General features: G+C 66.6%; 437 protein-coding genes, 5 tRNA genes, 2 pseudogenes and 1 riboswitch (2 of these 445 cut by a window edge). Of the genes and pseudogenes, 164 read left to right on the forward strand and 280 right to left on the reverse strand.

Going from position 1 to position 455,461, the window contains the following annotated elements; all coding sequences use genetic code 11:
* The 4 genes from ASF06_RS19980 to ASF06_RS05380 form a co-directional block, all read right to left on the reverse strand.
* Positions 1-403, reverse strand: partial view of a glycosyltransferase gene (locus tag ASF06_RS19980; RefSeq protein WP_055944431.1) — the 5' portion only. The gene continues 623 nt to the left of window position 1, outside the view; the window shows 403 of its 1,026 coding nt (coding positions 1-403); the start codon lies at positions 401-403; its stop codon lies beyond the left edge, outside the window.
* Complete coding sequence (locus tag ASF06_RS05370) at positions 400-1,476, reverse strand: glycosyltransferase (RefSeq protein ID WP_055944433.1); 1,077 nt, start codon at positions 1,474-1,476, stop codon at positions 400-402. The genes ASF06_RS19980 and ASF06_RS05370 overlap by 4 nt, the downstream gene beginning before the upstream one ends.
* Positions 1,473-2,702, reverse strand: coding sequence for a glycosyltransferase family 1 protein (locus ASF06_RS05375; RefSeq protein ID WP_235500916.1), 1,230 nt, complete (start codon positions 2,700-2,702; stop codon positions 1,473-1,475). Before ASF06_RS05375 ends, ASF06_RS05370 begins: the two co-directional genes overlap by 4 nt.
* 265 nt (positions 2,703-2,967) lie before the next feature.
* Positions 2,968-3,597, reverse strand: coding sequence for a hypothetical protein (locus tag ASF06_RS05380; protein WP_055944436.1), 630 nt, complete (start codon positions 3,595-3,597; stop codon positions 2,968-2,970).
* Between the two features lie 57 nt (positions 3,598-3,654).
* Here ASF06_RS05380 and ASF06_RS05385 point away from each other — a divergent pair.
* The 4 genes from ASF06_RS05385 to ASF06_RS19085 all read left to right on the forward strand — a co-directional run bounded on the left by ASF06_RS05385 (position 3,655) and on the right by ASF06_RS19085 (position 6,178).
* A tRNA-Lys gene (locus ASF06_RS05385) sits at positions 3,655-3,727 on the forward strand.
* Positions 3,728-3,836: 109 nt separating this feature from the next.
* Positions 3,837-4,640, forward strand: coding sequence for an FRG domain-containing protein (locus ASF06_RS19080; protein ID WP_162237679.1), 804 nt, complete (start codon positions 3,837-3,839; stop codon positions 4,638-4,640).
* The gene (locus ASF06_RS05395) at positions 4,640-5,743 is read left to right on the forward strand and encodes a DUF262 domain-containing protein (RefSeq protein WP_082500731.1); all 1,104 of its coding nucleotides are present in this window, start codon (positions 4,640-4,642) and stop codon (positions 5,741-5,743) included. Before ASF06_RS19080 ends, ASF06_RS05395 begins: the two co-directional genes overlap by 1 nt.
* Before the next feature lie 153 nt (positions 5,744-5,896).
* Positions 5,897-6,178, forward strand: coding sequence for a DUF3892 domain-containing protein (locus ASF06_RS19085; RefSeq protein ID WP_082500732.1), 282 nt, complete (start codon positions 5,897-5,899; stop codon positions 6,176-6,178).
* Here ASF06_RS19085 and ASF06_RS05400 read toward each other — a convergent pair.
* The 12 genes from ASF06_RS05400 to ASF06_RS05450 form a co-directional block, all read right to left on the reverse strand.
* Positions 6,175-7,311: a tyrosine-type recombinase/integrase gene (locus ASF06_RS05400; protein WP_055944445.1), complete on the reverse strand. Its 1,137-nt coding sequence runs from the start codon at positions 7,309-7,311 to the stop codon at positions 6,175-6,177. The genes ASF06_RS19085 and ASF06_RS05400 overlap by 4 nt on opposite strands.
* A gap of 2 nt (positions 7,312-7,313) precedes the next feature.
* Entirely contained in the window at positions 7,314-7,589 is a 276-nt protein-coding gene (locus tag ASF06_RS19660; protein WP_055944448.1) for a hypothetical protein, read from the reverse strand.
* Positions 7,586-8,230, reverse strand: a complete 645-nt coding sequence (locus ASF06_RS05410; RefSeq protein ID WP_055944451.1) for a recombinase family protein — start codon at positions 8,228-8,230, stop codon at positions 7,586-7,588. Before ASF06_RS05410 ends, ASF06_RS19660 begins: the two co-directional genes overlap by 4 nt.
* Positions 8,230-8,460 (reverse strand): hypothetical protein, encoded by a 231-nt coding sequence (locus ASF06_RS05415; protein WP_157439088.1) that lies wholly within the window; start codon positions 8,458-8,460, stop codon positions 8,230-8,232. Before ASF06_RS05415 ends, ASF06_RS05410 begins: the two co-directional genes overlap by 1 nt.
* A 14-nt stretch (positions 8,461-8,474) precedes the next feature.
* Complete coding sequence (locus ASF06_RS05420; RefSeq protein ID WP_157439089.1) at positions 8,475-8,852, reverse strand: hypothetical protein; 378 nt, start codon at positions 8,850-8,852, stop codon at positions 8,475-8,477.
* Between the two features lie 215 nt (positions 8,853-9,067).
* Positions 9,068-9,541: a hypothetical protein gene (locus ASF06_RS05425; RefSeq protein WP_055944460.1), complete on the reverse strand. Its 474-nt coding sequence runs from the start codon at positions 9,539-9,541 to the stop codon at positions 9,068-9,070.
* 404 nt (positions 9,542-9,945) lie between these two features.
* Positions 9,946-12,408, reverse strand: coding sequence for a phage/plasmid primase, P4 family (locus ASF06_RS05430; protein WP_082500734.1), 2,463 nt, complete (start codon positions 12,406-12,408; stop codon positions 9,946-9,948).
* Between the two features lie 4 nt (positions 12,409-12,412).
* Positions 12,413-12,634: a hypothetical protein gene (locus ASF06_RS05435; protein WP_055944466.1), complete on the reverse strand. Its 222-nt coding sequence runs from the start codon at positions 12,632-12,634 to the stop codon at positions 12,413-12,415.
* 289 nt (positions 12,635-12,923) lie between these two features.
* A complete protein-coding gene (locus ASF06_RS19390; RefSeq protein ID WP_157439090.1) occupies positions 12,924-13,385 on the reverse strand; it encodes a hypothetical protein in 462 nt (153 codons plus the stop codon).
* Positions 13,386-13,439: 54 nt separating this feature from the next.
* Positions 13,440-13,874 carry a hypothetical protein gene (locus ASF06_RS05440; RefSeq protein WP_055944469.1) on the reverse strand — a complete coding sequence of 145 codons (435 nt, stop codon included), beginning with the start codon at positions 13,872-13,874 and terminating at the stop codon, positions 13,440-13,442.
* A gap of 14 nt (positions 13,875-13,888) precedes the next feature.
* Positions 13,889-14,119: a hypothetical protein gene (locus ASF06_RS05445; protein ID WP_055944472.1), complete on the reverse strand. Its 231-nt coding sequence runs from the start codon at positions 14,117-14,119 to the stop codon at positions 13,889-13,891.
* Positions 14,109-14,372: a hypothetical protein gene (locus tag ASF06_RS05450; RefSeq protein ID WP_157439091.1), complete on the reverse strand. Its 264-nt coding sequence runs from the start codon at positions 14,370-14,372 to the stop codon at positions 14,109-14,111. The genes ASF06_RS05445 and ASF06_RS05450 overlap by 11 nt, the downstream gene beginning before the upstream one ends.
* A 616-nt stretch (positions 14,373-14,988) precedes the next feature.
* Between ASF06_RS05450 and ASF06_RS05455 the strand changes: the two genes are divergently transcribed.
* Both ASF06_RS05455 and ASF06_RS05460 read left to right on the forward strand, forming a co-directional pair.
* The gene (locus tag ASF06_RS05455) at positions 14,989-15,708 is read left to right on the forward strand and encodes a DUF4241 domain-containing protein (RefSeq protein ID WP_055944477.1); all 720 of its coding nucleotides are present in this window, start codon (positions 14,989-14,991) and stop codon (positions 15,706-15,708) included.
* Positions 15,705-16,871, forward strand: coding sequence for a MarP family serine protease (locus tag ASF06_RS05460; protein ID WP_082500735.1), 1,167 nt, complete (start codon positions 15,705-15,707; stop codon positions 16,869-16,871). Before ASF06_RS05455 ends, ASF06_RS05460 begins: the two co-directional genes overlap by 4 nt.
* A gap of 25 nt (positions 16,872-16,896) precedes the next feature.
* Here ASF06_RS05460 and ASF06_RS05465 read toward each other — a convergent pair whose 3' ends face one another.
* A complete protein-coding gene (locus ASF06_RS05465) occupies positions 16,897-17,217 on the reverse strand; it encodes a hypothetical protein (RefSeq protein ID WP_055944480.1) in 321 nt (106 codons plus the stop codon).
* Positions 17,218-17,343: 126 nt separating this feature from the next.
* Here ASF06_RS05465 and ASF06_RS05470 point away from each other — a divergent pair, with 126 nt between their 5' ends.
* Positions 17,344-18,138: an EI24 domain-containing protein gene (locus tag ASF06_RS05470; protein ID WP_055944483.1), complete on the forward strand. Its 795-nt coding sequence runs from the start codon at positions 17,344-17,346 to the stop codon at positions 18,136-18,138.
* Here ASF06_RS05470 and ASF06_RS05475 read toward each other — a convergent pair.
* The 6 genes from ASF06_RS05475 to glyA form a co-directional block, all read right to left on the reverse strand.
* On the reverse strand, positions 18,133-18,456 hold the full coding sequence (locus ASF06_RS05475) for a DUF7882 family protein (RefSeq protein WP_055927337.1): 324 nt from the start codon (positions 18,454-18,456) through the stop codon (positions 18,133-18,135). The two genes, ASF06_RS05470 and ASF06_RS05475, sit on opposite strands and share 6 nt — an antisense overlap.
* 142 nt (positions 18,457-18,598) lie before the next feature.
* Positions 18,599-18,856: a hypothetical protein gene (locus ASF06_RS05480; protein ID WP_055944487.1), complete on the reverse strand. Its 258-nt coding sequence runs from the start codon at positions 18,854-18,856 to the stop codon at positions 18,599-18,601.
* A gap of 103 nt (positions 18,857-18,959) precedes the next feature.
* Complete coding sequence (locus ASF06_RS05485; RefSeq protein ID WP_055944490.1) at positions 18,960-19,877, reverse strand: aldose 1-epimerase family protein; 918 nt, start codon at positions 19,875-19,877, stop codon at positions 18,960-18,962.
* Between the two features lie 66 nt (positions 19,878-19,943).
* Entirely contained in the window at positions 19,944-20,081 is a 138-nt protein-coding gene (locus ASF06_RS19395; RefSeq protein ID WP_157439093.1) for a hypothetical protein, read from the reverse strand.
* Positions 20,082-20,124: 43 nt separating this feature from the next.
* Positions 20,125-21,009, reverse strand: coding sequence for a bifunctional methylenetetrahydrofolate dehydrogenase/methenyltetrahydrofolate cyclohydrolase (locus ASF06_RS05490; RefSeq protein ID WP_055944493.1), 885 nt, complete (start codon positions 21,007-21,009; stop codon positions 20,125-20,127).
* Positions 21,006-22,289, reverse strand: coding sequence for a serine hydroxymethyltransferase (gene glyA / locus ASF06_RS05495; protein ID WP_055944497.1), 1,284 nt, complete (start codon positions 22,287-22,289; stop codon positions 21,006-21,008). The genes ASF06_RS05490 and glyA overlap by 4 nt, the downstream gene beginning before the upstream one ends.
* Before the next feature lie 66 nt (positions 22,290-22,355).
* A riboswitch (ZMP/ZTP riboswitch) is annotated at positions 22,356-22,437 on the reverse strand.
* 142 nt (positions 22,438-22,579) lie between these two features.
* Between glyA and ASF06_RS05500 the strand changes: the two genes are divergently transcribed.
* The gene (locus ASF06_RS05500) at positions 22,580-24,553 is read left to right on the forward strand and encodes a sigma-70 family RNA polymerase sigma factor (protein WP_055944500.1); all 1,974 of its coding nucleotides are present in this window, start codon (positions 22,580-22,582) and stop codon (positions 24,551-24,553) included.
* On the opposite strand, the gene ASF06_RS05505 is transcribed toward ASF06_RS05500, so the two are convergent.
* A complete protein-coding gene (locus ASF06_RS05505; RefSeq protein ID WP_235500917.1) occupies positions 24,546-25,790 on the reverse strand; it encodes an MFS transporter in 1,245 nt (414 codons plus the stop codon). The genes ASF06_RS05500 and ASF06_RS05505 overlap by 8 nt on opposite strands.
* A gap of 216 nt (positions 25,791-26,006) precedes the next feature.
* On the opposite strand from ASF06_RS05505, the gene purU reads away from it, so the two are divergent.
* Genes purU through nagA form a run of 3 tightly spaced genes read left to right on the forward strand, consistent with a single transcriptional unit; the run spans position 26,007 to position 28,390 of the window.
* Positions 26,007-26,858 (forward strand): formyltetrahydrofolate deformylase, encoded by an 852-nt coding sequence (purU, locus tag ASF06_RS05510; protein ID WP_055944503.1) that lies wholly within the window; start codon positions 26,007-26,009, stop codon positions 26,856-26,858.
* A gap of 21 nt (positions 26,859-26,879) precedes the next feature.
* Complete coding sequence (locus tag ASF06_RS05515) at positions 26,880-27,242, forward strand: YrdB family protein (RefSeq protein ID WP_055944507.1); 363 nt, start codon at positions 26,880-26,882, stop codon at positions 27,240-27,242.
* The gene (gene nagA, locus ASF06_RS05520) at positions 27,242-28,390 is read left to right on the forward strand and encodes an N-acetylglucosamine-6-phosphate deacetylase (RefSeq protein WP_055944510.1); all 1,149 of its coding nucleotides are present in this window, start codon (positions 27,242-27,244) and stop codon (positions 28,388-28,390) included. The genes ASF06_RS05515 and nagA overlap by 1 nt, the downstream gene beginning before the upstream one ends.
* 28 nt (positions 28,391-28,418) lie before the next feature.
* Here the strand turns inward: nagA and ASF06_RS05525 are convergent, their stop codons facing one another.
* From ASF06_RS05525 to ASF06_RS05560, 8 genes are all read right to left on the reverse strand, one after another.
* Complete coding sequence (locus tag ASF06_RS05525) at positions 28,419-29,204, reverse strand: glucosamine-6-phosphate deaminase (protein WP_055944514.1); 786 nt, start codon at positions 29,202-29,204, stop codon at positions 28,419-28,421.
* 1 nt (position 29,205) lies between these two features.
* Positions 29,206-30,141: an ROK family protein gene (locus ASF06_RS05530; protein ID WP_055944517.1), complete on the reverse strand. Its 936-nt coding sequence runs from the start codon at positions 30,139-30,141 to the stop codon at positions 29,206-29,208.
* A complete protein-coding gene (nagZ, locus tag ASF06_RS05535; protein WP_055944520.1) occupies positions 30,138-31,619 on the reverse strand; it encodes a beta-N-acetylhexosaminidase in 1,482 nt (493 codons plus the stop codon). The genes ASF06_RS05530 and nagZ overlap by 4 nt, the downstream gene beginning before the upstream one ends.
* The gene (locus ASF06_RS05540; protein ID WP_055927300.1) at positions 31,616-32,458 is read right to left on the reverse strand and encodes a carbohydrate ABC transporter permease; all 843 of its coding nucleotides are present in this window, start codon (positions 32,456-32,458) and stop codon (positions 31,616-31,618) included. The genes nagZ and ASF06_RS05540 overlap by 4 nt, the downstream gene beginning before the upstream one ends.
* Positions 32,455-33,450 carry a carbohydrate ABC transporter permease gene (locus tag ASF06_RS05545; protein WP_055944523.1) on the reverse strand — a complete coding sequence of 332 codons (996 nt, stop codon included), beginning with the start codon at positions 33,448-33,450 and terminating at the stop codon, positions 32,455-32,457. The genes ASF06_RS05540 and ASF06_RS05545 overlap by 4 nt, the downstream gene beginning before the upstream one ends.
* A gap of 122 nt (positions 33,451-33,572) precedes the next feature.
* The gene (locus ASF06_RS05550) at positions 33,573-34,847 is read right to left on the reverse strand and encodes an extracellular solute-binding protein (RefSeq protein ID WP_055944526.1); all 1,275 of its coding nucleotides are present in this window, start codon (positions 34,845-34,847) and stop codon (positions 33,573-33,575) included.
* A gap of 80 nt (positions 34,848-34,927) precedes the next feature.
* Positions 34,928-36,124, reverse strand: a complete 1,197-nt coding sequence (locus ASF06_RS05555) for an ROK family transcriptional regulator (RefSeq protein WP_055944529.1) — start codon at positions 36,122-36,124, stop codon at positions 34,928-34,930.
* Positions 36,125-36,266: 142 nt separating this feature from the next.
* A complete protein-coding gene (locus tag ASF06_RS05560; protein ID WP_055944531.1) occupies positions 36,267-37,481 on the reverse strand; it encodes an NADP-dependent isocitrate dehydrogenase in 1,215 nt (404 codons plus the stop codon).
* Positions 37,482-37,614: 133 nt separating this feature from the next.
* On the opposite strand from ASF06_RS05560, the gene ASF06_RS05565 reads away from it, so the two are divergent.
* The 3 genes from ASF06_RS05565 to ASF06_RS05575 are packed head-to-tail and all read left to right on the forward strand — an operon-like array spanning position 37,615 to position 38,847.
* Positions 37,615-38,067 (forward strand): GNAT family N-acetyltransferase, encoded by a 453-nt coding sequence (locus tag ASF06_RS05565; RefSeq protein WP_055927287.1) that lies wholly within the window; start codon positions 37,615-37,617, stop codon positions 38,065-38,067.
* Between the two features lie 10 nt (positions 38,068-38,077).
* Positions 38,078-38,422 (forward strand): MGMT family protein, encoded by a 345-nt coding sequence (locus tag ASF06_RS05570; protein WP_055944534.1) that lies wholly within the window; start codon positions 38,078-38,080, stop codon positions 38,420-38,422.
* A 20-nt stretch (positions 38,423-38,442) separates the two neighbouring features.
* Positions 38,443-38,847, forward strand: coding sequence for a hypothetical protein (locus ASF06_RS05575; RefSeq protein WP_055944537.1), 405 nt, complete (start codon positions 38,443-38,445; stop codon positions 38,845-38,847).
* Positions 38,848-38,859: 12 nt separating this feature from the next.
* Here the strand turns inward: ASF06_RS05575 and ASF06_RS05580 are convergent, their stop codons facing one another.
* The 9 genes from ASF06_RS05580 to sucC form a co-directional block, all read right to left on the reverse strand.
* Positions 38,860-40,677 carry an ABC transporter ATP-binding protein gene (locus ASF06_RS05580; RefSeq protein WP_055944541.1) on the reverse strand — a complete coding sequence of 606 codons (1,818 nt, stop codon included), beginning with the start codon at positions 40,675-40,677 and terminating at the stop codon, positions 38,860-38,862.
* Positions 40,674-42,407 (reverse strand): ABC transporter ATP-binding protein, encoded by a 1,734-nt coding sequence (locus ASF06_RS05585; protein ID WP_082500834.1) that lies wholly within the window; start codon positions 42,405-42,407, stop codon positions 40,674-40,676. The genes ASF06_RS05580 and ASF06_RS05585 overlap by 4 nt, the downstream gene beginning before the upstream one ends.
* A gap of 187 nt (positions 42,408-42,594) precedes the next feature.
* A complete protein-coding gene (ddaH, locus tag ASF06_RS20135) occupies positions 42,595-43,803 on the reverse strand; it encodes a dimethylargininase (RefSeq protein ID WP_055944549.1) in 1,209 nt (402 codons plus the stop codon).
* A 44-nt stretch (positions 43,804-43,847) separates the two neighbouring features.
* Complete coding sequence (gene purH, locus ASF06_RS05595; protein ID WP_055944552.1) at positions 43,848-45,455, reverse strand: bifunctional phosphoribosylaminoimidazolecarboxamide formyltransferase/IMP cyclohydrolase; 1,608 nt, start codon at positions 45,453-45,455, stop codon at positions 43,848-43,850.
* Complete coding sequence (purN, locus tag ASF06_RS05600; RefSeq protein ID WP_055946195.1) at positions 45,452-46,045, reverse strand: phosphoribosylglycinamide formyltransferase; 594 nt, start codon at positions 46,043-46,045, stop codon at positions 45,452-45,454. The genes purH and purN overlap by 4 nt, the downstream gene beginning before the upstream one ends.
* 2 nt (positions 46,046-46,047) lie before the next feature.
* Positions 46,048-47,367, reverse strand: a complete 1,320-nt coding sequence (locus tag ASF06_RS05605; RefSeq protein ID WP_055944555.1) for a cell division protein PerM — start codon at positions 47,365-47,367, stop codon at positions 46,048-46,050.
* Positions 47,368-47,419: 52 nt separating this feature from the next.
* Positions 47,420-47,959: a hypothetical protein gene (locus tag ASF06_RS05610; RefSeq protein ID WP_055927263.1), complete on the reverse strand. Its 540-nt coding sequence runs from the start codon at positions 47,957-47,959 to the stop codon at positions 47,420-47,422.
* A 103-nt stretch (positions 47,960-48,062) separates the two neighbouring features.
* Complete coding sequence (sucD, locus tag ASF06_RS05615; protein ID WP_055927260.1) at positions 48,063-48,950, reverse strand: succinate--CoA ligase subunit alpha; 888 nt, start codon at positions 48,948-48,950, stop codon at positions 48,063-48,065.
* Positions 48,951-48,986: 36 nt separating this feature from the next.
* Positions 48,987-50,150: an ADP-forming succinate--CoA ligase subunit beta gene (sucC, locus tag ASF06_RS05620; RefSeq protein ID WP_055928159.1), complete on the reverse strand. Its 1,164-nt coding sequence runs from the start codon at positions 50,148-50,150 to the stop codon at positions 48,987-48,989.
* 255 nt (positions 50,151-50,405) lie between these two features.
* On the opposite strand from sucC, the gene ASF06_RS05625 reads away from it, so the two are divergent.
* Positions 50,406-51,962, forward strand: coding sequence for a hypothetical protein (locus ASF06_RS05625; RefSeq protein ID WP_157439094.1), 1,557 nt, complete (start codon positions 50,406-50,408; stop codon positions 51,960-51,962).
* Between the two features lie 55 nt (positions 51,963-52,017).
* Positions 52,018-52,818: an oxygenase MpaB family protein gene (locus ASF06_RS05630; protein ID WP_055944561.1), complete on the forward strand. Its 801-nt coding sequence runs from the start codon at positions 52,018-52,020 to the stop codon at positions 52,816-52,818.
* Positions 52,819-52,830: 12 nt separating this feature from the next.
* Here ASF06_RS05630 and ASF06_RS05635 read toward each other — a convergent pair whose 3' ends face one another.
* A complete protein-coding gene (locus tag ASF06_RS05635) occupies positions 52,831-55,245 on the reverse strand; it encodes an ATP-dependent helicase (protein WP_055944564.1) in 2,415 nt (804 codons plus the stop codon).
* A gap of 12 nt (positions 55,246-55,257) precedes the next feature.
* Positions 55,258-56,307, reverse strand: a complete 1,050-nt coding sequence (locus ASF06_RS05640) for a glycerophosphodiester phosphodiesterase family protein (protein WP_055944567.1) — start codon at positions 56,305-56,307, stop codon at positions 55,258-55,260.
* Between the two features lie 126 nt (positions 56,308-56,433).
* Between ASF06_RS05640 and ASF06_RS05645 the strand changes: the two genes are divergently transcribed.
* Together ASF06_RS05645 and ASF06_RS05650 are read left to right on the forward strand one after the other, a co-directional pair.
* Complete coding sequence (locus tag ASF06_RS05645; RefSeq protein WP_055944572.1) at positions 56,434-57,219, forward strand: Bax inhibitor-1/YccA family protein; 786 nt, start codon at positions 56,434-56,436, stop codon at positions 57,217-57,219.
* A gap of 1 nt (position 57,220) precedes the next feature.
* On the forward strand, positions 57,221-58,354 hold the full coding sequence (locus tag ASF06_RS05650) for a DUF418 domain-containing protein (RefSeq protein ID WP_055944575.1): 1,134 nt from the start codon (positions 57,221-57,223) through the stop codon (positions 58,352-58,354).
* Here ASF06_RS05650 and guaA read toward each other — a convergent pair.
* The 8 genes from guaA to guaB all read right to left on the reverse strand — a co-directional run bounded on the left by guaA (position 58,338) and on the right by guaB (position 67,749).
* The gene (gene guaA / locus ASF06_RS05655) at positions 58,338-59,927 is read right to left on the reverse strand and encodes a glutamine-hydrolyzing GMP synthase (RefSeq protein WP_055946197.1); all 1,590 of its coding nucleotides are present in this window, start codon (positions 59,925-59,927) and stop codon (positions 58,338-58,340) included. The genes ASF06_RS05650 and guaA overlap by 17 nt on opposite strands.
* A complete protein-coding gene (locus ASF06_RS05660) occupies positions 59,923-60,375 on the reverse strand; it encodes a DUF3817 domain-containing protein (RefSeq protein WP_055927243.1) in 453 nt (150 codons plus the stop codon). The genes guaA and ASF06_RS05660 overlap by 5 nt, the downstream gene beginning before the upstream one ends.
* Before the next feature lie 4 nt (positions 60,376-60,379).
* The gene (locus ASF06_RS05665) at positions 60,380-61,207 is read right to left on the reverse strand and encodes an SURF1 family cytochrome oxidase biogenesis protein (RefSeq protein ID WP_235500918.1); all 828 of its coding nucleotides are present in this window, start codon (positions 61,205-61,207) and stop codon (positions 60,380-60,382) included.
* Positions 61,204-62,631 (reverse strand): cation:proton antiporter, encoded by a 1,428-nt coding sequence (locus tag ASF06_RS05670; RefSeq protein ID WP_055944581.1) that lies wholly within the window; start codon positions 62,629-62,631, stop codon positions 61,204-61,206. The genes ASF06_RS05665 and ASF06_RS05670 overlap by 4 nt, the downstream gene beginning before the upstream one ends.
* 3 nt (positions 62,632-62,634) lie before the next feature.
* Positions 62,635-63,168, reverse strand: coding sequence for a cation:proton antiporter regulatory subunit (locus tag ASF06_RS05675; RefSeq protein ID WP_055927237.1), 534 nt, complete (start codon positions 63,166-63,168; stop codon positions 62,635-62,637).
* Positions 63,169-63,267: 99 nt separating this feature from the next.
* Positions 63,268-64,980: a glycerol-3-phosphate dehydrogenase/oxidase gene (locus tag ASF06_RS05680; protein ID WP_082500835.1), complete on the reverse strand. Its 1,713-nt coding sequence runs from the start codon at positions 64,978-64,980 to the stop codon at positions 63,268-63,270.
* Between the two features lie 99 nt (positions 64,981-65,079).
* Positions 65,080-66,198: a GuaB3 family IMP dehydrogenase-related protein gene (locus ASF06_RS05685; protein WP_055944588.1), complete on the reverse strand. Its 1,119-nt coding sequence runs from the start codon at positions 66,196-66,198 to the stop codon at positions 65,080-65,082.
* Between the two features lie 48 nt (positions 66,199-66,246).
* Positions 66,247-67,749 (reverse strand): IMP dehydrogenase, encoded by a 1,503-nt coding sequence (gene guaB, locus ASF06_RS05690; protein WP_055927228.1) that lies wholly within the window; start codon positions 67,747-67,749, stop codon positions 66,247-66,249.
* A gap of 256 nt (positions 67,750-68,005) precedes the next feature.
* Here guaB and ASF06_RS05695 point away from each other — a divergent pair, with 256 nt between their 5' ends.
* From ASF06_RS05695 to ASF06_RS05710, 4 genes are read left to right on the forward strand one after another with little or no spacing between them, the layout of a single operon-like run.
* Positions 68,006-69,382 carry a branched-chain amino acid ABC transporter permease gene (locus ASF06_RS05695; RefSeq protein ID WP_082500738.1) on the forward strand — a complete coding sequence of 459 codons (1,377 nt, stop codon included), beginning with the start codon at positions 68,006-68,008 and terminating at the stop codon, positions 69,380-69,382.
* An 11-nt stretch (positions 69,383-69,393) separates the two neighbouring features.
* A complete protein-coding gene (locus tag ASF06_RS05700; protein WP_055927222.1) occupies positions 69,394-70,371 on the forward strand; it encodes a branched-chain amino acid ABC transporter permease in 978 nt (325 codons plus the stop codon).
* Complete coding sequence (locus tag ASF06_RS05705) at positions 70,364-71,365, forward strand: ABC transporter ATP-binding protein (RefSeq protein ID WP_082479626.1); 1,002 nt, start codon at positions 70,364-70,366, stop codon at positions 71,363-71,365. Before ASF06_RS05700 ends, ASF06_RS05705 begins: the two co-directional genes overlap by 8 nt.
* Positions 71,362-72,132, forward strand: a complete 771-nt coding sequence (locus tag ASF06_RS05710) for an ABC transporter ATP-binding protein (protein WP_055927214.1) — start codon at positions 71,362-71,364, stop codon at positions 72,130-72,132. The genes ASF06_RS05705 and ASF06_RS05710 overlap by 4 nt, the downstream gene beginning before the upstream one ends.
* 598 nt (positions 72,133-72,730) lie before the next feature.
* Here the strand turns inward: ASF06_RS05710 and ASF06_RS05715 are convergent.
* The 4 genes from ASF06_RS05715 to groES form a co-directional block, all read right to left on the reverse strand.
* Positions 72,731-74,047 carry an HNH endonuclease signature motif containing protein gene (locus tag ASF06_RS05715; protein WP_055944593.1) on the reverse strand — a complete coding sequence of 439 codons (1,317 nt, stop codon included), beginning with the start codon at positions 74,045-74,047 and terminating at the stop codon, positions 72,731-72,733.
* Positions 74,048-74,288: 241 nt separating this feature from the next.
* Entirely contained in the window at positions 74,289-75,557 is a 1,269-nt protein-coding gene (locus ASF06_RS05720) for an ABC transporter substrate-binding protein (protein WP_055927202.1), read from the reverse strand.
* Positions 75,558-75,698: 141 nt separating this feature from the next.
* The gene (gene rarD / locus ASF06_RS05725; RefSeq protein WP_055944596.1) at positions 75,699-76,658 is read right to left on the reverse strand and encodes an EamA family transporter RarD; all 960 of its coding nucleotides are present in this window, start codon (positions 76,656-76,658) and stop codon (positions 75,699-75,701) included.
* A 121-nt stretch (positions 76,659-76,779) separates the two neighbouring features.
* The gene (groES, locus tag ASF06_RS05730) at positions 76,780-77,076 is read right to left on the reverse strand and encodes a co-chaperone GroES (protein WP_044440065.1); all 297 of its coding nucleotides are present in this window, start codon (positions 77,074-77,076) and stop codon (positions 76,780-76,782) included.
* Positions 77,077-77,242: 166 nt separating this feature from the next.
* Here groES and ASF06_RS05735 point away from each other — a divergent pair, with 166 nt between their 5' ends.
* Positions 77,243-78,430, forward strand: coding sequence for a THUMP-like domain-containing protein (locus ASF06_RS05735; RefSeq protein ID WP_055927196.1), 1,188 nt, complete (start codon positions 77,243-77,245; stop codon positions 78,428-78,430).
* Positions 78,431-78,543: 113 nt separating this feature from the next.
* Here the strand turns inward: ASF06_RS05735 and ASF06_RS05740 are convergent, their stop codons facing one another.
* The 10 genes from ASF06_RS05740 to glmS all read right to left on the reverse strand — a co-directional run bounded on the left by ASF06_RS05740 (position 78,544) and on the right by glmS (position 86,326).
* The gene (locus tag ASF06_RS05740; RefSeq protein WP_055927193.1) at positions 78,544-79,068 is read right to left on the reverse strand and encodes a DUF4190 domain-containing protein; all 525 of its coding nucleotides are present in this window, start codon (positions 79,066-79,068) and stop codon (positions 78,544-78,546) included.
* A gap of 78 nt (positions 79,069-79,146) precedes the next feature.
* On the reverse strand, positions 79,147-79,473 hold the full coding sequence (locus tag ASF06_RS05745) for a DUF4190 domain-containing protein (protein ID WP_055944599.1): 327 nt from the start codon (positions 79,471-79,473) through the stop codon (positions 79,147-79,149).
* A gap of 10 nt (positions 79,474-79,483) precedes the next feature.
* Positions 79,484-80,575, reverse strand: coding sequence for a tRNA (adenosine(37)-N6)-threonylcarbamoyltransferase complex transferase subunit TsaD (gene tsaD / locus ASF06_RS05750; protein WP_055944602.1), 1,092 nt, complete (start codon positions 80,573-80,575; stop codon positions 79,484-79,486).
* On the reverse strand, positions 80,572-81,093 hold the full coding sequence (gene rimI / locus ASF06_RS05755) for a ribosomal protein S18-alanine N-acetyltransferase (RefSeq protein ID WP_055944605.1): 522 nt from the start codon (positions 81,091-81,093) through the stop codon (positions 80,572-80,574). The genes tsaD and rimI overlap by 4 nt, the downstream gene beginning before the upstream one ends.
* A complete protein-coding gene (tsaB, locus tag ASF06_RS05760) occupies positions 81,090-81,707 on the reverse strand; it encodes a tRNA (adenosine(37)-N6)-threonylcarbamoyltransferase complex dimerization subunit type 1 TsaB (RefSeq protein WP_055944606.1) in 618 nt (205 codons plus the stop codon). Before tsaB ends, rimI begins: the two co-directional genes overlap by 4 nt.
* A gap of 45 nt (positions 81,708-81,752) precedes the next feature.
* Positions 81,753-82,247: a tRNA (adenosine(37)-N6)-threonylcarbamoyltransferase complex ATPase subunit type 1 TsaE gene (gene tsaE, locus ASF06_RS05765; protein ID WP_055944608.1), complete on the reverse strand. Its 495-nt coding sequence runs from the start codon at positions 82,245-82,247 to the stop codon at positions 81,753-81,755.
* Positions 82,244-83,005 carry an alanine racemase gene (locus tag ASF06_RS05770; protein WP_055944610.1) on the reverse strand — a complete coding sequence of 254 codons (762 nt, stop codon included), beginning with the start codon at positions 83,003-83,005 and terminating at the stop codon, positions 82,244-82,246. Before ASF06_RS05770 ends, tsaE begins: the two co-directional genes overlap by 4 nt.
* The gene (alr, locus tag ASF06_RS05775) at positions 83,002-84,114 is read right to left on the reverse strand and encodes an alanine racemase (RefSeq protein WP_235500919.1); all 1,113 of its coding nucleotides are present in this window, start codon (positions 84,112-84,114) and stop codon (positions 83,002-83,004) included. The genes ASF06_RS05770 and alr overlap by 4 nt, the downstream gene beginning before the upstream one ends.
* Positions 84,111-84,467: a holo-ACP synthase gene (locus ASF06_RS05780; RefSeq protein ID WP_055927172.1), complete on the reverse strand. Its 357-nt coding sequence runs from the start codon at positions 84,465-84,467 to the stop codon at positions 84,111-84,113. The genes alr and ASF06_RS05780 overlap by 4 nt, the downstream gene beginning before the upstream one ends.
* 8 nt (positions 84,468-84,475) lie before the next feature.
* Positions 84,476-86,326, reverse strand: coding sequence for a glutamine--fructose-6-phosphate transaminase (isomerizing) (gene glmS, locus ASF06_RS05785; RefSeq protein WP_055944611.1), 1,851 nt, complete (start codon positions 86,324-86,326; stop codon positions 84,476-84,478).
* Between the two features lie 48 nt (positions 86,327-86,374).
* On the opposite strand from glmS, the gene coaA reads away from it, so the two are divergent.
* Positions 86,375-87,331, forward strand: a complete 957-nt coding sequence (coaA, locus tag ASF06_RS05790) for a type I pantothenate kinase (RefSeq protein WP_055944614.1) — start codon at positions 86,375-86,377, stop codon at positions 87,329-87,331.
* Positions 87,332-87,368: 37 nt separating this feature from the next.
* Here the strand turns inward: coaA and ASF06_RS05795 are convergent, their stop codons facing one another.
* From ASF06_RS05795 to infA, 11 genes are all read right to left on the reverse strand, one after another.
* Positions 87,369-88,223, reverse strand: coding sequence for an SDR family oxidoreductase (locus tag ASF06_RS05795; protein ID WP_055944617.1), 855 nt, complete (start codon positions 88,221-88,223; stop codon positions 87,369-87,371).
* Positions 88,224-88,261: 38 nt separating this feature from the next.
* Positions 88,262-89,626 (reverse strand): phosphoglucosamine mutase, encoded by a 1,365-nt coding sequence (gene glmM, locus ASF06_RS05800; protein ID WP_055944620.1) that lies wholly within the window; start codon positions 89,624-89,626, stop codon positions 88,262-88,264.
* 41 nt (positions 89,627-89,667) lie between these two features.
* Complete coding sequence (gene rpsI, locus ASF06_RS05805; RefSeq protein ID WP_044440056.1) at positions 89,668-90,168, reverse strand: 30S ribosomal protein S9; 501 nt, start codon at positions 90,166-90,168, stop codon at positions 89,668-89,670.
* 50 nt (positions 90,169-90,218) lie between these two features.
* The gene (gene rplM / locus ASF06_RS05810) at positions 90,219-90,665 is read right to left on the reverse strand and encodes a 50S ribosomal protein L13 (RefSeq protein WP_055927154.1); all 447 of its coding nucleotides are present in this window, start codon (positions 90,663-90,665) and stop codon (positions 90,219-90,221) included.
* 209 nt (positions 90,666-90,874) lie between these two features.
* A complete protein-coding gene (gene truA, locus ASF06_RS05815; RefSeq protein WP_055944623.1) occupies positions 90,875-91,720 on the reverse strand; it encodes a tRNA pseudouridine(38-40) synthase TruA in 846 nt (281 codons plus the stop codon).
* Between the two features lie 93 nt (positions 91,721-91,813).
* The gene (gene rplQ / locus ASF06_RS05820) at positions 91,814-92,377 is read right to left on the reverse strand and encodes a 50S ribosomal protein L17 (protein WP_055944626.1); all 564 of its coding nucleotides are present in this window, start codon (positions 92,375-92,377) and stop codon (positions 91,814-91,816) included.
* Between the two features lie 56 nt (positions 92,378-92,433).
* The gene (locus ASF06_RS05825; protein ID WP_055927145.1) at positions 92,434-93,423 is read right to left on the reverse strand and encodes a DNA-directed RNA polymerase subunit alpha; all 990 of its coding nucleotides are present in this window, start codon (positions 93,421-93,423) and stop codon (positions 92,434-92,436) included.
* Positions 93,424-93,574: 151 nt separating this feature from the next.
* Positions 93,575-93,973: a 30S ribosomal protein S11 gene (gene rpsK, locus ASF06_RS05830; RefSeq protein ID WP_044440047.1), complete on the reverse strand. Its 399-nt coding sequence runs from the start codon at positions 93,971-93,973 to the stop codon at positions 93,575-93,577.
* Positions 93,974-94,024: 51 nt separating this feature from the next.
* Positions 94,025-94,399: a 30S ribosomal protein S13 gene (rpsM, locus tag ASF06_RS05835; RefSeq protein WP_055778034.1), complete on the reverse strand. Its 375-nt coding sequence runs from the start codon at positions 94,397-94,399 to the stop codon at positions 94,025-94,027.
* A 144-nt stretch (positions 94,400-94,543) separates the two neighbouring features.
* Complete coding sequence (gene rpmJ, locus ASF06_RS05840) at positions 94,544-94,660, reverse strand: 50S ribosomal protein L36 (RefSeq protein WP_044440044.1); 117 nt, start codon at positions 94,658-94,660, stop codon at positions 94,544-94,546.
* An 85-nt stretch (positions 94,661-94,745) separates the two neighbouring features.
* Positions 94,746-94,967, reverse strand: a complete 222-nt coding sequence (gene infA / locus ASF06_RS05845; protein ID WP_022883252.1) for a translation initiation factor IF-1 — start codon at positions 94,965-94,967, stop codon at positions 94,746-94,748.
* 168 nt (positions 94,968-95,135) lie between these two features.
* On the opposite strand from infA, the gene ASF06_RS05850 reads away from it, so the two are divergent.
* Positions 95,136-95,699, forward strand: a complete 564-nt coding sequence (locus ASF06_RS05850) for a CDP-archaeol synthase (protein ID WP_055944629.1) — start codon at positions 95,136-95,138, stop codon at positions 95,697-95,699.
* On the opposite strand, the gene ASF06_RS05855 is transcribed toward ASF06_RS05850, so the two are convergent.
* From ASF06_RS05855 to ASF06_RS19665, 5 genes are read right to left on the reverse strand one after another with little or no spacing between them, the layout of a single operon-like run.
* The gene (locus tag ASF06_RS05855) at positions 95,686-96,303 is read right to left on the reverse strand and encodes a hypothetical protein (protein ID WP_055944632.1); all 618 of its coding nucleotides are present in this window, start codon (positions 96,301-96,303) and stop codon (positions 95,686-95,688) included. The genes ASF06_RS05850 and ASF06_RS05855 overlap by 14 nt on opposite strands.
* Positions 96,300-96,806, reverse strand: a complete 507-nt coding sequence (locus ASF06_RS05860) for a hypothetical protein (RefSeq protein WP_157439095.1) — start codon at positions 96,804-96,806, stop codon at positions 96,300-96,302. The genes ASF06_RS05855 and ASF06_RS05860 overlap by 4 nt, the downstream gene beginning before the upstream one ends.
* Positions 96,794-97,408 (reverse strand): CDP-alcohol phosphatidyltransferase family protein, encoded by a 615-nt coding sequence (locus tag ASF06_RS05865; RefSeq protein WP_055944638.1) that lies wholly within the window; start codon positions 97,406-97,408, stop codon positions 96,794-96,796. The genes ASF06_RS05860 and ASF06_RS05865 overlap by 13 nt, the downstream gene beginning before the upstream one ends.
* Positions 97,395-99,812, reverse strand: coding sequence for a PEP/pyruvate-binding domain-containing protein (locus tag ASF06_RS05870; RefSeq protein WP_055944641.1), 2,418 nt, complete (start codon positions 99,810-99,812; stop codon positions 97,395-97,397). The genes ASF06_RS05865 and ASF06_RS05870 overlap by 14 nt, the downstream gene beginning before the upstream one ends.
* Positions 99,809-100,648 carry a hypothetical protein gene (locus ASF06_RS19665; RefSeq protein ID WP_055944644.1) on the reverse strand — a complete coding sequence of 280 codons (840 nt, stop codon included), beginning with the start codon at positions 100,646-100,648 and terminating at the stop codon, positions 99,809-99,811. Before ASF06_RS19665 ends, ASF06_RS05870 begins: the two co-directional genes overlap by 4 nt.
* Before the next feature lie 12 nt (positions 100,649-100,660).
* Between ASF06_RS19665 and ASF06_RS05880 the strand changes: the two genes are divergently transcribed.
* Together ASF06_RS05880 and ASF06_RS05885 are read left to right on the forward strand one after the other, a co-directional pair.
* Entirely contained in the window at positions 100,661-101,149 is a 489-nt protein-coding gene (locus ASF06_RS05880) for a hypothetical protein (protein ID WP_055944647.1), read from the forward strand.
* 23 nt (positions 101,150-101,172) lie between these two features.
* On the forward strand, positions 101,173-101,619 hold the full coding sequence (locus tag ASF06_RS05885) for an SRPBCC family protein (RefSeq protein ID WP_055927124.1): 447 nt from the start codon (positions 101,173-101,175) through the stop codon (positions 101,617-101,619).
* A gap of 5 nt (positions 101,620-101,624) precedes the next feature.
* On the opposite strand, the gene ASF06_RS05890 is transcribed toward ASF06_RS05885, so the two are convergent.
* The 6 genes from ASF06_RS05890 to ASF06_RS05915 all read right to left on the reverse strand — a co-directional run bounded on the left by ASF06_RS05890 (position 101,625) and on the right by ASF06_RS05915 (position 107,240).
* Positions 101,625-102,773 carry a mannitol-1-phosphate 5-dehydrogenase gene (locus ASF06_RS05890; RefSeq protein WP_055944650.1) on the reverse strand — a complete coding sequence of 383 codons (1,149 nt, stop codon included), beginning with the start codon at positions 102,771-102,773 and terminating at the stop codon, positions 101,625-101,627.
* Positions 102,770-103,207: a PTS sugar transporter subunit IIA gene (locus tag ASF06_RS05895; RefSeq protein WP_055927118.1), complete on the reverse strand. Its 438-nt coding sequence runs from the start codon at positions 103,205-103,207 to the stop codon at positions 102,770-102,772. Before ASF06_RS05895 ends, ASF06_RS05890 begins: the two co-directional genes overlap by 4 nt.
* 109 nt (positions 103,208-103,316) lie before the next feature.
* Positions 103,317-104,882 carry a PTS mannitol transporter subunit IICB gene (locus ASF06_RS05900; RefSeq protein WP_055944653.1) on the reverse strand — a complete coding sequence of 522 codons (1,566 nt, stop codon included), beginning with the start codon at positions 104,880-104,882 and terminating at the stop codon, positions 103,317-103,319.
* 66 nt (positions 104,883-104,948) lie between these two features.
* A complete protein-coding gene (gene ptsP / locus ASF06_RS05905; RefSeq protein WP_055944656.1) occupies positions 104,949-106,601 on the reverse strand; it encodes a phosphoenolpyruvate--protein phosphotransferase in 1,653 nt (550 codons plus the stop codon).
* Positions 106,602-106,613: 12 nt separating this feature from the next.
* On the reverse strand, positions 106,614-106,880 hold the full coding sequence (locus ASF06_RS05910) for an HPr family phosphocarrier protein (RefSeq protein ID WP_055927109.1): 267 nt from the start codon (positions 106,878-106,880) through the stop codon (positions 106,614-106,616).
* Positions 106,881-106,916: 36 nt separating this feature from the next.
* Positions 106,917-107,240, reverse strand: a complete 324-nt coding sequence (locus ASF06_RS05915) for a PTS sugar transporter subunit IIB (protein ID WP_055944659.1) — start codon at positions 107,238-107,240, stop codon at positions 106,917-106,919.
* A 156-nt stretch (positions 107,241-107,396) separates the two neighbouring features.
* On the opposite strand from ASF06_RS05915, the gene ASF06_RS05920 reads away from it, so the two are divergent.
* A complete protein-coding gene (locus ASF06_RS05920; protein ID WP_055944662.1) occupies positions 107,397-109,310 on the forward strand; it encodes a BglG family transcription antiterminator in 1,914 nt (637 codons plus the stop codon).
* A gap of 34 nt (positions 109,311-109,344) precedes the next feature.
* Here the strand turns inward: ASF06_RS05920 and ASF06_RS05925 are convergent, their stop codons facing one another.
* From ASF06_RS05925 to ASF06_RS06145, 45 genes are all read right to left on the reverse strand, one after another.
* Positions 109,345-109,632: a GIY-YIG nuclease family protein gene (locus tag ASF06_RS05925; protein WP_055944664.1), complete on the reverse strand. Its 288-nt coding sequence runs from the start codon at positions 109,630-109,632 to the stop codon at positions 109,345-109,347.
* Between the two features lie 160 nt (positions 109,633-109,792).
* A complete protein-coding gene (map, locus tag ASF06_RS05930) occupies positions 109,793-110,623 on the reverse strand; it encodes a type I methionyl aminopeptidase (RefSeq protein WP_055944667.1) in 831 nt (276 codons plus the stop codon).
* A complete protein-coding gene (locus ASF06_RS05935; RefSeq protein ID WP_200920325.1) occupies positions 110,620-111,216 on the reverse strand; it encodes an adenylate kinase in 597 nt (198 codons plus the stop codon). Before ASF06_RS05935 ends, map begins: the two co-directional genes overlap by 4 nt.
* On the reverse strand, positions 111,213-112,535 hold the full coding sequence (gene secY, locus ASF06_RS05940; RefSeq protein ID WP_055927092.1) for a preprotein translocase subunit SecY: 1,323 nt from the start codon (positions 112,533-112,535) through the stop codon (positions 111,213-111,215). Before secY ends, ASF06_RS05935 begins: the two co-directional genes overlap by 4 nt.
* Positions 112,536-112,664: 129 nt before the next feature.
* Entirely contained in the window at positions 112,665-113,354 is a 690-nt protein-coding gene (gene rplO / locus ASF06_RS05945; protein WP_055927090.1) for a 50S ribosomal protein L15, read from the reverse strand.
* A complete protein-coding gene (gene rpmD / locus ASF06_RS05950; protein WP_044440029.1) occupies positions 113,354-113,539 on the reverse strand; it encodes a 50S ribosomal protein L30 in 186 nt (61 codons plus the stop codon). Before rpmD ends, rplO begins: the two co-directional genes overlap by 1 nt.
* Positions 113,539-114,210: a 30S ribosomal protein S5 gene (gene rpsE / locus ASF06_RS05955; RefSeq protein WP_044440027.1), complete on the reverse strand. Its 672-nt coding sequence runs from the start codon at positions 114,208-114,210 to the stop codon at positions 113,539-113,541. Before rpsE ends, rpmD begins: the two co-directional genes overlap by 1 nt.
* A gap of 29 nt (positions 114,211-114,239) precedes the next feature.
* Positions 114,240-114,611 (reverse strand): 50S ribosomal protein L18, encoded by a 372-nt coding sequence (rplR, locus tag ASF06_RS05960; protein ID WP_055927088.1) that lies wholly within the window; start codon positions 114,609-114,611, stop codon positions 114,240-114,242.
* Positions 114,612-114,613: 2 nt separating this feature from the next.
* Positions 114,614-115,150, reverse strand: coding sequence for a 50S ribosomal protein L6 (gene rplF, locus ASF06_RS05965; RefSeq protein WP_055944670.1), 537 nt, complete (start codon positions 115,148-115,150; stop codon positions 114,614-114,616).
* Positions 115,151-115,156: 6 nt separating this feature from the next.
* A complete protein-coding gene (gene rpsH / locus ASF06_RS05970; protein WP_044440024.1) occupies positions 115,157-115,555 on the reverse strand; it encodes a 30S ribosomal protein S8 in 399 nt (132 codons plus the stop codon).
* A 183-nt stretch (positions 115,556-115,738) separates the two neighbouring features.
* Positions 115,739-116,329: a 50S ribosomal protein L5 gene (gene rplE / locus ASF06_RS05975; RefSeq protein ID WP_044440023.1), complete on the reverse strand. Its 591-nt coding sequence runs from the start codon at positions 116,327-116,329 to the stop codon at positions 115,739-115,741.
* Positions 116,329-116,688 carry a 50S ribosomal protein L24 gene (gene rplX / locus ASF06_RS05980; RefSeq protein ID WP_044440022.1) on the reverse strand — a complete coding sequence of 120 codons (360 nt, stop codon included), beginning with the start codon at positions 116,686-116,688 and terminating at the stop codon, positions 116,329-116,331. Before rplX ends, rplE begins: the two co-directional genes overlap by 1 nt.
* A 3-nt stretch (positions 116,689-116,691) precedes the next feature.
* A complete protein-coding gene (gene rplN, locus ASF06_RS05985) occupies positions 116,692-117,060 on the reverse strand; it encodes a 50S ribosomal protein L14 (RefSeq protein WP_044440021.1) in 369 nt (122 codons plus the stop codon).
* 35 nt (positions 117,061-117,095) lie between these two features.
* Positions 117,096-117,401: a 30S ribosomal protein S17 gene (gene rpsQ, locus ASF06_RS05990; protein WP_044440020.1), complete on the reverse strand. Its 306-nt coding sequence runs from the start codon at positions 117,399-117,401 to the stop codon at positions 117,096-117,098.
* Positions 117,401-117,730, reverse strand: a complete 330-nt coding sequence (gene rpmC / locus ASF06_RS05995; RefSeq protein ID WP_044440019.1) for a 50S ribosomal protein L29 — start codon at positions 117,728-117,730, stop codon at positions 117,401-117,403. The genes rpsQ and rpmC overlap by 1 nt, the downstream gene beginning before the upstream one ends.
* Positions 117,730-118,149, reverse strand: a complete 420-nt coding sequence (gene rplP / locus ASF06_RS06000; protein WP_055927082.1) for a 50S ribosomal protein L16 — start codon at positions 118,147-118,149, stop codon at positions 117,730-117,732. Before rplP ends, rpmC begins: the two co-directional genes overlap by 1 nt.
* A 2-nt stretch (positions 118,150-118,151) precedes the next feature.
* Positions 118,152-118,961, reverse strand: coding sequence for a 30S ribosomal protein S3 (rpsC, locus tag ASF06_RS06005; RefSeq protein ID WP_055927079.1), 810 nt, complete (start codon positions 118,959-118,961; stop codon positions 118,152-118,154).
* Positions 118,961-119,356, reverse strand: coding sequence for a 50S ribosomal protein L22 (rplV, locus tag ASF06_RS06010; RefSeq protein WP_055927076.1), 396 nt, complete (start codon positions 119,354-119,356; stop codon positions 118,961-118,963). Before rplV ends, rpsC begins: the two co-directional genes overlap by 1 nt.
* Before the next feature lie 24 nt (positions 119,357-119,380).
* Positions 119,381-119,662 carry a 30S ribosomal protein S19 gene (gene rpsS, locus ASF06_RS06015; RefSeq protein WP_044440015.1) on the reverse strand — a complete coding sequence of 94 codons (282 nt, stop codon included), beginning with the start codon at positions 119,660-119,662 and terminating at the stop codon, positions 119,381-119,383.
* Positions 119,663-119,674: 12 nt separating this feature from the next.
* Entirely contained in the window at positions 119,675-120,514 is an 840-nt protein-coding gene (gene rplB / locus ASF06_RS06020; RefSeq protein ID WP_044440013.1) for a 50S ribosomal protein L2, read from the reverse strand.
* An 18-nt stretch (positions 120,515-120,532) separates the two neighbouring features.
* Positions 120,533-120,838 carry a 50S ribosomal protein L23 gene (gene rplW / locus ASF06_RS06025; RefSeq protein ID WP_044440011.1) on the reverse strand — a complete coding sequence of 102 codons (306 nt, stop codon included), beginning with the start codon at positions 120,836-120,838 and terminating at the stop codon, positions 120,533-120,535.
* A 2-nt stretch (positions 120,839-120,840) separates the two neighbouring features.
* On the reverse strand, positions 120,841-121,503 hold the full coding sequence (gene rplD / locus ASF06_RS06030) for a 50S ribosomal protein L4 (RefSeq protein WP_055927073.1): 663 nt from the start codon (positions 121,501-121,503) through the stop codon (positions 120,841-120,843).
* Positions 121,504-121,506: 3 nt separating this feature from the next.
* On the reverse strand, positions 121,507-122,178 hold the full coding sequence (gene rplC, locus ASF06_RS06035; protein ID WP_055927070.1) for a 50S ribosomal protein L3: 672 nt from the start codon (positions 122,176-122,178) through the stop codon (positions 121,507-121,509).
* Positions 122,179-122,195: 17 nt separating this feature from the next.
* Positions 122,196-122,504, reverse strand: a complete 309-nt coding sequence (gene rpsJ / locus ASF06_RS06040) for a 30S ribosomal protein S10 (protein WP_018171443.1) — start codon at positions 122,502-122,504, stop codon at positions 122,196-122,198.
* Positions 122,505-122,911: 407 nt separating this feature from the next.
* Positions 122,912-123,883 (reverse strand): DNA topoisomerase IB, encoded by a 972-nt coding sequence (locus ASF06_RS06045; protein WP_055944673.1) that lies wholly within the window; start codon positions 123,881-123,883, stop codon positions 122,912-122,914.
* A gap of 107 nt (positions 123,884-123,990) precedes the next feature.
* Positions 123,991-125,955: a hypothetical protein gene (locus ASF06_RS06050; RefSeq protein WP_055944677.1), complete on the reverse strand. Its 1,965-nt coding sequence runs from the start codon at positions 125,953-125,955 to the stop codon at positions 123,991-123,993.
* Entirely contained in the window at positions 125,952-126,455 is a 504-nt protein-coding gene (locus tag ASF06_RS06055) for a GtrA family protein (protein ID WP_055944680.1), read from the reverse strand. The genes ASF06_RS06050 and ASF06_RS06055 overlap by 4 nt, the downstream gene beginning before the upstream one ends.
* Positions 126,455-127,471 carry a glycosyltransferase family 2 protein gene (locus tag ASF06_RS06060; RefSeq protein WP_055944683.1) on the reverse strand — a complete coding sequence of 339 codons (1,017 nt, stop codon included), beginning with the start codon at positions 127,469-127,471 and terminating at the stop codon, positions 126,455-126,457. The genes ASF06_RS06055 and ASF06_RS06060 overlap by 1 nt, the downstream gene beginning before the upstream one ends.
* Before the next feature lie 166 nt (positions 127,472-127,637).
* Complete coding sequence (locus ASF06_RS06065; protein WP_176141235.1) at positions 127,638-127,847, reverse strand: Rv0909 family putative TA system antitoxin; 210 nt, start codon at positions 127,845-127,847, stop codon at positions 127,638-127,640.
* A gap of 54 nt (positions 127,848-127,901) precedes the next feature.
* Positions 127,902-128,672 carry a fructosamine kinase family protein gene (locus ASF06_RS06070; RefSeq protein WP_055944686.1) on the reverse strand — a complete coding sequence of 257 codons (771 nt, stop codon included), beginning with the start codon at positions 128,670-128,672 and terminating at the stop codon, positions 127,902-127,904.
* 152 nt (positions 128,673-128,824) lie between these two features.
* Positions 128,825-130,018, reverse strand: a complete 1,194-nt coding sequence (gene tuf / locus ASF06_RS06075) for an elongation factor Tu (RefSeq protein ID WP_055927050.1) — start codon at positions 130,016-130,018, stop codon at positions 128,825-128,827.
* Positions 130,019-130,151: 133 nt separating this feature from the next.
* Positions 130,152-132,266, reverse strand: coding sequence for an elongation factor G (gene fusA / locus ASF06_RS06080; RefSeq protein WP_055944689.1), 2,115 nt, complete (start codon positions 132,264-132,266; stop codon positions 130,152-130,154).
* 97 nt (positions 132,267-132,363) lie between these two features.
* On the reverse strand, positions 132,364-132,834 hold the full coding sequence (gene rpsG / locus ASF06_RS06085) for a 30S ribosomal protein S7 (protein WP_055927045.1): 471 nt from the start codon (positions 132,832-132,834) through the stop codon (positions 132,364-132,366).
* A complete protein-coding gene (rpsL, locus tag ASF06_RS06090) occupies positions 132,834-133,208 on the reverse strand; it encodes a 30S ribosomal protein S12 (protein ID WP_055927044.1) in 375 nt (124 codons plus the stop codon). The genes rpsG and rpsL overlap by 1 nt, the downstream gene beginning before the upstream one ends.
* 312 nt (positions 133,209-133,520) lie before the next feature.
* Positions 133,521-134,585, reverse strand: coding sequence for a hypothetical protein (locus ASF06_RS06095; RefSeq protein WP_055944692.1), 1,065 nt, complete (start codon positions 134,583-134,585; stop codon positions 133,521-133,523).
* Positions 134,586-134,592: 7 nt separating this feature from the next.
* On the reverse strand, positions 134,593-135,063 hold the full coding sequence (locus ASF06_RS06100; RefSeq protein WP_055944694.1) for a hypothetical protein: 471 nt from the start codon (positions 135,061-135,063) through the stop codon (positions 134,593-134,595).
* A gap of 5 nt (positions 135,064-135,068) precedes the next feature.
* Positions 135,069-136,052, reverse strand: coding sequence for a hypothetical protein (locus tag ASF06_RS06105; RefSeq protein ID WP_055944697.1), 984 nt, complete (start codon positions 136,050-136,052; stop codon positions 135,069-135,071).
* A 56-nt stretch (positions 136,053-136,108) separates the two neighbouring features.
* Positions 136,109-136,564, reverse strand: a complete 456-nt coding sequence (locus ASF06_RS19670; protein WP_162237681.1) for an FHA domain-containing protein — start codon at positions 136,562-136,564, stop codon at positions 136,109-136,111.
* Positions 136,557-138,872: a transglutaminase-like domain-containing protein gene (locus ASF06_RS06115; protein WP_055944702.1), complete on the reverse strand. Its 2,316-nt coding sequence runs from the start codon at positions 138,870-138,872 to the stop codon at positions 136,557-136,559. The genes ASF06_RS19670 and ASF06_RS06115 overlap by 8 nt, the downstream gene beginning before the upstream one ends.
* Complete coding sequence (locus tag ASF06_RS06120) at positions 138,869-140,368, reverse strand: DUF58 domain-containing protein (protein WP_157439096.1); 1,500 nt, start codon at positions 140,366-140,368, stop codon at positions 138,869-138,871. Before ASF06_RS06120 ends, ASF06_RS06115 begins: the two co-directional genes overlap by 4 nt.
* Positions 140,365-141,339, reverse strand: coding sequence for an AAA family ATPase (locus tag ASF06_RS06125; RefSeq protein ID WP_055944705.1), 975 nt, complete (start codon positions 141,337-141,339; stop codon positions 140,365-140,367). The genes ASF06_RS06120 and ASF06_RS06125 overlap by 4 nt, the downstream gene beginning before the upstream one ends.
* 31 nt (positions 141,340-141,370) lie before the next feature.
* Positions 141,371-147,232, reverse strand: a complete 5,862-nt coding sequence (locus ASF06_RS06130) for an Ig-like domain-containing protein (RefSeq protein ID WP_162237682.1) — start codon at positions 147,230-147,232, stop codon at positions 141,371-141,373.
* Positions 147,229-148,653, reverse strand: a complete 1,425-nt coding sequence (locus ASF06_RS06135; protein WP_082500744.1) for a serine/threonine-protein kinase — start codon at positions 148,651-148,653, stop codon at positions 147,229-147,231. Before ASF06_RS06135 ends, ASF06_RS06130 begins: the two co-directional genes overlap by 4 nt.
* 152 nt (positions 148,654-148,805) lie before the next feature.
* Positions 148,806-149,630: a PP2C family protein-serine/threonine phosphatase gene (locus tag ASF06_RS06140; protein WP_055928134.1), complete on the reverse strand. Its 825-nt coding sequence runs from the start codon at positions 149,628-149,630 to the stop codon at positions 148,806-148,808.
* Complete coding sequence (locus ASF06_RS06145; protein WP_157439097.1) at positions 149,627-150,589, reverse strand: FHA domain-containing protein; 963 nt, start codon at positions 150,587-150,589, stop codon at positions 149,627-149,629. The genes ASF06_RS06140 and ASF06_RS06145 overlap by 4 nt, the downstream gene beginning before the upstream one ends.
* A gap of 74 nt (positions 150,590-150,663) precedes the next feature.
* Between ASF06_RS06145 and ASF06_RS06150 the strand changes: the two genes are divergently transcribed.
* Positions 150,664-151,440 carry a spermidine synthase gene (locus tag ASF06_RS06150; protein WP_157439098.1) on the forward strand — a complete coding sequence of 259 codons (777 nt, stop codon included), beginning with the start codon at positions 150,664-150,666 and terminating at the stop codon, positions 151,438-151,440.
* 68 nt (positions 151,441-151,508) lie between these two features.
* Here the strand turns inward: ASF06_RS06150 and ASF06_RS06155 are convergent, their stop codons facing one another.
* Complete coding sequence (locus ASF06_RS06155; protein ID WP_055927023.1) at positions 151,509-155,387, reverse strand: DNA-directed RNA polymerase subunit beta'; 3,879 nt, start codon at positions 155,385-155,387, stop codon at positions 151,509-151,511.
* A gap of 48 nt (positions 155,388-155,435) precedes the next feature.
* Positions 155,436-158,924 (reverse strand): DNA-directed RNA polymerase subunit beta, encoded by a 3,489-nt coding sequence (gene rpoB / locus ASF06_RS06160; RefSeq protein ID WP_055927022.1) that lies wholly within the window; start codon positions 158,922-158,924, stop codon positions 155,436-155,438.
* A gap of 333 nt (positions 158,925-159,257) precedes the next feature.
* Here rpoB and ASF06_RS06165 point away from each other — a divergent pair, with 333 nt between their 5' ends.
* The 4 genes from ASF06_RS06165 to ASF06_RS06180 all read left to right on the forward strand — a co-directional run bounded on the left by ASF06_RS06165 (position 159,258) and on the right by ASF06_RS06180 (position 162,487).
* Entirely contained in the window at positions 159,258-160,148 is an 891-nt protein-coding gene (locus tag ASF06_RS06165) for a spermidine synthase (protein WP_055944714.1), read from the forward strand.
* A 24-nt stretch (positions 160,149-160,172) separates the two neighbouring features.
* Entirely contained in the window at positions 160,173-161,345 is a 1,173-nt protein-coding gene (locus tag ASF06_RS06170; protein ID WP_055944718.1) for a PQQ-dependent sugar dehydrogenase, read from the forward strand.
* A 76-nt stretch (positions 161,346-161,421) separates the two neighbouring features.
* A complete protein-coding gene (locus ASF06_RS06175; protein WP_235497163.1) occupies positions 161,422-161,937 on the forward strand; it encodes a hypothetical protein in 516 nt (171 codons plus the stop codon).
* A gap of 58 nt (positions 161,938-161,995) precedes the next feature.
* The gene (locus tag ASF06_RS06180) at positions 161,996-162,487 is read left to right on the forward strand and encodes a SprT-like domain-containing protein (RefSeq protein WP_055944721.1); all 492 of its coding nucleotides are present in this window, start codon (positions 161,996-161,998) and stop codon (positions 162,485-162,487) included.
* A gap of 16 nt (positions 162,488-162,503) precedes the next feature.
* On the opposite strand, the gene ASF06_RS06185 is transcribed toward ASF06_RS06180, so the two are convergent.
* The 5 genes from ASF06_RS06185 to ASF06_RS06205 form a co-directional block, all read right to left on the reverse strand.
* Positions 162,504-163,094, reverse strand: a complete 591-nt coding sequence (locus ASF06_RS06185; RefSeq protein WP_055944724.1) for a DJ-1/PfpI family protein — start codon at positions 163,092-163,094, stop codon at positions 162,504-162,506.
* An 85-nt stretch (positions 163,095-163,179) separates the two neighbouring features.
* Complete coding sequence (locus tag ASF06_RS06190) at positions 163,180-163,791, reverse strand: HD domain-containing protein (protein WP_055944727.1); 612 nt, start codon at positions 163,789-163,791, stop codon at positions 163,180-163,182.
* 137 nt (positions 163,792-163,928) lie between these two features.
* Complete coding sequence (locus ASF06_RS06195; protein ID WP_055944728.1) at positions 163,929-164,231, reverse strand: DUF427 domain-containing protein; 303 nt, start codon at positions 164,229-164,231, stop codon at positions 163,929-163,931.
* A gap of 36 nt (positions 164,232-164,267) precedes the next feature.
* Positions 164,268-165,431, reverse strand: a complete 1,164-nt coding sequence (locus ASF06_RS06200) for an AI-2E family transporter (RefSeq protein ID WP_055944729.1) — start codon at positions 165,429-165,431, stop codon at positions 164,268-164,270.
* A gap of 37 nt (positions 165,432-165,468) precedes the next feature.
* Positions 165,469-166,473, reverse strand: a complete 1,005-nt coding sequence (locus tag ASF06_RS06205) for an isopenicillin N synthase family dioxygenase (RefSeq protein ID WP_055944732.1) — start codon at positions 166,471-166,473, stop codon at positions 165,469-165,471.
* Positions 166,474-166,602: 129 nt separating this feature from the next.
* On the opposite strand from ASF06_RS06205, the gene ASF06_RS06210 reads away from it, so the two are divergent.
* From ASF06_RS06210 to ASF06_RS06220, 3 genes are all read left to right on the forward strand, one after another.
* Complete coding sequence (locus tag ASF06_RS06210; protein WP_055944735.1) at positions 166,603-167,172, forward strand: hypothetical protein; 570 nt, start codon at positions 166,603-166,605, stop codon at positions 167,170-167,172.
* A gap of 9 nt (positions 167,173-167,181) precedes the next feature.
* Positions 167,182-167,811, forward strand: a complete 630-nt coding sequence (locus ASF06_RS06215; RefSeq protein ID WP_055944737.1) for a DUF1684 domain-containing protein — start codon at positions 167,182-167,184, stop codon at positions 167,809-167,811.
* Positions 167,812-168,054: 243 nt separating this feature from the next.
* A complete protein-coding gene (locus ASF06_RS06220; protein ID WP_082500746.1) occupies positions 168,055-169,599 on the forward strand; it encodes a DEAD/DEAH box helicase in 1,545 nt (514 codons plus the stop codon).
* Between the two features lie 160 nt (positions 169,600-169,759).
* Here ASF06_RS06220 and ASF06_RS06225 read toward each other — a convergent pair whose 3' ends face one another.
* Positions 169,760-170,356 carry an NUDIX hydrolase family protein gene (locus tag ASF06_RS06225; protein WP_055927001.1) on the reverse strand — a complete coding sequence of 199 codons (597 nt, stop codon included), beginning with the start codon at positions 170,354-170,356 and terminating at the stop codon, positions 169,760-169,762.
* A 76-nt stretch (positions 170,357-170,432) separates the two neighbouring features.
* On the opposite strand from ASF06_RS06225, the gene ASF06_RS06230 reads away from it, so the two are divergent.
* From ASF06_RS06230 to ybaK, 6 genes are all read left to right on the forward strand, one after another.
* Positions 170,433-175,220, forward strand: coding sequence for an Lhr family ATP-dependent helicase (locus tag ASF06_RS06230; protein ID WP_055944740.1), 4,788 nt, complete (start codon positions 170,433-170,435; stop codon positions 175,218-175,220).
* Positions 175,221-175,229: 9 nt separating this feature from the next.
* Complete coding sequence (locus tag ASF06_RS06235) at positions 175,230-176,018, forward strand: DNA-formamidopyrimidine glycosylase family protein (protein WP_055944742.1); 789 nt, start codon at positions 175,230-175,232, stop codon at positions 176,016-176,018.
* A 70-nt stretch (positions 176,019-176,088) separates the two neighbouring features.
* A complete protein-coding gene (locus ASF06_RS06240) occupies positions 176,089-176,367 on the forward strand; it encodes a metal-sensitive transcriptional regulator (protein WP_055944745.1) in 279 nt (92 codons plus the stop codon).
* A gap of 76 nt (positions 176,368-176,443) precedes the next feature.
* The gene (locus ASF06_RS19675) at positions 176,444-177,106 is read left to right on the forward strand and encodes a hypothetical protein (RefSeq protein ID WP_055944748.1); all 663 of its coding nucleotides are present in this window, start codon (positions 176,444-176,446) and stop codon (positions 177,104-177,106) included.
* Between the two features lie 44 nt (positions 177,107-177,150).
* Positions 177,151-177,870 carry an alpha/beta hydrolase gene (locus ASF06_RS06250; protein WP_162237683.1) on the forward strand — a complete coding sequence of 240 codons (720 nt, stop codon included), beginning with the start codon at positions 177,151-177,153 and terminating at the stop codon, positions 177,868-177,870.
* 9 nt (positions 177,871-177,879) lie between these two features.
* On the forward strand, positions 177,880-178,374 hold the full coding sequence (gene ybaK / locus ASF06_RS06255) for a Cys-tRNA(Pro) deacylase (RefSeq protein ID WP_055944751.1): 495 nt from the start codon (positions 177,880-177,882) through the stop codon (positions 178,372-178,374).
* Between the two features lie 68 nt (positions 178,375-178,442).
* Here the strand turns inward: ybaK and ASF06_RS06260 are convergent, their stop codons facing one another.
* Both ASF06_RS06260 and ASF06_RS19400 read right to left on the reverse strand, forming a co-directional pair.
* A complete protein-coding gene (locus tag ASF06_RS06260; protein WP_055944753.1) occupies positions 178,443-179,342 on the reverse strand; it encodes a hypothetical protein in 900 nt (299 codons plus the stop codon).
* 28 nt (positions 179,343-179,370) lie between these two features.
* Positions 179,371-180,441 (reverse strand): LysR family transcriptional regulator, encoded by a 1,071-nt coding sequence (locus tag ASF06_RS19400; protein WP_055944755.1) that lies wholly within the window; start codon positions 180,439-180,441, stop codon positions 179,371-179,373.
* A 60-nt stretch (positions 180,442-180,501) separates the two neighbouring features.
* Between ASF06_RS19400 and ASF06_RS06270 the strand changes: the two genes are divergently transcribed.
* Both ASF06_RS06270 and ASF06_RS06275 read left to right on the forward strand, forming a co-directional pair.
* Positions 180,502-180,936 carry a DUF5997 family protein gene (locus ASF06_RS06270; RefSeq protein ID WP_055944757.1) on the forward strand — a complete coding sequence of 145 codons (435 nt, stop codon included), beginning with the start codon at positions 180,502-180,504 and terminating at the stop codon, positions 180,934-180,936.
* Positions 180,937-180,956: 20 nt separating this feature from the next.
* The gene (locus ASF06_RS06275) at positions 180,957-182,045 is read left to right on the forward strand and encodes a VIT1/CCC1 transporter family protein (protein ID WP_055944760.1); all 1,089 of its coding nucleotides are present in this window, start codon (positions 180,957-180,959) and stop codon (positions 182,043-182,045) included.
* A 60-nt stretch (positions 182,046-182,105) separates the two neighbouring features.
* Here ASF06_RS06275 and ASF06_RS19820 read toward each other — a convergent pair whose 3' ends face one another.
* Both ASF06_RS19820 and ASF06_RS06280 read right to left on the reverse strand, forming a co-directional pair.
* Positions 182,106-182,243, reverse strand: coding sequence for a hypothetical protein (locus tag ASF06_RS19820; protein WP_200920326.1), 138 nt, complete (start codon positions 182,241-182,243; stop codon positions 182,106-182,108).
* A 104-nt stretch (positions 182,244-182,347) separates the two neighbouring features.
* A complete protein-coding gene (locus ASF06_RS06280; RefSeq protein ID WP_055944763.1) occupies positions 182,348-182,962 on the reverse strand; it encodes a DUF2510 domain-containing protein in 615 nt (204 codons plus the stop codon).
* Between the two features lie 141 nt (positions 182,963-183,103).
* Between ASF06_RS06280 and ASF06_RS06285 the strand changes: the two genes are divergently transcribed.
* Positions 183,104-184,375, forward strand: a complete 1,272-nt coding sequence (locus ASF06_RS06285; protein ID WP_055944766.1) for an MFS transporter — start codon at positions 183,104-183,106, stop codon at positions 184,373-184,375.
* Here ASF06_RS06285 and ASF06_RS06290 read toward each other — a convergent pair.
* Positions 184,320-184,763, reverse strand: coding sequence for a nitroreductase family deazaflavin-dependent oxidoreductase (locus ASF06_RS06290; protein ID WP_055944769.1), 444 nt, complete (start codon positions 184,761-184,763; stop codon positions 184,320-184,322). The genes ASF06_RS06285 and ASF06_RS06290 overlap by 56 nt on opposite strands.
* Positions 184,764-184,893: 130 nt before the next feature.
* On the opposite strand from ASF06_RS06290, the gene ASF06_RS06295 reads away from it, so the two are divergent.
* Entirely contained in the window at positions 184,894-185,550 is a 657-nt protein-coding gene (locus ASF06_RS06295) for a hypothetical protein (protein WP_055944772.1), read from the forward strand.
* The gene (locus ASF06_RS06300) at positions 185,547-186,221 is read left to right on the forward strand and encodes a DUF4166 domain-containing protein (RefSeq protein WP_055944775.1); all 675 of its coding nucleotides are present in this window, start codon (positions 185,547-185,549) and stop codon (positions 186,219-186,221) included. Before ASF06_RS06295 ends, ASF06_RS06300 begins: the two co-directional genes overlap by 4 nt.
* Here the strand turns inward: ASF06_RS06300 and ASF06_RS06305 are convergent.
* From ASF06_RS06305 to ASF06_RS06320, 4 genes are read right to left on the reverse strand one after another with little or no spacing between them, the layout of a single operon-like run.
* The gene (locus ASF06_RS06305; protein WP_055944778.1) at positions 186,190-187,074 is read right to left on the reverse strand and encodes an EamA family transporter; all 885 of its coding nucleotides are present in this window, start codon (positions 187,072-187,074) and stop codon (positions 186,190-186,192) included. The two genes, ASF06_RS06300 and ASF06_RS06305, sit on opposite strands and share 32 nt — an antisense overlap.
* The gene (locus ASF06_RS06310) at positions 187,071-188,738 is read right to left on the reverse strand and encodes an FAD-binding oxidoreductase (RefSeq protein ID WP_200920327.1); all 1,668 of its coding nucleotides are present in this window, start codon (positions 188,736-188,738) and stop codon (positions 187,071-187,073) included. Before ASF06_RS06310 ends, ASF06_RS06305 begins: the two co-directional genes overlap by 4 nt.
* Entirely contained in the window at positions 188,735-189,484 is a 750-nt protein-coding gene (locus ASF06_RS06315; protein WP_055944781.1) for a lysophospholipid acyltransferase family protein, read from the reverse strand. The genes ASF06_RS06310 and ASF06_RS06315 overlap by 4 nt, the downstream gene beginning before the upstream one ends.
* Positions 189,485-190,261 carry an SDR family NAD(P)-dependent oxidoreductase gene (locus ASF06_RS06320; protein ID WP_055926966.1) on the reverse strand — a complete coding sequence of 259 codons (777 nt, stop codon included), beginning with the start codon at positions 190,259-190,261 and terminating at the stop codon, positions 189,485-189,487. It lies immediately after the preceding gene.
* A gap of 71 nt (positions 190,262-190,332) precedes the next feature.
* Between ASF06_RS06320 and ASF06_RS19985 the strand changes: the two genes are divergently transcribed.
* The 4 genes from ASF06_RS19985 to ASF06_RS06340 all read left to right on the forward strand — a co-directional run bounded on the left by ASF06_RS19985 (position 190,333) and on the right by ASF06_RS06340 (position 195,334).
* Positions 190,333-191,151: a hypothetical protein gene (locus tag ASF06_RS19985; protein WP_055944785.1), complete on the forward strand. Its 819-nt coding sequence runs from the start codon at positions 190,333-190,335 to the stop codon at positions 191,149-191,151.
* A gap of 11 nt (positions 191,152-191,162) precedes the next feature.
* Positions 191,163-193,451 carry an SDR family oxidoreductase gene (locus tag ASF06_RS06330; RefSeq protein ID WP_235500920.1) on the forward strand — a complete coding sequence of 763 codons (2,289 nt, stop codon included), beginning with the start codon at positions 191,163-191,165 and terminating at the stop codon, positions 193,449-193,451.
* Between the two features lie 14 nt (positions 193,452-193,465).
* A complete protein-coding gene (locus ASF06_RS06335) occupies positions 193,466-194,254 on the forward strand; it encodes a hypothetical protein (RefSeq protein ID WP_055926962.1) in 789 nt (262 codons plus the stop codon).
* Between the two features lie 96 nt (positions 194,255-194,350).
* Positions 194,351-195,334, forward strand: coding sequence for a Gfo/Idh/MocA family protein (locus tag ASF06_RS06340; RefSeq protein ID WP_055944788.1), 984 nt, complete (start codon positions 194,351-194,353; stop codon positions 195,332-195,334).
* Positions 195,335-195,422: 88 nt separating this feature from the next.
* On the opposite strand, the gene ASF06_RS06345 is transcribed toward ASF06_RS06340, so the two are convergent.
* Positions 195,423-195,935 carry a hypothetical protein gene (locus ASF06_RS06345; protein WP_055944790.1) on the reverse strand — a complete coding sequence of 171 codons (513 nt, stop codon included), beginning with the start codon at positions 195,933-195,935 and terminating at the stop codon, positions 195,423-195,425.
* Positions 195,936-196,314: 379 nt separating this feature from the next.
* On the opposite strand from ASF06_RS06345, the gene ASF06_RS06350 reads away from it, so the two are divergent.
* The 4 genes from ASF06_RS06350 (at position 196,315) to ASF06_RS06365 (ending at position 200,038) form a co-directional block, all read left to right on the forward strand.
* Positions 196,315-197,028 (forward strand): cohesin domain-containing protein, encoded by a 714-nt coding sequence (locus tag ASF06_RS06350; protein ID WP_055944791.1) that lies wholly within the window; start codon positions 196,315-196,317, stop codon positions 197,026-197,028.
* A 71-nt stretch (positions 197,029-197,099) separates the two neighbouring features.
* A complete protein-coding gene (locus ASF06_RS06355) occupies positions 197,100-198,950 on the forward strand; it encodes an amidase family protein (RefSeq protein WP_055944793.1) in 1,851 nt (616 codons plus the stop codon).
* Positions 198,951-199,072: 122 nt separating this feature from the next.
* Entirely contained in the window at positions 199,073-199,315 is a 243-nt protein-coding gene (locus tag ASF06_RS06360) for a hypothetical protein (RefSeq protein ID WP_235500921.1), read from the forward strand.
* A 408-nt stretch (positions 199,316-199,723) separates the two neighbouring features.
* The gene (locus ASF06_RS06365) at positions 199,724-200,038 is read left to right on the forward strand and encodes a hypothetical protein (protein WP_055944800.1); all 315 of its coding nucleotides are present in this window, start codon (positions 199,724-199,726) and stop codon (positions 200,036-200,038) included.
* 240 nt (positions 200,039-200,278) lie between these two features.
* Here ASF06_RS06365 and ASF06_RS06370 read toward each other — a convergent pair whose 3' ends face one another.
* Complete coding sequence (locus ASF06_RS06370) at positions 200,279-201,439, reverse strand: epoxide hydrolase family protein (RefSeq protein ID WP_055944803.1); 1,161 nt, start codon at positions 201,437-201,439, stop codon at positions 200,279-200,281.
* A gap of 122 nt (positions 201,440-201,561) precedes the next feature.
* On the opposite strand from ASF06_RS06370, the gene ASF06_RS06375 reads away from it, so the two are divergent.
* Positions 201,562-202,134 carry a TetR/AcrR family transcriptional regulator gene (locus ASF06_RS06375; protein WP_200920328.1) on the forward strand — a complete coding sequence of 191 codons (573 nt, stop codon included), beginning with the start codon at positions 201,562-201,564 and terminating at the stop codon, positions 202,132-202,134.
* Positions 202,135-202,616: 482 nt separating this feature from the next.
* Positions 202,617-204,050, forward strand: a complete 1,434-nt coding sequence (locus ASF06_RS06380; RefSeq protein WP_055944809.1) for an alanine--tRNA ligase-related protein — start codon at positions 202,617-202,619, stop codon at positions 204,048-204,050.
* A 119-nt stretch (positions 204,051-204,169) separates the two neighbouring features.
* On the opposite strand, the gene ASF06_RS06385 is transcribed toward ASF06_RS06380, so the two are convergent.
* Entirely contained in the window at positions 204,170-206,233 is a 2,064-nt protein-coding gene (locus ASF06_RS06385; protein WP_235500922.1) for a bifunctional lysylphosphatidylglycerol flippase/synthetase MprF, read from the reverse strand.
* Between the two features lie 684 nt (positions 206,234-206,917).
* Here ASF06_RS06385 and ASF06_RS06390 point away from each other — a divergent pair.
* The 6 genes from ASF06_RS06390 to ASF06_RS06415 all read left to right on the forward strand — a co-directional run bounded on the left by ASF06_RS06390 (position 206,918) and on the right by ASF06_RS06415 (position 212,244).
* A complete protein-coding gene (locus tag ASF06_RS06390) occupies positions 206,918-208,240 on the forward strand; it encodes an AAA family ATPase (protein WP_055778305.1) in 1,323 nt (440 codons plus the stop codon).
* Positions 208,224-208,847, forward strand: coding sequence for an RloB family protein (locus ASF06_RS06395; RefSeq protein WP_055779765.1), 624 nt, complete (start codon positions 208,224-208,226; stop codon positions 208,845-208,847). Before ASF06_RS06390 ends, ASF06_RS06395 begins: the two co-directional genes overlap by 17 nt.
* Positions 208,848-208,980: 133 nt before the next feature.
* Positions 208,981-209,721, forward strand: a complete 741-nt coding sequence (locus tag ASF06_RS06400) for a hypothetical protein (protein WP_055779767.1) — start codon at positions 208,981-208,983, stop codon at positions 209,719-209,721.
* A gap of 4 nt (positions 209,722-209,725) precedes the next feature.
* Positions 209,726-209,941, forward strand: a complete 216-nt coding sequence (locus ASF06_RS06405) for a hypothetical protein (protein ID WP_055778308.1) — start codon at positions 209,726-209,728, stop codon at positions 209,939-209,941.
* Positions 209,942-211,162, forward strand: a complete 1,221-nt coding sequence (locus tag ASF06_RS06410) for a hypothetical protein (RefSeq protein ID WP_055944812.1) — start codon at positions 209,942-209,944, stop codon at positions 211,160-211,162.
* A gap of 248 nt (positions 211,163-211,410) precedes the next feature.
* Positions 211,411-212,244, forward strand: coding sequence for a hypothetical protein (locus tag ASF06_RS06415; protein WP_055944815.1), 834 nt, complete (start codon positions 211,411-211,413; stop codon positions 212,242-212,244).
* Here ASF06_RS06415 and ASF06_RS19405 read toward each other — a convergent pair.
* The 7 genes from ASF06_RS19405 to ASF06_RS06450 all read right to left on the reverse strand — a co-directional run bounded on the left by ASF06_RS19405 (position 212,201) and on the right by ASF06_RS06450 (position 218,021).
* On the reverse strand, positions 212,201-212,869 hold the full coding sequence (locus ASF06_RS19405) for a hypothetical protein (protein WP_156351697.1): 669 nt from the start codon (positions 212,867-212,869) through the stop codon (positions 212,201-212,203). The genes ASF06_RS06415 and ASF06_RS19405 overlap by 44 nt on opposite strands.
* A gap of 7 nt (positions 212,870-212,876) precedes the next feature.
* Positions 212,877-213,473: a recombinase family protein gene (locus ASF06_RS06425; protein WP_055778319.1), complete on the reverse strand. Its 597-nt coding sequence runs from the start codon at positions 213,471-213,473 to the stop codon at positions 212,877-212,879.
* A 210-nt stretch (positions 213,474-213,683) separates the two neighbouring features.
* Positions 213,684-213,875: a hypothetical protein gene (locus tag ASF06_RS06430; RefSeq protein WP_055944818.1), complete on the reverse strand. Its 192-nt coding sequence runs from the start codon at positions 213,873-213,875 to the stop codon at positions 213,684-213,686.
* A gap of 509 nt (positions 213,876-214,384) precedes the next feature.
* Entirely contained in the window at positions 214,385-215,332 is a 948-nt protein-coding gene (gene lgt, locus ASF06_RS06435) for a prolipoprotein diacylglyceryl transferase (RefSeq protein WP_082500838.1), read from the reverse strand.
* A 99-nt stretch (positions 215,333-215,431) separates the two neighbouring features.
* Positions 215,432-215,686 carry a cation transporter dimerization domain-containing protein gene (locus tag ASF06_RS06440; RefSeq protein WP_055944821.1) on the reverse strand — a complete coding sequence of 85 codons (255 nt, stop codon included), beginning with the start codon at positions 215,684-215,686 and terminating at the stop codon, positions 215,432-215,434.
* Positions 215,687-215,855: 169 nt separating this feature from the next.
* A complete protein-coding gene (locus ASF06_RS06445) occupies positions 215,856-217,250 on the reverse strand; it encodes an FAD-dependent oxidoreductase (RefSeq protein WP_055944824.1) in 1,395 nt (464 codons plus the stop codon).
* 15 nt (positions 217,251-217,265) lie between these two features.
* A complete protein-coding gene (locus ASF06_RS06450; RefSeq protein ID WP_055944827.1) occupies positions 217,266-218,021 on the reverse strand; it encodes an aquaporin in 756 nt (251 codons plus the stop codon).
* A gap of 49 nt (positions 218,022-218,070) precedes the next feature.
* On the opposite strand from ASF06_RS06450, the gene ASF06_RS06455 reads away from it, so the two are divergent.
* The gene (locus tag ASF06_RS06455) at positions 218,071-218,745 is read left to right on the forward strand and encodes an arsenate reductase/protein-tyrosine-phosphatase family protein (RefSeq protein WP_055944830.1); all 675 of its coding nucleotides are present in this window, start codon (positions 218,071-218,073) and stop codon (positions 218,743-218,745) included.
* 13 nt (positions 218,746-218,758) lie between these two features.
* Complete coding sequence (locus ASF06_RS06460) at positions 218,759-219,154, forward strand: arsenate-mycothiol transferase ArsC (RefSeq protein WP_055944834.1); 396 nt, start codon at positions 218,759-218,761, stop codon at positions 219,152-219,154.
* On the opposite strand, the gene ASF06_RS06465 is transcribed toward ASF06_RS06460, so the two are convergent.
* The gene (locus ASF06_RS06465) at positions 219,151-220,479 is read right to left on the reverse strand and encodes an FAD-dependent oxidoreductase (RefSeq protein WP_055944835.1); all 1,329 of its coding nucleotides are present in this window, start codon (positions 220,477-220,479) and stop codon (positions 219,151-219,153) included. The genes ASF06_RS06460 and ASF06_RS06465 overlap by 4 nt on opposite strands.
* A gap of 88 nt (positions 220,480-220,567) precedes the next feature.
* Between ASF06_RS06465 and ASF06_RS06470 the strand changes: the two genes are divergently transcribed.
* Positions 220,568-220,930, forward strand: a complete 363-nt coding sequence (locus ASF06_RS06470) for an ArsR/SmtB family transcription factor (protein WP_176223270.1) — start codon at positions 220,568-220,570, stop codon at positions 220,928-220,930.
* A 655-nt stretch (positions 220,931-221,585) separates the two neighbouring features.
* On the opposite strand, the gene ASF06_RS19105 is transcribed toward ASF06_RS06470, so the two are convergent.
* Both ASF06_RS19105 and ASF06_RS06480 read right to left on the reverse strand, forming a co-directional pair.
* On the reverse strand, positions 221,586-222,200 hold the full coding sequence (locus ASF06_RS19105; protein WP_082500750.1) for a uracil-DNA glycosylase family protein: 615 nt from the start codon (positions 222,198-222,200) through the stop codon (positions 221,586-221,588).
* Positions 222,190-223,110, reverse strand: coding sequence for a LysR family transcriptional regulator (locus ASF06_RS06480; protein ID WP_055944839.1), 921 nt, complete (start codon positions 223,108-223,110; stop codon positions 222,190-222,192). The genes ASF06_RS19105 and ASF06_RS06480 overlap by 11 nt, the downstream gene beginning before the upstream one ends.
* Positions 223,111-223,196: 86 nt before the next feature.
* Here ASF06_RS06480 and ASF06_RS06485 point away from each other — a divergent pair, with 86 nt between their 5' ends.
* The 5 genes from ASF06_RS06485 (at position 223,197) to ASF06_RS06505 (ending at position 229,482) form a co-directional block, all read left to right on the forward strand.
* Entirely contained in the window at positions 223,197-224,345 is a 1,149-nt protein-coding gene (locus ASF06_RS06485; protein WP_055944841.1) for a TDT family transporter, read from the forward strand.
* A gap of 45 nt (positions 224,346-224,390) precedes the next feature.
* Positions 224,391-224,897 (forward strand): COG4315 family predicted lipoprotein, encoded by a 507-nt coding sequence (locus ASF06_RS06490; protein ID WP_055944843.1) that lies wholly within the window; start codon positions 224,391-224,393, stop codon positions 224,895-224,897.
* 849 nt (positions 224,898-225,746) lie between these two features.
* Complete coding sequence (locus tag ASF06_RS06495; protein ID WP_055944847.1) at positions 225,747-226,898, forward strand: acyltransferase family protein; 1,152 nt, start codon at positions 225,747-225,749, stop codon at positions 226,896-226,898.
* 120 nt (positions 226,899-227,018) lie between these two features.
* The gene (locus ASF06_RS06500; RefSeq protein WP_055944850.1) at positions 227,019-229,151 is read left to right on the forward strand and encodes a heavy metal translocating P-type ATPase; all 2,133 of its coding nucleotides are present in this window, start codon (positions 227,019-227,021) and stop codon (positions 229,149-229,151) included.
* Between the two features lie 28 nt (positions 229,152-229,179).
* Positions 229,180-229,482, forward strand: a complete 303-nt coding sequence (locus ASF06_RS06505) for a metal-sensitive transcriptional regulator (protein WP_055778327.1) — start codon at positions 229,180-229,182, stop codon at positions 229,480-229,482.
* Positions 229,483-229,578: 96 nt separating this feature from the next.
* On the opposite strand, the gene ASF06_RS06510 is transcribed toward ASF06_RS06505, so the two are convergent.
* The 8 genes from ASF06_RS06510 to ASF06_RS06545 form a co-directional block, all read right to left on the reverse strand.
* Entirely contained in the window at positions 229,579-229,980 is a 402-nt protein-coding gene (locus ASF06_RS06510) for a four-helix bundle copper-binding protein (RefSeq protein ID WP_055778330.1), read from the reverse strand.
* Positions 229,981-230,077: 97 nt separating this feature from the next.
* Positions 230,078-230,995, reverse strand: a complete 918-nt coding sequence (locus ASF06_RS06515) for a hypothetical protein (RefSeq protein WP_055778333.1) — start codon at positions 230,993-230,995, stop codon at positions 230,078-230,080.
* A gap of 226 nt (positions 230,996-231,221) precedes the next feature.
* Positions 231,222-231,914, reverse strand: coding sequence for a M23 family metallopeptidase (locus tag ASF06_RS19410; protein WP_162237684.1), 693 nt, complete (start codon positions 231,912-231,914; stop codon positions 231,222-231,224).
* A 495-nt stretch (positions 231,915-232,409) separates the two neighbouring features.
* Positions 232,410-232,850 (reverse strand): hypothetical protein, encoded by a 441-nt coding sequence (locus ASF06_RS06525; RefSeq protein ID WP_055778339.1) that lies wholly within the window; start codon positions 232,848-232,850, stop codon positions 232,410-232,412.
* Between the two features lie 157 nt (positions 232,851-233,007).
* Positions 233,008-233,625: a DUF305 domain-containing protein gene (locus ASF06_RS06530; protein ID WP_235500924.1), complete on the reverse strand. Its 618-nt coding sequence runs from the start codon at positions 233,623-233,625 to the stop codon at positions 233,008-233,010.
* A gap of 58 nt (positions 233,626-233,683) precedes the next feature.
* Entirely contained in the window at positions 233,684-234,124 is a 441-nt protein-coding gene (locus tag ASF06_RS06535) for a DUF6153 family protein (protein WP_156351699.1), read from the reverse strand.
* Positions 234,125-234,161: 37 nt separating this feature from the next.
* Positions 234,162-236,396, reverse strand: a complete 2,235-nt coding sequence (locus tag ASF06_RS06540) for a heavy metal translocating P-type ATPase (protein WP_055778351.1) — start codon at positions 236,394-236,396, stop codon at positions 234,162-234,164.
* A complete protein-coding gene (locus ASF06_RS06545) occupies positions 236,396-236,722 on the reverse strand; it encodes a heavy-metal-associated domain-containing protein (RefSeq protein ID WP_326939286.1) in 327 nt (108 codons plus the stop codon). Before ASF06_RS06545 ends, ASF06_RS06540 begins: the two co-directional genes overlap by 1 nt.
* Before the next feature lie 400 nt (positions 236,723-237,122).
* Here ASF06_RS06545 and cmtR point away from each other — a divergent pair, with 400 nt between their 5' ends.
* The 3 genes from cmtR (at position 237,123) to ASF06_RS06560 (ending at position 240,429) form a co-directional block, all read left to right on the forward strand.
* Positions 237,123-237,482 (forward strand): Cd(II)/Pb(II)-sensing metalloregulatory transcriptional regulator CmtR, encoded by a 360-nt coding sequence (cmtR, locus tag ASF06_RS06550; RefSeq protein ID WP_055778354.1) that lies wholly within the window; start codon positions 237,123-237,125, stop codon positions 237,480-237,482.
* A 236-nt stretch (positions 237,483-237,718) separates the two neighbouring features.
* A complete protein-coding gene (locus tag ASF06_RS06555; RefSeq protein WP_055779773.1) occupies positions 237,719-239,575 on the forward strand; it encodes a heavy metal translocating P-type ATPase in 1,857 nt (618 codons plus the stop codon).
* Between the two features lie 326 nt (positions 239,576-239,901).
* Complete coding sequence (locus ASF06_RS06560) at positions 239,902-240,429, forward strand: signal peptidase II (RefSeq protein WP_162234552.1); 528 nt, start codon at positions 239,902-239,904, stop codon at positions 240,427-240,429.
* Positions 240,430-240,719: 290 nt separating this feature from the next.
* Here ASF06_RS06560 and ASF06_RS06565 read toward each other — a convergent pair whose 3' ends face one another.
* From ASF06_RS06565 to ASF06_RS06605, 9 genes are all read right to left on the reverse strand, one after another.
* Positions 240,720-241,166, reverse strand: coding sequence for a hypothetical protein (locus ASF06_RS06565; RefSeq protein WP_157439102.1), 447 nt, complete (start codon positions 241,164-241,166; stop codon positions 240,720-240,722).
* A gap of 110 nt (positions 241,167-241,276) precedes the next feature.
* Entirely contained in the window at positions 241,277-241,522 is a 246-nt protein-coding gene (locus ASF06_RS19115; RefSeq protein ID WP_442853830.1) for a zf-TFIIB domain-containing protein, read from the reverse strand.
* Positions 241,523-241,551: 29 nt separating this feature from the next.
* Positions 241,552-242,052, reverse strand: a complete 501-nt coding sequence (locus tag ASF06_RS06570) for a DUF3093 domain-containing protein (protein WP_082466118.1) — start codon at positions 242,050-242,052, stop codon at positions 241,552-241,554.
* Positions 242,053-242,158: 106 nt separating this feature from the next.
* Complete coding sequence (locus ASF06_RS06575; protein ID WP_055778366.1) at positions 242,159-243,349, reverse strand: peptidoglycan DD-metalloendopeptidase family protein; 1,191 nt, start codon at positions 243,347-243,349, stop codon at positions 242,159-242,161.
* An 873-nt stretch (positions 243,350-244,222) separates the two neighbouring features.
* On the reverse strand, positions 244,223-244,588 hold the full coding sequence (locus ASF06_RS06585) for a DUF6804 family protein (RefSeq protein ID WP_055778372.1): 366 nt from the start codon (positions 244,586-244,588) through the stop codon (positions 244,223-244,225).
* Positions 244,585-245,220, reverse strand: coding sequence for a copper resistance CopC family protein (locus ASF06_RS06590; RefSeq protein WP_055778375.1), 636 nt, complete (start codon positions 245,218-245,220; stop codon positions 244,585-244,587). The genes ASF06_RS06585 and ASF06_RS06590 overlap by 4 nt, the downstream gene beginning before the upstream one ends.
* A complete protein-coding gene (locus ASF06_RS06595) occupies positions 245,217-246,200 on the reverse strand; it encodes a cytochrome c oxidase assembly protein (protein WP_055778379.1) in 984 nt (327 codons plus the stop codon). The genes ASF06_RS06590 and ASF06_RS06595 overlap by 4 nt, the downstream gene beginning before the upstream one ends.
* Positions 246,197-248,188, reverse strand: coding sequence for a cytochrome c oxidase assembly protein (locus tag ASF06_RS06600; RefSeq protein ID WP_235500925.1), 1,992 nt, complete (start codon positions 248,186-248,188; stop codon positions 246,197-246,199). The genes ASF06_RS06595 and ASF06_RS06600 overlap by 4 nt, the downstream gene beginning before the upstream one ends.
* Before the next feature lie 171 nt (positions 248,189-248,359).
* Positions 248,360-248,767: a hypothetical protein gene (locus tag ASF06_RS06605; protein WP_055778381.1), complete on the reverse strand. Its 408-nt coding sequence runs from the start codon at positions 248,765-248,767 to the stop codon at positions 248,360-248,362.
* Between the two features lie 104 nt (positions 248,768-248,871).
* Between ASF06_RS06605 and lnt the strand changes: the two genes are divergently transcribed.
* Positions 248,872-250,395: an apolipoprotein N-acyltransferase gene (gene lnt / locus ASF06_RS06610; protein WP_082500751.1), complete on the forward strand. Its 1,524-nt coding sequence runs from the start codon at positions 248,872-248,874 to the stop codon at positions 250,393-250,395.
* On the opposite strand, the gene ASF06_RS19120 is transcribed toward lnt, so the two are convergent.
* Positions 250,373-250,693 carry an ArsR/SmtB family transcription factor gene (locus ASF06_RS19120; RefSeq protein WP_082500752.1) on the reverse strand — a complete coding sequence of 107 codons (321 nt, stop codon included), beginning with the start codon at positions 250,691-250,693 and terminating at the stop codon, positions 250,373-250,375. The genes lnt and ASF06_RS19120 overlap by 23 nt on opposite strands.
* Positions 250,694-250,764: 71 nt before the next feature.
* On the opposite strand from ASF06_RS19120, the gene ASF06_RS06620 reads away from it, so the two are divergent.
* Positions 250,765-251,682 (forward strand): cation diffusion facilitator family transporter, encoded by a 918-nt coding sequence (locus ASF06_RS06620; RefSeq protein ID WP_055944863.1) that lies wholly within the window; start codon positions 250,765-250,767, stop codon positions 251,680-251,682.
* 4 nt (positions 251,683-251,686) lie between these two features.
* Here the strand turns inward: ASF06_RS06620 and ASF06_RS06625 are convergent, their stop codons facing one another.
* Genes ASF06_RS06625 through ASF06_RS19680 form a run of 4 tightly spaced genes read right to left on the reverse strand, consistent with a single transcriptional unit; the run spans position 251,687 to position 254,361 of the window.
* Entirely contained in the window at positions 251,687-252,412 is a 726-nt protein-coding gene (locus ASF06_RS06625) for a cytochrome c biogenesis CcdA family protein (RefSeq protein ID WP_055946229.1), read from the reverse strand.
* Positions 252,412-252,960, reverse strand: coding sequence for a TlpA disulfide reductase family protein (locus ASF06_RS06630; RefSeq protein WP_235500926.1), 549 nt, complete (start codon positions 252,958-252,960; stop codon positions 252,412-252,414). Before ASF06_RS06630 ends, ASF06_RS06625 begins: the two co-directional genes overlap by 1 nt.
* Before the next feature lie 31 nt (positions 252,961-252,991).
* A complete protein-coding gene (locus ASF06_RS06635) occupies positions 252,992-253,696 on the reverse strand; it encodes a DsbA family protein (RefSeq protein ID WP_156351701.1) in 705 nt (234 codons plus the stop codon).
* A gap of 14 nt (positions 253,697-253,710) precedes the next feature.
* Positions 253,711-254,361 carry a M23 family metallopeptidase gene (locus ASF06_RS19680; protein WP_235480575.1) on the reverse strand — a complete coding sequence of 217 codons (651 nt, stop codon included), beginning with the start codon at positions 254,359-254,361 and terminating at the stop codon, positions 253,711-253,713.
* 1,324 nt (positions 254,362-255,685) lie between these two features.
* Here ASF06_RS19680 and ASF06_RS06645 point away from each other — a divergent pair.
* The 3 genes from ASF06_RS06645 to ASF06_RS06655 all read left to right on the forward strand — a co-directional run bounded on the left by ASF06_RS06645 (position 255,686) and on the right by ASF06_RS06655 (position 260,240).
* Entirely contained in the window at positions 255,686-256,174 is a 489-nt protein-coding gene (locus tag ASF06_RS06645; RefSeq protein ID WP_156351702.1) for a hypothetical protein, read from the forward strand.
* Between the two features lie 416 nt (positions 256,175-256,590).
* Complete coding sequence (locus ASF06_RS20185) at positions 256,591-256,857, forward strand: DUF6504 family protein (RefSeq protein ID WP_442853829.1); 267 nt, start codon at positions 256,591-256,593, stop codon at positions 256,855-256,857.
* Positions 256,854-260,240 (forward strand): DNA polymerase III subunit alpha, encoded by a 3,387-nt coding sequence (locus ASF06_RS06655; protein ID WP_055778404.1) that lies wholly within the window; start codon positions 256,854-256,856, stop codon positions 260,238-260,240. The genes ASF06_RS20185 and ASF06_RS06655 overlap by 4 nt, the downstream gene beginning before the upstream one ends.
* A gap of 187 nt (positions 260,241-260,427) precedes the next feature.
* Here ASF06_RS06655 and ASF06_RS06660 read toward each other — a convergent pair whose 3' ends face one another.
* A complete protein-coding gene (locus ASF06_RS06660; RefSeq protein ID WP_055778407.1) occupies positions 260,428-263,481 on the reverse strand; it encodes an SIR2 family NAD-dependent protein deacylase in 3,054 nt (1,017 codons plus the stop codon).
* A 322-nt stretch (positions 263,482-263,803) separates the two neighbouring features.
* A complete protein-coding gene (locus ASF06_RS06665) occupies positions 263,804-264,898 on the reverse strand; it encodes an RES family NAD+ phosphorylase (protein WP_162234554.1) in 1,095 nt (364 codons plus the stop codon).
* A gap of 538 nt (positions 264,899-265,436) precedes the next feature.
* On the opposite strand from ASF06_RS06665, the gene ASF06_RS19415 reads away from it, so the two are divergent.
* Entirely contained in the window at positions 265,437-265,982 is a 546-nt protein-coding gene (locus ASF06_RS19415) for a hypothetical protein (RefSeq protein ID WP_156351703.1), read from the forward strand.
* A gap of 206 nt (positions 265,983-266,188) precedes the next feature.
* Here ASF06_RS19415 and ASF06_RS06670 read toward each other — a convergent pair whose 3' ends face one another.
* Positions 266,189-267,136: a hypothetical protein gene (locus ASF06_RS06670; RefSeq protein WP_055778416.1), complete on the reverse strand. Its 948-nt coding sequence runs from the start codon at positions 267,134-267,136 to the stop codon at positions 266,189-266,191.
* A 406-nt stretch (positions 267,137-267,542) separates the two neighbouring features.
* Here ASF06_RS06670 and ASF06_RS06675 point away from each other — a divergent pair, with 406 nt between their 5' ends.
* A complete protein-coding gene (locus ASF06_RS06675) occupies positions 267,543-270,650 on the forward strand; it encodes an AAA family ATPase (protein ID WP_082500753.1) in 3,108 nt (1,035 codons plus the stop codon).
* Between the two features lie 213 nt (positions 270,651-270,863).
* On the opposite strand, the gene ASF06_RS06680 is transcribed toward ASF06_RS06675, so the two are convergent.
* Positions 270,864-271,880, reverse strand: a complete 1,017-nt coding sequence (locus ASF06_RS06680) for a PIN domain-containing protein (RefSeq protein WP_055778424.1) — start codon at positions 271,878-271,880, stop codon at positions 270,864-270,866.
* Between the two features lie 296 nt (positions 271,881-272,176).
* Between ASF06_RS06680 and ASF06_RS19420 the strand changes: the two genes are divergently transcribed.
* Both ASF06_RS19420 and ASF06_RS19425 read left to right on the forward strand, forming a co-directional pair.
* A complete protein-coding gene (locus ASF06_RS19420; protein ID WP_156351705.1) occupies positions 272,177-273,553 on the forward strand; it encodes a hypothetical protein in 1,377 nt (458 codons plus the stop codon).
* A gap of 450 nt (positions 273,554-274,003) precedes the next feature.
* Positions 274,004-274,660 (forward strand): hypothetical protein, encoded by a 657-nt coding sequence (locus ASF06_RS19425; RefSeq protein WP_055778429.1) that lies wholly within the window; start codon positions 274,004-274,006, stop codon positions 274,658-274,660.
* Between the two features lie 132 nt (positions 274,661-274,792).
* On the opposite strand, the gene ASF06_RS19130 is transcribed toward ASF06_RS19425, so the two are convergent.
* Positions 274,793-275,893: a Shedu anti-phage system protein SduA domain-containing protein gene (locus ASF06_RS19130; RefSeq protein ID WP_082465990.1), complete on the reverse strand. Its 1,101-nt coding sequence runs from the start codon at positions 275,891-275,893 to the stop codon at positions 274,793-274,795.
* Positions 275,894-276,706: 813 nt separating this feature from the next.
* Positions 276,707-276,970: a helix-turn-helix domain-containing protein gene (locus ASF06_RS06700; RefSeq protein ID WP_055778437.1), complete on the reverse strand. Its 264-nt coding sequence runs from the start codon at positions 276,968-276,970 to the stop codon at positions 276,707-276,709.
* A 101-nt stretch (positions 276,971-277,071) separates the two neighbouring features.
* On the opposite strand from ASF06_RS06700, the gene ASF06_RS19430 reads away from it, so the two are divergent.
* From ASF06_RS19430 to ASF06_RS19135, 3 genes and pseudogenes are all read left to right on the forward strand, one after another.
* Positions 277,072-277,233, forward strand: coding sequence for a hypothetical protein (locus tag ASF06_RS19430; RefSeq protein WP_156351706.1), 162 nt, complete (start codon positions 277,072-277,074; stop codon positions 277,231-277,233).
* A gap of 6 nt (positions 277,234-277,239) precedes the next feature.
* Positions 277,240-277,635: pseudogene (locus tag ASF06_RS20190) on the forward strand (zinc-ribbon domain-containing protein); the annotation flags it as partial.
* Between the two features lie 15 nt (positions 277,636-277,650).
* A complete protein-coding gene (locus ASF06_RS19135; RefSeq protein WP_235500927.1) occupies positions 277,651-278,898 on the forward strand; it encodes a zinc-ribbon domain-containing protein in 1,248 nt (415 codons plus the stop codon).
* A gap of 537 nt (positions 278,899-279,435) precedes the next feature.
* Here ASF06_RS19135 and ASF06_RS19435 read toward each other — a convergent pair.
* Both ASF06_RS19435 and ASF06_RS19440 read right to left on the reverse strand, forming a co-directional pair.
* Positions 279,436-279,903 carry a hypothetical protein gene (locus ASF06_RS19435; protein WP_156351707.1) on the reverse strand — a complete coding sequence of 156 codons (468 nt, stop codon included), beginning with the start codon at positions 279,901-279,903 and terminating at the stop codon, positions 279,436-279,438.
* A gap of 30 nt (positions 279,904-279,933) precedes the next feature.
* Entirely contained in the window at positions 279,934-280,161 is a 228-nt protein-coding gene (locus ASF06_RS19440) for a helix-turn-helix transcriptional regulator (RefSeq protein WP_200920152.1), read from the reverse strand.
* 182 nt (positions 280,162-280,343) lie between these two features.
* Here ASF06_RS19440 and ASF06_RS19140 point away from each other — a divergent pair, with 182 nt between their 5' ends.
* Positions 280,344-281,468 carry a tyrosine-type recombinase/integrase gene (locus ASF06_RS19140; protein ID WP_055778444.1) on the forward strand — a complete coding sequence of 375 codons (1,125 nt, stop codon included), beginning with the start codon at positions 280,344-280,346 and terminating at the stop codon, positions 281,466-281,468.
* A 55-nt stretch (positions 281,469-281,523) separates the two neighbouring features.
* Here the strand turns inward: ASF06_RS19140 and ASF06_RS06715 are convergent.
* Positions 281,524-281,613 (reverse strand) — tRNA-Ser (locus tag ASF06_RS06715).
* Positions 281,614-281,803: 190 nt separating this feature from the next.
* Between ASF06_RS06715 and ASF06_RS06720 the strand changes: the two genes are divergently transcribed.
* The gene (locus ASF06_RS06720; RefSeq protein ID WP_055944878.1) at positions 281,804-282,583 is read left to right on the forward strand and encodes a hypothetical protein; all 780 of its coding nucleotides are present in this window, start codon (positions 281,804-281,806) and stop codon (positions 282,581-282,583) included.
* A 67-nt stretch (positions 282,584-282,650) separates the two neighbouring features.
* On the forward strand, positions 282,651-284,120 hold the full coding sequence (gene radA, locus ASF06_RS06725) for a DNA repair protein RadA (protein ID WP_082479615.1): 1,470 nt from the start codon (positions 282,651-282,653) through the stop codon (positions 284,118-284,120).
* An 81-nt stretch (positions 284,121-284,201) separates the two neighbouring features.
* Here the strand turns inward: radA and ASF06_RS06730 are convergent, their stop codons facing one another.
* Positions 284,202-285,806 (reverse strand): carboxylesterase/lipase family protein, encoded by a 1,605-nt coding sequence (locus ASF06_RS06730; RefSeq protein WP_055944880.1) that lies wholly within the window; start codon positions 285,804-285,806, stop codon positions 284,202-284,204.
* Between the two features lie 63 nt (positions 285,807-285,869).
* The gene (locus ASF06_RS06735; protein WP_055944884.1) at positions 285,870-286,529 is read right to left on the reverse strand and encodes a hypothetical protein; all 660 of its coding nucleotides are present in this window, start codon (positions 286,527-286,529) and stop codon (positions 285,870-285,872) included.
* A gap of 84 nt (positions 286,530-286,613) precedes the next feature.
* On the opposite strand from ASF06_RS06735, the gene ASF06_RS06740 reads away from it, so the two are divergent.
* Genes ASF06_RS06740 through ASF06_RS06760 form a run of 5 tightly spaced genes read left to right on the forward strand, consistent with a single transcriptional unit; the run spans position 286,614 to position 292,437 of the window.
* A complete protein-coding gene (locus ASF06_RS06740; RefSeq protein ID WP_157439104.1) occupies positions 286,614-288,206 on the forward strand; it encodes a phenylacetate--CoA ligase family protein in 1,593 nt (530 codons plus the stop codon).
* A 22-nt stretch (positions 288,207-288,228) separates the two neighbouring features.
* A complete protein-coding gene (locus ASF06_RS06745) occupies positions 288,229-289,131 on the forward strand; it encodes a hypothetical protein (protein ID WP_055944890.1) in 903 nt (300 codons plus the stop codon).
* Positions 289,128-290,240, forward strand: a complete 1,113-nt coding sequence (locus ASF06_RS06750; protein WP_055944892.1) for a hypothetical protein — start codon at positions 289,128-289,130, stop codon at positions 290,238-290,240. The genes ASF06_RS06745 and ASF06_RS06750 overlap by 4 nt, the downstream gene beginning before the upstream one ends.
* The gene (locus ASF06_RS06755; protein ID WP_055944895.1) at positions 290,237-291,394 is read left to right on the forward strand and encodes a hypothetical protein; all 1,158 of its coding nucleotides are present in this window, start codon (positions 290,237-290,239) and stop codon (positions 291,392-291,394) included. The genes ASF06_RS06750 and ASF06_RS06755 overlap by 4 nt, the downstream gene beginning before the upstream one ends.
* Complete coding sequence (locus ASF06_RS06760) at positions 291,391-292,437, forward strand: alpha/beta hydrolase (RefSeq protein ID WP_055944898.1); 1,047 nt, start codon at positions 291,391-291,393, stop codon at positions 292,435-292,437. Before ASF06_RS06755 ends, ASF06_RS06760 begins: the two co-directional genes overlap by 4 nt.
* Before the next feature lie 335 nt (positions 292,438-292,772).
* Here the strand turns inward: ASF06_RS06760 and ASF06_RS06765 are convergent, their stop codons facing one another.
* From ASF06_RS06765 to ASF06_RS06800, 8 genes are all read right to left on the reverse strand, one after another.
* Entirely contained in the window at positions 292,773-293,117 is a 345-nt protein-coding gene (locus ASF06_RS06765; RefSeq protein ID WP_055944901.1) for a DUF779 domain-containing protein, read from the reverse strand.
* A gap of 64 nt (positions 293,118-293,181) precedes the next feature.
* Positions 293,182-294,705 (reverse strand): acetaldehyde dehydrogenase ExaC, encoded by a 1,524-nt coding sequence (gene exaC / locus ASF06_RS06770; protein WP_055944904.1) that lies wholly within the window; start codon positions 294,703-294,705, stop codon positions 293,182-293,184.
* 114 nt (positions 294,706-294,819) lie between these two features.
* The gene (locus ASF06_RS06775; protein WP_055944907.1) at positions 294,820-296,064 is read right to left on the reverse strand and encodes a helix-turn-helix domain-containing protein; all 1,245 of its coding nucleotides are present in this window, start codon (positions 296,062-296,064) and stop codon (positions 294,820-294,822) included.
* A gap of 88 nt (positions 296,065-296,152) precedes the next feature.
* Positions 296,153-296,638, reverse strand: a complete 486-nt coding sequence (locus tag ASF06_RS06780) for an 8-oxo-dGTP diphosphatase (protein WP_055944910.1) — start codon at positions 296,636-296,638, stop codon at positions 296,153-296,155.
* A 34-nt stretch (positions 296,639-296,672) separates the two neighbouring features.
* Complete coding sequence (locus ASF06_RS06785; protein ID WP_055944913.1) at positions 296,673-297,203, reverse strand: amino-acid N-acetyltransferase; 531 nt, start codon at positions 297,201-297,203, stop codon at positions 296,673-296,675.
* Positions 297,204-297,531: 328 nt separating this feature from the next.
* Positions 297,532-298,224 (reverse strand): nicotinamide riboside transporter PnuC, encoded by a 693-nt coding sequence (pnuC, locus tag ASF06_RS06790; protein WP_055944916.1) that lies wholly within the window; start codon positions 298,222-298,224, stop codon positions 297,532-297,534.
* 85 nt (positions 298,225-298,309) lie between these two features.
* A complete protein-coding gene (locus ASF06_RS06795; RefSeq protein ID WP_055944918.1) occupies positions 298,310-298,822 on the reverse strand; it encodes a hypothetical protein in 513 nt (170 codons plus the stop codon).
* Between the two features lie 107 nt (positions 298,823-298,929).
* Positions 298,930-301,458, reverse strand: a complete 2,529-nt coding sequence (locus tag ASF06_RS06800) for an ATP-dependent Clp protease ATP-binding subunit (RefSeq protein ID WP_055926908.1) — start codon at positions 301,456-301,458, stop codon at positions 298,930-298,932.
* Between the two features lie 214 nt (positions 301,459-301,672).
* Between ASF06_RS06800 and ASF06_RS06805 the strand changes: the two genes are divergently transcribed.
* A complete protein-coding gene (locus ASF06_RS06805; RefSeq protein ID WP_055944922.1) occupies positions 301,673-302,566 on the forward strand; it encodes a glucose 1-dehydrogenase in 894 nt (297 codons plus the stop codon).
* Between the two features lie 78 nt (positions 302,567-302,644).
* Here ASF06_RS06805 and ASF06_RS06810 read toward each other — a convergent pair whose 3' ends face one another.
* Positions 302,645-303,166 (reverse strand): DUF6609 family protein, encoded by a 522-nt coding sequence (locus ASF06_RS06810; RefSeq protein ID WP_055944925.1) that lies wholly within the window; start codon positions 303,164-303,166, stop codon positions 302,645-302,647.
* Between the two features lie 73 nt (positions 303,167-303,239).
* Here ASF06_RS06810 and ASF06_RS06815 point away from each other — a divergent pair, with 73 nt between their 5' ends.
* A complete protein-coding gene (locus ASF06_RS06815; RefSeq protein WP_055944933.1) occupies positions 303,240-304,268 on the forward strand; it encodes a pirin family protein in 1,029 nt (342 codons plus the stop codon).
* A 16-nt stretch (positions 304,269-304,284) separates the two neighbouring features.
* Here the strand turns inward: ASF06_RS06815 and cls are convergent, their stop codons facing one another.
* The 16 genes from cls to tilS all read right to left on the reverse strand — a co-directional run bounded on the left by cls (position 304,285) and on the right by tilS (position 318,392).
* Positions 304,285-305,748 (reverse strand): cardiolipin synthase, encoded by a 1,464-nt coding sequence (gene cls / locus ASF06_RS06820; RefSeq protein WP_055928114.1) that lies wholly within the window; start codon positions 305,746-305,748, stop codon positions 304,285-304,287.
* 100 nt (positions 305,749-305,848) lie between these two features.
* Complete coding sequence (locus tag ASF06_RS06825; RefSeq protein WP_055926899.1) at positions 305,849-306,046, reverse strand: hypothetical protein; 198 nt, start codon at positions 306,044-306,046, stop codon at positions 305,849-305,851.
* A 60-nt stretch (positions 306,047-306,106) separates the two neighbouring features.
* Positions 306,107-306,268: a hypothetical protein gene (locus tag ASF06_RS19825; protein WP_200920329.1), complete on the reverse strand. Its 162-nt coding sequence runs from the start codon at positions 306,266-306,268 to the stop codon at positions 306,107-306,109.
* A gap of 10 nt (positions 306,269-306,278) precedes the next feature.
* Positions 306,279-307,790: a lysine--tRNA ligase gene (gene lysS, locus ASF06_RS06830; RefSeq protein ID WP_055944947.1), complete on the reverse strand. Its 1,512-nt coding sequence runs from the start codon at positions 307,788-307,790 to the stop codon at positions 306,279-306,281.
* A gap of 129 nt (positions 307,791-307,919) precedes the next feature.
* Positions 307,920-308,804 carry a pantoate--beta-alanine ligase gene (gene panC / locus ASF06_RS06835; protein WP_055944957.1) on the reverse strand — a complete coding sequence of 295 codons (885 nt, stop codon included), beginning with the start codon at positions 308,802-308,804 and terminating at the stop codon, positions 307,920-307,922.
* 96 nt (positions 308,805-308,900) lie between these two features.
* Positions 308,901-309,629 carry a Rossmann-like and DUF2520 domain-containing protein gene (locus tag ASF06_RS06840; RefSeq protein WP_055944962.1) on the reverse strand — a complete coding sequence of 243 codons (729 nt, stop codon included), beginning with the start codon at positions 309,627-309,629 and terminating at the stop codon, positions 308,901-308,903.
* On the reverse strand, positions 309,626-311,215 hold the full coding sequence (locus ASF06_RS06845; RefSeq protein ID WP_055944966.1) for a PH domain-containing protein: 1,590 nt from the start codon (positions 311,213-311,215) through the stop codon (positions 309,626-309,628). The genes ASF06_RS06840 and ASF06_RS06845 overlap by 4 nt, the downstream gene beginning before the upstream one ends.
* A complete protein-coding gene (locus ASF06_RS06850) occupies positions 311,212-311,748 on the reverse strand; it encodes a PH domain-containing protein (protein ID WP_055944974.1) in 537 nt (178 codons plus the stop codon). The genes ASF06_RS06845 and ASF06_RS06850 overlap by 4 nt, the downstream gene beginning before the upstream one ends.
* Position 311,749: 1 nt before the next feature.
* A complete protein-coding gene (locus ASF06_RS06855) occupies positions 311,750-312,205 on the reverse strand; it encodes a DUF3180 domain-containing protein (RefSeq protein WP_055926887.1) in 456 nt (151 codons plus the stop codon).
* Entirely contained in the window at positions 312,202-312,723 is a 522-nt protein-coding gene (gene folK / locus ASF06_RS06860) for a 2-amino-4-hydroxy-6-hydroxymethyldihydropteridine diphosphokinase (RefSeq protein ID WP_055944977.1), read from the reverse strand. The genes ASF06_RS06855 and folK overlap by 4 nt, the downstream gene beginning before the upstream one ends.
* A complete protein-coding gene (gene folB / locus ASF06_RS06865; protein ID WP_082479614.1) occupies positions 312,720-313,127 on the reverse strand; it encodes a dihydroneopterin aldolase in 408 nt (135 codons plus the stop codon). The genes folK and folB overlap by 4 nt, the downstream gene beginning before the upstream one ends.
* Positions 313,124-314,047, reverse strand: coding sequence for a dihydropteroate synthase (folP, locus tag ASF06_RS06870; protein ID WP_326941188.1), 924 nt, complete (start codon positions 314,045-314,047; stop codon positions 313,124-313,126). Before folP ends, folB begins: the two co-directional genes overlap by 4 nt.
* Before the next feature lie 11 nt (positions 314,048-314,058).
* Positions 314,059-314,634, reverse strand: a complete 576-nt coding sequence (gene folE, locus ASF06_RS06875) for a GTP cyclohydrolase I (protein ID WP_055944982.1) — start codon at positions 314,632-314,634, stop codon at positions 314,059-314,061.
* 12 nt (positions 314,635-314,646) lie between these two features.
* Complete coding sequence (gene ftsH / locus ASF06_RS06880) at positions 314,647-316,659, reverse strand: ATP-dependent zinc metalloprotease FtsH (protein WP_055926880.1); 2,013 nt, start codon at positions 316,657-316,659, stop codon at positions 314,647-314,649.
* Between the two features lie 139 nt (positions 316,660-316,798).
* Positions 316,799-317,350, reverse strand: coding sequence for a hypoxanthine phosphoribosyltransferase (gene hpt, locus ASF06_RS06885; protein WP_055944985.1), 552 nt, complete (start codon positions 317,348-317,350; stop codon positions 316,799-316,801).
* A complete protein-coding gene (tilS, locus tag ASF06_RS06890) occupies positions 317,337-318,392 on the reverse strand; it encodes a tRNA lysidine(34) synthetase TilS (protein WP_055944990.1) in 1,056 nt (351 codons plus the stop codon). The genes hpt and tilS overlap by 14 nt, the downstream gene beginning before the upstream one ends.
* Positions 318,393-318,439: 47 nt before the next feature.
* Between tilS and ppa the strand changes: the two genes are divergently transcribed.
* Complete coding sequence (gene ppa / locus ASF06_RS06895) at positions 318,440-318,931, forward strand: inorganic diphosphatase (protein ID WP_055926874.1); 492 nt, start codon at positions 318,440-318,442, stop codon at positions 318,929-318,931.
* Positions 318,932-319,077: 146 nt separating this feature from the next.
* On the opposite strand, the gene ASF06_RS06900 is transcribed toward ppa, so the two are convergent.
* The gene (locus ASF06_RS06900) at positions 319,078-320,403 is read right to left on the reverse strand and encodes a M23 family metallopeptidase (protein WP_055944994.1); all 1,326 of its coding nucleotides are present in this window, start codon (positions 320,401-320,403) and stop codon (positions 319,078-319,080) included.
* A 218-nt stretch (positions 320,404-320,621) separates the two neighbouring features.
* Between ASF06_RS06900 and ASF06_RS06905 the strand changes: the two genes are divergently transcribed.
* The 3 genes from ASF06_RS06905 to ASF06_RS06915 all read left to right on the forward strand — a co-directional run bounded on the left by ASF06_RS06905 (position 320,622) and on the right by ASF06_RS06915 (position 320,977).
* Positions 320,622-320,694: transfer RNA gene (locus ASF06_RS06905), tRNA-Glu, on the forward strand.
* Positions 320,695-320,769: 75 nt separating this feature from the next.
* Positions 320,770-320,846 (forward strand) — tRNA-Asp (locus tag ASF06_RS06910).
* 58 nt (positions 320,847-320,904) lie between these two features.
* Positions 320,905-320,977, forward strand: a tRNA-Phe gene (locus ASF06_RS06915).
* A gap of 84 nt (positions 320,978-321,061) precedes the next feature.
* On the opposite strand, the gene ASF06_RS06920 is transcribed toward ASF06_RS06915, so the two are convergent.
* From ASF06_RS06920 to ASF06_RS06930, 3 genes are read right to left on the reverse strand one after another with little or no spacing between them, the layout of a single operon-like run.
* Positions 321,062-323,503 carry a glycoside hydrolase family 2 TIM barrel-domain containing protein gene (locus ASF06_RS06920; protein ID WP_055944997.1) on the reverse strand — a complete coding sequence of 814 codons (2,442 nt, stop codon included), beginning with the start codon at positions 323,501-323,503 and terminating at the stop codon, positions 321,062-321,064.
* Between the two features lie 19 nt (positions 323,504-323,522).
* Positions 323,523-324,566, reverse strand: a complete 1,044-nt coding sequence (locus ASF06_RS06925) for a Gfo/Idh/MocA family protein (RefSeq protein WP_055945001.1) — start codon at positions 324,564-324,566, stop codon at positions 323,523-323,525.
* Entirely contained in the window at positions 324,566-326,062 is a 1,497-nt protein-coding gene (locus ASF06_RS06930) for an MFS transporter (RefSeq protein ID WP_055945005.1), read from the reverse strand. The genes ASF06_RS06925 and ASF06_RS06930 overlap by 1 nt, the downstream gene beginning before the upstream one ends.
* A 114-nt stretch (positions 326,063-326,176) precedes the next feature.
* Here ASF06_RS06930 and ASF06_RS06935 point away from each other — a divergent pair, with 114 nt between their 5' ends.
* Genes ASF06_RS06935 through ASF06_RS06950 form a run of 4 tightly spaced genes read left to right on the forward strand, consistent with a single transcriptional unit; the run spans position 326,177 to position 329,272 of the window.
* Complete coding sequence (locus tag ASF06_RS06935) at positions 326,177-327,193, forward strand: LacI family DNA-binding transcriptional regulator (protein WP_055945007.1); 1,017 nt, start codon at positions 326,177-326,179, stop codon at positions 327,191-327,193.
* Between the two features lie 21 nt (positions 327,194-327,214).
* Positions 327,215-327,901: a histidine phosphatase family protein gene (locus ASF06_RS06940; RefSeq protein ID WP_055945010.1), complete on the forward strand. Its 687-nt coding sequence runs from the start codon at positions 327,215-327,217 to the stop codon at positions 327,899-327,901.
* A gap of 28 nt (positions 327,902-327,929) precedes the next feature.
* Positions 327,930-328,496 (forward strand): DUF3090 domain-containing protein, encoded by a 567-nt coding sequence (locus ASF06_RS06945; RefSeq protein ID WP_055926860.1) that lies wholly within the window; start codon positions 327,930-327,932, stop codon positions 328,494-328,496.
* Positions 328,493-329,272, forward strand: a complete 780-nt coding sequence (locus ASF06_RS06950; RefSeq protein WP_055945012.1) for an SCO1664 family protein — start codon at positions 328,493-328,495, stop codon at positions 329,270-329,272. Before ASF06_RS06945 ends, ASF06_RS06950 begins: the two co-directional genes overlap by 4 nt.
* Before the next feature lie 87 nt (positions 329,273-329,359).
* Here the strand turns inward: ASF06_RS06950 and ASF06_RS06955 are convergent, their stop codons facing one another.
* Positions 329,360-329,605 (reverse strand): hypothetical protein, encoded by a 246-nt coding sequence (locus ASF06_RS06955; RefSeq protein ID WP_055926857.1) that lies wholly within the window; start codon positions 329,603-329,605, stop codon positions 329,360-329,362.
* Positions 329,606-329,722: 117 nt separating this feature from the next.
* A complete protein-coding gene (locus ASF06_RS06960) occupies positions 329,723-332,287 on the reverse strand; it encodes an ATP-dependent Clp protease ATP-binding subunit (protein WP_055945016.1) in 2,565 nt (854 codons plus the stop codon).
* Positions 332,288-332,589: 302 nt separating this feature from the next.
* On the opposite strand from ASF06_RS06960, the gene ASF06_RS19685 reads away from it, so the two are divergent.
* Together ASF06_RS19685 and ASF06_RS19690 are read left to right on the forward strand one after the other, a co-directional pair.
* Entirely contained in the window at positions 332,590-333,120 is a 531-nt protein-coding gene (locus ASF06_RS19685) for a hypothetical protein (RefSeq protein WP_162237686.1), read from the forward strand.
* 197 nt (positions 333,121-333,317) lie between these two features.
* Entirely contained in the window at positions 333,318-334,646 is a 1,329-nt protein-coding gene (locus tag ASF06_RS19690) for a reverse transcriptase family protein (RefSeq protein WP_055945021.1), read from the forward strand.
* A gap of 9 nt (positions 334,647-334,655) precedes the next feature.
* Here ASF06_RS19690 and ASF06_RS19445 read toward each other — a convergent pair whose 3' ends face one another.
* The 4 genes from ASF06_RS19445 to ASF06_RS06980 form a co-directional block, all read right to left on the reverse strand.
* Positions 334,656-334,817 carry a hypothetical protein gene (locus ASF06_RS19445; protein ID WP_157412039.1) on the reverse strand — a complete coding sequence of 54 codons (162 nt, stop codon included), beginning with the start codon at positions 334,815-334,817 and terminating at the stop codon, positions 334,656-334,658.
* 9 nt (positions 334,818-334,826) lie between these two features.
* Positions 334,827-334,994: a multidrug transporter gene (locus tag ASF06_RS19450; protein ID WP_157412038.1), complete on the reverse strand. Its 168-nt coding sequence runs from the start codon at positions 334,992-334,994 to the stop codon at positions 334,827-334,829.
* 11 nt (positions 334,995-335,005) lie between these two features.
* A complete protein-coding gene (locus ASF06_RS06975) occupies positions 335,006-335,320 on the reverse strand; it encodes a hypothetical protein (protein WP_055945025.1) in 315 nt (104 codons plus the stop codon).
* A 78-nt stretch (positions 335,321-335,398) separates the two neighbouring features.
* Complete coding sequence (locus tag ASF06_RS06980; RefSeq protein ID WP_235500928.1) at positions 335,399-335,872, reverse strand: MarR family winged helix-turn-helix transcriptional regulator; 474 nt, start codon at positions 335,870-335,872, stop codon at positions 335,399-335,401.
* Positions 335,873-335,929: 57 nt separating this feature from the next.
* Here ASF06_RS06980 and ASF06_RS06985 point away from each other — a divergent pair, with 57 nt between their 5' ends.
* On the forward strand, positions 335,930-336,751 hold the full coding sequence (locus ASF06_RS06985; RefSeq protein WP_055945030.1) for a tryptophan-rich sensory protein: 822 nt from the start codon (positions 335,930-335,932) through the stop codon (positions 336,749-336,751).
* On the opposite strand, the gene ASF06_RS06990 is transcribed toward ASF06_RS06985, so the two are convergent.
* Both ASF06_RS06990 and ypfJ read right to left on the reverse strand, forming a co-directional pair.
* The gene (locus ASF06_RS06990; RefSeq protein ID WP_055945033.1) at positions 336,733-337,218 is read right to left on the reverse strand and encodes a GNAT family N-acetyltransferase; all 486 of its coding nucleotides are present in this window, start codon (positions 337,216-337,218) and stop codon (positions 336,733-336,735) included. The two genes, ASF06_RS06985 and ASF06_RS06990, sit on opposite strands and share 19 nt — an antisense overlap.
* Positions 337,219-337,220: 2 nt before the next feature.
* Positions 337,221-338,105 carry a KPN_02809 family neutral zinc metallopeptidase gene (gene ypfJ, locus ASF06_RS06995; RefSeq protein ID WP_055945037.1) on the reverse strand — a complete coding sequence of 295 codons (885 nt, stop codon included), beginning with the start codon at positions 338,103-338,105 and terminating at the stop codon, positions 337,221-337,223.
* 110 nt (positions 338,106-338,215) lie between these two features.
* Between ypfJ and ASF06_RS07000 the strand changes: the two genes are divergently transcribed.
* On the forward strand, positions 338,216-339,421 hold the full coding sequence (locus tag ASF06_RS07000; protein ID WP_055945040.1) for an acyl-CoA dehydrogenase family protein: 1,206 nt from the start codon (positions 338,216-338,218) through the stop codon (positions 339,419-339,421).
* Between the two features lie 66 nt (positions 339,422-339,487).
* On the opposite strand, the gene ASF06_RS07005 is transcribed toward ASF06_RS07000, so the two are convergent.
* Positions 339,488-340,063, reverse strand: coding sequence for a 1,2-dihydroxy-3-keto-5-methylthiopentene dioxygenase (locus ASF06_RS07005; protein WP_055926837.1), 576 nt, complete (start codon positions 340,061-340,063; stop codon positions 339,488-339,490).
* A gap of 185 nt (positions 340,064-340,248) precedes the next feature.
* Between ASF06_RS07005 and ASF06_RS07010 the strand changes: the two genes are divergently transcribed.
* From ASF06_RS07010 to ASF06_RS07030, 5 genes and pseudogenes are all read left to right on the forward strand, one after another.
* A complete protein-coding gene (locus tag ASF06_RS07010) occupies positions 340,249-341,337 on the forward strand; it encodes a substrate-binding domain-containing protein (RefSeq protein ID WP_200920330.1) in 1,089 nt (362 codons plus the stop codon).
* Positions 341,334-342,926: a sugar ABC transporter ATP-binding protein gene (locus ASF06_RS07015; protein WP_235500929.1), complete on the forward strand. Its 1,593-nt coding sequence runs from the start codon at positions 341,334-341,336 to the stop codon at positions 342,924-342,926. Before ASF06_RS07010 ends, ASF06_RS07015 begins: the two co-directional genes overlap by 4 nt.
* A complete protein-coding gene (locus ASF06_RS07020) occupies positions 342,923-343,972 on the forward strand; it encodes an ABC transporter permease (RefSeq protein ID WP_055945043.1) in 1,050 nt (349 codons plus the stop codon). Before ASF06_RS07015 ends, ASF06_RS07020 begins: the two co-directional genes overlap by 4 nt.
* A 13-nt stretch (positions 343,973-343,985) precedes the next feature.
* Positions 343,986-345,215 (forward strand): S-methyl-5-thioribose kinase, encoded by a 1,230-nt coding sequence (gene mtnK, locus ASF06_RS07025; RefSeq protein WP_055945046.1) that lies wholly within the window; start codon positions 343,986-343,988, stop codon positions 345,213-345,215.
* A gap of 238 nt (positions 345,216-345,453) precedes the next feature.
* A pseudogene (locus ASF06_RS07030) lies at positions 345,454-346,083 on the forward strand (M50 family metallopeptidase).
* Between the two features lie 21 nt (positions 346,084-346,104).
* Here ASF06_RS07030 and mtnB read toward each other — a convergent pair.
* The 5 genes from mtnB to ASF06_RS07055 all read right to left on the reverse strand — a co-directional run bounded on the left by mtnB (position 346,105) and on the right by ASF06_RS07055 (position 350,973).
* Entirely contained in the window at positions 346,105-346,770 is a 666-nt protein-coding gene (mtnB, locus tag ASF06_RS07035) for a methylthioribulose 1-phosphate dehydratase (protein WP_082500756.1), read from the reverse strand.
* On the reverse strand, positions 346,767-347,495 hold the full coding sequence (gene mtnC / locus ASF06_RS07040; RefSeq protein ID WP_055945049.1) for an acireductone synthase: 729 nt from the start codon (positions 347,493-347,495) through the stop codon (positions 346,767-346,769). Before mtnC ends, mtnB begins: the two co-directional genes overlap by 4 nt.
* Entirely contained in the window at positions 347,492-348,718 is a 1,227-nt protein-coding gene (locus tag ASF06_RS07045) for a phosphotransferase (protein ID WP_055945053.1), read from the reverse strand. The genes mtnC and ASF06_RS07045 overlap by 4 nt, the downstream gene beginning before the upstream one ends.
* Positions 348,715-349,803, reverse strand: coding sequence for a hypothetical protein (locus ASF06_RS07050; protein WP_200920331.1), 1,089 nt, complete (start codon positions 349,801-349,803; stop codon positions 348,715-348,717). Before ASF06_RS07050 ends, ASF06_RS07045 begins: the two co-directional genes overlap by 4 nt.
* A 105-nt stretch (positions 349,804-349,908) precedes the next feature.
* Complete coding sequence (locus ASF06_RS07055; RefSeq protein WP_442853927.1) at positions 349,909-350,973, reverse strand: hypothetical protein; 1,065 nt, start codon at positions 350,971-350,973, stop codon at positions 349,909-349,911.
* A gap of 129 nt (positions 350,974-351,102) precedes the next feature.
* On the opposite strand from ASF06_RS07055, the gene ASF06_RS07060 reads away from it, so the two are divergent.
* Both ASF06_RS07060 and ASF06_RS07065 read left to right on the forward strand, forming a co-directional pair.
* The gene (locus ASF06_RS07060) at positions 351,103-352,602 is read left to right on the forward strand and encodes an HNH endonuclease signature motif containing protein (RefSeq protein WP_055945059.1); all 1,500 of its coding nucleotides are present in this window, start codon (positions 351,103-351,105) and stop codon (positions 352,600-352,602) included.
* Between the two features lie 151 nt (positions 352,603-352,753).
* On the forward strand, positions 352,754-354,046 hold the full coding sequence (locus tag ASF06_RS07065) for a hypothetical protein (protein WP_055945063.1): 1,293 nt from the start codon (positions 352,754-352,756) through the stop codon (positions 354,044-354,046).
* Between the two features lie 101 nt (positions 354,047-354,147).
* On the opposite strand, the gene pip is transcribed toward ASF06_RS07065, so the two are convergent.
* The 9 genes from pip to ASF06_RS07110 all read right to left on the reverse strand — a co-directional run bounded on the left by pip (position 354,148) and on the right by ASF06_RS07110 (position 364,934).
* Positions 354,148-355,107: a prolyl aminopeptidase gene (pip, locus tag ASF06_RS07070; protein WP_055945066.1), complete on the reverse strand. Its 960-nt coding sequence runs from the start codon at positions 355,105-355,107 to the stop codon at positions 354,148-354,150.
* Positions 355,108-355,156: 49 nt separating this feature from the next.
* On the reverse strand, positions 355,157-355,867 hold the full coding sequence (locus tag ASF06_RS07075; protein WP_055945069.1) for a response regulator transcription factor: 711 nt from the start codon (positions 355,865-355,867) through the stop codon (positions 355,157-355,159).
* The gene (locus ASF06_RS07080; protein WP_162237687.1) at positions 355,864-357,291 is read right to left on the reverse strand and encodes a histidine kinase; all 1,428 of its coding nucleotides are present in this window, start codon (positions 357,289-357,291) and stop codon (positions 355,864-355,866) included. Before ASF06_RS07080 ends, ASF06_RS07075 begins: the two co-directional genes overlap by 4 nt.
* A gap of 5 nt (positions 357,292-357,296) precedes the next feature.
* Complete coding sequence (locus tag ASF06_RS07085; RefSeq protein WP_055945074.1) at positions 357,297-358,121, reverse strand: ABC transporter permease subunit; 825 nt, start codon at positions 358,119-358,121, stop codon at positions 357,297-357,299.
* Positions 358,118-359,044 carry an ABC transporter ATP-binding protein gene (locus tag ASF06_RS07090; RefSeq protein ID WP_055928090.1) on the reverse strand — a complete coding sequence of 309 codons (927 nt, stop codon included), beginning with the start codon at positions 359,042-359,044 and terminating at the stop codon, positions 358,118-358,120. The genes ASF06_RS07085 and ASF06_RS07090 overlap by 4 nt, the downstream gene beginning before the upstream one ends.
* Positions 359,045-359,221: 177 nt before the next feature.
* Positions 359,222-360,223 carry a type I glyceraldehyde-3-phosphate dehydrogenase gene (gene gap / locus ASF06_RS07095; protein WP_055945077.1) on the reverse strand — a complete coding sequence of 334 codons (1,002 nt, stop codon included), beginning with the start codon at positions 360,221-360,223 and terminating at the stop codon, positions 359,222-359,224.
* Between the two features lie 107 nt (positions 360,224-360,330).
* Positions 360,331-361,278 carry a GlxA family transcriptional regulator gene (locus ASF06_RS07100; RefSeq protein ID WP_055945080.1) on the reverse strand — a complete coding sequence of 316 codons (948 nt, stop codon included), beginning with the start codon at positions 361,276-361,278 and terminating at the stop codon, positions 360,331-360,333.
* 70 nt (positions 361,279-361,348) lie between these two features.
* Positions 361,349-363,388 (reverse strand): acyl-CoA dehydrogenase family protein, encoded by a 2,040-nt coding sequence (locus ASF06_RS07105; RefSeq protein WP_055946248.1) that lies wholly within the window; start codon positions 363,386-363,388, stop codon positions 361,349-361,351.
* A 280-nt stretch (positions 363,389-363,668) separates the two neighbouring features.
* The gene (locus tag ASF06_RS07110; RefSeq protein WP_055945083.1) at positions 363,669-364,934 is read right to left on the reverse strand and encodes an MFS transporter; all 1,266 of its coding nucleotides are present in this window, start codon (positions 364,932-364,934) and stop codon (positions 363,669-363,671) included.
* Positions 364,935-364,998: 64 nt separating this feature from the next.
* Here ASF06_RS07110 and ASF06_RS07115 point away from each other — a divergent pair, with 64 nt between their 5' ends.
* A complete protein-coding gene (locus tag ASF06_RS07115; protein WP_082500757.1) occupies positions 364,999-365,460 on the forward strand; it encodes a winged helix-turn-helix transcriptional regulator in 462 nt (153 codons plus the stop codon).
* 43 nt (positions 365,461-365,503) lie between these two features.
* Here ASF06_RS07115 and ASF06_RS07120 read toward each other — a convergent pair whose 3' ends face one another.
* The 3 genes from ASF06_RS07120 to recQ form a co-directional block, all read right to left on the reverse strand.
* Positions 365,504-366,631 (reverse strand): AI-2E family transporter, encoded by a 1,128-nt coding sequence (locus ASF06_RS07120; protein WP_082500758.1) that lies wholly within the window; start codon positions 366,629-366,631, stop codon positions 365,504-365,506.
* Between the two features lie 41 nt (positions 366,632-366,672).
* Complete coding sequence (locus tag ASF06_RS07125) at positions 366,673-367,383, reverse strand: lysophospholipid acyltransferase family protein (protein WP_055945088.1); 711 nt, start codon at positions 367,381-367,383, stop codon at positions 366,673-366,675.
* A gap of 71 nt (positions 367,384-367,454) precedes the next feature.
* Complete coding sequence (gene recQ, locus ASF06_RS07130) at positions 367,455-369,467, reverse strand: DNA helicase RecQ (RefSeq protein ID WP_235500930.1); 2,013 nt, start codon at positions 369,465-369,467, stop codon at positions 367,455-367,457.
* 85 nt (positions 369,468-369,552) lie between these two features.
* Between recQ and ASF06_RS07135 the strand changes: the two genes are divergently transcribed.
* From ASF06_RS07135 to ASF06_RS07170, 8 genes are all read left to right on the forward strand, one after another.
* Positions 369,553-370,437: an EamA family transporter gene (locus tag ASF06_RS07135; protein WP_055945090.1), complete on the forward strand. Its 885-nt coding sequence runs from the start codon at positions 369,553-369,555 to the stop codon at positions 370,435-370,437.
* A 60-nt stretch (positions 370,438-370,497) separates the two neighbouring features.
* Positions 370,498-371,064: an ECF transporter S component gene (locus ASF06_RS07140; protein WP_082500760.1), complete on the forward strand. Its 567-nt coding sequence runs from the start codon at positions 370,498-370,500 to the stop codon at positions 371,062-371,064.
* Entirely contained in the window at positions 371,061-372,854 is a 1,794-nt protein-coding gene (locus ASF06_RS07145) for an ABC transporter ATP-binding protein (RefSeq protein WP_055945096.1), read from the forward strand. The genes ASF06_RS07140 and ASF06_RS07145 overlap by 4 nt, the downstream gene beginning before the upstream one ends.
* Complete coding sequence (locus ASF06_RS07150; protein ID WP_442853928.1) at positions 372,851-373,678, forward strand: energy-coupling factor transporter transmembrane component T; 828 nt, start codon at positions 372,851-372,853, stop codon at positions 373,676-373,678. Before ASF06_RS07145 ends, ASF06_RS07150 begins: the two co-directional genes overlap by 4 nt.
* A gap of 77 nt (positions 373,679-373,755) precedes the next feature.
* Positions 373,756-374,034 (forward strand): hypothetical protein, encoded by a 279-nt coding sequence (locus tag ASF06_RS07155; RefSeq protein WP_055945097.1) that lies wholly within the window; start codon positions 373,756-373,758, stop codon positions 374,032-374,034.
* A gap of 100 nt (positions 374,035-374,134) precedes the next feature.
* Positions 374,135-375,871 (forward strand): ABC transporter ATP-binding protein, encoded by a 1,737-nt coding sequence (locus ASF06_RS07160; protein WP_055945100.1) that lies wholly within the window; start codon positions 374,135-374,137, stop codon positions 375,869-375,871.
* A gap of 2 nt (positions 375,872-375,873) precedes the next feature.
* A complete protein-coding gene (locus ASF06_RS07165; RefSeq protein WP_055945104.1) occupies positions 375,874-377,898 on the forward strand; it encodes an ABC transporter ATP-binding protein in 2,025 nt (674 codons plus the stop codon).
* Positions 377,899-377,902: 4 nt separating this feature from the next.
* Positions 377,903-378,307, forward strand: coding sequence for a VOC family protein (locus ASF06_RS07170; protein ID WP_055945107.1), 405 nt, complete (start codon positions 377,903-377,905; stop codon positions 378,305-378,307).
* A gap of 167 nt (positions 378,308-378,474) precedes the next feature.
* On the opposite strand, the gene ASF06_RS07175 is transcribed toward ASF06_RS07170, so the two are convergent.
* The 3 genes from ASF06_RS07175 to ASF06_RS07185 all read right to left on the reverse strand — a co-directional run bounded on the left by ASF06_RS07175 (position 378,475) and on the right by ASF06_RS07185 (position 384,748).
* The gene (locus tag ASF06_RS07175) at positions 378,475-380,649 is read right to left on the reverse strand and encodes a DEAD/DEAH box helicase (protein WP_055945110.1); all 2,175 of its coding nucleotides are present in this window, start codon (positions 380,647-380,649) and stop codon (positions 378,475-378,477) included.
* A 362-nt stretch (positions 380,650-381,011) separates the two neighbouring features.
* On the reverse strand, positions 381,012-381,473 hold the full coding sequence (locus ASF06_RS07180; RefSeq protein ID WP_055946263.1) for a DUF805 domain-containing protein: 462 nt from the start codon (positions 381,471-381,473) through the stop codon (positions 381,012-381,014).
* Between the two features lie 80 nt (positions 381,474-381,553).
* The gene (locus ASF06_RS07185; protein WP_157439108.1) at positions 381,554-384,748 is read right to left on the reverse strand and encodes an efflux RND transporter permease subunit; all 3,195 of its coding nucleotides are present in this window, start codon (positions 384,746-384,748) and stop codon (positions 381,554-381,556) included.
* A gap of 13 nt (positions 384,749-384,761) precedes the next feature.
* Between ASF06_RS07185 and ASF06_RS07190 the strand changes: the two genes are divergently transcribed.
* On the forward strand, positions 384,762-385,271 hold the full coding sequence (locus ASF06_RS07190; protein ID WP_157439109.1) for a hypothetical protein: 510 nt from the start codon (positions 384,762-384,764) through the stop codon (positions 385,269-385,271).
* Positions 385,272-385,289: 18 nt separating this feature from the next.
* On the opposite strand, the gene yczR is transcribed toward ASF06_RS07190, so the two are convergent.
* Positions 385,290-386,726: a MocR-like transcription factor YczR gene (gene yczR / locus ASF06_RS07195; protein WP_055945115.1), complete on the reverse strand. Its 1,437-nt coding sequence runs from the start codon at positions 386,724-386,726 to the stop codon at positions 385,290-385,292.
* A gap of 61 nt (positions 386,727-386,787) precedes the next feature.
* On the opposite strand from yczR, the gene yczE reads away from it, so the two are divergent.
* Positions 386,788-387,564 (forward strand): membrane protein YczE, encoded by a 777-nt coding sequence (gene yczE / locus ASF06_RS07200; protein WP_326941216.1) that lies wholly within the window; start codon positions 386,788-386,790, stop codon positions 387,562-387,564.
* Entirely contained in the window at positions 387,479-388,258 is a 780-nt protein-coding gene (locus ASF06_RS19150; protein WP_326941507.1) for a peptidylprolyl isomerase, read from the forward strand. Before yczE ends, ASF06_RS19150 begins: the two co-directional genes overlap by 86 nt.
* Positions 388,259-388,264: 6 nt before the next feature.
* Here ASF06_RS19150 and glgX read toward each other — a convergent pair whose 3' ends face one another.
* Positions 388,265-390,337: a glycogen debranching protein GlgX gene (gene glgX / locus ASF06_RS07210; protein ID WP_055945118.1), complete on the reverse strand. Its 2,073-nt coding sequence runs from the start codon at positions 390,335-390,337 to the stop codon at positions 388,265-388,267.
* A gap of 220 nt (positions 390,338-390,557) precedes the next feature.
* Between glgX and ASF06_RS07215 the strand changes: the two genes are divergently transcribed.
* Positions 390,558-391,031 carry a DUF805 domain-containing protein gene (locus tag ASF06_RS07215; RefSeq protein WP_055946266.1) on the forward strand — a complete coding sequence of 158 codons (474 nt, stop codon included), beginning with the start codon at positions 390,558-390,560 and terminating at the stop codon, positions 391,029-391,031.
* 43 nt (positions 391,032-391,074) lie between these two features.
* Here ASF06_RS07215 and ASF06_RS07220 read toward each other — a convergent pair whose 3' ends face one another.
* Positions 391,075-391,920 carry a MerR family transcriptional regulator gene (locus tag ASF06_RS07220; protein ID WP_326941509.1) on the reverse strand — a complete coding sequence of 282 codons (846 nt, stop codon included), beginning with the start codon at positions 391,918-391,920 and terminating at the stop codon, positions 391,075-391,077.
* A gap of 136 nt (positions 391,921-392,056) precedes the next feature.
* On the opposite strand from ASF06_RS07220, the gene ASF06_RS07225 reads away from it, so the two are divergent.
* Positions 392,057-393,841 (forward strand): alkaline phosphatase family protein, encoded by a 1,785-nt coding sequence (locus ASF06_RS07225; protein WP_082500762.1) that lies wholly within the window; start codon positions 392,057-392,059, stop codon positions 393,839-393,841.
* Here the strand turns inward: ASF06_RS07225 and ASF06_RS07230 are convergent.
* On the reverse strand, positions 393,838-395,220 hold the full coding sequence (locus ASF06_RS07230; protein WP_055945121.1) for a glycine--tRNA ligase: 1,383 nt from the start codon (positions 395,218-395,220) through the stop codon (positions 393,838-393,840). The two genes, ASF06_RS07225 and ASF06_RS07230, sit on opposite strands and share 4 nt — an antisense overlap.
* Before the next feature lie 71 nt (positions 395,221-395,291).
* On the opposite strand from ASF06_RS07230, the gene ASF06_RS07235 reads away from it, so the two are divergent.
* The 3 genes from ASF06_RS07235 to ASF06_RS07245 all read left to right on the forward strand — a co-directional run bounded on the left by ASF06_RS07235 (position 395,292) and on the right by ASF06_RS07245 (position 398,759).
* On the forward strand, positions 395,292-396,377 hold the full coding sequence (locus ASF06_RS07235; RefSeq protein WP_055945124.1) for a hypothetical protein: 1,086 nt from the start codon (positions 395,292-395,294) through the stop codon (positions 396,375-396,377).
* A gap of 32 nt (positions 396,378-396,409) precedes the next feature.
* Positions 396,410-398,440: an APC family permease gene (locus tag ASF06_RS07240; protein WP_235500931.1), complete on the forward strand. Its 2,031-nt coding sequence runs from the start codon at positions 396,410-396,412 to the stop codon at positions 398,438-398,440.
* Between the two features lie 85 nt (positions 398,441-398,525).
* Positions 398,526-398,759 carry a DUF3073 domain-containing protein gene (locus tag ASF06_RS07245; RefSeq protein ID WP_055926778.1) on the forward strand — a complete coding sequence of 78 codons (234 nt, stop codon included), beginning with the start codon at positions 398,526-398,528 and terminating at the stop codon, positions 398,757-398,759.
* Here the strand turns inward: ASF06_RS07245 and ASF06_RS07250 are convergent.
* Entirely contained in the window at positions 398,756-399,148 is a 393-nt protein-coding gene (locus ASF06_RS07250) for a hypothetical protein (RefSeq protein WP_200920332.1), read from the reverse strand. The two genes, ASF06_RS07245 and ASF06_RS07250, sit on opposite strands and share 4 nt — an antisense overlap.
* 59 nt (positions 399,149-399,207) lie before the next feature.
* Here ASF06_RS07250 and ASF06_RS07255 point away from each other — a divergent pair, with 59 nt between their 5' ends.
* Complete coding sequence (locus ASF06_RS07255; RefSeq protein WP_082500763.1) at positions 399,208-400,017, forward strand: putative protein N(5)-glutamine methyltransferase; 810 nt, start codon at positions 399,208-399,210, stop codon at positions 400,015-400,017.
* Here ASF06_RS07255 and ASF06_RS07260 read toward each other — a convergent pair.
* On the reverse strand, positions 400,014-400,925 hold the full coding sequence (locus ASF06_RS07260) for a LysR family transcriptional regulator ArgP (protein WP_055945129.1): 912 nt from the start codon (positions 400,923-400,925) through the stop codon (positions 400,014-400,016). The two genes, ASF06_RS07255 and ASF06_RS07260, sit on opposite strands and share 4 nt — an antisense overlap.
* A gap of 68 nt (positions 400,926-400,993) precedes the next feature.
* Here ASF06_RS07260 and ASF06_RS07265 point away from each other — a divergent pair, with 68 nt between their 5' ends.
* The gene (locus tag ASF06_RS07265) at positions 400,994-401,623 is read left to right on the forward strand and encodes a LysE/ArgO family amino acid transporter (RefSeq protein WP_055945132.1); all 630 of its coding nucleotides are present in this window, start codon (positions 400,994-400,996) and stop codon (positions 401,621-401,623) included.
* A gap of 35 nt (positions 401,624-401,658) precedes the next feature.
* Positions 401,659-402,096 (forward strand): RidA family protein, encoded by a 438-nt coding sequence (locus tag ASF06_RS07270; RefSeq protein WP_055945134.1) that lies wholly within the window; start codon positions 401,659-401,661, stop codon positions 402,094-402,096.
* On the opposite strand, the gene ASF06_RS07275 is transcribed toward ASF06_RS07270, so the two are convergent.
* Positions 402,065-402,430: a sterol carrier family protein gene (locus ASF06_RS07275; protein WP_055945137.1), complete on the reverse strand. Its 366-nt coding sequence runs from the start codon at positions 402,428-402,430 to the stop codon at positions 402,065-402,067. The genes ASF06_RS07270 and ASF06_RS07275 overlap by 32 nt on opposite strands.
* A gap of 511 nt (positions 402,431-402,941) precedes the next feature.
* Here ASF06_RS07275 and purD point away from each other — a divergent pair.
* Together purD and ASF06_RS07285 are read left to right on the forward strand one after the other, a co-directional pair.
* Positions 402,942-404,213, forward strand: coding sequence for a phosphoribosylamine--glycine ligase (gene purD, locus ASF06_RS07280; RefSeq protein WP_055945140.1), 1,272 nt, complete (start codon positions 402,942-402,944; stop codon positions 404,211-404,213).
* Complete coding sequence (locus tag ASF06_RS07285) at positions 404,210-405,088, forward strand: phosphoribosylaminoimidazolesuccinocarboxamide synthase (RefSeq protein ID WP_055945141.1); 879 nt, start codon at positions 404,210-404,212, stop codon at positions 405,086-405,088. The genes purD and ASF06_RS07285 overlap by 4 nt, the downstream gene beginning before the upstream one ends.
* 85 nt (positions 405,089-405,173) lie before the next feature.
* On the opposite strand, the gene ASF06_RS07290 is transcribed toward ASF06_RS07285, so the two are convergent.
* Complete coding sequence (locus ASF06_RS07290) at positions 405,174-405,545, reverse strand: hypothetical protein (protein ID WP_055926762.1); 372 nt, start codon at positions 405,543-405,545, stop codon at positions 405,174-405,176.
* A gap of 273 nt (positions 405,546-405,818) precedes the next feature.
* Positions 405,819-406,919: a phosphoribosylformylglycinamidine cyclo-ligase gene (gene purM / locus ASF06_RS07295; RefSeq protein WP_082500845.1), complete on the reverse strand. Its 1,101-nt coding sequence runs from the start codon at positions 406,917-406,919 to the stop codon at positions 405,819-405,821.
* 133 nt (positions 406,920-407,052) lie between these two features.
* Between purM and ASF06_RS07300 the strand changes: the two genes are divergently transcribed.
* From ASF06_RS07300 to ASF06_RS07315, 4 genes are read left to right on the forward strand one after another with little or no spacing between them, the layout of a single operon-like run.
* The gene (locus ASF06_RS07300) at positions 407,053-407,310 is read left to right on the forward strand and encodes a hypothetical protein (protein WP_055928067.1); all 258 of its coding nucleotides are present in this window, start codon (positions 407,053-407,055) and stop codon (positions 407,308-407,310) included.
* Positions 407,310-408,569, forward strand: a complete 1,260-nt coding sequence (locus ASF06_RS07305) for a cupin domain-containing protein (protein WP_055945147.1) — start codon at positions 407,310-407,312, stop codon at positions 408,567-408,569. The genes ASF06_RS07300 and ASF06_RS07305 overlap by 1 nt, the downstream gene beginning before the upstream one ends.
* Positions 408,566-409,483, forward strand: a complete 918-nt coding sequence (locus ASF06_RS07310) for a sucrase ferredoxin (protein WP_200920333.1) — start codon at positions 408,566-408,568, stop codon at positions 409,481-409,483. Before ASF06_RS07305 ends, ASF06_RS07310 begins: the two co-directional genes overlap by 4 nt.
* Positions 409,480-410,205, forward strand: coding sequence for a DUF72 domain-containing protein (locus ASF06_RS07315; RefSeq protein ID WP_055945155.1), 726 nt, complete (start codon positions 409,480-409,482; stop codon positions 410,203-410,205). Before ASF06_RS07310 ends, ASF06_RS07315 begins: the two co-directional genes overlap by 4 nt.
* On the opposite strand, the gene ASF06_RS07320 is transcribed toward ASF06_RS07315, so the two are convergent.
* The 5 genes from ASF06_RS07320 to ASF06_RS07340 are packed head-to-tail and all read right to left on the reverse strand — an operon-like array spanning position 410,202 to position 416,448.
* Entirely contained in the window at positions 410,202-412,232 is a 2,031-nt protein-coding gene (locus ASF06_RS07320) for a family 43 glycosylhydrolase (RefSeq protein WP_055945158.1), read from the reverse strand. The genes ASF06_RS07315 and ASF06_RS07320 overlap by 4 nt on opposite strands.
* A gap of 40 nt (positions 412,233-412,272) precedes the next feature.
* Complete coding sequence (locus ASF06_RS07325; RefSeq protein WP_055945163.1) at positions 412,273-413,268, reverse strand: glycoside hydrolase family 43 protein; 996 nt, start codon at positions 413,266-413,268, stop codon at positions 412,273-412,275.
* Positions 413,265-414,188, reverse strand: coding sequence for a carbohydrate ABC transporter permease (locus tag ASF06_RS07330; RefSeq protein ID WP_082500764.1), 924 nt, complete (start codon positions 414,186-414,188; stop codon positions 413,265-413,267). The genes ASF06_RS07325 and ASF06_RS07330 overlap by 4 nt, the downstream gene beginning before the upstream one ends.
* 9 nt (positions 414,189-414,197) lie before the next feature.
* Positions 414,198-415,139: a carbohydrate ABC transporter permease gene (locus ASF06_RS07335; RefSeq protein WP_055945166.1), complete on the reverse strand. Its 942-nt coding sequence runs from the start codon at positions 415,137-415,139 to the stop codon at positions 414,198-414,200.
* Positions 415,132-416,448 (reverse strand): ABC transporter substrate-binding protein, encoded by a 1,317-nt coding sequence (locus ASF06_RS07340; RefSeq protein WP_055945169.1) that lies wholly within the window; start codon positions 416,446-416,448, stop codon positions 415,132-415,134. Before ASF06_RS07340 ends, ASF06_RS07335 begins: the two co-directional genes overlap by 8 nt.
* A gap of 246 nt (positions 416,449-416,694) precedes the next feature.
* Between ASF06_RS07340 and ASF06_RS07345 the strand changes: the two genes are divergently transcribed.
* The 3 genes from ASF06_RS07345 (at position 416,695) to purF (ending at position 421,233) form a co-directional block, all read left to right on the forward strand.
* Positions 416,695-417,711: a LacI family DNA-binding transcriptional regulator gene (locus ASF06_RS07345; protein WP_082500766.1), complete on the forward strand. Its 1,017-nt coding sequence runs from the start codon at positions 416,695-416,697 to the stop codon at positions 417,709-417,711.
* Between the two features lie 93 nt (positions 417,712-417,804).
* Positions 417,805-419,670: a glycoside hydrolase family 2 protein gene (locus tag ASF06_RS07350; RefSeq protein WP_055945173.1), complete on the forward strand. Its 1,866-nt coding sequence runs from the start codon at positions 417,805-417,807 to the stop codon at positions 419,668-419,670.
* Between the two features lie 90 nt (positions 419,671-419,760).
* Positions 419,761-421,233, forward strand: coding sequence for an amidophosphoribosyltransferase (purF, locus tag ASF06_RS07355; RefSeq protein ID WP_055945176.1), 1,473 nt, complete (start codon positions 419,761-419,763; stop codon positions 421,231-421,233).
* A 139-nt stretch (positions 421,234-421,372) separates the two neighbouring features.
* Here the strand turns inward: purF and ASF06_RS07360 are convergent, their stop codons facing one another.
* Positions 421,373-423,592 carry a bifunctional metallophosphatase/5'-nucleotidase gene (locus ASF06_RS07360; protein ID WP_055945179.1) on the reverse strand — a complete coding sequence of 740 codons (2,220 nt, stop codon included), beginning with the start codon at positions 423,590-423,592 and terminating at the stop codon, positions 421,373-421,375.
* A 167-nt stretch (positions 423,593-423,759) separates the two neighbouring features.
* Entirely contained in the window at positions 423,760-425,997 is a 2,238-nt protein-coding gene (locus ASF06_RS07365) for a cell wall-binding repeat-containing protein (protein ID WP_055945183.1), read from the reverse strand.
* A gap of 183 nt (positions 425,998-426,180) precedes the next feature.
* Here ASF06_RS07365 and ASF06_RS07370 point away from each other — a divergent pair, with 183 nt between their 5' ends.
* From ASF06_RS07370 to ASF06_RS20195, 8 genes are all read left to right on the forward strand, one after another.
* Complete coding sequence (locus ASF06_RS07370) at positions 426,181-427,302, forward strand: heme/hemin ABC transporter substrate-binding protein (RefSeq protein ID WP_055945186.1); 1,122 nt, start codon at positions 426,181-426,183, stop codon at positions 427,300-427,302.
* 64 nt (positions 427,303-427,366) lie between these two features.
* On the forward strand, positions 427,367-428,416 hold the full coding sequence (locus tag ASF06_RS07375; protein ID WP_055946288.1) for a FecCD family ABC transporter permease: 1,050 nt from the start codon (positions 427,367-427,369) through the stop codon (positions 428,414-428,416).
* Positions 428,416-429,240 (forward strand): heme ABC transporter ATP-binding protein, encoded by an 825-nt coding sequence (locus tag ASF06_RS07380; RefSeq protein WP_055946290.1) that lies wholly within the window; start codon positions 428,416-428,418, stop codon positions 429,238-429,240. Before ASF06_RS07375 ends, ASF06_RS07380 begins: the two co-directional genes overlap by 1 nt.
* Positions 429,237-430,139, forward strand: a complete 903-nt coding sequence (locus ASF06_RS07385; RefSeq protein ID WP_055945189.1) for a hypothetical protein — start codon at positions 429,237-429,239, stop codon at positions 430,137-430,139. Before ASF06_RS07380 ends, ASF06_RS07385 begins: the two co-directional genes overlap by 4 nt.
* Positions 430,136-432,820, forward strand: a complete 2,685-nt coding sequence (locus ASF06_RS07390) for a hypothetical protein (RefSeq protein WP_157439110.1) — start codon at positions 430,136-430,138, stop codon at positions 432,818-432,820. Before ASF06_RS07385 ends, ASF06_RS07390 begins: the two co-directional genes overlap by 4 nt.
* Positions 432,821-432,885: 65 nt before the next feature.
* Positions 432,886-433,779: a VOC family protein gene (locus tag ASF06_RS07395; protein ID WP_055945195.1), complete on the forward strand. Its 894-nt coding sequence runs from the start codon at positions 432,886-432,888 to the stop codon at positions 433,777-433,779.
* Positions 433,780-434,357: 578 nt separating this feature from the next.
* Positions 434,358-435,488, forward strand: a 1,131-nt coding sequence (locus tag ASF06_RS07400) for a DUF222 domain-containing protein (protein ID WP_235500932.1), incomplete at its 3' end; no start/stop codon positions are given.
* 200 nt (positions 435,489-435,688) lie between these two features.
* Entirely contained in the window at positions 435,689-436,285 is a 597-nt protein-coding gene (locus ASF06_RS20195; RefSeq protein WP_442853930.1) for a DUF222 domain-containing protein, read from the forward strand.
* 309 nt (positions 436,286-436,594) lie between these two features.
* Here ASF06_RS20195 and ASF06_RS07410 read toward each other — a convergent pair whose 3' ends face one another.
* A complete protein-coding gene (locus tag ASF06_RS07410) occupies positions 436,595-438,196 on the reverse strand; it encodes a long-chain-fatty-acid--CoA ligase (protein WP_055945203.1) in 1,602 nt (533 codons plus the stop codon).
* Between the two features lie 146 nt (positions 438,197-438,342).
* Here ASF06_RS07410 and purS point away from each other — a divergent pair, with 146 nt between their 5' ends.
* Genes purS through ASF06_RS07425 form a run of 3 tightly spaced genes read left to right on the forward strand, consistent with a single transcriptional unit; the run spans position 438,343 to position 440,214 of the window.
* Complete coding sequence (purS, locus tag ASF06_RS07415) at positions 438,343-438,636, forward strand: phosphoribosylformylglycinamidine synthase subunit PurS (RefSeq protein ID WP_055945204.1); 294 nt, start codon at positions 438,343-438,345, stop codon at positions 438,634-438,636.
* Positions 438,636-439,334, forward strand: coding sequence for a phosphoribosylformylglycinamidine synthase subunit PurQ (purQ, locus tag ASF06_RS07420; RefSeq protein ID WP_055945205.1), 699 nt, complete (start codon positions 438,636-438,638; stop codon positions 439,332-439,334). Before purS ends, purQ begins: the two co-directional genes overlap by 1 nt.
* A 58-nt stretch (positions 439,335-439,392) precedes the next feature.
* On the forward strand, positions 439,393-440,214 hold the full coding sequence (locus ASF06_RS07425) for a hypothetical protein (RefSeq protein WP_157439111.1): 822 nt from the start codon (positions 439,393-439,395) through the stop codon (positions 440,212-440,214).
* Positions 440,215-440,242: 28 nt separating this feature from the next.
* Here ASF06_RS07425 and ASF06_RS07430 read toward each other — a convergent pair whose 3' ends face one another.
* The 3 genes from ASF06_RS07430 to ASF06_RS07440 form a co-directional block, all read right to left on the reverse strand.
* Positions 440,243-440,896, reverse strand: coding sequence for a hypothetical protein (locus tag ASF06_RS07430; RefSeq protein WP_055945210.1), 654 nt, complete (start codon positions 440,894-440,896; stop codon positions 440,243-440,245).
* A 61-nt stretch (positions 440,897-440,957) separates the two neighbouring features.
* Entirely contained in the window at positions 440,958-441,401 is a 444-nt protein-coding gene (sufU, locus tag ASF06_RS07435; RefSeq protein ID WP_200920334.1) for a Fe-S cluster assembly sulfur transfer protein SufU, read from the reverse strand.
* Positions 441,398-442,744 (reverse strand): aminotransferase class V-fold PLP-dependent enzyme, encoded by a 1,347-nt coding sequence (locus ASF06_RS07440; protein WP_055945213.1) that lies wholly within the window; start codon positions 442,742-442,744, stop codon positions 441,398-441,400. Before ASF06_RS07440 ends, sufU begins: the two co-directional genes overlap by 4 nt.
* 206 nt (positions 442,745-442,950) lie before the next feature.
* On the opposite strand from ASF06_RS07440, the gene purL reads away from it, so the two are divergent.
* From purL to ASF06_RS19455, 5 genes are all read left to right on the forward strand, one after another.
* The gene (purL, locus tag ASF06_RS07445; RefSeq protein ID WP_162236928.1) at positions 442,951-445,290 is read left to right on the forward strand and encodes a phosphoribosylformylglycinamidine synthase subunit PurL; all 2,340 of its coding nucleotides are present in this window, start codon (positions 442,951-442,953) and stop codon (positions 445,288-445,290) included.
* Between the two features lie 137 nt (positions 445,291-445,427).
* Positions 445,428-446,462, forward strand: coding sequence for a WXG100 family type VII secretion target (locus ASF06_RS07450; RefSeq protein WP_055945216.1), 1,035 nt, complete (start codon positions 445,428-445,430; stop codon positions 446,460-446,462).
* A gap of 34 nt (positions 446,463-446,496) precedes the next feature.
* Entirely contained in the window at positions 446,497-447,138 is a 642-nt protein-coding gene (locus ASF06_RS07455; protein WP_055945218.1) for a hypothetical protein, read from the forward strand.
* Positions 447,135-447,527 (forward strand): hypothetical protein, encoded by a 393-nt coding sequence (locus tag ASF06_RS07460; protein WP_055945221.1) that lies wholly within the window; start codon positions 447,135-447,137, stop codon positions 447,525-447,527. Before ASF06_RS07455 ends, ASF06_RS07460 begins: the two co-directional genes overlap by 4 nt.
* 60 nt (positions 447,528-447,587) lie before the next feature.
* Positions 447,588-447,725, forward strand: coding sequence for an LPXTG cell wall anchor domain-containing protein (locus ASF06_RS19455; protein ID WP_157412031.1), 138 nt, complete (start codon positions 447,588-447,590; stop codon positions 447,723-447,725).
* On the opposite strand, the gene ASF06_RS07465 is transcribed toward ASF06_RS19455, so the two are convergent.
* Positions 447,722-448,444: a GNAT family N-acetyltransferase gene (locus ASF06_RS07465; RefSeq protein WP_055945223.1), complete on the reverse strand. Its 723-nt coding sequence runs from the start codon at positions 448,442-448,444 to the stop codon at positions 447,722-447,724. The two genes, ASF06_RS19455 and ASF06_RS07465, sit on opposite strands and share 4 nt — an antisense overlap.
* A 185-nt stretch (positions 448,445-448,629) precedes the next feature.
* Between ASF06_RS07465 and ASF06_RS07470 the strand changes: the two genes are divergently transcribed.
* Together ASF06_RS07470 and ASF06_RS07475 are read left to right on the forward strand one after the other, a co-directional pair.
* Complete coding sequence (locus ASF06_RS07470) at positions 448,630-449,334, forward strand: response regulator transcription factor (RefSeq protein ID WP_055946293.1); 705 nt, start codon at positions 448,630-448,632, stop codon at positions 449,332-449,334.
* Positions 449,331-450,884 (forward strand): sensor histidine kinase, encoded by a 1,554-nt coding sequence (locus tag ASF06_RS07475; RefSeq protein ID WP_055945226.1) that lies wholly within the window; start codon positions 449,331-449,333, stop codon positions 450,882-450,884. Before ASF06_RS07470 ends, ASF06_RS07475 begins: the two co-directional genes overlap by 4 nt.
* Here ASF06_RS07475 and ASF06_RS07480 read toward each other — a convergent pair.
* The 4 genes from ASF06_RS07480 to ASF06_RS07495 all read right to left on the reverse strand — a co-directional run bounded on the left by ASF06_RS07480 (position 450,851) and on the right by ASF06_RS07495 (position 453,695).
* Positions 450,851-451,168, reverse strand: a complete 318-nt coding sequence (locus ASF06_RS07480; RefSeq protein WP_055945229.1) for a chorismate mutase — start codon at positions 451,166-451,168, stop codon at positions 450,851-450,853. The genes ASF06_RS07475 and ASF06_RS07480 overlap by 34 nt on opposite strands.
* Positions 451,169-451,269: 101 nt before the next feature.
* Complete coding sequence (locus tag ASF06_RS07485; RefSeq protein WP_055926710.1) at positions 451,270-451,692, reverse strand: organic hydroperoxide resistance protein; 423 nt, start codon at positions 451,690-451,692, stop codon at positions 451,270-451,272.
* A 63-nt stretch (positions 451,693-451,755) separates the two neighbouring features.
* Positions 451,756-452,403, reverse strand: a complete 648-nt coding sequence (locus tag ASF06_RS07490) for a GNAT family N-acetyltransferase (RefSeq protein ID WP_055945232.1) — start codon at positions 452,401-452,403, stop codon at positions 451,756-451,758.
* Positions 452,404-452,408: 5 nt separating this feature from the next.
* Complete coding sequence (locus ASF06_RS07495; RefSeq protein ID WP_055945236.1) at positions 452,409-453,695, reverse strand: adenylosuccinate synthase; 1,287 nt, start codon at positions 453,693-453,695, stop codon at positions 452,409-452,411.
* 151 nt (positions 453,696-453,846) lie between these two features.
* Between ASF06_RS07495 and ASF06_RS07500 the strand changes: the two genes are divergently transcribed.
* Positions 453,847-454,488, forward strand: a complete 642-nt coding sequence (locus ASF06_RS07500) for a Pr6Pr family membrane protein (protein ID WP_157439112.1) — start codon at positions 453,847-453,849, stop codon at positions 454,486-454,488.
* On the opposite strand, the gene ASF06_RS07505 is transcribed toward ASF06_RS07500, so the two are convergent.
* The gene (locus ASF06_RS07505; RefSeq protein ID WP_044439725.1) at positions 454,479-454,964 is read right to left on the reverse strand and encodes a DUF3151 domain-containing protein; all 486 of its coding nucleotides are present in this window, start codon (positions 454,962-454,964) and stop codon (positions 454,479-454,481) included. The two genes, ASF06_RS07500 and ASF06_RS07505, sit on opposite strands and share 10 nt — an antisense overlap.
* Positions 454,965-455,024: 60 nt before the next feature.
* Here ASF06_RS07505 and ASF06_RS07510 point away from each other — a divergent pair, with 60 nt between their 5' ends.
* Positions 455,025-455,294, forward strand: a complete 270-nt coding sequence (locus tag ASF06_RS07510; RefSeq protein WP_055945243.1) for a thioredoxin domain-containing protein — start codon at positions 455,025-455,027, stop codon at positions 455,292-455,294.
* Here the strand turns inward: ASF06_RS07510 and ASF06_RS07515 are convergent.
* Positions 455,291-455,461, reverse strand: the 3' end of a protein-coding gene (locus ASF06_RS07515; protein ID WP_055945245.1) for a hypothetical protein. It continues 297 nt past the right edge of the window; the window shows 171 of its 468 coding nt (coding positions 298-468); its start codon lies off the right edge, out of view; the stop codon is at positions 455,291-455,293. The two genes, ASF06_RS07510 and ASF06_RS07515, sit on opposite strands and share 4 nt — an antisense overlap.

A 455,461-nucleotide genomic window follows, 5' to 3' on the forward strand; every position in this document is an offset into this window, starting at 1 on the left:
TCGAGATGTCGTAGCCGAGGTGGTGCGCCTCGTCGTCGCGCACGCCCGGAAGAGCAACGGAGACGACAGGGATACCGAACAGTCGGGCGAGCACGGCGATCTCGACCGATACGTCGACGACGATCACGCGGGGCCTCGACTCGGCGATCCAGTGCGAGACCTGGGCCATCCGGTCGCTCAGACCCTGATCGTGCAACGGCACCCAGTGCAGGCGGCCGTGCGCATCGACGTCGCGCGGAGCGGCGGACTCGTCGTCGCGTGCGAGTTCGATCCAGTCGCCGACCCAGCCGACGGGGCGGGGCTGCGACGACAGCCCGGTGACCGGCTGGTCGAGTTCGGCCGCGATCGCCATGGCCCTGTTGAGGTGACCGCGACCCTGGTGATGGATGTAGTAGCCGATCACGCCGCGAGCTCCGCGGGCACGAGCGAGTGGTAGAGCTCCTCGTAGTCGTCGACCATGCGATCGAGCGAGCAGGCCACGACGGCGCGGTGCCGGGCATCGTCGCGCGAGAGGCCGGATGCGACCACCATCGCCGCACCCAGTGCCTCGACGTCGTCGGGCGCGGCGAGCCTGCCCGACAGCTCGTCGAGGATCTCGGGCACGCCACCACGGGCGAATGCCGCCACGGGCGTGCCGCAGGCCAGCGACTCCGCGGCGACGAGGCCGTAGGGCTCGTCCCAGCTGGGCGTGACCACCGAGACGGCCGCCCGCCCGACGGCCTGCATGAGCTGCTCGTGGCGCAGGTGGCCGAGATACCGGGTCCTGTCGTCGAGAAGGGGCGCGATCTCGGCGTCGAAGTAGGCCCGATCGAGGCTCGGACCGGCGAGGTCGAGCTCCATGCCCGCAGCCCGCGCGGCGCGGATCGCCAGGTGGGGCGCCTTCTCGGGAACGAGACGCCCGAACCAGATGGCGGCCGGCCCGCCCGGCCCGGGCATCCATGCGTTCGTGTCGACCCCGTTGTGGATGACCGTGCTCTCGACGACGTGACGCCATGCGCCTGCCGTGTGTCGACTCACCGACGCGTACGCGAGGCTCGACGACGCCAGCTGGGCGGCCGACTCGAGCCACGGCACGGGCGGGGTGTGCAGCGTCGTGACGAACGGCAGAGCAGTGGCCTCGGCCATGGCGACGGGCAGGTGATGGAGGCTGTTGTTGTGCACGATGTCGTACTTGCCGGGGTTGCGGCTGAGGTCGAGCATGAGCTTGAGGTAGGCGTGGTGCTCGCGCATCCACTGCTCGGGCCGGGCCCCGACGTCGGCCCGGGCGGCCGGGCTGCTGGTGAATGTCTCCACGTCGAGGTGCAGAGCGCCGAGCCTGGGGTCTGACCCCGGGGCGGCGAACAGGGTGACCTCGTGCCCGCGTCGGATCAGCTCGGTGGCCAGGCTGTGCGTGTGCGCCTCGAGCCCCCCGGCGAACGGCTCGGCCACGGGAAACCGGCTGGAGGCGATGAGACAGATGCGGAGCGCCCGCGTCATCGAAGGAGATCGCGGTAGAGCGCGGCGTGCGCGTCCGACACGGCCTCGCGCTGGCGTCTGCGCTCGTCGACCGTGATGGAGAAGAGGGGACGTTCGTCGTAGGCGCGAACGACGGCAGAGCCGAGCGAGTCGGCGTCGAGGCCGTCGTCGTCTTGCAGGTACAGCAGCACCGGGGCCTGGTCGCGGTAGTAGCCGCAGTTGGGCGCGAGAACGGCGGTTCCCAGGTCGCGACAGGCCTCGAGCCAGCCCGAGTGGGTGCCGAAGCGGTAGGGCAGCACCGAGAGATCGAGCGAGGCGAGGTACTCCCAGAGCTGCGTGTCGTCGAAGTAGTCGTGGATGCGCAGGTCGATGCGGCCCGCATCCGCGCTCGCGCGCAGGAGCTGGGCGAGCTCGTCGTCGTAGCGTGCTCCGGTGGGCTCCAGGATGTCGCGGTGCCCGTCGATCTGGAGCACGGCTCCCGGCAGGCCGTCGATCGCGTCGAGCAGCGCGCCGATGACGGGAACGGGGTTCATGTTGGCGCGCAGGCTCTTGAGGTGCAGGCCGATGCGGTAGCCGGAGTCGTCGTGCCGGGCCCTGTCGCGCTGACTATCGAGTCGGGCGTGCTGGATGCGGCGCATGGTCTCGAAATCGACCACGTGCGGGTGGGACAGCACGATGGCGCGACGTGCCCACCGGCGTTTGATCTCGTAGGCGGCACCATCTGTCAGCGTGATCACGGCATCGGCGGCGGGAATGAGCACGTCCAGCTGCGCGTCGTGCTGTGCCCTGTCGACGTGGTGCGGGTTGCGGAGGTCGTGCACCGTGTACACGAACGGTTTGTCGTGCCGCCGCAGTTCGGCCACGAGGTCGCGGAGCTCATCCGGCGTTCGCGCGTCGAAGCCGAACTGCAGATGGAAGATGTCGAACTCGTCGGCGTGCTCGCGCACCCAGCCGGCGTCGAGCATGACCGGGGGCCACCAGCGCTGCTCGGCGGAGCGACTGGGGTCGTCAGGATGAGGATCGGCCAGTCGCACGACACGCACCCCGCCATCGCGGGCAGCCGCTGCCGGGCCGCCGGGCGCGGCGACGTCGCCGTCGATCGGCGCGATGTGCCGAACATAGACGTGGGATGCCGGAACGGATGCGACCCGGACGAGTTGCGGCTGAGCGCCGGGACGGATAGGCGAGACGACTCCTGCCGCTGAAGAGGATCGATCCTGCGGAGGATGCGGAAGAAGGCGCGTCATGATCGTCTCCCCCTTACGGCCCGTCTGGATTCAGATGCGCCGGAATTGTTGTGCGGCGTCTGAAAATCAGCATGCCACTCGGCCGCAGGATGCGATTTGCCCCTTGCCAAATACGTGAAGCTGACCTACGGGGGAGAGACTCGACCTGCTCGGGAGAGAAGAGAGTGCCAGGCCGCGGAACGCCTCTCGGCGGAAGGCCGTTCGTAACGGCGGAAATTGGAGCCCGGGGTTACCACGGCCCGGCGAGATATGACTTTACCCGACTTCAGTCGAGGCTGTCCGTTCTCCACAACTTTGCGCAGATAGCGAACTCGGATGCGGTCTCCGCGAAGCGGTTGGCGCGCACGGTCAATGCGGATGCCCGCTCCCCCGAATCCGATTCGGTGTCGTCGGCCTCGGCGGCCGTTCCCAGCGACATGATGCGGCAGAACGCGGCCGCCCTCTCGAGGGCGACGGCGAAATCCCCGTCGAAGATTCCGCGCAGGATCTGGTCGGCGAGCGCGATGATCTCCTGTGGGCCCGTCGGCGAGGTCGCCCCGGCGACGACGGGGTCGATCGTGACGCTGAGCTCGCTGCCCTTCTGGAAGAGATAGCTCGACTGTTCGGGATCCTGACGGATCAGCGCACGCAGCAGGTAGATGCGCCAGAGCGCGCCCGGCAGGCTGTGCGACGATGCCCGAGACCACAGCTCGGCGATCGCATCGATGCCGTGGAGGTCGGTGTACTGGATGAGCCTGTCGATCACGCCCGGGTCCGGATCGGCGCGCACGCGACCCAGCAGGGCGCTGGCGGTGTCGTGGGCGAGCCGGGAGATCTGCGCCGGATCCTCGCCGCCCTTGAAGGCCTCGAACTCCGATCCGCCGAAGAGTGCCGGTTTGCGATGGTCGCTTGTCATGCGTCCATCCTGCCTCGGTTCGATCCGAGGTCAAAGACGCGCTAGATTAGTGGCTGCGGGCCTCTAGCTCAGTTGGTAGAGCATCGGACTTTTAATCCGCGGGTCGCGGGTTCGAGCCCCGCGGGGCCCACCGTATTTACTGGGATCGTGGCCACCCTTTCTAATAAGCCAAGGTCAGAACCCCTCCGAAACCCCTCGCCTGGGCGTTGCATCTGGCTGCAGACTGCTACTTTGGCGAAGTGCCCATCACTGAAGTGATCCTCAAAGACGTTCCCGAGCTTGTAAGTTGGGCACTCGCCCAAACGCCGACCAAACAATTCTGGTTCCGCGGACAAGGCTGTGAGACCCAAGGCTTGGTGCCCTCACTTTGGCGGCGGCTCTCGCCTAAGCCGCTCGACTTGACAGCAGTTCCGGCTAGTCGCGTGCTGGAAGTCGAGCAACGACTACTCACCAGATTTCGCCAGCGTAGCCTGCCCTATTGGCCCGCTGGTTATCCCCAGTCCGACTGGGAACACCTGTTTGCTATGCAGCATTACGGTCTGCCTACGAGGCTGCTGGACTGGACGACCAACCTACTTGTCGGAGTATATTTCGCATTGGATCATGATCCGACTCGATGCGCTTGTGGCACCGGTAAGTGCATGCCCACGCTTTGGATGCTTGATCCCATCCTCTTAAATCAGAGCAACCCGAGATTCGACGGAATTCCAGTCAATATTCTCGCCACCAGTGATGACGTGCTGGATCCTTGGCAGCCAGGCGTGGACCCAGGAACTCTCGGCCCCGCGCCAATAGCTCTCTACGGGACACATAACAGCGATCGAATTGCCGCGCAGCAGGGGTCTTTCACCGTCGCGGGTAAAACAATCGAGCCTCTCGACGTGATCGTGGCTGATATTCCCGACGTCTTGAAAAAAATTTCGCTAAGCGCCGACCGGAAGACCCTCGGCGCGCAACTGAGCCTGATGGGCGTAACTCAGTCCACGATCTACCCGGGCCTCGCCCAACTAGCACAAGACATAGCTTTAGAGGAGATTGACTAATGAGTTCTCTAGAAACCGAGATTGCAGAAGGACGCCGTGAGGTGTCTGCGGATTCAATCAGCATGTCAATAAGCGAGTTGACGAGTCTCTACAAAGAAGAGACCCTCGTAATTCGCCCAGAATTCCAGCGACTCTATCGATGGAGCATCGAGCAAAAAAGCCGGTTAGTCGAGAGCGTGATGCTTGGAATTCCGCTGCCTTCCATTTTTGTGTCTACCGACGAAGAGGGCCGATGGGAATTGGTCGACGGTCTCCAGAGAGTTAGTACACTGCTCGAACTCCAGGGTCTTCTTGAGGGTTCAGACGGGCAAGTGAAGCCAGCCCTCGTGCTCAGCGAGACTAGGTATCTGAAGCATTTAAGAGGCAAGTCCTGGGATGGCCCTGAGGAGTCGCAGCTATCGAAAGCCCAAAAGCTCGATTTGCGTCTTGCACGGCTGGATATCCGTGTAATCAAACGTAGCTCCGACCCCAAGGCAAAATTCGACCTCTTCCAACGACTCAACAGTTTTGGATCAGCTTTGACGCCGCAGGAGATACGTTCTGCGCTCATCGCCGGAGTCAACGGCGATGCCCTTGCTTGGCTGCACAAGCTCAGCACCTTGAAGTCGTTTGTCGACACAGTAGCTCTTGGAGATCGACTCTTAGAAGAGCAGTACGACCTTGAGCTGATTTTGCGATTCCTGATGCTGCACAACTTCGACTTTCAAGGCAAGCGCGGAGGCCTCGGGGACTTTCCCAGCAAGCTCGATACTTGGGCTCTGGACTTTGCAGAGAAGTTTCCTGAGAACAAAGATGAGTTGGAAGTGGTCTTTTTGACCACGTTCTCTTCGCTCGCGGTGCAAGGAACCGATGTCATCTTCCGAAAGTGGGATGCATCCTCGAATTCATTTCGGGGAGGTTTTTCGAACACGTCCTTCGAGGTGATAGCGCTTGGTGCCGCTTTCCATCTCGCTCAAAACCAGCCGTACCGGGCAGATGTCTTGGAAGCCGCGAAGGAGCTCTGGAACTCCATGGGTACAACTATCGGCAGCGTGACCGGGCTCGCTACGGGCGACCGATTTGCAAAGACTCTGCGGCTCGGTAGAGAACTCATGGCCCCGTAGGAGCCAAGCCCAATCCGTGCGGTAACTAGACGATAGACACGAACGCGTCGAACCTCGGGACATGGTCGTGCAGTCGCTGGGGTGTAGCTGGTGTCGGTGGTAGATGAGACCCTTACGGTGAAGTCGCGAGAGGCGCGGCGAAAAGGGAGAACCATGGCTGTCCAGATCACTCACGTTCGCTTTTCCGGTTTCCAGAAGACCCACGAGGCCATAAGCACTTTTCGATGGAAAAACGATGGTGACGGCGATACCGGCGACTCCTCCAAGGCTGAGATGGTGGACTACCTCGATAACAGAGGAGGTAGGGCCTTCGTCAGCAGCGGCGCCAACCGTGTGGAGGTAGGAACTGTGCACCCCAGCGGGGGCACGCCATACCTCCGTACTTATGCAGACAAGGTTTGGACAAATAACCTTTTGAGCCTTCCGACTTTCTAGGCACTGCCAACGAACGCGTCGAACCGCGCGACATGGTCGGTGTAGTCGCTGGGGTACAGGTGGGCGTAGATGGTGTCTGTGGTGGTGATAGACGCGTGGCCCAGCCACCGGCTCACCTCGTACGGTTTGAACCCAGCAGCGAGCCACAGGGACGCTGCTGTGTGGCGTAGGTCGTGCACGCGCATCTCCGGTAACCCGAGGGCGCGCAGGGTGGGGCGGAAGTAGTTGCGACGGAAGCTGCCCACGTCCAGAACGCGCGTGTAGTCAATCTCGGCCACTCCCCCGAGCTTCCGTCCTGGCCACAGCAACGCCTCTGGGTCTCCGCTGCGCGGGTGCTGCATTTTGTACCGGCGTAGCTCTGCGATTAGCCCGCTGTGCATCAGGGGTACGTCACGCGTGGAGCGCTTGGACTTCGGCGTGCCTACGACCCACTCGGCCTTGATCCGCTGCACGGTCTGGCGCACGTTGACGTGGCCGCGCACTAGGTCCAGGTCTCGCACGCGCAAACCAGCCAGCTCTCCGGCGCGGAGCCCGGTGTAGGCCGCGAATCGAACCAGCAGGCCGTAGGGTGCCTGAGCGTCGAGCCGCGAGCCGATGGCCTCAACCTGTGCAGTCGTCAAGAACACTGCTGCGAAGTCCTCGACGGTGTCCGTCTTGGGCACGCGCACCCCGTCGCATGGGTTGTGGCTCAACAGCCGGTCGTCCACCGCGTGCCGGAATGCCTTCTTCAGCGCAACGTAGTGGTGGTGCACGGTCGCCGGGGCGAGGCCGGATGCCGAAAGCTCGACCAGCCATGCCTGTACCTCTGCGCGGGTGACCGTGGAGGCGCGGCGCGAACCGAACTTCGGCAGAACCCGGTTGTCATAGATGGTCTGGTAACCCTGAATGGTGCGTGCCTTCAGCCCGGGTGCACTCGCGGCCAGGCTGCCCTCGACCACCTCACGCACGGTGCGGCTGTTCTTCACAAGAGGGTCGGTGCTGTTCCCGACTGCAAGCTCGTTCTCGACTTTGAGGGCGAACCGATCGGCTTCGCGCTTGACCCTAAAAGAGCGTTGTTTGAAGGCGTCGCCGGATCGCCAGCGAACCTCGTAGGCGGTGCCGGTCTTGCGTTGAACTTCTCGCACGTGGGCCATGTTCAAACTGCTTTCTCGAGAAGGGCGGTGGGGTGGAACTTGCCGAGGATCCAGGTTGGCTCGGCCTTGGATTGCCAGATGTAGCGGCAGTGGAGAACGATGAGGGAGGTCTGGTAGCCAACGCTCACGATCTTCACGGGGTGCTCTTCGCTCTCCAGTACGACGTGCCCAACCCGCAACTTGGCTGCGATGGTCTGCCGGGTCTTGGGGTGCAGGTTCAGCCCCGGTGTTGGGTGTCCGGCCTGTGCTGCGGCGAGCATCACCTCGTCCTTGCTCACGCTGCAACCTCCTTGGCCTTGGCACTGCTGTAGGCGCGGCGGACGGTCGATTCGTGCCACTCGGGCAGCCCTGTGGGTGAGAGCACATGCTCGGTGGTGAGCTGCTGGGCGATACGCCCGAAGCTGAGGCCCTGTGCCCGGTCGAGGACAATGCGCCGTAGGACGCCTGCAGGGATGGCCGACCTGCGCCCGTTGCTCAGGCCGCGAGCCTTGCGTGCGGCGAGTGCATCCTTGGTGCGGGTCGAGATGAGCTCTCGCTCCAACTCTGCAAACGTGTTCAGCATGTTGGCCATGGCTCGACCGCCCGGTGTGGTCAGGTCGATGGCGTTGTCCAACACGATGAGGAACCAGCCCTGCTGTCGGGCGTCGTCGATGATCGCTGAGGCGTGGCGAACCGAACGTGCAAGACGGTCGAGCTTGGGCACGATCAGCCCGTCGAACTGCCCGCTACGCAGAAGGTGCAGGGCCTGCCGCAGGTTGGGGTTGACGTGCTTGCCGCTGGCGCCGAGGTCGCTCATCAACTCGACCTCCCAGCCGCGGGTAGCGCACTCGGACAGAATGGCCTCCGTCTGGGCCTCGACGCCCAGCCCTGAGCGCTCCTGCTCGTCGGTGGAGACACGCACGTAGCCGATGACCCGCATCAGACCTCCCTCCAACCCTTGTCCTCGTCGGCCCATCGGAGCTGCACGAGAGCGCCTGAAGGCAACTCGCCGATGCGCTCCTCGGCCACCAGGTACACCACCTGCGCCCCGTCCTCGCTCGACACAGACACCGGCGCGCTGAGCCTGCTCTCGTTGGGCAGGTCGGCCAGACGCACCACGGCGTCCTGGGGCAGGGCTTGAAGGTACGTGACCAACTCAGCCACGGTCATCTCTGGACTCGACATCAGACAGCCGCCTTCGTGGTCGGGGCCTTGGGCTTGGCGGGTGCAGCCTTCTTGACGGGTGCCTTGCGAGCAGGCGCGGGCTTGGCCTCGACGGGCTTGGCAGCGAGCTTGGCGGCGCGAGCTGCATCTCGCTCAGCCTTGCGCGCGGCACGGGCGGCTACCTCCTTGGCCTTGGCTGCGGCTGCGTCAGAGATCCGCTTCTGGTTGCCCTCACTCTGCTGAAAGTAGGTCCGCATCGTGCCGGCCAACTGCACCGACATCGGGTCGACGTCGTAGCCGGTCTGAGCCTTGATCCAGGCCGCATAGTCGGCCATGACGGGGGTTATTGCCTTGGTGGCAAGTGCGGCTCGCGGGGCTTTGGGGGTGGTTGCAGTCATGGGGTTTCTCCTTGGGTTGGGATGAGGCGAAAGGCGGTGATGTCCGTTTCCGCCTGAGAACGAAGTATTCGAGCCGAGCCAGCAATAAGGCAAACTGTTTCGGAGAATCCGACGAGACGACCATTTGCCTGGTCGGAAGCGCCCGGGATGGGTACGAGTACCAGCCCTGTGGGTCTCGTTGGGCTACGGCCCATCCCTGTGGGCCTCCGTGGGTGTTATCGGATGCGTCGCTTGCGACGGGGTGCCGGGCCTCCACGCTCCACCTCGGCCAGCCACGCTGCCCGGCCCTCGATGATCGCCAATTCCTGCGGGTCCATCTCCTGCGCGGGCTCCTTGACCTTGGTCCGCTCGATGCGTGCGCCGCTGCCGCCGTTGCGGATGGCTTTGCGTCGGACGCGCTCGCGCTCCTCGGTCTGGGCGTCCCGCTGGTCCTCGGACATGGGCACGTCCGGCAGGTCGTCAACGACTTCTGCATATTCGAGAAGGTCGTTCTCATCGACCTCGACGTCAACCAGGATGTCGGCCACCACGCCCTCGAACCTGCTCACCGTGACCTCCAACTCCTGCTTGCCTGCCAGGCCCGCTCGGTCCAGAAGCGACTCGGCGGCCTTCACCCGCGTGGCTGGCGGGACGTTCTCATCGAGCATGATCTGCACAAGCTGGTACGCGGCCTTGTCGCTGGCCTCCATGATCCTTTGCTGCGCACGCCGTTTCACTTGAGGCGCTCTGGCTCCATGGCTGACACAGACGTTGGAGCCGAGGGCTGGTGGTCGTCCGCACGGTTCACCGTTGCGCTTGTGGGCGGAACAGAGGATCGCTGGTGGCTTGCGGGCTGGCTTGTCATTCATGGTGTTCTCGCTTTCGTTGTTCGAAGGGTCGCTTGATCGAAGGGTCTGATGTCTTGGGGGTCGAGGGGATGATCGAAGACTGCAGAGTCCTCATCGCTTGAATTTCTGTCATCGGAACGGGCAGAACCGGGTCATACCTAAACCCCCTCTCGAAGCACAAGTAGGAAGGGTTTAGGTTCGACCCCGTTCTGCCCGTTCTGAATCACCCACGATCTGCGGTAGCTCGCAGATCGTGGGGCCTCGGGCTATTCCTCGTCCGTCGGGGCTTCCCGCCAAGCCAGCCCCACAAACACGTTCGGGTTGGTCGGGGTCTTCTCCTGCGGGTGCCGAATGTGCGGACCGACCTTGCGGGCCGGGTAGGTGACTTTGGCGGCAACCTCCGGTGTGAGGCGCTTGCGGGCCTTGAGTACGTGATGTGCCCGGGCTGTGTCGTGCGAGGTGAGGGCAGCGGCGTAGTCCTTACGGGACCACTTGCGGCGGCTGTTGTTGTCCGCCCACTCGGTCAGGGCCGCCCAAACGTGGCCCTCAAGGACGATAGCCCCGGGCTTGAAGGTGAAGTGGTCCGACAAGAACCGCAACATGTCGTCTGACTCCATCCGCCATGCTTCCCACGACTCGCGCAGCCGATCGGGTTCTTCTGGCATCTTCTTGCCGTTGTCGTACCAAGCCCTTGCGCCCTCGACCAGCCAGGCCAAGACTGCAGGCTCCGGCACAGTCCGGAAGTGCTCCCGGAGGCCGTCTCGCGCTCGCCGCTCATTGGTGCGACGGTTCGGGTGCCGCACGAACTTGTAGGGGAACACGACCAGCCGCAGGCGACGCCAAACTGCGTGCGTGGTGTCTGTGACGAGGGGGCGGTGGTTCGTCGTGATGAACAGGGTGTGGCTGGCCTCCCACGACTCGCCCTGTTTGTAGTGGGCGCGACCGGACATTCGCTGCGTGCCGAGGAGGTCTTTGAGGCGCTTCATCGGAATTTCTCCTTCTGGCAACTCCTCATGCATGACGAGTCGCTTGCCTCGCAGGCGCATCTTCTCGACGGGCGGCGCACCTGTCGGCGCAAACAGGACCTTCTCTGGAAGATCGCCCGCGTAGGCGGGGCTGCCCTCGTCTTGGCTGTAACCGAGGCTGGTCGTGATCGCATCAAGCAGGGTGGACTTGCCGTTCTCTCCGCCGCCCTCGAGAAAGTTCCCCTTGTCGTCGGTCGGTGGGTATCCGGTAATGGCCTGACCGAAAACCAACTGCATATGCCGGCGGATGTCCTCGGGGATCGCCTCCAGGACGTGATCCCACATGCTGAGGCGAGCACCCTTGACGTAGTTGATCGGTGCAATCATCGTCCACCGGAAATTGCCATGGGGCTCCAACTTGCCGGTGGGTAAATGAAGCACCCCGTTCTGGCAATTGAGGTGATCCGGGTAGTTGTCCCACAAACTAATGGACTCTTCCAAGAGACCAGTGAGCAGGTCGCGGACGGAGGCGATTTTCGTCTTGGACAGCAGCTTCATGATCTGCCCCGGGGATGCACCAGCGGCCCTCTCGACCTCGAACAACCGATCCAACTCGTCTTGCACGACGAGGGTCAGATGGCTACGCGTGGTCGGACGCCAGACCTTCCCGGTGTTGCGCAACCAGTCACCCCCACTTCCCAGTTCAGACACGAATGCGTATTCACCCCGCAGCCTGTCGGCTACGTAACGCGAGAGTGGACTGTCCGAGAAGCGCTCTTCCTTCACACCAACCCCGGCACCCGAGGGCTGGCGAGCCTCCCCGCTGTAGGCCTGCTCAAGTGAGCTGTCGGACTCGGCCCGCGTGTACGGCGCATCCCGGTCGCCCTCAACAGCCTCCTGGTAGGTGTGCAGTACCTCGGAGGCCTCGGTTTTCGCGTACCGCTCATCGCGGAGTTGGCAGGCTAGCCAGAATCCAGTCTCGTTTCGGCCCTCGCCGTCGTCCTGAACACGCCTCAGCGCGACCCTGAGGAGTTCCGACACGGCGCGCCGGTTTCCGGTAGCTGGGGCACCAGTAGCTCCCGCACCCGCGATAAGTTGCGATAGCTTCGCGGCACCTCCGGGCGTCTTGCAAATGTCGTTGAGGTCCGTACCGTCGCCCAGATCGATCGATCGAATGGAGGATGCAACACCGGCAAGCCTGGTCGACCAGCTATTGCCGGCCTTCCTGCCTGCGCCGTCGCCGTCGAACGCAAGTACAACGTCTCGGCCTCGCAGCGGCTCCAACTCGGGTCCCTTTGGAACACCACTTGCGCCGTTCGTCCCGATCACAGAGACGAAGCCGAGGGCGATTGCAGACAGCGCGTCCGCTTCGCCCTCCGTGACGATGACAAATTCGGATTGCTTACCGAGTACAGCAAGCGGGTACAGGCGCGAAGGACTGCCCATCCCCTTCGTGCTGTAGATTTTCCGAAATCCTGGGGAAGGGTGCCGGTTGTACTTCCGTACGTTGACCAACACCCCGTGCTTGTCCCTGATCGGGTACCAGATGCGCTGACCATCGAACCCGACCTCGAACTCATCGATCACGTCGTCGGTGATGCCTCGTCCATGCAGATACGCCAGCTCCCTCGGGGATGCCCGCAATTTGGAGTGCCAGCGGTCAACGTCCGCATCTGTTGGCAGCGGCGTTGGAGGATCTAGTGGAGGCACCAAGGACGGCTCGATGTACTCGGATCTGACGCCGGAGAGCTTGATGGAACTCATCTGCCTACGCCTTGGTCGCGTCGGTGTAGCTACCGAGGATGAAGGCGACGATGTCGTCGCTGGTGAGCAGGACGATCAGGCCACCCGGGCGAGCGTAGGAGATACGGCCCTGCTGGACAGCTCTGCGGAACTGACGCTCGGTGATTCCGTACTTCGCTGCCAGCGGGTGCGACGCGGCGTTGTTGAGGCGGTAGACCTCGGTGGTGGAACTCTTGCGGTTTGACACGGGGCTCTCCTAGAAACAGGTGAGCTGCGTTTTGGCAACAAAAAAGCCTCATGCAGCTCACATATGAAATGTGAAGCCACACGAGGCAAGTGGACGTTGACAAACCGATCGTTCTGACCCGAAGGTCCAACGCTTGGGACTGTGCCAAATCGAACGGCAGACTTCGCCGACGACCTCTGTACTCCTACTGGAGAAAATCAGTTACGCATATAAGTTTCGTGGTTGCCCGACGAGTCGAGCGGATAAAGCTTACCTCAAGTCAAGACGGTCCCGCTTGAGGCGGTTCGGTTCAGCTTTCTGAGAGCCTGTCCGAGAGCCGCACGGTCTCGAAGTGATCGCCACCGGACGGGGCGTCGAGGACGATCTGCACGCCGTGATGTTCAGTGGTCGCATCGATGGCTCGCAGTAGTTCCCATCCTCGCCACGGCCTAACTGCACCGCGCGCGTAAGGATAGAAGAAATCTTGCAACTCACAGGCCATGTAATCGCCGCTCAACCGTTCGCCCCGATCCCGCCAGATGACCAGCCGTAGCGCTGCCTCGATGGGTACGCCTCGACCGTGCGTGACTAGTTCCACCGCGGGCGGTGCAATGAGGCGCGTTGTTGCTCGCTCAACTTCTGTGAGCCGTCGAGCCAGCGAGCGCGCCGGGGCGGCCATTGCAAAGCTGATTGGCTCTTCGTGCAAGGTAGTCGCCCAGTAGTCGTACAACGCCGAGAGGGGCGCAGCCGGTAAAATTGTTGAGGTAAGCACGGTTCCTCCTAGAACCCTTGTCGCCCCGGTCCTCACAGGCCGGGGCGCTGTTCGTTAGATCGAGACCGGGGGACGGAGCGTCGGGAACTTGCTGACCAGCGCCGCGTACTGGGAATACGGATCGTTCAGTCGGTTGGCATGCCATTCGCTCTCGCGCTCGGCCCGCTCCAATCTCTCTATGGCCGCCTTGGCGCTGGCGACGAGTGCGGTGTGACGATACGCAACAGCTTCGGGGTTGGCCCCTTCGTTGAGTGCGAAGCGCACCTCACGGCGGATAGCGGTTTCGAGTTCGTCGGCCGCGACGAGGTCGACATGGACGCCGTCCATGAACTGGCGTGCGTTGGACAAGGCGTGGTTCTCGAAGATTCGCACGCGGTCGAAAAACTCGCCGTCCACCCTGGCGATGTTCTCTTTCTCTTCAATGGAGTTTGCATAGGCGCTTTCGCGGGCAGCAATGCGGGTTTGGTCGGGGGTGAGCGGGATAGCCATCGTCGTTCTTCTTTCTAAGAGAGGTGGAGGTTGCGGTTGATCTTGGCGGTGGCAGAGATGCGGTCGCGGGTTGCGGTGCGCTCGTCGACCGCCTGGAACGACGCAGCGAACTCGTCTTCCGCCCGCTTGATCTCTTCTCGAAGGCTGTCGATGGCAGATCGGTACTTCTTCCGCTGCTGCTCCAGCTGGAGCACGGTCCCCTTACCCGAGGTGGGGTAGGCGGGCAGTTTGATGTCAGTTGCCATGGTTGGTCCTCTTTCGTGTGATCGTTGCTGGCCGGGTTCGGCCAGCTGTCTTCTTGACTCGGAGCGAGTCGGCCACCTCGGGGTAGACGAGGCCCATCGTGGTCAACATGTCGCCGAGCGCCTGCCGAACGAACGTCACCTTGGCGACGCCGGACAGCTCGACCAGATGCTCCAACGCCCGTTCGTACTCGGGCGGGATGGTTACGTCTAGCCGGTCGGTGTTGCCGTCTGGCTGGGGTCCTCGTCGGCCCATGGGGTTCCTCCTAGTCGGGTTGTATCAAAAACTCTACCGGGGAAGTTGTTGCCGCCGCTTGATGCGCAATCGAAATGAATCCGCATTCGAAAGTGCAGGTCAGAGCGCACTTTCTAGATCTGACGAATCGAGCGGCAGATGCGGCCTAGGTCGTAGCGTTGAAAGCCAGCCAGCTATCTAGGAGGAACACCATGGCACCCGAGGACAACGACACCAGCCGAGGCGGCTACGGCCTCGAACGCGGCGAGTGGGAGAGCCGACGACGCCCCGACGGATCACAGCGCCCCGCCACAGCAGCGGAGCAGGCACGCGACCTCCGACGTCAGTTCGGCCGTGAGGCGACGGGCATCCGTCACCCCCCCTCGGAAACCCCTCCGACCGCGCCTAACCGGGCTGATCCGAAGCGCTCCGCACCTGCCTCCCCGGAAAGCGAATATTGACCACAGATCCCATAGAGTGGGCGCAAGCACAGCCTTAAACGGTTCGACTCGGTTCCGTTCAGTACAGGCGGAGAACCCCTCCCGTGCGTTCTTTTAATCCGCGGGTCGCGGGTTCGAGCCCCGCGGGGCCCACCGTATTCAGGCAGCGCACCGGCGCCTGCTGGCATCATTGCTTCGTGCGCCTCTCCGACTTCTTCGCCCTCGTTCCCGGCGACGCCCCCCTCGTCACGGGGGCCGCAGGAGAGCTCACCGTGCACGAGCTCGGCGTGCTCCGCGTTCCCTCGGGCACCCTCGGTGCTGCCGACCCGTTCGTCGCCCTCGACCGACCGATCACCGTGCGCATCCCGCCGGGCGACCACCCGGTCGCGGTGACGATCGCCGACGTGTCGACCCAGCGCGACGGCTCGCACCTGCGCGAGGCCTACCTCTCGCTGGTCATCTCGGACGTTCCGACCGCGTCGATCGAGCCGGTGCCCGGCCCCGATGGCCCTCCCGAGCCCGGCTCTTTCTTCGGCGTGGCCGTCGACGCCGGAACCGTCGCCTTCTTCGACGCCGACGCGGTGGAGGCGTCGATGCCGAACGACGGCGACAGCTGGTATGACGACGTGTTCGACACCGACGAGCCCGGCTCGTGGTTCGACATCATGGACTCCGACTCGCCACATCGCGCGGGCACCGCGAACATCGAGATGCCGCTGGCCCGCTCGGGCGAGAATGTGATCCTCGCCCACTCGGGCTGGGGCGACGGCTTCTACCCCGTTCTCCAGACCCTGGATGCCGACGGCCGGCTCACCGGCGTGCACATCGACCTGCAGGTGGTCGGCTCCCCGCCCGACGCCGATCCGGAGCCGCAGGCGACCGGCTGGCTCGCCCGAGTGAAGAGGGCACTCCGATGATCGACGTGATCGTCATCATCGTGCTGCTCGCGGGCGCCGTCGCCGGCTACCGCATGGGACTCGTGCGATCGCTCCTCGGCCTCGTCGGCGTCATCGCCGGAGGCATCGGGGCGTACTTCGCGATCCCGCAGGTCGTGGCCTGGATTCCCGAGCCGGAGTGGAGGGTCGCCGGCGTCATCGGCACCGCCTTCGTGCTCGTGACCATCGGCTACCTGCTGGGGGCCACGATCGGGCGGGCGCTCGGCCGCGGAGTCGCCAAGGCGAAACTCGGGTTCGTCGACCGACTTCTCGGGCTCGTGGGCAGCGGAATCGCGGCCGTCCTCGTGGTCGTGACCGTCGCATCCGGTGTCTCGACCCTCGGCGTCGCGCCCCTCACCCAGGCCGTCGCGTCGTCGTCGATCCTGAAGACCCTCGACGGCCTCGTGCCCCCGCAGGTGACCAGCCTCCTGGCCCAGCTGCGCACCGCCGCCGTGACCGACGGCGCGCCCTGGGTCATCGACGCGCTCGGCGCGCCGAGCACGGCTCCCTCGATCCCGACGATCAGCACCGACAACCCGGCGCTCACCGCGGCCGCCCAGTCCGTTGTGCGCATCACCGGAACGGCGTACGAATGCGGGGTCACGATGTCGGGAAGCGGCTTCGCCGTGGCCGCCGACAGGGTGGTCACGAACGCGCACGTCGTCGCGGGCATCTCCGAGCCCGTGGTCGAGGTTCCCGGGCAGTCTCCGCGCTCGGGCCGGATCGTCTACTTCGATCCGGCGGCGGACCTCGCCGTGATCGCGGTCGACGGACTTCCCGCCGACGCGATCCAGCTGGCCGACACCCTTGCGCCGGCGAGCACCGCCGTCGTCGCCGGCTATCCGTTCGGGGGGCCGTTCTCGATCGCGGGTGCCGAGGTTCTGGCGGCCGGCCCGCTGCAGCTCATTACCGACGGCGCCGCCGGCACGACCCGGGATGCATACACGCTGGCCGCCGACATCGAGCCCGGCAACTCCGGCGGGCCGCTCCTGACGGTCGACGGCCAGGTCGCCGGTGTGGTGTTCGCCAAGGCAAGCACCGTCGACAACGTGGGCTATGCGCTCACCATGCAGGAGTTGTCGCCTGTTGCGGCGCAGGCACCCGGGCTCTCAGCCCCGGTGAGCACCGGAGACTGCGCCGGCTGATCCCGCCGGGCTGTCGGCCCGTCGATCAGAAGACGTCGTAGTCGAGGCTCGCCTTGCCGTTCGCACTCTCGACACGGGCGGTGTTCTCATGCGAGCTCGCCTGCCGTCGCACCTCGTCGGCCACACCGTGGGTCTCGGGTTCGACGTAGGAGACGGCCTCGTGTTGACTCAGGATCTGGCTGGCTGGCCCGAGCACGAGGGCCACCGGCGTCGACTCTCCGTCTGCGCTGAACCCAGGCACGACGACCACCTGGTTGCGACGATTGCGGGGAACGGTGGCGACGAAGTGCACGAGGGCATCGGCCACTTCGTCGCTCGTGACGAAGGTTCCGCCTGCGTAGCTCATCCTTTTCATCTCTCCAGAATCCCGCATCGACCGCCCGGAGACCCGGGCATTGTGATGACGGCATTACTGAGGTAGCAGCCCGGCGGACTTTCGCTCCGGGGCGCCCCACCCGTACGATGAGGACCCATGCCGCCCGCACCCGCCCGAAGCGTCGTCCGCCGATTCTTCGATGGAACGGCCTATCTCGGACGCGGCCTGAAGATGTGGGGAAGCGATCCCCGCCTCATGCTCTTCGGCGCACTCCCGGCCCTCATCGTCGCCGCCGTGTATCTCGCCGCGCTCATCGTGCTCTTCGTCAACGCGCCCGCTCTGGCGGAATGGGCGACCCCCTTCGCCGACGAATGGCCCGAGGGCTGGCGAACGGCCGTGAGGATCGCCGCCATCATCGCGTTCGTGGGGCTGGGCTCTCTCCTGGTGGTCTACACCTACACGGCCATCACCCTCGCCGTCGGCGACCCCTTCTACGAGAAGATCTGGCGGAACGTCGAGAACCGGCTCGGCGGCATCCAGAACGAGATCGAGGTGCCGTTCTGGCCGTCCGTTCGCCGGGGCATCCTCGACGCCGTGCGAATCCTCGTCGCCACCGCGGCGATCGGGCTCGGCCTCTTCGCTCTGGGCTTCATCCCGATCGTCGGCCAGACCCTCGTGCCGGTCGCCGGGGCCGCGGTCGCCGGCTGGTTCCTCGCGCTCGAACTCACCGGCAAGGCGTTCGACGCCCGCGGTCGCTCCCTGAAGGATCGCCGTCGGGCGCTTGCCGCCATCCGGCCCACGGCGGTCGGATTCGGAGTGGCGAGCTACCTCGTCTTCCTGATCCCCTTCGGCGCCGTGTTCGTTATGCCGGCGGCCGTGGCCGGCGCAACTTTGCTGTCGCGCGAGGCCCTTACCGATCAGGCGGGAAGCGGTTCGGGACCGGCGCTATGAGTTGCCGGGCTCGGAGTGCTCGTCGGGTTCGGGAACCGGCCTGAGACCGCCCGTACTGTTTGCTGCGAGCATCAGGTCTTCGATCCACACCCGGTTGAGCGCCGGCGACTTGTTGCCGTAGAAGCGGAAGTGGAGCGGGATCGAGGGGTGGATCCAGATGGTGCTGCGTCCGCTGCCCTCTTCGGTGCCATGCTCCCACGACAGCATGAACGCCTCGTTGCGCCGCAGCTTCGTCGAAATGACGACCTTGAGGTGAGCGAGCAGCCGATCCTCGAATTCGACGTCGGTGTCACCGGTGCCGTAGATCAGTCTGCCCATATGAAAATCGTCCATTCCTCACAAAGGGCCCACGCGGTCTTATTCCACGTGAGCTCCCCAGTGAACCTACCCCTAAATGTGAGCTTTTGGGTTCGGGGTTGTCAAAAGTGAGGACGGTGTGCGATGCAGCACCGATCCCGCATCAGTGCGAGCGGTCGATCAGAGCTGCTTTCGCGTCGTCGAGCGATGCGTAGATTCCGCAGAGGTTGCCGCGGGCGTCGGTGAGCTTCATATCCTCGCCCGGCGTGCCCTGCACCATGCCGGCGAATCGCCCGTCGTGACGAGCGAGCCAGACGCCGTCAAAGACGAGTTCCCAGCGGAGGCGCGGCATCGCACGGTCGGGCGAGATCGATTCGGGTGCGGTCGTCGTCGAGGGCACGCTGTCGAATAGCAGAGACATTGATCCACTCCATTCCAGAGTTGTTATGTCGTCAGGCTATGCAACGCCTTGCCCCCGAACAAGGGGTTTACGGCTCACCGCAGGCACGCTACGGGCGGGACCGTTAGGAGGCCGGGCGGTACCGCACGCCCCAGCTGAGCATCCACGACGTGCCCGGTTCGAGCCAGCGCACGCCCTGACCCGTGTTGAACGCGTTCGCCGGGGCGGTCATCGGCTCGAGGGCGATGGCCATGCCCGTGCCCGTCTCGAATGGGAACGCTCGGGGGTTGTAGGCCTGCACCCAGGCGAAGTTCGCATCGGTCCACAGTTCGACCCGGCGGCCGTCGGGGGCGACGAGGGAGTGCACGTTCTGCCCACCCGTTCCCGTCAGGGTTCCGAACGCGTGGTTGAGGTCGATATCGGAGAGACGTCGCCCGGCTCGCAGGTCGAGTCCCGCCTCCTCGACACCGACCTCCGCCGTGGGGATGAATGCATCGTCGTAGTCGTAGGTGGTCTCCGCGGCGATGGTGAGAGTCAGGTCCTCCGCAGGCACCGAGCCCACGACGAAATAGGGGTGCGCCCCGACCGCGACCGGCGCCGGAGCATCCGACTCGTTCGTGATCGCGTGGGTGACGGTCAGACCGGCCTCGCTCAGTTCGTAGCTCACCGACGTGTCGAGCAGGAAGGGGTAGCCGTGCTGGGGGAAGACGCGGGCATGCAGGGTGAGGAAACCATCGCCCTGCTCTGCCACGGTGTAGGCCGTGTTGCGCAGCAGGCCGTGCGTGGCATTGCCTGTCGACGGCTCTGTGATGTCGAGCTGCTGCGTCTTTCCGTCGAGCACCCAGGCGGCCTTCGCGATGCGATTCGGCCACGGAACGAGGACGATGCCCTGGCCCATCGGCGGCAACGACGACTCGGGGTACTCCCGCACGACCTCGACTCCGTCGAGCACGAGGCCCCGGAGACCAGCGGCCAGCTCGGTGATCGTGGCCCGGGAATCGCCGAACTCCACGGAGAACTGGGTGCCTGTCGCTGCTGTCACGGCATAAGCCTACGGTGTCGCCCGGCCCCGGGCATCCGGATGCCTCAGGACCGGGCGACGTGCCGGTCAGGCGGCGGGCGCAGACCCGTCGGTCGGTTCCGGATCGGTGGGAAGCGACTCCTCGATCTCCTCGAGGACGTTCTCCTCTTTCTCAGCGACCGTCTTCTTGCCCGGATCGTGAGGCTTGGGATGTTCGTGCGTCATGCGTTCCTCCTTCATTGGTGGGGTCGTGCTCTTTCGCCTCGACTTATGGAGTCGCGGCGTCGACCACGTTCTGTACCAGCAGGGCGCGGGTCATCGGCCCTACTCCGCCGGGCACCGGCGACAGGAACCCGGCGACCTCGGCGACGGCAGGATCGACGTCGCCCTTCAGCCTCGCCTTGCCGGTCTCCTCGTCGACGACGCGCGTGATTCCCACGTCGAGCACCGCGGCGCCCGGCTTGACCCACTCGGGCTTGATGAGGCCGGGAACTCCGACGGCCGCGATCACGATGTCGGCTCGGCGCACCTCGGCCTCGAGATCGCGGGTGCGGGAGTGGGTGAGCGTGACGGTCGCGTCGATGCCCTTGCGGGTGAGCAGCAGCCCGAGGGGACGACCGACGGTGAGCCCGCGGCCCACGATCACGACGTGACTGCCGCTGAGCGGCACGTCGTAGCGGCGCAGGATCTCGACGATGCCTGCGGGGGTGCACGGAAGCGGTGCGGGTCGACCGGAACTCGCCGAGGGATCGACCGTGAGCACCAGGCGCCCGAGGTTCGTCGGGTGCAGTCCGTCTGCGTCTTTGGCCGGATCGATGAGTTCGAGCATCGCGTTCTCATCGATGCCGTTCGGCAGCGGGAGCTGCACGATGTAGCCCGTGACGAGCGGATCGGCGTTGAGCGCCTCGATGGCGTCGCGCACGTCCTGCTCGCTCGCCGTCGCCGGCAGGTCGACGCGGATCGACTCGATGCCGACCTCAGCGCAGTCGCGATGCTTGCCCGCGACGTAGGAACGGGATGCGGGATCGTCGCCGACCAGCAGCGTTCCGAGGCCCGGGTGGATGCCCTGCTTCTTCAGCTCGACGACGCGCTGGGCCAGCTCTGCCTTGATGGCGGCCGCGGTCGCGACGCCGTCGAGGACGACGGCCGTCACTGCACGAGCCCGGGGTAGAGCGGGAACGCCTCGGTGAGCGCGCTCACGCGCGTGCGGAGCGACGCGGTGTCGGCTCCGGGCTTCAACGCCTCGGCGATGATGTCGGCCACCTCGGTGAACTCGACGTCGCCGAAGCCCCGTGTCGCCAGCGCGGGCGTTCCGATGCGGAGGCCGGAGGTGACCATCGGGGGGCGGGGGTCGAAGGGAACGGAATTGCGGTTGACCGTGATGCCCACCTCGTGCAGCACGTCTTCGGCCTGCTGCCCATCGAGCGGCGAGTTGCGCAGGTCGGCGAGCACGAGGTGCACCTCGGTGCCGCCCGTGAGCACGTCGACTCCCCCGGCGCGAGAGTCCTCGGCCGTGAGGCGGTCGGCGACGATGCGGGCGCCGTCGATGGTGCGCTGCTGGCGGTCGCGGAACTCGGGCTCGGCAGCGAGCTTGAACGCCGTGGCCTTGGCGGCGATGACGTGCATGAGCGGACCGCCCTGCTGGCCGGGGAACACGTTCGAGTTGAGCTTCTTCGCCAGCTCGGTGTCGCGGCTGATGATGAAGCCGGACCGGGGACCGCCGATGGTCTTGTGCACGGTCGACGACACGACGTCGGCGAAGGGCACGGGCGACGGGTGAAGGCCTGCGGCGACCAGTCCGGCGAAGTGGGCCATGTCGACCCAGAGCTTGGCGCCCACCTCGTCGGCGATGGCCCGGAACGCGGCGAAGTCGAGGTGACGGGGGTAGGCCGACCATCCAGCGATGATGACCTGCGGGCGGTGCTCGAGCGCCTTGTCGCGCACGACGTTCATGTCGACGAGGAACGTCTCGGGGTCGACGCCGTAGGAGACGGCGTTGTAGAGCTTGCCCGAGAAGTTCAGCTTCATGCCGTGGGTCAGGTGTCCGCCGTGGCTCAGTTCGAGTCCGAGGATGGTGTCGCCCGGGGTGGCGATCGCAGAGAGCACGGCTGCGTTGGCGGTCGCTCCGGAGTGCGGCTGCACGTTCGCGTACTCGGCGTTGAAGAGGCTCTTCGCGCGGGCGATGGCCAGCTCTTCGGCGATGTCGACGAACTCGCATCCGCCGTAGTACCGACGCCCCGGGTAGCCCTCCGCGTACTTGTTGGTGAGCACGGAGCCCTGCGACTGCAGCACCGCGCGAGGAACGAAGTTCTCACTCGCGATCATCTCGAGCGTGTCGCGCTGGCGTCCCAGCTCCTTCTCGAGCACAGCGTAGATCTCGGGATCGACGGTCTGGAGGGGTTCGTTGAACTTCGATGGCGTGTTATCAGACAAGACTGGCTCCCAAACATGACAGAAACGGAATGTGTCGCCGCGCGGACGACGGGGTGATGCAGTATCCGGATCGACCCAGGCGCGCGGCCGAATTCGTGTCAGTCGCTTCCCGATGGTGACCATCTGAACGCCAGTTGCGACATAGCCAAGCCTACATGAGGCATCCGCTATGATTTCTTGCACAAGTGGCGTCATAGACGCCGGCCTCGCATGTCTCTTTATGTGAGGGGGGAATGGGGACCCCGTAGTACCGTCCTGAATTCCCCTTTTAATAAAGGAGTGTGCGCCGTATGGCCGCCCACCTCGAACCACCCGCCCGGCCGCACGCCGACGCCTCAGACATGGAACTCGTCGAGTTCACGCGATCCGGCAACTCCGCTGCGTTCGGCGAACTGTGGGTCCGCCACTCCAACGCCGGGCGAGCCGTCGCGCGCAGCCACCGCTTCGATGCCGACGATCTCCTTTCCGAGGCCTTCGCCCGCGTCTTCCAGGCGATCTCCGCCGGAGGCGGTCCCACCACCGCCTTCCGGCCCTATCTCTTCACCACCATCCGCAACGTGTCGATGCAGTGGGCGCGCGCCAAGAGCGCCGACGCCAGCGAAGACCTCGACCTGATCGCCGACCCCTCGACAGAAGAAGACGCCTCGCTCGCCGCGCTCGACAAGAGCCTCACCGTCAACGCGTTCCGCAGCCTCCCCACCCGCTGGCAGGAGGCCCTGTGGTACAGCGAGGTCGAGCAGCTCTCGTCTGCGGAGATCGCCCCGCTCCTCGGCATGAAGGCCAACGCGGTCTCGGCGCTCACCTACCGCGCACGAGAAGGCCTGCGTCAGGCGTGGATCCAGGCGCACCTCCGGCGCACGACCGATCCCGAGTGCGCGGCCGCCATCGAGCGCCTCGGCTCGTTCACCCGAGGCACGCTCGGCGCGCGCGAGTCCAAGAGGGTCCGCGATCACCTCGCCGGATGCACCTCGTGCACCATCGTCGCCGACGAAGCGCGCCAGGTCGGTTCCCGCCTCGCCCTCGTGCTGCTTCCCCTCGCGGCCGGAGTCTCCGGCGCCGCCGGATTCCTCTCGTGGATGCAGGCGGGCAGCGGCACGGCAGGCGGGCTGGTGGCAGCCGCGACCATGCCGGCCGACCTCACCTCGGGCTCCTCCTCCGCGAGCGCGAACGGATCCACGTCATCGAGCGTCGGCAGCACATCGTCGAGCGTCGGAGCTACGACGGGTGCGGCCGCATCCGGCATCGGCGCGGCCGGCATCGTCGGCTCGGCCGTCGGAGCCCTCGCTCTCGCCGCCGCCGTGGTCGCGGCCGTCACCCTCGGCCCCGGACTGTTCGCCACCCCGGCAGACGAGGCGTCCTCCGCCGACGTCTCACCCGACTCCTCCGGAGCCGATCCCGGCGACTCCTCCCGCGATTCCGACACGACCGTCGTCGCCGATCCCGCCCCGGCCCCGGCCACGCCGCCTGCACCGACCACGGCACCCGCGCCGGAGGCCGAGCCCGAACCGACGCGTCCCGGCACGCCCGGCAGCCCCACGAAGCCCGCCGTCGTACCAGACCCGTCGCCAAGCGACTCCCCCGGCCCGAGCACACCGGCAGAGCCGTCGACACCGGCAGAGCCGTCGACACCGCCGGTCGTCGTGCCGACCACGCCCCCCGTCGATCCGACTCCGCCCACGACCCCGCCCACCGAACCTCCGGTCGACCCCGAACCCACGCCCGCGGCTCCCACGGTGGCCGTCGAGCAGGCTGCCGACCAGCTCACCTTCCCGGTGTTCACGGGCACCGCCGAACCGCTGTCATCGGTAGAGATCCGCGATGTCGACGGCAACACCTTGGTGTCCACGACAGCGGCCGACGACGGCACCTGGTCGATCTCCGACTTCGGCTCCAGCATCACCGGCGACCCGGCCGGTCGCGAGGTCGTCGTTCGACAGGTCGTCGACGGGGTCGAATCAGACCCGAGCGCGCCCCAGCACCTCGTGGTTCTCGAGCCTCCCACGATCCAGAATCCCCTCGAGGGAGCTTCGATCCCGGTCGCCGACACCTACGAACTCTCCATATCCGGAGTGCCGGGCGCCAGCATCCAGCGCATCGTGAACGGCGAGGTTCGCGATGACATCCACGTGCTCGACGACAGCGGAATGTGGTCGCAGGTCTACGGCTCCGAGGTGACCGGGCCGATCGAACTCGGCATGCGGTACTTCGACCCCGATTCCGGCCGCTACGGTCTGACCCGACTCATCTCTTACGCGATCAGCTGACGCGCGCGCTGCGGCGGCGCGAGTTCAGCTCGGCCGCCACCAGCAGCACGCCCGCGAGCGCCAGGGTGATCAGGTACGCCACCGGAAGCGACGTCAGACCGAACCCGTCGAGCAGGGCCGCGCCCACGAGGGCTCCCCCGCCGATGCCGACATTGAACGACGTCGAATAGAACGCACTCGCCGTATCGCGGATGTCGACCGATGCGACATGGAGCAGCCGGGCGCCGAGGAGCGGCGGCAGGGTTCCGAAGACGAGTCCCCACAACACGAACGCCGGGATGGCGATCATCGGGTTGGCCGCGAACAGGGCCATGACGGTCACCGAGATCGCGGTAACCGCGACACCGATCACCACGCCGAGGGTGGGATGGCGACCGAACACCGTTCCGGCGAGCAGCAGGCCGCCCGCACCGGCGATGCCGTAGATCGCCAGCAGCAGTCCCACGTCGCCGGAATTCACACCCAGCTCCCCGATGAGATAGGGCGCGATGAAGGTGTAGAAGGCGTAGTGACCGATCATGATGACGGCGGCCAGCAGGCAGAGCAGGGCGACGGCGGGCACCGAGGCATCGAGCTTGCGTCGGCCCGACGGATGCCGTTCCGCCGGCGCATCGGACTTGGCCGGGCGCTCCACCCTGGGCAGCAGCCAGAGCATCAGGGCCGCGCCCACGATGCACAGCACCGCGATGGCCCCGAACGCGCTCCGCCACCCGACGGCCTGCCCGAGCACGGTGCCGAGGGGAACGCCGAGCACGAAGGCGAGCGTGCCTCCACCGGTGGTGATGGCGACGGCTCGGCCGAGCTGCTCCTTCGGCACGAGATAGCCCGAATAGGCGCCCATCACAGCCCAGAACAGCCCGTGCGCCATGCCGCCCACGATGCGCGCTCCCACGAGGATCTCGAAGCTCGGCGCGATGGCGGTGACCGCGCTCGAGAGCGACACGACGATGAGCACGAGCACGATCAGCCGGTGCCGGGAGACGCTACGCGTCAGCCGCGACAGAGGGATGCTCGTGAGCACGACCGCGAAGGCGAAGACCGAGACGAGAAGCCCGATCTGCGACTGGCCGACCCCGAGCTCCGCGCTCATCTCCGGCAGGAGGCCCGTGGGAAGCATTTCGGCGGTAACCGAGAGGAACACGGCCGAGGCGAGCACGAGCAGGCCGCCCCAGGGGAAGGGACGTCCGGGGGCTCCGGTCGGGACGACGGCGATGGGCGAGGTGAACGGCTGAGTCACGGAGAAAGAACGAACCAAACTAACGAAAGAAGGCGAACAGAGGCGGCGTCACGCCAACCTGACGAGGGCGGCATCGGAAGAGTCGGACGACGCCGCACGACGGGCACCAGACCTCAGGAACCGATGACGACGTCGTGCATGCCCGGGGCCGAACGATATCCGTCGGCCACCCGCTAGTGTATCGGGAGGCAGAAGCCAAGAGAAGAGGCGAGAGCGTTGACGAGTTCCCACTGGGTATTGACCTTCGTCTGCGCCGACCTCCCCGGAATAGTGCACGCCGTGAGCGGCGCGGTGGTCTCGTCCGGCGGCAACATCACCGAGAGCCAGCAGTTCTCGAGCGCCGACACGGGCAGGTTCTTCATGCGCCTCCAGGTCGAGTCCGAGTCCGAGCGCTCCGTCTTCGAGCAGGCCCTGGCCCCGGTTATCGAGCGCTATGACATGGACTGGCAGCTCGACGTCGTCGGGCGCCCGCTGCGCACCCTCGTCCTCGGCTCGACGGCTGCGCACTGCCTCAACGACCTGCTGTTCCGCCAGCGCGCCGGGCAGCTCGCCGTCGACATCCCGCTCGTGCTGAGCAACCACACGGTGCTCGCCGAGCTCGCCGGGTTCTACGGGGTGGCCTTCGAGTCCCTTCCGGTGACGGATGCCGCGAGCAAGGCCGCATTCGAGCGTCGCGTGCTCGAGGTGGTGGAGCAGAACGACATCGAGCTCGTGGTGCTGGCGCGCTACATGCAGATTCTGTCGCCCGAACTCTGCGCCGCGCTCGCCGGCCGGGCCATCAACATCCACCACTCTTTCCTTCCCGGCTTCAAGGGCGCGAACCCCTACAAGCAGGCCCACGCCCGCGGGGTGAAGCTCATCGGAGCCACCGCCCACTTCGTGACGAGCGACCTCGACGAGGGGCCCATCATCGAGCAGAACGTCGTGCGCGTCGATCACTCCCGCACGGCTTTGGAGCTCGTCTCCATCGGCCAGGACGAGGAGAGCCGCACCCTCACCCAGGCGGTCAAGTGGTTCTCAGAGCATCGAGTGCTCCAAGACGGCGCCCGCACGATCATCTTCCGCTGACGTGGTCGGTACGCTGGAACCGTGACTCAGCAGACAGAGACAGCTCCCGACCGGATCGGCATAGCCGAGGTGATCCGGTTCATTCTCGAACTGTTCGCCTTCGTCAGCCTCGGCATCTGGGGATTCCTGGCCTGGCCCGGCCCGTGGCTCAACGTGGTGCTCTGCGTCGCGACGCCTCTGTTCGCCATCCTGTTGTGGGCCCTCTTCCGATCTCCGCGCGCCGTCGTGCGGCTCGATGCATTCGGCAAGGCGCTCATCGAGATCCTCATCATGGGGTCCGCCGCGCTAGCGTGGCTCATGCTCGGGCAGCCCATCGTCGCGGTGGTCTTCGGCGTCGCCGCCGCGGTCACTGGGGTCATCTCCGGGCGCAAAGAGCTCCGCTGATGCTGCTGCACGGCGCGCGCAAGCTCGACGCCGACGGCATCCTCGACGACTTCTGGATGGTCTTCGCCGGCGACACCATCGCGGCGACGGGCACCGGCTCGGCCTGGCAGGCGCTGGCCCCGTCCATTCCTGCGGAGGAACGCGTCGACGCCCGCGGCAGGTGGGTGACCCCGGGCTTCGTCGACGTGCACGGCCACGGCGGTGGCGGCGCATCCTTCGACGATGGCCCCGACGCCATGCGCATCGCCCTCGACGCGCATCGCGCACACGGCACCACCCGGTCTGTGCTGAGCCTGGTGTCGAATCCGCTTCCCGACCTCGTCGCAAGCCTCCGACAGGTGGCACAGCTGGCCGGGCGCGACCCGCTCGTGCTCGGGTCGCACCTCGAGGGCCCGTTCCTGTCGCCCCTGCACCGTGGCGCGCACGACCCCGATCATCTGGCGCACCCCGACCCGGCCGCCGTCGAGATGCTGCTGGAGGCATCCGCCGGCACCCTCAGGCAGATCACGATCGCGCCCGAACTGCCCGGCGCCCTCGACGCGATCGACCGCTTCGTGGCCGCGGGGGTCGTCGTGGCCGTCGGGCACACGGATGCCGGACTCGAACTCACGAGGCAGGCGTTCGACCGCGGCGCGACGGTGCTGACGCACGCGTTCAACGCCATGCCCGGAATCCACCACCGCGCGCCCGGCCCTGTCGTTGCGGCGTTCGACGACCCTAGAGTCGCGCTCGAACTCATCCTCGACGGGGTGCATGTGCATCCCGATGTCGCGCGCCTCTGCTTCGTGGCCGCGCCGCAGCGCGTGCTCCTTGTCTCCGACGCCATGGCCGCCGCCGCATCCCACGACGGGGAGTACCGGCTGGGCTCTCTCGACGTGACGGTCGTCGAGGGCGAGGCCATGCTGAGCGGCACGCAGACACTCGCCGGGTCGACCCTCACGCTCGACACCGCGCTGCGCACCGCGATCGAACGCGCGAACATCGATCCCGTACTGGCCGTGCGCGCACTCACGGCGAGTCCCGCCCGCGCTCTCGGCCTCGACGATCGGCTCGGGTACCTGAGCACGGGCTACGCCGCCGACGCGGTGCTGCTCGACGCCGGCTGGCACGCGACCGACGTCTTCGCCGGCGGCGAGAGGCTCGTCTAGGGCGGATGGTCGCGCCGGGAGACCGGCCTCAGACGCCCTGCCAGGCCGGCTTGTTGGCCCAGGCGTAGCGGTAGTAGTCGGCGCGGGCGAGGCGGGATGCCGCGGCCTCGTCGACGACGACGGTGACCCTCGCGTGCAGTTGGATCGCTGAGCCGGGAACGCTCGCCGTGAGCGGTCCCTCGACCGCGGCCGCGAGCGCGTCGGCCTTGCCCTCCCCGAAGGCCAGCAGCAACAGGTGCCGGGCTCGCAGGATGGTGCCGACCCCTTGCGTGATGCAGTGCAGCGGCACCTCGTCGGCCGACGCGAAGAAGCGCGCGTTGTCGCGACGCGTCTGCTCGGTGAGGGTCTTCACGCGGGTGAGCGAGGCGAACGACGATCCCGGCTCGTTGAAGCCGATGTGGCCGTCGGTTCCGAGGCCGAGGATCTGGAGGTCGATCCCGCCGGCCTCCTGAAGCTGCGCCTCATAGCGGGCACCGGCCGTCTCGATCTGCTGCGGCCGCCCATCGGGAACATGCACCGAGCTCGCGTCGAGTCGCAGCGGCTCGACTACCTCGCGCCGGATCACCGAGGCATAGCTCTGCTCATGGCCCTCCGGCAGTCCGACGTACTCGTCGAGCGCGAAGCCCCGGAGCTTCGAGAGGTCGAGCCCGCCCGCCGCCACACGCCGTTCGAGCGCCCGGTAGAGGGGCACGGGCGTCGACCCCGTGGCGAGCCCCAGCACCGCGTCCACTCGCTCGGCGACGAGTCGCTGCACCGCGTCGGCCGCGACCTCGCCGGCCGTCTCGACCGAGTCGACGATCACGATCTCGGCCATGTCACACCTCCTCGGCGAGCGCGAGGGGACGTCCGACCAGGGCGGCCCCGACGGCGGCCACGGGAAAGTCGTCGGGCACGAACTGCACGCGGCCGGGCAGCTCGAGCGAGGCGAGGAACGGCGAGTCGAGGGCCCAGCCCCCGAGCACGGCGCGGATGTCGTCGAGCAGAGGCTCGCCGAGGTGGCTGAGCCCTCCCCCGATCACGACGGCCTCCACGTCGACGGTGAGCACCAGGATGCGCACGGCCGCGGCGACGTTCTCGACGAGCGAGCGATGGATGGCGACGGCGCCCGGGTCGCCGGCCTGGGCGGCCGCGAGCAGGGAGAGCACGGGCAGGGCGTCGTCGCTCGGCCACTGGCGGGCGATCGCCGATCCGGATGCGACCGTCTCGAGGCACCCGCGTTGGCCGCACGGGCACAGGGCGCCCGTCGGGTCGACCGGTATGTGTCCGATCTCGCCCGCTGTTCCCCGCGACCCGCGCCACAGCTCGCCTCCCAGAACGAGACCGGCCGCCAGGCCGGTGCCCAGGTTCAGGTAGGCCATGGAGTGTCTATCGCCGCCGCCGTCCGGCGGGAAGAGCAGCCTGAAGGCCCCGAGCGCCGCGGCCTTGACGTCGTTCTCGACCTGCACGGCCACACCCAGCCGCAGCCTGAGGTCTCGCGCGAGCTCGAGTTCGTCGACGCCCAGGTTGACCGCGTGCGACACGATGCCCCCCTCCGTGTCGACGGTGCCCGGGATGCCGATGCCGATGCTCGTGAACGCCGACAGCGGGGTGGCGGTGAGCTTCGCCAGCTGCTCGAGAGCCGAGACGGCCGTGTCGACGACGGCGTCGGGCCCGAAGCCGGTCGGGATGCGCAGGCGGGCAACGATGTCGCCCCGCTCGTCGATGGCCACGGCGTCGGTCTTGGTGCCGCCGATGTCTAGTCCGAGCCTCATCGGGTCTCTCCGTTCAGTGGTGCTGCGGTGGCCCGCTCGAGCATATCGGCGAGGGCTGCGCTTACGAGGCGCGATCCGCCGAACGTGGCGATGTCGGCGTATCTGCGATCGTCGCCGGGCCATCCCATGTCGACGACGAGCACGGATGCGTGCCTCAGGCGCAGATCGTCGACCAGATCGACGACCCAGGGGCGGCGATGGTTGTCACGGCCGATCACGATGACCGGTCGATCCGGGTCGAGCCCGCGGGCAGCCGCCGGCCCGTCTCTGTCGATCCCGATCGCATCGACGGCCTGGCCGGGGCCGAACGGTCCCCACGGAGAATTCCCGACGGCGATGTTCGCCTCCGTCTCGATCCGAAGCACGAGGGCGTGCCTCGATGAGGACAGGAAGCGTTCCGCCGACGCCGAGACGTCGAACGCGTCGGTGAGCGAAGGATGTCGGAGCGCGGGATGCGCGAGCGGAGTGTCGGGGACGTGCCCGGGGGCATCCGGCACCACGACGACCGAGCCGGCGAGATCGCGCACCCGGCCCGACGCATCCGAGAGCCGGCGTTGGTCGAGCTCGCCCCGATCGACGGCCTCGATCATGCCGGCCACGATCTGCTCCAGCTGTGCGGCGGTGTTCCGCGTGCCGATGCAGAGCAGGTCGCAGCCGGCCTCGATGGCACGCGCCGCCGCGACGGGGATTCCTGTCTCGGCGCTCGCCCCGGCCATGTCGAGCGCGTCCGACACGACGACGCCCGAGAAGCCCAGCTCCTGGCGAAGGATGCCGTCGAGGATCGCCGCCGAGAAGGTCGCCGGGTTCTGCGCATCGATTCGGGGAAGCAGGATGTGGCTCGTCATGACCGTCGCCGCACCCGCAGCGATCGCCGCTCGGAACGGCTCCAACTCGCGCGTGCGCAGCTCGTCGAACGACACGTCGATCACGGGAAGGGCGAGGTGGGAGTCCTGGCTCGTGTCTCCGTGACCGGGGAAGTGCTTGATGCTGGCGGCGACGCCCTGAGACTGCAGTCCCCGCGTCCACGCGGCGCCGTGTCTCGATACCAGCTCGGCTGCGGCGCCGAAGCTGCGCACCCCGATGACCGGATTGTCCGGGTTCGAATGGATGTCGACATCCGGAGCGAAATCGAGGTTGACGCCCACCGCGCGGAGCTCGGCGCCGACCCTCTCCCCCACCGATCGGGTGAGCTCGACGTCGTCGATGCGGCCCAGCAACGCGTTGCCGGCGAAGGGTGAGCCGGTGTCGGCATAGAGGCGCGTCACGTCTCCGCCCTCCTCGTCGATGGCGATGAGCGCGGTCGGATTGGCCGACCGGATGTCGTCGGTCAGCCGACGAAGCTGATCGCGCGACGAGACGTTCTCGCCGAACAGGCACACGCCGGCGAGGCCGTCGGCCAGCAGCGCACGCAGCCAGTCGGGCAGCTCGGTGCCGGCGAATCCGGGAAGGAGCGTGCCCAGGATCTCGTGGCGTGTCACCCCTTCACCGCCCCGCTGACGAGCCCGCCGGTCATACGACCCTGCACGACGAGGAAGAAGATCACCACGGGAATCGCCATCAACGTCGAGCCCGCCATGATGGCCGCCCAGTTGGTGGTTCCGGTCGCGACCTGGAACGTGCGCAGCCACACGGGGAGCGTCATCATCTCCGGACGGGAGTTCACGACGAGGGCGAGCAGGAACTCGTTCCACGCCTGGATGAAGCCGAAGACGCCGGTGGCGACGAGGCCCGGCGCAAGCAGCGGGAAGGTGATCTTCCAGAACGCACCCGTGCGCGAGCATCCGTCGATCATCGCCGCCTCCTCGAGGTCGATCGGAATGCCGTTGACGAAGCCCCGCAGGGTCCAGATCGTGAACGGCAGCACGGTGGCGACGTAGACGAGGGTCAGGCCCGCAATCGTGTTGAGCAGGCTCCAGCTGTCGAGCACCCGATAGGTCGACACGATCATGGCCTCGGCCGGGATCATCTGGATGATGAGGATCGCCAGGATGAATCCCTTTCGGCTGCGGAATCGGAACCGCGTGACCGCGAGCGACGCCAGGAACGCGAAGACCAGGGCGATCACCACGGTCGAGATGGTCACCATCAGCGAGTTGCCGAGTGCCGGCATGAAGTCGGATCTCGTGGTGTCGAAGAGCACCGTCTCGTAGTTGCGCAGCGTGAAGTTCGCGGGCACGAAGTTGGGCACGACCGTGCGGATCTGGTTGTTGGGCTGCAGGGAGGTGTTGATCATCCAGTAGACCGGGAAGACCGAGAAGACGAAGACGATCACGGCCGCCGCACCGAGCGCGGCGCTGTTCAGATGTTTGCGGGTCACAGGTCTTCGTCCTTGATGCTCTGGCGTACGTAGTACAGGGAGATGGCCATCATGATGATCACCATGATCACGGCGATGGCCCCGCCTGCGCCGTAGTCGCCCGTGCCGAGCGACGTCTGGTAGATGTACACGCCCAGGGTCGATGTCTGCTCGCGGATTCCGCCGATGCCCTGAAGGGCGTAGATCTGGGTGAACACCCGCAGGTCCCAGATCACCTGCAGCACGGTGACCACGAGGAAGATCGACCTCAGGTAGGGGAAGGTCACCAGGAAGAAGCGTTTCGGCCCGTTCGCGCCGTCGAGCTGGGCGGCCTCGAGCACCTCCTCCGGCACCTGGGTGAGACCCGCATAGATCGTGAAGGCCACGAAGGGCACCGATTGCCACGTGATGATGATCGTCGCCACCAGGAAGAAGCTCAGCGGATTGCTGAGCCACGAGTTGCCGTGCAGGTCCTGCCCGGTGATCATGCCGAGAACGTAGTTCACGACGCCGTACTGCGTGTCGAACATCCACCCCCACACGATCACGGCGGTGAGCGCCGGCATGGCCCACGCGAGCAGCAGCCCGACAGAGACCAGCAGCTTGAACCCCTTGTTCAGCCGGGTGAGCAGAAGCGCGATGAGCGTTCCGATCAGCATCGTGACCACCACGTTCACGGCGGCGAACGCGACGCTGCGCCCCAGCACCGCCCAGAACTGCGAATCGGTGAGCACCCGCACGTAGTTGTCGAGGCCGACGAACGGCGCCGGCTTGCCGAAGACCTGCTCGCGGCCGAACTCCTGGAACGACATGATCACCAGCTGCAGCAGCGGGTACCCGATCACCACGATCAGGATGAGCGACGCCGGGATCAGGAGGATCGCCGGGGCCATCCGCGCCGACCGTGGTCGTCTGCGCACCGGGCGCGGGGATTCCGGCGGGACGGGGGCCACCTGGCGCGATCCGTCGGTACCTCCGGGCGCGACCTCGAGGGCCGGGCTGTGGGTCGACATATGTGCTGCTCCTACTACGATCGGAGGGTGCTGTGATGCTTCCCTTTTCCTAGGGCGATCACCTGCATTGGGCTGGTGGTGGCCGACGTTGCCGCGTCGACCACCACCACTGTCGTCAGCGCCTAGCCGGCCAGGATGTCGTCGATCTTCTTGTCTGCCTCGGTCGCCAGCTCGGTCACGTCTCCGCCCTGGCCGATCTTCACGAAGAAGTCCTGCAGAACGCCGGCCGCCTCCACGTCGGCCCACTTCGGGCTGGCGGGCGTGAGCTTCGCGTTGGCCGCGGCGGATGCGATGGCCTGGGCGACCTCGTCGGTCCCGACGGTGTCGGCGAGCGACACCTTCGCCGGCACGAGGCCGGTCTTGCCGAGGATCGTCTGGTACTCGTCGCTCAGCATGATCTCGAGGGCGGCGGTGGCGAGCTCCGGGTGGGCGCTCTTGGCGGCCACCGCGATGTTCGATCCCCCGGCGAAGACCTTCGCTGCGCCGCCGTCTGCACCCGGCAGGGCGAAGACGCCCAGGTTGCTCTCCTGGTCGGGGCAACCCGGCGCCTCGGCGTCGAGTGGGGCGAGGATGGACCACCTGACCCAGCTGGGGGCCGAGAGCTGTGCGACCTCGCCGGCGCAGAACGGCACCTCGGGACTGGTCTCATTGCCGTCCTTCGGAGCACTGGACGCGGTCGTCATCACGTCCTGGATCATCTCGAGGCCCGCGATCGATTCGGGGCTCGACAGCGATGCCTTCCACGAGTCGCCGTCCTTCACCGCGATGTCTCCGCCGGCCTCCCAGATGTAGGGAAGGGCGTTGTACCAGTCCTGGCCCGGGAAGTAGATGCCCGAGACGCCCGGGTTGGCCGCAGCGAGCGCCTTGCCGTTGGCCACGTACTCCTCGAGGGTGGTCGGCACGCTGAGGCCTGCCGCGGCGTACAGGTCTTTCTTGTAGAAGACCAAGCGGGCGCCCGAGTAGTACGGGGCGGCGTAGAAGTTGCCGTCGTACGAACCCGCCTCGACGAACCCGGGGAGCAGGTCGTCGCCGCCGAGTTCCTCGTACTTGTCGCTGAGGTCGAGGAACGCGCCAGCCGAGGTGAAAGCGGCCGCCTGGGTGTTGCCCACCTCGACCACGTCGGGGCTGTCACTGCCCGAGAGATTCGTCGTGAGCTTGTCGACCAGGCCGGTCCAGGCCTGCTCCTCGATCGTGAGCGTCGAGCCCGGGTTCTCCGCCTCGAAGGTGGTCTTCAGGTAGTCGCGGGCCTCGTCGGGGGTGTCCGTTCCGACGAGCCAGACGCGGATGTCGGCCCCCTCGGCGCCGTCGTCCGACCCGCTCGACGAGCCGGAGCATCCGGAGAGCGCCAGAGCCGCGGCCATGCCGATGCCGACGGCGGCGAGTATCTTCTTCCTCATTGTCTTGTCCTTTTCCTAGGGCTGATGTGAATGCGCGGCCTGCGGTGGGCACCGACGACCGTGGGTGGTGCAGGGCCGCTCTACGACACCCCGAGGGAGTCGGAGAGAACCATGACGGCCGCGCCGCGCAGAACGATGTCCTGCCCGAGCGCGGTCATCCGCAGCGTGAGAAAGCCGTGGAACTCGGCCATCGTCCTGCTGCGGAGGGTCTCGACGGTCGCCTGGGCGAGCACACCGTCGAGAAGTTCTGTGGGGCCACTGAGGATGATCTCGCTCAGATTGAGTGCGCCGACCACCGGGGCCAGCGCGATGCCGAGGCGCTGTCCGGCCTCGACCAGCACGGCGTCTCGATCGGCCGGTTCGCTGCCGGCCAGTTTCGCCGTGAGGTTCGGGATGCTCAGCCACGTCTCGAGGCACCCCACCTTGCCGCACACGCAGGTGGCTCCCCCGTCGGTGCCGACGACGACGTGGCCGATCTCGCCCGCGGCGAAGCGCGATCCGAAGAGGGGCGTGCCGCCGAGCAGGAGCCCTGCGCCGACACCGTGGCCGACCTTCACGAGCATCGCGTCGCTGTCGGCGTCGCCGAAGCTGTGCTCGGCCAGGACCGCCGCGTTCGCGTCGTTCGCCACGATCACGCCGACCCCGAACTCGTCGGCGAGCGTCTGCTGGAGGGCGACATCGACCCAGCCCAGGTTCGGCGCGGTGAGAACGACGCCGCCCAGGTCGACGACGCCGGGCGAGCCAACGCCGATGCCGAGCAGGGGCGCGGTCGAGGCCGAGACGAGTCGACGGGTGAGATCGATGACGAGGGCCAACGCGGCCTCGCCGACCCTGTGCTCGAGGGCCACCTCGGCACGCGCCAGGATGTTCCCGTCGAGGTCGAGAACGGCTCCGCGGAAGACGGCGTGCTCGGACAGGTCGAGTCCGACGATCTGGAAACCGGCGCGGTTCAGGTCGATCAGCGTGGCCGGCTTTCCCGGCCGCACGTCCTCCCGCTGCCCCAGTTCGAGCACGAGACCGTCGGCCATGAGCTCGGCGACCAGGGCCGAGACGGTCACCCGGGTGAGTCCGGTCACCCGCGCGATGTCCGCACGACTCTGTGTGCCCGAGCGATAGAGGGTCTGGAGCACGAGCGAGAGGTTGTGGCCCCGGGCGTCGCCCGGAACGATCTTGCCGTTGGGCCGCAGGGCCCTGCCCTGAGCGAGGCCCTGATGCGTCCGCGGCGGGTACGCCGATGCGGAACGGGAAGAGCCTCGCTGCACTTCCGATGCAGTCATGTTTGTTAGTAAAGCTTACGAACAAACAAAGAACAAGACGTTTCCGGTCACCGGCGTCGATGTTTACGAGGTCGTAACAATGAGAACGGCGCCCCACCTCCGAGGTTCGGAGGCGGGGCGCCGTTCTGACGCGACGTCGGGACTATGCCAGGCGTGCGGCCAGGTTCTTGTCGAGCGTGTCGAGGAACTCCTCCGTGGTCTCCCACTTCTGCTCCGGGCCGACGAGCAGCGCGAGGTCCTTCGTCATGTGCCCCGCTTCGACGCTCTTGATCACGACGTCTTCGAGCGTCTCGGCGAACTGCGCCAGGGCGGGGTTGTCGTCGAGCTTGGCACGGTGCGAGAGCCCGCGGGTCCACGCGTAGATCGAGGCGATGGGGTTCGTCGACGTGGGCTTGCCCTGCTGGTGCATGCGGTAGTGCCGGGTGACCGTGCCGTGCGCGGCCTCGGCCTCGACGACCGAGCCATCCGGAACGCTCAGCACGCTCGTCATCAGGCCCAGCGAACCGAAGCCCTGGGCCACCGTGTCGCTCTGCACGTCTCCGTCGTAGTTCTTGCAGGCCCAGACGTAGCCGCCCTCCCACTTCATGGCCGAGGCGACCATGTCGTCGATGAGGCGGTGCTCGTAGGTGAGGCCCGCAGCGTCGAACTTCTCTTTGAACTCGGCCTGGAAGATCTCCTCGAAGATGTCTTTGAAGCGACCGTCGTATGCCTTGAGGATGGTGTTCTTCGTCGACAGGTAGACGGGGTAGTTGCGGCTGAGGCCGTAGTTGAGGCTCGAGCGCGCGAAGTCGCGGATCGACGCGTCCTGGTTGTACTGCACCTGGGCGATGCCGTCGTCGGGCGCGTCGTAGACCTCGAACTTCATCGGCTCGGAGCCGTCCTCGGGCGTGAACTCGACCGTGAGCTTGCCCTTGCCCTTGAAGACGAAGTCGGTGGCGCGGTACTGGTCGCCGAACGCGTGGCGGCCGATGATGATCGGCTTGTTCCATCCTGGCACCAGGCGGGGAATGTTGGAGATGATGATGGGCTCGCGGAAGATGACGCCGCCGAGGATGTTGCGGATCGTGCCGTTCGGCGACTTCCACATCTTCTTGAGGCCGAACTCCTCGACGCGCGCCTCGTCGGGCGTGATCGTGGCGCACTTGACGCCGACGCCGTGCTTCTGGATGGCGTGGGCCGCGTCGATCGTGACCTGGTCGTCGGTCGCGTCGCGGTTCTCGATGCCGAGGTCGTAGTACTCGAGATCGATGTCGAGGTAGGGGTGGATCAGTGTGTCTTTGATCGCCTGCCAGATGATGCGTGTCATCTCGTCTCCGTCGAGTTCGACGACGGTTCCTTCAACCTTTATCTTGGACAACGGCCACTCCTTCGCGTGTTTGACGGACTGTTCATCAGCTTAGCCGCTCACCAATATATCTCGACGTCGAGATATATATCTCTTCGTGGAGATGACAGTGGCGGGGGCGAGCGCGGCGGGCTAGCCTTGGCCCATGGGTGAACTGAGACTGGTCGAGCTGTCGGCGAGCAACATCGTGGCGGCGAACTCGCTCACGCTCAAGCCGGGCCAGGAGCAGTACGTGGCTCCCGTCTCCCACTCCATCGCCGAGGCCTACGTCAACCCGGTCACGGCATGGCCCCGCGTGGTTCTCGACGACGACGAGGTGGTCGGGTTCATCCAGGGCAACTTCGATCCCGAGAGCGATCACGAGGAGTTCAAGGGCTGCATCTGGAGCATCAACGTGGCCGCCACCGCTCAGGGCAGGGGCGTCGGACGCTTCGCCGTGCTTTCTCTGGCCGACGAGGCCCGCTCGCGCGGCTACGACCGCATCACCGTGATGTTCGAACCGGGCGAAGACGGCCCCGAGGCCTTCTTCTATCGCCTGGGCTTCTCGAGCATCGGAGAGACCCAATACGGCGAGACCATCGCCGCCCTCTCTCTCTGAGCCGTCCTCGATGGCAGGGTCGCCCTCGGGCCACGAGTTCGCCCTCGACGTGCTCGATCTCGTCGACTCGATACCTCCGGGCAGGGTGCTCAGCTATGGCGATGTCGCCGCCATGCTCGGATCTCGGGCCTCGCGGGCCGTCGGCACGGTGATGCGGCAGTCCGGATCCGGTCACCCCTGGTGGCGCGTACTTCGGGCCGGCGGACATCCGCCGACGGGAAATGAGGCGCGGGCTCATGAACACTATGTCGCCGAGGGCACACCGCTCGTGCGCACGTCGACAGGCTCGGGGTACCGCGTCGACTACGCTGTAGCACGGTGGATTCCAACGGAACCCCCGAACACAGCCCAGTAAGCCAACGAAAAGGAGCAGCAGTGAAGCGTCGCCTGCTTGTTGCCGCCCCCATCCTCGCCATGACCGCCCTCCTCTCCGGATGCACTCTGGCGAACGCGATCAACCCGCCCATCGAGAGTGCGATCTACGCCACCCAGCCCGAGGCGGCCGGGGCGAAGAGCACCGTCGCCCTGCCCGACTTCGTGCAGGCCGATGCCACCACGATCCGCATCAAGACCGACACGGCCGACGACACCAAGATCCTCGGCTACAGCATCCCCGCTCCGCTCGCCGCGCCGATCGGCGAGGCGTGCGCCAGCGCCAGCAGCCCGGCCCTCGACGACACGTGGTGGGTGGAGTCCATCCCCACGGACGCAGCGATCACCTGCTCGGGCGCGTGGCACGTCTACGTCGTGGGGCAGACCATCTACGCCTGGACTCCGTAAGCCCTCACCCGATCAGGCGAGCGACTCCCGCCACGACGCGTGCAGGGTCGCGAAACGACCCGTTCCCGCGATGAGCTCCACAGGCGTGCCGTCCTCGACGATACGGCCGTGCTCCATCACGAGCACCCTGTCGGCGATCGCGACCGTCGACAGCCTGTGCGCGATGATGATCGCGGTGCGGTCGGCGAGCAGGGTCTGCAGCGCGTCCTGCACGAGTCGCTCGCTCGGTATGTCGAGCGACGCCGTGGCCTCGTCGAGAATGAGCACCGCCGGGTCTGCCAGGAACGCCCGCGCGAACGAGATCAGCTGCCGCTGACCGGCCGAGACACGCCCTCCCCGCTTGTTCACATCGGTTTCATAGCCATTGGGCAGGCCCTGGATGAACGCGTCGGCCCCGACGGCTCGCGCGGCCGCCCTGATCTCGTCGAACGTCGCCTCTGGCTTGCCGATCGCGATGTTGTCGGCGACCGTGCCAGAGAACAGGTAGGCCTCCTGCGTGACCATCACGATGGCCCTGCGCAGGTCTTTCGGGTGCAGGGCCCGCAGGTCGACACCGTCGAGGGAGACCTCGCCGGTAGAGGGGTCGTAGAACCGAGAGACCAGCTTCGCGAGGGTCGACTTTCCAGCTCCTGTCGAGCCCACCAGCGCGATGGTCTGGCCGGCGGGAATGTCGAGGTCGAACGTCGGAAGGATGACCCGGTCGCCGGAGTAGGCGAATTCCACATCGGAGAAGCGCACGTGCCCCTTCGAGGTCCACAGGTCGATCGGGCGCGTCGGATCGGGAACGCTCGGACGCTCCTCGAGCACACCGGAGATCTTCTCGAGGGCGGCGGCCGCGGACTGGTAGGAATTGTAGAACATGGCCATGTCCTCCATCGGGTCGAAGAATCGACGCGTGTAGAGAACCACCGCGAGCAGGGCGCCGACGGCGAGCTGGCCGTCGAACACACGCAGGCCGCCCACGAGAAGCACGACCGCGACGGTCACGTTGCCGATGAGCACGAGCCCGGGGTTGTAGATGCCGAAGAGGCTGATGACCCGCGCGTTCACGCGACGGTAGTCCTCGACGAGGTCGCCGAAGTCGCCCTCGTTCCGCTTCTCGGTGCGGAACGCCTTCACCGCGCGGATGCCCGTCATGGTCTCGACGAACTTGACGATCACGTTCGCCGAGGCCGTTCGCGTCTGCCGGAACACACGCTGCGAGCGCAGCTGGAACCATCTCGTGAGAATGGCGAGCGGAACCAGCGAGACGACCAGCACGGCCGCGCTCAGCGGGTCGACGAGCAGCAGCGCCACTCCGACGAAGACCATGTACAGCACGCCCTGCACGAGGTTGTTGATTCCCGAGTCGAGCAGCTCACGGATCGAATCGAGGTCGCTCGTCTGGCGCGAGATGATGCGCCCGGAGGTGTAGCTCTCGTGGAATTCCAGGCTGAGTCGCTGCGTCTGGAGGAACACGCGCCGACGCAGATCGAGGAGCACGGCCTGGCTGATGCGTGCCGAGAGAACCGTGAACCAGGCGACCAGGGCCGCACCCACGATGCCCGTCGCCAGGTACGCGCCACCCGCGAGAGCCAGCGGCATCCAGTCGTTCTGCATCAGCGCGGGCAGGCCCCGGTCGATGCCGAAGGCGATCAGGGCCGGGCCCGCCACCTGGGCGGCCGTCGACACGACGATCACGACGATGCCGAGCACCAGGCGCGCCTTCAGCGGCGCGAGCAGCGACCCCAGAAGGCGCATGCTGCGGGCGCGGATCTGACGGCTCTCGGCGCGTGAGAAGTCGTCGCGCTCCTCGCCGCTCGTACCGGTGACGCTGGACTGGCTGCTCATGAGGGACTCTCCGTTGCGGCGGGTACGGGGGATGGGCTCGACGTCTGGTCGTCGAGGCTGGAGATCACGAACCGGTAGTGCTCGTTGTTCGCGATGAGCTCGCTGTGCGTGCCCACCGCGGTGATCCTGCCGTCTTGCATCAGCGCCACGCGGTCGGCGAGCGACACGGTCGAGGGGCGGTGCGCCACGATGAGCGCCGTGGTCGACGCGAGTACGCGCCGAAGCGCCGCCTCGACCAGCTGCTCGGTCGTCACGTCGAGGGCCGACAGGGGGTCGTCGAGCACCAGCACCGACGGGCGGGCCGCGACCGCGCGAGCGAGCGCCAAGCGCTGTCGCTGACCGCCCGACAGGCTCAGCCCCTCTTCGCCCACGCGGGTGTCGAGTCCGTTCGGGAGGTCGTAGACGAACTGCGCCTGTGCCACGTCGAGCGCCTCGGCGAGCTCGGTCTCCGTCGCATCCGGTCGGCCCAGCAGCACGTTCTCGCGGACCGTCGCCGAGAACAGGGTGGCGTCTTCGAAGGCCATCGCGATGTGCGTGCGGAGCTCGTCGAGGGCGAGGTCGCGCACATCGACGCCGTCGAGCGAGACGGAGCCGCCGGTCACGTCGTAGAGGCGCGTCGGGAGCGCGGTCAGCGTGGTCTTGCCGGAGCCCGTGAGGCCCACGAGCGCCATGGTCTCGCCCGGCTCGATCACGAGGTCGATGCCGTCTAGAAGGTCGGGGAACCGCTCGGGCGAATCCTGGTAGCGGAAGTGCGCGTCGGAGAAGACGAGCCGGCCCCGGGGCCGGGCGATGGTCTTCGGGTTCGCCGGGTCGACGATGGTGTTGACCTCGTCCATGACCTCGAAGAACCTGTTGGTCGCGGTCTTTGCGTCGATCGTCATGGCGAGGAAGTAGCCCATCGACTGGATCGGGAACAGCAGCACCGTGCCTGTGGCGAAGAACGCCACCAGCTCCCCCACACTCGACTGGCCGGACTGCGCCAGCCAGACCCCGACCACGAGCGCAACGGCGAAGGCGACGTCGGGCACGAGGAGGAGCCACAGCCAGATGCCGGCCACAGCACGCGCCTTCTCCAGCTCGGTGCCCTGCAGCTGCTCGGCCTGCGTCTCGAAGCGCTTGAGCGCGTGCGAACCACGACCGAACGCCTTCAGGACGCGGATGCCGTGGACGCTCTCCTCGACGGCCGTGGCCAGGTCGCCCTGCTGGTCCTGGCCGCGGCGGGCCGCCCTGGAGTAGCGCTTCTCGAATGCGTAGCCGTAGATGAGCACCGGAATGGAGGCGACGACGAAGATCGAGCCCAGGATCCAGTTGAGCGAGACCAGGATGATGAATCCGATCACCAGCGTCAGCGTGTTCACGATGAGGATCACGAAGCCGAACGCCATCCACCGTCGGATCAGGTTGAGGTCGCCGATGGCCCGCGACAGCAGCTGGCCGCTCGGCCACCGGTCGTGGAACGCGACAGGCAGACGCTGCAGCTGCCGGTACAGGCTGTTGCGCATGTGCGCTTCGACGTGCGTTCCGGGAGTCAGCACGAGCCAACGGCGCAGCGCGATGAGCCCGGCCTCGGCGACCCCGAGCGCCAGGACGAGGCCGACCGAGAACCACACGAGCGACACGTCGGTGCCGGTGAGCGGCCCGTCGATGAGCCACTGCAGCACCTGCGGGATGGCCAGCGCCACGAGACTCGCCAGCAAGGAGGCCACGATCGCCACGTAGATGCGCGGCATGGCCGGCTTCGCGTAGCGGTACAGCCTCCCGAGGGAGGCGAGGGTGGACGGGGGCGCGGGCGTTGACACGGGAAGACCTCGAGAACAGAAGGCGGGAGTTCCACCCGGAACCGGGCAGCCTTCTAGGCTACTCCCGACTCGTGCCCGCACGCAACGCGCGGTCGGCGACGCGCCGCGCCGCAGGCGGTCAGCGCACCCGCACCGAGAGGCACGTGACGCAGGCCTCGAGCTTCTCGAACTCCGAGATGTCTACGGCGATCACCCGGTAGCCCAGGCTCTCGATGAGCTGCGCCGACTCCGGTGCCGCCGATGACATCAGCACCGTGTCGTCGGCGAGAATGACGACGTGCGCGCCGGCCTCCTCGGGCACGGCGAGGAAGCGGTCGAAGATCTTGGGATCGTCGACGACCGGCGGATATCCGATGACCGTGCCGTCGGGCAGAGCCGTGACCGCGCTCTTCAGGTGAAGCACCTTCGAGATCGGAACGGCGATCACGGTGTAGCCGAGCGGGCTCAGGATATGCCGCAGCTGCCGGATGCCCTCCGCGTTCGTGCGCCCGCCGCGGCCCACGTAGACGCGCTTCTCGATCTTCAGGACGTCGCCGCCGTCGAGGGTGCCGGGCTGCACGATGCGGGTCACGTCGAGGCCGAGCGATCGAACGCTCTTCTCGACCTCGTCGATCTCGGCGACCCGGGTCGGCGCCGCCGGGCTCGCGAGCACCGCGAGGCGCCCGAACATCACGACGGAATCCTCGACGAAGACGGAGTCGGCCAGATCGGTCGCGCGCTCGACCTCGACCGGCTTCCAGCCCGCCCCGATCAGCGCGGCGACGTACGACTCCCACTGCGTGTCCGCGAGGTCGGAGTCGACCTCGGTGCGCTCGAGATGGGTAACGATTCCTTCGGCGAGGTTGTCGGACGGCCGACGTACGAGCACGGTGCCGGCCACGTTCCGTGGGGGCACCTCCGAGTGGCTCAGGGCCCCGTAGACACGGCGGCCCAGCGTCGCGGTGGCGACGGTCGCCGTGAGGACGAAGATCAGGTTGATGTTTCCCAGGGTGCTGAGAACGTAGGCGATCACCTGGCCGTCGAGGGCGTTGCCCTGCACGAGCGTCTGGATGCCCGTGCCCACGACGGCCGCGATCGCACCGGACACGAGACCCGCGATGGCCGCCGTGTACCAGCGCGCGACCCGGGTGGCGAGGGAGAAGACGAACACCAGGACGAGCAGCACGAGTGTCGACGGCACGAAGAAGTTGTTGATCTGGAGCAGCACGATCGACTGCGGATCGTTGCCGACGAAGAACGAGAGCATCGTCGCCAGGTGGGTGATCGCCGCCACCAGCAGGGCCGCGACCGCCGAGGCGATCAGGGGTCTCGGGCGGAGGAAGTGCATGGGTGCGACCCTAACCCCGGTTTCTGTACGCACGACGGGTACTCCTAGTGGAAGAAGTGACGTTCGCCTGTGAAGTATATGGTGACGCCGGCCGCCTGCGCGGCCTCGATCACCTCTGCGTCGCGAACCGAGCCGCCCGGCTGAACGACGGCGGTCACGCCGGCGTCGATCAGAACCTGGAGCCCGTCTGCGAACGGAAAGAACGCGTCGGATGCGGCGACCGACCCCGCGGCGCGGTCTCCCGCCCGGGTGACGGCCAGGTGGCACGAGTCGACCCGGTTGACCTGCCCCATGCCGACGCCGACGGAGGCACCGCCCGAGGCGAGCAGGATGGCGTTGGACTTGACCGCCCGGCACGCCTTCCACGCGAACTCGAGGTCGGCCAGGGTGGCGTCGTCGACGTGCTTTCCGGCGACCCGCTGCCACTTCACCGAGCTGAAGCCGACGAAACCGTCGGGCTTCTGGGCGAGGAAGCCGCCGCTCACCTGTCGGACCTCGGTCTCGTCGCGCTGGAACCCCGCGGGCAGCTTGAGCAGCCGCAGGTTCTTCTTGATCTGAAGGATCTCGAGGGCCTCGGGCTCGAAGTCCGGGGCCACGAGCACCTCGGTGAAGATCTCGGCGACACCCTCGGCCATCGCACGCGTGACCGTTCGGTTGGAGGCGATCACGCCGCCGAAGGCCGAGACGGGGTCGCAGGCGTGCGCCCTGGCGTGCGCGCCCGCGATGGCGTCGGCGTCGGACGGCTGGGCGACGGCGATGCCGCACGGGTTGGCGTGCTTGATGATGGCCACGGCGGGCTCGTCGAAGTCGAATGCCGCGCGCACGGCCGCGTCGGCGTCGACGTAGTTGTTGTACGACATCTCCTTGCCGTGCAGCTGTTCGGCCTGGGCGATTCCGCGACCGTTCTCGCGAACGTAGAGCGCGGCCGGCTGGTGCGAGTTCTCGCCGTAGCGGAGGGTCGCCGACAGCGTGCCCTCGATCGTGAGGGCGTCGCCGAAGCCCGCCGTCTCGGGGGCCTCGCCATCCGTCGCCGTGTCGGCGAACCACGCGGCCACGGCCGTGTCGTAGGCGGCCGTGTGGCCGAACGCCGAGGCGGCGAGGGCCCGGCGTGCGGCGAGCGACGTGCCCTCGGGCAGCGACGCGATGATCTCGGCATAGCTCGAGGGCGATACGGCGATAGCGACGTTGGCGTGGTTCTTGGCCGAGGCGCGCACCAGGGCGGGGCCGCCGATGTCGATCTGCTCGATCACGGCGGAGCCCTCGGCGCCCGACGCGACCGTCTCGCGGAACGGGTAGAGGTTGACTACGACCAGCTGGAAGGGCCGGATGCCGAGCTCGTCGAGCTGCGCCCTGTGCGACTCGAGCCGGAGATCGGCGAGGATTCCCGCGTGCACGGCGGGGTGCAGGGTCTTGACGCGGCCGTCGAGCGACTCGGGGAAGCCGGTGACCTGACTCACCTCGGTGACGGCGTAGCCCGCGTCGGCGATGGTCTGGGCTGTCGAACCGGTCGACACGATCTCGACTCCCGCGTCGGCGAGGGCCGCGGCGAGCTCGAGGAGCCCGGTCTTGTCGCTCACCGATATCAGTGCCCGTTCGATGCGCACGACATCGCGGTGGGTGTAGAGGTTCGGATCGTGGATTGGACCGCTCATGCTGTGGCTAGCTCCCTGAGGTTGACTCTGCTGTTCGCGATGTCGAGCACGGCCTGGGTGAGGAGGCGGCGCTCGATCGTCTTGATTCGTTCGTGAAGTTCGGATTCGGTATCGCCGGGCTCGATCGCCACGACCTCCTGCACGATCACAGGACCGGTGTCGACGCCCTCGTCGACGATGTGCACGGTCACTCCCGTATGCGAGACCCCCGCGGCCAGGGCATCGCGCACGGCGTGGGCGCCAGGGAAGGCGGGAAGAAGAGCGGGATGCGTGTTGATCAGCTGCGGAGACAGGGCCGCGACGACGCGCGGCGGCAGGATGCGCATGAAGCCGGCGCAGACCACGAGATCGGGGTTCCAGACCTGGATCTGCTCGAGCAGCTCGTCGCCCCAGGCCGCCCGCGATTCGAACGACGTCGGCGGCACCGTGAACGTGGGGATTCCGAACTCCTCGGCGTGGGCGAGGCCTGCCGCATCATTGTCTGCCCCGACGGCCACGATCCGTGCCGGGAACTCGGCGTCAGACTGCGCGTCGAGGAGGGCGCGGAGGTTGGATCCTCCGCCGGAGATGAGTACGACGAGCGACAGCACCGTCACAGTTTATTGGCATCGGGCGTCGGGCCCGCGACCGGGGCCGACCCGGCATCGGCGTCGACGTCTGCGAGCTCTGGCGAGCGCGAGAAGAGACGTCGTGTGAGGCCCACGGTGAGGCCGAGCACCGCGCTCGGGCCGAATTCGACGGCCGACCAGAGCCAGACGGCGGCGGGATCCGGCCCGATGTCGACGAGGCGACCCGGGCCCGCGGCGCCGCCCGACCAGAGTGCGAGGAGAGCGAGGATGCTCGCGCCGACGACGCCGACTCCCAGGCCCGACAGCACGAGGATCAGAGGAGAGGCTGCGGCTCCGCCCGCGGTCAGCCTCGGCTTCAGCAGAACGCCCACGACGAAGCCGATCACCACGGGAACCACCACCACCGCATACCCGAGCGCGGGCGCCCCCTGGGGCAGCGCACCGAGAAGCGGAAGGGCGGGAAGCAGGCCGACCTGGGTTCCCAGCGGCGAGACGAGGCTGCCAGAGCCCAGCGCGAAGCCCGGCCCAACGAGCCACGATGCGGCCCAGACGACGAGGTTGGGGATGAGAGAGAGCTGCCCGACGGTCAGGGCGATGCCGCCGACGAGACCGGATTGAAGCGACTCGTACAACGAGATGATCTCGCCGTAGTGCCCCAGCACGAGCACGAACACGACGACGGCCGCGACGGCCACCACGCCGGCCACCGCGAGGGCTCCCCCGCGCGCCGCCAGCGCCACCACCGTTCTGACCGGAACCGGCACTCCGGCGACGATCGCACGAAGGCTTCGGGCGAGGATGTCGACGGCCTGGTCCGCGGGATCGTCTCCGACCTCGACATCGGAGCGCGAGAAGAGGCTCGTCGCCATGCCGATGGCGTAGATGGCGGCGGGAAAGACCAGCGCCTGCAGAACCGACGGACGGGCACTGTCGGAGCCGGCCCCGAGGGCGACCAGCCATCCGATCACGGCGACGGTCATAATGCCCACGCCCGCGCCCAGCACGCGGTGCTCCGAGTCGGCGAGCCGTCGGCCGGACCTCCAGCCGAGAAGCACCGTCAGCACCGCGACCCCCAGGGGCGCGAACCCGATCTCGAACGGCACACCGGCGCCCTCGAGGGCGAGCTGCAGCGCGAGGGTCGGATCGATCGTGACGAGCAGGTCGACCCCGTTGCCGAGGAGCCACACGTTGGCGGCGACCCTCCAGAACGCGCCGTAGTCGACGGCGAGCTCGAACTGGGTCAGCCAGAGGATCGTGAGCGGCACCAGGAGGATCCCGAGGCCGAGGGCTCCGACGAGGAGCGCGTCGAGGAACGCGAGAAATGCGGTAAATGGTCGATTCATGCCGTGCCGAGCGTACCCCCTGGCGCGAGGCCCGGCCTGTCACCCCGCCGGTCTAGTGGAGTAAGGCCTTGAAGGCGACGATCACCAATCCGAAAAGAGCCGTTCCGACTCCGCCGAGCAGCCTCACGGGCCACGGGCTCCCCCGGTCGGCGAACGCCATCCATCCCAGGATTCCCAGCACGACCATGCCCACGACGAGCGCGACGAGATACGCGGTGTCCTCGTCGAGCACACCGATCGTGCCCAGCACGAGGAACAGGAGCGGGATGATCGACGCGTAGAGAAGGCCCACCGAATGGTGCACGCCGCCCCGGAATGCCTCGCCGATTCCGATCACACGGCCGTCGCGCATGCCGTGGTTGGCCACGGCCACCGCGAACACGTGGGCGGCCCAGAACACGAGCATCGTCACGAAGGTCACGACGAATACGTCGAGATCGGTGTCGTCGTCTTCCGCGACGGCGATGACCGCCGAGCTGATGATCGTTCCGTAGATCAGCTCGGGCGTCACCAGGGCGTGGCGGATGCGTTGCCACCGGCCAGGCGACGGCATCGGCTGCTCGACGGGGTCGGCCCCCAGAGACTCGGACATCGAAACCCCCTTCTGACGTGACCCCGTCGTCTGTCCTCAGGCAGACGAACGGCGGGCATCCTCATCATAGAGAAGAGGATGCCCGCCGCTCATCGTGCAGGTGTCAGAGCGCCGCGTAGACCTCGCGCAGCAGGGCCGCGGTCTCGCTCGGGGTCTTGCCGACGCGAACGCCGGCCGCCTCGAGGGCCTCCTTCTTGGCCTGGGCCGTGCCGGCGCTGCCGGAGACGATCGCGCCCGCGTGGCCCATCGTCTTGCCCTCGGGAGCCGTGAACCCGGCCACGTAGCCGACGACGGGCTTCGTGACGTGGGCCTTGATGTAGTCGGCCGCACGCTCCTCGGCGTCTCCGCCGATCTCGCCGATCATCACGATCGCCTTCGTCTCCGGGTCTGCCTCGAAGGCCGCGAGCGCGTCGATGTGCGTGGTGCCGATGATGGGGTCGCCGCCGATTCCGATGGCGGTCGAGAAGCCCAAGTCGCGCAGCTCGAACATCATCTGGTAGGTCAGCGTTCCCGACTTGGAGACGAGGCCGATCGGGCCCTTGCCCGTGATGTTCGCGGGCGTGATGCCGACGAGGGACTCGCCGGGCGTGATGATGCCGGGGCAGTTCGGCCCGATGATGCGGGTCTTGTTGCCCTTCTGCTTGGCGTACGCCCAGGCCTCCGCCGCGTCGCCGACGGGGATGCCCTCGGTGATGACGACCAGCAGCGGGATCTCCGCGTCGATCGCCTCGATGATGGCGTCTTTCGCGAAGGCCGGCGGAACGAAGGCGATCGACACATCGGCGCCCGTGGTGGAGATGGCCTCGGCCACCGTGCCGAAGACGGGCAGTTCGAGCTCGCCGTGGGTGACGGTCGTTCCCGCCTTGCGTGCGTTCACGCCGCCCACGATCTTCGTGCCGGCGGCCAGCATGAGGGCGGTGTGCTTGGTGCCCTCACCTCCGGTGATGCCCTGCACGATGACCTTGGAGTCCTTGTTGAGGAAAATCGACATTCTTGTTGTGGTCCTTACTTCGTCGCGAGGAAATCGTCAGAGGGAGGCGAGCTCGGCGGCCTTGTCGGCGCCCTCGTCCATGGTGGTCGCCAGGGTGACCAGCGGGTGGTTCGCGGCGGCGAGGATGGCGCGGCCCTCCTCGACCTTGTTGCCGTCGAGGCGCACCACGAGCGGCTTGGTCGCGGAGTCGCCGAGCACCTCGAGGGCGCCGAGAATTCCATTGGCCACGGCGTCGCACGCGGTGATGCCGCCGAAGACGTTGACGAAGACGCTCTTGACCTGCTCGTCGCCGAGGATCACGTCGAGGCCCGCGGCCATGACCGCTGCCGATGCTCCGCCGCCGATGTCGAGGAAGTTGGCCGGCTTCACGCCGTTGTACTTCTCGCCCGCGTATGAGACGACGTCGAGTGTCGACATCACGAGGCCGGCACCGTTGCCGATGACCCCGACCTCGCCGTCGAGCTTCACGTAGTTGAGGTCGGCCGCCTTGGCCTTGGCCTCGAGCGGGTCGGCCGCATCCTTGTCTTCGAGTGCCTCGTGGTTCGGGTGCCGGAATCCGGCATTCTCGTCGAGAGTCACCTTGCCGTCGAGGGCGATGATGTCTCCCTCCTCTGTGAGCACGAGCGGGTTGACCTCGACGAGCGTCGCGTCCTCACCCTTGTAGACCTCCCAGAGCTTCACGAAGACAGGGGCGACCTTGTCGACGAGCTCCGCGGGGAACTTCGCTGCCACGGCGATGGACTTCGCCGTCTCCAGGTCGATGCCGGCGATGGGATCGACCTCGATGCGCGCGAGCGCCTCGGGGCGCTCGACGGCGAGCTGCTCGATCTCCATGCCGCCCTCGTAGCTGGTCAGCGACAGGTAGGAGCGGTTCGCCCGGTCGAGGAGCACGGAGAAGTAGAACTCCTCGGCGATGCGCGCACCGCCCGCGACCATGACGCGCTTCACCACGTGGCCCTTGATGTCGAGGCCGAGAATCGACTCTGCCGCCTCGAACGCCGCCTGCGGGTCCTTTGCGACCTTGACGCCGCCGGCCTTTCCGCGGCCGCCGACCTTGACCTGCGCCTTGACGACGGTCACGCCACCGAGCTTCTCGGCCGCGGCACGCACCTCATCGGGGGTGTCCGCGACGATACCCGGAAGAACCGGAACCCCGTAGCTTTCAAACAGGTCTCGTGCCTGGTATTCGAACAGATCCACGCTCATCCAATCCGCTTAGGTCTCAGCCGGCACGGGGGTTGGTGCGCGGCTTCTGAGTACTCCTGCGAGCTGCGGCTGACAGATTTGACTGCTCCGCCGCAGACTTTCGCCACCTGAAACCTTACCGCCCACAGAAGACGTGCATATGCGGGAGCCCGAGCGGGCGCTCCTCCACAGCACTCGGTCGGGCGAGGAAGTCCACGACGTCGGCGTCCACGCGCCTCCCGCCCTTCGTGGCCCGCGAGGGTGATGGGCATGACACAACACCGTCGGCGCACATCCGCCCTTCTCACCGCACTCACCACCGTCACCGCGACCCTCGGCCTCCTCCTGGCCGGCGCCCCACCGGCAACCGCGGCCGTCTCCACGGGCCACGGGGTCGGCCATCTCGCCGACGACGGCGTCGCCTGGATCGGCTCCTACCGGCTCGACGACTCATCCCTCGTGTTCTGCCTCGAGGCAGGCAAGAAGGCCCCGACCGGCCACGACTACGCCTTCGTCGACGCGGCACAGCTCGGCAGGTTCACGGCCGACGACCTCGCCCGCCTCGCCTACATCTCACGCACCTCGGCCTCGTCGGCAGACCCCTCCGAGGCCGCCGCGGGGCAGCTCGCCACGTGGACAATCGCGGGGCTGAACGGTCGAGCTCCCGAGTACTACGCGCAGCGGGCCGGCGCATCGGCCCAGGCCGTGCTCGATCGCAGCCGTCAGCTTCTCGCGACGGCCGACGGCCCGCTGGGAGCATCCAGAAGCGTGTCCTCCTCGGTCGCTCTGACCGAGGCAGGCGGCGAGGGCCGCCTGACCGTCACGAGCAGCCTCACCGTCGACTTCCTCTCGACGGGCCCGACCGTGTTGAGCCCCGGCAGTCACACCGCGACCATGAGGCTGTCCGGTGCCGTCTTCGACGACGGCTCGTCCGAGCGCACGGTGTCGAACGGCGACGTCGAGTCCATAAAGACCACCGGTCAGACGCCGAGCTCCCGGGTCGTGGCCACCGTCAGCTACGAGCACCTGCCCTACGGGTCGGCGTTCACCGCCGGCCGGGCCGCAGACGATGTGCAACAGGTTCTCGTCGCCAGACAGGGTTCGGCCTCGGGCATCGCCACGACCACCGCGACGGTCCCGTCGACGAAGGGCTTCCAGCCCGTGGTCGCCACGAAGACGAGCGCGAGCGTTGCCGGTGCGGGCGATGCGATCAGCGACGAATTGGTGGTGTCCGCGCTGGCCCCGGCGCCCGACTCGGACGTACTCTCGGGGTGGGGCCTCTACCGGCCCTCGACTCCCCCGGCCGCCGGCTCCGTTCCCGCCGTCGATGACAACGGCATGCTTCCCATTCCCGTCGTCGTCGAGAGCTCACTGCTCGGCCCGTTCGCCGAGCCCATTCAGCCCGCAGAGCACGCGCCGGCCGACGCTCCTGTCGTCTGCACGGTCGAGGTGCGGGTCGACACCGGTCCGGGCACCTACCGCACGCCCGAGTGCACGCTCCCCGGCCCCGGGTACTACGTCTGGGTCGAACGCATCGACGGCTCCAGAACTCCGGCGGATCAGGGCGGGGCACGCATCCTGCCCTGGCAGTCGCCCTTCGGCACCGCCAGCGAAGTCACCGTCGTCGCTGCGCCTCCGGCCCCGGCAGAACTGAGCACTCCCCCCGCACCGGTCGCGGTGCAGAGCCTCGCCGAGACGGGCAGCGCCACAGCACCCGGGCTCCTCCTGGTCTCGGGCTCCGCCCTGGTTCTCGGAGCGCTGCTCGGTGTCGGGGTACTGTGGCGTCGTCGGCTCACGCTGAAGCACACGGTGCCGGCACTGAACTGAGCCGGCGAGGTTCCTCTCACATCCCGCGCCGCACCCGACGAGCGAGAGGTACCCCGTGGCCGCAACCGAAGACCCAGGCGGCCCGGCCCCGCTGCGCATCGGCGACATCGCAGCGGAGTCGGTGCTCGTCGCGGCCGGCGGCCGAGCCATCCTGCTCCAACTCGCGAATCCGGGCGTCGGTCGAGGGGTCGCCGAGCACAGCGACTTCGCGTCGCGACCCCTCGACCGTCTGGTGCACACCCTGCAGTACGTCTACACGGTCGTCTACGGCAGCCCGGCCCAGCTGCAGTCCGTCGCGCGGTCCGTGTCCCGCGCGCACGCGCCCGTGCGCTCGGCGCCGACCGACGGCAGCCCCTCCTACTCGGCCTTCGACCCGCAGCTCCAGCTGTGGGTCGCGGCCACCCTGTACGACTCGGCGATCGACATGTACGAGCGCGTCTACGGCCCGCTCGACGACCGGTCCGCCGAACAGATCTACCAGGACTACGCCGTCCTCGGCACGGCGCTCCAGGTGCCCCGCGAGCTCTGGCCCGTCGACCGGGCGGCGTTCCGCGAGTACTGGTCGCATCAGCTCGAGGCGCTGAGAACGGATGCGTCGACCCGGCGGGTCGCCCAGGCGCTGCTCCATCCTGCCGTGGGGCCCATCTGGCTGAAGGCGGCCATGCCCGTTGCCCGACTCGCCACCGCAGGGCTTCTTCCGCCCGCTGTTCGCGAGGCCTTCGACCTGCCGTGGACGCCCACGCGACGCCGCCTCTTCACCGGCCTGATCACGATCACGCGCCTGGTGTATCCCCGACTGCCGCGAGCGCTGCGCCACCTCGCCCGCGATCGCGCCCTCCGCGGTGTGCCCGGCTAGATCTTCTCTGCGCTAGATCTTTTCGATCGGGGCGATCTTGATGAGCAGCTTCTTGGCGCCCGCCTTCTCGAACATCACGTGAGCCACTCGCTTCGTGCCCTCGCCCGTGACCTGGTTCACCCGGCCCTCGCCGAAATCGCTGTGCCGGATGCGATCCCCGGCGGCGAGTTCGAGGTCGCCGTTGTCGCGCACCTTGTTGGTGATCGTGTTGGCCCACTCGGCCTTCGGCCGCGGAGGAAGTGCCGGGAAGTCGCTCGATCCGCCGGAGTCGGACGATCCCCAGCCCTGGCGCGACGAGCGGTTCGCGTTGAGCGCGCGGGGCTGGGTTCCGCCCCTCGATGTGGCCATACCGGGCGACTGCACCCACTCGATGAGCTCGGCGGGGATCTCCTGGAGATACCGACTGGGCATGGCCACAGCGGTCTCGCCGTACTGAGCGCGGGTCATGGCGAGCGAGAGGTAGAGACGCTTGCGCGCACGCGTGATGCCCACATAGAACAGGCGACGCTCTTCGGCGGGGCCGCCTGGTTCGTTGGCCGACATGCGGTGCGGCAGCAGGTCCTCCTCGATTCCGGTGAGGAAGACGGCCTCGAATTCGAGACCCTTCGCCGTGTGCAGCGTCATGAGCGAGACCGTGCCGCTGGAGTCGTCGAGGTCGTCGACGGCGGCCACCAGCGAGACCTCGGTGAGGAAGTCGACGAGCCCGCCGTCGGGGTTGTTCTTTCCGAACTCCTTGGTCACCGCCAGGAGCTCCTCGACGTTCTCGGCGCGAGCTTCGTCTTGAGGATCGCGTTTGGCACGCAGCGCCGTGAGGTACCCGCTCTTCTCGAGCAGAAGCGCCAGTACGTCGAACACTGACGCCGGTCCCTGCTCCCGGTCGGGCTCGATCAGCGCGGAAGCCTCATCGAGCAGGCCTGCCAGCTGCAGGATCGCCGTCGTGACCTTGGGCCCCAGGCCGAGCGAGGCCGCCTGACGCATCGCTTCGCGGTAGGTGATCTCGTTCGCCTCGGCGAAGCTGGCCAGCTGGGTCTCGGTCGCGGGGCCGATTCCGCGCTTCGGGCTGTTCAGGATGCGCCGCAGTGCGAGCGCATCCTGCGGGTTGGCGACCGAGATCAGGTAGGCCATCACGTCTTTGATCTCGGCACGCTCGTAGAACTTCGTGCCCCCGAGAACGCGGTAGGGCAGAGCCGACCTGATGAAGATCTCTTCGAGCGCTCGCGTCTGGGCGTTGGTGCGGTAGAACACCGCGATGTCTTTGTAGGCGGTTCCGGCGTCGTGCAGCTTGGCGATCTCGTCGGCGATGAACTGCGCCTCGTCGTGGCCGGAGTAGCCCGTGTAACCGAGGATCCGGTCGCCGTCGCCGATGGCCGTCCACAGTTTCTTGTCTTTGCGATCGAAGTTGTTCGAGATCACCGCGTTGGCCGCCGACAGGATGTTCTGGGTCGAGCGGTAGTTCTGCTCGAGGAGCACGACCTTGGCGCCGGGGTAATCGCGCTCGAACTCGACGATGTTGCGGATGTCGGCCCCGCGGAACGCGTAGATCGACTGATCGGAGTCGCCGACCACCGTGAGAGAGGCTCCCGGCACGGCCGGCTGGCCAGGGTCGACGGAGCCCGGCGACAGGGTGAGCTCGTGGATCAGCGAATACTGCGCGTGGTTCGTGTCTTGGTACTCGTCGACGAGGATGTGACGGAACCGTCGCCGGTACTGCTCAGCCACCTGCGGGAAGGCGCGGAACAGGAACACCGTCTGGCTGATCAGGTCGTCGAAGTCGAACGCGTTGGCCGCCTGCAGGCTGCGGGTGTACTGCCGGAAGATCTCGACGAAGAGCGCCTCTTGTGGATCGGCGAAGTTCGCCGTGCGGGCGTAGCTCTCGACGTCGGCGAGTTCGTTCTTGAGCTTCGAGATCTTGGCCGACACCGAACCGACCGTGAAGCCGAAGGTATCGGCCTGCAGCTCTTTGATGATGCGCTTGATGAGAACACGGCTGTCGGCCGAGTCGTAGATCGTGAAGCTCTTGGTGAAGCCGAAGTTCTCGGCCTCGCGGCGCAGGATGCGCACGCATGCGGAGTGGAAGGTCGAGATCCACATGCCCTGCGACGCCTGGCCCAGCAGGGCCTCGACTCGTTCGCGCATCTCGGCCGCGGCCTTGTTCGTGAACGTGATGGCCAGAATCTGGCTCGGCCACGCCTCGCGGCTCTCGATCAGGCTGGCCACGCGATGGGTGAGCACCCGGGTCTTGCCCGACCCGGCGCCGGCCACGATGAGCAGGGCCGGCCCGCGGTATTCGACGGCCTCGCGCTGCTCGGGATTCAGCCCGTCGAGAAGGTCGTTACTGGCGTCGCCCGACCCCTGCCCGTCGAGAATGACGGGCTTCAGGCTCTGTGGGCCCGGATCGGTCGAGGGAAGGTCGAAGAGGCTTGTCATGTCCCCTCCAGTTTAAGCCGAACCTCCGACAGTTCCCCGCGCGGGGAACACCGCCTCGCGCGCGGCGACCGCGAGATCGGCCTGGTCGGCGAACACCCCGTCGACCCCCGTCGCCAGAATGAGCGCGAACTCGCTCTCCCAGTCGCCGAAAGCCGCAGACCCGCCTCCCCTCCTGAACTCGGCCGAGAGGAACCGGTTCTCCGGCCGCAGGGTCCAGCAGTAGATCTCGAGCCCCGCGTCGTGCGCCGCGTCGACCAGCGCCGAGGAGACCCGGGTCGAATCGTCATCGGGTCGGGGCCGGATCATGTTCTTGTCGACGCTGATCCCCTCCACGTCACGGCGGAGCATCCGCATGCCGTCGCGGGTGAGGAACGACGCGTAGCTGTCGGCATCCGAACCGAACCGGGCGACCAGATCGGGCGGCGAGCCCGCGGCCTCGAGGAGGAAGACGTTCTTCGAGCGGATGCCTCGACCCCGCAGCAGGTCGAGCACCGTCTTCTCGAACGACTCCACCGTGAGCCGCCCGTCTCCCGAGTTCCAGCCGCTGCGGATCAGTTCGTCGGCCACCAGCTCGTCGAGAGGCAGCCCGATGGAATCGAAGTACGCGGCGTGCTTGATCTCCGCCACTAGGCCGAGCGAGCGCTCCGTCTCCTCTCCGGCCGTGTCGAGCAGCTCCAGCAGCTCGGACAGACGCATGATCGGCGACTGCCCGTCGAACGACGAGCTGGATGTGCGGATCGAGGGCAGGCGCTCTCTCGCGCGCAGCGTCGACAGCTCTGCCCACGTGAAGTCCTCGGTGAACCAGCCGGTCAGGGCCGCGCCGTCGATCGTCTTCGTCGTGCGCCGGGCGGCGAATTCGGGGCGCGATGCGACATCGGTCGTGCCGCCGATCTCGTTCTCGTGCCGCAGCACGAGCACCCCGTCGCGGGATGCCACGATGTCGGGCTCCACGGCATCGGCACCCAGGGCGATGGCCAGTTCGTACGACGACCGCGTGTGCTCAGGCCGATATCCTGGGGCGCCTCGATGGCCGATCACGAGGGGGCGGCGGGCTGGGGTCACGCCACCACGGTAGCCTCCTGCGGCTCCGCCCTGCGCGAAACCCTGCGAAATCGCCCAACCGACAGGCCGCCACAGGAACGAATCCGGTAGATTTGAACTCCGTCCACCTACGTACAAGAGGAACTCATGCCGTCGGCGAACCCCGCGTTCACACGCAACCCTGTCTTCAACGGAAAGGGCGCCGCCGATGCTGCGCCCACGATGTCGAGCACACAGCTGCAAGACCTGTACGAGCGCCCCTCGGCGACCCCCGCCGACACCTCGCGCATGACCTACGACGACACCATCGTCAAGACCGCCCTGCTGTTCGCCGTGCTGCTGGCCGGCGCCGTCGTCGGCTGGATCGTGCCCGGCCTGTTCATCGTCGGCGCACTTGTCGGCCTCGTGCTCGGCCTCGTCAACTCCTTCAAGCGCGAGCCGTCGCCTGTGCTGATCATCGCTTATGCCGCGGCCGAAGGACTCTTCGTCGGAGGCATCTCGGCGTTCTTCGAGTCCCGCTACGAGGGAATCGTCGTGCAGGCCGTTCTCGCGACGCTCGCCGTCTTCGGAACCACGCTGGCGCTCTTCGCCAACGGCAAGATCCGCGCCTCGAAGCGGGCGACCAAGATCTTCCTGATCGCGATGGTCGGCTACGCCGTCTTCTCGCTGCTGAACTTCGTTCTGATGATCGCCGGCGTCTTCCCGGCCGACAACATGTTCGGAGCCCGCGCCGGAATCTTCGGAATCATCATCGGTGTCTTCGCCGTCATCCTGGCGGCCTACTCGCTGGTTCTCGACTTCGACTTCGTTCAGCGCGGCGTCAAGACCGGCGCGCCCCGCAAGTACGGATGGTCGGCCGCGTTCGGCCTCACCGTCACGCTCGTGTGGCTCTACGTCGAACTGCTCCGCCTCATCGCGATCTTCCGCAACTAGCGTGTCTCACGACGACATCGGCGGGGCCGTCCTTCGGGGCGGCCCCGCCGTCGTTGTTCCCACGCGGCCCGCTACACGCATCCCGGGCCTGGATGCGGCGCGGGGGCTCGCCATCCTGGGCATGCTTGCGGCGCACACGCTGCCCGGCGATGGCGACGCGTTCTACGACGGCCGCAGCTCCATCCTCTTCGCCACCCTCGCGGGCATTTCGCTCGGGCTGATGTCCGGGGGCGATCATCCCGCGCCGCGCGACCGCGTTCCCGGCTCACCGCGCACGCGCATCCGGCTGTCGATCGCCATCAGGGCCCTGCTGCTCATCGCCCTCGGGCTCTCGCTCTGGCTGCTGGGCACGAACATCGCGATCATCCTCGACTCCTACGGCTTCTTCTTCCTCGTCTGCATTCCGCTGCTCTTCACGAACCGCTGGGTGCTGGCAGCGCTCGCGCTGCTCTGCGCCCTGGTCGGCCCGACCGTGGTCGGTGCACTCACTGCCGCGACGTCCGCAACCGGGCCCCTGCCCGTCGCCCCCGACAACCCCGTGTCCGTTCCACTCTCGTGGCTCGACGCGTACTACCCCGCACCCGTCTGGCTCGCCTACGTGCTGGCCGGCCTCGCGATCGCCCGGTTCGGGGTGACACGACCGGCTGTGCAGCGCATCATGATCATCGGCGGCACGGTCGTGGCGGCGCTCGGCTACGGCGTGTCAGCGGCTATCGGAGATCCGGTGAGGGCGCACACCGACACGACCATGGAGGCGATCTCCTCCGGTGGGCTCGTCATCGCCGTGATCGGCGTGCTCGTCATCGGGGTCGGTGCCATCACGAGCCGACGGGGCCGCATACTGGTGCGCCCGATCGTCGCGGCCGGATCGATGCCCCTAACCATCTACACTGCCCAGGTTCTCGTTATCGCCCTGATTGCGGCGGCGCATCCGGAGCCGTACGACGACGCGTTCGAATGGACCCTGTTCGTCTGCCTGGCGGTCGGCTCGCTCGTCTTCGCCACCGCGTGGAGCGCCCGGTTCTCGCAGGGCCCCCTGGAGTGGCTCTTCGCACGCCTCACGCTGCGCCGCCCGTGGCGGACGCCACGGAGCGGGCCGTGTGCGGCTCAGCGGGGAACTACTCCCACTCGATAGTTCCCGGCGGCTTGCTCGTGACGTCGAGCACGACGCGGTTCACGCCGGCCACCTCGTTGGTGATGCGGTTCGAGATGCGGGCCAGCAGGTCGTAGGGCAACCGTGTCCAGTCGGCCGTCATCGCGTCTTCGCTCGAGACCGGGCGCAGCACGATCGGGTGCCCGTAGGTGCGGCCGTCGCCCTGCACTCCGACGGAACGCACGTCGGCCAGCAGAACGACGGGGCACTGCCAGATCTCGTCGTCGAGGCCGGCCGCGGTGAGTTCGGCGCGCACGATGGCGTCGGCCTGGCGGAGCAGCTCGAGCCGCTCCCAGGTGACCTCGCCCACGATGCGGATGCCCAGGCCGGGTCCGGGGAACGGCTGGCGACCCACGATCGCTTCGGGAAGCCCGAGCTCGCGGCCGATGGCGCGCACCTCGTCTTTGAAGAGGGCCCGCAGCGGCTCGACGAGTTCGAACTGCAGGTCTTCGGGAAGGCCGCCGACGTTGTGGTGACTCTTGATGTTGGCCGTGCCCGTTCCGCCGCCCGATTCGACGACGTCGGGATAGAGGGTGCCCTGCACGAGGAACTTGACGGGCTCGCCGTCGGTCGCGGCGGCCTCCAGCACGAGCGCCTCTGCGGCGGCCTCGAAGCTGCGGATGAACTCGCGGCCGATGATCTTGCGCTTCTGCTCGGGGTCGGTGACCCCGGCGAGGGCATCCATGAACTGCTCGCGGGCATCGATGGTGACGAGGCGCACACCGGTGGAGGCGACGTAGTCGACCTCGACCTGCTCGCGCTCACCCTGGCGCAGGAGGCCATGGTCGACGAACACGCAGGTGAGCTGATCTCCGACCGCCTCGTGCACGATCGCGGCGGCAACGGCGGAGTCGACTCCCCCCGACAGGCCGCAGATGACCTTGCCGTCGCCGACCTGTTCGCGGATCAGGGCGACCTGGTCGGTGATGACGTTGCTGCTGGTCCAGTCGGCGGGGATGCCTGCTGTGTCGTGCAGGAAGTTCTCGATCACGCGCTGCCCGAACTCGGAGTGTTTGACCTCGGGGTGCCACTGCACCCCGTACATGCGGCGCTCCTTCGACCCGAACGCCGCAACCGGCGTCGACGACGTGCTGGCCAGGACCTCGAAGCCCTCGGGCGCCTTCGAGACGGAGTCACCGTGGCTCATCCACACGGTCTGGGAATCGGGCTGGCCGACAAGCAGCGACCCCCCCTCGCCGGCGACCGCCATGTCGGTCGAGCCGTACTCGCGGAGGCCCGTGTTGGCGACCTCGCCGCCCAGGGCGCGTGCCATGACCTGGAATCCGTAGCAGATTCCGAAGACCGGAACGCCGAGGTCGAAGATCGCCGGATCGAGCTCGGGAGATCCGGGCTCGTACACACTCGCCGGCCCGCCGGAGAGAACGATGCCCACCGGAGACTTGGCGGCGACCTCCTCGGCGGTGATCGACGAGGGGACGATCTCCGAGTAGACGCTGGCCTCGCGCACGCGTCTGGCGATGAGCTGCGCGTACTGGGCGCCGAAGTCGACGACGAGGACGGGCCGGGACTGGCTGTCGGGGCTGGGCGTGCTAATGGGTGACCTCCACGGGGGCGGATGCGGACAGCTCGGCCTCACGGCCGGCCAGATAGGACTTCACTTCGCGGGCGATTCGCACCTCGAGGAAGAAGGAGAGCAGCGGCACGATTCCGCCGAGGGCGATGAGCACGAACTTCCAGAACGGCCAGCGCATGCGGCTCCAGAGCTGGAAGTCGGCGAACAGGTAGAGCACGTAGAACCAGCCGTGGGCGATGAGGATGCCGGTGGACAGGTTGACCGCCGTGACGGTGCCCTCGGGCACCAGCGCCAGGAAGCCCTGCGGTCCGCCCAGTTCGAGCTCGACACCGAACGCGGGAACGTACTTGAGCACGACCTCGAGGCAGAGGAGCAGCAGCATCACACCGGTGATGATCGAGGAGACCCGATAGAGCTTGACCGCGCTTCGAATGCGCGGAAAGTCGCGGGGTTTGGGTTCGAGGGCCATGCGTCTAGTGTATTCCGTGCTCGGCGAGGCTCCGGGCGCGCTCGTCGGCCTCGCTCTCCTCGAGCTCCTCCTTCTCACGCTCCCATGCGTCGCGTGCGAGGCGGTACCAGAGGAAGACCGCGAAGCCCGCGAAGATCACCCATTCGGCCGCGTAGAAGATGTTGAGCCAGTTGAGTTCGACGGAGCGATCGGGCTCGGGGGCGTCGATCACGTCAAGGCCGTCCGGTGCCGTGCTGGAGATCACGTAGCCGCCGTAGACGTCGGTCGAGGCGGGCAGCGCCGTCCAGATGTTCACGAACGCGGCGGGACTCATAGTGGTGAGGTCGTATCGCCCGCCCTCGCTCTTCTCGGCGTCGTCGACGTTGGGCGCGTCGGGGTCGACGTAGCGCCCGTCGACGGTCTCGGGGCCGGATGCGCGGGGCTGGGCCGCGAGGGCGTCGCGCGCGCCGACCGCGGTGTCGCGGTCGGGCGCCCAGCCCAGTGCGACCGCCAGGGCGGGCGCTCCGGGCTCGTCGACCGCCAGGTGCCCGACGACCCAGTAGCCGGAGCGGCCGCCGTTCAGTCGGTCGGCCAGGATGCCGTAGTCGGCGGGCTCGAAGGTTCCCGAGGTGGAGACGCGCTGCGCCGCCTCGACGGCGAGCACGGGCTGCTGCGGCGACGCGACCGACGTCAGCGGCTGCACCGTCTCGGTGGGTCGGTCATCCACCTGTCCGCTGGAGACGGCCCGCTCGAGCTGCCACTGCCCGAGGCCCGCGAAGATCGCCGCGATCGCCAGGGCGAGCACGAGGGCGGCGATCCATCTCGGCCGCCGCATCACACTGAAGAGGGTCAATATTCGCTGTCTCTCTCTCGAACCCCGAAGTCGTCGGACTGGCGCATGGCCTGCTCGACGAGGGCATCGACATCGCCCGCATCCGACTCCTGCTGAGCCTGCTCGGCGCGCGGAGTCGTGCTCAGCGTCGGCTCCGAGTCGTCGTCGGCGCGGGGAAGCGAGACGTCTTGACCCGCCGTCGCCGCAGCGACGAGCGCGATCCCCTCGTCGAGGAGTGGATCGCGATGCTTCTGCGCATCGGCCGCCTTCGCCGCTCGCGTCGGGCGCAGGATGACGTTCGCGATCCTCTCGGAGTTCGCGGCGAGGATCGGGCCCATGATCGCCATGATCAGAACATAGAGTCCGGCGAAGGGCTGGATGCGTTCGTCGAGTCCCGCAGACAACGACAGGGTCGCGAGGATGAGCGCGAACTCGCCCCTGTTCTGCAGGATCACGCTCGCGTTGATGCCGGCCCGGGGACCGAGCTTGTTGAGCCAGGCCACGAACTGACCTGCTCCGGCGTTCAGAACGACGGTCATCAGCACGGCCCCGAGCACCGGCAGGATCACCGGAGCGAACTTCGTGGGATCGAGCCCCAGGCCGAAGTTGAGGAAGAAGAATGCGCCGAACACGTCGCGCAGCGGGATGGCGATCTGCTCGATGCGGTTGCGGTACCGGGTGGCGCCGAGCACGAGGCCGATCAGGAACGCGCCGATCGCATCCGTCACGCCCAGGATCTCGCCGATGCCGCCGAACATGATGGCCAGGCCGAAGAACAGGATCGTGAAGAGCTCGTCGTCTTTGGTGCGGAACAGCCGCGACACGAAGCGCCCGCCCCAGCGGGCCACCGAGAACATCACGATGAGGAAGAGGAACGCGACGGCGAGCTTGCCGACGACGGGCCAGATCTCCGTCTCGCCCGACAGGACGACCGACACGATCGCCAGGTAGATGGCGATGAAGATGTCTTCGACGACGGTGACGCCGAGGATCATGGGTGTCTCGGGATTGGCCAGGCGTTTGAGCTCGATGAGCAGCTTCGTGACGATGGCGCTCGAGCTGGTGGCCGTGATGCCCGCGACGATGAGCGCCTCGCGCGTTCCCCAGCCGAGCATGAAGCCGAAGGCGAACCCGGCGCCCATGTTCAGGGCGATGTACGATCCGCCCGAGATGATCAGCTTTCCGGCGTTCGAGAAGAATTCGTCCTGATCGAACTCGAGCCCCAGGTTGAACAGCAACAGCACGAGCCCGAACACGGCCATGAGCTCGATGTACTCGGTGTGCACGAATTCGAGCGGGAAGAAGTGGAAGTTGGGGCTCGCCAGCAGACCGACAGCCATGTAGATCGGGATCGCGGGCAGGCCGATGGTCTTGCCGAGCCTGCCCAGGACGTATGCGATGACGAACAGGGCGCCCAGGATGAGGAGATCGGGGCCGAAGTGCATCGCCTAACGCCCGGCGGAACCGTCGACGGCGCCGGTCTTGGCGCGCATCTCGCCCGTACGGAAGAAGTTGAAGGCCTTCGCGACCTTCTCGGGAGACCCGGCCACGACGAGCGTGTCTCCGGGGAACACCTTGAAGTCGGGTGCGGGAGCCGGGTTCGCCGACTCTCCGCGCACGACGGCCACGACGGTGAGTCCCACGATGTCGCGCTCGGCCGTGTTGCCGAGCGGCTGCCCGGCGATGTGGTCCTCGTAGTCGACAGTGAACCAGTCGATGCTCAGTCCGGGGATCTGGTCGAGGGCCGTGAGCGACTCGGTGATCTGGGTGCCGCCGAGCAGCTCGGCGAGCGTACGGGCCTCGTCTTCGCTCAGACGCAGGGAGACCTTGGCGGCGTCGGAGGTGTTGTCTTCATCGGAGAACGTGATGAGGTCGCTGTGACCCGATCGATGGGCGATCACTCCGACCTTGCCTCCGTCGGCGGTGATGAAGGTGTGCAGCACCCCCACCCCGGGAAGCTTGACCCGTCGGACATCGACCATGACTGAACTCCTCGGGTATCTGCATCGGGCGGGCGTAAGACTCCATTCTACCCGCGCGGGGAACGGGGGCGTCCGTTCCCTGCGCCTGTCGAAGGGCGCCTACGCCTGCGCCGCGATGTCGGGCGCCTCGAGCCGGATGCGGTCGGCCGATTCGTCGTCGGGCTGCTCCTGGCTCGCACGCTCCGCCGCCACTCGACGCAGGTAGTTCGCGACCTCCCGCTCGATCCGGGCCTCGTCCCAGCCGAGCACGCCGGCCATGAGGCGCGCCGCGACGGGAGCCGCGGAGACTCCCCTGTCCCACGCCTCGATCGAGATGCGCGTGCGCCGGGCCAGCACGTCTTCGAGGTGCAGGGCACCCTCGTGGCTGGCGGCGTAGACGACCTCTGCCGCGAGGTAGTCGTCGGCCCCGGGCAGGGGTTCGGCGAGCTCCGGGTTGGCCGAGATCAGGTCGAGCAGTTCGTCGGTCAGGGTTCCGAAGCGATTAAGCAGGTGCTCGATGCGCACGGTGTGCACGCCGAACCTGCGGGCGATCTTGCTGCGCTTGTTCCACGCAGCCTGATAGCCTTCGGCGCCGAGCAGGGCGATGTCTTCGGTGACGCTGCCGGCGATCTTGCCGTCGAGCGCCGAGACCGCCGCATCGATGGCGTCTTTGGCCATGACCCGGTAGGTGGTCCACTTGCCGCCGGCGATCACGACGAGACCGGGAACCGAGTGAGCGACGAGGTGCTCGCGCGACAGCTTCGACGTCTGGTCGCTCTCTCCGGCGAGCAGCGGGCGAAGGCCCGCGTAGACGCCCTCGACGTCGTCGCGGGTGAGGGGCACGTTCAGCACCGTGTTCACGTGCTCGAGCACGTAGTCGATGTCGGCCGCGGTGGCGGCGGGGTGAGCCTTGTCGAGGTGCCAGTCGGTGTCCGTGGTTCCCACGAGCCAGTGCCGGCCCCACGGGATGACGAAGAGCACGCTCTTCTCGGTGCGCAGGAGCAGTCCCATGGAGGACTGGAACCGGTCACGCGGCACGACCAGGTGGATGCCCTTCGACGCCCGCACCTTGAACTGTCCGCGTTCCCCGACCATGGCCTGGGTGTCGTCCGTCCAGACGCCCGTAGCGTTCACGACCTGCTTCGCGCGGATCTCGAACTTCTCACCGGTCTGCAGGTCGTGGGCGTGAACGCCGACGACCCGTTGCCCGACCTTGATGAATCCCTCGACGCGCACCCGGCTCGCGGCGTGGGCTCCGTAGAACGACGCGGTGCGCACGACGGAAGCGCCGTAGCGCGCGTCGTCGACCTGCGCGTCGTAGTACGTGATGCCACCGATGAGCGCGTCGTGGGCCATGCTCGGGATCGCGCGCTGCACCTGGCCTCGGGTCAGGTGACGGTGGTGGGGAACGCCGGGCGGGCGGCCTCCGGTGTAGGAGAAGAGGTCGTACAGCACCATGCCGGCGCCGATGTAGAAGCGGTCGATGAAGCGGCGCTTGAGCGGAATGAGGAAGCGCACCGGCTTGACGAGGTGCGGGGCGATGCGCTGCAGCAGGAGGCCGCGCTCGATCAGGGCCTCGCGGACGAGGCGGAAGTTGAGCTGCTCGAGGTAGCGGACGCCGCCGTGCACCAGCTTCGACGAGCGCGAACTCGTTCCGCTCGACCAGTCGCGGGCCTCGACGATTCCGACGCGGAGCCCTCGGGTAGCCGCATCGAGTGCTGCGCCTGCGCCGACGATGCCTCCGCCCACGACCAGGATGTCGAGTTCTTTGCTCTTCAGCGCCTCGATCGCGGCTTCACGCTCTTCGGGGCCCAGCTTCGTAGACCTGGACACACTGTTCGCTTCAACCATTTTCAGGCCTCCTCGTCATAGAGAATCGGTGGCCTCAGTGTACCCGGGACGGGTTGATAAACAGCGACCCGGAGGCGATGACTAGTGGGTCAGGTACGGGGCCACGACGACGTCGATACGCTGGAATTCCTTGAGGTCGGAGTACCCCGTGGTCGCCATCGAGCGTCGAAGGGCGCCCATGAGGTTGGCCGTTCCGTCTGCGACGGGCGACGGGCCGTTGAGGATCTCCTCGAGCGGCGCGACCTGGCCGACGTGCACGCGGTTGCCGCGGGGAAGCTGGGTGTGGTGAGCCTCGCTGCCCCAGTGGTATCCGCCGCCGGGTGCGTCGGTCGCCCGAGCCAGCGCGGTGCCGAGCATCACGGCGTCTGCGCCGACCGAGATGGCCTTCACGATGTCGCCGGATGTGCCGAGGCCGCCGTCGGCGATGACGTGCACGTAGCGCCCGCCCGACTCGTCCATGTAGTCGCGGCGTGCGCCGGCGACATCGGCGACGGCCGTGGCCATGGGTGCGTGGATGCCGAGGGTCGCCCGGGTGGTCGAGGCGGCTCCCCCGCCGAAACCGACGAGCACCCCGGCGGCGCCCGTGCGCATGAGGTGCAGGGCGGCCGTGTAGGTCGCCGCTCCTCCGACGATGACGGGGACGTCGAGCTCGTAGATGAACTTCTTGAGGTTCAGCGGCTCGGTGCTCTTGGAGACGTGCTCGGCCGACACGGTCGTGCCGCGGATCACGAACAGGTCGACGCCGGCGGCGACCACCGTCTCGTACAGCTCCTGCGTGCGCTGCGGCGACAGGGCCGCGGCCACGGTGACGCCGGCAGCGCGGATCTCCGCGAGGCGCGCGGTGACGAGTTCGGGCTTGATGGGCTCGGCGTAGATCTCACGCATGCGCGCCGTCGCCGACGCGGCATCGATCGTGCGGATCTCCTCGAGGATCGGCTCCGGGTCCTCGTAGCGCGTCCAGACGCCCTCGAGGTCGAGAACTCCGAGTCCGCCGAGCTGCCCCATACGGATGGCCGTGGCCGGCGAGACCACGGAGTCCATGGGAGCCGCCAGCACGGGCATGCCGAAGTGATAGGCGTCGATCGTCCAATTGATCGACACGTCCTGCGGGTCACGCGTGCGCCTCGAGGGCACAACCGCGATGTCGTCGAATGCGTAGACGCGACGGCCTCGCTTGTTGCGGCCGATTTCGATATCCATACTCACCCGACAACCCTACCGGTCACTCGTTCCGCCCGTAGGCGTCGTCTAGCGGCGGTAGTTCGGCGCCTCGACGACCATCTGCACGTCGTGGGGGTGCGACTCCTTCAGGCCCGCGGCAGTGATGCGCACGAAGCGGCCCTTCTCCTTGAGCTCGGGAATGGTGCGCGCTCCCGTGTAGAACATCGACTGGCGAAGGCCGCCGGCCAGCTGGTACGCGACGCTCGCCAGCGGGCCACGGTAGGGCACCTGACCCTCGATGCCTTCGGCGATCAGCTTGTCGTCGCTCGGCACGTCGGACTGGAAGTAGCGGTCCTTCGAGTACGACGTCTTCTCGCCGCGCGTCTGCAGGGCTCCGAGGGAGCCCATGCCGCGGTAGTTCTTGTACTGCTTGCCGTTGACGAAGACCAGATCTCCCGGGCTCTCGTCGCATCCGGCGAGGAGCGAGCCGAGCATCACGGTGTCGGCGCCGGCGACGAGGGCCTTCGCGATGTCTCCCGAGTACTGCAGGCCGCCGTCGGCGATCACCGGGATGCCGTGCGGCTTGGCCGCGAGCGACGCCTCGTAGACGGCCGTCACCTGGGGCACGCCCACGCCGGCGACGACGCGTGTCGTGCAGATCGACCCGGGACCGACACCGACCTTGATGGCGTCGGCACCGGCATCCACCAATGCCTGCGCGCCCGAGCGGGTGGCGACGTTGCCGCCGATGACGTCGACGCCCTCGAAGGCGCTGTCGCGCTTCAGGCGGCGGATGATGTCGAGCACGCCGGCGCTGTCGCCGTTGGCCGTGTCGACCACGATCACGTCGACACCGGCCTCAAGCAGGCTCGTGGCCCGCTGCCAGGCGTCGCCGAAGAATCCGATGGCGGCGCCGACGCGCAGGCGCCCGGCCGAGTCTTTGGTGGCGAGGGGGTACTTCTCGCTCTTGTCGAAGTCCTTCACCGTGATGAGGCCCGTGAGACGGCCCTGCTCGTCGACGATGGGGAGCTTCTCGATCTTGTGCTGGGCGAAGATCGCGATCGCGTCGTCGGGGTCGATGCCCTGGCGGCCGGTGATGAGAGGGGCCTTGGTCATCACGTCGCGGACGAGCGTGGTGGCCTTCTCGAACGGCGAGACGAAGCGCATGTCGCGATTGGTGATGATGCCCACCAGCACACCGGCCTGGTCGACGACGGGCAGGCCGGAGACGCGGAAGTGGCCGCAGAGCGCATCGACCTCGGCGACGGTCGCGTCGGCCGTGGTGGTGACCGGATCGGTGACCATGCCCGACTCGCTGCGCTTGACCAGGTCGACCTGGCTCGCCTGGTCGGCGATCGAGAGATTGCGATGCAGGATGCCGATGCCGCCCTGGCGGGCCATGGCCACGGCCATGCGGGACTCGGTCACCGTGTCCATGGCGGCACTGAGAAGAGGGGTGGCTACGTCGATGCGGCGGGTCAGCCTCGATGAGGTGTCGGCCTCGCTCGGAATCACGTCTGTGTGACCCGGCAGGAGCATCACATCGTCGTACGTCAGTCCGATAAAACCGAAGGGATCCGCCTGGTCCAAATGACACCTCGCATAGTAGAAATTTTCTCTCCCCAAGAGTAACGGTTAGGTGCGCGCGTTATTCCGGTGTAAGAAAGTACCTGCGCGTCGCAGGCATTCCTTCCCATGTCGAAACATGGAGGCAACAATGGGGCGCTATGTTCTAGCAACGTCGCTCGACCATAGATAACGGAGCCCGGGTCCGCCCGTGCTTCCCACAGGAGGTGCACCCTTGCTCGCTGGCATAAGACCCGGGCAGTCGGCTCGATTGATCGCGATGCTCATCGCGTCGGTCGTTCTCTGTCTATCCGTCGTCCTCGGAGGATCCGCCCTCGGCGCATCAGCTGCTGAGACGACCGTTTCCACGTCCACCACCACCGAGCAGTCGATCCTCGCCTGGGTACGCTCCGACGCCGACAAAGTCGGCGTCGCAAACGTTTCCATAACGGTCGAGGGCGACGGCGGCACGGAGACGGCGGTCACCGGCGAAGACGGCAAGGCCGTCATCCCCGTGAGCGAGCCCGGCACCTACACGGTCACGATCGACGAAGACGCTCTTCCGGCCGAGACCGGCTACCCGCGTCCGTCGAGCAACCCCGCAGAGGTCGAGGTGTTCGCCGGCAATACAGAGGTGCCCGCGATCTTCTTCCTGTCTCCCGACAACGCGAAGGGAGCCGTCGCTGCTCCCTCCGACACGGCGACGTCCACACCGACGCCCGGCGCAGACGGCGAGGCCGGAACGACGACCACGACCGCGCCGGTCACGGCCGACACCTTCTGGCTGCGGTTCTGGCCCCAGCTGGTCACCGGCCTCATCTTCGGCCTGCTCATCGCCCTCGCGGCGATCGGCGCCTCTCTTATCTATGGAACGACAGGCCTGAACAACTTCGCCCACGGCGAGCTGGTCACGTTCGGCGCCCTGATGGCCTACCTGTTCTCCGGAATCATCGGGCTCCCCGCCATCATCGCGATTCCCGCGGCTATGGTGCTGGGCGGCCTGTTCGGGTGGGCACAGGATGCCGGAATCTGGCGCCCCCTGCGCAAGCGCGGCCTGGGCCTGATCCCGATGATGATCGTCACCATCGGCCTCTCGCTTGCTCTGCGCTACGTCTTCGTGCTCCTCTTCGGACCCGACCGACTCACGCTGCCCAACAGCACCAAGCCGTTCCTCGTGATCGGCTCGGTGAGCCTCAAGTTCACCGACGTCGCCGGAGCGATCATCGCCATCGTCGTCATCCTCGGTGTGGCCCTCGTGCTCACGAAGACCAAGATCGGCAAGGCAATGCGCGCCGTGTCCGACAACCGGGCCCTCGCATCCGCTTCGGGCATCAACGTCGAGCGGGTCATCCGCGTCGTCTGGGTCGGCTCGGGAGCGCTGGCCGCCCTCGCGGGCGTCTACGTGGGGTACTACCAGTCGCTGCGCTGGGACACCGGCGCCTCGATCCTGCTGCTCATCTTCGCGGCGATCACTCTCGGTGGCCTGGGCTCGGCCTATGGCGCCCTCGTCGGAGCCGTGGTCATCGGTCTCATCATGAACCTGTCGACGCTCTGGATCCCTGAGAACCTCAAGTTCGTCGCCCCGCTCGTGCTCATGATCATCATTCTGCTCGTCAGGCCCCAGGGCATCCTGGGCCGCAAAGAGCGCGTCGGCTAGGGAAGGTCCTTATGAACGGCAATTTCATCTGGCTCGCAATCGGGCAGATATTCGACCCCACCGTGGCGGCCTACGCCCTGGCCACCATCGGCCTCGTCATCCACTTCGGCTTCACCGGACTGCTCAACTTCGGGCAGGCGGGATTCATGGCCGTCGGCGGCTACGCGTTCGCCATCACGTCAGTGATCTACAGCTGGCCGCTCTGGGGATCGTTCCTCGCGGCGATCGTGGCGGCCACCATCTTCGCGCTGATCCTCGGAATACCCACCCTGAGGCTCAGGGCGGACTATCTGAGCATTGTGACCATCGCCGCCGCCGAGATCATCCGATTGTCGGTCAAGACGCCGGAGTTCTCCGACGTCACCGGCGGCTCGGAAGGCATCAACGGTGCGGCCCGCGCGTTCAACGCCGTCAACCCGCTTCCCGAGGGCCGCTTCGGTCTGATGGGCACTCCCCTGGTCTACAACCAGGACCAGTGGTGGATCCGCATCGTCGGCTGGGGCCTGGTCGCGCTCGCCTGCCTCCTCGTCTTCCTGCTCATGCGCAGCCCATGGGGCCGCGTCATCATGGGCATCCGGGAAGACGAAGACGCGGTGCGCTCGCTCGGAAAGAACGTGTTCTCGTACAAGATCCAGGCGCTCATCCTGGGTGGCGTGCTCGGAGGCCTGGCCGGAGTCGTGTTCATCCTCCCCCGGTCGCTGCAACCCGACAACTACGGCACGCAGCTCACGTTCTTCCTGTACACGATCATGCTGCTCGGTGGCGCGGCGACCGTGTTCGGCCCTGTGGTGGGTTCCATCATCTTCTGGGTCACGCTGTCGCTCACCGACGGACTCCTCAGCCTCGGCATCGAGGCCGGAGTCCTCCCGCTCACGACCACGCAGACCGGTCCGATCCGATTCATCATCGTCGGTGTCGCCCTGATGCTCCTCGTGATATTCCGTCCGCAAGGAATCTTCGGCAAGAAGAAGGATCTGCACTTTGCCTGAAAAAACTCTCGTATCCGACATCACTGACGATGTGATCGTTCCGGGTGTCAAGAAGAAGGACCCGATCGTCGTCGCGCACGCGGTCAGCCGCCGCTTCGGCGGCCTCACCGCGGTCGACGTCGCCCACCTCGAGATCCCGCGCGGCTCGATCACGGCTCTCATCGGCCCGAACGGGGCCGGCAAGACCACGTTCTTCAACCTGCTCACCGGGTTCGACAAGCCGAACACCGGCAACTGGACCTTCAAGGGCAAGAGCCTGGCCGGCGTGCCGGCGTTCAAGGTCTCGCGCATGGGAATGGTCCGCACCTTCCAGCTCACCAAGGCGCTCAGCGGCATGACCGTGCTCGAGAACATGCGTCTCGGCGCCACGAAGCAGGGCGGTGAGAACATCTTCGTCTCGCTCTTCAAGCCCCTCTGGAAGGCGAAAGAGGACGAGATCACCGAACGGGCCATGCAGTTGCTGGCCAAGTTCAAGCTCGACACCAAGAAAGACGACTACGCGTCGAGCCTGTCCGGCGGCCAGAAGAAGCTGCTCGAGATGGCACGCGCGCTCATGTCGAGCCCCGAACTCGTGATGCTCGACGAGCCGATGGCCGGCGTCAACCCGGCGCTGACGCAGTCGCTGCTCGGTCACATCGTCAATCTGAAAGACGAGGGCATGACCGTGCTCTTCGTCGAGCACGACATGCACATGGTCAACACGATCGCCGACTGGGTGATCGTGATGGCCGAGGGCAAGGTCGTCGCCGAGGGTCCGCCCTCGACCGTCATGTCCGACCCCGCCGTCATCGACGCCTACCTCGGAGCCCACCACGCCACCGACCTCGGCACCATCGAGGGCCAGCTCGAGGTGGCGGAGGAGATGCAGTCCGATTTGATCCGCAACGAGGTCGAGCAGGATGCGGAGGCCGCCGGCATCGCCGTGCCCGGCCACGAGTCCGCACCGACCGCCGACGCCCCGTCGACACCGGTCGATACAGAGGAGAAGAAGTGAGCACCGACACCGATCACGTCCTTGTCACCAAGGAGCTCTTCGCCGGCTACGTTCCGGGCGTCAACATCCTGAACGGGTCGAACGTCTACGTGAAGCGCGGCGAACTCGTCGGCATCATCGGCCCGAACGGGGCGGGCAAGTCCACGCTGCTGAAGGCCATCTTCGGCCTCGTGAACATCCGGAGCGGCACCGTCGAGCTGAATGGCGAGGACATCACGGGCCTGAAGGCCGACAAGCTGGTGTCGAAAGGCGTGGGCTTCGTGCCGCAGAACAACAACGTCTTTCCCTCGCTCACTATCGAGGAGAACCTCGAGATGGGCATGTACCAGAAGCCGAAGCTCTTCAAGACGCGACTGGCCTTCGTCGAGGATCTCTTCCCCGAACTGTCGAAGCGCCTCAAGCAGCGCGCCGGCTCGCTCTCCGGTGGAGAACGGCAGATGGTGGCCATGTCTCGAGCCCTGATGATGGACCCGAGCATGCTGCTCCTCGACGAGCCGAGTGCCGGCCTCTCCCCCATGCGCCAGGACGAGACGTTCGTGAACGTGCAGCGCATCAACCGCGCCGGCGTCTCGATCATGATCGTCGAGCAGAACGCCCGGCGCGCTCTGCAGATCTGCGACCGCGGGTACGTGCTCGACCAGGGCAAGGACGCTTACGAGGGCCCAGGGCGTGACCTCATGAACGATCCCAAGGTCATCGAGCTCTACCTCGGAACCCTCGCCACGACGAACGAGGTCACCACCTCGACGCCCACGGTGGGCGGCTGATCCGTCGCTCACGCTGAGGCCCGGCACCCGCGCCCCACGAATCGCCCCCACGGGCGTCGTCGCGGCCGGGTGCCGGGCCTTTCCGCGTGACAGGCACCTTGTCCCGTTCGACGCGCTCCTCGAGGGCCGTGCCGGCTGACCCGGGCTCACCGGTCACATCCTGCACTAGCGAACTCCCGACGCCCGTTGCCTCTTGCCTCTCGAAACTCCGAGCTCGTCCTTCTCGCCGCCCCTCGATCGGCGGAGGGCTGTGCGCCTCTGTGATCGGCGCAGAGGTGCGGCCGACATCAGGGCAGCGCGGTCAGGGTTTCGGGCGCCCTGAAGGGTCGGCCCTCGGCGGAGGTGCTCTCATCTGTCCCGCGTTGGTCGAGTAGGCCGCCCTTCGACAAGCTCAGGGAACGACGCGGCCATACTTCCCGCGGCGGTCGGGAAGGCCTCCCTTCGACAAGCTCAGGGAACGGTGCCTCTGTTCTCGTGCCCCCTGCGTTGGTCGAGTGGGCCTCCCTTCGACAGGCTCAGGGAACGGGGCGGCTGTTCTCGTCTCCCCTTGAGTTGGTCGAGTAGGCGGCTTGCGGCCGTATCAAGACCCATGGTCGGGTTAGAAGGGGCAGTCGTCGAGGTCCTCCTCGTCCGTGATCGTCGTCGCGGCTCCCGCAGCGGCTGCCGCTGCGGCTTTGATGAGAGCTCGTGGTGCGGGCCGCATCCGGCCTTGTGGGTGGACTGTGTAGATGTGGCCAGCGGGTGACGTGGCCGTCAGGGTGTCGTCTCCGTTCTGGACGAACTGCCACCTCGTGTGATGCTTCACCCGATGATGCCCCGCACTCAGCGGTGCCAGATTCTCTGGGATGGTGCCTCCGCCGTAGGCGTGGTCCTCAGTGTGGTCCATGTCCGCCTGCTCCGACGGAACCGTGCACCCCGGAAACACGCATTCCGGGTGGACGAGTCGGGCGTGATCGATCATCGTCGCGGTCGGTCGGTAGTCCCGCGGGTCGGTGGCCAGGATCCGTCCCGTGATGGGGTCGGTGAGGATGCGCCGCCAGGACGTGGCATCGGCCGTCAACTGGGCGGCTGTGGCCGGGTCGATGGGACCGTAGCCGCGAAGGATCGCTGCCTCCTCGCCCACGCCGAGGAGTGTCATCGCAGGGACCATCACGTGGATCCGACCTCGAATACCGCGGGTGGCTCCGGGGATCGAAGGTTCTCCGTTGAGGAGGAGGTCGGTGAGGACATCGACCTTGAGGTGCCCCATGCTGCGCGGGTCACCTGCAGTTTTGAGTCCCGCAGCCAATCGGGCGGCGCGGTCTGCGATCGCGTGGATCTCCGGCGCCAGGGCCAACAGGGTGAGTTGGGCCATGCCGTCCACTGCCGGATCCACATAGATGCGCCGCGTCCCGGCTGCCTTCTCTGCTCGTACGATCGCGGTGGCGGGTTGGGCGAGTTCCACCTCGTGACGAGCCTTCTTCTCGAGCTGCTTAGGGTTCACCTCCGTAGCGAGCACTACCAGGCGGGAGTCGTACGTGGCGAGGGCGTCGCCGTCGAGGCCGTCGGCGTGTTTCGCTATAACCTCGGCGTGCTCCCACGACACGACCCCGGCAGCGACTGCGGCCAGGGTTGCGGGGAGCCGGTCAACGAGGGCTGTGCTGGTGTCGACGAGAACGGCGGTTCGGTACTCGGTACGGCGGGTCAGCAGGGCGAGCTCGGTGAGGAGTTCGACCCGTTCGACCCGGGCGGTGGACCAGATCGGTCCTGCGGTGGACGTATCGACCGGGGCCCGGCGATGCAGGTGCCGCTGGGCTTCGGTGACGCGTCTGGCCCTGACTGCGGATAGGCGGGCTATCTGCGTGTCGAGGGCGGCGACCTCATCGAGCGCGACCACGTACGGGTCGGCCGAGAGGGGCGGGCTTTCGAATGTCATGGGACAAGTCAAACAGTGACCACCGACACTCGGTAGAAACCGGCATTCGATACTTGACCAGCGGAAACGGCTGTGGATAGGTGTCGGGAAAGGTGGGCTGTGGAGGAGAGGACGTGGCCTGGTGGGGGTGCCCTTCGACAAGCTCAGGGAACGGTGATCCTGAGGCTCCATCAACGGCTTCAGGCACGACGAAGGGGCCCGGTCCGAAGACCGAGCCCCTCTTCTCTAACAGGTCAGAGAATTAGTCGAGCTTGCCGAAGACCTGCTCCTCGAAGGAGGTCTTGTTGCCCGTGTCGTACTTGTAGATCGACACGTAGGCCTCGGTCGGGTCACCGTTCTTGTCGAAGGTGATCGGGCCGGAGATGCCGTCGTAGTCGACGTCTTCACCGTCGGCGATGAGCTTCGCGCAGTCGGTGAACGACTCGCACTTGGTTCCGCCTTCAGAGACAGACTGCAGGTTCTCCTTGATGGTCGCTCCATCGGTGTCGCCACCCTGGAGGGAGGCGAGGGCCAGCAGCGTGGTCGCGTCGTAGGACTCGGCCGCATAGCTGAAGACGGTCAGCGGGTCGCTGCCCTGGTCCTTGACGAGCGCCTGGAGCTTCTCCTGGAACTCGGCCTTGGCCTCGACACCGGGGTTGGTGAACTGGGCGCCAGCGATGTCGACGTTCGTGTCTTTATCGGTGATGACGCCGTAGTTTCCGTCGGCTCCGTAGAGCTTCGAGAAGTCGAAGCCCTTCGCGGCGAGCTGCTCGGCGATGGTCTTGATCTCGTCGAACGAGATGACGACCAGGGCGTCGGGGTCGGTCGCGAGAACGCTGGTGAGTGCCGAGTTGAAGTCGGTGGAGGCGGGCTCGAAGGTCTCTTCCGCTCCGACCGTGGCTCCGCCGTCTTCGAGGGCCTTCTTGATGTTCTCTTCGAGGCCGGTGCCGTAGGCATCGTTCATGTAGAGGATCGAAACGTTGGTCTTGCCGTCCTTGATGATCTTGTTTCCGAGGATGCGACCCTGCAGAACATCGGAGGGGGCGGTGCGCCAGTAGTATCCGTCGTCTTCGTACGACGTGAAGTCGGGCGAGGTGTTGGCGGGCGAGATCTGGATGACGCCGGCCTGGGTGACCTGGTCGATGAACGTCTTCGAGACACCCGAGGACGCGGCACCGATGATGGCGGAGACGCCATCGGCGACGAGCGAGGTCGCCGACTGCGAGGCAATGTCGGTCGTGGTGTCGCCCGAGTCCTTCTGGGTCACGTCAACAGTGATGCCGGCCTTGGCATCGTTGATGTCCTTGACGGCCAGGTCGACGCCCGCGATCTCGGGCGGGCCGAGCACGGCGAGCGTACCGGTCTGAGGAAGGATCGTGCCGATCTTGAGGGACAGGTCACCGGAGTCGCTGCCGCTGTCGGTCGAGCCGCTCGAGCAGCCGACGAGAACGAGCGCGCTGATTCCCAGAATGGCCGCGCCACCCAGGGTGGTCTTCAGCGACCGGGAACCGGTCTTGGCGAATACGCCCATGATGCTCCTTGAATGTGATTGTTTTGTGGTGCACGGCATAACGAAGTTGGCCGTGCTGTAAAGCTAACGGCCCAAAGTCGCACCGACAATACATTCCTGTTACGGGCGTGTAACGCGACCCAATCGTTACCTTTCGTCCCGTCAGACGGGCTCAGCGACAGGCATCCGGCCCGCTCTCGACGTTCTGATCATGTCGACGGTGAGCACGACCAGAGCGAGCCAGACCAGACCGAAGCCGAGCCATCTCTCGAGCGGCATGGGCTCGCCCATGATGAACACCCCGAAGAGGAACTGGAGGATCGGGGCCACGTACTGGATGAAGCCCATATAGATGAGCGGCAGTCGCTTCGCCGCGGACGCGAACAGCAGCAGCGGAACCGCCGTGATGACTCCCGCACCGATCATGAGGGCGACGTGGGCGGCGCCGGAGGATCCGAAAGCGAGGCCCGGTGCGGTCGAGGCCACGACGATGGCCTGCACCGCCGCCACGGGAAGGAGCCAGAGGGTCTCGAGGGTGAGGCCTGACACCGCATCGACCGAGCGACCGACACGCTTCTTCACGAAGCCGTAGAGCCCGAAGGAGAACGCCAGGATCAGGGCGATCCACGGAACGGAACCGAAGCCGACGGTCAGCACTCCGACGGCGATCACGCTGATTCCGAGCGCCACCCACTGGGCGATGCGGAGTCGCTCGCCCAGAATCACGACGCCGAGCAGAATGGTGACGATGGGGTTGATGAAGTAGCCGAGGGCCGTCTCCACCACATGCCCGGTCGTCGCGCCGATCACATAGGTCTGCCAGTTCACGTAGATCAGCACGCCTGCGAGGCCCATCGTGAACAGCAGCCGTGGCTGGCGAACGATCGCCAGGAACGCCGGCCAGGCGCGAGTCACGGTGATGATCAGGGCACAGAAGATCAGGGAGAAGAAGATGCGCACGGCCACGATCTCGAACGGACCGGAGGGAAGCAGCAGCAGGAAGTAGGCGGGGAGAAAACCCCACATCGTGTAGGCGCCTACGGCGTAGAGGATGCCCGACCGCGAGGGCTGCTCGTCGGTCTGCGGGGCTGAGGCGTAAGGGGCGGCGGCGGGGCGGGACACTCAACGAATGCTACCTCCGGCGCGCCGTTGCGGGCCGCGGCCGCAAACGAAAAAGACCCGGATGGCAGAGCCACCCGGGTCTTTGTCTGTTTAGCGACGTTGCGCTAACACATGTCGTCGGTCAGCGAACGACCACGGCGAGCACGTCGCGAGCCGACAGCACGAGCAGGTCTTCTCCGCCGTACTTGACCTCGGTTCCGCCGTACTTGGAGTAGATGACCTTGTCGCCCACGGCGACGTCGATCGGAACGCGGTTGCCGTTGTCGTCGACGCGACCGGGGCCCACGGCCACGACCTCGCCTTCCTGGGGCTTCTCTTTGGCAGTGTCAGGGATGACCAGGCCCGAAGCGGTGGTCTGCTCCGCCTCGACCTGGCGGATGACGATGCGATCCTCGAGCGGCTTGATGGAGACCGACACGGTTGACCTCTTCTTTCTTCACGTCTGATTAGCACACTCACACCGAGAGTGCTAAGACGAGTTTAGGGGGTGCACTGGCACTCGGTCAATCCGAGTGCCAACCGGCCACGGCGCGCCGTGGCCCCAAGACTGACGTCTAGGCTGACGGGGTGAACAGGCTCAACGAATGAACAAGGACGAGCTCGGCCTAGTGATGACGTCGACGGCCCTGCGCCTCCTCGACTCCCTGCCGCCGTACAGCGATTCCACCGACATCGTGAAGACCGTCGCCGCACTGCGCCGCGACGGGCACCCGGCAGATCTTGTGTCTGCGGTGCTCACCCAGTCCCGTCTGCGGGCGAAAGCTACGGCCAAGTTCGGGGAGTTCGCATCGCGCATGCTGTTCACCGAGGCGGGTCTCGAGCAGGCCACACGCCTGCGGGTCGCCGCGCTCCATGCCGGCCGATACCAGAGTGCCGGCATCCGGAGCGTGGCAGACCTGGGGTGCGGCATCGGCGCCGATGCGCTGGCCTTCGCCGCGCTCGATCTCGAGGTGCAGGCCGTTGAACTCGACGAGGTGACCGCGGCGATCGCCTCGTACAACCTGGCTCCGTTCACGAACGTGACGGTGAGCCTCGGCGATGCCGCCCAACACGACCTTGCCTCGGTCGAGTCCGTCTACCTCGACCCGGCCCGACGCACCGCGGGGCATGCGGATACCCGGCGCCTGCCCGACCCGCGCGACTACTCCCCCTCGCTCGACTTCGCTTTCGGCGTGGCTCGCACGCTGCCCACGGGCATCAAGCTCGGCCCCGGGTTCGACCGATCGCTCATCCCCGACGACGCCGAGGCACAGTGGATCTCGGTCGACGGCCAGCTCGTGGAGAACAGTCTGTGGTTCGGCTCGCTCGCGCGGCCCGGCATCGCCCGCAGCGCCCTCGTGCTGCGCGGCGGAGCCAGCGCCGAGCTGGTCTCAGACGCCGACAGCCCCGACGCCGAGACGGGCGAACTCGGAACATACCTGTACGAACCGGACGGCTCCGTCATCCGCGCACGCCTGATCGGCGATCTGGCCCGGTCGCTGGGTGCCCGCATGCTTTCCGAGCAGATCGCGTACCTCTCCTCCGACGACCTGGTGTCGTCGCCGTTCGCGACGGCGTTCCGCGTCGTCGACACCCTTCCCAGCGACGAATCGAAGCTGAAGAAGGAGCTGCGGCGGCGAGGCATCGGCCGACTCGAGATCAAGAAGCGCGGGGTCGACGTCGACCCGGCCGTTCTGCGTCGACGGCTGTCGCTGTCGGGCGACGGCGAGGCGACCCTGGTGCTGACGCGCGTGGCCGGTCGGCACACGGCCATCCTCGCCGAGCGCGTCTGACCCTGCGCCCGCGCTGATACCCGCTGCACTGACACCCGCCGCACCGACACCCCCGCACAAAACGAAGTGCCCCTCATCGAAAGACGAGGGGCACTTCACATACGACGTGCGGGTCAGTACGACTCGTAGCCGCTCGACGACCCGACGGCCACGACGAAGATGATGATCCCGATGACCCACAGGAGGGTCAGCGCGATACCGGCGAAGCCCGTGATGATCGCGGTGAGCCAGAAGCCCTTGGCGGCAGGCTCGCGCTTCTTGCCGAGGAAACCGAGAACGACGGCGCCCACCGAGAAGATGAAGCCGATCCCATAGAAGAACGAGAGGAAGACGCCGACGATACCGGCGATCATGCCGATGAGGCTGAGCGTCTTCGGAGCGGCGGCGACCGGCGAGTAGGGCTGGCCGTAGGGCGCGGCGCCGTTCGGGGCCTGCGCGTAGGGGTTGGCCGGAGGCGCCTGCTGGTAGCTCGGTGCTCCGTACGACGGAGTCGACTCGGCCGGCGGCGTGTACGCGGGCGGAGTGGAGGGCGCGCTCGGCGCGCCGTAGCTGGGTGCCGCGGGGGCGGACGGTGCGGTGGGAGGCAGCGGGGGGACCGACGGCGTGCCCTCGGTCGACGGGGTATTGGGATCAGTCATGTGTCCACACTACTGAAGCTCAGTGACCCACATCTACGGGACACCCCGATTCGCCGAGGCACGGCATGACCGGTGGGATCAGAACGACGTGGGCGGTGTCGGGCCCGAGTTGACGAACAGGACGAGAGCCACGAGCGCAGCGACGGACGCGACGAACCCCAGATATCCGAGAATGAGGCCGACGATGGCGAACGCCAGGCCGGACTGCCGGCGGCGGCGAACCTGGACCACGCCGATATGCCCGAGAACGATGGCGACCGGCGAGATGAGCAGAATGCCGGTGATGGCCGCGAAGAGCGCGGGCATGTTGAGCGTCTTGCGGGGCCGAGCGGATGCGAGAGGAGACGACGGCTGAGCCGTTGCCGGATCGGGCGAGTACGGCGCGAAGGCAGGCTGGCTCGACATGGAACCGAGCCTATCCGACCTGGATCTCGGTGACCGGCAGGGTCGAGTCGGCCCCGAATCCGAGGCCCGAGGGCCCGTGCCCCGCCATGATCAGCTGCGCCCCGAGTGCCGCGATCATGGCTCCGTTGTCGGTGCACAGGCTCAGGGGCGGGATGCGCAGGGCGACCCCCGCAGACGCGGCACGCGCTGCGGCGACCTCGCGGACCCGTGCGTTGGCCACGACGCCGCCGCCCAGAAGCAGTCGCGGAACCCCGTACTCGGCGCAGGCTGCGAGGGCCTTGGTGATCAACACGTCGACGACGGCCTCGCGGAAGCTCGCAGCCACGTCGGCGAGCGGAACGTCCTCCCCCGCGTCCTGCTTCTTCTCGACCCAGCGGGCGACGGCCGTCTTCAGGCCGGAGAAGGAGAAGTCATAGCGGTGGGCCTCGTGATCCTTCGGCAGACTCAGCCCGCGCGGGAATCGGATGGCCCTCGGGTCGCCGCCGACGGCCGCCCGGTCGATCTCGGGCCCGCCGGGGTAGGGCAGCCCGAGCAGGCGGGCGACCTTGTCGAACGCCTCCCCCGCGGCGTCGTCGATGGTCTCTCCGAGAAGCTCGACGTCGGACACGAGGTCGCGAACGAGAAGCAGCGACGTGTGCCCTCCCGACACGAGCAGGGCGATGGTGGGGTACTGGATCGGCGCCTCGTCGCCCGCGAGCGCGTCGGCACCCCCGTCGACCGGGGCGCGCAGAACGTCGGCGCCGACGTGGCCGACGAGGTGGTTGACGGCGTAGATCGGCTTCTCCATGGCCAGCGCCAGAGCCTTCGCCGCGCCGACTCCGACCATGAGCGCTCCTGCGAGGCCGGGCCCGCTGGTGACGGCGATCGCATCGATCTCGTCGAGGGTCACTCCGGCATCGGCCAGCGCGGTCGTGATGGCCGGCGTCATGGCCTCCAGGTGTGCGCGCGCAGCCACCTCGGGAACCACTCCCCCGTAGCGGGCGTGCTCGTCCATCGACGACGAGATCGTGTTGCTCAGCAGGGTGGTGCCCCGCACGATTCCGACACCGGTCTCGTCGCACGACGTCTCGATGCCCAGAACCAGAGGATTCTCGGTGTTCACGGTTCGATCTCCTCGACCTTGTCTGCGCCCGTCCACCGCGTCTGCGGCTGCGGAACCGCAGCCCGCATGACGATGGCGTCGACGTTGTCAGGCTGGTAGTAGCCGGCTCGCACTCCAAGGCGCTCGAAGCCCAGCGACTCGTAGAGCGCCTCGGCGTGAGGGTTGTCTGCGCGCACCTCGAGAAACACCTCTCGGGCGCCGCGACGACGGGCCTCGTTCAACAGGCTCGTCATCAGCACTCGACCGAGGCCGTTGCGACGGGCCCCAGGGGCCACGGCAATGGTCTGGATGTCGCCCTCCTTCGCCCCTCGGGGAGCCAGAAGACCGGCGTAGCCCGAGATCGTCGTGCTCGAGGGCGGGTCGGAGGCGGGCAGCGCGACGACGTAGTAGCAGTGCTCGCTCGCGAGGTCGGCCCTCATGGCGTCGGGGGTCCACGCGTCGGTCGTGAAGACGCTCGACTCGATGCGCATGATGGCGTCGAGGTCGTCGACACCGGCCCGGCGCAGCTGCCAGGTCACTGGGTCACCCGCTTGATGCCGGATGGCATGGTCACGTCGGGCGAGCGCAGGTAGAGCGCGTCGTCGGATGCGAGGGGCTTGCCCGCCTCGACGAGGGCGGCCGCGGCGAGGGCGAGCTGCGCGGCGGGGATCTCGGCCGCATCCACGCGACGAGCGCCCGTGTGCGGAAGCGAGTCGGGCTTCGCGAGGCCAGGGCCGTCGACGCGCACGGGCTCGGAGCCCGACAGCTCGTACAGCGACCAGAACACCTCTTTGCGGCGGGCGTCGGTCACCACGATGACCGTGTCCGAGGCGCCGGAGAGCGCCTGCTGGCGCGCCACGGCGTCGGCGCTGACCATCGGAAGCAGGGGAAGCCCCGCGCCGAGGGCGAAGGTGCGCGCGGCCGCGATGCCGACTCGAAGGCCGGTGAAGGGCCCGGGGCCCATGCCCACGACGACGCCGTCGAGCGCGGACGGTCTCACGGCGGCAGCCTCGAGAACCTCAGCGAGCAGGGTGCCGATCACCTCGGCGTGCCTCATCGTGTCGGGCGTCGACCGTTCGGCCACGATGCGGCCGGTCGACGGGTCGACGATGGCGACGGAGGTACCCGCAGAAGTGTCGATGGCCAGAAGCACGTGTTCCAGATTAGCCGCCCGGGAGGCACCTCGGCCCCCTGCCGCTCACTGCCAGCGGGGCCCCACGCCGTCGATGGTGACCGTGCGCGGTTCGATCGGCTCCTCGTCGTCGCGGCCATCGGCATCCGGGTCATCGGATGCGCCGCGCGGCCGGTCGATCGTGATCGACAGCCACGAGTCGGCCAGCTCCTCGATGAGGCCGGCACCCCACTCGACGACCACGATCGAGCGGGCGAAGTCGATGTCGAGATCGTCGAGCTCGACCGCTGACGAGAGCCGGTAGGCGTCGACGTGCACGAGGGCGGGCGCGCCCGCCTCGAGGCGCGGATGCGTGCGAGCGAGAACGAAGGTCGGGCTCGTCACCGCCCCCCTCACCCCCAGAGCCTGTCCGAGCCCGCGGGTGAACGTGGTCTTGCCCGCGCCCAGTTCGCCCGTGAGCAGCACGACGTCGCCGGCGGAGAGCCACGAGGCCACCTCGTGCGCCAGCTGCGCCATCTGCTCGGGCGTCTCGATGATCGTCTGCCTGTGCACCGCGGTCATCGACTCGCCTCTCGATCGATGTAGCGACGGGGAACGCGTCGGCCGATGCGGGCGAGGATCTCGCCGGCCGTCGAGCGGGTCGCGGCGGCCCAGTCCGCAGCCGTGGGTTCGCCGTCGAGCCCTGCACCGAACGCGACGGCGCGGTCGCCGGGAGCTATCGGCGCATCGCCGACGTCGAGCACGACCTGGTCCATGGCGATGCGCCCGACGACGGGGAACTGCGTGCCTCCCACGGCCATACGGCCCGAGCCCGTCGCCGCCCGGGGAAGGCCGTCGGCGTAGCCGAGCGGAACGAGCGCCAGCGTCGTCTCCTTCGGCGTGCGGTACACGAAGCCGTAGGAGACGCCGTGGCCCTCCGGCACTCTCTTGACCGAGAGGACGGGAGCCGACACCCGCATGACCGGCACGACCCCGTCGGGCGCCCCGTCGGTGAGCTCCATGCCGAACCCGAACGCGGCGATGCCGGATCCGGCGGGAGGAACGGCGAACCGCCTCGTCTGCCAGCAGTGCACGTCGATGCCGATGCGCGCCTCGGCGATGGCGTCGGCGTCGGCCTGGTCGCGCACGCTCAGGATGTCGGCGCCCGACTCGACGGCCGCACGCGCGAGCCGCACGAGTCCGTGGCCGTAGGCATCCGCCGTCATGTCGATAACCAGGGGGCCGCCGACCGCGCGCGCCGCGAGGAGCGCCACATTGGAGCGGAACGCGCCGAGATCGACGGCCGCCTCGCGACCGAGCCCTGAGTCGACGCCGGTCATGAGGCGTACTCCCTCGCCACGCGGCCGCCCAGGCGGGTGACGATCTCGTAGTTGATGGTGTCGGCGGCCCTGGCCCAGTCGTCGACCGCCGTGACCCCCTCGGAAGGGTCGCCGAAGAGCGTCACGGCGTCTCCTCGCACCACGTCGTTGCCCGGCGAGACGGGTTCTACGACGAGGTGGTCGGATTCGATTCGGGTCACGAGCAGCGGGCCGGCGTCGCCGGTGACATGGATGCGGCCTGCGGCCTGCGGGGGTATCCCGTCGCCGTAGCCCAGGGGCACGATGCCCGAGTGCGCTGCGAAATCCGCGTCGGACGACGGAGCCACGGCGACGACGGTGCTGCGCAGCGTCATGGCCGGCTGCAGCCCGAGCTCGGCGGAGCCACCGTCGTCGAACGGGGAGAGCCCGTAGGCTCCGATGCCGATGCGCACCAGGTCGAGCCGCATGGGCGGCAGGCGAAGAGCCGCGGCCGTCGACGCCAGGTGCCGAAGCTGCGGCTGAAGGCCCGCGCGCCGCGCGCTCTCGATGCCCCGGTGGAGCCGCTCGAGCTGCAGAGAATCCTCCGAGTCGTCCGCGTTCGCGAGGTGGCTGAAGATGCCGCGCACGCGCAGCACCCCGGCGAGCTCGAGCCGACGCGCCTCGTCGAAGAGGGCAGCCCAGTTCGGCTCATCGGCGCCGTTCCGGCCCAGCCCCGTGTCGAGCTTGAGGTGCACGGAGGCCGGACCCGCCCCGACGGCCTGCTGCGCACGGACGACCGACTCGAGCTGGCCGAGGTCGCTCACCCCGATATCTATGCCGGCCTCGAGCGCCGCCGTGAAGTTCTCATGCGACTCGTGCAGCCACGCGAGCAGGGGCGCATCGATGTGCGCGTCGCGAAGCTCGAACGCCTCGGCGAGATCGGCGACGCCGAGCCAGGAGGCTCCGCCCTTGATGGCCGCACGGGCCACCTCGACCGCACCGTGGCCGTAGCCGTTCGCCTTGACCACGACCATGACCTGGGCTCCGTCTGCGAGCAAGACGAACCGGGAGACGTTCCGGGCGACGGCCACGAGGTCGACGATGGCCACCGATTCCGGGGCAATGCGGGCAGCGCCGTCTGCGACGGTCACGGCGTGCGCTCCGCGACGACGAAGGCGAACGCGGAGTCGCCGTCGTGGCTGAGCGAGAGGTGGATCGCCCCCACACCGCGAGCGCGCGCGGTCTCTGCGACCTGCCCGCCGAGCAGGAACGACGGCTTTCCGTCGTCGTCGGTGACGACCTCCATGTCGTGCCAGCGGAATCCCGACGAGTCCCCGAGCGCCTTGATGAGCGCTTCCTTAGCGGCGAACCGGGCGGCGAGCGACCGAGGCGAGCGCCGGCGTTCGCCCTCAGCGAACAGGCGCTCGACGAGACCCGGCGTGCGGTCGATCGACCGCACGAACCGGGGCACGTCGACGAGGTCGACGCCGATGCCGACGATCACCGCATGTCCTACTCGACGGTGACGGACTTGGCCAGGTTGCGCGGCTGGTCGACGTCGAGCCCCTTGGCCGTCGCCAGCTCCATGGCGAAGATCTGCAACGGGATGACGGCCAAAAGCGGCTCGAACAGCGGACCGGCGAGCGGGATGCGGAAGACCTCGGACGCGTACGGCAGCACGGCCACGTCGCCCTCTTCGGCGATCACCAGCACCTTGGCACCCCGGGCCTTGATCTCCTGGATGTTCGACACGACCTTGGCATGCAGCGAGTTGGGGTGACGAGGGCTCGGCACCACGACGAACACGGGCTGGCCCGGCTCGATCAGCGCGATGGGGCCGTGCTTCAGCTCGCCGGCCGCGAATCCCTCCGCGTGGATGTAGGCGAGCTCCTTGAGCTTCAGCGCGCCCTCGAGGGCGACAGGGAAACCGACGTGGCGCCCGAGGAACAGCACGGCGCGCGAGTCGCTCATCCAGTTCGCGAGCTCGGTGATGTCGCCGTGCTGCTCGAGCACCCAGCGGATCTTGTCGGGAATGCCCTGGAGCTCGACGATCGAGCTCGCGATCGTCTCGTCGTCGATGCTCTGCCGCACTCGCGCGAGGTGCAGGCCGAAGAGGTAGAGCGCGGTGATCTGCGCGATGAAGGCCTTGGTCGAGGCGACCGCGACCTCGGGGCCCGCGTGCGTGTAGATGACCGCGTCGGACTCGCGCGGAATCGTGGCGCCCTGGGTGTTGCAGATCGACAGGGTGCGAGCGCCCTTGGCCTTGGCCTCCTGAACGGCGACCAAGGTGTCCATGGTCTCGCCGGACTGGCTGATCGAGATGACGAGGGTTCCCTCGTCGACCACCGGGTCACGGTAGCGGAACTCGTGCGAGAGCTCCACCTCCACGGGGATGCGGGCCCACTTCTCGATGGCGTACTTGCCGAGCATCGCCGAGTAGGCGGCGGTGCCGCAGCCCAGGATCACGATGCGGTCGATCGAGGTGAGCAGCGAGTCGATGCCCTCGAGCTCGCCCAGCACGACGTGGTCGTTGTGGATGCGGCCCAGAAGGGTGTTCGAGACGGCCTCGGGCTGCTCGCTGATCTCCTTCGCCATGAAGCTCGACCAGCCGCCCTTCTCGACGGCCGAGGCGTCCCACGACACCTCGTACTCGTGGGCCTCCACGCCGTTGCCGGCGAAGTCGGTGACCGAGACGGAATCGGGGGTGATCGTGACGATCTGGTCCTGGCCGATCTCCATGGCACGCCGCGTGTGCTCGATGAAGGCGGCGACGTCGGAACCGAGGAAGTTCTCGCCGTCTCCGAGGCCGATGACGAGGGGCGAGTTGCGACGGGCGCCGACAACGACGCCCGGCTCGTCCTGGTGCAGTGCGAGCAGGGTGAAGGCTCCCTCGAGACGGGCGACGACACGGCCGAGCGCTGCGGAGAGGCCGCCCTCGCCCTCGAGGTACTCGCGGCCCAGCAGCTTGGCGGCGACCTCGGTGTCGGTCTCGCTCTCGAAGGTGTAGCCGTCGGCGAGCAGCTCGTCGCGCAGAACGGCAAAGTTCTCGATGATGCCGTTGTGGATCAGGGCGATGCGGCCGTCGGCACTGAGGTGCGGATGCGCATTCACGTCGGTGGGGCCGCCGTGCGTCGCCCACCGGGTGTGGCCGATGCCCGTGCGCCCGTCGGTGAGGGCGGATGCCTCCAGGTCGGCGGCGAGGACGGCCAGCTTGCCTGCGCGCTTGCGGGTCACGAGGTCACCGGAGTCGGTGATGATCGCCACGCCCGCGGAGTCGTATCCCCGGTACTCGAGGCGACCCAATCCGCCCATCAGAACATCGAGACTGGAGTTGTTACCGACATAACCTACGATTCCACACATCCCTCGAGTTTACGGCCTGCCCGGAGCGTGGGGCACAATGGGTGGTCTATGACTGACATCGGGCACGCACCCCATTCCACGGGCCACCCGACGCCCTTCCGCGAGATCGACCGTGGCGACTGGGCCGCCCTCGCCCCCTCGACGCCCCAGCCTCTGTCCGAGACGGAGATCGTTCAGCTGCGCGGGCTCGGCGAACCACTCGACATGACCGAGGTGGCGGAGGTCTACCTGCCGCTCAGCCGTCTGCTCAACCTGTACGCGGCCGGGGCGAAGCGACTGCACGCATCCACCAGCGACTATCTCGGCGACCGGCAGACGGCGACGCCGTTCGTCATCGGCGTGGCCGGCTCCGTCGCCGTCGGTAAGTCGACGATCGCGCGCCTGCTTCGAGAACTCCTGGCCCGCTGGTCGGACACGCCCCGGGTCGAACTCGTCGCCACCGATGGCTTCCTCTATCCCAACGCCGAGTTGACGCGTCGCGGCATCATGCACCGCAAGGGCTTTCCCGAGTCGTACGACCGGCGCGCCCTGCTCCGGTTCATCAGCGCGGTCAAGAGCGGCGTGCCCGAGGTGCGCGCCCCGTTCTACTCGCACCTCGCCTACGACATCGTGCCCGAGGCGCAGATCGTCGTGCGGCAGCCCGACATCCTGATCGTCGAGGGACTCAACGTGCTGCAGCCTCCCCTGCCGGGCCAGGGCCTCGCCGTGAGCGACCTGTTCGACTTCTCGATCTATGTGGATGCCCGCACGAGCGATATCGCGACCTGGTACGTCGATCGCTTCCTGGCCCTCAAGCGCGGAGCGTTCGCGAACCCGAATTCGTTCTTCCACCGCTACGCGCAGCTGAGCGACGACGACGCGCGCTCGACAGCCGCCGAGATCTGGCGCTCGATCAACGAGCCCAACCTGGTCGAGAACATCCAGCCCACCAAGTCGCGCGCGACGCTGGTGCTGCGCAAATCGTCGACCCATGCTGTCGACAGGGTGCTGCTGCGCAAGATCTGAGCGCGTGCGCGCCTCAGCGTCTCAGCATCTCGGCCTCTCACCTCAGCGAGAAGCCGCCGTCGCTCGTAAGCACCTGGCCGACCATCCACCGGCCCTCGTCTGAGACGAGCCACGCGATCAGGCGGGCGGGGTCGCTGGGCAGCCCGAAGCGACCGAACGGCATCGATTGCAGCACGTCCTCCTTGACCTCGGCAGATCTGTCGGTGGGCGCGTCGTCGAGATATCCCGTGTTCACCGGGCCCGGGTTGACCGTGTTCAGCAGGACCCCCCGGGTCAGGAGCTCGGCGGCGACCGTCGGCGTGATGCCCGCAAGAGCCGCCTTGCTCGTGGCGTAGGCCACCTCCCCCGGCATCGGACCCTCGTGCTGCCCGGAGGTCATCCAGATCACCCGGCCCGTCGCGCCCTCGTCGATCGGACCGAACGAGTCCGGGGCGAACTGTTCGGCGAAGTGACGGGTGAGCAGCAGCGTCGAGCGCGCGTTGACCGACCAGTGGGCGTCGAGGCCCTCGGGCGTCATGTCGAAGATGGAGCCGTCCCCGCCGCTGCGCGCGTGATTGCAGATCAGGATGTCGAGCCTGCCGAGCGCGTCGACCGCTGCATCGATGAGGCGGCGCGGGGCCGTGGGCTCCGCGAGGTCGAGGCCCCAGTCGCCGAAGTCCGCACCCGGGGTCAGCGCCGAACGCACTGCGGCGCGAACGGAGTCGATGTCGTCTGCGCCCCACGGCTGGTCGGCATCGTGGGGAGAGAAGTGCTGCACGAAGACGCTCGCCCCGAGTTCGGCGAGCCGTCGGGTCACGCCGAGTCCGATGCCTCGGCGACGCGACACCCCGGTGACGAGAGCCGTGCGACCGGCCAGAGGCAACGACGATGTGCGTTCGGCAGACGTGTGCATGCCGCCAAGGCTACGCCGGGCGTCCGCTCAGCGGCGGGTCAGAGCGAGAGACGCTCGCGAACCACATCGGCCAGGCTGTGGGCGATGCGGTCGGCGGTGACCTGGTCGGCGGCTTCGACCATCACGCGCACGAGGGGCTCCGTGCCCGACTTGCGCAGCAGCACGCGTCCGGTGTCGCCGAGTTCGGCCTCTGCGGTACGCACGGCCTCGGCGAGCACCTCGTCGGTGTGCACGGCGTGGTGGTCGACGTTCTTCACGTTGACCATGATCTGCGGGTACACCGTCATGACGCTCGCCAGCTCGGCCAGCGTCTTGCCACGCCAGGCCATCTCGGCGACGAGGTGCAGGCCGGTGAGAATGCCGTCACCCGTCGTGCCGAAGTCGCTCATGATCACGTGGCCGGACTGCTCGCCACCCAGCGAATAGTTGTGGGCGTTCATCTCTTCGAGCACGTAGCGATCGCCGACGCTCGTCTGAAGAACCCGGATGCCGTTCTGCTTCATCGCGACGAGAAGGCCGAGGTTGCTCATGACCGTGGCGACGAGGGTGTTGTCGCGAAGGGCCCCCCGCTCGTTCATGCCGATCGCGAGGATCGCCATGATCTGGTCTCCGTCGACGATTTTGCCGTCGCGGTCGACGGCGAGGCAGCGGTCGGCGTCGCCGTCATGGGCGATTCCGACGTCGGCCCCGTGAAGCAGCACGGCTTCGGCGAGCTTGTCGAGGTGGGTCGAGCCCACGCCGTCGTTGATGTTGAGGCCGTCTGGATCGTCACCGATCACGGTGACGCGCGCCCCGGCATCCGTGAACACCTGCGGCGAGACCCCGGCTGCCGCGCCGTTGGCGCAGTCGAGCACCACGTGCAGGCCGTCGAGCCTGTGCGGGAGGCTGGCCAGGAGGTGGATGACGTAGCGGTCTTCGGCATCGGCGAAGCGCCGGATGCGGCCGACGTCTTTGCCCGTGGGCGCCTTCTTGGGGCCCGACATGGCGGCTTCGATGCGGTCTTCGACCTCGTCGGGCAGCTTGGTGCCGCCGCGGGCGAAGATCTTGATCCCATTGTCGGGAGCGGGGTTGTGCGATGCCGAGACCATGAAGCCGAAGTCGGCATCGATGTCGGCGATGAGGAATGCGATGGCCGGGGTGGGGATCACTCCCGCGTCGAGCACATCGACGCCGGAGCTGGCGAGCCCGGCGGCCACTGCCGCGGTGATGAACTCGCCCGAGATCCGAGGATCGCGTGCGACCACCGCAACAGGACGCCTCCCCGTCGCCGCGCGAGCGGCCGCACTGCGCCCCTGGCCGAGGACCACCGCGGTGGCCTGGGCGAGGGAGAGTGCGAGGTCGGCGGTGAGATCGGCGTTCGCGAGTCCGCGAACGCCATCCGTGCCGAACAGACGGGGAGGCATGTGTGTTGCTGAGTTCTAAAGCAGTCGACGAACGACTGCGATTAGCGCTTGGAGAACTGAGGAGCCTTGCGGGCCTTCTTGAGACCGGCCTTCTTGCGCTCCTTGACGCGTGCGTCGCGGCTGAGGAAGCCCGCCTTCTTCAGCGTGGCGCGGTTGTTCTCTTCGTCGATCTCGTTCAGCGCGCGGGCGATGCCGAGGCGAAGCGCTCCGGCCTGGCCCGAGGGGCCGCCACCGGAGATCTTGGCGACGACGTCGTAGCTGCCGAGCAGGTCGAGCACCTTGAAGGGATCGGTGATGAGCTGCTGGTGGAGCTTGTTCGGGAAGAAGTCGGCGAACTCACGGCTGTTGACCGTGATGGTGCCGGCACCCGGAACGAGGCGCACGCGGGCGATGGCCTGCTTGCGACGGCCGACGGCCGCTCCTGAAACGGTGAGCGCGGGGCGCGGGGCTGCCTGTGCGGCGGCCTCGGCGGGCGTCTCGGTGGAATAGCTCTGCTGCTCCTCGGTGGGAGCAACGTCAATCTGGTCTGCGATCTTCGCCACGATGGTTACGAATCCTTAGCTTGTCTTAGAAGAAGTGTCTGGGCCGGTCGCTACTGGGCGACCTGGTCGAGGGTGTACGGCGTCGGCTGCTGGGCAGCGTGAGGGTGCTCGGAGCCGGTGTACACCTTGAGCTTCGTCAGCTGGGCGCGACCGATCGAGTTCTTCGGGAGCATTCCGCGAACCGCCTTCTCGATGGCACGAGTCGGGTTCTTCTCGAGGAGCTCGGCGTACGTCGTCGAGGACAGTCCGCCCGGGTAGCCCGAGTGGCGGTAGGCCAGCTTCTGCGCGAGCTTCTTACCCGTAAGGGCGACCTTCTCGGCGTTGATGATGATGACGAAGTCACCCATGTCCATGTGGGGGGTGAAGGTGGCCTTGTTCTTGCCGCGGAGGATGACCGCGGCGTGGCTGGCGAGGCGGCCGAGGACAACGTCTTCGGCGTCGATGATGACCCAGTTACGGGTGACCTCGCTGATCTTGGGGGAATAAGTGCGCGTCACAGTAATACTGCTTTCTTTGTCGAAATGAGGAGTCCGTGAAATCCCACTCCGGTGGCGTGTTCCTTCGGCCGATACATGATCGGCCACAGGCAAGAAGCCTGGGAACACGGCCCGTGGAGGGCTCAAGTTCGGGCGCCACACGAAGCTGCGTGGACACCAAGAATCGAGACTAGCCTATTTGCGGCCTCACCGCGACTGCGGGGCGCGCGTCAGCTACGTTTTGCTCTGGTCTGCAGGGCGCGGGCGGCGAGACCGGAGGCCTCGGGGTAGCCCACTTCGCGCAGAATCAGGCCACGCGCCGGCATGACTTTGAAAGCACTCGTGCGCTCGAGCGCATCGCTCAGCGACACGAGCGCGCTCGTGTCGAAGCGCCCCTCCCCCACGGCGACGCAGGCGCCGACCAGCGCCCGCACCATGCTGTGGCAGAACGCGTCGGCCTGGAGCTTCGATACCAGAACGCCCTCGTCGTCGCGCTGCCAGGTGAACGACTGAAGCGACCGGATGGTCGTTGCGCCCTCCCGCGGCTTGCAGAACGAGGCGAAGTCGCGCAGCCCGAGCAGGCTCTGCGCGGCCTCGTGCATCAGGTCGACATCGAGAGATCCGGTGTAGGCGGCCGTGAAGGTGCGTTCCAGCGGATTGCGCTCGGTGGACGCATCGGCGAGGCGATACTCGTAACGCCGCCACGTGGCGGAGAACCGCGCGTCGAAGCTCTCGGCGGCCCGCTCGCTCGTCGTCACCACGACATCCGATGTCGAGCCGAGCACGCCGTTGACACGCCGGGCCAGGGCCTCCGGCGCCACCCGCGCGGCCTGGGCCGGCGTCAGATCCAGGTGGGCGACCTGGCCGGTCGCGTGCACCCCGGCATCCGTTCGACCGGCGACCACCAGCATGGGCGCGGGGCCGTGGCGGTGATAGATGGTATCGAGAGCATCTTCGAGAACCCCCTGCACGGTGCGGAGCGTGGGCTGCTTCGCCCAGCCGGAGAAGCCCGTGCCGTCGTAGGCGATGCCCAGGCGCACGCGAACGAGGTCGTCGGCACTCGGTACGAGCGTCATGTCACTTCTCCGGTCGGTCATCGTCAACGAGCATAGAACGAGAGAACGCCCCGTCATCCGAGTGGATGGCGGGGCGTTCGCAGGTGGTGCTGACTACTTGGCGTCGTCGGCCTTGTCGGCAGCGTCGGCCTCGACCTCGGCGGCTGAGTCGGTGACGACCTCGTCTTCGACGGGCGCGCTCTCTTCGACGGTCTCAGTCTGTTCGACCGGCACGTCTTCGACCGGGGCGTCTTCGACAGGAGCCGCGACGGGAGCGTCGGCGACCTTCTTGGACTTCGACTTCGACGGCGTCTTCACGACGGGCTCGAGAACGAGCTCGATCTGAACCATCGAGGCGTTGTCACCCTTGCGGAAGCCGAGCTTCGTGATGCGGGTGTAGCCGCCCTCGCGCTCTGCGACGAGCGGAGCGATCTCGGTGAAGAGCTCGTGCACGACGCTCTTGTCGCCGATGACGCCGAGAACGCGACGACGAGCGTGCAGGTCTCCGCGCTTGGCGAACGTGATCAGACGCTCGGCGACCGGACGCAGGCGCTTGGCCTTGGTCTCGGTGGTCTTGATGCTCTTGTGGGTGAAGAGGGCGGCAGCCAGGTTGGCGAGCAGCAGGCGCTCGTGCGCCGGTCCGCCACCGAGACGGGGTCCCTTGGTGGGCTTAGGCATGGTGTTTCTCCAGAATCAGTTCAGGTGTGTGGGGTTCGTGGGAGCGCGTCGAGCGACTAGATGTTCTCGTCGTCGTAGCCGCCGTAGAAGTGGGCTCCGTCGAATCCGGGAACCGTGTCCTTCAGCGACAGGCCAAGCTCCACGAGCTTGTCCTTGACCTCGTCTACCGACTTCTGGCCGAAGTTGCGGATGTTCATCAGCTGCGTCTCGCTCAGGGCGACGAGCTCGCTCACCGTGTTGATTCCCTCACGCTTGAGGCAGTTGTACGAGCGAACCGACAGGTCGAGGTCTTCGATCGGAACCGCGAGCTCGCTGGAGAGGACGGCGTCGACCGGCGCGGGGCCGATCTCGATGCCCTCGGCGGCGGTGTTGAGTTCGCGGGCCAGACCGAACAGCTCGGTCAGGGTGCGTCCGGCCGATGCGATGGCGTCGCGCGGCGTGATGGCGTTCTTCGTCTCGACGTCGACGACCAGGCGGTCGAAGTCGGTGCGCTCACCGGCACGAGTCGCCTCGACGCGGTAGGTGACCTTGAGAACGGGCGAGTAGATCGAGTCGACCGGAATCTGGCCGGCCTCGGAGAACTCGCTGCGGTTCTGGGTGGCGGAGACGTATCCACGACCGCGCTCGATGATGAGCTCGAGCTCGAACTTCGCCTTCTCGTTGAGCGTGGCGATCACGAGGTCGGGGTTGTGGATCTCGACACCGGCGGGAGCCGAGATGTCGGCAGCCGTGACCTGGCCCGACGCGTGCTTGCGCAGGTAGGCGGTGATCGGCTCGTCGTGCTCGCTCGAGACGACGAGGCCCTTGATGTTCAGGATGATCTCGGTGACATCTTCTTTCACACCGGGGATCGTCGAGAACTCGTGCAGCACTCCGTCGAGACGGATGCTGGTGACAGCGGCTCCGGGGATCGACGAGAGCAGGGTGCGGCGGAGCGAGTTGCCGAGCGTGTAGCCGAAACCGGGCTCCAGGGGCTCGATGACGAACCGCGAGCGGAATTCGGAGATGTTTTCTTCGGTGAGCGTGGGGCGCTGTGCAATAAGCACTATTGATTCCTTTCGGCCAGATGTCCGCTATATGACACCTGCAGTGACAACCGGGTGGCGGGCCCGGCCGGTTATTGAGTTATGAAACCACGTACAACCCGTCGATCGGAGAATGGGAAAAATCCCATTCTCCGATCGGCGGTTGGCTTACTTAGACGCGACGGCGCTTCGGCGGGCGGCAACCGTTGTGCGCCTGCGGGGTGACGTCGTTGATCGATCCGACCTCGAGGCCGGCGGCCTGGAGCGAACGGATGGCGGTCTCGCGACCCGATCCCGGTCCCTTGACGAAGACGTCGACCTTCTTGACGCCGTGCTCCTGCGCCTGGCGGGCGGCGGACTCGGCGCTCAGCTGAGCGGCGAACGGGGTCGACTTGCGCGATCCCTTGAATCCGACGGTTCCCGACGAAGCCCAGCTCAGGACAGCGCCCTGCGGGTCGGTGATGGTGACGATGGTGTTGTTGAACGTCGACTTGATGTGGGCCTGGCCCACGGCGATGTTCTTCTTCTCTTTACGACGCGGCTTACGAGCGGCCGATTTTGGTGCTGCCATTGTTTTCTCCTAAAACGTTTATGGCGATGCGTGAGGCGCGGGGGCCTCTCGCTATCGGGCCTTCTTCTTGCCGGCGACGGTGCGCTTCGGGCCCTTGCGGGTACGAGCGTTGGTCTTCGTGCGCTGTCCGTGAACGGGCAGGCCACGACGGTGACGGACACCCTGGTAGCTTCCGATCTCGACCTTGCGACGGATGTCTGCTGCGACCTCACGACGAAGGTCACCTTCTACCTTGAAGTTGCCTTCGATGTAGTCGCGCAGAGCGATGAGCTGGTCATCGCTGAGGTCCTTGACCCGGATGTCGCCCGAGATGTCGGTGTCGGCCAGAGTCTTGAGGGCGCTGGTGCGACCGACTCCGTAGATGTAGGTGAGTGCGACTTCCACGCGCTTGTCGCGCGGAATGTCTACGCCTGCTAGACGTGCCATGGTGGTGGCTCCTGTTGATGAGTGGAGGTCTGCAGCAGAACCGGTGCCGCGGCCTCCTGCCGCGGGTGTCCCCGACCGGCAAGCCGATCGGATCTGGTTCTGCTGTTGTGTTGTGAGGGTGAAACGGGTGGAGCTGGTGGCTGCTTAGCCCTGGCGCTGCTTGTGGCGCGGGTTGCTCTTGCAGATGACCATCACGTTGCCGTTGCGACGGATGACACGGCAGTGCTCGCACATCGGCTTGACGCTGGGGTTGACCTTCATGATGTTTTCCTTGTTTTCGCTGTCTTCGTACCCGGAGGATGCCCCGGGCCGTTACTTTCCAGCGATCAAATCGCTCGGATGAGCGTTACTTGTAGCGGTAGACGATTCGACCGCGAGTCAGGTCGTAAGGGCTCAGCTCCACGATCACCCGGTCTTCAGGGAGGATTCGGATGTAGTGCTGACGCATCTTGCCCGAAATATGGGCGAGTACTTTGTGTCCGTTGGTCAGCTCAACACGAAACATCGCGTTGGGCAGAGCCTCGACCACTGCGCCTTCGATCTCGATGACACCGTCTTTTTTGGCCATTACTCACTATCGCTAAAGTTATTGATTGCTGGTCGTGCGTTGGATGGGTGTGTGCGACGGGGCCCGTGGGCTCGAACGCGGCACGCCGAAAAGGGCGTACAAACACCAAAGATCGAGCTTAGGTGATATGAGCCTTTCTGGCAAGTCGATCCCGCTACGATTCAGGGGATGTCCGCCCTCCTCCTCGTCTCGCAGCTCGCCTCGCTGCTCGCCACCGTTCTCCTGCCGGGCGTCGCGCTGATCGTCGTGCTCAAGCAGGGATGGATGCGACGGCTCGCCGTTCCGATCGACGCCGGCGCCACATGGCGCGACGGACGCCCGCTGTTCGGGCGAACGAAGACCTGGCTCGGCGTCGTGATCTACGTGGGAGGGGCGGCCATCGTCGCCGGCGTACTGGGCCATCCCGACCTCGCATCCTGGGTCGCCCCCGTTCTGCGCGGCCCGCGCTCGGCGGCCATCGGCTTCGCGATCGGCGTGGCCTACGTGCTCGGCGAGCTGGTGAACAGCTTCGTCAAGCGCCGGGTCGGAATCGCCTCGAGCGTCGAGACGTCGTCGCGCTGGCGTGGCGTGCAGCGCAGTGCCGACCTGGCCGACGGCATCGTGGCCGTCTCGGTGCTGCTCGTCGCGCTCGGTTCCTCTGCCCTACTGGTCGCAGCCACCGCGGTCGTCGGCGTGGCCGTGCACGCGACCACCGATCTGGTGATGCACCGGCTGCGGCTCAAGTCGCGCTGATCGCGAGGAGCCCGGCGACGACGAACGGGATGCTGACGTTGTCGGTTCCCAGGGGCGAGTAGCGCTCCGTCACCGTGGCGAGCAGGGCAACAGCCGCGATCGCGACGACCGGGAACCCGCACAGGGCGAGCACGACGACGCTCACCGCGAGGAACGCTCCCGAGCCCCACCACGTCTTGCGACTCGAGCGCAGGTAGTCGCCCACCAGCCCGGCGGCCACGTCCGCGAGGCCGAGGATGAGCACCGCGGCCACGAAGACCGCAGTGTCGGCCTGGCCCAGCAGGGCGGCGGTGCCTATTCCGAGGGGGAGATAGACGTCTCCGAGCGAGCGCCGTCGAACCTTGTGGATGGCGGTGAAGACGTGGAAGTGACGCGAGAGCCACATCAGGGCCGCGAACACGAGCGAGAGCACGACGAAGAGCCAGACCGGCACCAGGGTGTGCACCAGGAGGGCGAACAGGCAGGCGAGAACGTGAGCGACGCGACGCGTGATCTCGGTGGGCACGTCGCGGGTGCGCACCAGGCGCTCGAGCGCGACGAACGACAGCGCGAGGGCGATCGTGGCGGCCCCGAAGACGAGGGCGCCCGAGAGTTCGACGATCACAGCCCCGGCCTCCGCCAGGTCAGATAGATCGGCGACGCCGCCGTGGTGTGCCGCGCCACCGCCGCCATTCGAGCGGGCGTCAGTCGTCGAAGCAGGAAGGTGCCCCGCGACAGCATCACGACGCCGCCCAGGCTCGCGCGCTCGAAGCCGTACGACCGCTCGAGCCACGCGGCGAACGCCGGGCGGAAGGTGACCGCGACGGCGCGCGACTCGATCTCGAGCAGCAGCGCGAGCATCCGGTCGAAGACCTCGCCCGTGCGGAATCGACGCTCGACGAAGAGGTAGCCGAGCTCGTGCGTCGCGACACCCGACCCTTCGGAGAGGAACCAGCCGACGACCCGGGAGTCGTCGATCGCGATCGCGAGGCGCTCCTGTCTGAGGGCGCGTACGAGGCGGCGTGCACTGCGCTCCGAGACCTCGGGATGCTCCCGGGCGATCGAGCGGATCTGCTCGGCCAGAGCGCGATGCATCTCGACCGGGAAGCGCGTCGCTACGTCAACCACAGGATGGCGCCCACGGCCAACGGCACGACCAGGGCGGCCCACCACGCCTGCCGACCGGTCTTGCGGATGCGGATCAACGACAGCTGCAGAACCGACAGCACGATCAGAACCACGACGGCCAGCCACGGGATCCACCCCGCCTCGGGGAAGAGCTGGGTGAGGATCAAAAAGACGATGGCGCCGAGCGACAGGTGGCACACGACGATGCCGCGGTAGTACTTGATGGGCTCGTCGTCGGTGAAGCCCTCGATGTTGAACCGGATGAGACGCAGGATGCCGGTGGCGACGATCACGAATCCGAGGGCCCAGCCGACCAGGCCGGGAATGATGTGGAAGCCCACGAGCACGGCTGCGTAGAGGGAGTAGTTGACGACGTCGATGAAGCTGTCGAGCTGCCGGCCGAACTCGCTCGAGACGCCGAGCCTTCGTGCCACGAACCCGTCGAGCATGTCGAGAAGGAACGCGCCGAGCGCGCACAGCACGCTCGCCCGCAGCGACCCCGAGATGGCGAGGCCGATCGCGATCCAGGCCAGGAGGAGGCTGGCGAGGGAGACGGCTCCCGCGGGCCCGATGGCCTTCAGCCAGTAGCTAGAGCGCGGCATCGATGTCTCCCGTTGTTCCGTTGATCGTGATGAGCTGCCCCGTTCGCAGGGCGTCGACGGCGCCCATCGCGGCGACGACGGCGGGCATGCCGAGCTCGCGGGCGATGATCGCCACGTGCGAGAGCGCGTTTCCCCGCTCCGTCACGACGCCGGCGGCCTGCACGAAGAGGAGGGTCCAGCCGGGGTCGATGTGACTGGTGACGAGGATCTTGCCCCGCACGTCGACGGTCGGGTCGAACTCGTGCACCACGATCGCCTCTGCGGTGAGGACGCCCGGGGAGACGCCCATGCCCGCGGCCATGCCCGCCGCCGTGCGCTGTTCGTCGTCACGCAGCCGCGCGGGTGCGATGAGGCCCGATCCGACCACCCGGCGCGCGAGCGAACGGGCCTCGAACGTGGTGAACTCGGCTCGCCGCCTGGCGACCACGGCGCGAGGATCGGAGTTCCACGCGTGGCCGAACACCGCCTCGTCGAGTTCCTGCTCCGTGAGCCAGAACACGTCGTCGGCCGCGTCGAGCAGCTGCGCCTCGACCAGGCGTCGGCCCAAGGCGAGATAGGCCGTGCGCGCGAGCCCGTAGACCTGGGCCCGGTTGAAGCGGAACCGCTCCCGCCAGTCGATGGCCTGCCGGGTGTTGCGGCCGATGAACCGGGTGCCGAGACGCCCGCGGATCGAGCGCGCCGTCGCATCCACCGGGGGCCGGCCCTCGGGGTCGGTGCCGAGCGCCAGCGCGAGAAGCGAGGCGTGGTCGTCGGCCAGCCGCGGGTTCTCAAGCTGCAGCTCGTCGGGCGCCCGCCCGCCGAACCGCGCGAGATAGTCGTCGATGTCGAGGCGCGTCGCCGTCCAGTCGGGCGACGACAGGATGCTGTCGGCCGTCGCATCGCTGCCATGACGGTCGCGCAGTCGGTTGCCGAGCGCGCCGAGAGCAGTGAGAGGGGCGATCGACGCCCGGTCGCTGAGGCCGTGCAGGTAGCCGAGGTAGTCGGCGTGCTGCTCGGGGCCGAAGCTGTAGGTCTTCAGCAGCCCGTGGAAGATCATGACCCGCAGGTCGTTGAACACAGGAGTCGCCCACAGCGTGAGGAGCTCGCCGCGCATGGTCTCGAGGGTCGACAGGATCGCGTCGGCCTGCAGGCTCGCCCAGTCGATCGACTCGAAGCGGTTCAGACGCTTCTGGAAGGTGCGGCTGAAGCCCTTCGACATCGAGTTCGACCGCAGCAGGAGCCAGCCGAGCCGACCCACCAGCGGCGCCATCGTGACCGCGCCCTTCAGCCCGAGCCGTCGCCGCGGCGCCTCGCCGGGCGTTCGCTGCGGCTGCAGCATCGCCGAGAAGAAGGCCTGGTTACTGCTGGGACCTGGGATCATGCGCACCATCTCGTACCAGTTGTCGATCTGGTAGTAGACGTGACCGCCCAGGTAGCCGAGCGTGTTGCGGAACACCTGCTGCTTCGCATCCAGAACCGTCTGGGCCACGCCCAGCTTGCGGAAGAAGGCGGGATAGACGCGCGAGTAGAGACCCCGGATGAAGGAGTAGGTGAGAGGAAGCGTGATGCCGGGATAGTTCTCGGCGATGTTCGTGCAGTCCCAGGCCAGCTCGTAGTCGAGCGCGACCGTGGTCTGCGGCCTGAGCTGCAGCAGGGCGAGGCGGGTTCCGCGCGCGGCCCACTCGATGTCGACGGGGCGATCGAGCCTCGTCTCGCTCTCGACGGCGATGTCGAGCAGCCGCTCGGGCGCGGGCAGGTTCGCCGGCCGGTCTGCGACCTTCGACACCCTCAACTCGAGCGCGTTCTCGCCCTCGACCGTGGTGTTGCGGGCCGATCTGCTCCACGCGAGCGTCAACTCGCCGCGGCCGTTCTCGCTGAACAGCACGCCGCTCGTCGTGCCGACGAACATCTGCTGCACGACGACAGAACCGCCGAGCTCGAGTGCTTCGATGCCGCGCGCCCGCGCGTAGGCCGCCACGCGCGCGGAGAAGAGGCTGGCCACGGAGGCGCGGATCGCGTCGCGGACCGGCTGAGGCTGCACGGGCACGTCGAGGGTCGTCACGTACTGCCCGGCGAAGGAGTGCTCGGCGCCGTCCTCCGCGAGCGCGGAGGTGCGCACGCTGACCGCACGCCAGTCCGCGGCCTCCGTCAGGGCTCCGGCGACGACGACGTCGTCGAGGGCGATGGATGCGACGAGTCGCGTCTCGCGCGCGCCGTACGCGACGTCGTCTGCGGCACCCCGGCAGAACTCGTCGACGAGAGCCTCGGCGCCCGCCTTGAGCTCCAACCAGTTCTCGACGAGTCGCTCGACGGGGAGCACGACGAACGACGGAACGAGGCCGGGGTACAGGCGATCGAGCTCGACGAGTCCGAGTGCCTTGCGACCGACGGATGCGTCGGGCGACTCGGCTGCGCGCGCGCTCACGAGAGCATCGCCGCCGCCTGCAGGGGAAGGTGGATGGCGACGACCGTCGTGACCCAGCGATCGGATGCCGGCCGCGCGAGCGCGACGCCCGCAGCGACGACCGCGATCACCGGAGAGGCGAGGCTCGCGCCCGCCGTCGTCGCAACCACTCCGCTCAGAACCACCAGCACGACCATCGCCCCCAGCGTACGGCCCCTCCCCCACACGGCCGAATAGGTGTCGAGCACGACCCGGCCCTCCGTATCGAAACGCGGGCTGAACTTGCGAGCCAGTTCGACCGACACGAAGAGGGCCGTGCAGGCCAGCACTCCCGCGGCGGTCCGCCAGCCGGGTGCTGCACCGAGCACGACCGCGACCCAGAGGAACAGCGGCAGGTAGATCGCCTCGTGCAGAACGAACGACAGCGTGAAGTGCCGCTCGAGCCGCGGTGCGGAGAAGAACTCGAAGACGGTCAGGGCGGAGTAGGCGAGAACCGGCAGGTAGAGCACGAATCCGAGCGCGCCTCCGATGAGCAGCACGCCGAGCAGCTCGACGGCGAACGCGCCCGCACCGATGACGAACAGCGTCCGCGGCGAGACCACTCCGCGCTGCACGGGACGATCGGGATACACGGCGCTGTCGTGAGCGAAGTCCTTCCACTCGTCGGTGACCCGGTAGCGCAGCAGCAGCGCGAGATAGATCACGAACAGCAGGATCACCGACGACCACGTGTGCGCACCGGTGGTGTCAGTAGTCGGCGTGAACAGTCCCACGGATGCGGCGGCGAACGCGGCCGACATGAGGGCGACGAGGGCGAGGGGAAAACGCTCGCGTAGATATATCCACGCGCCCCTCATAGTGTTGTGCCGATGGTCATCGTCTCCGTATGTGCGTTCGGCGTCGTTCTGGCGATCCTGGCGCACCTCGTGCTGCTGCCCCTGGCGAAGCGTCGACCGATTCTCCTCCGCGGGGCGGAGTCCTACGCGCTCGGCGCCCTCGTCATTGTAGCCGTGGCGTTCCTTAGCGCCTGGACCCTGCCCGCGCTGCTGCTTCTCGTCGCGCAGCTCGTCGTGGCGCTCGTGTGGCGGCCCTGGGTGGCGATCGGCCTCGAGACCGAGCAGGTGCTGGCGGCCGTGGTCAAGGCATCCACCATGGTGCGGGCGAAGCGGGCGCCGGTCGACGAGCGCACCTTCGTCATGGGCGAGCGGTCGCGGCTCCGTGTCAGGCAGCTCGTGCCCCGCGTTCAGCTCGTCACGATTCGCGTGAGCGCGTCGAACGCCACCGGCCTCAAGAAGATCGCCCTCTTCCGCAACGTTCTGCGCAAGACTGTTCAGAACTACTCCCTCGGTCGAAGCTGACCGGCAACCAGGAAGGAACCGCAATGGCCAGCGCCAAAGCACTCATCGTCATCCGCAAGCCCGTCTCCGAGGTGTTCGAGTACACCGCGAGTGCCGAGAACGGTCCGGCGTTCATTCCGAACCTGAACGAGAACACGAACATCACGCCCGAGAAGGCCGGGGTCGACCAGACGTTCGACTGGCGCTTCAACATGGCGGGCGCCGACCTGCGGGGCAAGGCGGAGGGCATCGCGTTCGAGGTGGACAAGAAGGTCACCCTGCGACTCACCGGCGACGTGAACGCCACCTGGGACTACACGTTCGACGACCTCGGCGACGGCACCACGCGCATCACCACCGAGATCCTCTACGAGGTCGAGCCGACCGTTCTGCAGAAGGTCGTCAACGCGACTCTGCTCGATCGCATCAACCAGAACACGATCGAGCAGATGTTCGACAACCTCAAGCTGATCCTCGAGAGCGACGACTGACTCGGCTAGCTCTTCTGCACTCGCTCGACCACGCGCACGACGTGGGCGTAGAGGGGGTGGGATGCGTCGAGCCCGGTCAGGCGTGACGTCGCGTCCTCGGCCGTCGACGTGGCGAGCAGCTCCTTCAGCTCCACGCTCTGCGCGTCCTCCGGCAGATCGAAGCGCAGCGCGGCACCGATCGCGCCCAGGAGGGCCTCGGGCACGAGGCCGCGCTCGGCGAGCTCCGCCGCGGGGCCGATGAAGCGCTCGTGCCGGCCGAGCTTGCGCACGGGTTGGCGCCCGACCCTGACCGGGGTGTCGGGAAGGAACGGGTTCGCGAAGCGCGTCAGGTTCTTCTGAACGTACGCCTCCTGCACCTCGGGGTCGAAGTCGTACTTCGCGATGAGCAGGGTCTTGGTCTCGTCGAGCGCCGCGGCGACCCGGGCGAAGACCTCGGGGCTGCGCATGGCGTCGGCCAGGGTCGCAGCGCCCTCGAGAAAGCCGAAGTACGCCGTGGTGGCGTGGCCGGTATTCACGGTGAAGAGCTTGCGCTCGATGTAGGGCGCGAGATCGTCGACGAAATGGGCCTCCGCGATCTCGGGCAGGTCGTCGCCGAAGGGGCCGGATTCGATGGCCCACTCGAAGAAGTCCTCGACGGTCACGTCGAGTCCGGCGTCTGCGGCCTGGCCGGGAACGATGCGGTCGACGGCCGTGTTCGCGAAAACGGCACGCGCGTCGATGGATGCGAGGGCCGCGTCGTCGAGTCCCGCCACGATCTCCTGCTTCAGCAGGTCGGTCGCGTTGATGGCGTTCTCGCAGGCCATGACGGCGAGCGGCTCCAGCGACGCGTCGCGGATGTTGATGGCGCGAGCGATGAGCGGCGCGACGAAACGCAGGATGTTCGGGCCCACCGCGGTCGTGACGATATCGGCCGAGGCGATCTCGGCGACGACGTCCTCCTCGTGCGTGGCCGAGTTCAGAGCACGGTAGTTGTCGACCGTCCAGCTCTTCGACGACGCTCCCACCTCGTGCACCCGGTAGCTGGGCGTCGAGGCGAGCGAGTCGATGAGTTCGGCGTTCACGTCGGCGAACACCACCTCGTAGCCGGCGTTGTGCAGGATCAGTCCGACGAAGCCGCGACCGATGTTGCCGGCACCGAAGTGCACAGCCTTCATTCGTTCACCTCGCCGAGCAGCGCGAACAGCGCGGGGGCGTCAGGCGCATCCAGAAGCTTCTGCACCTCGTCGTCGTCGGAGAAGATGATGGCGATCTTCGAGAGGATGTCGAGGTGGCCGTTGTCTTTGCCGGCAATGCCGACGACGAAGCGCACCTCGTTGCCCTCCCAGTCGATCGGGTTGGCGTAGCGCACGAACGACAGGCCGGAGGCGAGGATCGTGTCCTTGCCCTCGTTCGTTCCGTGGGGAATGGCCAGGAAGTTGCCCATGTACGTCGAGACGCTGGTCTCGCGCTCGAGCATGTAGTCGACGTAGTCGTCGGTCACGGCTCCGGCGGCAACGAGAATGGATGCCGCTTCGCGGATCGCGTCCTCCTTGGTGGTCGCGGTGCCGTCGACACTGATCGATTCGAGGTCCAGTACTTTGTCGCTCATGACGTCCTTCGTTCGCTTCGTGGGGCTTCGTCGGTGGTGATGGCCAGGGCCGCCCGGCCGCCGGAGTCGTGCTCCGACGGCCGGGGGCGTTCTGGGGTCAGGGATCAGGCTACGCCTGGTCCGTGGGGTGCTGGGCTGCGACCTGGTTCACGACCTCGTCGTACCGCGGGCTGTTCATGAAGTTGTCGACCGACACGTGCTGTGCGTTCGGCGTCTTCTGCTTCGCCCTGTCGGTGAGCTCCTTCTGGGTGATCACCAGGTCGATGTCGTCGGTCAGGTTCGCGATGGCGAGGTTTCTGACGGAGACGTCGGTGATGCCGGCCTTCTTGAGCTTGTTCCGCAGAACGGAGGCTCCCATGGCGCTCGATCCCATGCCGGCGTCGCACGCGAACACGATGTTCTCGAGCTTCGCGGCTGTCGCCACGCCACCAGCCGCGGTCGCGGAGGTGCCCGCGTCCGTACCCAGGAGCGATCCGACGCGGCTCTCGCCACCCTTGTTGGCGGCGTTGGCCGCGAGGGCTGCGCCCAGGGCGTCCTCACCGGCGGCCTCGGCCGCGAGGTCCTTTTTGCGGCTCGCCCGGAGGATGATCATCGACACGAAGAACGTGACCGCGGCCGACAGCAGAACCGACAGCGCGACGCCGAGGTAGCTGTCCGATGCGGTCTGCGCGAAGATCGCGATGATGCTTCCCGGAGCTGCAGGAGCACGGAGGCCGGAGTCCATCAGCATGTTGGTGGTGACACCGGTCATGCCACCCGCGATGAGGGCGATGATCAGGGTCGGCTTCATCAGCGCGTACGGGAAGTAGATCTCGTGGATGCCGCCGAAGAACTGGATGATCGCGGCTCCGGGAGCGGAGGCGCGAGCCGCGCCGATTCCGAACACGACGAACGCGAGCAGCAGGCCGACACCGGGGCCGGGGTTCGCCTCGAGCAGGAACAGGATCGACTTGTGGCTCTCGCCGGCTGCCTGCTCGATGCCGAGGGGCGTCAGCACGCCGTGGTTGATGGCGTTGTTCAGGAAGAACACCTTGGCGGGCTCGATGATGATGCTCGTCAGGGGCAGCAGGTTGGTGTCGACGAGCCATCCGACGGCGCCGCTGAGCAGCGACATGATGCCGTTGATGACATAGGCCACCGGGTAGAAGCCGATGATCAGCAGGATGAAGCCCCAGATACCGGCCGAGAACATGTTGACCAGCATCTCGAAGCCGGGGCGGATCTTGCCGTCCCACAAGCCGTCGAGCCACTTCATCGAGTACGCGGCGATCGGGGCCATGATCATCGCGCCGATGAACATGTGCACCTGTCCGAGCTCCGATGCGTCGGGGTTCTCAGCGAGCGCCGCCGCGTTGATCTGCGCGATCAGGTAGTCCGACCCGCCGATGACACCCATGAGGGCGATCGAGGCGACGACTCCACCGCGCACCTGGTAGATCATGTGGCCGCCCGTATAGGCGATCAGGATCGGCAGGAGGTAGTGGATGAACGGCCCGACGATGGTCGCCAGCTGCTCATTCGGGAGCCATCCGACATCGATGAAGAGGGCCGTGAGCAGGCCCCATGCGATGAGGGCGGGGATGTTCGGCATGATCATGCCGGAGAGGAACGTGCCGAACCGCTGGACGCGAACTCGGGCACCTCCCGACGTGGTCGTTTCTGACGTCGTCGTCATGAGCGTTCTCCTTGTTTTCTGTGTTGAGGGGGTGTGTGCGATCGGGTGTGTGGTGCGGGTGGTACGTCAGGAGGACGCGCTGGCGGACACCGCTGCGCGGGCCTCCATCGCGCTGTTCGCCTTGAGGGCGAGTTCGGCGAAGTGCTGGGCCTGCTCGATCGTGTAGAGACGCAGCTCCGCACGAACGTCCGCAAGCGCAGCGGGTGACATCGAGAGGCTCGTCGCTCCGAGCCCGACGAGCACGACGGCGAGCAGCGGATCGGCAGCAGCCTCGCCGCAGATGCCGACGGGCTTGCCCAGTGCGGCCCCGGCCTTGCCCACTTCTCCGACGAGGCGGAGCACGGCGGGGTGCCACGGGTCCTGGAACGACGCGACGCTTCCGAGGAGGCGGTCGGCGGCCAGCGTGTACTGGGTCAGGTCGTTGGTTCCGATCGACGCGAAGTCGGCGTCGACCAGGATGCGATCCGCGAGCAGGGCGGAAGAGGGCACCTCGATCATGACGCCGGCCGTCTTCAGGCCGACCTCGCGGGCGATGGACGTGAAGTAGCGCGTCTCCTCGAGGGTCGACACCATGGGCGCCATGACCCAGACCTCGGCCGAGTTCTCGGCCTCGGCATTGCGGATGGCGGTGAGCTGGTCGCGCAGGATCTGCTCGTTCGCGCGCAGCGCCCGCAGGCCGCGGAGTCCGAGCGCCGGGTTCTCTTCCGGAGCGTCGTTCAGGAAGCTGAGCGGCTTGTCGGCCCCGGCATCCAGTGCCCTGACCACGACCTTCTTGCCGGGGAACGCGGCGAAGAGCGCCGAGTACTGCGACTGCTGTTCTGCGACCGTCGGCGCCTGTGCGGAGTCGAGGAACAGGAACTCGGTGCGGAACAGGCCCACACCCTCGGCTCCCAGCTCCACGGCCTCCGCCGCTCCGCCCGAGGAACCGAGGTTGGCCAGCAGGGGGATCGCCGTGTCGTCGGCGAGACGGCCGGGACCGGCGGGCGCCTTGGCCAGCGATGCGCGCTCCTGGATGGCGATCTTCGCCTTGAAGCGGGCGTCCTCGTCGGGGTCGACCGTGACGGCGCCCGTCGAGGCATCCACGATCACGGTGGTGCCGTTCGGAATGTCGAGCGCACCGGCGGCGCCGACGACCGCCACGATCGACTTCTCGCGGGCGAGGATGGCCGTGTGCGAGGTGGGACCGCCGTCGCTCGTGATGAGCCCGAGCACCTTGTCGAGGTTCAGCAGAGCGGTATCGGCCGGAGCGAGGTCGCGGGCGACGAGCACGAACTGGTGGTCGGGATCGGGCACGCCGGGAGCCTCGACACCCTGGAGCTGGGCCACGACACGCTGCGACACGTCGTCGAGGTCGGTCGCCCGCTCCCCCATGTATCCGCCCATGCTCACGAGCAGGTCGCGGAAACTGGCGAAGGCCTCGAACACGGCACGCTCGGCGGTCTTGCCGGTCTCTAGCCGCGCCTTGACGTCGTCGGAGAGCGTCGGGTCCTCGGCCATGAAGGCCTGGGCCTCGAGCACGTCCTTCGCGGATCCGCCGGCGCGCTCGCCCCGTGCCCGGATGCCGGCGGCCGTGGCGGCCAGCGCGACCGCGGCCCGCTCCTTCTCAGCGTCGACGCTCAGCGCCGACGGCGCATCCTGCGGTTCGGGAAGCGGTGCCGGCATCTGCAGCACCGTGCCCATGGCCATTCCGCGACCGATACCTACTCCGGTGAAAGTCATGTCCGCCGCCGCTCAGGCTGCGTCGTGGTCGGTCGAGAGCAGGGCCGCGAGCTCGTCGAGCACCGCGTTCTCGTCGTCGCCCTCGACAGACAGCACAACGTCGTCGTTGTGGTCGATGCCGAGCGAGATGACGCCGAGGATGCTCGCCGCGTTCACGGTCTTCTCGCCCTTCGTCAGCTGAACGGGCACGCCAGCCTTGGCGGCCGCCTGCGTGAAGATCGATGCGGGACGGGCATGCAGTCCGTGCGTCGAAGCGATGGTGACGGTGCGTTCAGCCATGATTTCTCCTTAGATTTTCGTATGTCGTTCGGTCTGTCATGCCGAGGTGGTTCGTTCGGCGTCGCTGCCCAGCACGAGATCGAGCGCGGCTTCCTCGCCGCGCGCGCCGAACACGGTGTCCGGCAGCAGGGCGCTTCTCGCACCGGCCGCGTCGGCGAGCCGGGTGAGCTCGTCGAACTGCGCTGCGAGGTGGGAGCCGACCAGCAGCACGTCGACCTCGCCCAGCCGTTGGGCGAGACCTTCGGTGCTGGATGCCGCGACGGTGATATCGATTCCGCGACCGCGGGCGGCCGCACGAAGGCGATGGGCCAGAAAGGTGCTCGACGCACCGGCACCGCAGACAACCAGTACTCTGTGCATCTCCCGCCTCCTTGCGATCACGTCCAATACTCTCGGAGAAGTCACGGCTTCGCGCCCCATTCCGCCCCAGAAAACTTTCCGCAGGGGAGGAAGCGGGCTCGCGGCAATTAGTCTGGAGGCGCCCGTGATGGTTGACTCGGGTCGGGAGCCACCAGCATGAATGAGAAGTACGAACGCCTTTTGGACTATCTGTCCCAGGCCGACGGCTGGGTGACCGCTGCCGAGCTCTCCGACAGGCTGGGCGTCACGACACGCAGCGTGCGCAGTTACGTCACCGCCGCGAAGACCGCCTCGCACCCGCACGACACGATTCAGTCGGGCGTACTGGGATACCGCGTCGACCGCGACGCACTGGCGTCCTTCCGCGCGGAGGGACGCAGCTCGGAGCCCGAGACGCCCCGCGACCGCATCTACCAGCTCGTGCGGCTGCTCGGCAACGCGCCCGACGGTCTCGATGCACGCAGCCTCGCCGCCGGACTGTTCGTCAGTGATTCGACCCTCGAGCAGGACCTGCGCAAGGTCAAGCTGCTCGTCGAGTCGGAGGACCTGTCGCTCGTCAGGCGCGTGAACCACGTCTCCCTCGTCGGGTCGGAGGCGAACCACCGCCGCCTGTTGAGTCGCATGTTCCGAGAGGAGAGCGCTCAGGGGTTCCTCGAGCTCGAGCGGGTGCAGCGCGAGTTCGAGTCCGAGAACCTCGGAGGCTTCAAGACCGAGCTCATCGAGATGCTCGACGCCCACGGCTATTTCGTGAACGAGTACGGCGTCAACAATGTGCTGCTGCACCTCATGATCGCGCTCGAGCGGCAGGACAGGGACCAGGCGGGCGACGCGCCCCTCGTGGCCGGCGGACCCCGGATCGCCGAGATCGCCTCGGCGCTCTCCGGCCTCGTCGTGAAGCACTTCTCCGTGTCGCTCAGCACCACCGATCTCGACTATCTCGCCGTTCTGCTCACCACACGGGTCGTCACCCCGGGCCACGACCAGCCGACAGACGAGGTCGTCGAGAACTATGTCGACGCCGACGTGCTGGCGACCGTGCGCGAGATCGTCGCGCTCGTGCAGCAGGAGTACCTCATCGACCTCGCCGACGAGGAGTTCATGGTGCGGTTGTCGCTGCACGTGCGCAACCTGGTCGCACGGGCCCACGACAACGCCTACTCGGCCAATCCGCTGACCCGGTCGATGAAGACGTCGTATCCGATGACCTACGAGCTGTCCGTCTACATAGCCAGCCAGCTCCAGCGACGCGCCGGCATCCACATCAACGACGACGAGATCGCGTTCATCGCCCTGCATGTGGGCTCGTATCTCGAGCGCAAGCAGCGGAGGGGCGACAGGCTGCGCTGCGCCGTGGTGTGCCCGAACTACTACGACATGCACGAGATGCTCACGGAACGTATCCAGCGCGCCCTCGGCGACGAGCTCGACGTGGCGATCGTGATCACCCGCACCGACGTCGACTGGGCGGAGCTCGACGCCGACCTGGTGCTCACGACCATCGCCTCCCGGGCGCCGCGCGAGAACGAGGTCGTCATCCAGCCGTTCCTCACCGAGGGCGACATCGAGAACGTGCGACGCGCAATCAGCCGGGTGCGTCGCCACGCCCGCCGCATGCAGATCAAGGACGACCTGCTTCTCTATTTCGACGAGGCCCTGTTCTTCCGCGAACTCCACGCGTCGAGCGAGGTGGAGATGATCGAGACTCTCGGCCGCCGCATGGTCGACCAGGGCGTCATCGACCGCTCCTACGTCGACGGGGCCGTGGAGCGGGAGCTCATGTCGTCGACGGCTTTCACCGACAGCATCGCCGTGCCCCACGCGATGGCCATGACGGCGAGCCGCACCTCGATCGCCATCGTCATCAACGACTCGGCCATGGCCTGGGGTGAGAACAGGGTGAACGTGATCGCGTTCATCGCCTTTGCGGCCACGGGGCGCACCTCGTTCCAGGAGGTCTTCGACCAGTTTGTCGAGGTCTTCTCCGACAGGGAGGACGTGCAGCGCATCATCAAGCGCGCGGTGGACTTCCCGAGCTTCATCGAAGAACTCGTCCACATCATGGACAAATAGCCCGCCGCTCCCTGAGCCCGTCGAAGGGCCAGTGTCACTCCCCTGATCGACCACCGCGCGCAAGGCCAGGCAGGTCGCCCCAGCGTCCTTCGATCGGAGCCTTCTTCTTCGCTCTGCTCCAGCCCTGTACCTGCTTCTCGCGGGCGAACGCAAGGCTGACCTCGTCGGAGTGCTCCGAGTAAACAAGCCGCACGGGAAGGCGCTGACGAGTGAAGTTCGCGCCGAGTCCGTTGTTGTGTTCCCAGATCCGCTTCTCGAGGTCCCAGGTGCCGCCAACGTAGTAGGCGCCATCGGCGCACTCGAGGATGTAGATGAATGGCATGCCACAGTGTGGCGCGGCCGTGCTGGCGGACGCGGGAGTTCTCCACAGACCCGCTCGCTGAGCCCGTCGAAGCGCACGGACCCTCACAACCCCCTTCGACAAGCTCAGGGAACGGAGACTCCCGTTCGCTGAGCCTGTCGAAGCGCAGCAGGCCGCGGGGTTAGCGGATGGGGGTCGGGGTGACGCCGAAGGGGGCCAGGCCCGCTCCGCCGCCGTCGTGCGCGGTCGTGACCCAGATGCCGTCGGCGTGGACAGCGACGGAGTGCTCCCAGTGCGCCGCGACGCTGCCGTCGTCGGTCGCGACGGTCCAGTCGTCTTCGCGCACGAAGGTCTCGATCGAGCCCAGCGTGACCATCGGTTCGATGGCCACCACGAGGCCGGGCCTGACGTCGGGCCCCTTGGCCCGAACCCTGTAGTTGAAGACAGGTGGCGCCTCGTGCATGCTGCGACCGATGCCGTGCCCGATGTAGTCGGTGACGATGCCGAACGTTCCCTGCGCCTCGATGTACTCCTCGATCGCCTCGCCCACCTCGTTCAGGTGACGAGCCGTGCTGAGGCGCGCGATGCCGGCCCACAGAGAGCCCTCGGTGACGTCGCTGAGTCGTTGTCTCTCGGCCACGAGCTGCGGATGGGAATCGTCGGGGATGACGACGGTGAAGGCCGAGTCGCCATTCCAGCCGTCGACCTCGGCTCCGTTGTCGATCGACACGATGTCGCCCGGCTGCAGCACGCGGTCACCCGGGATGCCGTGCACCACGTCGTCGTTGACCGATGCGCAGATAGTGTGCCGGTACCCCGGAACGAGCTTGAAGTTCGACACTCCTCCGCCCTCGACGATCACCCTCTCGGCGATGGCGTCGAGCTCGAGGGTCGTGATGCCGGGCCGGATGGCCGCACGGACCGCGTCGAGAGACGCGGCCGTGAGGGCGCCCGGACGCACCATGAGCCTCAGCTCGTCTGGCGTCTTGTAGATGTTCTTGCGAAAGCTCATCGCGCCGCGAGGGCGGTGACGATGCGCTCGGTGACCTCGTCGACCGCGCCCAGTGCGTCGACGGCCACGACGAGCCCCCGGCTCGCGTAGACGTCGATCAGAGGCGCCGTCTGGTCCGCATAGACCTCCTGGCGGTGACGGAGCACCTCTTCGGTGTCGTCGGCCCGACCTTCGACCAGAGCGCGCTTGCGCAGCCGATCGACGACCTCGTCGACATCGGCGACCAGCTGCACGACGGCGTCGAGGCGCGCACCGGCCTGGGCGAGGATGCGATCGAGTTCGTCGACCTGCTCGGTCGTGCGCGGGTACCCGTCGAGCAGGAAACCGCCCGCCACGTCGGGCTGAGTCAGTCGATCGCGAACGAGATCGTTCGTGAGGGAATCGGGCACATAGGAGCCGGACTCGACGATCGCCTGTACCTGCTTGCCCAGCTCGGTGCCCTCTTTGATATTGGCCCGGAAGATGTCACCGGTCGAGATCGCGGGAATACCGTAGATCTCGGCCAGCTTCGCCGCCTGAGTGCCCTTGCCGGCCCCGGGAGGACCGATGATGAGCAGCCGCACGGTTCCCGTGACCGTGTCGACCGACGTCATCGCAGGAGGCCTTCGTAATGCCGCTGCTGCAGCTGCGAGTCGATCTGCTTGACGGTCTCAAGGCCCACGCCGACCACGATCAGGATGGAGGCTCCACCGAACGGGAAGTTCGAGGTGGCGCCGACCAGCGCGAGCGCTATCAACGGAATCAGGGCGATGAGACCCAGATAGATCGAGCCCGGCAGCGTGACGCGGGTCAGCACGTAGTCGAGGTACTCGGCCGTCGGGCGACCCGCACGGATGCCGGGGATGAACCCACCGTACTTCTTCATGTTGTCGGCGACCTCTTCAGGGTTGAACGTGATCGCAACGTAGAAGTACGTGAATCCGACGATGAGCAGGAAGTAGAGAAGCATGTAGAGCGGGTGATCGCCCTTGGTGAGGTAGTTCGTGACCCACGTGACCCACGCGGCCGGCGTCTGACCGGCGGCGGGCTGGTTGAACTGGGCGATCAGCGCGGGCAGGTACAGAAGCGACGAGGCGAAGATCACGGGCACGACGCCCGCCATGTTGACCTTGATCGGGATGTACGTGTTGTTTCCCCCGTACGTTCGCCTGCCCACCATGCGCTTGGCGTATTGAACGGGGATGCGTCTCTGGGACTGTTCGACGAACACGACGGCCGCGACGATCACCAGACCGACGGCTATGACCAGGAGGAACGTCTCGAAGCCCTTGGCCTGAGCGATGCTCCAGAGCGAGGTGGGGAACTGCGCGGCGATCGAGGTGAAGATCAGCAGCGACATGCCGTTGCCGATGCCGCGCTCGGTGATGAGCTCGCCCATCCACATGATGAGCCCGGTGCCGGCGGTCATGGTGATGACCATGAGCATGATCGCGTACCAGGCGTCGTCGGTGATGAGCTGCGTGCACTCCGCCACCGTCGTGGTGCCGAAGAGGGCTCCCGAGCGAGCGACCGTGATGAGCGTCGTCGACTGCAGCACGGCAAGGGCGATGGTGAGGTATCGCGTGTACTGCGTGAGCTTGGACTGCCCGGCCTGGCCCTCCTTGTGGAGAGTCTCGAAGTGCGGGATGACCACGCGCAGCAGCTGGGTGATGATCGATGCCGTGATGTACGGCATGATTCCCAGCGCAAAGATGCTCAACTGCAGGAGAGCGCCGCCGGAGAAGAGGTTGACGAGCTCGTAGAGGCCCGACGTGTTTTGGTTCGCAGCGAGGCACAACTGCACGTTTCCGAAGTCCACGAATGGCGCGGGGATGAAGGACCCCAGACGGAACAGTGCGACGATGCCGAGCGTGAACCCGATCTTCCGGCGGAGATCCGGGGTGCGGAAGATCCGCGCGACGGCTCTAAACAAAAAATGCCTCCTGCTAATTGGCGAAAGTGATGGCGCGAAAGCCCCCGGCAGACTCAGGGAGTCTATCGGGGGCTCTCGTCGAAACCGTAGCGGGCGGGTGAATGAACACCCGCCGCACCGGAAGGTGCGTTACTTTACGGAGCCACCGGCGGCAACGATCTTCTGTTCGGCTGAACCGGAGACCTTGTCGACTGCAACGTTCAGCTTAACCGTAATGTCGCCCTGCCCGAGAACTTTGACCTTCTCGTTGTTGCGGACGGCACCCTTGGCGACGAGGTCGCTGATCGTGACCTCTCCACCTGCGGGGTACAGCTCGGCGAGCTTCTCCAGGTTCACGACCTGGTACTCGACGCGGAACGGGTTCTTGAAACCACGCAGCTTCGGGGTGCGCATGTGCAGAGGCATCTGCCCACCCTCGAATCCGACGCGGACCTGGTAACGGGCCTTCGTGCCCTTGGTTCCACGACCGGCGGTCTTACCCTTGGATCCCTCACCACGACCGACACGCGTACGCGCCTTCTTTGCACCGGGCGCGGGGCGAAGGTGGTGAACCTTGAGGACCTGCTCACGGGGAGCGACCTCTTCGGTCTTGGCAGCCTTCGGCTCAGCTTTCGCAGCAGCCTTGGGAGCTGCAGCGGCGGCCTCGGCCTTGTCTGCCTTGGGGGCAGCGGCCTTCTTGGGCGCGGCAGCCTTCTCCGCCTTGGGGGCGGCCTCGGCCTTGGCGGCCTTCGGAGCCTTCGCGGCGGTCTCTGCCTTGGGAGCAGCGGCCTTCTTCGGAGCAGCCTTGGCGGCCGTCTCCTTCTTAGCTTCTTCAGCCATTAGTCAATCTCCTCAACCTTCACCAGGTGAGCGACGGTGTTGACGTAGCCACGGTTCTGCGAGTTGTCCTCGCGGATGGTGACGTCGCCGATGCGCTTGAGTCCCAGGCTGCGAAGGGTATCGCGCTGGTACTGCTTCTCACTGACTTTGGACTTGATCTGGGTTACCTTGAGGCGCGCGGCCATCATGCACCTGCCTTCGCAGTTGCCGCGGCCTCGCGAAGCGCTGCCTCGGTGCGGAGCAGACGGGCCGGAGCCACGTCTTCGTAGGAAAGACCACGACGTGCGGCGACGGCGCGGGGCTCCTCGAGCATCTTCAGAGCCTCGACGGTCGCGTGCACGATGTTGATCGTGTTCGACGAACCGAGCGACTTCGAGAGGACGTCGTGGATGCCGGCGCACTCGAGCACGGCGCGGACGGGGCCACCTGCGATAACACCGGTACCGGCGGCCGCGGGACGAAGGAGAACGACGCCTGCGGCGGCCTCTCCCTGAACCGGGTGCGGAATGGTGTTGCCGACGCGGGGAACGCGGAAGAAGTTCTTCTTGGCCTCTTCGACGCCCTTCGAGATGGCGGTGGGAACCTCGCGGGCCTTCCCGTAGCCGACGCCGACGAGTCCGTTGCCGTCTCCGACGACGACCAGGGCGGTGAAGCTGAAGCGACGACCACCCTTGACGACCTTGGACACGCGGTTGATCGTGACGACGCGCTCGAGGAACTGGCTCTTCTCGGCGTCGCGGCTTCCGCGGTCTCCGCGGTTGGGGTTGCGCTCACGGCCTCCGCGACGAGCCTCGCGGGGCTCGGTCTGGTTTGCCTCCGTCGATGCGGCGGTCTCTACCGGGGCTTCAACAGCCACAGCGTTCTCCTTAGTAGTGTTTTCGGTGCTCACAGGTTCAGCCCACCTTCACGAGCGCCCTCGGCGATAGCCGCGACGCGTCCTGCGTAGCGGTTTCCGCCGCGGTCGAAGACGACTGCTTCGATGCCGGCTGACTTCGCGCGCTCGGCGACGAGTTCGCCGACCTTGCGTGCCTTGGCGGTCTTGTCGCCGTCGAACGATCGCATGTCGACCTCGAGGGTCGATGCCGACGCGAGGGTGTGACCCAGTGCGTCATCGACGACCTGCACGAAGACGTGGCGAGCCGATCGAGTCACGACGAGACGGGGGCGGAGAGCAGTGCCCTCGACCTTCTTGCGGAGACGGTCGTGCCGGCGCGAACGCGCAGCAGACTTGCTCTTTCCTCTAGTTCCGAGACCCATGGTTACTTACCACTCTTTCCGGCCTTGCGGCGAACGACCTCGCCGGCGTAACGCACACCCTTGCCCTTGTAGGGCTCAGGCTTGCGCAACTTACGAATGTTTGCGGCAACCTCACCGACGGCCTGCTTGTCGATTCCGGTGACCGTGAGCTTGTTGACGCCCTCGACCGAGAAGCTGATGCCCGCGGGCGGCTCGACGGTGATCGGGTGCGAGTAGCCGAGCGCGAACTCGACGCTGGCGCCCTTGGCTGCAACGCGGTAACCGGTTCCGACGACCTCGAGGCTCTTGGAGTAGCCCTCGGTGACACCGATGATCTGGTTGGCGATCAGGGTACGGGTAAGACCGTGCAGCGAACGCGACTCGCGCTCGTCGTCGGGACGGGTGACCAGAACCTGGCCATCCTCGATCTTGACCTCGATGGGATTTGCAACGGTGAGCGCGAGCTCACCCTTCGGTCCCTTGACGGCGACGGCCTGGCCGTCGATCTTTACTTCGACCCCAGCAGGGATCTCAATGGGAAGTCGTCCAATACGTGACATCAGTGATCACCAAACGTAGGCGAGGACTTCCCCACCCACGCCCTTCTTGGAAGCCTGGCGGTCTGTGAGCAGACCGGAGGAAGTCGAGAGGATTGCAACGCCGAGGCCACCGAGAACCGTGGGGATCTCCGTCGACTTCGCGTAGACCCGGAGGCCCGGCTTCGACACGCGCTTGATGCCCGCAATGGAGCGCTCGCGGTTCGGACCGAACTTGAGGGAGAGCGTCAGGGTCTTGCCGACCTCTGCGTCCTTGACGTCCCACGCCGAGATGTAACCTTCGGCCTTGAGGATGTCTGCGATGTGAGACTTGAGCTTCGAGTGCGGCATGGACACGGTGTCGTGGTATGCCGAGTTCGCGTTGCGCAGTCTGGTCAGCATGTCTGCGACCGGATCTGTCATTGTCATTGTGTGTTGCCTTTCGCCTGGTTTCGACACCCTTTACGAGGGTGCCGACCTTTGGTGGTGAACCCCGCAGAACCTGCGAGGCCTTTCATTGCATGCGTTACGCCCGGGCCGTGAGACACGGCCCAGGCGAAACGGCAAACAACAAAGCTTATCCCACGCGGTCGAAAACCGCGCGGGACGAGACTATGCGGGAGTGTTCTCCGCGTTGCGGAACGGGAAGCCGAGCGCCTTGAGCAGCGCGCGACCCTCGTCGTCGGTCTTGGCGGTCGTGACGACGGTGATGTCGAAGCCACGAACGCGGTCGATCTTGTCCTGGTCGATCTCGTGGAACATCGACTGCTCGGTCAGACCGAACGTGTAGTTTCCACGGCCGTCGAACTGCTTGTCGCTGAGACCACGGAAGTCGCGGATGCGGGGAAGCGCGAGCGACAGCAGGCGGTCGAGGAACTCCCAGGCACGGTCGCCACGAAGCGTGACGTGTGCGCCGATGGGCTGGCCCTCACGAAGCTTGAACTGGGCGATCGACTTGCGAGCGAGGGTGACCTGCGGCTTCTGGCCCGTGATCGCGGTGAGGTCCTTGACGGCCCCATCGATGATCTTGCCGTCGCGGGCGGCCTCGCCGACACCGGTGTTGACCACGATCTTCACGAGTCCGGGCACCTGGTGCACGTTCGTGAAGCCGAACTCCTCCTGGAGCTGCTTCGAGATCTCGGAGCGGTACTTCTGCTTGAGACGGGGCTGGATTTTGCCAGACACCACTGCAGTATCGGTCATTACAGGTCCTTACCTGACTTCTTGGCGTAACGGATGCGAACGGTCTTGGTGACGCCGTCCTTCGTTACCTCTTCGGTGCGGAAACCGACGCGGGTCGGCTTCTTGGTCTCGGGATCGACGATCGCGACGTTCGACACGTGGATCGGGGCCTCGTGGGTCTCGATGCCGCCGGTCTTCGTGCCCCGCTGGGTCTGTCCGACGCGGACGTGCTTCGTGATGAAGTTCACGCCCTCGACGACGACGCGGTTCTTCTCGACGAGTACCTCGAGGACACGACCCTGCTTGCCGCGGTCTCCGCCGCGGGCCTGGGTCGCGCCCGTGATGACCTGAACGAGGTCACCCTTCTTGATGTTTGCCATGACTTAGATAACCTCCGGCGCCAGCGAGATGATCTTCATGAACTTCTTGTCGCGAAGCTCGCGGCCGACCGGGCCGAAGATACGGGTACCACGGGGGTCACCGTCGGTCTTCAAGATCACTGCGGCGTTCTCGTCGAACTTGATGTACGAACCGTCGGGACGACGGGTCTGCTTCTTCACGCGAACGATGACGGCCTTGACCACATCGCCCTTCTTGACGTTTCCGCCGGGGATCGCGTCTTTGACGGTGGCGACGATGACGTCACCGAGACCGGCGTACCGGCGGCCTGAGCCACCGAGAACGCGGATCGTGAGGAGCTCCTTGGCGCCGGTGTTATCGGCGACCTTGACTCTGGATTCCTGCTGCAGCATTTTCTACTCTTCCTTAGGCGAAGTAAGCGCGAGGCCTACTTGGCCTTCTCGAGGATCTCGACCAGGCGCCAGCGCTTCGTGGCGCTGAGGGGACGGGTCTCGCTGATGAGGACGAGGTCGCCGATGCCGGCGGAGTTCGCCTCGTCGTGGACCTTGACCTTGGACGTGCGGCGGATGACCTTGCCGTACAGGGGGTGCTTCACGCGGTCTTCGACCTCGACGACGATGGTCTTCTCCATCTTGTCGCTCGTGACGTATCCACGACGCGACTTGCGGTAGCCGCGGGGGGCTGCCGTGGTCTCGTCGGCCGGCGTTGCAGCCGCATCTTTAGTCGTTGCCATTACTTGGCCTCCTCAGCCTCAGCGGCCGGGGCGTCTGCCGAAGCGGTCGCATCCTTCTTGGCCTTGCTTTTCTTTTCTGCCTTGGGAGCCACGGCAACCGGAGCGGGCGTGGCACGAATGCCCAGCTCACGCTCGCGGATGATCGTGTAGATGCGCGAGATGTCGCGCTTCACGGCGCGCAGGCGTCCGTGGCTCTCGAGCTGGCCGGTAGCCGACTGGAAGCGAAGGTTGAACAGTTCTTCCTTCGCCTTCCGCAGCTCTTCGACCAGGCGGGCGTCTTCGAATGTGTCGAGCTCGACAGGGGCGAGCTCCTTGGAACCGATCGCCATTATGCGTCGCCCTCCTCGCGCTTGATGATGCGTGCCTTGAGCGGCAGCTTGTGAATGGCCCGGGTGAGGGCTTCGCGTGCGATCGTGTCGCTGACGCCGCTGAGCTCGAAGAGCACGCGACCCGGCTTGACGTTCGCAACCCACCACTCGGGTGAACCCTTACCGGAACCCATGCGGGTCTCGGCGGGCTTCTTGGTGAGCGGGCGGTCGGGGTAGATGTTGATCCACACCTTTCCGCCTCGCTTGATGTGACGGGTCATCGCAATACGAGCGGACTCGATCTGGCGGTTCGTCACATAGGCGGGGGTGAGGGCCTGGATGCCGTACTCACCGAAGCTGACCGTCGTGCCGCCGGTGGCGTGGCCACTGCGTCCGGGGTGGTGCTGCTTGCGGTGCTTGACTCTGCGTGGAATCAACATGGTTATGCCTCAACTCCTGCTGCAACGGGAGCCTCTGCCTTGGGGGCGGAGGCGCCAGCGCCTGAATTCGTGCCGGCAGCACCACGACGGGGACGGTCGCCATCGCGGCGGTCGTCACGACGGTCGGGACGCGTCGACTTCTGGTTGGCCTGCTCGCGAGCAAGCTCCTTGTTGGTGATGTCACCCTTGTAGATCCAGACCTTCACGCCGATGCGGCCGAAGGTGGTCTTGGCCTCGTAGAAGCCGTAGTCGATGTTCGCGCGAAGGGTGTGCAGCGGCACGCGACCCTCGCGGTAGAACTCCGAACGGCTCATCTCGGCGCCGCCGAGACGGCCGGAGACCTGGATTCGAACACCCTTGACCGATGCGGTGCGCTGGGCGCCCTGCATTCCCTTGCGCATGGCACGACGGAAGGCGACGCGAGCGGTGAGCTGCTCCGCGATTCCCTGTGCCACGAGCTGGGCCTCGGCCTCGGGGTTCTTGACCTCGAGGATGTTGAGCTGGATCTGCTTGCCCGTGAGCTTCTCGAGGTCGGTGCGGATGCGCTCGGCCTCGGCTCCACGACGACCGATCACGATGCCCGGACGGGCGGTGTGGATGTCGACGCGGACACGGTCACGGGTGCGCTCGATCTCGATGCGGGCGACGCCGGCACGATCGAGCGAGGTGCTGAGCAGCTTGCGGATCTTGACGTCTTCTGCAACGAAGTCCGCGTAGCGCTGCCCAGGCTTCGTCGAGTCGGAGAACCAACGCGACACGTGGTCGGTGGTGATACCGAGACGGAAGCCGTACGGGTTTACTTTCTGTCCCATTACTTCTTACCTGCCTTCTTCGTGGCCGTTGCCACTGCTGCCTCGTCGGGCGTGTTCAGCACGATCGTGATGTGGCTCGTGCGCTTCAGAATCTGGAACGCGCGGCCCTGTGCACGGGGCTGGAAACGCTTGAGGGTGGTTCCCTCATCGACGAACGCGGCCGAGACGAACAGGTCCTGCTCGTCGAGGTAGCTGTTCGACGCGTCGGCCTTGACCCGAGCGTTCGCCATGGCGGACGCGACGAGCTTGTAGACCGGGTCGGACGCACCCTGCGGCGCGAACTTCAGGATCGCCAGTGCTTCGACTGCCTGCTTGCCGCGGATCATGTTGACGACGCGACGAGCCTTCATGGGGGTGACGCGGATGTGTCGCACGCGTGCGATTGACTCCACCATTTCTCTCCTCCTTTCGCCACCGCGTTAGCGGCGACGGCCCTTCTTGTCGTCCTTCACGTGTCCACGGAAGGTGCGGGTGGGAGCAAACTCTCCGAGCTTGTGCCCAACCATGGTTTCGGTGACGAACACCGGGATGTGCTTACGACCGTCGTGGACGGCGATCGTGTGGCCAAGGAACGCCGGGATGATCATCGATCGGCGCGACCAGGTCTTGATGACGTTCTTGGAACCGGCTTCGTTCTGGGTGACAACCTTGCGATACAGGTGGTCGTCAACGAAGGGGCCCTTCTTGAGACTGCGTGGCATCTTCTACAACTCCTACTTACGCTTCTTGCCGACGGTACGGCGACGAACGATGAGCTTGTCGCTTTCCTTGTTGATGTGCCGGGTGCGGCCTTCCTTCTGGCCCCAGGGGCTCACAGGATGACGTCCACCGGAGGTCTTTCCCTCACCACCACCGTGCGGGTGGTCGACCGGGTTCATGGCGACACCACGCACGGTCGGGCGAACGCCCTTCCAGCGCATGCGGCCGGCCTTTCCCCAGTTGATGTTCGACTGCTCGGCGTTGCCGACCTCGCCGATGGTTGCGCGGCAGCGGGCGTCGACGTTGCGGATCTCACCGCTGGGAAGACGAAGCTGTGCGTAGGGGCCGTCTTTCGCGACGAGTCGAACCGAGGCACCGGCGGAGCGGGCCATCTTGGCGCCACCGCCCGGCTTCAGCTCGATCGCGTGGATGACGGTACCCGTGGGGATGTTCTTGAGCGGCAGGTTGTTGCCCGGCTTGATGTCGGCCGAAGCGCCCGACTCGACGATGTCGCCCTGCGCCAGCTTGTTCGGAGCCAGGATGTAACGCTTGGTTCCGTCGAGGTAGTGCAGCAGAGCGATGCGCGCGGTGCGGTTGGGGTCGTACTCGATGTGAGCGACCTTCGCGTTGACGCCGTCTTTGTCGTTACGACGGAAGTCGATCACGCGGTACTGGCGCTTGTGGCCACCACCGATGTGACGCGTCGTGATGCGACCTGCGTTGTTTCGTCCACCGGTCTTCGAGAGGGGACGCAGCAGCGACTTCTCGGGGGTGGAGCGGGTGATCTCCGCGAAGTCGGCGACGGACGAACCGCGACGACCCGGGGTGGTGGGCTTGTACTTGCGAATAGCCATTTCTATATCCCTCTGGCCCTAGCCGACAGCGGTGAAGATGTCGATGGTGCCGGACTTGAGCGTGACGATGGCGCGCTTCGTGTCTTTGCGCTTGCCGATGCCGAACTTGGTGCGACGGGTCTTGCCGACACGGTTGAGCGTGTTGATCGACGCGACCTCGACCTTGAAGATCTTCTCGATGGCGAGCTTGATCTCGGTCTTGTTCGAGCGGGGGTCGACGATGAACGTGTACTTGCCCTCGTCGATCAGGCCGTAGCTCTTCTCGGAGACGACCGGCGACAGGATGATGTCGCGCGGATCCTTGTTGAATGCAGCGTTGCTCATGTCTAGACCTCTTCCTGAGCAGTGTTCTTCGACTTGGCCGCGACGAATGCGTCGAACGAGGCCTTGGTGAAGATGATGTCGTCGGAGACGAGCACGTCGTAAGCGTTCAGCTGGTCGGCCGGCAGCACGTGCACGGTCGGGATGTTGCGAACGCTCTTGAGGCTCAGCACGTCGTCGCGCTCGAGCACGATCAGAACGTGCTTCGAGGTCGCGACCTGGCTGAGCAGCTCGAGAACACCCTTGGTCGACGGGGTGTCGCCCTGGGCGAGCGACTCGACGACGTGAACGCGTCCACCGCGTGCGCGGTCGGACAGCGAACCGAGCAGAGCAGCGGCGATCATCTTCTTGGGGGTGCGCTGGTCGTAGCTGCGCGGGGTCGGTCCGTGGACGATGCCACCACCGGTCATCTGAGGGGCGCGGATCGAGCCCTGACGAGCGCGACCGGTTCCCTTCTGCTTGAACGGCTTGCGACCGGCACCGGAAACCTCGCCACGACGCTTGGTCTTGTGGGTTCCCTGGCGGGCGGCGGCGAGCTGGGCGACGACGACCTGGTGGATCAGCGGGACATTGGTCTGGACGTCGAACAGCTCGGCGGGAAGGTCGACGGTGCCGGCCTTCTTGCCCGTGACGTCGACGACGTCAACCGTGGTAGTTGCGGTAGCCATGAACTAGGCCCCCTTCACTGCGGTACGAACGAAAACGAGACGGCCACGAGCTCCGGGAACGGCACCCTTGATGAGGATGACGTTCTTCTCGGCGTCGATGGAGTGCACGGCGAGGTTGAGCACGGTGACGCGCTCTCCACCCATGCGACCGGCCATGCGCATGCCCTTGAAGACGCGCGACGGGGTCGACGAGGCTCCGATGGAACCGGGCTTGCGGTGGTTGCGGTGTGCACCGTGCGAGGCGTTGTCGCCTCGGAAGTTGTGACGCTTCATGACACCGGCGAAACCCTTGCCCTTGGAAGTGCCGACGACGTCGACCTTCTTGCCGGCTTCGAACACGGCGTCGACGGTGAGCTCCTGGCCCACCGTGTAGTCGGCCGCGTCGGCGGTGCGGATCTCGGTGATGTGACGACGGGGCGTGACACCGGCGGCGTCGAAGTGACCCGTGGCAGGCTTGTTCACCTTGCGGGGGTCGATCTGGCCGGCGGCGATCTGCACGGCGACGTAGCCGTCGCGCTCGACGGTGCGCACCTGGGTGACCACGTTCGGGGTGATCTCGACGACGGTGACGGGGATGAGACGGTTGTTCTCATCCCAGACCTGGGTCATGCCGAGCTTCTTGCCGAGGAGACCCTTGCTGGTCTTGGTGGCTGCTGCTTGTGTAGGCGTAGACATAGTGTTCAGTCCCCCGCTTAGAGCTTGATCTCGATGTTGACGTCTGCCGGCAGGTCGAGACGCATCAGCGAATCGACGGCCTTGGGCGTGGGATCGATGATGTCGATCAGACGCTTGTGCGTGCGCATTTCGAAGTGCTCGCGGCTGTCCTTGTACTTGTGGGGCGAACGGATCACGGCGATCACGTTCTTCTCGGTCGGCAGCGGTACCGGACCGACGACGGTCGCACCCGCGCGGGTCACCGTGTCGACGATCTTGCGCGCCGAGGAGTCGATGACCTCGTGGTCGTACGACTTAAGTCGAATGCGGATCTTCTGTCCCGCCATGTGTGACTCACTCTCTTGTCTTGCGTCTTACCGCCTGGAGGCAGCATTGGACGCGCTTGCTTGCTCGAGCCTTGCGGCCCGTGCTCGATACGCCCGCAGTCGGTCGCACCACTGTTCTTCTGTCAATGTCCTTGCGGACCCAACCCGTCACACGCAGCGCACAGGACGAACCCGTCACGCCGAGAAATAGGATTGAAGTGTGTTCTGCTGCCCGCGGCCCAGCTCTCAACCTCGGATCGTGAGACCCAGTGGGCTAGCTGTGCACTGCCTGGCAGTGATTTCGCGCACGCAGAGCGGCGCGAAAATGTTGAACTAGACGAGTTTGCCACACCCGAGGGGCATCGTGCAACCCGGGCGTGTCGCGTTGGGCGTGTCGCGTCGGGCCGCGGATGCGCTGGCGCGACGGTTCACTCGAACAGGAGTGCTCTGAGCTCCGACTCGGCCGAGCCCAGCCGGCCGGGATCGATCGTCGTTCCCGCCTGATAGTGGTCGACGACCCGGGGATCGACGTAGCTCTTCTTCGCGATCGACGGGGTGTTGCCGAGCACCTCTGCTGCATCGCGCATCGCCTGCGCGAGTGCCCGGGAGCGGGCGGTGACACGCTGCTCGGGCCCGTGCTTCGCCAGACTTACCGCCGCCGCGACCGTTCCGTGCAGGGTCCGGAAGTCCTTCGCCGTGAACTGGCCGCCCGTCTTTTCCCGCACGTAATCGTTGATCTCGTCGGCGGCGATCGGATGCCAGTTGCCGGCACCCGCACGCCAGGCCAGCAGGCGGGCCCGCGGCCCCCGGTGCTTGAGCGCGGCGACCACCGTCGCGAGGTCCGCATCCCGGATGTCGCTCTCCCACGCCTGGCCGCTCTTCGCCGGGAACGCGAGGTGCACGGTATCGCCGCTGACCCGCGCGTGCGCTCCCAACAGGGTGGAGAGGCCGTGGCTGCCGTTCGATTCCGCGTAACGCTCGCTGCCGACCCGCAACGAGCCGGTGTCGAGCATCCGGAATGCGGCGGCCAGCGCGCGTTCGCGGCTGGGTTCGCCGGAGCGGAGATCGATCGTGACCGCGCGTCGGGCTGCGGGCAGCGACTCGGCCAGCGCGAGTGCGCGGTCGAACTTGATGCGGTCCTTCTGCTCTCGCCATGTCGGGTGGTAGATGTACTGCCGGCGGCCGGCCGCATCGATGCCGGTGGCCTGGATATGACCGTTGGCGTAGGGCGCGATCCAGACGTCGGTCCAGGCCGGCGGGATGGCGAGTCGCTCGATACGCTCACGCAGCTCCGTGTCGGCCACGACCGTGCCGTCGGCATTGCGGTACGAGAACCCACGTCCGGCCTTGATACGGTGCAGGCCCGCGCCCGCGGAATTGCTTCGCCTCAGCCTGACCATCCCATCATTCTGGGCGCGCGAAGCCGATCTGTCAGATGCGGCGGAAGGGGTTGACAGAGGGCTCCGGCGAGCCGACCATGCCCGGGCGGTGCCTCACGCCGGGTACTTCAGCGCGCGGACCCGACCAGGGTGAGAATGATGTCACCGGGGATGACCTGACCGTCGGCCGTCGTGACGAACTCGTCCTGCGCGGGATTCAGGCGAACCCTGATCGGTTCCGTCTCGCCGTCCCGGCCGCCGATGCGCACGGTGTACGCCGTGTCCTTCTCCAAGACGAGTCCTGGAGTCGAGAAGTTGGCCGGCCCCGCGCCCACTTCGTTCGCTCCGATCTCACCCTCGAAGACGGTGGCGCCTGTCGGATCGACGATGCCGACCGTCACGATCGCCGAATCGATCCAGGTCACCTGCGTCGCGTCGAGCCCCACCCGGAGTTTCTCGACGTCCAGAGTGTCGGCGAACGTGAGCGTCTCTTCGACTGCCGAACCGGGAGCCAGGATGTTGACGTCGGTGAGCGTCGGTGAGTCTGTCGCGGACGAGTATGCGGTCGGCGGCGGCGGGATGAGGTACACCGCGAACAGCAGCGCACAGAATGCGGCCGGCGCAGCAAGACGCACCCAGACGACAGTCCGCTTGATCGGCTCGATGTTGGGCATGCCCGCGACGAATGACGCGCGTGGGTAGTTGATGACCAGAACAGCGATGACGCAGGCGATCATGAACCCCACCAGGAACGCCGTGATGTTGTCGTCCACCCCCAGCGCCTTGAAGATCTCGGCGGGCGAGGCGAAACGCTGCGGGTCGGCTCCCGGCACCAGCCTTCCGAACAGGAGGTCCGTGAACAGGTACGAGTTGTAGATCGAGTATCCGACCAGGGCATAGATCACAAACAGAGAGGCCCCGATGCTGACTTCGAGGAGCGAATTCAGAGTGAGGTGCCGCGGGTTCGCAAAGATGATCAGCACCGCGAACGGGGCCACGAGGGCGATCCAATAGGTGTTGAGAGGCACCAACGCGCAGAAGACGAGAAAACCTGCGAAGGCGATGTACAGCGCAAACGCCTGAAGTTCGCGCTGGCTGGAGGTTCGTTTCGCATAGGCGAAGATGACGAGCCCGACCAGGAAGATGACGAAGAGCGGAGCCGACAGGTTCGCCTGCCAATCGAAGCCCGCGGTTCGGAGACGAGCAAGCATGGTCTCGTTGAACCCTGCCGTCGACACCACGTAGGCCAGGTTGCCGCGATAGAGCAATCGACACAGCAGGAGTCCGGCGACACCGATCAGGATCTGCACGAAGGCGCGAGGAAGCCTCTTCTCCCTCAGCAGCACAAGGGGGATGAAGATGAACAGCCCGAAGAGCTTCAGCGTGTTCGCCGCCAGGAACCACAGCAGGAAGGAGCGGGTGTTGCCTCGGAGATACGCGAGGAGGCCGGCCAGCATCAACGTGATGGAGATGATGTCGTACTGCACGATGACGAACACGGGAATGAAGAGTCCCATGGAGGACAGGAAGTAGAAGGCGACCCACTTCGCCCGAGCCGCGGTCATGCCGAGCGTCTTGGCGATGGCCACCATCAACCGCGCGGCGGCGAGAGCGAAAATGACGATCATCAGCTTCAGCCACAGTTCGGCCGGAAGCGAGTTCAGGTAGTCGAACCCTGTGAGGTGATGAAGCACATACGTCGGAAGATTCCAGAGGGCGAATATCGCGTAGATCGGAACGTCGTAGACCGCGGGATGACCGAACGTCGAGTTCTCGATGGCGATCTGGTAGAAGTCCTGCGGTCGGCCGGCAAGAACGGAGTCGAGGAAATTGAAGGAGTGCTCGAAGGTCGTCTTGGCGTCCGCATAGAGGAACGTGACCAGAGCGACCGCGCTGATCGCGATGAGGAGGGCCCAGTCCAGCGCGTTCGGACGTTCCACTCGCTTGAACCAGCGGCCGACGCTGCTCGCGAGGACCGCATCACCCACTGACGCCCAGGCGCCGTCCAGCTTCGCGACTCCGCGATCGAGCCAGCGCCCCGCCGTCGTGCCAGCAGACGCACGCTTGTTCGTGGTCGTGTTCTTTGTCGTCATCGTGAGGTTCCGCCCGTATTGTCCGTGTCCAGCTCGTCGTTCGCGAGCCCGTTCGCCCTCGGACGATGGTCTCGCTCGATGAGCAGCTTGCGAGAGATGAAGTTGTAGACGAGCACCACCGCCGTGGCGATGAGCTTGCCGATCAGAGGTGATGCACCGAAAGCACTGACCGTCACGACGAGGATCAGTTGGTTGAGGCCCAGGGCGACGATATTCAGCCCGAGATAGACCGCGAACTCTTTCGCGAGGCTTCGTCCCGGCTTCGCCTCGAACACGAACTTCAACGTGAGCACATAGTTGAGCACCAGCGAGAGGCAGAACGAGACGGTACTCGCCAGTACGTACTGAACGCCGAACACATTCAGCAGCAGAACGAACACGCCGTAGTCCACCGTGAAGGAGATCAATCCGACGATCAGGAACCGCGTGAACTGCCACAGCAGGCGGCGCATGCGGCCCGTGCTGTTTCCTCCGCCGCGTGCGCCGCCGATCCTCTTCATCAAGCGTCGTTCTCGTTCGTGTCTCCGGGCAGATCGCGGGCTGAGGGACCGAGGTTCGGGCCGCTGCCGGCGGCCGGGGCCAGGTTGACCCACTCTCCGACGACCACCCGCGGCTTCGCAGTGATGCGGCCGTTGATGCTCAGGATGTACTCGCCGAGGACCCCGATGAAGAAGAGCTGCACTGCTCCGAGGAAGAAGATGCCGACGGTCGTGGACGCCTCCCCTACCGGGTAGGTCTCCCAGTTGAAGAGCTTGTTGAAGAAGACGAAGAGGGCGAACCCGAGACAGACGAGCGCGATGACTGCCGCGAGGAGAGTGGCGAAGCGCATCAGGAGTTTTGTCGAGGACGTGATGCCCTGCATGGCGAAATCGTAGTTCTTCAGGAAATTGAAGTTCGATCTGCCCCGAACGCTCTTGCCCTGGTCGTAGGGCACGATCGCAACGTTGAGTCCGTACTCCGCGACGACAGTCTTGAAGAAGGGCTGCACGTCGCCGATCTGCTCGAGAATGTGCACAAAAGCGCGGTCGTACAATCCGTATCCCGTGAAGCGCGGAATCTGGGCAGTCTCTGCGGTCCACCGAATGACGGTGTAGTAGATCCGCCGCAGCATCGTCATCACGAAGCCCTCGTCGCTGCTTCGACGCTGCCCGACCACGACCTGGCTTCCGGCCTCCCAGGCCTTGACGAACTGAGGGAGGTTTTCCGGCGGGTCCTGGAGGTCTCCGAAGAGCATGAATGTGGCATCTCCGCTGCCGTAGGTCAGCGCGGAGAAGACGTTGCGGTGAAAACCGAAATTACGTGCGTTGAAGACGGCCTTCACCCTGACGTCCACCGCCGCGAGACGACGGATCTCGGCGCGGGTTCCATCGGTCGAGAAGTCGTCGACGAAGATGATCTCGTAGTCGTACGCGGGCAGTTCTTCGCGAAAGACCGTGGTGAGCCTGTCGTACATCAATTGAACGCTGCGTTCCTCGTTGAAGCTGGGAACAACAACGCTGACAGTCTTACGCGACAATCGAATTCCTCAAGGTGCGGTTCGTGCGGGTATGGCCGGAGCGCCTCAAGGAGTGTAGCGCAGCCCCAATTGTGGCGACAGTTCAGGCCCACGGACGCGAGTGTCACGTTCCCTTCGGCAGGCTCAGGGGACGACTCCGTTCCCTGAGCCTGTCGAAGGGGCGATGCTACTCCGTGCCGACGGCCTTGTCGGCAGCTGCCCGGGCGCCCTCGACCTGCTCGTCGAACTTGTCGCCGGTCACCTTGTTGACCGCGCCGGCGACGCCGTCGAGGAGCTTGTCGCTGATGTCTTCGGCCTGCTCGCTCTTGAGCGCCTCCTGCACCTTGTTGTCGCCCAGGAACTCCTGCGCTTTCTTCGTGATGTCTTCGAGTCCCATGATTCTCCTTTGATCAGACCTCGTGAGCTGAGGCTTGCGCCCATTGTGCTCTTTTCAGCGCAGGGTGTCGAGGGCGTGTCGCGCCGCGTCGCCCAGGGCGCGCCCGTATGACGCGCCATGACCCGCAGCGTGCACCGCGAGCGGGTGCAGCTGGTGCAGGGGGACGCGATCGCGCCACCCGGCCCGCAGAGGGAATGCGGTGTCGTAGGCGTCGACGATCACCTCGAGATGGGGCGCACCGAACAGCGCCAGCATGGCGAGGTCGGTCTCGCGGTGTCCGCCGTGGGCGGCCGGATCGATGAGCACGACCCCGTCGCCCGTGAAGATCACGTTGCCGTTCCAGAGGTCGCCGTGGATGCGCCGCGCGGGTTCGCCGTCATCCGCGGCGCCCGATTCCAGCAGCTCGCAGACGGCCCGCACGGTGTCGGCGTCACCGGCTGCGATCGACCCGACCGAGACGGCGATCTCGAGAAAGGGCCTGACCCGCTGCTGCGAATAGAACCGGCCCCACGATGCCTCCGGTTGGCATCTCATGGGCCTCGACCCGATGAACTTCGGGCCGTCCCAGCCGGTCGGTGGCGATCCGAACCTTCCCGCACCCGCGCGATGCGTGACGGCCAGCGCCCGCCCGAACTCGGCCGCGGCATCCGGTGTCGGCCGGGCCGGAACGAGCTGTTCGAGCTCGATCGACCGCGACCCGACGGACTCCACCCGCACGATGCGTGCTCCCCCGTCGCGCTGCGCCTGCGCGAGCCACCCCAGGCCTGCTGCCTCCGCCTCGAAGAAACGTGGGGGTGCGTGCGGGTTCGACTTCACGAAAGGCATGGCTTTATTGTCTCCCTTCGACAGGCTCAGGGAACGGGAGGGGTGGGGCTCAGGGAACGGGAGGGGTGGGGCTCAGGGAACAGGCGCGTTAAACGGCAGCAGGGCCCCACCCGAAGGTGAGGCCCTGCTGAGCGCTACTGGTGAAGAATCGACTACTTGGTGATCTTCGTGACGGTACCGGCACCGACGGTGCGGCCACCCTCACGGATCGCGAAGCCGAGGCCCTCTTCCATGGCGATGGGCTGGATCAGCTCGACGCTGATGTCAGTCGTGTCGCCGGGCATGACCATCTCAGTGCCCTCGGGGAGGGTGATGACGCCGGTCACGTCGGTGGTGCGGAAGTAGAACTGCGGGCGGTAGTTCGTGTAGAAGGGGTTGTGGCGGCCACCCTCATCCTTGGACAGGATGTAGGCGGTTCCGTCGAAACCGGTGTGCGGCGTGACCGAACCCGGCTTGACGATGACCTGGCCGCGCTCGACGTCTTCACGCTTGGTGCCGCGAAGCAGCAGACCACAGTTCTCGCCGGCCCATGCCTCGTCGAGCTGCTTGTGGAACATCTCGATACCCGTGACCGTGGTCTTGACGGTCGGGCGGATGCCGACGATCTCGACCTCGGAGTTGATCGCAAGGGTTCCGCGCTCGGCGCGACCCGTGACGACGGTTCCACGACCGGTGATCGTGAAGACGTCCTCGACGGGCATCAGGAAGGGCTTGTCCTTGTCGCGGACGGGCTCCGGGATGGAGTCGTCAACGGCCTGCATGAGCTCGAGGATCGAGTCGACCCACTTCTCGTCGCCCTCGAGGGCCTTGAGGCCGGAGACGCGCACGACGGGAGCGTTGTCGCCATCGAAGTCCTGGCTGGAGAGCAGCTCGCGAACCTCGAGCTCGACGAGCTCCAGGATCTCCTCGTCGTCGACCATGTCGGACTTGTTGAGCGCGACCAGCAGGTAGGGAACGCCGACCTGCTTGGCGAGCAGAACGTGCTCGCGGGTCTGGGCCATCGGGCCGTCGGTGGCGGCGACCACGAGGATTGCGCCGTCCATCTGGGCAGCACCGGTGATCATGTTCTTGATGTAGTCAGCGTGACCCGGGGCGTCGACGTGAGCGTAGTGACGCTTCTCGGTCTCGTACTCGACGTGCGAGATGTTGATCGTGATACCGCGCTGGCGCTCTTCGGGAGCGGAGTCGATCGACGCGAAGTCGCGCTGAACGTTGGTCTTGGACGGGAACTTGTCGGCAAGGACCTTGGAGATCGCTGCAGTCAGCGTGGTCTTTCCGTGGTCGACGTGACCGATCGTTCCGATGTTTACGTGCGGCTTGGTCCGCTCGAACTTGGCCTTGGCCACTGGGTCCTCCTCAGGACTCTCTTGCTCTGCATCCGGACAGAAAACTACCGGGTGAAGAGCGGGGGTGTTTGTGTATTGATGTTACGCGCTCCGGTGCTCGCAACAATATTGAGCACCGGAACACGATACAGGACTATTCGCCCTTGTTTTTGTTGATGATCTCTTCGGCGACAGCCTTGGGGACCTCGGCGTAGCTGTCGAAGGTCATCGAGTACACCGCGCGGCCCGAGGTCTTCGACCTCAGGTCACCGATGTATCCGAACATCTCCGAAAGCGGCACATGGGCACGGATGACCTTGATACCGGTCGCGTCCTCCATGGACTGGATCTGGCCACGACGCGAGTTGAGGTCGCCGATGACGTCACCCATGTATTCCTCAGGGGTGCGCACCTCGACTGCCATCAACGGCTCAAGGATGACCGGGTCCGCCTTGCGGGCGGCTTCCTTGAACGCCATGGAACCAGCGATCTTGAACGCCATCTCCGAGGAGTCGACGTCGTGGAACTGGCCATCGAGCAGGGCTGCCTTGACACCCACCATGGGGTAGCCGGCGAGAACGCCGACCTGCAGGGCATCCTGGATTCCAGCGTCGACCGAGGGGATGTACTCGCGCGGAACGCGACCACCGGTGACCTTGTTCTCGAACTCGTAGCTCTTCTCCGCGGTCACCTCCATCGGCTCGATCGAGATCTGCACCTTGGCGAACTGACCCGAACCACCGGTCTGCTTCTTGTGGGTGTAGTCGTGCTTGGGCACCAGTCGACGGATCGTCTCGCGGTACGCGACCTGGGGCTTGCCCACGTTGGCCTCGACGTTGAACTCGCGCTTCATGCGGTCGACGAGGATGTCGAGGTGAAGCTCGCCCATTCCCTTGATGACCGTCTGGCCCGTGTCCTGGTTCTGCTCGGTGCGGAAGGTCGGGTCCTCTTCAGCGAGCTTCTGGATGGCGACACCCAGCTTCTCCTGGTCGGCCTTCGTCTTCGGCTCGATCGCGACCTCGATGACCGGGTCGGGGAACGTCATCGACTCGAGGACGACCTGGTGCTGCGAGTCGCTCAGCGTGTCTCCCGTGGTCGTGTCCTTCAGACCGATGACCGCGTAGATGTGACCGGCGGTGACGGAGTCGACCGGGTTCTCCTTGTTCGCGTGCATCTGGAAGATCTTGCCGATGCGCTCTTTCTTGCCCTTGGTCGAGTTCATGATCTGTCCGCCCGACTCGAGCTGGCCCGAGTAGACGCGGATGTACGTGAGGCGACCGAAGAACGGGTGCACCGCGACCTTGAACGCGAGCGCGGTGAAGGGCTCGCTGGAGTCGGGGTGACGCAGAACGACCTTCTCCTCGTCGCGCGCGTCGTGGGCCTCTGTGGCGGGCACGTCGAGCGGGGTGGGGAGGTAGTCGATGACCGCGTCGAGCATGGGCTGCACGCCGCGGTTCTTGAAGGCGGAGCCGCAGAGCACCGGGTAGATCTCGCTGCTGACGGTGAGCTTGCGGATGGCGCCCTTGATCTCGGCGACGGTGAGCTCTTCGCCCGAGAAGAACTTCTCGAGCAGAGCGTCGTCGGTCTCGGCGACGGTCTCGAGGAGCAGCTGGCGGTACTCGTCAGCCTTCTCCTTGAGGTCGGCCGGGATCTCTTCGATCTCGTACTTGGCGCCCAGGGCGACGTCACCCTTGGAGTCTCCGCGCCAGGTGAGCGCGCGCATCTCGACCAGGTCGACGACACCCTCGAAGCTCGACTCGGCGCCGATGGGCAGCTGGATGACCAGCGGCTTGGCTCCGAGGCGGTTGATGATGGTGTCGACGGTGTAGTAGAAGTCGGCTCCGAGCTTGTCCATCTTGTTGACGAAGCAGATGCGCGGAACGTCGTACTTGTCGGCCTGGCGCCAGACGGTCTCCGACTGGGGCTCGACGCCCTCTTTACCGTCGAAGACGGCGACGGCACCGTCGAGCACGCGGAGCGAACGCTCCACCTCGACCGTGAAGTCGACGTGACCCGGGGTGTCGATGATGTTGATCTGGTTCTTGTTCCAGAAACAGGTCGTCGCAGCAGACGTGATGGTGATTCCACGCTCCTGCTCCTGCGCCATCCAGTCCATGGTGGCTGCGCCATCGTGGACTTCACCGATCTTGTGCGTGATACCCGTGTAGAACAGGATGCGCTCGGTGGTGGTGGTCTTGCCGGCATCGATGTGAGCCATGATGCCGATGTTGCGGACCTTGTTCAGGTCGGTGAGCACGTCCTGTGCCACAGATTGCCTCCGGTTGTTTACTAAGGGGTTTGTCGAACGTCAGGCAGGGATCGAGTCGTGCGGCCCGCAGGTGCGAGCCGCACGACTCGACACGCTTCTACCAGCGGTAGTGAGCGAATGCCTTGTTCGACTCGGCCATCTTGTGCGTGTCTTCGCGGCGCTTGACCGCGGCGCCCAGGCCGTTCGATGCGTCGAGGATCTCGTTGGTGAGACGCTCGGTCATGGTCTTCTCGCGACGGCTCTTCGCGTAGCTCGTGAGCCAGCGGAGGGCCAGGGTGTTGGCGCGGTGGGGCTTGACCTCGACGGGGACCTGGTAGGTCGATCCGCCGACGCGGCGCGAACGCACCTCGAGGGTGGGACGCACGTTGTCGAGCGCCTTCTTCAGGGTCACGACGGCGTCGGCGCCGTTCTTGGCGGCGACTCCTTCGAGTGCGTCGTAGACGATGCGCTCGGCGAGACCCTTCTTGCCATCAAGAAGGATCTTGTTGACGAGCTGGCTGACGATGGGGGCTCCGTAGACCGGGTCCGCGATGACGGGACGCTTCGGTGCTGGTCCTTTACGAGGCATTACTTCTTGTCCTTCTTCGCGCCGTAGAGGCTACGGGCTTGCTTGCGGCCCTTGACGGCCTGGGTGTCCAGGGCGCCGCGGACGATCTTGTAGCGGACACCGGGCAGGTCTTTGACACGACCGCCGCGCACGAGCACCATCGAGTGCTCCTGCAGGTTGTGGCCCTCGCCGGGGATGTACGCGGTGACCTCGGTGCCGTTCGACAGCTTGACACGGGCGACCTTGCGGAGAGCCGAGTTGGGCTTCTTGGGCGTGGTCGTGTAGACGCGGGTGCAGACACCGCGCTGCTGCGGGTTGGCCTTCAGGGCCGGTGTCTTGGTCTTGGTGACCTTCGGAGTCCGGCCCTTGCGGACCAGCTGCTGAATGGTTGGCACTACTTCTCCTATTTTCTGCTGCACGGTGACAGCTTGCTTTCGCGTAGCAATCGGCGGCACCCGGCTCGCGGGATTCACTCCGATGTTCCTGTGGACCCACCGTCCGTACACGCGGACGCATGCGGATTCTTGATGGTGGGTATGCCGTGGGAGCTGGCCCCAGAGAGGACCGGCCCTTGCCTTGCCTCAGACTGGTCTGGCGCAAGAGTCTCGCCTCGAACGAATTCGGGGCGAAATATGGGCATGCAAGAATGCACACACCCGGGCAATATTAGCCCCAACCATGCCCTTCGGTCAAGCGAGCGCCACCGCTCAGAACGGCAGCACCGACGACGTGAACTCGACGGCGCCGTCGACGGCCGACACGGTGCCGACCGGCCGATAATTGGAGATGGTCGTGCCCGATGGCCCGGAGCGGCCGGCACCGTCGACCGAGTCTGCGACGACGTCGAGCGTGCCGCCCGTCGCCGTGGTGACGGACCAGCCGTTCCGGGCCCATCCGCCGATCGAATACGTGGGACGCACCGTCAGTGTCCAGCGGATGTTGGAGTACGTCACGCCGTCCTGCGCCCGTGCCTCGAACCCGCAGTTGTCGGGCTTCAGGCTCTGCTGGGCCACGCATCCGTCGACATAGGCATCGACTGCGGACTGCGCCGCGGCGATGCCCGCCTCGGTGAGCGCCGTCGTGACCGCCGCCGTCGCGAGGCTCCCCGCCGCGCTGTCGGACAGCCCGACGACGCTGGCCGTGGCGGGCACCGCATCGAACAGCTCGTCGCCGCCGACGACCGAGACCTCGTAGTCGCCGGGGAAGGCGCGCAGGGTCGTGCCGACTGACTCGTCGAGCGCAATGCCGTCGACCTCGACCGACAGGCCCGCCGGCCCCTGCACCTGCACGTCGACGACTCCGAGCGAGAGGGGCTCGAGCTGCCAGGTATCGAAGACGACGAACGACTTTCCGCTCTTCGAGAGCGTGAACTCCTGCGTGTAGCTCGTTCCTCCCTGGGTGATCTTCGCGGTGACCGTCGATGTGTCTCCGGTCGTCTCGGGTTTACCGATGGTGAAGTCGCTGATGTGGTTGGCCGACGACGTGTAGGCGTCGTCGGTGAGGAGCCCCGACGGCTTCTCGCCCATCACGGCGAGAGCGGCCTCCGCGCTGCCGTCGACGAGGTCTTGCAGGAACTCGTCGACCTGCCGCTCCGGCGCCACCGACGAGGAGATCGATGCGCCGGCGACCGCGAGCCCGGCACCGCCGAGAACCACGACGGCAGCCGCTATGGAGATGCCCACGATGAGCCCGGTGCGCGACCTCCGCTTCGGCTGCTCCGGCGGCACGGCGTACGCACCGTAGGGCACAGGGGGCAGGCTGGCGTCTGACATCGAGGACTCAGTCCTTCTCCCACGGCCAGGATGCGCCGCCGCCGCCCGCCGCCAAGAGGCCCAGTCCCATGGCCGAGACGAAGGCGGCTCCCACCACGACGAGCGTGTAGGGCGTGGGCGCCTGCGCGGCGAAGGCCAGCAGCAGCGAGACTGGGCTGCCCGTGGCCACGAACTGCAGGATGCCGAGGACGGCCAGTTGCACGGCCACCGCCCCGAGGGCGAGCACCGCCGATGCCCCCAGCAGCGCGCCCGCTCCCCTGGTGGTCATGGTCGACCACCGTGGCGCCGCGAGCGCGACGAAGACGGCGAGTGCGCACACTCCGATCGAGACGGGCACGACGATCGGGCCGATGTCGCGATCGGCCACCACATCGGTCTCGGTCAGCAGGCTGACGAATCCCCAGCCCGCCACGACGAGCGCCACGAACAGCGCCGTCGCGAAGACCGATCGGCCGTATCGCAGGCCAGGGCCCGGCATGACGGCTACCAGGCCGGCGATCCCTGCGGCGCGGAGGCCGGGGCCTCGGCCACAGCCCTGTCGTACTCGGCCTTCGCCGTCTGGTTGCGCTCCTTGACCTTGCGGCCGCGTGAGGAGACCCAGGCACCGGTCCACACCGAGACCTCACGGGCGACGATAGCGGCGGCCAGGGGCAGGGGGTCCATCAGGAGCGACCGCAGGAACTCGGCGAGCTCGCCCGAGCTCATGGTCCAGCCCTGCACCGCGAGGTACGCGCCCACGATCGAGCCCGCATAGACGATGGCCGCCACGACGAACCCGCCGAGGATGTAGGCCCACCAGCCCGCGCGATTGAGAATCAGCACGAGGAGGATGAACGCGATCGCGAAGAACACGACTGGAACGATGAACGCGAAGTTGACCAGGAACCGGGTGAGCGTCGCGGCGGCGTTGTCGACCGACGGGTTGAAGACGAAGAACAGCGAGGCCACAGCGGCGTACACCACGGCGAAGGCGACCGTACCGAGCAGGGCGATCACGGTGCCGAAGACGCGGTTGCCTCGTCGGGCGGGCTGCGCGGGCTGCGCCGTGTACGCGGGCGGTGGCGTCGCGGAGTAGATCTCTCCGCCGGGAAGACCGGCCGGCACGGTCGGCGCGGGAGGGCTGCCTGCACCCTCGGTCTGCGAAGCGAGCGGAGCGCCCGTCGTGTGCGGGTTCATGGGAGGAACGGTGGTGCGGACGACGTAGGGGTTCGAACCGTCGGGCTCGCGGTTCTCGGCAGGGCTGGTCCAGCCGGTCGACTCGCGGGGGCCGTTCTCGGTGTTCGCGGTGTGCACGACGACGGGCTCGAGCGTTCCCGGCTCGACGGACGACGGCTCGGCGACGACGAATGCCGTGTCGGGGTCGGCCTGCGGCTCTGCTCGGGACTCGCGCGGCTCGGATTCGCGCGGCTCGGATTCGTGGCCGTTCGAACGCTGCGGGTCTCGATCGGGATCGTTGTTCGTGCTCATAAGGCCATCCTGCCGGTCGGGGAGGTGCTTGGCCAGCAGGCGCGGCGCACGAGCCGTCACCGCACCGTGAACGACTGCCGACCGATGCGTACGACCGCGCCCGGCTGCACGACATACTTCTGCCCGGGCGCCAGAGCGACGGCGGGCCGCCCGCTCTGCTCGACGGTCGTGCCGTTGCCCGAGCCCAGATCCTCTAGCCAGAGGCCCTCGCCGTCGATCTCGAATCGGGCGTGCACCTTCGACACCGATCGGCCCGGGTCGTCGACACGCACCAGCTGGAGCGCGGACTCCCCACGGACGCCCTGGGGCATCCGCCCGATGACGCCGGCGCCCGCGACGGTCACCGTCTGGCCTGTGCTGAAGTCGAGGAGATACGACGCCGGGGCGCTCGGGCGCTCGGGCTCCTCCTCCGAACGGGGCCACGGCTCGACGAACGGGATGCGCGCGGATCGCGCATGCCACAGCCCGCCGGGCGACGACGCGGGGAACGGGGGCAGCTCGGGCTCAGCCACGACGCACTCCCCCGCCATCGGATGCGCGCCGGTTCGACGCGAGCGATCGCACGCGGGCCGCGGCACGGATGCGCTGCCACCTCGAGAAGTCCTTCGCCCACACGGCGCGGGCGGCCGCGACATCCGACCAGTAGCGGTCGGCCTCCGTGAAGTCTGTGCGGTCGTCGGCGAAGACGGCCGTGTCTGCTCGGCGCGCGAGCGTGTCGAGCCCCGCGACGCCGACTGCCCGCGCGGCCTCCAGCCTGGTTGCCGCGGGCGGCACGTCGTAGCCGTAGTCGAGGCCCGCGTCGACCAGCTCCTGCCACCCTCCGGCGATGCGGGAGACGGCATCCGATCGCCGCCGCCGCCGACGCCGGCGAGCCAGTTTCGCGACCCCCACGACGATCACCGGCGCGCAGACGACGAGGAGCACGAGCCCGACGATCGCCACGATCCGCACGATGCCGAGCACGACCGGCCAGAACGCGTCGGGATCGTCTGCCTGCTTCTCGTCGGCCTCTGGCCGGTTCGGCTCCACGGGAGTGTCGTCGGCGGCGGGCGGCGGCGGGATGACGACCTGCGGCCTCGACACCTGCTGCGTCGCATCCGGCAGCTGTTCGGGAATCGGCCTGTCTTCGGGCGTCGGCTCGAGCGCGACCCATCCGTAGCCGGCGAGGTCGACCTCGACCCAGGCCGAGACATCGGCCCCGGTCACGGTCGTCGACCCGGCCGGGGGCGCGAAACCCATCACGACACGGGCGGGGAAGCCCAGCTCGCCGGCCATGAGCGCGACGGTCGCGGCGTACTGCTCCGCGTCGCCCAGCATGAGCGGGGCCGTCAGAAGCTCGGTGATTCGGTCGGCCGCGTGGCCCGATCGAGAGTAGGGCCGGTCGGCATCGGTGCCGTGGCTGATGTAGCCGGATGCGCGGATCGCCTGGACGACGGCGGCCAGCTTCTCGCCGGGTCGGTCGAGTCCGGCGGTGTCGTCGGCGACCGCGGCGGCGACCGCATCCGGCACGTTGCTCGGCTGCGGAACCGACGCGTCGCCCGGGGTGGCCGCGAGCAGCTCGTCGTCGTCGGGCGCAGGAGGCACGATCGAATCGACGGTGTAGGTGTCGCCCTCCTGCACTCCGCCGAGCACGGCGGCCGTCGACGTGGTGCGGTTGTAGAAGAACTCGTCTGCCAGCCGAGACGCTCGGGGCCCGCCGAATTCGACGCTCTCGGCGTCTCCCACGATGGGAAGCCAGACCCCTCGGTAGCCGGACACCGAGATCGTCGCCGCGACGGCCGACCCTGCCTCGTCGGCCCTGTCGATCGTCGAGGGAACCCGGGCGAAGAAGCCCGAATCGCCCGTCGACGAGTCGTCGCCCACGCTGTAGACCACGCCGTCGTAGGTGTCGAGCGCCGCCAGCCGGATGCGCGCCCCGTCGGGCAGCCCGTCGACCTCGAAGAGCGACGCTCCCGCGGCCTCGGCGCTGAAGTAGGAGCGGAAGCCGCTGAGCGGGCTCGCGTAGTCGCGCGGGTCGAACGGCCTCTCGACGGCGGCTCGCACCACGTCGCGCGGACCCTGGGGAGCCAGGGCAGCGGCACCGGCGACGCCCGCGGCCACGGCGACCGCGAGAACGAGCACGGCCGCGATCACGGGGCGCTCGGCCCCCCGTCGTTCCGGCTCGACCTCACGCGTTCGGGCATCCGACCCGGTCTGGCCCGACAGCAGCGCGATGGCCCGGCGCCTCGCGAGCCTGGCCCGCCACGTCATCCAGGCGATCGCCGCGAGGAGGAAGGCGATCGACGTGACGACGGGGAACCACGCCGTCTCGGGGCCGAGGGCGATGCCCGTGACAGCCACGACGACGGGGATCACCACGGCGATCTCGCCCCGTCGTGTGCGCAGCAGGATCGACAGGCCGAGCACACTCCCCCCGAGCATCAGCACGAGGGCAGGAGCCAGCAGGGACTGGTAGCTCGCAACGGGCAGGTCGACCGTGACGAGCTGTTTCCACCCCAGGGCGCTGCCCGTCACGAGGTCGCGGATGCCGTCGAAGCTCGGCAGCACCCCGAAGATCGCTCGACCGGGAACCGCGAGGGCCACACCGAAGACCAGGAACACCCCGATGGATGCGCCGAGGACCGCGTACCCGGGCCAGCGCAGCAGCGCGCCGGCCCATGCGACGGCGACCCCGAGCACGAGCGCCGCCCCGGCGAGAACGAGGAGTCGCGGAGTCTCGTAGATCGGCCAGAGCGTCGCCGCCGCGATGCACATCAGCAGCACGAAGAAGGTCGTGTCGATCGCTGCGGAGAGTCGATCGATGCGGGGAGCCGCCCTCACGATGCCGCCCTCGCCAGCGCCTTCTGCACATCGGTCAGGTATCCCACCGTGAGAACGCTCAACTCTCCGACGCGGCGCAGGCTCGGCACGATCCCCGGGTTGCAGACCACGGCCAGAACCTCGACCCCCGCGGGGAACGCGGCCGACGCGGTGCGCAGCTGTGCGCTCGTCACCTCGGATCCGCAGACGACGATGGCCACCGATGCTCCGGAGACCGACTCCGCGCCGCCCCGGGCTAGCGCGACGAGTCCCATGGCTCGCGCGCTGTGCTCGACGCGCGCGAGGTCGTCGAGCAGGCGCGTCCTGCTGAGCGAACTCAGGCGCAGGGGTGTCGTCGCGGCCCGCCGGGCGAACTCGGGCGTCTCGGCGCTGGCGAGCACGGACACGTCCCTGGCGTCTCTGATCGCTCGGATCCCGATCGATCCCGCCACGCTGACGGCGAGCTCGAACTCCTCCTCCGAGTGGTAGTCGGCGCTCGAGCGCGACAGGGCGATCACCAGGTGACTGCGCCGCGTCTCTTCGAACTGCCGCACCATGAGGCTGCCCGTCCGCGCCGTGCTCTTCCAGTGGATGTGCCGCCGGTCGTCGCCGGGAGCGTACTCGCGCAGGGCGTGGAACGAGACGTCGGAATCGGTGAGGTCGCGCGTCGGGTTTCCCTCGAGGTCGCGGATGAGGCCCGTGCTCGTCGACGGGATGGCCACGGTCGCCGGATGCACGAACAGCTCGAGGTACGAGGTCCAGACGTACTCGCGGCGGAGCAGTCCGATCGGATCGGCCCTCACGGTTCGCACCGGCCCGACCCGCACGACGCCCCGCCGCGCCGTGGGAACGGCGAAGACCCGGCTGACCTGTCCCTGCCGCCGGATGCCGCCGAGATAGAACTCCGCCAGACCGCTGCCGACCGGAACCTCGCTCTTGACGGGGGGAAGGCGGAACCGGCTGGGGTTGCGCACCGAGAGCGTCGCGCGTGCGGACTCCCCGACCACAACACGATCGCGGTCGAGCGAGAGACCCACGTCATAGGAGTTGCGGCCGAGGAGGAAGAGCGTTCCGAGCAGCAGCAGCGCGAGACCGGTGAACGCCGCCACGACGAGCTCCATCCACCCGAGCAGATAGCCGAACACGGCGCCGACGACCACGACACCGACGATGGCCAGCCCGAGTCCGGTGACGGTCGCCGCGGTCCAGCTCCAGGCGCGTCGGACGCCCGCCCGCGCCGCCCGCGCAATCCGGACCGCGCGCATCCGGGCACCCGTGCGTGCCCCGCCGTCGTCGATGGCGGATGCGGCGCGCGTGCGCGTATAGGCGTGGGTTCCGGTCAGGCCGGTCAGCTCGGCCCGGGCGTCCGTCGTTCCGGATGCCGCCAGGGCCCGGGCCCGGCGGGCCGTGCGGCGGCCGAACGCCGTGCGCCTGGCCCGCACCTCTCGCGGGCGCTGCGGCGAACCGGGGCCGCCGCCGGCCCCGGTCGCACTCGCACGCCGCGCGTCGTCGCTCAAGCCGACTTAGCCCTGTCGGTGGGCGGCGGGGTCTCGAGCAGGATCTGACCGATGATGCTCGACGCGGTCACGCCGTCGAACTCCGCCTCGGGGTCGAGCACCAGCCGATGAGCGAGCACGTTCTCGGCGAGGGTCTTCACGTCGTCGGGCGTCACGAAATGCCGGCCGTGGGCCGCGGCCCACGTCTTCGAGGTGCGCACGAGTGCCACGGCACCGCGCACGCTCGCGCCGAGACGCACCTCGACCGCGTTCCGCGTCGCATCCACGATGTCGGCCACGTAGTCGAGAACCGCGTGTCCGACGTGAACCGTGCGCGCAAGATCGGCCATCTCGACGATGCTGGCGCTCGTGACCACGGCGGGAATCGTGCTGTCGTGCGTGCGTGTGGCCGCGCCCTCGAGGATCGCGATCGTCGACGAGCGGTCGGGGTAGCCGAGCGAGGCCTTCATCATGAAGCGGTCGAGCTGCGCCTCGGGCAGCCTGTACGTTCCCGCCTGCTCGACGGGGTTCTGCGTCGCCACGACGAGGAAGGGCCTGCCCACCCCGTGCGTCGCGCCGTCGACCGTCACCCTGCCCTCCTCCATGACCTCGAGCAGCGCCGACTGGGTCTTGGGGCTCGCCCGGTTGATCTCGTCGGCGAGCACGATCGACGCGAAGATCGGGCCGCGGTGGAACTCGAACACGCCCTGCTTCTGGTCGTAGATGCTCATGCCGGTGACGTCGCCGGGAAGGAGGTCTGGGGTGAATTGGATGCGGCTCGACGTTCCCTGCACGGTCTGCGCCATGGCGCGGGCCAACGAGGTCTTGCCCGTGCCCGGGGAGTCCTCGAGCAGCAGGTGGCCCTCGCTCAGGAGCGTCGTGAAGGCCAGTTTCACCACGTGGCTCTTGCCGAAGACGACGCGCTCGACGTTCGTGACGAGTCGGCCGAACACGTCGGAGAACCAGACGGCCTGTTCGCGGGTCATGGTCATGGTCGTACTCCTGTTGTCTCTGTGGCGGCCACTACCCGCACTGCCTGCCGCTGCCGCGCTGGCGCAGCTCGTTCTGGTCCGTGCCGCTCGTAAAGTCTCCCCCATTGCCGATCGTGCGCACGACGACCTCCTGCGAATCGGCGAGCGCTCCGAGAGCCGGCGCGGTGGGGTCGTCGGACCAGCTCGACCACCCACCAGGGATTCCGGCGATCGTCGAGCGGAACGAGTACTCGAACGTCCACGACACGCTTCCCGCGCTCTCGAGCGCCACCGACACCTGCTGCTCCGCGACGCACGAGGTGACCGAGGCGTTCGCGTTCACGGGCACGAGAGGATTCGTGGCAGCGACGGCCTCGCTGCACCGCGTCGTGCCGTCGCTCGTGATGCACGAGGTGAAGGTCCACGGGCCGGATCCGGTCAGGGGGGATCCGTTCGTCACGGCCTGGCCGCCCGACACCTGGATCGTGTACTCGGATGCGTCGGTGTTCGGCAGCACCGTCGGTGCCGCGCTCGAGACGGCGACCCCGTAGCGCCCGTCGGAGGGCTCCTGGTAGGCGAGAGACACCGTCGGCGGCGAGGGGGGAACAAGCACGCGCACACTGCCGGTCTGGGCAGAGGAGCATCCCCAGCCGTTGTCGGCGTAGACGACGTAGACGAATCGCGATCCGACATCGCCGGATGCCGTCGGCACGACGACGCCGGGCGTGACGACGGGCCCGCCGGGCGCCTGGCCGCAGCTCGGCACGGTGGCGGATTCCCGGTAGCGCACCACCGTGTACTTCACGCCGGACGCACCGTTGGCGCCGAAGGCCGACCAGTCGACGCGAACGGAGCCGGCGTCGTCGACGACGGTCGCCTCCACCGTGCTCGCGGTCGGAGCGCCGACGGCGGTCGCCGCCCCCGAGCTGGATCTGTTCCACGGGATCTGCCCCGGATACAAGGAGTCGGCATCGTTCTCGGCCCACACCTCTGCGGTGTACTCCGTACCGGGAACGCCCCGGTAGCGCAGGGAGGTCGCGGACCGGTCGAGCGTGACCGTGGACCCGCCGATCTGCACCCGCACCCGCTGCACTGCGCTGCCCGGCGTCGGGTCGGCGATGGGATTCCAGGAGACGACGAGATAGCCCTCGTTCGACTGCGTCGAATCTGCCGCTTCCCGGGTGAGCGCGACCTGCTGCGGCGGCGCGGGGATGTAGTCGCTGCGCATGGGGGCGCTGCGCGCGCTCGGCACCGACTGGCCGTACTGGTTGACCGCGATCGAGTAGAACGTGTAGTTCTTGCCCGCCTGCAGGTCGGTGAGGAGGCAGGTCGCGGAGGCGCCGCAGTCCTTCGAGTATCCCCCGTTGTCATCGCTGCGGATGATGAACGACGTGATGGGGGCGCCGTTCGGATACGGAAGCGGAACCGCCGACACGGCGAGCTGGCCGTTCACGAATCCGGCGCCGCCGAGAACCGGAGCCGCCGGCTGGTCGGGCACGTCGACGATGGTGATCGTGACCGTGCCCCACGCGGCGCGGGTCGGATCGTTCGTGGCGTCGGCCACCTGGTACTGCATCGACACCTGGCCGGCGGTCTTCAGATCGAGCTGCGGCGAGACCGAGACCTGGAGCGTGCTCTTGTCGGCGCTCGGTGTGACCTGCACGCCGGCGGGTACCACGCCCTGCACGGCGACGACCGTCAGCGGCTTGTCGGGGAACGGGTTGGTCGCCGTGTCGTTGGCGAGCACGGGGATCGACGCCGACTCGCCGCGACGGATCGTCAGGGTGTCGGCGCCCGGGCTCACGAGCGGGCGGTTCGACGTGACCACCGACACCTTGACGATGCCTGCCTTGCCGTCGCTCTTCGCGTCGCGCACCCCCACCGAGAACTCCGAGCCGCTGCCGACCCGGGCATCCGCTGCGGCCGCGATCGTGAGGCGCGTGCCCGCGAGCGCCGCCGAGAACCCGGCGCCGGGCTGGGAGTTCAGTGCGTACACGAGCTGGTCGACATCGGCCGGATAGGGGTATTTCGTCAGGTCGCGGAGTTCGATCACCCGCTCGTCGCCCGGCTGCAGGGCCAGCTGCGCCCCGGAGAAGACGGGCGGCTGATTGTCACGGGGCTCGACGGTGATCGCGAGCACGATCACGGCCTTGCGCCCATCGGGGTCGTCGGAACTCGAGCCGTCGGTGACCTCGAACGACAGCGACGCCGGGCCCCAGTATCCGTCGCGGCTCGTGAAGCTCAGCGTTTGGGGATCGACGACCGGATTCGACCCGTCGGCGTTGCTCGCCTTGACCGTGGCCTCGTCTGTGAGCCGCACCTGCCGGCCTCCGGCCGCGACCACGTAGTCGTTGATGTCGATCGAGAGCGTCTCGCCGCTCAGCACCTGCAGCGGCTTGGCCGTCGTGCGCAGCTCGGGCAGCGCATCCTCGAGGCCCGGTACCCAGATGAAGGCCGTGGCGCTCACGTCGGGATCGTCGGCCCTCGCCACGACGAAGGGGATGATCTGGCTCTTCTGCTGCACGGCGACCCGCACCCTGTTGTCGGCGAGCACCTCGGCGGTGCTGTCGTAGCCCGCGACGAGCGACAGATCGAGTGCATCGGCGTCGCCCTCGGCGTAGAAGACGTTGCGCATCGCGTCGACCGTGACCTCGTCGCGGCCCTGGATGTCGGTGAGACTCAGCACGGTGTCGTCGGCCTCCGGGCGCACGGGAGGGGCATCGACGTCGACACGCACACGAAGCCACGCGGATGCCTGCTGGCCGGCCTCGTTCTGGATCGTGTAGAGCACGGCGTAGTCGCCCTCGGCCTCGGGAGCCTGGAAGGTGATGCGGTCCGCGGACTTCGGCACGTCGACGGCGGCCTCGGCGTCTGCGGATTCCGTGCCCACGATGTCGAGGGCGCCGGCGTTCGGATCCGAGTCGTTCTCGAGCACCCTCACGGTGATCGAGTTGCCCGGCGTGGTCACGACCACGTCGTCGACCGCGACCGGAAGGCTGGCCGTGTCGAAGGCGGGGCTGATACCCACCCGCACGACCCCGGTCGCCCGGGCACCGAGGCTGTCGACGACCTCGTAGGAGAACGAGTCCGTGCCCTGCGACGCCGCGCCGGCCGTGTAGGTGATCACGTCGCCCGCGACGGTCACGTTGCCCTGCGACGGATTCGACGCGGCCCCGACGAGCCTCACCGAGTCGCCGTCGGCATCCATGTCGCCGAGAGGAACCGAGACCTTGACGGCCTCGCCGGCGAGCACGCGGGCCGACAGCGTCGGCGGCACGGGGGCGGAGTTGGTCGCGGCGTCGGCCTCTCTCACCGAGATCGTCACCTGGGCTGTGTCGAACTGCACGTCGGCGGTGGTGCCCAGACGGTAGATCGCCGTGAAGTCGCCGGGCTCGTCGGGTGCGAGGTAGCGCAGTCGGTTGCCGGAGACGAAGAGCAGGCCGCCTCCGGAGGGCACGTTCTGCACGAGCGCGGGATCGAGCACGAGCGGCTTGCGGTTCGGGTGCTCGTCGTTCGCCACGACGGGGATGTCGACGACCTCTCCCACGCGCACCGAGATGCTGTCAGCCGTGGCCACGGGCGCCTGGAGCCTCGCGGGCTCGGGCACCTGGTAGACCGTCACGACGCCCTCTGCGCTCGAGAATCCGTTCGTGGCGGTGTAGCCGAATGTCACCGGGCCGTCGAGCGGGTTATTGAGCCTGACGCGCAGGATGCGGTGCTCGATGACCTCGACGACCACGCCCGAGGAGGCCGGCACTCCCGAGACCCCCGAGATGCTCAGCACGCCGCCCGCGGGGTCGATGTCGGTGGAGAGCACGTCGACCAGGTCTGTCTGCTGCTGGTAGAGGAAGGCCACGGTCGGCACGGTGATGGGCTTCGTCGCGGCATCGGGCGCGGCCGCGATATCGACGCGCACGACGCCCGTCGCCGTCTGCTGCGCCGCATCGGTGACCGAGTACGACAGGTAGTGGATTCCGGCCTTCTGCGACTCGAACCGGAAGGTGCCCTTGGCGTAGTTGGGCGTGATCGTGGTCTCGGGGTAGTCGGCCACGGTGCTGAGGCGGATGCTGCCCGTTCCTCCTCGAACGTGCTCGAGGGGCGAGATCTGCAGCTCCTGGCCCGTGTATCCCTGCACGAGGAAACCGTCCGCGGTCATCGGCACGGTTCCGGGCTCCGACACGGTGACCCGCACCTGGCCCGTTCCGGCCTCGGTGAAGTCGGAGACCTGCAGGCCGATCTCCGTGCTGCCGGGTGCCGTCGACCCGCTGCGGAAGTCGAGCTCCCCCGCGGGCGCGAACGACACGCGGTCGGGTTCGGCGGTCTGCGCCTCGACGAGGTACATCGGATCGCCGTCGGGGTCGTACCAGTCGCCCATCACATTCGTCGTGAAGACCCCGCCGACGGCCACGGCCGCCTGGGTGACCCGTGCCTGCACGGGGGGCGAATTCTCGCCGGCGGAGCGCACGGTGACGGTGACGACGGAGGAGGCCGTGCCGCCCCGGCCGTCGGAGATGGTGTAGTCGAACGAGAAGGTGCCGGATGCCTGCGGCGTCAGAGTGACCTGCAGCCGCTGCGCCGTGCTCACGAGGTCGATCTGCGCCAGGGCGGGGTCGACCTCGCCGACCGCCGTGATCGACAGCACGTCGCCGTTCGGGTCGTAGTCGTTCAGCAGCACGGGCAGGATGCTGGCCACGCCGGGGCGGGCGCCGAAGTCGTCGGCGTTGGCCACGGGCGGCTGCTGGTCGGCGACGAGCTCGGGAGGCGTCTGGTCGTCGACCTCGTCCTGCTGCTGCTGGTCGTCGTCGTCGTCGATCAGCTGGTCCCAGTTGTCGATGAGGCGGTTCTCGTGCTGCACGGCCCAGACCCGGCCGCCGACGCCGTCGTTCAGCACGACGTATCGGCCGTTGCTGCGGAAGGCCAGGTCGTCGTCGGCGGAGACGCCGGCCAGCCGGCCGCTCACCGCGTCCGACGAGCCGCAGCGCTGCCAGGTCGAGCCGTCCGCCCAGGCCGCGTACGCGCATCCATCGTCATCGACGAACGGCCGGGCCGGCGGGCCCTGCGCGCCCTCGACCAGCCGTTCGAGCGCTCCGGTTGCCGTGTCGACGCCCAGCAGACCGCCCGAGTGGGCGATCAGCACGGTGTCTCCGGTCGTGGTCGCCGCCGACAGCTGAAGCTCCTCCGATGCCCCGACGCTGTCGGTCAGGTCGATCTGCCGGCCGCCGACGACGAGTTCGCGCCGGGTGACGTCGAGAACGGATGCGACGCCGCCGGTGAGCGTGACCTGCACCACGTCGTCGTCCTCGGCGTCGATGCCGGTCACCGGCTCGGAGCTCGGCTCGGCACCCGAACGGATGTCGGCGGTCACGAGACGCTGGCTGCGCCGATCGAAGCCCACGAGCATGCCCGTATCGTCGACGGCGACCGCGCTGCCCGCATCCAGGCTGAGCAGAGGCTGCTCCGCGTCGTCGAAGGTGTCGAGGTTCGCCTGTCGCACGACCCAGACCTCGCCCGTGTCGGCCGAGTGGATCACGATCTGGCCGTCGTCGAGCATCACGTCGGGGTCGCCCGCCGGCAGCGGGATCGTGGAGGTGACGAGGGAGGACGCGGGGTCGATGACCTGCAGGGTGTTGCTCGTGCGGTCGTGGGCGAGAACGGTGGATCCCCGCTGCAGCACGTCGATGTCGCCGCCCTCGCTCTTGACCACCGTGTTGAGCTCGAACACATCGGTGTTGGCGCGCCCGACCACCTGGCGCGAGCCGTTGGTGACCCAGACGGACGCGTCGTCGAGTTGCAGCTTCTGCTCCGTGTACCCCGTCGATACGAGGGCCACGGTGAGCACGACGGCGGCGACGAGCAGAACGCTCACGGTGGTGATCGCCTGCGACGCGTGCGCGCGGAGCCAGCGGAAGATCATCCGGCGCCCCCGGCCGGCGCGCATTTCTCGGCCGACGGGTCGCCGAGTCGGCCGTCACGCGAGACGCGCACGGTGATGCACTCGGGCACAGAGCTGTCGGCCTGCACGGTGAATTCGGTCGAGGTCTGCGTCGACGAGGAGCCGTCTGTCGAGCGGATGACGTAGAGGTCGCCGCCTGCGAGGCCCGGGTCGCGCCAGGAGAAGACGACGGTTCCGTCCTGCTCCTGGGCCCGGATGTCGCTCACCACCGGCATCGACGTGTTCAACGCGCCCAGCACCAGCACGACGGCGGCGACGATCGCGGCCACGAGCACGGCGGCACTGCCGACGACCGCGGCGATCACGCCGGGCCGGCGCACGGAGCGCGAGCGGCCGGCCGTGGCCTGCCTGATCACCGTGACGCTCGAGTCGGTGGACTCGCGGACGGCCTCGGACTGGCGCCCCCGGTGCCTCACCCGCGGGCCCTCGGCGCCGCGCACCGAGACCCCGCCCTGGGCGGCCTTCGTGAGCGAGGCCGACGACGGTCTCGGGGCCGGGCGGTGCACCGCCTCGTTCGAGATGTCGGCCGAAGTCTGAGGGAGGGACAGGCTCGACTCGATCAGCTGGAGGCCGCGGACGACCTCGAGCACGCTCGCGGGCCGCGCGGCCGGGTTCTTGCTCAGGCACGACGCGAGGAGCGCCTCGAGCTCCGGCGGAACATCCGGCCGCCCGGTCGGCGGCACGCGGTCACGACCCACGATGCGGCGCTGCAGGTCGTCGCGGGTGTTGCTCTTGCCCGGATACTCGAACGGGGTGCGGCCGGCGAGCATCGAATAGAGGGTGGCGGCCAGCGACCAGACCTCGCTGCGCACCGTGCCCCTCGTCTCGGACTGCAGCACCTCCGGCGCAGACCAGGGCACGCTCATGCCCTCGGCCTCCTCGCGTTCGGCCTCGGCCACCGTGGCCGCGATGCCGAAGTCGGCGAGCACGGGATGGTTGTACTGCGTGAGGAGGATGTTCGACGGCTTGATGTCGCGGTGCAGAAAGCCGAGGCGGTGCGCGCTCTCGAGTGCGCTGCCGATCTTGACGCCGGCCGTCAGCACCTCGGCCACGGCGATGCGTTCGGTCTTGTAGCGCGACCCGTAGGAGGAGGGGCAGTACTCCATCACCAGGTAGGGGCGGCCGTCGGGCGCGATGCTCGCGGCGTGCACCGTGACGACAGAGGGGTGCGTCGCGAGCTGCGACATCAGGTTCGCCTCCGACAGGAACATGGCGCGCACGCTGTTGGTCGCCACGCCCGGAAGCAGGACCTTGACGGCGACATCGGCCCGGGGAAGGGCCTGCTCATAGAGGAAGACGTCGGCGAAGCCGCCCTTTCCCAGGGCGCGGAGGTGGGTGTAGCCCGCGAGCACGGGAGGCTGTGAAGGCAGCCTGCGGGCCATGGGTGTTCCTCTTTCGGGACGGGTGCGTGGTGCGGGGCGAGACACCCCTGGGCGATCCCCCCGAAAAGCCGTCTCCCCACTGTACATATGCCATCACCGGCATCGTCCAGTTCCGCCCCCTCACAAGGCTCCCCCAATCAGGGGCACAGAGGTCAGTCGAACCGCGGAAGTGTGGCGTCCGTTTCGGCCTCGATGTCGCTGTCGACGACCTCGACGACCACCGTGGTCACGTTGTCGCGCCCGCCCGCGGCGAGTGCGGCCTCGAGCAGCAGCCCGGCCGCGTCGTCGGCATCGATCGCCTCGGACAGGAGGAGGCGGATGAGATCGACGTCGACCTCCTTCGTGAGGCCGTCGGAGCAGATGAGCAGCCGTGCGCCCTGCGCCACCGGGATGAACCACAGATCGGGCACGGGGTTCTTGCCGAACCCCACCGCTCTTGTGATGATGTTGCGATTCGGATGCGACTCGGCCTCGATTGCGGTGATGCGGCCGGAATCGACCATGGCCTGAACCGCCGAGTGGTCGACGGTGAGCTGTGTGAGCACCCCGCCGTCGAGAACGTAGACACGCGAGTCGCCGATGTTGAACACGGCCCAGTAGGGTCGCCCGGCCTGCAGCGTCAGAGCGATGCCCGTCACCGTCGTGCCGGCGCCCGACCCCTCGCGACCTCCCGCGATCTCCCCGATGTCGGCGCTCGCCCGCCGGAGCGCGTCGGTGATCTCGTCGCTCGATGCGAATCCGCCCGAGAGCCGCTCCGCCAGCCGCTCGACGACGGCCGCGCTCGCCTCGTCGCCGGCCGCGTGGCCTCCCATGCCGTCGGCCACGGCGAACACCGGCGCCTCGGCCAGATAGCTGTCCTGGTTCTGGGCGCGCTTCAGGCCCCTGTTCGTCTGGGCGGCCCAGGAGAGTCCGAGGTGGCCGCCGTCGCCGGGCAGCGCCACGGTCGCGGCGCCCACGGTCGAGGGCGCAGCGGTCACCACGCGTCACCGCCCGGGCCCGCGCCCGCGACGATCTCGAGCACGATGCCGTCTCCGAGGTCGAGCATGGTTCCGGCGGCGACCACGCGGCTGGACCCCGGACTGAGCACCGACGGCGCGGCTCCGGGTGTACTCACCCTTGTTCCGTTGGTCGAGCCGAGGTCGCGCACGACGACGGCACGACCCTCCTCGAGGATCTCGAGGTGCGTGGCGCTGACCTCGCGCCGCGGAGACGGAACGGCGACGAGCTCGGGCACGAGCCCCGAGGTGATGCGCGGGCTGCGGGGCGAACGGCCGACGTAGACGGCGCGGTCGAGCGCGATCACGCGACCGTCGGGAAAGGACACGGCGTGGGGCGCGGCGGTCTGGCCGGATGCGTCGGGCTGATCGATGCGGGTGCGTCGCCCTCCCGTCGGGGTCACGCCCGCGCTCAGGTGGGCGCTGGCCGGGATGCCGGGAATGGACGGCAGCGGGGGCGGCGGCAGAACGGAGCCGGGCGCGGCAACCGGAGCGCGGCGCCGCTCGCCGATCACGGTGTCTGCGGATGCGTTGGGATCGTCGGCCGCGGCGGTCACGGCCGGCTGGCCCAGGATCGTGTCGTCGACATCGTTGCCCTCGCGGGTCAGCGGAGGAAGGGATGGAGCGCTGCCCGAGGTCAGGCGGTCGACGCTGATCACGGTGTCGTCGTCGAGTGCGGCGTCGAGTTCGATCGAGGTGACCCCCTCGACGATCTGTCCCGGGCCGACGGAAACCGGGCCCGCGGCACCCAGAACCCGCACACGCACGGTCATGTCCTGGCCGACCAGCAGCTGCACCGCATCGCCCGCGGAGCGGCGGACCTGGACCGCCTGCGCATCGGTGACATCGGGGTGGATATGGAGCGTCACGGGCTCCTGCCAATCGACGCGCATCGTGCCGGTCCCCACCTGAACTCCCATTCCGCCGTCAACGGTCGTCATCGCCTGCCGTGCGACAGCTTATTACCCCCGGGGCCCGCCCCGGTTCGCTGTGCCGGGAGCCTAGGCTCGTGGCTGTGGCAGACGCAGCGCAGATGACCCTCCCGTCGTCGACGGTGGCCTGGCTGACTCCCGACCCGTTCGTGGCGGGGGCGCTGACGCTGAGCCTCGACGGCGTGCCTCAGTCTCATGTCTCGCTGCGCGACCCGCGGCACCTCTTCTACGACTACGTGCGGCGCATGGGCACGGCGATCGATCTCGCGGCCCGGCCCGCGGAGCCCCTCGACGTCCTGCACCTGGGAGCGGGCGCGCTCACACTCGCCCGCTACGTCGCTCTGACGAGGCCGGGGTCGAGGCAGCTCGTCGTCGAGAAGGAGGAGGGGCTGGTGGCGTTCGTGCTGGAGCACGCGCCGCTGCCGCGCTCGGCCGAGATCGACCTCGTCGAGGGCGACGCACTCGACGCACTGCGGTCGCTCGACCTGCCGGAATCCGACTGGCATGAGGGCGCCGACATCGTCGTCTGCGACGTCTACGCCGGCGTCTCGACGCCGGCCCATCTCATCTCGCAGGACTTCTTCGAGGCGGTGCGGGCGGTGCTCGCGCCCCGGGGCACCGTTCTGGTGAACGTGGCCGACGAGCCGGATCTCGGCACTGTCCGACGGCAGATCGACGCCCTCAGGGCAGTGTTCCCCGCCGTCGCCATGATCGGGCCCGCCGCAACGATCGACGGCCGCGAGGCCGGCAACGTGGTGCTCGTCGCCGGCGGCGACCCGGCCATTCTCGAACGGATGCCGGCGCTGGCGGCGGCGGGACCGCATCCGGTCGCCTGGCACGTGATCGCGCCCGTGCAGTAAAAACGAGCACAGAACGGGAAGAGCCCCCCACCGCGAACGGTGAGGGGCTCTTCTCGTGAGGCTGCCTACTAGTTGTAGGTGCCCGGGGTGTAGTCGTCGCTCGAGAAGCTGTCGAAGTCGACGAACGACAGGTCGGCCTCTGAGAACGACGCGTCATCGGTGAAGATGCGGTTCGGGTAACGCTCCGCCTTCGCCTCATCGGTCGCCTCGACGGCGACGTCGCGGTAACGCGGCAGTCCCGTTCCGGCGGGGATGAGCTTACCGATGATGACGTTCTCCTTCAGACCCATCAGCGGGTCGGACTTGCCCTCCATGGCGGCCTGCGTGAGAACACGCGTGGTCTCCTGGAACGACGCGGCCGACAGCCACGACTCGGTCGCGAGGGACGCCTTGGTGATACCCATGACCTCCTGACGAGCGGATGCCGTCTTCTTGCCCTGGGTGAGCGCCTCGCGGTTGAGCGTGTTGTAACGCGCCCGGTCGACGAGCTCGCCCGGCAGCAGGTCGGTGTCACCGTGCTCGACGACAGTCACCTTGCGGAGCATCTGTCGAACGATGACCTCGATGTGCTTGTCGTGGATGGGGACACCCTGCGAACGGTAGACGCCCTGGACACCGCCCACGAGGTGCTTCTGCACCTCGCGAACACCCTTGACGCGCAGGACCTCTTTCGGGTCCACCGCGCCGATGATGATCTGGTGTCCGAGCTCGACGTGCTGGCCGTCTTCGATGAGAAGCGTCGAACGCTTCAGCACCGGGTAGGCGATCGGCTCGTCGCCGTTGTCGGGGGTCAGGATGACCTTCCGGCTGCGATCCGTGTCCTCGATGTGCACGCGGCCTGCGGCTTCGGCGATCGGGGACGCACCCTTGGGGGTACGAGCCTCGAACAGCTCCTGCACACGGGGCAGACCCTGCGTGATGTCATCAGCGGATGCCGAACCACCGGTGTGGAAGGTACGCATCGTGAGCTGGGTTCCGGGCTCACCGATCGACTGGGCCGCGATGATGCCGACGGCCTCGCCGATGTCGACGAGCAGGCCCGTGGCGAGCGAGCGGCCGTAGCAGGCAGCACACACACCGACGGCCGACTCGCACGTGAGGACGGAGCGCACCTTGATGATGTTGACTCCGGCCGCAACCAGCTTGTCGATCAGAACGTCTCCGACGTCGTCGCCGGCCTCGGCCACGACAGTGCCCTTGGCGTCGACTGCATCAGCGGCGAGCGAACGGGCGAACACCGAGTTCTCGACGTTCGGGTCCTTGGTCCACTTGCCGTCTGCGCCCTCGATCGCGATCGGGAGATCGAGACCCTTGGAGGTGCCGCAGTCGTCTTCACGGATGATGACGTCCTGCGACACGTCGACGAGACGACGCGTGAGGTAACCCGAGTCGGCCGTACGGAGGGCCGTGTCGGCCAGACCCTTGCGGGCACCGTGCGTCGCGATGAAGTACTCGGCGACCGAGAGTCCTTCGCGGTAGCTCGAGATGATCGGGCGAGGGATGATCTCACCCTTCGGGTTGTTCACGAGGCCTCGCATACCGGCGATGTTGCGCACCTGCAGCCAGTTACCACGAGCACCGGACGTGACCATGCGGTTGATGGTGTTGTCCTTCGGGAAGTTGTCGCGCATGGCCTGCGCGACCTCTTCGGTCGCCTTCGTCCAGATCTGGATGAGCTCCTGGCGACGCTCGAGGTCGGTCGTGAGACCCTTCTCGAACTGTCCCTGCACCTTGGCGGCCTGCTTCTCGTAGCCCTGAACGATCTCGCGCTTGTTCGGCGGAGTCAGGATGTCGGAGAGTGCCACGGTGACACCCGAACGGCTGGCCCAGTAGAAGCCGGCGTCCTTGATGCGGTCGAGCGATGCGGCGACCTCGACCTTGGGGTAGCGCTCGGCGAGGTCGTTGACGATCTCCGAGAGCTGGCCCTTGTCGGCCACGGCCTGGATGTACGGGTAGTCGGCCGGCAGCGCCTCGTTGAAGAGGGCGCGACCCAGCGTGGTCTCGACGATGACGGGACCGTCGACGTAGTCGGCCGGGCCCTCGTTCTCGCCGAAGTGCACGTCGTGCAGACGGATCTTCACGGGTGCGTTGAGGTCGAGCGACTTCTGGTCGTGCGCCAGGATCGCCTCGGCGACGGAGGAGAACGCGCGGCCTTCGCCGATCGCCCCTTCCTTCACCGTGGTGAGGTGGTGCAGACCGATGATCATGTCCTGTGTGGGCAGGGTCACCGGGCGACCGTCGGACGGCTTCAGGATGTTGTTCGACGCGAGCATCAGGATGCGCGCCTCGGCCTGGGCCTCGACCGACAGCGGCAGGTGCACAGCCATCTGGTCGCCGTCGAAGTCGGCGTTGAACGCCGCGCAGACGAGCGGGTGCAGCTGGATGGCCTTGCCCTCGACGAGCTGAGGCTCGAAGGCCTGGATGCCCAGACGGTGCAGCGTGGGTGCGCGGTTCAGCAGAACGGGGCGCTCGCGGATGATCTCCTCGAGCACGTCCCACACCTGCGGACGGCTGCGCTCGACCATGCGCTTCGCGGCCTTGATGTTCTGAGCGTGGCTCAGGTCGATCAGGCGCTTGATCACGAACGGCTTGAACAGCTCGAGTGCCATCTGCTTGGGCAGACCGCACTGGTGCAGCTTGAGCTGGGGACCGACGATGATGACCGAACGACCGGAGTAGTCGACGCGCTTTCCGAGCAGGTTCTGGCGGAAACGACCCTGTTTTCCCTTGAGCATGTCGCTCAGGGACTTCAGGGCGCGGTTGCCGGTACCCGTGACGGGGCGACCACGACGACCGTTGTCGAACAGGGCGTCGACGGCCTCCTGCAGCATGCGCTTCTCGTTGTTCACGATGATCTCGGGGGCTCCGAGGTCGAGCAGGCGACGCAGACGGTTGTTGCGGTTGATGACACGACGGTAGAGGTCGTTCAGGTCGCTCGTTGCGAAGCGGCCACCGTCGAGCTGCACCATCGGGCGCAGCTCCGGCGGGATCACCGGAACGACATCGAGGACCATGGCGGCCGGCGAGTTGCCGGTGGCCAGGAACGACGACACCACGCGCAGGCGCTTGATGGCACGGATCTTCTTCTGGCCCTTGCCCTCGGCGATCTGCAGGTGAAGGTTCTCACCCTCGGTCACCAGGTCGAAGGCCTCGAGGCGCTTCTTGATGGCCTCGGCGCCCATGTAGGCGCTGAAGTACTGGCCGTAGCGGTCCTGGAGCTCGTGGAAGACGGCGTCTTCCGGCTTGAGCTCGCCGACCTTGAGGCTGCGGAAGTCCTCCCAGACGCGCTCGAGCTGACCGATCTGCTCGTCGTACGCCTTGCGGGTCTGTCCCATCTCCTTCTCGGCGGAGTCCTTCGTGCGACGCTTCTGGTCGCTCTTGGCTCCCTCGGCCTCGAGGGCCGCGAGGTCGGTCTCGAGCCGCTGGAGGCGGTTCGCGATCGTGGAGTCACGCTGGTCGGACAGGGTCTTGATCTCGAGACGGAGCTCGTTCTCCAGACCGGGCATGTCCTCGTGGCGAGCATCCTCGTCGACCGAGATGATCATGTACGCGGCGAAGTAGATGACCTTCTCGAGGTCCTTCGGTGCCATGTCGAGCAGGTAGCCCAAGCGCGACGGAACGCCCTTGAAGTACCAGATGTGAGTGACGGGCGCGGCGAGCTCGATGTGGCCCATGCGCTCACGACGAACCGAGGACTTGGTGACCTCGACGCCGCAGCGCTCGCAGACGATTCCCTTGAATCGCACCCGCTTGTACTTGCCGCAGGAACACTCCCAGTCACGGCTCGGCCCGAAGATCTGCTCTCCGAAGAGACCGTCCTTCTCGGGCTTCAGCGTGCGGTAGTTGATCGTCTCCGGCTTCTTTACCTCACCGTGTGACCACTTGCGAATGTCGTCTGCCGTGGCAAGACCGATTCGCAGTTCGTCAAATGTTGTAACGTCCAGCAATGTTTTCTCTTCTCCTGAAGGTTGCGTCAGCTAAGTAACTAGGCCGGATCAGATGTCGTCGATCGACGACGACTCGAACCGGGTGGAGATGTTGATGCCGAGCTCCTCTGCGGCACGGAAGACCTCGTCGTCCGTGTCGCGCAGGCTCACTGCCGTTCCATCGGCCGAGAGGACCTCGACGTTCAGGCACAGCGACTGCATCTCCTTGATGAGCACCTTGAAGCTCTCGGGAATACCGGGCTCCTGGATGTTCTCGCCCTTGACGATCGCCTCGTAGACCTTCACGCGGCCGAGGATGTCGTCGGACTTGATGGTCAGGAGCTCCTGGAGCGCGTACGCGGCTCCATAGGCCTCGAGGGCCCAGACCTCCATCTCACCGAAACGCTGTCCACCGAACTGTGCCTTACCACCCAGCGGCTGCTGCGTGATCATGGAGTACGGACCCGTCGAACGCGCGTGGATCTTGTCGTCGACGAGGTGGTGCAGCTTCAGGATGTACATGTAACCGACCGAGATGGGCTCGGGGTACGGCTCGCCGGAGCGGCCGTCGAAGAGACGGGCCTTTCCGGAGGAACCGATGAGGCGGTCGCCGTCGCGGGTCGGGGTCGTCGAGTCGAGCAGACCGGCGATCTCTTCCTCAAAAGCACCGTCGAACACGGGGGTCGCGACCTTGGTGTTCGGAGCAGCCTTGCGGGCCTGCTCGGGCAGCTCAGCAGCCCACTTGGGCTTGCCTTCGACCTCCCAGCCCTGCTTGGCGATCCAGCCGAGGTGCGTCTCGAGAACCTGGCCGAAGTTCATTCGACCGGGGATTCCCAGCGGGTTCAGCACGATGTCGACGGGGGTACCGTCTGCCAGGAACGGCATGTCCTCGACCGGAAGGATCTTGGAGATGACGCCCTTGTTGCCGTGACGGCCGGCGAGCTTGTCGCCCTCGGTGATCTTGCGCTTCTGGGCGATGTAGACGACAACGCGCTGGTTGACGCCCGACCCGAGCTCGTCGTCGTTCTCGGCAGAGAACTCCTTGACGGCGATGATCGTGCCCTGCTCACCGTGGGGAACCTTCAGCGACGTGTCGCGAACCTCGCGGCTCTTCTCGTTGAAGATGGCGCGCAGCAGGCGCTCCTCGGCGCTGAGCTCGGTCTCGCCCTTGGGCGTGACCTTGCCGACGAGGATGTCGCCGGGGCGGACCTCGGCACCGATGCGGATGATGCCGCGCTCGTCGAGGTCTGCGAGCAGCTCAGGCGAGACGTTGGGGAGGTCACGGGTGATCTCCTCTTTACCCAGCTTGGTGTCGCGCGCGTCGACCTCGTACTCCTCGATGTGAATCGAGGAGAGCACGTCGTCTTTCACCAGGTTCTGGCTCAGGATCATCGCGTCTTCGAAGTTGTAGCCCTCCCACGGCATGAACGCCACGAGGAGGTTCTTGCCGAGCGCGAGCTCGCCGTTCTCGGTGGCGGGACCATCGGCCAGAACCTGGCCGACCTCGACCCGCTCGCCCTCGGCGACGATCACACGGTGGTTGTAGCTGGTGCCCTGGTTGGAGCGGTCGAACTTGCGCAGGTAGTAGTCCTGCGTTCCACCCTCGTCGAGCTGCACGGTGACGACGTCTGCCGAGACCTCGGAGACGACACCCGCCTTGAGCGTGGTGACCACGTCTCCGGCGTCGATGGCGGCGTAGCCCTCCATACCGGTACCCACGAGCGGGCTCTCGCTGCGGAGCAGCGGAACGGCCTGGCGCTGCATGTTCGCACCCATGAGGGCGCGGTTGGCATCGTCGTGCTCGAGGAAGGGGATGAGCGAGGTCGCGACCGACACCATCTGGCGCGGCGAGACGTCCATGTAGCCGATGTCCTCGGCCGGGAACAGGTCGACCTCTCCGCCCTTGCGGCGGGCGAGGACGCGCGACTCGGCGAAGCGGGCCTCACCGGTGAGCGGCGCGTTGGCCTGGGCGACGATGTACTCGTCTTCTTCGCTGGCGGTCAGGTAGTCGATGGTCGCCGTGACCACGCCGTCGACGACGCGACGGTACGGGGTCTCGATGAAACCGAACGAGTTGATGCGCGCGAACGAGGCGAGCGAACCGATCAGACCGATGTTCGGGCCTTCAGGGGTCTCGATGGGGCACATGCGGCCGTAGTGCGACGGGTGAACGTCTCGCACCTCGACACCGGCGCGCTCACGGCTCAGACCACCCGGGCCCAGCGCGGAGAGGCGACGCTTGTGCGTCAGGCCCGCGAGGGGGTTGTTCTGGTCCATGAACTGCGACAGCTGGCTGGTTCCGAAGAACTCCTTGATCGCGGCGACGACAGGGCGCACGTTGATCAGGGTCTGCGGCGTGATGGCCTCGATGTCCTGAGTCGTCATACGCTCGCGAACGACGCGCTCCATGCGGGACAGACCCGTGCGGACCTGGTTCTGGATGAGCTCGCCGACGGCGCGGATGCGACGGTTTCCGAAGTGGTCGATGTCATCGACGTCGAGACGGATGTCGACCTTCTTGCCCTCGCGGGTGCCGGGGATCGTCGTCTGGTTGTCGTGCAGGGCGACCAGGTACTTGATCGTGGCGATGATGTCCTCGACCGTGAGCACCGAGTTGCTCAGCGCGCTCTCGATGCCGAGCTTGCGGTTGATCTTGTACCGACCGACCTTGGCCAGGTCGTAGCGCTTCGAGTTGAAGTAGAAGTTGTCGAGCAGCGCACGCGCGGCCTCGGCAGCGACCTGCTCGCCCGGACGGAGCTTGCGGTAGATGTCCTTCAGCGCCTCTTCCTTCGTCAGGATCGTGTCCTTCTCGAGGGTGGCCTCGATGGATGCGTATCCCTTGAACTCGGAGAGGATCTCTTCGCTCGTGAGGCCGAGGGCCTTGAGGAAGACGGTGACGCTCTGCTTGCGCTTGCGGTCGATGCGAACGCCGACCTGGTCGCGCTTGTCGATCTCGAACTCGAGCCATGCACCACGGCTCGGGATGATGCGCGAGGAGTAGATGTCCTTGTCGGACGTCTTCTCCTGGGCGCGCTCGAAGTACACGCCGGGGCTGCGCACGAGCTGCGAGACGACGACACGCTCGGTGCCGTTGATGATGAACGTGCCGCGCTCGGTCATGAGCGGGAAGTCGCCCATGAAGACGGTCTGCGTCTTGATCTCACCGGTCTGGTGGTTCATGAACTCGGCCTCGACGTAGAGGGGAGCCGCATAGGTCTTGCCGCGCTCCTTGCACTCGTCGATCGTGTACTTCTCAGGCTCGAGGAACGGAGCGGTGAAGCTCAGCTGCATCGTCTCGCCGAGGTCCTCGATCGGGGAGATCTCCTCGAAGATCTCCTCGAGTCCCGAGTTGTTGGCGAGGTCCTGACGACCGGCCTTCTTCGCCTCGGCGACGCGCTCTTTCCAGATGTCGTTGCCGACGAGCCAGTCGAAGCTCTCGGTCTGCAGAGCGAGCAGATCCGGGACCGTCAGAGTGTCTGTGATCTTCGCGAACGAGAGACGCGATGCGTTTCTCCCGGTCTTGGGTGAGTTGGTGGATGCGTTGCGCGCAGCAGCCAAGGAAATAACCTCCGTGGACCCCGTCGGGTCTCAGTACTGTCGGTTGACTAATAAGGATGTTTCGTTTGCGATCGCACCCGGCTTCGACCTACATTTGTCAAGAAGTTCGGGGATGTAAAACCACGGCTGCCGACCGCGATATGAGGGCATGGTTTTACTGGGAGCGCAAAGGTCAACTATAGGTGAATCCGACGCGCCTGTCCACCGCTTTTCTTGATTAGTTTCTGAATCTCCGGTATAACCGCGCTCGCCCCCGCTTCGACAGGCTCAGCGAACGGGCTTTTCCCGTTCATTTTCCCGTTCCCTGAGACAAGTCGAAGGGATACTGGAACCATGAGCAGATCCACGCGAGGCGCCGATCGGGCCGAGCCCGGGCATCCATCGGCAACCCTGTCGAAGAGTGGCTTCCACGCCCGGATCGAGTCCGACCGCTACTCCCCCGGCAGCTTCCTGCTCGTCGTCGACGGCACTCCGCAATCGCACGTCGACCTCGACGACCCCACCCACCTGAACTTCGAGTACGTGCGCCGCATCGGCCACGGCATCGACCTCGTGCGCCCCGAGGGCGACCCGATCACCGCCGTGCACCTCGGCGGCGGCGGCCTCACCCTCCCGCGCTACGTCGCGGCGACGAGGCCCGGGTCGCGGCAGCAGGTCGTCGAGTACGAGAGCGACCTCGTCGATCTGGTGCGCCGGGAGCTGCCCCTGCCCCGCGACGCGCAGATCCGCATCCGGCACGGCGACGCACGCGAAGTGCTCGCCGCGTTCCCGCCGGGGCTGGTCGGCAACGTCGATCTGCTGGTGGTGGATGTCTTCTCCGGCGCGCGTACGCCGGCCCACGTCACGAGCGCCGAGTTCTACACCCTCGGCCGCACGCTGCTCGCCGATGACGGCATGATCGCGGTGAACGTCGCCGACGGCGCCGGACTCGCCTTCGCCCGCGGACAGGCCGCAACCCTGTCGAGCGTGTTCGATCACGTGTCGATCGTCCTCGACTCGCAGATGCTGAAGGCCAAGCGTTTCGGCAACGTGGTCATGTTCGGCTCCCGCTCCCCGCTCCCCTTCGAGCGCCTGCCGCGGCTCGTGGCCGGCGATCCCGTCGCATCCAAGGTCGTTACGGGCGCCGAGCTGCGCAACTTCATCGCGGGCGCAGCCATCGTCACCGACCAGACCGCGGTGAAGTCGCCCCCGCCGGGGCGCAGCATCTTCCAGATCAAGCCCTGACCGGGGCCCCAGGCAGGAGAGACCATGAGCATCCGACGAACCACCTCGGCCCTCGCCGCGAGCGCCGTCGCCCTGCTCGTGCTGGCCGGATGCGAGGCGCCGCGCCCCGAGCGCACGGTCGCGACGGCGACACCGTCGGCCACCGCATCGGCCACCCCGACCCCGACGGCCAGCACCACCCCGACCGCTCCCCCGCTCACGGGCGCGTACACGAGCACCGGCGAGCTGATCCCGCTGGCGAACGACCTGGCGGCACCCTGGTCGATCGCGGCCGTCGGCACAGACGGCATCCTGATCTCTGAACGAGACTCCGCGCAGATCGTGCTCGTCGACCCGACCGGCCAGAAGCGGGCGATCGGCGGCGTGGGCGGCGTCGCCGCGTCGGGCGAGGGCGGCCTGCTCGGCATCGCGGTGCACGGCGACGGCGCCGAGCGACGCCTCTTCGCGTACTTCACGACCGACGGAGACAACCGGGTCGTGTCGTTCCCGCTCACCGGGGCGGCAGCATCCCTCGCACTCGGGCCGGCCACCGAGGTCATCACCGGCCTGCCCAAGGCGTCGAACCACAACGGCGGCCGCATCGCGTTCGGCCCCGACGACAAGCTCTACATCACCACCGGCGACGCGAACCAGCGCGAGGGCGCCCAAGATCCGGGCTACCTGGGCGGCAAGATCCTGCGACTGGATGCCTCGGGCTCGGTCCCCGCGGACAACCCGATCGCGGGCTCGCCGGTCTACAGCCTCGGCCACCGCAACCCGCAGGGAATCGCGTGGGGCCCGGACGGCACGATGTACGCCGCGGAGTTCGGCCAGGACACGTGGGACGAGCTGAACATCATCGTTCCCGGCGCGAACTACGGCTGGCCGACAGTCGAGGGCATCGATTCGTCGGACACCCGGTTCGTTGCGCCCATCGCGCAGTGGAGCACCGACGACGCCAGCCCGAGCGGCATCGCGGTGGTCGGCGACACCGTGTTCATGGCCGGGCTCGGCGGCGAGAGGCTGTGGACGATCGACGCGACCGGGGGCGTTCAGACCCGGGAGTTCTTCACGGGCCAGCTCGGGCGCGTCCGCGACGTGCATGCGACGGGCGACGGCGGCCTGCTGCTCATCACGAACAACACCGACGGCCGAGGCGAGCCCCGATCGGGGGACGACACGCTGTATCGAGTCACTCTCGCGGCGACCTCCGGATAGGGTTGTTCGCAGCCCGCCGACCGACCCGTTCGGCCGCGGGAGCACCACGCGCCGAGCAACGGAGTACCTGACACACGTGAGCATCATCACCGGCTACGACCCCCGCAACCTGAGGGAGAAGATCGACGTCGCGGCGGCATCCGCGCGACTCGGCGAGCTGGGCCAACTGCGCAGCCTCTCGGCCCTCAACGAGAAGGTCGGGCTGTACCGGCTGCTCGGGCGCCTCGACGAGGCATGGACCGTGGCGAACGAGGCCGTGCGCCACACCCGCTTCTCGGGCGACCGCGAGCAGCTGCTCGGCGCCCGTATCCGCCGCGCTCAGGTGCAGCAGTACCAGGGCAAGCTGCAGGCGGCCCTGTCCGAACTGTCGCTGTGCGTCGACGAGGCGCGGGTGCACGAGTGGGGTCCGCTCGAGGCAGCGTCGCAGCTCACCCGCGGCAAGGTGCTGTTCGACCTGGGCGACTACGAGGCCGCCCTGGTCGACTTCAAGGCCACCGTCTTCCTCTACGAGAAGATGGGCGCCTCGCTCGACCAGCTCGAGAGCTCGCTCGTGGCCGTCGCCGTGACCGAGTCGTTCCTCTCCGAGTCCTGACCCGTGTCTCGGCGGCCGCTCGCGGGCCGATGTCGCACGCTCGAGTTAAGGTTTCCCCGTGGCTGATCTTGCGAAAGTACGCGTCTGGGCAGACGCCCTCATAGCCCTCCACCTCGATCCGCGGGTGTGGTCGTTCGGGTTCGATAACGCCAAGACGCGCGCGGGGCTCTGCAGCTTCACGACCAAGCGCATCACGGTCTCGCGCTACCTGGCCGCCACCTTCGACGACGACGAGATCCACCAGGTGCTGCTGCACGAGGTCGCGCACGCGATGGCCGGCCACCGGGCGGGACACGGTCCGTCGTGGAGGCGCATCGCGGCATCCATCGGATACGTGGGGTCGCGCACGCACACCGGCTCGGTCGCCGACGAACTGGCGCCGTGGGCGGGCACCTGCCCCGCGGGCCACGAGCATTTCCGCTATCGCAAGCCGGCGCGCACGCTCGCCTGCGGCATGTGCTCCAAGCGGTTCGACCCGGCCAACGTCATCACCTGGCAGCGCCGCGAGATCGACCCGGCGCGCAGGCGCCAAGCGGCCTCCCGACTGTAGCGCGCTTGCCTGGGGCTCAGACGGGCGGCTGCGGGTCGTACTGGATGCCGCGGCGCACCTCGCGGGCGCGTTCGACTCCCGCGAGACGGGCGACGAGATGCAGAGCCATGTCTATGCCCGCCGAGACACCCGCGGACGTGATCACGTCGCCGTCGTCGACGAAGCGATCGTCGGGGCGCACCTCGATGCTCGGGTCGAGTTCGCCGAGCCGGTCGAGCGAACCCCAGTGCGTCGTCGCCGGCCGGTTGCCGAGGATGCCGGCCGCCGCATAGACGAGCGAGCCGGTGCAGACACTGGTCATCAGGGGAACGGCGGCTCGCTGCGCGCGCACCCACTCGATCCGCGCCTCGTCGACGAGGTGCCTGCGAGTGCCGCGTCCGCCCGGATAGATGAGCACCTCGAGGGGCGGTGCGGCATCCACCCGCACATCGGGCAGAATGCGCATGCCCTTGGCGCAGGTGACGGGGTCGAGCGAGTCGGCCATCATCAGCACGTCGTACCCGTCCTCGGGATTCGCGCGCGTCCACCACGAGAGCACCTCCCACGGACCGACGGCATCGAGTTCCTCCACGTCGTCGAACAACAGAATGCCGATATGCCTGGTCATGGTGCCACCCTATCCGCGCCTCCTCGGCGCATCCGCACCCTGTCGTCGGGCAGCGGATGCACCTGCCGGGCGCCGGTGCGCAGACTCAGAACGCTTCGCTGACTCCCGTGTTGTGCGGGTCGTCGTGGTGCGCGCGCACGAGGCTCGCCGGCCACGAGTTGCGCGGGGCCTTCTCCGGCCTGCGCAGGGCCTGCTCGAGCACCGCGTCGCCGAGGTGCTTCTCGACGTCGAGGCGAGGGTAGGCCTCCTCGATCGCACTCCGCTCTGCCGCCGCGACCGTGTCGAGGCCGAAGTCGCCGCGCACGCCGAGGCGGGTCAACCGCGTGATCGGTCCTCGGCGCTCCGCGATCTGGGGCGAGGTGTGCAGGGCGATGGCCTCCCAGACCAGGTCGGTCTCGGCGGCGGACATCCCCTCGGCGGCCAGGAAGCGTGCGGCCGCGTCGGCGCCGTCGACCTCGAACCGCAGCTCGCCGTCGGCCTCGTCCGTCGTTCCGATGTCGTGCAGCACGCAGGCGAGGAACAGCAGATCGGTGTCGAAGTCCTGGCCGGCAGCGAGGCCATCGGATGCCGCCACCACGCGGGCGTGCAGGAAGGTGCGAACGCTGTGGTTGGCGATGGAGCGCTCCTCGGTGCGCTGCACCCAGTCGAGCGCGCGACGCGCGGTGTCACCGGTGGGCAGGTGAAGGAGTTCCGTCATGCCCTCGACGCTAGCCCGAGGCCCCTGAGCCCGATGCTCGGCAACCGGCCAATGTGGCACGAGATTCCGCCGAGTTGCACGAAAACGCCGCCTCACCCGATGGGGAGGCGGCGTTTTCAGGCAACTCGACGAGACGACTACTCGACGACCTGGACTTCCTTCCAGAACGCGACGTAGTTGCTGAAGTCCTTGCCCACGCGGTCGAACGAAGCGGGGTAGGGCTTCGGGTAGCTCCAGGCGCGGTCCTTGAGGCTCGCGCCGCTGTCGCTCACGCTGAAGTACTGGCACTCGCCCTTCCACGGACAGGTGTACGGGGTGTCGCTGGGGGTGAGCAGGTCGAAGTTCACGCTCGACGGGGGAAAGTACCAGTTCCCTTCGATGGCGATCAGATCTTCCTTGGGTGCCTCGGCGATGACGGTGCCGTTGACGACTGCTTTCATGATGAAACCTCCTGCCGCAACGCTACGCCCTCAGCGTCAGCGCGCGTCCTGAATCGGACGGATCACACGCTGGAAGATCAGGATTCCCGCAGCGACCACCGGCACGGCGACCAGCGCGCCCAGGATTCCTCCGAGGGCCGCGCCGCCGATGGCCGCCACGATCACGAGCACGCCGGGCACGGCGACCGCCTTGGCCATCACCCGCGGGGTGAGGATGTAGGCCTCGACCTGCAGGTAGACGAGCATGATGATCGCGAAGATGAGGGCGCCGAGCGGGTTGATGGTGAGGATCGATACGGCTCCAATCGTCGTACCGAGAATGGGACCGACCACGGGGATGAGAGCGCAGACGAAGGCGACAAGGGCCAGCAGCAGGGGCGCCGGTCCGCCCACGATGAGAACAAGGATCAGGGTGATGGTGGCGTTCGCGAGAGCCAGCACGAACTGGCCGGCCACGTACTTGCCGACCGACTCCAGGATCTCCTCCGTGATCTCCCTGAATCCCGCACGACGCGACTGGGGCACCGCCTGGTAGACGGTCGCCATCACGCCGCGGAGCGTCAGCGTGAGGTAGATGGTGAGCACGGTCACCACGATCACGGCGGTGATTCCCTCGAAGACGCCCGACCCGACAGAGAGCAGGCCGCCGCCGATCGAGAGGAGCTTGTCGGGATCGGAGAGGAACGAGGTGATGTCCTTGATGATCGAGTCGAGGTCGAGCGAGGTGCCCAGCTGATCGCTGATCCAGATGACCCAGGGCTGCGACAGCAGCCTGTCGGTCAGCTCACTCGCGTGGGAGATCAGGTAGTTCACCTGACGAACGAGGTTGGGCACGATGGCCAAGGCGACGCCGCCGATCACCGCGAGCGCGATCACGGCGACCCCGAGCGACGCGGCCCAGCGAGGGATGTTGTGCCGCTCGGCGAGCTTCATCAGCGGCTCGAGGGCCAGCGCGATGAAGAAGGCGATGCCGATGTACACGAACACCGTCGACAGCGAGCCGAGGGCACCCCACACCCCGAGCCCGACGCAGGCGCCGAGCGCTCCCAGCAGACCGATGAGAAGGGGGTTGAACCGGATGCGCCGCTGCGGCACGCGAGCCTCTTCGGCTCGGCGGGTGGGCACCCTGCCGAGCGTCGAGCGGACTCTCGGCGAGGTGTTCGGTCGACGGCGGGGCGAATGCGAGTCGGCTCGTGTCATTGCTCGAGGCTAGTGGACACGGGCTCCTCGGCTCACGTCAGAGCAGGTCTGCGTGGTGGATCGCCGCGACGTCCGGGTGAGCGCGCAGGCGGTAGCGCAGCACGTTCTCGCCGTAGACCTGCAGGATCGGGCTGTCGTCGGGATCGGGCGTCACGCCCGTGGCCTCCGACTGCAGGGCCGCAGGCAGCGGGATCACCGGGATCGACGCATCCAACGCGGGGTTGAAGAAGAACGGGATGGAGATGCGGTCGCTGCCGATCGACGGCGAGATCACGCGGTGCACCGTGGCCTTGAGGTAGCCGTTCGTGGCGTACTCGAGCAGCTCGCCGATGTTCACGACGAAGGCGCCGGGCACCGGCGGGGCGTCGATCCACTCGTCGCCGTGCGCGACCTGGAGGCCGCCCTTGCCGGGCTCGACGAGGAGAAGGGTGAGCGCGCCGCCGTCGCGGTGGGCACCGACGCCCTGCTTCGGGGTCGGGTCGCTCTTGCCGGGGTAGCGAACGATCTTGATCAGGGTCGACGGACGCTCGGCGAACGCCGCGTCGAAGACGTGCGGGTCGGCACCGAGCGACTGCGCCCAAGCCTGCAGAAGCCGGATGCTGATGGCCGACAGCTCGTCGTGCCACCGAGTGACGACATCCTGCAGTTCGGGCAGGGCGTCGGGCCACAGGTTCGGGCCCTCGAGCCGCCAGTAGTCGGGAACGCCCTCGCCGCGCTCGACCGTCTCGCGCTCGCTGCCGATGTCGATCTGCTCGCGCCAGTCGACCTTGCCCTGCGTCAGCTCGCCGCCGACGCGGGTGTAGCCGCGGAACTGCGGGCTGAGCACGTTCTCGATCGACAGCTTGTCTGCCTCGGGAAGGTCGAAGAACCGCCGCGACGTCTCGAGCACGCGGCTCACGAGCGACTCGGGAACGCCGTGACCCGTGAGATAGAAGAATCCGTAGTCGTGGGTGGCACGGCGCAGGTCGTTGCGGAAAGCCTCCGCCTCGTCGGGCGAGGCATCGAGGCGGGAGAAATCGAGAACGGGCAGGCTCTGGGTCATGGATTCAGGCTGGCACCTCGATCGGCCAACACCAAATTGCATTACGACGTATTGAGCGGGCGTGCAATGGCAGGCGTCCGACTTGTCGCAGACGGGCCTGCCACGCAGACTGGGCGGTGGAGGCCACCCATGAGAGTTCTGCTGAAATTCGTGCTCGACACAGATCCGGATGCCGCGTGGCGGGCCATCCGGAGCCCCGCCGTCTTTCGCGAGGTGTCGAGTCCGTTCCTGAAGATCCGGTCGCTCAGCGCCGACGGCTTTCCGACCATCTGGCGGCCGGGACAGCATCCCGTCGAGATCGAGGGCGGCGGCCTGATACCGCTGGGCAAGCAGATCATCCGGCTCTCCTTCCTGGAGCGGCCCGACGGGGTGCGCATCGTGCGCGATTCGGGCCGCGGCGTCTCGGGTGCTGTCGCCATCCCCACCACCTGGGATCACCAGATGGCCATCTCGCCCGACCCGGCCGGAACGGGCAAGACTCTCTACCGAGACCGGCTGATCATCGGAGCGGGCGTGCTGACGCCGGCCGCCTGGTACGGCATGTGGGCGTTCTGGCAGTGGCGCGGGGCGCGGCTCCGGCAGCTCGCGCCGACGTGGGCGTTCGATCCGCCGCTCCCGTCGTCCCCTGAGCCTGTCGACGACCCTTCGACAAGCTCAGGGAACGGGGCTGTCGGGGCCGATCCCGACATCTCGGCGTAGCCTGATCCGATGACCTCCGCTGTTTCCGCCATCCAGGTCGCCGACTGGCGCCAACGCGTCTTCGCTCTCTATGCCGAGGTGCGCCTGCTCGCGCTGGTGAACGCCGAGGCCGCCCATACCGTGTGGCGCGACGGGCGCGACGAACTGTTCCGCACGCATCCGCAGACCCCCCTGCTGCCCGACGACCGACCCGGCTTCACCGGGCTGCCCGTGGCGCCCTACGACCCGGCCTGGCGATTCGAGGTCGAGATCACGGGCCCGGATGCGCCGGGCGGCTTCGATTTCGAGACCGGCACCGACGGGGTCGTGCCGTTCGAACTCGTCGGGCACGCGAGCATCCCCGAGGTGGGCAGGCTCGACGTCTGGCGCCTGCGCTCCTACGGAGGCGGCCTGTTCATTCCCGTTCGCGACGGGCTCGCGGGCACACCCGACGGAACCTACGGCGGCGGGCGCTACCTCATCGATTCGATCAAGGGCGCCCATCTGGGCGAGGGCGACACACCCGGGTCGCTGGTGCTCGACTTCAACTTCGCGTACAACCCCTCGTGCGCCTACGACCCAGCCTGGGCCTGCCCGCTCGCGCCTCTCGGAAACCGCGTCTCCGCCGGGATTCCGGTGGGCGAGCTGTATGTGCGCTAGGCTGTAATCACTTGCGAGCGCGATCGTGCGCTCCCTGCGTCGTAGAACGCACCTTGCGGTTCGGGCCTCGTGCCTGAAATCCGCGAAAACTTTCTCACGGCGAACGGAAGTGCCTACTGGCACCTTCGCCATCATTTCCGCACAGTCGCGGCATGGCCGAGAGAGTCTGTGCGAAACAGCATCTCTGTGCGATGCCGTCGTGTCACGCTGCGGATCCGATGCCTGAAAGGCACCGAAACAGCTATGTCAACACCCACCTTCTCCTCGCTCGGCGTTCCTGCGCCCGTCGTGGCCGCGCTCACCAGCGCCGGCATCACCGAGCCCTTCCCCATCCAGCTCGACACCCTTCCCGACACCCTCGCCGGACGCGACGTGCTCGGCCGCGGAAAGACGGGCTCGGGCAAGACGCTCGCGTTCTCCATTCCGATGGTCGCCCGCCTCGGCGGCGCGCTCTCCGGCGGCCAGCGCCGCTCGGGTCGCCCGCTCGGCCTGGTGCTCGCGCCGACCCGTGAGCTCGCCACCCAGATCTCTGCAGTGCTCCAGCCGCTCGCCGACGCGTACGGCCTGAAGTCGACCACCATCTTCGGTGGCGTGTCGCAGCAGCGCCAGGTCGCCGCCCTCAAGGCCGGCGTCGACATCATCGTCGCCTGCCCGGGCCGCCTCGAAGACCTCATGAAGCAGGGCTTCGTGTCGCTCGACGCCATCGAGATCACCGTGCTCGACGAGGCCGACCACATGGCCGACCTGGGCTTCCTGCCCGTCGTCACGCGCATCCTCGACAAGACCCCGCGCGGCGGACAGCGCCTGCTGTTCTCCGCCACGCTCGACAACGGCGTAGACAAGCTCGTGCGCAAGTTCCTGCAGAACGAGGTTCTGCATTCGGTCGACGAGGCCACCAGCCACGTCGAGCTCATGACCCACCACGTGTTCGAGGTCGACGGCGCCACCGCCAAGACCGAGCTCGTTCAGAAGCTCGCCTCGGGCACCGGCCGCCGCATCCTGTTCATGCGCACCAAGCACCACGCCAAGAAGCTGGCCCGCCAGCTGATCGACGCCGGCATCCCCGCCGTCGACCTGCACGGCAACCTCTCGCAGGTCGCCCGCGACCGCAACCTCGCAGCTTTCAGCGCCGGTGACGTGAAGGTCCTCGTCGCCACCGACGTCGCCGCCCGCGGCGTGCACGTCGACGACATCGAGCTCGTCATCCACGTCGACCCGCCGGCAGAGCACAAGGCGTACCTGCACCGCTCGGGCCGCACCGCCCGCGCGGGAAGCGCCGGAGACGTCGTCACTGTGATGCTGCCGACGCAGAAGAAGGACACGGCCGATCTGCTCCGCAAGGCGGCCATCCAGGTCACCCCGCAGCGCGTCACGGCGAACTCCCCCGCAGTCACCGAGCTCGTCGGCGAGCTGGCCGAGTGGGTCAAGCCCGCTCCCCGCGCCGCCGTTCAGGTTCAGGGCACCCCGCGCCGCCAGGGCGGATCGCAGGGAGCCAACGCCCAGCGCAAGCGCGCCCAGCGCGACGGTTCGCCGTCCGCCGGCGGCGGCGAGGGTCGTCCCCGTCGCGACCGTTCGGGCCGTCCCGCGACCGCAGGCGCCCCGGCTTCGGCCGGTGGAGCCCGCCGCGGCGGCAACGGCGGAGGCCGCGCAGCGGCCCCGGCCGGTGGCTCGTCGCGCACCTACTCCACGTCGACCGGCGGCCAGGGCGGCTACGCGGCCGGCGCATCGGCATCCGGCAATGGCGGCGCCAGCGGCGCTCGTCGCCAGGGACGCCGCGCCCAGGGCTAGCAGCCCGCGCTTCGCCTGAACGGGCGGATATCAGTGCATCCGACGCGAATACCGCGTCGGGTCCTCTGTTCTCCGCCCGTTCGTGCGTTCCGTTCCCTGAGCCTGTCGTTCCCTGAGCCCGTCGAAGGGCTGCCCTTCGACAAGCTCAGGGAACGCCTGTCTAGATCAGGCGTCCTACCGAGGCCAGTGCCGCCCGCAGCAGCGAGCCGCGGCCGCCCTCGAACTCGGCAGACAGCTCGTCGGATGCCGCCTCCTGGGGAGTCATCCAGGTCACCTCGAGCGCGTCCTGGCGTGGCTCGCAGGTGCCCGTGACGGGCACCACGTAGGCGAGCGAGACGGCGTGCTGACGCTCATCGTAGAACTGGGTGACGCCGGGAAGCGGGAAGTACTCCGCCACCGAGAACGGGATCGGGCTCGCGGGCAGCTGCGGGAACGCCATGGGCCCGAGGTCTTTCTCGAGGTGGCGGAAGAGGGCATCCCTCAGCGTCTCGCCGTACATGACCCGGCCGGAGACGAGCGTGCGCGTGATCGAGCCTGTGGGAGTGGCCCGCAGAAGCATACCCACCTCGGTGACCTGGCCCAGGCCGTCGACCCTCACGGGAACGGCCTCCACGTAGAGCAGCGGCAGGCGCCGACGGATCTCGGCGAGCTCGATGTCGCTGAGCCAGCCCGGGTTGGTGTTCTGCGACGGTGTGGGCGGGATGTTGCTGCCCTCGGGGGTCCACTCGGGATCGGGGTCTGGAGTTCTCACGCTCATAGTCCATTCTTACCCACGAGACCAGCCGTCGGCGCCGCAGGACACACTGTCGGCGGCATGCGTGAGGATGGAGCATATGGGCGACGTGCTCGACAGGTTCTCCCCCGCGACCCGACAGTGGTTCCGCGGGGCGTTCAGCGCGCCCACGCCCGCGCAGCTCGGAGCGTGGCAGGCGGTGTCCTCCGGGGCGAACGCGCTCGTCGTTGCCCCCACCGGATCGGGCAAGACGCTGTCGGCCTTCCTGTGGTCGATCGACAGGCTCACGTCGCAGCCCCCGCCCGCGAAGGCCGGCGTGCGGGTCCTCTACATCTCGCCGCTCAAGGCTCTCGCCGTCGACGTCGAGCGCAACCTGCGCTCCCCGCTCGTGGGCATCACGCAGACGGCGAGGCTCCTCGGCACCGAGCCCCCGAACATCCAGGTGGGCGTGCGCAGCGGCGACACGACGCAGGCCGACCGCCGCACCCAGTCCAAGAACCCGCCCGACATCCTCATCACCACGCCCGAGTCGCTGTTCCTGATGCTCACCTCGGCAGCGCGCGAGTCGCTCTCGACCGTCGAGACGGTCATCATCGACGAGGTGCACGCGGTCGCGGCCACCAAGCGCGGCGCGCACCTCGCCGTCTCGCTCGAACGCCTCGACCTGCTCCTCGACAAGCCGGCCCAGCGCATCGGGCTGTCGGCCACGGTGCGTCCGCGCGAAGAGGTGGCTCGCTTCCTGGCCGGCGGCCGTCCGGTCACCATCGTGGCTCCGACGTCGACCAAGAAGTTCGACCTGCGAGTCGTCGTGCCGGTCGACGACATGACCGCCCTCCCGTCGGCGGGCGAGCGAGAGGGCTCTGCGGCGGGGGCCTTGCGGGAGGACGACGGGTCGGGAGGAGGCCAGGGTTCGATCTGGCCGCACGTCGAAGAGAGCATCGTCGACCGCATCCTTGCCCACCGCTCGTCGATCGTGTTCGCGAACTCCCGTCGGCTGGCCGAGCGGCTCACGGCCCGGCTGAACGAGATCTACCTCGAGCGGCGCGAGGAGTCTCTTGCCGACTCGCTCCACGAGCTTGTCGAAGGGCACGAGCTTGTCGAAGGGCACGATTCCCTTCGACAGGCTCAGGGAACGGGAACACAGGCTCAGGGAACGCAGGCTCAGCGAGCGAAGCAGCCGCCCGCCCAGGTCATGGGCCAGGCCGGGCAGACCAAGGGCCTCCCGGCCAGCGTCAGCGCGCGGGCCGGCGACGGCGCCGACGAGCCGATCCTCGCGCGCGCCCACCACGGCTCCGTCTCGAAAGAGCAGCGGGCGGTCATCGAAGACGACCTCAAGACGGGGCGGCTGCGCTGCGTCGTCGCCACCTCGAGCCTCGAACTCGGCATCGACATGGGCGCCGTCGACCTCGTCGTGCAGGTGGAGTCGCCGCCGAGCGTCGCCAGCGGCCTGCAGCGCGTCGGCCGCGCCGGTCACCAGGTGGGAGAAGTGTCCCGCGGCATCCTGTACCCCAAGCACCGCGCCGATCTGCTGCACTCCGCCGTCGCCTCGCTGCGCATGACAGAGGGCCTCATCGAGTCGCTGTCGGTGCCCACGAATCCGCTCGATATCCTCGCCCAGCAGACCGTCGCCGCCTGCGCTCTCGAGCCGATCGACGTCGAGGAGTGGTTCGACACGGTGCGACGCAGCGCCCCCTTCGCGGGCCTCCCGCGCTCGGCCTACGAGGCCACGCTCGACCTGCTCGCGGGCCGCTATCCGTCCGACGAGTTCGCCGAGCTCCGACCCCGCCTGGTGTGGGATCGCGACGCCGGAACGCTCACGGGCCGCCCCGGCGCGCAGCGGCTCGCGGTCACGAGCGGCGGAACCATCCCCGACCGCGGCCTCTTCGGCGTCTTCATGGTCGGGGGCGCCGCATCCGAGCAGGCGACGGGCACCGCATCCACGGCCAAAGGCGGCAACCGGGTGGGCGAGCTCGACGAGGAGATGGTCTACGAGTCGCGCGTCGGCGACGTCTTCGCGCTCGGTGCCACGAGCTGGCGAATCCAGGAGATCACGCACGACAGGGTTCTGGTCACGCCCGCTTTCGGCGAGCCCGGCCGTCTCCCGTTCTGGCGCGGAGACGGCCAGGGTCGCCCGGCAGAACTCGGTCGAGCGATCGGCGAGTTCACCCGCCAGCTGGCGGGGGCGGATGCCGAGGGGCGCGCCCGCATGACCGCGAGCGCGGGGCTCGACGAGCGCGCGGCGAACAACCTCGTCACCTTCGTGGTCGAACAGCGCGAGGCCACTGGCCACGTGCCCAGCGACAAGACCCTCGTCATCGAGCGCTTCCGCGACGAGCTCGGCGACTGGCGCGTCATCCTGCACTCCCCCTTCGGCATGCAGGTGCACTCGCCGTGGTCGCTGGCCATCGGCGCGCGCCTGCGCGAGCGCTTCGGCATCGACGGCGCATCCGTCGCCAACGACGACGGCATCATCCTGCGCCTGCCCGACACCGAGAGCGAGCCGCCCGGCGCCGAGCTGTTCCTGTTCGAGGCCGACGAGCTCGAGCAGATCGTCACTCAAGAGGTAGGTGGCTCGGCCCTGTTCGCCTCGCGCTTCAGAGAGAACGCCGCCCGCGCCCTGCTCCTGCCCCGGCAGAACCCCGGCAAGCGCTCGCCGCTCTGGCAGCAGCGCCAGCGCAGCGCCCAGCTGCTCGATGTGGCCCGCAAGTTCCCGAGCTTCCCCATCATCCTCGAGACCATCCGAGAGTGCCTGCAAGACGTCTACGACCTGCCCGCCCTCATCGGCCTCACCCGCGACCTCGAGGCACGGCGCATCCGGGTGGTCGAGGCCGAGACCCAGGAGCCGTCGCCCTTCGCCAAGTCGTTGCTCTTCGGCTACGTCGCCTCGTTCGTCTACGAGGGCGACAGCCCCCTCGCCGAGCGCCGCGCCGCCGCGCTGTCGCTCGACCCCACGCTGCTGTCCGAGCTGTTGGGCCGCGCCGAGCTGCGTGAACTCCTCGACCCCGGGGTCATCGCCCAGACCGAGCTCGAGCTGCAGCGACTCGCGCCCGACCGCAAGGCTCGAGACGCCGAGGGAGTGGCCGACCTCATCCGCGTGCTCGGTCCGCTGTCGCTGGCCGAGGTCACGGCCAGGCTCGTCGACGAGGCCGCACCCCGGGCATCCGAGATTCTGGCCCAGCTCGTCGACGCCCGCCGCGCGCTCGTCGTGACCATCGCGTCAGACCAGCGCTGGGCCGCCATCGAAGACGCCGGCCGCCTGCGCGACGCGCTCGGAGTGCCCGTTCCCTACGGCGTTCCCGACGCGTTCATCGAGCCCGTGCCCGACCCCGTCGCAGACCTCGTGGCCCGCTACGCCCGCACCCACGCGCCGTTCACGGTGGGCGAGGCGGCGAGCCGCTACGGCCTCGGCTCCGCCGTGGTTCTGGATGCGCTGCGCCGGCTCGAGAGCGCCCGGCGCGTGATCGAGGGCGAGTTCAGGCCCCTGGGCGCCGACACCCCGAACGCGGCGCGAACCGAGTGGAGCGACGTCGAGGTGCTCCGTCGGCTGCGACGCCGCTCGCTCGCGGCCCTGCGGCACGAGGTCGAGCCGGTCGACACGGCGACCCTCGCCCGCTTCCTGCCCTCGTGGCAGCACGTCGGCGGCACCCTGCGCGGAGTCGACGGGGTCGCGACCGTCATCGACCAGCTGGCCGGAGTGCCGATTCCCGCTTCGGCCTGGGAGACCCTGATTCTGCCGAGCCGCGTGCGCGAGTACAGCCCCGCCATGCTCGACGAGCTCACCGCCACGGGCGAGGTCGTCTGGTCGGGCGCCGGCTCCCTGCCGGGCAACGACGGCTGGGTCTCCCTGCACCTCGCCGAGACCGCGCCGCTCACGATTCCGCTCGCCGAACCTCTCGAGGCCACGACGCTGCAGCACGCCGTTCTCGGGGCGCTGCAGGGCGGGGGCGCATACTTCTTCCGGGCCCTGTCAGACACGGTGGGCACCGCTCTGGGCGGGGCCGTCGACGACGCCGAACTCGTGACCGCGCTGTGGGATCTGGTGTGGGCCGGCCGGGTCACGAACGACACCCTCGCGCCCCTGCGCTCGCTCACGGGTGGCGGCAAGTCGGCGCACAGCACGAAGCGCGCCGCTCCCCGTTCCAAGCTCTATCGCGGGCGCTCCTATGCGCGCCCCACGATGGTCACCCGCATCGGCCCACCGACGGCGGGCGGGCGCTGGTCTCTGCTTCCCGAGCCCGAGACCGATGCCACCGTGCGCGGCCACGCGCTCGGTGACATGCTGCTCGAACGCTACGGCGTCGTCACCAAGGGCGCGGTGGTCGCCGAGCGCATCGTGGGCGGCTTCGCGCTCGCCTACCGCCTGCTCTCCGGCTTCGAGGAGACGGGCCGCGCCAGGCGCGGCTATTTCGTCGAGACCCTCGGCGCATCCCAGTTCGCCACCGGCGGCACGATCGACCGGCTGCGCTCGTTCACAGCCGACGCCCTCGCCGAGCGCGGTCCGGGTAAGAACGACACAGCGGCCACAGACAGTGCTGTGACGCTGGCGGCCACAGATCCGGCGAACCCCTACGGCGCGGCCCTCCCTTGGCCTGGCGGCACGGGTCATCGACCTGGCCGCAAGGCGGGTGCCCTCGTCGTTCTGGTCGAGGGTCGCCTCGTTCTCTATGTCGAGCGCGGCGGCAAGACCCTGCTCTCGTTCGCGGCGAACGACGACGAGCTGGCCACCGCCGCCGCCTCACTGGCCGCCACCGTCGTCTCCGGTCGCGTCGCCAAGCTCACCGTCGAGAAGGTCAACGGCGAGTACGCCCTGGGCACAGACATCGGTCGTGCCCTCGAGACCGCCGGATTCGGCGCGACCCCGCAGGGCTTCCGCCTGCGCGCCTCCTAGGAGTTCCGGATGCCCGAAGGCGACACCGTCTACCGAACCGCGCGACACCTCGACCAGGCCCTCGCCGGAGCCACACTGATCCGCAGCGACTTCCGCGTTCCGCAGTTCGCCGAGCTCGACCTCGCGGGCGACGTCGTCGAGGGCGTGGCAAGCGTCGGCAAGCACCTGCTCACCCGCGTCGGCGACGTCAGCATCCACACCCACCTCAAGATGGAGGGGTCGTGGCATCTGTACCGGCCGACGTCGGCGTGGAAGAGACCGGCCTACGCCGCGAGGATCGTTCTGGCCACGGCCGACTGGGTCGCGGTGGGCTTCGACCTCGGCACGGTCGAGGTCGTCGCCCGCACCGACGAGGAGTCGGTCGTCGGCTACCTGGGACCCGACGTGCTCGACCCCGACTGGAACGACTTCCTGGCATCCGAGGCGGTGCTGTGCCTCTCCGCGCAGCCCGAACGCGAGACCCACGTCGCCCTGCTCGACCAGCGCAACCTCGCGGGCCTCGGCAACGTCTACGCCAACGAGCTCTGCTTCCTGCGCGGCGTCCTGCCGACGCGTCCGATCGGCGAGGTCGCAGATCTGCCTGCTCTCGTGGCCCTCGGGCACCGCGTGATCCTGGCGAATCGCGATCGCACCGAGCGCTCCACCACCGGCGACCTGCGGCCGGGAAGGCAGAGCTGGGTCTATCGCCGCGAGGGCCAGCCGTGCCGCCGGTGCGGCACGCGCATCCGGGCTGGCAAGCTGGGGGCCGACCCGTTATCGCTGCGCGACGTGTACTGGTGCCCCCGTTGCCAGAGCTGACACGCGCCTCGCCGTGGGCATCCGGCATACCCCGGGGAGGTACGGCCGCGCGAGGCAGTATTCTGGCCTCGTGATCGACGACATCAAGAAGCGCGCCCTGCACCGCACCCGCATCCTCGAGGGGCAGCTGCGTGGCCTCGAGAAGATGATCGAGAACGAGGAGTACTGCCTCGACATCATCACGCAGTCCCTCGCCATTCAGAAGTCTCTCGGCTCGCTCAACAAGCTCATGGTCGAGAACCACCTGAAGACCCACGTCACCGAGATGTTCGAGGCGGGCGGCGACACGCGCGACGGGGCCATCGACGAGCTCGTCAAGATCTACGAGCTCAGCCGCAACCGGTCGTGACCTCGCCGACTTGAATCCGTCGGCTGTGCACCCATAATCTCGAGGTCGGACGAGACCGCGGGAGAAGGGGGATGCAGTGGCACTGAAGACGGGTCGACGTGCGGGGATCGTGGTGGCGATGGCTGTGGCCGCCGGCATTCTGAGCGGATGCAGCGGGGCCGGCTCGGGCGACGACGCGGGGGGATCGTCGCTCGGCGAACCGCAGGCGACTGCTCCCGCAGCCGGGGTCGGCACGACGCCGAGCACAGGGGCGCCGACGACCAACGCAGGATATCCCACCTGCGACGAGGCGAAGGCGGCGCTGGGTCCTGAGGTGAGCGGTCTCATCGAGCTCGAGGGCAGCGACAATGGGGTCACGACGGGCGTCGACGGGCCCGAGCTCATCTGCAGCTGGCACACCCCCGAGACCGACGGCTCGAGTATCGACGTCGAGGAGTACGGCGGCATCTCGATCGGAATTTCGCGCGACCCCGAGTACACCGAGGAGAGTATGGAGCCGGTCGGATGGACCGTCGACATTCCGGCGGTGTCTGCGGCCGGGGCATGGGCACTGAAGGTCGGTGGAGGCTACGACCCGGCCGAGCAGCTCGACATCACCGGCGTCCAGGTGATCCGCGATGGCGTCGTCGTGGTCCTGACCTCCGGCGGCGTGGCCCTTCAAGACGTTCCTCAGCTTGCCTCCCTGACGAACGAGTGGGCCATGAACGGTGGCGTGGCCCTGCTCGATCTCATGCGCTGAGCGGTTCTGCCCGAGAGTCTCGGCGCTCGGGTATCGTCGTGATGGTGACCGACTTCTCCCCGACCCAGCCCATCATCGACGATCGGGCGGTGGTGTGGTCGATCCCCCGCGATGAGCTCGCGGCTCGCATCCCGGGCTCTCGACTGCTCGTGATCATGCACGGTTACGGTTCGCACGAGGCCGACCTCATCTCGCTCGCCCCGCACCTGCCGGGCGACATCGTGTGCGCCTCGCTGCGCGCGCCGCTCATCGCTCCGGCCCCGATCCAGAACGGCTTCGCCTGGTTCCAGATCGGCGCGCCGGGCAATCCCGAACCGAGCGGGGTGGATGCCGCAGCACGCGGAGTGCTCGCCTGGCTCGACGGCCTCACGTCGGCCTACGGCTCGCCGGCCGCCGTGTCGACGCTCGGCTTCTCGCAGGGCGGCGCGATGGCCCTGCAGCTGCTGCGCCACGACCCGCACCGCTTCACCTCGACGGTGAACCTGTCGGGCTTCTCCATCTCGGGCGAGGCCCCGGCCGACGATGAGCTCGAGACCCTGCGACCCCGCGTCTTCTGGGGACGCGACGAGCGAGATCCCATCATCCCGCCGTCCGCGGTCGCCCGCACGGCCACGTGGCTCGAGACGCACGCGACCGCGGATGCACGCCTCTACCCCGGGGCCGGTCACGGCATCACGGGCGACGAGGTGTCCGACGTGCGGGAGTTCCTCGAACAGACGCTGCTGGCCGCCTCGCCTGCAGCGAGCGCTCCGGCAGCCGGCTGATCACGCGACATGGCGAAGAAGAACGCCGCCGGGCCGACCACCGCGGCCACGACCGCGCTCAGCCGCGCGGGCATCCCTTTCGTTCCCCACGCGTACGCCCATGACCCCGCGGTCACCGACTTCGGCTCCGAGGCCGCCGAGGTGCTGGGTATCGACCCTGCCCGCGTGTTCAAAACGCTCATGGTCGACTCCGACGCGGGTCTCGGCATCGGCATCGTGCCGGTGAGCGGCATGCTCGATCTCAAGGCGCTCGCCTTCTCGCTCGGCGGCAAGCGGGCGGCGATGGCCGACATCGCCGTGGCCGAGCGCAAGAGCGGCTATGTGGTCGGCGGCATCAGCCCGTTCGGCCAGAGGTCTCCCCTGCCGACGGTGCTCGACGACTCCGCGCTCGAGTTCGACACGATCCTCGTCTCGGGCGGTCGACGCGGTTTCGACATCGAGCTGGCGCCCGCCGCGGTGCTGGAGGCGACCGGCGGAACGGCCGCGCGCATCCGGCGCCTCTGACTTGTGCACCAACAGCCTGACCTCGTCGTATAGCGACGAGGTCGGCCCCCAGCTGAACGAAATGCGGGTCAGCCGAGCCGGTCGTCGGTGAGTTCGGCGTCGTCGAGCATGGCCAGCCAGCGGGTGAGGAACAGCGCCCCGGCCTCGTCGTGGATCAGGTCGCCTGCCGTCAAGACCGGGTACGCGGTGTCGGGGATGCCGTCGGCCGGCCGCACGTCGACGTGCGCCACCGTCTCGCCTCGCTCGTGCAGCCACGTGGCCATGGCGTAGTCGCCCCGGGAGTCGCCCATCGTGCGCCACTCGAGCGGCATCTCGCCCGTTCCTTCGAGCAGAGCGAACGCGCGCTCGGCGCCGAAGTCTTTGCCGACCCGCAGCGACTCGAAGTCGGTGGAGATGATCGACGGGTCGGCGCGGTACTGAACGGCACCGGATGCGTCGGGGTAGTCGACATCGCCGCGTCGCGCCCCGAAGCCCCGTGCGTTGAGCAGGGCGATGGCCGCCTCGTCGATCTCGAGCTGGCGCGCGAGGAAGGACTTCGTCGACACGTCGATGCGCTGCTCGAACGTGACCGTGGCTCGCTTGGTCTCGTCGTAGAAGACGAGGTCGGCGTAGTTCTCGGCGACGAGCGCGCGCACGTCGTCGTCGAAGCCGGCCGGCGGGGTGAGCGAGGAGTCGATCGAGACCTCGCCCGCTCCCTGCGGCGTGATCTCGAACCAGGTCGCCCCCTTCTCGCAGATGGCGTAGACGCGGGCGTGCGGCTGCAGGCCGGCGGCGAGGAGCGGCTCGACGACCTCCCCCGCGATGAACACGTCGGAGCGCCCGGTGTTGAAGATCACCGGAACGCCCGCGTTCGCGAGCGCAGCCAGGTCACGGCTGATCGACGGAATGACGATCGAGCGGGTCACCGGGCTGGCGATGGGCCCGTCGACGTCGAGGAGGAGTCCGAAGCGGGGAGCAGAAGAGGTCACCGCCCCATTGTTCCGTACCCGCGTTCGGTCAGCGGCCCTTCTTGCGGTAGCCGCCGGAGGGCCGCGGCTTGCGGGCGGTGCCGAGCGGGCGCGGCGTCTTCGCGGCGGCGCCCTTGCCGGAACCGGCTCCCTTGCCTGAGGCGGCTCCCTTGCCTGAGGCGGCTCCCGTGCGGGGCTTCTTCGGGGCGGCTGCGCGCGGCTTCTCCTCGGGGGCGGAGACGGCCGCCCGCGAGCTCGACGTGCGGCGGCCGCGCACGATGCCGATGAACTCCTCGATGCGCTCCGACGTCTCGTCTGCGAGCCAGACTATGGCGATCTGCGTCTCGGGAAGGTCGAGCACCGGGCGGGCGACCACGTCTTTGCGGGCGTGCAGTCGGGCGACCGAGTGGGGAAGCACGGCGATGCCCGTTCCCGCGGCCACGAGGTCGATGGCGTCTTCGACGGACGCGGGCGCCGGCATGTCGACCCTCGTGCCCTCGATCATCTCCGTTGCGTGTTCCGCCCATCCCTCGACCTCGGCCGGGTCCTGCACGAGATGCTCGTCGAGCAGCTCGGCGAGGCGCACCTCCTCGAGCAGGGAGAGCGCGTTGTCTTTCGAGACGACGACCACGGGCACCTCGTCGTAGAGCCGGATGGCGCTGAGACCGTCGCGCTCGATCGGCAGGCGCACGAACGCCACGTCGACGGTCGCGTCGCGCACCCCGGAGACCCGCGCATCCTCGGCGACGGGCCGCACCTCGAGCGGGATGTCGGGGTGGCGCTCCGCCCACTCGGTGGTCCACTTCGTGACGGTCACGCCGGGAACGAACGACAGTCGGAACGGAACGGGCTTCGCCGCCTCCTCCGCCTCGAGGGCTGCGCGCTCGTCGCCCGCCACGATCAGAGCCGGGGCGTCGTCGAGAAGCTGCCGTCCGGCATCCGTCAGCACCGTGCCCTGCTGCTCGCGATCGAACAGCGGGTAGCCCAGAAGCCCCTCGAGTTCGACGATCGCCTTGCTCAACCGGGTGCGGGCGATGCCCAGTGACGCGGCGGCGCGCCCGAAATGGAGCTCGGTGGCCACGGCCGTGTACCAGCGAAGTGTGGTCGGATCGATCTGCACGAAAAGCTCCTCACGCCTCGCGCCGGGCTTCCGGCGCGGTCTCAGGCTACCCTTGGCATCATGACGCCCGCGAAAACCCCCCAGACCATGAAGCCCGCGACGGCGGCCAAGAAGCTCGGCGTGCTGCTCGAGGCCACGCCCGCAGAATTCCAGCAGGGCACGGTCACCCGCACCGAACTCGACGAGCTGCTCTCCACGCCGCCCGAGTGGGTGGTGCAGCTGCGCCTCGCCGGTCCGCACCCACGCCAGATCATCGCATCCAAGCTCGGCGTCACCATCTCGGGCCTCGCCCGCGGCGGCGTCACCGAGCCGCTCACGACGGCCCAGATCCAGGACCTGCTCGCCAACAGGCCCGAGTGGCTCGTTCGCGAACGCGCCACGCAGGCCGAGGTGCGCCGCGAAGCCGCCCGCGTAAAGCAGCTCAACGAAGACAAGGCTCGCAAGGCCGCGCACGTCGCGCGCCAGGAGAGCCAGCGCGCCGCCGCCGGCAACTGACCGAGTCCGACACCGCCGCCGTGAGCAGCGAGGCGCAGCGCACCCCGCGCGCATCCGAGATTCGCCGTTGGCGCGGCTACCTGGCAGACGAGCAGCTCGAGGCCGCCGTCTACCGAGACCTGGCCTCGAGGCGCACGGGCGAGGAGCGCGAGATCCTGCTCGCCCTCGCCGAGGCCGAGGCAAGGCACGAGGCCCATTGGCGCGACCTGCTGGGCGACCAGATCGGGCCGACCCGTCGGGGCGCCCTCCGCACCCGCGTGCTCGGCTTCCTCGCCCGCCGCTTCGGGTCGGTATTCGTGCTGGCGCTCGCCCAGCGAGCAGAGTCGCGCTCCCCCTACGACACCGATTCGGATGCGACGGCCGCCATGGCCGCAGACGAGCGCATCCACGAGGAGGTCGTTCGAGGGCTCGCCACGCGGGGTCGCATGCGGCTGAGCGGAACGTTCCGCGCGGCCGTCTTCGGCGCCAACGACGGACTCGTCTCCAACCTCGCGCTCGTGATCGGGATCTCGGCCAGCGGCGTCGGCACCAACGTCGTGCTGCTCACCGGCATCGCCGGCCTGCTCGCGGGAGCCCTGTCGATGGGAGCCGGCGAATACGTTTCGGTGCGATCACAGCGCGAACTGCTCGAGTCGTCGACTCCCGATCCCGGGGCGCGCACCGCCGTGGCCGACCTCGACGTCGACGCGAACGAGCTCGCCCTTGTCTACCGTGCTCGCGGAATGAGCGAGTCGGAAGCCGACGCCCATGCCGCCGAGGTGCTGCAGACCCACGACCTGGCGCTGACGGCCGACCCGGCCGTGCACGCCGAGAGCGACGAACACGAGGCCGTGGGCACGGGCATGAGCGCCGCCCTCTCGAGCTTCTGCTTCTTCGCATCGGGCGCGATCATCCCGGTGCTGCCCTACCTGTTCGGCCTGTCCGGACTCGCGGCCCTCGTCGTGGCCGCCGTGCTCGTGGGCCTGGCGCTGCTCGGCACCGGCGCCGTGGTCGGCATCCTCTCCGGAGCGTCACCGCTCAAGCGCGGACTGCGCCAGCTCGCGATCGGCTACGGCGCCGCGCTCGTGACCTACCTGCTGGGCCTGCTCTTCGGCACGACCGGGTTGTAGACCGCAGACGTGAGAAAGCCCCGCGCATAACAGTCATGCGCGGGGCTTTCTCAGACCTGGCTACTTCTTCTTGACGTTCGTCACCGCGTCGGTCGAGTGGTTCACAGAGCCGCTCTTCGTCTTCTTGTCGGCGCGCTTCTCTTTGAGGCTGCGTGCGGCCGGCTTGGCTACGGCTTTTCGTGCGGACTTCTCGCCCATGGTGTACTCCCTCGTTCCGAGAGCCCGGCTGACTCCGTACCTGTGACCCTAGGCCCCGTTGGCACCGACGTAGGACCTTCAGCGGCGACTTGGCAGCAAGCCGCTCAACTGAACCCCGGCATGACGGCCATCGCCGTCGACATCGCGCCGACGACCTTGGCGATCACGACGATCATCGAGACCACGAAGACTGCGATGTAGACCCAGATCGGCAGGAGGCCCCTGCCGGAGCGGCGACGCACGATCACGGATCGTCCGATGATGTAGACGATTCCGCCGAGGAAGGCCCACGCCCAGTGGAACGGCCGGTCGAAGCCCCGCTGCAGCAGCACCCGGCGATCGAGGAACGCGAACAACACGCTCACTCCGTAGATCAGCCAGCCCGTTCCCTGCTCTACGAGGTAGCCCGGGTCGGAGTACTGCGCGAACGGGTCGTCGGTCGACATCGACGCCCTCAGGTAGGAGTCCATGTCCCAGAACAGCAGCGTCACGAGCGACAACAGCGGCAGCAGCACGATCAGCCAGATCCAGGGCGTGTAGATCGGCGTGGACGGGTCGACCCGCCGGGGCTCGTTGCTCGCGTACACCTGCAGGGCCGGGTCCGAGACGTGCTGCGTCCATTGCTGACCGTCCCACCAGCGCGTGCCCTGGCCTCCCGATGGATCCGGGTACCATCCCGCGGGCTGGGTCTGGCCGGCGTAGTCGTGTGGATTCGTCACTGAAGCTCCTTTCGGCGCGCCCGGAGTGGCGTCGCCTCCAGCATAGGGAGGCCCTGCTCTCGACTAGGCTCATTCGCGACGTCACCCTCGAGTCGCCGGCGGGCATCCCCGCCTTCGTGCTGTGACCGTAAGGCATGGTCGATGGCAATCCGGCTGCTGGGCTCCTACGCCGACATCCTCTCCAACCCGGGAACCGTAGCCTTCAGCGTGGCCGGATGGTTCGGGCGCGTCTCCCGTTCGACCGCCGGCATCGCGACCGTGCTCCTCGTGGCCGGCGCGACGCAGAGCTACGCGCTGGCCGGCCTGGTCTCGGGCGCGATCATCGTGGGCATCGCCGTGGGCGGGCCGCTCTGGTCACGGGCCGTCGACGCCCGGGGCCAGTTGCCCGTGCTGCCGATCGGGCTCGTCGCGTCGATGCTGTCGGCGGTCGCCCTCGGCACGGTCGTGATCGTCGACGCGCCGGAGTGGAGCTGGTTCGTGGCGGCCTTCCTCGTGGGCCTCACCTCGATAGACATGGGGTCGCTGGCCCGGGCGCGCTGGTCGGGAATTCTCACAAAGCCTTCGCAGAGGCACACCGCGCTCGCCCTCGAGTCCGTCAACGACGAGCTGGTCTTCGTGATCGGGCCGCCCGTGGTCACCGTGCTCGCAACGACGCTCGGCCCCGTCTACGGCTTCGCCACGGGTATTGCCGTGGGCATCCTGGGCGGTGTCGCGCTGCTGCTTCTGCGCTCGACCGCGCCCCGGCCTGCCGCCGTGATTCCGGATGCCGGCGCAGAGCGCACGTCCGCCGCACGGCACCGCGCGCGGCTGCCCGGCGTCGTCATCGGAATTCTGCCGATGTACTTCGGGGTCGGCCTCGTCTTCGGCTCCGTCGACCTCTCGGCCGTCAGCGTGTCGGCCTTCGCCGGACAGCCGGCGAGCGCGGGCCCGATCCTCGCCGTCCTGGCGCTGGGCAGCGTCGTCGCCGGCGTCGCGTTCGGCCCGCTCAGCGCGTCGTGGCCCGCCGGCCGCCGCGTGCTGGTCACCGGCATCGCCTACGCGCTCGTGATCCCGTGGATCGTGCTCATCCGTGACCTGGGCACGCTCACGGCGGCCGTGCTCCTCGCGGGTCTCGTGACGACCCCTGTCCTCATCTCCGGCATCTCGCTGATCGAGGTGCGCGTCGACCGCCGACGGCTCACCGAGGCGCTCTCCTGGCCGTCGGTCGGCCTCGCCGTGGGAGTGACGGTGGGGTCCGCGGTGGCGGGCGCCCTGATCGACGCCGACACGGCGTTCTCGGGCCTCACGGTGACCGCAGCCGGCGCGATCGTCACGGGCATAGCCGGCGCCGTCGTCGGCCTCACAGGAGGCCGGGAGCCTACTCCGGCTGCCGGAGAGCCAGAACGAACAGAGGAATCTCGCGCTCGGTCCTGACCTGGTAGTCGGCGTAGTCGGGGTACGCGTCCACGGCCCGCTCCCACCAGAGAGCTTTCTCGTCGCCCGTCACCTCGCGGGCCGTGTAGTCGTTCTTCTGCGGGCCGTCCTGCAGTTCGACGTGCGGCTCGGCCAGCAGGTTGAAGTACCAGACCGGATGCTTGGGCGCGCCACCGAGAGACGCGACGAGGGCGTACTCGCCGTCGTGCTCGACGCGCATCAGCGCGGTCTTGCGCAGCTTGCCCGACTTAGCGCCGACCGAGGTGAGCACGATCACCGGCATGCCGCGCAGCGTTGTGCCGCGCGTTCCGCCGGAGCCCTCGTACTCCTCGACCTGCTCGCGCGCCCAGTCGGACGTGCTCGGTTCGTATTCACCGGTCAATGGCATAGGGGGGCCTTTCGGTCGGTCGTCGTGGCGGCGGGGGAAGCGCGCACAGGGGCCAACTGCCGACCCGCCCGGGGCATTCCAGCGGCCACGATACGCTGGCATTCCGGTGAGACGAAAGACGAGTGGCTGCATGACAGGATCGCGGCGCGCCCTCTATGTCGAGACCCGCATCGAGGCCCCGCTCGACGAGGTCTGGCGCCTCACGCAGACCCCGCAGCTGCACTCGCGCTGGGATCTGCGATTCAGCCGGATCGCTCCCGAGCCCGCACCGCCCGACGCCGTCGGAGCGGCCGACCGACCGACCCGCTTCCGCTACGAACGGCGCATTCCGTTCCACACGATTCACGGCTCGGGCGTCTCACTCGGCGAGCGCGACGGCGAGAACGGCTCGCGCACGTCAGCCCTCGTCTTCTCGACATCCGACCCGCTGTCGCCGCTCGCGTCGGGCCGAGGATACTGGCGCTACATTTCGATGGCCGACGGCACGACACGGTTCATCACCGGGTACGACTACGAGCCGTTCTTCGGCCGTATCGGAGCGCTTCTCGATCGGCTCGTGACCCGGCGCCTGGTCTGGTGGATGACGGCGTGGAGCTTCGACCGCCTGCGCATCTGGGCCGAGACCGGAACCCCGCCCGAGTCCTGGCCGCTCGCATCCGTTCTCGCCGTCTGGCGATCAGACCGGCCTCGCGCACGCCGATGCCAGGCGCGGCCACCCCGCTCCGCCCGATCGCACGATCCGATGGCGAATGCGCCCGGCTCGCTGGCGGGGCTGACAGAGTCGTGACCGGCATCTTCGAGACCGCGCTGGGAGACGACTTCGCACGCCTCCACCCCATGATGCGCCGCAGGTTCGGGGTGGGGATCGACGCCGGGTATGCCTGCGTGGGCACCGGCGTGATGACGCGCATCCGTCGGGGACCGTGGTGGACCATCCCGTTCCTGTGGGTGGGGCGGATCCGGAACATCCTCGTGCCGATCCAGGGTTCGGACGTGCCCTTCACGGTCGAGAACTACCCCTACGTCGATCCGCTGGGACGCGAGACGATCACGTTCGTGCGCACCTACGGCGCAGGAGCGCGCCCCCACCGCTTCGACGCGACCATGATCTACAGCGAGCGAGCGGCACGGGTCATCGACTACCTCGGCACCCACCAGCACCTGGCCGTCGACCTCGAGCTCTCCGTCGGCGACGACGGCTCGCTGCTGCTGCGCTCGGGCGCCCAGCGCTTCTACGAAGGACCGATCGCGTTCCGCTTCCCCATGCTCTTCAGCGGACGGGCCGACCTTCGCGAGAGCTACGACGAGTCGGCCGGCGTCTACCGCATTCGACTCGAGGTCACCAACGACCGGTTCGGCTTCCTGTTCGGCTACGAGGGCTCGTTCACCTGCGCGTTCCCCGAGGCGCGCGACGCGCCTGCCCGGCTCAGACCACGTCGGCACGAGCGACGGGAGTAGACCCCGGTCGCGCGCTGCGCACCGCCCCGATGCTCGCCGTCACGACGAGGGCGATCGCGATCACCCCCACGATCGAGATGTGCTGGGCCAGCAGGACGACTCCGGCCAGGGCGGCGATCGCGGGCGCGAGGCTCATGAGAATGGCGAAAGTCGACGAGGGGATGCGACGCAGCGCGAACAGCTCGAGGGCGTACGGGATCGTCGACGAGAGCACGGCGACGGCCGCTCCCAGAAGCAGGATGTCGGGGCGCACGATCGCGGGGCCGGCTGCGGCGAGCCCCAGCGGCAGCGTGAGAACGGCGCCGATCGCCATGGCGAGCGCGAGCCCGTCGAGTCGGGCGAAGCGGCTGCCTGTGCGCGACGACAGCAGGATGTACCCGGCCCAGCTCGCTCCGGCGCCGGCGGCGAACAGCACTCCGACGGGGTCGAGCTCTCCGAAGCTGCCCTGACCCAGCAGGAAGACGCCGACGAACGCCAGCACCGCCCAGAGCCAGCTGGATGCGCGCCGGCTCGTCGCCACCGACAGGATCAGCGGCCCGAGCACCTCGATCGTTACCGCGGCACCCAGCGGGATGCGCGCGAGCGCCTCGTAGAACAACCCGTTCATCACCGCGAGGGCCACGCCGAACAGCACCACCGTCATCCAGTCGCCGCGGCTGCGGCCGCGAACCGAGGGGCGCGCGATGGCGAGCAAGATCAGGGCGGAGAAGGTGAGGCGCAGCGCCACCATGCCGAGCGCACCGACGCTCGGAAAGAGCAGCACGGCGAAGGCCGCCCCGACCTCCTGGCACGCCAGCCCGGCGACGACGAGGCCCGCCGCGCCGACGGGCCCGCCGAGACGGGCGCGGCTCATTCGTCGAGCAGAACCTTGCCCGGGTTGAAGTGGCGACCCGGGTCGGCCGAGCCGAACAGTCCGCGCATGATCTTGACGCCCTCGGTCGAGATGTCCTGCTCCATCCACGGGGCGTGCTCGAGGCCCACTCCATGGTGGTGCGACAGCGTTCCGCCCGCGTCGATGAACGCCTGCTGAATCGCGCCCTTCACCACGTCGTAGTTGGGGATCGCGTCGCCCGTGTCGAGGTAGGCGAAGGTGAAGTAGAGGCAGGCGCCCGAGGTGTAGGAGTGGGACAGGTGGGCCATGATCCAGCCCTTGACCCCGATCTCGTCGAACGCGTGGTTGGCGCTGGCGATCACGTTGCGGTAGAGCTCGGGCAGCTTGGCCCAGGGCGCCGCGGTCTCGGACACGTCGGCGGAGCCTCCCCAGTCGAGGAACCAGTCCCGGATGTACGGGGTGTCGAACTTCTTCTGGTCGTAGAGCACGCCAGGGCCCTTGCCCACGGTGATTCCGCCGTGCTTCTTGACGATGCCGGCGATGATCTTCTGGTTGGTCGCGACCAGCTCTTCGCCACCCTCGTTGCCGACGAACGACAGGCACATCTTCTCGGTGTCCCAGCGCTTGGCCTTCAGGAAGACGCCGAGGCCCTTCGTGGCGAGGCCGGAGAAACCCTTGCTCTTCTTCGACGTCGCGAACGAGAACAGCGTCTCGTTGCCGTCGGAGACGCGGGTGATCGAGGGCGTGGCATCGCTCTCCGAGATCTCACGCATGGCCGCGAGTCCGGCGTCCCAGGTCGGGTAGAGGTAGGCGAGGATCTCGCGCTTGGCCGGGATGCGGTGGATCTGCACGGTGACCTCGGTGATGACACCGAGGCGCCCCTCGCTGCCGAGGATCATCTCGCGCACGCTGGGCCCGGTCGAGGTGCTGGGCAGCGGCCGCAGAACGAGCACGCCGCCGGGGCGAACGACACGCAGACCCTTGGCAATATCGGCGATGTCTCCGAACTTGTCGCTCTGCATGCCGGAGGAGCGCGTGGCCACCCAGCCGCCGACGGTGGAGTGGGTGAAGCTGTCGGGGAAGTGTCCGAGGGTCCAGCCGGCCGCGTTCAGCTCGGCCTCGAGGTCGGGGCCCTGGGCGCCGGCCTGGATGCGCGCGAGGCTCGAGTCGGCGTCGACCTCGATGACGCGATTGAGCCGGCCGAGGTCGAGTGACACCACGGTGCGCTCCTCGCCGGCGAGGGGCTCGAGGCTGCCGGCGATGTTGCTGCCGCCGCCGAACGGAATGAGCACGGCGTCGGCCGCGACGACCGCGTCGACGATCAGACGCACCTCGGCCTCGTTGGCCGGGTACACCACCACGTCGACGGCGCGCGGGAAAGCGCTGGTGCGAACGCGGATGAGGTCGCGGATGCTCTTGCCGAAGGTGTGCACGACCCGCGACATGTCGGCGGTCTCGATGTGCTCATCCCCGACGATGCCGGTCAGGAGCAGGACGAAGGCCTCCGGGGCACGGCTGGAGGGGACATCGATGTCGTCGAATGCCGGCGGCTCGCCCTTGGTCTTGGTGAGGTCGAGACCGAGGTTCTTCTTCACGAAGGGGGCGAAACCCGGCTTGTTCTCGTGGTGGAATGCGACGCCGTCGACGCCCCAGCCCCACCATTTCATGTGCTTGACATCGCTCACTTGAGGGCTCCTCTTGATCGGGGGGACTGGCCAAGGATAGTGGCCGAATGAAGGTCGTGCAGGCGCAGGATCTCTTGCTTCGTGCGCTCGGCGAAGTGGCCGGGGGTCTCGCCCGCGACGGGCCTCAGGGGTTCGCCGAAGACGACGCCGACCGGGTACCGCCCTCGACGGGGCCAGTTGGCACCACGCGGGTGGGCGACGTGGGCGCCGATGAGCGCCATTGGAATCGTGGGCACGTCGCAGGATGCCGCGAGCGCGGCGGCACCGGGCTTGAAGGTGCCGACCTCGCCGTCTTTCGACCGGGTTCCCTCGGGGAAGATGAGGATGGGGATGCCTCGCGACAGCAGAGACCGGGCGCTCATCGACTTGGCCTTCGACTCCATGCGCTTCACCGGAAACGCATTGAAGAACAATGCCGTGAGGCCGCGCCGCCACCAGACGGCGAAGAAGTAGTCGGCGGCCGCACCCGTGGCCAGGTACCGCGCAAGCCGGCGGGGCAGGGAGCCGACGATCAGCGGGGCATCCAGATGGCTGGAATGGTTGGCGACGACGACGAAGCCCCCCGACAGGTCCTTGAGCTTCTCGCGACCGATCACGGTGACGCGAGTGAGCGACCAGATGAGGGGCTTCAGCAGCCCGCGCTGAACGAGAAAGCGGGCGGCCGCGACGCTGGGCGAGTTGAAACGGTCGCGCACGCCGGCAACGACCTTGGCGGGCCCCGAAGGGGCGGGTTCTTCTGCAGCCATCTAGGTGACCGGCTTCTTTCGACTCGATGAGATCGACCCGGAGACTGCGCGTATCGCACTCCTCGGTGCGTGGCGAGCCAACCAGATGAGGGTTCGGTACCGAACAGTCGGTATGGAGATTACCCTGCCCCGGTCGACGTCGCGCAAGCATGCCGTGACAAGTTGTTCGGCGTCGAGCCACAAGAAGTTTGGAATGCTCGACGCCTTGATCCCGGCGCGCTCGTGAAACTCGGTGTGCACCCAGCCCGGGCAGAGCGCCGTCACGCCGATCCCCGTGCCGCGCAGCTCGACGGCGAGTCCCTCGGTGAACGACGTGACCCAGGCCTTGAGCGCCGAGTAGGCGCCCATGGTCACGAAACCGGCCGTGCTCGAGACGTTGACGATCTTTCCCGAGCCGCGGGGCAGCATCCCGCGTGCCGCGGCACCCGACAGCACCAGCACGGCGCGGCACATGACCTCGAAGGCCTTGTCGTGGGCCGAGACGTCGGAGTCGATGAGCGACGTGTGCACGCCGAACCCGGCGTTGTTCACCAGCATGTCGATCGGACGGGAGGCGTCTTCGAGCCGTTCGGCGACCCGCGCCACGTCGGCCCGATCCGCGAGATCGGCGGGGAGGATCTCGACCGAGCGGCCGAGGGCGCGGATCTCTTCGGCCATCTCCTCCAGTCGCGGAACGCTCCGAGCGACGAGAACAAGGTCATATCCCTGCGCGGCGAGGGATCGGGAGAACGCAGCACCGATGCCAGACGTTCCTCCCGTAACGAGAGCTACAGCCATGGGGTTAGGTTAGTCTGCTCTTCACGGCGTCGTTTACGCACGCGGGTTTTCGACCAGTCGGCAGGGCTTTCATGACATCCACAGATGCAACTTCGAGTGCGCGGTTCGACGTGCGGGCATTCGCCGGCACCGCCCGCGGAAATCTCCGTCCCGAGCTCCAGCTCGAGGCCTACGACGGCGCGCAGCTCTCGGCCGAAGCCGTGCATCTGCTGCGCTACCTCGGTCGTCTCGAGAGCGCCACGATGGAGCAGCTGCGTAACCTGCTCGTGACCGCCACCCACAAAGACGCGCGCGTCACCGCGTTCCTCGTCACCTGGGCCTTCGAGAAGTTCTGGATCGCCGACGCCATCGACCAGATCCTCGTGGCCAACGGCAGCACCGGCGCCCAGGTCGGCGATGAGGGCGCACCGCGCTCCGACCGGTCGGAGGCGGCCGAGCGCCGCGGCCCCATCCGTCGCGCCATCCTCGCCATGGGGCAGGGTGTTCCGCTCACCGGCGTGCACATGACCACGGGCCTCGTCGACGAATGGGTCATGGGCACGGCATACGCCCGATTGGATGCCCTCGCCGGCCACCCGACGCTCAGCACCACTATCGACACCATCCGGAGTATCAAGAGCCGGCACGAATCGTTCTTCGCCGAAGAGGCGCGACGCAGGCTGGCCGACTCGTCCAAGACCGTCAGGCAGGCGTCCGCTCACCTCGCGCTCGCCGCCTGGCCGATCGGAGCCGTCGACCGCTCCGATGCAGACCGCACCTTCTTCGAACAGACCGTCTTCGGCGGTGCCGACGGACTCCAGCGCGCAACCACGATCGGAAACAGAGTGGCAGAACTTCCCGGCCTGACCCCGCAGATCGGCGACGCCGTCGCCCGGAAGCTGCGCTCGTGAGCGGCCCGAACGTGACCGACACAGTCGTGACCGGCGACCTCGGCAACGCGCACGTCTTCATCACGGGAGGCACGGGCTTCGTGGGCCAGGCCATCGTCGAGAGGCTGCTCTCGTCGCATCCCGACACCACGATCTCGCTGCTCATCCGCACCAAGGGCAGCACGACGGCCGAAGACCGCCTGCGCACACTGCTGCGCAAGCCGGTATTCGGGCCGTGGCGAGAGCGCGTCGGCGAGGCCGAGGTCGAGCGCGCCGTGCGCGAGCGACTGCGGGTGATCGAGGGCGACCTCGCGACCGTGCCCGCTCTGCCCGACGATCTCGACGTCGTGATCCACAGCGCATCCACCGTGTCGTTCGACCCGCCCATCGACCAGGCGTTCGAGACCAACCTCGGCGGGGCCATCGCCCTCTACACGGCGTTGGCCGAATCGGGCAGCGACGCCCACGTGGTGCACGTCTCGACCGCCTACGTCGGCGGCCTGCGCAAGGGCATCGTTCCCGAGGGGCGCCTCAAGCACGAGGTCGACTGGCGCGCAGAGCTCACCGCGGCCAGGGATGCCCGGGTGCGGGTCGAGATGGCATCGCGCCAACCCGAGACACTGCGCACCTTCATGTCGGATGCGCGCGCCGTGCACGGCAAGGAAGGCCCGCAGGCGGTCGCCACGGCCGCAGAGACCGGCCGCGTCGAGTGGGTGCGCGAGCGCCTCGTCGACTACGGCCGCAGCCGGGCGCAGAGTCTCGGCTGGACCGACGTGTACACGCTCACGAAGTCGTTCGCCGAGCGCGCCGCCGAAGAGCTGTGGCGCGAGACCGGCCACCGGCTGTCGGTCGTGCGCCCGGCCATCATCGAGAGCGCGCTGCGGCACCCCTACCCCGGCTGGATCGACGGCTTCAAGGTCGCCGACCCGCTGGTGCTCGCCTACGCGCGCGGCAACCTCACACAGTTCCCCGCCCTGCCCGACACCGTGCTCGACGTGATTCCCGTCGACTACGTGGTGAACGTCATCCTCGCCGTCGCGGCCACCCCGCCGACGCCCGAGTCCGAGGTCGACTCCGCGTACTACCACGTGAGTTCCGGCGCCCGGAACCCGCTGCCAATCCACCGCATGTTCACGAACATGAACGAGTTCTTCACGGCCAATCCTCTGCCGCACGAGAGCGACGGGCACATCGAGGTTCCGTACTGGACCTTCCCCGGAACCCGCAAGGTCGACCGGGTGCTGCACAACCAGGAGATCTGGAACGCCCGACTCGAGAGGGCGCTCGAGCGCCTCCCCTCGACCGAGCGCACCCGCGTGCACGTGAAGAAGGCCCTCAAGCGCAAAGACGACCTCGAGAACCTTCGTACCTTCGTCGAGCTCTACCGCGCCTACGTGCAGACCGAGATCATCTTCGACGACCGCAACACCCGGGCGCTGCACAACTCCCTGCCCGCCGAGCTGCGCGACGACATCGGATTCGACGTGACCGCCATCGACTGGGAGGACTACCTGCAGAGGGTGCACTTCCCGTCGATCACCGCTCTCACCCGCGCGTTCTCGCTGCGGCCCGCCGCGTCGGAGCGCGTGGCCAAGGCGCTCCCCGAGCGCAGCGACGTTCTCGCCGTCTTCGACTTCGAGGGCACCGTCGTCGACTCCAACATCGTCGAGCAGTACCTGTGGGTGCGCTCGGCCGGCTTCCGCAAGGCGGCCTGGCCCAGCGAGGTGGCGAGCCTGCTCACCTCGCTGCCGGGCTACCTCAAGGCCGAGCACCGCGATCGCGGCGAGTTCATCCGTGCATTCCTGCGCCGCTACAGCGGGATGCCCGCGAAGCGGCTCGAGAAGGTCGTGTCCGGCGGATACCGCGAGACGCTGCTGCGGCACACGATGCCGTCGGCCATCGCGCGCATCGAGGAGCACCGCGCCGCCGGCCACCGCACCGTTCTCGTCACCGGATCCATCGGCATCCTGGCCTCGCCGCTCGCCTCGCTCTTCGACGACGTCATCGCCGGATCGATGCACGAGCGCGACGGAATCCTGACCGGCTACCTGGCCCAGCCACCGCTGGTCGACGAGGCGCGCGCGGCCTGGCTGCGCCGCTACGCCGAGACGCACGGCATGGACCTGTCGAAGTCGTACGGCTACGGCGACAGCCACGCCGACCTGGTGTGGCTGCAACTGCTCGGCAACCCCACCGCGATCAACCCCGACACCAATCTCTCGCGTGAGGCGCTCCGAAGAAGATGGAGCATCCACAACTGGAAACGCGGCGCCCGCGGAGCGTCCGCACTACCGCAATTCGCGAAGGGAACCGGAGAGTAAACTCTCCTCACACCATGGCATTCGACGTAGACAAATACACCGCCACCTCGGTGAGCGTGAACTGGGACGACCTCGACCTCGAGCGATTCCGCGAGCACCCTCTGCCCGAGGGCTCCCTGCGCACCCTGCGTTATATGGCCGATGTGGAATATCACACGGTCTGCTACACCCGTGACCTGCTCACCACGCCCTCCCACAAAGAGGCCGAGATGGGCGCGTTCATGACCATGTGGAACCGCGAGGAGTTCTGGCACGGCGAGGCCCTCGCCACCGTTCTCGGCATCCACGGAATCCACGTCGACTTCGACGAGCTCAAGGCCAAGCGACTCAAGCTCGGCTGGCGCGACAAGCTCGACCCCATCAAGCAGTCCGTGATCGGCAAGGTCGTGGGCGCCGACTTCGTGGCCGTGCACATGGCCTGGGGTGCAGCCAACGAGTGGTCGGCGATCACCGCCTACAACCGCATGGCCGCACTCGAAGAAGACCCGGTGCTGGCCGAGCTGCTCAAGCGCATCGCCAAGCAGGAGGCACGCCACGTGGCGTTCTACACCTCGCAGGCGCGCGAGCGTCTGGCGAAGAGCACGAAGGCGCAGAAGTTCGCCCGCTTCGCCCTCAGCAACTTCTGGGCACCGGTCGGCTCCAGCATCATGGAGAAGAACGAGGTCAAGCACGTGATGGGCCACCTCATGGGCGGCGAAGAGGGCCGCAAGGCCGCCCGCAAGATCGACACCGCCATCAGCGGACTGCCAGGCCTCGAGGGCCTCACGATCGTCGACGACTCCCTCAACGCCCTCGGCGTCTAGCCGCGCCCGCTCCCTGAGCCTGTCGTTCCCTGAGCCCGTCGAAGGGCGACTCCGTTTCAGGGGGCGATCCCGATCGCCATGTGTCACGCTGGACCCATGCTCAGAATCGGAATCCTCGGCGCGGCCGGCATCGCCCCGAACGCCATCATCATCCCCGCACGACGACGTGACGACGTCGAGATCGTGGCCGTCGCATCCCGCAGCGAGTCGTCGGCGAGCGCCTACGCGGCGACTCACTCGATCCCGCGCTCCTACGGAGGCTACGAGCGACTGCTCGCCGATCCCGAGATCGACCTCGTCTACAACGCCCTGCCCCCGTCCGAACACTCCCGCTGGTCGATCGCGGCCCTCGAGTCGGGCAAGAACGTGCTCTGCGAGAAACCCTTCGCCATGTCGGCCGACGAAGCCAAACTCATGACCACGGCCGCCACCGACACGGGCCTGCGCCTCATCGAGGCGTTCCACGACCGCTACCACCCGCTGAGCACCGAGATCGACCGCATCGTCGCGTCGGGGCGCCTCGGCGAGATCGTGTCGGCACACGCCGACTTCACCGCATCCATTCCGTTCGACCCCGCGTCGATCCGCCACGATCCGGCCGTGGGTGGCGGCTCGCTCATGGACCTCGGCTGCTACCCGCTGCACCAGTTGCGCGCGTTGATGGCGAGCGAGCCCGAGGTTCTGGATGCGACGGCGACGGTCAACTCGATGGGCGCCGACCTCAGCATGGATGCGTCGCTGCGGTTCGCATCGGGCGTCACGGCCCGCATGACCTGCAGCATGGTCGAGGATTCTGAGCTGAACTCCTCTCTCGATGTGGTGGGCACCCTCGGCAGCCTGCACGTCGACAACCTCGTGTTCCCGTCGAAGGGGCACACGATCAGCGAGACCCGAGACGGCATCACCCGCAACTCCACGGTGGCCGGGCTCGAGACCTACGACCACCAGCTCGCGGCAGTCGTCGAGGGTCTGGCGAGCGGCGAGCGGCTGCTCACCGAGGGCGCGGATTCGGTGGCGCAGATGCAGGCCATCGACGCGATCTACGACGCGGCGGGGTTCGACCGCGCGGCACTTCGCTGAGGTGACGATTCGGTGCACAGCACTCCGCTGAGATGACACCTCGGGCCGACCGAAGTGCCACCTCGCGAGCAGCATCTCGCCGAAAGCGTCAATCCAACGTGAGCACGCTGACGCGGTCGGCGAGGTAGCGGTCGAGGGTCGAGACTCCGTGGCCGGGGCTCGAGCGATCCCACTGCACGACGACCATGCCGTCGCGAACCTGCAACGGGCCCGAGCCGGCATCCAGGCTCTCGTCGTCGAGCGCGAGCGGAACGAAGCGGTGGTTCACGACCTCGCCCTCGGGAAACTTGCCCCGTGCCGCTGCGCGGCGATCGTCGCGTCTCGCTTCGGCCTCGGCCGACCGGTTCGTGACCGCCCGCAGCGGCTCGATCGCCCGGGTCACGTCGCCCGTCTCGTAGACACCGCCGTCGCGATCGACCAGCAGAACACCGAGTCGCCAGGCCCGGCCCGCGGGGGTGATCATGGGCGCGGTCTTGAACACCGAGAATCCACGCGGCTCGCGCATCACGCCGAGCGCCTCGTCGTGCACGCCCTGGCTCACGAGCGAGTCGATGGTGCGGGCCACCAGCCGGCGCACCTGCGCGGAGGGAGACTCTTCCATGGCAGCAGACTACTTGCGTCCGCGCTCGGAACACGCTGACCCTGGCGGCGCGTACACCCCGCCGTCGCGCACAGACCGGCGCTATTCGGGTCGTTGATGAGGCATCGGGGCCTCGATCGGCCCTCCGGTGCGATGATCCTTCGACTTTGTTACCAGCACGAAACATCGGCGAAACGGTGCGGATCGTGCCCGCGGATACTGTGATGGTTCCTGCACCACTCTCCCGCTGACCGCACCCGATCCCGTCGGCGACCCGCTCCCCCTGCTCGACAGAACCCCCGGCCACGTGCCGGAACTGGCCCGCACACGGAGCTCTTCGTCGCGCCCGTCGATAGGTCGATCAGCATCCCCACAGTGAAGAAAGAAGGACCACGTCCTGATGAAACACACCGCATCTCGCCTGCGAGCAGTCCTCGCCGCCGGCGGCATCGCCCTCGGCCTCTCGATGGTCGCGGCGTCACCCGCACTCGCCGCCCCCACGACCACCGTGACGATGACCGCGACCCCCGAGGTCGAGGCCGGCAAGGCCGTCGACGTCTCTGTCGCACTCGCCGGAACGGTAGACGCCTACAGCTACGCCATCACGGTCACGTTCGACCCGGCTCTGCTCGACTATGTCGACGACAGCGCATCCGAGGGTCCGGCGGGTGGATTCGACAGCGTCGAGGAGGCTGCCGGCAGTGTCACCATCCTGCACAGCCGTCTCGGAACGTCACCCGCCCTCGCGGGCGACCTGGCCGCATCCCTGCAGTTCATGAGCCTCGCCGCCGGCGACGCGACCCTCACGACATCCGTGACACTCGTCGACACGGTCGGCGCGACCACCGTTCTGGCAGACGCCGCGACCGCGCCCGTGACCATCGCGGCCGTTCCCGTCGAGACCACGCCGCCGACCACGCCGCCGACAACGACGCCACCGACATCGGGCGGCGACACGACGTCCACCCCGACCGCCGCTCCCGCCTCGTCGAACAACGGCGACGGCTCGCTGGCCATCACCGGTTTCGGCGCCGGAGCCCTGGCCGTCTTCGCCATCGCCCTCCTCGGCGTCGGCTTCGTGGCGCTTCGTCGCCGGTCTGCGAGCGCCCGATGAGCCGCCGACCCCACACCCCCGAATCCGCATCCGGGATCGCCCGATCCCCCTTCTCGCAGAGGAACACCCCCGTGATCTCACGACGCGTTCGCCACACGGCAATCGCAGCGACAGGCATCATCTCGGTGCTCGCCGTCGGCACTCTCGCGGCCGCTCCGGCCAGCGCCGATCCCGTTGTCGCAGAACCCGCGACCGCCGTTTTTCTCTCGCCGTACTACACCGAACTCGACCTGACTGGCGACGCCCAGGTCACCGATGACGACCTGCAGCTGCTCGCCGACAGCCTCGGAGCGACGAGCTCGTCGCCCGAGTGGGCCTCGGTGCAGACGGGCGATGTGGATGCCGATGGCACGATCACGGTGACAGACATCGCCGCGGTCTCCAGCCGCATCATCTACGACGACGGCCCCTTCGACATCATCGAGGCGTCGACCATCGACATGCAGGCCGCGATGAACGCCGGGGTCACCACCTCGGTCGCGCTGACTCAGGAGTACTTCGACCGCATCGCGGCCTACGACAAGGCGAAGATCGATCCGGCCGAGAGCGGCCGCGCACTTAACTCGATCATCACGACGAGCACCGTCGCGCTGGAGGCCGCCACGGCTGCGGATGCGACGCGCGCCGAGCAGGGAATGACGAGCATGCTTCTCGGAATTCCGATCGCCGTGAAGGACAACTACGACACGGCCGACATGGTCACGACCGGCGGCTGCGGCTGCTGGGACGCGAACCAGACCTCCGACGACGCGTTCATGGTGAAGAGCCTGCGCGACGCGGGAGCGATCATCCTCGCCAAGGCCAGCCTCGACGAGTTCGCCTTCGGCTTCGCCTCCGAGTACTCGTCGTTCCAGCCCGCCGGAACGTCGACCCTCGTGGCGAGCCCGTATGCGACGAGCAAGACGGCCGGTGGCTCCAGCGGAGGAACGGGAGCTGCGATCGCGGCGAACCTCGCCGGCATCGGCTTCGGCACCGACACGGGTGGCTCGATCCGGATCCCCTCGACGTACAACCAGCTCGTCGGCATCCGGCCCACCGTCGGCCTGACCAGCCGCGACGGCATCATCCCGCTGGCCTTGAGCCAGGACACCGGCGGACCGATCGCACGCAGCGTCACCGATGCGGCCGTCGCGCTCGACGCCGTGGTGGGAGTCGACCCCAACGATGCGATCACGGCCGAGCAGACAGGACTGGTTCCCGACTCGTACACGCAGTACCTCGACCCGACGGCACTGGCCGGCACCCGGATCGGCTTCTCCGCATCCATGATCGGCGCGAACCCCACCGACGTGCGCCTGTGGGCGGCGGCGAAGGCCACGCTCGAGGCGCAGGGCGCCACCGTGGTGGAGCTCACAGGTACCGACGCGGCACTGCTCACGACCGTGATGGGCGAGGGCAGCGGAAGCACGAACGAGTTCAAGCACGACCTCGCCGTGTACGTGCAGAACCACCTGTCGCCGGCCGTCACGGCGCGAAGCCTGACACAGATCGTGGACTCTGGCACCTTCGTGCCGTCACGCAAGAGCACCTACGTTCAGCGCGAAGCGATCACTGAGGAGACCTACCAGAACTGGGCAGGCCCGACCGGAACGCACACCGCGTTCATCGCCAACGCGAGCACGAACGTGACCGCCCTGATGGACTCGCTCGACCTCGACTCGATCGTGTACCCGTCGGGCACGCCCTACGGCACCAACGGCAGCAACATGCGGCTGAGCCCGAACACGGGCATGCCCGCCGTCACGGTTCCGATGGGCCAGACGTCGACCGACGACGGCGTGAACGCCGTTCCGAACGCGGGGGTCAACCTGGAGTTCCTCGGCCACAACTACGACGAGGGCACCCTGATCGGCCTCGCGTACGCGTTCGAGCAGGCCACGCACTACCGCACCACCCCGGCGCTGTACCCGGATCTGCCCTAGTCGGCAGGCCCTCCGGCGCTGGTTCCGGATGCCCGTCTCCCCCGCTTCGTGCGGTGGGAGGCGGGCATTCCGCGATATGATTAGTGCACTAATCATTTCAGCGCCAAGCATTCGAGGATCAGTTGACCAGGCCGGCACGCAAGCCCAACCCCATGAACCCCTTCGACGGAAAGCCGGGGTTCATCAACAACCTCAACCGCATCGTCTACTCGTTCACGGGGCCGGCGCAGGTCGGAATCGGCCGACCGGAGGATCCCTACGTGGCGCCGACCGACCCGCACTGCCCTCTCTGCGGCAGGTCGATGGCGCTGCACACCATCGACAGAAGTGGCGAGCGCACGCAGTTGCACTGCCCGATTTCGTAGCGCGACGCTGCGTTTTTGCGTCATCGACCGTGCGCGATTGCGTCACGTTGGGGGCGCGAGGTTGGTGCTGATCAACGTGGTCGGGGAGCATTCCTGACAGCACCCGCTATAACACGAATCGTGCATTCTACAAGCGCCTCGCCCTCGACCCCGTCTCGCTGAACGGAGCCACCAGCGGGACTACCGCACGAGAATTCACGGGGATCGAAACTCTGACTAAGTTCGCGTTCCGTTATTTTCCGTGCACTTTGCTTAATCGAGACATTGAAGTAAGAATGAGCCTTACTCGATCGCATGAGTGAAGGTCTCAATGCTGGGGGGCAGCTGGCACTACCGTGCCTGCTGTTGATCGAGTACAACGCAGGGGGGACTCGCTCCCTCTTCTCTTTGAATCGAGTTGGACTTCACATGAACAAGAACGTGGGCCTCACACTGTCTCTTGGCCTCGAAGAGGCACTGGCCAACACGCTCAATGCGTGGGGAAGCCGCCATGGTCTAGCCGCTCTGACGTGGCGAGTAATGCCCTTCGCAGAGAGCCCATCCCTTGAAGGACGCCCCCTCGATAAAGAGGTCGACCCTGAGGAACTCACGCGACGATGGGCAGCGGCCCTGCAGATGAGGATGAACTCGTATCCGCTGCGCGCCGACGTATCGACGTGGTTCCTCGACCTGGACGCTTGGTACATAGAGATCTCCTCCGAACCGCTCTTCTTCGGCGAGTGAGACCATCAGGGTCCACGCGAGAGTCCTCGATACAACTTTTTCGCCAGAGGTAAAGCGTCGGAGATTGCTGCTGGCTCGCCTGAGCGCGACATAGGTACTCGGCGCTGCCGTATCGGCGCAGGCCGGCTGGGATTTTCGACGGCACCGCACGCGATCGACCAACCCGTCGGGCGCACTCGGTTGCCTACATCCACCCACCGGAACGGGCCGCAGAACCCGACGGCAGGCATCCAGTCACGCCTATACGCGGAGGCTCCTCAGACCAATACGAAGCTCATCGACCAGAATCTGCGGCTGCTCGAGGGCAGCGAAATGGCCGCCCCTCTCGGCCTCGCCGTAGCGAATCAGATCGCTGTAGGCATCCTCGATCCAGCTTTTCGGAAGCAGCGGAATGTCGCGAGGGAACACCGTCACGGCGACCGGCAGCGAGAGCTTGGGGCCGGCCATCGTGGCCGATCTGTTCTCCCAGTAGATGCGCGCCGACGAGGCCGCGCTGTTGGTGAACCAGTAGAGCGAGATCGCGTCGAGCATCGCGTCGACACTGAGGGCATCCTCGGCACGGCCGCGATTGTCGGTCTTCGACTGGAACTTCTCGTAGATCCACGCCGCTTGACCGACCGGAGAGTCCGCGAGCGCCAATCCGATCGTCTGCGGCTTCGTGCCCTGCACATGATTCGAACCCCCGAGTGGCCCGCCATAGAGGGCGAGACCCTCGACCGCGCGGCGCTCGTCGTCGGTCAACACGTCGGGGATCGTCTGCGGGAACGCATACGGCGTGCTCAGATGGATGCCGCGCAGCCCGCGCGGTCGCGCGGCTCCCATGGCGGTGGTGACGGCCGCTCCCCAATCGCCGCCGTGCGCCAACCAGCTCTCGTAGCCGAGGCGGCGCATCAGCTCGGCCCACGCGTCGGCGATGCGTTCGACGTTCCAGCCAGTGTCGGTCGGCTTGCCCGAGAAGCCGAATCCGGGCAGCGAAGGGATGACGACATCGAACGAGTCGCCGACGGTGCCGCCGTGTTCGGTCGGGTTCGTGAGCGGTTCGATCAGGTCGACGAAGTCGAGCACGGAGCTCGGCCACCCGTGCGTGAGAAGCAGCGGCATGGCGCCGGGGTTCTCCGACCTGACGTGGATGAAGTGGATGTCGAGCCCGTCGATCGTCGTCACGAACTGAGGGAACGCGTTCAGCCTCGACTCGACGCGGCGCATGTCGTATCCACTCCCCCAGTACTCGACCAGCGATCGCATCTCGTCTGTTCGCACGCCTTGCGACCAGTCGGGAACCGTCTCCGGATCGGGCCAGCGGGTCGTGGCCAGTCGTCGGGTGAGGTCGTCGATCTCGGATTGCGGGATCGCGAGATGGAAGGGGCGGATGTCTTCCGGGGCGGGTGTAGATGCGGTCATTGTCTGTCTCCTGAGTTCCTCGTTTGCGTGCTCATGGGATTGCACACTGGTGTGCAGACTACGCAATTGCACACCAGTGTGCAATCATGGATTTATGCAGCTGACATGTGGGGCGACGTCGCGTGAGTGACCCGGGGAGCGACACGAAACAGCGGATCCTCGACGTGGCGATCGACGTTCTGGGCAAGAATCCTGACGCGGGCATGGGCGAGATCGCGACGGCTGCGGGCGTTGTTCGACGCACGGTGTACGGCCACTTCCCGTCGCGATCGGACCTGGTGCACGCGCTCACCCGTCGCGCGGTCGAGGAGATGTCTGCGATCCTTGCCGACGTCGCCGCGACCGACCGCGCTGCCGACGCGGAGTGGGCCGACTTCATCAAGCGACTCTGGCCTCTCGTGCACCGGTACCGCGTGCTCGTCGCGCTGCGGCGCGGGGAGTTCGGAGCCGACATCCATTCTCTTCTGCGCCCTGTGGACGAGATTCTCGCCGACCTTGTAGAGCGAGGGCAGCGCAGCGGGGCATTCGGCCGGCACCTGCCCGCTGATGTTCTCAGCCAGGTCGCGTGGTCGGGAGTGTTCACCATTGCCGACAGTGCGCTGTCGCGGGAGACCCTCGACGCCTCGGCGGCCGCGCTGACGAGCCTGCTCTTGCTGGGGGTTCCGGAGGCACGAGCACGGACGCTGATTGAGTAGCCGCTCGAGGAACGTGCGGGTGTATCGACGTCACTCCCTTCGACAGGCTCAGGGAACGGAACGTGACAGCAGCGTTCCCTGAGCTAGCCGAAGGGCCTCGCGCTAGACCGCAGTTCTGATGGCGAACTCCGATCATCGTTTGCGTAGCCGCAGCTGGCGCTAAATGAGGACAGAGTGCTCGGGCAGGGCTTTTGGGGCGATTCGGCCCCCAGATCTCCGCGCCGTGGAGTGAGGTGGAACGAAACTGTCCTCAGTTAGCTGGCGGACTCGTCGACCACGTCGTGCTCCTGCAACCTACAGACGCACATTTAGAGCAACATGCCGCTCTCACAGCTCGAGCGATGGCGTGTCGACCGATTTGTGCTCCGCTAGGGACTGGGCGGATGCCTCGAGAGTCTCAGGGAACGTAGGCAGGCCCTTCGACAGGCTCAGGGAACGGGCGCAGCTACGCGATCGGGCGGCTCGTGTGGAACGCTTGGACGATGGACGCCCATGACATCCGCAACTCGTTCCTGACGTACCTCGAAGAGAGGGGGCACACCGTCATCGAGCGGGCGCCTCTGGTTCCGAGGGGCGACACGTCGACCCTATTCAACGGAAGCGGCATGCAATCGCTCCTTCCCTACCTGCTCGGGCAGCAGCATCCGGCCGGCGTGCGCCTCACCGACAGCCAGCCGTGTGTGCGCGCCCAGGACATCGACGATGTCGGCGACAACCGGCACACGACGTTCTTCGAGATGCTCGGCAACTGGTCGCTCGGCGACTACTTCAAGGAGACGCAGATCCGCCAGTTCTACGGCTTCCTCGTCGACGTGGTCGGCCTGGATCCGGCGAAGATCTACGTCACCTGCTTCATCGGCGATCCCGCCAACGGAATCCCGCGCGACGACGAGGCGGCATCCATCTGGGCGTCGGTCTTCGCCGAGCGCGGCGTCTCGAACGGCATCGCCGAGATCGGCTCGCAGGCGGATGGCGACGCCCGGGGTGTGCGGCCCGGCGAGCGCATCTTCTTCTACGACGGCGGCGAGAACTGGTGGTCGCGCGGCGGATCGCTCGAGGGCACACCGATCGGCGACCCCTGCGGGCCCGACAGCGAGGTGTTCTACGACTTCGGCGCAGAACATCAGGATGCGTCGTACGGCCTGGCACATCCGGCCAGCGACGGTGGGCAGTTCATGGAGATCGGCAATCAGGTCTTCATGCAGTACCGGCGGCGAGACGACGGCTCGTTCGAGGAGCTCACCAAGCGCAACGTCGACTTCGGCGGCGGCCTGGAGCGGATCGCAGCGGCCTCGATCGGCTCCGATGATGTGTTCCGCATCTCGCTGCTGTGGCCCATCATCGAGTCGCTGCAGCAGCTGACGGGTCGCCGCTACGAAGACGAGACGGCGGCGATGCGGATCATCGCGGATCACCTGCGCGGAGCGACTTTCCTCGCGGTCGACGGCGTGCGCCCGTCGAACAAGGAGCAGGGATACGTGATGCGGCGACTGCTGCGCCGTGCCATCAGGTTCGCGCTCTCGCTGGGCCTGTCCGAGAACTTCTTCTCCACCGTCGTTCCCGTGATCGCCGATCTGTACGCCTCGGATTACCCCGAGGTAGCCGTCGCGCGCGACGAGGTCATCGCCGTACTCGTGAAGGAGGAGACGGCGTTTCGGCGCACGCTGACCGGCGGGCTCCGCGCCCTCGCCGAGTATCAGGGGTCGACGCTGACCGGCCTCGACGTGTTCCGCCTGTCCGACACGCACGGCTTTCCGAAGGAGCTCTCCGTGGAGGAAGCGCGGCGCCTCGGCATCGACGTGGCCGAGGACTGGGAGTCGGGTTTCGCTGCAGCGCTCGAGGAGCAGCGCGCCCGTTCGCGCGGCGCCACGCGGCTCGGCGCGGCCGGGCTGCCGGGCGGCGGCGCGCCGGCCTGACCTGCGGGCATGCGTCGGCCAGAAGTGCAGCGGCGTGGCGCGGCTGTCTGGAGCCCGGCCACGTGCCGACCGACGCCCGGCCGCGTACCGGCCCGACCGCGCGGCCCTGCCGCATCCGGTCACTCGCGTCGCAGCATGTCGATGCCCGCGCCCGCGAACTGACGCAGCGTGGCATCGGGCAGAAACGCGCGTGTCAGCGCGGCACTGATGCGGGTGAGGTCGCCCTCGTCGCGGTAGAGGAGATAGATCGGCTCGGTGCGCGGATTGAACTTCTGCTTGAACCGGTGCAACGACGAGAATCCGTAGACGGGTTCGAGGATGCCGCTGAGCTGACCGAGCAGGTGCGCGATCGTGCCCTCGTCATCGGTCGCCTGATGCGCCAACGGAGCGCCTGACAGCGAGACGATCAACGCGCCCTCCTCGGCGAAGGTGCGCGCCGACGATCCGATCAGAAACTCCATGACCGCGCCGAAACCGCCGTCGCGCCGTCGCATGAGGTCGAGGGTCCAGCCCGTGTGGGTTCCCTCGGGCCCGTAGATCGGCAGCCAGCTCAGGAAGCCGTCGACGTCTCCGTTCGGCGACACGGCGAGGGCGAGCCGCACCTCGGGGTCTTCCGCTTCCTGCAGGGTGCCCAGCGTGAACCGCATCTCGGGCAGGTCCTTGTCGCCGACCCACGACTCGGAGATGGCGCGGAGCTGCTGGCGGATTCCCCAGGTCACCTCAGCCAGGGTGGTCATGCGGAACGTGATGCCCTCACGGTCAGCCTTGTTGATCGCTGTCCTGACGTGCTGCCAGGGCTTGCCCGTGAAGGCCAGACCGGGGAGATCGACGATCGTGTCATCGGCGATGATGAGGTCACGCCATCCGGAGGGAAGGCTGTCGCGGGTGTGCCGGCTCGAGCTGAAGAAGCACGGGATGAGGGAGTCGCGCTCAGCCGCGCTCACGAACTCGGCGATGCTCGCTGCGGCCGCCGATTCCGGTCCCAGCGGGTCGGCGAGCACGAGCGCCACGCCGACATGCTTCTGGTACGGGATGAGCCCCTGCTCTGTGCGGAAATACTCCATGCCCTCCCACGTCGTCATCCACGACAGGCTGCCTCCGCCGTATTGCGTGATGATCTGCCGGGCATCGTCGGCCGTTGGAGCGCCTTGTCCATGCCGCTCCTCGCCAGAGCCGAGCGGACGTTTACGGCGAGACCCGAAGGAGTGGCGTGTTGCGATGAGGTACAGGAGGAAGGCTGCCCAGATCACGGCTGTGGCGAGGAAGACGTCAACGTCTCCGAGGCCCAGGGGCAGATCGATGGGATCCACCACGATCGACAAGGTGAGATAGAGCCCGGCGACGGCGAGGTTCACGAGCGCCCAGACGATCGTCAGAACCCAGGCCCAGCGCCGCCCGAGACGCAGGCCGTTGGCGACGAAGAGGATCACCACGGCGTCGATCGTGGCCTCCAGCAAGGGGCCGTCTCCCGGGGCGGTCGGGCCGAAGGGCCCGTTGGTCGGCACCAGCAGGGTCAGAATCTGGATGACCCCGAGCGCGAGGCCCCCGGCGAAGGCCAGGAGCCGCCGCTCGCGGAGGCTCGCCCGCTTGATGTGAAACGACCTGTCGACGGCGAGCACCAGGATCACCGCGAACGCGTGCTCCAGATCGGCGAGCGTGCCGAGGAACAGCACGCCGATGGCCGCATAGCCGACCACGATGAGCCAGCCGCGCTGTCGCCACGGCGACGGGAACAGGCTGACACAGGCGGCAAAGCACGCCATGGTGCCACCGGATGGGCCGGCATCCAGCATGCCGGCGAGATCGACGGCCCAGGGCCACGGAAGCAGGCTGGCCGCCCAGAGGAACGCCGCCGTGGCGAGGACCGCGACGATCTGGCCGACCCAGAAGTAGGTCATCGCGACCCTGGTTCCGCGGCGCCATTCCAACAGCCCCACGAAGACGAAGCCCGCTATCGCGACCGCGTAGGTCCAGGGGGTGATCACGAAGAAGGTGCCCGTGAACGGCGTCCACCACCGGCCATCTTGAAGCGCGGGCAGGCCGTAGGCGACGGACTCCCACCACGGCTGCTTCGGCGTCGACACCCAGAGGCCCTGGCCTGCTACTCCGATGACGAGGACGACGGCGGCGAGGATGAGGGTCGCGGGGATGCGTGTGATGACGGATCGGACCGATGTGGTCACGGTGTGCCTCCGGGGCCTGGTGCGGGAATGCCTTTCAGGTCATTCTGGCCGAGATGGCGCTCGGCCACTCGTCGATATTCGCAACCGGGAACGACGAAACCCCCTGACTTCCTCGCTGAGCAAGGAGAAGCAGGGGGTTTGATCATGGCGGTACCGGTGGGATTTGAACTCATTGTCGGGGGGTTGATACAGCCTCAAAATTCCAGAAATCGCCGGAAAATCGGCTCTGTTGGATGACAAGACTGACACCCGAAAACGAGGAATGACCGCGAGTTGGGGGGTTTTTGCGGGGTGCAGCACCCGCAACAACGGTTCACGAACACAATGCCGCCCCGTCGCCTTCTGATACCTGGATGATGTGGTCAAAGGGCGAATGTACGGCTGGATCCGTATCTGATCGATCCAGTAACGTCAGAGTCCGATTGGCCCGCGCTCTGGATCTACAAACACAAAGTACTCAAGCCGTAACGAGCGATCACCCACCCCTTGCGACATGAGTTCAACTATCGGCGATATATCTTGATGAATCGCTGTGTCGATTGAGTGTATTCGGAGGCGGCAACCGCAAAGTTGTAAAGATCACTCAAGGCGCAACCGCGACATTTCATGCGATTAGACGCTGCTTATCGTCATAAAATGACAGAATCGCCCCTATACTCACACTATGCATGTAAGGATGTCGCGATGCTTCTGAAGTTCGCCGTGGCGAACCACCGCTCAATTTTTAGGGAGGTCGAGCTTTCACTGATAGCCGTCGACGAAGATCGGGATGCGGCTCGATCCTTTGAACTCCTAAACGAAAAGGTACTCACGGTTGCCGGTCTCTATGGACCGAACGCATCAGGGAAGTCGAATGTGATCTCCGCGATCTCGTGGTTAAGCAGTGCCGTGAAATCATCTCTTCGTCTTTGGGAAAACGTCATTCCCCGAGAGCCTTTTGCTTTCGAAGATGGGATGACGTCGCAGTCGACCTTTGATCTCGATTCCGTCGTTGACGGCGTACGGTATTCGTACCAGCTCGAGATCGGAACTGAGGGCGTTGAGTATGAAGCTCTCTCTTACTATCCAGAGAAACGCCGTCGCAATATTTTTGAGCGCGAGCAGAACAGCATTAAGTTTGCCCGAGGCATCAAGGGTGCAGCGGGAACTCGGGAATTATTGACCCCATCGACGCTCGCCCTTTCCGCGGCGCGACGGTTTAACGACTCATTCATAGTCGCGTTCGCAGACGATGTAGCCTCCTACACTTTCCTCGGCCAATCACTGCGACGTAGGCGTAGGGGTTTTGGGGGGCCGGGTGCTTTCGTCGTTCCTTCTGCGCGAACCGAGCGCTGGTTCGAGGAGGCCGATCAAGAGCAACTCGAAATGTTCGTCGAGGACGACGTGCTTACAACTAACCGCGCGCGCGCTTTGGCTTTGCTGAAGATGGCTGATTTGGGGATTTCGGATGTCGAGTTCGAGGAACCCGAAGAAAGCACGTTATCCAAGGACAATACGGCGAGCGGGCTTCGTCCGCGAGATCAGGTGCGGATGGTACATCGCACTGATCGCGAGAACGCATCATTTGCATTCTTCGAGGAGTCGGCAGGCACTCAAACATGGTTCAACCTCATCGGGCCAACGCTGACGGCTCTCGGGCGTGGCTCTGTGCTCTTTTTCGATGAAATAGACGCGAGTCTCCACCCAACACTGACTGCACAGCTGATCGCCCTGTTTCAAGATCCGACAACTAATCGAATGGGCGCGCAGCTCATCTTCACAACCCACGACACGACCCTGTTGAACCACCTCAATCGGGACGAAGTATGGCTCACTGAAAAACAGTCGAATGGCATGACGACCTTGCGCGCGTTGTCGGATTTTGCCGGGGATCGAGTTCGAAGATCGCACAACCTTGAGCGCGGCTACCTTCAAGGTCGCTTTGGGGCGCTGCCCGATATTGACAAGTATCAGGTGCTTGTGGCGATGGGCTTTGCTGGGGGAGATCGTCTTGGCGCGGACGCCTAAACCTTCTGGGCTCAAACGCCCCGTCGCGAAGCTGCCGGAACGGCGAACATTCTTGATATTCACTGAAGGCGAGGTCACCGAAGTTGAGTACCTCAACGCGCTCAAGAGCTTGCCCGAAGTCAAGACCGCGAATGCGGTTGACCTCCAGATTGCCAGTCAACGGGGGGTGCCGTTGACGCTAGTCGAACTTGCCGTGGAGGCTCAATCAAAGAACGACGAGATTGACCAAATTTGGTGTGTGTTCGACGTCGAATGGCCAAAGCATCACCCGCATTTGAACGAAGCAAAGTTGTTGGCACAAAACCACGGAATTCAGCTTGCAATCTCCAACCCAAATTTCGAGTTATGGCTAATTTTGCATCACGCAAACACCGAAGGATTTCTAGACAACGATGGCGCACGCCGCTTACGTAGGGATCACGACGGCGTAGCAGACAAGCACCTCGACCACGCCGTGTATCTGCCGCTTCGTGCCGCCGCAACCATGCGCGCGATCGACTTGGATGCAAAACATCGAAACGACGGCACGAAGTTTCCAAGTGATAATCCTTCCTCGGGAATGCATCGCTTGCTGCGCGCGATTGAGCCTGGTCTTCTGGAGGTGTAAGCCATGCTGAGCATCCTCATCGGAAGCGATGGACCACCCGGATGGGATCCTCTACATCGCACATCGACGAGGAGTGGATGACCGAGTATGACGCTCAAGCCTGGACGTCAGGGGTCTCTGACACGATATGTCCATGACCGAATTGGCGTACATGACGCGGGAAGACTGGGCGCAGCAAGCCACTGCGATGGTGTCGCAAAGCGCCGCGATCCGCGATTGGCTTGGCGAGGAACCTTATCTCCTCGCCATGACCGAAATGAAAAAATACGGAGGTGACGGCAGCGTCGACCTCGAAGCGGCTCGTTTCATCGCCCCAGACAAGGCCACGCGCATTGTGTTCGACGTCTCGGAGCTCGGTGCTTTCGCGTGCGAGGGAAAGAGCGTCGACCATGCCGTCGTGGTGTTACATCCGCGCGACGAGCGCTCCCTCGAATCAATGCGAACTGCGGTCAAATCCGGAGCGGTGAGCCGAGTCTTCGTGTTGGTCTGGTGGCCGCTCGACATCGTCCGAACCTGGCTCGATGGCCACGGCGCGCTTGACCTGCACGCCGGTGCGGCGAGGGAATTGCCCGACCCTTTGATGGTCGAGGCCTGCACCATGATGATCTCCCACCAATACAACGGCCTCAGTTCAGGGCGGGGGAAGGAAGCGGTCGTGCAGCTGGTTCGTGCCTTCTACGCCGAAGGGTATCCCTACGATGTCAACGAATGGCTCCGCGCGTATTTCGCGGCCGGCGGGGATTTCCACCACGCCGAGTCCATCAAGAAACTTGTCACGGAGATGAAGGCGGGCGTTAGGCACCGCGTCCCCGCCCGTTACCGCGACAACATCTTCGAGATCATCCGCTCGGGTCAGCTCGAGCAGGAACAGTAAGACCGTGCTGGTCCTAGCGCGCGGTATCGAAGACGACCACTACTGGGTGGTCCATGAGATCGACGGCACGCTCGAGGAAACACCGTGTCGCATCGAGCAGGGATCCGATAGGTACCGGCTGAGTCATACCGACGACTCGTTCCAGGCGGACCTGGTCTTCGGACTAGGTGCATTCGCGACCGCCGAGGCGGCGGTCGCTCGACTGCGGGAGTTTCTCTAGGTGGAACACACGAGCACAGACGGACGGTTCAAGACAGCGAAGCCCTCGGTCTATCTCGATCAGTGGGTGTGGATTCGCCTTGCTCGAGCCAACGTGGGTCGGCCCTTCAAGCCGTCCGATGTCGCCCTCCTCGAGTCCCTGAAAACCGCCGCTGAGGCAGGCGTCGCCTTCCCGCTATCGGCAACGCATTACGAAGAGACCATCCGCATCGCTGACCCTGCACAGCGCAAGGAAATCGCGCGCGTCATGGCTCCTATCGCTATGGGGCGGACAATTCGGAAGCAGTCCGACCTGGTGCGCCATCAGCTCCTGACGGCGCTACATGAAACAATCGGACGCCCAACCTTCCGCCCAGCACCGCTTCAGATGCTTGGCCTCGGCGTGCACTGGTCGTTCACTGGCATAGAGGGCTTCATGACCGTCGTCGATCCTGATGGGCGCGTTGTGAAGTCAGTCGATCCGAACTGGACGCGTCAGCTCAACCAATACTGCGAGTTCGCTCTCATGGCCGGCCCCGCTGACGCCGAGATCCCGATTCTTGAAAAGCTCGGCTACGTCGATCCGCGCTATTTCGAGAGCAACGTGGGCAACCGGCTGGATTGGGAGGAGTCGTACGTCGATCAGGCCGTGAAGATCAAGTCCCGTGAAGAACTGCGCGTGGCACTCTTTGCCCGCGAAATCATGCACGAGTACGGCGTTACACTTCAGACGATCCTGAACGAGTACCGCCTGTCTCTCGGCTCTATTGCGACCGGGAGCAAAGCGAACTCCCGCGCCCAGATGATGTCGTTCAGCGACCGTGTACCGACGATGCGGATTGCCGTCGATATGAAGCGGGATCTGTTTCGCAATCCGAGCCGCCCCTGGACATGGAACATGCTGCGCGACATCGACGCACTCAGCGTCGCCGTTCCCCTCTGCGACGTGGTCATCTGTGACCGCGATGCCCTCCACCAGCTGCGCCGTTCCGGAGCACCCGATCGCTACGGCACGACAGTCACCGAGAAAATTGAAGACCTACCCGACCTGCTCACAGACTTGGCGCGACTCTCCCCAGCGGCAGAACCAGATCTTTCGGACTGGGCAAGTATTGGTCCCGGTGACGGTTTCTCGATTGTCGAGCCCGAACCGCCGGGGCGCATCCCAATGGGCTCCAGCATCCAGCTCCTCGACCGCGGCGGTAGGCCGCTTCCTACGCCGCTAGGAGCACGGAGGATGTAGGCAACCGTCGCGTGCTGGACTTCGCAAACCCGTCGCAAGGAGTTACTGAGAGCACGTGAGCTTCCCGCTGCTGCACTCAGCCGCTCCGGACCTGACGCAGCACTCAATAGATACTGCTTCCAGTTCGCCCTCGCAGCTCGAACTCGCCGGTAGATCCTTTCAATCTGCCTATACACAAATCAGAAAGGGCAGCGTCGGCACAGACGCGTAGCGTTAGTCGCACTCGCCCCGAACCAGGAGTTGGCACCGTGGACAACATCAAGACCGATGAGTACAAAGCCTGGGAGGCCCGGCTTGGAAGGATCTCCGAGGCAGCGACCCAGTGGCAGCAATTATTCAAGGGTGCACCGGCCACAATTGACCCTGGAAGCGACCTAACTGGCGACGATGCCACCTTCGAAGCGTTCAGCATCTCGAATCTCGTCGGCTACAGCCTTGCCGCGGCAACCGAGCATCTGGACTTCACGCTGACCGCCATGAGGGAGACAAGCACGCTGTATCCGACGGCCTACCTGACAGTGCTCCGCACGTCACTGTTGGCGGCTTCTCATGCCGCCTGGATATTGACACCTACGGAACGCTCGGAGCGTCAGCTTCGGGCGCTTCAGTTCCTGGCAGACGATGTACGAACCCAGCTGGTCATGGTGCGAGAGGCGTTCGCGTCGACAGACGCCGCGCGCACCGCGAAAGGGCAGATGATCGAACTCCTGCTTAAGCGACAAGCGCAGCTGCAGCCCATCTCTGACGTGCTGAAACCGGGGCTGCAGGTGGATAAGTGCCGGATCAACAACACGAGCATCATTGAGAGCGTCGCCCAAGCAGCGCACGACGACGGTCTCGTACAGGGCGGCGTAAACCACATCTGGCGCAGCGGCAGCGCCGCAGCGCTCGGTTCCCGCGGCTTCGCCACCATGCGTCTCGACCAGAACACCATTATCCAACCTCCGACCGGGGGTAAGTACTCGCTGCTGCGTGGCGACCTGGTCAACGACATTGGCCCTGCCGCCGCGGCCGCCACGCTCGCACTCAGCTTCGCACTCAGAATGTTTGATGAACGTCGACTGGATCCGAATCCGGCGTGATCAGACGGCGCCAGATCGCCTGGCGCAAAGCGAGGGCCATGTCGATTGCCGAGGGTGCGCCGGTGAACACGGTGTATAGGCATATTGCACTCGAGTAGTCGTCCATCACGATCGTCAGCCAGGGCCGGTCCGGCTTTCCGCCGACACGGGTGATGAGGACGTCGAGTTCAGTTTGGTTCGCTTGCCAGGTCTGATTCGGACGTTCTGCCCGGCGACGAAACACGAGTTCATGCTTGTTGCGATAGGAGGTCGGTCCCTCCAAAGCGAGGATGACAAGCGCTGGATCCAGCGCCCGGACGTTCTGCCCGGCAGTGGCACAGCTCGGCGCCGAGCACCCCGACCGTTCTGCTTCATCAACAGCGAGGCGGCGCAGCTTCGCAAGGGCAGGGCGAGGCCCGGTCAGTTCGAGCCCTTCAATGAACGTCACATTCTCGGCAGCAGTGGGGCGGGTGCCGGTGTCCGTGCGAGGGTGAGAGTCGCGAGCGGTGCCGCCGCCGTCCCGGTACAGCTGGTGCCACCGCTGCAGTGTTCGCAATTCAACTCCGGAATCGCGGATGAGAACGGCGAGGGGTATCTGGTCTTCGATGGGAAGTCGAAGGATTCGCCATAGCTCGTCGCCGTTCATTTCATCGCTACACGGTGTGGCTCTCGCGGCCGGCCACGGCGTGCTGGTGACGGTAGAGAGTTGCTCGACTCCAGCCGACGAGCCGTGCGGCGTCTTCGGCCGTGCGTCCCTTCGCTCGAGCATCGGCCGCGACCGCGAGTTTGTCGGCGATGACTACGAGGTCAGATAGGGGCCGGCCGAAGCGGGTGCCGCTCTGCCTGGCGGCGGCAATCCCGGCGTTGACTCGCTCGACGATCAGTTCGCGTTCGTACTCGGCGAGCGTGCCCAGCATGTTGAGCATCAGCCGGCCCGTCGACGTCGCCGGATCGATGCCGTCAGATATTGAGCGCACGTGGATACCGCGGCCGCGTAGCAAGTTCACGGTATTCAGAACGTCGATCAGGGAGCGGCCGAGGCGGTCGACTCGCCACACCACAACCGTGTCGCCGGACTCCGCGTGCTCGAGGAGCTTCTTCATCCCTCGACGCTCGATCGCGGTCTTACTCCCGGAGGTGACGTCCGCGAACACATCTCGCTTTTGAACGCCGGCCGCGACGAGAGCATCGAGTTGCAGCTGGGCGTCCTGGCCCGACGTACTAACCCGCGTGTACCCCAGAAGTCTCATAAGGTCATTCTGACTCAGAAACCCCTATCAGTCGCTACGCTGAGACAGTTTGCGGTGAGACGCCTTTCTAAGACAGATCTCGCCGTGGAATGGCGCAACGGGCTAATTGTCGTTCCGGCATTGACACGGTGTTTCGAAAAGCTATTGCTTTTCGAGACGTTTTTGGACAGAGCTCTCCCCTCGCGGAGGAGGGTGCTTTTTCGAGTTGCGCTACGCCTTGGGCGTGCGGTTCCACGACTTGATGAACTTCTCGATGCGCTTAGCCGGTTTGTTGCTCTTACCGAAGACGACGACATAGACAAGTGGGGCAAAGACAACAATCGTCAACAGCTGGGGAGTTGCGCTGACAAAAGCGATCAAAAGGTTCACCTCCTCCGTGGACTCGGGCAGCAGGTTCGTCATGCGAGACCTCCGCGAGAACGGACGCGCGAACGCGCCCTGATGGCACCTCGCCGAGTGGCGAGGTGAGCTGAGAAGCCAACGACCAGAAAGGAGCGGTGGCTAGCAAGGAGGGGGCCAGGGAGCATCAGATTGCTCATAGCCCGGCCGGGCACAAAAAAGCCGGCATCGGCCGGCGGGTGATCGTCGATGACCAATCGGCTCATTGTGGCTGGAGGGGTGGCAGCGCCGTGAAGTCAAACATCTTGAGCAGGTTCTCTGCGCCGTCGACGTGCGGCCGGGAGGGCACAAAAAAGGCCGGCACGATGGCCGACCAGGTTTTTCCACGCACAAAAGGCGTGACACCAGTATGCGTCCCTTTCTGGTCTCACGCAATAGCCGATTCAAACTCGCCCGACCCGAGCGAGTCGGTGAACCTCCGCCCCATGCGCACCACCGGCTGGGGCAGACATCGAACGCATCTACCAGGCGGGAGTTGCCACAGGAGATACTCCGTCACTTGGGTATGCGGTTTAGGGCCTGAGGATGTGAGTGTCAGTGCCGAATTTTCGCGGTGAGGCTTCTGCGGCGGGGTCCGTGTCGCTTGTAGCCAGCGCGGGTTCAACTCGGAAGATGGACTTTTCGGTCTCGGGGTGGCGTCGGCCTTGGATGATGAAGATGATCGTGCCGACAGCGATGGCAGCGAAGGATGCCCAGATGTTTGCAGGGATCCCAAGGAACCCATCGCTGGTCGGGTCGATGCGAATCGCTTCGAGCCAGCTGCGGCCGAGTCCATACCAGACGAGGTAAAGGCCGAGAGTGCGGCCCCAGCGGAGGGCAAGTCGGCGCTCAAGCAGGAGGAGGACGGCGAATCCGGTCAGGTTCCAGATGATCTCGTAGAGGAACAGCGGGTGGAACAGGGTCCCGGCCGGCAGACCGTCCGGGAACATTGTGTCGGTCGGCAAGATTTCTAGCCCCCACGGCAGCGTGGTCGGGAGCCCGAACAATTCGTGGTTGAAGTAGTTTCCGATGCGTCCCAACGACTGGGCTACGAGCAAAGCCGGGGCGACGGCGTCGGCGAAAGACCAGAAGCGGATGTTGTGTCGCCGACACCCGATGTAGGCGCCGACTGCCCCGCCCAGCAGCGAACCGTAGAGGGCGTTGCCGCCGTCCCAGATGGCGAATACCAACCACAAGTTCGCGTCCGGGTAGAAGTAGTCGCCGAGGTGAGTGAACACATGGTAAAAACGTGCACCCACAATGCCGATCGGTACGGCCCACATGATGATGTCGAGCACGACCCCGTTCCCTGCACCTCGGGCAGAGAGCCGCCGCTGGGTAATAAATAGGGCAGCCACAATGCCGCTGAGAATGCACAGCGCGTACACGTGAACGGTCAACGGGCCCAAAGAGAACGAGGCCCATTCCGGCGGCGGGCTTGGAATCGACGCTGGGACCAGTCCCAGCACGTTGGTGGTCATCACGAGAGGCAGCATAATCGCCTCAAATGTGAGACTGAGACCGCAGCAGGACGCTGCTGGCTGCGCTGAGGGCTATCGACCAAATTGGATCCACGAACCTTACCTCGTGATCTCCACTGTCGTCGAGATGGTCAGATGATCCAGGTTCGGAAGGGTATGTGAGATCTCGTGCCTGATGTCGTGCACGATCGTTTCGGCGGCTGAGATCGGCATGTCAGCGACAGCTATCGTGGCAGCGCCCTGGAGTCGGTGGCCGACCCATCGCAGCTGCAATGAAGGCACGGCAAGAAACCCCGGGGTGTGTTCGATCGTGTGCCGCGCTCGCTCGACGAGCTCGGGTTCGATGCCATCCATGAGGCGGCGCCCGATACTGCGAACGGTTCTCCGCTGATCTGTGGTTGAGCCGGGAACAAAAAAGGCCGGCTCGATGGCCGACCAAGGTTTTTCCGCGCAACAAAGGCGCAGGACCAGTATCCGGCTTCCTCTGGTCCTGCGCAATATCGGGGGTTTCTGACTGCCGCTGTTAGGTCCGGGCTAGGGTCGTGGCTCGGAGCTCTCGGGTCCATGCTTGGGTGGCGACCTGGACGGCATCCCATGGTGAGCCGAGCGGGGGCGTGTAGGAGAGGTCGAGGTCGCTCATCGCGTCGACGGTCATGCTGTGGTGCAGGGCGGTGGCGTAGGTGTCGACGCGTTTGGCGATTTCGGCGCCGCGCGCTCCGACGAGTTGCGCCCCGAGCAGGAGCCCGGTGTCAGCGTCGCCGGTGATGCGGATGCTGAGCGGTTTCGATCCCGGGTAGTACGCCTTGTGGTCATCCGCGATTGCGGTGCCACTGAGAGGTGTGAAGCCGGCAGCGATGGCCTCATGGTCCCGGAGGCCGGTACGGGCGGCTACGAGGTCGAAGACTTTCACCACCTGAGTTCCGAGGCTGCCAGCAAAACGCGTGTTGCCGCCGATCGCGTTTTCTCCGGCGACGCGGCCCTGCTTGTGCGCGGTTGTGCCGAGCGGGAGGTAGGTGATACCGAGAAGACGGTGGTGGGTGACCACACCGTCACCTGCAGCAAACACGTGGGGCAGGCCGGTGCGCATCTGCTCGTCGACGACGACAGCGCCCCCGGGCCCGGTGGTAGCTCCGGCGCCGGTAAGCAGGCTGGTGTTCGGGCGGACGCCGACGACCAGGAGAACAACGTCCGCGTTACGGGCGTAGCCCTGGCCGTTTTCGGAGCCGGTCACGGTGAGGCGGCCGTCCGTGCGGGTGATGGCTTCGACGCGGGCGTTGGTGACGACGTCGACGCCGTGTCGGGCGAGTTCGTCGTGGACGAGGGAGCCGAGTTCGGGGTCGAGGGTGGAGAGCACTTCGGGGCCGCGCTGTAGCTGTGTCACGCGGAGGCCGCGGATGGTGAGGGCTTCGGCCATTTCGAGGCCGACGTAGCCGGCGCCGACGATGATCGCGGTTTCGGGCTGGTGCCCGTCGAGGTAGCGCTCGAGGGTGAAGGTGTCGCCCATTGAGTGCAGCACGTGCACACCGTCGTCTGGGCCGAGCCCGCCGGGGCCGACGCCGGCGATGCCCGCGGTCGACGGGGATGCTCCGGTGCCGACCATCAGCTCGTCGTACGCGATGGTCGATTCCTGCCCGTTCGCGTCCCGAACGGTGAGCTGTTGGCCGGCGACGTCGATGCCGGTGGCGAGGGTGTCGAGCCGGAGCTGCATACCGGTCGCTTCCAGGTCCGCGTGGGTGCGGTGTGCGAGGGACTGCCACGGGTTCACCTCGCGGGAGAAGTAGTACGGAATCCCGCAGATGGAGAAGTTGGGGTAGGAGTCCGCGACGACGACGGTCACGTCAACGCTGGGGTCAAGTTCGCGGGCGCGGAGTGCGGTGGAGATTCCGGCGTCGCTTCCGCCGATTGCTACAAGATGCATGAGGATGGGTGCCTTTCAGTGGGCTTTGACAGGATGAGTAACAACGACATCGCGAGCGGTGTGGGTGGCGGCCGGGTAGAACACAAACAGCAGACCGAGCCCCAGGGCTCCGCCGAGCAGCTGCGCCAGGATGAACGGGGCGACGGATGCCGGAGCGATGCCGGCAAAGGTGTCGGTGAACATGCGGGCGATCGTCACGGCGGGGTTCGCGAACGACGTCGAGCTGGTGAACCAGTACGCCGCCCCGATATACACACCGACCGCGGCCGCGGTGACGTGACCCTTACCGGTGTGGGCGAGAGCGAAGATCAGCAGCACCAAGCCCGCCGTGGCCACGACCTCGCCCACCAGGTGCCCGCCCGATGCCCGGACGGTGGTCGAGAAGGCGGGCGCGGTGTCGAACATGATGCCGGCCAAAAGTGTGCCCGTGATGCTTCCTCCGATCTGCGCCAACAGATACGGGGCAAGGTCTCTGGTCGGTAATCCGGTCTTCGTGCGGCGACCGATGAGCCAATCAACCAGCGAGACGACGGGGTTGAAGTGCGCACCCGACGCCGGGCCGAGCATCAGGATCAATACGGCCAGGCCGAGGGCGGTCGCGATGCTGTTCTCGAGCAGCTGCAGGCCGACGTCGCGGGGCGAGAGTTGCTGCGCGGCGATCCCGGATCCCACAACCACGGTCACCAGCAGCGCGGTGCCCACGAATTCGGCAGCGACCCGGCGCGCTAGATGCGGCCGAAAGTGCGGGGTGTGGGTCTGAGAGGTTTTCATGTCGACCTCATCTTGACTCGCGCAGGGTAGTTCAGTCAAGATTGAAACAATGAATATTGAGCGAAATGACGAGTTGCAGTGGCGTGCTGCGAAGCACGCCGCGCTCAGCGATCCTGCGCGCCTCCGCATCGTCGACCTGCTGACCGTCGGCGAGCTGGCCCCATCGGAGATCAGCGACTCGTTGACCATGCGCTCGAACCTCGTCACCCACCACCTGAACGTGCTCGAGTCGGTGGGTATGCTCACCCGGCACCGCTCCGAGGCGGACAAGCGGCGCTCCTATGTGCGGCTGACCGAGCACGCTCTGGAGGGGCTCGTGCCTGGTGCGGTGGGGTCAGCGCGGAGGGTGCTGTTCGTCTGCACCGCGAACTCGGCCCGCTCGCAACTCGCCGTTGCCCTGTGGAACAGGGTCAGCAGCATCCCCGCCGCATCGGCCGGCACTCACCCGGCCGAGCAGATCGCGTCGGGCGCGATCGCCACAGCCGCCCGCCACTCATTGACCCTTCCCGGCGTACGTCCCCAAGCTTTGCCCGATGTGCTCGCTGCCGGCGACTTCGTGGTGACCGTGTGCGACAACGCGCACGAAGAATTGGGCCTGCGCGAGGGGGCGCATTGGTCGATCCCTGACCCTGTTCGGATCGGCACCGATGCCGCATTCGACGCCGTCCTCGATGACTTGCAGCACCGAATTGACGACCTGGCGCCCCGCCTGGTCGCATCCTAACCCGGAAGAAATCATGACCGCCACACCCACCGTCTTGCTCATCTGCCAGCACAATGCCGGCCGCTCCCAACTCGGCGCAGCCCTTCTCGGGCACCTCGGCAGCGACCGGTTCAACGCGAGCTCAGCTGGACTTGCGCCGGCTGACGTCGTCAACCCGGCGGTGGCCGCGACGGTCGCGGAGCTCGGAGTCGATATCTCCGGCAACGTGCCGCGCGCCGTCACGCCGGCCGACCTTGACGAGGCAGACATTGTGGTGCTCATGAAGCCCGGACTGGCGCTGCCGTCGACGCCCCGCGGTGAAGTGCTGGAGTGGTCTTTCGCCAATCCCGAATCCTGGGATGCCGAGGCGGTGCGCCCGATGCGCGAGGCGGTCGCGGCGCGCATCGAGGCGGAACTGCTGACCCGCTAGACGGATGCCGGGGCGCGGCCGAGCTGGATCAATTGCTTCTCCGGCAGGGCGCAGCAGCTCCCGCCGATTCCGGTGCCGGCTGAGTCGAACAAGCCCGCCCCGCCACAGACCCCGGTATCCGGGAGCTGCAGCTCGACCCGGGCGGCCGCTTCATGGTCACCGGCCAGCGCGGCCACGACGGAGCGCACCTGCTCGTACCCGGTCATGGCCAAGAAGGTCGGGGCGCGCCCATAAGACTTTGCACCGACCAGGTAGAAGTCGGGTTCGGGCTGAGCGAGGTCACGGGCCCCGGTCGCTGCGACTGAACCGCACGAGTGAAGATTCGGGTCAATTTCTGCCGCGATCCGGATCGGTGCCTGCAGGGTCGCATCCAGCTCGAGGCGAAGTTCCGATAGGAACGAGAGGTCTGGGCGGAAACCGGTGAGCACGGCGACGTGATCGGCTGCGGCCAGGCTGCGGCCGTCCTCGCTGGTGAGTACCGCCTGGTCACCGTCACGGGCGATCTGTTCGACGCGGAAGCCGGTCACCATGTCGATCAGGCCGGCGTCGACGAACTCTTTCGCCGTGATGCCCAGCTGACCCCGGGCCGGCAGTTCGTCAGCCGCACCACCGCCGAAGGTGTTCCCGACCACCCCTCGGCGTAGAACCCACGTGACCTTCGTCGCCGGGTCGCGACGGGCGATCCGGCCGAGCGCGATTACCGAGGTGACTGCCGAGTGGCCAGATCCAACGACGACACTGTGTCGGCCCTCGTACTCCGTCCGCATTCGGTAGTCCGGGATGCGGTAGTCAAGCAGATCTGCGGCCGCTTTCTCTCCGAGCGCGGGCAATCCATCGGCCCCGGCGGGGTTCGGACTTGACCAGGTGCCGGATGCGTCGATCACCGCACGTGCATCCACCCGGTACTCGGTGCCATCGGCAGCTTCGATATGCACGGTGAAGGGCTGCTCTGCCCGGCCCGCGTCGACCAAACGGTCGCGGCCACGACGAGATACGCCAACCACGCGAGAGTCGTATCGGATGTGCTCGCCGAGGACCGCGGCAAGAGGGGCGAGGTACCCGCTGATCCACTGCGCACCCGTGGGATATCCCGCCGTCGGAGTCTGCCAGCCGGTGGGCCCGAGCAACCGTGCCGCTGCCGCGTCAACAAGCTCACCCCACTCCGAGAACAATCGCACGTGCCCCCACTCCGAAACCCCTGCAGCTGCGGTTTTGCCTGCTTCGAAGAGCAGCACGGCCTGGCCGCGATCGACCAGGTGCGCGGCGGCGGCGAGACCCTGGGGGCCTGCCCCGATGACGACGACGGGCAGCTCGTTCTTCTGCATGACAACTCCTGATAGATCGACAATGTTCGATGCATCGAGACTGATCGATCTATCGACAGATGTCAATACGACGTGAGAAGATCGGGTCATGACGATCATTCTTCCCCTGCTGGCGACCGAGGCCGGCGCTGCGTGCTGCAGCCCGGTGACAGGCGGGGTGTTGAGTGCGGAAGAAGCTGAACAGCTCGCCCGCACATTTAAGGCCCTCGGTGACCCGACGCGCATCCGCCTGTTGTCCCTGATCGCTGCAAGCGAGGACGGGGAGGCCTGCATCTGCGATCTCACAGAACCGGTCGGACTGTCGCAGCCGACCGTCTCGCACCACATGAAGCAACTCGTCGACGCCGGCCTGGCCATGCGTGAGCAACGCGGTCGCTGGGCCTATTTCCGCGTCTTGGATGACGCTCTCGATCGAGCAGCACAAGCCCTACGTCCAGGACTCCCGGGATAGCCATCCGCCTCAGTCGGCCACAGCGCAGGTGAGGGCACTGTGCGCGCTCAGACCCATGAAATCGGCACAAAAAAACCGAGCTTAGGGCTCGGATCCCGACAGTGGGACAGGAGTCTCACCGTATGTAAATAAATTGTCACGTTTGACACCTGACCGTCAAGTAGAAAATTGTTTTCCCACCAGGACAGCTTCGCGTGGACGAAATGGCACGCGGGCAAGGCGACCACCCGTCACGAAGGACGACATGTAGTCACTGGCCCCACGCGCCAATTATCGATCACAGAACACCGCCACGTATCGATCAAATCCACACCAGAGTGCGTGGCACGGTTCCTCCAAGGGCTGGTAATCAGAACTGTACCGCAAGGGGGGCCGCTTACGGGATTTTAGAGCGAACTAGTCTTACGGGATTTTGGCGACGTCGCAGCGAGTTCGTGGAAACCGCTCCATCTAGCGGTGTGGAGTTGATCGGTACAGGGCGGTGTTCTGTGGTCGCTCGGTGGCGGGGATCAGGAGTCGGGCTGTTTTGGATCGCATGCGTTTTGACACGCATTGGTTGAAGACATCTCGAGCGGGCGAGGGCGTCCGCGTTGGGTATCTCCGCGCGCCGCGCGACGACAGAAACCGAATCGTCAGCAGACCCGATGGCGTCGACTCAGCGAAGTGATCGGCGCAGCGCGTTGACCGCGCGCACGTGGTTCTCGGCCCGCCGGTGCCCGTTCGCGGGTGATGGGTGCGGCGCCGCCAACACGGGCACGATGACCGGTTGAGCATGCAGGGTGTAGTACCGCATGATCCCGGTCAGCGCTGTCGCACCAAACGTCACGATCGAGGTCAGGCTCGGCATCAAAGCGATGATGGCAGCAAGAGCAGGTTGCGCGTCGTTGAGGTCGTCGGCGTTGGGTACGCGGCGCCCGCCGGCTGCGTCGAACAGTGGCCAAGGGACCACGTTCCACCGCACGTAGTCGCCACGCGACATTCCAGCCTCTAGACGCGCGGCTTTGAATGACCGCGACGTAGGGTTCACGTTGTCTTCTGAACTGAAAGCCGAAGAGTTGGCGCTCGCCGTCAGATTCGCCGGGCTCTCGAAGAGCACCAGCACTCGTGCTTGCACTCCACCACTGTCGGGGTCGACCCATGGCACTACCCGGGCGCCGTGGTCGGCTGTGCGCAGCCGTCGAACGAGTGCGTTCAGGGCTGCCACATGCGGTTCTTCCAGGCGATCAAGCTTCGATGCTCTCCCCGCGACCCCTGTCGTTTCAGCGTGCATGCGTCCGGGCGATCAGAAGCAGTCGCTCGGCGTTCTCCGGCAGGCCGGTTGTGCTGCGCGCCCACACCGCCGTGAGCGGACGCTTCAGCGCCAGTCCCGCAATACGAACCCGAACGAGGCGACCGAGCGTCACGTCGTCGCGGATGGCGAGTGAGCTCAGCACCGCGGGCGCACTACCCGAGGCGGCGGTGGAACGGATCGCGGTCGTTGTTGGCAACACCAAAGCGGGAGCATCCGGAACCAGCGGTGACTCGAGCGCTCCGAGGGCGAGTTCGAGCGTGCGCCTCGTGCCGGAACCCTCTTCACGGACCACCAGGGCGGTCGAGGCGAGCTCTGCTGCGCTGACCGCGCGTCGACGCCGCGCCCATGGATGGTTCACCCCGACCACGACAACAAGCTCGTCGAACCCGATGACCCGCGATTCGAGGTCGGAAGGCACGTCGGGGGTCTCGATGAACCCGATGTCGCGGGCACCCGCGCGCACCTGCTCAACAACACTACGACTATTCGCCACGGCCAGATCGACGGCAGCCGGATGCCCGCTCCCCGCCTGGAACGCAACCAACCACTCCGGCATGAGGTGCTCGGCGACCGTCAGACTCGCGCCGACCCGCAGCTGCAAATGACGTGCGTCTCGGAGAGCTCTGACCGCCACCTCGAACCGGTCGGCAGCATCCAGCACATCCTGCGCCCAACCGGCCACCAGCATGCCCGCCTCGGTCAACTGGGAACCACGGGCCGACCGGGTCACGAGCTCGGATCCGGTGCGGACTTCCAGGGCGCGGATGCGCGAGGAGACCGCCTGCTGGGTCACCCCGAGGTTCGTGCTAGCAGACGTGAGACTGCCGAACTCTGCCACGGCCGCGAGAGTCTGCAGACTTTTCAGATCAGGCAGTTCGAAGTCGCTCACGATCGTCCCGTTCCCACAAGCTCTGCTTGTGACCCCACAAGCCTAACGGTCTTCTGCGGTCGCCCCGCGAAGAGGAGGGTTGAAGCATGTCAACCGCCCAGGCCGTCCGACCCGCCACCCCGTCACGGATGCTTATGCGCGAGCTCGAACACCCGATGCACATGTTCCGGAACATCACGCCGAACTGGTACGCGTCGGTCATGGGCACAGGAATCGTAGCCAACGCCGCCGCCACCCTCCCCCTGCAGTTCGCCGGCCTTCGCGCTGCGGCGACAGTGGTGTGGGTCATCGCCAGCGTGCTGCTCGTCGCGCTCACCGCCGCGACGGTCATGCACTGGGTCACGAACAGGGAGACGGCCCGCACCCACCACTTGAACCCCGTCATGGCCCACTTCTACGGGGCGCCCGCGATGGCCCTCCTCACCGTCGGGGCCGGAACCATCCTCCTCGGCCGGGACGTTCTCGGCGAACAGACCGCCGTCGCCATCGACGCCGTGCTCTGGGCCCTCGGCACGATCATGGGCCTGGCAACCGCTGTCGCGGTGCCGTACCTGACCTTCACGAAGTTCACGGTCTCGGCCGACAGCGCGTTTGGCGGCTGGCTGATGCCCATCGTGCCGCCCATGGTCTCTGCGTCGACAGGCGCCCTGCTCATCCCGTACCTGCCCGAGGGCCAGGCCAGGCTCACCATGCTGCTGGCCTGCTACGGGATGTTCGGCCTCAGCCTCCTCGCTTCTCTCATCGTCATCACCCTCATCTGGTCGCGCCTCACCACGCACAAGATCGGTGCGGCCGCGATGGTTCCGACGCTCTGGATCGTGCTTGGCCCGCTCGGCCAATCCGTCACCGCCGTGAACCTGCTCGGCGGCAACGCCCACCTCGCTACCACCACATCCCTCGCCGACGCCCTTCAGGCCTTCGGCGTGATCTACGGGGTACCCGTACTCGGTTTCGCAGCCCTCTGGGCAGCACTCGCCCTAGCGATCACCGTGCGAACCGCACGCGAACACCTCCCGTTCTCGTTGACATGGTGGTCGTTCACCTTTCCCGTCGGTACCTGCGTCACCGGCCTCACCGGGGTAGCCCTGCACACCGGATCAGTCGCGTTCCAGGTCGCCGCCGTATTCGCCTTCGCCGCACTTCTCACCGCCTGGGCAGTCGTGGCCGTCCGCACATTCCACGGCAGCGCCCTCACCGGCGTTCTCTTCATGCCCCCTGCAGCGAAGACCGTCTGAACCACCCCGCACCACACCTCACCTCACTCTGAAAGAGACCTCCCGATGAAATCGAAGATTGCCCTCACCCTTGCGGCAGCCACATTCGCCACGCTTGCACTGGCAGGTTGCTCGGCCAGCAATACCTCCGCGGCCTCAGGCTCGGCACCATCGAGCATCCCCACTTCATCTGTGCCGACAGTGGCGGAGTCGGACGCTGCAACCGCGACAAGCAGCCTCGGCACGATCATCGTCAACGGCGAAGGACTCACCGCCTACGCCTTCGACACCGATGTACCCAATTCCGGAACCAGCAGCTGCACCGACGTGTGCGCAACTACCTGGCCCGCCATCACCACCACCTCAGCTACCCCGACCGTCACCGGCATCACCGGCACCATAAGCACGATCACCGGCGTGAACGGTGCCAAACAGATCACCGTCAATGGCATGCCGATCTACACCTTCTCTAAAGACGCCGCCCCCGGCGACGTCGAAGGACAAGGTGTCAAAGGCACCTGGCACGCGCTCACACCCGCGGGCGAAAAGGTAATCACACCCGCTGCAGGCTGATATTCAGGCTTTGGCTTTGTGCCTCATCTAACTATTGTTTTTCGAGACTTATTCGAGAGGAATTCTCCCCTCGCGCAGGAGGGTGCTTTTTCGAGTTGCGCTACGCCTTGGGCGTGCGGTTCCAGGACTTGATGTACTTTTCGATGCGCTTAGCCGGTTTGAGTTTGTTGTCCGGCTGATGTGCTCTTGGTGGGCGATGCTCCTGAGAGTTGTGTAGGAGATTGGGCGGGGATTCTGTCGGTGCCCATGTTGTGAGCGACGATTGACCGTAGGTTGGAGGTCGGGATGAGAAGCAATGCTGCGCTCTACCCTGCCCGACAGGTGGGCCCGCTTGTTCTCTTGGTCACGATCCTGGCTCTGATCATCACCACGGCTCTTGTGCACCTCGCGCCGCCGCAGTCGCCGGACGGGGCGCTTCACGTTGCGGGAATAACCAACCCGGTGACGGGGTCGGCCCTCGAGTTGTCGACTGCAGAGGGCGAAAGCCCAGCGGCGCCCCATCACGAACATTTCGAACGCGATCACGACGGCACCGTACAGCCGCGCGTAACAGAGAACGCGGACAGCGTCGCCGACGTACCCGCGGCAATCGTTGTGCATCTGAGAGAGCCGGCGCAGGATCCCGTCGGTGCGCCGCATACCCGGCGAGATCTTCCTGGGCCATCTCTGGCTGCACTTTCGATCAACCGAACTTAGAACCAGAAGCACCTCGAGCCCTCTCTGTGGGCTCGCTTTGGCGTACCCGCTCGCGCAAAAGACTGTCCGGTCAGTCCCCGGCCCTTTACGGCGTCAGCGCCCGCATCGCTCAGCCGATGCCCTCTTCTGGTTTCTCAAGTCAAGGATTACTCCGTGCTTTTCATCGGCGGCCCCATGCCGCACACAACCTCACCTTCCCCAGCTCCTTCCATAAACACCGCCTCCCGCATCCCCTCGTTAGACGGGCTCCGGGCCCTGGCAGTCCTGATCGTTTTCATCGGGCACGGCCGCACGGACCAGGGCCAGTGGCCTGGATATGCCGGAGTGACGGTGTTCTTCTTTCTCAGTGGCTTTCTCATCACCACGTTGCTGCGCAGGGAGCTCGAAAGGTCGGGAAAAATCGGGTTGTCCCGGTTTTACCTGCGCCGGGCCTTTCGTATCCTGCCGGCCGCCTACTTCGCGATCAGCGTTTCGCTGATTCTCGCGGCTTCCGGGGCTCTTCCGGCCTCAGTCAGCGGATGGGGCGTGTTGTCCGAAGTCTTCAATTTCACGAACTATTACATCGTTGCGGCCGGATACGAGAGCTTGCCTCCTCAGACGAGTCAGATGTGGTCCTTGGCCGTCGAGGAGCAGTACTACCTCGTCGTTCCCGTAGCGCTCCTCGTCGCCTACCGCTGCGGCGCGCGACGATCTTGGATCGGGTGGGCTCTCGTCGGGGTCGCGCTTGTCATCCCGGCATGGCGAATTTATCTCGGGTTACACGGGGCCGATTTCGATCGGCTCTATTTCTCTACTGACACACGCCTCGACAGCATCCTGTGGGGAGCAGCCTTCGCGCTTCTGATCAATCCCGTCATGGGCGACGCCACCCGTCTCGCCTCCCGCATCCGACGCTGGATGTCACAACACCTGGGATGGATCGCCATCGTCGCTGTCCTGATTTTCGCGGCAAGCGCCGCGGTTCCGGCGCTCTCGTTCCGGCTGAGCATCTCCACGACCGTGCAATGCATCACTCTCATCCCGATCTTCTGGTTCGTCATCACTCGCTCAGAGACTCGGATCGGCCGGTTGTTGAATAGTCGACTTTTGGTGCGTATGGGAGTGCTGTCCTTCTCCTTCTATCTCCTGCACAAGCTCGTGCTGGCTCTAATCGGTCCACTACTTGACACCCCGATCGTCACGGATTCGATTTCCTTGCTTGTATCGGTCCTCGTGGCGCAGCTCGTCTTCTGGGTAATCGAAGCTCCCTTCACCCGGCTTCGTAAGCAAATCGAGAACCGTTTCTTGCCACCGCTAGCGCCCTGACCAGACCGGCGTCGTCCGATGGGAGCTCCGCCCACCCCTGAAGAGCGGGAATAGAAACACCGGACGGTCTCTTACATTGACTACCCCTAGGGGGTATAATAGGTTTGGCTAGGAGGCCTCATGGAAAACCATTCCGCACACCAGCACGCAACCACCACGCCGCTGAAAGAGTCGGCGCTACCCGCCGAGCACGACATGCCCGAAGGCCACGGGGGCCATGCTGGACACAGCGGGCACGGTGACCATGTGGGGCAGTTCCGGCGTTTGTTCTGGATCATGCTCATCGTCGCCATTCCGGTGGTGGCGTTTTCACCGATGTTCGCGATGATCCTCGGCTACACCCTGCCGGATGCCGCATGGGTGGGGTGGGTTTCTCCTGTCCTGGGCACGGTGATGTATGTGTGGGGCGGTCGACCATTCCTGACCGGCGCCGTCAGCGAGTTGCGGGCCCTCAAACCGGGAATGATGCTGCTGATCGCGTTAGCGATCACGGTAGCGTTCTTCGCGTCATGGGGAGCCACGCTGGGACTCGTCGATCACGAGTTGGACTTCTGGTGGGAGTTGGCCCTGCTGATCGTAATCATGCTTCTGGGGCACTGGATCGAAATGCGGTCGTTGGCCCAAACGACATCCGCCCTCGATTCTCTTGCAGCATTGTTGCCAGACGAAGCGGAACGTGTCGACGGCGACAGTACCGTCTCGGTGTCTCCCTCGGAGTTGAAGCTCGGGGACGTCGTCATCGTCCGGCCTGGTGGTCGGGTGCCGGCTGACGGCCGCATCGTCTCGGGATCGGCCAGCATGGACGAGTCGATGATCACCGGTGAATCACGCCCCGTCCGCAAAAGTGACGGTGACCTTGTCGTCGCCGGGACGGTCGCAACCGATTCCGGGGTTCGGATCGAGATCAGTGCTGTTGGTGAGGACACCGCATTGGCGGGCATTCAGCGGCTCGTCACCGATGCGCAGAACTCGTCGTCTCGAGCGCAGCGACTCGCTGATACTGCAGCGGGCTGGTTGTTCTGGTTCGCCCTGGGCGCAGGGATCATTACCGCGATTGTGTGGACGGTGATTGGCCAACCCGATGAGGCTGTTGTTCGCACCATCACCGTGTTGGTGATCGCTTGCCCTCACGCACTCGGTCTGGCCATCCCGCTGGTGGTATCGATCGCCACGGAACGCGCCGCCCGCGGCGGCGTACTCATCAAGGACAGGCTCGCGCTGGAAAGCATGCGCACCGTCGACACAGTGCTTTTCGACAAGACGGGGACGCTCACCAAAGGTGAACCGACTGTCACCAGCATCGAAACGACCTCGGGGCGCACAGAAGAAGATGTTCTCGCCCTTGCCGCAGCGGCAGAGGCAGACTCGGAGCATCCCCTCGCCAAAGCCATCATCGCAGCAGCTCAAACCCGGAATCTTCCTACACCCACGGCCACGAGCTTCGCCTCTTCCCCGGCAGTGGGAGTGACCGCGACCATCGAGGGCGCCCGGATCCAAGTAGGAGGCCCGAATCTGCTGGAACAGGAACACCAGGCCGAGCTCAGCATCGCGGATTCGTGGCGGGAAGACGGAGCGATCATCTTGCACGTCCTGTCTGATGGTGCCGTCATCGGCGCACTCAAGCTCGCTGACGAGGTTCGGGAGGAGTCCCGGCAGGCCGTGGATGCGCTCCGAGCCCAGGGTGTGCAGGTGGTGATGATCACCGGGGACGCGGAAGCTGTCGCTCATTCCGTCGCCGCCGAGTTGGGTATCGACCGGTATTTCTCTGGGGTGCGTCCGGAAGACAAGTCGAACAAGGTGAAAGAGTTGCAGGCGGAGAATCGGCGAGTTGCGATGGTCGGGGATGGCGTCAACGACGCTCCCGCGTTGGCTCAGGCTGATGTCGGAATCGCTATAGGCGCCGGCACGGATGTGGCGATCGCGTCGGCCGGGGTCATCCTGGCCAGCGATGATCCCCGCTCAGTGCTCAGCGTCATCGAGTTGTCGCGGGCCAGTTACCGGAAAATGAAGCAGAACCTATGGTGGGCAGCCGGATACAACCTGATATCAGTGCCGTTAGCGGCGGGAGTCCTAGCCCCGATCGGGTTCGTTCTGCCGATGTCGGTGGGGGCAATCTTGATGTCGTTGTCTACGATCGTTGTGGCAGTGAACGCTCAGCTCCTGCGCCGCCTGCAACTGGACCCCGACACGAGCGTTCGTGCAGCTCTGAACCGAACGACACCCACCGCCCGCCTGTCAGACACCGCGTCTTGATGATCGGGATACCAGGAAGAAGCACACGATGACTGACGTCGCCTCCTCGCATCACGGCTACATCTCCGATAAAGAGAAGTATCTTGCGCGGATGAAACGCATCGAGGGCCAGGCTCGAGGTGTCGCTCGAATGGTCGACGAGGAGAAGTACTGCATCGATATTCTGACGCAGATTTCCGCCCTGACATCCGCCTTGGAGAGTGTCGCGCTGGGGTTGCTCGATGACCACCTGAAGCACTGCGTCGTCGACGCAGTGCAGTTGGGCGGCGACGAGGGCCAGGCCAAAATCAAGGAAGCGTCAGACGCGATCGCTCGACTGGTTCGCTCGTAGCGGCCTGACTGATCTGGGCCGCGCGCCGCTATCTTCCTGCGATGGCTCGGATGCGCATGCGCGTACGCATCCAGCGTGGCTGGACGGCGAAGCTGTTTAGAGGGTGGCGAGGAGCTCGGTGCAGGCCTGCTCGCAGCGCCGGCACGCTTCGGCACAGATCCGGCAGTGCTCGTGCATTTCTGCGTGCTTGTCACACTCCTCCGCACAGCTGGCACAGGCGGCGCGGCACGCTTCGATGACAGCCCGAACGGTGGCGTCGTTGGAGCCGGTGTGCCGGGACAGGACAGCGGCGGTGGTTGCGCAGACATCAGCGCAGTCAAGATTGGTTCGAATGCAGGAGGTGAGTTCGCTCACCATGTCTTCGCCGAGGCACGCATCGGCGCAGGCTGTGCACGACTGAGCGCACTCCAGACACGCGGCGATGCAGGCGGCGAGTTGTTCCTTGTTAGCGCCGAGATCGCGGGGATAGGTATTCAGCATTTCTTCGATGACAGACATTGCTTCTCCTTCGACGGGGCTTGATTGGGTTTCTTCCGACGGTACGCCGCACGTGCAATCTGTCTCTATAGACAGGTGTCGAATCTTGATTCACACATCACGGCGACTTCGCGAGCAGAACTGTACTCACACCGAAGTCGCGTGTTGCGAAAACCCCTCGAGAGTCGCTGACGAGCAGCCACGGCTCGGAACCCCCGACGAAAGTCAGGGCCTGCGGATCTCCGACGATGGCGCCGCCTTGCACCCAGCCAGCACCAGTGGTGTGCCACACGGTGCCTGCGACATCTATACCGACGTAGCCGGTGTCGGTGGCGTCGATGAGCACCAATGCCGGTGCGTCGGGCACGGGACTGAAAGTGCGGGCGACGTCATCGCTCACCTGCAGGCCGCTCGCCGTTGTGACATAGGTCCGATCGGGGTTGCTGGGGTCAATCGTCATGTCTCGGAGCTCTACCGCTGCGCCGTCTGACCATGTCGACCCGCCGTCGTCGCTGGTAAGGATTCTGGCGTGGGTTGCGTCATACCCGTAGATCCGCAGAGCACCGGACGGGGTCGGGACGGCGGCGATGTCGTGAAAGTCGACTTCTCCTGCGAGGGATACGGTGGTCCATTCCCTGGCTGCGCTGTCACTCATGATGAGCCCGAGGTTGGCAGGAGCAGTGGCATCGGCCGGGTCCGGATGCCCGGAACCGAGGATGAGGCCGGTGTCGGTGACGAAGAAGCCCATGGTGTCTTGCTGACGGTTCTCGATGAGAACAGGAACGTTACCCGGAGGACTGATCAGGCTTCCTGACCCGAACGAGGAGGGAAGCCGGCTTGTGGGTAGTTCCCAGACGCCTGTGTGGGTGGCGGCGAACACGATTCCCCTGTCAGGGTCGTAGCCGAGTCCATGCGTGTGCTCGAATTCGGTGATCGGGTCAGCCGTGGTGGAGCTCTCGGAAGCGCAGCCGGTCACCAAGACACCGGTTAGGAGGGTGACTGCGACGGCAGCGATGGCGCGGGTTCGGGTTTTCATAGGATGTCCTGTCGTCCGGTCAACACAGGCCCCGCCCTACGTGGAGCTCGAAGCTCTGGATGCCCTGTGGTCCCTGTGTTGTGAGTTGTGGGATGGGTTGGTGAGCGTCGGCGAGCTGGAAAGGGAGAGATGTCAGAAAGAGTGCCATCGCGAGGAAGACGCTGCTAAGTACTGCTTTGAGGATGTGGTTCATTCGAATCTCACTCCGTGACCGGCGAGCGCGAAGTCATAGCAGAACGTGTTCGGTTAGCCAGGCGAAGGGGTCGACGGGAGTTCCGTCGGCGTGAATTTCGAAATGCAGGTGAGCTCCGGTGCTGGTGCCAGTGTTGCCGACTTGTCCGACGATCTGGCCCACGGTGACCGTCTGGCCTTTGCTCAGTTGCAGGGATCCTTCCAGCATGTGTGCGTACACACTGGTGATTTGCTGGCCGTCGATGACGTGCTCGATTTCGACGTAGACCCCCAAGCCTCCGTTGTCGGAGGCCTGAGCGACCGACACGACTCCGTCGGCGACCACCTGGATGGGGGTTCCTTCGCCTGGATTCATATCCAAGCCCTTGTGGTTAGTCGAGCAGCTACCACAGGGCGCTGATCGGTAACCGAATCCGTCGCTGATGGGCACGCCTGTTGTGAACGGCCACTGGATCGGCGATAGAGGGTTGTTGGTGAAGGTGTCGGCCGTCCGTGTGAACGGGTTCGATGCGGCCGGGGCGGTCACGATCACGGGCGGCGGTGGCGGTGGCGGTGGTGGCGGGGTTGTGACGGAGTATCCGTCGCGAGTTGAGACGGCGGCAGTAGCGTCGACGACGAGTGTCTGCGTGGTTGGGGTTTCGCCGGCTACAGGGATGGGGCTGTCGGCCCCAGGCGCCGCTAGCGCGGGAAGTGCCAGAGGAAGTCCCAGCAGAGCGATGAAAGTCATCGCGGCGCCGACCTTAACCTGACGGGCAAAGAGGGGGGCCTTCCGCCGGGGCTTTTCGGTGTGTGTCGGCCGCGCCACTGTGCCTGCCTGGTAGGTCGATCGGCGCTTGACGTTGGTCGTCGGTTTGGCTGCGGGGACCGGAATAGTCGACAGAACGGCAGGGCTTTTGCCTGCACTGGTTGCGCGATGGCGACGTCCGGCTGACGGGTCTGCTGGTGTTGTGCCGCGAAGGTCGCGTCGGCGGGTTTGTGTATCCGAACTGGGTGTCTCAGATGAATTTGGGGACTGTGGTTCTGGGGTGGGCTGTGGTGCGGGTGTCCGAAGGCTTCGGCGGGTGAGGTAGGGCGAGGAGGGAGAGATCGGGTGAGTCAAAGAGCACATTTCGTTGGAGACGTAGAAGAAGCGTCAGCGCCAGAAGCTAGTAGCTAGGAGGCGCACGCGGAGTCCATCCCTGTTCGGGTGGGAGGTGTTCGGGCCGAGAGTTCGGTCCGCGTTCTACGTTCTGCTGATGCCGAGAGCCAGGGGTGGTGGCGTGAACCTCCGCGCACCCGATGCTGCCGTACTGACGATGACCCGGCTGCGCTCGACAAAGCGCTCAAACATCGAGGGGTTGGTCACGAGCTGGAACATGACCCAGGCGAGTAGCAGCAGCACGAGTGCGCTGGACGCCTTGGCCGCGGTGCCGAGCGCGCAGCTGTCACAGTTGGCCAAAAGCCCCAAGTTGTTATCCGGCATTTCCGTCGGAATACCTGCAGCGGCCTCTCCGGTTAGGACGCTGGAGTGCGCGTGAGAGACGTCGTGGCTTCCGTGTGCGTGCGATGTCGCCGAGTGCATGGTGACAAGTCCGAGGCACGCCGCAGCAATGGCCAGGAAGACGATCGCGAATCGGGTCCAAAACGACCGGTGCGGCGAGGTAACGCGGAGCGCGTGTTCCATAGTCACATCCTGTTCGCTGTCGTGTCTGAACGTGCGGGCATACCGCCCTAGGGTAACGCTTTGATTACGGACAACCAAGTGTGAGTGTCCTGGCAGGACTAACTAGGGGCCACCGCGACGATGCGGCATTTGTTGCCGCGGTGACCCCATTTGATTGCTACAGGGACGCGAGCATGGTCTGCATTTCCGCGATTTCAGCGGTCTGGTCGGTCACGATCTTCTTCGCGAGAGCGACGGCGTCCGGGTTTTCTCCGGAGTCGACTTCGGTTTGAGCCATGTCGATGGCGCCCTGGTGGTGCTGGATCATCTGTTCGAGGAACAGCTTGCCGGCGGAAGCTCCGTCGGCTTGCTCGAGTGCGTTCATGTCGTCGTCACTCATCATGCCGTCGCTGCCATGGTCCATTCCGGACATGCTGTCCGTTGATTCGCCCCACGACTCGAGCCAGCCGGTCATGGTCTCGATTTCTGGCTGCTGGGCAGCTTTGATCTTTTCGGCGAACTGGGTGACGTTGTCGTCGACGCCTGTCTTGGCCAGCAGCATGTCGGACATTTCGATCGCCTGCTGGTGGTGGGCGGTCATCATCTGGGCGAACATGACGTCCTGATCGTTGAAATTCCCCGCCTCCGCGTTGGAAGGTGCGGCGGTGCTGCTGGAGCCGTGGTCCATTCCGGACATCGAGCCGGAGCCAGAAGAGCATCCGGCGAGCGTGATTGCGGTGGCGAGGGCGCCGGTGAGCATGAGGGTGGTGCGAATTCGAGACATGGTGATATCCATTCAGTCAAAGGGGAAAGTGAGTCAGGGCGTGCCGCGTTGAGGTCGGCGGCGCGGTGAATCAAGTCCGACTGATGGACAGTTTGAGAAGATCGGGCGGATCGCGGTATGTCACCGAACGCAGCACACGGATGGCATCGAACAGGGGTCGAAGTTGCATCGTGTGCGGATGGGATTGGACGCCGCGGAGAAGGCCGATGAGGAGGAGTGCGCCGCCGATGAGCAAGGCGAGTACACAGACCATCGCCGTCATGTCGTGGCTGGGTGCGCAGTCACCGGCGCACTCGTTTTCCGTCAAGCCTGAGTGCGTTCCTGTTGCGTGGGGATCGGCGGTCACGGCCATCGCTGCAGTGGCCGGATCGCTGTGACCGGTCATGCTGGTCGCGATGGTGTGCATCGCGAGGAGGCCGGCGACGATGGCGACGACGACTCCGAGAAGGAGGACGGTTCGTTGCACGGCAGCTGGGCGCAGAACGGTGGCGCGAAGAGTCATCAGGCTCATTCGTCACCACCTCCTATTCCCTTCACAGTATCTCCCTCTACCGAGATCCTGCTGTGGGGTTGCGTGGGGTGAACTGGCGGAGCCGGAGACTGTTGGACACGACGAACACGGACGAGAAGGCCATCGCAGCTCCCGCGACCAGCGGGTTCAGCAGGCCCAGCATCGCTACCGGAATCGCGGCGACGTTGTACGCGAATGCCCAGAACAGGTTGCCTTTGATGATGCCGAACGTGCGTCGAGCAAGACGCAACGCGTCCGCGGCTGCTCCGAGGTCGTCGCGCATGACGGTGATGTCGGCAGCGGCGATCGCCGCGTCGGTCCCGGATCCCATCGCAATGCCCAGATCAGCGGCCGCGAGGGCTGCGGCGTCGTTGACTCCGTCACCAACCATTGCCACTGTCCGCCCGCTCGCTTGGAGTTCACGAATGACGTCGAGCTTTCCCTGGGGGGTGACCCCGGCGCGGATGTCGCTGATGCCCGAGGCCGCACCAATGAGGTGGGCGGCTCCTGCGTTGTCGCCTGTCAGGAGAATAGGTGTCAGACCGAGCTTTCGGAACTCCGTGATCGCCGCAGCACTGCCGGGCTTGATGGTGTCACCGATGACTGCGATCCCTCGCACGCATCCGTCCCAGGCGACGGCTATCACGGTCTTGCCGTCTGTTTCCGCAGCGTTCTGGGCCGCGACCAGTGTCGGGTCAGCTGTGATACCCCATTCGGTTGCCAGCCAGCTGGGGCGTCCCGCGGTGACGAGGCGTCCGTCGACGATTGCTTGCACGCCGTGGCCGCTGTGGGACTGGAACGACTCGGCTACTCGGGGTGTGTCGACTGCGGCGGTGATGGCGTGGGCGATGGGATGTTCTGATCCGCTCTCAGCGGCGGCTGCTATCTCGCGAATCTCGTCCGGGTTTTCTCCCGGTGCGGCAATGACATCCAGCAGTGCCATGTGGCCGGTGGTGACGGTTCCCGTCTTGTCGAGAACGATGGTGTCGATTCGCCGGGTCTGCTCGAGCACCTGAGGGCCGCGGATCAGGATTCCGAGCTGCGACCCGCGACCCGTGCCGACCAGCAACGCCGTCGGGGTAGCCAAGCCCAAAGCGCAAGGGCACGCGATGATTAGCGTCGCCACCGAAGCGGTGAACGCTGCGTTTACGGAGCCGGTAACGACCAGCCACCCGATGAAGGTGACTGCCGCGAGGCCGATCACGATGGGTACGAAGATCCCCGATACCCGGTCTGCGAGTCGCTGCACCTCCGCTTTGCCGGTCTGGGCGTCCTCAACAAGGCGGCCCATCCGCGCCAATTCGGTATCAGCACCGGTCCGGGTCACCTCGACGACGAGGCGGCCACCAACGTTGACGCTCGCCCCGACCACACGATCCGCAACACTTACCTCAACCGGCATCGATTCGCCGGTCAGCATGCTGAGGTCAACTGCGGACGCACCATCCACGATCAGACCATCAGTCGCGATCTTTTCCCCGGGCCGCACCACGAACACGTCCCCTGGGACGAGCGACGACACGGCGACTCGGGTTTCGTGACCGTCTCGAAGCTGAACGGCTTCCTTTGCGCCGAGCTCGAGCAGGGCTCGCAGTGCCGCGCCGGAGTCGCGTTTTGCGCGGGCTTCGAAATAGCGGCCCGCGAGAATGAAGACTGTCACCGCTGCGGCGACTTCGAGATAGATCTCCTCGCCGTGTCCGGCGCCGAGCAGAGTGAATGCCATTCGCATGCCAGGCTCGCCCGCGTTGCCGAAGAACAAGGCGTAGAGCGACCAGCCGAACGCGGCAAGCACACCGACGCTGATGAGTGTATCCATCGTTGCCGCGCCGTGACGGGCGTTAATCCAGGCTGCCCGATGGAACGGCCAAGCTCCCCAAACGGCCACCGGGGCAGCGAGCATGAGCGCCAACCACTGCCAATTCGTGAACTGCAGCACAGGAATCATCGACAAGACCGCAACCGGCACAGCCAACATCGTCGACACCATCAGCCGACGGCGCAGCTCGTCTGCCTCCGAAGTAGAAACTTCGCTCACATCGATGGTGTTCATCGCTGCCGGAGCGGGGACAGAGGCGTTGTAGCCGGCCGATTCGACGACAGATATCAGTTCGGCAGGAGAGAGTTCCGCAGTCGTCCGAATACGGGCCTTTTCGGTCGCGTAGTTAACCGTGGCCTCAACGCCCGGAACCTTATTGAGCTTGCGCTCGATCCGGTTCGCGCACGAAGCACACGTCATACCGGCGATATCGAGCTCTACATCGGTTGTGCCCATCAGTCTGCAGACACCAAGAGATAGCCAGCTTCCTCGACAGCCGCACGGACCGCATCGGCGGCTATCGGCGCTGTGCTCGAAACCGAGACCCGAGACTCACCCCCAACATGAAGGTCGACCTGAACACCCTCGACGCCATCGATGGCCGAAAGCTCCTCAGTGACACTGGCCACACAGTGCGAACACGTCATACCTGTCACCAGATAATCCGCAGTGACCAAGTCTTCCTGCTCGTCGGCGGCCCGCGTCTCCGCGTGACCGGCTGGAGAGCAACTGCATCCACTGCTCGCGTCCGTGAGACCAAGTTCGTTGCTGGCGTTCATCATGCTCCTCCAAGGAAAATCTCAATACCCCCGTGGGGTACACCGATTATTACCCCATGGGGGTACCAAAGTCAATGCGTCATCGAGAAGCCCCGAGGGCCGAGGTCAGAGGCTGGCAGTCGTGCCGAGCGGCATTCTGGCGGGGATGCCTCGAGTGTGACACCAGCGCTCCGAAGCCTTCAATGAACAGAAGAAGAATCACCACAGGGCGCGTGTTCCGACAGGCGCCACAAAAGCAGATCGATGAACTTACTGGTCTCGATATTGCGCGACTCTACGAATTGAACCTGGTCAACATTGTGCCTAGACACAAAGCGTGTGCGCCAAAAAGCAATCACAAAACGCCGCCATAAAGCACTACCAATCACACAGTAGAGTACAGCAAATGCTGTATAGTCATCGTATGCTGACCATTGCCTCCCATCTTGACGTCATGAACAGGCTCGGCCGCGCGATGGCAGATCCAACTCGGTCCCGAATTCTGTTGAGCCTGCTTGAGGAGCCTGGCTATCCAGCTGCGCTCGCTCGTGAGTTGGATCTGACGCGCTCGAATGTGTCCAACCATCTGACGTGTCTCAGGGGATGTGGAATCGTCGCGGCGGTCCCGGAGGGCCGTCAGACCCGATATGAGATTGCGGACCCACACCTGACCAGGTCCCTGCTCAGTTTGGTGGATGCTGTTCTGGCGGTCGAGGACGGAACGGGGTGCGCGGACGAGAACTGTGACGTGCCGCTGTGTTGTGGAAACGGAAGCGAAGCGTGAGCAAGGAATGCTGCGGGCCGGACGAGCCCACCAATCTGTCCATCGGTGGTCGGACAGCGCTGAGTCTCGGAACACCGCGCACGCCTGGCCAGGCGACGCAGTGCGCACACGAAGGTGATGAGCACGACAGTCACGCCCACGACCACGGCCACGACCACGACCACGACCACGACCATGACGAGCATGGTCCTGACGAACATTCGGATGATGAACACGACCATGGCGATGGTGATGAACTGTCGGCGTGGTGGAAGGACCGTAATATTCTCATTCCTCTCGCCGCCGGTGTGCTTCTGGCCGTGGGGTACGTCCTGGAGTGGACTGGCCTCGACCTGGTAAGCACAATCGTGTTAGCCATGAGTCTGATCGCGGGCGGATCGACCTTCGTTCCCGGAGCGGTTCGCAGACTCCTTCACCGCCGTTTGGGAGTGGGGCTGCTGATGACGATCGCGGCGGTCGGCGCGGTACTTCTCGGTCATGTCGGTGAAGCTGCAGCGCTGGCTTTCTTGTTCTCGATCGCAGAGGCGCTCGAAGACCGGGCAATGGATCGGGCGAGGAATGGCCTCCGCGCTTTGCTGTCACTGATTCCTGAATCCGCGACGATCTCGCGTCTGTCGGGACCCGAACAGGTACCCGCGGCGGAGATCCAGGAACTCGACATCCTGATCGTGAAAGCAGGCGAACGAGTCGCGACGGACGGGGTAGTGACGTCGGGACGGAGCAGCATCGACGCATCGGCGATCACCGGCGAGTCCATCCCTATCGAAGTCGGGCCAGGCGATTCCGTGCCCGCGGGTGCGATCAATGGATCCGGCAGCCTCCAGATCGAAGCAACTGCGGATGGCCGCGACAACTCACTGACAACGATCGTGCGACTCGTGGAGCAAGCTCAGGCCCGTAAGGGCGACCGTGCTCGGCTCGCCGACCGGATCGCCCGCCCGCTTGTGCCGATCGTTCTGGTCGTCGCCGGCTTGGTCGCTGTATTCGGGCTGATCGTGGGAGATCCCGCAACCTGGACTGAGCGAGCGCTGGTCGTCCTCGTCGCAGCGTCGCCGTGTGCTCTGGCAATCGCGGTACCTGTGACTGTCATTTCCGCGATTGGGGCGGCGAGCCGCTTCGGAGTGGTCATCAAATCTGGTGAGGCATTCGAGCAGCTCGGCGCCATTCAGCTTGTGGCATTCGACAAGACGGGCACGCTCACGCGGAACCGTCCCGAGGTGGTCACCGTGGAGACGAACGGTGCAGCCGATCCCTCTCAGGTGGTCGACGTGGCGGCCGCACTCGAGGCGCACAGTACACACCCGCTCGCCGCTGCCATCCTCGCAAAGCAACCGCAACCGCCAGTTGCCACGGACATAACGGAGTTCCCGGGTCAGGGTGTTTCCGGCAGGATGGGCGCCTCCCATGTTCGGATCGGGAGCCCCCGCTGGGTGATTCCTGGCCCACTATCGGCCCGCTGCGAGGACTTAGAGGGCGAAGGCATGACGGTCATCGTCGTCGAGGTCGACGGCGAACCGGTCGGGCTCGTCGGTATCCGTGACGAGCTGAAGCCCGAAGCTGCCGCGGCGATCGCTCAGCTCGGTAAACAAGGCATCCGTACGGTGATGCTCACGGGTGACAATGAGCGGACCGCGAAAGCTCTCGCGGGGCAGGCGGGGATCGCCGAGTACCGGGCCGAGCAGATGCCCGTCGACAAGGCCGCGGGGATTGAGGCTTATCGGGCAGACCAGCGGACGGCGATGATCGGGGACGGTATCAACGACGCTCCTGCTCTGGCCGCAGCGGATGTTGGAATCGCTATGGGAGCGACCGGGTCGGCCGCGGCGATCGAATCGGCTGATGTTGCGTTCACCGGCACGGATCTGCGGTTGATCCCACAGGCTCTCGCCCATGCCCGCCGGGGTCGCCGGATCGTGACCGGAAACATTGTGTTGGCTCTGGCAATCATCATCGTGCTGTTCCCGCTCGCCCTATTCGGTGTGCTGGGACTGGCTGGTGTTGTGCTGGTGCACGAGGTCGCGGAGGTAGTCGTTATCGCCAACGGACTCCGGGCAGCACGTGGCCGCGCGGTGCTGCCGTCTCTCGTGAAGTAGGTTGCCGGCCGTCATGTCGATGGTCGAAGACGAGTCTTACGCGACGTTGGTCAGCCCGATAATTCTGGTCCAGCCAGGTTCGGTCAAGAGTGAGATAGACGCCAGACCCTGGTCCGGGTCCGAGGTGGGGATTGCCGAGCCTGGGGAACATCATTCATACCGTGGCCGGTGGAAAGTGGCCCCGGGAGTCTGTTCGATCGAGGCGACGGAGTTAGCTTGGCCTGCTGGTATCGGCTGACCAGCTCAAATGTGACGTCGTCACTGCACAAATTGCTGTGCCGAGTAGCGCGTACATGATGGTTCAGGAGTTTATGTATAGTCGTCGAGTGGCCCACGTGCGATCTACCCTTCCCCGTCGGCGTTTCGTCGGCGCCCTCGTCGCGATACTCATCGTTGCGATCGGTGTGGTTGCCGATCAATTTGTCAAGGAGTGGGCTATCGAAGTCCTCTCGGATAGCCCGCCCATCGAAATCCTTCCAACCTTTAGCCTCGATTTGGCGTTCAATCCGGGTGTCGCTTTCGGCATGGGTGCCGAGTTTGGACCTCTGGTCGGTGTCATTCTCATCGGGATCTTGATGTCGTTGACAGGGTGGCTCGCGGTCCTCGTATGGCGCGGTAATCATCTGGTGGACACGCTTCTCCTCTCGCTCGTTCTGGCAGGCGGCGTCGGGAATGTCATCGACAGGGTGTCGCGCGCTCCGGATAGCGCTCCGCTGACAGGTGAAGTGGTCGACTATCTGGCGGTGTCGTGGTTCGCAATCTTCAATCTTGCCGACGTCTTCGCGGTCGGCGGCGTGCTCGCATGGATCGTTGTGGTCATGGTTCGTTCCCGCCGCCAGAGTGCCGACGAGTGATCGCCTCGCCGGGGAGCCCTGCGGATAGGCAGTCATATCCGTGTCCGCTATCCGTGAGAGCGCCTCGTTCTAGCGCTATGGCGTGTGGCCACGCCACAGAGAACGTTCCCCGAGAACGATGAACACGCGGATCATGGCGCGTCCTCGGGCGCGTCAATTCGCCTGAGTCCTTGGACGGCTACCCCACGATTAGGGCTGGCTCGTGCATCGTTACTGACATCGCCAGTGAGAGCCTCATGTGCAACGTCGGAGCAGATGTCTCACAGTGCTCGATGGGGGCAGCGGGTCGGTTAGCAGACAGCGGTGGCGTCGGATAGGGCTGTTTCGAGTTGCGTATCCAATTCGTCTATTCGGGTTGTATCTGGTGCTTGTCCGGCCTGTATCTCCTGCGCCTGTTCTATGAGCCCGTCGACGGCGGTGCTAGCCGCACTCATAGCGGCGTTGTATTTCGTGTTCGTCGCATCGTCGACGAGTATCTGCATTCCTCCCGCATCAAGAAGGACTTTCGCCGCCTGCAGGTTCTTCTCGGCGGCCGTCGCATCGATGGGAATGTCTGCGACTGCGTTCTGAACATCGGAGGCCACCTGCTTGATCGCCGGGGTAATGATGCTGCACGCGGCGGCCGCCGCTTGGTCTGTGGTGACTTCCGCCACAGAAGAGCATCCGGCCAATAGTGTTCCTAGAAAGAGTGCGCCGCCGAGTGCAACAGCGGGACGGCCCTGTCGGGAAATGAACATTGTTTACTCCTGTTGTTGAGGTGAGTCGAGGAGACCACGGTGCGTCCCCGCGATAATGGGCGTCCTCAAGAGTTGTCCGTCAGGCTCCGTGATGTGTGGGTTGTTCGTGGTTATCCGAAGAGATCCCCAAGCCAGGATTCACGGCCTCGCTTCTTTTGGCCGTCGTGTGAACTGCGGTCGTCACTATGTCCGCGTCGGCTGGCCCGGTCATGGCTCCCGCGGTCGTCTCGGCCATATGTCGGTTCCGTTTGGGTGGAGGTGGAGCGCTCGACGATTTTGTCGAGCTCGCCTCGGTCAAGCCAGACGCCCCGGCATTGGGGGCAGTAGTCGATTTCGATTCCTTCCCTGTTGGACATGACCAGAGTTGATTCGTCGATCGGGCATTTCACGGCAGATTCTCCTTCGGAGCGGGCGAGTTGGTGTCGGCAAGGTGGGGTGAGCTAAGGAGGCGTTCAAGGGCATCCGGGTGGCGAGTGGAGATCAGCCAGTACGGCGTCGGATCGTTCGGGTCGACGATGGATATACGAATGACCGGTTTTACCCACCCTCGGATGCATAACCAGGCCCGAGCATCGAGAGCGGTTCCGCGTTGCACTGTGGCCGCGTCACCCCGATAACTCTGAATGTCACCAACGAATTCTCGGGGAATGGTGGCACGGCCCGCAGTAAGAACGGTCGAGGAAACGCTGATTTTGGGTGCCGTGACCACGAACAAGGCAATGACGCCCAAATACAGAACGAGCCCGACCGTAATGCCGACACCAAGCCCAGTGATTCCGCCCTGCGGCTTAATCGGTATGAATACGACGATGCTGGCCGGGATGACCAGTGCGATGAACACGAACATCGATGGAGCTGGATAAAGCCTCTCTTGATACAAAGTCATGCGAGAGACACCGCCTTCAAACATGGTGTTGAGGTGACACTCATCCTGGCGTCCATGACCACAGGGTAGTTCACATGGTTCAGAATTATCTGTACAGTCATGGGTGTCACCTGAGCGGTGCGCCGCGGGCAGCCATGAACGCCGCTGGGTCGACGCGTGAGCCATCGATGCTCACTTCGTAGTGGAGGTGACAGCCGGTGGAGACGCCTGTAGTGCCGGCCAAGGAGATCAGTTGGCCCGCAACGACCGATTCGCCCGAACCGACGAGAAGTTGGCTGTTGTGGGCGTAGCTGGTTTGTACGCCGGCGCCATGGCTGAGTTGTACCCAGTTGCCGAACCCTCCGAACCAGCCGGCGTAGTTCACGGTGCCAGCAGCTGCCGCGTAGACGGGGGTGCCGCATCCGGCACCGAGGTCGGCACCGTTGTGGAACGTGCTTGCCCCCGCGGTGGGCGCAATTCGGGGGCCGTACCCGTCGGACATTCGGCCGCTGACGGGTCGCGTCCAACCCTGGTCTGAGAGCTGGCCGCTATCGAGCTGCGGGTACCCGCCGTTCGAGGCGGCAGCCGCGGCCGCTGCAGCAGCCGCTTCGGCTGCAGCACGGCGGACCTCTTCTCCGCGCGTGTAGTCAGCTTCGGTGGCTTGCCGATTCTCCGTGAGTACAGCCAGCTGGGCTTTGAGGGTTTCGGAGTTCTGTAGTTGGGCTGCTCGTTGCGCTTCCACTTCTTGGGAGGCGGCGATGGCGGCATCCATAGCCGTTTGCGCATCGTCGGCCAACCGGGCCCGTTCGGATTCGGCAACGACGGCTTGGTCTGTGAGTGCTTGCGCGGTGTTGCTAGCGGTTTCCGCTGCCACGTACATGTCGTTGACGCTTTGCGACAGGCGAGACGCGGTGGCAAGTCGTCCCAGGAAATCTTCCGTGTTATCACCAGACAGCAGTACTTGAGCCGTTAGTTGATCAGCTCCCCCCACTTTGACAAGCGAGGAGACGAGTTGACCAACTGTTGCGCGGGCGCTGTCTGCCTCGCCTTGTGCAGCAGAGGCCTGCTCCCCGAGGTCGCGTGCTTCCGCGCCCGCTTCATCGAGAGCGAGCTGTGCGATCTCCCACTCATCGGTGAGATCAACGGAGAGTTGTTGTGCTTGAGCGAGGTCGGCTTCGATCTGTGCGATCAGGGTCGTAATTTCAGATATCTGACCCTGTTTCGCGGACTCGTCTGAGCGAGCAGCCTCGACCTCGGACCAACTCGGAAAATCCTCTGCCGCGACCGCTGCAGGGGTAGTGGTCAGTCCGATCAGCAAGGTCGTTGCGACGACCAGGGCAGTGACGCTTCGGGGCCGGCGCCGCGGTACTCCGCGACCTGGCCTGGGCATAGATGTTGCCATGTGTGTTCTACTTTCCGCTTCATAAAGGTGTGCCCATCTAGGGCGAAGATTCAGAAAAGTAGAATTTAGATCCGGAGCACTCCCGTGTCGTGAAGAGATAGACGGGTTAACTGGCCGTCCGGATGTGGACCGGTCGGGGCAGTGCCACAGAGAAAGATCAGTGGTGTTCGGCGTGCGCCCCGAGCGTGCGCGAGCCACCAGAGCGTGAGTCCGAGAAGTCCCACGCACGTCACGGCGATACTGAGGCACTCCCGGAGCCCGTTACTGTCGTGCTCCGTCGTATCGCTGGGGTCAGCAGCGTCAAGAAGGGCGGTCGCTGAGGCGACATCGATGTCGTGACTAACGGACGCTGCGTGCAGCCCTATCGCGGACAAGGCGGCCACGCAGATCGTAAAACCAATAAGGACGGCGCGGATCACGTGGCGGCTGCGGGCCAGGACGAGGCTCATACGTGTCGCAGCCTCTCCGACAGGAGGGATCCCGTCGAAGTGATTGTAAACCGTTTCGTGTACTCTCTGGGGCATTCGATTGCCATCACGAAGGGAATGTCGTGCCTCTTTCTTCCTCCGACAGGGAGCCGCGTCGACGGTGGAGCTCCGCCCAGTTCGCATACGTGGCTCTTGGGTTGAACGGAACCTGCCTGCTGGTTCTCTTCGCGAATCTGCTGACCCGAAATGCGTGGTGGGAGGTAGCCGTGTCGATTGCTGTCGTCTGCTTGGCCTTGGGGGCCACCGCGGGGTTTCAGTCAAGGCGGCAACGGATGAAGGAACGACGAACGATCACCGATCGTTAGCTCACGGAACGTTTTGCGGCCATCTCTTTATCGTCTGGGCTGCGTAAGCAGATGCCCACTACGAGGAATGCGGCGGATCCGAGGAATATCAGCAGTTGCCATGTTTGGTCGGTGAAGCTCAGCGGCCACGCCGGGTTCCAGAGGACGGCAAGCGGGAGAACCGGCAGAGCCCACCACCATTTGCGGTACTGGACGCTGATGACGGCGAAGATGAGCGCAAGGACGCTGACGACGTAGCGCACATAGAGGTAGTAGTCGGTCCCAATCAGGGCGAGGGCGACCAGGAGACAGAGAGCGCCCAGGATGGCAGGAGGCAGGCCCGGGCGGATGACGGGGATGCGTTTTTGCTGTGTCCGTTTCATCGGGTTGGTTTTTCGTCTTGGCGGCGACGTCCACGGACGGAAACGACGATCGCGATGGCGACGACGATGAGGACCACAACTATTCCGCCCAGGAGCGCCACGGGGAAGATGCGTGCGTACACGTCATCGCTGTCCAGGGGAACGTCTGCTGGTGCCGCCGTTGACGTTGACGTTGAGGTCGCCGGGGTGGGTGATGGTGTCGATGTTTCCTGCGGTGTTGTTGTGGCCGGGAGGGGCGCGGGTTCGACCGTGTACGTGTAGGCATATTGGCCGGAAATCGGGTGTCCATCGACGGACACTGTTTGCCACAACACCTGGTAACTGCCTGCGGTGGTCGGGGTGATCGATTTGGTCAGAGTGGCACCCTCGACAACGACATTGCCGGTAGAGATATCGGTTCCGGCAGGGTCAAGGACCGCGATGGCGATGCCCGCATCGAAGCCCGCCAAGGGGGCTTCGTTGAAGTTCAGCTGCACCTGGTCGATGGCTGTTGCGACAGTCTCGTCAGCGGCGGGGGTGGATGAGGCTAAGGCGTCGTGCGCTGTCGCGGTCGGGGCCGCGCCGAAGAGCACGGCGACGATCGTGAGGGCGACGAGGGCGGCGCTGTAGCGGATGCTTGTGCGGGTTTTCATGGGGTTTCTTTCGTCGTGCGTGAGCGGGTGGCGCGTTGGTTGAGGTGTGTGAGGTAGTCGTTGTAGGCGTCGAGGTCGGCGTTGCCGTGTCTGTCGTGTCGCCTGTCGGCGGCTGTGGCGCGGGTTGTGTCGTCCCGATGCCACCGGGTTAGGAGAACGAGAACAATGATGAGTGTGGGCAGTTCTCCGTAGGACCAGGCGAGGCCCCCGGCGATGAGCTGGTCTTGAATCGGGTCTATTCCCCAAGACGAGGGCGGGGTGGCGAAGTAGGTGACGAGCGGAATTGTGGCGGTCATAACGATGACTCCGAAGAATGCGTGCAGGGGCATTTCGGCGAACAGGTCGAGGAGTCGACCAAGGTGCGATTGGCGGGCGGGGAGAGGGTCGGCCGAGATGAGGGGAATGGTGAAAAGGATTCCGCTGGCCAGGAATAGCAGTTCTAATCCGACGTGTCCGCTCCAACTCTCAAGCAGCGTGCTGGCAATTCCGCTGAGGTACAAACCGTAGAAGGTGAACAGGAACAGAGGGATCATGACCGCCGGGTGCAGGATCAACCGAGCCCCGCGAGAGCGCAATCCCATAAGCGCGGCACGTTGGATGAGGATGCCAACGCCTCGGTGAGGAATGGTCTTGAGCAGCAGGGTTCCGGGCGATCCGAGGACGAGCAGCGGAGGGATAGCCATCATCAGGGTGAGCTGCTGGAACATGAACACAGAGAACAGGCGGTAGCCGTACCCTTCGAGGCCAGCGCCCATCGTGACTATCAGAATGCTGCAGCCGGAGAGGAAACAGATGGTGCGGGTCACAGACCAGCGTCGGCCCGTCGCCCAGAGTCGAAGGGCCCCGCAGCTGTAGGCAACGAACAGCACTATTCCGATGGCGGGAAGAAGGGGGATCGGTTGCACATTGGGGGCCAGGAACTCACTGAGATCAGGAGCTTGGGTCGGTACCCAGACGGGGCCGCTCGGGTCGCCGGTCATCGCGTTGGTTTGCGGTGTTGGAGGGATTCCAGCATGGCGTTGTATTCGCTCAGATCTTTGTCGCCGGTTCGATCAGCGTTCCGATCCAGGCGTTTGGTTTCGCGGGCGTCGGAACGCGACCACAACGTGACCATGGTGATCGCCAACACGAGGGTGGGGATTTCACCGACACTCCAGGCGACGCCGCCGGCAGCCTGTTGATCGGCGAGGGGGTTGGTTGTCCACCCTTCGGTGATGACGCCGTACCAGGCGGGAAGGAACAGGTCCGTGGACGTGATGATGCTGAGCCCAAAGAACGCGTGGGAGGCCATGACCACGAGGAGCGTGACCAGCCGCAGCGGATAAGGGAACCGGTACGGGAGCGGGTCGGTTCCGATCATTGTCAACGCAAAGAGATACCCGACGATGAGGAAGTGGGCGATCATCCACTGGTGCCCGACCGGGTCCTCGAGTGACCACCCGAACAATGGCGTGAAGTAGAAGATGATCGTCGACCCGACGAACAGCACAGCGACGACCACAGGGTGCGTCAGGACAGCTGTGAGACGAAGACGGGTGAGGTCGAGAAGCCACTCTCGCATGCCTCGGCTGCCATCTTTGCGCGGGTAAATGGCACGCAGGGCCAGCGTCACAGGCGAGCCGAGGACGAGAAAGATCGGCACGATCATGCCGAGGGTCATGTGCTCCAGCATGTGCTGGCTGAACAAGTACGTCCCGTATACGGCTGGGGCACCATTGGTGACGTAAATGAGAATGACGAGGCCGATAATCCACGAGATCGTGCGACTCGCAGGCCATCGGTCTCCGCGTCGACGAAGTCGAGAAACGGCGGCGAGGTAGAGCACGATTCCGAACACGGCACCGATTGCCCAGATCGGGTCGATCGTCCAGGTGTCGAAGAATCGTGCCACGGTGAGCGGTACCGGCAGGGGCTGACCCGTCAGAATTTCGGATCTGCTGACGGCGATCGTTTCACTGATGGGTGGCGGCGTCCTGGCGAGAACCACTGCAGTGCCGGACGCCACACCCATCAGCACCAGTTCCGACATCACCAACCAGGCGAGGGTGCGGAAAATCCGAGGAGCGGTCTCGATACTGCGGATCAGGATCCGCCTATTGACTGCGCCCGCCGCACCCAACGCGAGGAGAACCGCAACCTTGATCAGCAGGATCCTTCCGTAGTCGGTCGTCCACAGTTGCGAGACCTGGTCGAATCGGATGACGGTCGAGATCAGCCCGGATGCGGCGACCAGTACGAAACTGATCAACGCGACACTCGAGTACCGACGGAGCAGGACTACGGCCTCGCTGCGTTGTGTTCTCGCGAGCAGGATGGTCGTCACGACGAGCCCACCCACCCAGGTGGCCGCGGCTGCCGAATGCAGCCAGAGTGCAGAAGACGCGGCGGAGTGGCTGCCGGCGCCGGCAGCATGGCCCTGCAGAGCGAGGGGGATCAGCGAGGCGAACGCGATGATCGTTGCGATAGCGACGAGCCAGGGGGCGCGTGTCGCGAAACAGAGCACAGCCAGGATGGCCCCAGCCAGAGTGGTGCTCAGCCACGCTTGGCCGATCGTGACGGTGGTCAAGAATTGACCGAAACTTGCAGGGAAGATTTCCGCGGACACCGGCCCGGCGAGCGAGAAGTACGCCAGAACCGATGCGGCGAAAGATAGCACGGCCCACACACAGGCGGCGCCTGCAGCGAGGTCCAAGGATGTGTTGTAGGCCGGTTTGCCGATAGGGAGAGCGAAGCAGGCCAGAACCAGGGCGCCGATAACGACCCCGGAGGCCAGGTTGATCAGGCTTTTGACTATGGGCAGTCCGACATCAACGATAGGCCCCGCGTCGATGAGGAGGGCCGGTTGTCGAGACCACGCGGTGATGGCCAGGGTGCTGGCGACAACGAGTGTGCTGACCAGTAGCAACGCGGGAGCGCCGATCAGACGAATACGGCTAGATCGCTGTGGTGTCCCGCTCTTCCCGCTCACGTTAGGTCCCGCTCGCGGGTCGGTCCAGCGGTTGGGTGGAAGAAATCGGCGAAAACGTCGTAAGTATTCGCATGCATGTGGTACTCCGACTCAAGGTGGACCTCAGCCATATTGAGGCTGAGATCATCGACAGGTGGGCGGCAACGAGGTCGCCGAACTTACCCGTCGTGCTCAGATTCGGGCTATACCGAGCTGCGTCAGCTCGAGGACTCGAGCCGTTGAGTCGTCCACACCCCGCAGGGTTCCTACTGCACCCTTCAGCTGCGTCGCGACTCGGGACAAGTCGTCGTTCCGTCGGATGGCGACGAACAAGAAGGCAACGCCCAAGGCGACGATAAGAGCCGCACAGCCCGACAGCAGATCAACAACTTGTTGCACCACCCCATCACCGGATGGATCGTCCGGCACGACATGGACACGGTCGATCTCAGCCGCCTCAGAAACGGCTGAAGCGGCGGGCAGGCTGGAGATGGAATCTGTCAGGTGGCCGAACAAAAGAGCGGCAACCCCGGACAAGACGACCGTTCCCACGATCAGAATCCAACGAATGCGACGCAGGTCACGGGATGCGGTCAGCATGATGGCGACCTCTCAATCCCCGGGCTCGGAAGAATTAGAGTATCAATCCCCACGGTCCCAGGTGGACGGTGATCTCTCGGACTTCCCCATTACGGTCAACGTCCATGCTACCCACCGTCCGTCGACCCTTCCCGCTGCTTGCGGCAGTGCTGAGCGCTGTGCTCGCGGGGCCCCTGATGGATGCGGGCTTCCCAGACCTGAATGTGTGGCCTCTCACACTTGTGGGGGTGGGGGTGTTGCTAGCGGCATTGCAGGGGCAGAGCGTCAGAGGGGGTGCCCTTATCGGCTTTACTGCCGGCATCTCGTTCTACCTGACCCATATCGCATGGGTGGGGCAGTATTTGGGGCCTGTGCCTTGGCTGGCGCTGACGGTGACCGAGTCGCTGTTCTGGGCGTTCTTTGGTGGTCTGGCTGCGGCGACGTACCGGCACGTGCCTCGTGCCTGGCCAGGGCGATGGGCGCGATTGGTCCTGGTGCCGACCGTTGTTGCGGGCCTCTGGGTGGGCCGGGAAGAAGTCGCGGGGTCATGGCCGTACGGCGGATTCTCGTGGGGTCGGGTTGCCATGTCGCAGTCCGGGGGTCCGTTCGCGGACGTCGTGTCGTGGACCGGAATGGCAGGCCTGTCGTTCCTGCTGGTGTTGCTCGTCGCCGGCGCCGTGTCGGGTATTCGTGAACGGGAGCGAGTCGCGCCCGTCGCCACTGTCCTGTTGGCCGCGGCAACGGTTCTTCTTCTTGTTCCGGTGTTTCCTGTCCAGGTCGTAGGGTCGTTCCGGATCGCCGCGGTTCAAGGGAATGGGCCCGCCGGATACTTCTCGGAACGCAGCTCAGGTGACCTCCTGAAGGCACAACTGGACGCCAGTTCTGGCCTGGAGGCGAAAGACCTGGATGCGATCGTGTGGCCCGAGAATGCGAGCGAGTTCGATCCGTTCTCGACGGCGACAGAAAAGAACAGGGTGGCGATGATCGCGAAGCGCCTGGGGGCACCGCTCACCCTCGGAACGATCACTCAGCGAAACGGACGCTACTTCAACTCCACCGTGGCTGTCGATCCCGACCGGGGAATCGTCGACGTCTACGACAAGAAGCATCCCGTACCGTTCGGCGAGTATGTTCCCGACCGAGGATTCTGGGAGAAGCTGGCGCCCGATCTCATCGGCATGATCCAACGCGAGTATGTCCCCGGACAACGCGATGGAATCCTCGACTTAGGTCCCATTGCCGCGGGATCGGCGATCTGTTTTGACATCACTGACGATCGGGTGATGCGCGAGTTGATCGACGACGGGGCAGAACTGATCCTGGCTCAGTCCAACAATGCCGATTTTGGCCGCACCGACGAAAGCGTGCAGCAGCTGGCCATCGCGAGGTTGCGCGCCATCGAATACGGGCGCACCGTCGTGAATATTTCTACTGTCGGAACAAGCGCCATCATCAGTCCCACAGGTGCGACGATCGCCGAGCTGAAACCGTTCACCGCCGGCACGATGATCGAGACCGTCCAAACCGCGAACGGCATCACTCCTGCCGCTCAGATCGGACGCGGGCTCGCCGTGGTCCTCAGTATCGCGCCTCTGCTCATTCTTGTGACCGCCCGGGCGACGACGGTTAGGCGGTTTTCTCGGTCATAACATGCTCGGGATCCGTGACGAGAACAACTCCGAGCAGATCGGTGAGTGCGTGTGCCAGTTTGGAATCGGCGAGCTCGTAGCGGACCCGACGCCCCTCAGGAACAACGACGACGAGACCACATCCGCGCAGGCAAGCGAGATGGTTCGACATCCGTTGGCGGGTAACGTCCAGGAGATCTGACAGTTCCGCCGGGTATGCCGGGCCTGCAGAGAGCTCCACCAAAATGCGCGATCGCAGCGGGTCTGAGAGGGCATGGCCGAAGCGGGCCAACGCATCGACGGCGGTGAGAGTCTCCATACCGGAATGATATCCGTTATCAACTATCACCCAAGCCCCTGACGGTTCACTGAAATGTGTACCATCCTCGTATGGGAAACGATCATTCGCACGCACCGGCCGGGGCCGTGCACACACGCCGCATCGCCATCGCCCTCGTCATCACCGCGACGATCTTTGGCGCCGAGGTCTTCGGCGCGATCATCACCGGAAGTCTTGCGCTGCTCATCGACGCAGCACATATGTTGACCGACGTGTTCGGGCTCACCATGGCCTTGGTCGCGGCGCGTCTGATGAGCAGGCCGACATCAGCGAAGCGAACGTGGGGTTTTGCGCGGGCGGAGGTCCTCGCTGCGCTAGGCCAGGCAACGGTGTTGCTGGCCGTCGGATTGTTTGTGTTCGTTGAGGGTATCCAGCGGTTGTTTGCTCCACCCGAGATCGCGTCAGGCGAGCTGATCATCTTCGGCATCATCGGCCTGGTCGCGAATGTCGCATCGATCGCTGTTCTCGCAGGAGGGCGGTCGGCGAACTTTAACCTTCGTGCTGCGTTCCTCGAGGTCGTCAACGACGCTCTGGGATCGGTTGCGGTCATCATCAGCGCCGTTGTCATCAGTCTCACCGGGTTCTACCGAGCCGACTCGATCGTGGCGATGCTGATCGGTGCCCTGATCATTCCGCGCACGCTGAAACTGCTCAAAGAAACAATCAGTGTCCTGCTGGAGACAACCCCGGCGGCTCTCGACCTCGATGATGTTCGGGCACATATTTTGGGCCTTCCGCAAGTAATCGCGGTGCATGATCTTCATGCCAGCCAGGTCGCGACGAACCTTCCCGTGATCAGCGCCCACGTTGTCGTTGATGAGAAGTGTTTCCGTGATGGAACCGCGCCGGCCGTTCTGGACGATCTTCAGAAATGTGTAGCGACGCACTTCCCTGTCTCGATCGAACACTCGACCTTCCAGCTGGAACCGGCCAGCCATGCCGAGCACGAGGATGCCGTCCACACCTGACCGATCAGATGGGGGTGACGTACCCACCGATCCATCCTTGGATTTGGTAGATGAACGCCGTCCAGAGACCGCTCACCATAAGAATTCCGAGCGCAACCATGAGGACTCCGCCTGCCACGTTCAAGGGTCGTAGGTAGCGTTTGAGCCATTCGTTGGCGCGAAGGGCGAAGCTGAAACCCCACGCTATGAGCAGGAACGGGATGCCGAGACCTAGGCAGTAGGCAAGGCCGAGTATGGCTCCTCGCGTCGCGGAGGCACTCTCCAGGCTGAGTGCAGAAATGGCGACGAGTGTGGGGCCGAAGCAGGGAGTCCACCCCAGCCCGAATACGATTCCGAGAAGTGGTGCGCCGCCGAGCCCGATGGCAGGACGGAAAGGGAGGCGGGCGTTTTTTTGCAGGCCGGGGATGTAGCCGGCGAACACGATTCCCATCAAGATGACCGCGATTCCGAGGATCCGAGTTATGGTGTCCTGCCATTGGACCAGCCATGTTCCGAGAGCTCCGAACAGAGCCCCGTAGGCGATGAAGACGACGGCAAATCCCACGACAAAGAGCGCAGCTCCCACTACGGCACGAGATCGAGAGCGAGCTTCGTCGGCCGACCCGCTGACGTACGCGAGATATCCCGGGACAAGGGGGAGAACGCATGGGGACGCGAACGATACCAGTCCGGCAAGCGCGGCCAGGGGAACGGCGGCTGCGAGCTGGCCGCTGAAGACGAGTTCGGGGATCACGCCTGTTCCTGAAGAACACCGTCGATGAGGGATTCGAGAATCGACACCTCTAGGACACGTCCCAGAATGCGTGCGGCGACGCGGCCTTCACGATCAAGGATCAGTGTCGTCGGTACCGCATTCGGTGCAACGTCGCCGGCAAAGCTGAGTTGCGCATCACCATTGATGTCGATGATGGACGGGTAGGACACCCCGAACGTGGCCGAGAACTCCTTGGCTGTTGCTGCTTGGTCGCGCACGTTGACGCCGAGGAACTCGACGCCCTGGTCTTTCACTTTTTGGTACGTGTCTTCGAGGTCTGGTGCTTCCAGCCTGCAGGGCGCACAAGCGGCGTACCAAAAATTTACGACCAAGACATCGCCGGTGTAGCCGGCAGAGGTGATCGGCTCTCCGTTCTCGCCGGTTCCCGAGAACACGATCGGTTCACCTCGTTCGTCTTCTTGTATCTCGAGAACGGACCCGTCGCCCGCGATGTAGCCCTTGTTATCACCCGCTGTGTACTGGTCGGCAAGGGAATCGTTACTGCAGGCGGTCAGCAAACTCAAAGCCAGAACAAGGCCAAGAGTTGCCGAGGCTCTACTTCGCCAACGCGGCATCGAGCTGAGCTTTGAAGTCGTCGATGGACTCAATCGTCATCTGCTCACCGTTGAGGAAAAAGCTCGGGGTCCCTTCCACTCCGAGAGCAACACCATCATTGAAATCGAGTTGCACCCTTTCGGTGGTGGCGGGGTCCGCGATCGCGGCGTCGTACTTCGCCATGTCTAAACCCAACGTTTCGGCATAGCTGCGGAACAGTTCCGTTTTGGGCTCTTGGCTCTCGCCCCACGTCTTCTGGGTTTCGAACATCATGCGGTACATCTCTTCGAACTTTCCCTGCTGCGCGGCAGCTTCGACGGCGATCGCAGCGTTGCGTGAGTTCTGATGCGCCGGGATTGGGAAGTAGCGGGTCACGAAGGTGATTCGACCGTCGTATTCCTCACGAAGCTGCTCCACGTAGGGGTAGAAGGCGCCGCAAGCCTCGCACTCGAAGTCAAGAAACTCGACCAGAGTGACCTTTCCGTCCTCCGCCGTATCCAGAATGTGGCTGTTCTCTCTCACCACCTGGGTCTCCGCGCTTGAGGCGGTGCGCTGGTTGACGGAGGAGGTGACACTGACGGCGATGATGGAGACCAAGGCGGCGACGAGCACAAACACCCCACCCCAGATGGCAATTTTGGTTCGCCCTCGCATCGCACGGTCACGAGGTGGAGTCGGCGGTGATTTCTTCGGGTTCTGTGTCATGGGGATCTTCTCGTTTAGTTTCTGCTGCTGATGAACGCGTACGGATCAACGGGCGTCGACCCGACGTGGATCTCAAGATGCGTGTGAGCGCCCGTGGAGACCCCTGTGTTGCCGACGGATCCGATCTGCTGGCCTGCTACAACAACTTGACCCTCCTCGACGGTGGGTGAACCGGTGAGCATGTGCCCGTACCAGCTGCTGACGTTCTGCCCATCGATGACGTGATCGATAACGACATGAACCCCCAGCCCGCCTTGATCAGTGGCCTGGACAAGTCGAACGACCCCATCGGCGACCGCGCTGATCGGTGCCCCCTCACCCGGGGTGAAGTCGACCCCTTTATGGTCCGTACTTCCAATGCCTCCAGGCGACGAGCGAGGACCGAAGTAATCACTGATCGGCACCCCCACCGGGAAAGGCCACTGCACCGAGGAGCTCGGATTGTTGATGAACGTATCCGCCACGGATATACCCGCAGCGACAGCCTGTTTCTTCGCTTCCGTGACCGTATATCCATCGCGCGTCGCTGAAGGGCCCGTAACAGACGGAGAGGCGGCCATCGCTTGAGAAGACTGGATGGCTTCGAGCGGCGCCGCCACAACAGATGGGCGCGGGATAGTCGTGGCAAGAGACGTACCCACGACAAGAAGAGCTGCTAGCGTCATCGCGACCACTGCGCGACCTCGGCGCATTCGCGCAGGCGGCGATACCTGTCGCGGAACAGATGACGAAGCCGCCCCGTGATCCACCGGGACATCGCGTGCTGGTTTTGACTTTGACGAAGGAGCCGACTTCACATCCTCGGATGAAATCACAGCACTTCCAGGACTCACCTCCTCTGGCACCGCGCCCGAGAGCCGCACAGCGGAACGTTCGAGACTGAGAGCCTCCCGACGGGTTCGGGCGGGAGCGGGAGGCGCCTTGGGCGCTGGAACGAGCATGTCGTCTAAGGGCTGGGCGCCCCCGAGCCGCTCAAAGTGACGGAGTTGACGCCGGGTAAGGCTCGACGGGTGTTCTGTATTTTCCAATTGGTTTGCTTCCACGCGTAACATCCGGCTCGAGAGCCAGAGGCCGACACAGAGACGTCCACAGAGGACGCGCAGAGTAACTGTGACGGGATCCAACAACATGACGGGCGGCATACAGGCCGCTTCCGGGCATGGTCAGACGCGTGAAACGCTCAGCTGATCGAGGGTAAAAGCCACAGGGCGAATCGAGCACGGTCGAGGCAGCCGACCCAACAGCAACGGCCGTATGCGCTGCCCTGCACCGCGAACCACTCGCAAAAACCGCGCGAGTCGGGCGAAAGCGATGGCACCAAGCGCACAGACAAGCCCCATGGCGGCGCACAACAATAGCTCGCCGACTGTGACGGGAGGTTGCTCCGTTGAGGAAATCGTCGCCGAACCCGTGTCGTTCACATCGAACGAGGCAGCTGACATTGCAGCGGCCGGCTGCGGGATCGTCCCCGTTCGTGCATCGAAAGCATGCATAGAGAGGAGCGTCAGAACCAAGGCAAGGCAGCCCACCAGGACCACAAGTAGAGGACGACGCCGGGATCGTGAATGAACCACGCTCCCACCACCTTTCCTTATGCCGCCGTCGCTCTTCCACGACACAAGCTCTCATAGTACAGAATTGCTTGAACCCACGACTGGGAGATGCGTTATAAATTCGACGCGCCAATTATCGATCACAGAACACCGCCGTTTACCGATCAAGTTCACACTCTTCCAACGGACTACCTTCGGCGACGCGGACCCCCAGACCGGTATTGGCAAGGGAAAGCTCCGGGTAGCCCTGAGCTTGTCGCGGAGCCCTTCCTAGCCTCGTTCCGACTCCTGAGGCGCGGCTGGTCGTTGTTCGACCGCCGCTGGGAGGCATCGTAGTTGCTGCTGAGACCCCGGCCGGAACTGGCAGTCAGAAACGGTCGTTTATGGTCTGAGTGCCCTCCTGGTCGTGTGAACTCTGCTCATCTACCCTGGGTTTGTGACTGCGCCCAAGACTCCGTCTTTCAGCCGAACTTTCACCTTCGGCACCCCGTCGTACGACCATGTGAAAGTCCTCGTACGTCAGTTGAAAGACCTCGGCTACTACCCCAGCTCTCTAATCCCGCAAACGATTAACGGCTCGCCTGGGCCCGTTCACGCGATGGCGACCTATGAAGGGATATCTAAGTACAACGACGACCGGTGGAGTCTCGATGTTGCCCTTTGGCCGATGAGGGACCCTCATCCCGATGAACCTTCAGACGAAATCGAGGCCGCCCTGATCCTGGCCAACCGAGCGCCTTCACCCCCATACGAGAGCAGTCTTACTGGCCTTGTGCCTGTAGGAACCAGCTCGATCATTACTTTCGCGAACTTGGTCAATGGCGCCGGGGGTATGTCACGCGGCCTCTTCCTCGATGCTGCGAACAAGGCCATCGTTTTCGTTAGAAGTCAAATAGTTGACCACAAGCACGACGCGCCGTTCTAGTAGGGAACCGAGCGAGTTAGAGTGATCTCTTCGAGTTCGCTCGGAGTCCTTGAAGGACGGTCCTCATGCCCTCCGCTATCGACCACGACACCGCACCGGTCTACGAGGCTTTCGCCCACCGTGACGGCCGGTGGTGGACATTCTCTATCCCTGAACTCAATTGCCCGTCACCAGTCGGAGGAGACGTCCGAATTGAAGCGATGGGTCAGGCGCGCACGTTAGGTGAGCTCCGCGGCGCTGCGAGGGAAGTCGCGGCCCTATGGCTTGACGTCGACGAGACAGCCGTAGAAGTCCGCGTACATCTCCGACGTAAATCGTCCCAACGGTGACGACACGCCGTTCCAGATTGTGGTGTCGGAGGTCCTGACCTAGATTCGAACACACGTTCGAATAATGGCGGTGGTGTGGTGGCGTTGGTGAGTGTAGCGACGACCGGTGACGGCACCCCAGCGTCGCTGGTCTGGGACGGCGAGACATTCGTGGTGATCCGCAAACCCCAGCGGTGGATCGACCGCAACGCCTGGTGGGCGGGGCCAGTTCGCGCACCGCGAGGCTCTTCGGGAGGTTTGCTCGAGCGCCTGGTATATCGGGTTGAAGTGCAGAGTCCAGATGGCGCGATCTTGCTGGTCGACGTCTGCCACGGCGAGGGCGGTTGGGCGCTCGACCAGGTCTCGGGACGGTGACGTTCACGCATCTTCACGTGGCGTCGTCGTTCTCTGTTCACCATGGCACCCGTGGCCCCGCAGAGCTTGTGGAGCGCGCTGCAGAGGCTGGCGCACGGTCTGCGGCAATCACGGATCGGGACGGTCTCTACGGGGCGGTCCGGCACATCCGGCAGTGCATTGAGTCAGCCGTAAACCCGATTGTGGGTGTCGAGCTGCAGCTCGACGACGCGACGACGGACGCCCGCCCGTCGAGCGTCACGGTGCTCGCTCATGGGCACAATGACGGGGCCGGTTGGGCTGGTCTGTCGCGGTTGATCAGTGCCGCTCACTCCCCCAAGCGAGGCCGGCGCGTCCTGTCGGGCACGGCTAATAGGGCAGCCGCGATCCATGCTAGGCGTCTGCCGTCGTTCGTCTTCTCCGACGGACGCCCTGTCGCGACAGTCATGATCGGTGCCGACTCCGACGTCGGACGCGCCGTCGCCGCCCATGACAAGTCCGCGGCGTGGTCGAAACTGCAGGCATGGAAGCGTCTACTCCCGGGCGCTGTCGTCGTGGAGGTGGTGTGCCATTTCACGACGCCTGGGCACCCCCGCAGCGTCGAGCACGCGGCCGCAATGCTCGAGCTCGCCGACGCCGCCCTCGTGCCAGCCGTGCTGACGAACGAAGTTCGTTACGCGGTTCCCGATGACGCGCTCACCGGAGACGTACTCGACGCAGCGGGGCGCTTGCAACCGCTCGGGACCTTCACCCCACAACCGAACGGGCAGGCGTGGCTGAAACCTGAGTCCAAGATGCGCGCGATCGCGAAGGAGATCATCGAGTTCTCCACGCTCGACAGCCATGCCGGCAGAGACCTCCTGACGGCCACCGATGCGCTTGCTGAACGTTGCGTGCTGGATCCGGTGTCGGATGTGGCATGGCAGAAGCCGAAGGTGCCGGAGCTCACGGCGCTCGACATCACCGGGGATCCCGCTGAGGTTCTGTGGAGGAAGTGTCTGGCCGCCATCCCGGAGCGCTACCCGCACGCCCGCGACACCGCCCTCGAGGTGGTGCATGGCCGGTTAGCGGACGAGATGAAGAACATCATCGCGTTCGGGTTCTCGAGCTACTTCCTCACCGTCTCCGACGTGTCGGAGATGATGCGCCGGATGCGGATCCGCAACCAGGCTCGCGGCAGCGGTGCCGGCAGCCTGGTCGTGTATCTGTTGCGGATCTCGAACGTCGACCCGCTCGAGCACGACCTCCTGTTCGAACGGTTCCTCGGCAACAAACGCTCCACCCTGCCCGATATTGATATCGACATCGAATCGGCCCGCCGTCACGACGTGTACCGGGCGATTTTTGACCGGTACGGCGACCACCGCGTCACACTCCTGTCGATGCAGAACACGTACCGCGCTCGAGGGGCAGCGCGCGACGCTGGTCTCGCGCTGGGTCTCGACGAGCAGCAGATCGATTTCGTCGCGAACAACATTTGGCGCTTCGAAGCCCGAGACTTCCGCGCCGTCCTCGACGAGAAACCCGAGCTACAAGAGATCGCCGCGCTCGTCCGGAACGATTCGCGGATGGATCTGCTCGTCGACGTCGTTGGTCGACTCGATCGACTCCCTCGCCACATCTCGCAGCACCCCTGCGGTGTGATCCTCGGCGACAGCAACCTTCTCAGTTACACCCCCACCCAGCCGAGCGGTATCGGCCTGGCCATGAGCCAGTTCGACAAAGACGACATCGACGACGTCGGCTTTCTGAAGCTCGACGTCCTCGGCGTCCGCATGCAATCGACGCTCGCATACGCCGTGCGCGAGATAGAGAGGGTCAACGGGCCAGACGCCGCGGCCGCCGGCGGACTCCCGGTCGACGCGCCCTATGTCAGCCCGGGAGGGATCGTGAAGCTCGACGCGATCCCGCACGACGACGAACCGACGTTCGAAGCGATCCGCACTGCCCACACACTAGGCATGTTCCAGATCGAGAGCCCCGGCCAGCGCGAGCTCATCGGCAAGATGCAGCCCGACTGCTACGAAGACCTCATCGCCGACATCTCCCTGTTCCGGCCCGGGCCGATGAAGGGGAACATGGTCGCCCCGTTCATCGACACCAAACACGGGTTCCAGGATCCCGACTACCTGCACCCCAGCTTCAAACCGTTCCTCAAAGAAACATTCGGCGTCGTGCTCTATCACGAGCACATCCTCCGGATCTTCCACACCTGCATGGGGGTTTCGCTCGCCGAGGCGGACGAGCTGCGCCGGGCCATGGAGAAGCAAGCCGCGGGTATTGAAGAGTACTTCCGGCGGAAGACTCGAGCGAACGTCGACGAGCGTGGTCGGCGCCGCTTCATGGACGCCGACGTCGATCGGATCTGGAAAGTGCTGGCCGGGTTCGCGAGCTACGGCTTCTGCAAAGCCCACGGTGCCGCGTTCGCTCTGCCCACCTATCAGAGCGCCTGGCTGAAAACGCACTACCCAGTCGAGTTCCTCGCCGGCGTCTTCGAGCACGACCCCGGCATGTACGAACGTCGCCTTCTCATGGCCGAGGCGAGGCGCATGGGGGTCTCAATTCTGCAGCTCGACGTGAACGCGTCCACGGACGAATACCTTGTCGAGCGGACACCCGACGGCACAAAAGGAATCCGATACTCCCTAACCGACGTGCACGGCATCACCCAGCCCGAAAAAGACCGCATCCTCGCCGGCCAGCCCTACGAGAGCATCGTCGACTTCTACACCCGTGCGACCCCCTCGAGGCGACTCCTGGTCAGCCTGGCAACCGTCGGGGCGCTCGACAATCTAAGTGGCGGTGCAAGCCGCGGCGACGTGATCGCGTATGCCCGCCAACTCACGGCCAGGCGCAAGCCGAAGGCGGGCGAACACGAGAACCAGCTCGAGCTGTACACCGTCGACGACGTTCAGGTCGGCCACGCGGAGCCGACCGCGCAGGAACGGATCGGCGCGGAGCTCGACATCCTCTCGACCGAACTCAACGAGCACCTCATCGAGAGCTACCGGCCCCTGCTTGACTCACTCGGCGTCACCCCCGCCGCCGACCTGGTGTCACTGCCCAACAAGACCGAGGTCATCGTCGCCGGAGTGCGCGTAGCCACGCAGACCCCACCAATGCGGAGCGGCAAACGTGTGGTTTTTATCAGCCTTGACGACGGAACCGGATGTGCGGACACCACGTTCTTCGATGAGGCCCAACAACGATCGGGACCGCTGCTGTTCGGCACACGGCTTCTCCTAATCCGCGGACGCACTCGGCGTACAGGCGCTCGAGGCGTGAGCCTACAAGCAGAGGAAGCATTTGACTTGAGACAGGCATGGGAGGTGTTTGCGTCTGTGGCTGCCGGAAGTTTCAGAACCATCGGATCGAAAAGCGGCGATGCCGATCAGATGACTTAATCGGATGGGCGAAGCATTTCGGTACAGCTCACGGAGCGCAAACTGACAAAGGCACTCGCCTTCCGAGTCGGTGTCCATTCGGGTGTCACCAAATAAGCACCTGTCTTTGCTGGCCTGTGGGCGGAGTCAGATTTTCGGACCGAGCGAATGTCACCCTCCCCCACGATTACTTCATCGAGGCGCGCTACTAGTCATCGAGTTCCTCCTGGGACTCGCCCGAATCTTCAAAGCCACCCGATAGGTATCGCAGCTTCGCTTGCGAAATTGATCGGGTGAGTTGACTCTTGCCATTCCCTCGTGCCGCGCGGTTCGAAAAATTGTAATGATGCAATCGAACCTCGACCAAAACATCCAGAATCTCCTGGGATTCCATTGCGTTACTCGACTCCAAATAGCGCATGAAGAGCATCATCCACAGGAACTCGCTGAACAACTGAACGCCGACGTTAGCCAGAAAGATAGCCTTGACCGACGCGAGCCAACCTGGATCAGTCGTGGTCAGATAGAACATCGCGGTTGCGGCCATCGACGGTCGATCCGATGAGAACTCGTCGTCATCCACGAGGCGTCCCAGAGTAAGAAGAAGCTTTCGCGATGATAGATTTCCGGCAACGCCTCCGTAGGTGACAGCAGCAGGCATTTCTCTCATCAGATCGGATATGAGGCTGCTCATTATCTCGGGGTCGACCTCGGCGACATTGGAGATCTGCTCCTTGATTGCTTCAGCCATTTCCTGAAACAGGTCTGACTCTTCAAGCATATTGACTAAATTTCCCCAGCCGGAGAGGACGCTTGCAAGGGTCTGCTTCTTTAGGGAAAGGTCCGTTATCTGGTCGCTGTCACGCAGAACCGTGGACACCAAGGAAAGAACCAGCGTGTAGCGCACAAAATCCGGTAGCTCTCTTTCTGACACAAGGGAAAAGGGCTCATTCACCTCTGCGTCAAAGCTGTCTAGTTCGTCGTCTGTTGAAGGCGCCTCTCTGTCCGTACTGGTGTCTTTCGGGGCCGTCTCCAGGACGGGGACATCCGTTTCGAGGACGCTCTTCTCCAACTCTTCTGGCGCATCAATGACCAGAGTGTCTTGATACGCGCGTCCACGGTAACTACGGTTTTCCCACTCGCTGAGGAGAGGCACCAAACTCTCCAGAAGTTGGGCATCACTTCGCGCGAGAGCGGAGTAGTTCTTAAGAATGGGAGAAAAATAAAGTGGTCGTTCCACCATTGTGGTTAGCAACTGAGAATCCTTCAGCCCACTTTTCGCCGCGAAAAGATAGAGATAACTGGCATGCGTAAAACGCACGTTCCCTTCTCGGAGGCTAAGAACCTTCCGGGCCATCAAACTGTCAAGAACCGATCTGGGTGTATCCGGCCAGTCAACTTGCCCCAAGAAGGTCTGAAGTGTGGTCAAGACCTCAGGTTCAGGAAGAGCAGCGCTTTTCATCGAAACGAAACGCGATGCCACGTGGGCCAGAATCGCCTCATATTGGACAGAATCGATCGCGAATCGTGAGTCCTCGTGTTCGCTTCCGCGGCCAAGGAGCAGGCTCACGTACTGGTCCAAAATCGTGGTCGGTGAAGCGTTAGCCACTACCGACTGACCCTGGAACAAGATTTGCATCAAGAGCGCAATTGTGAAGGGCGTCCTTGGGAGCCCCTCAGCTTTCAGTATCGTGATGACGCTCGCCGCAAGAACTTCCGATCGCATAGGGGAAATAAGGCTAGCCAGTTTGACTACCCGGCCTCGGTTGAAGCGGCCCACATAGAGTAGTCGCGTCTCCACTCCGGCGTTCTGGAACCTCTCTCGAAGCTCCTCTTCCTCGCCTTCTTTGCAGCCAATGACAACTCTGCTGTACTGGCCACTCGTGAGATCAGCGACCGCGCGGTCTACCAGTCTGGCCGCAAAAGGAGCGAAATCGTCAATCATTAGCTCGACTGCGGGGATGGGATCGGTGGGTTTAAGGTTAAATCCTTGAGACCTAACCTCTTTCCTTAACGCTCTTTCAACCGGCCGAGAGCCCGCTGTAAGCAAAGGAAATCTCACAGTTACCGGGATTGTGCCACGCCTTTCGCCCCGTTTGAGGATGAACCATTGGAGGGTGGTCGATAGTCCTGAATTCTCCTCCCCTGCGATAATCGTGATTCCCTCTCGATCGAGTTCGACCTCGAGGTCAACGGGCGCCACCCGTTCACTTTCAGGCTTGCTATGCATCACGCGCCACTGATCGTGCCGCAAGGGTATAAGGGCTGGCTCTATGACCAGGTCCGAATACGGACGGGCCGACAAATCGTCGAATTTCTCCCCAATGATCGTGACACGTCGAATCTCTTCCTCAATAGAAGTCCGGGCTTCTTGTGCGACGTTGCGAACGAGGCCGTGGTCAGAAGTAGGAGAATCTGAGTCTGCAGGACGAAGGGACTCCAGGAATCTTGGCAGGTCCGCGTGCTTGTCGCCGTACTCGACTACCTCAATATTGTCATTGGCGTGCAGCCGGGAGAGCACCTCATACTCTTCACTTCGGCACAGCCGAAAGTGTTGAGCAGCCGAATTTGGAAACGTTGCGCGATGCCACTCAAGAAGACTAGAAAAGTTTGGGTCATCCATGCTCGCGCCGAAGCCCACGTATATGAGCGATTGGATCGCAGAGACTGCATGTTGCATTGCCTGAAGGCTGGGGCTGCCGAGGACCCTCTGATAGTCAGCTTCGGAAAGTACGACGCTTTCGGGCTTCGACCAGACGCCGTGGAGATGACCGATCGAGTTCGAATCCCGGTTCAGTAGGGACTGAAGTCCAAATTGCTCTGTCCAATCAACGGAAGTTCTGTCTCCCACGGATTCGATCAGAGTGTCGTAATTAGTCGTGAGCACAGGCGCCCCGAGGTTGAGTATCGCCAAAATGAGATCGTCGTTCACGCACACTAGGGCACCGATCGTCTGTCGTAGCCAGGACGCGTAAGCCTGATCTCCGAGTTTCTTAATTCGGTTCGCCACGAGGCCAGCGGCGCTAATCAGATCATCAGCACTTCCACCCTCCGTGCCCAACTTGATTGCCGAAGCCACGGCCGCTGCCCGCTCATCAACAAAATTTGGATCGTGGATACGAAGGTAGCCGACACCATTCTCGATCAACGAAATCCAGCCGGCCGACTCTGCATTTTCTGTGGAGGATATGGCGACGCCTGCTCCTGCCACGACCACAGCTTTGCCGTCCGAGATTGCGGACTTCAGACGATCAAGCATCATTGCCTATTTCCTTATAAACGTTCAGACGCATTGCGACTGCGAAGCACACAGATTTCTTTGAGGCTACTAGGAGAATTGCTGCTACGTGAAGCATTTACGCGTAGGCGCATAAGACCTCCCATGAGAAATCCCCATGACATTCCGTGGCCGGGCTATGTAGGCAGCAGAGGTCGACGACGCTCCCTTCCTCTCATCCAGTTCAGGTCTCTCTGGCGGGCTTGGCCTCACTGCGACCTCAAACCGGGCCGAGCGTGACAATCCTTCCGGCCCAGTGGTGCAAGACAGGCCCTTTCTCAGACCCGAGACGAAGGCGCAGCCGCCCCTAGCCGGTCGTTTCGTCAAGATTCCAAGGCGCGGCTTTGGTGACAGTAATTTCACGCCTCACGCGGAACCGCCGGACGGTCGCCGGATCTATGTGAAAAAGTGAAGCCTCATGGCCGTGCTCAGTCTTTCGAATGAATGCTTCGAAACGTGAGGACTTCTCCGAGGGCGACTCGAACCACATGCGATCCCCGTAGAACAGGACGATATTCTTGCCACCTTCACTCACCCGCGACGGGTACATGATGCCGTCGAGCGATTGCTCAGGCCAATGCCGGAACGCGTCGGTGATTACCTGCGTTGGGGCGTAGTCAACGGGGTGGTTTCCGTCCAAGATGACCGGGCGTGTTATGCGCTCTCTGTACACGCCGAGCGCGTTAAGACGTTCGTCCGTAGCTGTGTGATCGAACATGCTCCGTGGCTCCGGAACAGTGGTGAGATCGAGCACACGAAGCGGCTTCTGTAAGACGAACTGGCCGACGACAGCCTCGTCATAAGGGCTATGAGAGGCGACCTCAGCGCATGCGGTCTCCTGATCGAGCGCAACATAGAACATCGGCACCCCTTGCGCGTTCATCCGTCCAGCACTGGCACGTTCTCTGGGTGCAGGACCGAGCTGCCGAGCCGGTGATTCTTTTGCGCTCCGCTCGAACTCGTGAGCGTCCCGCTCAGCGCGCGCCCGATACAACTTTGTATCTCTGCGCAGCGTCCGAATGAGGCCTGCGCGCTCCTCAGCGAGGAAAAGCAGCGACTCAATGAATTCGTAGTTTCTCTCGGGCGCGGACTGGGGGCTTTGACCGCGTGGGCGCAGCAGTAGCCGAGACTCGTGCTTCACGCGTTCTTCAAACCTGTCCCATTCGTGCTCGATGCCCTCATCGCGGTCCATGCTGAACGGCACAAACCAGTCAAGATCCTCTTGGATGAGTGGCGCCACAAGACCCACAGCGGAATCAAGCGCTTCAGGTGCAATTGCATCTGCCAAGAGCGCCATCACTACCGCTTCCGTATCGAGCGGCTCCAGTATTTGTATGCCGTCCGACATCCAGCCTTCGTGGTCATAAGAGTCTTGGGCTACCTTCTCCACGACACGAGCCACGCGGTTGATGCTTATGACTTGACCTTCCGGGGCTAGACCGTCCGATCGACAGATCGTGCAGTCGCCCTCCTCGGCGAAGTCCATAACCTGTCTCAGTAAGTGCGTATCGCTAATGTGCGCGAGGCACATAACGTCGTGCGTAGATGAGACCTGGGCTAACTCCATGCAACCATCATGCCCAGCGCCTTGGTTCTGTGCACGCCGTCTAGGGGCTCGCGGCGGAACGTTTTTCCGTCGCGTCTACCCGAAGCGTGTTTGCAATATGCGCGTCTAGACAGCTTGAAGCGATTTGACTCTATGTCGTCCACGAAGCGCTGAATAAGGGCAAAGACGGGGCCAAGTTATTTGCGGATAAACGTCACCGGAGCAAAGGACCGATCAATACGTCAGCTCCGCCAATTCATGGCAGCACCGTCGTTGCGAACCCAGGCTGTCCCTGCCTTGCGAATATGCTTGCGACCTTCCTTGCTCCTGGCAGCACTCAGATGCATTTTGCAAGCGACGATCAGGCAACCGCCCATGAACTGAAGGTTTTTCGATGGAAACCGCTATTCCCGATCCAGGAAATTTGGTTATGACAACGCTGCAAAAGTCGGCCCAAACTCGTGCCGACAGGCTCAAGCTCAGATACCTCAGAGCAAAGAGAACAATCGTAGTCACAACGGTTGTCGTACTTCTGGGGGGCATTGCAATGTCGCTCTTAGCATTGTCCAAGATTTCGGAGGAATCGGACCCGGAGGTCGCCTTCGCCCTTTCGCTTCATTTTCTAAGCACGTTACCCGTAGCGCTTGGACTACTTGCAGCCGTCTATGCCTTCCTCGGTCACGGTGCCGGTTGGCTCGCGCCCTACGCTGCTGGCGTTAATAGCTTGTGGACAACTAATCCGAAGCCTCCGGTTACCAGCCGACTCATAAATATCCTGTTCAGTGATCCCACCAAGGCCCGCTTTACTCCTTTCGCTACCTTGCAAAAAGTGGAGCTCGAAAGACTAGGGATACTCCTAAGATTCCTGTCGGCCTACTTCGGATTATTGGCAGCAATATTTGTCGCGCTTGGCCTTGGCTACCTCCCGCGCTCTCAGTAGGTTCCGGGCGATCTGGCCCCTCCGCCGGTGGCACCAAGTTGAGTCGGTTCTACGCCGAGCTCGAAATAGCTTGGCCAAACGGAGCGCAGGCCTCACGATCATTCTGACTACGTACCGGCACCGGCGAGCCTTGCGACATGTGAGCAGGTCATGGGGGATCAGTGCCGGGGTCAAGTGAGGGCGAAAGATGCCCAATAGTCCACGGGCTAGTTTTCATCTGCGCGGGCGCGCTCGTTCCAAAGTTGGTGCGCTTTTGTAATAAGGGCGTGGGCGGCTTCGAGGTGCTGGAGGATGCTCATGGCGCTCGGCTCGACGTGCGCTATAAGCGCGTTTCGGTGATCAACGCCGATGAGTTTCATGTCGGAGAGAGTGCGCATGTTGCTAGGTTCGCCGTGTGCCAGCGAGCTAGCAGTTGACCAATACCAGTACGTCATCGCCCCTCCGAGCTCGGGCACGTATACGCCGCCCTCCGCGGCGATCGTGGACGGGCTGAGCTTGGCGGCCACCTTCGTAAAATCTAGGCCAGCGTCCACGGTAAGGGTCTTCAGATCGATCACCTGACCGGTTACGTACTTCTCCTGCTCACGGTACTCGTCCCCGTCGAGAGCATGGGAGTAGCGAGCATAGTTCTTCGCAAGGTTTTTCGAATACATGAGTTCGTCGTGGCGGAGCCGAAGGGCGCGTTCGACACGGGTGTCGCTATTGTCCGGTCCAAGGATCCAAAGGGCTGTGGTTGCGGCTTCGATGAGTGCTCGGATAACGACGTATTCGGAGGTCAGATGAAGCTGGAGGCCCGTGCGATCGTCGTCGACCATCATGGCATCAAGCCCCGTCATTAGATTGTGGTAAAGCCCGATCGCGTGGTCTGCCTGCTCTGGAGCGGTGACATGCTCGGGTGGATGATCACGCGTCTGAGAGCTGCGTCGTTCCTTCTCAAGCTTCGGCACTCGCAACTCGTCGACCCGGAGATCGGAGCCGTCATTTCTTGCCATCACCCCGTCGCGGTTCGCCATTGCCTTGCGCCACCCGTTCAGAAGCCCAAGGATCTTGCCTTGGGCCGCATCCTCCGTGTCCTCGTCAGCCTGGCGTTGGATGTACTGACCAACCCGAGCGGCAAGGATCGCGTCCCGAGCCTGCTTGCTGATCTGGCTCATGCGCGTCAGTGTACTGTCGTGGCCGCCTCCCCCAGATCTCCGGACACTACATGTCTCCTTGGCGATCGCGCGAAGCATCCGTTACTAACGGGTCAAGCGCCGCTTGAATTTGAATTCAAGAGGCGATCGATTACTCGGACCGGCTAGGCGACAGCACCGCTCGCAAGCTTTTCGTCGTGGCCGCCCTTCAGGCCTCGGGCCTTCTTACCAGGTCGGAACTCCGGTTGCGCGAACGACTTAAGGCATAGCAGCGAATGTTCGAGCGGTGACGGGCGCGAGTGACAGACAGAAGGAGCAAACGAAAGTGGGTGAGAGGTGGGGGTGGAGGTTAGCGGAGGAGAAAGGAACAAAAGAATAAGAGTGTATGCACGTATGCTCTATCTCCGATAGAGGTAAGCTAACTGCCATGCGAGGCGGGGTGCGGGTGTGGCGTAGAGGCTCTCGGAGCCGCGGTGTGGGGTCCGCCGTCGCCTATGCATTCGAGGGCACCTGTGACGCGTCACAGGCCCATGCGCACACTGCGCATGAGGCTGTGGAGTCTGCTGCGCACTATGCCGGCGACACGGTGACCAGGTGGACGGTCGAGGATGGGCAGATCAGCGGGGACACTCTGACCGCGTCGAAACTGCGTGCCTGGATCGATGGTCGCGACCCGCTCACGGACGAGACGCGTGGCCGGGCTGACATGTCGGAGAAGGCGAACCTGATCTTCGATTCCACGATCAACACTCCGAAGTCGTTCTCGATCGCGGCGATGCTGAACCCGGAGCTTGCGCTCGAGTTCAGTCGCCTGCAGGACCGGCTGCGTGACCGTGTTGTGGTGAAGTGGCAGACGGAGCTCAACGCTCGCCGCGGTGCCGGGTCCAAGGTGATGGAGTCGCTGGCGCGGGTCGAGGTCGTCGAGCTGAACCATGAGCGGTCACGTTCTCTGGATCCGCACTCTCATCGGCACCTGTGGCTCAACGCCAAGGTGCAGGGCGCGGACGGCAAATGGTCGAATGTCGACTCTGCCGTGATGATGAAGTTCCAGCCCATCGTGAATGGTGAGGGTGAGCTGGCCGCTCGCACGGATCCCGAGTGGATCGCGGCGCTCAACAAGAACGGTCTGACGCTCAACGCTCAGGGCGAGATCACCGAGCTGGCTCACCTGGTCCGGCCCATGAGCCGCCGGTCAAACCAGATCGAGGCGAACCGCTCAGCACGCGAGGCCGAGTGGCGGGCGCTGAATCCTGACCGTGAGCCGTCCCCGCAGGACGTCGCGGCGTTTGATGCGTGGGCGTGGGCGAAGGATCGCCCAAACAAGCCGGGCGATCTGGACGAGCTCACGTGGGCGCAGCAGGTCAGAGATGAGATCGCCGCTTTAGATCCGCGCCTCGGGAAGCGGCTCAAGGATGGGCGGCTCACGCCCACGATGAGTAAGCGGGTGACTGTGGCCGATCTTGACCGTGACCGTCTTGCCGCTCAGGCGGTCGCCTGGGCGGACGCCCGGTCGGCCCGCTCAAATGACCGGTTCAGCCTGTTCGACCTTCGAGCGGGAGCGGCCTACATGGTCGCCGCGTCCGGTGTGGTCGCTGAGCGCTCAACCCTGGACGAGCTGCTCGAGGATGTGACCGAGCGGGCGGTGGGCGCTCACACGATCAGCTTGTCGGACGCCGAGTATGTGCCCGCTCATGTGAAGTCGCTCCGCTCAACCGCGACCGTGCAGGTCAAGCTCGACCTCGAGGCCGAGCTTGCCGAGTTGGCCGTCGATGGCCCCGAGGTTCCGGTCGACGTGGTGGGAGCGATCGCCGCCCAGGTGAGCGAGAACCCGCTGGACGCCGGTCAGCTCAAAGCCGCGCAGCTCATCGCTGGCCAGGCCGGTCTGGTGACCGTGACCGGTCCTGCAGGTACGGGCAAGACCACCATCCTCCAGGTCGTGAAGCGGTCACTCGACGAGCAGGGCCGGCGACTGCTGGTCGTCGCTCCGTCGAAGAAGGCGGCCAACGTGGCCGGCGAGGCGATCGGTGGTGACTCTTCGAGCGTTCACGCTCTAATCCGTGCGTACGGGTGGCGGTGGGAGACCACGCCCGAGGGCGAGCAGTGGACGAAACTGAACCCGGGCGACACCGAGCCGACCACCGGGTCGATCTACCGCGGTGTCCCGGAGGAGTTCGTGCTGCGCCCGGGCGACCGGATCGTGGTCGACGAGGCCGGGATGATGGATCTCTACACGGCGCGTGCCGTCGCCCAGGTTGCGGCGTCCACGGGTGCCGGTATCGCCATGGTCGGTGACCATCTCCAGCTCAACCCGGTCGGTCACTCGGGCGCGATGGCTCTCGCTCACCGCCTCGCACCGTCGACCGCTGAACTGTCTGCCGTTCACCGGTTCCGGACGGCGGCCGGTAACTCGGATGTGGAGTACGCGGCGCTCTCGCTGCGTCTGCGTGACCCGAAGGATCTCGTCGACGCGACCGCCGTGGTCGACGAGCTCGCCGAGCGCAGCCTCATCGTGCGAGTGGACGATGATCGGGCCGCCCGCGACACTCTGGTCGACCGGTGGTTCACCGCTCACGGTCTCGGGCAATCGATCGCGATCACGACGTCGACCAACGAAGAGGCCCAGGCCATCAACGACGAGATCCAGCGCCTCCGCATAGAGCGAGGCCAGCTCGAGCAAGGTCGGTCGGCGCTTGGCCAGCACGACCAGCGCCTCATGGTCGGTGACCGGATCCAGACCAGGAAGAACGATCGCGAAGCCGGCGTCGCCAACCGCGACGACTGGACGATCATCTCCCTCAAGCGTGACGGATCCGTCCGGGCCATGCGAGAGGGCGAACTGGGCAACGAGGTCGTCACGCTCGACGCCGAGTACCTAGCGGACTCCGCTCACCTTGCATACGCGTCGACCGCTCACGGAATCCAAGGCACCACCGTCGATGTCGCAATCACCGGCCCCGGCGTATCAGGTGCCGGCCTCTACGTCGGTATGACTCGAGGCAAGCGCGCCAACGAGGTCGTCGTCGCCGCCTCGAGCGACGACAAAGCTCGCGTGGAGCTCGCTGAGGCGATCGTCCGTGGGCGCATTGAGAACACACTTGAGGAGTCGAAAGTGGCAGTTGAGCACGAGGTGTCCGTGGCCGCGAAGCCCGCTGACCGCACGGTTGCCGAGTGGACGGATCGTGTCGCTCGACCGTTCGGCCACGAGCGGGACCTGGCGGCGAAGATCACGGTTGCAGAAACGAGCCTGGCCAAGAGTCATCGCGTCGCGGAGCGCACGGCCGGATCCGACGACCCCGAGACCAAGCGCACAAACGAGGCGGCGGTCGCCACAGCGAAAGCGCGCACGGCCACACTCGACCAGCTTCGCCTCGAGGCGGCCCTGCGCGAGCAGCTGCCCGTCGACCAGCTATCAGCCGAGGTTGCACAACGAGATGAGGTCAGACTTCAAAGACGCGCCGAAAGGCGCCCGGCGCACGCTCCGCAACGTGCCTTCATTCCGACCAAAGACAACAACCCGGCCATCGGCAAGGCCTAGCCAGCACACCAGCCCTGGAAGAATACCTACGCGGCGAAGGAAGCCTAGGCGTGCGTGACACGAGAAATTTTCGAAGGAGAAGATCTCATGGCTTTCGTTGTACTACCCGACAGTCGCAACCGCGGCTCGACACACCTCACCTGTCTGCGCGGCTTGGACAGAATCTCGACATCGCCACCTACATGAGGATCAAGGCCCAGACGAGATGCCGGGTTAAACGCGACGTGGTCTTTTGCTGCGATCGTTCAACCACAACACCTCGAGGGTGAAGTTGTCACTGAGACGAGCTGCGTATCCGCCTGATCCTTCAGTCTCACCTCGCCACTGAATGCCTAGATCCCATCGCCCGGCCATCTGCGAAAAGTCCGTTCCGTCGTAGCTGTCGACAATTATAAGGATTTCCACGTCAACGTCTGTGACCGCCGCCACGCTCATCTCGTACACGTCCGAGCCGTACCGCTTCTTGACTTCCGCAGAATCCAAATCAAGATCTACCCGACCCACAATCTTGACCTCGGCATGATCGGGGCCCGGAGGGCTCCACTGCGTTATGTCCATCCCATCAAGGCCGACGGTAATCGCGTCAACGATCTGGGAAATGTCTATGTCCAGGCTTGATAGGTCAAGTTCGATGTCCTCGTACTCGTCTGGAAACTCGACGCCAGCGATCGACCTCGATACAGTCAACTCGGCGCCGGCTTCACGTCGCAGCTCTTCGGCGAGAGCAAGCCGCCGCCTGGAGAACACTCCGTCGTCAGACACCAGGACAAGGTTGTCGAATGGCGTCTCTGCTATCTGTCCCATAGCAGTGAGCCACAGCAATGTGTCTCGATACCCGCCACCATTTTCATCAAATGGAGCAAGGCGGTTCACAGCCCGCTCGGTCACCTCGAGGTGTCCATCTACAGGTACTCCGGGGATTTCGAATCCAATCTCCCGAAGACGGCGGTCCAGGATGGATTCGTACGAAGTGAGTTCGTCTATGTATACCTGAAGCAAGGCTTTCGCTGCGTCCTTTGCTCGGTTCGTCGACTTGCGAACCACGCCCTTGATTTGACGCATTTTTTCTTCGTGGCCGCGACGGTAACCGCCAATAACCTCTAGACGGGCAACCTCGGGCAAGACCAGCCGTAGTCGGCCTGCATCGATTGCAGTCGTCGCTACCTGCCATTTGCGATCCCGGAGGATTGGATCCTTCATAATAATGTTCGCATCAACAACGACAAGCATTTTTCCCCCATGCCGCCTGGCGACCTTACGGCTTTTCGAATTGACATCAATCACATACGCAGCCCGTGCACTTACGACCTCACCGTAGCGGCTCAAGTCAATTCTTGCCCCACCGCCCGAGCAGGTGCCCGTTAGACGACCCCGCGCCAACTACGTCAATTCTGAGTCGGCAATCTTGTGGCGTCGTTTCTGAGCGGCGTGGTCAAATTGGCAAGTGGTGAGTGTCCACGGTCGCCATCGCCACCGGCTTGTGCGACGCCAAGGTAACTTAATGGTTTGACCAGGGATGGGAAATCTTGAGCAGGTCACGTGTTTTTGATGTAGCGAATGTTCTCAAGGTTGATGTCAACACCGTGCTGGCCTATCTAGACAGCCTTGGCGAGTACGGCCTCAGCGCGACCAGCTCGCTCACGCCGAGCGTGGATCGTCGCATTCGAGCTGCGCTTGTGAGCGTTCGAAGCGGCGACCGACCAAGGCCGGCGGCAAAAAGCCCGACAATGCAGTACGGCCGAGGTCATGTTCCCTTCAATCGTGAACAACGTGCAGCTGATATGCGGGGCCTGATTCCGCAGCTTTATCAGTCCCTGCAGACAGCTGGCGTCGCGAAAACCGATTCGCCAATTGTCGTTTTCCACGAGAGCGAACCTCGTTCACACTATGGGGTGCGCACGATCGAGGATCCGAATTGGGGATCGAAAGTCGGCCTCGACACGCGCTCAATAGTAGCGCCGTTGCGAGAGCTGGACAGTTGGTATCACAAGCATGACCGGACGCCGCCGACCGTCTACTTCGCTATCGACGTCCGGAAGGGGCACGCATGGAGCGCGCATTCGATGAAGGCTCTCGAGAGCAACCTCAATGCCGTCCACTTAGACGCACTGTCATTGGAGACGATCCCCGCTCAAGGTACGGGCCTACCTCCACGTCTCTCAACTGCCCCACTTATATCGCCGGAACAAGCGAACGGCCTTGGCCGATCACTGGGTGATGGGCCTGATCGACCGGAGGAGGTATTTTTGCTCAGCCAGGACCTACTGCGACTTGCTGTTGACAGCCTTGACGGAGCCGAGCAGTTAAGTCCACTTCCGGTGCACATTAATGCGCTTTGGGTATTCGAGCGTCCTATTGTTATGCAGCGTCCGGATGGCAGAGATCGACACATCCGCGCCCTTTGGTTTCGTCAGGGTCAGGCTGTATGGCGTTTACGAACATACGCTCTCGCCAAGGGTAAGACTACTGAGCAGTTGGGTGACCAACTCGCGAGCCGAGTTCCGTTCGTGGCGGCATGGGATGAGACCCATCCAGAGCAGCAAGTGATCGTGGCCGTGTGGGCATTGATGTCGCAGGGTGGAGTGACCGAGTCGGAACATGACCGAAGCGCGCGTGTGCAAAGCGAAGCGCGCGCTGCGGACCAGCCGACAGGTCTGATCGTCGTACGCGTCAAAGCCGGCACCGATCACGCACGTGTCTACGGCGCCGACAACCCGGCGCCGGAGCTTCATTCGGCTTCAGCGTGGAGTGTGAGTGGGCATTGGCGGCATCAGCCGTACCGTTCTCTTGGCATCGACGAGAACGGCCGGGTGCTTACTAGGCCTATTTGGATTGCGCAGTATACGAAGGGTGGTACTGCATCCAGGCCGCCCGAGAACAAGGTGATCTCGGTCAGAGCCTGACCCGCGTCTATCCACGGTGAATGAATCTTCACAAAGCGATCACAGAATGGGCCATCGTGACCGAGTCAACATAATGGGGGCGTCCGTGATCGCTCGATCACGCGATTAGAAGCTGGGGCGTCGTGTATCGCATGCGTTCCAAGACTGGCTACGCGGGCTCACGAAAAGAGGGCGGGATGTGGCGGCTCGGAAACGATAAATCTGTTCCATTAGCCTGAAGAGGCAGTGCGCGTTACAGCACCATCCAAAACACAAAGAGGCCTGCGATTCGTGTACACGAATCGCAGGAGGCCTGAATCTGAATCCGAGTGGTGCCTAGCTAAGCCAGAGGTCTGAGACCATCGGAGACATTAGTATCTCACCTTTATGAATTCGGCACCAGTCTGGGAGAATGCAACGGTGCAACTTTCGCAGACGGCAGCAGACCGGTGGCTCGCTCACCCTCGGCTGATGGTATATCTCAACGCGACTTCGGGAAGCCTTCCGGACGCGCTAGACCTGTACAACTGGAACGCCGAGGTCGCCGCATCCTGCCTACGCGATCTAGGCCACTTTGAGGTCTTGATTCGCAACCGCTACTCGGACGTGCTTAACGCGCACTTTCCAGACTGGGCGTCGCCCGGCAGCGCACTCTGGGGGCGGCAAGCAGGCATCCCCTTGACGCGGGAAAAGCAGCGCAAGCTTAATGCCGGGTCGAGCAGCTCGGTGCGGGCAGCTAGGGCTAAGACCACACCTCCAACCGCTGGTCATACGATCGCCAACCTCACTTTTGGGTTCTGGATGATGCTAACCGCCTCGGTCCGCGTCGACACGATCTGGACGCCCATGCTAAGCGGCATCTTTCCCGGTCGGTCTCGCGGTTACGTGCATGACCGAATGCAGAAGCTGAACGACTTTCGAAATAGGCTTGCACACTGGGAACCGGTGTTTAGTACGACAACGGGACTTGCTTTTCGCCTGCAGGAGTTCGATCAATTTTTCTCGGAAGTGGACCCGGACGTCGCAGCCTGGGTGGGAACGCAATCAACAGTCGTTGACGCCGTGAAGCGCTGTCCGGTGTCAAGCTTGAACATCGTTGCCCCAACCTACCTCGGTACGAATCCCTGAGCGCACAGGTCGGTTTGAGATTCAGAGAGCGCGCCGTCATCGTGGTTGGCCTTGGCTGCATCTTTGTGCTTACGGACAGCTAGAGCCAGGGCGATGTCATGAGTCGCGGAAGAGCTGTACGGAAAGGAACCTTTAGAAAGGGTCATCCGCGGACAGGTCGTTTTCCGGCCAAGCGTCAACGTCGTCATCTGACTTTGGAAGCTGAGCTCCAATCACTCCCGTATCGGGCTCGAGCGCGGAGCGTGCGCCCGTCAATAACTCGTCATAGGTGACTACCTGAACGCGAGACAAGTGGCTGTTATATGTCCGCAGGGTTTGCGAGATTTCACCCGCCGATCTTGTATGCATTAGATGCGCTGAGTGACCGATCACCACTGTCGCGTCGGCTCGACGCACATCAAACCCGAAGTCCTGGCTAATTAGCGCCGAGCTCTCGTCAAGAGCCCGCAAGTAGTTCATTGCTTGACTAGTCGCCTCGTGTACTTCTGGACCGACTATCAGATGGTTCCGGTGCGACTTGATGAGCGCAGGAACATGGGCTTTCTTCAGTTCGACAACATGAAGCGACCCGTCCGCCCGGATCAGAGGGAGGTCCAATTGATCGAGAGCATTAAAGGAACGACGCTCGTGTTGCCCAATATAACGCCCCCCGAAAAGCCACCATTGTCGGTCCAGAGACCGCTGCAGGTCGCCTTCCGAGCTCGACGGATCCAAAGCCACCTTCTCAAGGCGATCGAGAGAACGGATCTTCCGAATGCGGTCGACGAGCGCAGTCCCCGCCGTAACAGCATCACTTCCGCTGAGAGCGTCTCTCACTGTCGGAATGGCTAATAGTTCGGAAACCAGTTCCACTGCATCTTCAGCTCCTCCCGTGGTCAATCGGGCGACTACCGCCGCTGGGGAATCGTCCTCAACCACAGTGAAAACTCCGTCGCGGGGCAGCTGCGCTGTCAGCATGTCGCGGATTGCGTTGACCTCTTCATCTTCGCAATACCAGCGATACTGAGCCTTTTCCTCGAACCTGTAACTGCCGTAATCCGTTGCGCGCGTCCATGTCTGTACAACTAAACGCGTGCCAGTAATTTCGCCAGTCGCTCTATTGCCTAGCCGCAATAGTGAGGCCGTTTTCCAGGCGCGTGGTCCCCGTTTTACCTGAACGCTCTGGATGTTTACAACATTGGGGCTACTGAATTCGGATTGAAGCCTGATTCGTAGAGCATCGTCTTCGACCATGTCTGATCATTACAGAAATGCCCCGTCGGATTGACGATTAGCTAGAACAGGTCGTTCGCATACGAACGAAGCCTCCGACTACGAAGTGAACCGACTGTCTTGCAACCCTAGGGATACGAGACGTTTGACTTCGCGAAATTTTCCCTTCTCGGGATTGGCAGAATCTCGCGAGGCGATAAGTCCCATATCTACGTCGCATAACCTCCTGCATAAATGGCGGTATTCGTCGTTCGTTATGAGACACCCGCGAGCACAGCGACGAAAGACGTTCGAATGCTTATCAGCCCGCGGTTCGGCTCAACACCACAGGATCCCATGATGCCGAGATGCTCGTTGACTATTCGCTCCGAGGCTCGCTCTCATAGAGCTTGGCGAGTGTCATCTCCCCGGTGTCAGCGTTGCCGCCAATGACAACCATTCGACCCGAGGCTATGTCTCTCGCTTCGCGCTCTCGCCGCCGGGCGCGTAGAACAGCTCCCTCTCGTCGATAGCCGCGTTCGCGCTCCGCCTTGTCCTCGTCTAGCCATTCTTGAATGTCGCCGAGAGTGGGTTGCCAGAACTGTCGAATATTGCGCTCGAAGCGACGCTCCGCGCGTTCTCGGCGAAGGTCGGCAGCGGCTTTTAGACGATCCACATGATCCACACTTCCTTGACCGGGGGCCTCTTCCGAATCCGCGTTGGAGCTGTATCGGATCACTGTAGGCCTAACTGCAGACGCTCGATGCTAACCGAGTAGTCAACCGCGCGACAGTGACGATCTGTTCTCCGGCGTGATTCCCCTGTCCCCCGGAGCTCGAGGCAGCGGGAGCTCCGCTAGCGCTTTGGCGCGGGGAAAAAGGACGCCGGATCGACTCCGAGCGCCGCTGCAATATCGAAGAGCCGGTCGTACGCGAGAGGCCGCGTGCCGTGCTCGACGTAAATCAGCATGTTGCGGGTCACGCCCGACTCGATCGCAAGGGCTTCTTGAGTCAGCCCCGCCTCAACTCGAGCGAGGCGAATAGCAGCGCCCACGTGACGCCGGCCTTCTTCGCGCCGGGCTAGTTGTTCTGGCGAGGCATTGGCAGGAGAAACGGGCACTGTCCTATCCAGCCCGTAGGATGCACAAAAGTCTGCCCAACTAGTTGTGCATGTGCTCACTAGGTAGCGCCAGCTGGGCGTCGGGCATCGAGAGGAACACCATGAACGAGCTGGGCCTAAGCATTCTGATCGTCATCGCAGTCATCGTGATCGTGACATTCGTGGTCTTGGCAGCCATCGGCGGGGGCCATCCCGAGGAAAGCGAATATGAACGCCACATGCGAATGCATCGCGCCGCGCAGTACACCAAGCGTCGCAGGTAGCCCGTCATGCTCGCGTCCGCCCAGACAGACAGCAGACTGCGAAACGAGTGGGATACGTACGCCAATGAGGGCCCGCCTCCCGAGAAGTTCAGCACGGGAAACCATTCCAAAGCGCACTGGCGCTGCACCGCACACGGCCATGAGTGGAACTCTCGAATCGGTCATCGCGCGAACGGGGTCGGGTGCCCAGTCTGCTGCGGCCACATCATCGCGGTTGGCTTCAATGACCTCGCGTCGAAGAACCCGCAACTTGCATCCGAATGGGACGTCGAAGCCAACGGCGGTCTCACAGCACAGGAAGTGACGGCTGCCTCCCCACGGAACTTCTATTGGCGTTGTCAGAAGTTCGGGCACACATGGCGCGCGTCGACAGGTAACCGGCAAACACGAGGCTGTCCGACCTGCACTGGACGGCGCGTGCTCGCCGGCTTCAATGACCTCGCATCCCAGAATCCTGCCCTCGCCGCCGAATGGGATCCCGAGGGCAACGGAAAGCGTCGTCCCACAACGATGATGCCGGGCTCCAGCTACAGGGCGCAGTGGTTATGTGGCACATGCGGGCACAGGTGGCGTGCCGCGATCTCGGAACGGAAGAAAGGCAGTGGCTGCCCCGCCTGCAGCGGACGCGCCCTCCAGCCCGGCAGCAACGACCTCGCGACGAGACGCCCAGAGCTCGCCGCCGAATGGGACGCCGCGCGAAACGCACCCCTCTCCCCCGCCCAGGTCACGAACGGCTCTGGGATGAAGGTGTGGTGGCTATGTGCCGCCCGCGGACATTCCTGGTGCGGGCCGATCAACACAAGAACCGCAGGTAGCTGCGGGATCTGCTCTGGCACGCACGTCATAGCAGGCCTAAACGACCTCGCGTCTCAACGCCCTGATCTCCTCGAGGAGTGGGATTACAACGCAAATGGCGCAGACACACCTGACCGTGTTTTCGTCAACGGCTCCGCGCGTAGACACTGGAAATGCGCCAAACACGACCACAGATGGATCACGACGGTTGCCATGAGAAATGAAGGCAGCGGATGCCCATACTGCTCGAGCCATCGCGTCCTGGCCGGGTTCAACGACTTCGCATCCGCCCGGCCCTCGCTAGTGAAGGAATGGGACCAGGCAGCCAACGGCGACTTGAAGCCCACACAAGTCACCGCGCGAAGCAACAAGAGGATCTGGTGGAAATGCGCGGCCGGCCACCAGTGGCAGTCCACACCGAGCAACCGATTTATCGGAACGGGATGCACCAGGTGCATAGGCGCTCAAACATCCCTCATCGAGATGTCATTCTTCGCCGCCTTCCAAGAACAGCTGGGGGATCTGCGAAACGGCGCAAGAGTGCTCGTGAAGAAGCGCGGCCAACTTCGTTCTATGTCGCTAGACATCCTCGGAACCTCCCACGGCCAGCGCTTCGCCATTGAATACGACGGCGAGTATTACCACCGCGGCAAGACAGATCACGACTTGGCCAAAACTGCGGCCCTCTTAGATGCCGGCTACGCCGTTGTCCGAATCAGAGAGAAGCCGCTCCCCGCGGTAGCGCTCAGTCACCCGCATCTCCGGCAGATCGACTTCGGATACCCCCGAACGCAAAAGGACTCCGGCATTAAAGCCATGCTCGCGCCAGTGGTAGAGGAGGCCACCGAATGGCTTGAAAAGCTGAACTGAACCGCGCTGCTTGCCGAAACGGGTGAATCGACTAGGGCAAAAATGCTCTGGCGAACAGCTTCCTGGGGGGCACAAACTCTTCAGATGGAGCGTAGCGAATGCGACCACCGATTTCGCCTCTTAGAACTCTGGCCGGGCTACGACGATACATGGATGATCGTCTGCGATCTATGCGGCTGCTACACCGCCGTCGATCGCGGAGACATACCAGGATGACTTTCAAGTTTTGTCGCGCAGTACCGTCTTAACAGCCGGTCGACATTCGTTCCATGTGATCAGTTTTGATGAAGAGATGATTTCTACTGGTTCCTTCTGTTAAGGGGGCGAATCTTTTGCCCTCTCGGCGACAATCATTTGGTCCCCTCAGGGGCGAATAGTTTGCACCCTGAGGGGACCAAATTTTTGTACCCGACGGTCACGGTTACATTCGAAGAAGGCGATGAATATATCGGAGCGGCGAAACGACTCGGACTCGTCCCGTTCTAGTCGAACTGCACCCCTCTATCGGTCTCGTCCACGAGGATGGGCGGACGCGGTTCAGAAGGCATTCATGGTCTCCCATGATTCCCTTCCAGCGTCGCCCTCTATGACTTCCAAAGAGGCGAAGGTTGGCGCCAGCGGACGAATCGATCGGACAGTTGTCTGACGTTCTCGAGGCTTGCTCGGGATGAGGAGTTCATACACAGCATTCTGTCCAGCTCTGCCGTGGCTAACCCGCTTGATTGCGCCCTTGTCCACCAACTCCTTGATGGCGCGTTTCACCGCTCGTCGAGCGCCCTCGGAGGCATTATCCGGTGCACTGAAACCCAGCGCTGTCGCAAGTGAAATAAATCCTCCGAAATACCTGCGGGGCTCAATGGCAGAGTCGTCAGAATCGAGGCATATGTGAGCCATCCAAAGAAACACGACTTTGGCGCGATCACCCAGATTCAGCTCGGCTCCGAGCCTGAAGGCGTGGTTAGTGGCGTGATAACCCATATCCAGTCCCGGTAGGCGGAAGATCACCTTGGTTCCCTCCGAAAAAGGCCCTGACCGTCACCACCTCGGATCTGCCTGATCGGAAACGGACTGCTCAAGAAATTCAGCGACGTCAGTCACCCGATAGAGAATCGTGCGGCCTATCTTGAGAAATCTTGGCCCTGTGCCCCTCGTCCTCATCGCGGCTAAGGCTCCACGTGATTTGTGCATGACTTCTGCCGCGTCGCCAATCGTCAAAAATTCACGCGCCTCTAATTTGAGGCCTTCTTTTGTCATCTCGGACATTTCCTACTTCTTCCCGATGTCCACGAACCCACTCGGTGTGAGTCAACGTGAGCGCGGTATCTCCTTGCGCACCGACATACACGGGGGATCTCGCTGAAAACGCACTCCAGTCCGAAAACTCAAGGAGCGTCGGCGGCAAGACGTATGTTAAATCGGAACCAACCAAGCGAAAGAGGAGCCGTATGGCTGGAAGTGTTAGGCCGATCGACGCTTCATCGGGCAAGAAACGGTACGAGGTCAGATGGAGAGACCCTGAGCGACGGTCACGTGAAAAAGTTTTCGACACCAAGCGTGAGGCTGATCTCTTTTTGGCGAGCGTGCAGATATCAGTGGCGAAAGGTGAGTACATAGACGCCAAGGCGTCTAAGGCACTTATTTCGGACCTGGGCACAAGCTGGCTCGCGGGACAGACTCACCTGAAACCTTCTTCTTTGAAGCCCATTGAGATCGCTTGGCGCCTTCACGTCTCACCCTCGTGGGGCAGGACACCGGTTGGTCTGGTTCAGCACAGCCGGGTCCAGGCCTGGGTTTCCTCCCTGACAACGGAGAAAGGGCTCAGCGCAACATCCGTTCTGCGGGCATATGGCGTTCTCGCGGCCATCCTGGATGTGGCCGTAAAGGATCGGCGGATTCCGTCGAACTCGGCGCGCGGCGTCAACTTGCCCCGGAAGGTCGGAAAACCGCGGGTGTACCTCACGCACAAGCAGGTTGATTCAGTCGCAGGCTTTGCCTCAGACAAAGCGCCCCTAGTCCTGTTTCTGGCCTACACCGGGCTTCGCTGGGGAGAACTGACAGGCCTCCGCGTCGGACATGTCGACCTTGGACGTCGACGATTCAATGTCGAAGAGAACGCGGTGGACGTCGGCGGCACAATTCACGTGGGGACTCCCAAAAGCCACTCAAACCGAAGTGTCCCGTATCCGGCTTTCTTGGACAGCCACGTGCGGCATTGTTTGGCCAACAAGCGCCGCGACGAGCTCGTTTTTGGCGACGGCATCGATCACGTTCGCTCACCGCACGGCGTTCGCGGATGGTTCATCTCCGCAGTCAAAAAAGCACAACACCTGGATCCGGACTTGCCGAGGGTCACCATCCATGATTTACGACATACAGCCGCGTCGTTAGCAATCAGTGCCGGCGCGAACGTCAAGGCAGTTCAGAGAATGCTCGGGCATGCGTCCGCAGCCATGACGCTGGACACGTACGCGGATCTCTTCCCTGACGACCTGGACGGCGTTGCCGAATCGCTCAACTCTGCATGGGAAAAAGCAAATGTGGGGAAATTGCGGGGTACAGCCCCTTTATAGACAAAGACAAAGCCCCCACTTCCCTGTAAATACGGGGAATGCGGGGGCTTTTTCCTGGCGGTACCGGTGGGATTTGAACCCACGGTGCTCTTTCAAGCACACAACTTTTCGAGAGTTGCACCTTCGGCCGCTCGGACACGGTACCGGGGACGAGTGTAATGCAGACCAGAGGTTCGCGCGAATCTACAGCGTGTAGAAATCGAAGCCCGGAATCTCGCGGATGCCGCCCGATCGAGCCGTTCTGGGCCGAAATCCGGCGCATCCGAGGTGTTAGCCTTGCCTTAGTTGGGCGCGACAAATCCCGCGCGCCCTCCCACTGAAAGGGTTCTGGTTCTATGAGCTACATCCGCTCCGCAGCATTCGAAGAGACCGGCTACGTGGTTCTCGACCGCTACGACCAGGCCGCCGATCCGCAGGAGTGGCTCGACCTCGAATACGTCGACTGGAAGTCCTCCGGAGTGACCCGCTTCGCCCCTCTGGCCTCCGCCTTCGGCGAGATGGAGTGCAACGGATTCTGGAACCACACGCCCCCGCGCACCGACAAAGACGGCGTCTGGGTTCAGGCCAATGTCGAGCACGCGCCCATCCTGAAGGCCCGCGCCGAGGAGCCCGGAGCCAACATCGGCCGCTGCCGCGTGATCGAGCTGCAGCCCAACACCTACGCGAACGCGCTCTACAACCTGCACCAAGACGACAACAACCGCCTCAACCCCGACGGCACCGGCTGGATCGTTCGCGGTTTCTTCAACCTCTCCGACGACGCCGAGTCGTTCATGATCCTGCGCGAGAACCGCTTCGACCCCGACACCGAGGTGCGCATCGCGCTGCCCGCCGGCGCCCAGCTCATCGTCGACACGCAGCGCTTCTGGCACGCCGTCTGGCACAAGGGCCCCGAGCCGCGCTACTGCCTCATCACCTCGTGGACCTCCGGCCCCGAGCTCGACACCTACATCGAGAAGTACCACGGCAACCCGCACAACGTGAACGCTCCCCTCGACCCCAAGCTCGTCGAAGAGGCCCAGGCCGAGGTGCGCCAGCGCCTGGCGGAGCGCGCCGCCGCCCTCGCCGCGAAGGGCCGCAACGATGACGGCTGGGGCGAAGACCCCGAGGCCTAGAGCCGCCGCTCCTACCACTCTCCACAGGCGGTGACCGGATGTCGTCGGTCGCGTCTATCGTGGAGGCATGGCTTCCAAGACCCCGAACGCTTACCGCTGCACCGAGTGCGGCTGGCAGAGCGTCAAGTGGGTCGGTCGCTGCGGCGAGTGCCAGGCCTGGGGCACGGTCGTGTCGAGCGCCGAGAACGAGGGCATCGCCCGCACGGTCAAAGCTGCGAAGCTCAGCGAGACCCGCATCGCCCAGCCCATCACCGAGATCTCCACCGAGGCCGCCAGTCACTGGGCCACGGGCATCCACGAGTTCGACCGGGTGCTCGGCGGCGGTCTGGTTCCCGGCGCCACGATCCTTCTCTCGGGTGAGCCGGGCGTCGGCAAGTCGACCCTCCTGCTCGAGGTCGCTGCCAAGGCGGCCGAAGACCACCTGCGAGTGCTCTACGTGAGCGCCGAAGAGTCAGTCAGCCAGGTCAAGCTGCGCGCCGAGCGCACCCATTCCCTCTCCCCCACTCTTATGCTCGCCGCCGAGACAGACCTGTCGACCGTGCTCGGCCAGATCGACGCCGTGCAGCCGCACCTCGTCATCGTCGACTCTGTGCAGACCGTGGCCAGCAACTCCATCGACAGCGCAGCCGGCAGCCCCACGCAGGTGCGCGAGGTGGCGTCGGCGCTCATCCGCGTCGCGAAAGAGCGGTCGCTTCCGGTCATCCTGGTGGGCCACGTCACGAAAGACGGCTCCATCGCGGGCCCGCGCGTTCTCGAGCACCTGGTCGACGTCGTCTGCCAGTTCGAGGGCGACCGCCACACCAGCCTGCGCTTCGTGCGCGCGCTCAAGAACCGCTACGGCCCCACCGATGAGGTCGGCTGCTTCGAGATGACCTCCGAGGGCATCGCCGAGGTGCCCGACCCCAGCGGTCTGTTCCTCAGCCGCAGTGGCGAGGCGGTCAGCGGCACCTGCGTCACCGTCGCCCTCGACGGCCGACGCGCGATGCCCGTCGAGATCCAGGCCCTCGTGGTCAAGACCACCGCACCCAACCCTCGACGAGTCACGAACGGGGTCGACGGCTCAAGGGTCGCCATGCTGCTGGCCGTGCTCGAACGACGGCTCAACATTCCACTGGGCGACCGCGACGTCTACGTCTCGACCGTCGGTGGCGTGCGCCTCATCGATCCCTCGGCCGACCTGGCCATCGCCCTGGCGATCGCCAGTGCCAACAGCGATCTCCCACTGCCGCATACCTTCGCGGCTTTCGGCGAGATCAGCCTCGCCGGCGAGGTGCGGCCCGTCGCCTCCTCGAGCATCCGCGTCACCGAGGCCCGCAGGCTCGGCTTCACCGACATCCTCGGCCCAGACGAAACGCAGATCCGCCGCGCGTTCCGCGTGGCCTTCGACAAGCAGCCCGCGGCCGGTTCGCGGGTCAGCCCGGCACATCCCTCTACCGGCTCGTTCCCCGTGCAGAAGGGGCCGGCCAGGCGCGGGCTTATCGTGCCGCCTCCCGCCAACCCCCTGCGCCTCGTCGAGACAGACCGCGACGACGACTGACGTCGTATCCGCGCCGGTTTGGCGCATCCGCTCCCGGCCGAACAGGCGCCCATGCGCCGAAGAGGCGCGGATGCGGTTCGCTCACACGTGGGGCACGAATGCCTGCCATGCCACCCGGCGGGCACCGCGAGGATCGTCCTCGACCCGGTCGACCTCGTCGAAGATCATGGTGCTGCGGGTCTGCTCGTCGTAGGCGGGCCAGCCGGGCACCCGCCCGCTGTGGGCGAACTCGATCCAGTGCCGTCGCATCCGGTCGCCCGTGCGCATGAACGCTCGTCGGCCGCCCAACGCGCCCATCGCGCGTCCGAACCAGCCGTTCATGCGGTCGAACAACGCGAACAGCTCCAGGCCGTGGGTCGCATCGAAGCCGAGCTGACGCACCAGGCGCGGCGCGATATCGAAGCGGTAGAAGTGCACCGGCGCGAACCTCGAGTGACGCTCGGCCACCTTCACCGTGGGGTACCAGAACGCGTAGTCCCCCGCGAAGTCGGCGGCCGGGCGCTTCGCCGGCAGCCCCGGATACTCGGCCTTGATCGCCTTGCGGGCCTTCTTCTTGGTGCGCGAAAAGATCGCCCGGATGCGCGTGGGCGTGGTGGCGAGGATGTCGAGCCGACCGGTGAACAGCGACCCCTCGCGGTCGTTGGTTCCGATGATCAGCGGGATGCGCGCCGCGCGACCGAACTTGAAGGCGTCGAGGGGGCGCTCGGGCAGAAAGTCGCCGTCGATCACGGGGCACAGCGCAATGGTGCCCGGGTCGCGGTCGGGGGTCAGCAGGGTCAGCGCGGTCGCCGCCTCGACCAGGTCGGACGGATCGGCCCGGGTCAGCAGCTCTCCCGCATCGTCGACCGAGGTCGACTCCACGCCGCCCGGCTCGATGCGGTCGGCGAGAAAGGCCACGAACTCGTCGGCCCAGCGCTGGGTCAGCTCGGGCGGGTAGATCGCGTTCGTCGGCGCGCTCTGCGCGATGGCCTTGGCGAAGAGGCCGTGAGCGGATGGCGTGGCCATCAGGGTGGTCACCGCATTGCCGCCCGCTGACTCCCCGAACACGGTCACGTTCTCCGGGTCCCCTCCGAATGCCGCGATGTTCTGCTGCACCCACTGCAGGGCGGCGACCTGGTCGCGCAGACCGAGGTTGGATTCCATCGGGCGCTCGGGCGTGGAGAACCGTGAGAAGTCGAGGTAGCCGAGCGCACTGAGCCGGTAGTTGATGCTCACGTAGACGATCCGGCCGTCGCGCACGAGCGCCTCGCCGTTGCGGGGATACTCAGCACTCGAGCCGACCGCGTAGGCGCCGCCGTGGATGAACACCATGACCGGAAGCAGGCGGCCATCAGCAGAATCAGCCGAGCCAGGAGAGGCCGTCGAGCCGGAGCCGGAGCCAGCACCCCGCGCCGGCCTCATCACGTTGAGGCTGAGGCAGTCCTCGCTCATCGCCTGGTTCTTCGCGGCGCCCACGAAGTGGCCCTCTCGGGACTGCCAGGCGACCGGACCGAAGGTCGAGCCGTCGCGAACCCCCGTCCACTCGGCGGGCGGCCTCGGCGCGCGGAACCTGTACTCGCCGACGGGCGCCGCGGCATACGGAATGTTGCGCCACGCCTCGATCGCCGCCTGGCGCACGCCGCGCACGATTCCCTGTCGGGTGCGCACGTCGAGGCCGTGGGTGTCGGTGTCGCTCTGCCGGGTCATGCGCCGATGCTAATCCGACGAGGTGAACGCGAGCCCGTCATTGACGGCCGACCCGCGCAGCCACTAACCGAGGATGAACTGCTTGCTCGCAGACGAGGCGAAGCCGCCGATCGACACGTCGAGGTGGTACGACGCGCCGCCCGCCGGAACCTGCGGACGATCCGTCGACGCGCACGTGTCGGCTGCCGAACGGGTGCGGTCCCACGCGAACGGTGTCGAGGCGAGCGTGGCGCCGGCATCGATGACGGTGGGCATGTCCGTGGGCTCCGTCTGGCAGTCGGTCGAGATCCAGTACTGCTCCTCGCCGCTGGTGATCTTGTAGACCTGCTGGCCGGTGCCCACGTTGATCGAACAGGCCGTTGCGCCCGTGTTCGTCACGCTCAGCGACAGCTGCGGGTTGACCCCGGCGGCGTACGTGTCGGCATCGGTCACGGGCGTGACCTGGATGCTCGCGGCGTCGCACGCAGGCGTCTCACCGTCGGCGGGTGCGGCGGCATCGACGTTCTGCGGCTCGCTCGCCTCGGCCGGAGGCGTCGTCGCGGCGGGGGCAGCCGTCGATGCGGGCGGAGTGGTCGCGCTTCCGACGGTGGAGGACGAGCCGGGCCGCACGATGATCAGCACAATGATGGCGACCACCGCTACCAGGCCCACGAGCACCAGCACGCGCCGACGCCAGTAGACCTTGCTCGGCTGAGGTCCGACCGGATTCTTGATCGTCGACATGACCCTAGGCTACGAGCACCGGCGCCCTGACGGGCGCATTGGCGCGGCTGTAGGGTGAATTACGTCTCCGATCGAAGGACCCCCGTGCCCAGACCGCAACGAACGAGTGCACTTCGACAGGCCGCCCTGCGCATCGCCACGGCCATCGTCACCGCCACCTACGCGATCTACCGGCTGCATCCGGCGCTCTGGCGCTTCACCGCGCGGCACTACCACCCGTCGATGGAGCGCTTCGCGAGGCTCAACGCGTGGATGGTCTGCCAGCAGGCCTACCTCGATGTTCCCGCCTACAAGAACTACCTCGACGAAGAGAAGTTCTCGTTCCGCTGGTGGCAGCTCACGAACTACCGGCCGACCTCCAAAAGCGACTACGTCAACAGGTACCCCGAGGCGGAGCGCTGCTGGAACGGCGAGATCATCACCGTCGGCACCGTGGTCGACGAATCGAGCGGCTCGAGCGGCACGCCCTACAACTGGATGCGCTCCAAGCGCGAGCTCGACACCGTGCACAAGAACGTGGCCGGCTACATCACGCTGCTGTTCGGCACGAAGAAGCTCTTCTGCATCAACGCCTTCTCGATGGGCGCCTGGGCCACGGGAACCAACACCGGCCTCGCCATGTCGAAGATCGCCATGGTCAAGAACACGGGCCCCGACATCGACAAGATCGTCGACACCCTGAAGCACTTCGGCCCCGGCTACGTCTACCTCATCAGCGCCTACCCACCCTTCCTCAAGCACCTGCGCGATCGCCTCGACAGCGAGGGCTTCGACTGGGACGCCTACAATCTCAACGGCTTCGTCGGTGGAGAGGCCCTCACCGAGGGTCTCCGCGACTACCTCGAAGACCGCTTCACCCGCGTCTACTCCGGCTACGGCGCATCCGATCTGACCATCGGCATGTCGGGCGAGAGCGACCTCTCGGTCTGGCTGCGGCGCGCCCTCGTGGCCAACGAGCCGCTGCGCCGCGACGTGCTCGGCGAGGGCGAGCAGCGCACCCCGATGATCTTCCAGTACAACCCCCTCGAGACCTACCTCGAGACCACGGAGGACAACGAGCTGCTCGTCACGCTCAACTCCACGGCCATCATGAGCCCGAAGCTGCGCTACAACATCGGCGACGAGGCGAAGATCGTGACGTTCCCCGAGATGCAGGCCTACGCAGAGAAGTACCCCCGCCTCGGCTTCGCCTTCGAGCGCGCCTTCTCGACCCAGCGCATGAAACTTCCGTTCGTGCTGCTCTTCGGCCGCAAGGACTCGACCATCTCGTACATGGGCGCCAACATCTACCCGCTCGACGTGGAGAACGGCCTCTACCTCGACAACCCGCACGCGAGCGAGATCGAGTCGTTCAAGCTGAGCCTGCTCGACATCGGCAACCTCGAGCAGCGACCGGTCATCCACCTGCAGCTGCGCGAGGGAGCCTCTCTCGACGCCGAGGCCACCGACGAACTGAAGGCACGCTCGGCCGCCGGCGTTCTCAAGCACCTCGCCTCCGTCTCGCGCGACATCGCGCAGTCGCTCGAGGAGGATCCGACCGCATCCGACGTGCGCATCGAAGTGCACCCCTTCGGAACGGGCGTGTTCGAGGGCGGCCCCCGCAAGATCAAGAACGTCTATCTCGTCGACGAGGCCGACCGCGGCGGAGTGCCCACGACCTCGTCGCCGACGCGATGAACCGGGCAGGCTGATGCGCTCCATGGACTTCTCGCTCGCCCCTCCCCAGGGCCGGGCCGGCGCGATGATGGTCGTCGAGCGACGGTTCGATGGGGCTTCGGATGCGCGACGCGCCCGTGCCGCCCGGCGCGAACTGGCGGCTCACCTCGCCGACTCCCCCGGCTTCCTCTGGCAGAAGAGCTACCGACGATCTCCCGGCATCCTCGGGGTGGCCTCGTACTTCGTCGACCGCGACCAGCTCGACCACGCGCTCGTGACGGCGCCCACCCACCTCGAGCCCTGGCTGCGACTCGACGGCGAGCATCCCACCGGCCGCATCCTCGAGGCCGAGCCCCACGGCTACACCAATGGCGTGTGGCGCGCGGAGGACGGCCGCATGGGCCACATCGAGCGCTTCACCCCCACGTCGGTCGAGGCCGGCCGCGGAACCGAGCCGCCCCGGGTCGACGCGGCATCCACCGACCGGCCGAAGGGCCGCCCGACGAAGCCCACCAAACAGACGGAGCGCACCAGCCCTACCCGACCCATCGCCGACGCGCACGCCATGTTCGTGGGGGCCACCAAGTACACGGGGCCGACCGCGCTCATCGCCCTGTCGCGCATCTACTATCCGATGATCGCCCGCATGGTGACGATGCGCGGCTACGTGTGGTTCACGACGTACTACGAGTTCCCGTTCACGCTCGGCACGCTCGCGTTCTTCGAGCGCCGCGACGACCTACTGGCGTTCGCGCGCATGCCCGGCCACCGGCACCTCATGCAGTGGATCACCAAGGACACCCGCAACGGCACCGCCGGCTACATCCGGCTGCACACGGCGCCAGAGTCGACGGGCAGCGCGTCGACGGGCAGCGCGTCGACGGGCAGCGCGTCGACGGGCCAGGGCCCGGCGCCGGCACCGGATGCCACGGGGCCGGCCTCATGAGGATCGAGACGGTCTCCGACACGCGGGCTCTGCGAGAGTTCGTCGATCTGCCGAACAGGCTCTGGCCTCGCGAGCTCGCCGTGCCTCTGCTGGAGTCGACCATCCGCTCCTGGCATCGCGGCACGAGTCCGCACCCCGAACCGGTGCGCCTCGTTCTGGTGCACGACGACGATGGCCGGGTCGTGGGCCGCTCGACCGTGCACACCGACGCGCGCCTCGACGCGAAGTTCGGGGTGGCATCGCAGCTGTTCGGAGCCACGGACTTCGCGAGCGCGGAGGCGGCGTCGGCCCTGTTCGCGCACCTCGACGAGGTCGGTCGATCCGCCGGCAAGCAGCAGATTCTGGGTCCCGTCTCGCTTCTGCCCAACCAGTCTGCCGGCGTCATCACCTCGGGCTTCGCGGAGCGGGGCTTCGTCGACTCGGCCTGGAATCCTGACTGGGTGCCGGAGGTCTACGAGGCGGCGGGCTTCACCAGAACGCAGGAGGCGCAGACCTGGAGCGTCGAGGTCGGGGCCGTGCCCGTCGTGGAGCCGGATGCGCGGGAGTTCGCGGCCGCGGGCATCCGGCTCGAATACGGCGACAAGTCGAAGACCGAGACGCTGATCCCCGAGCTTCTCGGCGTGCTGAACGCCGCCTTCGAACAGCTGCCGTACTACACGCGCATCACCCCGGCCGAGATGGCGGCGGCCACCGACGGGCTCTCGTTCCTGCTCGACGAGCGGCTGCTGCTGCTCGCCCGCGACGACGCCACAGGCGAGGCCGCGGCCTTCATCCTGGTGCTCCCCGACATCTCGCCCTTCGTGCAGAAGGTGGGCGGACGCCTCACCGCGCTGCGCCAGCTCGAACTGCTTCTCACCCGCGGCCGATACCGCCGGGAGGCGATCCTGATCATCCAGGGCACCGAGCCCGCGCGACAGGGGCGCGGCATCCTGACTCTGCTCAGCCGGCAGCTGCAGGCGAACCTCGCTGTCGGCGGATACCAGCGACTGCGCACGACCACCGTCGGCCTCGAGAACCAGGGATCGGCCCGGCAGTTCTCGCGATTCGGCGGCACACCCCTGCACGGCTCGACCCTCTACCGGCGCCCGATCATAGAAGGATCCGCATGACAGACCCCACCCCGGCGACGCCCGAGCTGCTGCACGAGCTGGTGCTGCTGGCGAGCCGATCGCCCTCGCCGCACAACACCCAGCCGTGGTCGCCGCGCGTCGTCGACGGCGGCATCGAGGTGGCCATCGTGCCGTCTCGAACGCTTCCGGCGGGCGACCCCACCTTTCGCGACGTCATCATGTCGCTGGGGGCGTGGATCGAGAGCGTGTCCATCGGGGCGGCCGAGGCCGGCTACGCGATCGATGTCGAGGTGCTTCCGGCCCTGTCGCAGCTCGACTCGCTCCCGGTGCGCGGCCCCGCGGATGCCGACAGGCCGGTCTTTCGAGTGACGCCCACGCCGACGTCGCCCGACGCGGCTTCTTCGATGGCCGGAGCCTCGACCCCCGGCTCCTTCACCCCTGACGACGTGCGCGAGCGACGGGTCTACCGCGGCGCTCTCGTGGGCCGGCCAGACGTGTTCTCGAACCTCGACTCCCTGCAGCTGCCGCCCTGGCTCAGTGTGCGTTCGCTCGACGACCGCGCCATGAGGCAGCTCAGCACGCTGGGAATCGCCTTCACCGCCTCGCGCGCCACGATCGCGAACGAGCTGCTGCACTGGCTGCGTCTCGACCCGCGCCACCCGCGCTACGGCCTCGACGGCATGACCGACGAGATGCTCGTGATGCCCCGCCCGCTCGCCCGGATCGCCGCACCGTTCACGCGCACGGCCCGCCTCCGCGATCCCGTCGTCGCCCTCGCGGGCCCCGTCGCCCGCTTCCTCGAGGGACTCGGACGCGACGCCCCGCTGCCCACCGGCGTGCCCGACGAGCCGGGGGCGCCCACGCACCACGTGCTCGTGGCGAACTCGCGCGCGGCCGGCATCGACGACATCCTGAGCATCACCGAGGCGATGGACAGCCGCATCGGCGTGACCGAGCCGCACGCCCTCGAAGCCGGTCGCGTGCTACAGCGGCTGTGGCTGCACGCACATCGCCAGGGCGTGGCCATCTCCCCGCACTCCGAGCTCATCGACTCGCCGGCCGCCCACGGCGCGCTGCGCAAACGACTGGGGCTCTCGCGCAGCGACGTGGCCCTGTCCGTGTTCAGCGCGGGCGTCGCACAGGCCCGGCAGGTCCCCCGCTCGCCGCGGCTCACCGACTCGTCGGCGCAGTGAACGACGGCCCGGCCGCGCAGCCTGTGAGGATCCCGGCGCGGGTGCGCGCGTGGGGCTGGTTCATGGACCGCTTCGGCTCCATGCACATCGCCACCATGAGCCCGACAGACATCGAGCACAACCAGACGATGCGCAGCATTCCGGCACCGGTCAGACGGATGCTCTTCGGAGGGAGGGACGCACGGGTCGACGCGCGTGACCTCGCCATCCCCACCGCTGATGGGCCGCTCGGAGTGCGCGTGTACACGCCCAGAAGCGCGGGCGCCGTCTCCGGAGCCGGAGCTGGAGCTGGAGCGGGAGCCGCTGCCGGGTCCGGCCTGCCCATCGCGGTGTACTTCCACGGCGGCGGCTGGACCCTCTTCGGCGCCCTCGACGTCTGCGACTGGCTGCCGTCGCGGGTGGCGGCCGAGCTGGGCGCCGTGGTCGTGGCCGTCGACTATCGACTGGCCCCGAAGCATCCCTACCCCGCCGCCGTCGACGACTGCCTGGCCGCGGTGCGGTGGGCGTCCGAGCACGCCGGCGAGCTGGGCGCATCGCCGTCGCGGCTCGCCGTCTTCGGCGACAGCGCCGGCGGCAATCTCTCGGCCGTGGTCGCCCTGCTCGCTCGGGATGCGGGCGGCCCCGCCATCCGGGCCCAGGGCCTGATCTACCCGGTCACCGACACCATGCTCGACGACGCGTCGATGCGCGAGAACGCCCGCAAGCCGGTTCTGCATCGCGCAGACATGGATGCCTTCTTCCGCTACTACCTGGGCGCGTCGCGAGAGCACGGGGCCGACGACGACCCGTCGGTGGCGCCCATCCACGCGGCATCGCTGAGCGGACTTCCCGCCGCGCTCGTGCAGGTGTCGGCGCACGACGTGCTTCGCGACCAGGCGCTGGCCTACGCCGCGCGGCTCTCCGCCGAGGGAACGCCCGTCGAGGTGAAGACCTATGCCGAGGCGCCCCACGGCTGGGTGACCTACCCGGGCATCATGCGGGTGTCGCGCCGCGCGTCCGCCGACCTGGTCGACTTTCTGCGCCGCGCACTCGCCGCAGACTGACCCCGCGCCGCGCCCGACGCCACAACGGCCAAGACGGCAGAACGGACGGAGATATCGACCATCCGAGCTCCTATGACGCTCGGACACCCGAAATCTCCGCCCGACGGGACGGTCGATGCACTCCAGGTCGCGTCGGATAGCAGGCATGCGAGTTGTCGAGGCAGAACGGGAGGAGATTCGCGCATCCGACCCGAATAGGCCATCGGATGCACGTATTTCCTCCCGTTTTGTCGGCGATGTCGCCGCCAAGCCCGTAGGACGGCATTGTCGGGCGGAGATTTCGCCTATCCAAGCTCCTATGACGCTCGGACAAGCGGAATCTCCGCCCGACAGGCCTAGGCCCGCGCCTCCACCCCGTACTCCTCGAGCTCGCCGTCGGTCAGCAGCCTGGAGCGGATCATAAAGCGCTTTCCCTCCGGAGCCTCGACCGAGAATCCGCTACCCCGCCCATCGACGAGGTCGACCGTGAGGTGCGTGTACTTCCAGTACTCGTACTGACTGGCCGACATGTAGAACTCGATCGGGGCGAGGCCGTCGATCTCGAGCGTCTGCAGGAGCACGTCGGAGCCCCCGGTGCGGAACATGCCCACGGGGTAGCACATCGGCGAAGACCCGTCGCAGCATCCGCCCGACTGATGGAACATCAGCGGCCCGTACTGTTCGGCGAGGTGCCGCAGCATGTCGGCTGCGGCACCCGTCACCTCGACCCGGGGACTCACGACACGATCCGAACCGGCAGCGGCATTAGAAGAACCCCTGCGGTGAATTCGCGTAGCTCACCAGCAGGTTCTTCGTCTGCTGGTAGTGGTCGAGCATCATGCGGTGGTTCTCGCGCCCGATGCCCGACTGCTTGTAGCCGCCGAACGCCGCGTGGGCCGGGTACTGGTGGTACGTGTTCGACCACACACGCCCGGCCTGGATGGCACGGCCCGCGCGATACAGCTGGGTTCCGCTGCGGCTCCAGACCCCGGCGCCGAGGCCGTAGAGCGTGTCGTTCGCGATCTCGATGGCCTCGTCGTAGCCGTTGAACTTGGTGAGCGCCAACACCGGCCCGAAGATCTCCTCCTGGAAGATACGCATCGAGTTAGTGCCCTCGAACACGGTCGGCTGCACGTAGTAGCCACCCGAGAGTTCGCCGCCGAGATCGCTGCGCTCGCCGCCGATCAGCAGCTTCGCGCCCTCCTGCTTGCCGATGTCCATGTAGCTGAGGATCTTCTCGAGCTGGTCGTTCGACGCCTGCGCGCCGATCATCGTGTCGGTGTCGAGCGGGTTGCCCTGCTTGACCAGCTTGACCCTTTCAAGGGCGTCGCCGACGAAGCCGTCGTAGATCGAGGCATCCACCAGCGCCCGCGACGGGCACGTGCAGACCTCGCCCTGGTTCAGCGCGAAGAACGTGAAGCCCTCGAGCGCCGAATCGTAGAACGAGTCCTGCTCGTCGGCCACGTCGGCGAAGAACACGTTGGGGCTCTTGCCTCCGAGTTCGAGCGTCACGGGGATCAGGTTCTCGCTGGCGTACTGCATGATCAGTCGGCCAGTGGTCGTCTCGCCCGTGAACGCGATCTTACGGATGCGCGGGTGCGACGCGAGCGGGGCACCCGCCTCGATGCCGAAGCCGTTGACGATGTTGAGCACACCAGCGGGCAGCAGGTCCTTGATGAGGTCGAGCCAGACATGGATCGACGCGGGAGTCTGCTCGGCCGGCTTGAGCACGATGCAGTTTCCTGCCGCGAGCGCGGGGGCGAGTTTCCACACGGCCATGAGGATCGGGAAGTTCCACGGGATGATCTGCCCCACCACGCCCAGAGGTTCGTGGAAGTGATACGCCACGGTGTCGTTGTTGAGCTCGGAGATGCCGCCCTCCTGCGCGCGGATGGCACCGGCGAAGTAGCGGAAGTGGTCGATGGCCAGAGGGATGTCGGCGTTCAGCGTCTCGCGTACCGGCTTGCCGTTCTCCCACGTCTCGGCCACGGCGAGCAGCTCGAGGTTCTCCTCCATGCGGTCGGCGATCTTGTTCAGGATCACGGCGCGCTCGGCCACCGAGGTCTTGCCCCAGGCGTCGAACGCCTTCCAGCCGGCGTCGACCGCCCGGTCGATGTCCTCGGCCGTGCCGCGGGCGATCTCGGTGAAGTTCTGACCGGTGACGGGCGTGGGGTTCTCGAAGTACTGGCCCTTGGCGGGAGCCACGTACTCACCCCCGATGAAATGGTCGTAGCGCGGCTTGTAGGTGAAGACGGCCCCGTCTGTTCCGGGGTTCGCGTAGACAGTCATGCGTGTGTGCCTTTCGACGTCGTTGTCGGATGCCTGTGGTTCAGACTCCTTCGACGCTACGCTTCGCGACGTTGCAGGCCGTTGCACGGCGGCCGGATGCGACGGCGAGCGCGTTCAGGCCTCGAGCGACTCGAGGTGGGCCACGATGCCGGCCCGCCTCGGGGAGCGCGGGGGCAGCAGACGCAGCAGGGCGCTCCACACCTCGCCGTCGTCCACCGCGTCTGCCGTCTGCGCGTACTCGAGCAGCACGTCGACGGACGCGTCGGTGAGCACGGCCTCCCTCAGGCGCGCTCGCACCTCCGCACGGATGTGCTCGATGCCCGGGGCCGACGATCCGGGCAGCACCGCGCCCGTGGCCGTGGCGAGAGCGACGCGATGCGCCCCTCGATCGAGCAGCGCCAGAACGTGTTGCGCATCCAGTTCGAGCGGATTCGTGAGTCGGTAGGGCCGCGACTCCAGCCCGAGATCGACGTGCGCTCGCTCGAGCGCCTTGCGCAGCCGCACCATCTCGGCCCTCAGGGTCACGGGCGACTCGCCCTCGTTGTAGAGCAGCGACGCGAGCTGCTCAGCCGAGAGGCCCTGCCTGTGCCAGGCCAGCAGCGCGAGCAGTTCCGTGTGCCGCGCCGACAGCTCCACCCGACCGGCGGGCGACGTGAGCTCACCCGTGTCGCGGCCCAGCACGCGCAGCAACGGCCTCGCCGGAGGAGCGACGGGGCGCGGCGGCCGGCGGCGCACCCCGATGCGGTCGTGCTGGGCTCGAAGCCTCTGCACCATCAGCTCGGACTCCACGGCCGCCGCCGTCGCCTCCATCAACGGAAGCGTATGCGGGTCGACCGCCTGCCGCCCGCCGGTGATGTCGATGACCCCCAGGATGCGCCGGGTCTCGGGGTCGTGCACGGGCACGGCGGTGCAGCTCCACTCGTGCGCGAGCCGGTTGAAGTGCTCGCCCCCCGAGATCTGCACGGCGTGATCGAGTTCAAGCGCGGTGCCCGGCGCCGATGTGCCCACGCGGCTCTCCGCCCAGCCCGCTCCCTCGACGAACAGCATGCCCTCGGCCCGACGCCTCAGCGCGCGGTCGCCGTCGACCCACAGGAGGCGACCCATCGCATCCCCCACGGCCACGAGCATGCCCGAGTCGTCGTCGGCGTCGCGCACGAGCAGGCGGCGGATGACGGGCAGCACCGAGGCGAGCGGATGCGCCAGCCGGTAGTCGACGAGTTCGTCTTCGGCGACCTCGAGGGCGGCGAGCAGCAGCTCGGGATCGAGGTGCCGCTCGAGGGCGCGATTCCAGGAGGCCCTGACCAGGGGTCGGGGAGCTGCCGGCGCGGCCTGGGGCTGCGCGAGCCAGGGGCTCGTCATAGGGTGCCAATCAACGCTGATCGAACGGGGAATGCGGGCCGGACCACGAGCATCCGGACGTACTGTCGAGGATACCCGTTTCGGGTGCCTACGCGGCGTCGAACGACGACTCGGAGACGGTCTTCAGGTCTTCGCCGAAGGTGAAGCTCGCGTGCACGGTCTCACCGTCGAGCACCTGGGGCAGCCAGTACTTCGCGTCGTCCCACATGCCGTCGAGCGGCAGCTCGGTCACGTCGTACCAGTCGGGCACGAGCTCGTCCGACTCCGCCGGCGTACCGCTGAACGCATCGACGACGAAGACCGTCGAGTCCTGGCTCCAGTTCTCGCGAAAAGGGAAGGCGTAGCGGATGAAGCCCACCTCGCTCACCGCGGTCGGCTCGACGATCAGGCTCGACTCCTCCTCGATCTCGCGCACGATGGCCTGCAGGGCCGTCTCACCGGGTTCGATCTTGCCGCCGAGGCCCACGATGTTGCCGAGCCCGAGGCCCGTCTTCTTGCGGCCGAGCAGCACCTGGCGCACACCCTGCTCTGAGCGCCGGGTGATGAAGCAGACGCAGACCTGGTACGGAGACATTGCAGCAGGCTACCCGCCGCAGATGTTCGGCATGTTACGTGGTGAGGTGCTTCAGCATGCGCGTGTTGCCGAGCGTGTTCGGCTTGACGCGGGCGAGGTCGAGGAACTCGGCGACGCCCTCATCGGGAGAGCGCACCAGTTCGGAGTACACATCGGGATCGACGAGGCCGAGCGGCGAGGCGATGAAGCCGTTGCGCTCGAAGAAGCCCACCTCGAAGGTGAGGCAGAACAGCCGGGTGAGGCCCAGCCGTCGCGCCTCTCCCTCGACGGCCTCGAGAAGGGCGTGACCCACGCCCTTGCCGAGCCAGGCGTCGGCCACGGCCAGAGTGCGCACCTCACCGAGGTCGTCCCAGAACACGTGCAGTGCGCCGCAGCCGATGCGATTGCCCTCATCGTCGATGGCGATGTAGAACTCCTGCACCGCTTCGTAGAACACGACGAGGTCTTTGCCCAGGAGGATTCGTCGCTGAACGAGGGGCTCCACGAGCTCCTTGATCCACGGCACATCACTCGTCTGCGCGCGCCGCACCGTGTAGGTGGGGGCAGGCTTCGTCACTTCGGGCATCGAACCAGCCTATTGCCACTTCGGCCCTGCGGCGTGCACAGCGCGCCCTCGCCGACTCTTCTCGTCGGCGCGCACGGGCGTCGACGTGATCAGGCCTTGGACTCGCGCGCGAGGAGACGACCGAGGAGTTCGAGCTCTCGAGGCGTGACGCGTCGCTCGACATGCGACGCCCGACGGTCGCCCAGCTTTCTGATGATCTTCTTCATGCCCAGCCTTCTGCTGATCCGTCGCGCTGTACCCGCGTGCCGACCGGGCTGTATGCCCTCACCTGAAGAGACACGCACCGGTGCAGATCATGACGCGGGTTCGCGTACCGATCCGTCGCCGGTCACGACTCGGTGTGCACGGTGGGATCGGGAAAACGAGTCTCGATCGTGAGCTTCTCGCCCCGACGAATGCGTGCCCAGACGATGAAGCCCACGATCGTGAAGGCTCCGTAGAACACGTACATGAACGCCGAGGCGTAGTACCCGGCAGACACGAGCAGTGGAACGCCGACGAGGTCGACGGCCACCCAGATCAGCCAGAACTCGACCCAGCCCTTGGCCATGCCGTAGGTCGCGAGCAGCGAGCCCACGAAGATCCATGCGTCGGCCCAGACGGGCTCGTACGACCCGAGCAGTTGGAACACAGGCGTCACGATCGCCGTGCCGCCGACCAAGGCCACCACAAGCCAGATCCTGTTCTTCCACCCGGCCCACTGCGGGCTCACCGCTGCTCCGCCGTCGTGCTTCGCCTGCTGCCAGCGCACCCAGCCGTAGATCGACACGACGATGAACATCACCTGCCGACCGGCCTGGCCGAGGAGGTTCACCGGATTGGGGGTGCCGAACACGGCGCCGAGGAAGACGGTGAAGAGAAGGGCGTTGCCCACGATGCCGACCGGCCATGCCCAGACCTTGCGTCGCATCCCGCCCAGCGCGCTGAGCAGCCCGAACACGTTGCCGAGAACCTCACGCCACAGGATCGTCTGGTCGCCGATGTGCAGCTGTGCGTTGAACAGCCAGTTCAGAACATCCACGGTGCGCCTTCTCTCTCAGACCGGTGGGCCACAGCGACACAACGCCAGAGGCATGCGCGCCATTCCCTCTCGGCGCCCCTCACGCTCAGCCACGCCGCGGCTTTCGCCGCCACGCGCGGAAGCCCTTCGGATGGCAGACCGAATCGGCGGGAAACTCGAGGGCGCTGACAGGTTCGCCCGCATCCAGCAGCAGGCCGACGCTCGCGAAGCCGGCCATGCAGTGCTCGACGGCGTCGACGACGTCGCTGTGGGTCTCGAGGCCGCTGACAGCCGAGACGGTGAGCCAGGTCTCGGGATGGTCTGCGTCGGCCTGCTCCGACGGAATCACCTGGGCGACGGCGAAACCGTGCACGACCAGCGCCCTGGCCCGGGGCGGGAGAATCAACCGTGCAGCGTCGGCCAGGATCGAGCCGCTGAGCCAGAACTCACGGGCCGCCGAGCCGATCTCCAGCTCGATGGTCGACTCGTCGATGGCGGTCGCGGGGTGGAACCCTCGGCCGACGAACACTCCGGCCACCGTACTGAGAATCTCCGCGGGATGCCCGCGAACCAGGATCCGGCGAGCGGGGTAGTAGCGCAACTGCACAGAGCTCGGCATGCGCCCAGTGTAGGGACTCATCGGGCTGTGTCTTAAACGTGGAATGCCGCGTTCCGATGCCCGTGGGGGCATCGGAACGCGGCATTCGCGTTCGCTGCAGTTATCTCTTAGAGAGCGTCGGTCGGGCCCGTGGATGCGGCCGCGGCCGCCGAGGAGGCCGCGATCTCGCCGGCGGGCGCCAGCTCGTCGTCGACACCGGGGCGACGGCTCGTGGTGAACACGAACTCGGTGCCGATGAAGTCGACGTGCACGTGGTCGCCCGCGTTGAGCTCGCCGTGCAGGATGCGCTCGGAGAGGCGGTCTTCGACCTCGTTCTGGATCGCGCGACGCAGCGGTCGTGCTCCCAGCGTGGGATCGAAGCCGACCTCGATGAGGCGCTCCTTGGCCGACTGCGTGAGCTCGATCGACAGGTCGCGGTCGAGCAGGCGGTCGCGCAGGCGCTTGATGAACAGATCGACGATCTGCAGCAGCTCGCCCTTCGACAGCTGCGGGAACACGATGGTGTCGTCGACGCGGTTGAGGAACTCGGGCTTGAAGTGACGCTTGAGCTCCTCGTTCACCTTCGCCTTCATGCGCTCGTAGGTGGTCTCGACGTTGCTGTCGCTCTGGAAGCCGATCGGAGCGCCAGAGATGCCCTTCGTTCCGAGGTTCGTGGTCATGATGATGACCGTGTTCTTGAAGTCGACGACACGACCCTGGCCATCGGTCAGGCGCCCCTCTTCAAGAATCTGGAGGAGCGAGTTGAAGATGTCGGGGTGAGCCTTTTCGATCTCGTCGAACAGCACCACGCTGAACGGCTTGCGGCGCACCTTCTCGGTGAGCTGCCCGCCCTCTTCGAAGCCGACGAATCCGGGAGGAGCACCGAACAGTCGCGACACCGTGTGCTTCTCGCCGTACTCCGACATGTCGAGGGAGATCAGGGCGTCTTCGTCGTCGAACAGGAACTCGGCGAGCGCCTTGGCGAGCTCGGTCTTACCGACACCGGTGGGGCCGGCGAAGATGAACGAGCCCGAGGGGCGCTTCGGGTCTTTCAGACCGGCACGGGTGCGGCGGATCGTGCGGGAGAGGGCCTCGATGGCCTGCTCCTGACCGATGACGCGCTGGTGCAGGGCGCGCTCCATGAAGACGAGCCGCGAGGACTCCTCTTCGGTGAGCTTGAAAACGGGGATGCCGGTGGCCTGGGCGAGCACCTCGGCGATCAGGCCCTCGTCGACGATTCCGGATGTCTTGACGTCGCCCGACTTCCACTGCTTCTCGAGGCGCAGGCGCTCGCCGAGGAGGTTCTTCTCCTCGTCGCGCAGGCTGGCCGCCTTCTCGAAGTCCTGGTCTTCGATCGCGGCCTCTTTCTGGCCGCGGACCCCGGCGATGCGCTCGTCGAACTCGCGCAGCTCCGGCGGGGCCGACAGGATCGACAGGCGCAGGCGGGCGCCGGCCTCGTCGATCAGGTCGATCGCCTTGTCGGGCAGGAAGCGGTCGGCGACGTAGCGGTCGGCCAGGTTGGCCGCCGAGACGATGGCGCCGTCGGTGATCGAGACCTTGTGGAAGGCCTCGTACTTGTCGCGCAGGCCCTTCAGGATGTTGATCGTGTGAGCCAGCGAAGGCTCGGCCACCTGAATGGGCTGGAAGCGGCGCTCGAGAGCCGCATCCTTTTCGAAGTGCTTGCGGTACTCGTCGAGCGTGGTCGCACCGATGGTCTGCAGCTCGCCTCGGGCGAGCAGCGGCTTCAGGATCGACGCGGCGTCGATGGCGCCCTCTGCGGCACCCGCACCCACCAGGGTGTGGATCTCGTCGATGAAGACGATGATGTCGCCGCGCGTGCGGATCTCTTTGGTGACCTTCTTCAGGCGCTCCTCGAAGTCACCGCGGTAGCGGCTTCCGGCGATGAGCGAGCCGAGGTCGAGCGAGTAGAGCTGCTTGTCTTTCAGCGTCTCGGGAACATCGCCCTTGACGATCGCCTGGGCGAGGCCCTCGACGACGGCCGTCTTGCCGACGCCGGGCTCTCCGATGAGAACCGGGTTGTTCTTGGAGCGGCGGGACAGGATCTGCATGACCCGCTCGATCTCCTTCTCGCGCCCGATCACGGGGTCGAGCTTGCTGTCGCGCGCGGCCTGGGTGAGGTTGCGACCGAACTGGTCGAGAACCTGCGAACCCTTGTCGGGAGTGGCGTCGTTTCCGCCAACGGCGACCTGCTCCTTGCCCTGGTAGCCAGAGAGGAGCTGGATGACCTGCTGGCGCACCCGGTTGAGGTCTGCGCCGAGCTTCACGAGAACCTGGGCTGCGACGCCCTCGCCCTCGCGGATGAGCCCGAGCAGGATGTGCTCGGTGCCGATGTAGTTGTGGCCGAGCTGCAGGGCCTCGCGCAGCGAGAGCTCGAGCACCTTCTTGGCACGCGGGGTGAACGGGATGTGGCCGGTGGGCTGCTGCTGGCCCTGGCCGATGATGTCTTGAACCTGCTCGCGAACCGCATCGAGCGAGATATTGAGCGACTCGAGTGCCTTAGCGGCGACGCCCTCTCCCTCGTGGATGAGTCCGAGCAGGATGTGCTCGGTGCCGATGTAGTTGTGGTTGAGCATCTTGGCCTCTTCTTGGGCCAAAACGACGACGCGGCGAGCTCGGTCGGTAAATCTCTCAAACATGTCTGTCTCCTTGAACGCCAGGGCAGGGATGGCGCTCGATGTACTGATGCTAATCAGCGTCGGACGCGAATACTGCTCTGTTCGCCCTAGGCGTGACTGGGCACCGCCTCGTGCCCGGTCGGGCCGGAGACCGCACCGTGCGGGAGTGAAACACGCTCGCCACGACTGCGCAACCGCCCCCGGCCGACTCGCACGGCCGACCTAGCCTTGAGACATGACTGATCAGTACACACTCCAGGACCCCACGAAGATGTTCGCCGACATCGACACGAAAGCGCAGTACCAGGAGGGCGCCGGTCTCGACGCGAACCTCGACGACACGGCCGACCGCGGCGAGAAGAGCTACCGGGGCACCGGTCGCCTCACCGGCCGCAAGGCCCTCATCACGGGAGGCGACTCCGGCATCGGAGCCGCCGTCGCGATCGCCTATGCCCGCGAGGGCGCCGACGTGGCCATCTCCTACCTGCCCGAGGAGGAGACCGACGCGAAGCGCGTCGTCGAGCTGATCGAGGCCGAGGGCCGCACAGCTGTTGCCATCCCCGGCGACATCGTCGACTCCGCGTTCTGCCGCGACCTCGTGGCTCAGGCCGTCGACGGCCTGGGCGGTCTCGACATCCTCGTGAACAACGCGGGCAAGCAGCAGTTCCGCGAGTCCCTCGACGAGATCTCCGACGAGCAGTTCGACGAGACGTTCAAGACCAACGTCTACGCGATGTTCTGGATCACCAAGGCCGCCCTCCCCCACCTCGGTGCCGGATCGACCATCATCAACACCTCGTCGATCCAGGGCTATTCGCCCAGCGAGATGCTGGTCGACTACGCCACCACCAAGGCTTCGATCAACGCGTTCTCGAAGGCGCTGGCCCAGCAGCTCGCACCCAAGGGCATCCGCGTCAACGTCGTGGCGCCCGGGCCGATCTGGACTCCCCTGCAGACCGCGGGTGGCCAGCCGCCCGAGAAGCTGCCCGACGTCGGCGAGCAGACCCCGCTCGGCCGCTGGGGACAGCCCGCCGAGCTCGCTCCGGCGTATGTCTTCCTGGCCTCGCCCGAGTCGAGCTACGTCATTGGCGAGACGCTCAACGTGAACGGCGGCATGCCCACGCCGTAACGGCAGGCCCTTCGACGGGCTCAGGGAACGACGCGACAGGCCCAGGGAACGATCCGTTCCCTGGGCCTGCTCCGTTCGTCAGGCGTAGCTCACCGCGACCATCCCCGTGCCGGCCGCGATCTTCAGCACCCCGTCTATCGCCCAGAACGCACGAAACGGAACCTTCTTACTGCGCAGCCCGATCAACGCGTTCGCCATGCACACGAGGCCGAGGGCGCCGCAGATCGGGCCGTGGCTGGCGGTCAGCACCAGGAAGTGCGCGCCCACGACGAACAGCATCCACATCCAGAACTCTCGGGAGTCCCGATCGGGATTCTTCTCGACCACCACATTGACGAGATACCCCTCGGCGAGGAACGCGACGCCGAGGACGGCCCACTGCCACCACTCGGGGTAACCGATGCCGTCGAAGATGACCTTGGTCGCGCCGCCCACGCCCATCACCACGACACCCAACGCGGCGCCCGCAATGAGCGACACGATGCGGAAGCGCCGTGAGCCCAGGCTGCCGACCAGGATGCCGAGCCCGACGGCGACGAGAAAGGCCCCGCCTCCGCGCATCAGCGGAAAAAGCTCTGGGCTGTTCGCCAGGAAGTCCATGCTCCATGCTGACAGGGCGGCGCATCCGGCACCAGCGGTCGATACGGGCGCATCGAGGCATAGGATTCCTGCTGTGAGCAACCTCGAGAAGCATCCGGATGAGCTCCTCATCGGAGACGACGAGGAACTCCTCGGTGCCGAACCGCGACGCGTCACCATCCTGGCTCCCCGCGAGGTCCCCCTCGGTGGCCCTCGCGCGATGACCGTGCACCGAACGCTGCCGAGCAGAGAGCGCAGCATGATCGGGGCCTGGTGCTTCGTCGACCACTACGGTCCCACCGATGTGCGCACGGGCGCGGGCATGGTCGTGCCGCCGCATCCGCACACCGGCCTGCAGACCGTGAGCTGGCTCTTCGACGGCGAGATCGAGCACCGCGACAGCGTGGGCAGCCATGCCTTCATCCGGCCTTCGGAGCTTCATCTCATGACGGCCGGGCGCGGCATCAGCCATTCCGAGGTGTCGACCGAGAACACCACTCTTCTGCACGGCGTGCAGCTCTGGCTCGCCCTCCCCGACGCGTCCCGACACGTCGCGCCCTTCTTCGAGAGCCACGACGCCGTCGTCACCGACCTCGACGGAGCCCGCATCGCCGTGTTCTTCGGCACCGTGGCCGGCGTCACCGCTCAGGCCACGACCTTCTCCCGCATCGTCGCGGCACAGCTCGACATTCCGCGGCACACCCGCATCACGCTTCCGATCGATCCGCTCGACGAGCACGGAGTCCTTGTCGACACCGGCTCCGTCACCATCGACGGCACGCACGTCGCCCGAACCGAGCTCGCCTTCGTCGAGACCGGCGCATCCGGTCTGACCATCGAGACGGGCGACGACGACGCGCGACTCGTTCTGATCGGCGGCGAGCCGTTCGGCGAGCAGATCGTCATGTGGTGGAACTTCGTGGGGCGCACCCACGAGGAGATCGTGGAGTACCGCACCGCCTGGCAGGCCGAGGCTATCGGCCAGGGCGAACCGGATGCGCAGAGCCCGCGCTTCACCAGCACGCACGGCGACCACGGCGACCGTGATGGTCACCGCTACACCGGCTCGCCCCTGCCCGCGCCCGAACTGCCGACGGTGCGGCTGCTGCCCCGACGCCGCTGAGCTACTGCCGGGCGCTCTACTGCAGGGCGCTCGTGAGGCGGGCCAGGTTGTCGAGGATCGTCGATCGCAGCGGCTGCGTCAGCCAGTCGTCGAGGGTGAGCTCGCGGCTGAGCTTGCGGTAGCCGTCTTCGATGGCGCGCATCTCGGTCACGAACGATCGGCCGCGCACCATCAGCGAGACCTCCATGTTGAGGCTGAACGAGCGCATGTCCATGTTGCTCGAGCCGATCACGGCCACATCGTCGTCGATCGTGAAGTGCTTGGCGTGCAAAATGTACGGGGCCCGGTACATGTAGATGCGCACGCCCGCCCGCAGCAGCGCCTCGTAGTACGAGCGCTGGGCGTGGTAGACCAGACCCTGGTCGCCGATCTCCGACACGAACAGCTCGACCTCGACGCCGCGCTGCGTGGCGGTGGTGATGGCGTAGAGCATCGCCTCGTCGGGCACGAAGTACGGGCTGGTCACGATGATGCGGGTCTGCGCGTAGTAGAGAAGCGCGAGGAAGAGCCTGAGGTTGTTCTCGCCCTCGAAGCCCGGGCCCGACGGGACGACCTGGCAGTCGAGCGAGTCGGGAGCCTCCTCGATGACGTCGGGGGTGATCGGGTCGGTCTCGCGCATCAGCAGCTCGTTGGTCTCGCTGTACCAGTCGGTGATGAAGATGGCGTTGAGGCCGGCGACGATCGGGCCGTCGAGTCGCGTCATGAGGTCTTGCCACTTGAGGCCGCGACGGATGTTGCCGCGCTTGTTGTAGCTGCGGTCGATCATGTTCTGCGACCCCATGTACCCGATCTTGCCGTCGATGATGAGGAGCTTGCGGTGATTGCGCAGGTCGGGCCGCTGGTACTTGCCGCGCAGGGGCTGCACGGGCAGCATGAACGACCACTGCACCCCGAGGTCGGTGAGTTTTCTCGTCGTCCTGCGGTGGTGCGGCGACCTGATGGATGCGATGTGGTCGAGCAGCACGCGCACGGTCACGCCGCGCTTGACCGCGGCTCCCAGGGCGTCGAAGAACGCCTCCGAGGCCGTGTCGTACGACATGATGTAGAACTCGACGTGCACGTAGCGACGGGCCTTGCCCACGTCGGCCGCCATGGCCGCGATCGACGCGGCGTAGTCGCCGATGAGACTGGCGTTGTTGCCGCCGACGAGGGGCATCGCGCCGAGGTTGCGATTGAGTTCGACCACGGACTCGAGCCACGGCGGCCACGCGTGGTTCTTGGTGACCAGGTCGATGCCCTCGGTCGTCTCGAGGATGAACTGGTTGATCGCCTGCTGCTTGTCACGCCTCTTCTTGGGCAGTTTGTAGCTGCCGATGAGCAGAAAGGTGAGAACGCCGATGTAAGGCAAGAAGAAGATGGCCATGAGCCAGGCCACCGCGGTGGCCGGGCGTCGGTTGCGGGGCACGACGATGATGGCCGTGACGCGCACGAGAAAATCGATGAGCACGCCGAAGATCAGAACCCAGCCCACCGCACTGATTCCGAACACCCGGGCTCCCCTCGACTACTGCCCCGACGACAACCGTAGCGTGTCGGAGAGAGGGTGAGGGTTCGTCAGAACCGTCGGTGGGACGAGCGGTTCAGGAGCGTGGCGAACCGGCGCCCGCGGGCGCGTCCTGCGCCGCGGCGAGCTTGGCGCGCTCTTCGGCCTCGATCTTCGAGAAGGCACGGCGCTCGTGCTTGTCGGCGCGGAGGATCACGAACATCACGAGCCAGAAGACGAGCCCGACGAGCACTGTGGGGGCGAGGGCGCCCAGCCCGGCGAGAATGTCATCCATGATCGCCGAGTTTAGCAGCCGTGGCCGTGCAGGGGCCCGGGCGCTGATCCGTCAGCCGACTCAGCCGCCCTTGGTGATGATGCCGTAGACCCCGGTGCCGATCAGATAGAGCGCGACGCCGCCGACCACGATCCACACCAGCAGGCGGGAGTTGCTGACCTCGCCCGGCTTTTTCTTCTTGTCGTCGTCGAGGGGATTCTTGTTGCCGCCGAAGAAGCTCATGGTGCCGACCCTACTTGACCAGCGGGAAGAGGATGGTCTCGCGGATGCCGAGACCGGTGAGAGCCATGAGCAGCCGGTCGATGCCCATGCCCAGGCCGCCGGACGGCGGCATGCCGAACTCGAGGGCACGCAGGAACTCCTCGTCGAGGCGCATCGCCTCGACGTCGCCGGCCGCCCCCTGCTTCGCCTGCGCAACGAAGCGCTCCCTCTGAATGACGGGGTCGACGAGCTCGGAGTAGGCGGTGGCCAACTCGAAGCCGTTGATGTAGAGGTCCCATTTCTCGACAACTCCGGGGATCGAGCGGTGCGCGCGGGTGAGCGGGCTGGTCTCGAGCGGGAAGTCCATGACGAACGTGGGGCTCGTGAGCCCGCCCTTCACGAAGTGCTCCCACAGCTCCTCGACGAGCTTGCCGTGGTTCGGCAGGTGCACCTCGACGCCCTCGCGGTCGGCGAGCGCCTGAAGTTCGTCGACGGGCGTCTCAGGTGAGATGGCGATTCCGGCCGCATCCGACAACGACCCGTACATGCTGATGCGGTCCCACTGCCCACCGAGGTCGAACTCGGTGCCGTCGGCCCAGGTCACGACGTGCGAGCCTGCCACCGCGAGCGCGGCGTTCTGGATCAGGGTCTGGGTGAGGTCGGCCATGGTGTTGTAGTCGCCGTAGGCCTCGTACGACTCGAGCATGGCGAACTCGGGCGAGTGCGTGGAGTCCGCGCCCTCGTTGCGGAAGTTGCGGTTGATCTCGAAGACGCGATCGATGCCGCCGACGACGGCGCGCTTGAGGAACAGCTCGGGCGCGATGCGCAGGAACAGCTCGGTGTCGAACGCGTTGCTGTGGGTGGCGAAGGGCCGGGCGGACGCGCCGCCGTGCATGGTCTGCAGCATCGGGGTCTCGACCTCGATGTAGTCGCGCTCGGCGAACGTCTGCCGCAACGAGGCCACGGCCTTGGCCCGCGTGCGCACGACCTGTCGGGCCTGGTCGCGCACGATCAGGTCGAGGTAGCGGCTGCGCACCCGCGTCTCCTCGCTGAGCTCGGAGTGCAGGTTGGGCAGCGGCAGCAGGGCCTTCGACGCGATCTGCCAGTCGGCGACCATGATCGACAGCTCTCCGCGTCGCGACGAGATGACCTCGCCCGACACGAAGACGTGGTCGCCGAGGTCGACGAGTTCCTTCCACTCGGCGAGCGACTCCTCGCCCACCTGGGCGAGCGACACCATGGCCTGGATTCGACTGCCGTCGCCCGACTGGAGCGAGGCGAAGCAGAGCTTGCCGGTGTTGCGGGCGAACACGATGCGGCCTGCGACGCCGACGATGTCGCCGGTCGTGTCGTCGGCCACGAGGTCGCCGTACTTCTCGCGCAGGGCGGGGATCGTCGTGGTGACGGGAACGGTGACGGGGTAGGCCTCGGCACCGGATGCGATCAGTCGGTCGCGCTTGGCCAAGCGCACGAGCTTCTGTTCCGCGACCTCGGCCCGCTGTTCGTCATCGGTCAGCTGGCTGTGGGTGGGTGCGTCACTCATGCGGGCGAATCTCTCCTCGTGTCGCCTCAGAGTTTACCCAACGACCGCGTCGCATCCGCCCCTCATCGGCGCAACCGCTGCCGGTTGTCCGTGCGCGGATGGACCGGATGGGAGCGGATAGCTCGACGCTCAGCCCAAGTAGATGGTCTCGTTGTCGATCAGTCGCGTCGTGCCCACGCGGGCCGCGACGAGCACGATCGACCGTCCGCGGAAGTCGTCGTCGACGGGCAGGAACGTTGCCGGGTCGACGACGGCCAGGTAGTCGACCTGCACGAGCGGCTCGCCCATCGCCACCGACTGCGCCGCAGCGATGACCGTGTCGATACCCCGGTCTGCGGCGGATTCGGCGGCCTCGAGCATGTGCGAGAGAACGAGGGATGCGCGGCGCTCCTTCTCGTCGAGGAAGCGGTTGCGGCTCGACAGCGCGAGGCCGTCGTCTTCGCGAACAGTCTCGACGACCTCGATCGCCGTGGCGAAGTCGAGGTCGGCGATCATGCGGCCCACGAGGAACGCCTGCTGCGCATCCTTGCGACCGAAGAATACGGTGTCGGGCGACACGATGTTGAGCAGCTTCGCCACCACGGTGAGCACGCCGTCGAAGTGACCGGCGCGGCTTCTGCCCTCGAACGTCGCCCCGGAACGGCCCGCCGTGACCGTGGTCTGCGTCGGACCCTTCGGGTACATCTCGTCGACCGAGGGCGCGAAGACGATGGTGGCGCTGTCGCTCGGGCGAGCGACCGAGTCGAGAATGGCGATGTCGGAGTCGAGGTCGCGCGGGTAGCGCTGCAGGTCCTCGGAGGCCGAGAACTGGGTGGGGTTCACAAAGACGGAGACCACGACGATGTGTCCCCGTTCGCGCGCACTCGCCACGAGGGCCAGATGCCCATCGTGGAGCGCGCCCATCGTGGGAACGAGCGAGACCTTCGGCTCGGAGATTCCCGCGGCGACAAGGGCGGCCCTCGACTCGCTGATCAGGGCTCGAACGCCCGCGATCGAATCGGCTACTTCGGTCACCGGGACTCCTTACTCAAGACGACGGGCGCAGGTTCCGCTCGCCGCCACCCTTGATGCTAGTGCCTCGCCGCGGCCTCGATGCCCGACCTGAAGACCTCAGCCGCCGATGGAGTCGAACGGCGCCGCCGCGTCGTCGCCACGGGCACGGTGAAGAGCATTCTCGACCGCCGACCTCACGAGAGGCCCCAGCACGAGCCCGGGAGCGGGGACGCCAATCGACGACAGCAGCCCCGTGGCCTGGTCGACGATGGCGCTCGAGAACGACGTGGCCGTCTCGATGGCCTCGGCATAGGCCGCGCGATCCTTCTCGGCGACGACGACCGGCTCGCCGCCCATCTCGACGACCAGGGCCTGCCCGATCGGAAGCACGGGTGCGGGCGCGGTGACCGCGAACCAGGTGCCGACGAGCCGGGCGATGTCGACGCTCGAACCGGTGAACTGCATCGCCGGGTGCACGGCCAGAGGAATGGCACCCTGGGCCAGGGCGGGAGCGAGCACGCTCACGCCGACGCCGGGAGCCGTATGCATCACGAGCTGCCCCGCCTGCCAGGTGCGAGTCACCGCGAGGCCCTGCACGAGCCCGGCGAGCTCCGATTCGGGAACGGCGAGGATGACGAGCTCGCTGCGTTCGATGAGCTGCGGGATCTCGAGGATCGGCACCCCGGGAAGCATCGCGTCGGCGCGTTCGCGGCTCTCCTCGGAGATCGCAGCGACTCCCACGAGGGCGTGCCCGGCGCCGGCCAGCGCCGCTCCGAGCACCGGTCCGACGCGTCCGGCACCGATGATGCCGATACCGAGGCGTCCACTTCGTTCTGCGGGGTTCATCGATCGCTCTCCGGTCGTGGTGGCTGGGGCTCGGCGGGCAGCGCGATGCGCTGCGATCCGTCTTCGAGTGCGCCCGCGGCCGTCGCCGCGCGGCTGATGGCGTCGAACGCAAAGAGCGACCCTGCCCGGTCGAGCACCGACAGCGACGCGGACACGGGCCCGGCGACCGTGTCGAGCGTCAGCGTGCAGAGATCGAGGGCGCGCGCCAGAGGGCCCTGGTCGAGATGCAGGCTCTGGATGCGTGCCGCCGGCACGGCGACGAGTTGTCGCCACACGAGACCCTTGCGCAGCAGAACGGTGTCGCCCGCGAGGGCGTAGCCGGTGCGACGCCACGAGAACGGGCGCAGCCATCGTGCGCGCCGGGGGGCCGGAACGAAGTCGACCGCGAATCCGGGCGTCGGCCCCGAGGAGACCATTCCGGCCAGGATGAGGTGCCGGGTGTCGGCACTCGCCAGCCCCGGCAGCAGCAGGCCGAGCACCTTGTCGACGTCGCCGCGCGTGCCCACCGGGAGCATGGTCGTGGCGGGCTGGCTGCCCGAGCCGCTCGACGCGTGTCCGGCCCTGTTGATGCGGATGGCCCACCAGTCGAAGGGGCGCCAGAGCAACGGCTGGTAGACCTCGATCGCGTGGATGCGCCCGGGCGGAAGCGTGTCGTTCGACGTCGTGAGCAGCCCGTAGCCGACGCGCACCCCGTCGGGAGTCGCCGCGATCGAGAACCGCAGCGAGCGCGTGACCTTGCGCACGTAGTACCCGGCGCCACCGATGAAGGCGGGAACGAAGAGGAAGAGGAATCCGAGCTCGCGGCCGGTCGCCGTCACGACGATCAGGACGACGGCGACGAGCAGCACGAACAGCGTGGCGCCGCTGGCGAGCAGCGAACCGGCGAGCCTCAGGGGCGAGATGCGCACCACCGACTCCGGCGGAGCCTCCTGGGGGTCGAGCTCGGGAGCCAGCAGTTCCGTGACCCGCCGGCCGATGAGCGAATCCGGCCCCGCGGCATCCGGCGACCCGGCGGCACCGCCCGCCCTCGTACCCGGCGCGACGCCCTCTTCTGCCCTGCGAGCCGACGCGAGCATCAGGATGTCGTGGCGCAGCCGATCGACGTCGCTGCCCTTGAGGTAGGCGAGCTGCACCTTCGCGTCCTGCCCGGCGACGCTCAGCTCGAGCCGGGCGGCACCGAAGAGTCGAGCGATGAACGGCCGCGTGATGGCGATGCCCTGGATGCGATCGAGGCGGGCCTGTCGGTGGGTGCGGAAGAGGATGCCACTGCGCACCTCGACCGCCTCGTCGTTGATGCGATACGTGTGCATGCGCCACGACAGGAAGAACGCCACGACGCCGAGCAGCAGGGCGCCGAGCACGATCGCGATCGCCCAGCCGAGGTGCCCGCGCAGGTAGAGCTCCTCGATCAGGTCGCCGCCGTCCGGACCGCCCACGAACGCCTCGATGAGACGCTCCCGCACGTTCGCGAGGATGAAGCCGATCACCGCGATGAGGGCGATTCCCCCTTTGAGCAGAGGCGTCGCCGGGTGGAGCCGCAGCCACTCTCCGCCGCCGGGCAGCGGCGGAGCGACGGGCTCGGTCACAGCCCCGCCCGCCGCGTTTCGGCGAGGGAGACGAGAGTGTCGCGGAGGGCGTCGGCGTCGCTGTCGACGAGCCCGGGGATCGTGACGCCGGTCGCCGCCGCCGCGGTGACGAACCGCAGTTCGGCGAGTCCGAGGAACCGGGCCACCGGGCCGCGGTTGATGTCGATCAGCTGCATGCGTCCGTAGGGAACCGAGACGACGCGGTGGAACATGATGCCGCGCCGGAAGAGGAGATCGTCGTCGCGAAGCTGGTAGCCGATCGAGCGCACGCGACGCGGCGCGACAGCGAACATCACGAGGGTGGTCACGACGGCCGCGCCGACGAGGATCCAGCCGAGGGGCTGGGCGAACCACCGCGTCAGCGAGAAGACGAGCGTCGCGCCGATCGCGACGAGCCCGAACAGCGCCACACCGACGAGTTCGACGCCGATGTACTTGCGGCTCACGCGACGCCAGTCGCCGCCGACCTCGACCCGCTTCGAGCCGACCCGTTCGGGGTCGAGGGGAACGGCGTCGTTCGAGTGGTCGGACATGTCAGGCCTCCGGTGTGAAGTCGTCAGGCGGAAGCGCGCAGAGCTGCTCGGCGACCAGGCCGGCCACCAGCAGAACGACGCCGCCGGCCGCGCTGGCGATCGACAGCCAGAGCGACGAGACCTCCGGAACGATCGTGCGCGACAGCACGTAGATCGTGCATCCCAGGCCGAAGCCAGCGACCAGGCTGCCGACCAGGCTCGATGCCTTGGCGAGCACCACCACGCGCATCGCACGGAACGGGTTGACCTCGCGCCGCACCGGACCGCGGATGGCTCGGTACACCGGGATGGCGAACGCCAGCACGAGCGCCGCGGCCGCCACCAGCGTGATCGGCAGGGTCACGGGCGGAACGAGGATGGGGCGCCCGCCGGAGGCGAGCCCGATCTGCAGCAGGAATCCCACGATCGCGCCGGCCAACGCCAGTGAGATCAGGGAGAACGGTCGGGTGCGCTTCACATCGTCTCCGAGGGTGTTCGGCGGGCCGTGTCATCGGTCGAGGCGAGCAGTTCGTCGACCCGGCCACGTGCGGGAATCGTCGCATCCGGGTCGAGTTCGAGCCAGGGCGCCAGCACGAAGTCGCGCTGCCAGGCGCGGGGATGAGGCAGGGTGAGGGTCTCGTCGGACTGCTCGAGCGTGCCGTAGGTGATCAGGTCGATGTCGAGGGTGCGGTCGCCCCAGCGTTCCTCGCGCACCCGACCATGGCGCAGCTCGATCTCGTTGAGGGCGGCGAGCAGGTCGTGCGGCTCGAGTGTGGTGAACACGATCGACACGGCGTTGAGATAGGCCGGCGCGTCGGGATCGATGCCGTGCAGCTTCACCGCGACCGTCTCGTAGAGGCTGGACTCGCCGATGGTCTCGACCCCGGGCAGCTGCGCGATCTCGGCCATCGCCTCGACGATGGTCTCGCCTCGATTGCCCAGGTTGCTGCCGAAGGCGAGCACGGCGCGGGCACCCTCGAACAGCGGCGCGTTCACAGCGCCGCCTGAACTCGCGGGCCGCGGGGCCGCACGATCGTGATGGAGACGTCGCCGAAGGGCACGGGAATGGGGGCGTCGGGCTTGTGCACGGTGACGCGAACGCGCTGCGCGACCGGATGCGCGAGCACGAGCGACGCGACGCGCTCGGCGAGCGTCTCGATGAGGTCGACGGGCTCGGCGGCGGCGGCCTCGGCCACCTCCACGGCCAGCTCGCCGTAGTGCAGGGTCTGTTCCAGGTCGTCGCCGGCCGCGGCCCCGGCCGTGTCGAGCCAGACCGTGAGGTCGAGGAGGAAGGTCTGGCCGTCTCGGCGCTCGAAGTCGAAGACGCCATGGTGGGCGAACACCTCGAGGCCCGTGAGGGTGAGGGTGTCGAGCTCGTCGATCGGGGTGTCTCGCGTCACGACTGCGCTCCCTTTCTCCAGGCGTCGGCCACGTCGAGCGCCGCCCGCGTCTCTGCGACATTGTGCACCCGAACCGCCCAGGCGCCCTGCGACGCCGCGATCGCCGCGACGATCGCCGATGGCGCGTCCCGGGCATCCGGTGCCGCGCCGTCGGCGACGAGCGGCGCAAGGAACCCCTTGCGCGACGCGGCGACCAGCACCGGCAACCCGAGCGAGGCGAGGTCGCCGTAGTGGCCCAGCAACGCCCAGTTGTGCTCGGCGTTCTTCGAGAAGCCGATGCCGGGGTCGACGATGATCTTGGCCGGGTCGACCCCGCGCACGATCAGCTCGGCGACCCTGTACTCGAGTTCACGGCGAACGTCGGAGACCACGTCGGCGTAGTTCGCCCTGGCCGCCATCTCGGCGCTGTGACCGCGCCAGTGCATGACCACGAAGGGCAGCCCGGTCTCGATGGCGACGCCCGTCATGTCGGGATCGGAGAGCCCGCCCGACACATCGTTGATGACGGCCGCGCCGGCGTGGGCCGCGGCCAGCGCCGTCGACGCGTTCATCGTGTCGACGCTCACGGGGATTCCGCCTCGGGCGAGTTCGCGCACGAGGGGAAGCACGCGACGCTGCTCCTCCGCCACGGGAACCCGCTGCGCACCCGGCCGGGTGGACTCGCCGCCAATGTCGATGAGGTCGGCGCCCTGGGCCATGAGCTCCGCGGCGCGCTCCAGTGCCTGATCGAGAGTGTTCCACCGTCCGCCGTCGCTGAACGAATCGGGAGTGACGTTGAGGATTCCCATGATCAGCGTGCGCTCGCCCGCGAGCGGAACGCCGGGCGCGGCCGTCGACGACCGGATGCGACGACGAACGGATGCAGGCGGCTCGCCCGAGCGCACGCCCGGCTCGTCGCCCGTCACATGCCCCCTGGTCACGTCCCCCCTGCTCACGTCGCGGCTCCGATCAGACTCATCAGCTCCGCGCGGTCGGCGGGCTGCGACAGCGTACCGCGACTCGACACAGTGACGGTCGAACTGTGCGTCTGACGGGGGCCCCGCGTTCGCACGCAGTCGTGCCGCGCGTCGAGTACGACGAGCACGCCGCGGGCGTCGACGCCGCTTTCTATCACGGCGGCGATCTCGTCTCCGAGACGCTCCTGCAGCTGGGGCCTCGACGCGAGCGTCTCGACGACGGACGCGATTCGACCGAGGCCGATCAGGCGCGTCGAGGGCACGTAGGCGACGTGGGCCACCCCGGTGAAGGGCAGCAGGTGGTGCTCGCACACCGAGCGGAACTCGATGTCGCGCACCAGCACGGGCTCGAAGCGCGACTCGTCGGCCACGGGAAAGGTGTCTCCGAGCATCGCCTGAGCGTCGACGCCGAGGCCTGAGAAGAACTCGGCGTAGGCGTCGGCGACGCGGGCGGGGGTTCGCTCGAGCCCCTCACGCACGGGATCCTCACCGATGGCGATGAGGATCTCGCGCACGGCCGCCTCGATACGAGCCCGGTCGAACGTCGTCACGTGGTCGGTGGGTCAGGCCGTGGCCGGACGGGGCGGGGCCTGCGGCGAACGCTTGGGCTTCTGCTCCGGCTCGGGGTCGGATTGCACTCCCCCGTCGACGGCACCCGCGTCGACCGGCGCCTTCGGTGTGGGGAACGCCACCGGAGGAAGCTGCGAGACCGGGCGCTTGTCGCTCGAGAGCCACTGCGGCCGCGGGGTGAGCTTCTTCACGTCTTTGAAGATCACGGCGAGCTGGTCGTGGTCGAGCGTCTCGTGCTCGAGCAGTTCGAGGGCGAGGCGATCGAGGATGTCGCGGTTCTCGTTGAGAACGCTCCAGGCCTCGTCGTGTGCGGCCTCGATGAGGTGGCGCACCTCGTCGTCGACCTTCTCGGCGATGCGGTCGGAGTAGTCGCGCTCGTGGCCCATGTTGCGGCCGAGGAACATCTCTCCCGAGGCTGCTCCCAGCTTGACCGCACCGATGTCGGCCGACATGCCGAACTCGGTGACCATCTTGCGGGCCGTGGCGGTGGCCTTCTCGATGTCGTTCGATGCGCCGGTGGTCGGGTCGTGGAAGACGACCTCTTCGGCCACGCGACCGCCCATGGCGTAGGCGAGCTGGTCGAGGAGTTCGTTGCGCGAGACCGAATAGCGGTCTTCGAGGGGTAGCACCATCGTGTAGCCGAGTGCTCGACCACGCGGGAGGATCGTGATCTTGGTGACCGGGTCGGTGTTGTTCATGGCCGTGGCGACCAGGGCGTGGCCGCCCTCGTGGTAGGCCGTGACCAGCTTCTCGTGGTCGCGCATGATGCGGGTGCGCCGCTGCGGGCCCGCGATGACGCGGTCGATGGCCTCGTCGAGGGCGCGGTTGTCGATCAGCTGCGCGTTGGAGCGCGCGGTGAGCAGCGCGGCCTCGTTGAGCACGTTCGCCAGGTCGGCACCGGTGAACCCGGGGGTCTTGCGGGCGACGACCTCGAGGTCGACGCCGGCGGCGAGCGGCTTGCCCTTGCCGTGCACCTCGAGGATCTTCTTGCGGCCCTGCAGATCGGGCGCGTCGACGCCGATCTGGCGGTCGAAGCGACCCGGACGCAGAAGAGCGGGGTCGAGGATGTCGGGACGGTTGGTGGCGGCGATGAGGATGACGTTCGTCTTGACGTCGAATCCGTCCATCTCGACGAGCAGCTGGTTGAGCGTCTGCTCGCGCTCGTCGTGGCCGCCGCCCATTCCGGCGCCGCGGTGACGGCCTACCGCATCGATCTCGTCGATGAAGATGATGGCCGGCGAGTTCTCTTTTGCCTGCTGGAAGAGGTCGCGTACGCGGCTCGCGCCGACACCCACGAACATCTCGACGAAGTCGGATCCGGAGATGGAGTAGAACGGAACCCCCGCCTCACCGGCGACGGCACGGGCGAGAAGGGTCTTTCCGGTTCCGGGAGGGCCGTACAGCAGCACGCCCTTCGGGATGCGGGCGCCGACGGCGAGGAACTTGGCCGGCTCCTTCAGGAAGTCCTTGATCTCTTCGAGCTCTTCGAGCGCCTCGTCACTGCCGGCGACGTCGTCGAAGGTGACCTTCGGCGACTCCTTCGAGACCAGCTTCGCCTTGGACTTGCCGAACTGCATGACCTTGGATCCGCCGCCCTGCATGCCGGAGAGCATGAGCCAGAAGAACGCACCGATGAGCAGCACGGGGAGCAGGATGCCGATGAGCGAGAGGAACCAGTTCGTCTGCGGCACCTCGTCGTTGTAGCCCTTGGCCGGCGCGGCGTCGTTGACCGCGTCGATGACCTCGGTGCCCCGGGGTGCGACGTAGTAGAACTGCACCTGGGTGCCGTACTCCTTGTCGGCGTTCGCCAGGGTCAGGTCGACTCGCTGCTCGCCATCGATGATGGTGGCCGAGGAGACCTTGCCGTCTTTCAACAGCTGCAGCCCCTCCTGCGTGTCGATCTGCTTGTAGCCGCCACCGGTGATGAGGCTGAAGCCGATCCACAGTGCGATCGCACCGAGCAGGATGTACGGAATGGGAGATCGGACGATCTTTTTAGCGTTCATGTCTCTTCATCATGTCGAGAGGGATGTATTCGATCAAAAGCAATCGAGGTAGTGGCAAGGGTAGCTGGCGGGCGCTGCGCGTCGTCTGCATGTTCCCCGTGGGCGTAAACAGAGCCCCCGTGGGCGTAACGAATGCGGGCTAGGAGTACACGTGCGGCGCCAGCACCGCGACGTCGCGCAGATTGCGGTAGCGCTCCGCGTAGTCGAGGCCGTATCCGACGACGAACTCGTTGGGGATGTCGAAGCCGACGTATTTGACGTCGACCTGGATCTTCGCCGCCTCGGGCTTGCGGAAGAGCGCGCAGATCTCCACGCTCTCGGCACCGCGCGTGCGCAGGTTGCCGAGCAGCCACGACAGCGTGAGCCCGGAATCGATGATGTCCTCGACGATCAGCACCTTGCGGCCCGAGAGATCGGTGTCGAGGTCTTTCAGGATGCGCACGACACCCGACGACTGCGTGCCCGCGCCGTACGAGCTCACGGCCATCCAGTCCATGTTGAGCGGAAGGGAGAGCTCGCGTGCGAGGTCGGCCATGACCATCACCGCGCCCTTCAGCACGCCCACGAGCAGAACGTCCTCGCCGGCGTAGTCCGCCTCGATGCTGCGGGCGAGCTGCGCGATCCGCTCGTGGATCTGCGCCTCTGTGTACAGCACGCTGGTGAGGTCGTCGGCGATGTCACTCGAAAGCACGGGGCTCCTTCACATAGATGTCGGCTGCTGCCTGGAAGACGAGCTTCCCGGCGACCCTGACAACTCTAATGCCGGGCAGGTCTGCGCCCTTCTGCCCGTGCCAGTCGGTGACGAGAGCTGCGGCGGCCAGGGTCTGCGCCCGGCTGAGGCTGACGCCGAACTCGCTGAGCACGACGAAGCGGATGATGCGGTTGCGCAGCGCCGCCGGGTTCGCGGCCAGCGCCCCGACCGAGATGGCGATACCGGCCTCGGCGTGCTCCACGATCTCCTCGATCGTCTCCTCCACCATGCGGTCGAGCGCGTCCGAGTCCTCCCGCAGCTGCTCGGCCGTGCGGGCCAGAGCCTCGGCGACGCCGGGGCCCAGTTCGCTCTCGAGCGTCGGCAGCACGGTCTCGCGCACGCGAACGCGCGTGTAGGTGGGGTCGACGTTGTGCGGATCGGTCCACGGCTCGAGCCCCGCGTCGACGCACGCGGCCACCGTGGTCTTGCGCCGGATGCCGAGGAGCGGGCGCATCAGGGCCCCCGAGACGGGCGCCATCCCGTGCAGGCTGGATGCGCCGGCACCGCGCGCGAGGCCGAGCAGAACGGTCTCGGCCTGGTCGTCGAGGGTGTGGCCGAGCAGAACCGCGACCGACCCCGTGTCGCGACGGGCGGCATCCAGAGCGGTGTAGCGGGCGTCACGGGCCGCAGCCTCGGGCCCGCCCGAGCCCGGCCCGGAACCGACCTCGACGAGTCGAACGAGCACCGGATCGAGCCCCAGCGCCCGCGCCTGCTCGGCCGCTCTCGCGGCGACCAGGGCCGAATCGCGCTGAAGCCCGTGGTCGACGATGACCGCGCCGGCACGCATGCCCCGGCGGGGCGCCTCGAACGCCGTTGCGGCGGCGAGTGCGAGCGAGTCGGGCCCGCCGCTCAGGGCAACGAGCACCAAGGGTGCGTCACCGGATGGCGGGAGGGCCTCGAGCGAGTCGCGCACAGCCCGGCGCACGTCTGCGATCGCCGGCGTCAACCGGGGTCGGCGTTCGGAGGGAGTCTCGGGGGGCATCCAGTAACGTTATTGCAGTTCACGACCTACGAAGGAGAACCGCCGGCATGGCTGCTTACGACGCGATCATCGAGATTCCCAAGGGAAGCCACAACAAGTACGAAGTAGACCACGAGACCGGGCGCGTCTTCCTCGACCGCGTGCTGTTCACGTCGTTCGTCTACCCCACCGACTACGGCTTCTTCGAGAACACCCTCGGACTCGACGGCGACCCCGTCGACGTGCTGGTGCTGCTCGAGTACCCGCTGTTCCCGGGCGTGGGCGTCTCGGTTCGTCCCGTCGCCGTGTTCAACATGACCGACGACGGCGGCTCCGACGCCAAGGTCATCGCCGTTCCCGCGAAGGACCCGCGCTGGGCCCACATCCAGGACATCGACGACATCCCCGAGTCGACCCGCAAGGAGATCGAGCACTTCTTCGAGCACTACAAGGACCTCGAGCCCGGCAAGTGGGTCAAGACCGAGGGCTGGCAGAACGCCGCCGCGGCCGAGCAGATCGTGCTCGACGGCATCGAGAAGCTCAAGACCGAAGGCCACTAGGCCCGCACGACCGGAGGCCCCTCGACGCTCGTTCCCCGAGCTTGTCGAGGGGCCTTCGTCGTACAGCCCGTTCCCCGAGCCTGTCGAGGGGCCGCTGTCGCAGAGCCCGTTCCCCGAGCTCGTCGAGGGGCGGAGCCGTGAGGCGACTAGCCGAAGTAGACGCCGCGGTCGGCCATCCACGGGCGCGGGTCGACGGCGCCGCCGCCGACGCGCACCTCGAAGTGAACGTGGCATCCAGTGGAGTTGCCTGTGGTTCCGGCGTAGGCAATGATCTCGCCGGCCGCCACGTACTGGCCCGATCCCACGTTGAGGCTCGTGTTGTGGCCGTAACCGGTGCGCACTCCGCCGCCGTGATTGATCTCGACGAAGTTGCCGTAGCCGCCGTTGTAGCCGGCATAACTGACCTCACCGGCCGCCGCTGCATAGACGGGAGCACCACACGTGCCGCTGTTGTAGTTGAGGTCGAGCCCCGCGTGCAGGGTGTAGTTTCCCGTGACGGGGTTCGTGCGCATGCCGTACTCGTCTGTGGAGTACGAGCCCGGGAACGGGCTGGCCCATCCGCTGGACACCGGGCCGGGGCCGCTGCTGGAACCGCCGCCACCGCCGCCGCCGCCACCGGATGCCGCTGCCGCGGCCGCCGCTGCCGCAGCCGCCGCGCGCTCTTCTTCCATGCGCTTTTCTTCAGCGATGCGACGCGCTTCGACACCCGCGTTGTAGTCGGCCTCCGTGGCCTGCCGGTTCTGGGTGAGAACGGCGAGCTGCGTTTCGAGCTGCACCTCGTGCGTCTGCTGTGCGGCGAGCGACGCCTCGAGGGCGAGCTGGGCTGCGACGGCCTCGTCGCGCGCGGCCTCGGCCGCCTCGGCGAGGGACTGCAGCGCATCGCGGGCGACGACCGCCTGGTCGGTCAGCGACTGCGCCGTGTTCTTGTCCTGCTCGGCCGTGGCGTAGAGCTTCGATGCCGAGCCCGTGAGTTGGCTCATCGCTCCCAGCTGGTAGAGCAGGCCGTCGGCCTCGCTCGACTCGCTCGTGAAGAGGTTCACCGACAGGCCGTTGCCGCCGGACTTGGCCATCAGCGCGGCGAGCTGGCCCGCCTGCTTGATCGAGGCATCCGCCGTCGCCTGCGCGGCAGCGGCCTGGCTGTCGAGCTCGTCTGCCTTGAAGGCGGCCGTGTCGTACTTGGTCTGCGCTTCCTGGTATTCGGTTCCGCGCTGGATCGAGAGGGACTCGGCGGCGGCCGTCGCATCGCGCAGCGCGGCGATCAGATCCTGGATATTCTGGATCTCGGCCTGCTTGCTCGACTCGTTGGACTGGGCGGCCTGAACGTCCTCCCACGTGGGGTACTCGTCGGCGTACGCGGGGGCCGAGAGCACGGAGCCCGTGGCGACGAGGGCGACCGTGACCGTGATCGAGCCGAGGAGGTGACGGAGACCCCAAGGGCCGCGGCGTCGACGTCGACTGGTCGTGGCGTTCAATGGTCCCCCGGGTGGTGGTGAGCGAACTTAGGTCACTCGAGTAACAGTGGCAACAGGTGTCACTCTAACAACAGAGCGTTTCGTCCTGCTGAGATCATGACTGCTTGGGGGCCTGAAACCCGGTACATTCCGCGTCGAGTCGCATCTGGGGCGGTGGACGTCCGGCCGAATTGGCGAGAGCGAGAAGTGTGTGGCATACTCGTTGAGTTGTCACCAACGGCCCTATCGTTTAGAGGCCTAGGACACCGCCCTTTCACGGCGGCAGCACGGGTTCGAATCCCGTTGGGGTCACATTGGTAACAGCAGCAGAATCACGAGTACGAAAAACGCAGCACAAGCACGACAACTCAACAGTTTCACCAGTAAGGCCCTGTAGCGCAGTTGGTTAGCGCGCCGCCCTGTCACGGCGGAGGTCGCGGGTTCAAGTCCCGTCAGGGTCGCCAAGGCGACAAGCCCAACCGAAAGGAAGGGCTTTTTGTCTGTGAGCGACTTCGGTCACTCGCCTCTGTAGCTCAGTTGGTAGAGCGTTCGACTGAAAATCGAAAGGTCACCGGATCGACGCCGGTCGGAGGCACTGTCCCATCCCGCGGCTTCTACGCGAGGTGGGACTTTTTTGTGCCTCCGACGGCTGGGCGAGTGCCGATTGCTCCCCGTTGAGCTACTCCGGGTTGAGCACCAAGGTCACGACGTCGCATCCCTCTGCGCTGGCCGACACGACGATCGGGCCGGGACCCGTTGCCCGGATGACCGCGAGGGCTCGCCCATCGAACGTGCGGTGACTGGACTCCCCGTAGAGGGTGGTCGGTGCCGGATCAGCGCTTCCCAGCGCAAGCAGCACACCGGCTCCCGACACGGTGACCAGCACGTCGCGGTCGGCAGCGGTGAACAGAGTGCCGTCGGCACCCACGAGCTCGAGCTCGACGAAGGCCAGGCCGGTTCCGTCGGTCGCGAGCGAGAGGCGGTCGGATGCGACGGCGAGCGCGAGTGGGCCGGTCGCCGTCGTCAGCGTGAACGTCTCTGCCGCGGCCCCGCCTCTCCATGCGACAGCGGTCAGCTCCCCCGGCGCATACGGCACGCGAAACTCGGTCTTGAACCGGTTGGCAGCCCCCGTGGACGACCGCCCCAGGGAGCGGCCGTCGAGCCTGAGCTCGACCTCGTCGGCATCGCTGTAGACCTCGACGGTCAGATCGTCCCCCTCATGACCCGGCCAGGTCCAGCTGCCGATACTGTCGCTCCACGTCCACGGTCCCGCATAGAACTGTGCGCCCTCGTGGCCAGGCCGTGACACGGCGATGTAGGGAGCGGTTCGGAGACCGAACACGATTTCGCGGTAGTACGACGCCGGGCGGCGGAAGCCGACCAGATCGATGTCACCGCACCAGGCCGCGATCCAGGGGTACGGCGCTCCGAAGGCGGGGGCCTCGCCTGGAGCGAGGTACTGCGGACGGCCGATGCCGACCTCGCCGAGATAGTCCCAGCCCGTCCACGTGAAGTCGCCGATCACGTGGCCGAAGGCGGTCACCTTGGCCCAGTTCAGGTCGATGTGCGTCGGGAACGTCTCGGTTCCGACGATGATTCGGTTGGGAAAGAGGGAGCTGTCCATCTCGTACCGTGAGTCGAGATAGTTCATGCCTGCCACGTCGAGGACTCCGAAGGACTCTGCCGTCTTCTCGGTGACCAAGGCGGATGCGCCGATCTGGTTCATGAAGTCGCCGGGTCCGGCCATGAGGGTGTTGATCCCTGCCGCGTCACCATCACCGTGCTCGGCCTGCCCCGCCGACGCCGCCTGTGCGGCCATCTTCTTCACGTCGTCGATCACGGCGAGCATTCCGTTGACCGCGTTGGTCACGAAGCGGGTCGGATCGAGGGTTCGGATCTTCTCCGCCAGGGCCCTGCCCTGCATTCCGCCCACCGCCGAACCGGTCTCGGGTATCTCGTTGCCGATCGAGTACATGATGACGCTGGGGTGGTTGAAGTCCTTGGCGACCAACGACTCGACGTCACGCTCCCACCAGTCGGAGAAATTGAGCGAGTAGTCGAAGTCGCTCTTCGCCGAGGTCCACACGTCGAAGGTCTCGTCCATCACGTACACCCCGAGTCGGTCGCACGCGTCGAGCATCGCCGTGCTGAGCGGGTTGTGCGACGAGCGGATCGCGTTGAAGCCCGCCTCTTTGAGGAGACGAACCCGACGTTCTTCGGCAGCAGCAAAGGTCGCGGAACCGAGGATCCCGCTGTCATGGTGCACGCAAGCACCGCGCAACTTCACGCTCCGGCCGTTCACCCGCAATCCATGGACGGGGTCGAGCTGCAGACGCCGGATGCCGAAGACGGCCGCCGCAGTATCGACCGTCTCGTCACCGTGCACAAGAGTCGCCGAAGCTGCGTAGAGCTCCGGAGTGTTCTCGCTCCACAGTCTCGGCGAGTGCACGAACAGCCGCTGTCGGCTGAGCGCCGACCCACCCGGCCCCACGGTGATGCGAGCGATCCCGCTCGCCGCCTGCTCGCCGTCCGGGCCGTCGAGGCGAACGGCCACGTCGACGGTCCGCGCACGCGATCCCGCGTTCTCGACCGTCACGACGACCTCCACGACAGCGCCGCCCTCCTCGACATCCGGCGTCGAGAGTCGCAGGCCATCGCCGGGAATCCGAATGTCTCCGCCGGTCCACAGCCAGACATCACGATAGATGCCCGCACCCGTGTACCAGCGGGAGTCCCGATGGGCGCGCGCCTCCACGATGATCTCGTTCTCTTCTCCCTCGCGGAGGAACGGGCCTGCGTCGATCGTGAACGCCGAGTATCCGAACGGGCGCTGCCCCGCGAAGTCTCCGTTGATGTAGACCATCGCGTCGCGATACACCCCTTCGAACTCGATCTGCACACTGTCGCGGGCGTCCGGCGTCGCGAAGACCTTGCGGTATTGGTAGGACCCGCCTCGAGAATAGGCCGTGGCGGCTTCGCCCTCGGGATCACGCTCTGTACGGATCAATGCGTCATGAGGCACCGACACGTCGACGTACGGAGCGGCCGGCCCTCCGATCTCGGCGAACGGATTGACCTTCTCGCGGAACTGCCAGCCGTCGGTGAAAGGGGTGCGCTTCATGGTGTCTCCTTGTGTTTCGTCATCTATGCAGAGTCGATGTCTCTTGTGGTCGGGGGTATGAGATCGTTCGCCGAATGCGCTCGAGAAGACGCATCACGAGCAGGCTCTGCGATATCGGATGCTGGGGATGCTCCGTCAGGCCCGCTGCGACAGCCTCAGTCGCGGCCTCCAGCATCGGAACGAAGCCGTACCCCTGCCTCGCCCGCACGACGCGCGCGGGAGGGCCGCCGAGCGCATCCGGTATCGAGCCCGACCACGTCGTGTACCCGTTGGATGCCCAGAACGGCGCATCCATGGTGAGCCAACCCGTCGTGCCGCTGATCGATGCGGTCGGCTCCAGGTACTCGACCATCGACGCGCCGAGCTGGGCGAAGCGACCGTCGGCGTACCCGAACGTCATGTGCTCGGCCAGGTCGACTCCATCGGCACGCACACGCCCGTCAGCAGTGATCGTCTCGGGTTCGCCGAGCACGTCGAGCGCGAGCGTGACGGGGTAGATGCCCTGATCGAGCAGTGTGCTGCTCGCCCGATCGGCCGACCACCTGGCGTCGCCGGCGTGTCCGAATGGGAGGCCGAATGACGCACGCACGCTGCGCACGTCGCCGATCGCGCCGGCGCTCACACTGTCGAGCATCGCCCGATACGAGGGGGTGAACTTCATCCACATCGCTTCCATCGCGAATCGTCCACTCTCCGACGCCGCCGCCGAGATCTGCGCCGCCTCGGCGGCGGTCGCGGCGATCGGCTTCTCGATGAGCACGTGCTTGCCTGCTTCGAGGGCCCGAATCGCCAGCCGGCCGTGTGTGGCGTGCGGGGTCGCGATGTAGACGATGTCGACGGTCGGGTCCGCCAGCATCCGGTCGATGTCGTCATAGGCCGACGCGAAGCCGAGTTCATCACACAGCGACCGGGCTGCACCGATGGATCGCGAGAGCACTGCCGACCGGACAGCTCCGGACACCCGGGCCAGGTCGGCCCCGAGCAGCCTGGAGACCTGGCCGGTGCCGACGACCGCCCAGCCGAGCCCGGGGGCGGCAGACGTGGTCGACGACCGCGCGGTCATCACTCGGGCACGGCCGCCGCCGCGGCCTCTGCCGCGGCTCGGCGCGAGGCGAGATCGCGCTGGATCTGCGAGAGGTTCTTGTCGATGTTGAGGAAATAGATGATCACGCCCATCAGAACAGCGGCGATCAGCGGAATCCAGAGGTAGAGGAAGATCTCGATGTTCACCGCCGATTCGGGCTGGGTCGCGGCCTGACCGTCGTAGTTCGCGGCCGCGAGGAGCCAGCCGACAAGGGCCACACCGAGACCGGCACCGAAATTCTGGCCTGCCGTTGCCGCCGCATAGGTCATGCCGTCGAGACGCACCCCCGTCTTCCATTCGCCGTAGTCGACGACATCGGCCACGAGGGCGAAGAGGGCCGCAGCGATAGGAACGCCACCGACGGCGCGCACCAGTCCACCACCCAGAATGAGAGAGAAGCTCGACGGATCGATCAGGGAGATGAGCGCTCCCGCGACGGTGACGACCACGCCGATCATGATGAGCCGACGCTTTCCGAAACGCGCGATGAGGGGCGGCATGAACCACATGCCGATGAGCAGCGGAAGGATCTGGATGAGGCCCAGGAAGCTGTACGACGCAGCGTCGCCCAGGACGTCCTTGGCGAAGTAGATGCCGACCCCGCTGGTGCCTGTGAGGAGGAAGTTGAGCAGAAAGAACCCGAAGACGAGGAAGAAGTACGGGTTCTTCACAAGCAGGCGCACAGTGCTGACGAACGGCATCTTCTCCCCGGACTCGACCTTGATACTGGAGGTCACACGCTCCCTGGTACCGAAGAAGACGATGAGGAAGGTCACCGCGGCGATAGCACCGTAGATGATCGACACAAGCGACCAGCCCGCCTGGCCTCCACCCGAGGACAGCACGATAGGGATGGTGGCGAAGTTCACCACGAGGGTCGTGAGCAGAGCGAAGAACGTGCGGATGACGGTGAGCGAGACCCGCATCTTGGAGTTCGTCGTGATGACCGAGAGCAGCGTGTGATACGCAAGGTTCGAGCCGACGAAACCCACTCCCAGGCAGAGGAAGTACATGACGAACGCGTAGATCTCCTTGACGCCGTCGTCGAGACCGGCCGGCACGTTGAACAGGAGGATGAAGGAGATCACGACCACCGGTGTGCTGAACAGGATCCAGGGCCGAGCCTTTCCCCAGCGCGTCGAGGTGCGGTCGATGAACGATCCGAGCACGAGGTCCATCGTGCCGTCGAGGACCCGTCCGAAAAGAAGGAGCGTTCCAGCGATCGCAGCACCGATTCCGACGGTGTCGGTGAAGTAGAAGAGAAGAAACGCGGAGATCGGCGCGAAGATCAAGTTGCCGCCGATGTCTCCTACTCCGTAGGCCAGCCTCTCCCGAATGCTGAGCCGCTGACCGGTCGATGTCATCGCCTGCCCGACGGTCTCGGCTGCCAGTGCCGCTGTCGTGGATTCCTCGGCGCTGAAGGCGACCGCGGCCCTCGCCTGCTCCGCTGAGCTTCTTGTCGGATCTATGGGCATTGCTGACTCCTTCGTCGCTGCGTTTGCTGTGCGCTGTCACGTGTCACTGACACGTGACAGCAAAGATAAGTGCTGCAGTGTCGCGTGTCAACGGTCGTGTGTGAAAATGGACCCATGCCCGCCGAGCTTCAGCAGCCCACCCGCCGCGCAACCAGCGCCGACGTCGCCCGACATGCCGGATTCTCGCGATCGACGGTGAGCCAGATCCTGAACGGCGCGTCAGACAGATTCCCCGATGAGACGCGCGAGAAGGTCCGCCAGGCTGCAGCCGCCCTCGACTACAGACCATCCCGCGCTGGCAGGGCGCTCGTGACGGGCATGAGCGACATCATCGTGATCGTCGTGCCGAATGCCACCTTCGGTCCCCACCTCCAAGACTCCGTCGACCGTATCGCGGGCGCTACGGAAACGACGGGCATGAGCGTCGTCGTGCGCTTCGCCGGCCTCGATACCGCGAGCGCTCTGACCTCCGTGCTCGATCTTCGTCCGAGCGCGGTGATCGATTTCGGTGTCTTCACGACCGAACAGCGCGCGCGTCTGGCCGATTCGGGCACCCTCGTCCTCCCTGATCGCAAGCTCATCACCGAGGGCGACGACGCCGACCCCGTCGACATCTACATCGGCCGCATGCAGGTGGCAGAACTGCTCCGACGCTCCCCCCGGAGACTGGCCTACGCCGGTCTGCTCGACGGTCGCCTCGATCCGTTCGGGCCCCCGCGTCTCGAGGGCATCCGGAGAGAGGCGATCGATCGAGGCGTGCCGGAGCCCCTTCGGGTCCGAGTGCCGCTCGACCTCGACGGCGCTACGGCTGCACTTCAGAGCCTTGTCGACGAGGCCGGCGATGAGCCCATCGGCGTGTGCTGCTACAACGACGACGTCGCCATCGCACTTCTCGCCGGGGCTCGCGCACTCGGCCTCGACGTGCCCAGGTCGCTCTCGGTGATCGGGGTCGACAAGACGGTGGTCGGTCAGCTCATCTCTCCGAGACTCAGCTCCGTGTCCATCGATCAACCCACCCTCCTGCTGTCGCAGGTGCAGCAACTCTCACGCCTGGGAGGAGATCAGGTGAAGGTGGGCGAGACGCCAGCGCTGTCATCGGTCGTACACGTGGTTCCGGGAGAGACGACCTGATCACGCCCGTAGGCTGAAGCCATGGGCACAGTCATTCTCGTGCGGCACGGCCGCACCCAGGCGAACGTCGACGGCATCCTCGCCGGGCGCACCGCGGGCGTCGATCTCGATGATCGCGGGCGCGAGCAGGCCGCCGCGACGGCCGAACGACTGACGTCGGTTCCCCTCGTCGCCGTCGTCTCGAGCCCGCTCGATCGCTGTCGCCAGACATCCGCCCTCATCCTCGACCGCCAGCAGGGCTCCCCCGAGTTCGTCGTCGAAGACGACATCACCGAGTGCGACTACGGCGACTGGCAGGGCGGCACGCTCAAGCAGCTCAGCACGGAGAAGCTGTGGAAGGTGGTGCAGTCCAACCCGAGCGCGGCGGTGTTCCCCGGGGGCGAGTCGCTCGCCACCATGCAGTCGCGCGCCGTCGCCGCGATCCGACGCCTCGACGCGGAGTTCGAGGAGAAGTACGGCCCCGGCGCCGTCTGGGCAGCCGTGAGCCATGGCGACATCATCAAGTCGGTGCTCGCCGACGCCTACGGAATGCACCTCGACCTGTTCCAGCGCATCAGCGTCGGCCCCGCATCCGTCTCGATCGTGCGCTACGGCGCCGATTCGCCGAGCGTGCACGCTACGAACACCGAATCGGGCGACCTGTCGTGGTTGCGCACCGCGCCGGCCCCTGCGGACGCGCCCGTCGGCGGTGGCGCCGGACCGGCCTGACCCCGCTCAGCGCTCGTAGACTAGATACATGCCTCCCCTCGTCCACGGCTTCGATTGGCCCGACCGGGTGGTGGTCGGCACGATCGGCCAGCCCGGCTCCCGTTCCTTCTACCTCCAGGCCCGCACCGGCCGACGCATCGTCAGCGTCGGCCTCGAGAAGCAGCAGTCGGCCGCGCTCGCCGAGAAGATCGAGGAGATCCTCGACGAGCTCATGAGCCAGGAGGGCAATCCGGCCAGCGTGCCCGCCACGACCCCGGCCGAGCTGGTAGACAACGACCCCCTCGACCCGGTCGAGGAGGAGTTCCGCACGGGCACGCTCAGCCTCGGTTGGGATCCGTCGACGGCGCAGGTCGTCATCCAGGCGTTCCCCGTCGTCGAGATCGAGATCGACGAAGACCAGGACGAGCTCGAGCTCGACCTCACCGACATCGAGCCCGACGAGATGCTGCTCGTGCGCATCCCCGTAGGCTCGGCCCGGGCCTTCGCCAAGCGCACTCTCGAGGTCGTCGGCGCCGGTCGCCCGCTGTGCCCGCGGTGCGGCATGCCCATCGATCCCGAGGGGCACGTCTGCGATCCGCTCCCGGGACTGGAATGACCGCGGCGCCCGACCCCGACGGTGCCCAGGGCGCCGAGCTGGTGATCACCGGGCGCATCACGACGGCGTCGAACGCGACCTTCCTCGCCCAGCTCGGCGAGACCGTCGTCGTCTACAAGCCTGTGGCGGGCGAGAATCCGCTCTGGGACTTTCCCGACGGCACCCTCGCCCAGCGGGAGGTGGCTGCCTACCTCGTCTCCGAGGCCTTCGGGTGGAACGTCGTTCCCCGCACCTGGCTGCGCGACGGCCCGATGGGCGTGGGCATGGTGCAGCTCTGGCAGGACGTCGACCCCGATCAGGATGCCGTCGACCTGGTCGAGGCGGGAACGGTTCCCGACACGGGCTGGCGGCGGGTGCTCGACGGCACCGACGAGAACGACCGCGAGGTCACCCTCATCCACGAAGAAGGCGACGCGCTCAGGCGCATGGCGATCTTCGACGTGATCGCCAACAACGCCGACCGCAAGGGCGGCCACATCCTGGCGATGCCCGACGGGCACCGGCACGGCGTCGATCACGGCCTCACGTTCCACGAGGAGCACAAGCTGCGCACCGTGCTCTGGGGTTTCGTCGACGACGAACTGCGGCCCGACGAGCTCGCCACCGTCGAACAGGTGCGATCCGCGCTCTACGGCGAACTCGGAGATCAGCTGACGGAGCTCATCACCCCGCTCGAGCTCGACGCCCTCGACGCCCGCTGCGAGCGCCTGCTGTCGCGCGGGCGGTTCCCGGCACCACGCGGCCACATGCCCGCGGTGCCGTGGCCCCTGTTCTGACCTGGCACGCGGCATCCGCGGCCCTTCGGCGCATGCGCTGCACCTCGAGCGGCAGCGGATGCGCCGAAGGGGGGCGGATGCTGCCGGCTACTCCTCGGTCTTCAGCGCGAGGCCGATCGCGAAGAACGTCGGCGCCCAGTGGCCGATGAAGATTCCCCAGCGGTCGGACTGCGCCTTGTCGTCGGACTTCTTGGCCCGCGACGCGAGCCAGGCGACGAGGGCGAGACCGATCGACGCGAAGCCCGCCAGGTAGGCGTACTCGCTGCGCAGCCCGAGGTCGTGAGCTGTGCGGATCGGGTTGAACCCGGCTTTCTCGATGACTTTCTTTGCCATGATGGCGACCTTTCGTCAGGAGCCCGAAGAGGGCTGCCGCCACTGTGACACGCGAGAACGCCCAGCCCGCAGGGATTGCGCGGACTGGGCATTCTCGTAGTATCTCGGCCTCTCGGACTATGCCGCGAGCGGCACCTCCGCGGTGGCCGAGACAACGCTGAGGCGGCCGTCGATGACGTCGACCGAGACTCCGCCGCCATCCAGAACCGCAGAGCCGACGAGCAGCTCGGCGATGCGGTCGTCGACCTCGCGCTGGATCACCCGGCGCAGCGGGCGAGCGCCGTACTCGGGCTCGTAGCCGTTCTCGGCGATCCAGTCGATGGCCGACTCGCTGATGTCGAACGAGACGTTCCGTGCCGCGAGACGCGACCGCGTCGCATCCAGAAGCAGGGCCACGATCTGTCGCAGTTGCGGCCGGTCGAGCTTCGTGAACAGCACGATCTCGTCGATGCGGTTGATGAACTCGGGGCGCATGGCCTCACGCAGCTTGCCCATCACCCGGTCGCGCAGCGCCTTGTCGTCGCCGAAGCCGTCGGCGGCGTTGGGTGCGGCGAAGCCGATGGGGCCTCCGCGGCTCGCGAGGAACTCCGAGCCGATGTTCGACGTCATGATGATGACCGTGTTGCGGAAGTCGACCGTGCGACCCTGGCCGTCGGTCAGGCGTCCGTCGTCGAGAACCTGCAGGAGCAGGTTGAAGACGTCGGGGTGAGCCTTCTCGATCTCGTCGAAGAGCACCACGGAGTACGGGTTGCGCCGAACTCGCTCGGTGAGCTGCCCTGCCTCGTCGTAGCCGACGTATCCGGGAGGGGATCCGACGAGGCGCGACATCGTGTGACGCTCGCCGAACTCGCTCATATCGAAGCGCACCATCGCCTTGTCGTCGCCGAACAGCGACGAGGCCAGCGCCTTGCCGAGCTCGGTCTTGCCGACGCCGGTCGGGCCGAGGAACAGGAAGCTGCCCACGGGCCGGTTGGCGTCGCCCATGCCGGTGCGGTTGCGGCGCACGGCCTTGGCGACGACCGAGACGGCGTCGTGCTGGCCGACGACACGGTCGTGCAGTTCGTCTTCGAGCACCGCGAGGCGCTCCCGATCGACCTGGGTAAGGCGGGCGGCGGGGATGCCGGTCGCCCGAGAGATCACGGCGGCGATCTCGGCCTCGTCGACGACAGCCTCGACAACGGATGCCGCAGGCTTGGCGGCCGACAGCTTCTCGTGCACGGACTCGATACGGTCCCGCAGGCTCGACGCCTCCTCGTAGTGCTCGAGGGAGACGGCCGAGTTCTTGGCCGCCTCGAGCTCGCTCAGCTCTTCGAGCAAGGCGGAGGTGTCGATGCGGGATCCGAGCTTCAGGCGCAGTCGCGCGCCGGCCTGGTCGATCAGGTCGATCGCCTTGTCTGGCAGGAAGCGGTCGGTGACGTAGCGCGCCGACAGCTCGACGGCGCCGCGGACGGCCTCGTCGGTGTAGCGCACACCGTGGTGCTCCTCGTAGGCTCCGCGGAGCCCTGACAGGATCGCGACCGCGTCCTCGATGGAGGGCTCGCCCACGTGAACGGGCTGAAAGCGCCGCTCGAGGGCGGAATCCTTCTCGATCGAGCGGTACTCCTTGAGCGTGGTCGCACCGACCACGTGCAGTTCGCCGCGGGCCAGCCGGGGCTTGAGGATGTTTCCGGCATCCATGCCGCCCTCGCCCGAACCGCCCGCGCCCACGACCGTGTGCAGCTCGTCGATGAACACGATGAGCTCGGTCTTGTGGGCGCTGATCTCGTCCATCAGCGTGGTGAGGCGCTCCTCGAAGTCGCCGCGGTAGCGGGTGCCTCCGAGCATCGCCGGGAAGTCGAGAGACACGACGCGCTTGTCGCGCAGCTGCTCGGGCACGTTGCCGGATGCGATGCGCTGGGCCAGGCCCTCGACGATCGCGGTCTTGCCCACGCCGGCCTCACCGATCAGAACGGGGTTGTTCTTGGTGCGGCGCGACAGGATCTCGACGGTCTGCTCGATCTCGTCGGCGCGGCCGATCACGGGGTCGAGGCCGCCGTCGCGGGCCATGGCGGTGAGGTCGGTTCCGAACTTGTCGAGCATCGGGGTCGTGGATGCGTCGGGCGCGTCGGACTGAACGCTCGGCGCCTGCTCGCCCAGGGTCTCGCGCAGGCCGGACTGCAGGGCCTCGGGCGTGATGCCCGCGGCCGACAGTACCTGACCGGCAGGAGCATCCTGGCTGATCACAAGCGCGAAGAAGAGGTGCTCGGGGTCGATGTAGGTCGAGCCGGAGGCGCGGGCCACCTGGTAGGCGTGGAACAGCGCGCGCTGGGCCGACTGCGTGAACACGGGGGCCGAGTCGGCCTGGCCGGACTGCGCCTGCGGCAGGCGCTGCTCTGCGGCGTCCGCGATGTCGGCCGGGCGCACGCCGAGGCGGGCGATGACCTCGGCCGCGGGCTCGGTCTCGGCGAGCACGCGCAGAATGTGCAGCGCGTCGAGCTCGCGGTGGCCGTGCTCGATGGCGAAGCGCCCCGCGGATGCGAGGACCTCGTGGGTGCGCCGACTCATGAGTCGGCTGATGTCTATGGACCGCCCGGCCTGGGCGGCGCGCTCACCCTGCAGGTAGCGGGCGAGGAATTCGTCGAATGAGTTGCTCCCGGCTCCGTCGGAGTCGGGGGAAGAGTTGGGGTCGAAGCGATCGGGCAAAGTAACCTCCTGTGAAACTTGAGTGCCTTCGACTCAACTCAACAAAGCAGAGCGCGATCTATTCCCGACCGCCCCGAGCACGCCGAGGTGCGGGGTGTGGCCGCTTCGATTCGCGATGAAGCGGCCATCTCCCGCACCTCAACGCTCCCTGTGGAGAGCTGGAGCGGCGGGAACTCGAAAGTTGGCACCATGTGCGCATGAGTCCGCGTGCACCGAGGCCGTTTTCAGAATCCCTCTTCCGCTTCGGCTCGGTACCTCGCGCGAGCTGCACGTCTCTGTTCTTGCGACGCGGCGTGCGGTCGATGCAAAAGGAATCATCGGACCCGGCGACCTTCGGCTCCGGCGACTGGGACAAGCGATTCGGATTCCCCGTCACGACACCGGAACGCACCTGGTGCGACCTCGCTTCGCTACTCACCCTCCCCGAGCTCGTGGCCGCTGGCGACAAGTTGATCGCTCGACGGCTCCCTCAGACGACACGAGCTGCGCTCGAACGGGCCGTGTCCACCTGCACGTCGAGCCGCGGCATCCGGAATCTTCGACGCGCACTCGGGATGCTCTCCGACAGGGCGGAGTCTCCGAGAGAATCGCTTCTGCGTGTCGCGATCATTCTCGTGGGGCTGCCCGATCCGACAGTCAACATGCGTGTCTTCTCGGCCAAGGGAAAGTTCTTGGCCCGAGTGGACCTCTGCTACCCCCACCTCAAACTCTCCCTGGAGTACCAGGGAGACCACCACCGCGCCGACCAATCGCAGTGGCGTCGAGACATCTTTCCCGCACCTCAGTGGCCAAAGAGAACAACCGCGCTCGACGGCGTCGGAGGCTGCCGTTAGCGTGGGTGGATGCGACGGACTGCGGGCGAGGTGAACGGCGTCGCGAGACGATCGTTCTCTCCGGGGCCACCCCGGGGCACACTTCCCAGCCAGAACGCACAACCGCGGGCACCACACCGCGCTTCGCGCGGCCGGGTGCCCGCACCGATCGATCGGTCGCCCGCAGTTCGTCGCATCCCCATCCTGCCGGGGGCCGCGTGACGCGTACCGCCCTCGCCTCCGGGCTCTCGCACGCCCTGCTCGCATCGCCCGAGTGGGCATTCGACCCGCTGGTGGATGCCTGCGGCCGGGCACTCGGGTCACGTCCGGGCTGGCTGTGGCCGCTCGTCGACGGGGTTCTCGATGCCTATCGACGCCCGCCGAGAGACGCGCATCGCGAGCTCGCCCGCTGGATCGAACACAGCTCCGCATTCCAGGGTGCGCTCGAATCGGCTCACGAGTCGCAGCGCGAGATCTCCCTTGTGCATCTCGAAACCGCGCCGGCGCGCATGGCCCCCACCTCGGCGGCCGTGCCATCCATCGACGGCCTCGGCGAGCTCGCCGACTTTCTCGAGGTGACGTCAGGGCAGCTCGACTGGCTCACCGACATCGCGCACTTCAACCGCCGAACCCGGCGCGGCCGGCTGCACCACTACAGCTACGACTGGCTCGTGCGCCCCGGGCGAGCACCCCGGCTGCTCGAGGTTCCGACGCCGCGCATGCGACGGGTGCAACGACGGGTGCTCCGAGACATCCTCGGCCCGCTCCCCCTGAACGACGCCGCACACGGCTTCGTTCCCGGCCGCTCGGCCATCTCCGGTGCATCGGCCCATGTCGGCGCGCACACGCTCATCACGCTCGACCTCAGCACCTTCTTCGCCCGAGTGCCGGCCCGGCGCGTCTACTCCGTGTTCCGGCAGGCCGGGTACCCCGAGGCGGTGGCCCACGCGCTCACGGGCCTGTGCACGCACGCGGTGCCGACGTGGGTGGGTGCCCGGATGCCGCCGGGCGGCTCGCCCGAAGAGCGCGCGGCTCTCCGAGACGCGATTTCTCGGTCGCACCTGCCGCAGGGCTCCCCCACGTCGCCGGCCTTGTCGAACCTGACCGTGCGCCGTCTCGACTCCCGGCTCACCGGCTGGGCCGCGGCATCCGGCGCCATCTACACCCGCTACGCCGACGACCTGGCATTCAGCGGCTCCGGCCTGCGCGGGCGGGCGGCCGTCTCGTTCATCTCGGGAGTCGACCGGATCGTGCGAGCCGAGGGGCACGTGCTGAACCGGTCGAAGACCCGCATCGCCGCGCGGGGAGCCCGCCAGAGCGTGACGGGCCTCGTCGTGAACGACGGCCCGGCCGTCGATCGACCCACCTTCGACGAGCTGAAGGCTCTTCTGCACAACTGCGTCGTGCACGGCCCGGCGAGTCAGAACAGGGCCGGCCACCCCGACTTCAGGGCCCACCTGCTGGGCCGGCTGAACTGGATCGCCAGCGTCAGTCAGACACGCGGCACGAGGCTGCGCCGAGACTTCGACCGCATCGACTGGTCGTGACCGCCCGCGCTACTTGCCCGCGAGAGCGGCGCAGCGGGGGCACCGGGGGTAGCCGTTGGTTCCGAACTTCTTGTTCTCGAGCGGAATCGCAGAGCCCTCGGGGCACGTGCGCTCGTCATGGAAGACGTGCGTGTCTTGCGGCTTCTTCGAGTAGTACGGATTGACCTTCATGCACCCAGTCTACGAATCGGCGTCGGCGCCCGCTCCGGGCCGGAACGCCGCGTCGTCCCGAATGTCGATACGGGTGGCCCCGTCATGCTTCGACACCTCGATGCGCGGCTCGGCGTCGGCCTCGGTCGACTTCGGCGCCGTGGTCAGCTGGTCGTGGCGCTTCTCGTCGGCATCCATGCGTCTCGCCCTCAGTCGTTCGCCTGGGCGGAGGAGGCCGAGGAAGCCGAAGAGGTCGAGGGCGACGACGTGTCGGTCGAAGACGACGACCCGGTGACCTTGTCCTTCGCGGCCTTGGCCACATCGACGAGCTTCTCCTGAACGACCGGTGCTGCCTCGCGCACGAGGTCGCCGGCGTCGGAGACCGCCTTCTGCACGTGCGGGTCGTGCCAGACGTCGCTGGCGCGTGCCTTGATCTCGGTGTACTTCGCGCGTCCGGCCTTGGTGCCGAGAACGTAGCCTGCGGCGAGGCCCACGCCGAGTCCGAAGATGAGTCGTGCTGCCATGATGAGCTTCTTTCTACTCGGGAGGATGCGGTGCCTCCAGAGTGGCACGATCGACTGAGCGCCCACAGGGCTTGCGCTTCAGGCCTCGGGTTCCCATCGCTTCGCCGCCGACGCCGAGATGATCGACAGCAGCGCTGCGCGGAACGCCTCGGGATCGTCGACGGTCGGCATCATGTCCCGCTCCAGGGTGTGTGCCGACTTCCACACGTCGACACCGGCGGGCGTGACGGTCACGACGTGTCGACGCCGGTCGCTCGCGTCGGCGCGGCGCTCGATGAAGCCCTCGCGCTGCAGTCGCTCAAGGGTGCGCGAGATCGTCTGGTTCTCGACCCGCGCGAGCCGGGCCAGATCCGTCTGGCTGCGAGGGCCTTCCTGCAGCAGATGGAGGACGACGAGCCCGGCGTGCGTGAGTCCCAGCCGATCGAGGGTCTCGATCCAGGCGTGTTCGACGAGCCGTGACGCGGTGGCGAGCAGCCGCCCCGTGGGCCAGTCGTGCATGGTCGGGCCGGCAGCGGAAGCCCCCCGGGCTTCTGACGTCGGCTCCTCGCTCATTGTCCAAATGTAGGCTACCGTCAATTAGTAAGCTGGCTGACGAATTGAAAGGCCCCCATGTCATCGACATCCATCGCAACACGCTCGGATCGCGCCCGACAGATCACCGTGGCCGTCAGCGCCGTGATCGCCGTGGTCGGAGCGTTCATCGGCTCGGGAGCCGCGGGCGGAACGCCCATCCAGAACGCCGCCGGCGGAGCGCTCGGCGCCGACTCCACCCCGATCGCGCCCGCCGGCCCCGCGTTTTCCATCTGGTCGGTGATCTACCTCGGCCTGCTGGCCTACGCGGTGTGGCAGCTGCTGCCCGCCCAGGCGTCGGCACCGCGTCAGCGCTTAGTCGGCTACTGGGTGGCGGCTTCGCTGGTGCTCAACGCCGCGTGGATCCTGAGCGTGCAGTTCGACCAGCTCGCCCTCTCGTGCGTCGTGATCGTGCTGCTGCTGGCCGTGCTCGCCCGCACGTTCCTGCTCCTGGTCGATGGCCGGCCGACCGGGCTGGTCGAGACGATCGTGCTCGACGGAACGATGGGGCTCTACCTCGGCTGGGTCTCGATCGCCACGGCCGCCAACCTGACAGCGGGCCTCACGGTCGCGGGCTTCGAGGGCTTCGGCTGGGGCGAAGACACCTGGGCGGTCATCGTGCTGGCGGTCGCCGCGCTCGTGGGAGTGCTCCTCGCGATCCGAGGCCGAGGCAGGCTCACCCCTGCGGCGTCGCTCGCGTGGGGGCTCGCGTGGGTGGCGGTCTCGCGCACGACCGGCGAACTGGTGTCACAGCCCGCCATGATTGCCGCCATCGTGGCCGCGGCCGTCGTCGTGATCGCGACCGTCGGCATCCGGATCGCGACGCGCACCTCAACGCGCGGTCAGGGAACCCAGCGGTAGAGCTTGTCGGGCTCGCCCGCAGCGTCGCCCGCGGAGTGCCGGCCGGTCGACCAGCTCTCCCGAACGAGCGAGAAACCCACGCTCTCGAGAAAGCGGATGGCGACCGCGTTGCGCTGGAATGCCCAGAGTTGCAGGCCCTGCGGGCTCTCCCGCTTGGCGACCTCGATCAGCCGGTGCCCGACGCCGAAGCCCTGCGCAGTTGTGCGCACGAAGAGCTGGCTGAGCCATCCGTCGTGCAGGGCGACGACGCCCACGATGTTGCCGTCGACCGTCGCGACCCACGCATCGGTCTTGTGCAGCAGCACATTCGACGTCCACCAGCGGTCTTCCTCGATCGTGTTGCGGCCGCTGAGCCACGGCATCGAGTCCTCGGTCGAGTAGTGGATGACCTCGGCGATCGCATTCGCGTCGCTCGCGTCGGCACGGCGCACGTCATCGATGTGCGTCGTGACCCTCTCGCGCTTCATGGCTACAACTCTGACCCGCTGATCGAGAACGTGTCGCAGCTGCCGGCGCCGTTCTTCAGCCCGGTCTGGAACCACTTCTCGCGCTGCTCGCTCGATCCGTGAGTCCACGTCTCGGGGTTCACCTGCCCGGAGCCCATCTCCTGGATGCGGTCGTCACCAATGACCGAGGCGGCGTTCAACGCGTCGGCGACCTGCGCATCCGTCACCGGCTTGAGGAACGTGACGCCGTCGACGTCTTCGGTCGTGGATGCCGCGGTCACCCAGGCGCCGGCGAAGCAGTCGGCCTGCAGCTCGGTGCGCACAGAGTCGGATGTCGGCCCCGTGTCGGTGCGATCGGTGCGGTCCATCACTCCGGCGAGATTCTGGATGTGATGGCCGAATTCATGCGCGACGACATACATCTCGGAGAGGGTTCCGCCGCTGGCGCCGAACTGCGTGCGCAGCTCGTCGAAGAACGAGGTGTCGATGTAGATGGACTGGTCTGGCGGGCAGTAGAAGGGTCCGGTCGAGCTGGAGGCCTGGCCGCAGCCGGTGTTCGTGGCCGCGGTGAACAGCACGAAGTCGGCCGGCGGGGTGTACGTGATACCGAGGGCCGGGGCCTCATCGATCCAGTAGTCGTTGAGCGAGTTCTCGGCGCCCACCATGAGGCACTCGACGTTCGCGTTCGCATCGGAGCCGTAGTCGCAGTTCAGGTCTTCTTCGGTCTGGGTGCCCTGTCCCGCCTGGCCGCCGCCGGCGAGGCCGGTGAGGTCGACGCCCAGAACCTGCGAGAGCAGGAAGAGCCCGATGACCACCACCGCGCTGCCGCCGCCCACCGCGATGCCGGTGTTGCGGCCGCGCTTGGATACCCGGCTCGTGTCGAGCTTGGCGTTGTCATTGAACGTCATAAGAAAGAAACTAGCGCCTCGAAAGGCACCCGGGCAGTCCCCTGCCGACGGAGCACGGCATAGTGGTAATGAACCGTTTTCACCCACCGCACCCGACCGGAGCCGAAGCCGTGTCCGACGAACACCCCATCACAGTGATCACCACCGAGCAGGCCGCGCTGGACGCGGCCGAGACTCTGGCCGAGAGCTTCGCGGCCGACGCGGCCAGGGCCGACTCCGACGGCCGCGCGCCCTTCGAGCAGATCGCGGCGCTGCGCGCATCCGGCCTGCTGCCCGCCCTCGTTCCGACGCGACTCGGCGGCGGCGGGCTCGACTGGCACACCGTTCTGCGAGCGCTCCGCCCGATCATCCGCGCCGATGCCGGACTGGGTCACGTGATCGCGTACCACTTCGTGAACTCGTGGCGCATCCGGCTCAACGAGAACCAGCACGTCATCGACGATCTCTACCGGGGCCTGTCGAGCGGGGCATGGTTCTGGGGCGGCGCGGGCAACCCGCGGGATGCCGGCCTCGAGCTCACCCCGACGGCCGACGGCTTCACGGTGACCGGGCGCAAATTCTTCGCGACCGGCGCGCAGCTCGCCGACCGCGTCACGGCGAGCGGCACGCGCGTCGACACCGGCGAGCGCCTGGCGATCGTCATCGATGCGACTGCCCCCGGAGTCGTCCACCACGACGACTGGAGCAACATCGGCCAGCGACTGAGCGCGTCGGGATCGGTGTCGTTCACCGACGTCGCCGTTCCGCACTCGCACGTCCTCGGCCCGAACGAGCAGGACGGCGAGCTGTACCGACCCTATGGATCGCTGTCGATCCTGGCCTTCCAGCTCGCCATGAACCACATCCATGTCGGGCTCGCCGAGGGCGCCCTCGCGCAGGCCGCCGACTACGCGCGCACGAAGACGCGGGCCTGGGCGACATCGGGGGTCGAGCGCGCGATCGACGACCCGTACATCCGGCAGACGATCGGCGAGCTGACGGCCCAGACACGGGCTGCGGATGCACTGACGTGGAGCGCGACCAACCTGTTCGTCGACGCGGCCAACAAGGAATGGGAGCTCGGCGACGATGAGCGCGGAAGGGCGGCGGTGGAGATCGCGGCGGCCAAGGTCGTGACGACGCGCACGGCCCTGCATGTGACGTCGACCGCGTTCGAGCTGATGGGCGCACGCGCCACCAGCGAGTCGGCGGCGATGGATCGGTTCTGGCGCAACGCGCGCACCATCACACTGCACGACCCCGTGGTCTACAAGGCGCAGGAGGTGGGCGACTTCGCCCTCACGGGCGCGTTCCCGACGCCCAGCGCCTACAGCTGACGGGGCCCCTTCGACAGGCTCAGGGAACGGGTCGTTCCCTGAGCCTGTCGAAGGGCAGGGAGCGAACTACGCGGGAACGCTCGCCAGCTCGTCGTACGTCGCGAAGTCCTTCGCGATCTCGCTGCCCGTGAAGTTTCCGACCCAGCCGTCGTCGTCGTGGAAGAAGCGCACCGAGACGTACTGGGGGCGAGTGCCCATGTCGAACCAGTGGGTGGTGTTCGCGGGAACCGAGATCACGTCGCCGGCCTCGCAGAACACGGCGTTGACCTTGCCATTGGCGCGCAGGTAGAAGACACCGCTGCCCCGGGCGAAGAACCTGTCCTCGTCGTCGTCGTGCTGGTGCTCACTCAAGAACTTGCCGCGGGCCGTCGCCGCCTGCTCGAGGTACTCGGGCGAGTCGTCGTCGACGATGGAGACCACGTCGACGAGCGTGTAGCCCTGGGCGGCGTTGACCGCGTCGATCTCGGTGCGGTAGGCGGCGAGCACCTCGTCCTGGGTGGGCTCGGCCGAGAGCTCCTTGAGTTCCCAGCGGCTGAAACGGGCACCGAGCGTGGCGAGCACGTCGGTGATGACCTGCGCATCGCGGGTCTGGAGTTCGGGGGTGGAGGCGTTGTTCTCGTCCCACACGGTCAGAAGAGTCATGGCTCAATCGTAACGATCCGGCCACGGGCGTCGCCACGGAAGTAATACGAAGTCATACGGAGCAGAGCGCACAGGCGTTGCTGGTTGACTCTCAACCATCGCACTCCGGCCCGGCTGCACCGCCGGTCCGACCCGCTCGACCCACCCGACCCGATCGCACCATCTCAGCGCCTCCAGGAGAAACCATGGCCATCACGCGCCGCATCCCCCTACTCGTGCTCGCCGCGACGACCGTGCTCGCACTGTCGGCCTGCGCCCAGTCGAACGGCACCACCTCGGAGGCGTCGACAGACGCACCGGCCACGGCATCCGCCGCACTGCCCGCGCCGTTCGACGGCGACCCGGTGAAGGTCGCCCTCGTGCGCCAGTCCGGAGCAGGCGACTACTTCGAGGCGTGGGGCGCGGGAGCCGCGACCCAGGCCAAGGCCGCCAACATCGACCTCACGGTCTCGGATGCGCGGAACGACAACGCGAAGCAGGCCAGCGACCTCGAGCAGGCCATCGCATCCAAGCCCGACGCGATCATCGTCGACCACGGCAACACCGACACCCTGCAGCCGCTCGTCACCAAGGCCGTCGACGCCGGAATCCCCGTGGTCGTCTACGACCTCGCCCTGACCGACGCGACCGGCGTGGTCACGACCTCGCAGTCCGACGAGTCGATGGCCTCGGGCGTTCTCGACCAGCTCATCGACGATGTCGGAGACGGCGCCAAGGTCGGCTACGTCTCGGCCACGGGCTATGCGGCCCTCGACCGCCGCGACGTGGTCTGGAAGCAGTACGTCGCCGACCACAAGCTCGACGTGGTGTTCTCGACCGGCAAGGTCTCCGAGTCGACCGCGACCGACAACATCCCGCTCGTCGACGCCGCGCTCAAGCAGAACCCCGACGTGCAGGCCATCTTCGCCCCCTACGACGAGATCACGAAGGGTGTCGTTCAGGCGGTCACCCAGAACAACCTCGGCTCGAAGGTCAAGGTCTACGGCATCGACATCTCGAACGCCGACATCGAGGTCATCACGGCCGACGGCAGCCCCTGGGTCGCCACCTCGGCCACCGACCCCTCCGCCGTCGGCGCCGCCGTGGTTCGCTCGCTCGCCCTGAAGCTCGCCGGCCAGCTCGACGAAGACGACGTGCAGTTCCCGGCCAAGACGATCACGCAGTCGTTCCTCACAGACAACTCCATCGACAACGTCACCTCGCTGCGCGAGAAGGAGCCGAGCCTCGACCTCTCCGACCAGGTCACGGCAGACTGGCTTCCCGCCAACTCGTGATCGATTCGTCCATCCCCGAGGGAGGCGAGCTGGCGACGCTGTCGCCGGTCGTCTCCCTTTCGGGCGTCTCCGTGGCCTACGGCTCGAACGTCGTGCTCACCGACGTGACGCTCGACTTCTTCCCCGGCCGCATCACCGCGCTCCTCGGAGCGAACGGCGCGGGCAAGTCCACGCTCATCAAGGCGCTCTCGGGCGCCAACCCCCGATACTCCGGCGACATCGCGGTCGACGCAACCGTTCTGCACCTCTCCTCACCCGTTCTCGCGAAGACCCACGGCATCTCGACGGTGCACCAGAAGGTCGCCGACGGCATCGTTCCCGGCCTCTCGATCGCCGAGAACGTGGTGCTCGACGACCTCGCGAACGCCTCGCGTCACCCTCTCCGCAACACGAAGCAGTCGTTTCTCGACGCCCGCGCCGCCCTCGCCACCCTGGGCCTCGACTGGCCCGACTCCCTGCTCGCGCAGGACGCGGCCCGGCTCAGCATCTCCGACGCCCAGCTGCTCGTTCTCGCCCGCGCGCTTCGGGGAACGCCCCGCCTCCTCATCCTCGACGAGCCGACCTCGGCCCTCACCGCCGCCGAGGCCGACCGCCTCTTCGACGTTCTGCGCGCGCTGCGCGACACGGGCCTCTCCATCGTCTACGTGTCGCACCGCTTCGGCGAGATCGAGGCCCTGGCCGACCGCGTGGTCGTTCTGCGCGACGGGCTCGTGCAGCACAGTTCCGAGCGGCCCTTCGCCTGGAACGAGATCCTGCACGACATGCTGGGTCGCGCGACCGAGCTCGAACAGACGCGGGTGGATGTCCGCCGCGGCCAGGGCGTGGTCGCCCGGGTGAACGGCGTCCCCCTCCTTCCGGCCGCGGCTCCTCTCGACCTCGAGGTGCGCACCGGCGAGGTGCTCGGAATCCTCGGACTCATCGGGGCCGGCAAATCCGAGCTGGCCGAGCTGCTCGCGGGGCTCGCGCGCCCGGCATCCGGAAGCCTCGAGCTCGACGGCGAGCCCTACGCGCCGAAGCGGCCGTCCGACGCCCTGCGCAGCGGCGTCGTGCTCGTTCCCGAAGACCGCCAGCGGCAAGCCCTGCTTCCCGGCTGGTCGGTCGCCCACAACATCTCCATCCCGTTCCTCAAGATCTCGTCGGCGCTCGGCACCCTCCGTGTGTCACGCGAGACGTCGCGCGCTCGAGAGGTGATCGATTCGCTCGGCGTCGTCACCTCGGGACCGAACGCGTCGATCGACGACCTCTCCGGCGGCAACCAGCAGAAGGTGGTCGTGGGCCGGTGGCTCTCGGCGGGGCCACGCCTCGCTCTTCTCGACGAACCGTTCCGCGGGGTGGACATCTCGGCCAGGCGCGAGATCGGCGACAGGCTCAAGGAGCTCGTCGCGACAGGCGACGCCGGGGCGATCGTGCTCTCGAGCGACGTCGACGAGATCCTCGAGGTGGCCGACCGCATCATCGTTCTCGTGGCGGGGGTCGTCGAGCTCGACGCCTACGCCGACGAGACCGACAGGGCGAGCATCGTCGGGGCCTTCCTCGGCGCCCGCACCCGTGACCAGCGCAGCACGCACGACGAAGGACACCCGAAATGACCAGCGCTCCCCTCACCTCCAAGACCACGTCGATCGCCGAGCGCGGGGCCGCCTTCGTCGTGCGCTGGGGCTTCATCGGGGTGACGGTCGCCCTCATCGCGTTCTTCGTGATCACCGAACCCAACTTCCGCACCGTCGACAACGTGTTCGGCATGCTCAAATTCATCGCCCCCACGGCCATCGCCGGCCTCGGCGTGATGCTCGCGATCACCGTCGGAGGCATCGACCTCTCTGTGGGCGCCTCGGCCGGCTTCGCCGTGTCGATCGCCGCCTGGACGATGGTGATCGGCAATCAGGTCGGCGTCGTCGCGATCGGCGTCGTGCTGCTCGGCGGCCTCCTCATCGGCGGGCTCAACGCGTTCCTCATCGTCGTCGCCCGCATCCCCGACCTGCTCGCCACCCTCGCGACCTCGTTCGTGATCGTCGGGCTCAAGCTGCTGATCGTCGACGGCAAGTCGATCTCGTCGCAGATGTCGCTCTCCGACGGATCGACCGCCCCGGGCAAGTTCACCGCCGACTACCTGTGGCTCGACAGGGGCAGCCTCGGCCCTGTGCCCGTTCCGGTGATCATCTTCGTCGTCATCACGGCGCTGCTCTGGTTCATCCTCGAGCGCACCCGCTGGGGCCGCGCGCTCTATGCGGTCGGCGCGAACGCCGAGGCCGCCCGGCTCGCCGGCATCCGGGTTCAGCTGTACCGCACCGTCGCCTATATGGGCTGCGGCCTTCTCGCGTCGATCGCCGGCCTGCTGCTCGGGGCACGCATCGGGCAGGGCGACGTGTCGGCCGGCAACTCCCTGCTTCTGGATGCCGTCGCGGTCGCCCTCGTGGGCGTCTCGGTTCTCGGCATCGGCCGGCCCAATGCGTGGGGGACGGCGCTCGGCGCCATCCTCATCGCCGTGATGGTCACCGGATTCACCATGGTGGGCCTGCCCTACTACGCGCAGGACTTCGGCAAGGGAATCGTGCTGCTCATCGCGCTGCTGTTCAGCTTCACGTTCTCGCGCCGCCGCACCGTCGTGACGGCCGGCAGCACCACCTCGTCGTAAGAAACTTGTTGTCATGACCGATTTCAGCCAGCTCTCCGTCGACACCGTGGCCGCCTACCTGGCCCAGCGACCCGCGCTCGCCGCGCGCATCCGCACCGACGGGCCTCTCGACGTTGTCGAGGTCGGCGACGGAAACCTCAACCTGGTGTTCATCGTGCACGACGACTCCGGCTCGTCGATGGTGCTGAAGCAGTCGCTGCCGCACGTGCGCACCGACCCGAGCTGGCCGATGACCCGCGAGCGCAGCGCCCGCGAGGCCCTGGTGCTGCGAACCCACGAGGCGGCCGATGCCGAACACGTGCCCGCGCTGTACGACTTCGATTCCGCGCACTATGTGCTCGCCATCGAGGACCTCAGCGACCATGCCGTCTGGCGCGGAGAGCTGAACGAGGCTCGGGTGCACGGGTTCGCGGCGGCGGAGATCGGGCGATACATCGCGCGCACCGCTTTTCACACCTCGGTCTTCGGGCTCGACCCGCTCGAGCAGAAGAGGTTGGCCGCTGCGTCGATCAACCCCGAGCTGTGCCAGATCACCGAAGACCTGGTGTTCACGGAGCCGTACATCGACCACCCGCACAACGTCGTGCTGCCCGCCAATGAGCCCGACGTCGCCGCCCTCCGCGCGGACCGCGCGCTGCTGACCGAGATCGGCATCGCCAAGTACAGGTTCATGACGAGCGCGCAGTCGCTGATCCACGGAGACCTGCACACGGGATCGGTCTTCGTTCGCGACGCGTCCGACGGCGTCTCTGCTTCTGTTCGCGCCTTCGACAGCGAGTTCGGCTTCTTCGGGCCCACCGGCTTCGACCTCGGTGCGCTCTGGGGCAACTTCGTGATCGCGGCGGCCCGGGCGCTGGCGCTGGGCTCGCCCGATCGAGCGTCCGAGATACTCGCGCTGCCGGCGTCGCTGTGGACCGCCTTCGAGGCCGAGTTCCGGTCGCTGTGGCCGTCGCGGCTCGATCCGCGCGTCTGGGGCGACGAGGTGCTCGAGTCACTTCTCGCGGAGTTTCGGCAGGACGCCGCCGTCTACGCGGGGGCGAAGGCGATCCGGCGCATCATCGGCTTCGCCAAGGCCAGCGACATCGAGACGCTCGACCCCGTGCTGCGCGAGGGCGCGGCCCGCGGTGTGCTGCGCGCCGGCCGGGCGCTCGTCCTCGAGCGCCGGGCACTCGACACGGTCGAGGCGCTGTCGGCCGAGACCGCCGCGATCCTCGCCTCGACGGCCACCCGCTTCGAGTTCTGAGCGGCGGCGAAATCCGTTCAACAGGACGGATTGAAGTTCTCCGGCGAGTCGACCCAGTTTTCGACGGCGCGTCGCCGATTCATCCTGTAATACCCAGCTCGGCCAGGGACTCGACAGCCCCGTCGCCTAGGCTCGTCGGGTGGATGCACTGCTCGCGTTCTGGGAACGCGTAACGTCCCAGCAGCCCGCCCTCCCCGCAGCGGAGAGCTGGATCGCCATCGCCGTCGCGGCAGCGGTCGTGCTCTTTCCTCCGAGCTGGCGGCTCGCGCGTCACGCCGTGACCATCGCGCACGAGGCCGGCCACGCGCTCGTCGCGACCCTGACCGGGCGAAAGCTGTCGGGCATCCGGCTTCATTCGGACACCTCGGGGGTGACCGTCAGCCGCGGCCGACCTCGCGGACCCGCGATGATCGCCACCCTGCTCGCCGGTTACACGGCTCCCGCGATTCTCGGGCTCGGCGCATCGTGGATGCTCGGGGCCGGCTACGCGACCGGCATGCTGTGGGCGCTGCTGGCGGCACTCGTGCTGGTGCTCGTTCAGGTGCGCAACTGGTTCGGCCTGTGGAGCGTTCTCGTCTCGGGCGCACTCGTCTTCGCCGCGACCTAGCTGCTCGACGAGCGCTGGCGTGCACTCGTCGCCACCGCGGTCGTGGCGTTCATGCTGCTGGGCGCGTTGCGGGCCACGATCGAGCTGCAGCGCGTGCGACGCGGCGGCCGCGCCCGCAACTCGGATGCCGACCAGCTCGCACGCCTCACCCACATACCGGGCATCGTGTGGGTCGGGGTGTTCCTGGTCGTCGCCTTGGGCTGCGCCGTGGTCGCCGGCGCCTTCCTCGGCCTGACGCCCCTTCCGAGCATCGCGGACTGAGCCGACTCCAGGTCGCGGCGACTACCGCCTGGCGAGCGCGATCTGCAGCAGCGCCTCGGTGAGCTCGAGGTGCCAGCGCGCCTGGCGCAGGTCTCGGCCCCAGGCGTAGATGCCGTGGTCGGCCACGATCAGGGCGGGCACATCGTTCTCTCCCGAGGCGGGCCGCACGTAGAGCGCTTCGAACGCGTCGCCGAGCACGGTCATGTCCTGTCCGTTGGAGATCACGGGAATCGTCACCGTCTCGCCGTGCGCCGAGTGCCCGATGCCCTTCAGCATCTCCAGGTCGCGCAGCACGACGCCCTCGGGCCAGTGGTGCCCCGCGGTCACCGCGGCGAGCGCGTGAACGTGAACGACCGCTCCCGCACCTGTGACTGCGGCAATGCGCGCGTGCAGCCCGGCCTCGGCGGAGGGGCGCTGCTCCGATCCGCCCTCGCCGAGCACCCCGATGCCGTCGGCGTCGACGACCACGATGTCGGCCGGCGTCAGTTCGCCCTTGTCGAGACCGGATGCCGTGACTGCCAGGCGAAGCGGGTCACGCCCGAGCGTCACCGACAGGTTGCCGGCCGTTCCGGGCATCCACCCTCGCGCGGCGAAGCGCGCACTCTCGGCGGCGAGCGAGGCGCCGGCACGGTCGAGCACCTCGGCCGTCACGGGCCCCTGGTCGAAGGCGCTGTCGAACACGCTCATGGCGCCGTGACCTCGACGTGCTCGAACGACGAGACCACGGGGGCGGTTCCGAAGTCGGCCCCGAAGAACGGCTCGCCCTCGCGCGAGAAGGCGACCACCTGCCATCCGGCGTTCTGGGCGGCGCGCACCTCGTCGGGGTTGTCGGTGAAGAAGACGATCTCGCCCGCGCCGACGCCGAGCCGCGCAGCGATGGTGTCGTACGACGATGCCACCTTCTTGGGGCCGGCGTTGACCGTGTCGAAGTAGTCGGTGATCAGGGGCGTGAGGTCGCCGTCGGGCGAGTGCCGGAACCACGGCACCTGCGAGGTGACCGAACCCGACGAGAAGACCGCGATCTGCACGCCGTTCGCGTGCCAGGCGCGCAGACGCGGGATCACGTCTTCGAAGAAATGCGAGTTGATCTCGCCGCGGCGGAAGCCCTCGGCCCAGATCTGACCCTGCAGCGTCTTGAGCGGGGTGGCCTTCACGTCCTGCGCCATCCAGTCGTGCAGCACGCCGACGACCTGCTCCGTGTCGGCGCCCGACGGCAGCCCGGCGTCGGCGATCGCCTGGGCGCGCGCCTCGGCGACGGCGGCATCGTTCGCGTGCGCGTCGAGCCAGCTCTGCAGGCGGGGGCGCGCATAGTCGTAGAGGTCGCCCAGGATGAACCCGGCGGCGCTCGTGGTGCCCTCGAGGTCGACTACGAGCGTGCGTGCGGTCAGCGAGAGGGATGCGGTGTCGGTCACGGTGTTGCTCCTGGGTTCTCGGGCGAAGTCGGGTCGTCGGTGAGGGTGAGGGGCACGGCCGTTCCGGTCACGATCCAGTGCCGGGCCGTGTCGAAGACGGCGCGCTGGGCGACGGGCGCGGCGCCGGATGGCAGGCTCTCGAGGTCGGCGGCGTGCGACCAGCCGGCCACCCGGCGCATGGCCTCGACGCCGGCGAAGCGCCAGGCATCCGAGCGCACGCTCTCGAGAAAGTCGTCGTCGAACGAGGCCGAGTCGTCGTCGTCCCAGACGTCGACGAAGGCCTGCCAGCTCGCCTCGATCGCGTCTTCGCGGGCGGCGGCGAGACCCTCGTGGCCAGCGGCCCGAGCGGCGATGGATGCAATGGCGAGGTTCGACCAGAACAGCCCGAGATCGAGACCGATCGGCCCCACGAAGCTGAACTCCGGGTCGAAGACGGTGACCTTCTGGGTCTTCTCGGGCGCCGTTCCGATCATCACGGATCCCGAGTGCAGATCGCCATGCAGCAGGGCCTGGGAGGCGTTCTCGAAGCGGTCGCGCACCAGCGCCACGCCGGCCTGCACCTCAGCGTCTTCGTAGAGGGCGGCAACGCGCTCCGCAAGCGACGGATGCCACCAGTTGTGCTCGTGCTCGCGGAACGGCTCGTCGAGCACCACCTCGGTGGTCAGGCGGCAGAGCTCGGCATTGGCGGAGGAGGCGACGAGCTCGGCGTGAGCCGACGCGCCCAGAACCTGCACGCTCGTCGCCAGGCTGAGCTCGCCCACGAAGCGGCCCACCACGTCGCCGACCGCGCCGTAGTCGATGTAGGCGACGGCCCGCCCGGCCGTCGCATCCTGCACCTGGCGCACCAGCTCGTCGCGAAGCACCTCGAGGGCCGACAGGTCCTCCATGACCATCACGAAGCGGTCGAGGTCGACGTGCACGATCGAGGGCACCGCATCCGGAACCAGCCGACCCAGCAGCTCGTATGCCCGCGCCTCGGCGCCGATGCGCGCCGGGTCGATGGGCCACTCGGGCCCGGCAGCCTGCACGAAAGGCGGCGCCTGCTTCACGGCGACGCTGCCGAGCGGGCCCGCCGCGATGAACACGCGGTTCATGTTGCCGGCGGTCACCTCGCGCACGGTCACGTCGCCAGGATCGCCGGCGAGCGAGCCGAGCAGACCGACGTGAGAGAGGTAGCCCACGACCTCGTCGCGATTCGTGAGCAGGGCGTAGTCGAAGGTCACGAGTTCTCTCCGGCGAAGTAGTCGGCGATGCTGCCGGGGGCGAAGTCGCCGCGGTCGGTCACGATGCGGGTGACGAAGCGAGGCGGGGTCACGTCGAAGGCCGGGTACCACGCGTCGGTCACGAGACCGGATGCCGTGCGCGTTCCCAGCGTCGACAGCACCTCGGCCGGGTCGCGGTCCTCGATCACGATGTCGGCGCCCGACGCGAGCGTCGCATCCGGAGTCTGCACCAGCGCGTAGAACGGAACGTCGAAGGCGTTCGCGGCGATCGCCAGGCCCAGGGTTCCGACCTTGTTGGCGATGCTGCCGTCGAGACTGACCCGGTCGGCGGCGGTGACGAGGGCGTCGATGGGGCCGAGCGAGGAGCCCGGCGCGAGGGCGGCCGCGCCCATTCCGTCGGTGATGAGGGTGACGTTCTGGCCGAGCTCGCGCAGCGTGTGGGCGGTGAGTCGGGCGCCCTGCAGGTAGGGGCGGGTCTCGGTGGCGACCCAGTCGTAGTGCTTGCCGGCCTCGTTCGCGGCGCCGACGAGCTCGATCAGGTAGGAGTCCATCCAGCAGTGCGTGAGGATCTTCGCGCCGTCGGGCAGCAGAGCGACCGCGTGCCGGGCGAGGCGGCGGCTGCGCTCGTGGTACTCGTCGAGGCCCTCTCGTACGGCGGCGATGGCTCGCTCTACGAGTTCCGCCGTGGTGGTAGCCTCCTCGATCGCGTGCAGCACGAGATCGACGGCCTCGCGCGGGTGCCCGTTGGTGGGCCGGGCCGTGGCGAGCGCGTGGCCTGCGGCGGCGAGGGATGCGCGTGCCGCGTCGACCGTGAGGCCGCGGGCCTGCAGGGCGGCGAGTTCGAGGCCCGCATAGGCCGCATAGAGGGGGCCAGAGCTCTGCGTGACCATCGCGCGGATCGCCTCGGCGACCTCGAGGGGCGTCTCCGCCCGCACCCATTCGGTGTGCTCGGGAAAGACGCGGCGATCGAGAATGAGCACGGCGTGCGCGCCCGAGCGCTCGTCGCTGACGAGGCGCACGGAGTCGTCGAGCGTCGCGACGGGCTGCCTGGCCCCGGCGCGCCTCGGCTCATCGATGTGGGTCACACGCGCTCCTAGCTTCAGGGGAAAGCCCCCATCGAGGATACCGAGCTTTGGCGTCGGTCTTGCCGTCGCGTGGCGCACTGCCCCCTGGCCGCGTGCGTTCGGCCGCTACCGGAACATGGCACTGAAGATGCCGTACAAGACGATGAGCACGGGGATGACGAGGACGATCTGCCACAGATTCGAGCGACGCGCGAGGCGTCGACCCTGGCTCGCGACACCCGTTCGGCGCGCCGAGTACGGCACGGCGTCGCTCTTCCCCGTCGCCGGCGCATCGACCTCGATCCGGTCGTCCCTCCAGCGCTCCCACTGCGCAATCCGGCGAGAGAACACCTCGACGGCCGAGAACACCTGCTGCCAGCGCGCGGGCTCGAGCGTCGAGACTTCGTCGGGGCTGTAGATGAACAGGTAATCGTCGATGATCTCGATGTCGAAGAGAGCGGCGCTGTCGATCATGCGGGCCATGATGTCGGGGGTGAACAGATACAGGGCGTCCGCCTCGTAGCCTTCGGGGCAGTAGAGCGCGAAGTGGCGGTCGAAGTCTCCCTCGAGCGACAGCTGCTGCCTGGAGGCCAGCGCCTGCGGCAACGACGACGTGCCCCAGGAGTTGTTCCGTTGGGCGTCGAGAACGATGTGGGGCAGCGGCGTGTTCAGCCGGAGTGCGACATAACCCCAGCGATACTCCCTGCGGCTCTTCCCGGAGCCGGTCGCCAGCGTGTGATTGGCGACGACGAACGACGGGTCGCCCTCGTTTCGCACGAGGTCGGCCGAGAACGCCGACGTCTCGCCCTGCCGAGCGAAGATCATGCCGGGCAGCCGCGGACCATCCTCCCTCGCCGCATAGGTGAACGAGTTCGCCTCGGCGAAGCGGTGGATGCGGAACTGCCTCACGCCGTTGCGGCGCCACACCGACCGCACGAAGAGCACGATCCCGATGAGCGGCATCACGAGGAACGGCACGGCCCGTCCACCCAGATCGAGCGAGCTGAGGTCGTCGCCGAACGACCAGTCTCGGTCGAAGGCGATCAGCAGCACGGGGAACAGCAGGATCACGGCGACGGGTAGAAGGAGCGACACGATCCCCGGTCGAACCGAGGAGGGAAGCGTGCGGCGAAACGCTCGGAGCTCGCGGTGGTCGATGGGGGCCGTCAGCGGGCTGGTATCCAACATCACCCGCACCACCATACGGCGCTCCTCCTCCACAGGCGTCGATCTTGTCGCTCCATCCACGGGGCAAATCCCTGATCACACGTGAAATGGACGAATCGACCCAGTGTCGGTGGCTACTGTTTGACTTCTCGTATGGACCTCCTCGACGCATCTCTCGGCGACATCGCCGCGCGCCTCAGGCAGCTCCTTGACGACGACCGTGCGGCGGTCGGCGCTGACGGCTCTGGTGACGCGCTGCTCGACACGGCCCACGACTGGGAGGCCATCGGCCGAGCCGGCGACGCCGCCCGCACCTGGATCGCCGCAGAGATCGCACACGAGTCCCGCCGCGAACTCGACACCTCGGGCCTCACCTACCGACACGGGTTCTCCTCGGCGAAGAAACTGCTCGCGGCCACAACGAATGTCTCCGAGCGCACGGCAGGGTCGCGCATCGCCTTCGGCCAACGAATCCGTTCGTCCGTCTCCATCTCAGGTACCCCGAATCCGAGTTTCTTCCCCGTGGTCGAGTCCGCGTTCTTCGCGGGCGACCTCGGCGTCGATACGGCTGCGGCGATCTGCCGCACCCTCTCCGAGGTCGTGAACCGCACCGGCTGGTCAGACGCTACCGATCAGGCAGAGAGACACTTGGTCGAGGCCGCGATCGCCACCATCGGCGGCGCTGGCACTGACGCGGCTTCCGATTCCGACGTGGATGCGCTGGCGAGGGCGCCGAGGCTGTACACGGTCGAGGAGATCACTCGGCTGGCGATCCGCATACGCGAGCACCTCGACCCCGACGGAGCAGAACCCCGAGACGCCGTCAAGCAGTCACTCCGCGGCTTCAGTCGCCCGAAAGTCGGAGCCGACGGCATGGCGCGCGGAAGGTACGCCCTGCCGCCACTGCAACTGGGCGTCTTCCTGGCCGCGGTCGACTCGATTCTCAGCCCGCGCACGCCTGACCCCACAGAACCTCGCACCGGCTCAGAGCCGACAGATTCGGATGCGGGTCGGGATGGCGAGCCCGGAACATCGATCTCAGACGCCGACGCCGCCGTCGACCCGCGAACTACGGAGCAGAAGCTTCTCGACGCGGTCATGACTCTCATCGACATGGCTGCAGCATCCCCGGCCGCATCACGTCTCAATGGGTCGGCCCCCACGGTGAACGTTCATGTCACGCTGGCCGACCTCGAATCGGGCCGTGGAGTGGGATGGATCGATGGCAGCACCGAACCGATACCGATCAGCGCTGTGCACCAACTCCGCTGCGACGGCGACATCATCGCCACCCTGTTCGGAGACCACGGCGAGATCCTGAAGCACGGAAAGACCCACCGATTGGCCTCCCGACGACAACGCAGAGCCCTCGCCGCCCGAGACGGCGGCTGCGTGATGCCGGGATGCACCGCTCCGCCGTCGCGATGTCAGGCCCACCACGTCACCCCCTGGGTGAGCGACTCCTTTCTTGCCGGGCGCACCGACATCGGCAATCTGGCGTTGCTCTGTCCGTTCCATCACTCCACGATTCACACATCTGCGTGGCAACTCGAGATGATTCACGGCACACCGCATGTCAGACCACCCACCTGGCTCGACCGCCAGCGAACACCACGACCGACCGACCAGCGACGAACGGGCCGGCCGTGGTGAAGCGGGGCATTCCACAGGCTCAGGGTCCTTCGACCGGCTCAGTGCCCTTCCACAGGCTCAGGGAACGATGTTGTAGTTGTCGAGCCTGGTCCTTTCAGCCCCCGCCCTACGATGGAACAACCCCACCACGAGCACCGATGGAGAGCAGCACATGCCCACGAGCAAGAAGCGATCGAGCGCGAAGAAGCGCACCGGGGTGTCCCGCTCCGTCGGCACCTCCCCCACAGCGATCTCGGCCCTGACCCTCGCATTCGGCAGCTGGTACAAGACGCACGCGGAGGGGCTCGACGACCACCCGACGCCCGAGGCCATGCTCGCCTCCTTCTCTCGCACCGCCTCGATCACCGCAGCCCTTCCCGGCAAGCGCACCCTCGCGCATCCGGTGCCCGACACCCTCGACGCCCTGCTCGACCACTTCGACGAGGCCGACGACACAGAGCTCGACGATCCCATCTGGGAGGGCGCCTCGGTCGTCGATGTGCTCGACCACCTGCTCGACTTCCTCATCGAGACCGAACGGTGGACGGGCACGACCGCCGAGCTCGAGGAGAGCTCCGAGATCGTGCACGAACTGATGGGCGACGAGGGCGGAGCCGCGTCGGGCTTCTTCACGCTCCTGGTCGAGAGCCTCGAGACCGTGCAGGCCGCCCCGGTCGATGCGCAGCTCGCGTCCCTCGATCGCTGGGCACCGATCTCCGCGATCGCTCCCTTCCTCGACTGGATCGGGGCCGAGAAGACCCTCACGGCGACCGGAGCGCTGCGCACGGCCGACATCTCCGTCGCGACCTCCATGCTGGGCCTGCCCGAGCACCGTCAGGTTCCCGGCGGCAGCATGTGGGACTCGCAGCCGCTCTCGGCCTGGTGGTACGCCCTCCACGAGACCCGCATAGTCACTACCGAGGGCACCGCACTGCGACCGGGGCCGGGCGTCGATGGCCTCGACGCCCTCGGCGCCGACAGCGCCGACAGCACCGACAGCGCCGACGGCGACACGGCACTCGAGCTGCGCGTGGAGTTCATCCGCCACTACCTCACGTGGTGGCTCACCAAAGAGCTGGATGCCGATACCGAGCTGGGATCGGAGGTCACGATCCGGGTCATCGGCCAGCTCTGCGTTGCCCTGTCGCCCGAGCTGCTGCCCGGAGCATCCGTCGACGCACTCAACCTCGTCTTCGACGACGCACGGCCCGACCACGACGACCCCGACGACGAAGGACTGTTCGGCGACGATGATGAGGAGCTCTCGGCCGAGGTGCACCGGCTGTCGAACGAGTACGCCTCCGAGCGCACGATCGCGGTGCTGGGCGAGCTCGCCGCCTCGGGAGCGCTGGCCGAGTCACCCGTCGCGACCGGGGGCATCCGTTATGCCGTCGAACCCGACCGCGCGCACGCCTTCGCGAAAGCCCTGCAGCAGGCCATCGGCGGCTTCGTCGACGACGAATGACCGCCCTCGTTCCCTGAGCCTGTCGAAGGGGAGCCTGTCGAAGGGCGTTTCGACAGGCTCAACGAACGGGGCGGCTCACGGATCGAAGCGAACGGGGCGGCTCACTCGGCGAAGCGGTCGGTCGCCTCGATCAGCGCGTCGAGAATTCCCGGCTCGTCGAAGGCGTGGCCCGCGTCGGCAATGAGACGGAACTCGGCCTCGGGCAGGGCCCTGTGCAGATCCCAGGCGGTGACGGCCGGAGTGCACAGGTCGTAGCGACCCTGAACGATCACGGTCGGAATCTCGCGCAGCACACCGGCGCGGGCGAGGAGCTGGCCATCCTCCATCCAGCCCTCGTTCACGAAGTAGTGATTCTCGATGCGCGCGAACGCGAGCGCGTAGGTGGGGTCGGCGAACGCCGCGACCAGTTCGGGTCGCGGCAGCAGGGTGATGGCGGATGCCTCCCACGTCGCCCACGCGACGGCTGCCGGCCCGTGCACGGTCGGGTCGGGGTCGTTGAGCAGCCGGTGATACGCCCGGATGAGCGCGCCCCGCTCCTCGACCGGCACCGGCGCGAGGAAGCCTGGCCACAGATCGGGCAGCACCTCGTTCGCCCCGGCTCCCTCGTAGAACCAGGCGAGCTCGGAGCGACGGAGCGTGAAGATCCCGCGCAGCACGAGCTCGGTCACGCGCTCGGGGTGCGTCTCGGCGTACGCGAGCGCGAGGGTGCTGCCCCACGAGCCACCGAACACCTGCCAGCGATCGACCCCGAGGTGCTCGCGCAGTCGTTCGAGGTCGTCCACGAGGTGCCACGTGGTGTTCGCTGCGAGATCGAAGGAGGCGTCGCTGGCGTGCGGCAGGCTGCGTCCGCACCCGCGCTGGTCGAGCACGACGATGAGGTAGCGGCGGGGATCAAAGAGGCGCCGGTGGGCCGGGCTCGAGCCTGCGCCAGGACCTCCGTGCAGGAACACCACGGGCTTGCCGTCGGGGTTTCCGGAGGTCTCCCAGTAGATCGACTGCCCGTCGCCCACCTCGAGGAGGCCGGAGTCGAACGGATCGATGTCGGGGTAGAGGGTGCGCATGCTCTCGATCTTAGGGAACCCGTTCCCTGAGCTCGTCGAGGCGTCGGAGCTAGCGCCCCACGAGGCCCGTCTCGTAGGCGAGGATCACGGCCTGCACCCGGTCGCGCAGCTCGAGCTTCTGCAGAATCCGGCCCACGTGGGTCTTCACCGTCGACTCCGACAGCACGAACCTCGCGGCGATCTCCATGTTCGACAGGCCCTCGCCGATCGCGATGAGCACCTCGAGCTCGCGTTCGGTGAGCACGGCCAGCCGAGAAGCCGAGGCCGCCTGCGCGGCCCCGCCCGGCGCATCCGGAAGGCTGTCTCCGAACATCGTGAGCAGCTCTCGGGTGATGCGCGCCGACACGGCCGCGTCGCCCGAGGCGACCGCCCGGATCGCCGAGGTGAGCTCTGCGGGCCGCGCGTCTTTCAGCAGAAAGCCGCTCGCACCCGCGCGCAGGCCCGCGAACGCGTACTCGTCGAGGTCGAAGGTGGTGAGGATGATGATGCGGCTCGCCGGCTGCTCCCGCACGATCTCGCGCGTCGCCTCGATGCCGTCGAGCACGGGCATGCGCACATCCATGAGGATCACATCGGGTCGCAGGCTGCGGGCCTGCCGAATGGCGTCACGGCCGTCGCCCGCCTCGCCCACCACCTCGAACCCGGGCTCCGACTCCAGCACCATGCGCATACCCACGCGCAGCAGGGCCTGGTCGTCGACGAGCAGGATGCGCACGGTCGGGTGATCGACGGGGGCAGCGGAATCGGGGGCGAAGGTCATGTGGCCGGGCTCTCTGGGTGGGAAGGCGAGGTGGTCGGTTGCGGTGCAGCCGAGGGGATGCGTGCGTGCACTCGCCAGCCGCGCGGTTCGACCGGCCCGGCCTCGACGGTGCCGCCGTAGAGGGCGACGCGTTCGCGCATGCCGATGAGCCCGCGGCCGGAGCCCATCGAGGCGGACATCGCCGCGGCGCCGGCCGAGCCTCCAGCCGCACCTCCAGCCGCACCGCCGACCGAACCGCCGGCCGAGCCGCTGGCCGCCTGCGCGAGCCCGTCGTCGCGGACGGTCACCTCGGTCAGACCCGGAGTCGTGAAGTCGACGACCGCCTCGACCCGCGACGGTGTGCGGGCGTAGCGCAGCGCGTTCGTCAGAGCCTCCTGCACGACCCTGAACACGGTGAGCTGGGCCACCGAGTCGTCGTGCACGGCGCCTGACACGGTCAGGGTGATCGGCAGCCCCGCGGCGCGGTACGAGTCGACGAGGGGACGCAGTTCGTCGAAGGTGGGCTGCGGCGCCAGCGGGACGGCGGCCGACGACCCTCCGGCGGGCTGGTCGCCCGAGGCCTCGGTGAGCACGCCGAGCACCCGGCGCATGTCGGTCAACGACGTGCGGCCGATCTCGGAGACGTGCCCCATCGCATCCATGGCCCTGCCGGGGTCGCTCGTCGCGGCCCGTGTCGCGCCGTCGGCCAGCGCGATCATCACGGTGAGGCTGTGGGCGACGATGTCGTGCATCTCGCGGGCGATGCGCGCGCGTTCGGATGCCGTGGCCAGCTGCGCCTGCGCGTCTCGCTCGCGAGCGAGTTGGGCCGCGCGGGCGAGGAGCGCATCCATGTACCGTGCCCGGTTGCCCACCGTGATGCCGATGAGGGTGGCGATCACGAAGATCATGCCGTAGCCGAAGAAGGCGACCAGCAGCACGGCGACATCGAGCAGGCCCCCGACGACGGCACCGAGGGTGGCTGCGGCGGTTCCGATGATCGTCCAGAGCCACGCCGATCGCGCCGATCGGTAGACCGCGAGCGCGTAGAGCGCGATGACCAGGGCGATGCCGCCGACCGAGGAGCCCGTGTTCCCGGGGAACACGGCCACCATGAGGGCGCACGAGACGGCGGCCAGGATCCGGGGGATGAAGCGGCGGAACAGGATCGCGGCGGTGGTGCCGAGCGACAGAAGGGCCGACACCAGGGTCGCCGGCAGCGGCACTTGACTCGACGAGGCCACCACCGAGCCGATCGAGGCGTAGTAGAACACCCCCATGAGAACGGCGTCGATGATCCACGGATTGCGTCGGAAGAACGTGCGGATGAAGCCGGGCGGCTTCGGGAGGCCCAGCCCCTGGGGGTCGTAGTCCTCGGCCCTGCGCGGCCTCATGACGCGCGACGATCCAGCCTGGGCCGGGGGCACCATGGCTGGATCGGTCGACACGAGTGCTACGCGTCCCTTCGCTTCATCAGAACGGCCGCGGGAATCAGGGTCACCGCCACCCATCCGAGCATAACCAGCAGCGCCTGCCACGGCTCGAAGGTCGAGCCCGTGTAGTACAGACTCTGGCCCGCCGTTCCGGGCAGCCAGCTCGCCACGACCCCGGCCCACTCGGCGGGGATCAACTGGAAGATGGTGGGAACCACGAGCAGCAGTCCGAGGCTCGCGGCGATTCCGCCCGCGGTCGAGCGCAGTGCCGCGCCGATGCCGAGCGAGATCAGCCCGATGAACACGAGGTAGCCCGCGGCTCCGAAGAACGACAGCCAGAGGCTCGGCTCCAGTGGTGCTGCCTCGACGCCGTTGCCGGCGAGGATCGGCATGGTGACGATGTAGCTGATCACGATGGCGACGAGCGCCACCACGAAGGTCGCGACCGCGAACACCAGCGCCTTGGCGGCGAGAACGGGAAGCCTGTTGGGCACCGCCATGAACGACGAACGGATCTGACCCGTGGAGTACTCGCCGCTGATGACGAGCACGCCGAGCACCGCGATCACGAGCTGGCTGAACAGCACTCCGAGCGTCGAGATGCTCACGGCGGCCTGGGTCACCTGCTGGGTCGTCGGCTCGGTCGCCATCGGGCTGGTCGTGAGCGCGAAGAGCACCGCGATGCTCACCTGGATCAGAACGATGATCGAGAACGACCACCAGGTCGATCGCAGGCTGCGCAGCTTGATCCACTCGCTGCGCACGATGCCGGGAGCGCTGAGACCCCGGTTCGACGCGTCGATGTGGCTCGAGCGGGCGAGGGCGGGTTGGGCAAGGGTACTCATCGGACGACCTCCGGGGTGACGGACTGGGTGTGATATTCGACTTCGTCGGCGGTGAGGCGCAGGTAGGCCTCTTCGAGCGAGCCGGTGACGGTGGTCAGCTCGTGCAGCACAAGACCGTTGGATGCGGCGATGCCGCCGATGGTCGCCGCCGAGACGCCGGCCACGTCGAGCGTCGACCCGCTCGCGGAGGTGACCTGCACATCCGGGGCGGCGAGCAGCCGGGCGAGCTCGGCCGCCTGGGGGCTCGAGACGCGCACGGACGTGACCGCGCCCTGGCCGACGACGTCGGCGACCGGGGCGTCTGCGATGACGCGGCCTCGGCCGAAGACGATGATGTGATCGGCGGTCATGGCCATCTCGCTCATGAGATGGCTCGACAGCAGCACGGTACGCCCCTCGGAGGCGAGGTGCTTGAGCAGTCCACGCACCCACAGCACGCCCTCGGGGTCGAGACCGTTGATGGGCTCGTCGAGGATGAGGGTCTGCGGGTCGCCGAGCAGGGCGGCGGCGATACCGAGGCGCTGCCCCATGCCGAGCGAGAACCCGCCCACGCGCTTGCCGGCCACGGCCTGCAGGCCGGTGAGGTCGATGACCTCGCGCACCCGGGCCGCTCCGATGCCGTGGGTGGCTCCGAGGGCGAGCAGGTGGTTGTAAGCCGAGCGGCCCGAGTGGATGGCCTTCGCGTCGAGCAGGGCTCCGACCTCGTGGAGGGGGGCGGAGTGCTCGGCGTAGAAGTGGCCATTCACGCGGACGCTGCCCGACGTTGGCCGGTCGAGCCCCACGATCATGCGCATCGTGGTGGACTTGCCCGCGCCGTTGGGGCCGAGGAGGCCCGTGACCTTGCCCGGCCGCACCGTGAACGTGGCGGCATCCACCGCTGTTCGTTGGCCGTAGCGCTTGGTGAGGGACTGTGCTTCGATCATGTCGATCTCCTGTCGATTCACGTCTGTACGTCTGTGTTCGTGTACAAGCAGACGTGGAGGAGGCCGACCCTCCTCCACTTCTTCGAGGTTAGAAGTGGACGGAGTGTGGCGAATCGCCCGAGAGGACGGTCTTGACCGGAGCGTGTCGTACCGGGGTACTACCTCGGCCCGCGACGACTACGCCGCCCGCGCCATGAGTTCGAGCGTGTCGATCACCCGGTTCGAGAAGCCCCATTCGTTGTCGTACCAGGCGACCACCTTGATGTGCCTGCCGTCGACGCGGGTGAGGGCGGAGTCGAAGATCGCCGACGCCGGCTGGTCGACGATGTCGCTCGAGACGAGCGGCTCCTCGGAGTAGTCGAGGATGCCCGCAAGCGCGCCCGCTGCGGCGGTGCGGTAGGCGGCGAGAACCTCGTCGCGGGTGACGTCGCGCGAGACGGTCGTGTTGAGTTCCACGATCGATCCCACCGGAACGGGCACGCGGATCGAGTCACCCGAGAGCTTTCCCTCGAGATTCGGCAGCACGAGCCCGATGGCCTTGGCGGCACCGGTCGTGGTGGGCGCGATGTTCACGCCCGCGGCCCGTGCACGCCGCAGGTCGCGGTGCGGACCGTCCTGCAGGTTCTGCTCCTGCGTGTAGGCGTGCACCGTCGTCATGAAGCCGTGCTCGATTCCGGCCAGGTCGTCCAGCACCGCGGCGAGCGGCGCGAGGGCGTTGGTCGTGCACGAGGCGTTGGAGACGATCACGTGGCGCGCCGGATCGTAGGCACCGGTGTTCACGCCGAACGCGAGCGTCACGTCTGCGCCGTCCGAGGGTGCACTCACCAGCACGCGCTTGGCGCCGGCCGCGAGGTGCGCTCGGGCGGCGTCGGCGGAGGTGAACCGACCTGTGGCCTCCAGAACGATATCGACACCCAGCTCGGCCCAGGGCAGGGCGGCGGGCTCGCGTTCGGCGATCACCCGGATGCGATGACCGTCGACGAGCAGGTCGGTCCCGTCCACCTCGACGGCGCGGTCGAAGCGACCGTGCGCGCTGTCGTACTTGAGCAGGTGGGCGAGCGAGTCAGGGGCGGTGAGATCGTTGATGGCGACGACCTCGAGCGCGCTGTCGCGGTCGAGCAGAGCGCGCAGGGTGTTGCGCCCGATACGGCCGAATCCGTTGATGGCAATGCGAGTCATGGAAGGTTCCTTTCATTCCGCCTCCCATGTTCGGCGGGCCGGCGCACCTTCACCAGTGGCTGGAACGACGCGACTCGAAAGGATCTCGCCACACGCGGGATACGACCTCAGGCGGAGAAGGTGTGACGGTATTCGGTCGGCGACGTGCCCAGGATGCGTCGGAAGTGCAGCCGCAGATTGGCTCCGGTTCCCAGCCCCACCCGGGCGGCGATCTGTTCGACGCCGAGATCGGTGCTCTCGAGAAGCTCACGGGCGACATCGACCCGTGCCCGCAGCATCCACTGCATCGGCGTGTAGCCGGTGTCTTCGACGAAGCGGCGCGAGAAGGTGCGCGCGGAGACCCGGGCGTTGCGGGCGAGCATGTCGAGGGTGAGCGGATCCGCGAGGTGGGCCAACACCCACTCGCGAGTGGTCGCGAAGAGGTCGCCGAGCGGCTCGGGCACACTGCGTGGAACGTACTGCGACTGCCCGCCGCTTCGATACGGCGCCGCCACGAGACGGCGGGCGACGTGATTCGACAGCGCGACGCCGTGATCTCGGCGTACGAGGTGCAGGCACAGGTCGATTCCGGATGCCGCACCGGCAGACGTGAGCACATCGCCCTCGTCGACGAAGAGCACGTCCTCGTCGAGATGCACAAGCGGATGCTTCTTCACCAGCGCCCGCGTGTAGTGCCAGTGGGTGGTCGCCCGCTTGCCGTCGAGCAGCCCGGTCGCCGCGAGAGCGAACGCCCCGGTGGAGATCGCAGCGAGCCGCGCGCCCCGCTCGTGGGCGGCCAATAGCGCGTCGAGCACGTGAGGCGGCGGATCGATCTGGGCGGGCATCCGATAGCCCGGCACGAAGATCGTGTCCGCCTGCGTGAGGGCCTCCAGCCCATCGGCCACGTGATACGAGAGCCCGTCTCCACCTGTCACCAGGCCCGGAGCCGCTCCGCACACCCGCACGTCGTAGGGCATGCTCGGGCGGTTCGAGAAGACCTGCGCCGGTATGCCGACGTCGAGCGGCTTCGCCCCCTCGAGCACGAGCACGGCGACGCCGTGGTTGTTGCTGGTCATGTTCCCAGCTTGCCCCCTTCGACAGGCTCAGGGAACGAGGGTGTTGGTGCGCTGAGGGGGCGGCGAGGCGCTAGATGCGCTCCTTCTGCTTCTTCGAGAGGGTCTTCTCGTCGATGGGGGCCTCGCCGCTCGCGCGCTGCTCGGCATAGTAGTCGCGCGCCTCCCTCTGGCGCTCGGCCTCGGCGCCCGTGGCGATCGACGCGCGGATGTGCTCGGGGCCGTACCCGAAGGCATCCACCAGGTCTTGGGCGTGCGGCCGCAGGCGCGCGATCAGGCGGTCGATGTACGCCGTCACCGCCTGCGCGCGCTTCGGCGAGAGCCTGCCGTTGATGAGGTACCAGGCCAGGTGCTTCTCGATGAGCCCGAGGCCGAAGAGGTCGCGCACCCAGGTGAGCACGATACGGGTTCCCTCGTCGTCGATCTCGTCGAGGGCGTCGGTGAACGCCTCCCACTGCAGCAGTTCGGCGTGAGCCCTGGCCGCGTCGATGACGGCGCTCTGGTTGGCGTTGAACAGGTCTGCGGCGACCTGCTTCGACGACTTGGTTCCCGGGCGCAGCCTGCCGGCCACCTCGGCCACCATCGTCTCGACCCGGTCGGTCAGCAGGGCACGCTGCGCACCGGTCTCGCGCAGCTGTTCGACGCTGCGGGCCACGGATCCGCGGTCTGACAGGTTCTGCGCGAGGGTGCGCAGTCCCGTGCCGCTGACCGTGCGATCGGCGGCCTGCTCCACGACGTAGCGCGCGAGCACGCCGACATCGGCCTTGGCGAAGCGGCGGCTGTAGTCGGTGAGCAGGCGCTTGGCCACGAGCTGCAGCAGCACATGGTTGTCGCCCTCGAAGGTGGCGTACACGTCGAGGTCGGCCCTGAGCCCGACCAGGCGGTTCTCTGCAAGGAATCCCGCGCCGCCGCAGGCCTCGCGGGCCTCCTGCAGCGTGTCGAGCGCGTGCCAGGTGGAGAGGGGCTTGAGCGCGGCGGCGAGGGTCTCGAGATCCTGGCGGTCGGCGTCGGTGTCGGTCGCGCCCGAGAAGACGCCGTCGAACTTCGTGAGCAGCTGCTCGTGGGCGAAGCTCGCCGCGTAGGTTGTGGCGATCAGCGGAATCAGCCGGCGCTGGTGCACCTGGTAGTCGAGGATCACCTCTTCGTCGGTGTCGCTGCCTGCCGTGAACTGCCGGCGCTCGTTGCCGTAGCGCACGGCGATCGCGAGCGCCACCTTGGCCGCGGCGACCGAGGCGCCGTCGAGCGAGACGCGGCCCTGCACGAGGGTGCCCAGCATCGTGAAGAAGCGGCGGCCCGGGCTCTGGATGGGCGACGAATACGTGCCGTCGACATCCACATCGCCGTAACGGTTGAGCAGGTTCTCGCGCGGGATGCGCACGTCGGTGAAGTGCAGGCGCCCGTTGTCGATGCCGTTGAGGCCGCCCTTGAGCCCGTCGTCTTCACCGCCGACGCCGGGCAGGAACTGACCGTCGGCGTCGCGCAAGGGAACGTAGAAGGCGTGCACGCCGTGGTTGATGCCCTCGGTGATGAGCTGGGCGAAGAGCACGGCCGCGGTGCCGTGCACGGCGGCGTTACCGAGGTAGTCCTTCCACGCGCCGCGGAACGGAGTGTCGATCACGAACTCCTGGCTGCCCACATCGAAGGTCGCCGTGGTGGCGATCGCGGCGACGTCGGAGCCGTGCCCCGTCTCGGTCATGGCGAACGCCCCCGGAACCTCGAGGCTCATGATCGCGGGCAGGAAGGCCTCGTGGTGGTACTGCGTGCCGAGGTGCAGAACTGCGGCGCCGAAGAGGCCCCACTGCACGCCCGACTTGATCTGCAGGGAGGGGTCGGCGGTGACCAGCTCTTCGAAGCCGGCGATGTTGCCGCCGTGGTCGTCTTCTCCGCCGAGGCTCTTCGGAAAGGCCTTGTGCACTCCCCCGTGCTCGACGAGCAGCTCGAGCTGGTGGAAGACGGTGTCGCGGTGCTCTTTCAGCGACTGGCCGTCGACCCGCTGCATCTCGGGTCTGCCGGTCAGCTTGCGGGCGGCGATGCGCGCATCCGCCCAGGTGCCCAGCAGGTACTGGCCGAGCGCGGCCGTGTCGATGCGGGCATCCGCCTTGTCGATCGCCATGCCGGTCGTCGTCTCGTCGAGCTTCTCGCTCTCCTCGATCCGGTCTGCAAGCTGGATCGAGCTGTCGCCGCTCGTCTCGTTCTTCACCGCGTCCACCATCATTGGCCTCTTCCGTGCTGTCGTGACTTCTGCATCCACGCTACGAGCGCCCGAGCGAGCACGACAATCGACCGTCCCTGCCCTACAAACAGTGCTCGCAGACCGAGGCGGCGCGTTGATGATGTCTACAGCCGAACGCCCGGAACGCAGGCGCTCCCCCACAACGTCACGACGCCATCGATCAGGTGGCCGACACCTCGACGAGACGCGCCTCGCGTCGCCGCGCCGCGACATCCACCGTGGTGGCCGCGATGAGCGCGATACACAGCACGGCCACGCCGGGCGCGACGAGGTCGATCGCCGCGTTGAGCCCCAGGGCCGTCGCCAGTGCACCGGCGACGACCGCCGTGATGGCCTGCAGCAGATACGAGAACAGGTAGAGCAGCGAGAGCGTTCCGCCGCGGTGCTCGGGAAGAGCGGTGCGGTTGAGCAGTGTCAGCCCGCCGGTGAAGACGAAGGAGTAGCCGACCCCGCCCACGATGCACCAGACCACGAACAGGGCGATCGAGCCCTGCGCGGCCGTGAGTTCCATCACGCCGAGGCCCGCGATGCTGATGACCGCACCCGCGATCAGGGAGACGTGTGCCGGAACCCTCTGCAGCAGGAGCGCGGTGACGCCGATCGCCACCGACGAGATGGCGAGCAGGGCGCCGACGATCAGCAGGTTCGTCGTGCCGGTGAGGTCCCTCGCCATCGACGACCCCAGCGACAGGAAGATCGCCCCCACGCTGTAGGCCACCACCACGCCCAGCGTCGAGGCGATGAAGGTGCGCAGCAGAGACCGGGGCACGTGGATGCCCGACGGCTTCCAGCGCGCGGGCCGCCCGTCGGGGCCGACGGCGCGCGGCGGGTTGTCGCGGCGCATGAACCACACCACGGCGAAGGCGAGACCAGCGAGAACGAACAGCACCCAGAAGCTGAGCTGCAGCGGCCACGGTGCGTACTGGGCCAGGCCCCCGCTTACGAAGAGCACGAGGGTCAGCCCTGTCGATGTCGACACGGTGGTGAGCACCGACGCGAAGCGAGGGTTCTTCGAGAGGTTGTTCTCGACGAGCGCGGCACTGGCCGCGCCGAGGGCGAAGCCTGTTCCGACCCCCTGCAGTACTCGGCCCGCGAAGAGGAAGCCCACGTTCGGGGCGACGGCGAAGACCAAAGCCGACGCCACGATCAGGCCCACTCCGATCAGCATGGCCCGCCTGCGGCCGATCGAGTCGGAGATGCCCCCGGCGAGGAGGAGTACGAGCAACAGGGCGACCGGGTAGGTGCCGAAGATCGACGTGGTCACCACCGGAGAGAGATCCCACTCCGCGGCGTAGCTCGGGTACAGCGTCGACGGGGCGCCGCTGGCCCAGAGGCAGAGGGCGAGCACCGAGGCGGCGGCCCAGAAGCTGCCCCTCTTGCCCCACTGTCGGCGGGTGCGAGCGGGTGCGGTCTCGGAAGCGGTCATTTCGCCACCATACCCGCCTGACTTGGAATTTCCAATTCAGATGCGGAAGACGTATCGTGGGGCCATGCCGCACGCATCCGCCACCCAACCCCGCTGCTCGATCGCCCGCACCATGCAGGTGCTCGGCGAGAAGTGGACGGTGCTGATCGTGCGCAGCGCGTTCCAGGGCGACAGCCGGTTCTCCGAGTTCCGCGACAGGCTCGGCGTTCCCACCGACGTGCTCTCGGCGCGGCTGACGACCCTGGTGGATGCGGGCATCTTCGAGCGCCGCAGCTACAAGGAGGCCGGCTCGCGTGAGCGGTCGAGCTACCACCTCACGGAGGCCGGATCCGAACTCAAGAAGGTGCTCGCCGCCCTCAGCGAGTGGGGAACCGCCCATCGGGCCAGCGAGTTCGGGCCCAGCGTGCTCTACGTCGATGGCAACTCAGACGAGGTGTCCGTCGAATTCGTGTCGGCCTCGGGCTCGACCCTCGAATGCGCCGACGTAGCGATGGTTCCCGGGCCGGGTGCGACGACGACCTGGTAGCCGACCGCCGGCCGACGCGCAGTCGAGACCCCGTGGCCCGGGGCTACTTCAGTTCCTGCCTCGGGAATACGACCTTCTGAATGATGATGATCGTCGACGCGGCCACCGGGATGGCGACGAGAGCCCCGAGGATGCCGCCGAGCGTGCCGCCGGCGACCGCCGCGATCACGACGACCGCTCCGGGAACCGAGACCGCGCGGTTCATGATGCGCGGGCTGAGGAAGTAGGCCTCCACCTGCATGTAGATCAGGTAGTAGATCAGCGCGACGAGTGCGGTCAAGGGCGACGCGAAGAGGCAGGTCAGCACGATGATGAGCGACCCCGTGAGGGTTCCGACGAGGGGAATCAAGGAGAACAGGAAGGCGATGAAGGCGAGCAGCACGAACTGCGGCGCCCCGATGATCCAGAGGAAGATCGCGCTGAGCACGCCGTTCACGGCGGCGAGCGTGAACTGCCCCACGACGTAGCGACCGACTGCAGACGTGATGTCCTCCGACACGTCGATGAAGCCGGCGCGCTTGCTGGCCGGCACGAAGCGATAGGTGACGCGCTTGATCGAACGCAGCGACGCGAGGAAGTAGAGCGTGAGGATCAGCACGATCGTCGCGCCCGTCACTCCGCTGGCGACCCCGACGCCCACGGCCAGGATTCCGCCGCCGAGGCTCACGAAGTTGTTTGGATCGCTCACGAAGTCGGTCACGCTCTTGGCGATGGAGTCGAAGTCGACGACCCCGGAGAGCTGCTGCTCCACCGATTTCACGAAGTCGCTGTTGACCAGTCGCGTGGCGATGTCGGGAAAGTTGGTGATGAGATTGGAGATCTGGTCGACGATCACGGGGATGATCGTGAAGAGCAGACCTGCGAACCCGAGGATGACCGCCGCGAAGACCACCAGGATCGCCGCCCAGCGCGGAAGCTTCTTCTCGAGCCACGACACGAGGGGGTCGAGGCCCAGCGCGAGGAACAAGGCCACACCCACGTAGATCAGCACGGTCGTCAGCTGGCCGATGACCCCGCCGATGAGGATCGACACCAGCACGCCGAGACCCCCGACGAGCCCGATGCGGAACGCGTTGATACGGACGGGCGGGAGAGCGGTGCTGCCGGGGACGACGATGTCCGACTGCGGCTCTTGGATCGCGGCCCTGTGTCGTCTCTTGTTCCTCAGCATGCGAGCCCCCGTCTTGTCGTGTCGATCACGCTCACCCCACCTTAGGAGGGTCTGTTGCGCCCCAACGCACGCTTGACTTTCTCGATGGTCGACGCGGCTGGCGCCTCGTTGTAGACCCCGGCCTTCTCCTGGCCCGACATGCGCTGGATGTCGTCCATCAGCACGTCTGTCAGCTTGCGTCGCGCGCGGGCCGACGTGGCCTGTCCGAACTCCGACGCGTCGATCGGACGCCCGAATTCGACGGACACACGATGCAGCCGAGGAATGCTCGAACCGACGGGCTGCAGCTTCTCGGTGCCGATCAGGGCGACCGGAACGATCAGGCTGCTCGAGCTCATCGCCAGCCAGGCCGCACCCGTTCGCCCCTTGTAGATGCGTCCGTCTCGCGAGCGGGTGCCCTCGGGGTAGATGGCGAACGCCTCGTCGCGTTCCAGAATGGCGAGCCCCGCATCCAGCGCGTCCTGGGCGGCCTGGCCCGCCCCCCTGTCGACCGGAACGGCGCCGATGGCCGAGAAGAAGGATCGCGAGAGCCACCCCTTCGCGCCTTCACCCGCAAAGTACTCGGACTTCGCGAGGAACGAGACGTTGCGCGGCGCTACGAGGGTGAGCACGACGCTGTCGATGAAGCTCAGGTGGTTGCTCGCGAGCAGCACCCGCCCCGTCTTCGGCACGTTGTCGCGTCCGATCACCCTGGGCCTGTAGACGGCGCGGGCGACCGGCGCGAGCAGGGCACGGCTGAGAAAGGTGAGCATGCGCCCAGTCTCACAGAGTACTTATAGCCCTGAGGGCATGCACTGCGGAACAGGGTGTATCTATGCTCGATTCAGGATACGGTTGCGCCCGCCACGACCTCGAGGAGCGCCTCGCCGTACTTCTGCAGCTTGGCCTCGCCGATGCCGGTGATGCCTCCGGCCTGCGAGAGCGAGGTGGGCCGCTCGGTGGCGATCGCCCTCAGGGTCGCGTCGCCGAAGACGATGTAGGCGGGCACGCCCTGCTCCCGCGCCTCGCCGGCGCGCCATGCCCGCAGCTTTTCGAAGAGCTCCTGGTCTGCCGGCGCGAGCTCGGCCGTCGCCGCCTTCGACTTCGACGAGCCAGACGAGCGAACACTGCGGGCAGCACGTTCGGCCTCGCGCCTCATCGACACCGGATGCCTGCCGGCCAGCACCTCGCCGCTCGCCTCGGTGATGACCAGGGTGCCGTAGCCGTCGTCGTTCACCGCGAGCAGTCCCTGCGCCAGCAATTGACGCACGACGCCCCGCCACTGCTGGTCGCTGAGGTCTTGTCCGATACCCCAGGTGGAGAGGCTCTGGTGATTCAGCTGGGTCACTCGGTCGGTGACCTTGCCGCGCAGGATGTCGATGAGCTGGCCCGCGCCGAACCGCTGGTTGCGCTCGCGCTGCAGGCGCACGACGGTGGAGAGCAGCTTCTGGGCTGCTACGGTGCCGTCCCACGACTCGGGCGGCTCGAGGCAGGTGTCGCAGTTGCCGCACGGCGTGGACTGCTGACCGAAATAGCCGAGCAGGTTGACCCGACGGCAGTGCACCGTCTCGCACAGGGCGAGCATGGCGTCGAGGTGGGCCGACAGCCGACGGCGATGGGCGAGGTCGCCCGGCGACTCGTCGATCATGCGGCGTTGCTGCACCACGTCTTGTAGCCCGTAGGCGAGCCAGGCCGTCGACGGCAGTCCGTCGCGGCCGGCCCGGCCGGTCTCCTGGTAGTAGCCCTCCACCGACTTGGGCAGGTCGACGTGGGCGACGAAGCGCACGTCGGGCTTGTCGATGCCCATGCCGAACGCGATCGTGGCGACGATGATGATGCCGTCTTCGCGCAGGAAGCGCGACTGGGTCGACGCCCGCAGCCGCGAATCAAGGCCCGCGTGATAGGGCAGCGCCTTCAGTCCGTTGTCGGCCAGGAACTGCGCGGTCTTTTCGACCGTGTTGCGCGACAGCGCGTAGACGATGCCCGAATCGGTGGGGTGCTCTCCCTTGATGAGCGAGAGGAGTTGCTTGCGCACCTCGCCCTTGTTCTCGATGCGATAGCGGATGTTCGGCCGGTCGAAGCTGGCGACGAAGTGCTTCGCCTGCTGCATGCCCAGGCGTTCGGTGATCTCGGCATGGGTCGCCTCGGTCGCCGTCGCGGTGAGGGCGATGCGCGGAACCTGCGGCCAGCGCTCGGCGAGCTCGGAGAGGGCGAGATAGTCGGGGCGGAAGTCGTGGCCCCACTGGGAGACGCAGTGGGCCTCGTCGATGGCGAACAGTGCGATCTCGCCCTGCGCGAGGAATCTTTTGGTGGCCTCGCTGGAGAGCCGCTCCGGCGCGACGTAGAGAAGGTCGAGCTGCCCGCCGAGGTAGGCGTTCTCGACGCGCGCCCGCTCTGCGGCATCCTGCGTGGAGTTGAGGAATGCGGCGCGAACCCCCACGGCGGTGAGCGCGTCGACCTGGTCTTGCATCAGGGCGATGAGGGGCGAGATGACGATGCCGGTGCCTCGGCGAACGAGCGACGGGATCTGGTAGCAGAGCGACTTGCCGCCGCCGGTGGGCATGAGCACGACGGTGTCGCCGCCGTCGATGACGTTCTGGATGATCGCGGCCTGGTCGCCGCGGAAGGTCTCGTACCCGAACACCCGCTGCAGGGCCTCGACCGCGGTCTCGGGGGCGGCCGTCTCGACAGGCTCGACGAACGGAGCGGCCGTTCCCTGAGCCTGTCGAAGGGGGGCCTGTCGAACCGGAGCCTCTCGAACGGGACCCTCGTCGTAGTACGGATCGTAGGGCGGCTCGTCGTCGAGTGGTGGCGGTTCGGCCTCCGGGTCCCAGGGGATGTCTGCGTTCCACGTCACGCCCTGAAGTGTACCGGCGCCCGCCGACCCCGAGCCCGCGAGCGCCGGTGTCTGTGCAGATCCGACAGCGCTAGGCTCGACGTCCATGCTCGTCACCCTGTTCGGCCTCGCGGGCGCGTTCGTCTACGGCGCTGCCGACTTCCTCGGCGGCATCGCCTCGCGGCGCCTCTCACCGTTCGCTGTCACGGGGATCGCAGCCGGCTCGGGGCTGGTCGTACTCATCGCCGTGTATCCGTTCGTGGGCGGAGCCTGGTCGGCGGAGGCGGTGCTGTGGGGCAGCATCTCCGGCGTCTCGGGCGCGATCGGTATCTCGTTGCTGTACGCCTGTCTCGCGATCGGGCCCATGAGCATCCTGTCGCCGCTGACCGCGGTGATCTCTGCCATCGTTCCCCTCTCGATCGGGCTCGCGCGGGGCGCAGCGTTCCAGCCCATCGGCTACGCCGCACTGGCGCTCGCCCTGGTCGCCGTCATTCTCGTCGGATTCGTGCCCGAGAAGGATGCCGCGCGTCCGAGCCTTCGGGGAATCCTGATGGCCATCGGCTCGGGCGCCACGATCGGCGTCTTCCTGGTCGCCATCGACGCCGCGCCCAGCGACTCGGGGCTCGTTCCCCTGTTCTTCAACCGTGCCGTCAACGGCGCGATCATGGCTGCAATCGTACTGGCGGCGTTTCTCGTCGCCCGCCGGCGAACGGATGCGACGGCCCGGCCCGATGAGGCCGGCCGCAGAGCCGGCCTCGGCGCCGCTCTTGCCCCCGCCCTCGCGTGCGGCGTCGCCGACGCGGCGGCGAACGGCCTGATCCTCGCGGGACTCCGCCTCGGCGAACTCTCGGTGACCTCGGTGCTCACGGCCCTCTATCCGGCCGGAACCATCATTCTGGCGTCGATCGTTCTGAAGGAACGCATAGCCCCGCTGCAGGCGGTCGGCCTGGTTCTCGCGCTCGCCGCCGCCGCCATGCTGTCACTCGCCTGAGCGGTCTCCGCCCGGCAGCGTGGTTTGGTTACCCTGCCCTAAGCTGGAGGCGGAGGATCGATGAGAAACGTGAGCACCCGGCTGCTTCTGACCTGCGCCGCGATCGGCGTCGCCGGCGGTCTCGTCTTCGCGCTCAACGCCTGGATCGGCGGCACGGTCGCGGCCCTTGCACCGCTTCTCTACGGATTCACGATCGGCGTCTATTTCGTTCCCGGCGTCGTCGCTCAATACGTGATCAGGCGCGGCGGAGTAGCGGTGCTGACCGCCGGCATCGCGGGTCTCGTCACCGCTCCCCTGCAGCCCCTCGGGTTCTGGGCGACACTCATCGCCATCGCCATCGGGGCCTTCCAGGAGCTGCCGTTCCTCATCACGAGGTATCGCCGCTGGAGCACCTGGCTGTTCCTCGTGGGCGGAGCCGTCGCCGGCGTCGTCTGCGCCCTCGGCATGTACAGAACTCTTGCGAAAGACGCCCTCGATGCCGGTTCGGGCGCCGTGCTGATGTCGGGCTACTTCGTCGCGCCCGTCGTCTTCACGGCTCTCGCGGTACTGCTCGGTGCCGCACTCGTGCGCACCGGCGTGGCCCGCGGCCTGCGCTCCGAGCGCGCTCGCAGCACCCCCGCGGCGTGACGGTCGCAGACCCGCACGACGCGGCATCGGAGAAGTCGCACGCCACGCCCGCGGTGCGTGTGCAGTCCGTGTCGATCCGGCACGACGGTCGAGACATCACGACCCCGACCGAGGTGACGTTCGACGTCGATCCGGGCGAGGTCGTGCTGCTGCTCGGCCCCTCGGGCTGCGGCAAGTCGACGCTGGCGCTCGCCCTGAACGGGCTCGTGCCCCACGCGGTTCCCGCCGAGCTCACGGGCACGGTGACCGTGAGCGGGATGCGCACGGCTCACGAGACGGTGGCTCGGCTCAGCGAACGCGTGGCGATGGTGTTCCAGGATCCGGACTCGCAGATGGTCACGGGCACCCTGCTCGACGAGGTGGCGTTCGGCCCCGAGAATCTGCTGCTCGACCGGGCGGAGGTGCTGTCGCGGGCCGAACAGAGCCTGCGCCAGGTGGGCCTGTGGGAGCGTCGAGGCGACAACCCCGACACGCTCTCGGGAGGCGGTCGACAGCGGCTCGCCATCGCCTGCGCCCTCGCGATGAAGGCGGCCGTGCTCGTGCTCGACGAGCCGACGGCCAACCTCGACCCGGCCGGAATAGACGAGGTCTACGCGGTACTGCGGAGCCTCGTCGACAGCGGCCACCACGCGATCGTGCTCGTCGAGCACAACCTCGACGCGGCCATCGAGCTCGTCGACCGCGTGATCGTGCTCGACAGGAACGGGCGACTCGCGATCCAGGGCCCGACGAGACAGGTGCTCGCCGACCGGGTCGACGAGCTCATGCGCCTCGGCGTCTGGCTGCCCGTCGCCCTGCTCGCGGCGCTGCGACTCCGAGAAGCCGGCATCCGACTCGACCCCCTCCCCCTCACTCCGCGCGAGCTGACGGCCGCGCTCGACGCGCAGGATGCCCTCCCCGCGCCGGTCGTCGCAGGCGCGGTCCCCGAGGCGGGCGCGACGGGCACGGCGGGTAGGACGGGCGTCGCACAAGCGCCCGCAGCCGTGGAGCCGGCCGTGCGGGTGACCGCACTCGACCTCGATCGCGGGCGCACCCGCATCCTGAACGGCATCGACGTGACGATCGAACGCGGCTCGTTCGTGGCGATCGTCGGAACGAACGGCGCGGGCAAGACGACCCTCCTGCAGGCCATCGCGGGAGTCATCCGGGCGCCGGCCGGTCGCATCGACGTTCTCGGACTCGACCCGGCCAAGGCCGACGCGCGCACGCTGGCCCGCACGGTCGGCTTCGTCTTCCAGAACCCGGAGCACCAGTTCATCAAGTCCACGGTCGCAGAGGAGCTCGCCCACGGACCGCGGCTCCAGGGCATCGCGGCTGACGACGTCGAGGAGCGAGTCTCGGGCATGCTCGATCGCTTCGATCTGCAGGAGCTGCGCGACGAGCATCCGTTCCTGCTCTCCGGCGGGCAGAAGCGGCGCCTCTCCGTGGGCACCGCGCTCATCGACGGCGCCCCGCTGCTCGCGCTCGACGAGCCCACCTTCGGGCAGGACAGGGCGCGGGCGTCTGAGCTGCTGACCCTGCTCGACGGACTCAACGCCCAGGGCACGACCGTGCTCGTCGTGACGCACGACCTGCAGCTCGTCGCCGAGCACAGCAGCCACATCCTGGTTCTCGACTCGGGCAGGGTCGCGGCGTTCGGCCCGACCGCCTCTGTCCTGGCATCCGATGCGCTCGACGAAGCGGGGCTGCGCAGGCCGCCGCTGGCCCGGGCATTTCGCGAGCTCGAGCGGCATCCGTCGTGGCGATCGGTCACACGGCTCCGCGACCTGCCCTCGGGGCCGACCTCGTGACCCCGTCTCGCGCTGCCGTGTCGAAACCGCCGATCGACCCCTACGCCGCGCCCGCCGACTTCGGCCCGTGGCGCTTTCTGCACCGGCTCAATCCGCTTTCCAAGATCGCGGCGCCCCTGCCGGCCATGGCGCTGCTGCTCTTCACACGCGACGTCATGACGCCCCTCGTCTTCTGTCTGGTCGCCCTCGCGCTTCTCGTGATCGGCGCGCACCTGCGTGCCCGCACGCTGCTGCTCCTGCTCCTCGCGGTTCCCGCAGCGGTGGGGGTCATGTCTGTGAGTTTCGGCATCTGGGCCGATCCGGCGGCGTCGGCCGATCCATCCGTGATCGTCGATGCCGGGCCGCTTCGCCTCACGGTCGGCGGCTGGCTCATCGGGCTGGCCACCGCACTGAGGCTCGCCGCCATCGTTCTGCTCGCACTCATCGGCGGCCTCACCTCGACCGGCCCCGACCTCGTGCGATCTCTCGTGCAGCAGCTGCGTGTGCCCTACAGGCTCGGCTACACGGCCCTTGCCGCGTTCCGCTTCGTGCCCCGCTTCGGTCACGAGCTCGAGGTGATCAGGCAGGCGCATCGAGTGCGCGGCATCTCGGATGGGCGGGGTCCGATCGCGTGGCTCGTGCGCACGGCCGGTTACGTCGTCCCCCTGCTGGCGGGGGCCATCAGGCACGCCGAGCGGGTCGCATTGGCCATGGACTCGCGCGCGTTCGGCGCCCATCCGACACGCACCGAGCGCTACTCGATCGCCTTCCGCGCCAGGGACTGGTTCTTCATCGTGGGATTCTGGGCCGCGACCGCCGTCGTGGTCATCGTCTTCGCGTCATGATCGGGCGGTGAGGGAGTCTCTTTAAGTGAGGGGCCGATCCGACTCCCCTTTCACAGAATGTGACGAAAGGACAGGCGATGATGCCATCCGTCTTCACCCGCAGCAACCATCCAGCCGCGACCGGCCGCATCCTGGGGCTTTTCGCCCGACGATCGCGGGCACCGATCGTGCACCGCAGCACCTGGACCGACGACGACGCGTACCGCCATGCGGTCGCAGCCTTCCATTCGGCCCACGGCAGGTCCCCGAGGATCGATTCGCGGTTTCCGAGCGAGCGCCGACTCGCCCTCTGGATGCAATCGGCGAGCGCGTCGACACCCGTGACCATGCCTCGTCGGTTCGGCGCGCATTTGTAAATCATTCCAACTAGGAATACCGTTCTACACGAGTGTCATCGGTGCCTCCTACGATGGGCGCACAGCACGTTCACTCCTGTCGCCCTCGTGAGGAACCACCGTGGAACTCATCCGCCTCATCATCCATCACCTGAAGCCCTACACGGGCTGGGTGATCGCCGTCGTCGTCTTCCAGTTCGTCTCGACGCTCGCGGCCCTCTACCTTCCGAGCCTCAACGCGCAGATCATCGACAAGGGCGTGTCGACAGGCGACACCGACTTCATCTGGTCGACCGGCATGACCATGCTGCTCGCCTGTATCGTGCAGGTGGCCACCGCGATCGCGGGCATCTACTTCGGCGCCCGCACGGCCATGGCCGTCGGTCGCGACCTGCGGCGCGAGATCTATCGCAAGGTCGACACCCTGGGCGCCATCGACGTCGCCAAGTTCGGAACGGCCACCCTGATCACCCGCGGCACGAACGACGTGCAGCAAGTGCAGATGCTCGTTCTGATGTTGCTCAACTTCATGGTCTCGACGCCGATCATGTGCATCGGCGGAATCATCTTCGCCCTCCGTGAAGACGCGGGGCTGTCCTGGCTGGTGTGGGTCTCGGTGCCGCTGCTCTTCGTGATCGTCGGCTTCCTCGTCTTCCTGCTGCTGCCTCTGTTCCGTCTGATGCAAGACCGCATCGACGGAATCAACAGTGTTCTGCGCGAGCAGATCATGGGCATCCGGGTCGTGCGGGCCTTCGTGCGCGAGCCGTTCGAGTCCGAGCGCTACCAGCGCGCCAACGAGGCCATCACGGTCGTGTCGGTCAAGGTCGGCAACCTCTTCGTGCTCATGTTCCCCGCCATCATGATGATCCTGCACCTGGCCACAGCCGCCGTGCTGTGGTTCGGCGGCCAGAGAGTCGACGCCGGCGACATCCAGGTGGGCTCCCTCACGGCGTTCCTGCAGTATCTGCTGCAGATCCTCACCGCTGTCATGATGGGCGTCTTCATGGTCATGATGATCCCCCGTGCCGTGGTCTGCGCCGAGCGCATCAGCCAGGTGCTCTCCACGCAGCCGAGCATGGCCGCGCCCGTGCAGCCGGCGCCGCGCATCCCGACCGCCGGCCGTGTCGAGTTCACCGACGTCACGTTCGGCTATCCGGGAGCAGAGCGCCCGGTTCTCGATCACGTCTCCTTCGTCGCCGAACCGGGCAAGACCACGGCGATCGTCGGATCGACCGGGGCGGGCAAGACCACGCTGCTCAATCTCATCCCCCGGCTCTACGACCCGCAGGGCGGCAGCGTTACGATCGACGGGGTTCCCGTCTCCGACCTCGACCGACGCCAGATAGCCCACCTCGTCGGTCTCGTGCCGCAGAAGCCCTATCTGTTCTCGGGAACCATCGCATCCAATCTGCGGTTCGGCCGTCCCGACGCGAGCGACGAGCAGCTGTGGCAGGCCCTCGAGGTCGCACAGGGAGACGACTTCGTGCGGGCGAAGGAGAAGGGTCTCGACGAGCGCATCTCGCAGGGCGGCACCAACGTGTCGGGTGGGCAACGGCAACGGCTCTGCATCGCCCGGGCGCTGGTGGCAGACCCGCAGGTCTACCTGTTCGACGACTCCTTCTCCGCACTCGACGTCGCCACAGACGCCCGTCTGCGCGAGGCCCTGTTCGCGGCCACCCGGGGCGCGACCGTCATCATCGTCGCCCAGCGCATCTCCACGATCCGGGCCGCCGACCAGATTCTCGTCGTCAACGACGGGGTCATCGTGGCGCGCGGCACCCACGACGAACTGCTCGACGAAAGCGAGACGTACCGCGAGATCGTCGGATCCCAGATGAGCATCGAAGGGGTGGCCTGATCATGGCGCGCAACACGAAGAAGAGCTCGTCGACCGACGAGACGCCCACGGTCATCGACGAGCTCGAGGTCGAGTACCTTCCCACTGAAGCCGACGGCGACATGTTCGGGGGCGCGCCGGCCAAGAAGGCGCAGCAGTTCTGGCCCTCGGCCAAACGGCTGGTCGGGCTGCTCGGCCCCGAACGGGCCAAGATGAGCATCGTCGTCGGTCTGGTCGTCATCTCCGTCGTGCTCACGGTCATCGCGCCCAAGATCCTCGGGCAGGCCGTCGACACCATCTTCAATGGGGTGATCGGCTCCCAGCTGCCTGCCGGCGTTCCGCTCGCGCAGATCGTCGCCGAGACCCGAGCCTCGGGCAACAACGACTTCGCCGATCTCCTCGAGAAATCCAACATCGTTCCCGGCCAGGGCATCGACTTCATGGTGCTGGGCCGTCTCATCATCATCGTTCTGCTCATGTACATCGTCGCCTCGGTGCTCAACTGGGCACAGGGGTACATCTTGAACGGCCTCGTCATGCGCGTGGTATTCCGCCTTCGTCAAGACATCGAGGTCAAGCTCAACAAGCTGCCGCTCAGCTACTTCGACTCGCGCCAGCGCGGCGACACGATGTCGCGCGTCACGAATGACGTCGACAACATCCAGGCCGCGTTGCAGCAGGCCTTCTCGCAACTGGTCCAATCCGCCCTCACGGTGATCGGCATCGTCATCGTCATGTTCGTCGTGTCGTGGCAGTTGGCCCTCATCGCACTGATCGCGCTTCCCCTGTCCGCGGTCATCGCGGGCGTCATCGGCTCCCGGTCGCAGAAGCTCTTCGCGGCCCAGTGGAAGAACACGGGCTCGTTGAACGGGCACATCGAGGAGTCCTTCTCGGGGCTCGAGCTCGTGCGGGTGTTCGGTCGCGACAAAGAAATGGTCGCCGAGTTCGACGAACGCAACGAGAAGCTCTACTCCGCATCCTTCGGCGCGCAGTTCGTGTCGGGCATGATCATGCCCGCCATGACGTTCGTGTCGTACCTGTCGTATGTTCTCATCGCCGTCGTCGGCGGCCTGCGCGTCGCATCCGGGCAGATGACCCTCGGCGACGCGACCGCGTTCATCCAGTACTCGCGCGAATTCTCGCAGCCCCTCGGCCAGATCGCGGGCATGGCGAACATGCTGCAGTCCGGCGTCGCATCGGCCGAGCGCACGTTCGAGCTTCTCGACGCCGACGAGCAGAGCCCCGACGAGGTCACGGCCGAGCTGCCGGCACGCACCGACGGACACGTTCGCTTCGACGATGTGTCGTTCAGCTACGACCCCGAGAAGCCGCTCATCGAGTCGCTCTCCCTCGAGGCCAAGCCCGGCAACACCGTGGCCATCGTCGGCCCCACCGGCGCGGGCAAGACGACGCTCGTGAACCTGGTCATGCGCTTCTACGAACTCACCGGCGGGCGTATCCTGCTCGATGGCGTCGATATCACGCAGCTCTCGCGAGGCACCCTGCGCTCGCGCGTGGGCATGGTGCTTCAAGACGCCTGGCTCTTCGAAGGCACCATCCGGGAGAACATCCGATACGGACGGCTCGACGCCACAGACGAGGAGGTGGTCGAGGCGGCACAGGCCACCATGGTCGATCGCTTCGTGCGCCAGCTGCCCCTGGGCTACGACACCGTGCTCGACGCCGACGGAGGCAGCGTCTCTGCCGGTGAGCGCCAGCTCATCACCATCGCGCGCGCGTTCATCGCGAACCCCTCCCTGCTCATCCTCGACGAGGCGACGTCGTCGGTCGACACCCGCACCGAACTCCTGGTGCAGCACGCCATGGCCGCCCTCCGCACAGACCGCACCTCCTTCGTCATCGCGCACCGCCTCTCCACGATCCGCGACGCCGACACCATCCTGGTGATGGAGAACGGCCGCATCGTCGAACAGGGAAGCCACGACGAGCTTCTCGAAGCCCGGGGCGCGTACTACTCGCTCTACATGACGCAGTTCCGCGGCGAGCAGGTCGATACCGACGAGGCCGCCATCGAAGAGAAGGGGTAACCCCATGGACTGGACACTCGAGGTCATTGTGCTTCCGGTTGCAGACGTCGAGCGATCGATCGGCTTCTACCGCGACCAGCTCGGCTTCGCACTCGACCACGACACGATAACGCCGCAGATGCGGGTCGTGCAGCTCACGCCTCGCGGCTCGGGCTGCTCGATCGTGTTCGGCATGTCGCAGATGGAGCCCGGGTCGATGAAGGGTCTGCAGCTGGTCGTCTCCGACGCAGCCGCCGCTCGCTCCGAGCTTCTCGAACGCGGCGTCGAGGTCAGCGATCTCTCCATCATCGATGCCGAGCGCGACGGAGGCACGCTCTTCTTCTTCGACGATCCCGACGGCAACAGCTGGTCGGTGCAGCAGATGAAGATTCGGGCAGAGAAGCCGCTCATCCCCCTCGACGCCCGCTGACGGCCTGCGCGGCGGCGCATCCGCGCCCCTTCGGCGCATCCGCGGCCGCACGACCGGCAGCCGATACGCCGGAAAGGAGCGGATTCTCCGGCAACGCAGAAGCGCCCCCATCCCGGAAGGGAGGGGGCGCTTCGCATTGCCGCTGTGGCAGATGGTGCGGGGTGTGACTACACGCTGCGCAGGTCGTCGATCAGACGGTCGCCCGGGCGGGCGTGCTCCGTGTCGGCCGTGATCTCCGCGCGGCCGAGAAGCTCGTCCATGCGACGCTGGCGCGAACGGTTGATCAGCGTCACGACCGTGCCCTTCTTGCCCGCGCGGCCGGTGCGGCCGGAGCGGTGCAGGTAGGTCTTGTACTCGTCGGGGGCATCGGCCTGGATGACCAGGTTGATGTCGTCGACGTGGATACCGCGAGCAGCGACGTCGGTCGCGACCAGCACGTTGACGCGGCCGCTCGTGAGCAGCTGCAGATTGCGGGTACGACGCGACTGGTTGAGGTCTCCGTGCAGGCTGGTGGCCGGGATGCCGGCGTCGTCGAGCTGGTCGGCCAGCTCTTCGGCGAAGGCACGGGTGCGGGCGAAGACGAGAGTCTTGCCGGGGCCCGAGGCGAGCTGCTGGATGATCTCGCGCTTGTCGCGCTGCTCGATGAGCAGCACGCGGTGGTCGATCGTGGAGGAGGCCTGGTCTTCACCGGCGACCTCGTGCACCGACGGGTTCACGAGGAACTCGTTGACCAGCTGGGCCACGCCCTTGTCGAGGGTCGCCGAGAACAGCAGGCGCTGTCCGCCGTCTGCGACGAGACGCAGGATGCGCTGCACAGGCTCGAGGAATCCGAGGTCGCACATGTGGTCGGCCTCGTCGAGAACCGTGATGGTGACCTTGGAGAGGTCGAGGCGACCCTGCTCCACGAGGTCTTCGAGGCGACCGGGGGTCGCGATCACGATGTCGGTGCCGCGCTGCAGAGCGGAGACCTGCTTGAACTGCGGAACTCCGCCGAACACGGTGGTCGTGTTGAGGCCGACGGCGCGGGCGATGGGCTGCACCGTGCGGTCGATCTGCATGGCGAGCTCACGCGTCGGGGCGAGGATCAGGGCGCGGGGCAGGCGACCGGGCTTGCGGCCCTTCGCTCCACCGTTCTCCATCAGTCGCTCGACGACGGGTGCTCCGAAGGCGATGGTCTTGCCGGAGCCGGTCTTGCCGCGGCCGAGCACGTCTCTTCCGGCGAGAACGTCGGGGATGGTCGCAGCCTGGATCGGGAACGGGCTGAGCGCTCCCATCGACTGCAGCTGGCGCTCGATGTTGTCGCCCAGACCGAGGTCCTTGAACGACACACCCTCGACCTCGACAGCGGTCGTGGCCTGGGCCTCGAGGCGCTCGAGCACGACGTCGTCTACAGGAGCGTGTCCGACCGTGGGGCGGTCGTCGCGCTTCGGGTAGAAGTCCGAGCCGCGGTCGTTGCTGCGCTGCGGGCGGTCACCGTAGGAGGGACGCTCGGTGCGAGCCGGGCGGTCACCGTACGAGGGGCGCTCGGTGCGAGCCGGGCGGTCACCATAAGACGGACGCTCGGTGCGAGCCGGGCGGTCACCGTAGGACGGACGCTCCGTGCGAGCCGGGCGGTCACCGTACGACGGACGCTCGGTGCGGTCGCCGTAGGACGGACGCTCCGTGCGAGCGGGGCGGTCGCCGTACGAGGGGCGATCGTTGCTGCGCTGAGGGCGGTCGCCGTACGAGGGACGTTCGGTGCGTGCCGGCCGGTCGCCGTAGGACGGGCGGTCGTTGGAGCGCTGCGGGCGGTCGCCGTAGGAGGGACGCTCGCTGCGCTGCGGACGGTCACCGTACGAGGGCCGGTCGTTGCTGCGCTGCGGACGGTCACCATAGGAGGGACGCTCGGAACGCTGCGGACGGTCACCGTAGGACGGACGGTCGTTGCTGCGCTGCGGACGGTCGCCGTAAGAAGGACGGTCATTGGAGCGCTGCGGACGGTCACCATAGGAGGGACGGTCGTTGGAGCGCTGCGGACGGTCACCGTAAGAAGGGCGGTCGTTGCTGCGCTGCGGACGGTCGCCATACGACGGACGCTCGGAGCGCTGCGGGCGGTCTCCGTACGCGGGACGCTCCGTACGCTGCGGGCGGTCACCGTACGACGGGCGCTCGTTGCTGTAGGAGGGACGCTCGGATGCGCGGGCTGCGCGCTCGTCGGCGTTCCAGCGGGCCTTCTTGGGCGCACCCGATGCGGGGGCAGCCTGGTAGCCGCGGTGGCCGGGCGACTTGCTGCCCGACTTGGAGCCGTTCGGCACGTAGTTCTTGGCAGGCTTGAAGCCGCCGGATTTGTTGGATTTAGGCATGGTACTTTCCGGGTTTTATTAGATTGCATGGCGAAAGAACAACCCGAATTGGCTGTTATCTCGCTAGAACCCGGAATTTTCTGCAATCCGGGGCCGTGTCATACGTTGACAATTTCTTTATGAGCAGCGGGGATATTCGCATACGTCACGAATGACCGCTGGCCAGTGCGTCCATACACTGACAAAGAAAAACCGGCCCACCAGACTTACAAACCCTTCCGCGACGAAATCGCGGTGTCTAGAGCCGACCTGTCAACGTTACACGTCGCGCGTCGCTTTGTCACTCGCATCGAGCGATCCGGCCGTTAACGACGACATGCGAGGCCCGTCCGGGCCTCGCATGTCGCGGTGAGAACGTGTCGCTACGCGTCGAAGCGCGCACCCTCGGGCTTCGAGGGAAGCAGAGCGAGAACGAAGATGATGATCGGTCCGAGGAACGGTATCAGCAGCAGGAAGGCGAAGAAGCCCGAGAAGTTGCCGTCGTGCAGACGCCGTACGAGCAGTGCGAGCGTGGGAACAAGCACGGCCAGCGAGTAGATGAAGAGAATGATGTTGAAGATCAGGTAGCCCGCACCTGGGCCCTCATAGGTGGTGCCGTCGGCCGAGACCCCGCCCGGGCCGCCGGTGATGAAGGCGAGAGACTGCAGCACAGTGATGACGACGAACGACACCAACGCCCACCACCAGTACTCGCTGCGGCTGGCGCGACCGGTGAACGTGGCGTACTTCTTGAAGAAGCGACGCACGGCATCGCCGAGCGAGGCTCCGTACAGCGGCTGCGAGAGAGGAACTGCGTTGGAGTATCCGGGCTGGGGCGTTGTCATCATGTGCTCCTTTGGTTCTGACGAGAATTCATCACGATCATAGGAGAACTGATACAACTTCCCCAGCACATTTTCAGGTATTACGCCATGCGGCGCGCCTTGCGCCTCTCGAACCCTCCGTAGACGACCGAGTACAGAACCGGCAGCACGACGAGCGTCAGAACGGTCGATGAGACGAGTCCCCCGATGACCACGAGCGCGAGCGGCTGCGAGATGAACCCGCCATGCCCCGTGAGCCCCACGGCCATGGGAAGCAGCGCGAAGATCGTGGCCAGCGCCGTCATGAGGATCGGGCGCAGCCTGCGGCTCGCTCCCTCGACCAGCGCCTCTCGCACCGACCGCCCCTTCACGCGGTACTGGTTCACCAGGTCGATGAGCACGATCGCGTTGGTCACGACGATGCCGATGAGCATCAGCACACCGATGATCGAGGGCACGCCGAGCGGGATGCCCGAGATGAGCTGCAGAATGATCGCGCCGGTCGCCGCGAACGGCACGGAGACTAGCAGCAGCAGCGGCTGCAGGAGGCTGCGGAACGTGGCGACCATCACGACGTAGACGATCAGGATGGCGACGAGCAGGGCGATTCCCAGCTGGCTGAACGCGTCTCCCTGGTCACTCGTCACGCCTCCGAGCGTGGCCGTGGCGCCGGCCGGCAGTTTCGTGTCGTCGACGGCGGCCTGCACCTCGGCGCTGGCCGTGCCGAGGTTGTCGCTGGCCGGGGTCGCGGTGATCGTCGCCGTGCGCACGCCCTTGACGGTGGTGATGGATGCCGGTCCGTCGACGGTCGCGACGGTCGCGAGCGAGTCGAGTCGGGCGGGTCCTGCCGCGGTCGGCACCTGCAGCGCGGCGAGTTCGTCGACCGTGGCGGGCGACGTCTGCGACTGGATGTAGATCGAGTAGCTCGCGTCGTCGATGAAGATCGTGCCGATGGTCTGCGGCTGCATGGCCTGCGACACGATGCCGCCAACGATGGTCTCGCTGAGCCCGGCCTCCGCGGCCTTGACCCTGTCGACCGTCACGGCGATGTAGGGCCTCGAGTTGCTGAGGTTGCTCTCGCTCTGCGTGATCGCGTCGAGCTTCGAGACCTTCGCGAGAACGGCATCGGATGCCGTCTGCAGGTCGGCCGCGCTGGTCGCGGTCACGTCGATGGCGATGTCGCTCGAGGTTCCGAATCCGGCGGAAGCCGCAACCTGAATGTCGCCGGCGTCGCTCGTCTTCTCGAGCGTCTTTCGAACCGTCTCGGCGAGGGCGTCCTGATCCGCGCTCTCGTCGGTGGTGATCGAGTAGGTGATCGCGCCCGCACCGCCGCCCACGAACGCATCCCGCAGGGCCGAGCCGCTCGATCCGATGCTGAGCTGCACGGTCGTGATGCCTGTGATACCGAGCAGCGCCTTCTCGACCGACTCCGCGGCCGTGTTCTGCGCATCCAGGCTCGTGCCCACCGGAACCGTCTGCGTGACGGTCAAGGTGTTCTGGCCCGACGAGCCCAGGAAGTTGGTCTTCATGAACGGCGTGAGCCCGAGGGTGAGGATGAGGAGCAACCCGGCTGACACGAGCGTGATCACGGGCCGCTTCAGCGTGCCCTCGAGAATCGGCAGGTAGCGCCTCTGCAGCGCGGTGGGCTTCTCCTCCTCGGCGATCTGCTGCTCCTGCCGACGGGCACGCCGCGACTCCAGCCCGGTGGCCGGGTCGGCCGGCACGACAGGGGCGGATGCGATGTCGTGCGCATGACTCTTCGGCGCACGCGAGCGCAGGAACCAGTAGGCCAGCACGGGCACGATCGTGAGCGCCACCACGAGCGAGGCGAGGAGCGCGATGGTGACCGTCAAAGCGAAGGGTCTGAAGAGTTCTCCCGTGGTGCCCTCGACGAACGAGATCGGCAGGAAGACCGCCACGGTGGTGATGGTCGATGCGGTGATGGCACCGGCCACCTCGCGCACGGCCTCGACGATGATGGCGGCGCGTGCGGTGGCCGCGCGATCGGTGCCGCCCTGCATACGCGCCACACCGTCGGGCGAGGCGAGATGGCGCCGGATGTTCTCGATCACCACGATCGAGTCGTCGACCACCCGGCCGATCGCGATCGTGAGCGCGCCGAGGGTGAGGATGTTCAGCGAGTATCCGGCCGTCTGCAGGCCGATGAAGGTGATGAGCAGCGAGGTGGGAATCGAGATCGCGGTCACGAGCGTCGACCGGATCGACAGCAGGAACACCAGGATCACGACGACGGCGAAGAAGAGCCCGAGCAGGCCCTCCTCGGTGAGCGACTGGATCGACTGCTGGATGTAGGGGGCCTGGTCGAACACCACCGTGAAGGTGGCGCCGTCGAGCGCCGACTCGAGCTTCGGCAGCAGGTCTTGAACCGCGTTCGACACCTCGACCGTGTTGGCCGCGGGCAGCTTGGTGATGGCGATGGTGAGCGCCGGCTTGCCGTCGACCCGCGAGATCGACGTGACCGGGTTGTCGGTCAGCGCGACGGTGGCCACGTCGGCGATCGTGTAGACACCGCCGCCGGGCTTGACGGCTCCCCCGAGCGGCAGGCCCTGGATGTCTGCGACGCTCGTGAGTTTCGTGCCGGCCTGCACGGAGAGCGTCTTGTCGTCTTCGGTGAGCGACCCCGCCGGGATCAGCAGGCCGTTGTCGCTGACGGCATTCCGGATCGCCTGCGACGACAGGCCCGCGAGCGCGAGCGCCGCCGTGTCGGGCGTGATGGTGACCCTCTGGCCGATGTCGCCCACGAGCTGCGCGTCGCGCACCCCGGCCACATCGGTGATGTCGGGGAGGGTGTTGGCGCGCAGGAGACCCGCGAGCGCCTTGGTGTCGGTGACTCCGTCGGCGGGCGTTACCGCGATCTGCACGACAGGGAAGTCGTCGATGCCGCCCGAGAGCACCTGGGGGTCGAGGTCTGCCGGCAGAGTCGACTTGATGCGGTTGATCGCCTGGTTGATCTTCTGCTCGGCGGTGGCGAGATTGGTGCCGTAGGTGAAGGTGGCGCTGATGATCGAGAGGTTGGTGCTCGACGTCGCCGTCGTGGTCTCGATGCCGGCGACGCCCTGGATGGCCGTCTCGATGGGCACGGAGACGTCGTCGTTGACCACCTCGGGAGATGCGCCGGGGTAGTTCGTCAGCACCGCGAGCTGAGGGAACTCGATCGAGGGGATGAGCTCCTGCTTCAGGCTCGTCAGCGCGAGGCCGCCGAACACCGCCGCCACGATCGTGACGAGCGCGATGAGCGCGCGGTTCTTCATGCTGAGGATGGCGAGAAAATGCACAGGGGTACCTTCTGTGGAGCGGCGCGGCGACCGTTTCGCGAACTGTGTCAACTATGACATCCGGCCTCGCTCCGACCGCACCCGCGAGGCAATGCTTACGGCGAACAGCGCACCAGCGCAAGGCGTTGTGGGTCGGGGCGATCCCGGCGAAGATCAGAGGATGAAACGTATCCTCTACAGCGGCGGCGGCGTCACGACTGGCGACCAAGTGGCGGATGCCATCCTCGAGTACGCAAGCGAACTCGCTCGGCAGGAATCCAGTGACACGTTGCAGGTGCCCAGCATCAACGATGCCGGCACCCTCGTTCACACGCAGCTTCTGCTCGGCCCTGCCAGCCAGTTCATCGTCGAAGAGGTCGAGACGTCTGCCGAAGATCCGGTAGATCCCGAACTCGTGGAGAAGATCCGCGAGAGGACCAGCCACCTTCAAGCACCGAGGCCTGTGGCGTCGAACAACACCGCCGACTATCCCGACCTCGACGAACCGACCGAAGTCCCCGATCCGCCCCTCGCCGACGCCTGACCCGTCGAGCGAGATCAGCTAGGCGACGTCGCCGAACGCCTGTGCGCCGGGCATCGGGTTGCGCATGATCGTCTGCCAGGCCCGGACCAGCGCATCCATGCCCTGTTCGAGCTGCGCCGTGGGGTAGCCGAGCGGGATGCGAAGAAACCGTTCAAGTGCGCCGTCGAGCCCGAAGCGCGGCCCGGCCGTGATGAGCAGCCCTTCGGCACGGGCGGCGAGGGCGAGCTGCGACGACACCGCGGAACCCAGCCCCACCCAGCTCGCGATGCCGCCGGCGACCCGGGGCGCACTCCACGACGGGAAGCGCTCGTCGACGAGCTGCTCGAGACGGTCTCGTCCCTCCCGCAACTGCTCGCGGCGCCCGTCGAGGATCGAGGGCATGTCGGGGAGCATGCGCGTGACGATGAGCTGCTCGAGCACGGGGGTTCCGAGGTCGCTCGACGGGCGGGCGGCGGCGAGCGTGCGGATGAGCCCGGGCTCGGCGCGGATCCAGCCCACACGGAGGCCGTCCCAGATGGTCTTCCCGACCGAGCCGATGGTCACCACGCTGCGCTCGTCTCCCGGCGTCGCGTAGGCCGCGAACGGCAGGAGGCTGCCGACCCGGTCGATGTCGAGTTCGCCCGACGTCTCGTCGACGAGCAGCGTCGTGCCCGCCCGCGTCGCCTGATCGATGGTGCGCTCGCGCAGCTCGGCCGACATGGATTCGCCCGTGGGGTTGTGGAAATCGGGCATCAGGTAGCCGACCGCGGGGTTCGTGCGACGCATGAGCTGCTCCAACGCCGACTCGTCCCAGCCCTCACCCGGGGTGACGCTCACAGGCACGAGTCGTGCGCCTGCCTGGGCGAGGGCCTCATATGCGTGCGGATAGCTGGGCAGCTCGACGAGCGCGCGGTCGCCGCGCGCGAGGAGCACGCGCGACAGGAGGGCGATGGCGCTCTGGGCGCCCGTCGTCACCAGGATCTGATCGGGGGTCGTGGGGAGGCCGCGGACCGTGTAGCGTGCGGCGACGGCCTCGCGAAGCTCCGGGATTCCCTCGAAGTTGTACCCCGGCCCTTGCAGGTAGCGTCCGAAGTCGTCCATCGACCGCTGGGTGGCCAGCGCTATGCCCGGGCTCGCCGGCATGATCGCCTTCGTGAAGTCGAGGAAACCGCCGACGGCGTCGACCGCCAGATTCGCCCGCCCCGGCACCCGGGTCACGCTGCCCGAGCCGCGGATGCTCGTGGTGTAGCCGCCCTCGCGCAGCTCGCGGTACGCGCTGGTCACGAGGGTGCGGCTCACCTCGAGGGCCTGCGCGAGCTCGCGTTCGGCCGGCAGCCGCGTGCCCGCCGGGATGCGGCCGTCGAGAACGAGAAGGCGGATGCGGTCGTACAGCGCCTGATAGAGGGGCCCGCCGCCGTCTTTCCACTCGCCGAGCAGCGAACGCAGGGCGCGGGTACCGAGGAGCGCATCAGTCATGCAACCACTTTAGCCAGATTGGCTTCTTGTTCTAAAGCCAATTCTGCAATTGGATGCAGACATGACGTTTTTGCTGGCCCGACGCATCGCCCGCCTCATCTCCGGCCTGGCCCTGTACGCGTTCGCCGACGCCCTCATGATCCGGGCTGCGCTCGGCGTCGATCCGTGGACGGTCTTCGCCCAGGGGCTGATGGCCCAGACGGGCCTCGGCATCGGCGTGCTGACCAACATCATCGGCGTGCTCGTGCTGCTGCTCTGGATTCCCCTCCGCCAGAGGCCCGGGCTCGGAACGGTACTGAACGTACTGCTGCTCGGCCCCATGATCGAGCTGAGCCTGTGGGTGGTTCCCGCGATGCCGAACATCTGGGCACAGGCCGGCATGTTCTCTGCCGGGCTCGTTCTGCTGGCGGTCGCCAGCGGCATCTACATCGGTGCCCGGCTGGGTCCGGGCCCGCGCGACGGACTGATGACGGGCATCCACAATCGTCTCGGATGGCCGATCTGGGTGGGCCGCTTCGGGGTCGAGGCCACCGTGCTGCTCGTCGGCTGGGTTCTCGGCGGCAACGTGGGGGTGGGAACGCTCGCCTTCGCCCTACTGATCGGGCCGCTCTGCAACATCACGCTCCCGTTGATGGGCGTGCACTCTGCCAGAATGGCCGCGCCGGTCGATTTGGAATCCGCCCCGTCGCCGAGGAGCCCCGATGACCGTACCGTACTCTCCGACCAGCAGGAGAACGAACCCCCTCGCGATCGTGTCGCTCGTCTCGGCGTTCGTCGTCTCGCTGGCGGCCGTCATCACCGGCCACATCGCGCTGCACCAGATCGCACGCACCGGTGAGAAGGGGCGCGGACTCGCGATCGCCGGTGTGGTCATCGGTTACGCGGGCCTCGTCGCCGGAACGCTGACCCTCATTCTGCTGGTCACGAACCTCGCCGGGCTTCGCGACCAGCTCCAGACCCCCGAGCTCGGTTCCACGCAGGCGCCGTCGTCGTCTGGCGAGGCCGGCGGGGTGCCGTCACCCTCTCTTGCGCAGGGGCGAGACTGGACCGGCACGATCGAGATCAACGGCCAGGATGTCGGCGTGACGCTCGACGGAGCTGCGGCTCCCCAGGCCGTCGCCTCGTTCCTCGCGCTGGGCGAGGCGGGCTTCTTCGACGGAACGTCGTGCCATCGACTCGTCACCGAGGGCATCTACGTGCTGCAGTGCGGAGACCCGACGGGCACCGGTTCCGGCGGCCCCGGCTACTCCTACGGGCCGATCGAGAACGCGCCCGCCGACGACGTCTACCCCGCGGGCACCCTCGCGATGGCCCGCATCGGCGGAGACGGCGAGAGCATGGGCAGCCAGTTCTTCATCGTCTACGACGAGTCGATGATCCCCTCGGATGCCGCGGGCGGCTACACCGTGCTCGGCACCGTCACGAGCGGGCTCGACGTGATCACCGGCATTGCCGATGCCGGCACCACGAACGGCTCCAGCGATGGGGAGCCGGCCGACCCCGCCGTGATCGACGGGGTCAGCTTCGAATAGCCCCGCTCAGGCCCGCGAGCGCAGCAGAGTGAACGACCCCGCCGAGGCGATCAGCGTCGTGACCGGCCCCTCGACGAGCTGACCGGGGTCGCTCGACGCCGCCAGTTCCCACTCGGCCCCCGGTGCCGGCGGCACCTGGAACTCGACGCCGTTCTCGGCGGCGTTGAGCAGCAGCGCGAACGAGTCAGCGCCGTCGTGGGTGAACACGAGCGTCTCGGTGCGCGCGTTCGGGTTGTCCCAGTCGTGGTCGTCGAAGTTCTCGCCGTCGCTTCGCACGATCTCCACGGCGTCGGCGGCGATCGCATCCGGCACCTCCGACTGCACCTCGGGGGCCTGTCGGAACCAGACCGGCCGAAGCGCCGGGTTCTCGCGGCGCAGCGCGACGAGCTCCCGTGTGAACGAGAGCAGCTCGGCGTCTGCGTTGGCCCAGTCGAACCACGAGATCTCGTCGTCCTGACAGTAGGCGTTGTTGTTGCCTCCCTGGGTGCGACCCATCTCGTCGCCGCCCAGCAGCATCGGCACGCCGGCAGAGAGCAGCAGCGTCGCGAGCAGATTGCGCCTCTTGCGGTCGCGGCGGGCGTTCACCGACTCGTCGTCGGTCGGCCCCTCGGCTCCCCCGTTCGACGACTTGTTGTCGCTCTCGCCGTCGTTGTTGTCCTCGCCGTTCGCCGCGTTGTGCTTGTCGTTGTACGAGGTGAGGTCGTGCAGGGTGAAGCCGTCGTGGGCGGTCACGAAGTTGACGCTCGACAGGGGCGAGCGTCGCGACGCCTCATAGACGTCGGGAGACCCGAGGATGCGCTGCGAGACCGTGCCGAGCACAGAGTCGGTGCCGTTCCAGAAGTCGCGCACGTCGTCGCGGAACTTGCCGTTCCACTCCGACCAGTCGGCCGGGAAGCCGCCGACCTGGTAGCCGGCCGTGTCCCACGGCTCGGCGATCATCTTCACGGGGGCCAGCACCGGGTCCTGCGCGATCAGGGTGAGGAAGGCGCTGTGGATCTCGGCGTCGCCGCCCTGTCGGGTGAGCGTCGTGGCGAGGTCGAAGCGGAACCCGTCGACGTGCATCTCGGTGACCCAGTAGCGCAGGCTGTCCATGATCAGACCCAGCGCGGCCGGATGCGAGACGTTCAGGCTGTTGCCGGTGCCCGTGGTGTCGAAGTAGTGCGCCTCGTCGCCCTCGACCAGGCGGTAGTACGACGCGTTGTCGATGCCCTTGAAGCCCAGCGTCGGCCCGAGGTCGTTGCCCTCGGCGGTGTGGTTGTAGACCACGTCGAGGATCACCTCGAGGCCGGCGGCGTGGATCGCCTTGACCATCTGCTTGAACTCCGTGACCTGACCGCCCGCCTGGCCCGCGGCATCCGACACGTACTCGTTGTGCGGCGCGAAGAACCCGATCGAGTTGTAGCCCCAGTAGTTGCGCAGGCCCTTCTCCGAGAGGTGGCTGTCCTGCACGAACTGGTGCACGGGCATCAGCTCGACGGCGGTGACCCCGAGGTCGGTGAGGTGCTTCAGGGCAGCCGGATGCGCCAGGCCCGCGTAGGTGCCCCGGATCTCCTCGGGCACGTCGGGGTGCAGCTTGGTGAAGCCCTTCACGTGGGTTTCGTAGATGACGGACTCCGCGAGCGGCGTGAGCGGGGCCCGGTCGTCCTCCCAGTCGAACGATGGATCGGTGATGACGCAGCGCGGACTGTGCGGCGCCGAGTCGGTGTCGTTCCGCGTCTGCGGCTCGTTCATGTCGTGGCCGAAGAACGACTGGTTGTCGGCCGCCCAGTCGTAGCCTCCCTCGATCGCCGTGGCGTGCGGGTCGAGCAGCAGCTTGTTCACGTTGTGGCGAAGCCCGGCCTCGGGGTTCCATGCACCGTCGACTCGGATTCCGTAGCGGGTGCCGACGTCGACGCCGTCGACGAAGCCGTGGAAGACGTGGCCGGTGCGCTCGGGCAGTTCGACGCGGGTCTCGTCGCCGTTGTCGTCGAAGACGCACACGAACACGGCATCGGCCGTCTCGGAGTAGAGCGCGAAGTTGCGGCGGCCGCCGATGAGCGAGAAGCCGAGCGGGTAGGGAAGGGAGCGGGCGGAAGCCATCGGTGATCCTGTCTGGAAAGGGGCGAAACTATCGCCTTCGCAGGATAGAAGCGCGCAGCCCGCGGCGCCGGATCGCCCCAGGGGGCTAGCGCTCGCTGACTCTTTGTGGTGGGGATTCCTGAACCGGCCCATGAGGGCCTCGTGCAAGCCCCCTTTCGAGCGACTCACGCTGTGCCCTATGCTCGGCGACGATCACGCTCATCCTCGTTCAGGAGAATTCATGTCTAACTCGTCGCAGCCCGCCGCCGCCCAGCCCTACTCCCAGGGCGGAGAGCCGCCCCTCGACCAGCCGTACTACGGCGCCCCCATCGGAGCCGCCGCCAAGCGCTTCTTCAAGAAGTACGCCACCTTCTCCGGCCGGGCCAGCCGCAGCGAGTACTGGTGGTGGACCCTCATCGTGATCATCATCAGCTTCGTTCTGAACATGCTGTCCCTCGCCCTCGGCGGCAACGGCGTCGACCAGAACGGTGCCATGACGATGTCGGCCGGCGCCTCGGTCATCAACATCATCGCTGGCCTGTGGGCACTGGCCACGATCATCCCGAGCCTCGCGCTGGCCTGGCGCCGACTGCACGACACCAACCGCAGCGGCGCCTGGTACCTGCTGATCCTCATCCCGCTCATCGGAGCGATCATCCTCATCGTCTGGTTCGCGAGCCCGGCGAAGCCCGAGGGCCAGCGCTTCGACCGCTGACGCTCAAGAGATCCCGGCGCCCCTGCGGCGCCGGGATCTCTCGTCAACGCCTTGCCGCGTTCTCGGCGTAGAACGCGAGTGCGTCGCGAACGAACCTCGCCGCATCATGCCCGCCGGCCTGGTAGGCCGTCGCGAAGCGCGGGTCCACGACGTAGAGCTCTCCGAGTCCGACGAGGTAGTCGGTCTCCGGGCCGTTCGGATAGCCCGGCGTGCCGGGCACCTGGCTCAGCCACGCCACGTGGCGTTCGACGATCGCCTGCACCTCTGCGCTCTCCACCGGGCGCCCGGCCGCCGCAGCCGACGCGAAGTCGGCAGCGATCCCGGCCTGCGCCGCCTGGAATTCACGCTTCTCGTCGGCCGACTTGGCATTCCACCAGTCCGCACCCGACGCGTACGCCGCCGCTCCCCAGCGCTCCGAGACCTCCGTCTCGTGCTGCTCGGGCGCGAACCCGTCGAGCATCTCCTCCGCCATCAGTCCTTCTCCTCGTCTCATCTTTCGGATGGTCGTGTCGATCGAGGCGATCTGCCGGTCGATCCTGTTCTTCTCGTGCACCAGATCGTCGCGGTGCCGGGTGAGGGCTCCGACTGCGTCGGGCTCCTCGTCGAGCACCCGGGCGATCGCCGTCAGGCCGAGCCCGAGATTGCGCAGCAGCAGGATGCGCTGCAACCGCACGAGGGCCGGTTGGTCGTAGCGGCGATAGCCGTTCGACGCGATGCGGGTCGGTGGGAGCAGCCCGATGTCGCCGTAGTGGCGCAGCGTCCTGCTCGTCGTTCCGGTCAGCCGTGCGATCTCCTGGATCGACCAATCCGTGCGGGGTGCCCTCGACATCTCGTCGCCCTCTCGCTCTCTCCTGCTCTCGGTGTGCCGTGTCTCGTGCGCCGAGATCATCGGCACACGACCGAGGCTAGAGGTTGACGCTGCGGCAACGTCAAGGGCGAATCTCGCACGAGGCACCATTTCCCCGAATGTGCGCACTGGGTACGATGACAGCACACCGTCCGCCTCGTGAGAATCGACCCGTGAGATGCCACCCTTCCCGGGCAAGCGTTCCCGCTCGTCGCAGCCTGCGGCATCCGGCACCTTCGCCGGGCCGAACTCACCGTCGAGGCGGGCCTTCCTGCAGAGCGCCGGCATTCTCGCCGCCGGCGCCGTCGCCGGAGGAGCGGGCGGAGCCGCGATCGGCACGGCGGTCGGCGCCGGCCGTCCGGAGCTCGACTTCGTGGCCGACAAGGCCACGCCGAAGAAGGCGTTCGAGCACGTCGTCGTGGTGATGTTCGAGAACAGGTCGTTCGACAACCTGCTCGGCTGGCTCTATCGCGACGACGAGATTCCGGCCGGCTCGTCGTTCGACGGCCTGCACCAGGGCGACTATTCGAATCCGGCGCCCCACGGGCATCCGGAGGTGAAGGCCCACGTCTACACGGGGTCGACCGACGTCATCATGTCGAGCCCCCAGCCCGACCCCGGCGAGGCGTACCCCCACGTCAACACGCAGTTCTTCGGCACCGTCGACCCCGAGCTGCACAACACCCCGCCCCTCGGAGCGAAGCCCACGATGAAGGGGTTCGTCACCGACTACATCGCCAACTACGAACGGCTGTCCGGCGGCAAGAAGAGTCCGAGCCGGGCCGAGTACTCCGCGGCGATGGGCGGCTTCTCGCCCGCGATGCTGCCCGTGTTCTCGACCCTCGCCAAGAGCTTCGCCGTCTACGACCACTGGCATTGCGCCGTGCCATCGCAGACGTTCTGCAACCGCTCGTTCTTTCACGCCGGCACCTCGCACGGCTATGTCACCAATCAAGGCGACGGGGGCTACGACAAATGGCTCGACGACGACCGGGCCGGCTCCCCCACGATCTTCAACCGGCTAGAAGACGCCGGAATCCCCTGGCGGGTCTACTACGACGCCGCCCAGCTCGTGTCGATGACCGGCGTGCTGCATGCCCCGGCCACCGAGAAGTACTGGAAGACCAACTTCCGCACCCTCGACCAGTTCTACCTCGACGTCGAGAGCGGCAACCTGCCCGCGTACTCCTTCATCGAGCCGCGCATGGTCTTCAACCACAACGACATGCACCCGCCCTACGGCGAACTGCGCGAGGGGCCCGACGGCTTCGGCGGCATGGTCGAGGATGGTGCGGTCAGCGACGTGCGGGCGGGCGATGCGCTGCTGCATTACCTGTACACCGCCATCAAGGAGTCGAAGAGCCCGACGGGGTCGAACGCCATGAACACCATGTTGTTCGTCACGTTCGACGAACACGGGGGGACGTTCGACCATGCCACGCCCCCGTCCGCGGTTCCCCCGGGAGACGGACGGCCCGGCGAGATGGACTTCGGATTCGACCGGCTCGGCGGTCGCGTACCCGCGATCGCGATCTCGGCGTACACGGCGAAGAACACGATCATCAACGACCCGATGCAGCACAGCGCGCTGATCGCCACCCTGTCGCGCCAGCACGGCCTCGAGCCGCTCACCGAACGCGACGCGAAGTCGATGGACATGTTCAACGCCATCAACCGCACGACGCCGCGGCCGGTGTCGGACTGGCCGACGACGCTGCCGCACTATGTTCCGCCGAACCCCGACGAGAACCTCGACCCCGAGTCGCCGGAGCACCGGGCGAAGAAGATCTCGAGTCCTGCCAAAGGGCTGCTCGGACTTCTTATGGCCAAGTACGCCGGCGACGGCGAGCAGGCTCCCGAGACCTACCAAGAGGCCTTCGCCGCCCTCGTGCTGCACGGGCGAGGCCTCTTCGGCACCCTCGACGGCAACGCGAACGAGGGCGACGAAGACGACGCCGGCTAGGCGCCGATGAGCCTCTCGGCCAGGTAGGCCTGCAGGCGGTCGAGCGACACGCGCTCCTGCGCCATGGAGTCGCGCTCGCGCACGGTCACGGCGTTGTCCTCGAGCGACTCGAAGTCGACCGTGATCGCGAACGGCGTGCCGATCTCGTCTTGACGGCGGTAGCGACGACCGATTGCACCGGCGTCGTCGAAGTCGACGTTCCAGCTCTGGCGCAGGTCCTGCGCCACCTTGCGGGCGAGCGGCGAGAGGGCCTCGTTGCGCGACAGCGGCAGCACGGCGGCCTTGACGGGCGCGATGCGCGGATCGAGCTTGAGCACCGTGCGCTTGTCGACGCCGCCCTTCGAGTTCGGAGCCTCGTCTTCGTGGTACGAGTCGACCAGGAACGCCATGAGCGCCCGGGTCAGACCGAACGACGGCTCGATCACGTAGGGGATCCACCGCTCGTTCGACGTCTGGTCGAAGTACGAGAGGTCGGTTCCGGATGCCTCGGAGTGCGTCTTGAGGTCGAAGTCGGTGCGGTTGGCGACACCCATGAGCTCGCCCCACTGGCTGCCCGGGAACTGGAAGCGGTACTCGATGTCGACGGTGCGCTTCGAGTAGTGCGACAGTTTCTCTTGAGGGTGCTCGAACTGGCGGATGTTCTCGGGGTTGATACCGAGGCCGATGAACCACTCCCAGCTCTGGTCGATCCAGTACTGGTGCGCCTCCTCGTCGGTGCCGGGCTGCACGAAGTACTCCATCTCCATCTGCTCGAACTCGCGGGTGCGGAAGATGAAGTTTCCGGGGGTGATCTCGTTGCGGAAGGCCTTGCCGACCTGGGCGATGCCGAACGGCGGCTTCTGCCTCGAGGTGTTCAGAACGGTGGCGAAGTCGACGAAGATGCCCTGGGCGGTCTCGGGGCGCAGGTAGGCCATGCCGCTCTCGTCTTCGAGCACGCCGAGGGTGGTTTTCAGCATTCCCGAGAACTTCTTGACCTCCGACCACTGGCCGACGTTTCCGGTGTCGGGATCGCGCACGTCGGCGAGGCCGTTTACCGGCGGATGCCCGTGCTTGGCCTCGTAGGCCTCGAGCAGGTGGTCGGCGCGGTAGCGCTTATTAGTCGCGAGCGACTCGACCATCGGGTCGTTGAAGACCTCGACGTGGCCGGAGGCCTCCCAGACCTGGCGCGGAAGGATCACAGCAGAGTCGAGGCCGACGACGTTGTCGCGGCTCTGCACCATGAACTTCCACCACTGGCGCTTGATGTTCTCTTTGAGCTCGACGCCCAGCGGCCCGTAGTCCCAGGCACTGCGCGTGCCGCCATAGATCTCTCCGGTCGGAAAGACGAATCCTCGGCGCTTGGCGAGGGCAATGACAGAATCAAGAGGAGATGTGGGCATAACGGCTTCCGTAAGTCGCCCACCGGCCGGCTGCCAGCGGGTGGATAAGCCACAATCTTATGGGAGGGGCCATGGGGGACCGCGACACCGAGCGCTGGCTGCGGCTGAACGGTCTGCCGTATTTCGTGAGGCCGGATGCGCGGGCGCGGCATCTCCTGCCCCGCACCGCTCCGTTCCTCGTCTTCGCCGTGGCGATCGACGTGCTCAGCTCATTCGTGCTCGAGGTCGACATCGACCCGGATTCCGCCTCGGTCGGCGACTGGGGATGGGCCCTCGTGGCGCTGGCGCTCGTCGTCGCGGTTCCCGTCGTTCCTTCCGTTCTCGCCGTGGTGACAGCTCGAGTCCTGCGCTCGCGAACGCGCGCGAAGACCCCCGTGGCGCTGGTCGCCCTGTTCCTCTATCTCGTGGTCGATCCGCTCTACTTCGGTCTCGTCGCACACGAGAACCCCGTCGCGTCGGTCGCGCAGAACGCCGGCGTCGTGGTCGCCGCCCTCGCGGCGACCTGGCTGGGCGTCGGCGCCCTCCTCTCGTGGGCCCTGCGCGCCGCCCTACGGCAGTTCGAGGCCCTCGGGCAGCTCGCGACACGCGCCCTGCCCATCCTGATGCTCGTCGTGGTGTTCGCCTTCTTCGCCCGCGCACTCTGGGAGGTGACCGGCAGCATGAGCGCATCGCGGCTGCTCGGCGTCGCCGTGTTCTTCCTCGTGCTCGGGCTCCTCTTCACCGTTCCGATCATGCGGCGGGAGCTGTCGGCACTCGACGGCGGAGTCGAGGCCACGGGACCGCCGCTGAGTCGACTCGAGCGGTTCAACCTCGCCGTCGTCATGGTGCTGGCCCAGGCATTCCAGGTCGCCATCTTCGCCGCACTCGTCTGCGTCTTCCTGGTCGTTCTCGGCCGACTCGCCTTCAGCGACGAGGTACTGAACCTCTGGCTCGGTGCGAACGCCGGCAACGCGGAGGTGCTCGGCATCGAGCTTCCCGTGCGCACCGGCATGCTCAAGACTGCGGTGTTCCTGAGTTGCGTCTCCTCGCTCAACTTCCTCGTCTCGGTCTCGACGGCTGCGGCGTACCGGGCGTCCTTCTACGATCCGCTGCTCGACCAGGCTCGCGCGGCACTGGCGGTACGCGCCGCTTACAGGGCCGAATCTCAAGCGCATTGACATGATCATCGCGCGGAGTAGTGTTCTCACTCGTGACTAACGAAGTCAAGTCGGCCAAACGCTGGTTTATCGGCGAACCCCTCCCGACCGACAAACTCGAAGGACAGCTCCTCCCGAAGCGGCTCGCCCTGCCGATCTTCGCCAGCGACCCGCTCTCCTCTGTGGCCTACGCGCCGCAGGAACTTCTGATGATCCTGCTCATCGGCGGTCTCGCGTTCCTGAGCTTCGCGCCCTGGGTCGCGGCCGCCGTCGTGCTGCTGCTCGTGGTGGTCGTGGCGTCTTACCGCCAGCTGGTCAAGGCCTACCCCTCGGGCGGCGGAGACTACGAGGTCGCCCACAAGAACCTCGGGGAGAAGGCCGGGCTCGTCGTGGCATCGGCCCTGCTCGTCGACTACGTGCTGACCGTCGCCGTGTCGGTGGCCTCGGGAGTCGACAACATCATCTCGGCCCTGCCGTTCCTCAATCCCTACCGCGTCGAGATCGCTGTCTTCTTCGTGATCGTGCTGGCCGCCGTCAACCTGCGCGGCGTCGCCGAGTCGAGCAAGGCGTTCGCCATCCCCACCTACCTGTTCGTCGGCAGCGTCGCGCTGATGATCGTCGTGGGCCTCGGTCAGGCCATCCTCGGCAATGCCCCCGTCGCCGAATCGGCCGACTACGGAGTCAGGGCCGAAGGGCTCACTCAGGCCGCCGTCATCCTTCTTCTCCTCCGCGCTTTCTCGAGCGGCTGCAGCGCCCTCACCGGCGTCGAGGCCATCTCGAACGGCGTGCCCGCCTTCCGCACCCCCAAGGTCAGGAACGCCCAGCGCACCCTCGTGCTCATGGGCAGCATCGCCATCGTGCTGTTCGCCGGCCTGGTCGCGCTCGCCCTGATCGCCCGAGTGCACTACGCAGAGAACGCGTGCCATCTCATCGGCTTCGAGAACTGCGAGGGGCAGCCGCAGCGCAGCCTGATCGCACAGATCGCCTCGGCCGTCTTCGGCAACAACTCCGTGCTGTTCTACGTGATCCAGGCCGCCACCGCAGCGGTGCTGCTGCTCGCGGCAAACACCGCCTTCAACGGATTCCCCCTCCTCGGCTCGGTGCTGGCCAGGGACTCCTACGCACCGAAGGCCCTGCTGACGCGCGGCGACCGGCTCGTCTTCTCGAACGGCGTGCTGATTCTGGGCCTGTTCGCGACGCTCATCCTCGTGGTCTACCAGGCCAGCCTCACCCAGTTGATCCAGCTGTACATCATCGGCGTCTTCGTGTCGTTCACTCTCGGGCAGACGGGCATGGTCAAGCACTGGTGGGGCATGCTCAAGGCCGGATGCTCGAACCGCGGCGCCGTCTGGCGCGGCCTGGCCATCAATGCGTTCGGCGCACTCCTCACCGCCGTCGTGCTCATCGTCGTGACCATCACGAAGTTCACGCACGGGGCCTGGCTCGTCTTCGCGATCATGCCCGTGCTCTACATACTGATGCTGGGCGTCAACCGTTACTACCGCGACGTGAACAAGGAGATCGAGGTCGACGCGACCACGACCTTCGGCTCGGAGGGCGACCACGCCATCGTGCTCGTCGGCCGCATGCAGAAGCCCGTGCTCAAGGCGCTCGACTACGCGATCGCGGCGCAGCACGACAGCATCGAGGCCGTGCATCTGTCGATCGACGACGAGTCGACCAATGCCCTCGAGAAGGCCTGGGGGGAGATGAACATCTCCGTTCCCCTCAAGATCATCGTCTCGCCCTATAGAGACGTGGCCGAGCCGCTCTGCCAGTACATCGAGAAGCGACGCGCCCTGCACGGCTCCGAGGTCGTGACCGTCTACACGCCCATCTACATCGTCGGCCACTGGTGGGAGACGCTCCTGCACAACCACAAGGCGCGTCGCATCCGCAAGCGCCTGATGCTGGTGCACGGCGTCACGATCGCCCTTGTTCCGTGGCTCCTCGACTCCTCCGAGGTCATCTACGGGCGCAGGTCGCGCCCGCTGCCCGGGTCGGAACGTCGCGGCGAGCCGGTGCGACCGGTCGCTCGCACGCCGCGGCAGGAACGGCGACACGCGAAGGCCCAGCAGCAGTAGGTGCTAAACTGACGCAAGTTTTGTAAGTTATTCGACTCCCGGGTGGCGTTCTCATCCCCCGGCCCGAAAGGTGAGGGGGTCTCGCATGGGGCGCGGCCGTCAAAAAGCTAAGCACACCAAGGTTGCTCGCGAGCTGAAGTATTTCAGTCCCGACACCAACTACTCCGCGCTCGAGCGCGAATTGAGCCACCCCTCCGACGGTGAGCCCGACTACTCCAAGTGGATCGACGAAGACGACGACGAGTCCGACACAGACGACGTCATCATCGTAAATCCCGAACTCCTCGACTCCGACGAGCGGCAGCAGAAGCGCGCTTAGTCTTCGCGGGTCTCCCTGACAGGAGCGATCTGGTCGACAGCAGCATTCTGGTCGGCATCAACGTTCTGCTCGGCGGGCGCCTCGACGCGTTCGCTGGTGGTCATGACAATCGTTCGGGCGCGCCTGCTCGAGACGCGGTCGACGACCACGGCGATGGCGGCGGCGATTCCGACGAACACCGTCACCAGGATGATCCCGACGAAGCCGAACACCTGCGCCCGCGAGTAGTTGGGCTGCTCGGGGAACACGAACGTGAGAACGAGCGTGGCGAGAATGGCCACGACGGCCCCCACCACGATGAATCGCACGTACCGGGGCGATCGCCGCACCACCACGTCGTGGGTCGAGGAGGAGGAAGCGGGAGAAGTCGAGTCGTCGGGAAGAGCCACACCCCATTGTCTCCCACATTGCCGGGTGATCCCCGTGCGCCGACGACCATAATCGGGTGATGGACTTCGACCGCACCCTGGACGTCGACGGCCCGCTGGACGTCGACGGCACAGTGCTCGCTCTGCGCGCGGCCGGATGCGTGTTCGCCGAAGACGAGGCGCGCCTGCTCCTCGAGGCGGCACCGGATGCGGCCACCCTCGACGCGCTTCTGGCCAGACGGGTGTCGGGGGTCCCACTGGAGCACGTGCTGGGCTGGGCCGAGTTCGCCGGCATCCGGGTTCTCGTCGACGACGGGGTCTTCGTGCCCCGACGCCGAACCGAGTTCCTCGCGGCTCGCGCCGTCACCCTGGCGCGCGAGTACGCGCATCCGGTGGTTCTCGACCTGTGCTGCGGGTCGGGCGCCCTGGCCCTGGCGATCGGTTCGGCCGTGCCGACGGCGCGACTCTACGCGGCCGACATCGACCCGGCCGCCGTGGCCACCGCACGGCGCAATCTCCCCGCGCCGGCACTGGTCGTCTGCGGCGACCTCTTCGAGCCCCTGCCCGACGAGCTCCGCGGCCGCGTCGACGTGCTCGTGTGCAACACGCCCTACGTTCCGACGCTCGCGATCGGGTCGATGCCTCCGGAGGCCCGCCTCTTCGAGGCCCGGCTCGCGCTCGACGGAGGCGGCGACGGCCTCGATGTGCAGCGACTCGTCGCGGCTCAGGTGAGGGAGTGGCTCGCGCCCGGCGGTCACGTGCTCGTCGAGGCGAGCGAGGAACAGGCGCCGCAGTCCGTGCGACTCTTCGAGAGTGCGGGGCTCGTGAGCCGGGTCGAGTACTCCGACGAGTACGACACGTCGATCGTGCTGTCGACGAGACCTCGCTAGGCCGCGCCGAATTCGCGCAGCGAGTCCCTCGCGCCCGCTCTCACAGCATCGGTGACCGCGTCGAGGAGCGGGGATGCGAGGTTCCACCGCTGCCAGAACAGCCGCACCTCGGTGTACTGCCCGGGGGCGATCTCGACCAGCCGGCCCGTCTCGAGCTCGACGCTGCACTGCTGCTCGGGCAGCATCCCCCAGCCGAAGCCGAGCAGCACAGCTTGGGCGAAGTCGCTTGAGGTGGGAATGAAGTGGCGGGCCTGCTGCGTCGCGCCGGAATCAGCGACCCCGCGCACGATGGTCGCCTGCAGGTCGTCGCGCCTGTCGAAATCGATGCGCGGCACCCTGGCCAATGCCGCGAGGTCTCCCGACGCGATCGCATGATCCGACTGGAACCCCGGGGTGCACACCGCGCGGTAGCGCATCGCACCCAGGGGTTCGACCGAGCAGCCCTGAACGGCGTCGGCGGTCGAGGTGACCGCCGCCATCACCGTTCCCGATCGCAGCAGCGACGTCGTGTGCTCCTGGTCCTCACGATGGATGTCGAAGACGACGTCGCCTGATCGGGCCAGCGGGGCGACGGCCTCGAGGAACCAGGTCGCGAGGCTGTCCGCGTTGACGGCCAGCGCCATGGGGAACACGGAGTCCTCGGCACCACGACCGTGCAGTGCGCTGCGAGCGTCGGCATCGAGCAGCGATGCCTGCCTCGCCAGTCTCAGCAGCACGGCGCCCGCGTCGGTGGGCAGAACGGGATTGGACCGCTGTACCAGAATGCGACCCGCCGACTGCTCGAGGGTTTTGATGCGTTGGGAGACCGCCGACTGGGTCAGGCTCAGCCGACGGGCAGCCGCATCGAAGGTGCCCTCCTCCGCGAGTGCCAGCAGAGTCTGCAGGTGGTCGTACTGAAACCCTGACATAAGCTCCCCTAATCCGTTGTAAGAAACATTAGCTGTACGAATCCCACCATCACTCGTACGGTCGAGTAATGCCCCTCGACTCGACCCTTCTGCCCGCACTCCTCGGCCTCGGAACAGGACTTGCCCTGATCATTGCGATCGGCGCGCAGAACGCCTACGTGCTGCGACTCGGGATAGCGGGGCGCCTGCGGATCGTCGCCGTCGTCGTCGCGATCTGCGCCCTGTCTGACGCACTGCTCATCGCGGCGGGAGTCCTCGGAATAGGCGTGGTGATCGAGAAGGCGCCGATCGCCCTCGTGGTGATCCGCATCCTGGGCTCGGGATTCCTCATCGTCTACGGACTCATGGCCGCAGGCCGGGTCTTCCGCCCGCAGGCTCTCGAGCCGTCGGGGCAGAAGGGGTCGATCTCGCTGAAGACAGCGGCGCTCACCACCCTCGCCCTCACCTGGCTCAATCCGCATGTCTACCTCGACACGATCGTCTTCCTCGGATCGGTGGCCAATCAGCAGGGCGCCGACGAGCGCTGGTGGTGGGCCGCCGGGGCGATGACCGGCAGCCTGCTGTGGTTCAGCGTCCTCGGCTTCGGCGCCCGCCTTCTTCGCCCGTTCTTCGCGCGGCCGAATTCGTGGCGCATTCTGGATGCCGTGATTGCCGTTGTCATGCTGGCCCTCGGCATCCGCATGGCCGTCGGCTTCTGAGCTTGTCGCGCGGGCGGCGTCGTTAAGCTGGCGGAATGACCGTCGTCTCGCTCATCCGCTCGGATTCGCTGGCCCCGTCCGCTCCCTACGCCTACGCATCGACGGCCCCGGCCGATGCACGCCTCGTGTTTTTGGCCGGCGCGTGTCCCCTCGATGAGCACGGCGAGGTCGTTGCACGGGGCGACATCGCCGCGCAGGCTCGGCTCTGCGTCGAGAACCTCACGGCCGCGCTCGAAGCCGCCGGGGCCACGCTCGACGACGTGCTGTCTACGCGGGTCCTGGTCGCGACGACGCGGCAGCCCGATCTGGTGACCGCCTGGGATGTCGTGCGCGAGGCTTTCGGCGAGCACGACGCTCCCAGCACCCTCTTCGGCGTGACGGTGCTCGGCTACCCGAACCAGCTGGTCGAGGTCGAGGCGATCGCGGCCGTGCGCTCAGGGGCTACGGGCGCTCCACCGGAACGTAGCCGGTGAGGTCGGCCCGCTGGCCAGAGGCATGGATGCGCGCGGCGGCGATTCCCGCCGCCCACGTCAGGCGGCCGGTCGCGAGTTCGAGCCAGGTCGTGGCATCCATCTCCACCACGTTCGGCGGGGTGCCACGGGTATGACCGGGACCCTCGATGCACTGCACCGCTCCGAACGGGGGCACCCGCACCTCGACCGTGTTTCCCTGAGCGGCGTCGGCCAGGCACTGCAGGAGGTAGCGCGTGGCCGTGGCCGTCGCATCGCGGGAGGCGGTGGCCCCGTCTGCAGTGGCGGCGGCGATGGCCGCTTCGCCGTCGAGCGGCCGGATGCGAGTCTTTGCCATGCCTCCAGCGTAAGACGCCGAGGCGGCGGAGGTAGTCATGCGGCACAGGGTTGTCGTGCGGCAGATCACTCTGGGGGGGGATGAGTGATCTGCCGCACGAGCATTGTTCGTGCGGCGGCGCTGCTTGGGGGGACAGTCGGGCCGCCGCACGAAGTGCTCCCGCACGGAGCACCGAGTCGGGGGGTGAACGGTGCTCCGTGCGAAATGGGCTTCGTGCGGCAGCGCGAGATGGGGGGAAATCGGGCTGCCGCACGAAGTGTTCTCGTACGACGGCGGCCCGAGGGGGGGGATGGGCTGCCGCCGTACGAAGCTCTGTGAAGTTGTCTCGTCGGCGGTGTCATCAACCGCCTTCATAGATAAGAGAGTCGACCTGCCTGTATCTATTACGTCGAAAGGGAGAAAAGTTTTAAACGGATCGCAGACGCGACGAAACGACCGTCGGGGTGCGCGGGCGGCTTGCGTCGATCTCTCTCGATCGGGCGCCGGCGCCGCCGAAGCTAAGCTGTGGGCTGTGAAGATTCTTGTCCTCGGATCCGGCGCGCGAGAGCATGCCATCATCACCGCGCTTCTTTCAGAGCCCGGGCAACACGACGTCGTCGCGGCGCCGGGAAACGCGGGTATCGCCCTCGTGGTTCCGGTCGTCGGCATCGACGCGGAGGATCCCGAGGCGGTGGTGGAGTTCGCCCAGGACGGCGACATCGATCTGGTCGTGGTCGGGCCGGAGGCTCCTCTGGTGGCCGGCGTGGCCGATGCCCTGAGAAGCCGCGGGATCCCGGTCTTCGGCCCCGGCCGCGAAGCCGCCGCGCTCGAAGGCAGCAAGACCTTCGCAAAGCACATCATGGCCGAGGCCGGAGTTCCGACGGGTCGCGCCGAGCGCGCCGGCACCCTCGCCGACGCCGAGCGCATCCTCGACGAGTTCGGTGCGCCCTACGTGGTCAAGGCAGACGGTCTTGCGGCAGGCAAGGGAGTTCTCGTCACGGAGAACCGCGACGAGGCGATCGAGCACTCGCGGCATTGGCTGGGCCACGGAGAGGTGCTCATCGAGGAGTTCCTCGACGGGCAGGAGGTCTCGCTGTTCCTCCTCAGCGACGGGCACACCGTTCGCCCCCTGTCGCCGGCGCAGGACTACAAGAGACTGTCCGACGGCGACGCGGGCCCGAACACCGGAGGCATGGGCGCCTACTCCCCCCTCCCCTGGCTCGACGAGCGGTTCGGCAGCGAGGAGGCCTTCGTCGACGAGGTCATCGAGACGATCGCTCTGCCCACGATCCGCCAGCTCGCGGCCGAGGAGAAGCCGTTCATCGGCCTGCTCTACTGCGGTCTGATCCTCACCGATGACGGCATCCGGGTCATCGAGTTCAACGCCCGATTCGGCGACCCCGAGACTCAGGTCGTTCTTCCTCGCCTGGAGACGCCCCTCAGCGAACTGCTGTTCGCCGCGGCGAGCGGCACGCTCGTCGACCAGCCTCGCCCCGCCTTCTCGAGCGATGTCGCAGTCACGGTGGTCGTTGCCAGCGAGAACTACCCGGGCACGCCCGTGACCGGCCGAGTGCTCTCCGGTCTCGTCGAGGCTGAGGCTGTGCCCGGCACGCATATCGCCCACGCGGCGACCGCGGTGCGCGACGGCGAGCTCATCGCCACCGGGGGCCGCGTGCTGAGTGTGGTGTCCACCGCGTCCGACTTCGCCGAGGCTCGGCGCCGCGCCTATGAGGCCGTCGACCTGATCGGGCTGGAAGGCTCTCAGCACCGCACCGACATCGCTTCGAAGGTGGCCACCTCGTGACCATCGAGATCGAGGGCTTCACCGACGTCTACAGCGGCAAGGTGCGCGACCTCTACATTCCGACCGACGCCGTGAGCATCGACGACGCCGAGACGCTGCTCGTGGTCGCGAGCGATCGGGTCAGCGCCTACGATCACGTGCTCGAACCGGGCATTCCGGGCAAGGGCGAACTGCTCACGAGCCTCAGCCTCTGGTGGTTCGACCAGCTGTCGGGAATACCGAATCACCTCGTCGGCGACCAGGCCGACGTGCCGGTCGAGGTCGCGGGGCGCGCCATGCTGGTGAAGCCCCTCGACATGTTCCCCATCGAGTGCGTCGTTCGCGGCTATCTCTCCGGCTCCGGCTGGAAGGAGTACCTCGAGTCGCAGTCGGTCTGCGGTGTCGCGCTGCCTGCCGGACTCGAGAACGGCGACAGGCTGCCCGAGCCCATCTACACGCCCGCGTTCAAGGCCGAGTTGGGCGAGCACGACGAGAACATCACGTTCGAGCGAACGATCGAGTTCGTCGGCGCCCAGGCGGCCGAGCGCCTGCGCGACCTCTCTCTCGAGATCTATTCACGGGCATCCGCCATCGCCGAGGCTCGCGGGGTCATCCTCGCCGACACCAAGTTCGAATTCGGTGCAGATCGCGTCTCCGGCGAGATCACCCTCGCCGATGAAGTGCTCACGAGCGATTCCAGTCGGTACTGGGATGCCGAGGCGTACGCTGCGGGCGATCGCCTCGCCAGTTTCGACAAGCAGATCGTTCGCAACTGGCTGGCGGCGAAATGGGACACGACGGATGCGTCGGCCGGTCCTCCCCCCGCGCTGCCCGAGCACATCGTAGAACAGACCGCGGCCCGGTACCGCGAGCTCCTGACGCGGCTCACCGCCTGACCCAGCTCGGCCGGGCCCGTCGGCCGTGCGTGTGCCCGGTCGCGACGGATGTTGCCGGGCGACCGGCAACATCCGTCGCTTCTGGTCACACCCGCCTCGTCGAGGCCAGGGCGTAACGCGGAACGTGAGCCGCCTCGGGCAGCAGGGGCGACCCCGCCTCGGCGAAGGCCCGGGTGGCCGAGCGCACGAGCGCTCCGCTCCAGACCTCCGGATGCGGCAGGCTGCGGTCGACCAGAAGGCAGTCGAGCCGCGTCGGGTAGGCAGACGAGGCCGGACCCCACCAGATGCCGCGAGCGAGCGGGCGTCCGTCGAGGAAGGCGAGCCAGGTCCACTCGTCACGGTAGGTGCCGGCATCTTGGCCTGCGAGGAACTGCAGGGCGTCGACCCACGGCTCAGGGCCGGGCGACGAGAAGGAGAGAACGGCGCCGAGGTCGGCACCGGTTGTTGAACGAAACACGAGAGTGTCCTCCGAGAGAAGTGGAGGCGCTGGTCGTCTTCGGGATCAGTCGATGAGAACCGAAGGGAGGAGCGCCGGGATAAGGGATACCGTGCGGGAATCGCGTGTCGCGATCGCATCGTTCTTGTCCATTGCCATCAACTCCCTTCCTGATCAGGCACACCCGGTTTGGCGTGCTCACCGACAGTAGCGCCCGCACTCAGCGGATCTCAAGGTGCCGTTATTGACCTGTTACATTCTTCTGCACGCATATATGCCGTGAACGCTCGCCGATCAGCCCGCGAAGGCTCCGACGAGGCGCACGGCGCCGCCGTCCACGCCCTTCGCGCCCTGCTCGAATCCGGCCAGGTCTCGGGCACCGATCGTGACGACGCCCGCGCGCCACGTCGGGATGCCGTCGGCCGTCAGGGCCGCAGCCACGGCACCCGCCGCATCCGCCCGAACGATCGCGAACATGCCGATACCGAGGTTCCAGGTGCCCTCGGAACTTTCGAGAGTGGAGCCCGCGAGGTCGGAAAGGACACGGAACACGGGGGCCGGCGACCAGGTCGAGCGCTCCAGCTCGACCCACGATCCCTGCGGCAGTACTCGCGCCAGGTTCGCTGCGATGCCGCCGCCGGTGACGTGCGACAGCGAGTGCACGGCGCCGACGAGCGAAGGCTCACCGAGCACGCGCAGTAGCGGCGACGTGTAGAGGCGAGTGGGTTCGAGCAGGATCTCGCCGACGACTCCACCGAGTTCTGCCGAGGTGTCGGTATAGCCGATGCCGCGCGACGAGAGGATGTGGCGCACGAGCGAGAATCCATTGGAGTGCAGCCCGGAAGACTCGAGTGCGAGCACGACGTCGCCGTCTTCGACGAGGTGCGCTCCGAGGAGCGCGTCGGCCTCGACGGCGCCCACGGCGGCACCCGCGACGTCGTAGTCGTCGGGGCCGAGCAGGCCAGGGTGCTCGGCCGTCTCGCCGCCGACCAGCGCCGTTCCCGTGTCGGAGCAGGCCCGGGCGATGCCCGCCACGATGTCGGCGATGCGCTCGGGCACGACCTTTCCGCACGCGATGTAGTCGGTCATGAAGAGCGGCCTGGCTCCGACGACGATGATGTCGTCGACGACCATGCCCACGAGGTCCTGTCCGATGGTGTCGTGCTTGTCGATCGCCTGCGCGATGGCGACCTTGGTGCCCACGCCGTCGGTCGATGTGGCCAACAGGGGGCGATCGAACTGCTTGAGCGCGGACACGTCGAACAGACCGGCGAAACCGCCGAAACCGCCGACGACCTGGGGGCCGTGCGTGTTCGACACGGCCGCCTTCATCAGCTCGACGGCGAGGTCTCCGGCGTGGGTGTCGACGCCGGCCTGGGCATAGCTGTTGCTCATGCCGTTCATTCTTCCCTACTTGCGCCGCATACAACTGTCGTAGCAACATCTGTCCACCCCTCCCGCGCTGTCGGTCGACCGGAGTAGCGTGATGCTCGATGGTGGCCAGACATCCACCGTGGGAGGAGAACCGATGGGTATCAACGACGAGGACATCACATCAGGAACCGATAACGCAGGCGAAGGCCCCGCCGATGGCGGAGCCAACGTAGGCGGTCACGATGGTGGCGCGGATGGCGCGGCCTCTGCGGGCGAAGGCACTGCAGACGGCGGCGCGAACCCCGACGGCCACGACGGCGGAGCCGACGGATCGGCCGACGAGGGAGAGGGCACCGCTGACGGCGGAGCCAACCCCGGCGGACACGACGGCGGAGCCGACGGATCGGCGTGATGAACCCTAGCCCTCACGAAGCGAGGGCCGAGCGCGGGTCGGGAAACCGACCCGCGCTTTCTCGCTGCATCAGCATCGACGCCGACTTATTCGCCGCCGACTACTGGGGTCGACGTCCCCTGCTCTCCCGTGCCGACAGCCTCGAGAACGAGTTCTCCGACCTCTTCTCCACCGAGGCCGTCGACGAGCTCGTCTCGGAGCACGGCCTCCGCACCCCCTTTATGCGCATGGCCGTCGAGGGACAGGTGCTCGCCAAAGACCGGTTCACCGCGTCGGGCGGGTTCGGGGCAGAGATCTCCGATCAGGTCTCCTCCGACAAGGTGCTCGCCGAATTCGCAGGCGGAGCCACCATCGTTCTGCAGGGGCTGCACCGAACCTGGCCTCCGATCATCGACTTCACCACGCGTCTGGTGGCCGACCTTGGGCATCCGGTGCAGGTCAACGCCTACATCACCCCGGCGTCGTCGCGCGGCTTCGACCCGCACTACGACGTGCACGACGTGTTCGTTCTGCAGATCTCGGGAGAGAAGCGCTGGAGGATCCACTCCCCCGTGCATCCCGATCCCCTCGCCGACCAGCCGTGGTCGCAGCATTCCCAGGCCGTCGCCGCCGAGGCGAAGAACGCACCCGTCATCGACGAGGTGTTCCGGCCCGGCGATGCGCTCTATCTTCCGAGGGGATGGATCCACTCGGCCGAGGCCCTCGGCGACACGTCTGTGCACCTCACGATCGGCATGAGCGCCTTCACCCGTGCCGATCTCGTGGCGCAGGTCATAGCGAAGACGCGCGCCGACGAATCCCTTCGTTCTTCGCTGCCGCTCGGCCTCGACCTCGGCGACCCGGATGCGTTGGCCGAGGTTCTCGCCGAGACGCTGGCCGACCTCGTGGCCGCCATCCAGAGCGACCCCGTCACGCCTGCCGCGGCCGCGGCATCCCTCGCCCGCAGGCTCACGAACATCACCCGACCCGAGCCGGTGAGGCCGCTCGCGACCGTAGCCGGCCTGGCCCGACTCGACACGGCATCCGTCGTTCGCTGGCGGCTCGGTCTTGCGGGCTCGGTCATGCCTCGCGGCGACAGCGTGAGCCTCGTCGCGGGCACCCGAACGCTCACGCTGCCCGCCACGACACTGAGTGCGCTCGAGCATCTGCTGCTCGGCGAGTCCACCTCCGTGGGGTCGCTGCCCGGTCTCGACGACGAGGATTCGATCGTCGTGTGCCGCCGCCTGGTGCGCGAGGGCATTCTGGTGCTCGAGGCGTGACCGATCTGAGCGCGCGGGCCGTGCTGCCCGACTGGCGGCCCTGCAGCGATCGCTCCCGCGAGCGCGGCGATCCGCTGCCGGGCACGGGATCGCGCGGAACCGAGTGGTTCCTCGTCGAGATCTCAGGCGCCTGGGGCCAGCACGCCTTTCTCGAGTCGACGCTGCCCGTCGAGGTGGGCCGGGCGCTGGTGAAGAAGGTCGAAGGCGCGGGGATGCGACCGCTCGCGATCCGCAGGACGGGCAAGCGGGCGCCGCAGGACGGCTACCGCTGGGCCTACGTCGACTCCCGGCCCGGCTCCGAGGGCGTGCGCTGGGGATGGGTGGAGACGGCCGAGGAGCTGCTCGACGTTCCGCTCGACGGGTCGACCGGGGTCGTGTCGCACAAGCCGATCGTCGCGGTCTGCGCCCACGCGCGACACGACCAGTGCTGCGCCGTGCGCGGCCGGCAGGTCGTGAAGACCCTCGCCGAGGCGTTTCCGCAAGAGACATGGGAGTGCTCGCACCTCGGCGGCGACCGCTTCGCGGGCACCCTGGTGCTTCTGCCTCACGGCCTCTACTACGGCCGGGCAGACGGGGCGGATGCGGTCGGCCTGGTCACCCGCTACCTCGAGGGCCGGGTCGACGAGCGCTTCTTCCGCGGCCGCAGCTCGCTGCCGAACGCCGTGCAGGCCGCCCAGCACCACGCCAGGGCCACCCTCGACGACGAGCGCATCGACATCCTGGGCCCGACCTCGGCGCAGTTCGCCGACGGCGTCTGGCGCATCGAGCTGGAGTACCCGGCCGCGACGATCAAGGTCATGCTCGCCGAGACGCTGTCGGAGCCGCTGCTGTCGACCTGTTCGGCCACCAGAACGGGCCGCAGCCGCGAGTACCGCCTGCTCTCCGTCGAGATCGCAGACGCCCCACCGGCGTGAGCCTCCGCATCGGCACCAGCGGCTGGAGCTACGACCACTGGCAGGGAGTGCTCTACACGCCCGGGCTGCCGGCGGCCCGGCGCCTCGCGGCCTACGCCTCGGAGTTCGACACGGTCGAGCTGAACGCCAGCTTCTACCGCTGGCCACGAGACACCACCTTCGCGGGGTGGCACGACCGACTGCCCCCGGCATTCGAGCTGGCCGTCAAGGCCCCGCGTGGCCTGACCCACGGCCGCCGGCTCTACTCCCCCGAGCCCTGGCCCGAGCGCATCCGACACGCGATGCACGCGCTCGGCGACCGCCGAGGCCCCCTGCTGGTGCAGCTGCCGCCCGGCCTCGAACGCGACGACGCCCGTCTCGACTATTTCCTCGGCACGCTGCCCGAGTGGATGCGTGTGGTCGTGGAGCCGCGGCACCCCAGCTGGTTCGACGAGGGTGTCTACTCACTGCTCGAGCGGCACGGCGCCGCACTCTGCGTGATGAGCGGAGCCGGCCTGCCGTGCGTTCTCCGAGCGACAGCCCCGTTCGTCTACGTTCGGCTGCACGGTCCCGACACGGGCACGCTCTACGCCGGGTCGTACTCCGATGACGATCTCGCCTGGTGGGCGGATCGCGTGCGCGAGTGGCAGTCGCAGGGCCGGGACGTCTCGGCCTACTTCAACAATGACGGCGACGGCAACGCGGTGCGCAACGCCCGAACGCTCAAGGCCCTGTTGTCCTAACCCTCCGCCCGGTGGGTGGATCGCGCGCGACGCGTTCCGCCGAGGCGGAGTGCGATGCCCGCGAGCAGGAGCGCGACGACTGCGGCGAGCGGCGGCACCGCGTCGAGGCCCGTCGCGGCGAGGGCGGCCTCCCCCGTGGGCGCCGTCGACGCTGATCCCGGCTCCGGGGCGGGTTGCGCGGGAGTCGGCTCGGTCACGACCGGGTCGACGGCGAGCTCGAACACCCTGACGTAGTCGAAGGTCGTCGTGAAGCCGGCGCCGGCCATCGAGACGAGACCGATCCTCGGGGTCGCGCTCTCCTCGAGCGGAGTCGTCCACGTCCCCGCCTCGTCCCAGGACGAGCCGTCGAGGCTGGTGAACGCCGTGTAGAGGTTCTCGGTGTCGCTGTGCTCGCGCACGAGACGCAGGTAGGTCTGCTCCCCCACCGGGCCGCCGACCGTGTTGCCGTAGCCGGGGTTTCCCGGTTCGCTCCGCTTTCCGAACTCCGTCTGCCGCGTCTCCCAGATCGACGCGACGCCGAGCTTGATGTAGTGGCCGTCGTCCGTGTAGACGACGAGGCCGCCCTGCACATAGTTCTGGCAGCAGCCGTCGGCGGGCAGGTCGATCGACACCTTCGTGTCGACCACATAGTCGCCTGCGGGAGCGGGCTCGGTCACGAGCCCGGCTGCTCCCTCGCCGAGGTTCAGATCGGACTGCTGCGTCTGCCACGAGAACACGCCGTCGGCGACGCCGTGGCCCGTCGGGTCGGGTTCCCTCGTCCAGCTCCACTGCTCGCCGAGCTCCGTGCCGTCGAACTCGTCGGAGAGGGCCGGGATCGGCTCGCCGGGCTGCTGCACCTCGGCGAGCACGGGCGTGTAGCCGGCCGCCTGTCCGGGTGCCGTCACGGGTGCGGGGTGCGGCGAATCGGAGGGACCCTCGCCGCCTCGCGTCACCGGCCAGCCGTCCACCCAGTCCAGCGGGTCCATCAGCACGGGCCGCTTCGTGTAGCTGCCGTCGAGGAACCATGGGTCGGTGCGATCGACCGCGTGGTAGACGATCCACTGCTGGCCGGAGAGGTCGGTCACGACCGTGTTGTGCCCGGTTCCGATCCAGCGGTTGCCGTTCTGGTGCAGCACGGGCGTGCCGCCGACGCGGCCCGCGAGCAGCGAGGTTCCGGTGCGATCGACGAAAGGACCGGTCGGGCTCTGCGAGCGGCCGGCGAAGACGGAGTACGCCGTGAGGGGACCGTTGCAGCAGTTCGTCGCGGAGGCGAGCATGTAGTACCAGCCGTCGTGCTCGACGACGTTCACTCCCTCGTAGCGGTTGGAGATCGCGATCTCGATCTGGCTCGCCGGGTCGGAGGTCAGGCCGTCAGCCGAAAGCGTGCGCACCGAGATGCCGCCGAAGTAGCTGCCGTAGTAGATGTACGCGGTGTCGCCGTCGACGAGCACCTCCGGGTCGAACGTCCAGCGCCTGTCGTTCGGGTTGCCACCGGGCGGGGCCTGTGGCTCGACGACGGCAGCGCCGGAGTCGGTCCAGGGTCCGGCGAGGCTGTCACTGGTCGCGACGCCGATGGCGGGTCCCCCGCCCGGCCCCGTCGTCTCGGTCGCCGTATAGTACAGGCGATAGCTGCCGCCCACGAATGCCGCGTCGGGCGCCCACATGTCGCCGTCGCCGATCCAGGCCGGCTTGGTCGGCAGGGCCTCGCCCTGGAACACCCAGTCGACGAGGTTCGTCGACCGATAGCTCGGAATGCTGTAGAACACGGGCTCGCCGTCTCCGTCGACCTCGCCGGTGACGAGGGCGTCGCGCGTGCAGAAGAGGTACCAGGCGTCATCGCCCGGTGTCTGCGAGCGGATGACGTCGGGATCTGCGCACTGCTCCGCGCTCACGCCGTCTGGCAACTCGAGGTTCAGCGGGTTTCTGTATGTCGGAGCCGGGTCGGCTGGTGCCGCTGCGATCGGTTCCGCCGCGGCGAATGCGGGTGTCGCGCCGGCGACGACCGCGAGTGCCGCGATCAGGGCGCCCGCTCGAATCATCTTCTTCATGGATCCTCCTCGTTGAGGTCGTGCGATGGATGGTGGGATGTCAGGGAGTGACGACGGGCTTGCCGTCGGACCAGTCGAGCGGGGAGACGATCATGCCCCGATAGGAATAGGCGGGATCCCACGAGTGGTAGACGATGCGATCGCTGCCGTCCGGCGCCGCCACCACGTCCTGCCCTCCGGGACCGAGGGCGCGGCCGCCACTCGTCGCCGTCGTGAGCAACGGCCCGTCGCCCTTGGCGTAGGGCCCGGCGATGGATGGGGCGAGCGCGTAGCCCATGGCGTAGTCGTCGCCGCCGTAGTCGTTGGCCGAGTAGAACAGGGCGTACTCGTCGCCATGGCGCACGATCACGGGAGCCTCCACGAGGTCGCCCTCCCACTCCTCGGTCTGCTTGACCAGGTCGACCGGCTCTCCGACCACGGCCAGGCCGTCGGCCGTGAGCGTCGACAGCCTCAGCCAGGTATCGAGTCCGCAGCAGTTGCCGTCGTTCTTCCAGACGAGGTACCGGGTGCCGTCGTCGTCGACGAAGCTGCTCGCATCGATGGCGCCGCCCTCGCCGACCGGACAGATCAGGGGCTCGGGCGCATCCGACACGAACGGACCCGTGGGCGCAGCCGCCACGGCCACGCCGATGCACTGGCGGCCCGACTCGCGCTCCTGCGCCGTGAAGTACAGCGCGTAGCGGCCGTCGGGCAGGGCCGCGACGTCGGGAGCCCAGGTGCGACCGGTCTCCGCCCAGGCCGGGAGCTCGGGGAACGCATCGTCGAGAGAGACGCTCCAGGTCTCGAGGTCGGGCGACGTGGCGTACTGCAGATTGACCGCCCGGCTGTTCGTGGCGAAGGCGTAGTACTGACCGTCGACGGTGATGACGTCGGGATCAGGGAAGTCCTGGTCGATGGCGAACGCCGGCGACGCCTCGCCGTCGACGGATGCGCCGCCCGAGCCGCCGTCGCCCGTCGCGTCCGCCGAGCATCCGGCCAGAACGATGAGCCCGGCCGACGCCAGCGCGACCAGCGGCAGGAACGGGCGGTGCGTCATCCCTTGACCGCGGAACTCGCGACGGACTCGACGATCTGCTTCTGCGCGATGCCGAACAGGATGAGCACGGGCACCGAAGCGATGACGGCACCGGCCATCACGATGCTGAAGTGCGTGGAGTAGGTTCCCTGCAGCTGCGACAGCCCGGGCTGCAGAGTGAGGCGTTCGGGGCTGAGCAGCACGTAGATGGGCCAGAGGAAGTCGTTCCAGTTGGCCAGAAAGCTCAGGATCGCGAGCGTGGCCAGCGCAGGCCTCGACAGCGGCAGCACGATCTGAGTGAAGATGCGCAGGTCGCCGGCCCCGTCGATGCGGGCAGCCTCCTCGATCTCGGCCGGTAGTCCGATGAAGAACTGGCGGAGAAAGAAGATTCCGAACGCACCCGCGGCGCCCGGCACGGTGATGGCCCAGATGGTGTCGAGCCATCCGAGGTTCTGAACGATGAGGTAGTTGGGAATCAGGAAGATGACCGGGGGCACGAGAAGCGTGCCGATGATCACGCCGAAGACGATCTTCTTTCCGCGGAACTCGAGGCGGGCCAGTGCATATGCGCCCAGCGACGCCGTGACGAGGATGATCGCGGTCTGCAGGGTCGCCGCCAGGAAGCTGTTGAGCAGCCACAGGAAGATCGGCTGCTGCCCCTCGGCGAGCGTGCTGTAGGCCTCCGTCGATGCAGGATCGGGCACGATGCCGTAGGGGTTCGAGATGACGTCGCCGTCGGTCTTGAACGAGGTGATCAGGATCCAGACGAGCGGCAGGATGATGGCCAGCGCGACGAAGATCAGCACGGCGTAGAGGCCGGCTGTGCGGGCCGCGACTCCCTTCGGCCTGCGCCGCGGCGTCTGAACGGAGGAGCCCGCTGCCGACGCCGCCGAGCGCGATCGCGATGGCGCGGGCGTCTTCGGCACTGTGGTGGATGACATGCGCTGTCCTTACTCTGTCTTCTCGCGCTGCAGGCGGAAGTTGATGACGCTGATCACCGCGAGGAATGCGAAGAGGATGTAGCTCATCGCGGCGGCGGGGGCCATGTTGTTCTGCGAGAGGCCCTGATCGGAGATGTACATGATCGCGGTGCGGGTGCTGTTCGCGGGCCCGCCCTTGGTGAGGATGTAGGACTGTCCGAACATGTTGGCCGATGCCAGGATCGTGGTCGTGCTCACGAACAGCATCACCGGTCGCAGGCCCGGGAGCGTCACGCTCCAGAACTTGCGGATCATGCCCGCGCCGTCGAGAGACGCCGCCTCGTAGAGATCGGGGTTGATCGCCTTGAGGCCGGCGAGCAGGATCACCGCGTTGAAGCCCAGGGTCCACCAGACGGTCACGATCACCAGTGAGACCCACGCCCAAGGGACGTCGACCGTCCACGGGATGTCGCTCGGCAGACCCAGCATCCCCAGGATGTGGTTCAGCATGCCCGACTGGGTGTCGAGCAGGTACTTCCAGATGACGCCGATGACCGCGACGCCCAGCACATACGGCGCGAAGAAGATGGCGCGGAACGCCGTGCCCCCGCGGATGTTGTTGTTGAGCAGGATCGCGATGAACAGCGGGATGATCAGCAGGCAGGGAACGCTGAGCACCGTGAATATGCCGGTCGCTCCCATGCTCTGCCAGAAGTCGCCGAACGTGATCGAGCCGGGCGTGAACAGGTCGATGTAGTTCTGCAGCCCGATGAAGTTCTGGGTGTCTTTGAAGGGACTCCAGTCGGTGACGCTGATCCAGAGTCCGAAGATCGACGGGGCGACGACGAAGACGGTGAAGAGCGCCAAGAAGGGAGCGAGGAACAGGTAGGCGGTGCCCGTGTGCCGGGCGGCCCCCGTCCTCGCGGCGCGGGGGCGCCGGGAGGACGGGAGCCGGGTGGCGAGATTAGTCACCGTACTTGGCTGCATTCTGCTTGAGGATCCCGTTCGCCTGCTTGGCGGCGTCATCGAGTGCCTCCTTGGGCTCCTTCTTTCCGGTGACCGCCTCGTTCAGCGCCGTCGTGATGAGGGCGTTGGCCGCGGTGATGCCGGGCGCGGAAGTCTCGTAGTGCGCGTAGGGAAGCGAGTCGATGAACGGCTTCAGGTTGGGATACGTCTCGACCAGTGTCGGGTCGTTGCGAACGTCGTTCGCGGCGGGGAGCTCGCCGGTCTCGGCCCAGCCGGCCGAGTTCTCGTTCATCCACTTCACGAAGGTGGCGGCGGCAGCCGTCTTGTTCTTGTCCTGGCCCTTGTTGTTCATGAACATCCAGTGGGTCGAGCTCGACCACACGGCCTTCTCGGTTCCGATCTGGGGCACGGGGGCGACGGTCCAGTCGATCTCGTTGAACGACTCGTTGGTCGTCTGCCAGACACCGTTCCAGTTGTAGGCCGTCTGTCCTGCGAGCAGGCCCTTGATGTTGCCGTCCTGAGCGACGTTCGGCGGGCTGTAGCCCTTGTCGATCAGGTCGACCATGTGCGTCAGCGCCTGCACGCCCGCATCGGAGTTGAAGGTCGCCTCGGTGACGTCGTCGTTGTACAGGTCGCCGCCGAACTGCCAGAGCAGCGACTCGAACTCGAATGTGCCGGTGAAGACGTAGCCGTCGACCCATTCACCGGCGACCCCGGCCGCCTTCAGCGACTCGAGGGCCGCCATATAGGAGTCCTTATCGGTGGGCACCGTTGCGGGATCGATTCCGGCTGCCCGGAGCACGTCGTTGTTGACGTACAGGCCCATCGGGGTGACGCTCCACGGGATTCCGTACTGGGCACCCTTGTATGCGCCCGCATCCATCAGACCTTCGGGAAAGTCGTCGGCCGAGTAGCCGAGCGCGTCGACGATGTCGTCGGCCGGCAGCAGCAGTCCCTGCGCCGCGTACGTGGCGACGTCGTCGCCGTGCGCCACCGCGACGTCCGGGCCCTTGCCCGCCTTGACGGCGAGCGGCATCTTCTTCGAGATGTCTCCCCATTCCTGCGGCACGTTCTTGACTTCGATGTTGTCGTGCTCCGAGTTGAACTTCTCCACGAGTTTCGGAACGAGCACCGGGGCGGCTCCGCCCGTCCAGCCGTTCCAGAACGTGATCGACACCTTCGGTCCGGTGTAGTCCTCGCCGGGAACGGCGTTTCCGCCCGCTCCCGCTCCGCCGCCGGAACAACCGGCCAGCGCGATACCGACGCCCAGGGCCAGCGTTGCTGCGACCGCCCTGCGTGCGATGCCCTTCTTCATAAGACTCTCCTTCGAGTTGTGATCGCCGAACAAGGCGAGGCAAGGGTTTGCCGCTTCGATCGGACGCGGGTGATTCCGGAGACCGAACGAAGACTTCGCGTCGAACTTACAGCGCTAGAAGTTTTGGGTCAAGGGGGGTTCGGGTTACAGCGATGCAATCGTGACGGCGACCGAGCCGCTACTATCGGAAGCCACGCATGCCGGCGTCTCCGTCGGGCGATGCGACGGCGTTATCCGGGAGGATCGATGGCTGGAGTCCGGCTGCAGGACGTCGCCGAGCACGCCGGCGTCTCGATGAAGACCGTCTCGAACGTCGTGCACGAGCATCCGCATGTGTCGCACGCCATGCGCGAGCGGGTGCAGAAGGCCATCGACGAGCTCGGCTACCGCCCCAACGCCCTGGGTCGCCGTCTCGCGACGGGGCGCACCGGCCTGCTCGCCCTCGCCTTCGCCGACGTGCGACTCCCCTACTTCTCCGAACTGGCCAATCTCGTGTCCCGAGCGGCCGCGCAGACCAGTCCGGGCTACCGACTCCTCCTCGAGGAGACGGAAGGAACCCTCGAGGGCGAACGCGCCGTCCTCTCGGCCAGCGAGGCGGGCCTCGTCGACGGGATGCTCTTCCAACCGTCGCAGATCTCGTCGCGCGAGATCGCCGAGCGCCACGGCGACCTGCCCATGGTGCTTCTCGGTGAGGGCCCGGCACCGCTGAGCATGGACCGTGTGATGATCGACAACGTCTCGGCCGCGGCCGCCGCCACGCGCCATCTCGTGGCCCTCGGTCGACGGCGCATCGCATTCCTCGGCCATGAGGCCCAGGCCCTCTCGTCGACCTCGCGCCTCCGGATCGTGGGCTACCAGGAGGGTCTGGAACAGTCCGGGCTCTCGGCTGACCCCGCTCTGCTGATCGCCAGCGACGAGATCACACCCGCCGCGTCGGCCGCGTCGCTCGGCGCGGCGATCGACGCCGGCCTGAAGATCGACGGCATCGTGTGCCGCGACGACCTCGCCGCGATGGGCGCCCTGCGAGCCCTCCACGAGCGCGGCATCTGCATTCCCGACGACATCGCGATCGTGGGCTGGGACAACATCTCGTTCACCGCGACGACCTTCCCGAGCATCACGTCGATCGCGCCCGACCTCGATTCCCTCGCCCGCGTCGCCCTCGAGATGCTGGGAGAACGGATCGCCGGCTTCGACGGGCTCGGTCGGCACCGTCTGGTCGACTACGAACTCGTCGTGCGCGAGAGCGCGCCACCCGCCTGAGCCCGAGCATCGGGCCGCACCCGCGGGCGGCCGAACTGCTTGGCGTCATGTTCCATATTTACAGCGCAGTAAATTTGCTGACATGATGGGCGCATGAGCAGTGACGCCCTTTCCCCCGCCGCGCACGATCGCCCCACCGGCATCCACGACGGCACCTATCCGCGCCCCCAATTGGTGAGGGCGCGGTGGAGCGAACTCGACGGCCCATGGCGTTTCTCGTTCGACGACGCGGACTCGGGACTCGACGCGGGCTGGCAGAACTCGGCGGACTTCGACCTCGCCATCACCGTGCCGTACCCGTTCGAGTCGACCTTGTCCGGCATCGGCGACACCGGGTTCCACCGCGTGGTCTGGTACGCCCGCTCCGTGAAGGCGGATGATCTGCGCGATGCCGGTTTCGGCGGCGTCGATTCGGGCGGCGACGGCGCCCGGCGACTCATGCTGCACTTCGGCGCCGTGGACTATCGCGCGATGGTCTGGCTCAACGGCGTCTTCCTCGGATCGCACGAGGGCGGCCAGACGCCTTTCTCGTTCGACATCACCTCGGCGCTCGACGTCGAACGCGCCGAGCAGCTCCTGGTGGTGCGCGCGGAGGACGACCCCGCCGATGTGGCGCAGCCCCGGGGCAAACAGGACTGGAGGCTCGATCCCCACTCGATCTGGTACCACCGCACGACCGGCATCTGGCAGCCCGTCTGGCTCGAGGCGACCCCGACCGTGGCGGTTCGCCTCGTGCACTGGGTTCCGGATGTGCCGGGCGGCACTGTCGCGGTGCGCATCGACCTCGCCCGCGATCCGAAGCCGGGAACCGTCGTCGACATCGCGCTCTCCTTCGAGGGCCGCGTCGTGGGCGAGCTCACCCTGCCCGCCGCGACCACCAGCATCCACGGGGTCGTCGAGGTGCTCGAGCAGCGGAACGGGCAGGCCTACGAGGAGCTCCTCTGGTCGCCCGAGCACCCGCGCCTGATCGACGCGACCGTGACCGTGCGGCACGGCGATGCGACCGTCGACAGCGTCGCCTCCTACCTCGGCCTGCGTTCAGCCGCATGGGGAGGCGGCCGTTTCCTGCTCAACAATCGGCCGTACTTCGTGCGCTCCGTGCTGAACCAGGGGTACTGGCCCGAGTCGCACCTGGCGAGCCCGGGCCCGGACGCGTTTCGCGCCGACATCGAGCTCACCAAGGAGCTCGGCTTCAATGCCACCCGTCTTCACCAGAAGATCGAGGACCCACGGTTCCTGTACTGGGCCGATCGGCTCGGACTCCTCGTCTGGGCCGAGACGCCCGGGGCGTTCGAGTTCTCGAGCACCGCTGCGACGCGCCTGCTCGCCGAATGGACGGCCGTGATCGAACGCGACCTGTCGCATCCATCGATCGTCACCTGGGTACCGCTCAACGAGAGCTGGGGCGTGCAGCACATCGAGCACGACCCGGCCATGCGCGCGTTCGCACGCGCCCTCGTCTCGATCACCCGCACGCTCGACGGCTCCCGGCCCGTGATCTCGAACGACGGCTGGGAGCACGTCGACTCGGACATCATCAGCGTGCACGACTACGAGTCGTCGGGCGCCGTGCTGGCGAAACGCTATTCCGACGACGACGCGAAAGATCGGCTGCTCGACGGCTTCGGCCCGGCTGGCAGGCGGATGCTGCTCGACGGCCAACAGGTCGGCGAACGCCCCGTGATGCTCACCGAGTTCGGCGGCATCTCTTTCGCCACCCGATACGCCGACACGGATGCCTGGGGGTACTCGAGCGCGTCGGGTGCCGACGATTTCGTGGCTCGGCTGCGCGCCGTGGTGGGCGCCCTCGACGAGAGCACGTTCCTGGCGGGCTACTGCTACACACAGCTCGCCGACACCCTGCAGGAGACGAACGGACTCGTGTCGGATGACCGCGTTCCGAAGGCGCCGATCGAGGTTCTCCGCGCGATCTTCTCGGGCCAGGGGCGCTCCGCCTAGCCTCGCTGGGCACCGCGGGGCACCGGTCGCCGGGGCTCCCGTAGAATAGAGCACGGCCTATTTCTCTACAGTGTCTGGAGTCCGCCCGGTATGTGCGGCATCGTCGGTATCGTCTCGTCCGGTCCGGTCAATCAACAGGTGTACGACAGCCTTCTTCTGCTTCAGCACCGCGGGCAGGACTCGACCGGTATCGCCACGGCCGACGGCTCGACCTTCCACATCACGAAGGCCAAGGGGCAGGTCCGTGAGGCGTTCCGCACACGCGACATGCGCTCCCTCCTCGGAAACGTGGGCCTCGGCCACGTGCGCTACGCCACGAAGGGCGTCGCCGGCAATGAACAAGAGGCCCAGCCGTTCTACGTGAACGCGCCCTACGGCATCGTGCTCATCCACAACGGCAACCTCACCAACACCCGCGAGCTCAACCAGGAGCTCTTCCACATCGACCGCCGGCACCTGAACACGTCGAGCGACACCGAGCTGCTGCTCAACGTTCTCGCCACCGAGCTGCAGAGCCAGGTCTCCGGCCTCGACCTCGAGCCCGACCAGGTCTTCGACGCCGTCGCCAACGTGCACGAGCGCATCGAGGGCTCGTACGCCGTGATCTCGCTCATCGCCGGCCACGGTCTGCTCGCCTTCCGCGACCCCTTCGGCATCCGCCCTCTCGTGCTCGGCAAGCGCAGCGACGCGAACGCCCTCGCCGGCGTGCAGCGCGACGAGTGGATCGTTGCCAGCGAGTCGCTCGTGCTCGAGGCATCCGGCTACGAGGTCGTGCGCGAGGTCGCGCCCGGCGAAGCGATCTTCATCACGCAGAACGGCGAGATGTACTCGCGGCAGTGCGCGAAGAACCCGGTTCTCGTGCCCTGCTCGTTCGAGTACGTCTACCTCGCGCGCCCCGACAGCGTCATGAACGGCATCTCGGTCTACGAGGCCCGGCTCCGGCTCGGCAACCGCCTGGCCACGACCATCGCCGACCTCACCCCGATGGGCGACATCGACGTGGTCATGCCCATTCCCGATTCGTCGAGGCCCGCCGCCATGCAGGTCGCGCAGAAGCTCGGCGTCGAATACCGCGAGGGGTTCTACAAGAACCGCTACGTGGGCCGCACCTTCATCATGCCCGGCCAGGCCGAGCGCAAGAAGAGCGTGAGGCAGAAGCTCAACGCCATGTCGACCGAGTTCAAGGGCAAGAACATCCTGATCGTCGACGACTCGATCGTTCGGGGCACGACCTCGAAGGAGATCGTCGAGATGGCCCGCGCCGCCGGCGCCAACAAGGTCACGTTCACCTCGGCCGCTCCTCCCGTGCGCTTCCCGCATGTCTACGGCATCAACATGCCGTCGCGCGAAGAGCTCGTGGCCCACGGCCGCAGCTTTCCCGAGATCGCGCGCGAGCTCGGAGCAGACCACCTCATCTACCAGGAGATCTCCGACATGGAGAGCGCCATCCTCGAGGGAAGCCAGGTGAAGAACCTCGAGATGAGCTGCTTCACGGGCGAATACGTCACCGGCACGGTGAGCCCCGAGTACCTCGCCTGGGTCGAGGCGACGCAGCGCTCCTAGCGCCCGCTCCCTGAGCCTGTCGAAGGGCGCGCTCCCTGAGCCCGTCGAAGCGCCCGCTCCCTGAGCCTGTCGAAGGGCACAACGTGATCAGGCCCGAGGCATTCGCCCCGGGCCTGATCTCGTTCGTTCTCAGATCGCGCTAGCGGGTCAGCGCTCCGCGGCGACGACGCACGACGAGCAGCGCGCCCAGGGCGAGAAGCAGGCCGGCCCCGAGAAGCGGAACCGTCGCATCCAGACCCGTGGCGGCGAGCGCCGGCGGAGCGGCGGGCGCGCCGGGCGCGGCCGCGGCCGGGTCGCCGACCGAGACACCGGGGGTGCCCGGATCGACGACGATCTCGCCGATCTGCGCGGGGTAGCTCAGTTCGAGGCCCGACTCGTTCAACGCGAATGCGATGGTGTGGGCTCCGTCGGCCGCGCCCTCAGGAATGCTGAACGCCACGGTGGACCGGCCCTGCTCGTCGTAGAGGTCGACGATCGACAGGTCGATGTCGGCGGTCGCGATCTCGACGCCGTCGAAGAGCACCCGAACCGAGGTGTCCGGCACCGGAGTGCCGCTCAGCACCAGGGAGCTGAGCGAGAACTCGTAGCTGTCACCGGGCTCGACCGTGCCGAAGGCGACGGGCGTTCCGGCCGGGTCGGCGAGGTTCGCGATGCCGATCGAACCCGTGGTGTAGTCGGGCGACAGAGGCGAGTTCTGACCGATGTAGTCCCTGAACGCGTCGAGGTCGACTCGGCCGGTGTCGGCCTTGCCCTGGCCGTTGGCCAACTCGAGGAACCCGTCTCCACCGGCGGCGAGGAAGCTGTTCGTCACGACCTTGAAGGTGTCGTCCGCTGCGATGGGGTCGCCCAGGTAGAAGATCTCGGTCACGTGAGATCCGTCGGCGGCCGCGGGGTCGTAGGTGTACGTGAGCTCGGAGTTGATGCCGAGCTTGAGGAACGGGCGGGTCTGCCCCGTCTGCCACTGCTGCTCGAGCACCGTCTTGATCTGCGCACCGGTCAGCGTCTGCGTGAACAGCGTGTTGGCGAACGGTTGCACGGTTGCGGCCTCTTCGTAGGTCACAGAGCCGTCGACGTCGCCGGGGCTGCCCGGGTTCGCCGCGTAGTTAATGTTCGTGCGAAGGCCGCCGGGGTTCATAAAGGCGAGCTGAGTGCCGAGGTCGCGGGTGGCCCAGAGCTGGCCGTCGGCGACCTCATTGCCGAGCGTCGACTCGCCACCGCGGTTCTCTTTGGTGACGTCTGTCAACGTGGCCCTGTTGAAGGACTCCGTGACCGTGCCGATCACCTCTCGACCGATGATGCTCGACGTCTGCTTGGCTTCGGCGACGAGAGCGGCCACCTCGGCGTCTTGCGCGTACAACGAGGCCGCGGGCACTGCGGGGTTTCCTCCCGACGCCGGGATGGCGGGCTTCACCAGCGGGATGATCTCACCGGTCGACGATGAGATCGCCTTCGTGATGGGATTCACCTGGAAGTTGAAGTGACCGAGGTTGGAGCCGTAGCTGCCCGTCTGCAGCACGGGGATCGTCTTGGTGCCGACCGTCACCGACTGCGAGTACAGCGTGTGCGTGTGGCCGGATGCGATGGCATCGACATACGGACCGGTGCCTGTGACGATCTTGCCGAAGACGGTGTTGACGTCGGTGAAGTTGGCCGACGCCGACGCGGCACCCTCGTGGATCACGAGAACCAGCACGTCGGCTTCCTCGTTGCCGGGCGCCTCCGTTCCGTCGGTGAGCTCCTGCGCGACGGCGTTGACGCTGTCGACGATGCCGCCGACGGCCAGGGTGTCGATGCCGGCAGGGCTGACGAGCGTGGTCAGGTCTTCGGTGACCGCCCCGATGAAGCCGACCTTGACGCCGTCGAAGGTCTGGATGTCGTAGGGGGCGAACGCGTGATCGGTCGTGCCCTTGTTGAACAGGTTCGCCGAGATGAAGTCGAAGTCGGCCAGGTCGGAGACGCGACCCTCGAGGTCCGCACGACCGTGGTCGAGCTCGTGGTTTCCGATGGCCGACACGCTCAGGCCGATCAGGTTCAGAGCGTCGATGGTCGGCTTGTCCTGCTGCGCCTGCGAGATGAACGGCGAGCCGCTGATGTTGTCACCCGCCGACACGAGGGTGCTGTTGGGGTTCGCGGTCTTGAAGGTGTCGAAGGCGGTCGCGATGCTTGCCGCGCCGGCCTCGCCGCTGCCGAGGTTCTGCTCGAGGTGGCCGTGGAAGTCGTTCATCGTGTAGACGTCGATCGACACGTCACCGGGTGCGGCCGCCGCGGGAAGAGCGGCGAACCCGACGAGGGCGATGGTGGACGACACGAGAAGCGCGGCGGCGCGCACAGGGCGCCGCCGTGGTGAGGATGGCTGCATGGGGTGTGATTCTCCAGGAATTGTTCAGGGGTGACTCCCAGCAAACGCGACCCGACCATCGCAGTCAACGAACACCCCGAAACGAAACCTGTTGTTCACAAACGACAAAAGCTCAGCCCGTGCACCTCCCGTTGTGGGGTGCACGGGCTGAGCTCGTCAGCGGCGGATCAGACGCAGGCTGTGAGCTTCTCCACGGCCGAGGTCAACGAGTTCGGCCCACCCAGCAGCGTGACCTGGTCGACCCCGAGGGTTGCGAGATCGGCAATCACCTGGGCCGGAACGCACGTGGTCGGCACGACGTAGAGCGGAGCTCCGACCGCGCCGGCGTATGCCGCGCCCGCCAGCGCATCCGGGAAGTTGTATCCCGTGGCGATGAACGCGCGCTTGCTCGAGGTGAAGGCGTCCTTGTTGATGTTCGCCGAGGCCTCGAAACGATCGGCGCCCGACAGACGCGTGACCGTGCGGTCGGAAGCTGCGAGCGATGCCTCGATGGAGGGCGACACGGAGTTCGGTCCGCCCGCGATCTTCACGCTCGTGACGCCCAGCTCGGTCAAAGCCTTCTTCGTCGCAGCGTCCGCCACCGCAGCCGTGCCGTTCACGAGAACAACGGGTGCTCCGACCGCGCCACCGGCGGCGCTGGCCGACAGTGCATCAGGTAAGTTCTGGCCGGTGGAGACGTAGGCGAGGGTCGCCCCGGACTCACCGAATGCATAGTCGACGACGTTGCGCGACGCTTCGTACCGGTCGGCGCCGGAGATGCGCACGGCGTCACCGGTCGCAAGGGTGTCGAGCTGGGAGAGGACCGCATCCGACACCGAGTTGGGGCCACCCACAACGACGATCTTCGACGGCTTGAGCCGCTGGATCTCCGTTGTGACGGACGCGGGGATGGACGACTTCGTCGTCAGAAGAAGCGGCGCCTTCTCCTTGACCGCGGCCGGAGCTGCGCTGAGGGCGTCGGGGTAGTTCTCTCCGGTGACGACGTAGACGGTGCTCGCCGTCGTGGGATACGCCTTCTGGGAGATGCCGACGGCGACGTCGTAGCGGGTCGCACCCTCGATGCGGCTCGCCGGCGCGAAGTCGATCGGTGTGTAGGTCTCGAACGGGGCGTACTTCGCTCCACCACCCGGGTAGGTGTAGACGCCGTAGTTTCCCGTGGCTGGAGCGCCAGCGTAGTTGTTCTTGATGAGGAGTGTCGCCTCGAATGTTCCGTCGGGCTTGACCTCGATGGCTCCAGCCCCTGCCCCGCCGATCGTGGCGATGTCCTCAGCGGAGACGGCCCACTTGACGTCGGAGTTGCTGCGGGCGGATGACGCTGCGCTGGCCGTCGGCTGCCAGACGTCGGCGTACTTGCCGAACCCGACATAGACACCCGTGAACTTTCCGGCGAGCGGCGGGCGAGTGCCCGTGGTCGCGGCGCCGCTGGGAAGGAATCCGGTGCCTCTGACCGTGACGACCTCGCCGAGCGGGTCGATGTTGTTCGTCTTGGAGACGACCACGGTCGGGGTCGGAGCCGTGGCCGTGGCCGTGTATCCCACGGTCACAGGAAGGGCCGGCTTCTTGACGTCAGACGAGAGTCCGCTGCTGAACCAGTACGACGACTGGCCGGTCAGGAACTGGAAGTCGACGAAGTCGCTCGGGAACGACCCCCAGTACGCGCTGTTCGACGACGACGGGGCGACCTGGCCCGCGTCGGCCGGCGCGGAGACGCCCAGGTAGTCGGGCGTGACCGTGAATCCGTCTTCGTCCACGACTACACCGGTGAGGTTCGCCAGGGTGATCTCACGGGGAGCGATGGTCTCCCAGACGTTCGTGTCCTGCATGCTGGCGCCATATCCCGACGCCGTCGCGGTGAGCGTTCCGTTTCCCTCCGCATCGACGGTGAGGAGCGGGTCGCTGGCGGTCCAGTAGGTGAGACCGCCGTAGAAGACGACCGAGAAGTCGCCATCCCATTGGATGCTCGCCTCTCCCGTTGCAGGATCGACGTGCCCGCTGCCCGCCGAGATCGTGACCTTCGTGTCGGACCAGCTCGTCGCAGAGGTGTTCACGTTGGTTCCCGCAGGGCTCTGGCACTTCGTTCCCCAGGTGGGGTTCGTCGTCCCGTCGCCCGCAGCGTTCGGCTTGACGATCTCCACGTTGCCCGCTGAGGCGGAGTAGAAGCCGTCCGACTCGGTCCAGACGCGCGAGGAACCGGTGTTTCCGGCCACGCCGGCCGACAGGAAGTTGCAGCCGCCGAAGAAGGCGCCGCTGTTGGCCTCGTTGGTCACGCCCCAGGTCAGGACTGCGTCACTGACATCGAGCTCGGCGGCGGACGCGGGCAGCGCCGCGAAGGTCGAGAGGCCGACGGCGACGATGGCCGCCGCGGCCAGTGCCGCACGAGGGCGGCGAGAGGTTCTGAATTTCACGACAACTCCGGAATTGTGGGATCAGGCGCAGGGCACGCGCAGAGAGATATCGAGGCATCGTCATAATCGAGGCGCTCGATCGGAGTTAGCTTAGCCTTAATTAGGTTAGGTATTCCTAATTAACTTTCGTAGACTGCTTGTTGATACACCCCTCTCCTCCCTCGTTCGAAAAGACGCTCAACCATGTCCTCCACCGCACGCTCCCGGCGCATCCCCCGACTCTTTCTCGGCTCGGTGATCGTGCTCGCGGTGGCACTGACCGGCTGCTCGGCCGGCGCGTCCGGGGCGGAATCGGGCGAGGCATCCTGCGCGGCATCGACCACCCCGCTGGCCGAACTCGCCGTCGCCGACGCACCCCGCGAGACGGTCGGCGCATCCACCGCCTGCCTGACCGACACGGCCATCGACCCGGTCGCCGACGACGTCGTCTCGCAGCTGCCCGTGACCGTCACCGACAACCAGGGCACTCCGGTCACGATCACCGACACCTCGCGCATCCTCGCTCTCGACCTGTACGGCTCGCTCGCCGCCACGGTCTACGGACTCGGCCTCGGCGACAACGTCGTGGGGCGCGACACGTCGACCGGCTTCGACGAGGCGAAGGACCTGCCGCTCGTCACGCAGAACGGTCACGAGCTCAACGGCGAGGCCATTCTCGCGCTCGAACCCACCGTCATCCTCACCGACTCGTCGATCGGACCGTGGGACGTCGTGCTGCAGATGCGCGAGTCCGGCATCCCCGTGGTGGTGATGACCCCTACCCGCAGCCTCGAGAACACCGGCGACATCGTCACGGCCGTCGCCGCCGCGCTCGGCGTGCCCGAACAGGGCCGGATGCTCGCGGACCGCCTGCAGGACGAGACGGCTCAGACCGTGGCCGACATCGCGGCGATCGCCCCGAAGAACGAGGCCGACAAGCTGCGCATCATGTTCCTGTACGTGCGCGGAAACGCGGGTATCTATTACATCTTCGGAACGGGCTCGGGCACCGATTCGCTGATCACGAGCCTCGGCGGCGTCGACGTGGCCACCGAGATCGGCTGGCAGGGCATGAGGCCGATGACGGCTGAGGCCATGGTCGATGCGTCGCCCGACCTCATCCTCATGATGACCAAGGGACTCGAATCGGTCGACGGCGTCGACGGCCTACTCGAACGCATCCCGGCCGTGGCCGAGACCCCCGCCGGCCAGCACCGGCGCATCGTCGACATGAGCGATACCGAGGTGCTGAGCTTCGGTCCGCGCAGCCCCGCGGTTCTCGACGCCCTCGCCCGCGCCATCTACGCCCCGACGAAGGCCGAGTAGCGTGACCGCCGTCGACGACGCGACCCGCACCGACCGGCCCTCGCCAGAGGCCTCCGCCGATCCCATGCCGCGCACCGTCACCGCCCGACGCCGGGTGCTGCTGATCACGGGGCTCGCTCTCGCCCTGGCGGTCATGGCGCTCGTGTCGGCGGGAACGGGCCAGCTCTACGTGTCTCCGGCCGAGGTGTTCGGCTCGATCATGCACGCGGTCGGGCTCGAGATCGGGCCGCTCCCCGCGCATCCGAACGGCGAGAGCGCGCTCTGGACCATCCGGTTCCCCCGCGTGGCCATGTCGATCGTGATCGGCGCGGCGCTGGCCGCCGCCGGACTGCTGATGCAGGCCGTGTTCGGCAATCCGCTGGCCGACCCCGGCGTGATCGGTGTCTCCTCGGGGGCCGCGCTCGGCGCATCCGCCACCATCGTTTTCGGATGGGCGTTCTTCGGCGAGTGGACCATTGCCGTCGCCGCCTTCATCACCGGCCTCGCCGCCACCTTCGTCGTCTACTTCATGAGCCGGTCAGGCGGAAAGACGGAGGTCGTGACCCTCGTGCTCACGGGCATCGCCGTCAACGCATTCACCGGCGCGGGCCTCGCCCTCATGACGTTTCTCGGCGACCAGGCGGCGCGCGAGCAGATCGTGTTCTGGCAGCTCGGCAGCCTCAACGGCTCACGCTGGCAGCAGTTCTGGATCGTGCTGCCACTCATCGTCGTCGGCGTGATCGTCGCGTTCGTGATCTCGCGCAGGCTCGACCTGCTCTCGCTCGGCGAGCGCAGCGCCCGACACCTCGGGGTCAACGTCGAGGGGCTGCGCATCGTGGCCATCGTCGTGACCGCGCTGCTGGTGGCCGCCGCCGTCTCGTTCGCGGGCATCATCGCGTTCGTCGGCCTCGTGATCCCCCACCTCATGCGCATGATCATCGGCCCGGCGCACCGCCCGCTCCTCGTGGCCAGCGTGCTCGGCGGAGCGCTGCTGCTGCTCACGGCCGACCTCGTGGCCCGCACCGCCGTTCCCATGGCCGACCTGCCGATCGGCATGCTCACATCGCTGGTCGGCGGTCCCTTCTTCTTCTGGCTGCTGCGCCGTGCGCGCCGCAGTGCGGGCGGGTGGGGCTGATGCGCGAGGCGAGCGTTGCTCTGGATGCTCGGGGCGTGTCGGTCGAGATCGACGGCAGGCAGATCCTCGCCGACGCATCGATCCGGGTCTTCTCGGGGGAGATCGTGGCGCTCATCGGCCCCAACGGCGCCGGCAAGTCGACGCTTCTCGCCGCCCTGACGGGAGACCAGCCGCGAACCCGTGGAACGATCGAGATCGCCGGACGCCCTCTCGACGACTGGAAGCTGAAGGAGTTGTCGCAGCAGCGCGCCGTACTGCTGCAGGAGAACGGCGTGTTCTTTCCGTTCACGGTCGAGCAGGTGGTCGAAATGGGTCGTGCGCCTTGGCAGCGCACACCCTTCGACCACGACGACGAGGAGGCAGTCGACGAGGCGATCCGACTCACCGACATCGAGCGTTTCCGGCATCGACAGGTTCCCTCGCTGTCGGGCGGCGAGAGGGCCCGCAGTGCGTTCGCCCGCGTGCTGGCGCAACGCACCGGCATCCTGCTGCTCGACGAGCCGACGGCCGCCCTCGACCTGCGGCACCAGGAGGACGTGCTGCGGCTCGCCCGCGAGCGCGCCCATGCGGGCGACGCCGTGATCGTGGTGCTGCACGACCTCAACCTCGCCGCCGCCTATGCCGACCGCATCGCACTGCTCAGCTCGGGCCGCATCGTGGCCCAGGGCTCGCCCCGCGAGGTGCTCACGGTCGAGCGCATCTCCGACGTCTACGCCCAGCCGGTCGAGGTCATCACGCACCCCGAGAACGGCGCCACCATCATCCTTCCCGTGCGCGCCACTGCGCGCTCCCGCATCGCGCTCCCCCGAAAGGCCTCCTCATGACCCTCCGCTCCCGAATTCGAGCGACCGGACTGATCGCAACCGCGGCCCTCGCCACAGGTCTCGTCGTGGCACCGCTGGCCTCGCTCGCGCCGGCCGATCCCGTGCAGGCCGCGGGCGCATCCGTGTCTGTCAGCGTCGCGGGTCGACCCGACCTGACCGGCGTCGCCGATCCGACGTATCTCACCGAGCTGCAGCTGACCGGGTCTGGCTTCCAGTCGATCGTCAACGGCTTCGGCGGGGTCTACGTGTTGTTCGGGTGGGTGGATGGCGACGGCTGGCAGCCGAGTCAGGGCGGCTCGACGGGCACCGACTACCGCTACGTTCCCGACGACGAATCGAACCCCGTGGGCTACGCCTCGTTCGTGTCGTTCCCGGGCAGCTCGACCGAATACGCGGCGAACGGAGGCATCCTGGCGAGCGACGGCACGTTCTCGGCGACGCTCCAGATTCCCGGGGCCACGTTCACCTCGCTCGACCGCTCGGGGGCGGCCTCCGAGGTGGACTGCACCGAGGTGCAGTGCGGCATCATCACGATCGGTGCCCACGGCGTTCCGAACGCGAACAACGAGACCTTCACGCCGATCGCGTTCACCGATCTCTACGGCTCGGATCCGGCTGCGGCCGTCGCAGCACCCGTCGCCGAGGCGCCTGCCGCCGCGGAGGCGGCCACCCCGGTTCCCACCACCACGAGCTACGTGACGCAGCCCGCCGTCGTGGCAGCCGCCGACTCCACCGCGCAGCTCATCCCGCTCATCACCGGTGTCATCATCGGCGTGGGAGCGCTCGTCGTGCTGTCGATCGCGTTCCTGGTGTGGGCGGTGCTGTCGGGACGCAAGCGCCAGCGCGCGCTGCTGGCGGCGGCTTCCGCCCCCGCCGCCGCCGCTCAGGAGGCGAAGTGAGGGGCATCCGCGCCCGTTCGAGTGATGCGCGCCCCGACGACCGGCAGCGGATGCGCCCGGCGGGCGCGGATGCCCGGCGACGTGCGGCGAGTGCGGTCGCAGGGGCGGCCGTCACGAGCCTCGCGGCCGGCGCGCTGCTGGCGTTCGGGGCACTGCCCGCGAGCGCCGACTCGTTCACCGTCGACGACGCCGTTTTCGCCTGGGGCATCAGCAACGAGGCGAACAACCGCGCCTTCGCTCCGGGAACCTACAACGTCATGTCTGCGGGGGTGGCCCCGAAGACGAGCGGCGCCGACACGATCTCCGAGTCCGAGTGGGCGGCGACCTCCGGCGACGTCACGATTCAGAAGAAGAGCGCCGACGGCACCTACGCCACGGCGACCTGGGCCGGGCTCACGACCACGCCGACGGGCGAGCCGATCCCGAGCCCCACGAGCGGGCGCTTCAGCGATCACCGCGTGGCGATCTCGAGCGGCGGAGGAACCCTCGACGCCGCATCCGACGACGCGGACATCGCCTGGAGCGGCTCGTTCACGGTCGCGTTCTACAGCGGCATGACCCAGTTCTCCGTCTCCGATCCGCACCTCTCGGTGACGGCTGGGGTCGGCTCCGTCACCGCAACACTCAGCGGCTACGGCACGAGCATGGACGACCCCGACGTCTTCGAGCAGCTGCCCACCCGCGAGGTGACGATCGCGACCCTCACCGGCGTCGATGTCACCGAGAGCGGACTGATCGCGACTCCCGACTACGACGGCGTGGAGGTCGAGCTGCCCGAGTCGGCGTCTCCGCAGGTGCGCTCGGGTTCGGCCTGGGGGTCGTTTCCGCAGAGCTACGTCGACTACCAGCTGCTCACGGGACAGTCGTCGTACTGGTACTCGAGCGGGCTGAGCACCGACGGTTTCAAGAGGCCGCTGCCCATCGAGGTGTCGTTCGATTCCGTGGCGCCGGTGGTCACGGCTCCGAGCGTCGAGACACAGCCGGTGGATGCGCGAACGAGCGCGCGCCTCGGCACCTCCTTCGCGATCGAGGCTCGCGGCAGCGCTCCCCTCACGTACCAGTGGGAGCGCAGCGACGACGAGGGCGAGACGTGGACCGCCGTGGGAGACGGTGCCGCGACGCTGTCGCTCGCCTCCGTCGGCCTGTCCGACAGCGGAGCGCTCTTCCGGGCCACGGCGAGCAATCCGGCCGGCTCCGCCGTCTCCGACGTGGCGCGACTCACGGTCGATCCGTACGTACTCGGGTCGGTGGCGCCGGCCTTCGACGGAGTCGCCGCCATCCGCGCGGCGGTGAAAGCCGGCCATGCCATCGACGAGACGTCGTCGGCGACCGGCGTGCCGGCATCCATCGCCTCGAACCAGACGCTCGAGCTCGATCTGCCCTGGCCCGGCGCCTCGCGCACCGGGGAGGTCTGGCTCTTCCCGGGCGCCGTCTACCTGGGCTCATTCACCGTGGCCGGTGGAATCGCATCGGCCGAGCTGACGCTCCCTGCACTCGGGCCCGGCGACTACTCGCTGCTGTTCGTCGACGACGACGGCTCGTCGAAGCCGGCCGCCGTGTTCTTCTCGATCACACCCGACCAGCAGGGCCTGCACGACGTCAGCTACGCCACCTTCCGCTGGGGCGTCAACAACGAGAGCAACAACTCGGCCTTCGCCCCCGGAACGGTCAACTTATTCTCGGCCGGCAAGGTCACCGACACCGGCGGGCACGGAACGACCCTTCCCGAGTCGTCGTGGAAGCAGTCCGAGGGCAACGTCGCCATCGAGAAGCAGCAGGCCGACGGGTCGTTCGCTCCGGCGACCTGGGCGGGGCTCAAGACCTCGCCGTCCGGAGCTCCCCTCGGCTCCCCCACCACGAAGACGTTCAGCAACCATCAGGTCGTGCTGAGCCAAGGCGTCGGGCGGGTCGACCCCGGCTCCGACAACGCCGACATCCAGTGGGATGGCGACTTCACGGTGGCCTACTACAGCGGCATGACCTTCTTCTACGTGAGCGACCCGCGGCTGCTCGTGGCGAACGGCGTGGGCACGCTCACCGCCACTCTCGGCGGCTACGGCACCGACATGGACGACATGTCGAAGTGGGTTCCGCTCAGCGACACGGTCGTGACGCTGGCGACGCTGCCCTCGGTGGATGTGACGGCGGCGGGTTTCGTCGTGACGCCGGCGTACGACGGGGTGCGGGTGAGCATCCCCGCCACCGGTGTGGCGCAGAAGACCGATGAGGCCGGATGGGGATCGTTCCCCCAGGACTTCGTGGACTTCCAGGCCCTCACCGGCCAAGCCGCCTACTGGTACAGCTCAGGGGGAAGCGTCGATGCGAACAAGACCGCACTGCCGATGACCGTGTGCTTCGACAGCCCCGAGTGCTCGCCGCCCGCATCGGCGATCCAGCCCGAGTCGACGGCCGCTTCGGTCGCCCAGACGGCACTGACGGCTCCGCGCGCCCTGCGCGCTCCTTCGCTGCCACCCGTGGCCGAGGCCGTTCCCGCCTCGATGGCGCAGGCGGCCGGCTCCTCCCAGGTCGTCGTCGTTCAGCAGCAGGCCGGCAGCACCTCGGATCCCGGGCCCGTTGTTCTGCTGCTGGTCATCCTGCTCGCCGCGGCCGGGGTTCTGCTCGTCGTGACCGTTCCTACGGGCGGCCTGATCGCATCCGGACACCTGCTGCGATCTCGATGATTCTTGCGTGGCCATTACTTGTAGGTACAAGGAATATCGCGCTCGATGGTGTAGTTGTAGAGGGCATGAGCACACGCAACGACCTCTTGTCGGCCCAGACCGGAATGGGCGCCGTCACGCTTCGCGTCGGCGACCTCGACGGGATGATCGCGTACTACCGTGACGCGGTCGCGCTCGAGCTGCAGAGCCAGGAGGGCGACGTGGCCGTGCTCGGGCGGGGCGGCGTGCCCGCTGTCATCCTGCAGCACGCGCCCGAGCTGAAGCACGCCGCGCCCCGGTCGGCGGGTCTGTACCACACGGCCATTCTGTTCGAGACGGAGGCGGCGCTGGCTGCCGCCCTGTATTCGGTGGCCCGCCACGCGCCCGGAACGTTCACGGGCAGCGCCGACCACCTCGTATCGAAGGCCTTCTACTTCACCGACCCCGAGGGCAACGGCGTGGAGCTCTACTGGGACCGCGCGCGCACCGAGTGGAGCTGGGCGCACGGGCAGATCGAGATGGGCACCGTGTATCTCGACCCGAACGCGTTTCTGCAGCAGCACGTGACCCCCGAGCTGGTCGACGACCCGCGTGTCGGGGGCGCTCTCGTGGGGCATGTGCACCTCTCTGTTGGAGACGTGGCCTCGGCCAAGGAGTTCTACGTCGACAAGCTCGGATTCGAGACGACGACGGCCTTCGGCGACTCGGCGCTGTTCGTCTCGGCGGGTGGCTACCACCACCACATGGCGATGAACGTGTGGCAGTCGAAGGGCGCAGGGCGACGACCGCTCGCGCTCGGACTGGGGCTCGTGGAGATCGTGGTCCCCACGTCTGACGAGGTCGGACAGGTCGGCGAGCGGCTCGGGCACTACGGACTGCAGACCCGCGACGACGGACGCTCGCTCATGGTCGCCGACCCGTGGGACAACCAAATCCGGATCGTGCCGGCGCCTGTGGCGGCGCCGCCGTCGGCCGAGTAGCTGCGTCACCTCGCGAGTAGAGCCTGTAGAGACGGGGGCCGTTCCCTGAGCCTGTCGAAGTGGGGCTCCGCTCCCTGAGCCCGCCGAGGGGGGGGCTCCGTTCCCTGAGCCCGCCGAGGGGGAGCTCCGTTCCCTGATCCCGCCGAAGGGGGGAATCCGTTCCCTGAGCCTGTAGAAGGGGGGCTCCGTTCCCTGAGCCTATCGAAGGGGTCCCGCCCCACCACGCCTCATGCGCCGGTCGAGTAGCGCTCGCGAGGCACGAGCAGCGCGTATCGACCCCCCCCCCCCCCCCCCCCCCCCCCCCCCCCCCCCCCCCCGTTCCCTGAGCCCGTCGAAGGGCCCCGCTCCCTGAGCTTGTCGAAGGGCCACCCGTTCCCTGAGCTTGTCGAAGGGCCGCCGTTCCCTGAGCTTGTCGAAGGGCCACCCGTTCCCTGAGCCTGTCGAAGGGCCGCCCGAGCTCGCCTCGCTCCTTTCCTCCACAGCCCCGTTCTGGCCAAGTTATCCACACCCATATCCCCTGATCATGCCTCGGATGCGCTCCCCGACCCAATGTCAGTGGCTACTGTTTGACTTCGCGTATGGACCTCCACGACGCATCCCTCGGCGACATCGCCGAGCGCCTCCGTGAGCTCCTTGACCAGAACCGCGCAGCCGTGTCTGCCGGTGCCGGGCCGGGCGCCGATTCCGGTGACGCCTTGCTCGAAGCGGCCCACGCTTGGGAGGCGATCGGTCGCGCCGGTGACGCGGCCCGAACCTGGGTGGCTGCGGAAGTCGCGAACGAGTCCCGCCGTGAACTCGACACGGCCGGTCTGGCCTACCGTCACGGCTTTGCGTCTGCGCGAAAGCTCCTTGCCGCGACCACGAACGTCTCGGAGCGCACTGCGGCGACCCGCATCAGCCTGGGCCAGCGGTTGCGGTCGTCGATCTCGATCTCGGGAACCCCGAATCCGAGTTTCTTCCCGGTCGTGGAGGAGGCGTTCTTCGCCGGCCGGGTCGGTGTGGATACGGCCGCGGTGATCTGCAGAACGCTGTCCGAGGTGGTGAACCGTACGGGCTGGTCGGATGACACCGATCGGGCCGAACGGTATCTGGTCGCCGCCGCGATCGCCACCATCGCAGACGCGGCAGCCGATACCGACCCCGATGTCGCATCCGACCCCGACGCCGGTACCGACGCGGATGCGGGTGTCGACGCGGGCGGCGGCACAGGCGACGCGGATGCGTTGTGGAGAGCACCGAGGCGGTACACCGTCGAGGAGATCGGCCGGCTCGCGATCCGCATCCGGGAACACCTCGACCCCGACGGAGCCGAACCCCGCGACGCCGTCAAGCAGTCGCTCCGCGGGTTCAGCTACCCGAAAATTGGAGCAGACGGCATAGCCCGCGGCAGGTACGCGCTCCCACCGTTGCAACTGGGGGTGTTCCTCGCCGCGGTCGACTCGATCCTCAGCCCGCGCACCCTCGACACACCAAATGCGCCACCACGCACGGCAAGCCAAGACGCGACCGATCTCGGTCATACAGGTGCAGGCATCACCGGCAATCAGGGCATCGCCGGAGACGAAGAAAACGGCCCGCTGACGAACGATCCTTCGCGACAGACCTCAGGAGCGAAGAGCGGCACCCCAGACGACCACACCATTATCGACTCGCGCACGGCGGAGCAGAAGCTCCTCGACGCGGTCATGACCCTCCTCGAAATGGCCGCTNCCTCAGCCCGCGCACGCCCGACACACCGAATCCGCCACCACAGGCGGCGGGCCCGGAGGCAACCGGTCTCGGTCATGCCGGTTCAGGCATCACCGGCAATCAGGGCGTCACCCGAGACGAAGAAAACGGCCCGCTGACGAACGATCCTTCGCGACAGACCTCAGGAGCGAAGAGCGGCACCCCAGACGACCACACCATTATCGACTCGCGCACGGCGGAGCAGAAGCTCCTCGACGCGGTCATGACCCTCCTCGAAATGGCCGCCGTCTCGCCGGCAGCGTCGCTGCTGAACGGGGCGGCACCGACCGTGAACGTGCACGTCACCTTCGACGACCTCGAATCCGGGCGCGGGGCCGCGTGGATCGACGGCAGCACCCAACCCATCCCCATCAGCACGGTGGACCAGCTCCGCTGCCATGGCGACACGATCACCACTGTCTTCGGTGACCATGGCGAGGTCCTGCATCACGGCAAGACGAAACGGTTGGCCACCCGAAGGCAACGCAGAGCACTGGCCGCCCGCGACGGAGGATGCGTCATCCCCGGCTGCACCGCGCCACCCTCACGGTGCCAGGCCCACCACGTGACCCCGTGGGTGAGTGAGGACTATCCGCCCGGACGGACCGACATCGACAACTTGGCGTTACTGTGTCCGTTCCACCACTCCACGATCCACACCTCGGCATGGCAACTCGTGATGATCCACGGCAGACCGCACGTCAGACCACCGAGCTGGCAAGACCCGAACCGATCACCGAGGCCCGCCGGACACCAACGAACAGGCAGACCCTGGTGACCCCAGTAACCCCGTTCATCGAGCCTGTCGAGACGCCAGACCCATGCCCCCCCGTTCGTCGAGCTTGTCGAGACCCCCTTCGACACCGCGTTCATCGAGCCTGTCGAGACGTCAGACCCATCCCCCCCCCCCGTTCGTCGAGCTTGTCGAGACGCCAGACCCATCGACACCCCGTTCGTCGAGCTTGTCGAGACGCCCTTCGACAGGCTCAGGGAACGAAATGGTCTGGGAACGACAGGGTCAGGGAACGGAAGGGTCAGGGAACGAAATGGCCAGGGAACGAAATGGCCAGGGAACGGGGCTACTCGTTCAGCGCACGTCGTGGCGCGCCACCAGCTCTCTCTTCAGCACCTTTCCGCTCGGCCCCATCGGCAGGGCCTCCACGATCGCGACTTCCCGCGGATACTTGTATGCCGCGACGTGCTTCTCCGCGAACGCCACCAGCTCCGCGCCGGTCGCGGTCGCTCCGGCAACCAGCACCACCGCCGCTACGACCTCCTGACCATGCACCTCGTGGGGGATTCCGTACACGGCCGCCATCGAGACATCCGGATGCCCGGCGAGCACCTCCTCGACCTCGCGGGGGTACACGTTGTAGCCGTTGCGCAGGATCATGTCCTTCTTGCGGTCGAGAATGCGAAGGTAGCCGTCGTCGTCCTTCGTTCCGAGGTCGCCGGTGCGGAACCATCCGTCGACCACCGACCGGGCCGTGTCCTCCTCGCGGTGCAGGTAGCCCTTCATGAGGTTGTGGCCCCTGATCACCAGTTCGCCGAGCTCCCCCCGAGGAAGCAGCTCGATCGCATCGTCGTTCTCGGCTCGGGCGATCTCGACATCCACGCCCCAGATCGGCGTGCCGATCGTTCCGGGCCGCGGGGTGACCCCGCGCTGGTTGAAGCTGGCGACCGGAGAGGTCTCGGTGAGGCCGTAGCCCTCGTGGATGTCGACGCCGAAGAGCTGCGTGAACCTGTCGATGATGGCCACCGGAATCGCGGCACCGCCCGAGATGCCGTAACGCAGCTTCGTGTCGACGGGCTCGGTTCCGGCGGCGGCCAGGATCACCATGTACATGGTGGGCACCCCGAAGAAGATCGTGCAGCCGTGCCGCTTGATGAGCTCGATCGCGCCGGCGCCGTCGAACTTCGGCATCAGCACGATTGTGGCGCCCGCACGGAATCCGGTGTTGAGCACACACGTCTGGCCGAAGGTGTGAAAGAGCGGCAGGCAGCCGAGCAGCACGTCGTCGCTCGTCATGTCGAAGGTGTCGAGCAGCAGCGTGCTTGTCTGCTCGACCAGGGAGAAGTGGCTGCCCTCGGCGCCCTTCGGCGACCCCGTCGTTCCACTCGTGTAGAGAATGGTCGCCGTGTCGCCCGGGGCGCAGGCCACGTAGGTCTCGGGCGGCACCGTCTGCGCGGCGAGATCCTCCAGGCGATCGAAACCCACGGCATCCAACGGCTCATCGCCCGAGTGCGGCGGCATCATGAGCGACACCACATCGACGCCCGCGAGTGCCGCCCCCTTCGCACCCTCGCCGAGAAGCGGAGCCGAGCACACGAGCAGGGTGGCCCCGCTGTCGCGCAGCACGAACGCGATCTCCTCGGCCTTCAGCAGCGCATGAATCGGCACGACGATCGCGCCGAGCGCCAGGAGGGCGTAATAGACACGGGGAAAGTCGGGCACGTTCGGTATCAGGATGGCGACGGGGTCGCCTCGGCCGACCCCTCGATCGCGGAGGGCTCCTGCATAGGCGAGCGTCTCCTCCCACAGCGTGGAGTAGCTGATGCTCTGCTCCCCCACGATCAGGGCCGTCTTGTCGGGCCGGCGCCCGGCCGTCTCGGCGAGGATGGCGGCCACCGAGACGGTGGCGTACCCCGTCGGGGTGGCTGCTGCGGCGGGGCTCACGGGTTCACTCATCACGATCTCCAGTCGTCATTGACCTCAGACTCCGAGGCTACGGTCGGGCGGCCCGCCTGCCAAGTGGAGCGCTCGGGCGTGAAGCCGATGCCCAGCGTTTAGACTGGGGGCGAATCCACCCGTCACTTCTCGAAAAGAGTTCTCCGGTGCCCACAATCGTCGTCGAGGTCATGCCCAAGGCCGAACTTCTCGATCCCCAGGGCAAGGCCGTGCTCGGTGCCCTCACACGCCTCGGCCAGTCGCAGTTCACGTCGGTTCGAGTCGGCAAGCGCTTCGAGCTCGCCGTCGAGGGCGAGGTCAGCGATGCCGTGCTCGCCGAGGTCGCGACCCTGGCCGACGAGATGCTCTCGAACTCGGTCATCGAAGACGTCGTCGGCATCCACGTCGTCGAGTCTCCCGCCGACGGCGCATCCGAGGTCGCAGCCGGAGCCTCCGTCTGATGCGCATCGGCGTCGTCACCTTCCCCGGCTCGCTCGACGACCGCGACGCCCAGCGCGCGGTGCGCCTCGCCGGCGCCGAACCCGTCGCGCTGTGGCATGGCACCCACGACCTCGACGGCGTCGACGCCATCGTGCTGCCCGGCGGCTTCAGCTACGGCGACTACCTGCGTTGCGGCGCCATCGCCAGCCACTCCCCGATCATGGCCGAGGTCATCCAGGCGGCAGAGCGCGGTGTGCCCGTGCTCGGAATCTGCAACGGCTTCCAGATGCTCACCGAGGCGCACCTGCTGCCCGGCGGTCTCATCCGCAACGACCACGGCTCCTTCATCTGCCGCGACCAGCGCCTGGGCGTCGAGAACACGTCGACCGACTGGACCAACGGCTTCACCGATCGCCAAGAGATCACCATCCCGCTCAAGAACGGCGAGGGTGGATTCATCGCCTCGACCGCCGAACTCGAGCGCCTCGAGGGCGAGGGCCACGTGGTCTTCCGCTACCTCGACGTGAACCCCAACGGTTCGCTCAACGACATCGCAGGCATCACAAACGCCCGCGGCAACGTCGTGGGCCTCATGCCTCACCCCGAGCACGCGGTCGAGCCCGGCTTCGGCCCCGACACCCCGGATGCGATGCGCTCGGGAGTAGACGGCCTCACGTTCTTCACGTCGGCGCTCGAGGGCCTGCTCGCTCGCGCGTAGCCTCCGAGTTCACTCCGTACCCCCGAACGGGGGTCAGCCAGCACGATAGCGTCGAAGCATGACTACTCGACGAAGTACTCAGACCGTGACCCTTCTCGGCGCCATCTCGCTGATCGGTTCGATGGCCCTCGTCGGATGCTCGGCCTCGCCGAGCACGCCGTCGAGCACGGCCGATCCGGCGGGAAGCGCGACGCCGGCTTCCACTCCGGCCCCTGCCGAGACAACCGCGGAGACGCCCGAGATCGCGCTCGCCCGGGACTATCTCGACGCCATCGCCGCGGGTGACTCTCAGACGAGCTGGCCCCTGCTGTCGCCAGAATCGCAGGCCTTCTACGGCTCCGTCGACACGTACGAACAGCTGGCGGCGACCGGTGGCACCGTCACCGCCGTCGAAGCGACCGAGCTCGCCTCCGCGCAGCTGGTCGCGGCAGAGGGGCCGGAGGGAGCGATCACCGTGGTGAGCGGCGCGACCGCCGACGCGGCCGACGCGTGGATCGTGCGACAGACCGACTCCGGTCTGCGCATCGACGACGCCGGCGTGCCGCCGACCGGTGAGTCCGTCTACTCGTGGATCAATCCAGCCGCCGGGCCCGAAGACCAGACCGGCGAGGCCGCCTACGACCCGGCATCCCCCGTCGCTATCTCGTTCGCGGTCGCGGATCCGGCCGACGGACGATCGCTGGTGGGTTCGCCCGAGACGATCTACGCGTGGCAGGGAGACCAGCCGGTCGACGCGACACTGGACGCGGCCTCGGATGCCCAGCGCACCTTCGTCGTGAACACGACACCTGAGACAGGGCCGCACGCGGTGACGGTCGTGTGGCAGGTGAGCGTAGACAGCCACGAGTGGCGATCGAGCACGGTTCTGCTCACGAGCTGACGGTCCGGGATCAGGGCGGGATGCGTCGTCAGCCCTCGAGGGGAAGTCCGACGTAGGCGGCGATGCGCTCGACGAACGGCCAGTCGACGTCGGGGTTGATCGATTCGGCGATTCCGCGGGTGAGCGGCCGAAGCTCGAGGATCGGAGCGATAGCCGCCGCGCTGAGGGAACGCGACCAGTAGCGCCCGCGATCAGTGGCGACGGCGTCGGCCGACCATGCAATCACCTGCGAGAGGGGCCAGTCCGTGGGCTTCGGCTCGACGCCATCGATCGGCGCCGGTCTTCCGTGCTTCCAGCCCGTGCCGTCATGCCACATCGCGAGCGTGATGAGCGGGTAGTCCTCGTCTCCGAGCTTCTCCATCTGCACATACTGCTGGAGTCGAGCGGGCAGACCATCGACGAGGCCGGGCCACAGCCCGTCGTTGGCATACGGACTCAGATCGGACTCGTGGTCGAAGACGCGCACGAAGGTCTGGCCCCCGTCGAAGAAGACGAAATAGTAGTCACCGGCCCCGTTGTCGTAACGGCCGAGAGCCACGCCCTCGGAGAACGACGCCGTGAAGCTGTAGGTCAGGTGCCGAGTGCCGCAGATCGCATCGAGCACGGCCAAAGCGCGGAGTCTGTCGCGCAGTTCGAGAGGGCCGGGAAGGGTTCGGGCGAGTTCGTCGAGCGTGGATGCCATGGATCCAAGGCTACGGCGATGCGGCCGCGGCGGCCCTTCGACAGGCTCAGGGAACCCAGGCTCAGGCGGCGGGGGTCTTCGCCATCGCGTCTTCGAGGGCGACCCAGGCGAGCATCGCGCACTTGACCCGGGCGATGTAGCGCGAGACTCCGCCGAGCACAACGGCGTCGCCGAGCAGCTCCTCGTCGCCCTCGAGCGTGCCCTTCGAGCGCATGAGCTCGCGGAACGCGTCGATGCGCTCGTGCACGGCCGAACGGTCGAGGTCGACGACCACGTCGCTCAGCAGCGACGCCGACGCCTGCGAGATCGCGCAGCCGTGGCCCTCCCAGCTGAGCGACGTGATCGTGTCGCCCCGCGAATGGATGCGCAGGGTCACCTCGTCGCCGCACGTCGGGTTGAGCTGGTGCGACTCGGCCGAACCGCCCTCGCGCAGGCCGTGATTGTGCGGCGAACGCGAGTGATCCATGATGACCTCCTGATAGAGGCTTTCCAACGAACTGCTCACAGCTGACTTCCTTGCGGGTATTGCGGGTATTGAGTGGGCACGACGCCGAAGAACGCGGTGACGCCGCGAACTCCCTCGAGGAACGCGTCGACCTCGGCCGGCGTGTTGTAGAGATAGGCGCTGGCCCGGGTCGAGGCGGTCACGCCGAAGCGGCGGTGCAGCGGCTGGGCGCAGTGGTGGCCGACGCGCACGGCGATGCCGAGGTCGTCGAGGTACTGGCCCACGTCGTGGGCATGCACGCCCTCGACGACGAAGCTGGCAAGCCCCGCACGCTCCACACCCGGGGGCGGACCGAGCACGGTGATGCCGGGAATGGACTCGAGTCCGGAGACGAGACGCTGGCCGAGGGCCGCCTCCCAGTCGTGGATGCGCGACATTCCCACCTCGGACAGGTAGTCGACGGCGGCGGCCAGGGCGATGGCCTGCGACACCCGCTGGGTGCCCGCCTCGAAGCGCTGCGGGGCCGGAAGATACTCGGCCTTCTCGAGGGTGACGGTCGTGATCATCGACCCGCCCGTGAGAAACGGGGGCATCGCGTCGAGCAGTTCGCCGCGACCGTAGAGCACGCCCACTCCGGTGGGTCCGAGCATCTTGTGGCCGGAGAACACGGCGAAGTCGACGCCCGACGCACCCAGGTCGAGCGGCCGATGCGGGGCCGACTGGCAGGCATCCAGAACCACGAGCGCGCCGACGGCGTGCGCCAGGGCCACGAGCTGCTCGACCGGGTTGATCACGCCCGTGACGTTGGACACGTGCGTGAATGCCAGAACGCGGGTGCGCGAGCCGATGATCTCTTCTGCCTGAGACATAACGAGCAGGCCGTCGTCGTCGATCGGGATGACGCGGAGAGTCGCCCCCGTGCGCGCCGCCAGCTCCTGCCACGGGATGAGGTTGGCGTGATGCTCCATCTCGGTGGTGACGATCTCGTCGCCGGGGCCGAGCGCGAATCGCGACGACTCGGGGGCTCCCCTGCCGAGGCTCGCGTTCGAGAACGCGTAGGCCACGAGGTTGATCGCCTCGGTGGCGTTCGAGGTCCACACGATCTCGTTCTCGCGCACGCCCACGAAGTCGGCGACGCGGGCGCGGGCGTCTTCGAAGCTCTCGGTGGCCTCTGCGGCGAGAGTGTGCGCTCCGCGGTGCACGGCCGAATTACGGTCGAGAACGTAATCGCGCTCGGCATCCAGAACCTGCACGGGGCGCTGCGCTGTCGCGCCCGAGTCGAGGTAGGCGAGCGGGTGACCGTTGACGGAGCGCCCGAGAATGGGGAAGTCGGCGCGCAGCCGTTCGACCTCGGCGAGCGTCAGCGGGCCGGGCGAGACGGTGGATGCGTCGGAAACGGTCATGCGGTACGGGTCACCTTTTTGTTAGTCAATCGACGCGCTGGTCAATCGACGCGCTGGTCAATCGATGCGCTGGGTCGATCGAGATCGGACGGGGTCCAACCCTCAACGCTACTTCGTCAGACGCAACCCCGCTCCGGGCCCGCGCATTCCCGGGGCCGGTAGGATTGAGGCGCTCACCGCCTGCCCCACTAAGGAGCCCTTCTCGCGTGTCTGACTCTGCTGCAACGTTCTCCATTCACACGGCTACCGCTCGTGCCGCCGCCGACACCGTGCAGAACGCGATCGACACTCCAGACCGGGAGCAGCCGTACGCGGCCCTCGGCATGAAGGCCGACGAGTACGCCAAGGTGCGCGAGATCCTCGGCCGCCGCCCCACGTCGGGCGAGCTCGCCATGTACTCCGTCATGTGGAGCGAGCACTGCTCCTACAAGAGCTCCAAGATCTACCTGCGGCAGTTCGGCGAGAAGGTCACGCCGAAGATGAAGCAGAACCTCATGGTCGGCATGGGCGAGAACGCCGGCGTCGTCGACGTGGGCGAGGGCTGGGCCGTCACCTTCAAGATCGAGAGCCACAACCACCCCAGCTACATCGAGCCGTTCCAGGGCGCCGCGACCGGCGTCGGCGGCATCGTGCGCGACATCATCTCGATGGGTGCGCGGCCGGTGGCCGTGATGGATGCGTTGCGCTTCGGCGACATCTCAGACCCCGACACGGCTCGCGTCGTGCACGGCGTGGTCTCGGGCATCTCGTTCTACGGCAACTGCCTCGGCCTGCCGAACATCGGCGGAGAGACCTGGTTCGACCCGGTGTACCAGGGAAACCCCCTTGTCAACGCCCTGAGCGTGGGCGTGCTGCGTCACGAAGACCTGCACCTCGCCAACGCGCGCGGAGTCGGCAACAAGGTCGTTCTCTTCGGAGCCCGCACCGGCGGCGACGGCATCGGCGGAGCATCCATTCTCGCCTCCGACACGTTCTCGGCCGGCGGTCCCACCAAGCGCCCCGCTGTGCAGGTGGGCGACCCGTTCGCCGAGAAGGTGCTCATCGAGTGCTGCCTCGAGTTGTTCCGCGAGAAGCTCGTGGAGGGCATCCAGGACCTGGGCGCCGCGGGCATCTCGTGCGCTACCAGCGAGCTCGCCTCGAACGGCGACGGCGGCATGTTCATCGAGCTCGAGAAGGTGCTTCTGCGCGACCCCTCGCTCACCGCGGAAGAGATTCTGATGTCGGAGAGCCAGGAGCGCATGATGGCCGTCGTGACCCCCGAGAAGCTCGAGGGCTTCCTGAAGGTCGTCGAGAAGTGGGATGTCGAGACCAGCGTTCTCGGCGAGGTCACCGACACCGGCCGCCTGATCATCAACTGGCACGGCGAGGAGATCGTCAACGTCGAGCCGCGCACGGTCGCCGTCGACGGCCCCGTCTACACCCGCCCCGTCGAGTACCCGAGCTGGATCGACGCGCTGCAGGCCGACACCGCGGCCACCCTCCCCCGCCCGACCACGGCGGCAGAGCTGCGCGACCAGCTGCTGCGCCTGCTCGGCTCGCCCAACCTCGCAGACCCGAGCTGGGTCACCAACCAGTACGACCGCTACGTGCTGGGCAACACGGCTCTGAGCTTCCCCGACGACGGCGGCATGATCCGCGTCGACGAGACCTCGGGGCTCGGCTTCGCCATCGCGACGGATGCCAACGGCCGGTACTGCCAGCTCGACCCGTACCAGGGCGCGCAGCTGGCCCTGGCCGAGGCGTACCGCAACGTCGCCTCCACGGGCGCCACGCCTGTCGCCGTCTCGGACTGCCTCAACTTCGGCTCTCCCGAGGACCCGGAGGTCATGTGGCAGTTCTCGAAGGCCGTCGAGGGCCTCGCCGACGGATGCCTCGAACTCGAGATCCCGGTCACCGGCGGCAACGTGTCGTTCTACAACCAGACGGGCACCAAGCCGATCCACCCGACCCCGGTGGTCGCCATCCTCGGCGTGATCGACGACGTGGCCAAGCGCATCCCGAGCGGCTGGCAGGACGAGGGCAACAACATCTACCTGCTGGGCACCACGACCGTCGAGTTCGACGGCTCGGCCTGGGCGGGCGTCATCCACGACCACCTCGGCGGTCGCCCGCCGGCCGTGTCGCTGGCGAACGAGGCCACGCTCGCCGGGCTGCTCGCCGCGGGCGCGCAGCAGTCGATCATCGCCTCGGCCCACGACCTGTCAGACGGCGGACTCGCCACCGCGCTGGTCGAGAGCGTGATGCGCTTCGGCGTGGGCGCCCGGGTGTTCCTCGACGAGCTGATGCTGCGCGACGGCGTCGACATCGCCACGGCGCTCTTCTCCGAGACCACGGGCCGGGTGCTCGTCAGCGTCCCGCGCGAAGACGACGTGAAGTTCATCGGCCTCTGCGAGGGCCGCGGCTACCCGGTGATCCGGGTCGGCGTGACCGACTCGACCGAGCCGGGCATCAGCATCCAGGGCCAGTTCGACGTGTCGCTCGACGAGCTGCGCGGCACGCACCGGGCCACCCTGCAGCAGCACTTCGGCGACGTCGTCGGGTACTGACGCAGGGGCACTGGCGCAAGGTACTGACGCAGCCGGTCCCGCCGACCGCATGGGGAGTTCTCCCCATCGAGCCGAGCGGGCGCGAACGCTAGCCTGAAGCGACAACGACAGGCTCGAACGCAGCACGGAGGATCACGATGGCACAAGGGTTCTACGGCGCCGACCCGGATCAGCTGAGGGCACTGGCGAAGCAGTTCTCCTCGGGCTCGAACCAGATCCGCTCCTCGCTCGAGACCGTGTCGTCTCTGGTCAACTCCACGCAGAGCTGGCAGGGCCCCGACGCGAGCGCATTCCAGCAGCGCTGGAACTCGCAGGTCAAGCAGCTCGGCAACACGGTCGTGCACGCACTCGAGCTCGGGTCGACCACGCTCATCAAGAACGCCGACGAGCAGACGGCCACGAGCCAGGTCGACGGAGGCCCCGGCGGCGGCGGCGGTGGCGGTGGTACGCCAGGCACGCCCGGTAACGGTGGGTCCACAGGATCAGGCGACTCCGGCGGCGGCGGATTCTTCTCCGACGGTTCGCCGTTCCGCGACGCATGGGGAAAATGGGGCGAGTACAAGAACTACATCGGTCTGCCGAAGAATGCTCTCGGTCTGGGCCTGATGATGCGGCAGGGTGCCGATGCGTTCTACGACGCTGCCAAGTGGAAAGACCTCGCCAACGTCAACACTCTGTACGGGGCGCTCGACGACACGGGCAACGTCCTCGGCCTCAAGAATCTCAACCAGTACATCCCCGGTCTGAAAGGCGCCGCCGGTTTCCTCGAGGAGACCCCGGTGTTCTTCAAGGGCATGGGCGAGACGATGGAGTCCCTGGGCAAGGGCGGGCTCGGTCGCGCCCTGGGCTGGGCCGGCGTCGGCTTCAACGTCTATGACGCGGTCGAGAAAGCCGGTTCGGGAGACGGATGGGGTGCAGCCGGTTCCGTCGCCAAGGCGGCATTGGGCGTCGCGTGCTTCCTGCCGCCGCCCGCCGGGACGGTCGCGCAGATCGGCAGCGCGGCGATCGCGATCTACGAGATCCCCGCTGTGAAGGAGTTCGTCGACAACGGAGTCAAGGCGGTCGGCGACACCGTGGTGAGCGCCTTCAAGGATCCCGACAAGTTCGCCACCGACGTCGCCAAGAACATCGGTGACATGGGCGAGGGTGTCAAGGACTTCTTCGGATGGTAGACAGTCAGTACGGCCACGAAAGGAACGGGAAGCGATGACCGACAAGAACGATGCAGAAGCGATCGGCTTCGGCTATGCCGAGATCGCCTACCTGCTCAAGCGCATGTCGACCCCGGCGGCCCTGATGACCGCGACGGTCCTGCGCCTCACCGAGGAGATGGATTCCGAGGTGCTCGTGTTCGCGGGCGCCTCGTCGCTGCTCGGGCGTGAGTTCGCCACGGTCTCCGACGACGACATCGAGATCGTCGACGCCGCCGTTCCCGTCTCGTACGCCATGGGCCGTGCCACACTGTGGACCGAGATCAGCCTCATGGAGAGCGATATCTCCGACACGATCGTCCACGTCGAGTCCGACCCGGTCTCCTTGCTCATGCAGCCGCGAACACTGAACACGTGGTTCGCCTACGCACAGGACCCCGATCTCAGCGGCCCCGAGGCCCAGCTCGACGTCGTGCGGGAGCATATCCGCCAGCACCCCGAGGGCACAGCCATGCTGAGGGCTCGCGTCGACGGTCATGACTCGATCCTGCTCGTGAGGCCCGACGGAGATGGCTACGCCGTGGGCAGAATCGTGCCCGGAGAGGATTCCGTGGTCGAGCGCACAGGACTCTCGTCCGAGGGTCTGCTCGACAACCTGATCGAACTCCGCACCGATCTCGCAACAGTCGCATCATGACCGACAAGCGCGGCGGCTCCGCCCCGGGCTTCGGCGGTCTGGCCAAGGACGACGCCCAGCGGCGCGGCCTCAGCATGCACGACTACGGGGTGTACAAGGGCAGCACGGGCAGCCTGGTGAAGCCGGTCAATTCGGCGCGAGGCCTCCTCATCCTGTCCATCATCCTCACGGTTCTCGGTATCGCTCTCCTCGCCCTCATCGGTTCGAGCATCGCCCAGGAACTCGGCTACCTCGCCCGGCCCGATAACTACACCCAGCTCTCCCCCGTCATGGCGGTCTTCCTCGGCCTGACCTTCATCTTCCCCGTCTGGTCGTGGATCATGTTCGCCAAGGAGCGTCGGGCGCAGAAGAGTCGTGTGTCGAAGGGTCTGCCCAAAGACCTGCGATGATCCGCTCGCGCCTTCGCAGGCCCGAGACGTGAGAGAGTAGCCACTGGAAAGGTGACCGACATGCCCCTTGAACTTGCCCAGACCGGACTGACCGTCTCGACCTACATCGTGCTCGGACTCGTGGTGCTTCTCGTCGGAGCGGCGCTCTTCATCGTTGCCCGGGCCCTCCGCGCCCGCAATAAGGACAACCGCCTCTAGCCCTCATCCGGGCGGACACTTCGCTCGATGGCCGCCCTCTCGCGGTGCGTGTCCGCGGCCACCGCCAGGACGAGTTCGTCACCCTCGCGTCGCAGTTCGACGAACCCGAGACGACGAGCCAGCGACGACGACCGAACGTTCCGCGGGTCGGTCACGGCTGTCACGAACCGAGCACCCACCTCGTCGAACGCGAAGTCGAGCAGCGCGTCTGCAGCCTCGGTCGCATATCCCCTGCCGCCGAACTCCGGATGGATGACCCAGCCGATCTCGAGCGTCCGGCCACCGGCATCCACCGTTCGAAGATGAGCCGAGACGTCGCCGATCAGCCGGCCGTCCCTGACGATGGCCAGCGCGAGAAAGTCGTCCGCCTGCCACAGTCGAGTGTGCCGAGTGCGGTCGGCCAGGTGCCGCGCCGACTGGCGTCTGCTGCGCCGCGGCCACGGCAGGAACCTCGTGACGGACTCCTGCGACTGGAGGTCGAACCAGGCATCGGCGTCGTCTCGGCGGTGGGGGCGCAGCTCGAGGCGAGTCGTTCGGATGCGCGGGGCGTCGATCGGCGACGGCAGCCGACGACCCCTCAGCATCCGCGGTCGCCGCACGCCCCGCGACGCGAGCGCGTCACGCAGGCGGCGGACGCACAGGGCGGCCAGAGAGCGTGGCCGCATCCGAACCGAGCGGATACCCAGGGTCGCCTGGGTGGGAAGCCTCGTGGTGGTCATGCGCCGACGGTACGTGCCGCTCACCGGAGTCGTGTGTGCGAATATTTGAGCCGTCTATGAATCGGTGCCTTTCATGGGCGCGAACCCCCGAAGGGGCGAATAATGGCGAGGTGGCGTACTCTCCGATCTCCGACGATGAGGTGACGTCGGGGCGGCGGCGGGCCGTGCTCGCCAAGCTGCCCCGCATGTACCGTGCCGACGGCTCGCCGATCAGGGTGCTGCTCGTCGACGACGAGGTCGTGCTCACGAGCCTTGTGAGCCTCGCCCTGGCCTACGAGGGATGGGTGGTCGACATCGCCCACGACGGCGCGACGGCCCTGCAGCTCTACCGCGACACGAGGCCGGATGTCGTCGTGCTCGACATCATGCTGCCCGACACCGATGGAATCCGGCTGCTGCGACAGCTGCGCGACATCGAGCAGAACTTCCCCACGCTGTTCCTGACCGCCCGCGACTCCGTCGACGACCGCATCATCGGCCTCACCGCCGGCGGCGACGACTACATGACCAAGCCGTTCAGCCTCGAGGAGCTCGTGGCGCGGCTGCGCGGCCTGCTGCGACGGTCGATCCTCACCTCCTCCGAAGAGGACTCCCGCATCGTGGTGGGCGACCTACTGCTCGACGAGACGAGCTACGAGGTCACCCGGGGCGGCGAGCCCCTGCAGCTCACCATGACCGAGTTCGAGCTGCTGCGCTTTCTTATGCGCAACCCTCGGCGCGTGCTGAGCCGCTCCCAGATCCTCGACCAGGTCTGGAACTACGACTTCGCCGGCAAGGCGAGCATCGTCGACCTCTACGTCTCGTACCTGCGCAAGAAGATCGACGCCGGACGATCCCCCATGATCCAGACCGTGCGCGGTGTGGGCTACATGCTGCGGCCGGCCGAATGAGCGGCCCCTGGACCCTGCGACGCCGCCTCGTCGTCGGCATCGGCACCGTCGTGGCGGCCGTCTTCGCGATCGTGGGCGTCGTCGGCGTGATCACGCTCGCCGCCTCGGTCACCACCGTCGTCGACACGCAGCTGTCGGGCTCGATGTCCGGCCTCAGTCACACGGTCGAGCGACTCCGCAACGACGACTCCCCGCCCACCGATTCGTCAGGAAAGCCCTATGTGAAGCCCTTCGTCGACTACACGGGCCACGGCGCGGGCACCATCATCGCCCTGGCCAGCGACGGAGAGATCGTGGACTCCGCACAGTTCTCGGACGAGACGGCGACGGGGCTCGACGACGCCGTGATCTCGCGGCTCGAGCAGGTCGCGCAGGCCGCGGAGAGCCGCAGCACCGTCGCACTGCCGGGGCTCGGCACCTACAGGCTCGCCACGCAGCTCGACAGCAAGGGCAACACCCTCATCGCGGGTGTCTCGATGGCGACCGCCGACGCGGCCGTGCTGCAGGAGACGGTCGTGATCTCGACCATGGCCGTGCTCGCGCTCATCATCGTGGTCTTCGGCGTGATCCTCATCGTGCGGCACACCCTGCGCCCGCTCGACCGGGTCGTAGCGACCGCGGCGGCGGTGGCCACGATGCCCCTCGACCGCGGCGAGGTGGCGATCACCACCCGGGTCGACACGGCCGACACGGATCCACGCACGGAGGTCGGCAAGGTGGGCGAGGCCCTGAACCTGCTGCTGGCCCACGTCGACGACGCCCTCGCCGTGCGCGCCGCGACCGACACGCGCATGCGCCGCTTCGTCACCGACGCCAGCCACGAGCTGCGTACGCCGCTGGCCGCCATCCAGGGCTACGCCGAGCTGACGAGGCAGGACAGTGCCGAGCTTCCCGCCATGACGGAGTATTCGCTCGCGCGCATCGAGTCCGAGGCCAAACGCATGAGCTCCCTCGTCAGCGACCTGCTGCTGCTCGCGCGACTCGACGAGGGCCAGGACCTGCATCTCGACGAGGTCGACCTGGGCGAGGTCGTGGTGAATGCGGTCAGCGACGTGCGTGCCGCGTATCCCGAGCACACCTGGACCCTCGATGTCCCCGACGGCCCGACTCCTGTCGTGGGCGATCAGGAGCGGCTGCACCAGCTCGTGATGAACCTGCTCTCGAACGCCGCCGAGCACACCCCGCCCGGCACATCCGTCGTCGCGCGTCTCGCTCTGGTGCCGGATGCCGAGGGCCGCCAGGCGGTCGAGCTCTCGATCTGCGACGACGGGCCGGGTATCGCAGAAGACCTCGTGCCCGAGCTGTTCGAGCGGTTCGCCCGTGGCGACTCGTCGCGGTCGCGCACCGCGGGCAGCTCTGGTCTCGGCCTCGCGATCGTGGCGTCGATCGTGGATGCGCACGACGGGCAGATCACGGTCGCCTCGTCGAGCGAGGGCACCCGGTTCACGGTGCGGATCGCCGGGGCTGCCGCCGACCTCGCTCAGGGGGCGGGCGGCGCCGCAGTGCGGCCCGAGGGCTACTCCCCCGAGTCCTCCGCAATGCGTCGGTGATGGTGGATGACCTCGGCCACGATGAAGTTGAGGAACTTCTCGGCGAGGTCGGGGTCGAGGTGCGATTCCTCGGCCAACGCCCGCAGCCGCTTGATCTGACGAGCCTCGCGCTCGAGGTCTGCAGGGGGAAGTCCGTTGGCAGCCTTGAGCTCGCCGACGCCCTGGGTGAACTTGAACCGCTCCGCCAGGAGGTGGATCAGCGCCGCATCGATGTTGTCGATGCTCTGGCGGATTCCCTCGAGCTGTCGGAGGGCATCTTCTGGGGTGGCGGCGGAGTCAGACATACCGAAAACTCTACCGAGTCGTGAAGCCCGTTCCCTGAGCCTGTCGAAGGGAGCCCGTCGAAGGGAGGCCCTTCGACAGGCCCAGGGAACGACCGGGCGCGCTATTCGACGATGTTGAGGATCACCGGGACGTTGCCGCTGATCGCCTTCGAGTAGGGGCAGATGTCTTTGTGGGCCGTCTCGGCGATCTTCCGCGCCTCGTCGGGCGTCACATTCGGAATGTAGATGTCGAGCTCGGCGGCGATCTCGAAGCCCGTGTCGGCGCTTGGGCCGATCGAGACGCTGGCCGACACGGCCGCGTCCTTCGTGTCGAGCTTCAGCTCGCGGCCGACGGCGTGCACGGCGCCGAGGAAGCAGGCGGAGTAGCCGGCGGCGAAGAGCTGCTCGGGGTTCGTTCCCTCGCCGCTCCCGCCCATCTCGACGGGAGGTCGGGTGTCGAAGTCGAGGCGGTCGTCTTCGCTTCGAACGTGGCCGTCGCGGCCCCCGCCGGATGCATGGGCAATTGCAGTGTAGAGAGCTTCCATGACGACTAGTCCACCACGAAACGACCCTGAGTGCAGCGTCATAGAATGTGCCGCGCGAACGGACTACTCTGCCGCCGGGCGCAGCGTCACCGGCACGTCGCCCTGCCGTTCGATCCGGGCCAGGAGGCCTGCCTTGACCCTCGGCCATTCCTCGCTGAGGATCGAGAAGATCGCCGAGTCGCGCCAGGCGCCGTCGGCCCGCCGCATGTCGTGACGGGAGACCCCTTCGAAAGTGGCGCCGAGTTTCGCGATGGCGGCGCGCGATCGGGTGTTCAGCACATCGGCCTGGATCTTCACGCGCTCGAACCCGTTGTCGAAGGCCGAGGAGAGGATGAGCAGCTTCGTCTCGGCGTTCACGACCGTGCCCCAGACCCGCGGGTCGTAGGCAGTCCAGCCGAGGTGCGCGTAGCCGAGAGACGGATCGAGGTCGCCGAGCGTCGATGTGCCGACCAGCAGGCCGTCGTGCGGCCCGCCGACGAGCCGCACCGCGTGCACGTTCGCGGCATCCCACGCGTAGTACGACGAGGCGAACCGGCTGAAGCCCTCGAGCGTGTCGCGGTAGGCGGCGGGGCCGCCGCCGTAACCGCCGTCGAAGACCTGGGGATGCCCGATGGCCGCGAACAGCTCGGGCAGGAGTCGTCGGGTCAGCGGCTCCAACGAGATGAAGCGCCCCTCGACGACATCGCCGAAGGGCGGACGCTCACACGCCACGGCTGCTACTCGAGCAGGTCGTGCCGCACGACGATCTCGTCGCGACCGGGGCCGACGCCGATGGCCGAGATGCGGGCGTTGCTCATCTTCTCGAGGGCCAGCACGTAGTTCTGCGCGTTGATCGGCAGGTCGGAGAACTCGCGGGCACCCGTGATGTCCTCGGTCCAACCGGGGAACTCCTCGTAGATCGGAACGGCGTGGTGGAAGTCGGACTGCGACACGGGGACCTCGTCGACCCGCACTCCGTCGACGTCGTAGGCGACGCAGACGGGGATGGCCTCGAGCCCGGTGAGCACGTCGAGCTTGGTGAGCACGAAGTCGGTGACGCCGTTGATGCGCGCGCTGTAGCGGGCGATGGGCGCGTCGTACCAGCCGCAGCGACGGGGGCGCCCGGTGGTGGTGCCGAACTCGAAGCCCTTCGAGCGTAGGAACTCGCCGGATTCGTCGAACAGCTCGGTGGGGAACGGGCCCGCGCCGACGCGGGTCGTGTAGGCCTTGACGACCGCGATCACGCGGTCGATGCGGTTGGGCGCGACGCCCGAGCCGGTGGCCGCGCCGCCCGACGTGGCGTTCGATGACGTGACGAACGGGTACGTGCCGTGGTCGACATCCAGCATCGTTGCCTGGCCGCCCTCGAACAGCACCGTCTTGCCCTCGTCGAGCGCACGGTTGAGCACGAGAGACGTGTCGGCGACCATCGGGCGCAGCCGCTCGACGTACGACAGGAGATCGGCCATGACCTCGTCGACCTGGATCGCGCGTCGGTTGTAGACCTTGACGAGGATGTGGTTCTTCAGGTCGAGGGCGCCCTCGACCTTCTGGCGCAGGATTCCCTCGTCGAACAGGTCCTGGATACGGATGCCGACCCTGTTGATCTTGTCGGCGTAGCTCGGGCCGATGCCCCGACCGGTGGTGCCGATCTGCTTCTTGCCGAGGAAGCGCTCGGTGACCTTGTCGAGGGTGCGGTGGTAGGCCGTGATGACGTGGGCGTTGGCCGAGACCAGCAGCTTCGACACGTCGACCCCGCGGGCCGCGAGCGCCTCGAGCTCGTGGAACAGCACCTCGATGTCGACGACGACGCCGTTGGAGATGACGGGGGTGACGCCGGGGCTCAGGATGCCCGAGGGCAGCAGGTGCAGCGCGTACTTCTTGTCGCCGACGACCACGGTGTGGCCGGCGTTGTTGCCGCCGTTGAACTTGACGACGTAGTCGACGCGTTCGCCGAGCAGGTCGGTGGCTTTGCCCTTGCCCTCGTCGCCCCACTGGGCGCCGATGAGAACGATCGCTGGCATTGAAGAGTCCTATCGGTCAGTGGCCTCGAGAACGAGGAGTGGCCGGAACACTGCGAAGAGGTTCCACCCCATGGTACCCGAGGCGGGTCGGCGGGCGACTGATCCGCGGTCGAGGGCAAACCCGGCGGGCGTTCTGCTACGAATGGGTGCCATGAGCAGAAGAGTGGTGGGAGCGATACGTCTTCTGGCGGGCGTCGGCCTGCTGGTGACCATGGCCATCCAGATCGCCGACAGGGTGGTGAACAACGTGTTCGATCCCTGGGAGTACTTCAGCTACTTCACCATCGAGACGTCCCTCATGAACATCGTCGTCTTCGTGGTCGGCGGGGTTCTCGCGCTGCGGCGCCCGAGCGACACGGTGCTCTTCACGACGATTCGCATGGCGACGCTCGCCTACGCGATCGTCACCGCGGGCGTCTACAACCTGCTGCTGCGAGACGACGGCCCGAGCGAGGGCTTCCAGGCGCTCGGCTGGCCGAGCGAGGTCATGCACGTCTGGATGCCGCTGCTCATCGTTCTCGACTGGCTCGTGTCGCCCGGGCGCCCGGCTCTGCCCTGGCGGCGACTCGGCGTCGTGATGATCTACCCGGTCGCCTGGCTGGCCTATTCGCTGCTGCGGGGCGCCGTGTCTGGCGGCATCTACCCGTACCCGTTCCTCGACCCGGCGACCGCGGGCTGGGGCAGCGTGATCGCGTACATCGTCGGGTTGAGCGTCGGCCTGCTGGGTCTCGGGGCTCTGGCGATCGCCTACAGCAGGCGCTTCGCGCGGGATGCTTCGCTGCGTCAGTCCTGACCGCGGATGATGATGGCCTCGGTCACCGGCTGGTCGGTGACGGGGCGGATCGTCGCCTCGATGGCGTCGATCGCGCGTGGATCGGACATCTGAAGGAAGTCTCCGAGGCGCTTGACCTCGTCGACCTCGCCGAAGGCCTCTGCAGCGCGGCGCAGCGTGTAGAGCGACAGCAGCACGCCGCGGTTGGGCTCGTGCGACCAGGGAACAGGCCCCTGCCCCCGCCAGCCGCCCTTGCGCAGGGCGTCGAGGCCGCGGTGGTAGCCGACCCGGGCGTAGGCATACGACGGAAGGACCGCACCGACAGCCCACAGTTCCTCGGAGAGCAGCGCCCAGAGCAGTGACGACGTGGGGAACTGCTTGACCAGTTCGCCCAGATCTGCCGCCGTGGCCGGGGAGCGCTCCGCGAGCGCCTCCATCACTGCAGTGTCTTCGGGAAGGAGTGTCTCGGGCAGGCCGAGGAGGTTGTCGCCGCTCATATCTCGATGGTACGCCAGCCGCATCGGGAATCCCGGGGCCGCGATGGCGTTGCACTCTGTATGCCCCTCTCCGTGCACCTCTACAGTTCGAGCTTCTGCGGCGCGTGCACGCAGACCCGCAGCGTTCTCGAGCAGGTGCAGCCGTTCGTGCGCGATCGGGTCGACTTCAGCGAGTCGAACGTGGCGTCGAGCCCTGACGACGCGGAGCGGGCGAGCATCGTCGCGACGCCGACCGTCGTGGTTCGCGACGAATCGGGCGCAGAGCTCGCCCGCGCATCCGGTGTGCCCACGGCCGACCAGGTGCTGACTCTTCTCGCGCGGCACCTCTAGACGGGTGACGGCTTGCTCCAGTCGATCCGCAGGGATGCGGGATCGGCCGGGTCGAGCGTGACGACGATCCGCGCTCCGGGCACGAGGCGGGACGCCTGGGCCGAGTCGATGGCGGTGCTGTGCGCGACGGGCAGCGGGATGCCGCCGGGCAGCAGCACGACGAGGTT

Source organism: Agreia sp. Leaf244 (assembly GCF_001422695.1).
Taxonomy (GTDB): Bacteria; Actinomycetota; Actinomycetes; order Actinomycetales; family Microbacteriaceae; genus Agreia.

What these genes read in the sequence shown, in the direction of transcription:
- ASF06_RS05925 (WP_055944664.1), bottom strand. Translation starts at nt 109,632, where the DNA reads ATGCCATTCATCTACATCCTCGAGTGCGCCGATGGCGCCTACTACGTT.
- ASF06_RS19085 (WP_082500732.1), top strand. Translation starts at nt 5,897, where the DNA reads ATGGCTGTCCAGATCACTCACGTTCGCTTTTCCGGTTTCCAGAAGACC.
- ASF06_RS07470 (WP_055946293.1), top strand. Translation starts at nt 448,630, where the DNA reads ATGTACCGTGCCGACGGCTCGCCGATCAGGGTGCTGCTCGTCGACGAC.
- ASF06_RS06840 (WP_055944962.1), bottom strand. Translation starts at nt 309,629, where the DNA reads ATGAACCCCGCAGAACGAAGTGGACGCCTCGGTATCGGCATCATCGGT.
- ASF06_RS06465 (WP_055944835.1), bottom strand. Translation starts at nt 220,479, where the DNA reads ATGCAGAAGAACGAGCTGCCCGTCGTCGTCATCGGGGCAGGCCCCCAG.
- ASF06_RS06620 (WP_055944863.1), top strand. Translation starts at nt 250,765, where the DNA reads ATGGGAAACGATCATTCGCACGCACCGGCCGGGGCCGTGCACACACGC.
- ASF06_RS06735 (WP_055944884.1), bottom strand. Translation starts at nt 286,529, where the DNA reads ATGTCGACGATCAAGAATCCGGTCGGACCTCAGCCGAGCAAGGTCTAC.
- ASF06_RS06390 (WP_055778305.1), top strand. Translation starts at nt 206,918, where the DNA reads ATGCTTCTGAAGTTCGCCGTGGCGAACCACCGCTCAATTTTTAGGGAG.
- ASF06_RS07170 (WP_055945107.1), top strand. Translation starts at nt 377,903, where the DNA reads ATGGACTGGACACTCGAGGTCATTGTGCTTCCGGTTGCAGACGTCGAG.
- ASF06_RS05605 (WP_055944555.1), bottom strand. Translation starts at nt 47,367, where the DNA reads ATGAATCGACCATTTACCGCATTTCTCGCGTTCCTCGACGCGCTCCTC.
- ASF06_RS06270 (WP_055944757.1), top strand. Translation starts at nt 180,502, where the DNA reads ATGACGCCCGCGAAAACCCCCCAGACCATGAAGCCCGCGACGGCGGCC.
- ASF06_RS19415 (WP_156351703.1), top strand. Translation starts at nt 265,437, where the DNA reads ATGGAAACCGCTATTCCCGATCCAGGAAATTTGGTTATGACAACGCTG.
- ASF06_RS07380 (WP_055946290.1), top strand. Translation starts at nt 428,416, where the DNA reads ATGCGCGAGGCGAGCGTTGCTCTGGATGCTCGGGGCGTGTCGGTCGAG.
- ASF06_RS05635 (WP_055944564.1), bottom strand. Translation starts at nt 55,245, where the DNA reads ATGACAAGCCTCTTCGACCTTCCCTCGACCGATCCGGGCCCACAGAGC.
- ASF06_RS05375 (WP_235500916.1), bottom strand. Translation starts at nt 2,702, where the DNA reads ATGACGCGCCTTCTTCCGCATCCTCCGCAGGATCGATCCTCTTCAGCG.
- rplR (WP_055927088.1), bottom strand. Translation starts at nt 114,611, where the DNA reads ATGGGTCTCGGAACTAGAGGAAAGAGCAAGTCTGCTGCGCGTTCGCGC.
- ASF06_RS06430 (WP_055944818.1), bottom strand. Translation starts at nt 213,875, where the DNA reads ATGACGAACCTGCTGCCCGAGTCCACGGAGGAGGTGAACCTTTTGATC.
- ASF06_RS07265 (WP_055945132.1), top strand. Translation starts at nt 400,994, where the DNA reads ATGCCCCTCGACTCGACCCTTCTGCCCGCACTCCTCGGCCTCGGAACA.
- ASF06_RS06775 (WP_055944907.1), bottom strand. Translation starts at nt 296,064, where the DNA reads ATGACGAGCCCCTGGCTCGCGCAGCCCCAGGCCGCGCCGGCAGCTCCC.
- ASF06_RS05585 (WP_082500834.1), bottom strand. Translation starts at nt 42,407, where the DNA reads ATGCCGCGCATCTACGTGGCGATCGTGGCCTCCTTGCTGGCGAGTCTC.
- ASF06_RS07430 (WP_055945210.1), bottom strand. Translation starts at nt 440,896, where the DNA reads ATGGCATCCACGCTCGACGAACTCGCCCGAACCCTTCCCGGCCCTCTC.
- ASF06_RS07325 (WP_055945163.1), bottom strand. Translation starts at nt 413,268, where the DNA reads ATGACGCACCGCCCGTTCCTGCCGCTGGTCGCGCTGGCGTCGGCCGGG.
- mtnB (WP_082500756.1), bottom strand. Translation starts at nt 346,770, where the DNA reads ATGAGCGTGTTCGACAGCGCCTTCGACCAGGGGCCCGTGACGGCCGAG.
- ASF06_RS06335 (WP_055926962.1), top strand. Translation starts at nt 193,466, where the DNA reads ATGGCATTCGACGTAGACAAATACACCGCCACCTCGGTGAGCGTGAAC.
- ASF06_RS06145 (WP_157439097.1), bottom strand. Translation starts at nt 150,589, where the DNA reads ATGACGACCGTTGACGGCGGAATGGGAGTTCAGGTGGGGACCGGCACG.
- ASF06_RS07175 (WP_055945110.1), bottom strand. Translation starts at nt 380,649, where the DNA reads ATGCCTAAATCCAACAAATCCGGCGGCTTCAAGCCTGCCAAGAACTAC.
- ASF06_RS06805 (WP_055944922.1), top strand. Translation starts at nt 301,673, where the DNA reads ATGACTGATCAGTACACACTCCAGGACCCCACGAAGATGTTCGCCGAC.
- purQ (WP_055945205.1), top strand. Translation starts at nt 438,636, where the DNA reads ATGCGCATCGGCGTCGTCACCTTCCCCGGCTCGCTCGACGACCGCGAC.
- ASF06_RS07270 (WP_055945134.1), top strand. Translation starts at nt 401,659, where the DNA reads ATGACCGTCGTCTCGCTCATCCGCTCGGATTCGCTGGCCCCGTCCGCT.
- nagA (WP_055944510.1), top strand. Translation starts at nt 27,242, where the DNA reads ATGCTGCTGCACGGCGCGCGCAAGCTCGACGCCGACGGCATCCTCGAC.
- ASF06_RS06340 (WP_055944788.1), top strand. Translation starts at nt 194,351, where the DNA reads ATGCTCAGAATCGGAATCCTCGGCGCGGCCGGCATCGCCCCGAACGCC.
- rpsJ (WP_018171443.1), bottom strand. Translation starts at nt 122,504, where the DNA reads ATGGCGGGACAGAAGATCCGCATTCGACTTAAGTCGTACGACCACGAG.
- ASF06_RS06445 (WP_055944824.1), bottom strand. Translation starts at nt 217,250, where the DNA reads ATGCATCTTGTAGCAATCGGCGGAAGCGACGCCGGAATCTCCACCGCA.
- ASF06_RS19430 (WP_156351706.1), top strand. Translation starts at nt 277,072, where the DNA reads ATGAACGAGCTGGGCCTAAGCATTCTGATCGTCATCGCAGTCATCGTG.
- ppa (WP_055926874.1), top strand. Translation starts at nt 318,440, where the DNA reads ATGGCTGCTTACGACGCGATCATCGAGATTCCCAAGGGAAGCCACAAC.
- ASF06_RS06485 (WP_055944841.1), top strand. Translation starts at nt 223,197, where the DNA reads ATGTCAACCGCCCAGGCCGTCCGACCCGCCACCCCGTCACGGATGCTT.
- ASF06_RS07110 (WP_055945083.1), bottom strand. Translation starts at nt 364,934, where the DNA reads ATGACCGCTTCCGAGACCGCACCCGCTCGCACCCGCCGACAGTGGGGC.
- ASF06_RS05555 (WP_055944529.1), bottom strand. Translation starts at nt 36,124, where the DNA reads ATGACTGCATCGGAAGTGCAGCGAGGCTCTTCCCGTTCCGCATCGGCG.
- rpmD (WP_044440029.1), bottom strand. Translation starts at nt 113,539, where the DNA reads ATGGCCGCGCGCCTCAAGGTAACCCAGATCAAGTCCAAAGTCAGTGAG.
- ASF06_RS07360 (WP_055945179.1), bottom strand. Translation starts at nt 423,592, where the DNA reads ATGCAGCCATCCTCACCACGGCGGCGCCCTGTGCGCGCCGCCGCGCTT.
- ddaH (WP_055944549.1), bottom strand. Translation starts at nt 43,803, where the DNA reads ATGCACTTCCTCCGCCCGAGACCCCTGATCGCCTCGGCGGTCGCGGCC.
- ASF06_RS07010 (WP_200920330.1), top strand. Translation starts at nt 340,249, where the DNA reads ATGGCCATCACGCGCCGCATCCCCCTACTCGTGCTCGCCGCGACGACC.
- ASF06_RS07105 (WP_055946248.1), bottom strand. Translation starts at nt 363,388, where the DNA reads ATGGCGATCGACAAGGCGGATGCCCGCATCGACACGGCCGCGCTCGGC.
- ASF06_RS07275 (WP_055945137.1), bottom strand. Translation starts at nt 402,430, where the DNA reads ATGGCAAAGACTCGCATCCGGCCGCTCGACGGCGAAGCGGCCATCGCC.
- rplP (WP_055927082.1), bottom strand. Translation starts at nt 118,149, where the DNA reads ATGTTGATTCCACGCAGAGTCAAGCACCGCAAGCAGCACCACCCCGGA.
- ASF06_RS05445 (WP_055944472.1), bottom strand. Translation starts at nt 14,119, where the DNA reads ATGGCAACTGACATCAAACTGCCCGCCTACCCCACCTCGGGTAAGGGG.
- ASF06_RS05370 (WP_055944433.1), bottom strand. Translation starts at nt 1,476, where the DNA reads ATGACGCGGGCGCTCCGCATCTGTCTCATCGCCTCCAGCCGGTTTCCC.
- ASF06_RS05850 (WP_055944629.1), top strand. Translation starts at nt 95,136, where the DNA reads ATGTCCGCCCTCCTCCTCGTCTCGCAGCTCGCCTCGCTGCTCGCCACC.
- ASF06_RS06450 (WP_055944827.1), bottom strand. Translation starts at nt 218,021, where the DNA reads ATGAAAACCTCTCAGACCCACACCCCGCACTTTCGGCCGCATCTAGCG.
- ASF06_RS06455 (WP_055944830.1), top strand. Translation starts at nt 218,071, where the DNA reads ATGAATATTGAGCGAAATGACGAGTTGCAGTGGCGTGCTGCGAAGCAC.
- ASF06_RS07255 (WP_082500763.1), top strand. Translation starts at nt 399,208, where the DNA reads ATGGACTTCGACCGCACCCTGGACGTCGACGGCCCGCTGGACGTCGAC.
- ASF06_RS05450 (WP_157439091.1), bottom strand. Translation starts at nt 14,372, where the DNA reads ATGGGCCGACGAGGACCCCAGCCAGACGGCAACACCGACCGGCTAGAC.
- ASF06_RS06380 (WP_055944809.1), top strand. Translation starts at nt 202,617, where the DNA reads ATGGACGCCCATGACATCCGCAACTCGTTCCTGACGTACCTCGAAGAG.
- ASF06_RS06500 (WP_055944850.1), top strand. Translation starts at nt 227,019, where the DNA reads ATGGAAAACCATTCCGCACACCAGCACGCAACCACCACGCCGCTGAAA.
- glmM (WP_055944620.1), bottom strand. Translation starts at nt 89,626, where the DNA reads ATGCCTCCCCGTCTGTTCGGCACGGATGGCGTTCGCGGACTCGCGAAC.
- ASF06_RS06215 (WP_055944737.1), top strand. Translation starts at nt 167,182, where the DNA reads ATGACCTCCGCTGTTTCCGCCATCCAGGTCGCCGACTGGCGCCAACGC.
- ASF06_RS05770 (WP_055944610.1), bottom strand. Translation starts at nt 83,005, where the DNA reads ATGACCGGCGTCGACTCAGGGCTCGGTCGCGAGGCGGCCGTCGATCTC.
- ASF06_RS06295 (WP_055944772.1), top strand. Translation starts at nt 184,894, where the DNA reads ATGACAGGATCGCGGCGCGCCCTCTATGTCGAGACCCGCATCGAGGCC.
- ASF06_RS06930 (WP_055945005.1), bottom strand. Translation starts at nt 326,062, where the DNA reads ATGCCCATAGATCCGACAAGAAGCTCAGCGGAGCAGGCGAGGGCCGCG.
- ASF06_RS06100 (WP_055944694.1), bottom strand. Translation starts at nt 135,063, where the DNA reads ATGCCGGGCCCTGGCCTGCGATACGGCCGATCGGTCTTCGCGACGGCG.
- rpmC (WP_044440019.1), bottom strand. Translation starts at nt 117,730, where the DNA reads ATGGCGATCGGTTCCAAGGAGCTCGCCCCTGTCGAGCTCGACACATTC.
- ASF06_RS06975 (WP_055945025.1), bottom strand. Translation starts at nt 335,320, where the DNA reads ATGGCAGCACGACTCATCTTCGGACTCGGCGTGGGCCTCGCCGCAGGC.
- ASF06_RS06055 (WP_055944680.1), bottom strand. Translation starts at nt 126,455, where the DNA reads ATGAAGAGGATCGGCGGCGCACGCGGCGGAGGAAACAGCACGGGCCGC.
- ASF06_RS07495 (WP_055945236.1), bottom strand. Translation starts at nt 453,695, where the DNA reads ATGCCAGCGATCGTTCTCATCGGCGCCCAGTGGGGCGACGAGGGCAAG.
- rpsC (WP_055927079.1), bottom strand. Translation starts at nt 118,961, where the DNA reads ATGGGACAGAAAGTAAACCCGTACGGCTTCCGTCTCGGTATCACCACC.
- ASF06_RS07375 (WP_055946288.1), top strand. Translation starts at nt 427,367, where the DNA reads ATGCCGCGCACCGTCACCGCCCGACGCCGGGTGCTGCTGATCACGGGG.
- ASF06_RS07505 (WP_044439725.1), bottom strand. Translation starts at nt 454,964, where the DNA reads ATGAGCGGCGACAACCTCCTCGGCCTGCCCGAGACACTCCTTCCCGAA.
- ASF06_RS05380 (WP_055944436.1), bottom strand. Translation starts at nt 3,597, where the DNA reads ATGACAAGCGACCATCGCAAACCGGCACTCTTCGGCGGATCGGAGTTC.
- purH (WP_055944552.1), bottom strand. Translation starts at nt 45,455, where the DNA reads ATGAGCGGTCCAATCCACGATCCGAACCTCTACACCCACCGCGATGTC.
- ASF06_RS06850 (WP_055944974.1), bottom strand. Translation starts at nt 311,748, where the DNA reads ATGTCCGACCACTCGAACGACGCCGTTCCCCTCGACCCCGAACGGGTC.
- ASF06_RS07440 (WP_055945213.1), bottom strand. Translation starts at nt 442,744, where the DNA reads ATGACCGTTTCCGACGCATCCACCGTCTCGCCCGGCCCGCTGACGCTC.
- truA (WP_055944623.1), bottom strand. Translation starts at nt 91,720, where the DNA reads ATGACGCTCGTACCGAGTGCCGACGACCTCGTTCGCGTGCGCCTGGGC.
- purM (WP_082500845.1), bottom strand. Translation starts at nt 406,919, where the DNA reads ATGAGCAACAGCTATGCCCAGGCCGGCGTCGACACCCACGCCGGAGAC.
- pip (WP_055945066.1), bottom strand. Translation starts at nt 355,107, where the DNA reads ATGCGCACCCTCTACCCCGACATCGATCCGTTCGACTCCGGCCTCCTC.
- ASF06_RS06660 (WP_055778407.1), bottom strand. Translation starts at nt 263,481, where the DNA reads ATGATGCTTGATCGTCTGAAGTCCGCAATCTCGGACGGCAAAGCTGTG.
- rpsH (WP_044440024.1), bottom strand. Translation starts at nt 115,555, where the DNA reads ATGACAATGACAGATCCGGTCGCAGACATGCTGACCAGACTGCGCAAC.
- ASF06_RS07180 (WP_055946263.1), bottom strand. Translation starts at nt 381,473, where the DNA reads ATGACAACGCCCCAGCCCGGATACTCCAACGCAGTTCCTCTCTCGCAG.
- yczE (WP_326941216.1), top strand. Translation starts at nt 386,788, where the DNA reads ATGACGTTTTTGCTGGCCCGACGCATCGCCCGCCTCATCTCCGGCCTG.
- rplX (WP_044440022.1), bottom strand. Translation starts at nt 116,688, where the DNA reads ATGGCAAACATCAAGAAGGGTGACCTCGTTCAGGTCATCACGGGCGCG.
- ASF06_RS06595 (WP_055778379.1), bottom strand. Translation starts at nt 246,200, where the DNA reads ATGACCGGCGACCCGAGCGGCCCCGTCTGGGTACCGACCCAAGCTCCT.
- ASF06_RS07215 (WP_055946266.1), top strand. Translation starts at nt 390,558, where the DNA reads ATGTCTAACTCGTCGCAGCCCGCCGCCGCCCAGCCCTACTCCCAGGGC.
- ASF06_RS19440 (WP_200920152.1), bottom strand. Translation starts at nt 280,161, where the DNA reads ATGTCCGAGATGACAAAAGAAGGCCTCAAATTAGAGGCGCGTGAATTT.
- rplC (WP_055927070.1), bottom strand. Translation starts at nt 122,178, where the DNA reads ATGTCTACGCCTACACAAGCAGCAGCCACCAAGACCAGCAAGGGTCTC.
- ASF06_RS06190 (WP_055944727.1), bottom strand. Translation starts at nt 163,791, where the DNA reads ATGACGGAACTCCTTCACCTGCCCACCGGTGACACCGCGCGTCGCGCG.
- ASF06_RS07235 (WP_055945124.1), top strand. Translation starts at nt 395,292, where the DNA reads ATGGGGGACCGCGACACCGAGCGCTGGCTGCGGCTGAACGGTCTGCCG.
- ASF06_RS06210 (WP_055944735.1), top strand. Translation starts at nt 166,603, where the DNA reads ATGAGAGTTCTGCTGAAATTCGTGCTCGACACAGATCCGGATGCCGCG.
- ASF06_RS06945 (WP_055926860.1), top strand. Translation starts at nt 327,930, where the DNA reads ATGCCTCCCCTCGTCCACGGCTTCGATTGGCCCGACCGGGTGGTGGTC.
- glmS (WP_055944611.1), bottom strand. Translation starts at nt 86,326, where the DNA reads ATGTGTGGAATCGTAGGTTATGTCGGTAACAACTCCAGTCTCGATGTT.
- ASF06_RS07395 (WP_055945195.1), top strand. Translation starts at nt 432,886, where the DNA reads ATGAGCACACGCAACGACCTCTTGTCGGCCCAGACCGGAATGGGCGCC.
- rplQ (WP_055944626.1), bottom strand. Translation starts at nt 92,377, where the DNA reads ATGCCTAAGCCCACCAAGGGACCCCGTCTCGGTGGCGGACCGGCGCAC.
- ASF06_RS05890 (WP_055944650.1), bottom strand. Translation starts at nt 102,773, where the DNA reads ATGAAGGCTGTGCACTTCGGTGCCGGCAACATCGGTCGCGGCTTCGTC.
- ASF06_RS06935 (WP_055945007.1), top strand. Translation starts at nt 326,177, where the DNA reads ATGCCCGCCGAGCTTCAGCAGCCCACCCGCCGCGCAACCAGCGCCGAC.
- ASF06_RS19115 (WP_442853830.1), bottom strand. Translation starts at nt 241,522, where the DNA reads ATGTCCAACAGGGAAGGAATCGAAATCGACTACTGCCCCCAATGCCGG.
- ASF06_RS05625 (WP_157439094.1), top strand. Translation starts at nt 50,406, where the DNA reads ATGACACAACACCGTCGGCGCACATCCGCCCTTCTCACCGCACTCACC.
- ASF06_RS06400 (WP_055779767.1), top strand. Translation starts at nt 208,981, where the DNA reads ATGACCGAATTGGCGTACATGACGCGGGAAGACTGGGCGCAGCAAGCC.
- ASF06_RS06680 (WP_055778424.1), bottom strand. Translation starts at nt 271,880, where the DNA reads ATGCTTGTCGTTGTTGATGCGAACATTATTATGAAGGATCCAATCCTC.
- ASF06_RS07020 (WP_055945043.1), top strand. Translation starts at nt 342,923, where the DNA reads ATGACCAGCGCTCCCCTCACCTCCAAGACCACGTCGATCGCCGAGCGC.
- ASF06_RS06045 (WP_055944673.1), bottom strand. Translation starts at nt 123,883, where the DNA reads ATGGTCAGGCTGAGGCGAAGCAATTCCGCGGGCGCGGGCCTGCACCGT.
- ASF06_RS19665 (WP_055944644.1), bottom strand. Translation starts at nt 100,648, where the DNA reads ATGAGGGGCGCGTGGATATATCTACGCGAGCGTTTTCCCCTCGCCCTC.
- ptsP (WP_055944656.1), bottom strand. Translation starts at nt 106,601, where the DNA reads ATGACTTTCACCGGAGTAGGTATCGGTCGCGGAATGGCCATGGGCACG.
- ASF06_RS06050 (WP_055944677.1), bottom strand. Translation starts at nt 125,955, where the DNA reads ATGACGACAAAGAACACGACCACGAACAAGCGTGCGTCTGCTGGCACG.
- ASF06_RS07155 (WP_055945097.1), top strand. Translation starts at nt 373,756, where the DNA reads ATGATGCCATCCGTCTTCACCCGCAGCAACCATCCAGCCGCGACCGGC.
- ASF06_RS06545 (WP_326939286.1), bottom strand. Translation starts at nt 236,722, where the DNA reads ATGATGAACGCCAGCAACGAACTTGGTCTCACGGACGCGAGCAGTGGA.
- ASF06_RS19405 (WP_156351697.1), bottom strand. Translation starts at nt 212,869, where the DNA reads ATGAACGGCGACGAGCTATGGCGAATCCTTCGACTTCCCATCGAAGAC.
- ASF06_RS07425 (WP_157439111.1), top strand. Translation starts at nt 439,393, where the DNA reads ATGACTACTCGACGAAGTACTCAGACCGTGACCCTTCTCGGCGCCATC.
- ASF06_RS07090 (WP_055928090.1), bottom strand. Translation starts at nt 359,044, where the DNA reads ATGATCGAAGCACAGTCCCTCACCAAGCGCTACGGCCAACGAACAGCG.
- ASF06_RS06825 (WP_055926899.1), bottom strand. Translation starts at nt 306,046, where the DNA reads ATGGATGACATTCTCGCCGGGCTGGGCGCCCTCGCCCCCACAGTGCTC.
- ASF06_RS05420 (WP_157439089.1), bottom strand. Translation starts at nt 8,852, where the DNA reads ATGACTGCAACCACCCCCAAAGCCCCGCGAGCCGCACTTGCCACCAAG.
- infA (WP_022883252.1), bottom strand. Translation starts at nt 94,967, where the DNA reads ATGGCCAAAAAAGACGGTGTCATCGAGATCGAAGGCGCAGTGGTCGAG.
- ASF06_RS06675 (WP_082500753.1), top strand. Translation starts at nt 267,543, where the DNA reads ATGCGAGGCGGGGTGCGGGTGTGGCGTAGAGGCTCTCGGAGCCGCGGT.
- ASF06_RS05425 (WP_055944460.1), bottom strand. Translation starts at nt 9,541, where the DNA reads ATGGAGGCCAGCGACAAGGCCGCGTACCAGCTTGTGCAGATCATGCTC.
- ASF06_RS06200 (WP_055944729.1), bottom strand. Translation starts at nt 165,431, where the DNA reads ATGACACGAGCCGACTCGCATTCGCCCCGCCGTCGACCGAACACCTCG.
- ASF06_RS19445 (WP_157412039.1), bottom strand. Translation starts at nt 334,817, where the DNA reads ATGAAGGTCAATCCGTACTACTCGAAGAAGCCGCAAGACACGCACGTC.
- cmtR (WP_055778354.1), top strand. Translation starts at nt 237,123, where the DNA reads ATGCTGACCATTGCCTCCCATCTTGACGTCATGAACAGGCTCGGCCGC.
- ASF06_RS06315 (WP_055944781.1), bottom strand. Translation starts at nt 189,484, where the DNA reads ATGGCTGCAGAAGAACCCGCCCCTTCGGGGCCCGCCAAGGTCGTTGCC.
- rplV (WP_055927076.1), bottom strand. Translation starts at nt 119,356, where the DNA reads ATGGTGGAGTCAATCGCACGCGTGCGACACATCCGCGTCACCCCCATG.
- ASF06_RS07135 (WP_055945090.1), top strand. Translation starts at nt 369,553, where the DNA reads ATGCTCGTCACCCTGTTCGGCCTCGCGGGCGCGTTCGTCTACGGCGCT.
- ASF06_RS05530 (WP_055944517.1), bottom strand. Translation starts at nt 30,141, where the DNA reads ATGAGGCTCGGACTAGACATCGGCGGCACCAAGACCGACGCCGTGGCC.
- ASF06_RS06950 (WP_055945012.1), top strand. Translation starts at nt 328,493, where the DNA reads ATGACCGCGGCGCCCGACCCCGACGGTGCCCAGGGCGCCGAGCTGGTG.
- ASF06_RS06185 (WP_055944724.1), bottom strand. Translation starts at nt 163,094, where the DNA reads ATGACCAGGCATATCGGCATTCTGTTGTTCGACGACGTGGAGGAACTC.
- ASF06_RS06370 (WP_055944803.1), bottom strand. Translation starts at nt 201,439, where the DNA reads ATGACCGCATCTACACCCGCCCCGGAAGACATCCGCCCCTTCCATCTC.
- ASF06_RS19455 (WP_157412031.1), top strand. Translation starts at nt 447,588, where the DNA reads ATGCCCCTTGAACTTGCCCAGACCGGACTGACCGTCTCGACCTACATC.
- ASF06_RS06350 (WP_055944791.1), top strand. Translation starts at nt 196,315, where the DNA reads ATGAAACACACCGCATCTCGCCTGCGAGCAGTCCTCGCCGCCGGCGGC.
- ASF06_RS06230 (WP_055944740.1), top strand. Translation starts at nt 170,433, where the DNA reads ATGGGCGACGTGCTCGACAGGTTCTCCCCCGCGACCCGACAGTGGTTC.
- ASF06_RS06220 (WP_082500746.1), top strand. Translation starts at nt 168,055, where the DNA reads ATGTCAACACCCACCTTCTCCTCGCTCGGCGTTCCTGCGCCCGTCGTG.
- ASF06_RS06785 (WP_055944913.1), bottom strand. Translation starts at nt 297,203, where the DNA reads ATGCCCGAAGTGACGAAGCCTGCCCCCACCTACACGGTGCGGCGCGCG.
- ASF06_RS05695 (WP_082500738.1), top strand. Translation starts at nt 68,006, where the DNA reads ATGCTCATCGCGTCGGTCGTTCTCTGTCTATCCGTCGTCCTCGGAGGA.
- ASF06_RS05500 (WP_055944500.1), top strand. Translation starts at nt 22,580, where the DNA reads ATGGCCGCCCACCTCGAACCACCCGCCCGGCCGCACGCCGACGCCTCA.
- ASF06_RS06670 (WP_055778416.1), bottom strand. Translation starts at nt 267,136, where the DNA reads ATGAGCCAGATCAGCAAGCAGGCTCGGGACGCGATCCTTGCCGCTCGG.
- ASF06_RS05610 (WP_055927263.1), bottom strand. Translation starts at nt 47,959, where the DNA reads ATGTCCGAGTCTCTGGGGGCCGACCCCGTCGAGCAGCCGATGCCGTCG.
- ASF06_RS05740 (WP_055927193.1), bottom strand. Translation starts at nt 79,068, where the DNA reads ATGACTGATCCCAATACCCCGTCGACCGAGGGCACGCCGTCGGTCCCC.
- ASF06_RS05685 (WP_055944588.1), bottom strand. Translation starts at nt 66,198, where the DNA reads ATGGATATCGAAATCGGCCGCAACAAGCGAGGCCGTCGCGTCTACGCA.
- ASF06_RS06730 (WP_055944880.1), bottom strand. Translation starts at nt 285,806, where the DNA reads ATGACCCGGCAGAGCGACACCGACACCCACGGCCTCGACGTGCGCACC.
- exaC (WP_055944904.1), bottom strand. Translation starts at nt 294,705, where the DNA reads ATGACTGTCTACGCGAACCCCGGAACAGACGGGGCCGTCTTCACCTAC.
- tilS (WP_055944990.1), bottom strand. Translation starts at nt 318,392, where the DNA reads ATGCCCCCCGAGACTCCCTCCGAACGCCGACCCCGGTTGACGCCGGCG.
- ASF06_RS06290 (WP_055944769.1), bottom strand. Translation starts at nt 184,763, where the DNA reads ATGCCATTGACCGGTGAATACGAACCGAGCACGTCCGACTGGGCGCGC.
- ASF06_RS07475 (WP_055945226.1), top strand. Translation starts at nt 449,331, where the DNA reads ATGAGCGGCCCCTGGACCCTGCGACGCCGCCTCGTCGTCGGCATCGGC.
- ASF06_RS07500 (WP_157439112.1), top strand. Translation starts at nt 453,847, where the DNA reads ATGAGCAGAAGAGTGGTGGGAGCGATACGTCTTCTGGCGGGCGTCGGC.
- gap (WP_055945077.1), bottom strand. Translation starts at nt 360,223, where the DNA reads ATGACTCGCATTGCCATCAACGGATTCGGCCGTATCGGGCGCAACACC.
- ASF06_RS06505 (WP_055778327.1), top strand. Translation starts at nt 229,180, where the DNA reads ATGACTGACGTCGCCTCCTCGCATCACGGCTACATCTCCGATAAAGAG.
- ASF06_RS05550 (WP_055944526.1), bottom strand. Translation starts at nt 34,847, where the DNA reads ATGAGGAAGAAGATACTCGCCGCCGTCGGCATCGGCATGGCCGCGGCT.
- ASF06_RS06425 (WP_055778319.1), bottom strand. Translation starts at nt 213,473, where the DNA reads ATGAGACTTCTGGGGTACACGCGGGTTAGTACGTCGGGCCAGGACGCC.
- ASF06_RS06750 (WP_055944892.1), top strand. Translation starts at nt 289,128, where the DNA reads ATGAGGATCGAGACGGTCTCCGACACGCGGGCTCTGCGAGAGTTCGTC.
- ASF06_RS19680 (WP_235480575.1), bottom strand. Translation starts at nt 254,361, where the DNA reads ATGACGCTAGCAGCTCTTCTTGTCGTGGGTACGTCTCTTGCCACGACT.
- ASF06_RS06565 (WP_157439102.1), bottom strand. Translation starts at nt 241,166, where the DNA reads ATGTTCATTTCCCGACAGGGCCGTCCCGCTGTTGCACTCGGCGGCGCA.
- ASF06_RS05400 (WP_055944445.1), bottom strand. Translation starts at nt 7,311, where the DNA reads ATGGCCCACGTGCGAGAAGTTCAACGCAAGACCGGCACCGCCTACGAG.
- ASF06_RS06540 (WP_055778351.1), bottom strand. Translation starts at nt 236,396, where the DNA reads ATGGGCACAACCGATGTAGAGCTCGATATCGCCGGTATGACGTGTGCT.
- ASF06_RS06940 (WP_055945010.1), top strand. Translation starts at nt 327,215, where the DNA reads ATGGGCACAGTCATTCTCGTGCGGCACGGCCGCACCCAGGCGAACGTC.
- ASF06_RS06105 (WP_055944697.1), bottom strand. Translation starts at nt 136,052, where the DNA reads ATGAGCACGAACAACGATCCCGATCGAGACCCGCAGCGTTCGAACGGC.
- ASF06_RS06095 (WP_055944692.1), bottom strand. Translation starts at nt 134,585, where the DNA reads ATGTCAGACGCCAGCCTGCCCCCTGTGCCCTACGGTGCGTACGCCGTG.
- ASF06_RS06285 (WP_055944766.1), top strand. Translation starts at nt 183,104, where the DNA reads ATGGCAATCCGGCTGCTGGGCTCCTACGCCGACATCCTCTCCAACCCG.
- ASF06_RS05715 (WP_055944593.1), bottom strand. Translation starts at nt 74,047, where the DNA reads ATGACATTCGAAAGCCCGCCCCTCTCGGCCGACCCGTACGTGGTCGCG.
- ASF06_RS05745 (WP_055944599.1), bottom strand. Translation starts at nt 79,473, where the DNA reads ATGTCGAGCCAGCCTGCCTTCGCGCCGTACTCGCCCGATCCGGCAACG.
- lgt (WP_082500838.1), bottom strand. Translation starts at nt 215,332, where the DNA reads ATGACCACCAACGTGCTGGGACTGGTCCCAGCGTCGATTCCAAGCCCG.
- ASF06_RS05915 (WP_055944659.1), bottom strand. Translation starts at nt 107,240, where the DNA reads ATGCACAGAGTACTGGTTGTCTGCGGTGCCGGTGCGTCGAGCACCTTT.
- ASF06_RS05720 (WP_055927202.1), bottom strand. Translation starts at nt 75,557, where the DNA reads ATGGGCGTATTCGCCAAGACCGGTTCCCGGTCGCTGAAGACCACCCTG.
- ASF06_RS19395 (WP_157439093.1), bottom strand. Translation starts at nt 20,081, where the DNA reads ATGACGCACGAACATCCCAAGCCTCACGATCCGGGCAAGAAGACGGTC.
- ASF06_RS06755 (WP_055944895.1), top strand. Translation starts at nt 290,237, where the DNA reads ATGACAGACCCCACCCCGGCGACGCCCGAGCTGCTGCACGAGCTGGTG.
- ASF06_RS06225 (WP_055927001.1), bottom strand. Translation starts at nt 170,356, where the DNA reads ATGAGCGTGAGAACTCCAGACCCCGATCCCGAGTGGACCCCCGAGGGC.
- ASF06_RS06720 (WP_055944878.1), top strand. Translation starts at nt 281,804, where the DNA reads ATGAGCTACATCCGCTCCGCAGCATTCGAAGAGACCGGCTACGTGGTT.
- tsaE (WP_055944608.1), bottom strand. Translation starts at nt 82,247, where the DNA reads ATGACCGCGGTGCACAGGCAGACGATCATCGAGACGCCCGAGCAGATG.
- rplW (WP_044440011.1), bottom strand. Translation starts at nt 120,838, where the DNA reads ATGAGCAACGCTGCATTCAACAAGGATCCGCGCGACATCATCCTGTCG.
- ASF06_RS19825 (WP_200920329.1), bottom strand. Translation starts at nt 306,268, where the DNA reads ATGAGCTTCTTCGGCGGCAACAAGAATCCCCTCGACGACGACAAGAAG.
- ASF06_RS06470 (WP_176223270.1), top strand. Translation starts at nt 220,568, where the DNA reads ATGACGATCATTCTTCCCCTGCTGGCGACCGAGGCCGGCGCTGCGTGC.
- ASF06_RS05895 (WP_055927118.1), bottom strand. Translation starts at nt 103,207, where the DNA reads ATGAGCGACAAAGTACTGGACCTCGAATCGATCAGTGTCGACGGCACC.
- ASF06_RS07245 (WP_055926778.1), top strand. Translation starts at nt 398,526, where the DNA reads ATGGGGCGCGGCCGTCAAAAAGCTAAGCACACCAAGGTTGCTCGCGAG.
- ftsH (WP_055926880.1), bottom strand. Translation starts at nt 316,659, where the DNA reads ATGAACGCTAAAAAGATCGTCCGATCTCCCATTCCGTACATCCTGCTC.
- ASF06_RS06515 (WP_055778333.1), bottom strand. Translation starts at nt 230,995, where the DNA reads ATGAAAACCCGAACCCGCGCCATCGCTGCCGTCGCAGTCACCCTCCTA.
- ASF06_RS06780 (WP_055944910.1), bottom strand. Translation starts at nt 296,638, where the DNA reads ATGTCTCCGTACCAGGTCTGCGTCTGCTTCATCACCCGGCGCTCAGAG.
- ASF06_RS05865 (WP_055944638.1), bottom strand. Translation starts at nt 97,408, where the DNA reads ATGCCGCGCTCTAGCTACTGGCTGAAGGCCATCGGGCCCGCGGGAGCC.
- ASF06_RS07120 (WP_082500758.1), bottom strand. Translation starts at nt 366,631, where the DNA reads ATGCTGAGGAACAAGAGACGACACAGGGCCGCGATCCAAGAGCCGCAG.
- ASF06_RS05440 (WP_055944469.1), bottom strand. Translation starts at nt 13,874, where the DNA reads ATGGCTATCCCGCTCACCCCCGACCAAACCCGCATTGCTGCCCGCGAA.
- ASF06_RS05415 (WP_157439088.1), bottom strand. Translation starts at nt 8,460, where the DNA reads ATGACCGTGGCTGAGTTGGTCACGTACCTTCAAGCCCTGCCCCAGGAC.
- purF (WP_055945176.1), top strand. Translation starts at nt 419,761, where the DNA reads ATGTGCGGCATCGTCGGTATCGTCTCGTCCGGTCCGGTCAATCAACAG.
- ASF06_RS05430 (WP_082500734.1), bottom strand. Translation starts at nt 12,408, where the DNA reads ATGAGTTCCATCAAGCTCTCCGGCGTCAGATCCGAGTACATCGAGCCG.
- ASF06_RS06800 (WP_055926908.1), bottom strand. Translation starts at nt 301,458, where the DNA reads ATGTTTGAGAGATTTACCGACCGAGCTCGCCGCGTCGTCGTTTTGGCC.
- ASF06_RS05480 (WP_055944487.1), bottom strand. Translation starts at nt 18,856, where the DNA reads ATGTCTCTGCTATTCGACAGCGTGCCCTCGACGACGACCGCACCCGAA.
- ASF06_RS05660 (WP_055927243.1), bottom strand. Translation starts at nt 60,375, where the DNA reads ATGGCCCTCGAACCCAAACCCCGCGACTTTCCGCGCATTCGAAGCGCG.
- ASF06_RS06985 (WP_055945030.1), top strand. Translation starts at nt 335,930, where the DNA reads ATGTCATCGACATCCATCGCAACACGCTCGGATCGCGCCCGACAGATC.
- ASF06_RS05470 (WP_055944483.1), top strand. Translation starts at nt 17,344, where the DNA reads ATGCCGCCCGCACCCGCCCGAAGCGTCGTCCGCCGATTCTTCGATGGA.
- ASF06_RS06605 (WP_055778381.1), bottom strand. Translation starts at nt 248,767, where the DNA reads ATGCTGACCGCATCCCGTGACCTGCGTCGCATTCGTTGGATTCTGATC.
- ASF06_RS05465 (WP_055944480.1), bottom strand. Translation starts at nt 17,217, where the DNA reads ATGAGCTACGCAGGCGGAACCTTCGTCACGAGCGACGAAGTGGCCGAT.
- ASF06_RS06135 (WP_082500744.1), bottom strand. Translation starts at nt 148,653, where the DNA reads ATGGCCCGCAGGCTGCCTTCACAGCCTCCCGTGCTCGCGGGCTACACC.
- ASF06_RS05920 (WP_055944662.1), top strand. Translation starts at nt 107,397, where the DNA reads ATGAATGAGAAGTACGAACGCCTTTTGGACTATCTGTCCCAGGCCGAC.
- ASF06_RS07140 (WP_082500760.1), top strand. Translation starts at nt 370,498, where the DNA reads ATGAGAAACGTGAGCACCCGGCTGCTTCTGACCTGCGCCGCGATCGGC.
- rpsG (WP_055927045.1), bottom strand. Translation starts at nt 132,834, where the DNA reads ATGCCTCGTAAAGGACCAGCACCGAAGCGTCCCGTCATCGCGGACCCG.
- ASF06_RS06990 (WP_055945033.1), bottom strand. Translation starts at nt 337,218, where the DNA reads ATGAAGCGCGAGAGGGTCACGACGCACATCGATGACGTGCGCCGTGCC.
- coaA (WP_055944614.1), top strand. Translation starts at nt 86,375, where the DNA reads ATGACTGACATCGGGCACGCACCCCATTCCACGGGCCACCCGACGCCC.
- ASF06_RS06235 (WP_055944742.1), top strand. Translation starts at nt 175,230, where the DNA reads ATGCCCGAAGGCGACACCGTCTACCGAACCGCGCGACACCTCGACCAG.
- ASF06_RS05885 (WP_055927124.1), top strand. Translation starts at nt 101,173, where the DNA reads ATGGCCAGCGCCAAAGCACTCATCGTCATCCGCAAGCCCGTCTCCGAG.
- ASF06_RS06205 (WP_055944732.1), bottom strand. Translation starts at nt 166,473, where the DNA reads ATGACCCAGAGCCTGCCCGTTCTCGATTTCTCCCGCCTCGATGCCTCG.
- ASF06_RS06345 (WP_055944790.1), bottom strand. Translation starts at nt 195,935, where the DNA reads ATGGAAGAGTCTCCCTCCGCGCAGGTGCGCCGGCTGGTGGCCCGCACC.
- ASF06_RS07125 (WP_055945088.1), bottom strand. Translation starts at nt 367,383, where the DNA reads ATGCTCACCTTTCTCAGCCGTGCCCTGCTCGCGCCGGTCGCCCGCGCC.
- ASF06_RS19425 (WP_055778429.1), top strand. Translation starts at nt 274,004, where the DNA reads ATGGTATATCTCAACGCGACTTCGGGAAGCCTTCCGGACGCGCTAGAC.
- radA (WP_082479615.1), top strand. Translation starts at nt 282,651, where the DNA reads ATGGCTTCCAAGACCCCGAACGCTTACCGCTGCACCGAGTGCGGCTGG.
- ASF06_RS05570 (WP_055944534.1), top strand. Translation starts at nt 38,078, where the DNA reads ATGGCAGGGTCGCCCTCGGGCCACGAGTTCGCCCTCGACGTGCTCGAT.
- ASF06_RS05675 (WP_055927237.1), bottom strand. Translation starts at nt 63,168, where the DNA reads ATGGTCGATGTCCGACGGGTCAAGCTTCCCGGGGTGGGGGTGCTGCAC.
- rpsM (WP_055778034.1), bottom strand. Translation starts at nt 94,399, where the DNA reads ATGGCACGTCTAGCAGGCGTAGACATTCCGCGCGACAAGCGCGTGGAA.
- ASF06_RS06795 (WP_055944918.1), bottom strand. Translation starts at nt 298,822, where the DNA reads ATGCCGAGCTCTGTGCAGTTGCGCTACTACCCCGCTCGCCGGATCCTG.
- ASF06_RS06810 (WP_055944925.1), bottom strand. Translation starts at nt 303,166, where the DNA reads ATGGACTTCCTGGCGAACAGCCCAGAGCTTTTTCCGCTGATGCGCGGA.
- ASF06_RS05395 (WP_082500731.1), top strand. Translation starts at nt 4,640, where the DNA reads ATGAGTTCTCTAGAAACCGAGATTGCAGAAGGACGCCGTGAGGTGTCT.
- ASF06_RS19820 (WP_200920326.1), bottom strand. Translation starts at nt 182,243, where the DNA reads ATGGGCGAGAAGTCCGCACGAAAAGCCGTAGCCAAGCCGGCCGCACGC.
- ASF06_RS19120 (WP_082500752.1), bottom strand. Translation starts at nt 250,693, where the DNA reads ATGGAGACTCTCACCGCCGTCGATGCGTTGGCCCGCTTCGGCCATGCC.
- ASF06_RS06125 (WP_055944705.1), bottom strand. Translation starts at nt 141,339, where the DNA reads ATGACCATGACCCGCGAACAGGCCGTCTGGTTCTCCGACGTGTTCGGC.
- rplB (WP_044440013.1), bottom strand. Translation starts at nt 120,514, where the DNA reads ATGGCTATTCGCAAGTACAAGCCCACCACCCCGGGTCGTCGCGGTTCG.
- ASF06_RS07480 (WP_055945229.1), bottom strand. Translation starts at nt 451,168, where the DNA reads ATGTCTGACTCCGCCGCCACCCCAGAAGATGCCCTCCGACAGCTCGAG.
- ASF06_RS07385 (WP_055945189.1), top strand. Translation starts at nt 429,237, where the DNA reads ATGACCCTCCGCTCCCGAATTCGAGCGACCGGACTGATCGCAACCGCG.
- ASF06_RS05580 (WP_055944541.1), bottom strand. Translation starts at nt 40,677, where the DNA reads ATGAGCAGCCAGTCCAGCGTCACCGGTACGAGCGGCGAGGAGCGCGAC.
- ASF06_RS07510 (WP_055945243.1), top strand. Translation starts at nt 455,025, where the DNA reads ATGCCCCTCTCCGTGCACCTCTACAGTTCGAGCTTCTGCGGCGCGTGC.
- ASF06_RS19105 (WP_082500750.1), bottom strand. Translation starts at nt 222,200, where the DNA reads ATGCACGCTGAAACGACAGGGGTCGCGGGGAGAGCATCGAAGCTTGAT.
- ASF06_RS05900 (WP_055944653.1), bottom strand. Translation starts at nt 104,882, where the DNA reads ATGACGACGACGTCAGAAACGACCACGTCGGGAGGTGCCCGAGTTCGC.
- ASF06_RS07225 (WP_082500762.1), top strand. Translation starts at nt 392,057, where the DNA reads ATGCCACCCTTCCCGGGCAAGCGTTCCCGCTCGTCGCAGCCTGCGGCA.
- ASF06_RS06195 (WP_055944728.1), bottom strand. Translation starts at nt 164,231, where the DNA reads ATGAAAGCAGTCGTCAACGGCACCGTCATCGCCGAGGCACCCAAGGAA.
- ASF06_RS07350 (WP_055945173.1), top strand. Translation starts at nt 417,805, where the DNA reads ATGAGCAGTGACGCCCTTTCCCCCGCCGCGCACGATCGCCCCACCGGC.
- ASF06_RS07075 (WP_055945069.1), bottom strand. Translation starts at nt 355,867, where the DNA reads ATGACCTTCGCCCCCGATTCCGCTGCCCCCGTCGATCACCCGACCGTG.
- ASF06_RS19140 (WP_055778444.1), top strand. Translation starts at nt 280,344, where the DNA reads ATGGCTGGAAGTGTTAGGCCGATCGACGCTTCATCGGGCAAGAAACGG.
- ASF06_RS06920 (WP_055944997.1), bottom strand. Translation starts at nt 323,503, where the DNA reads ATGAAGCGCACCCCTTTCACCGACGGCTGGCAGTTCCGCGAGAAGGTC.
- ASF06_RS07085 (WP_055945074.1), bottom strand. Translation starts at nt 358,121, where the DNA reads ATGAGTACCCTTGCCCAACCCGCCCTCGCCCGCTCGAGCCACATCGAC.
- ASF06_RS07330 (WP_082500764.1), bottom strand. Translation starts at nt 414,188, where the DNA reads ATGTCATCCACCACAGTGCCGAAGACGCCCGCGCCATCGCGATCGCGC.
- ASF06_RS07065 (WP_055945063.1), top strand. Translation starts at nt 352,754, where the DNA reads ATGCCCACGAGCAAGAAGCGATCGAGCGCGAAGAAGCGCACCGGGGTG.
- ASF06_RS07460 (WP_055945221.1), top strand. Translation starts at nt 447,135, where the DNA reads ATGACCGACAAGCGCGGCGGCTCCGCCCCGGGCTTCGGCGGTCTGGCC.
- ASF06_RS07260 (WP_055945129.1), bottom strand. Translation starts at nt 400,925, where the DNA reads ATGTCAGGGTTTCAGTACGACCACCTGCAGACTCTGCTGGCACTCGCG.
- sucD (WP_055927260.1), bottom strand. Translation starts at nt 48,950, where the DNA reads ATGTCGATTTTCCTCAACAAGGACTCCAAGGTCATCGTGCAGGGCATC.
- ASF06_RS06440 (WP_055944821.1), bottom strand. Translation starts at nt 215,686, where the DNA reads ATGGATGGCATCGAACCCGAGCTCGTCGAGCGAGCGCGGCACACGATC.
- ASF06_RS19130 (WP_082465990.1), bottom strand. Translation starts at nt 275,893, where the DNA reads ATGGTCGAAGACGATGCTCTACGAATCAGGCTTCAATCCGAATTCAGT.
- rplD (WP_055927073.1), bottom strand. Translation starts at nt 121,503, where the DNA reads ATGGCTACCGCAACTACCACGGTTGACGTCGTCGACGTCACGGGCAAG.
- ASF06_RS05880 (WP_055944647.1), top strand. Translation starts at nt 100,661, where the DNA reads ATGGTCATCGTCTCCGTATGTGCGTTCGGCGTCGTTCTGGCGATCCTG.
- glgX (WP_055945118.1), bottom strand. Translation starts at nt 390,337, where the DNA reads ATGGCTTCCGCCCGCTCCCTTCCCTACCCGCTCGGCTTCTCGCTCATC.
- ASF06_RS07305 (WP_055945147.1), top strand. Translation starts at nt 407,310, where the DNA reads ATGAACCCTAGCCCTCACGAAGCGAGGGCCGAGCGCGGGTCGGGAAAC.
- ASF06_RS06165 (WP_055944714.1), top strand. Translation starts at nt 159,258, where the DNA reads ATGAGCAGATCCACGCGAGGCGCCGATCGGGCCGAGCCCGGGCATCCA.
- ASF06_RS07060 (WP_055945059.1), top strand. Translation starts at nt 351,103, where the DNA reads ATGGACCTCCTCGACGCATCTCTCGGCGACATCGCCGCGCGCCTCAGG.
- ASF06_RS06590 (WP_055778375.1), bottom strand. Translation starts at nt 245,220, where the DNA reads ATGAAAACCCGCACAAGCATCCGCTACAGCGCCGCCCTCGTCGCCCTC.
- ASF06_RS06070 (WP_055944686.1), bottom strand. Translation starts at nt 128,672, where the DNA reads ATGCCTTTCGTGAAGTCGAACCCGCACGCACCCCCACGTTTCTTCGAG.
- ASF06_RS07345 (WP_082500766.1), top strand. Translation starts at nt 416,695, where the DNA reads ATGGCTGGAGTCCGGCTGCAGGACGTCGCCGAGCACGCCGGCGTCTCG.
- ASF06_RS05565 (WP_055927287.1), top strand. Translation starts at nt 37,615, where the DNA reads ATGGGTGAACTGAGACTGGTCGAGCTGTCGGCGAGCAACATCGTGGCG.
- ASF06_RS06955 (WP_055926857.1), bottom strand. Translation starts at nt 329,605, where the DNA reads ATGGCAAAGAAAGTCATCGAGAAAGCCGGGTTCAACCCGATCCGCACA.
- ASF06_RS06305 (WP_055944778.1), bottom strand. Translation starts at nt 187,074, where the DNA reads ATGAGCCGCGCCCGTCTCGGCGGGCCCGTCGGCGCGGCGGGCCTCGTC.
- rplO (WP_055927090.1), bottom strand. Translation starts at nt 113,354, where the DNA reads ATGGCTGAAGAAGCTAAGAAGGAGACGGCCGCCAAGGCTGCTCCGAAG.
- rplF (WP_055944670.1), bottom strand. Translation starts at nt 115,150, where the DNA reads ATGTCACGTATTGGACGACTTCCCATTGAGATCCCTGCTGGGGTCGAA.
- ASF06_RS06460 (WP_055944834.1), top strand. Translation starts at nt 218,759, where the DNA reads ATGACCGCCACACCCACCGTCTTGCTCATCTGCCAGCACAATGCCGGC.
- ASF06_RS05935 (WP_200920325.1), bottom strand. Translation starts at nt 111,216, where the DNA reads ATGACGTCGGTCGACACGGTCACGGGAACCGTGCGGCTGCTCATCATC.
- ASF06_RS07230 (WP_055945121.1), bottom strand. Translation starts at nt 395,220, where the DNA reads ATGCCCACATCTCCTCTTGATTCTGTCATTGCCCTCGCCAAGCGCCGA.
- ASF06_RS05735 (WP_055927196.1), top strand. Translation starts at nt 77,243, where the DNA reads ATGAACAAGGACGAGCTCGGCCTAGTGATGACGTCGACGGCCCTGCGC.
- ASF06_RS06535 (WP_156351699.1), bottom strand. Translation starts at nt 234,124, where the DNA reads ATGAGCCTGATGACTCTTCGCGCCACCGTTCTGCGCCCAGCTGCCGTG.
- ASF06_RS07115 (WP_082500757.1), top strand. Translation starts at nt 364,999, where the DNA reads ATGCCGCACGCATCCGCCACCCAACCCCGCTGCTCGATCGCCCGCACC.
- ASF06_RS05910 (WP_055927109.1), bottom strand. Translation starts at nt 106,880, where the DNA reads ATGGCTGAACGCACCGTCACCATCGCTTCGACGCACGGACTGCATGCC.
- ASF06_RS07220 (WP_326941509.1), bottom strand. Translation starts at nt 391,920, where the DNA reads ATGATCTCGGCGCACGAGACACGGCACACCGAGAGCAGGAGAGAGCGA.
- ASF06_RS07370 (WP_055945186.1), top strand. Translation starts at nt 426,181, where the DNA reads ATGTCCTCCACCGCACGCTCCCGGCGCATCCCCCGACTCTTTCTCGGC.
- ASF06_RS19450 (WP_157412038.1), bottom strand. Translation starts at nt 334,994, where the DNA reads ATGGATGCCGACGAGAAGCGCCACGACCAGCTGACCACGGCGCCGAAG.
- ASF06_RS07340 (WP_055945169.1), bottom strand. Translation starts at nt 416,448, where the DNA reads ATGAAGAAGGGCATCGCACGCAGGGCGGTCGCAGCAACGCTGGCCCTG.
- ASF06_RS06525 (WP_055778339.1), bottom strand. Translation starts at nt 232,850, where the DNA reads ATGGAACACGCGCTCCGCGTTACCTCGCCGCACCGGTCGTTTTGGACC.
- rpmJ (WP_044440044.1), bottom strand. Translation starts at nt 94,660, where the DNA reads ATGAAGGTCAACCCCAGCGTCAAGCCGATGTGCGAGCACTGCCGTGTC.
- ASF06_RS06745 (WP_055944890.1), top strand. Translation starts at nt 288,229, where the DNA reads ATGGACTTCTCGCTCGCCCCTCCCCAGGGCCGGGCCGGCGCGATGATG.
- ASF06_RS06365 (WP_055944800.1), top strand. Translation starts at nt 199,724, where the DNA reads ATGAACAAGAACGTGGGCCTCACACTGTCTCTTGGCCTCGAAGAGGCA.
- ASF06_RS05545 (WP_055944523.1), bottom strand. Translation starts at nt 33,450, where the DNA reads ATGTCGACCCACAGCCCGGCCCTCGAGGTCGCGCCCGGAGGTACCGAC.
- ASF06_RS05795 (WP_055944617.1), bottom strand. Translation starts at nt 88,223, where the DNA reads ATGCACACGTCTGCCGAACGCACATCGTCGTTGCCTCTGGCCGGTCGC.
- ybaK (WP_055944751.1), top strand. Translation starts at nt 177,880, where the DNA reads ATGGCGAAGAAGAACGCCGCCGGGCCGACCACCGCGGCCACGACCGCG.
- ASF06_RS06570 (WP_082466118.1), bottom strand. Translation starts at nt 242,052, where the DNA reads ATGACTTTGTATCAAGAGAGGCTTTATCCAGCTCCATCGATGTTCGTG.
- ASF06_RS06925 (WP_055945001.1), bottom strand. Translation starts at nt 324,566, where the DNA reads ATGACCGCGCGGTCGTCGACCACGTCTGCCGCCCCCGGGCTCGGCTGG.
- ASF06_RS07005 (WP_055926837.1), bottom strand. Translation starts at nt 340,063, where the DNA reads ATGACTCTTCTGACCGTGTGGGACGAGAACAACGCCTCCACCCCCGAA.
- ASF06_RS07300 (WP_055928067.1), top strand. Translation starts at nt 407,053, where the DNA reads ATGGGTATCAACGACGAGGACATCACATCAGGAACCGATAACGCAGGC.
- ASF06_RS19685 (WP_162237686.1), top strand. Translation starts at nt 332,590, where the DNA reads ATGCAAAAGGAATCATCGGACCCGGCGACCTTCGGCTCCGGCGACTGG.
- ypfJ (WP_055945037.1), bottom strand. Translation starts at nt 338,105, where the DNA reads ATGACGTTCAATGACAACGCCAAGCTCGACACGAGCCGGGTATCCAAG.
- rplN (WP_044440021.1), bottom strand. Translation starts at nt 117,060, where the DNA reads ATGCTGCAGCAGGAATCCAGAGTCAAGGTCGCCGATAACACCGGCGCC.
- ASF06_RS06530 (WP_235500924.1), bottom strand. Translation starts at nt 233,625, where the DNA reads ATGGATATCACCATGTCTCGAATTCGCACCACCCTCATGCTCACCGGC.
- rpsK (WP_044440047.1), bottom strand. Translation starts at nt 93,973, where the DNA reads ATGGCAGCACCAAAATCGGCCGCTCGTAAGCCGCGTCGTAAAGAGAAG.
- ASF06_RS05700 (WP_055927222.1), top strand. Translation starts at nt 69,394, where the DNA reads ATGAACGGCAATTTCATCTGGCTCGCAATCGGGCAGATATTCGACCCC.
- ASF06_RS05475 (WP_055927337.1), bottom strand. Translation starts at nt 18,456, where the DNA reads ATGGGCAGACTGATCTACGGCACCGGTGACACCGACGTCGAATTCGAG.
- ASF06_RS19985 (WP_055944785.1), top strand. Translation starts at nt 190,333, where the DNA reads ATGACATCCACAGATGCAACTTCGAGTGCGCGGTTCGACGTGCGGGCA.
- ASF06_RS05645 (WP_055944572.1), top strand. Translation starts at nt 56,434, where the DNA reads ATGCCGTCGGCGAACCCCGCGTTCACACGCAACCCTGTCTTCAACGGA.
- ASF06_RS06170 (WP_055944718.1), top strand. Translation starts at nt 160,173, where the DNA reads ATGAGCATCCGACGAACCACCTCGGCCCTCGCCGCGAGCGCCGTCGCC.
- rplE (WP_044440023.1), bottom strand. Translation starts at nt 116,329, where the DNA reads ATGACCGATACTGCAGTGGTGTCTGGCAAAATCCAGCCCCGTCTCAAG.
- ASF06_RS06490 (WP_055944843.1), top strand. Translation starts at nt 224,391, where the DNA reads ATGAAATCGAAGATTGCCCTCACCCTTGCGGCAGCCACATTCGCCACG.
- ASF06_RS07410 (WP_055945203.1), bottom strand. Translation starts at nt 438,196, where the DNA reads ATGAGTGAACCCGTGAGCCCCGCCGCAGCAGCCACCCCGACGGGGTAC.
- ASF06_RS06635 (WP_156351701.1), bottom strand. Translation starts at nt 253,696, where the DNA reads ATGACACAGAACCCGAAGAAATCACCGCCGACTCCACCTCGTGACCGT.
- ASF06_RS05525 (WP_055944514.1), bottom strand. Translation starts at nt 29,204, where the DNA reads ATGGCCGAGATCGTGATCGTCGACTCGGTCGAGACGGCCGGCGAGGTC.
- rpsS (WP_044440015.1), bottom strand. Translation starts at nt 119,662, where the DNA reads ATGCCACGCAGTCTCAAGAAGGGCCCCTTCGTTGACGACCACCTGTAT.
- yczR (WP_055945115.1), bottom strand. Translation starts at nt 386,726, where the DNA reads ATGACTGATGCGCTCCTCGGTACCCGCGCCCTGCGTTCGCTGCTCGGC.
- ASF06_RS06980 (WP_235500928.1), bottom strand. Translation starts at nt 335,872, where the DNA reads ATGAGCGAGGAGCCGACGTCAGAAGCCCGGGGGGCTTCCGCTGCCGGC.
- ASF06_RS05670 (WP_055944581.1), bottom strand. Translation starts at nt 62,631, where the DNA reads ATGCACTTCGGCCCCGATCTCCTCATCCTGGGCGCCCTGTTCGTCATC.
- ASF06_RS06130 (WP_162237682.1), bottom strand. Translation starts at nt 147,232, where the DNA reads ATGATCTTCCGCTGGCTCCGCGCGCACGCGTCGCAGGCGATCACCACC.
- ASF06_RS05460 (WP_082500735.1), top strand. Translation starts at nt 15,705, where the DNA reads ATGATCGACGTGATCGTCATCATCGTGCTGCTCGCGGGCGCCGTCGCC.
- ASF06_RS06065 (WP_176141235.1), bottom strand. Translation starts at nt 127,847, where the DNA reads ATGGGACTCGAAGACATCACGAAGAAAGCGCAGGAGTTCCTGGGCGAC.
- ASF06_RS07465 (WP_055945223.1), bottom strand. Translation starts at nt 448,444, where the DNA reads ATGACCACCACGAGGCTTCCCACCCAGGCGACCCTGGGTATCCGCTCG.
- lysS (WP_055944947.1), bottom strand. Translation starts at nt 307,790, where the DNA reads ATGAGTGACGCACCCACCCACAGCCAGCTGACCGATGACGAACAGCGG.
- ASF06_RS07320 (WP_055945158.1), bottom strand. Translation starts at nt 412,232, where the DNA reads ATGAAGAAGATGATTCGAGCGGGCGCCCTGATCGCGGCACTCGCGGTC.
- ASF06_RS07450 (WP_055945216.1), top strand. Translation starts at nt 445,428, where the DNA reads ATGGCACAAGGGTTCTACGGCGCCGACCCGGATCAGCTGAGGGCACTG.
- ASF06_RS07455 (WP_055945218.1), top strand. Translation starts at nt 446,497, where the DNA reads ATGACCGACAAGAACGATGCAGAAGCGATCGGCTTCGGCTATGCCGAG.
- ASF06_RS07100 (WP_055945080.1), bottom strand. Translation starts at nt 361,278, where the DNA reads ATGACCAGCAACAACCACGGCGTCGCCGTGCTCGTGCTCGAGGGGGCG.
- mtnK (WP_055945046.1), top strand. Translation starts at nt 343,986, where the DNA reads ATGACCGATTTCAGCCAGCTCTCCGTCGACACCGTGGCCGCCTACCTG.
- ASF06_RS06510 (WP_055778330.1), bottom strand. Translation starts at nt 229,980, where the DNA reads ATGTCTGTCATCGAAGAAATGCTGAATACCTATCCCCGCGATCTCGGC.
- lnt (WP_082500751.1), top strand. Translation starts at nt 248,872, where the DNA reads ATGCTACCCACCGTCCGTCGACCCTTCCCGCTGCTTGCGGCAGTGCTG.
- ASF06_RS05410 (WP_055944451.1), bottom strand. Translation starts at nt 8,230, where the DNA reads ATGCGGGTCATCGGCTACGTGCGTGTCTCCACCGACGAGCAGGAGCGC.
- ASF06_RS07485 (WP_055926710.1), bottom strand. Translation starts at nt 451,692, where the DNA reads ATGGAAGCTCTCTACACTGCAATTGCCCATGCATCCGGCGGGGGCCGC.
- ASF06_RS19410 (WP_162237684.1), bottom strand. Translation starts at nt 231,914, where the DNA reads ATGACTTTCATCGCTCTGCTGGGACTTCCTCTGGCACTTCCCGCGCTA.
- map (WP_055944667.1), bottom strand. Translation starts at nt 110,623, where the DNA reads ATGAGCTTTCGCAAGAACATCTACAAGACGCCAGACGAGCTGAGGCTC.
- ASF06_RS06765 (WP_055944901.1), bottom strand. Translation starts at nt 293,117, where the DNA reads ATGCTGCGGCACCTCGCCGAACAGTACGGGCCGCTGATGTTCCATCAG.
- ASF06_RS07165 (WP_055945104.1), top strand. Translation starts at nt 375,874, where the DNA reads ATGGCGCGCAACACGAAGAAGAGCTCGTCGACCGACGAGACGCCCACG.
- rpsQ (WP_044440020.1), bottom strand. Translation starts at nt 117,401, where the DNA reads ATGGCAACGACTAAAGATGCGGCTGCAACGCCGGCCGACGAGACCACG.
- ASF06_RS06320 (WP_055926966.1), bottom strand. Translation starts at nt 190,261, where the DNA reads ATGGCTGTAGCTCTCGTTACGGGAGGAACGTCTGGCATCGGTGCTGCG.
- ASF06_RS06585 (WP_055778372.1), bottom strand. Translation starts at nt 244,588, where the DNA reads ATGAAACGGACACAGCAAAAACGCATCCCCGTCATCCGCCCGGGCCTG.